Annotated in this window: 392 protein-coding genes, 8 tRNA genes and 67 pseudogenes (2 of these 467 running past the window's edge); 195 read left to right on the top strand and 272 right to left on the bottom strand. The window is 68.8% G+C overall.

All coding sequences use genetic code 11. The features are described 5' to 3' along the window. The 16 genes and pseudogenes from acpS to lipA form a co-directional block, all read left to right on the top strand. Positions 1–213: the 3' portion of a holo-ACP synthase gene (gene acpS, locus K6K41_RS28190; protein ID WP_261403269.1), read on the top strand. 195 nt of this gene lie to the left of the window's left edge; only the last 213 of its 408 coding nucleotides appear in the window; its start codon lies beyond the left edge, outside the window; the stop codon is at positions 211–213. 96 nt (positions 214–309) lie between these two features. Beyond that, entirely contained in the window at positions 310–1074 is a 765-nt protein-coding gene (gene lepB / locus K6K41_RS28185; RefSeq protein WP_261403268.1) for a signal peptidase I, read from the top strand. Next, positions 1071–1774 (top strand): annotated as a pseudogene (rnc, locus tag K6K41_RS28180) (ribonuclease III). Before lepB ends, rnc begins: the two are co-directional and overlap by 4 nt. Beyond that, positions 1767–2692, top strand: a pseudogene (gene era / locus K6K41_RS28175) (GTPase Era). Before rnc ends, era begins: the two co-directional pseudogenes overlap by 8 nt. A 367-nt stretch (positions 2693–3059) precedes the next feature. After that, positions 3060–4886, top strand: a complete 1827-nt coding sequence (locus K6K41_RS28170) for a potassium/proton antiporter (RefSeq protein ID WP_261403267.1) — start codon at positions 3060–3062, stop codon at positions 4884–4886. 48 nt (positions 4887–4934) lie between these two features. Then, positions 4935–5246, top strand: coding sequence for an FtsB family cell division protein (locus K6K41_RS28165; RefSeq protein WP_261403266.1), 312 nt, complete (start codon positions 4935–4937; stop codon positions 5244–5246). A 182-nt stretch (positions 5247–5428) separates the two neighbouring features. Then, positions 5429–6529: a pyruvate dehydrogenase (acetyl-transferring) E1 component subunit alpha gene (gene pdhA, locus K6K41_RS28160; protein ID WP_378148373.1), complete on the top strand. Its 1101-nt coding sequence runs from the start codon at positions 5429–5431 to the stop codon at positions 6527–6529. Between the two features lie 89 nt (positions 6530–6618). Continuing rightward, entirely contained in the window at positions 6619–8040 is a 1422-nt protein-coding gene (locus K6K41_RS28155) for a pyruvate dehydrogenase complex E1 component subunit beta (RefSeq protein WP_261403265.1), read from the top strand. Then, a complete protein-coding gene (locus K6K41_RS28150; protein ID WP_261403264.1) occupies positions 8040–8339 on the top strand; it encodes a DUF5076 domain-containing protein in 300 nt (99 codons plus the stop codon). Before K6K41_RS28155 ends, K6K41_RS28150 begins: the two co-directional genes overlap by 1 nt. Positions 8340–8352: 13 nt before the next feature. After that, a complete protein-coding gene (locus K6K41_RS28145; RefSeq protein ID WP_261403263.1) occupies positions 8353–8520 on the top strand; it encodes a hypothetical protein in 168 nt (55 codons plus the stop codon). A gap of 56 nt (positions 8521–8576) precedes the next feature. Beyond that, complete coding sequence (locus K6K41_RS28140; protein WP_261403262.1) at positions 8577–9956, top strand: pyruvate dehydrogenase complex dihydrolipoamide acetyltransferase; 1380 nt, start codon at positions 8577–8579, stop codon at positions 9954–9956. Between the two features lie 176 nt (positions 9957–10132). Further along, a complete protein-coding gene (locus tag K6K41_RS28135; RefSeq protein WP_261403261.1) occupies positions 10133–10510 on the top strand; it encodes a tautomerase family protein in 378 nt (125 codons plus the stop codon). Between the two features lie 15 nt (positions 10511–10525). After that, positions 10526–11146, top strand: a complete 621-nt coding sequence (locus K6K41_RS28130; RefSeq protein ID WP_261403260.1) for a nucleoside 2-deoxyribosyltransferase — start codon at positions 10526–10528, stop codon at positions 11144–11146. After that, positions 11139–12578 carry a dihydrolipoyl dehydrogenase gene (gene lpdA, locus K6K41_RS28125; RefSeq protein WP_261403259.1) on the top strand — a complete coding sequence of 480 codons (1440 nt, stop codon included), beginning with the start codon at positions 11139–11141 and terminating at the stop codon, positions 12576–12578. The genes K6K41_RS28130 and lpdA overlap by 8 nt, the downstream gene beginning before the upstream one ends. A gap of 257 nt (positions 12579–12835) precedes the next feature. Then, positions 12836–13096, top strand: a complete 261-nt coding sequence (locus K6K41_RS28120; RefSeq protein WP_261403258.1) for a GlsB/YeaQ/YmgE family stress response membrane protein — start codon at positions 12836–12838, stop codon at positions 13094–13096. A 177-nt stretch (positions 13097–13273) separates the two neighbouring features. Next, complete coding sequence (gene lipA, locus K6K41_RS28115) at positions 13274–14248, top strand: lipoyl synthase (protein ID WP_261403257.1); 975 nt, start codon at positions 13274–13276, stop codon at positions 14246–14248. Positions 14249–14269: 21 nt separating this feature from the next. On the opposite strand, the gene K6K41_RS28110 is transcribed toward lipA, so the two are convergent. After that, on the bottom strand, positions 14270–15049 hold the full coding sequence (locus K6K41_RS28110) for a hypothetical protein (protein ID WP_261403256.1): 780 nt from the start codon (positions 15047–15049) through the stop codon (positions 14270–14272). A gap of 155 nt (positions 15050–15204) precedes the next feature. On the opposite strand from K6K41_RS28110, the gene K6K41_RS28105 reads away from it, so the two are divergent. The 3 genes from K6K41_RS28105 to K6K41_RS28095 all read left to right on the top strand — a co-directional run bounded on the left by K6K41_RS28105 (position 15205) and on the right by K6K41_RS28095 (position 18025). Continuing rightward, entirely contained in the window at positions 15205–16155 is a 951-nt protein-coding gene (locus K6K41_RS28105) for an NAD(P)H-dependent flavin oxidoreductase (protein ID WP_261403255.1), read from the top strand. Positions 16156–16387: 232 nt separating this feature from the next. Then, positions 16388–16618, top strand: coding sequence for a hypothetical protein (locus K6K41_RS28100; RefSeq protein WP_261403254.1), 231 nt, complete (start codon positions 16388–16390; stop codon positions 16616–16618). A 456-nt stretch (positions 16619–17074) separates the two neighbouring features. Beyond that, positions 17075–18025 (top strand): phytanoyl-CoA dioxygenase family protein, encoded by a 951-nt coding sequence (locus K6K41_RS28095; RefSeq protein WP_261403253.1) that lies wholly within the window; start codon positions 17075–17077, stop codon positions 18023–18025. Positions 18026–18052: 27 nt separating this feature from the next. Here K6K41_RS28095 and K6K41_RS28090 read toward each other — a convergent pair. Next, positions 18053–18142: transfer RNA gene (locus K6K41_RS28090), tRNA-Ser, on the bottom strand. 335 nt (positions 18143–18477) lie between these two features. On the opposite strand from K6K41_RS28090, the gene K6K41_RS29905 reads away from it, so the two are divergent. The 11 genes and pseudogenes from K6K41_RS29905 (at position 18478) to mazG (ending at position 28572) form a co-directional block, all read left to right on the top strand. After that, positions 18478–19758, top strand: a complete 1281-nt coding sequence (locus K6K41_RS29905) for a septal ring lytic transglycosylase RlpA family protein (protein ID WP_315855108.1) — start codon at positions 18478–18480, stop codon at positions 19756–19758. Positions 19759–19866: 108 nt separating this feature from the next. Then, positions 19867–21066, top strand: coding sequence for a D-alanyl-D-alanine carboxypeptidase family protein (locus tag K6K41_RS28080; protein WP_261403252.1), 1200 nt, complete (start codon positions 19867–19869; stop codon positions 21064–21066). After that, positions 21066–21734 (top strand): dTMP kinase, encoded by a 669-nt coding sequence (gene tmk, locus K6K41_RS28075; RefSeq protein WP_261403251.1) that lies wholly within the window; start codon positions 21066–21068, stop codon positions 21732–21734. Before K6K41_RS28080 ends, tmk begins: the two co-directional genes overlap by 1 nt. Further along, positions 21731–22792 carry a DNA polymerase III subunit delta' gene (locus K6K41_RS28070; RefSeq protein ID WP_261403250.1) on the top strand — a complete coding sequence of 354 codons (1062 nt, stop codon included), beginning with the start codon at positions 21731–21733 and terminating at the stop codon, positions 22790–22792. Before tmk ends, K6K41_RS28070 begins: the two co-directional genes overlap by 4 nt. 28 nt (positions 22793–22820) lie before the next feature. After that, positions 22821–24384, top strand: a pseudogene (gene metG / locus K6K41_RS28065) (methionine--tRNA ligase). Positions 24385–24442: 58 nt separating this feature from the next. After that, a complete protein-coding gene (locus K6K41_RS28060; RefSeq protein WP_261403249.1) occupies positions 24443–25255 on the top strand; it encodes a TatD family hydrolase in 813 nt (270 codons plus the stop codon). Beyond that, positions 25252–26052 carry an MBL fold metallo-hydrolase gene (locus tag K6K41_RS28055; protein ID WP_261403248.1) on the top strand — a complete coding sequence of 267 codons (801 nt, stop codon included), beginning with the start codon at positions 25252–25254 and terminating at the stop codon, positions 26050–26052. Before K6K41_RS28060 ends, K6K41_RS28055 begins: the two co-directional genes overlap by 4 nt. A 153-nt stretch (positions 26053–26205) precedes the next feature. Next, complete coding sequence (locus K6K41_RS28050) at positions 26206–26655, top strand: saccharopine dehydrogenase NADP-binding domain-containing protein (RefSeq protein ID WP_261403247.1); 450 nt, start codon at positions 26206–26208, stop codon at positions 26653–26655. 109 nt (positions 26656–26764) lie between these two features. Then, the gene (locus K6K41_RS28045) at positions 26765–27265 is read left to right on the top strand and encodes a saccharopine dehydrogenase family protein (RefSeq protein ID WP_261403246.1); all 501 of its coding nucleotides are present in this window, start codon (positions 26765–26767) and stop codon (positions 27263–27265) included. A gap of 128 nt (positions 27266–27393) precedes the next feature. After that, positions 27394–27723 (top strand): low molecular weight protein tyrosine phosphatase family protein, encoded by a 330-nt coding sequence (locus K6K41_RS28040; protein WP_261403245.1) that lies wholly within the window; start codon positions 27394–27396, stop codon positions 27721–27723. 15 nt (positions 27724–27738) lie between these two features. After that, a complete protein-coding gene (gene mazG / locus K6K41_RS28035) occupies positions 27739–28572 on the top strand; it encodes a nucleoside triphosphate pyrophosphohydrolase (protein WP_261403244.1) in 834 nt (277 codons plus the stop codon). Between the two features lie 31 nt (positions 28573–28603). Here mazG and K6K41_RS28030 read toward each other — a convergent pair whose 3' ends face one another. Both K6K41_RS28030 and K6K41_RS28025 read right to left on the bottom strand, forming a co-directional pair. Continuing rightward, positions 28604–28912, bottom strand: a complete 309-nt coding sequence (locus K6K41_RS28030) for a hypothetical protein (RefSeq protein WP_261403243.1) — start codon at positions 28910–28912, stop codon at positions 28604–28606. Positions 28913–29090: 178 nt separating this feature from the next. Continuing rightward, positions 29091–29773 (bottom strand): annotated as a pseudogene (locus tag K6K41_RS28025) (alpha/beta hydrolase). A 371-nt stretch (positions 29774–30144) separates the two neighbouring features. Here K6K41_RS28025 and parE point away from each other — a divergent pair. From parE to K6K41_RS28005, 4 genes are all read left to right on the top strand, one after another. After that, positions 30145–32184, top strand: a complete 2040-nt coding sequence (parE, locus tag K6K41_RS28020; protein ID WP_261403242.1) for a DNA topoisomerase IV subunit B — start codon at positions 30145–30147, stop codon at positions 32182–32184. An 81-nt stretch (positions 32185–32265) separates the two neighbouring features. Then, the gene (locus K6K41_RS28015) at positions 32266–32790 is read left to right on the top strand and encodes a hypothetical protein (RefSeq protein ID WP_261403241.1); all 525 of its coding nucleotides are present in this window, start codon (positions 32266–32268) and stop codon (positions 32788–32790) included. Between the two features lie 276 nt (positions 32791–33066). Continuing rightward, complete coding sequence (locus K6K41_RS28010; protein ID WP_261403240.1) at positions 33067–34521, top strand: DEAD/DEAH box helicase; 1455 nt, start codon at positions 33067–33069, stop codon at positions 34519–34521. 93 nt (positions 34522–34614) lie between these two features. Next, positions 34615–35679 carry a GGDEF domain-containing protein gene (locus K6K41_RS28005; protein ID WP_261403239.1) on the top strand — a complete coding sequence of 355 codons (1065 nt, stop codon included), beginning with the start codon at positions 34615–34617 and terminating at the stop codon, positions 35677–35679. 29 nt (positions 35680–35708) lie between these two features. Here K6K41_RS28005 and K6K41_RS28000 read toward each other — a convergent pair whose 3' ends face one another. The 11 genes from K6K41_RS28000 to K6K41_RS27950 all read right to left on the bottom strand — a co-directional run bounded on the left by K6K41_RS28000 (position 35709) and on the right by K6K41_RS27950 (position 45728). Beyond that, positions 35709–36815: an alkene reductase gene (locus K6K41_RS28000; protein WP_261403238.1), complete on the bottom strand. Its 1107-nt coding sequence runs from the start codon at positions 36813–36815 to the stop codon at positions 35709–35711. A 14-nt stretch (positions 36816–36829) separates the two neighbouring features. After that, a complete protein-coding gene (locus K6K41_RS27995; protein WP_261403237.1) occupies positions 36830–37552 on the bottom strand; it encodes a hypothetical protein in 723 nt (240 codons plus the stop codon). Then, entirely contained in the window at positions 37549–37914 is a 366-nt protein-coding gene (locus K6K41_RS27990; protein WP_261403236.1) for a TfoX/Sxy family protein, read from the bottom strand. The genes K6K41_RS27995 and K6K41_RS27990 overlap by 4 nt, the downstream gene beginning before the upstream one ends. 4 nt (positions 37915–37918) lie before the next feature. Further along, the gene (locus K6K41_RS27985) at positions 37919–38299 is read right to left on the bottom strand and encodes a HesB/IscA family protein (protein ID WP_261403235.1); all 381 of its coding nucleotides are present in this window, start codon (positions 38297–38299) and stop codon (positions 37919–37921) included. Positions 38300–38417: 118 nt separating this feature from the next. Next, a complete protein-coding gene (locus tag K6K41_RS27980; protein WP_261403234.1) occupies positions 38418–38792 on the bottom strand; it encodes an SUF system Fe-S cluster assembly protein in 375 nt (124 codons plus the stop codon). 14 nt (positions 38793–38806) lie between these two features. Beyond that, complete coding sequence (locus tag K6K41_RS27975; protein WP_261403233.1) at positions 38807–40057, bottom strand: cysteine desulfurase; 1251 nt, start codon at positions 40055–40057, stop codon at positions 38807–38809. 20 nt (positions 40058–40077) lie between these two features. Continuing rightward, on the bottom strand, positions 40078–40767 hold the full coding sequence (locus K6K41_RS27970) for a hypothetical protein (RefSeq protein ID WP_261403232.1): 690 nt from the start codon (positions 40765–40767) through the stop codon (positions 40078–40080). A gap of 3 nt (positions 40768–40770) precedes the next feature. Beyond that, on the bottom strand, positions 40771–42090 hold the full coding sequence (gene sufD / locus K6K41_RS27965) for a Fe-S cluster assembly protein SufD (protein WP_261403231.1): 1320 nt from the start codon (positions 42088–42090) through the stop codon (positions 40771–40773). A 14-nt stretch (positions 42091–42104) separates the two neighbouring features. Further along, complete coding sequence (sufC, locus tag K6K41_RS27960; RefSeq protein WP_261405852.1) at positions 42105–42854, bottom strand: Fe-S cluster assembly ATPase SufC; 750 nt, start codon at positions 42852–42854, stop codon at positions 42105–42107. Positions 42855–42988: 134 nt separating this feature from the next. Continuing rightward, positions 42989–44461: a Fe-S cluster assembly protein SufB gene (gene sufB / locus K6K41_RS27955; protein ID WP_261403230.1), complete on the bottom strand. Its 1473-nt coding sequence runs from the start codon at positions 44459–44461 to the stop codon at positions 42989–42991. Positions 44462–44549: 88 nt separating this feature from the next. After that, positions 44550–45728 (bottom strand): cysteine desulfurase family protein, encoded by a 1179-nt coding sequence (locus K6K41_RS27950; RefSeq protein WP_261403229.1) that lies wholly within the window; start codon positions 45726–45728, stop codon positions 44550–44552. 149 nt (positions 45729–45877) lie between these two features. On the opposite strand from K6K41_RS27950, the gene K6K41_RS27945 reads away from it, so the two are divergent. The 3 genes from K6K41_RS27945 to K6K41_RS27935 all read left to right on the top strand — a co-directional run bounded on the left by K6K41_RS27945 (position 45878) and on the right by K6K41_RS27935 (position 47810). Then, a complete protein-coding gene (locus K6K41_RS27945) occupies positions 45878–46558 on the top strand; it encodes an alpha/beta hydrolase (RefSeq protein ID WP_261403228.1) in 681 nt (226 codons plus the stop codon). Positions 46559–46725: 167 nt separating this feature from the next. Beyond that, positions 46726–46971 carry a hypothetical protein gene (locus K6K41_RS27940; protein ID WP_261403227.1) on the top strand — a complete coding sequence of 82 codons (246 nt, stop codon included), beginning with the start codon at positions 46726–46728 and terminating at the stop codon, positions 46969–46971. A 2-nt stretch (positions 46972–46973) separates the two neighbouring features. Beyond that, the gene (locus tag K6K41_RS27935; protein WP_261403226.1) at positions 46974–47810 is read left to right on the top strand and encodes a hypothetical protein; all 837 of its coding nucleotides are present in this window, start codon (positions 46974–46976) and stop codon (positions 47808–47810) included. Positions 47811–47828: 18 nt separating this feature from the next. On the opposite strand, the pseudogene K6K41_RS27930 reads toward K6K41_RS27935, so the two are convergent. From K6K41_RS27930 to K6K41_RS27920, 3 genes and pseudogenes are all read right to left on the bottom strand, one after another. Continuing rightward, positions 47829–48924 (bottom strand): annotated as a pseudogene (locus K6K41_RS27930) (anhydro-N-acetylmuramic acid kinase). A 122-nt stretch (positions 48925–49046) separates the two neighbouring features. Next, positions 49047–50102 (bottom strand): NAD(P)-dependent alcohol dehydrogenase, encoded by a 1056-nt coding sequence (locus K6K41_RS27925; protein WP_261403225.1) that lies wholly within the window; start codon positions 50100–50102, stop codon positions 49047–49049. Between the two features lie 150 nt (positions 50103–50252). Next, the gene (locus tag K6K41_RS27920; protein ID WP_261403224.1) at positions 50253–51467 is read right to left on the bottom strand and encodes a DUF2778 domain-containing protein; all 1215 of its coding nucleotides are present in this window, start codon (positions 51465–51467) and stop codon (positions 50253–50255) included. Between the two features lie 226 nt (positions 51468–51693). Here K6K41_RS27920 and tyrS point away from each other — a divergent pair, with 226 nt between their 5' ends. Beyond that, positions 51694–52950, top strand: a complete 1257-nt coding sequence (gene tyrS, locus K6K41_RS27915; RefSeq protein ID WP_261403223.1) for a tyrosine--tRNA ligase — start codon at positions 51694–51696, stop codon at positions 52948–52950. 55 nt (positions 52951–53005) lie between these two features. Here tyrS and K6K41_RS27910 read toward each other — a convergent pair whose 3' ends face one another. Further along, positions 53006–55090: a DUF3971 domain-containing protein gene (locus tag K6K41_RS27910; protein WP_261403222.1), complete on the bottom strand. Its 2085-nt coding sequence runs from the start codon at positions 55088–55090 to the stop codon at positions 53006–53008. After that, positions 55087–56466, bottom strand: coding sequence for a DUF748 domain-containing protein (locus K6K41_RS27905; RefSeq protein WP_261403221.1), 1380 nt, complete (start codon positions 56464–56466; stop codon positions 55087–55089). The genes K6K41_RS27910 and K6K41_RS27905 overlap by 4 nt, the downstream gene beginning before the upstream one ends. 256 nt (positions 56467–56722) lie before the next feature. Here K6K41_RS27905 and K6K41_RS27900 point away from each other — a divergent pair, with 256 nt between their 5' ends. The 3 genes from K6K41_RS27900 (at position 56723) to K6K41_RS27890 (ending at position 58464) form a co-directional block, all read left to right on the top strand. Then, positions 56723–57193 (top strand): peroxiredoxin, encoded by a 471-nt coding sequence (locus K6K41_RS27900; RefSeq protein WP_261403220.1) that lies wholly within the window; start codon positions 56723–56725, stop codon positions 57191–57193. A gap of 87 nt (positions 57194–57280) precedes the next feature. Further along, positions 57281–58207 (top strand): hypothetical protein, encoded by a 927-nt coding sequence (locus K6K41_RS27895; RefSeq protein WP_261403219.1) that lies wholly within the window; start codon positions 57281–57283, stop codon positions 58205–58207. After that, the gene (locus K6K41_RS27890) at positions 58150–58464 is read left to right on the top strand and encodes a M23 family metallopeptidase (RefSeq protein WP_315855107.1); all 315 of its coding nucleotides are present in this window, start codon (positions 58150–58152) and stop codon (positions 58462–58464) included. The genes K6K41_RS27895 and K6K41_RS27890 overlap by 58 nt, the downstream gene beginning before the upstream one ends. 130 nt (positions 58465–58594) lie before the next feature. Here the strand turns inward: K6K41_RS27890 and prfB are convergent. Then, positions 58595–59727, bottom strand: a pseudogene (gene prfB, locus K6K41_RS27885) (peptide chain release factor 2). A 156-nt stretch (positions 59728–59883) separates the two neighbouring features. Here prfB and K6K41_RS27880 point away from each other — a divergent pair. Then, a complete protein-coding gene (locus K6K41_RS27880) occupies positions 59884–60192 on the top strand; it encodes an EthD family reductase (protein WP_261403218.1) in 309 nt (102 codons plus the stop codon). 213 nt (positions 60193–60405) lie between these two features. Here K6K41_RS27880 and K6K41_RS27875 read toward each other — a convergent pair whose 3' ends face one another. Further along, the gene (locus K6K41_RS27875) at positions 60406–62850 is read right to left on the bottom strand and encodes a penicillin-binding protein 1A (RefSeq protein WP_261403217.1); all 2445 of its coding nucleotides are present in this window, start codon (positions 62848–62850) and stop codon (positions 60406–60408) included. 155 nt (positions 62851–63005) lie between these two features. Next, the gene (locus K6K41_RS27870; RefSeq protein ID WP_261403216.1) at positions 63006–64217 is read right to left on the bottom strand and encodes an N-acetylmuramoyl-L-alanine amidase; all 1212 of its coding nucleotides are present in this window, start codon (positions 64215–64217) and stop codon (positions 63006–63008) included. A gap of 743 nt (positions 64218–64960) precedes the next feature. Here K6K41_RS27870 and K6K41_RS27865 point away from each other — a divergent pair. Further along, on the top strand, positions 64961–67138 hold the full coding sequence (locus K6K41_RS27865; RefSeq protein WP_315855106.1) for an Rne/Rng family ribonuclease: 2178 nt from the start codon (positions 64961–64963) through the stop codon (positions 67136–67138). A gap of 433 nt (positions 67139–67571) precedes the next feature. Here the strand turns inward: K6K41_RS27865 and secG are convergent, their stop codons facing one another. Both secG and tpiA read right to left on the bottom strand, forming a co-directional pair. Then, a complete protein-coding gene (gene secG, locus K6K41_RS27860; RefSeq protein WP_261405851.1) occupies positions 67572–68792 on the bottom strand; it encodes a preprotein translocase subunit SecG in 1221 nt (406 codons plus the stop codon). 151 nt (positions 68793–68943) lie between these two features. Continuing rightward, positions 68944–69701: pseudogene (gene tpiA / locus K6K41_RS27855) on the bottom strand (triose-phosphate isomerase). Between the two features lie 376 nt (positions 69702–70077). Between tpiA and K6K41_RS27850 the strand changes: the two are divergent. Further along, on the top strand, positions 70078–71835 hold the full coding sequence (locus tag K6K41_RS27850; RefSeq protein WP_261403215.1) for a peptidyl-prolyl cis-trans isomerase: 1758 nt from the start codon (positions 70078–70080) through the stop codon (positions 71833–71835). A 146-nt stretch (positions 71836–71981) separates the two neighbouring features. Continuing rightward, positions 71982–73488: pseudogene (gene trpE / locus K6K41_RS27845) on the top strand (anthranilate synthase component I). An 87-nt stretch (positions 73489–73575) separates the two neighbouring features. Here trpE and K6K41_RS27840 read toward each other — a convergent pair. The 5 genes and pseudogenes from K6K41_RS27840 to K6K41_RS31060 all read right to left on the bottom strand — a co-directional run bounded on the left by K6K41_RS27840 (position 73576) and on the right by K6K41_RS31060 (position 80102). Continuing rightward, positions 73576–73851 (bottom strand): YMGG-like glycine zipper-containing protein, encoded by a 276-nt coding sequence (locus K6K41_RS27840; RefSeq protein WP_261403214.1) that lies wholly within the window; start codon positions 73849–73851, stop codon positions 73576–73578. A 104-nt stretch (positions 73852–73955) separates the two neighbouring features. After that, positions 73956–74639 carry a ceramidase gene (locus K6K41_RS27835; RefSeq protein WP_261403213.1) on the bottom strand — a complete coding sequence of 228 codons (684 nt, stop codon included), beginning with the start codon at positions 74637–74639 and terminating at the stop codon, positions 73956–73958. Between the two features lie 20 nt (positions 74640–74659). Next, positions 74660–75937 (bottom strand): EAL domain-containing protein, encoded by a 1278-nt coding sequence (locus K6K41_RS27830; RefSeq protein WP_261403212.1) that lies wholly within the window; start codon positions 75935–75937, stop codon positions 74660–74662. Positions 75938–76397: 460 nt separating this feature from the next. After that, positions 76398–78709: pseudogene (locus tag K6K41_RS27825) on the bottom strand (NADP-dependent malic enzyme). Positions 78710–79823: 1114 nt separating this feature from the next. Continuing rightward, positions 79824–80102, bottom strand: a complete 279-nt coding sequence (locus tag K6K41_RS31060; RefSeq protein WP_487308359.1) for a hypothetical protein — start codon at positions 80100–80102, stop codon at positions 79824–79826. Between the two features lie 217 nt (positions 80103–80319). Here K6K41_RS31060 and K6K41_RS31055 point away from each other — a divergent pair, with 217 nt between their 5' ends. Beyond that, entirely contained in the window at positions 80320–80922 is a 603-nt protein-coding gene (locus tag K6K41_RS31055) for a hypothetical protein (RefSeq protein ID WP_487308358.1), read from the top strand. A 201-nt stretch (positions 80923–81123) separates the two neighbouring features. On the opposite strand, the gene aspS is transcribed toward K6K41_RS31055, so the two are convergent. Continuing rightward, a complete protein-coding gene (aspS, locus tag K6K41_RS27815; protein WP_261403210.1) occupies positions 81124–82905 on the bottom strand; it encodes an aspartate--tRNA ligase in 1782 nt (593 codons plus the stop codon). Positions 82906–83197: 292 nt separating this feature from the next. Here aspS and rnd point away from each other — a divergent pair, with 292 nt between their 5' ends. Further along, positions 83198–84448 (top strand): ribonuclease D, encoded by a 1251-nt coding sequence (rnd, locus tag K6K41_RS27810; protein WP_378148820.1) that lies wholly within the window; start codon positions 83198–83200, stop codon positions 84446–84448. Positions 84449–84633: 185 nt separating this feature from the next. On the opposite strand, the pseudogene ppx reads toward rnd, so the two are convergent. From ppx to K6K41_RS27790, 4 genes and pseudogenes are all read right to left on the bottom strand, one after another. Next, positions 84634–86129 (bottom strand): annotated as a pseudogene (gene ppx, locus K6K41_RS27805) (exopolyphosphatase). Between the two features lie 55 nt (positions 86130–86184). Beyond that, on the bottom strand, positions 86185–88383 hold the full coding sequence (locus tag K6K41_RS27800) for an RNA degradosome polyphosphate kinase (protein WP_261405850.1): 2199 nt from the start codon (positions 88381–88383) through the stop codon (positions 86185–86187). 96 nt (positions 88384–88479) lie between these two features. Further along, the gene (locus tag K6K41_RS27795; RefSeq protein WP_261403208.1) at positions 88480–89166 is read right to left on the bottom strand and encodes a P-loop NTPase family protein; all 687 of its coding nucleotides are present in this window, start codon (positions 89164–89166) and stop codon (positions 88480–88482) included. Between the two features lie 3 nt (positions 89167–89169). Continuing rightward, positions 89170–90335, bottom strand: a pseudogene (locus K6K41_RS27790) (AI-2E family transporter). A 266-nt stretch (positions 90336–90601) separates the two neighbouring features. Between K6K41_RS27790 and purM the strand changes: the two are divergent. The 3 genes and pseudogenes from purM (at position 90602) to K6K41_RS27775 (ending at position 92834) form a co-directional block, all read left to right on the top strand. Further along, complete coding sequence (gene purM, locus K6K41_RS27785; RefSeq protein WP_261403207.1) at positions 90602–91681, top strand: phosphoribosylformylglycinamidine cyclo-ligase; 1080 nt, start codon at positions 90602–90604, stop codon at positions 91679–91681. Positions 91682–91683: 2 nt separating this feature from the next. Further along, the gene (purN, locus tag K6K41_RS27780) at positions 91684–92307 is read left to right on the top strand and encodes a phosphoribosylglycinamide formyltransferase (RefSeq protein WP_261403206.1); all 624 of its coding nucleotides are present in this window, start codon (positions 91684–91686) and stop codon (positions 92305–92307) included. A gap of 73 nt (positions 92308–92380) precedes the next feature. After that, a pseudogene (locus K6K41_RS27775) lies at positions 92381–92834 on the top strand (cupin domain-containing protein). Positions 92835–92958: 124 nt separating this feature from the next. Here the strand turns inward: K6K41_RS27775 and K6K41_RS27770 are convergent. The 4 genes from K6K41_RS27770 to K6K41_RS27755 all read right to left on the bottom strand — a co-directional run bounded on the left by K6K41_RS27770 (position 92959) and on the right by K6K41_RS27755 (position 95584). Continuing rightward, positions 92959–93726, bottom strand: coding sequence for a TerC family protein (locus K6K41_RS27770; RefSeq protein ID WP_261403205.1), 768 nt, complete (start codon positions 93724–93726; stop codon positions 92959–92961). Between the two features lie 48 nt (positions 93727–93774). Further along, complete coding sequence (locus tag K6K41_RS27765; RefSeq protein WP_428978555.1) at positions 93775–94431, bottom strand: TerC family protein; 657 nt, start codon at positions 94429–94431, stop codon at positions 93775–93777. Positions 94432–94654: 223 nt separating this feature from the next. Beyond that, a complete protein-coding gene (ndk, locus tag K6K41_RS27760) occupies positions 94655–95077 on the bottom strand; it encodes a nucleoside-diphosphate kinase (protein WP_261403203.1) in 423 nt (140 codons plus the stop codon). A gap of 114 nt (positions 95078–95191) precedes the next feature. After that, a complete protein-coding gene (locus K6K41_RS27755) occupies positions 95192–95584 on the bottom strand; it encodes a winged helix-turn-helix transcriptional regulator (RefSeq protein ID WP_261403202.1) in 393 nt (130 codons plus the stop codon). A 107-nt stretch (positions 95585–95691) separates the two neighbouring features. On the opposite strand from K6K41_RS27755, the gene K6K41_RS27750 reads away from it, so the two are divergent. Next, the gene (locus K6K41_RS27750) at positions 95692–96696 is read left to right on the top strand and encodes a zinc-dependent alcohol dehydrogenase family protein (RefSeq protein ID WP_261403201.1); all 1005 of its coding nucleotides are present in this window, start codon (positions 95692–95694) and stop codon (positions 96694–96696) included. A 76-nt stretch (positions 96697–96772) separates the two neighbouring features. On the opposite strand, the pseudogene K6K41_RS27740 reads toward K6K41_RS27750, so the two are convergent. Beyond that, positions 96773–97452 (bottom strand): annotated as a pseudogene (locus K6K41_RS27740) (glutathione S-transferase N-terminal domain-containing protein). Positions 97453–97740: 288 nt separating this feature from the next. Then, positions 97741–98139, bottom strand: a complete 399-nt coding sequence (locus K6K41_RS27735; RefSeq protein WP_261403198.1) for a hypothetical protein — start codon at positions 98137–98139, stop codon at positions 97741–97743. Between K6K41_RS27735 and K6K41_RS29900 the strand changes: the two genes are divergently transcribed. Both K6K41_RS29900 and K6K41_RS27725 read left to right on the top strand, forming a co-directional pair. Then, positions 98131–98778, top strand: coding sequence for an RDD family protein (locus K6K41_RS29900; RefSeq protein WP_315855250.1), 648 nt, complete (start codon positions 98131–98133; stop codon positions 98776–98778). The genes K6K41_RS27735 and K6K41_RS29900 overlap by 9 nt on opposite strands. An 86-nt stretch (positions 98779–98864) precedes the next feature. Next, on the top strand, positions 98865–99617 hold the full coding sequence (locus tag K6K41_RS27725) for an arginyltransferase (RefSeq protein WP_261403197.1): 753 nt from the start codon (positions 98865–98867) through the stop codon (positions 99615–99617). 19 nt (positions 99618–99636) lie between these two features. Here the strand turns inward: K6K41_RS27725 and K6K41_RS27720 are convergent, their stop codons facing one another. The 3 genes and pseudogenes from K6K41_RS27720 to K6K41_RS27710 all read right to left on the bottom strand — a co-directional run bounded on the left by K6K41_RS27720 (position 99637) and on the right by K6K41_RS27710 (position 103078). Beyond that, positions 99637–100410, bottom strand: a complete 774-nt coding sequence (locus tag K6K41_RS27720) for a choice-of-anchor tandem repeat GloVer-containing protein (protein WP_261403196.1) — start codon at positions 100408–100410, stop codon at positions 99637–99639. A 52-nt stretch (positions 100411–100462) separates the two neighbouring features. Beyond that, positions 100463–102705 (bottom strand): annotated as a pseudogene (gene parC, locus K6K41_RS27715) (DNA topoisomerase IV subunit A). A gap of 103 nt (positions 102706–102808) precedes the next feature. Next, entirely contained in the window at positions 102809–103078 is a 270-nt protein-coding gene (locus tag K6K41_RS27710; protein ID WP_261403195.1) for a hypothetical protein, read from the bottom strand. Between the two features lie 193 nt (positions 103079–103271). On the opposite strand from K6K41_RS27710, the pseudogene K6K41_RS27705 reads away from it, so the two are divergent. Next, positions 103272–104287: pseudogene (locus tag K6K41_RS27705) on the top strand (LLM class flavin-dependent oxidoreductase). Positions 104288–104295: 8 nt separating this feature from the next. On the opposite strand, the gene recO reads toward K6K41_RS27705, so the two are convergent. Then, complete coding sequence (gene recO, locus K6K41_RS27700; protein WP_261403194.1) at positions 104296–105027, bottom strand: DNA repair protein RecO; 732 nt, start codon at positions 105025–105027, stop codon at positions 104296–104298. A 320-nt stretch (positions 105028–105347) separates the two neighbouring features. Here recO and K6K41_RS27695 point away from each other — a divergent pair, with 320 nt between their 5' ends. Continuing rightward, positions 105348–105971: an outer membrane protein gene (locus K6K41_RS27695; protein WP_261403193.1), complete on the top strand. Its 624-nt coding sequence runs from the start codon at positions 105348–105350 to the stop codon at positions 105969–105971. Between the two features lie 91 nt (positions 105972–106062). Here K6K41_RS27695 and eno read toward each other — a convergent pair. Then, positions 106063–107342, bottom strand: a pseudogene (eno, locus tag K6K41_RS27690) (phosphopyruvate hydratase). Between the two features lie 122 nt (positions 107343–107464). Here eno and queF point away from each other — a divergent pair. Further along, the gene (queF, locus tag K6K41_RS27685) at positions 107465–107911 is read left to right on the top strand and encodes a preQ(1) synthase (protein WP_261403192.1); all 447 of its coding nucleotides are present in this window, start codon (positions 107465–107467) and stop codon (positions 107909–107911) included. A gap of 102 nt (positions 107912–108013) precedes the next feature. Here queF and K6K41_RS27680 read toward each other — a convergent pair whose 3' ends face one another. Continuing rightward, the gene (locus tag K6K41_RS27680) at positions 108014–108928 is read right to left on the bottom strand and encodes a hypothetical protein (RefSeq protein ID WP_261403191.1); all 915 of its coding nucleotides are present in this window, start codon (positions 108926–108928) and stop codon (positions 108014–108016) included. Between the two features lie 79 nt (positions 108929–109007). Here K6K41_RS27680 and K6K41_RS27675 point away from each other — a divergent pair, with 79 nt between their 5' ends. Further along, positions 109008–109136: a hypothetical protein gene (locus tag K6K41_RS27675; protein ID WP_261403190.1), complete on the top strand. Its 129-nt coding sequence runs from the start codon at positions 109008–109010 to the stop codon at positions 109134–109136. A 5-nt stretch (positions 109137–109141) separates the two neighbouring features. Here the strand turns inward: K6K41_RS27675 and K6K41_RS27670 are convergent, their stop codons facing one another. The 5 genes and pseudogenes from K6K41_RS27670 to pyrG all read right to left on the bottom strand — a co-directional run bounded on the left by K6K41_RS27670 (position 109142) and on the right by pyrG (position 113765). Next, on the bottom strand, positions 109142–109699 hold the full coding sequence (locus K6K41_RS27670; protein ID WP_261403189.1) for a tellurite resistance TerB family protein: 558 nt from the start codon (positions 109697–109699) through the stop codon (positions 109142–109144). 110 nt (positions 109700–109809) lie between these two features. Next, positions 109810–110670: a 3-deoxy-8-phosphooctulonate synthase gene (gene kdsA, locus K6K41_RS27665; RefSeq protein WP_261403188.1), complete on the bottom strand. Its 861-nt coding sequence runs from the start codon at positions 110668–110670 to the stop codon at positions 109810–109812. Between the two features lie 36 nt (positions 110671–110706). Beyond that, positions 110707–111522: a VOC family protein gene (locus K6K41_RS27660; RefSeq protein WP_261403187.1), complete on the bottom strand. Its 816-nt coding sequence runs from the start codon at positions 111520–111522 to the stop codon at positions 110707–110709. Beyond that, a complete protein-coding gene (locus K6K41_RS27655) occupies positions 111519–112043 on the bottom strand; it encodes a hypothetical protein (protein ID WP_261403186.1) in 525 nt (174 codons plus the stop codon). Before K6K41_RS27655 ends, K6K41_RS27660 begins: the two co-directional genes overlap by 4 nt. 95 nt (positions 112044–112138) lie before the next feature. Beyond that, positions 112139–113765: pseudogene (gene pyrG, locus K6K41_RS27650) on the bottom strand (CTP synthase). A 320-nt stretch (positions 113766–114085) separates the two neighbouring features. Between pyrG and K6K41_RS27645 the strand changes: the two are divergent. The 9 genes and pseudogenes from K6K41_RS27645 to K6K41_RS29895 all read left to right on the top strand — a co-directional run bounded on the left by K6K41_RS27645 (position 114086) and on the right by K6K41_RS29895 (position 123068). Beyond that, positions 114086–115493, top strand: a pseudogene (locus K6K41_RS27645) (M48 family metalloprotease). 332 nt (positions 115494–115825) lie between these two features. Then, a pseudogene (locus K6K41_RS30895) lies at positions 115826–116134 on the top strand (thioredoxin domain-containing protein); the annotation flags it as partial. A gap of 52 nt (positions 116135–116186) precedes the next feature. Then, a complete protein-coding gene (locus K6K41_RS27635; protein ID WP_261405848.1) occupies positions 116187–116459 on the top strand; it encodes a DsbA family protein in 273 nt (90 codons plus the stop codon). A 183-nt stretch (positions 116460–116642) separates the two neighbouring features. Continuing rightward, positions 116643–117140: a type II 3-dehydroquinate dehydratase gene (gene aroQ / locus K6K41_RS27630; RefSeq protein ID WP_315855249.1), complete on the top strand. Its 498-nt coding sequence runs from the start codon at positions 116643–116645 to the stop codon at positions 117138–117140. A 13-nt stretch (positions 117141–117153) separates the two neighbouring features. After that, the gene (accB, locus tag K6K41_RS27625; protein WP_261403184.1) at positions 117154–117612 is read left to right on the top strand and encodes an acetyl-CoA carboxylase biotin carboxyl carrier protein; all 459 of its coding nucleotides are present in this window, start codon (positions 117154–117156) and stop codon (positions 117610–117612) included. 4 nt (positions 117613–117616) lie between these two features. Beyond that, positions 117617–118972, top strand: a pseudogene (gene accC, locus K6K41_RS27620) (acetyl-CoA carboxylase biotin carboxylase subunit). A gap of 177 nt (positions 118973–119149) precedes the next feature. Beyond that, positions 119150–119839: a leucyl/phenylalanyl-tRNA--protein transferase gene (gene aat / locus K6K41_RS27615; protein WP_261403183.1), complete on the top strand. Its 690-nt coding sequence runs from the start codon at positions 119150–119152 to the stop codon at positions 119837–119839. Positions 119840–119885: 46 nt separating this feature from the next. Further along, positions 119886–120839: a hypothetical protein gene (locus K6K41_RS27610; protein WP_261403182.1), complete on the top strand. Its 954-nt coding sequence runs from the start codon at positions 119886–119888 to the stop codon at positions 120837–120839. A gap of 60 nt (positions 120840–120899) precedes the next feature. Then, positions 120900–123068: a glycosyltransferase 87 family protein gene (locus tag K6K41_RS29895; RefSeq protein WP_315855105.1), complete on the top strand. Its 2169-nt coding sequence runs from the start codon at positions 120900–120902 to the stop codon at positions 123066–123068. A gap of 11 nt (positions 123069–123079) precedes the next feature. Here the strand turns inward: K6K41_RS29895 and K6K41_RS27595 are convergent, their stop codons facing one another. Beyond that, positions 123080–123694 (bottom strand): FMN-dependent NADH-azoreductase, encoded by a 615-nt coding sequence (locus K6K41_RS27595; RefSeq protein ID WP_261403181.1) that lies wholly within the window; start codon positions 123692–123694, stop codon positions 123080–123082. A gap of 75 nt (positions 123695–123769) precedes the next feature. Between K6K41_RS27595 and K6K41_RS27590 the strand changes: the two genes are divergently transcribed. The 8 genes and pseudogenes from K6K41_RS27590 (at position 123770) to K6K41_RS27560 (ending at position 130459) form a co-directional block, all read left to right on the top strand. Continuing rightward, positions 123770–124174 (top strand): winged helix-turn-helix transcriptional regulator, encoded by a 405-nt coding sequence (locus K6K41_RS27590; protein WP_261403180.1) that lies wholly within the window; start codon positions 123770–123772, stop codon positions 124172–124174. A gap of 226 nt (positions 124175–124400) precedes the next feature. Beyond that, positions 124401–125228, top strand: a complete 828-nt coding sequence (map, locus tag K6K41_RS27585) for a type I methionyl aminopeptidase (protein WP_261403179.1) — start codon at positions 124401–124403, stop codon at positions 125226–125228. A 176-nt stretch (positions 125229–125404) separates the two neighbouring features. Continuing rightward, entirely contained in the window at positions 125405–126160 is a 756-nt protein-coding gene (gene radC / locus K6K41_RS27580) for a RadC family protein (protein ID WP_261403178.1), read from the top strand. A gap of 131 nt (positions 126161–126291) precedes the next feature. Beyond that, positions 126292–127688, top strand: a pseudogene (locus K6K41_RS27575) (circularly permuted type 2 ATP-grasp protein). 1 nt (position 127689) lies between these two features. Beyond that, on the top strand, positions 127690–128631 hold the full coding sequence (locus tag K6K41_RS27570; protein WP_261403177.1) for an alpha-E domain-containing protein: 942 nt from the start codon (positions 127690–127692) through the stop codon (positions 128629–128631). Between the two features lie 28 nt (positions 128632–128659). Next, positions 128660–128842 (top strand): annotated as a pseudogene (locus K6K41_RS29890) (transglutaminase N-terminal domain-containing protein); the annotation flags it as partial. A 241-nt stretch (positions 128843–129083) separates the two neighbouring features. Further along, on the top strand, positions 129084–129581 hold the full coding sequence (locus tag K6K41_RS29885) for a transglutaminase-like domain-containing protein (RefSeq protein ID WP_315855104.1): 498 nt from the start codon (positions 129084–129086) through the stop codon (positions 129579–129581). A 119-nt stretch (positions 129582–129700) separates the two neighbouring features. After that, entirely contained in the window at positions 129701–130459 is a 759-nt protein-coding gene (locus K6K41_RS27560) for a proteasome-type protease (protein ID WP_261403176.1), read from the top strand. Between the two features lie 113 nt (positions 130460–130572). On the opposite strand, the gene K6K41_RS27550 is transcribed toward K6K41_RS27560, so the two are convergent. Together K6K41_RS27550 and K6K41_RS27545 are read right to left on the bottom strand one after the other, a co-directional pair. Beyond that, the gene (locus K6K41_RS27550; protein ID WP_261403175.1) at positions 130573–130932 is read right to left on the bottom strand and encodes a DUF2155 domain-containing protein; all 360 of its coding nucleotides are present in this window, start codon (positions 130930–130932) and stop codon (positions 130573–130575) included. A gap of 212 nt (positions 130933–131144) precedes the next feature. Next, a complete protein-coding gene (locus K6K41_RS27545) occupies positions 131145–131561 on the bottom strand; it encodes an NADH:ubiquinone oxidoreductase subunit NDUFA12 (protein WP_261405846.1) in 417 nt (138 codons plus the stop codon). A 602-nt stretch (positions 131562–132163) separates the two neighbouring features. On the opposite strand from K6K41_RS27545, the gene K6K41_RS27540 reads away from it, so the two are divergent. Continuing rightward, entirely contained in the window at positions 132164–135874 is a 3711-nt protein-coding gene (locus tag K6K41_RS27540; protein WP_261403174.1) for a vitamin B12-dependent ribonucleotide reductase, read from the top strand. Between the two features lie 362 nt (positions 135875–136236). On the opposite strand, the gene K6K41_RS27535 is transcribed toward K6K41_RS27540, so the two are convergent. The 5 genes from K6K41_RS27535 to K6K41_RS27515 form a co-directional block, all read right to left on the bottom strand. Then, positions 136237–136476, bottom strand: a complete 240-nt coding sequence (locus tag K6K41_RS27535) for a hypothetical protein (protein WP_261403173.1) — start codon at positions 136474–136476, stop codon at positions 136237–136239. 159 nt (positions 136477–136635) lie between these two features. After that, positions 136636–137334: a site-2 protease family protein gene (locus K6K41_RS27530; RefSeq protein ID WP_261403172.1), complete on the bottom strand. Its 699-nt coding sequence runs from the start codon at positions 137332–137334 to the stop codon at positions 136636–136638. Between the two features lie 138 nt (positions 137335–137472). Next, positions 137473–138774 (bottom strand): hypothetical protein, encoded by a 1302-nt coding sequence (locus tag K6K41_RS27525; protein ID WP_261403171.1) that lies wholly within the window; start codon positions 138772–138774, stop codon positions 137473–137475. Positions 138775–138998: 224 nt separating this feature from the next. Further along, positions 138999–140303, bottom strand: a complete 1305-nt coding sequence (locus tag K6K41_RS27520) for an aspartate aminotransferase family protein (RefSeq protein ID WP_261403170.1) — start codon at positions 140301–140303, stop codon at positions 138999–139001. 58 nt (positions 140304–140361) lie between these two features. Then, positions 140362–140964: an NAD(P)H-dependent oxidoreductase gene (locus K6K41_RS27515; protein WP_261403169.1), complete on the bottom strand. Its 603-nt coding sequence runs from the start codon at positions 140962–140964 to the stop codon at positions 140362–140364. A 77-nt stretch (positions 140965–141041) separates the two neighbouring features. On the opposite strand from K6K41_RS27515, the gene K6K41_RS27510 reads away from it, so the two are divergent. Further along, positions 141042–141662: a TetR/AcrR family transcriptional regulator gene (locus K6K41_RS27510; protein ID WP_378148240.1), complete on the top strand. Its 621-nt coding sequence runs from the start codon at positions 141042–141044 to the stop codon at positions 141660–141662. A 13-nt stretch (positions 141663–141675) separates the two neighbouring features. On the opposite strand, the gene K6K41_RS27505 is transcribed toward K6K41_RS27510, so the two are convergent. Continuing rightward, a complete protein-coding gene (locus K6K41_RS27505; RefSeq protein WP_261403167.1) occupies positions 141676–141873 on the bottom strand; it encodes a hypothetical protein in 198 nt (65 codons plus the stop codon). A gap of 214 nt (positions 141874–142087) precedes the next feature. On the opposite strand from K6K41_RS27505, the gene solA reads away from it, so the two are divergent. Further along, positions 142088–143260: an N-methyl-L-tryptophan oxidase gene (gene solA, locus K6K41_RS27500; RefSeq protein WP_261403166.1), complete on the top strand. Its 1173-nt coding sequence runs from the start codon at positions 142088–142090 to the stop codon at positions 143258–143260. A 10-nt stretch (positions 143261–143270) separates the two neighbouring features. On the opposite strand, the gene K6K41_RS27495 is transcribed toward solA, so the two are convergent. Further along, complete coding sequence (locus K6K41_RS27495; protein ID WP_261403165.1) at positions 143271–144173, bottom strand: SDR family oxidoreductase; 903 nt, start codon at positions 144171–144173, stop codon at positions 143271–143273. A gap of 99 nt (positions 144174–144272) precedes the next feature. Between K6K41_RS27495 and K6K41_RS27490 the strand changes: the two genes are divergently transcribed. After that, positions 144273–145118, top strand: a complete 846-nt coding sequence (locus tag K6K41_RS27490) for a helix-turn-helix transcriptional regulator (protein WP_261403164.1) — start codon at positions 144273–144275, stop codon at positions 145116–145118. Positions 145119–145131: 13 nt separating this feature from the next. Here the strand turns inward: K6K41_RS27490 and K6K41_RS27485 are convergent, their stop codons facing one another. Continuing rightward, entirely contained in the window at positions 145132–145773 is a 642-nt protein-coding gene (locus K6K41_RS27485) for a thiopurine S-methyltransferase (RefSeq protein WP_261403163.1), read from the bottom strand. Between the two features lie 80 nt (positions 145774–145853). On the opposite strand from K6K41_RS27485, the gene K6K41_RS27480 reads away from it, so the two are divergent. After that, positions 145854–146171, top strand: coding sequence for a polyhydroxyalkanoic acid system family protein (locus K6K41_RS27480; RefSeq protein ID WP_261403162.1), 318 nt, complete (start codon positions 145854–145856; stop codon positions 146169–146171). Positions 146172–146186: 15 nt separating this feature from the next. Here K6K41_RS27480 and K6K41_RS27475 read toward each other — a convergent pair whose 3' ends face one another. The 5 genes and pseudogenes from K6K41_RS27475 to glmU all read right to left on the bottom strand — a co-directional run bounded on the left by K6K41_RS27475 (position 146187) and on the right by glmU (position 150955). Continuing rightward, on the bottom strand, positions 146187–146762 hold the full coding sequence (locus tag K6K41_RS27475; protein WP_261403161.1) for a cytochrome b: 576 nt from the start codon (positions 146760–146762) through the stop codon (positions 146187–146189). Then, the gene (locus tag K6K41_RS27470) at positions 146752–147318 is read right to left on the bottom strand and encodes a manganese efflux pump MntP (RefSeq protein WP_261403160.1); all 567 of its coding nucleotides are present in this window, start codon (positions 147316–147318) and stop codon (positions 146752–146754) included. The genes K6K41_RS27475 and K6K41_RS27470 overlap by 11 nt, the downstream gene beginning before the upstream one ends. Positions 147319–147409: 91 nt before the next feature. Continuing rightward, on the bottom strand, positions 147410–147658 hold the full coding sequence (locus tag K6K41_RS27465; protein ID WP_261403159.1) for a cupin domain-containing protein: 249 nt from the start codon (positions 147656–147658) through the stop codon (positions 147410–147412). 85 nt (positions 147659–147743) lie between these two features. Then, positions 147744–149567 carry a glutamine--fructose-6-phosphate transaminase (isomerizing) gene (glmS, locus tag K6K41_RS27460; RefSeq protein ID WP_261403158.1) on the bottom strand — a complete coding sequence of 608 codons (1824 nt, stop codon included), beginning with the start codon at positions 149565–149567 and terminating at the stop codon, positions 147744–147746. Positions 149568–149660: 93 nt separating this feature from the next. Beyond that, positions 149661–150955 (bottom strand): annotated as a pseudogene (glmU, locus tag K6K41_RS27455) (bifunctional UDP-N-acetylglucosamine diphosphorylase/glucosamine-1-phosphate N-acetyltransferase GlmU). Between the two features lie 252 nt (positions 150956–151207). On the opposite strand from glmU, the gene K6K41_RS27450 reads away from it, so the two are divergent. The 3 genes from K6K41_RS27450 to mdoH all read left to right on the top strand — a co-directional run bounded on the left by K6K41_RS27450 (position 151208) and on the right by mdoH (position 155675). Beyond that, positions 151208–151861, top strand: coding sequence for an SPOR domain-containing protein (locus tag K6K41_RS27450; RefSeq protein ID WP_261403157.1), 654 nt, complete (start codon positions 151208–151210; stop codon positions 151859–151861). Positions 151862–151986: 125 nt separating this feature from the next. Next, on the top strand, positions 151987–153543 hold the full coding sequence (locus K6K41_RS27445) for an OpgD/OpgG family glucan biosynthesis protein (protein WP_261403156.1): 1557 nt from the start codon (positions 151987–151989) through the stop codon (positions 153541–153543). A 32-nt stretch (positions 153544–153575) separates the two neighbouring features. Next, positions 153576–155675 carry a glucans biosynthesis glucosyltransferase MdoH gene (gene mdoH / locus K6K41_RS27440; protein WP_261405845.1) on the top strand — a complete coding sequence of 700 codons (2100 nt, stop codon included), beginning with the start codon at positions 153576–153578 and terminating at the stop codon, positions 155673–155675. Positions 155676–155727: 52 nt separating this feature from the next. Here mdoH and K6K41_RS27435 read toward each other — a convergent pair whose 3' ends face one another. The 12 genes and pseudogenes from K6K41_RS27435 to fdnG all read right to left on the bottom strand — a co-directional run bounded on the left by K6K41_RS27435 (position 155728) and on the right by fdnG (position 168774). Further along, a complete protein-coding gene (locus tag K6K41_RS27435) occupies positions 155728–155850 on the bottom strand; it encodes a hypothetical protein (protein ID WP_261403155.1) in 123 nt (40 codons plus the stop codon). A gap of 20 nt (positions 155851–155870) precedes the next feature. Next, the gene (locus tag K6K41_RS27430) at positions 155871–156350 is read right to left on the bottom strand and encodes a hypothetical protein (protein WP_261403154.1); all 480 of its coding nucleotides are present in this window, start codon (positions 156348–156350) and stop codon (positions 155871–155873) included. 107 nt (positions 156351–156457) lie between these two features. Continuing rightward, a complete protein-coding gene (locus K6K41_RS27425; protein ID WP_261403153.1) occupies positions 156458–157732 on the bottom strand; it encodes a molybdopterin molybdotransferase MoeA in 1275 nt (424 codons plus the stop codon). Then, the gene (locus K6K41_RS27420) at positions 157729–158145 is read right to left on the bottom strand and encodes a hypothetical protein (RefSeq protein ID WP_261403152.1); all 417 of its coding nucleotides are present in this window, start codon (positions 158143–158145) and stop codon (positions 157729–157731) included. The genes K6K41_RS27425 and K6K41_RS27420 overlap by 4 nt, the downstream gene beginning before the upstream one ends. Next, complete coding sequence (locus K6K41_RS27415) at positions 158132–158608, bottom strand: hypothetical protein (protein WP_261403151.1); 477 nt, start codon at positions 158606–158608, stop codon at positions 158132–158134. Before K6K41_RS27415 ends, K6K41_RS27420 begins: the two co-directional genes overlap by 14 nt. Further along, a pseudogene (gene selB / locus K6K41_RS30890) lies at positions 158605–160552 on the bottom strand (selenocysteine-specific translation elongation factor). The gene K6K41_RS27415 and the pseudogene selB overlap by 4 nt, the downstream one beginning before the upstream one ends. Then, positions 160549–161288, bottom strand: a pseudogene (locus K6K41_RS27405) (tetratricopeptide repeat protein). Before K6K41_RS27405 ends, selB begins: the two co-directional pseudogenes overlap by 4 nt. Positions 161289–161383: 95 nt before the next feature. Beyond that, the gene (gene selA / locus K6K41_RS27400; protein ID WP_261403149.1) at positions 161384–162820 is read right to left on the bottom strand and encodes an L-seryl-tRNA(Sec) selenium transferase; all 1437 of its coding nucleotides are present in this window, start codon (positions 162818–162820) and stop codon (positions 161384–161386) included. A 58-nt stretch (positions 162821–162878) separates the two neighbouring features. Further along, positions 162879–163784 (bottom strand): formate dehydrogenase accessory protein FdhE, encoded by a 906-nt coding sequence (gene fdhE, locus K6K41_RS27395; protein ID WP_261403148.1) that lies wholly within the window; start codon positions 163782–163784, stop codon positions 162879–162881. 273 nt (positions 163785–164057) lie between these two features. After that, complete coding sequence (locus K6K41_RS27390; RefSeq protein WP_261403147.1) at positions 164058–164732, bottom strand: formate dehydrogenase subunit gamma; 675 nt, start codon at positions 164730–164732, stop codon at positions 164058–164060. Continuing rightward, on the bottom strand, positions 164732–165673 hold the full coding sequence (gene fdxH, locus K6K41_RS27385; protein ID WP_261403146.1) for a formate dehydrogenase subunit beta: 942 nt from the start codon (positions 165671–165673) through the stop codon (positions 164732–164734). Before fdxH ends, K6K41_RS27390 begins: the two co-directional genes overlap by 1 nt. A 15-nt stretch (positions 165674–165688) precedes the next feature. After that, a pseudogene (gene fdnG, locus K6K41_RS27380) lies at positions 165689–168774 on the bottom strand (formate dehydrogenase-N subunit alpha). A 198-nt stretch (positions 168775–168972) separates the two neighbouring features. Between fdnG and K6K41_RS27375 the strand changes: the two are divergent. The 4 genes from K6K41_RS27375 to K6K41_RS27360 all read left to right on the top strand — a co-directional run bounded on the left by K6K41_RS27375 (position 168973) and on the right by K6K41_RS27360 (position 170642). Next, positions 168973–169236 carry a sulfurtransferase TusA family protein gene (locus K6K41_RS27375; protein WP_261405844.1) on the top strand — a complete coding sequence of 88 codons (264 nt, stop codon included), beginning with the start codon at positions 168973–168975 and terminating at the stop codon, positions 169234–169236. Between the two features lie 135 nt (positions 169237–169371). Beyond that, a complete protein-coding gene (locus tag K6K41_RS27370; protein WP_261403145.1) occupies positions 169372–169626 on the top strand; it encodes a hypothetical protein in 255 nt (84 codons plus the stop codon). A 21-nt stretch (positions 169627–169647) separates the two neighbouring features. Further along, complete coding sequence (locus K6K41_RS27365; protein WP_261403144.1) at positions 169648–170052, top strand: collagen-like protein; 405 nt, start codon at positions 169648–169650, stop codon at positions 170050–170052. Positions 170053–170565: 513 nt separating this feature from the next. Further along, a tRNA-Lys gene (locus K6K41_RS27360) sits at positions 170566–170642 on the top strand. A 61-nt stretch (positions 170643–170703) separates the two neighbouring features. On the opposite strand, the gene K6K41_RS27355 is transcribed toward K6K41_RS27360, so the two are convergent. The 10 genes and pseudogenes from K6K41_RS27355 to coaD form a co-directional block, all read right to left on the bottom strand. Continuing rightward, complete coding sequence (locus K6K41_RS27355) at positions 170704–170910, bottom strand: hypothetical protein (protein ID WP_261403143.1); 207 nt, start codon at positions 170908–170910, stop codon at positions 170704–170706. Further along, positions 170907–172841, bottom strand: a complete 1935-nt coding sequence (locus K6K41_RS27350) for an HlyD family type I secretion periplasmic adaptor subunit (protein WP_261403142.1) — start codon at positions 172839–172841, stop codon at positions 170907–170909. Before K6K41_RS27350 ends, K6K41_RS27355 begins: the two co-directional genes overlap by 4 nt. After that, positions 172838–174142: a type I secretion system permease/ATPase gene (locus K6K41_RS27345; RefSeq protein WP_261403141.1), complete on the bottom strand. Its 1305-nt coding sequence runs from the start codon at positions 174140–174142 to the stop codon at positions 172838–172840. The genes K6K41_RS27350 and K6K41_RS27345 overlap by 4 nt, the downstream gene beginning before the upstream one ends. After that, positions 174058–174579 carry a type I secretion system permease/ATPase gene (locus K6K41_RS27340; RefSeq protein ID WP_261403140.1) on the bottom strand — a complete coding sequence of 174 codons (522 nt, stop codon included), beginning with the start codon at positions 174577–174579 and terminating at the stop codon, positions 174058–174060. The genes K6K41_RS27345 and K6K41_RS27340 overlap by 85 nt, the downstream gene beginning before the upstream one ends. Before the next feature lie 189 nt (positions 174580–174768). Beyond that, positions 174769–175886 (bottom strand): annotated as a pseudogene (tgt, locus tag K6K41_RS27335) (tRNA guanosine(34) transglycosylase Tgt). Positions 175887–176031: 145 nt separating this feature from the next. Beyond that, positions 176032–177118, bottom strand: a pseudogene (queA, locus tag K6K41_RS27330) (tRNA preQ1(34) S-adenosylmethionine ribosyltransferase-isomerase QueA). Between the two features lie 49 nt (positions 177119–177167). Next, entirely contained in the window at positions 177168–177617 is a 450-nt protein-coding gene (locus K6K41_RS27325) for a DMT family transporter (RefSeq protein WP_261403139.1), read from the bottom strand. 19 nt (positions 177618–177636) lie between these two features. Further along, the gene (locus K6K41_RS27320) at positions 177637–178101 is read right to left on the bottom strand and encodes a peptidylprolyl isomerase (protein ID WP_261403138.1); all 465 of its coding nucleotides are present in this window, start codon (positions 178099–178101) and stop codon (positions 177637–177639) included. A 20-nt stretch (positions 178102–178121) separates the two neighbouring features. Further along, entirely contained in the window at positions 178122–178658 is a 537-nt protein-coding gene (locus tag K6K41_RS27315; protein ID WP_261403137.1) for a peptidylprolyl isomerase, read from the bottom strand. A 29-nt stretch (positions 178659–178687) separates the two neighbouring features. Beyond that, complete coding sequence (gene coaD / locus K6K41_RS27310) at positions 178688–179185, bottom strand: pantetheine-phosphate adenylyltransferase (protein ID WP_261405843.1); 498 nt, start codon at positions 179183–179185, stop codon at positions 178688–178690. A gap of 224 nt (positions 179186–179409) precedes the next feature. Between coaD and K6K41_RS27305 the strand changes: the two genes are divergently transcribed. After that, complete coding sequence (locus K6K41_RS27305; RefSeq protein ID WP_261403136.1) at positions 179410–179586, top strand: hypothetical protein; 177 nt, start codon at positions 179410–179412, stop codon at positions 179584–179586. Positions 179587–179777: 191 nt separating this feature from the next. Here the strand turns inward: K6K41_RS27305 and K6K41_RS27300 are convergent. The 5 genes from K6K41_RS27300 to cobG all read right to left on the bottom strand — a co-directional run bounded on the left by K6K41_RS27300 (position 179778) and on the right by cobG (position 184402). Continuing rightward, positions 179778–179852: transfer RNA gene (locus K6K41_RS27300), tRNA-Ser, on the bottom strand. Between the two features lie 100 nt (positions 179853–179952). Further along, a complete protein-coding gene (gene cobJ / locus K6K41_RS27295; RefSeq protein ID WP_261403135.1) occupies positions 179953–181623 on the bottom strand; it encodes a precorrin-3B C(17)-methyltransferase in 1671 nt (556 codons plus the stop codon). Further along, positions 181620–182345, bottom strand: a complete 726-nt coding sequence (locus tag K6K41_RS27290; protein ID WP_261403134.1) for a precorrin-2 C(20)-methyltransferase — start codon at positions 182343–182345, stop codon at positions 181620–181622. Before K6K41_RS27290 ends, cobJ begins: the two co-directional genes overlap by 4 nt. Beyond that, positions 182342–182965 carry a precorrin-8X methylmutase gene (locus K6K41_RS27285; RefSeq protein ID WP_261403133.1) on the bottom strand — a complete coding sequence of 208 codons (624 nt, stop codon included), beginning with the start codon at positions 182963–182965 and terminating at the stop codon, positions 182342–182344. The genes K6K41_RS27290 and K6K41_RS27285 overlap by 4 nt, the downstream gene beginning before the upstream one ends. Positions 182966–183061: 96 nt before the next feature. Further along, complete coding sequence (gene cobG, locus K6K41_RS27280) at positions 183062–184402, bottom strand: precorrin-3B synthase (protein ID WP_261403132.1); 1341 nt, start codon at positions 184400–184402, stop codon at positions 183062–183064. Positions 184403–184586: 184 nt separating this feature from the next. On the opposite strand from cobG, the gene K6K41_RS27275 reads away from it, so the two are divergent. Beyond that, complete coding sequence (locus K6K41_RS27275; protein WP_261403131.1) at positions 184587–184970, top strand: hypothetical protein; 384 nt, start codon at positions 184587–184589, stop codon at positions 184968–184970. Positions 184971–185663: 693 nt separating this feature from the next. On the opposite strand, the pseudogene K6K41_RS27270 reads toward K6K41_RS27275, so the two are convergent. Together K6K41_RS27270 and K6K41_RS27265 are read right to left on the bottom strand one after the other, a co-directional pair. After that, positions 185664–186646, bottom strand: a pseudogene (locus K6K41_RS27270) (Bug family tripartite tricarboxylate transporter substrate binding protein). Positions 186647–186798: 152 nt separating this feature from the next. Further along, entirely contained in the window at positions 186799–188055 is a 1257-nt protein-coding gene (locus K6K41_RS27265) for a lytic murein transglycosylase (RefSeq protein ID WP_378148195.1), read from the bottom strand. A 166-nt stretch (positions 188056–188221) separates the two neighbouring features. Here K6K41_RS27265 and K6K41_RS27260 point away from each other — a divergent pair, with 166 nt between their 5' ends. Further along, positions 188222–188434: a transferase gene (locus K6K41_RS27260; RefSeq protein WP_261403129.1), complete on the top strand. Its 213-nt coding sequence runs from the start codon at positions 188222–188224 to the stop codon at positions 188432–188434. Positions 188435–188443: 9 nt separating this feature from the next. On the opposite strand, the gene K6K41_RS27255 is transcribed toward K6K41_RS27260, so the two are convergent. Next, a complete protein-coding gene (locus K6K41_RS27255) occupies positions 188444–189280 on the bottom strand; it encodes a CDP-alcohol phosphatidyltransferase family protein (protein WP_261403128.1) in 837 nt (278 codons plus the stop codon). A gap of 7 nt (positions 189281–189287) precedes the next feature. Then, positions 189288–189997, bottom strand: a pseudogene (locus K6K41_RS27250) (phosphatidylserine decarboxylase). Positions 189998–190185: 188 nt separating this feature from the next. Here K6K41_RS27250 and K6K41_RS27245 point away from each other — a divergent pair. Next, the gene (locus tag K6K41_RS27245) at positions 190186–190470 is read left to right on the top strand and encodes a GIY-YIG nuclease family protein (protein ID WP_261403127.1); all 285 of its coding nucleotides are present in this window, start codon (positions 190186–190188) and stop codon (positions 190468–190470) included. A 335-nt stretch (positions 190471–190805) separates the two neighbouring features. On the opposite strand, the pseudogene K6K41_RS27240 reads toward K6K41_RS27245, so the two are convergent. The 3 genes and pseudogenes from K6K41_RS27240 to K6K41_RS30885 form a co-directional block, all read right to left on the bottom strand. Beyond that, a pseudogene (locus K6K41_RS27240) lies at positions 190806–192688 on the bottom strand (ABCB family ABC transporter ATP-binding protein/permease). Between the two features lie 176 nt (positions 192689–192864). Then, the gene (locus K6K41_RS27235) at positions 192865–193413 is read right to left on the bottom strand and encodes a LysM peptidoglycan-binding domain-containing protein (RefSeq protein WP_261403126.1); all 549 of its coding nucleotides are present in this window, start codon (positions 193411–193413) and stop codon (positions 192865–192867) included. Positions 193414–193455: 42 nt separating this feature from the next. Continuing rightward, positions 193456–193545, bottom strand: a pseudogene (locus tag K6K41_RS30885) (hypothetical protein); the annotation flags it as partial. 356 nt (positions 193546–193901) lie between these two features. On the opposite strand from K6K41_RS30885, the gene K6K41_RS27230 reads away from it, so the two are divergent. Together K6K41_RS27230 and K6K41_RS27225 are read left to right on the top strand one after the other, a co-directional pair. Then, entirely contained in the window at positions 193902–194474 is a 573-nt protein-coding gene (locus tag K6K41_RS27230; protein WP_261403125.1) for a hypothetical protein, read from the top strand. Between the two features lie 175 nt (positions 194475–194649). Then, a pseudogene (locus tag K6K41_RS27225) lies at positions 194650–195259 on the top strand (LOG family protein). 4 nt (positions 195260–195263) lie between these two features. Here the strand turns inward: K6K41_RS27225 and K6K41_RS27220 are convergent. The 5 genes and pseudogenes from K6K41_RS27220 to yajC form a co-directional block, all read right to left on the bottom strand. Further along, positions 195264–196115, bottom strand: coding sequence for a phytoene/squalene synthase family protein (locus K6K41_RS27220; protein ID WP_261403124.1), 852 nt, complete (start codon positions 196113–196115; stop codon positions 195264–195266). After that, the gene (locus K6K41_RS27215) at positions 196112–196372 is read right to left on the bottom strand and encodes an Mth938-like domain-containing protein (protein WP_315855102.1); all 261 of its coding nucleotides are present in this window, start codon (positions 196370–196372) and stop codon (positions 196112–196114) included. The genes K6K41_RS27220 and K6K41_RS27215 overlap by 4 nt, the downstream gene beginning before the upstream one ends. 343 nt (positions 196373–196715) lie before the next feature. Next, positions 196716–197608: pseudogene (secF, locus tag K6K41_RS27210) on the bottom strand (protein translocase subunit SecF); the annotation flags it as partial. Between the two features lie 13 nt (positions 197609–197621). Beyond that, on the bottom strand, positions 197622–199232 hold the full coding sequence (gene secD, locus K6K41_RS27205; RefSeq protein ID WP_261403123.1) for a protein translocase subunit SecD: 1611 nt from the start codon (positions 199230–199232) through the stop codon (positions 197622–197624). A 58-nt stretch (positions 199233–199290) separates the two neighbouring features. Then, the gene (gene yajC, locus K6K41_RS27200; RefSeq protein ID WP_261403122.1) at positions 199291–199632 is read right to left on the bottom strand and encodes a preprotein translocase subunit YajC; all 342 of its coding nucleotides are present in this window, start codon (positions 199630–199632) and stop codon (positions 199291–199293) included. A 317-nt stretch (positions 199633–199949) separates the two neighbouring features. On the opposite strand from yajC, the gene K6K41_RS27195 reads away from it, so the two are divergent. Beyond that, on the top strand, positions 199950–200813 hold the full coding sequence (locus tag K6K41_RS27195) for an ATP-binding protein (protein ID WP_378148816.1): 864 nt from the start codon (positions 199950–199952) through the stop codon (positions 200811–200813). A 288-nt stretch (positions 200814–201101) separates the two neighbouring features. Here the strand turns inward: K6K41_RS27195 and K6K41_RS27190 are convergent, their stop codons facing one another. The 13 genes and pseudogenes from K6K41_RS27190 to K6K41_RS27130 all read right to left on the bottom strand — a co-directional run bounded on the left by K6K41_RS27190 (position 201102) and on the right by K6K41_RS27130 (position 215011). Further along, the gene (locus tag K6K41_RS27190) at positions 201102–202445 is read right to left on the bottom strand and encodes a LysM peptidoglycan-binding domain-containing M23 family metallopeptidase (protein WP_261403121.1); all 1344 of its coding nucleotides are present in this window, start codon (positions 202443–202445) and stop codon (positions 201102–201104) included. A gap of 256 nt (positions 202446–202701) precedes the next feature. Further along, entirely contained in the window at positions 202702–203364 is a 663-nt protein-coding gene (locus tag K6K41_RS27185; protein ID WP_261403120.1) for a protein-L-isoaspartate(D-aspartate) O-methyltransferase, read from the bottom strand. A gap of 8 nt (positions 203365–203372) precedes the next feature. Further along, positions 203373–204143, bottom strand: coding sequence for a 5'/3'-nucleotidase SurE (surE, locus tag K6K41_RS27180; protein ID WP_261403119.1), 771 nt, complete (start codon positions 204141–204143; stop codon positions 203373–203375). 143 nt (positions 204144–204286) lie between these two features. Next, on the bottom strand, positions 204287–205744 hold the full coding sequence (gene serS / locus K6K41_RS27175) for a serine--tRNA ligase (protein ID WP_261403118.1): 1458 nt from the start codon (positions 205742–205744) through the stop codon (positions 204287–204289). Positions 205745–205932: 188 nt separating this feature from the next. Continuing rightward, entirely contained in the window at positions 205933–206733 is an 801-nt protein-coding gene (gene tatC / locus K6K41_RS27170; protein WP_261403117.1) for a twin-arginine translocase subunit TatC, read from the bottom strand. Further along, the gene (gene tatB, locus K6K41_RS27165) at positions 206730–207533 is read right to left on the bottom strand and encodes a Sec-independent protein translocase protein TatB (protein ID WP_261403116.1); all 804 of its coding nucleotides are present in this window, start codon (positions 207531–207533) and stop codon (positions 206730–206732) included. Before tatB ends, tatC begins: the two co-directional genes overlap by 4 nt. A gap of 72 nt (positions 207534–207605) precedes the next feature. After that, complete coding sequence (locus tag K6K41_RS27160; protein WP_261403115.1) at positions 207606–207851, bottom strand: twin-arginine translocase TatA/TatE family subunit; 246 nt, start codon at positions 207849–207851, stop codon at positions 207606–207608. Positions 207852–208006: 155 nt separating this feature from the next. After that, positions 208007–208726 carry an SMC-Scp complex subunit ScpB gene (gene scpB / locus K6K41_RS27155; protein ID WP_261403114.1) on the bottom strand — a complete coding sequence of 240 codons (720 nt, stop codon included), beginning with the start codon at positions 208724–208726 and terminating at the stop codon, positions 208007–208009. Continuing rightward, complete coding sequence (locus K6K41_RS27150) at positions 208723–209547, bottom strand: segregation and condensation protein A (RefSeq protein WP_261403113.1); 825 nt, start codon at positions 209545–209547, stop codon at positions 208723–208725. The genes scpB and K6K41_RS27150 overlap by 4 nt, the downstream gene beginning before the upstream one ends. Positions 209548–209566: 19 nt before the next feature. Next, positions 209567–210586 (bottom strand): beta-N-acetylhexosaminidase, encoded by a 1020-nt coding sequence (gene nagZ, locus K6K41_RS27145; RefSeq protein WP_261403112.1) that lies wholly within the window; start codon positions 210584–210586, stop codon positions 209567–209569. 76 nt (positions 210587–210662) lie between these two features. Further along, a complete protein-coding gene (locus tag K6K41_RS27140; RefSeq protein WP_261403111.1) occupies positions 210663–211967 on the bottom strand; it encodes an SPOR domain-containing protein in 1305 nt (434 codons plus the stop codon). Positions 211968–212039: 72 nt separating this feature from the next. Then, positions 212040–213794: an arginine--tRNA ligase gene (argS, locus tag K6K41_RS27135; protein ID WP_261403110.1), complete on the bottom strand. Its 1755-nt coding sequence runs from the start codon at positions 213792–213794 to the stop codon at positions 212040–212042. Between the two features lie 30 nt (positions 213795–213824). Next, positions 213825–215011, bottom strand: a pseudogene (locus K6K41_RS27130) (deoxyguanosinetriphosphate triphosphohydrolase). Positions 215012–215138: 127 nt separating this feature from the next. Between K6K41_RS27130 and erpA the strand changes: the two are divergent. From erpA to K6K41_RS27110, 4 genes are all read left to right on the top strand, one after another. After that, a complete protein-coding gene (gene erpA, locus K6K41_RS27125) occupies positions 215139–215474 on the top strand; it encodes an iron-sulfur cluster insertion protein ErpA (RefSeq protein ID WP_261403109.1) in 336 nt (111 codons plus the stop codon). A gap of 92 nt (positions 215475–215566) precedes the next feature. Further along, positions 215567–216010 carry a hypothetical protein gene (locus K6K41_RS27120; protein ID WP_261403108.1) on the top strand — a complete coding sequence of 148 codons (444 nt, stop codon included), beginning with the start codon at positions 215567–215569 and terminating at the stop codon, positions 216008–216010. Between the two features lie 308 nt (positions 216011–216318). Beyond that, a complete protein-coding gene (xth, locus tag K6K41_RS27115) occupies positions 216319–217101 on the top strand; it encodes an exodeoxyribonuclease III (protein ID WP_261403107.1) in 783 nt (260 codons plus the stop codon). A 467-nt stretch (positions 217102–217568) separates the two neighbouring features. Continuing rightward, positions 217569–218411, top strand: coding sequence for a hypothetical protein (locus K6K41_RS27110; RefSeq protein WP_261403106.1), 843 nt, complete (start codon positions 217569–217571; stop codon positions 218409–218411). 36 nt (positions 218412–218447) lie between these two features. Here K6K41_RS27110 and K6K41_RS27105 read toward each other — a convergent pair whose 3' ends face one another. From K6K41_RS27105 to K6K41_RS27060, 10 genes and pseudogenes are all read right to left on the bottom strand, one after another. Beyond that, positions 218448–219248: a tetratricopeptide repeat protein gene (locus K6K41_RS27105; RefSeq protein WP_261403105.1), complete on the bottom strand. Its 801-nt coding sequence runs from the start codon at positions 219246–219248 to the stop codon at positions 218448–218450. Continuing rightward, the gene (gene ilvD / locus K6K41_RS27100; RefSeq protein ID WP_261403104.1) at positions 219235–220959 is read right to left on the bottom strand and encodes a dihydroxy-acid dehydratase; all 1725 of its coding nucleotides are present in this window, start codon (positions 220957–220959) and stop codon (positions 219235–219237) included. The genes K6K41_RS27105 and ilvD overlap by 14 nt, the downstream gene beginning before the upstream one ends. A gap of 301 nt (positions 220960–221260) precedes the next feature. After that, positions 221261–222499, bottom strand: a complete 1239-nt coding sequence (locus tag K6K41_RS27095) for a glycosyltransferase (RefSeq protein WP_261403103.1) — start codon at positions 222497–222499, stop codon at positions 221261–221263. Positions 222500–222628: 129 nt separating this feature from the next. Continuing rightward, positions 222629–224169: pseudogene (locus K6K41_RS27090) on the bottom strand (OpgD/OpgG family glucan biosynthesis protein). A gap of 175 nt (positions 224170–224344) precedes the next feature. Beyond that, positions 224345–227049: pseudogene (locus K6K41_RS27085) on the bottom strand (valine--tRNA ligase). Positions 227050–227162: 113 nt separating this feature from the next. After that, positions 227163–227321, bottom strand: a complete 159-nt coding sequence (locus K6K41_RS27080; RefSeq protein ID WP_261403102.1) for a hypothetical protein — start codon at positions 227319–227321, stop codon at positions 227163–227165. 116 nt (positions 227322–227437) lie between these two features. Next, complete coding sequence (locus K6K41_RS27075) at positions 227438–227695, bottom strand: PopZ family protein (protein ID WP_261405841.1); 258 nt, start codon at positions 227693–227695, stop codon at positions 227438–227440. A gap of 88 nt (positions 227696–227783) precedes the next feature. After that, positions 227784–228077: a hypothetical protein gene (locus tag K6K41_RS29870; protein ID WP_315855100.1), complete on the bottom strand. Its 294-nt coding sequence runs from the start codon at positions 228075–228077 to the stop codon at positions 227784–227786. Between the two features lie 178 nt (positions 228078–228255). Then, positions 228256–229740, bottom strand: a complete 1485-nt coding sequence (locus K6K41_RS27065; protein WP_261403101.1) for a TolC family outer membrane protein — start codon at positions 229738–229740, stop codon at positions 228256–228258. Between the two features lie 168 nt (positions 229741–229908). Next, positions 229909–230550, bottom strand: coding sequence for a protein-L-isoaspartate O-methyltransferase family protein (locus K6K41_RS27060; RefSeq protein WP_261403100.1), 642 nt, complete (start codon positions 230548–230550; stop codon positions 229909–229911). Between the two features lie 215 nt (positions 230551–230765). On the opposite strand from K6K41_RS27060, the gene K6K41_RS27055 reads away from it, so the two are divergent. The 8 genes and pseudogenes from K6K41_RS27055 to K6K41_RS30880 all read left to right on the top strand — a co-directional run. Next, positions 230766–230839, top strand: a tRNA-Cys gene (locus K6K41_RS27055). Positions 230840–231093: 254 nt separating this feature from the next. Continuing rightward, positions 231094–231168 (top strand) — tRNA-Asn (locus K6K41_RS27050). Between the two features lie 177 nt (positions 231169–231345). Then, positions 231346–232827: a cryptochrome/photolyase family protein gene (locus tag K6K41_RS27045; protein ID WP_261403099.1), complete on the top strand. Its 1482-nt coding sequence runs from the start codon at positions 231346–231348 to the stop codon at positions 232825–232827. After that, positions 232827–234139: pseudogene (locus K6K41_RS27040) on the top strand (NAD(P)/FAD-dependent oxidoreductase). Before K6K41_RS27045 ends, K6K41_RS27040 begins: the two are co-directional and overlap by 1 nt. A gap of 59 nt (positions 234140–234198) precedes the next feature. Beyond that, complete coding sequence (locus K6K41_RS27035; protein ID WP_261403098.1) at positions 234199–234984, top strand: DUF1365 domain-containing protein; 786 nt, start codon at positions 234199–234201, stop codon at positions 234982–234984. Next, positions 234981–236224 (top strand): annotated as a pseudogene (locus tag K6K41_RS27030) (class I SAM-dependent methyltransferase). The gene K6K41_RS27035 and the pseudogene K6K41_RS27030 overlap by 4 nt, the downstream one beginning before the upstream one ends. A 145-nt stretch (positions 236225–236369) precedes the next feature. Then, positions 236370–237356, top strand: a pseudogene (locus K6K41_RS27025) (MFS transporter); the annotation flags it as partial. A gap of 125 nt (positions 237357–237481) precedes the next feature. Then, positions 237482–237592, top strand: a pseudogene (locus K6K41_RS30880) (hypothetical protein); the annotation flags it as partial. 115 nt (positions 237593–237707) lie between these two features. Here K6K41_RS30880 and K6K41_RS27020 read toward each other — a convergent pair. After that, positions 237708–238496, bottom strand: coding sequence for an SDR family NAD(P)-dependent oxidoreductase (locus K6K41_RS27020; protein WP_261403097.1), 789 nt, complete (start codon positions 238494–238496; stop codon positions 237708–237710). Positions 238497–238557: 61 nt separating this feature from the next. Beyond that, positions 238558–239163 carry a cupin domain-containing protein gene (locus tag K6K41_RS27015; protein ID WP_261403096.1) on the bottom strand — a complete coding sequence of 202 codons (606 nt, stop codon included), beginning with the start codon at positions 239161–239163 and terminating at the stop codon, positions 238558–238560. 203 nt (positions 239164–239366) lie between these two features. Here K6K41_RS27015 and K6K41_RS27010 point away from each other — a divergent pair. The 3 genes and pseudogenes from K6K41_RS27010 to K6K41_RS27000 all read left to right on the top strand — a co-directional run bounded on the left by K6K41_RS27010 (position 239367) and on the right by K6K41_RS27000 (position 242155). After that, positions 239367–240402, top strand: a pseudogene (locus K6K41_RS27010) (cysteine synthase A). Continuing rightward, positions 240399–241241 carry a 3-mercaptopyruvate sulfurtransferase gene (sseA, locus tag K6K41_RS27005; protein WP_261403095.1) on the top strand — a complete coding sequence of 281 codons (843 nt, stop codon included), beginning with the start codon at positions 240399–240401 and terminating at the stop codon, positions 241239–241241. Before K6K41_RS27010 ends, sseA begins: the two are co-directional and overlap by 4 nt. A gap of 149 nt (positions 241242–241390) precedes the next feature. Continuing rightward, on the top strand, positions 241391–242155 hold the full coding sequence (locus K6K41_RS27000; RefSeq protein ID WP_261403094.1) for an aspartyl/asparaginyl beta-hydroxylase domain-containing protein: 765 nt from the start codon (positions 241391–241393) through the stop codon (positions 242153–242155). A 656-nt stretch (positions 242156–242811) separates the two neighbouring features. On the opposite strand, the gene K6K41_RS26995 is transcribed toward K6K41_RS27000, so the two are convergent. The 7 genes from K6K41_RS26995 to K6K41_RS26965 all read right to left on the bottom strand — a co-directional run bounded on the left by K6K41_RS26995 (position 242812) and on the right by K6K41_RS26965 (position 248140). After that, positions 242812–243189 carry an MgtC/SapB family protein gene (locus tag K6K41_RS26995; protein WP_315855099.1) on the bottom strand — a complete coding sequence of 126 codons (378 nt, stop codon included), beginning with the start codon at positions 243187–243189 and terminating at the stop codon, positions 242812–242814. Between the two features lie 25 nt (positions 243190–243214). Continuing rightward, entirely contained in the window at positions 243215–244693 is a 1479-nt protein-coding gene (gatB, locus tag K6K41_RS26990; protein ID WP_261403093.1) for an Asp-tRNA(Asn)/Glu-tRNA(Gln) amidotransferase subunit GatB, read from the bottom strand. Between the two features lie 71 nt (positions 244694–244764). Continuing rightward, positions 244765–244917 (bottom strand): chorismate mutase, encoded by a 153-nt coding sequence (locus K6K41_RS26985; protein ID WP_261403092.1) that lies wholly within the window; start codon positions 244915–244917, stop codon positions 244765–244767. A 141-nt stretch (positions 244918–245058) separates the two neighbouring features. Next, positions 245059–246534 carry an Asp-tRNA(Asn)/Glu-tRNA(Gln) amidotransferase subunit GatA gene (gene gatA, locus K6K41_RS26980; protein WP_261403091.1) on the bottom strand — a complete coding sequence of 492 codons (1476 nt, stop codon included), beginning with the start codon at positions 246532–246534 and terminating at the stop codon, positions 245059–245061. Positions 246535–246589: 55 nt separating this feature from the next. After that, positions 246590–246877: an Asp-tRNA(Asn)/Glu-tRNA(Gln) amidotransferase subunit GatC gene (gene gatC / locus K6K41_RS26975; protein WP_261403090.1), complete on the bottom strand. Its 288-nt coding sequence runs from the start codon at positions 246875–246877 to the stop codon at positions 246590–246592. A gap of 256 nt (positions 246878–247133) precedes the next feature. Continuing rightward, on the bottom strand, positions 247134–247430 hold the full coding sequence (locus tag K6K41_RS26970; protein ID WP_261403089.1) for a hypothetical protein: 297 nt from the start codon (positions 247428–247430) through the stop codon (positions 247134–247136). Then, positions 247427–248140, bottom strand: coding sequence for a metal-dependent hydrolase (locus K6K41_RS26965; RefSeq protein WP_261403088.1), 714 nt, complete (start codon positions 248138–248140; stop codon positions 247427–247429). The genes K6K41_RS26970 and K6K41_RS26965 overlap by 4 nt, the downstream gene beginning before the upstream one ends. A 132-nt stretch (positions 248141–248272) precedes the next feature. On the opposite strand from K6K41_RS26965, the pseudogene ruvX reads away from it, so the two are divergent. From ruvX to dprA, 7 genes and pseudogenes are all read left to right on the top strand, one after another. Continuing rightward, a pseudogene (gene ruvX / locus K6K41_RS26960) lies at positions 248273–248762 on the top strand (Holliday junction resolvase RuvX). After that, positions 248759–249274 (top strand): AEC family transporter, encoded by a 516-nt coding sequence (locus K6K41_RS26955; RefSeq protein ID WP_261403087.1) that lies wholly within the window; start codon positions 248759–248761, stop codon positions 249272–249274. Before ruvX ends, K6K41_RS26955 begins: the two are co-directional and overlap by 4 nt. 127 nt (positions 249275–249401) lie before the next feature. After that, a complete protein-coding gene (locus K6K41_RS26950) occupies positions 249402–249701 on the top strand; it encodes an AEC family transporter (RefSeq protein ID WP_261403086.1) in 300 nt (99 codons plus the stop codon). A 788-nt stretch (positions 249702–250489) separates the two neighbouring features. Beyond that, entirely contained in the window at positions 250490–251443 is a 954-nt protein-coding gene (locus tag K6K41_RS26945; RefSeq protein ID WP_261403085.1) for an aspartate carbamoyltransferase catalytic subunit, read from the top strand. Continuing rightward, a pseudogene (locus K6K41_RS26940) lies at positions 251436–252739 on the top strand (dihydroorotase). Before K6K41_RS26945 ends, K6K41_RS26940 begins: the two are co-directional and overlap by 8 nt. 171 nt (positions 252740–252910) lie before the next feature. Then, positions 252911–253519 carry a glycerol-3-phosphate 1-O-acyltransferase PlsY gene (gene plsY, locus K6K41_RS26935; protein WP_261403084.1) on the top strand — a complete coding sequence of 203 codons (609 nt, stop codon included), beginning with the start codon at positions 252911–252913 and terminating at the stop codon, positions 253517–253519. Between the two features lie 10 nt (positions 253520–253529). After that, positions 253530–254654 carry a DNA-processing protein DprA gene (gene dprA / locus K6K41_RS26930; protein ID WP_261403083.1) on the top strand — a complete coding sequence of 375 codons (1125 nt, stop codon included), beginning with the start codon at positions 253530–253532 and terminating at the stop codon, positions 254652–254654. Here the strand turns inward: dprA and K6K41_RS26925 are convergent. Continuing rightward, the gene (locus K6K41_RS26925) at positions 254628–254852 is read right to left on the bottom strand and encodes a hypothetical protein (protein WP_261403082.1); all 225 of its coding nucleotides are present in this window, start codon (positions 254850–254852) and stop codon (positions 254628–254630) included. The genes dprA and K6K41_RS26925 overlap by 27 nt on opposite strands. Positions 254853–255103: 251 nt before the next feature. Here K6K41_RS26925 and K6K41_RS30875 point away from each other — a divergent pair. From K6K41_RS30875 to rpmG, 8 genes and pseudogenes are all read left to right on the top strand, one after another. Further along, positions 255104–257023, top strand: a pseudogene (locus K6K41_RS30875) (DNA topoisomerase); the annotation flags it as partial. 38 nt (positions 257024–257061) lie between these two features. After that, positions 257062–257772: a topoisomerase C-terminal repeat-containing protein gene (locus K6K41_RS30870; protein ID WP_428978617.1), complete on the top strand. Its 711-nt coding sequence runs from the start codon at positions 257062–257064 to the stop codon at positions 257770–257772. A gap of 20 nt (positions 257773–257792) precedes the next feature. Further along, the gene (locus K6K41_RS26910; protein ID WP_261403080.1) at positions 257793–258164 is read left to right on the top strand and encodes a hypothetical protein; all 372 of its coding nucleotides are present in this window, start codon (positions 257793–257795) and stop codon (positions 258162–258164) included. Positions 258165–258398: 234 nt separating this feature from the next. Further along, entirely contained in the window at positions 258399–260705 is a 2307-nt protein-coding gene (gene rnr, locus K6K41_RS26905; RefSeq protein WP_261405840.1) for a ribonuclease R, read from the top strand. Then, positions 260702–261157, top strand: coding sequence for a DUF983 domain-containing protein (locus tag K6K41_RS26900; protein ID WP_261403079.1), 456 nt, complete (start codon positions 260702–260704; stop codon positions 261155–261157). The genes rnr and K6K41_RS26900 overlap by 4 nt, the downstream gene beginning before the upstream one ends. Continuing rightward, a complete protein-coding gene (locus K6K41_RS26895; protein ID WP_261403078.1) occupies positions 261154–261852 on the top strand; it encodes an NUDIX hydrolase in 699 nt (232 codons plus the stop codon). Before K6K41_RS26900 ends, K6K41_RS26895 begins: the two co-directional genes overlap by 4 nt. Positions 261853–262109: 257 nt before the next feature. Then, positions 262110–263206 (top strand): annotated as a pseudogene (locus K6K41_RS30865) (MFS transporter). Positions 263207–263372: 166 nt separating this feature from the next. Then, positions 263373–263540: a 50S ribosomal protein L33 gene (gene rpmG, locus K6K41_RS26885; protein ID WP_261403077.1), complete on the top strand. Its 168-nt coding sequence runs from the start codon at positions 263373–263375 to the stop codon at positions 263538–263540. A gap of 56 nt (positions 263541–263596) precedes the next feature. Here the strand turns inward: rpmG and K6K41_RS26880 are convergent, their stop codons facing one another. The 3 genes from K6K41_RS26880 to K6K41_RS26870 are packed head-to-tail and all read right to left on the bottom strand — an operon-like array spanning position 263597 to position 264718. Then, on the bottom strand, positions 263597–263851 hold the full coding sequence (locus tag K6K41_RS26880; protein WP_315855247.1) for a PQQ-dependent sugar dehydrogenase: 255 nt from the start codon (positions 263849–263851) through the stop codon (positions 263597–263599). Between the two features lie 28 nt (positions 263852–263879). Then, positions 263880–264551, bottom strand: a complete 672-nt coding sequence (locus K6K41_RS26875; RefSeq protein WP_315855096.1) for a PQQ-dependent sugar dehydrogenase — start codon at positions 264549–264551, stop codon at positions 263880–263882. Continuing rightward, on the bottom strand, positions 264548–264718 hold the full coding sequence (locus K6K41_RS26870) for a hypothetical protein (protein WP_261403076.1): 171 nt from the start codon (positions 264716–264718) through the stop codon (positions 264548–264550). The genes K6K41_RS26875 and K6K41_RS26870 overlap by 4 nt, the downstream gene beginning before the upstream one ends. Before the next feature lie 281 nt (positions 264719–264999). On the opposite strand from K6K41_RS26870, the gene K6K41_RS26865 reads away from it, so the two are divergent. Next, entirely contained in the window at positions 265000–265452 is a 453-nt protein-coding gene (locus tag K6K41_RS26865; protein WP_261403075.1) for a hypothetical protein, read from the top strand. Here the strand turns inward: K6K41_RS26865 and K6K41_RS26860 are convergent. From K6K41_RS26860 to K6K41_RS26840, 5 genes are read right to left on the bottom strand one after another with little or no spacing between them, the layout of a single operon-like run. Further along, positions 265442–266227 (bottom strand): formylmethanofuran dehydrogenase subunit C, encoded by a 786-nt coding sequence (locus K6K41_RS26860; RefSeq protein WP_261403074.1) that lies wholly within the window; start codon positions 266225–266227, stop codon positions 265442–265444. The genes K6K41_RS26865 and K6K41_RS26860 overlap by 11 nt on opposite strands. Then, positions 266224–267120 (bottom strand): formylmethanofuran--tetrahydromethanopterin N-formyltransferase, encoded by an 897-nt coding sequence (fhcD, locus tag K6K41_RS26855; protein WP_261403073.1) that lies wholly within the window; start codon positions 267118–267120, stop codon positions 266224–266226. The genes K6K41_RS26860 and fhcD overlap by 4 nt, the downstream gene beginning before the upstream one ends. Next, a complete protein-coding gene (locus tag K6K41_RS26850) occupies positions 267117–268775 on the bottom strand; it encodes a formylmethanofuran dehydrogenase subunit A (protein WP_261403072.1) in 1659 nt (552 codons plus the stop codon). The genes fhcD and K6K41_RS26850 overlap by 4 nt, the downstream gene beginning before the upstream one ends. Then, complete coding sequence (locus K6K41_RS26845) at positions 268772–270016, bottom strand: hypothetical protein (protein WP_261403071.1); 1245 nt, start codon at positions 270014–270016, stop codon at positions 268772–268774. The genes K6K41_RS26850 and K6K41_RS26845 overlap by 4 nt, the downstream gene beginning before the upstream one ends. Further along, complete coding sequence (locus K6K41_RS26840) at positions 270009–270389, bottom strand: 4a-hydroxytetrahydrobiopterin dehydratase (RefSeq protein ID WP_261403070.1); 381 nt, start codon at positions 270387–270389, stop codon at positions 270009–270011. Before K6K41_RS26840 ends, K6K41_RS26845 begins: the two co-directional genes overlap by 8 nt. A gap of 144 nt (positions 270390–270533) precedes the next feature. Between K6K41_RS26840 and K6K41_RS26835 the strand changes: the two genes are divergently transcribed. The 6 genes from K6K41_RS26835 (at position 270534) to K6K41_RS26805 (ending at position 276595) form a co-directional block, all read left to right on the top strand. Then, positions 270534–271592, top strand: coding sequence for a beta-ribofuranosylaminobenzene 5'-phosphate synthase family protein (locus K6K41_RS26835; protein ID WP_261403069.1), 1059 nt, complete (start codon positions 270534–270536; stop codon positions 271590–271592). Beyond that, positions 271593–273644 (top strand): methylene-tetrahydromethanopterin dehydrogenase N-terminal domain-containing protein, encoded by a 2052-nt coding sequence (locus K6K41_RS29850; protein ID WP_315855095.1) that lies wholly within the window; start codon positions 271593–271595, stop codon positions 273642–273644. Continuing rightward, positions 273641–274609, top strand: coding sequence for a methenyltetrahydromethanopterin cyclohydrolase (gene mch / locus K6K41_RS26820; RefSeq protein ID WP_261405838.1), 969 nt, complete (start codon positions 273641–273643; stop codon positions 274607–274609). The genes K6K41_RS29850 and mch overlap by 4 nt, the downstream gene beginning before the upstream one ends. Positions 274610–274945: 336 nt before the next feature. Next, on the top strand, positions 274946–275479 hold the full coding sequence (locus tag K6K41_RS26815) for an ATP-grasp domain-containing protein (RefSeq protein ID WP_261403068.1): 534 nt from the start codon (positions 274946–274948) through the stop codon (positions 275477–275479). After that, a complete protein-coding gene (locus tag K6K41_RS26810) occupies positions 275476–275763 on the top strand; it encodes an ATP-grasp domain-containing protein (protein ID WP_261403067.1) in 288 nt (95 codons plus the stop codon). Before K6K41_RS26815 ends, K6K41_RS26810 begins: the two co-directional genes overlap by 4 nt. Then, on the top strand, positions 275753–276595 hold the full coding sequence (locus K6K41_RS26805; RefSeq protein WP_261403066.1) for a triphosphoribosyl-dephospho-CoA synthase: 843 nt from the start codon (positions 275753–275755) through the stop codon (positions 276593–276595). Before K6K41_RS26810 ends, K6K41_RS26805 begins: the two co-directional genes overlap by 11 nt. Here K6K41_RS26805 and K6K41_RS26800 read toward each other — a convergent pair. Both K6K41_RS26800 and K6K41_RS26795 read right to left on the bottom strand, forming a co-directional pair. Continuing rightward, positions 276552–276866: a HisA/HisF-related TIM barrel protein gene (locus K6K41_RS26800; RefSeq protein ID WP_261403065.1), complete on the bottom strand. Its 315-nt coding sequence runs from the start codon at positions 276864–276866 to the stop codon at positions 276552–276554. The two genes, K6K41_RS26805 and K6K41_RS26800, sit on opposite strands and share 44 nt — an antisense overlap. Next, positions 276847–277245, bottom strand: coding sequence for a HisA/HisF-related TIM barrel protein (locus tag K6K41_RS26795; protein WP_261403064.1), 399 nt, complete (start codon positions 277243–277245; stop codon positions 276847–276849). The genes K6K41_RS26800 and K6K41_RS26795 overlap by 20 nt, the downstream gene beginning before the upstream one ends. Before the next feature lie 225 nt (positions 277246–277470). Here K6K41_RS26795 and K6K41_RS26790 point away from each other — a divergent pair, with 225 nt between their 5' ends. The 4 genes from K6K41_RS26790 to folK are packed head-to-tail and all read left to right on the top strand — an operon-like array spanning position 277471 to position 280382. After that, complete coding sequence (locus tag K6K41_RS26790; protein WP_261403063.1) at positions 277471–278418, top strand: ATP-grasp domain-containing protein; 948 nt, start codon at positions 277471–277473, stop codon at positions 278416–278418. Continuing rightward, positions 278415–279455: a hydantoinase/oxoprolinase family protein gene (locus K6K41_RS26785; protein ID WP_261403062.1), complete on the top strand. Its 1041-nt coding sequence runs from the start codon at positions 278415–278417 to the stop codon at positions 279453–279455. The genes K6K41_RS26790 and K6K41_RS26785 overlap by 4 nt, the downstream gene beginning before the upstream one ends. A gap of 46 nt (positions 279456–279501) precedes the next feature. Then, on the top strand, positions 279502–279873 hold the full coding sequence (folB, locus tag K6K41_RS26780; protein ID WP_261403061.1) for a dihydroneopterin aldolase: 372 nt from the start codon (positions 279502–279504) through the stop codon (positions 279871–279873). Between the two features lie 5 nt (positions 279874–279878). Beyond that, positions 279879–280382: a 2-amino-4-hydroxy-6-hydroxymethyldihydropteridine diphosphokinase gene (folK, locus tag K6K41_RS26775; RefSeq protein ID WP_261403060.1), complete on the top strand. Its 504-nt coding sequence runs from the start codon at positions 279879–279881 to the stop codon at positions 280380–280382. Positions 280383–280385: 3 nt separating this feature from the next. Here folK and K6K41_RS26770 read toward each other — a convergent pair whose 3' ends face one another. Continuing rightward, positions 280386–280742, bottom strand: coding sequence for a response regulator (locus K6K41_RS26770; protein WP_261403059.1), 357 nt, complete (start codon positions 280740–280742; stop codon positions 280386–280388). An 80-nt stretch (positions 280743–280822) separates the two neighbouring features. Then, positions 280823–281764 (bottom strand): LysR family transcriptional regulator, encoded by a 942-nt coding sequence (locus K6K41_RS26765; RefSeq protein WP_261403058.1) that lies wholly within the window; start codon positions 281762–281764, stop codon positions 280823–280825. Positions 281765–282012: 248 nt separating this feature from the next. Here K6K41_RS26765 and K6K41_RS26760 point away from each other — a divergent pair, with 248 nt between their 5' ends. The 9 genes and pseudogenes from K6K41_RS26760 (at position 282013) to K6K41_RS26720 (ending at position 294833) form a co-directional block, all read left to right on the top strand. Next, on the top strand, positions 282013–283029 hold the full coding sequence (locus K6K41_RS26760) for a class 1 fructose-bisphosphatase (protein ID WP_378148815.1): 1017 nt from the start codon (positions 282013–282015) through the stop codon (positions 283027–283029). 17 nt (positions 283030–283046) lie between these two features. Beyond that, a pseudogene (locus K6K41_RS26755) lies at positions 283047–283927 on the top strand (phosphoribulokinase). 80 nt (positions 283928–284007) lie between these two features. Further along, positions 284008–284691: a ribulose-phosphate 3-epimerase gene (gene rpe, locus K6K41_RS26750; protein WP_261403056.1), complete on the top strand. Its 684-nt coding sequence runs from the start codon at positions 284008–284010 to the stop codon at positions 284689–284691. Next, positions 284691–285437 (top strand): HAD-IA family hydrolase, encoded by a 747-nt coding sequence (locus K6K41_RS26745; protein ID WP_261403055.1) that lies wholly within the window; start codon positions 284691–284693, stop codon positions 285435–285437. Before rpe ends, K6K41_RS26745 begins: the two co-directional genes overlap by 1 nt. Before the next feature lie 153 nt (positions 285438–285590). Continuing rightward, entirely contained in the window at positions 285591–286541 is a 951-nt protein-coding gene (locus K6K41_RS26740; protein ID WP_261403054.1) for a TolC family protein, read from the top strand. Further along, positions 286424–287056, top strand: coding sequence for a TolC family protein (locus K6K41_RS26735; RefSeq protein ID WP_261403053.1), 633 nt, complete (start codon positions 286424–286426; stop codon positions 287054–287056). The genes K6K41_RS26740 and K6K41_RS26735 overlap by 118 nt, the downstream gene beginning before the upstream one ends. Continuing rightward, positions 287056–288264, top strand: coding sequence for an efflux RND transporter periplasmic adaptor subunit (locus K6K41_RS26730; protein ID WP_261403052.1), 1209 nt, complete (start codon positions 287056–287058; stop codon positions 288262–288264). The genes K6K41_RS26735 and K6K41_RS26730 overlap by 1 nt, the downstream gene beginning before the upstream one ends. Before the next feature lie 200 nt (positions 288265–288464). After that, positions 288465–291614 (top strand): efflux RND transporter permease subunit, encoded by a 3150-nt coding sequence (locus K6K41_RS26725; protein ID WP_261403051.1) that lies wholly within the window; start codon positions 288465–288467, stop codon positions 291612–291614. 151 nt (positions 291615–291765) lie between these two features. Continuing rightward, a pseudogene (locus tag K6K41_RS26720) lies at positions 291766–294833 on the top strand (efflux RND transporter permease subunit). Positions 294834–295145: 312 nt separating this feature from the next. Here K6K41_RS26720 and gnd read toward each other — a convergent pair. Beyond that, the gene (gene gnd, locus K6K41_RS26715; RefSeq protein ID WP_261403050.1) at positions 295146–296147 is read right to left on the bottom strand and encodes a phosphogluconate dehydrogenase (NAD(+)-dependent, decarboxylating); all 1002 of its coding nucleotides are present in this window, start codon (positions 296145–296147) and stop codon (positions 295146–295148) included. A gap of 297 nt (positions 296148–296444) precedes the next feature. Here gnd and K6K41_RS26710 point away from each other — a divergent pair, with 297 nt between their 5' ends. Genes K6K41_RS26710 through K6K41_RS26680 form a run of 7 tightly spaced genes read left to right on the top strand, consistent with a single transcriptional unit; the run spans position 296445 to position 302835 of the window. Beyond that, positions 296445–297437 carry an AAA family ATPase gene (locus K6K41_RS26710; protein WP_261403049.1) on the top strand — a complete coding sequence of 331 codons (993 nt, stop codon included), beginning with the start codon at positions 296445–296447 and terminating at the stop codon, positions 297435–297437. Positions 297438–297474: 37 nt separating this feature from the next. Beyond that, entirely contained in the window at positions 297475–298377 is a 903-nt protein-coding gene (locus K6K41_RS26705; protein WP_261403048.1) for a DUF58 domain-containing protein, read from the top strand. Next, positions 298364–298825 (top strand): DUF4381 domain-containing protein, encoded by a 462-nt coding sequence (locus K6K41_RS26700; protein ID WP_261403047.1) that lies wholly within the window; start codon positions 298364–298366, stop codon positions 298823–298825. The genes K6K41_RS26705 and K6K41_RS26700 overlap by 14 nt, the downstream gene beginning before the upstream one ends. Positions 298826–298830: 5 nt before the next feature. Further along, positions 298831–299802: a VWA domain-containing protein gene (locus K6K41_RS26695; RefSeq protein WP_261403046.1), complete on the top strand. Its 972-nt coding sequence runs from the start codon at positions 298831–298833 to the stop codon at positions 299800–299802. After that, positions 299799–300734: a vWA domain-containing protein gene (locus K6K41_RS26690; protein WP_261403045.1), complete on the top strand. Its 936-nt coding sequence runs from the start codon at positions 299799–299801 to the stop codon at positions 300732–300734. The genes K6K41_RS26695 and K6K41_RS26690 overlap by 4 nt, the downstream gene beginning before the upstream one ends. A 2-nt stretch (positions 300735–300736) precedes the next feature. Beyond that, positions 300737–301567: a tetratricopeptide repeat protein gene (locus K6K41_RS26685; RefSeq protein ID WP_261403044.1), complete on the top strand. Its 831-nt coding sequence runs from the start codon at positions 300737–300739 to the stop codon at positions 301565–301567. Continuing rightward, positions 301561–302835, top strand: a complete 1275-nt coding sequence (locus tag K6K41_RS26680; protein ID WP_261403043.1) for a hypothetical protein — start codon at positions 301561–301563, stop codon at positions 302833–302835. The genes K6K41_RS26685 and K6K41_RS26680 overlap by 7 nt, the downstream gene beginning before the upstream one ends. A gap of 7 nt (positions 302836–302842) precedes the next feature. Here the strand turns inward: K6K41_RS26680 and K6K41_RS26675 are convergent, their stop codons facing one another. The 9 genes and pseudogenes from K6K41_RS26675 to K6K41_RS26635 form a co-directional block, all read right to left on the bottom strand. Further along, positions 302843–303238: a DoxX family protein gene (locus tag K6K41_RS26675; RefSeq protein ID WP_261403042.1), complete on the bottom strand. Its 396-nt coding sequence runs from the start codon at positions 303236–303238 to the stop codon at positions 302843–302845. Between the two features lie 146 nt (positions 303239–303384). Beyond that, a complete protein-coding gene (locus tag K6K41_RS26670; RefSeq protein ID WP_261403041.1) occupies positions 303385–304401 on the bottom strand; it encodes a 2-dehydropantoate 2-reductase in 1017 nt (338 codons plus the stop codon). Between the two features lie 78 nt (positions 304402–304479). Beyond that, positions 304480–305361 carry a succinate--CoA ligase subunit alpha gene (gene sucD / locus K6K41_RS26665; RefSeq protein WP_261403040.1) on the bottom strand — a complete coding sequence of 294 codons (882 nt, stop codon included), beginning with the start codon at positions 305359–305361 and terminating at the stop codon, positions 304480–304482. After that, a complete protein-coding gene (locus tag K6K41_RS26660) occupies positions 305361–306533 on the bottom strand; it encodes a succinate--CoA ligase subunit beta (protein WP_261403039.1) in 1173 nt (390 codons plus the stop codon). The genes sucD and K6K41_RS26660 overlap by 1 nt, the downstream gene beginning before the upstream one ends. Positions 306534–306665: 132 nt before the next feature. Beyond that, positions 306666–307379, bottom strand: a complete 714-nt coding sequence (locus tag K6K41_RS26655; RefSeq protein ID WP_261403038.1) for a GntR family transcriptional regulator — start codon at positions 307377–307379, stop codon at positions 306666–306668. A 404-nt stretch (positions 307380–307783) separates the two neighbouring features. Then, on the bottom strand, positions 307784–309559 hold the full coding sequence (locus K6K41_RS26650; RefSeq protein ID WP_261403037.1) for an acetate--CoA ligase family protein: 1776 nt from the start codon (positions 309557–309559) through the stop codon (positions 307784–307786). A gap of 357 nt (positions 309560–309916) precedes the next feature. Further along, a complete protein-coding gene (locus K6K41_RS26645) occupies positions 309917–310441 on the bottom strand; it encodes a tripartite tricarboxylate transporter TctB family protein (protein ID WP_261403036.1) in 525 nt (174 codons plus the stop codon). A 59-nt stretch (positions 310442–310500) separates the two neighbouring features. Further along, positions 310501–311520, bottom strand: a complete 1020-nt coding sequence (locus K6K41_RS26640) for a tripartite tricarboxylate transporter substrate binding protein (protein WP_261403035.1) — start codon at positions 311518–311520, stop codon at positions 310501–310503. Positions 311521–311615: 95 nt separating this feature from the next. Beyond that, positions 311616–313128 (bottom strand): annotated as a pseudogene (locus tag K6K41_RS26635) (tripartite tricarboxylate transporter permease). 244 nt (positions 313129–313372) lie between these two features. Here K6K41_RS26635 and K6K41_RS29845 point away from each other — a divergent pair. The 6 genes and pseudogenes from K6K41_RS29845 (at position 313373) to K6K41_RS26610 (ending at position 318453) form a co-directional block, all read left to right on the top strand. Beyond that, positions 313373–313651 (top strand): GntR family transcriptional regulator, encoded by a 279-nt coding sequence (locus tag K6K41_RS29845; protein ID WP_315855094.1) that lies wholly within the window; start codon positions 313373–313375, stop codon positions 313649–313651. Next, positions 313639–314058 (top strand): GntR family transcriptional regulator, encoded by a 420-nt coding sequence (locus K6K41_RS29840; protein WP_315855093.1) that lies wholly within the window; start codon positions 313639–313641, stop codon positions 314056–314058. Before K6K41_RS29845 ends, K6K41_RS29840 begins: the two co-directional genes overlap by 13 nt. A gap of 42 nt (positions 314059–314100) precedes the next feature. Next, positions 314101–315843 carry an oxalyl-CoA decarboxylase gene (gene oxc / locus K6K41_RS26625; protein ID WP_261403034.1) on the top strand — a complete coding sequence of 581 codons (1743 nt, stop codon included), beginning with the start codon at positions 314101–314103 and terminating at the stop codon, positions 315841–315843. Positions 315844–316014: 171 nt separating this feature from the next. Then, positions 316015–317291 (top strand): annotated as a pseudogene (gene frc, locus K6K41_RS26620) (formyl-CoA transferase). Between the two features lie 233 nt (positions 317292–317524). Then, positions 317525–318061, top strand: coding sequence for a methionyl-tRNA formyltransferase (locus K6K41_RS26615; protein ID WP_261403033.1), 537 nt, complete (start codon positions 317525–317527; stop codon positions 318059–318061). After that, the gene (locus tag K6K41_RS26610) at positions 318022–318453 is read left to right on the top strand and encodes a methionyl-tRNA formyltransferase (RefSeq protein WP_261403032.1); all 432 of its coding nucleotides are present in this window, start codon (positions 318022–318024) and stop codon (positions 318451–318453) included. Before K6K41_RS26615 ends, K6K41_RS26610 begins: the two co-directional genes overlap by 40 nt. Before the next feature lie 164 nt (positions 318454–318617). Here K6K41_RS26610 and K6K41_RS26605 read toward each other — a convergent pair. The 6 genes and pseudogenes from K6K41_RS26605 to K6K41_RS26580 form a co-directional block, all read right to left on the bottom strand. After that, positions 318618–318886 (bottom strand): annotated as a pseudogene (locus K6K41_RS26605) (hypothetical protein). Next, a complete protein-coding gene (locus tag K6K41_RS26600; RefSeq protein ID WP_261403031.1) occupies positions 318867–319115 on the bottom strand; it encodes a hypothetical protein in 249 nt (82 codons plus the stop codon). The pseudogene K6K41_RS26605 and the gene K6K41_RS26600 overlap by 20 nt, the downstream one beginning before the upstream one ends. 438 nt (positions 319116–319553) lie before the next feature. Next, positions 319554–320838: pseudogene (locus K6K41_RS26595) on the bottom strand (APC family permease). Between the two features lie 140 nt (positions 320839–320978). Next, positions 320979–321149: a hypothetical protein gene (locus K6K41_RS26590; RefSeq protein WP_261403030.1), complete on the bottom strand. Its 171-nt coding sequence runs from the start codon at positions 321147–321149 to the stop codon at positions 320979–320981. A gap of 20 nt (positions 321150–321169) precedes the next feature. Next, on the bottom strand, positions 321170–321595 hold the full coding sequence (locus tag K6K41_RS26585) for a hypothetical protein (protein ID WP_261403029.1): 426 nt from the start codon (positions 321593–321595) through the stop codon (positions 321170–321172). Continuing rightward, entirely contained in the window at positions 321592–321888 is a 297-nt protein-coding gene (locus K6K41_RS26580; RefSeq protein WP_261403028.1) for a hypothetical protein, read from the bottom strand. Before K6K41_RS26580 ends, K6K41_RS26585 begins: the two co-directional genes overlap by 4 nt. A gap of 392 nt (positions 321889–322280) precedes the next feature. Here K6K41_RS26580 and K6K41_RS26575 point away from each other — a divergent pair, with 392 nt between their 5' ends. Both K6K41_RS26575 and K6K41_RS26570 read left to right on the top strand, forming a co-directional pair. After that, complete coding sequence (locus K6K41_RS26575; protein ID WP_261403027.1) at positions 322281–323216, top strand: DUF1236 domain-containing protein; 936 nt, start codon at positions 322281–322283, stop codon at positions 323214–323216. A gap of 119 nt (positions 323217–323335) precedes the next feature. After that, complete coding sequence (locus K6K41_RS26570; RefSeq protein WP_261403026.1) at positions 323336–323752, top strand: DoxX family protein; 417 nt, start codon at positions 323336–323338, stop codon at positions 323750–323752. A gap of 10 nt (positions 323753–323762) precedes the next feature. Here K6K41_RS26570 and K6K41_RS26565 read toward each other — a convergent pair whose 3' ends face one another. Further along, positions 323763–324530, bottom strand: a complete 768-nt coding sequence (locus tag K6K41_RS26565) for a hypothetical protein (RefSeq protein WP_261403025.1) — start codon at positions 324528–324530, stop codon at positions 323763–323765. Between the two features lie 58 nt (positions 324531–324588). Continuing rightward, positions 324589–325680, bottom strand: coding sequence for a GSCFA domain-containing protein (locus K6K41_RS26560; protein WP_261403024.1), 1092 nt, complete (start codon positions 325678–325680; stop codon positions 324589–324591). Between the two features lie 209 nt (positions 325681–325889). On the opposite strand from K6K41_RS26560, the gene K6K41_RS26555 reads away from it, so the two are divergent. Further along, positions 325890–326390, top strand: coding sequence for an invasion associated locus B family protein (locus K6K41_RS26555; protein WP_261403023.1), 501 nt, complete (start codon positions 325890–325892; stop codon positions 326388–326390). A 113-nt stretch (positions 326391–326503) separates the two neighbouring features. Here K6K41_RS26555 and oxlT read toward each other — a convergent pair whose 3' ends face one another. The 13 genes and pseudogenes from oxlT to K6K41_RS26490 form a co-directional block, all read right to left on the bottom strand. After that, positions 326504–327820: an oxalate/formate MFS antiporter gene (gene oxlT, locus K6K41_RS26550; RefSeq protein WP_261403022.1), complete on the bottom strand. Its 1317-nt coding sequence runs from the start codon at positions 327818–327820 to the stop codon at positions 326504–326506. Between the two features lie 322 nt (positions 327821–328142). Further along, positions 328143–328820: an alpha/beta hydrolase gene (locus K6K41_RS26545; RefSeq protein WP_261403021.1), complete on the bottom strand. Its 678-nt coding sequence runs from the start codon at positions 328818–328820 to the stop codon at positions 328143–328145. Beyond that, positions 328817–329977, bottom strand: coding sequence for an HPP family protein (locus K6K41_RS26540; protein WP_261405837.1), 1161 nt, complete (start codon positions 329975–329977; stop codon positions 328817–328819). Before K6K41_RS26540 ends, K6K41_RS26545 begins: the two co-directional genes overlap by 4 nt. A gap of 118 nt (positions 329978–330095) precedes the next feature. Next, complete coding sequence (gene frc, locus K6K41_RS26535) at positions 330096–331346, bottom strand: formyl-CoA transferase (RefSeq protein ID WP_261403020.1); 1251 nt, start codon at positions 331344–331346, stop codon at positions 330096–330098. 85 nt (positions 331347–331431) lie between these two features. Further along, entirely contained in the window at positions 331432–331893 is a 462-nt protein-coding gene (locus K6K41_RS26530; protein ID WP_261403019.1) for a PAS domain-containing protein, read from the bottom strand. A gap of 318 nt (positions 331894–332211) precedes the next feature. Then, on the bottom strand, positions 332212–332481 hold the full coding sequence (locus K6K41_RS26525; RefSeq protein WP_261403018.1) for a hypothetical protein: 270 nt from the start codon (positions 332479–332481) through the stop codon (positions 332212–332214). Positions 332482–332607: 126 nt separating this feature from the next. Then, positions 332608–332682 (bottom strand) — tRNA-Glu (locus K6K41_RS26520). 13 nt (positions 332683–332695) lie between these two features. Then, positions 332696–332887 (bottom strand): hypothetical protein, encoded by a 192-nt coding sequence (locus K6K41_RS26515; protein ID WP_261403017.1) that lies wholly within the window; start codon positions 332885–332887, stop codon positions 332696–332698. Beyond that, positions 332884–333411, bottom strand: a pseudogene (locus K6K41_RS30030) (exopolysaccharide biosynthesis protein). Before K6K41_RS30030 ends, K6K41_RS26515 begins: the two are co-directional and overlap by 4 nt. A gap of 299 nt (positions 333412–333710) precedes the next feature. After that, a pseudogene (recJ, locus tag K6K41_RS26505) lies at positions 333711–335495 on the bottom strand (single-stranded-DNA-specific exonuclease RecJ); the annotation flags it as partial. A gap of 198 nt (positions 335496–335693) precedes the next feature. Beyond that, positions 335694–336698 carry a class II fructose-bisphosphatase gene (gene glpX, locus K6K41_RS26500; protein WP_261405836.1) on the bottom strand — a complete coding sequence of 335 codons (1005 nt, stop codon included), beginning with the start codon at positions 336696–336698 and terminating at the stop codon, positions 335694–335696. A gap of 110 nt (positions 336699–336808) precedes the next feature. Continuing rightward, positions 336809–338119, bottom strand: a pseudogene (locus K6K41_RS26495) (homoserine dehydrogenase). An 88-nt stretch (positions 338120–338207) separates the two neighbouring features. Continuing rightward, the gene (locus tag K6K41_RS26490) at positions 338208–339425 is read right to left on the bottom strand and encodes an LL-diaminopimelate aminotransferase (RefSeq protein ID WP_261403016.1); all 1218 of its coding nucleotides are present in this window, start codon (positions 339423–339425) and stop codon (positions 338208–338210) included. Between the two features lie 256 nt (positions 339426–339681). On the opposite strand from K6K41_RS26490, the gene K6K41_RS26485 reads away from it, so the two are divergent. Then, positions 339682–340902 carry a calcium-binding protein gene (locus K6K41_RS26485; protein ID WP_261403015.1) on the top strand — a complete coding sequence of 407 codons (1221 nt, stop codon included), beginning with the start codon at positions 339682–339684 and terminating at the stop codon, positions 340900–340902. 18 nt (positions 340903–340920) lie between these two features. Here the strand turns inward: K6K41_RS26485 and K6K41_RS26480 are convergent, their stop codons facing one another. Then, entirely contained in the window at positions 340921–341157 is a 237-nt protein-coding gene (locus tag K6K41_RS26480; protein WP_261403014.1) for a hypothetical protein, read from the bottom strand. A 716-nt stretch (positions 341158–341873) separates the two neighbouring features. Between K6K41_RS26480 and phaC the strand changes: the two are divergent. Then, positions 341874–343612: pseudogene (gene phaC / locus K6K41_RS30860) on the top strand (class I poly(R)-hydroxyalkanoic acid synthase). 22 nt (positions 343613–343634) lie between these two features. Here the strand turns inward: phaC and K6K41_RS26470 are convergent. The 6 genes from K6K41_RS26470 to K6K41_RS26445 form a co-directional block, all read right to left on the bottom strand. Further along, positions 343635–344060: a type II toxin-antitoxin system HicB family antitoxin gene (locus K6K41_RS26470; RefSeq protein WP_261403013.1), complete on the bottom strand. Its 426-nt coding sequence runs from the start codon at positions 344058–344060 to the stop codon at positions 343635–343637. A gap of 16 nt (positions 344061–344076) precedes the next feature. Beyond that, the gene (locus K6K41_RS26465) at positions 344077–344268 is read right to left on the bottom strand and encodes a type II toxin-antitoxin system HicA family toxin (protein ID WP_261403012.1); all 192 of its coding nucleotides are present in this window, start codon (positions 344266–344268) and stop codon (positions 344077–344079) included. 61 nt (positions 344269–344329) lie between these two features. Continuing rightward, the gene (gene argC, locus K6K41_RS26460) at positions 344330–345382 is read right to left on the bottom strand and encodes an N-acetyl-gamma-glutamyl-phosphate reductase (protein WP_261403011.1); all 1053 of its coding nucleotides are present in this window, start codon (positions 345380–345382) and stop codon (positions 344330–344332) included. Positions 345383–345526: 144 nt separating this feature from the next. Continuing rightward, positions 345527–346510 (bottom strand): acrylyl-CoA reductase (NADPH), encoded by a 984-nt coding sequence (acuI, locus tag K6K41_RS26455; RefSeq protein ID WP_261403010.1) that lies wholly within the window; start codon positions 346508–346510, stop codon positions 345527–345529. A gap of 235 nt (positions 346511–346745) precedes the next feature. Next, positions 346746–347972, bottom strand: a complete 1227-nt coding sequence (locus tag K6K41_RS26450; RefSeq protein WP_261403009.1) for an MFS transporter — start codon at positions 347970–347972, stop codon at positions 346746–346748. Positions 347973–348118: 146 nt separating this feature from the next. Next, the gene (locus tag K6K41_RS26445) at positions 348119–348625 is read right to left on the bottom strand and encodes a hypothetical protein (RefSeq protein WP_261403008.1); all 507 of its coding nucleotides are present in this window, start codon (positions 348623–348625) and stop codon (positions 348119–348121) included. A gap of 255 nt (positions 348626–348880) precedes the next feature. Here K6K41_RS26445 and nadA point away from each other — a divergent pair, with 255 nt between their 5' ends. From nadA to nadC, 3 genes and pseudogenes are all read left to right on the top strand, one after another. Further along, complete coding sequence (gene nadA, locus K6K41_RS26440) at positions 348881–349957, top strand: quinolinate synthase NadA (protein WP_261403007.1); 1077 nt, start codon at positions 348881–348883, stop codon at positions 349955–349957. Positions 349958–350158: 201 nt separating this feature from the next. After that, positions 350159–351776: pseudogene (locus tag K6K41_RS26435) on the top strand (L-aspartate oxidase). Continuing rightward, complete coding sequence (gene nadC / locus K6K41_RS26430) at positions 351773–352630, top strand: carboxylating nicotinate-nucleotide diphosphorylase (RefSeq protein WP_261403006.1); 858 nt, start codon at positions 351773–351775, stop codon at positions 352628–352630. Before K6K41_RS26435 ends, nadC begins: the two are co-directional and overlap by 4 nt. Here the strand turns inward: nadC and K6K41_RS26425 are convergent. The 6 genes from K6K41_RS26425 to K6K41_RS26400 form a co-directional block, all read right to left on the bottom strand. Next, entirely contained in the window at positions 352610–352915 is a 306-nt protein-coding gene (locus K6K41_RS26425; protein ID WP_261403005.1) for a hypothetical protein, read from the bottom strand. The two genes, nadC and K6K41_RS26425, sit on opposite strands and share 21 nt — an antisense overlap. 195 nt (positions 352916–353110) lie before the next feature. Next, entirely contained in the window at positions 353111–353530 is a 420-nt protein-coding gene (locus tag K6K41_RS26420) for a hypothetical protein (RefSeq protein ID WP_261403004.1), read from the bottom strand. Next, complete coding sequence (gene speB, locus K6K41_RS26415; RefSeq protein ID WP_261403003.1) at positions 353527–354519, bottom strand: agmatinase; 993 nt, start codon at positions 354517–354519, stop codon at positions 353527–353529. The genes K6K41_RS26420 and speB overlap by 4 nt, the downstream gene beginning before the upstream one ends. 517 nt (positions 354520–355036) lie before the next feature. Further along, complete coding sequence (gene rpsI, locus K6K41_RS26410) at positions 355037–355513, bottom strand: 30S ribosomal protein S9 (protein ID WP_261403002.1); 477 nt, start codon at positions 355511–355513, stop codon at positions 355037–355039. 2 nt (positions 355514–355515) lie between these two features. After that, a complete protein-coding gene (rplM, locus tag K6K41_RS26405) occupies positions 355516–355995 on the bottom strand; it encodes a 50S ribosomal protein L13 (RefSeq protein WP_261403001.1) in 480 nt (159 codons plus the stop codon). A gap of 237 nt (positions 355996–356232) precedes the next feature. After that, a complete protein-coding gene (locus K6K41_RS26400) occupies positions 356233–356691 on the bottom strand; it encodes a PaaI family thioesterase (RefSeq protein WP_261403000.1) in 459 nt (152 codons plus the stop codon). A 138-nt stretch (positions 356692–356829) separates the two neighbouring features. Here K6K41_RS26400 and K6K41_RS26395 point away from each other — a divergent pair, with 138 nt between their 5' ends. Together K6K41_RS26395 and K6K41_RS26390 are read left to right on the top strand one after the other, a co-directional pair. Then, entirely contained in the window at positions 356830–357534 is a 705-nt protein-coding gene (locus K6K41_RS26395; RefSeq protein ID WP_261402999.1) for a hypothetical protein, read from the top strand. A 10-nt stretch (positions 357535–357544) separates the two neighbouring features. Further along, positions 357545–357961: a CoA-binding protein gene (locus K6K41_RS26390; RefSeq protein WP_261402998.1), complete on the top strand. Its 417-nt coding sequence runs from the start codon at positions 357545–357547 to the stop codon at positions 357959–357961. Positions 357962–358020: 59 nt separating this feature from the next. Here the strand turns inward: K6K41_RS26390 and K6K41_RS26385 are convergent, their stop codons facing one another. Both K6K41_RS26385 and K6K41_RS26380 read right to left on the bottom strand, forming a co-directional pair. Beyond that, complete coding sequence (locus tag K6K41_RS26385) at positions 358021–358323, bottom strand: hypothetical protein (protein ID WP_261402997.1); 303 nt, start codon at positions 358321–358323, stop codon at positions 358021–358023. Between the two features lie 146 nt (positions 358324–358469). Further along, complete coding sequence (locus tag K6K41_RS26380) at positions 358470–359576, bottom strand: COX15/CtaA family protein (protein ID WP_261402996.1); 1107 nt, start codon at positions 359574–359576, stop codon at positions 358470–358472. Between the two features lie 107 nt (positions 359577–359683). Between K6K41_RS26380 and K6K41_RS26375 the strand changes: the two genes are divergently transcribed. Further along, the gene (locus tag K6K41_RS26375; RefSeq protein WP_261402995.1) at positions 359684–359896 is read left to right on the top strand and encodes a DUF2842 domain-containing protein; all 213 of its coding nucleotides are present in this window, start codon (positions 359684–359686) and stop codon (positions 359894–359896) included. A 4-nt stretch (positions 359897–359900) separates the two neighbouring features. Here K6K41_RS26375 and K6K41_RS26370 read toward each other — a convergent pair whose 3' ends face one another. Next, complete coding sequence (locus K6K41_RS26370) at positions 359901–360956, bottom strand: polysaccharide deacetylase family protein (RefSeq protein ID WP_261402994.1); 1056 nt, start codon at positions 360954–360956, stop codon at positions 359901–359903. Positions 360957–361161: 205 nt separating this feature from the next. Here K6K41_RS26370 and K6K41_RS26365 point away from each other — a divergent pair, with 205 nt between their 5' ends. Genes K6K41_RS26365 through K6K41_RS26350 form a run of 4 tightly spaced genes read left to right on the top strand, consistent with a single transcriptional unit; the run spans position 361162 to position 365094 of the window. Then, positions 361162–361734 carry a TadE/TadG family type IV pilus assembly protein gene (locus K6K41_RS26365; protein ID WP_261402993.1) on the top strand — a complete coding sequence of 191 codons (573 nt, stop codon included), beginning with the start codon at positions 361162–361164 and terminating at the stop codon, positions 361732–361734. After that, positions 361734–362303 carry a TadE/TadG family type IV pilus assembly protein gene (locus tag K6K41_RS26360; RefSeq protein ID WP_261402992.1) on the top strand — a complete coding sequence of 190 codons (570 nt, stop codon included), beginning with the start codon at positions 361734–361736 and terminating at the stop codon, positions 362301–362303. The genes K6K41_RS26365 and K6K41_RS26360 overlap by 1 nt, the downstream gene beginning before the upstream one ends. Continuing rightward, positions 362297–363778 (top strand): pilus assembly protein, encoded by a 1482-nt coding sequence (locus K6K41_RS26355; RefSeq protein ID WP_261402991.1) that lies wholly within the window; start codon positions 362297–362299, stop codon positions 363776–363778. Before K6K41_RS26360 ends, K6K41_RS26355 begins: the two co-directional genes overlap by 7 nt. Continuing rightward, positions 363775–365094, top strand: coding sequence for a GNAT family N-acetyltransferase (locus tag K6K41_RS26350; protein WP_261402990.1), 1320 nt, complete (start codon positions 363775–363777; stop codon positions 365092–365094). The genes K6K41_RS26355 and K6K41_RS26350 overlap by 4 nt, the downstream gene beginning before the upstream one ends. A 33-nt stretch (positions 365095–365127) precedes the next feature. On the opposite strand, the gene K6K41_RS26345 is transcribed toward K6K41_RS26350, so the two are convergent. Next, the gene (locus K6K41_RS26345; protein WP_261402989.1) at positions 365128–367530 is read right to left on the bottom strand and encodes an exopolysaccharide transport family protein; all 2403 of its coding nucleotides are present in this window, start codon (positions 367528–367530) and stop codon (positions 365128–365130) included. Positions 367531–367653: 123 nt separating this feature from the next. Here K6K41_RS26345 and K6K41_RS26340 point away from each other — a divergent pair, with 123 nt between their 5' ends. From K6K41_RS26340 to K6K41_RS26330, 3 genes are all read left to right on the top strand, one after another. Continuing rightward, positions 367654–368214 (top strand): polysaccharide biosynthesis/export family protein, encoded by a 561-nt coding sequence (locus K6K41_RS26340; protein ID WP_261402988.1) that lies wholly within the window; start codon positions 367654–367656, stop codon positions 368212–368214. A 150-nt stretch (positions 368215–368364) separates the two neighbouring features. Next, positions 368365–369540 carry a glycosyltransferase family 4 protein gene (locus K6K41_RS26335; RefSeq protein WP_261402987.1) on the top strand — a complete coding sequence of 392 codons (1176 nt, stop codon included), beginning with the start codon at positions 368365–368367 and terminating at the stop codon, positions 369538–369540. 202 nt (positions 369541–369742) lie between these two features. After that, positions 369743–371131, top strand: a complete 1389-nt coding sequence (locus tag K6K41_RS26330) for an undecaprenyl-phosphate glucose phosphotransferase (RefSeq protein WP_261402986.1) — start codon at positions 369743–369745, stop codon at positions 371129–371131. Between the two features lie 259 nt (positions 371132–371390). On the opposite strand, the gene K6K41_RS26325 is transcribed toward K6K41_RS26330, so the two are convergent. After that, complete coding sequence (locus K6K41_RS26325; protein ID WP_261402985.1) at positions 371391–371555, bottom strand: hypothetical protein; 165 nt, start codon at positions 371553–371555, stop codon at positions 371391–371393. A gap of 179 nt (positions 371556–371734) precedes the next feature. Here K6K41_RS26325 and K6K41_RS26320 point away from each other — a divergent pair, with 179 nt between their 5' ends. Both K6K41_RS26320 and K6K41_RS26315 read left to right on the top strand, forming a co-directional pair. After that, positions 371735–372376, top strand: coding sequence for an O-antigen ligase family protein (locus K6K41_RS26320; RefSeq protein WP_261402984.1), 642 nt, complete (start codon positions 371735–371737; stop codon positions 372374–372376). Between the two features lie 149 nt (positions 372377–372525). Then, positions 372526–373581, top strand: a complete 1056-nt coding sequence (locus K6K41_RS26315) for a PLL family lectin (RefSeq protein ID WP_261402983.1) — start codon at positions 372526–372528, stop codon at positions 373579–373581. Positions 373582–373608: 27 nt separating this feature from the next. On the opposite strand, the gene murJ is transcribed toward K6K41_RS26315, so the two are convergent. The 8 genes and pseudogenes from murJ to K6K41_RS26275 all read right to left on the bottom strand — a co-directional run bounded on the left by murJ (position 373609) and on the right by K6K41_RS26275 (position 381858). Then, the gene (gene murJ / locus K6K41_RS26310; protein WP_261402982.1) at positions 373609–375141 is read right to left on the bottom strand and encodes a murein biosynthesis integral membrane protein MurJ; all 1533 of its coding nucleotides are present in this window, start codon (positions 375139–375141) and stop codon (positions 373609–373611) included. A 102-nt stretch (positions 375142–375243) separates the two neighbouring features. Continuing rightward, entirely contained in the window at positions 375244–376176 is a 933-nt protein-coding gene (locus K6K41_RS26305) for a diacylglycerol kinase catalytic domain-containing protein (RefSeq protein WP_261402981.1), read from the bottom strand. After that, entirely contained in the window at positions 376173–377153 is a 981-nt protein-coding gene (locus K6K41_RS26300; RefSeq protein ID WP_261402980.1) for an SPFH domain-containing protein, read from the bottom strand. The genes K6K41_RS26305 and K6K41_RS26300 overlap by 4 nt, the downstream gene beginning before the upstream one ends. Before the next feature lie 119 nt (positions 377154–377272). Continuing rightward, positions 377273–378355, bottom strand: a complete 1083-nt coding sequence (locus K6K41_RS26295) for a sulfate/molybdate ABC transporter ATP-binding protein (RefSeq protein ID WP_261402979.1) — start codon at positions 378353–378355, stop codon at positions 377273–377275. 15 nt (positions 378356–378370) lie between these two features. Continuing rightward, complete coding sequence (gene cysW / locus K6K41_RS26290) at positions 378371–379270, bottom strand: sulfate ABC transporter permease subunit CysW (RefSeq protein WP_261402978.1); 900 nt, start codon at positions 379268–379270, stop codon at positions 378371–378373. Continuing rightward, positions 379260–380120 (bottom strand): sulfate ABC transporter permease subunit CysT, encoded by an 861-nt coding sequence (gene cysT / locus K6K41_RS26285; RefSeq protein WP_261402977.1) that lies wholly within the window; start codon positions 380118–380120, stop codon positions 379260–379262. Before cysT ends, cysW begins: the two co-directional genes overlap by 11 nt. A gap of 161 nt (positions 380121–380281) precedes the next feature. Next, positions 380282–381301, bottom strand: a complete 1020-nt coding sequence (locus K6K41_RS26280; RefSeq protein ID WP_261402976.1) for a sulfate ABC transporter substrate-binding protein — start codon at positions 381299–381301, stop codon at positions 380282–380284. A gap of 100 nt (positions 381302–381401) precedes the next feature. Further along, a pseudogene (locus K6K41_RS26275) lies at positions 381402–381858 on the bottom strand (RrF2 family transcriptional regulator). 169 nt (positions 381859–382027) lie between these two features. Between K6K41_RS26275 and K6K41_RS26270 the strand changes: the two are divergent. The 7 genes and pseudogenes from K6K41_RS26270 to K6K41_RS26245 all read left to right on the top strand — a co-directional run bounded on the left by K6K41_RS26270 (position 382028) and on the right by K6K41_RS26245 (position 384204). Continuing rightward, positions 382028–382183 (top strand): DUF5993 family protein, encoded by a 156-nt coding sequence (locus K6K41_RS26270; protein ID WP_261402975.1) that lies wholly within the window; start codon positions 382028–382030, stop codon positions 382181–382183. 12 nt (positions 382184–382195) lie between these two features. Beyond that, positions 382196–382288: pseudogene (locus tag K6K41_RS29825) on the top strand (disulfide bond formation protein B); the annotation flags it as partial. A gap of 46 nt (positions 382289–382334) precedes the next feature. Next, entirely contained in the window at positions 382335–382739 is a 405-nt protein-coding gene (locus K6K41_RS26265; protein WP_315855267.1) for a disulfide bond formation protein B, read from the top strand. 307 nt (positions 382740–383046) lie between these two features. Continuing rightward, positions 383047–383124, top strand: a tRNA-Pro gene (locus tag K6K41_RS26260). A gap of 59 nt (positions 383125–383183) precedes the next feature. Next, on the top strand, positions 383184–383363 hold the full coding sequence (locus tag K6K41_RS26255) for a hypothetical protein (RefSeq protein WP_261402974.1): 180 nt from the start codon (positions 383184–383186) through the stop codon (positions 383361–383363). A 122-nt stretch (positions 383364–383485) separates the two neighbouring features. After that, positions 383486–383749 carry a hypothetical protein gene (locus K6K41_RS26250; protein WP_261402973.1) on the top strand — a complete coding sequence of 88 codons (264 nt, stop codon included), beginning with the start codon at positions 383486–383488 and terminating at the stop codon, positions 383747–383749. Positions 383750–383838: 89 nt separating this feature from the next. After that, complete coding sequence (locus K6K41_RS26245; RefSeq protein WP_261402972.1) at positions 383839–384204, top strand: response regulator; 366 nt, start codon at positions 383839–383841, stop codon at positions 384202–384204. Between the two features lie 19 nt (positions 384205–384223). Here the strand turns inward: K6K41_RS26245 and K6K41_RS26240 are convergent, their stop codons facing one another. After that, positions 384224–385162, bottom strand: a complete 939-nt coding sequence (locus tag K6K41_RS26240; RefSeq protein WP_261402971.1) for a beta-propeller fold lactonase family protein — start codon at positions 385160–385162, stop codon at positions 384224–384226. An 11-nt stretch (positions 385163–385173) separates the two neighbouring features. Further along, positions 385174–385702, bottom strand: a pseudogene (locus K6K41_RS26235) (SRPBCC family protein). 263 nt (positions 385703–385965) lie between these two features. On the opposite strand from K6K41_RS26235, the pseudogene K6K41_RS26230 reads away from it, so the two are divergent. Beyond that, positions 385966–387092, top strand: a pseudogene (locus K6K41_RS26230) (GNAT family N-acetyltransferase). Positions 387093–387189: 97 nt separating this feature from the next. Next, a pseudogene (locus K6K41_RS26225) lies at positions 387190–387608 on the top strand (HIT family protein). 208 nt (positions 387609–387816) lie between these two features. Here K6K41_RS26225 and fabZ read toward each other — a convergent pair. After that, on the bottom strand, positions 387817–388173 hold the full coding sequence (gene fabZ / locus K6K41_RS26220) for a 3-hydroxyacyl-ACP dehydratase FabZ (protein WP_315855091.1): 357 nt from the start codon (positions 388171–388173) through the stop codon (positions 387817–387819). Here fabZ and K6K41_RS29820 point away from each other — a divergent pair. After that, positions 388105–388491, top strand: a complete 387-nt coding sequence (locus K6K41_RS29820) for a hypothetical protein (RefSeq protein ID WP_315855090.1) — start codon at positions 388105–388107, stop codon at positions 388489–388491. The genes fabZ and K6K41_RS29820 overlap by 69 nt on opposite strands. Here K6K41_RS29820 and K6K41_RS26215 read toward each other — a convergent pair. From K6K41_RS26215 to mce, 19 genes and pseudogenes are all read right to left on the bottom strand, one after another. Continuing rightward, entirely contained in the window at positions 388486–389181 is a 696-nt protein-coding gene (locus K6K41_RS26215) for an LpxD N-terminal domain-containing protein (protein WP_261402970.1), read from the bottom strand. The genes K6K41_RS29820 and K6K41_RS26215 overlap by 6 nt on opposite strands. Before the next feature lie 113 nt (positions 389182–389294). Next, positions 389295–391721, bottom strand: coding sequence for an outer membrane protein assembly factor BamA (gene bamA / locus K6K41_RS26210; protein ID WP_261405835.1), 2427 nt, complete (start codon positions 391719–391721; stop codon positions 389295–389297). Between the two features lie 184 nt (positions 391722–391905). Next, positions 391906–393054, bottom strand: a complete 1149-nt coding sequence (rseP, locus tag K6K41_RS26205; RefSeq protein WP_261402969.1) for an RIP metalloprotease RseP — start codon at positions 393052–393054, stop codon at positions 391906–391908. A gap of 70 nt (positions 393055–393124) precedes the next feature. After that, positions 393125–394324, bottom strand: a complete 1200-nt coding sequence (dxr, locus tag K6K41_RS26200; protein ID WP_261402968.1) for a 1-deoxy-D-xylulose-5-phosphate reductoisomerase — start codon at positions 394322–394324, stop codon at positions 393125–393127. Continuing rightward, positions 394318–395172, bottom strand: a complete 855-nt coding sequence (locus K6K41_RS26195) for a phosphatidate cytidylyltransferase (protein ID WP_261402967.1) — start codon at positions 395170–395172, stop codon at positions 394318–394320. Before K6K41_RS26195 ends, dxr begins: the two co-directional genes overlap by 7 nt. After that, a complete protein-coding gene (locus K6K41_RS26190; protein ID WP_261402966.1) occupies positions 395169–395942 on the bottom strand; it encodes an isoprenyl transferase in 774 nt (257 codons plus the stop codon). The genes K6K41_RS26195 and K6K41_RS26190 overlap by 4 nt, the downstream gene beginning before the upstream one ends. An 89-nt stretch (positions 395943–396031) precedes the next feature. Further along, on the bottom strand, positions 396032–396595 hold the full coding sequence (gene frr / locus K6K41_RS26185) for a ribosome recycling factor (protein WP_261402965.1): 564 nt from the start codon (positions 396593–396595) through the stop codon (positions 396032–396034). Between the two features lie 49 nt (positions 396596–396644). Then, the gene (gene pyrH, locus K6K41_RS26180; protein WP_261402964.1) at positions 396645–397364 is read right to left on the bottom strand and encodes a UMP kinase; all 720 of its coding nucleotides are present in this window, start codon (positions 397362–397364) and stop codon (positions 396645–396647) included. Positions 397365–397384: 20 nt separating this feature from the next. Beyond that, positions 397385–398317 (bottom strand): annotated as a pseudogene (gene tsf, locus K6K41_RS26175) (translation elongation factor Ts). 102 nt (positions 398318–398419) lie between these two features. Continuing rightward, positions 398420–399467 (bottom strand): annotated as a pseudogene (locus tag K6K41_RS26170) (30S ribosomal protein S2). 276 nt (positions 399468–399743) lie between these two features. Beyond that, the gene (dnaE, locus tag K6K41_RS26165) at positions 399744–403172 is read right to left on the bottom strand and encodes a DNA polymerase III subunit alpha (protein WP_261402963.1); all 3429 of its coding nucleotides are present in this window, start codon (positions 403170–403172) and stop codon (positions 399744–399746) included. 351 nt (positions 403173–403523) lie between these two features. Then, a pseudogene (locus K6K41_RS26160) lies at positions 403524–404236 on the bottom strand (ABC transporter ATP-binding protein). Further along, complete coding sequence (locus K6K41_RS26155) at positions 404233–404598, bottom strand: FtsX-like permease family protein (RefSeq protein WP_261402962.1); 366 nt, start codon at positions 404596–404598, stop codon at positions 404233–404235. Before K6K41_RS26155 ends, K6K41_RS26160 begins: the two are co-directional and overlap by 4 nt. After that, entirely contained in the window at positions 404589–405518 is a 930-nt protein-coding gene (locus tag K6K41_RS26150; protein ID WP_261402961.1) for an ABC transporter permease, read from the bottom strand. The genes K6K41_RS26155 and K6K41_RS26150 overlap by 10 nt, the downstream gene beginning before the upstream one ends. A 178-nt stretch (positions 405519–405696) precedes the next feature. Beyond that, entirely contained in the window at positions 405697–406848 is a 1152-nt protein-coding gene (locus tag K6K41_RS26145; RefSeq protein ID WP_261402960.1) for a YeeE/YedE family protein, read from the bottom strand. Between the two features lie 284 nt (positions 406849–407132). Continuing rightward, positions 407133–408056 (bottom strand): sulfurtransferase, encoded by a 924-nt coding sequence (locus tag K6K41_RS26140; RefSeq protein WP_261402959.1) that lies wholly within the window; start codon positions 408054–408056, stop codon positions 407133–407135. A gap of 221 nt (positions 408057–408277) precedes the next feature. Beyond that, positions 408278–409598, bottom strand: a pseudogene (proS, locus tag K6K41_RS26135) (proline--tRNA ligase). A 588-nt stretch (positions 409599–410186) separates the two neighbouring features. Further along, positions 410187–410468 (bottom strand): DUF1467 family protein, encoded by a 282-nt coding sequence (locus tag K6K41_RS26130; RefSeq protein WP_261402958.1) that lies wholly within the window; start codon positions 410466–410468, stop codon positions 410187–410189. Further along, on the bottom strand, positions 410465–410869 hold the full coding sequence (gene mce, locus K6K41_RS26125; protein ID WP_261402957.1) for a methylmalonyl-CoA epimerase: 405 nt from the start codon (positions 410867–410869) through the stop codon (positions 410465–410467). The genes K6K41_RS26130 and mce overlap by 4 nt, the downstream gene beginning before the upstream one ends. Before the next feature lie 345 nt (positions 410870–411214). Here mce and K6K41_RS26120 point away from each other — a divergent pair, with 345 nt between their 5' ends. The 3 genes from K6K41_RS26120 to K6K41_RS26110 all read left to right on the top strand — a co-directional run bounded on the left by K6K41_RS26120 (position 411215) and on the right by K6K41_RS26110 (position 412592). Further along, entirely contained in the window at positions 411215–411475 is a 261-nt protein-coding gene (locus K6K41_RS26120) for a hypothetical protein (protein ID WP_261402956.1), read from the top strand. Positions 411476–411588: 113 nt separating this feature from the next. After that, positions 411589–412491 carry a hypothetical protein gene (locus K6K41_RS26115; protein WP_261402955.1) on the top strand — a complete coding sequence of 301 codons (903 nt, stop codon included), beginning with the start codon at positions 411589–411591 and terminating at the stop codon, positions 412489–412491. Positions 412492–412516: 25 nt separating this feature from the next. After that, positions 412517–412592 (top strand) — tRNA-Gln (locus K6K41_RS26110). Positions 412593–412794: 202 nt separating this feature from the next. On the opposite strand, the gene K6K41_RS26105 is transcribed toward K6K41_RS26110, so the two are convergent. From K6K41_RS26105 to K6K41_RS26005, 21 genes and pseudogenes are all read right to left on the bottom strand, one after another. Further along, positions 412795–414465, bottom strand: a complete 1671-nt coding sequence (locus tag K6K41_RS26105) for a ribonuclease J (protein ID WP_261402954.1) — start codon at positions 414463–414465, stop codon at positions 412795–412797. Next, positions 414462–415259 carry a biotin--[acetyl-CoA-carboxylase] ligase gene (locus K6K41_RS26100; protein WP_261402953.1) on the bottom strand — a complete coding sequence of 266 codons (798 nt, stop codon included), beginning with the start codon at positions 415257–415259 and terminating at the stop codon, positions 414462–414464. Before K6K41_RS26100 ends, K6K41_RS26105 begins: the two co-directional genes overlap by 4 nt. A 56-nt stretch (positions 415260–415315) precedes the next feature. Further along, positions 415316–416752, bottom strand: coding sequence for an NADH-quinone oxidoreductase subunit NuoN (gene nuoN, locus K6K41_RS26095; RefSeq protein ID WP_261402952.1), 1437 nt, complete (start codon positions 416750–416752; stop codon positions 415316–415318). After that, a pseudogene (locus K6K41_RS26090) lies at positions 416749–418262 on the bottom strand (NADH-quinone oxidoreductase subunit M). Before K6K41_RS26090 ends, nuoN begins: the two are co-directional and overlap by 4 nt. A 3-nt stretch (positions 418263–418265) precedes the next feature. After that, positions 418266–420377, bottom strand: coding sequence for an NADH-quinone oxidoreductase subunit L (gene nuoL / locus K6K41_RS26085; RefSeq protein ID WP_261402951.1), 2112 nt, complete (start codon positions 420375–420377; stop codon positions 418266–418268). 209 nt (positions 420378–420586) lie between these two features. Next, on the bottom strand, positions 420587–420895 hold the full coding sequence (nuoK, locus tag K6K41_RS26080; protein WP_261402950.1) for an NADH-quinone oxidoreductase subunit NuoK: 309 nt from the start codon (positions 420893–420895) through the stop codon (positions 420587–420589). Then, a complete protein-coding gene (locus K6K41_RS26075) occupies positions 420895–421527 on the bottom strand; it encodes an NADH-quinone oxidoreductase subunit J (RefSeq protein ID WP_261402949.1) in 633 nt (210 codons plus the stop codon). The genes nuoK and K6K41_RS26075 overlap by 1 nt, the downstream gene beginning before the upstream one ends. Before the next feature lie 82 nt (positions 421528–421609). Further along, positions 421610–422098: an NADH-quinone oxidoreductase subunit NuoI gene (gene nuoI / locus K6K41_RS26070; RefSeq protein WP_261402948.1), complete on the bottom strand. Its 489-nt coding sequence runs from the start codon at positions 422096–422098 to the stop codon at positions 421610–421612. Positions 422099–422149: 51 nt separating this feature from the next. After that, positions 422150–422383, bottom strand: a complete 234-nt coding sequence (locus K6K41_RS26065) for a hypothetical protein (RefSeq protein WP_261402947.1) — start codon at positions 422381–422383, stop codon at positions 422150–422152. Next, positions 422380–423399: an NADH-quinone oxidoreductase subunit NuoH gene (gene nuoH, locus K6K41_RS26060; protein WP_261402946.1), complete on the bottom strand. Its 1020-nt coding sequence runs from the start codon at positions 423397–423399 to the stop codon at positions 422380–422382. The genes K6K41_RS26065 and nuoH overlap by 4 nt, the downstream gene beginning before the upstream one ends. A 6-nt stretch (positions 423400–423405) precedes the next feature. Next, positions 423406–425487: an NADH-quinone oxidoreductase subunit NuoG gene (gene nuoG, locus K6K41_RS26055; protein WP_261402945.1), complete on the bottom strand. Its 2082-nt coding sequence runs from the start codon at positions 425485–425487 to the stop codon at positions 423406–423408. A gap of 12 nt (positions 425488–425499) precedes the next feature. Next, positions 425500–425709 (bottom strand): hypothetical protein, encoded by a 210-nt coding sequence (locus tag K6K41_RS26050; RefSeq protein WP_261402944.1) that lies wholly within the window; start codon positions 425707–425709, stop codon positions 425500–425502. A gap of 5 nt (positions 425710–425714) precedes the next feature. Then, entirely contained in the window at positions 425715–427016 is a 1302-nt protein-coding gene (gene nuoF, locus K6K41_RS26045; RefSeq protein WP_261402943.1) for an NADH-quinone oxidoreductase subunit NuoF, read from the bottom strand. Beyond that, a complete protein-coding gene (gene nuoE / locus K6K41_RS26040; RefSeq protein WP_261402942.1) occupies positions 427016–428227 on the bottom strand; it encodes an NADH-quinone oxidoreductase subunit NuoE in 1212 nt (403 codons plus the stop codon). Before nuoE ends, nuoF begins: the two co-directional genes overlap by 1 nt. Beyond that, on the bottom strand, positions 428227–429198 hold the full coding sequence (locus K6K41_RS26035) for an FkbM family methyltransferase (protein ID WP_261402941.1): 972 nt from the start codon (positions 429196–429198) through the stop codon (positions 428227–428229). Before K6K41_RS26035 ends, nuoE begins: the two co-directional genes overlap by 1 nt. Continuing rightward, entirely contained in the window at positions 429195–430379 is a 1185-nt protein-coding gene (locus K6K41_RS26030) for an NADH-quinone oxidoreductase subunit D (RefSeq protein WP_261402940.1), read from the bottom strand. The genes K6K41_RS26035 and K6K41_RS26030 overlap by 4 nt, the downstream gene beginning before the upstream one ends. Further along, positions 430372–430806: a GFA family protein gene (locus K6K41_RS26025; RefSeq protein ID WP_261402939.1), complete on the bottom strand. Its 435-nt coding sequence runs from the start codon at positions 430804–430806 to the stop codon at positions 430372–430374. The genes K6K41_RS26030 and K6K41_RS26025 overlap by 8 nt, the downstream gene beginning before the upstream one ends. A gap of 36 nt (positions 430807–430842) precedes the next feature. Next, positions 430843–431229, bottom strand: a complete 387-nt coding sequence (locus tag K6K41_RS26020) for a GFA family protein (RefSeq protein ID WP_261402938.1) — start codon at positions 431227–431229, stop codon at positions 430843–430845. Positions 431230–431234: 5 nt separating this feature from the next. Then, positions 431235–431855 (bottom strand): NADH-quinone oxidoreductase subunit C, encoded by a 621-nt coding sequence (locus K6K41_RS26015; RefSeq protein ID WP_261402937.1) that lies wholly within the window; start codon positions 431853–431855, stop codon positions 431235–431237. Positions 431856–431865: 10 nt separating this feature from the next. Beyond that, entirely contained in the window at positions 431866–432444 is a 579-nt protein-coding gene (locus K6K41_RS26010) for a NuoB/complex I 20 kDa subunit family protein (protein WP_261402936.1), read from the bottom strand. Further along, the gene (locus tag K6K41_RS26005; protein ID WP_261402935.1) at positions 432435–432800 is read right to left on the bottom strand and encodes an NADH-quinone oxidoreductase subunit A; all 366 of its coding nucleotides are present in this window, start codon (positions 432798–432800) and stop codon (positions 432435–432437) included. The genes K6K41_RS26010 and K6K41_RS26005 overlap by 10 nt, the downstream gene beginning before the upstream one ends. Positions 432801–433202: 402 nt before the next feature. On the opposite strand from K6K41_RS26005, the gene K6K41_RS26000 reads away from it, so the two are divergent. Next, positions 433203–434534 (top strand): DUF1800 domain-containing protein, encoded by a 1332-nt coding sequence (locus tag K6K41_RS26000; RefSeq protein ID WP_261402934.1) that lies wholly within the window; start codon positions 433203–433205, stop codon positions 434532–434534. Between the two features lie 8 nt (positions 434535–434542). Then, positions 434543–435796, top strand: a complete 1254-nt coding sequence (locus K6K41_RS25995) for a DUF1501 domain-containing protein (protein ID WP_261402933.1) — start codon at positions 434543–434545, stop codon at positions 435794–435796. A 25-nt stretch (positions 435797–435821) separates the two neighbouring features. On the opposite strand, the gene K6K41_RS25990 is transcribed toward K6K41_RS25995, so the two are convergent. The 3 genes from K6K41_RS25990 to K6K41_RS25980 all read right to left on the bottom strand — a co-directional run bounded on the left by K6K41_RS25990 (position 435822) and on the right by K6K41_RS25980 (position 437495). Beyond that, complete coding sequence (locus K6K41_RS25990) at positions 435822–436715, bottom strand: lipid kinase (RefSeq protein WP_261402932.1); 894 nt, start codon at positions 436713–436715, stop codon at positions 435822–435824. A gap of 210 nt (positions 436716–436925) precedes the next feature. After that, the gene (locus tag K6K41_RS25985; RefSeq protein WP_261402931.1) at positions 436926–437273 is read right to left on the bottom strand and encodes a hypothetical protein; all 348 of its coding nucleotides are present in this window, start codon (positions 437271–437273) and stop codon (positions 436926–436928) included. A 6-nt stretch (positions 437274–437279) separates the two neighbouring features. Next, complete coding sequence (locus K6K41_RS25980; protein ID WP_261402930.1) at positions 437280–437495, bottom strand: hypothetical protein; 216 nt, start codon at positions 437493–437495, stop codon at positions 437280–437282. Positions 437496–437509: 14 nt separating this feature from the next. On the opposite strand from K6K41_RS25980, the gene K6K41_RS25975 reads away from it, so the two are divergent. Continuing rightward, positions 437510–437695 carry a hypothetical protein gene (locus tag K6K41_RS25975; RefSeq protein WP_261402929.1) on the top strand — a complete coding sequence of 62 codons (186 nt, stop codon included), beginning with the start codon at positions 437510–437512 and terminating at the stop codon, positions 437693–437695. 23 nt (positions 437696–437718) lie between these two features. Continuing rightward, positions 437719–438438, top strand: a complete 720-nt coding sequence (locus tag K6K41_RS25970) for a hypothetical protein (protein ID WP_261402928.1) — start codon at positions 437719–437721, stop codon at positions 438436–438438. Positions 438439–438502: 64 nt separating this feature from the next. On the opposite strand, the gene K6K41_RS25965 is transcribed toward K6K41_RS25970, so the two are convergent. Both K6K41_RS25965 and K6K41_RS25960 read right to left on the bottom strand, forming a co-directional pair. Next, positions 438503–439150, bottom strand: a complete 648-nt coding sequence (locus K6K41_RS25965) for a hypothetical protein (RefSeq protein ID WP_261402927.1) — start codon at positions 439148–439150, stop codon at positions 438503–438505. Positions 439151–439201: 51 nt separating this feature from the next. Further along, positions 439202–439603, bottom strand: a complete 402-nt coding sequence (locus K6K41_RS25960; RefSeq protein WP_261402926.1) for a hypothetical protein — start codon at positions 439601–439603, stop codon at positions 439202–439204. Between K6K41_RS25960 and K6K41_RS25955 the strand changes: the two genes are divergently transcribed. Further along, entirely contained in the window at positions 439587–439982 is a 396-nt protein-coding gene (locus K6K41_RS25955; RefSeq protein WP_261402925.1) for a hypothetical protein, read from the top strand. The two genes, K6K41_RS25960 and K6K41_RS25955, sit on opposite strands and share 17 nt — an antisense overlap. A 151-nt stretch (positions 439983–440133) precedes the next feature. Here K6K41_RS25955 and K6K41_RS25950 read toward each other — a convergent pair whose 3' ends face one another. The 13 genes from K6K41_RS25950 to K6K41_RS25890 all read right to left on the bottom strand — a co-directional run bounded on the left by K6K41_RS25950 (position 440134) and on the right by K6K41_RS25890 (position 453340). Continuing rightward, on the bottom strand, positions 440134–440811 hold the full coding sequence (locus tag K6K41_RS25950; RefSeq protein ID WP_261402924.1) for an N-acetylmuramoyl-L-alanine amidase: 678 nt from the start codon (positions 440809–440811) through the stop codon (positions 440134–440136). A 39-nt stretch (positions 440812–440850) separates the two neighbouring features. Continuing rightward, positions 440851–441807, bottom strand: a complete 957-nt coding sequence (locus K6K41_RS25945; protein WP_261402923.1) for a glycine-rich domain-containing protein — start codon at positions 441805–441807, stop codon at positions 440851–440853. Then, positions 441807–442223 carry a hypothetical protein gene (locus K6K41_RS25940; protein ID WP_261402922.1) on the bottom strand — a complete coding sequence of 139 codons (417 nt, stop codon included), beginning with the start codon at positions 442221–442223 and terminating at the stop codon, positions 441807–441809. Before K6K41_RS25940 ends, K6K41_RS25945 begins: the two co-directional genes overlap by 1 nt. Positions 442224–442295: 72 nt before the next feature. Beyond that, a complete protein-coding gene (locus K6K41_RS25935) occupies positions 442296–443045 on the bottom strand; it encodes a hypothetical protein (protein ID WP_261402921.1) in 750 nt (249 codons plus the stop codon). Between the two features lie 38 nt (positions 443046–443083). Beyond that, positions 443084–445348, bottom strand: a complete 2265-nt coding sequence (locus tag K6K41_RS25930; RefSeq protein ID WP_261402920.1) for a sialate O-acetylesterase — start codon at positions 445346–445348, stop codon at positions 443084–443086. Positions 445349–445359: 11 nt separating this feature from the next. Continuing rightward, on the bottom strand, positions 445360–445503 hold the full coding sequence (locus K6K41_RS25925) for a hypothetical protein (protein ID WP_261402919.1): 144 nt from the start codon (positions 445501–445503) through the stop codon (positions 445360–445362). Between the two features lie 66 nt (positions 445504–445569). Then, complete coding sequence (locus tag K6K41_RS25920; protein ID WP_261402918.1) at positions 445570–445755, bottom strand: hypothetical protein; 186 nt, start codon at positions 445753–445755, stop codon at positions 445570–445572. A gap of 5 nt (positions 445756–445760) precedes the next feature. Then, a complete protein-coding gene (locus K6K41_RS25915; RefSeq protein ID WP_261402917.1) occupies positions 445761–447371 on the bottom strand; it encodes a sulfatase-like hydrolase/transferase in 1611 nt (536 codons plus the stop codon). A gap of 14 nt (positions 447372–447385) precedes the next feature. Continuing rightward, positions 447386–447553 carry a hypothetical protein gene (locus tag K6K41_RS25910; protein ID WP_261402916.1) on the bottom strand — a complete coding sequence of 56 codons (168 nt, stop codon included), beginning with the start codon at positions 447551–447553 and terminating at the stop codon, positions 447386–447388. After that, the gene (locus K6K41_RS25905; RefSeq protein WP_261402915.1) at positions 447484–448743 is read right to left on the bottom strand and encodes a hypothetical protein; all 1260 of its coding nucleotides are present in this window, start codon (positions 448741–448743) and stop codon (positions 447484–447486) included. The genes K6K41_RS25910 and K6K41_RS25905 overlap by 70 nt, the downstream gene beginning before the upstream one ends. A 63-nt stretch (positions 448744–448806) precedes the next feature. Continuing rightward, a complete protein-coding gene (locus K6K41_RS25900; protein ID WP_261402914.1) occupies positions 448807–449514 on the bottom strand; it encodes a hypothetical protein in 708 nt (235 codons plus the stop codon). Then, positions 449511–452918 carry a phage tail protein gene (locus K6K41_RS25895; RefSeq protein WP_261402913.1) on the bottom strand — a complete coding sequence of 1136 codons (3408 nt, stop codon included), beginning with the start codon at positions 452916–452918 and terminating at the stop codon, positions 449511–449513. The genes K6K41_RS25900 and K6K41_RS25895 overlap by 4 nt, the downstream gene beginning before the upstream one ends. Then, the gene (locus tag K6K41_RS25890) at positions 452915–453340 is read right to left on the bottom strand and encodes an NlpC/P60 family protein (protein WP_261402912.1); all 426 of its coding nucleotides are present in this window, start codon (positions 453338–453340) and stop codon (positions 452915–452917) included. Before K6K41_RS25890 ends, K6K41_RS25895 begins: the two co-directional genes overlap by 4 nt. A 191-nt stretch (positions 453341–453531) precedes the next feature. Between K6K41_RS25890 and K6K41_RS25885 the strand changes: the two genes are divergently transcribed. After that, entirely contained in the window at positions 453532–453666 is a 135-nt protein-coding gene (locus K6K41_RS25885) for a hypothetical protein (protein ID WP_261402911.1), read from the top strand. 232 nt (positions 453667–453898) lie between these two features. Here K6K41_RS25885 and K6K41_RS25880 read toward each other — a convergent pair whose 3' ends face one another. After that, positions 453899–454294 carry a hypothetical protein gene (locus K6K41_RS25880; RefSeq protein WP_261402910.1) on the bottom strand — a complete coding sequence of 132 codons (396 nt, stop codon included), beginning with the start codon at positions 454292–454294 and terminating at the stop codon, positions 453899–453901. Further along, positions 454294–456580, bottom strand: partial view of a phage tail tip lysozyme gene (locus K6K41_RS25875; RefSeq protein ID WP_261402909.1) — the 3' portion only. 812 nt of this gene lie beyond the right edge of the window; only the last 2287 of its 3099 coding nucleotides appear in the window; its start codon lies beyond the right edge, outside the window — the gene reads right to left on this strand; the stop codon is at positions 454294–454296. The genes K6K41_RS25880 and K6K41_RS25875 overlap by 1 nt, the downstream gene beginning before the upstream one ends.

The following is a 456580-nucleotide window of genomic DNA, read 5'->3' as shown; positions in this document are numbered from 1 at the left end:
GGTTTTCGCGCCGGCACCTTCTGGCGCGACATGGGCGTGACGAACCTGCCCTCTGGACGCCCGACCCTGACGCTGACGGGCGGCGCCAAGGAGCATCTCGACCGGATGACGCCGGAGGGATACGAAGCCCGGATCGACCTCACTTTGACGGACGAGCCGCCGCTCGCCTCCGCCGTGGTCATCATCAGCGCGGTTCCCAAGGCGAGCGCGTGACGTGAGGCGGACGGGCGCCGTTTGCCAGCGGCCGCGCCCGGGGCTATCACGCGCCTGCCGCTCCTCTCGCCGCGGCGTCTTTCGGACAGGACTGGAATGAGCGCGACCACCGACAAGAAGGGCCAGTCCGAAGGCGGCTTCGCCGAGATCGTGAAGATCTGCGCGCAGGCGCTGATCATCGCGGTGGTGATCCGGACGCTGATCTTCCAGCCGTTCAACATCCCGTCCGGCTCGATGGAGGACACCCTCCTCGTCGGCGACTACCTGTTCGTGAACAAGTTCTCCTACGGCTACAGCCACCATTCGCTGCCGTTCAGCCCGAAGATCTTTTCGGGCCGCGTCATGGGCGCGGTTCCCGAGCGCGGCGACATCGCGGTGTTCAAGGTCTGGGTGCCGGGCGACGGCTGGACCGACTACATCAAGCGCGTGATCGGCCTGCCCGGCGATCGCATCCAGATGGTCGACGGCCAGCTGATCATCAACGAGAAGCCGGTTCCCAAGGTCCGGCTGCCGCAGGACTACATCGAGGGCACCGGGGGCGCGGCGCGCCACATTCCGCGCTTCGAGGAGACGCTCGACAACGGGCGGAAATACGAAGTCCTCGACATGGACAAGAACGGCTTCCTCGACAACACGCCGGTCTATGAGGTGCCGCCCGGCCATCTCTTCATGATGGGCGACAACCGCGACAACTCCACCGACAGCCGCGTGCAGTCGGCGGTGGGCTTCGTGCCGATGGAGAACCTCGTCGGCCGCGCCGAGATGCTGTTCTTCTCGGTCGAGCGCGGCGAGGCCGCCTGGGCGTTCTGGAAGTGGCCGTGGTCGGTCCGCTGGTCGAGGATCGGGACCTTGCTCGAATGAAGCGCCGTCCGGTCACGGACGGCCTCCTCGAAAACCGGCTTGGCCACGACTTTGCCGACAAGTCCCTGCTCGACCGCGCTTTGACGCATATTTCGGGCGCGACCTCGAAGGAAGGGCGGCTCGGCAGCTATCAGCGGCTCGAATTCCTCGGCGACCGCGTTCTGGGCCTTGCGATCGCTTCGCTGCTGATGGAGACCTATCCGACCGCCGACGAGGGCGAGATGTCCCGGCGCCTCGCCGAGCTCGTGCGCGCCGAGACATGCGCCGAGGTGGCGCAGGCGATGGATCTCGGCCCCTACATCCGGCTCGGCGCGGGCGAGGCGAGTTCTGGCGGGCGCCGCAAGGCGGCGATCCTCTCCGACGTCTGCGAGTCGGTCATCGGCGCGGTCTATCTCGACGCAGGGTTTCCCGCCGCCGCGGACCTCGTGGACGGTTCTGGCGCGAACGTCTGCTGGCGCCGCGTCGTCCGCTGCGCGACGCCAAGACCGAGCTTCAGGAATGGGCCCAGGGGCGCGGTCTGCCGCCGCCCGTCTATCGCGAGGTCGCGCGCTCGGGGCCCGACCACAATCCGCAGTTTCGCGTCGTCGTCCTGGTCGACGGCGCCGAAGAGGTCGAAGGTTCGGGCCGTTCGAAACGCGCGGCCGAGCAAGCGGCCGCCGAAGCTCTCCTCCAGCGCGAAGGCGTCGCGAACCATGACTGAAACCGAGACGCCCGACACGCCTGAGGCGACGACCCGCTGCGGCTACGTCGCCCTCGTGGGCGCGCCGAACGCGGGCAAGTCGACGCTGGTCAACCGGCTCGTCGGCGTGAAGGTCTCGATCGTCAGCCACAAGGTGCAGACGACTCGGGCGCTGATCCGCGGCCTCGTGATCGAGAAGGACGCGCAGATCGTCTTCGTCGACACCCCCGGCATCTTCGCGCCCAAGCGCCGGCTCGACCGCGCCATGGTCTCGACCGCCTGGGGCGGAGCGACCGACGCCGACGTGATCGCGTTGCTGATCGACGTGCGGAAGGGCCTCGACGACGACAACCTCGCGATCCTCGACAAGCTCGCGGGCGCCCCCAGCGCAAGATCCTGATCCTCAAGATCGACATGATCGACCGCGAGAAGCTGCTGGCGATCGCGCAGGAGGCGGCGGCGCGCGTCTCGTTCGACCGGGTGTTCATGATCTCGGCCAAGACCGGGTCCGGCGTCTCGGACCTGCCCGCCTATCTCGCCGACGAGATGCCGGCCGGGCCCTGGCTCTATCCGGCCGACGACGTCTCGGACCTGCCGCTGCGCGCGCTCGCGGCCGAAATCACCCGCGAGAAGCTGTTCGCGCGGCTCCATGACGAACTTCCCTACGCCTCCACGGTCGAGACGGAGAAGTGGGAGGTCCGCGCCGACGGCTCGGCGCGCGTCGAGCAGACCATCTATGTCGAACGCGAGAGCCAGAAGCGCATCGTGATCGGGAAGGGCGGCCAGACCGTGAAGCAGATCTCCATGGAGGCCCGCAAGGAGATCTCGGAGATCGCGGAGACGGACGTCCATCTCTTCCTGTTCGTGAAGGTGCGCGAGAACTGGGCCGACGACCCGGAGCGCTATCGCGAGATGGGGCTGGAGTTTCCCAAGGGCTGAGGCCAAAGGGCGTGGGCACGCCGACCTCCAGCTCGGGCTTGATCCGGAATCCAGGAAATCGACGATCGCGAACGAAGCCGCGCCGCCAGCGCGTCTGGAGTCCGTCTCTGCGGCCGGAATGACGGCCGCGCGGTCCGCCGGGTCGTTCCGAACGCGACCAATTCTCGCTTCGATGGGCCGGATGGACGCCTCTTGGGCGTCCTGCATCGGCCAAAGTAGCGCTCACGCGCGGCTCACGCCGCCTTGATATCGCGCCAATCGTCCACGAAATTCGATCGATCTCTCTGAGGCTTCGGCGCTCGGACGACGACCGCGAGGGGAACCGCGGGCGCTCTCCTGTCGTCGCCTCGTCTCCAATCGGGCGGGCATGGAAAACATCGCGGTCGTCAACGCCATCCTGCTGTTCGGCGCGGCGCTGATGCTCGTGGGAATCCTGTCGTCGCTCGTGGCGTCGCGGTTCGGCGCGCCTCTGCTGCTCGTCTTCCTGCTGATCGGCATGCTGTCTGGCGAAGACGGCCCCGGCGGCATCGCGTTCGACAACTACCGTGTGACCTACCTGATCGGGTCGATCGCGCTCGCCATTATCCTGTTCGACGGCGGGCTCAGGACGCGGATATCGCATCTGGCAGGAGCGCTCTGGCCGGCGGTGAGCCTTGCGACCGTCGGCGTGCTCATCACCGCAGGACTGATCGGCGCCTTCGCCGCCTGGGCGTTGGGCTTGCGCTGGATCGAGGGACTGCTGATCGGCGCGACCATCGCCTCCACCGACGCGGCCGCGGTGTTCTTCCTCATCCGGGCGAGCGGCCTGCAGCTTCAGCGCCGCGTCGGGGCGACCCTCGAAATTGAATCGAGCACCAACGATCCGGTCGCGGTGTTCCTCACCGTGCTGCTCGTCGGGCTCGTGACGTCGGCCGCAGGCCATACGACCGGGGCGATCGTCGGCCACTTCCTCCAAGAGGCGCTGATCGGCGGCCTCGCGGGCGTCGCGGGGGGATTCGCGCTCGCCTTCATGCTGAATCGCGTCGACCTGCCGTCGGGCCTCCACCCGCTGTTCGTCGTGGCGTTCGTGGTGGCGCTGTTCTCGCTCACCGCGGTCCTGCACGGCTCGGGTTTCCTCGCCGTCTATCTGGCGGGCATCATCGTCGGCAACCGGCCGGTGCGCGCTCTGCCGTCGATCATCGCGTTCCACGACACGGTGACGTGGCTCTGCCAGATCGTGATGTTCATGGTGCTGGGGCTGCTGGTGACGCCCTCCACCATGATCTCCTCCATCCTGCCGGCGCTGGCGATCTCGGTCGTGCTGATCTTCGTCGCGCGTCCGGTCGCCGTCGCGCTCTGCCTGCTGCCGTTCGGTTTTTCGCGGAAGGAGATCGCGTTCGTCGGCTGGGTCGGCCTGCGCGGCGCCGTTTCGATCTTTCTCGCGGCGATCCCGACGCTCGCCAAGGTCCCGAACGCCGAGATCTATTTCAACGTCGCCTTCGTGGTGGTGATCGTCTCGCTGATCGTCCAGGGCTGGACCATCACGCCGCTGGCGAAGCGCCTCCATCTCGCCGTGCGCCAGATGACGCGAAGCGTCCACCGCGTCGAGATCGATCTGCCGGGCCAGCTGTCGCAGGAGATGGTCGGCTACGTGGTCACGCCGCACTGCCCGATCCTCAACCGCGATTCGGTGCCGAAATGGGCGAAGCCGGTCTTCGTGGTGCGCGACGACCGGATTCTCGATCCGCTCCAGGCCGGCGCGCTGAAGCCCGGGGATTACGGCTACTTTCTCACCGAGCCCGAACGCGTCTCCGAACTCGACGGACTGTTCGCGTCGACCGAAGCGGGCAGGGCGCGTCCGTCGCTCGGCGAGTTCCCGATGCGCGGCGAAACCCCGCTCGCGACGCTGGTCGAGCTCTACGGCCTCGGCGTCGACGCGGAGGAGGCCGGACTGACGGTCGCCGAAGTGTTCTCCGCGCGGTTCGAGAACGAGCCGGCGGTCGGCGACCTGCTCGAGCTCGGACCGGCGACGCTCATCGTGCGGGCGGTCGACGAAGGCCGCGTGACCCGCGCGGGCCTGCGCATCGAGGACGAGGGGCCGGACCAGCCGATGACCTCGCTCGCGCCCGCCGCCGAGACGCCCGCCAAGGCCGGGCCGGCGGCCACGATCCAGCGCCTCGCCGAGAAAGTGAAGGCGCAGATCGGGGCTGGCTGACGGCGCCTCTAAACGGTTTGGAAACCATGTCGGACGCATGCTCGTCCCATGATCGTCCGGACCAAATGGCGCATGGTCGCCGCCCAGCTCGCGCTCTGGATCGTCGCCGCGGGAGCGGTGACGTATTTCGGGCAGCAGGCCTATGTGGGCGCTCACGGCCTCGTCGCCAGCAAGGCGATGCAGGAGGAGATCGCCAAGCTCGAGACCCGTCTCGCAGAAGTGAAGGCGGAGCGCTCCTCCGTCGAACACCGCATCGACCTGATGACGTCCGAGCGTCTCGACCCCGATCTTCTTGACGAACAGGCCCGTTCCGACCTTGGCTGGCTAAGCCCCGCCGACCGCGTCCTTCAGAACGACTGACCCCTCGTCTTTCGCAGGCGGCGCGGGACAGCCATGCGGAAACGTGTGGCGGGGCGGGCTTGCGACTTTGGTCTAGCTTCTGTCAGGTTTCCAACCAACGCTCAGGCAGGGGTCGGCTCGCTTTCGCGTGGCCGGCGCCTTAGCTTGGTTAAAAAGACAAAAGAAACGACCAAGGGGACGTCATGGTAGCCACAGCCGCTAAGGCCGCGCCGAAACGCGCCGCGAAATCCTCCGCCGGCGCTTCGCGAGCGGCCGCGGACAAATCCCCCGCGGCCAAGTCGGCCCCCGCGAAATCCGCTTCGACCAAATCCTCCGGCGCTCTGTCCTTCGACAAGGACCAGGAACTCCACGCCCATCGGGAAATGCTGCTGATCCGCCGCTTCGAGGAGAAGGCCGGACAGCTCTACGGCATGGGCCTCATCGGCGGCTTCTGCCACCTCTATATCGGCCAGGAAGCCGTTGTGGTCGGCATGCAGATGGCGCTCAAGCAGGGCGACCAGGTCATCACCGGCTACCGCGACCACGGCCATATGCTCGCCTGCGAGATGGACCCGAAGGGCGTGATGGCCGAGCTCACGGGGCGCCGCGGCGGCTACTCCAAGGGCAAGGGCGGCTCGATGCACATGTTCAGCGTCGAGAAGCAGTTTTACGGCGGCCATGGCATCGTCGGCGCTCAGGTCTCGCTCGGCACCGGGCTCGCCTTCGCCAACAAGTACCGCAAGAACGACAGCGTGACGCTCGCCTACTTCGGCGACGGCGCCTCCAACCAGGGGCAGGTCTACGAGAGCTTCAACATGGCGAAGCTCTGGAGCCTGCCGGTCGTCTACGTCATCGAGAACAACAAGTACGGCATGGGCACCTCGGTCGAGCGCGCCTCGTCGAACACCAATCTCAGCCAGCGCGGCGCGAGCTTCGAAATCCCGGGCGAGCAGGTCGACGGCATGGACGTGCGCGCCGTGAAGGCCGCGGGCGACCGCGCCGTGAAGCACGCCCGGTCCGGCAAGGGCCCCTATATTCTCGAGATGGTCACTTACCGCTATCGCGGCCACTCCATGTCGGACCCGGCGAAGTACCGGTCCAAGGAGGAGGTCCAGAAGATGCGCGAGACCCATGACCCGATCGAGATGGTGCGCAAGCGCCTGATCGAGGCCGGTTTCGCAAGCGAGGACGACCTGAAGGCGGTCGACAAGGAGGTCCGCGAGATCGTCAACGCGGCCGCCGAATTCGCGACCAACGATCCTGAGCCCGATCCGTCCGAGCTCTGGACCGACATTCTGCGCTGATCGCGGTCCCTGAGACGGTCGACCGAACAAGCCCCTGCGAAGACGGGGGCGCTCAAGACAATAAGCCCTCTGGGCGAAAGGGACGTCCCATGCCGATCGAAGTCCTCATGCCGGCGCTGTCGCCGACCATGGAGGCGGGCAAGCTCGCCAAGTGGCTGAAGAAGGAAGGCGACAGCGTCACCTCCGGCGACGTGATCGCGGAGATCGAGACCGACAAGGCCACGATGGAGGTCGAGGCGGTCGACGAGGGCAAGATCGGCAAGCTGCTGATCGAGGAGGGGACCGACGACGTCAAGGTCAACACCCCGATCGCGCTCATTCTCGGCGACGGCGAGGACGAAAGCGCGCTGAAGAATGGCGCCGCCGCTCCCGCCAAGGCCAAGGAAGCCGAGGCCGAGGAGCCGACCAAGGCCGAAGAAGAGGCCAAGGCCGAGCCGAAGAAGGACGCGTCCGCCAAGGTCGAATCCGCCGCCGCCAACCCTCCCCAGCCGAAGACGCAGCCCGAACCCGACGTCCCCGAGGGGACCGAGATGGTCACAATGACGGTGCGCGAGGCGCTCCGCGACGCGATGGCCGAGGAGATGCGCAAGGACGACCGCGTCTTCGTGATGGGCGAGGAGGTCGCCGAGTATCAGGGCGCCTACAAGATCACGCAGGGCATGCTGACCGAGTTCGGCCCCGACCGCGTCATCGACACGCCGATCACCGAGCACGGTTTCGCAGGCGTCGGCGTCGGCGCGGCGCTTGCGGGCCTCAAGCCCGTGGTCGAGTTCATGACCTTCAACTTCGCCATGCAGGCGATCGACCAGATCATCAACTCGGCCGCCAAGACGCTCTACATGTCCGGCGGACAGATGGGCTGCTCGATCGTGTTCCGCGGCCCGAACGGCGCCGCGGCTCGCGTCGCGGCCCAGCACAGCCAGGACTACACCGCCTGGTACTCGAACGTGCCGGGTCTCACCGTCATCGCCCCCTACACCGCCGCCGACGCCAAGGGCCTGCTGAAGGCCGCGATCCGCGACGAGAACACGGTGATCTTCCTCGAGAACGAAATCCTCTACGGCCAGTCGTTCCCCGTGCCGAAGCTCGACGACTACATCGTGCCGATCGGCAAGGCCAAGATCGCCCGGCCGGGCAAGGACGTGACGATCGTCTCCTGGTCGATCGGCATGACCTATGCGCTCAAAGCCGCCGAAAAGCTCGCCGAGGAGGGGATCGAGGCCGAGGTCATCGATCTGCGCACCATCCGCCCGATGGACACCGATACGATCGTGGAGTCGGTCAAGAAGACCGGCCGCATCGTGACGGTGGAGGAGGGCTGGGCGCAGTCCGGCGTCGGCGCCGAGATCGCCGCGCGGATGATGGAACACGCCTTCGACTGGCTCGACGCTCCGGTCGTGCGCGTCACCGGCAAGGACGTGCCGATGCCCTACGCGGCGAATCTCGAGAAGCTCGCGCTGCCGAGCGTCGATGAAGTGGTCCAGGCGGCGAAATCCGTCTGTTACCGCTGATGGCGGCCCCCGGCGCGCCCAGGGAGCTCGCCGTGCCCTTCGCGGCCCACGAGGCCAAGGAGGCCTCGGAAGTGCTGCGCGCCTGGATCGTCGACAGCGGGCTTCATGTCTCTTTGCAACGGGGCTTCGAGGACCCGGCGGTCTGGGGCGTGCTGCTCTCCGACGTCGCCCGGCACGTCGCCAAGATCTTCGAGACCGAGAACGTCTGCTCGCAGGACGAGGCGCTCGAGGCCATCAAGGCGACGCTCGATGCCGAATGGGACGCGCCGCGCGACTCCACCACGCAGGCGATCCAGTGAGGGGTATCGATAGATGATCGGCCGCCTCATCAAGATCGCCGCGAACGAATTTCTGCGCCGCCGCCACGCGCAGACCGGAACCGGACCCCGCCGGCTCCCGCCGACTTCGATCGGCGAGGCCCAGAGCCGCGCGGCGCATACGCTGATCCGCATGGTCCTCGACCGGTTCATGAAGCGCTGAGACCGATCGAAACGCCCGATACGCCCCAGAAGCCTTCCGAAGAGGCCTGAAGACCGATGCCGACCAACATTCTGATGCCCGCGCTCTCGCCCACGATGGAAAAGGGCAATCTCGCCAAATGGCTCGTGAAGGAGGGCGACGAGGTCAAGTCCGGCGACGTCATCGCCGAGATCGAGACCGACAAGGCGACGATGGAGGTGGAGGCCGTCGACGAGGGCAAGATCGCCAAGATCCTTGTCGCCGAAGGCACCGCGGACGTCGCCGTGAACGAGCTGATCGCGATCCTGCTGGGCGACGGCGAGGACGAGAGCGCGCTGAAGGACGCCGGCGACGCGAAGGCGGCGCCCGAACCCGCGAAGGCTGAAGCGCCCAAACCCGAAGCCTCAAAGCCTGAGGCCTCCAAGGCCGAGGCTCCGAAGTCGGAAGAGGCGCCGAAGCCGGAGCCCAAGGCCGAAGCCAAGCCGGCCTCGAACGGCCACGACAAGGGCGCGCGCGTCTTCGCCTCGCCGCTCGCCCGCCGTCTCGCCAAGGAGGCCGGGATCGACCTCTCGGCGGTCTCCGGCTCGGGCCCGCATGGCCGCGTGGTGAAGGCGGACGTCGAAGGCGCGAAGGCGTCCGGCGGCGCCAAGCAAGCGGCCGCGCCTGCCGCGACGTCCGCCGACGCGCCGGCTCCCGCAGCCAAGGCTTCGGCGCCTGCGTCTGACGAGGCCATCAAGAAGCTCTTCCCCGAAGGATCCTTCGAGGAAATTCCGCACGACGGGATGCGCAAGACCATCGCGCGCCGCATGACCGAGGCGCGCCAGACGGTGCCGACCTTCTACGTGACAGTGGATTGCGAGATCGACGCGCTGCTGAAGCTGCGCGAGCAGATCAACGCTTCCGCGCCCCAGAAGGACGGCAAGCCGGATTGGAAGGTCTCGGTCAACGACATGGTGATCAAGGCGCTCGGCGTCGCGCTCGCGCAGGTGCCGGACGCCAACGTCTCCTGGACCGAAGGCGCGATGCTGAAACACAAGCACGCCGACGTCGGCGTCGCGGTGGCGCTTCCGGGCAACGGCCTGATCACGCCGATCATCCGCGCGGTCGAGACCAAGACGCTCTCGACGATCGCCAAGGAAATGAAGGACTTTTCGGCCCGCGCCAAGGAGCGCAAGCTGAAGCCCGAGGAGTACCAGGGCGGCACCACGGCGGTCTCGAACCTCGGCATGTTCGGCGTCAAGGACTTCACCGCGGTGATCAACCCGCCGCATTCGACCATCCTGGCGGTCGGCGGCGGCGAGAAGCGCGCGGTGGTGAAGGGCGACCAGATCGTCGCCGCGACCGTGATGAGCCTGACGCTCTCCTGCGACCATCGCTCGGTCGACGGTGCGCTCGGGGCGACGCTGATCTCGGCGATCAAGCGCCTGATCGAGAACCCGATGGGCATGCTGGTCTAGAAGGCGAGCCTCCGTGGTTCTGCGTGCTTCGAGACGCCGTCCCTTCCGGGCCGGCTCCTCAGCATGTGGGCTGTGGAGAAATGGCGAACCTCAGCCGTCCCTCATGCTGAGGAGCTTCGCGCCAGCGAAGCGTCTCGAAGCACGCAGTTCGTTTCCCCAAATGAGAGCCTGACCCCATGCCCCTCGTCCGCATCTCGCTCCTGAAGGGCCACAATGAGGCCGTCAAGCACGCCATGTGCGAGGGCGTCTATGACGCCATGCGCGAGGTCTTCAACGTGCCGGAAGACGACAAGTTCGTGGTCATGCACGAGCACGGCAAGGCGGAGTTCTCCTACGCCAAGTCCTATCTCGGCGTGGCGCATGACGACGGCCTGGTGATCGTCCAGATCACCTGCAACGAGGGCCGCAGCCTCGAGATGAAGAAGGCGCTCTACGCCTCGATCGCCGACAAGTTCGAGGCCGCGGGCGTCGCCAGGAACAACGTCTTCATCAGCCTCGTCGAGGTGAAGAAGGAGAACTGGTCGTTCGGCGACGGGATCGCGCAATATGCCTGAGGCGGGCGCCGCGCGATGAAAGCCTATCTCGCCGGCCCGGACGTCTTCCGCGCCGACGCGGCGGAGATCGCCGCCCGGCGCAAGGAGCTCTGCGCGACCTATGGCGTCGAGGCGCTGCATCCGTTCGACCAGGCGCTCGACGGGCTCGCCGCCCATGACCTCGCCGGCGCGATCTTCCGGGCCAACATCGCGATGATGCGCGAAGCCGACGTCGTGATCGCGGAGCTGTCGCCGTTCCGATCGCCAAGCGCCGATCCCGGCACCGCCTTCGAACTCGGTTTCGCCTTCGCGGCCGGGACGCCGGTCTACGGGTTTTCGGCCGCGGCTGAACCGCTGTTCGAGCGCACGGTCGGCGGGGTATCCCGCGACAATCTCGAAGTTCTGCCCGACGGCCGCCTGCTGCACGCGGACGGTCTCGTGGTCGAGGATTTCGGGCTCGCCGACAATCTGATGCTCATCGAGGCCATCACGGCCTCGGGCGGGCGCTTCTTCACCTCCGCGGGCGGCCCCTGGGCCGCGCCGGGCGGCCTTGATCCGTTCGAGGCCTGCCTCGCGGCGGCTTCAAAGCGCCTCGCTTTCGCTGCGGCCGCAGAGCCGCCGACACACAAGAAAACCGCAGGGACCACCCATGGCTGACGCATACGACGTGCTCATCATCGGCGGCGGGCCGGGCGGCTACGTCACGGCCATCCGCTCGGCGCAGCTCGGCTTCAAGACCGCCGTGGTGGAGCGCGAACATCTGGGCGGCATTTGCCTCAACTGGGGCTGCATCCCCACCAAGGCGCTGCTCCGTTCGGCCGAGGTCTACCACTACATGCAGCACCCCGACGCCTACGGCCTGAAAGCCGAGAAGGTCGGCTTCGACATCGCCGCGGTGGTGAAGCGATCGCGCGGGGTGTCGTCGCAGCTCAATGGCGGCGTCGGGTTCCTGATGAAGAAGAACAAGGTCGACGTCATCTGGGGCGAGGCGACCATCACGAAACCCGGAGAGGTGAAGGTCGTAGGCCCCAAGAAGTCCGTGCAGGGCCCTCCCGTCCCTGCGCCCAAGGGCGCGCTCGGGGAGGGGACCTATTCGGCCAAGCACGTCATCGTCGCGACCGGCGCGCGGCCCCGCTCGCTGCCGGGCCTCGAGGGCGACAAGAAGCTCGTCTGGACCTATTTCGACGCCATGGTCCCGACCGAGATGCCGAAGTCGCTGCTGGTGATCGGCTCGGGCGCGATCGGCATCGAATTCGCAAGCTTCTATCGATACATGGGCGCCGAAGTCACGGTCGTCGAAGTGCTGCCGCAGATCCTGCCCGTCGAGGACGAGGAGATCGCGGCGCACGCCCGAAAGCGCTTCGAGAAGCAGGGGATGAAGATCCTCTCCGGCGCGAAGGTCACGAAGCTCGACAAGGGCTCGAACGACGTCACCGCGACGATCGAGCTGTCCGACGGCAAGACCGAGAAGCTCAAAGTGGACCGCGTCATCTCGGCGGTCGGGGTCGTCGGCAACATCGAGAACCTCGGCCTCGAGGCGCTCGGCGTGAAGACTGAAAAGGGCTGCGTGGTCACCGACGGGCTGGGCCGCACCAATGTGAAGGGCGTCTACGCCATCGGCGACGTCGCCGGTCCGCCGATGCTCGCCCACAAGGCCGAGCACGAGGGCGTGATCTGCGTCGAGGGCATCAAGGGTCTCGACGTCCATCCGATGGACAAGGCCAAGATCCCGGGCTGCACCTATTGCCAGCCGCAGATCGCCTCGGTCGGGCTGACGGAAAAGAAGGCCAATGAGCAGGGCCGCAAGGTCAAGGTCGGCCGCTTCCCGTTCAACGGCAACGGCAAGGCGATCGCGCTCGGCGAGCCCGATGGGCTGGTGAAGACCATCTTCGACGCCGAGACCGGCGAGCTTCTGGGAGCCCATATGGTCGGCGCGGAAGTCACCGAGCTCATCCAGGGCTTCGTCATCGCCATGAACCTCGAGACCACCGAGGAAGAGCTGATGCATGCGGTGTTCCCGCACCCGACGCTCTCCGAAATGATGCACGAGAGCGTGCTCGACGCTTACGGGCGGGTGATCCACACCTGAGGCGTATCCATTCGGGCGGACGCGCCTCGACCGTCATGCCCGGCGAAGCCGGATATCCACGACTTCGTCGTCGCGTTTCACGATCTCAGAAAGTCGTGGGCGCCTGTGTCGCCGCGCGGGCATGAGGGCGGAGTGGGCGCGCGGCGGACATATCACACGCCCGCTATCAGTAATTTATTCCTGCCCTACTGGAACTTGGTCGGCGCCGCCCGAGTTCTTTACGCGACGGGACAACGCTTCGCGGGAGTTATGCAGGAATGACAGGCGTCGGCTGGTTAATGGCGATCATCCTCGGCGGCATCGCCGGATGGATCGCCGAGCAGATCATGAAGTCCGACATGGGACTGATCATGAACATCATCCTCGGGATCGTCGGGGCGCTGGTGATGAACGCGATCCTCGGCGCGATCGGCGTCGTGCCGCCCGGCGGCTGGATCTGGCAGTGCATCGTGGCGATCGCTGGCGCGTGCCTGCTGATCTTCGTCTGGCGGGCGATCCGCGGGCGGCGCGCGGCCTGACGCGCATCGACCTGAGCCCTGCATTCGCGCCGCGTCCGCTCTGCGGGCGCGGAGCAGCGGATGACGCGGGCTCCGGCCTCGGTTAAATTCACAAGGAGAGCAGGCGAAACGCCCGCTCTCCTTTTTCATTCGCGGCGGCCCGTTGCGTATCCTCCGCCGCGTCACGATCTGGGCGCCATGGTCACGGTTCTCGACCGAACGAATGGACTTCCCCGCGCGCGTCATCCTGAAAAGGCGCGCCGCGAAGACACGCTCAAGCTCGCCAAGCCGGACTGGATCCGCGTCAAGGCGCCGGGCTCGCCGGTCTGGCGCGAGACCAACGAGATCGTTCGCGCCAACAAGCTTGTGACGGTGTGCGAGGAGGCCGGCTGCCCGAACATCGGGGAGTGCTGGTCGAAGAAGCACGCGACCTTCATGATCCTCGGCGACACCTGCACCCGCGCCTGCGCGTTCTGCAACGTGCGCACCGGCATGCCCGAGGCTGTCGACGCCGGCGAGCCGGAACGGGTCGCGGACGCCGTCGCCAAGCTCGGCCTCCACCACGTCGTCATCACCTCGGTCGACCGCGACGACCTCGCCGACGGCGGAGCGAAGCACTTCGCCGACGTCATCGGCGCGATCCGGCGCGCGAGCCCGCAGACCACGATCGAGATCCTGACGCCCGACTTCCTGCGAAAGGACGGCGCGCTCGAGACAGTGGTCGCGGCGAAGCCCGACGTCTTCAACCACAATCTCGAATGCGTGCCGTCGCTCTACCTCACGGTCCGCCCCGGCGCTCGCTACTTTCATTCCCTGCGTCTGTTGCAGCGCGTGAAGGAGCTCGATCCGGAGATCTTCACCAAGTCCGGCATCATGGTGGGTCTCGGCGAGGAGCGGAACGAGGTCCTCCAGCTGATGGACGACCTGCGCTCCGCCGACGTCGATTTCCTGACCATCGGCCAGTACCTGCAGCCGACCAAGAAACACCACGCGGTCATGCGGTTCGTGACGCCGGACGAGTTCCGGTCCTACGAGACGATGGCCTACGCCAAGAGCTTCCTGATGGTGTCGGCGAGCCCGCTCACCCGCTCGTCCCACCATGCGGGCGAAGACTTCGCTCGGCTCAAGGCCGCCCGCGCGGCCAGGCGGCCGGCGGCTGTCGCGGCAGAGTAGGTCTCGTCCGCTAAAGCCCCGTCAGAAGTGGTCGTAGGAGATCGAGGGATCGTCCTTCCATTTTGAAGGGGGCGCCGGCCGTGGCGTCGACGGGGCCGGAGGAGAGGGCGGCGTTTCCGACCGTGGCGGCTCGGGCCGGACGTCGGCGGCGGTCGCAGGCGCCGGCGGAGGGGGCTCCGGAAGTCGCTCGGGAGCTGCGATCGGGCCTGGTCGAACGGTAGGCGCCGCCACGCGATCTTCGACCGGCTGCCTGACGCGCGAGGGAAGCGCATCCTGATCCGGCTCGCGAACGCGGCGGCGCGTCTCCGAACGCTCCGACAGGCGCTCGGCGCGGGGCGGTCGCTCGGATGCTTGCGGGCTCCGGCGGCGGGGCGCGACGTCCGGTTCGAAATCCTGCGGCGAGCCCGCGAGCACCGGCGTCCGCTCGACCGTTCGCGCCCGGTCCGGCAGGGCGGCCCTCTCCACAGCGGGCGTTCTGATTGGCGGCGCGCGCCGGGCTTCGGTCGGCGCCGTCCCGCAAATCACGTCGACCACGGTCGTCTGCCTGACGATCTCTTCCCCCGGCGGTCGCCGCTTCGCCGAAACGACGCCCGTGCGGCACGCCTGGGCTGCGATCTCGGCGTCGCTCGGCGCCAGGCCGAACGGCGCGATGATCCAGTTGGTGAAGCCCGGCGCGACGATCGAGCATTGCAGAAGCGTCGGCGCGGCGCAGGCGACTTTTCGCGACGAGCCGATCTCGGAGAAGGCGGGAGCGGGCGCCGCGACGACGGCGAGCGAGGCGACGAGCAGTCCGGCGCGCATCTCGATCCTCCGAGGCGCGAGCCGGGCGGCGCGCGTCGCTGCGAGCTTACGTGGGGCGACCGGCGACACAAGACCCGCGCCGATCACGAGGCGGATGACGAAGCGCGGCGCCTCGGCTATTGCTCCTGCACACCTTCAAGAGGATCAAGCCGCTCATGCCGCTTCCCAAGCTTCTCGAAGGTCGGCTGTCGATCCCCGTGATCGGCGCGCCGATGTTCATCGTCTCGGGCCCCGAGCTCGTCGTGGCCCAGTGCAAGGCGGGCGTGGTCGGTTCTTTCCCGGCGCTGAACGCGCGGCCCGCCGATCAGCTCGACGTCTGGCTCGGCCGGATCGAGGACGAGCTTACAGCCTTCGCCGACGCCAATCCCGGCGCGCCGGTCGCGCCTTACGCCGTGAACCAGATCGTCCATTCCTCGAATGCGCGCCTCGGCGAGGACATGACCGTCTGCGCCCGCCGTCGCGTCCCGATCGTCATCACCTCGCTGCGCTCGCCGAACGAAGTGGTCAAAGCGGCGCATGACTGGGGCGGCGTCGTGCTGCACGACGTGATCTCGGTCCGCCACGCCGAAAAGGCGCTCGAGGCGGGCGTCGACGGGCTGATCCTCGTCTGCGCGGGCGCAGGAGGCCATGCCGGCATGCTCAGCCCGTTCGCGCTGACCCAGGAGGTGAGGGCGATCTTCGACGGTCCGATCGTGCTGTCGGGCGCCATCGCGACGGAAGGGCGGTGCTCGCCGCGCAGGCGGCGGGCGCGGACCTCGCTTATGTCGGCACGCGCTTCATCGACGAAGGAGGCCAACGCCGACCCGCGCTACAAGGAGATGCTGGTGGCGGGCGCCGCGAGCGACATCGTCTATTCGTCGCTCTTCACGGGCGTGCACGGCAACTATCTGAAGCCGTCGATCGCGGCCTCCGGGCTCGATCCCGAGGCGCTGCCCGACGCCGACAAGTCGAAGATGGATTTCGGATCCGCCGCAAAGGCCTGGCGGGACATCTGGGGCGCAGGACAAGGCCTCGGCGCGATCTCGGACGCGCCGAGCGCTGGCGAAACCATCGCCCGGATGGTCGCGGAATACGGCGCCGCCAAAGCCGACCTCGCAGCCGCGTAACGGGCGCGGCGGCGGCCATCCTTGAGCGAGCGCCCTTCGGCCAAGACAAAAGTCGGGCGACCGAGGGCCGCATGACGGCGGAAGTCCCTCTACGTCCTCGCCGCGTAGAATGGCGCAACCGCCTCCGATCCCTCCAAACCCGGAGACGGCCAGAGGCGCCGACCTTTGCGGCCGGCGTCTCGCCCTAACCGGATGAAGGACAGCGCCAGTGAACGTCGAGGATGCGGAGGGCGTGGATGGCTGGCTTATCGCCTTCGAAACCGGGCCGACCGGCAATCCGCTGTTCTGGGCCGTCAACGTGGCCGAAGAATCCCTGGCTCTGACCGTCGCGGCCGCGGCCGCGGACGTCTCGGTCGACGCTCCGGTCGTGTCGGGCCCCAATCCCACCCGTTCGATCGAAACCTTCGGACCTCTGCGAGGCGAGGCGGCCTTCGTCGGAGACATCGGAGCTCCAAGGCCCTGACCCACGCTCTAGCGGATCCGTCGTGAAAGCAGGCGAACCCGCCGGGATAAAACCCGCATAGGTGGCGATGCGGAGACGGCGCGGGATTCGCCAAAACGCCTGACTGGCTCGCGCTTGACGCCGCCCAGTCGCCGGTGGGACGATCCTGGATGCAACCGGGGCGGGGGCTCGCGATGCTGTCTGACGACCAGTTCGAGCGGTTCGCCCGAGACGGCTATCTGCAGGTGCCGGGCGCCGTCGCCAAGTCGACCTGCGACCACCTGCGCCGAATGGCGTGGCGCCGGCTTCCAGAACATTGGGTGAGGCGAGCCCGAGACATGGACGGGGCTCGTCACCGACTCCTGCCATACCGAAAGCCTGGGCTTTCGCCGCGGGCTTCTCAAATTCCAGAAGGGCGAGCTCCCGACAGACGACCTCGCCAACGCCACGTTCGGCCGAAAGTCGCCGTTCGAGAAGATGATCGCCTCGCTGATCGGCCGGCCGACGCGTCCGCGCTACCGGGGCCTTTACCTGATCGTGCCGTTTCAAGGGTCCGAAGACGCCGCGCGCTACGCCCTCCCGCATGTCGAGGCTCACCCGGTCCAGATCATCGCGACCACCTACCTGCAGGACGTCCGGCCGGGCGGCGGCGGGCTTCTGGTGTGGCCCGGCAGCCATCGCGACCTTTATCCCGCGTTCGAGTCGAAGGTCGATTTCATCGCTCGGGATTCCTACCGGGAAATCATGAAGCGTTATCGCCGCCTCGAGCCGGTGGAGCTTTCCGGGGCGGCCGGCGACGCGATTCTGATCCACCACCGCCTGCTTCACGCCCCGAGCCTCAACAGGCGCCGGCGCATCCGCTACGCGCTCCTCTGCGACTACTTCCTGCCGAATGTCGGCGAGCTTGCGCGCGAGACGCCGGGCGACGATCCGTTCGAGGATTTTTCCCCTCGCTTCGAGGCGTACCGAGGTCGGGAGACAGAGCATGACTATCGCACTGTCGATCCCGCCGACCTGAAGGGGCGGGCGATCGAAGGCGGTCATTACACCGCCATCAACAAGCGCGACGCGTCCCGGCTGATCCGCACGCTGAAGGACGGCGACATCTGGATCACGCTCGCGGACAACGACTCGCTTTCGGGCACGAACAAGGTGCAGCCCTGCGGGATGTCGCTCGCGGAGCAGGGGCTCCGCGTGTTCTCGGACGGCGTCGAACTCGTCTCGGCCTGCCGCAACGATTTCATCGCGAAGGCGCCCGCTGGGGATTTGCGGGCCCTCAAGATCGTCGGAGCGCGCCAGCCCCTGTGGCTGCGCGTCATCCGGGTCTCGCTGCCGGTTCGCAGCAGCGCGGTGATCCTCGACCAGCCGATCGAGCCCGAGGACGAACGCGAGTTCAGCGTGGGCGCGATCGGCTCAGGCCCGACTTAGTCGGCGGCCTGCGGCGGACCGGCAAAGTGGCGGAAGGGGTGGGATTCGAACCCACGGTGGAGTCGCCCCCACGGCGGTTTTCAAGACCGCTGCCTTAAACCACTCGGCCACCCTTCCGGCGCGCCATTCTTTGGGCCAAGCCGAGGCGCGCCGCAACCACATCGTCGCGCCTCGCGTCGCGATAACGGGTTTGGCGTTCGCAACCTTGGGTCGGCGCTGGCGCGCATGTGACCGTCAAAACGCCCTGACGTGGTGTCCGATCCGTTAATTCCGGCTTGTTTTGCCGCATTCACGCCATATTCTGGCGGCCACGTGGACGTGGAAACATGGCGATCCGGTGACGGTCGCCTTGTCTCGAGAAGGCGGCGGACGTCGATTGACGTCGGCGGCGCAGGGCAGGGCCGACGAGGTCCACGCCTGCGGTCTCTCGGGGGAATACGGGGACGGAATTGATGATCGACGCCGGCGCTCGCCGAAAGGCTCTGCAGCTTGCCGGCTCCGTCGTCGACGATCCTCGCGTCTCCATCATCAGCGAACTTTCGGGGGGCGCCGCCCGCGTCGCGGCGGCTGCGCTTTTGTGCGGCGGCCTCGCGGCGTGTTCGGCGCATGAGCGGGGCGTCGCGTCTTCGCAGACGCCGGCGACGGCCGAGCAGGCGGGCGTCTCGGTCGGCGCGTCGGCGAGCGCCGATGTCGTGGCGGCCGCTCCCGGGCAGGCGCAGACGGTGCAGACCGCCGCCGCGGCTCCGGCCGCCGCAGGTCCGGCGGGAGCCTCCCAGCCTGTCGTGGCGGCCGCGCCGGCGCCTGTCCCCGCGCCAGCCGCCGTAAGGACGGCCTCGACGGCGAAGATCGGGCGGTCGGGCGGCGGGCTCGCCTCCTGGTACGGCTCGCGCTTCCATGGCCGGCCGACCGCGAATGGCGAACGCTTCGACATGGGCGGGTTCACCGCCGCCCACCGCAAGTTTCCGCTGCCGTCCTATGTGCGCGTCACCAACGTCTCGAACGGCCGCTCGATCGTCGTGCGCGTCAACGACCGCGGCCCGTTCCACGGAAACCGCGTGATCGACGTTTCGCGGCGCACCGCCGACGTTCTCGGCTTCCGGCACGGCGGCGTCGGCAACGTGAAGCTCGATCTCATCGGCCCGGCGCCGGAGTCCGGCAGCGACGACCGCAGGCTGCTCGCGTCCTACCAGGAGTTCGGTCATCCGACCGCCGCGCCCGGACAGCAGCTCGCCATGGCGCCGGTGTCGGACCAGGATCTCGCCAACGAATCGCTCGGCTATGGCGGCCGCGCCTATGCGGTGGCGAGCGCCGCGGTGACGAAGTCCGCCGCCTTCGTGACGACGTCGGCGTCCGCGGTGGTGGCGAAGGCGTCCGACGCGGCCTCGAGCGCGACGGCGGCTGTCGGCAAGGCGCTGCCGACCTTCTCGCAAGCGAAGAAGACCCAGACGCCGACTCAGGTCGCGGCGGCCGCGCCGCAGCCCGCGGGCGCTCCCGCGGCCTACGCTGCGCCCAACCCTGCTCTCGCCTCGATGCCGGCGGCGATCACCGGCGCGCCCGCGCAGAAGCCGCGCGTGGTGGCGCCCGCCGAGCCGGTGCTCGCGAGCGCGGCTCCGGTTTCGGTCGCCCCGGCTCCCGTCCAGACGGCGTCGGTCGACGTCACGTCGCGCATCGCGGCCGGTTTCGACAGCTTCGACGCCTTCGCGCCGCGCCTGCGCTCCGGCGCCGACCGATAACCCTGTCTCCTGGAAAGCGAGCCGCGTCGCGCCGCGCCGATTGTGCGGGGGACGATCGCGCCGTATCTTCTGGCCAGTGAGCGTAAGGGTTTTGGCGCGATGGTCGTGATGACGTTCCGAACCGGTCGCTTCGCCAGGGCCGCGGCCGCAGCGCTTGTCAGCGCGCTCGTCGCCGTCCAGGCCGTCGCCAAAGAGCCGGCCAAGCCCGCGTCGCCCACCGACGCTCCGATCGCCTTCCTCTACGACGAGACCGCGGGCTCGGTGCTCTTCGCCAAACAGGCGGACCTGCCGTCGCCGCCTGCGAGCGTCGCGACGCTCATGACGCTCGAGCTCGTCTTCAAGGCGCTCGCCGAGGGCCGGTTGAAGCGCGAACAGACGTTCCGCATCACCGAGGACGCCTGGCGGCGCGGGGGCGCGCCTTCGCGTTCCTCGACGATGTTCGCCAAGCTCAATTCCGAGGTCTCGGTCGCCGATCTGCTGCGCGGCGTCATCGTCCAGTCCGGCAACGACGCGGCGATCACGCTTGCGGTCGGCCTGTCGGGGTCCGAGCAGGCCTTCGCCGACGAGATGAACCGCCGGGCGAAGGAGCTCGGTCTGTCGCGCTCGACTTTCCGGAACGCGACCGGCCAGCCGGACCCGGACCAGAAGATGACCGCGCGCGACTCCGCGCGGCTCGCCGCGCATCTCATCGAAGCCTATCCGGAGCAATACAGGATCTTCGCCGAGCCGGAGTTCACCTGGAGCAAGATCACCCAGCGCAACCGCAATCCGCTGCTCGCCGATTACCAGGGCGCCGACGGGCTCAAGACCGGCTACACCGAGGATTCCGGTTATGGCCTCGTGGGGTCCGCGGTGCGCGACGGACGTCGTTTGATCATCGTTCTGAACGGCCTCGAAACCGCCAAGGACCGGGCTGAACAGGCCCGCAAGCTGCTCGATTGGGGCTTTTCTGCCTTCGAACAGCGACGCCTGTTCGAGCAGAACGCGCCGGTCGCCGAGGCCCGCGTCTTCGGAGGCTCCTCGCTCTATGTGCCGCTGGTCTCAGAGCGCGCCATCGACCTGCTGACGCCGAAGGGCGACGACGCCCGCGTGGCGGCCCGGGTCGACTACGCCGGGCCGGTGACGGCGCCGATCGCGAAGGGAACGCGCATCGGCGTGCTGAAGGTCTGGCGCGGAGAGACGCTGATTGTCGAGACCCCGCTGACGGCGGGCGCGGACGTGCCGCATGGCGATCTTCCCCGGCGCGCCTTCGACGGCGCGATGGAGCTTGTCGGCGGCTGGGTCGGCCAGCTCGCCGACAGGATGTGATGCCCGGTCGTTTCGTCACCTTCGAAGGCGGGGAGGGGGTCGGCAAGTCGACCCAGATCCGTCTGCTCGCCGCACGGCTTCGTGCGCTTGGCCGCGAGGTGGTGGTGACGCGCGAGCCCGGCGGCTCGCCGCGCGCCGAGGCGCTGCGCGAGACGCTGCTCGGAGGCGGGGCGAAGCGGTTCGGACCGCTCGCCGAAACGATCCTGGTCGCTTCCGCCCGCGCCGACCATGTCGACCGGGTGATCCGGCCGGCGATCGCACGCGGCGACGACGTGCTGTGCGACCGCTTCATCGACTCCACCGCCGCCTACCAGGGCGCGCTCGGGGGAGTTCCGCCCGAGACCATTCGCGCGCTCGCTGACGTCGCCGCCCATGGCTGCCGGCCGGACATCACCCTCGTGCTCGACGCCTCGCCCGCGAGCGGCCTCGCCCGGGCGCGCAAGCGAGCCGGGGAGGGCGCGACGGCGGATCGCTTCGAAGCCGAGAACCTCACATTCCACGAGCGGCTGCGCGACGCCTTCCGCGCGATCGCGAAGTCCGAGCCGGAGCGCTGCGCGTTGATCGACGCGGAGGGGTCCGAGGACCAGGTCGCGGAGCGGGTCTGGGAGGCAGTCTCGCGCCGGCTGGGTCTCGCCGTCGCCATGCCGGCCGCAGGAGCGGCCGAATGATCGAGCCCGACGGACCGCCCGAAGCCGACCGCCGCGACGGTTGCCCGCATCCGCGCGAGACCGAGCGGCTCGTTGGGCACGCGGCGGCCGAGCGTGAACTCGTCTCCGCCTTCACGTCCGGCCGGATGCATCACGCCTGGCTGCTCACCGGACCCGAGGGCGTCGGCAAGGCGACGCTTGCCTACCGCATGGCGCGCTTCGCCCTGTCGCATCCCGACGCCTCGACCGAAGTCGCCGCCGCCCGAGATCTTTCCGTCCCGTTCGACGCTCCCGCGGCGCGGCGGATCGCGCGGCTGTCGCATCCGGACCTGCTGTTGTTGCGCCGCGGTTGGAACGCCGATCGCAAGACCCATTACGGCGAAATCCGCGTCGACGACGTGCGGCGGGCGACCGGCTTTTTCGGCTCGACCGCCGGGGAGGGGGGCTGGCGCGTCGCGATCGTGGACGCCGCCGACGACCTCAACGGCGCGGCCGCAAACGCCCTGCTCAAGGTGCTGGAGGAGCCGCCGCCGCGCGCGATCTTCCTGCTGGTCTCCGCGACCCCTCGCCTGCTGCCGGCGCCGGTGCGCTCGCGCTGCCGGACGCTCGCGCTGCGGCCGCTCGGCGTCGCCGAGGTCGCCGAAATCCTACGAGGCTTGCCCGAAATCGCCGAGGAGCACGAGGAGGAGGCCTTGGTGTCAGCGGCGGAGCTGTCCGAGGGCAGCGTCGCCCGGGCGCTGTCTTTGCTCGCGAGCGACGGCGCTTCGCTTCGGCGCACGGTTTCGGGTCTGCTCGACCGGCTGCCCTCGATCGACGTCAAGGCCACTCACGCGCTCGCCGAGGACCTCGCCAAGCGCGGCGCGGAGGAGCGGTTCGCGCTCTTCGTCGGCCTCGTCCAGGATTGGCTGCACGATCGCGCCCGCGCAGGCGCCGCAGTGCGGGAGCCGCGCCTTGCGCGCTTTGCGGAGGTATGGGAAAAGACGGCCCGCGCCGCCCGCGAGGTCGAGATCTTCAACCTCGACCGTCGGCCCTTCGTCCTCGAGACGCTGACCGAGCTCTCCGGCCTCGTGCGCCGCTGACGCGGGCCCCTGAGCTCTGGGACCAGCGATGCCGGACGCCAAGACGCCTTTCTACGTCACCACCGCGATCTCCTATCCGAACGGCGCGCCGCATATCGGCCACGCCTACGAGGCGATCGCGACCGACGCGATCGCGCGCTTTCACAAGCTCGACGGCCGCGACGTCCGTTTGCTCACCGGCACCGACGAGCATGGGCTGAAGATGTCCCAGACGGCCGCGCGCGAGGGCGTGACGCCGTTCGACTGGGCGACCAAGAACGCCGCGCGCTTCAAGGCGATGGACGAGCTCTACGGAATCTCGTTCGACCGCTTCATCCGCACCACCGACAAGGACCACTACTCCGCGAGCCAGGAGCTGTGGAGGCGGATGGCCGCCAGCGGCGACGTCTACCTCGGCAAATACGAAGGTTGGTACTCGGTCCGCGACGAGGCCTATTTCGACGAGAGCGAGACGACGCTCGCCGAGGACGGAACCCGCAGGGCGCCGACCGGCGCGCCGGTCGAGTGGGTGAAGGAGGAGAGCTACTTCTTCCGCCTCTCCGCCTATCAGGACCGGCTGCTGAAACTCTACGAGGACCAGCCGAACTTCATCGGCCCGGACGCGCGCCGCAACGAGGTGACGGCCTTCGTGAAGCGCGGCCTCACCGATCTTTCGATCAGCCGCACGACGTTCGACTGGGGCGTGCCGGTGCCGGACGACCCGAAGCACGTCATGTATGTCTGGGTCGACGCGCTCACCAACTATATCACCGGCGCGGGCTTCCCTGACGAGGCCTCGGACCTCTGGCGCTACTGGCCCGCTGACCTGCACGTCATCGGCAAGGACATCATCCGCCTTTCACACGGTGTTCTGGCCGGCCTTCCTGATGTCTGCCGGCCATTCCGCTGCCCAAGCGCGTCTTCGCCCACGGATTTCTGAATGTCCGCGGAGAGAAGATGTCGAAGTCGGTCGGCAACGTCGTCGATCCGTTCGCGATCGCAGAAGGCTATGGCGTCGACGCCGTGCGGTATTTTCTGCTGCGCGAGGCGCCGTTCGGGCAGGACGGCTCCTACAGCCACGAGGCGATCATCGGGCGCATCAACGCCGACCTCGCCAACGATCTCGGCAACCTCGCGCAGCGCTCGCTGTCGATGATCGCGAAGAACTGCGAGGGCAGGGCGCCGACGCCCGGCGCGTTCACGCAGGCCGACCAGGCAATGCTCGACGCCGCCGACGCGCTTTTGGCGAAGACACGCAAGGCCTTCGACGACCTCGCGCTGCATTCGGCGCTGGCGGGCATCTGGGCGGTGGTGGCGGAAGCCAACCGCTACTTCGCCAACGAGCAGCCGTGGTCACTGAAGAAGACCGACCCGGAGCGGATGGCGACGGTGCTCTACGTCACCGCCGAGACGGTGCGGATCGTCGCGTTGCTGGCGCAGCCCTTCGTGCCGACGGCGGCCGGAAAGTTGCTCGACCTTCTGGCGGCGGCGGAAAGCGATCGGAATTTCAACGCGCTGGAGGCTGGCAGGCGGCTCGCGCCCGGCGCCGAGCTTCCCACGCCGCAGCCTGTGTTCCGCGCTACGTCGAGCCGACGCCCGAGGCCGCGCAATGAGCGGCGGCGTTTCCTTTTCCTCCCCTGCGTTGGCGGGTGAGGATCAAGGAGCGGCGGCATGACCATCGTCGACAGCCATTGCCACCTGGACTTCCCGGACTTCGCCCCCGAGGTCGATCAGGTCGTGGCGCGGGCCCATGCGGCCGGAGTCGGCCTCATGGTGACGATCTCCACCCGCGTGCGACGGTTCGAGCAGATCCTCGCGCTCGTCGAGGCGCATGACAGCGTCTGGGGCACGGTCGGCACCCATCCGCACAACGCGCATGAGGAGCTCGACGTCACGCTCGAAGAGCTCGTGCGGCTGTCCGGCCACCCGAAGATCGCGGGCATCGGCGAGGCGGGCCTCGACTACCATTACGAGGGCGACTACGCGGCACAGGAGGCGAGCTTACGCACGCACATCGCCGCCGCGCGGGAGACGAAGCTGCCGCTCGTCATCCACGCTCGCGCCGCAGACGAGCGCATGATCGAGGTGCTCGAGGAGGAGACGGGGAAAGGGGCTTTCCCGGCCGTCCTGCACTGCTTCTCGTCCGGCGCCGAGCTCGCCCGGCGGGGCGTGGCTCTCGGGCTCTACGTCTCGTTCTCCGGCATCCTGACGTTCAAGCGCTCCGAGGAGCTGCGCGCCATCGCGGCCGAAGTGCCGGCCGACCGGCTGCTGGTCGAGACCGACGCGCCCTACCTCGCGCCTGAACCCTTCCGCGGCAAGCGCAACGAACCGGCGCACACGGTCCGCACCGCGGCGACGCTCGCCAAGGTGCGGGGCTGGAGCGAGGCCGAGGCCGCGCGCATCACGACGGACAATTTCTTTCGTTTGTTCAACAAGGTGAAGCGACACTCTCTAGTGACGCCGAAGGGCGCCGACGCGGCATGAGCTTGCGGGTCACGATCCTCGGTTGCGGGTCGTCCGGCGGCGTGCCGCGCGTCGCGGTCGGCTGGGGCGCGTGCGACCCGGCCGAGCCCAGGAACCGTCGCCGCCGCTGCGCGCTGCTGGTCGAGCGGACGTCGCCCGAAGGCGTGACCTCGGTTCTCGTCGACGTCGGCCCCGACCTTCGCGACCAGCTGATCGGCGCCGACGTCCGCCATCTCGACGGCGTCCTCGTCACCCACGACCACGCCGACCACACGCACGGCGTCGACGACCTGAGGCCGCTCGTCCTCAAGATGCGCCGCCGGATGGACGTCTGGTCGGACGCGCGCACCTTTGAGGTGCTGAAGACGCGCTTCGGCTACGCCTATGAGTGCCCGCCGGGCAGCGACTATCCGCCGATCCTGACCGACCGGAGGATCGAGCACGGCCGCGCCGTTTCGATCGACGGGGAGGGCGGCGCGATCGAGGCGCTGCCGATCGACCTCATGCACGGCCGCGCCTATCGCGCGCTCGGCTTTCGCTTCGGCGCCCTCGCCTACACGCCGGACGTCAACGGAATCCCGCCGGAGTCCGAAGAGGCTCTGTCGGGTCTTGATCTCTGGATCATCGACGCTCTGCGCGAGACGCCGCATCCGAGCCATTTCTCGCTGTCGGACGCGCTCGCCGCGATCGAACGGTTCCGTCCGCGCCGGGCGATCCTCACCAACCTCCACACCGATCTCGACTACCGGACGCTGAAGGACAGGCTGCCGCCCGGGATCGATGTGGCGTTCGACGGGATGGTCATTGAGACTGGCTGAGCGGGAACTGCGTGCTTCGAGACGCCGGCCCGATGGCCGGCTCCTCAGCATGAGGGGCGTTGAATCAATGCACGCGCAAACTTCCCTCATGCTGAGGAGCCGCCTGCAAGGCGGCGTCTCGAAGCACGCCGTCCCGCCGACCGTGGACCGCCGATGACCGACATCCTGTTCTATGGCGCGACCGGCTATACGGGCGAACTCTGCGCCGAGCACGCGGCCGGCCGGGGCCTCAGCCCGATCCTCGCCGGCAGGAACGCCGATCGCGTCGATCGGCTCGCGCTGAGGCTCGGCCTCGAAGCGCGCAGTTTTGCGCTCGGCGACCGGGCGGCGATCGCAGCGGGCCTGACGGGCGTCTCTACCGTCCTCAATTGCGCCGGCCCGTTCTCCGCCACGGCGCGGCCGATGGTCGAGGCGTGCCTTGCGGCGGGCGTCCATTACGTCGACGTCACCGGCGAGATCGACGTGTTCGAAGCGCTGTCGGCGCGCGACTCCGAGGCGAGGGGCAGGGGAGTCGCCCTGCTCCCGGCGCCGGCTTTGACGTCGCTCCGAGCGACTGTCTCGCGGCCCACGTCGTCGGCCGCCTGCCCGGCGCGACACGGCTGAAGCTGTCGATCGGCGGTTTCGGCGGGCTCGGTTCGGCGAGCCGAGGGACGGCCAAAACCATGCTGGAGGCGATCGGCGACGGCTGCGCGCGCGCCGCGGCGGACGGATCGTGACGCTCGACGCCGCGCCGCCCGGCGTCGCCGATTTCGGCGACGGTCCGCGTCCCACGGTCGGCGTCGGCTGGGGCGACGTCTCGACCGCCTATCGCTCGACCGGCGTCCCGGACATCGACGTCGCCTTCGAGGCGACGCCGCCCATGCGCCGCGCCGCCGCCATGCCGGGCTTCGCGCGGCGGCTCGTCGGCACGGCGCTCGTGCGCGGCGCGCTGAACCGCCTGATCGAGCGCGCCATGCCGCCCGGCCCATCCGAAGACGAGCGGCTGGCAGGCCAAAGCCTCATCGTGGCCGAGGCCTGGGACGCCGCCGGAGGCCATGCGGTGAGCCGTCTGATCGCGCCGGAAGCCTATCGGCTGACCGCCTGGACCGCCGTCGAGATCGCGCGCCGCGTCGCGGCTGGAGAATGCCCGACCGGCTACCAGACGCCGGCCACGGCGTTCGGCGCAAACTTCATATTGTCGTTCGATGATGTTGAGCGGATTGACGTTTCCTGACGTCATGGCGGACCGTTGCAGGATCGCTTCCGCGAGGCCATCCTGACGCCTCGCCATCAACTTCACCCATCGGAATGTTCCATAATATATCTTATGCGACTCATGGGTCCGGCTCTGGAGGTGGATTGATGGCGGTCCGGCGCGTCCTCTTTCTCTGCAGCCGCAATCGTCTCCGCAGCCCGACCGCCGAGAGCGTGTTTGGGACCAGGACCGATCTCGAAGTCGCCTCCGCGGGTCTGGCGCCAGACGCGGAAGAGCCGGTGACGCCGGAACTGTTGGACTGGGCCGAAATCATTTTCGTCATGGAGAAGCGGCATCGGGCGGCGCTGTCTCGCCGGTTCCGCCGGCATGTGGGACATGCGCGGATCCTGTGCCTCGACATTCCGGACGACTTCGACTTCATGGACCCTCGCCTCGTGGCTTTGCTGAACGCGCGTGCGGGGCCGCATCTTCGCTGAATCCCGGAGCCCGTCATGCAGTCCTCCCGAGACGTCGCGCGCCTGATCGAGATCATGGCGGCGCTCCGTACGCCGGCGACCGGCTGCCCGTGGGACCTGGCGCAGGACTTTTCGACGATCGCCCCCTACACGATCGAGGAGGCCTACGAGGTGGCGGACGCCATCGCGCGCGCCGACATGCTCGACCTTCGCGACGAGCTCGGGGACCTGCTGCTCCAGGTCGCCTACCACGCAAGACTCGCCGAGGAGACCGGCGCCTTCGCGTTCGGCGACGTGGTGGAGGCGATCACCGCCAAGATGATCCGACGGCACCCGCATGTGTTCGGCGACAAGGGCGGCATGGCGACGCCGGCCGTCGAGGCGCAGTGGGAGCAGATCAAGGCGCAAGAGAAGGCGACGCGGGCGGCCGAGCGCGGCGAGGAACCGGCGAGGGCCGCGGGCCTGCTCGACGGAATCCCGGCCGCCCTCCCCGGCCTCACCCGTGCGATCAAGCTCCAGCAGAAGGCCGCGACCGTCGGCTTCGACTGGGACGACGTGTCTCTGGTGGTCGGCAAGGTCGAGGAAGAAGGCCGCGAGGTGGCCGAGGCGGTGGCGTCCGGCGACAGGGACGCGATCGAGGACGAGATCGGCGACCTGCTTTGCGCCGTGGCGAACCTTGCGCGCCACACCGGCGTGGACCCGGAGGCTGCGATCCGGCGGTCCAACGCCAAGTTCGAGCGCCGTTTTCGCGCGATCGAGGCCGCGCTCGCCGCCCAAGGGCGGACCCCCGCCGACAGCGACCTTTGGGAGATGGACGGGCTCTGGAACGAAGCCAAGGCTCGGGAGAAGGCGGCCAAGGCCGCGGAGTAGGGCGCGCAGCCCCTTGCCCCTTTGAGCCCGATCAGGACGCCAGCCGAAGCTCCTCGCTGCGGCGGCGAAGCTGTTCGGCGAGCAATTCGCCCGAGGTCGCGGCGATGTCTCCGAACGCCGCCCGCTGCGCGTCCGTGAGGTCGACGTCGCGATCCTCGATGATCTCGGAATAGCCGAGGATCGTATTCATCAGTGTCCGGACCTCACGCACGAAGGCGAGGTTGTCGGAGCATTCGACGCCGTCGGGCTCATCGGAGCGCGCAAGCAGCGTCGGCGTTTCGAGGGACGACGAATCCTTGACGGGCGCGGCAGTCGCGCCCGCTATAAGTAATTGAGACATAAGGATAATCCCCCGGAACAGGGAGAGTTTCTCACGCCTCGTTCGGGGCCGTCAAACCACGTTTTAACGCAACCTTATGGTTCTACGGCTGGCCGCCGGGCGGACGTCGTTGAGATGACTCAGTTTCGCCCCGGAAGGGCCGCGCATGAGTCAGAACGCCGCAGCCCCGGAGAGCGCCTTAGGCCGCAACGTCCGCGGGTATCGGCTCTTTTCCGATCTGGTCGCGTAGAAATGCCGTGATGTGGTCGATCGCCTCGCGACCCTCCGGCAGGAAGCGAGCGAAGGCCTGCCAGACATGCGGCATGCGCGGCCAGACCTCCAGTTTCGACGCGACGCCTGCGGCCAGCAGGGCGGCGTGCATCCGCGTCGCGTCGTCGAGCAGGATCTCGTCGCCGCCGCATTGGATGAAGCTCGGCGGCAGGCCTTGGAGGTCGCCGAACAGCGGCGACAGGAGCGGATCGAGCGGATCGAGGCCCGGGGCGTAAGCGCCGACCACGTCCGGAAGCCGAACCACGTCCAGAAACGGATCGAGCGTGGCGTTGGCGGTCATGCTGGCGCCGCTGCCCGTCATGTCGACGAAGGGAGAGAGGCCGACGACGGCGGCGGGGAGACAGACCCCCTCGCCTTTCAGTTTCAGCATCAGCGCGAAAGCGAGATTGCCGCCCGCGCTGTCGCCGACAACCGCCATCCGGGACGGATCGATCCCGTGGCCAACAGAGCGCGATACGCGGTCGCGGCGTCTTCGAGAGCGCACGGATAGGGATGCTCGGGCGCGAGCCGGTAGTCGATCGTGTAGACCGCGGCCCCGACGCCCCGCGCGAGGCGTCCGGAAATGCCGCGATGCGTGCGAGAGGAGCCCATCACGAAGCCGCCGCCGTGAAGGTAGAGCACGACGCCCCTGCCCGCTCCGCCGCGCGGTTCGTGCCTGTCGCAGGCGAGCCCGCCGAGACGCGCGCGCCGTCGGGTGACGCCGCGAGGCGCGTCGGGCGCGAACACCGCGACGGCGTCGCCGTTTTTCCGCAGACGGAGCAGATCCTGCTCGCCATTGATATGATGCTTCACCACATGGCGCAGGAACGCGCGCAGCATGCGGGCCTGCGGGCTGACTTGTCTCGTCGGATCCTTACGCATTCCCCTGCGATCCTTGCAGTCCGTCACGCGCGACGGGCCGAGCCATGCCATTCTTGCGCGCGAGCCCACGCAGGCGAATCGGCGAACGTCACAGGACCGATATGGTGAAATCCAATGACCTTTTTGCGGGGCCGACCGCTGAGGAGCCGCGGCGCGGCGCCGCACGCGAGGCCAAGTCCGCCGCCACGCCGTTCGTTCCTGTGGGCGAAGCCGGCTACACCGCCGCCAGCATCGAAGTGCTCGAGGGCCTCGAGCCGGTGCGCCGCCGGCCGGGCATGTATATCGGCGGCACGGACGAGAAGGCGCTGCATCACCTCTTCGCCGAGGTGATCGACAACGCCATGGACGAGGCGGTGGCGGGCCACGCCACCTTCATCGCGGTCGAGGCGCTGTCCGACGGCTCGGTGGCGGTGACCGACAACGGGCGCGGCATCCCGATCGATCCCCACCCGAAGTTTCCGGGCAAGTCGGCGCTCGAAGTCATCATGACCACCCTGCACTCGGGCGGAAAGTTCGACGGCAAGGTCTACGAGACCTCCGGCGGCCTGCACGGCGTCGGCGTCTCGGTGGTGAACGCGTTGTCCGAAAGCGTCGAGATCGAGGTGGCGCGAAACCAGCGGCTCTACCGCCAGGTCTTTTCGCGCGGCGTGCCGCTCGGGCCTCTGGTCGAGGTTGGCGCGATCCAGAACCGGCGCGGCACGAAGGTCCGTTTCCGGCCCGACCCTCAGATCTTCGGCGAGGGCGCGCGCCTTCTGCCGGGGCGGCTCTACCGCATGGCGCGCTCCAAGGCTTACCTGTTCTCCGGCGTCGAGATCCGCTGGACCTGCGCGCCCGAGCTCCTGGGCGACGCCGACGCGGCGCCGGAGCGCGCCACTCTGCACTTTCCCGGCGGCCTGAAGGAGTTTCTCGGCGTCAGTCTCAATGAGCGCAGCCTTGCGGCCGAGATCTTCGCAGGCTCCCACAACCGCGCCGGCGGCCATGGCGGCGTCGAATGGGCCGTCGCCTGGACCGACGACGGCGACGACGGGTTCTCGCGCTCCTACTGCAACACGATCCCGACGCCGGACGGCGGCACCCACGAGCTTGGCCTGCGCACCGCGCTGCTGCGCGGCCTCAAGGCCTACGCCGAGCTCACCAACGTCAAGCGCGCCTCGATCCTGACCGCCGAGGACGTGATGGCGGGCGCGGGCGCCATGCTCTCCGTGTTCGTGCGCGAACCCGAGTTCCAGGGCCAGACAAAGGAGCGGCTTGCGACGCCCGAAGCCGCCCGCATCGTCGAGACGGCGGTCAAGGACGCCTTCGACCACTGGCTTGCGGCCTCCCCGCAGGCCGCGACCCGTCTGCTCGAGGCCGTCATCCTGCGGGGCGAGGACCGCATGCGGCGCCGCCAGGAGCGCGACGTCGCCCGCAAGTCCGCCACCAAGAAGCTGCGCCTGCCCGGCAAGCTCGCCGACTGCAGTCAAGCGGGCTCGAAGGGCTCGGAGCTCTTCATCGTCGAGGGCGACTCGGCCGGCGGCTCCGCCAAGCAGGCGCGCGACCGCGCCACCCAGGCGGTGCTGCCATTGCGCGGAAAGATCCTCAACGTCGCAAGCGCCGGCGCGGACAAGCTCGCCCAGAACCAACAGCTCGCCGACCTGATGCTCGCGCTTGGTTGCGGGACGCGCAGCCGTTATCTCGACGCCGATCTGCGCTACGACCGCGTCGTGGTGATGACCGACGCAGACGTCGACGGCGCGCACATCGCCTCGCTCCTGATGACGTTTTTCTATCGCGAGCTGCCGGAGCTGATCCGCCACGGCCATCTCTTCCTCGCCGTCCCTCCGCTCTACCGGCTCACCGTCGGCAGCGAGACGGTCTATGCCCGCGACGACGCCCACAAGGACGAGCTTCTGGCCAAGAAGTTCAAGGGCAAGAAGGTGGATATCGGCCGCTTCAAGGGTCTGGGCGAGATGATGCCGGCGCAGCTTCGCGACACCACCATGGCGCCGGCCAAGCGCACCCTGCTGCGTGTCGCCATCGACGAGGAGGACGGCGAGGGCACCCGCGACGCTGTCGACCGGCTGATGGGGACCAAGCCCGAAGCGAGGTTCCGCTTCATCCAGGAGCGCGCGGCCTTCGCGGGCGACCTCATCGACATTTGACCGGTCGTGCGCCCGCAGGGCGCGCCTCTGGCGAACGTGAACCGCTATAGGGGCCTGACGCCAACCCTTAGGAGGCGCCCGATGCGACCTGCGACCATCCTGTTCATCGCCGCCCTGGCCTGCGCCGCCGCGGCCGGGCCGTCGCTCGCGCAGGCCCCCTCGCCTGCCGCGCCGTCGCAGACGACGCCGCCCGACAAGATCGATCCGGTCCCGGTGACGCCTGAGGCCGGGGCGTCCGAGGCCCCCGCAGCCGGCGGCGACCGCATCGGCGTGCCCGCCAGGGTCTGGGCGATGCGGATCGCGGGAGGCTGGGAGGCGAACGGCCAGAAGGGCTTTTCGCGGGTGATCGGCACCTTCGAGGGCGACCGCCAGAAGCTCACGGTCCAATGGCTCGCCGAACCTGACGGACGCGTGGTGAACGCGGTGGAGCTGAACGACGAGGAGGCCGCCAAGCTCACCTTCGGCGACATGCGGGCCGAGCCGGAGGACCGCGGCGGCGTCACAATGTTCATCGACACGCTGCGGGACGCCGACGGCCTGAGCGACACCTGGGTGCTGGTGATCGGCGAGCCGGGAGACGCGCGCTTCGGCCCCGCCACGAACTGATCCGGATGGGGCTCCCCCTGCCCCTATAGCCACAGTCGGACCATCGTTCCACGCGCCGGATCGACCGAAAACTTCGGCTGCGCGACGTCGCCTTTACGTGCGCGGGCGCGCTCAGCGCGGCGAAACCGCCCGCTAAACTGCGTCCCGCATTGACAAACGGGGCCAAAACCCTCATTTCCCAACGCGATCGTGGAGCTTACCGCCGCTCGGCGCGACAGTCCCAAGGCGACCCGCCCATGGCGCCGCCGTCCTCGATCGCAATGCCTTAAGGACCCAATGAGCTTTTCCGAACTCGGCCTCAGCCCGAAGGTGCTCGCCGCCGTCGAAGCCTCCGGCTACACGGCGCCTACGCCCATCCAGGCGGCCGCCATTCCCCACGTGCTCGCCCGCCGCGACGTTCTGGGCATCGCCCAGACCGGCACGGGCAAGACGGCCTCTTTCACGCTGCCGATGCTCACCCGGCTCGAAAGCGGCCGCGCCCGCGCGCGCATGCCCCGCACGCTGATCCTCGAGCCGACGCGCGAACTCGCGGCGCAGGTCGAGGAGAACTTCACCCGCTACGGCCAGAACCACAAACTGAACATGGCGCTGCTGATCGGCGGCGTGTCGTTCGGCGACCAGGACGCCAAGCTGACGCGCGGCGTCGATGTTCTGATCGCGACGCCCGGCCGCCTGCTCGACCATTTTGAGCGCGGTCGTCTGCTGCTGACCGGCATCGAGATCCTCGTGATCGACGAGGCCGACCGCATGCTCGACATGGGCTTCATCCCGGACATCGAGCGCATCTGCAAGCTCATCCCGCCGGCGCGCCAGACGCTGTTCTTCTCCGCCACCATGCCGCCGGAGATCCAGCGCCTCACCGAGCAGTTCCTGCGCGATCCCGAGCGCATTGAGGTCGCCCGGCCCAATACGTCTTCGGCCAACATCACCCAGCTGCTGGTGCGCGCGAGCGACGACGCCTCCGAGAAGCGCGACGCGCTCCGCCGCGCGCTCCGGAGCCAGGAAAACTTCAAGAACGCGATCGTGTTCTGCAACCGCAAGCGCGACATCGGCGTGGTTCACAAGTCGCTCGAGAAGCACGGCTTCAACGTCGCCGCGCTTCATGGCGACATGGATCAGCGGGCCCGCATGGCCGCGCTCGACCGGTTCAAGACCGGCGACGTCGAGTTGCTGGTCGCAAGCGACGTCGCGGCGCGCGGCCTCGACATTCCGGACGTCAGCCACGTCGTGAACTACGACGTGCCGATTCACGCCGAGGACTACGTCCACCGCATCGGGCGCACCGGCCGCGCCGGCAAGAACGGCGTCTCACTGACGCTGGTCGCGCCGTCGGACGGCAAGAACCTCGGCGCGATCGAGCAGCTCACCGGCTCCAAGATCGCCTGGCAGGGCGACGCGCTTGAAGAGGACGAGATGGCCGCGGCGGGCGGACGGCGAGGCCGCGCCCGGTCTGGCCGCCGGTCCGAGCAGCCCGCCAAGGCCGAGAGACCCGCCAAGGCCGCCAAGCCTGCCGTCCGCGAGGAAAAGCCAAGCGAGGCGCGTCCGAAATCGCGTCGCCCCGACAAGGTCGCCGAGCAGGCCGCGCCGAAATCCCGCGACACGGCGCCTGCTGCGCCCTATGCGCGAAACGGCGAGCCGGCGCCTCGCGAGGCCAACGAAGGCCGTGTCGTCGGCCTCGGCGACCACGTCCCCGCGTTCCTTCTAAAGCCGGTGCGTCTCAAGCGCGCGTAAGCTTTGACGCTTTTGTGAAGTTTAAGAGAAGATTCACTGTGGGCGCCGAAGATGCCCTCGTGGGCGGATACGCCTGCAGGGGGAACTGCAACCATGGCGCGTGTGAATGATTTCGACCGCACGATCGCATTCAGCGACGCGGCGATTCAGCGCCTGCGCGCGCACAGGCATCCGGCTTACCCTCGCAACTACGAGCTCTGGTACACCTACGCCACGGGCTACAACTCGGCGCTGAACCGCGCGATCAACGAGGCGCTTGAGCGGGCCCCTCTCCTGTCCGAGCAGGATCTTGATCTTCTCTACGAGACCTATCTTTCGCCGCTGCGCCTTTCCGAGCGCGTCGACAACATCGGCACGCGGATCCTCAGCGAAATCTCGGAAGTCACGGACGTCCTGAAGAACGCCCGAGAGGCGAACGGCGGCTATTCCGACACGCTGGAGCGTCTCGCCGGCGAAGCCGAAGGCCTCGGCGACACCGGCAAGGTTCTGGGCGGTTTGGCGCGCGCGATGGTCTCGGCCACAAACGCGATGGTCGCGCGCACGCGCGAGTTCGAGTCGCTGCTCGCCAATTCCCAGGACGAGATGCAGGAGCTCCACAACACGCTGGAGGTCATCCGCGCCGAGTCCCTCACCGATCCGCTGACGGGCCTCGCCAACCGGAAATTCCTGCAGGGCACGCTCGACTCCTCGATCGCCGACGCGGCCAAGGGCCAGAGGTTCTCGGTGCTCGTGATCGACATCGATCACTTCAAGGCGTTCAACGACAATTACGGCCACCTCACCGGCGACCAGGTGCTCCGCCTCGTCGCTCAGGCGCTGAAGCAGAACGTCAAGGGCCAGGACCTCGCCGCGCGCTTCGGCGGCGAGGAGTTCGCCATCGTCTTGATCGACACCCCGCTCGCCGGCGCGGTCGCCGTCGCCGAGCGCATCCGCCGCGCGGTCATGACGAAGGATCTGGTGAAGCGCTCGACCGGCGAGCATCTCGGCCGCATCACGGTTTCGATCGGCGCGGCCACCTGGCGTCGCGGCGACAGCGGCCAGACGATCATCGATCGCGCCGACCGCTGCATGTATCTCGCCAAGCGCGGCGGTCGGAACCTCGTGGTCTCCGAAGACGATCCGCGCGTCACCGCCGACATGGCCGGTCAGGTCGCCTGACGTCGGCGACCTGCCGAGACCAAGTCAGGTTACGCCGCGCTGAGCGTCGCGCCCTCGAGCGTCGGGTAGTCGACATAGCCCTTCTCTCCGCCGCCATAGAGCGTCGCCTTGTCGAGGGCGGCGAGCGGAGCGCCTTCGCGGATGCGCTCCACGAGATCGGGGTTCGAGATGAAGGGCCGCCCGAAGGCGACGAGGTCCACGGCGCCGCTTGAGACCCGCTCGGCCGCGAGCGCCGCGTCGTAGTTGTTGTTGCCGATGTAGACGCCCTTGAAGGCGTTCCGCAGCTTGGCGAGGTCGAAACCGCCCTCTGGCGTGCGATTTCCCTGGGTCTCGCCCTCGATGACGTGGAGATAGGCGATGCCGAGCGCCGACAGCCGCTCCACCGCATGAACGAACAGCGGCTCCGGGTTCGAGTCCGAGATATCGTTGAAGGGGCTGAGCGGAGACAGGCGCACGCCGACGCGATCCGCGCCGATCGCGTTTGCGGCCGCCTCGACCGCCTCGATCAGGAAGCGGGAGCGGTTCTCGATCGACCCGCCATAGGCGTCGGTTCGATAATTGGTCCCGTCGCGCAAGAACTGGTCCAGCAGATAGCCGTTCGCGCCATGGACCTCGACGCCGTCGAACCCGGCGGCGCGGGCGTTTTCGGCCGCCTTGCCGTACTGGGCGACGATGCCCGGGATTTCATCGAGCTCGAGCGCGCGCGGCTCCACCATCGGCTTGAAGCCGTCCGTAGTGAAAGCCTGGCCCTCCGGCTTGATGGCGGAGGGCGCGACGGGCAGCTTGCCGTCCGGCTGGATATCGGGATGCGAGATGCGGCCGACATGCCAGAGCTGGAGCACGATGCGCCCGCCCTTGGCGTGGACCGCGTCGGTGACGAGCTTCCAGCCCGCGATCTGCTCGTCGGAATAGATGCCGGGCGTCCAGGCGTAGCCCTGCCCCTCGGGCATGATCTGCGTGGCCTCGGCGATGATGAGGCCCGCCGAGGCGCGCTGCGCATAGTAGTCGGCGTTCATCTGGCGCGGAGCCAGCGTCTTGGCGTCGGCGCGCGAACGCGTCAACGGCGCCATGACGATGCGGTTCGGAAGGTCGAGAGGGCCGAGCTTCAGCGGCTCGAACAAGGCGTCGACGGACATGGATGATCTCCAAATCACAGTTCAGGCGTGGCCATCAGCGGTCCGCCGGTTTCGGAAGTGGAGATAGGGGCCATGGTGCGCCGCGGCAAAGGGCGGTGCGGCGATCTGCGGCGCAAATCCGCGCTTGCACCGCCGCGGGGCCTTGTGGCTTGAGACCCGGAATGATTGCTCGCGGCCCGATCCATTCCGAGACATCCGGTTCGACGTCGGGCCTCCTTCAGGCCTTCGCCTCGCTTCCGCCCTTGACGTAGCGGCCCCGGCCGCTCTCGAGCTGACGTTTCCTGATTTTCTCGTAATAGCTGCGCTTGGTCAGCGCGATATTGGACTCGCTCCGGAAATTCCTGGCGAAGGTCATCGACAGGCCGATATCGAGGAACTGATAGCCCTCGAAATCCTCGAACACGATGGCGGCGCTCCATGAGGGCGTCGATCGCTTCCTGCCGCGTGAGCTTGAAGAGATACAGGTCGTCGAGACGAAGGGATTTCGTCTGCTTCACGAAATCGATCATCACGAGCGTGTCGGACTCGAACAGCAGGACCGGCAGCTTGCGCGGAATCACCTCGCGAAACTCCAGGAACCCTTTGGCTCTCGGAACGCGCTTTACGGGCTCGCCGAGGATCGCCGCGCATTCCTCGGTCGACATTCCCAGGCGCAGGGGGCCTACGCCGACCAACGGCGTGACCGCCCAGTCGATTTTCGACGGCGGCGCAGCCTTCTTGGCCTCGCCCGCGCTCATTCGGCTGCGTTCTTTCGCGGACGTTTTTCTGAGCGAGGTTTCGGCGTTTTGCCGGCCTTGGCCGCCGCGAGCGAGCGTCGCGCCCAAGCGGCCATCTCGTCCGGATCGTCAAGCGCTCGCTCGGGCGCGCGCCGATACGACGTCATGACGTGGCGGCCGGTCTTCGTGTCGTAGGCGAACGGGCCGAGGCCCTCGGCGTCGAAGTCCGGCGCGTTCGAGGGGCCCGCTTTCAGAAAAATCTCGTCGTCCGCCACGAGGCCGAACATCACGCCGTCGGCGTAGAGGCCGTGGCCGCCGAACATGCGCTTGACGCGGACCGGACCGAAGGCTGCGAAGAGTTCGTCGGCCTGGTCCTGATCCATGTCGTCAAGCGACCGGCTGATAGCTTTCGGGCAGCGCCGGCGTGATGGAGACCGACTCGCCGCAGCCGCAGGCCGAGACCTGGTTCGGATTGTTGAACACGAAGCGCTGCGTCATCTTCTCGGTCACGAAGTCCATCTCGGTGCCGAGCAGATAGAGGATCGCCTTCGGATCGATCAGCACCGTGACGCCCTTGTCCTCGACGACCTCGTCGGCAGGCCCGGCTTGCGCGGCGTAGTCGAGCACGTACTCCATCCCTGCGCAGCCGCCGGTTTTGACGCCGATGCGCAAGCCTGCGACGGGCGTCTCGGAGCGCGCGATGATCGCGCGCACGCGATCGGCGGCGCGGTCGGTCAGCGTCAGAACTTTTGGGCGCGGGCGAGCCATTTGCGGAACTCCTCGAGGACGCGTCCGCGCGCCCTCCATGTCGTTCGAAGATAAGCGCGACCCGCGGGTTTTGCGAGGCTGGGAAGCCTGCCGGCGAGCGTCGGCGACCGCTTGCGGCTCACCACATGTCGAGCGCGACGCGGGCCTCGTCGGACATGCGCGACTGATCCCACGGCGGGTCGAACGTCATCTTGACCTTGACCGCGCCCACGCCCGGAACCGCGCCGACGGCGTTCTCCACCCAGCCCGGCATTTCGCCGGCGACCGGACAGCCCGGGGCGGTTAGCGTCATGTCGATCGCGATGTCGCGGTTGTCCGCCACGTCGATGCGGTAGACGAGGCCGAGCTCATAGATGTCGACCGGGATTTCCGGATCGTAGACCGTCTTCAAGGCCGCGATGATGTCGTCGGTCAGCCGGTCAAGCTCCTCCGGCGGAATCGCGGAGACTTGCGCGTCGGTCTGGGGCTTCTCGGCCGTTGCGGCGTCGCTCATGGCTTAAGCCTTTCTCACGCAAACAGATCGCGCGCCTTGACGAGCGCGTCGGCGAGACGATCGACCTCATCGGTCGTGTTGTAAAGCGCGAAGGACGCCCGGCACGTGGAGGTGACCCCGAGACGCTTCAGCAGAGGCTGCGCGCAATGGGTGCCGGCCCGCACCGCGACGCCGGAGCGGTCGAGCACGGTCGCGACGTCATGGGCGTGGGCGCCTTCGACGTTGAAGGCGACGATCGCGCCCTTGTCCCGCGCGTGGCCGAAAATCTTCACCGCGTTGATGCGCGAAAGCCGCTCCATCGCATAGGCGCCGAGCTTGGCCTCATGGGCGGCGATCGCCTCGAGCCCGACGCCGCGCATGTAGTCGAGCGCGGCCCCAAGGCCGATCGCCTGAACGATCGGCGGCGTGCCGGCCTCGAAGCGATGCGGAGGGTCGCCGTAAGTGACGTTGTCTTCGGTCACGTCGCGGATCATCTCGCCGCCGCCGTTGAAGGGCGGCAGGGCGTTGAGCGCCGCGGTCTTGCCGTAGAGCACGCCGATGCCGGTCGGGCCGTACACCTTGTGGCCGGTCAGGACGTAATAGTCGCAGTCGATCTCGCGGACGTCCGGCGCGAGATGGACCGCGCCCTGGCTGCCGTCGACGAGCACCGGCACGCCGCGCTCATGGGCAAGGCGGCAGACCTCCTTCACGGGCACCACGGTGCCGAGCACGTTCGACATGTGGGTGACGGCGACGAACTTCGTGCGGGGGCTCAGAGCCGCCTCGAAGGCCTCGATGTCGAAGGAGCCGTCCTCGCGCACCTGCACCCACTTCAGCACCGCGCCGCGACGCTCGCGCAGAAAGTGCCAGGGCACCACGTTGGAGTGATGCTCCATGATGGGGAGGACGATCTCGTCGCCCTCCCCGATCCCGGACAGGCCGACGCCGTTCGCCACGAGATTGATCGACTCGGTGGCCGAACGCGTGAAGATGATCTCGTCGATGGTCGCCGCATTGAGAAAGGCCCGGACGCTTTCGCGAGCGTTCTCAAAACCTTCCGTGGCGGCGTTCGCAAGGTAGTGCAGCCCGCGATGGACGTTGGAGTACTCGGACTCGTAGGCCCTGCGCATCCGGTCCAGCACCTGGACCGGCTTCTGCGCCGATGCGCCGTTGTCGAGATAGACGAGCGGTTTGCCGTGAACCGTCAGCGACAGAGCCGGAAAGTCGGCGCGTAGGCGCTCGACGTCATAGGCCGCGGCGGGCGCGATGGTTTCGGCGAGTGACATGCGCCTGACTTAAACGCTTTTCAGCCGAGAACAAGCTGAACGAGCCAGTTGAGCGACTGGTCGAAGGCGAGCCCGCCGACCGAGATCACGCCGAACAGCAAGGCCGCCCCGCCGACCGCGCCGATGACCTGGATCGCGAAGGCCTGCCCGAGCGAAAACCCGGTCGCGGCCGCATAGCCGACGAGGCCGTAGCCGAACAGCGGCAGGATGAGCACGTAGTCGAGGATGTTGAGAGCGGCGACGCCCTGCTCCGCGCCGAGCAGGAACCGGAACGCGAAAGCGCTCGCGATCACGGCCGCGCTGCACGCGACCTGGGGAAGCGCGCCCGCCGCGACGCCGATCGCGCTCGTCCTGAGCGTCACTTTCGCGCCGAACAGGCGCGCCGCGCACCACCAGACGAGCGTCAGAAAAACGGCGATGACGACGAACAGGCAGAACGTCCCGACGCCGAGAATCGCGAAATCGCTCGCTTCGGCGCTCAGATGCGGATCGGTCGGCGGCGCGGCGTGTTCGCGCATGGCGGTCTCGACGCCGATCGCCACGGCGCTCGCGCCGGTCATCGCCGCGAACGCGCCCCACCCTGCTCCCGCCTCGAACGCTTCGCGCACGACGAGCCGCATGCGGGTGAGGCACAGTGTGAGATGCCGGGCGAGCAGAGCGGCCGAATAGCCGCTCCCAACCTCAGGAGACGGCTCGCCCGCCGGGCTCACCGGTCAAACGCGCTCGGAGAGCCAGCGCTCTGCGCGGGCCGACAGGGCGTCGCGCAGCGCGTCGTCGTCGACGCTTTCGAGCGCCTCTCCCACGAAGGCCTGGACGAGCAGCCCCTCGGCTTCGGCTTTCGGGATTCCGCGGGCCATCAGGTAGAACAACAGCTCGTCGTCGATCGCGCCGACCGTCGCTCCGTGGCCGCAGACCACGTCGTCGGCGAAGATCTCGAGCTCGGGCTTGGCGTCGGCTTCCGCGGTCTCCGACAGAAGCAGCGCGTTCGCCATCATCTTGCCGTCGGTCTTCTGGGCGCCCGGGCGAACCGTGATGCGGCCCTGGAACACCGAGCGGGCCTCGCCGTCGAGCGCGGTCTTGAACAGCTCGCGGCTTGAGCAGCCGAGCGTGCGGTGGTCGATCACGAGCGTGGTGTCGAGATGCCGCTTGCCGCCGGCGGCGAGACCCGCGCCGAACACTTCGGCCTTGGCCTTGTCGCCGGCGAAATCGAGGTAGATCTGCTGACGCGCGGCCGACGAACCGGTCGCAAGCGAGACGCTCTCGAAAAACGCCTTCGCGCCGAGGCGGGCGGCGAGCGTTGCGAGATGCAGCGTGCCGAGCCCTTCGTCCTGGAGCTTCAAGACCTTGGCCGAGGCGCCGTCGGCGATGTCGAGGCCGATGAGCGTGTTGGTCTGATGCGCCCCGCTGTCGCCCACATGACTTTCGATCAGCGTGATCGAGCCGCCCTTGCCGACCGACACCAGCACGCGGCCGTACGATGCGTGCGCCGCGCCGGTCTGGATGTTGGCGACATGGATCGGGCGATCGATCTTCGCGCCGTCCGACACGGCGATCACCAGCCCGTCGGCCGCAAAGGCCGTGTTCAGCGCCACGACAGCGTTGTCATTCGGAACGCCCTTCAGAGCCAGCGCCGAAACCGCGTCGCCCGCGAGCGCGACGGCGAGCGGCGCGATCGAGAGCCCCTCCTCCAGCGTGTCCATGTCGGAGAGATCGGGCGAGAGCCGGCCGTTGACGAACACGACGCGCCGCGCCGCCACCTCGCCGAACGGCAGCAGCGCGCGCGCGGCCTCCACCTCGTCGGCGCCCGGCGTGTCGGCGAGCGGACGCGCTTCGCGCATGAGGGCGCGGAGGTCGGTGTACTTCCAGTCCTCGACGCGCCGGTTGGGCAAACCTTTGCGGCCGACGACCGCGAAAGCCTCGTCGCGGACCCTCAGCGCCGCTTCGCCGCCAGGCAGCTCTTCGCGCGCGGCGGCGAAGATGTCGCCGAGCGAGCTCTCGGCGGCCGTGCGGATGGGGCGGATGTCAGCGTTCATGCCGTCGTCCGTCCTCACGCCGCATCGGCCGCATAAGCGGCGTAGCCCTGGGCCTCGAGCTCATGGGCGAGCTCCGGCCCTCCGGTGCGCACGATCCGCCCCTTGGCCATCACATGGACGATGTCCGGGCGGATGTGGTCGAGCAGGCGCTGGTAATGGGTGATGACCACGAAGCCGCGGTTCTTCGCGCGAAGCGCGTTGACGCCTTCGGAGACGATCTTCAGAGCGTCGATGTCGAGGCCGGAGTCCGTTTCGTCGAGCACGCAGAGCTTGGGCTCGAGCAAGGCCATCTGCAGGACTTCGTTGCGCTTCTTCTCGCCGCCCGAAAATCCGACGTTGAGACCGCGCTTCAACATGTCGGTAGAAATACCGAGACCGTCTGCCTTTTCGCGCACCAGCTTCATGAAGGCCGGCGTCGGCAGCTCGTCCTCGCCGCGCGCGCGGCGCTGCGCGTTGAGGGCGGTCTTGAGGAACGTCATCGTGGCGACGCCCGGGATCTCCAGCGGATACTGGAACGCGAGGAACAGCCCGCGAATGGCCCGCTCGTCCGCTTCAAGCGCAAGCAGGTCCTCGCCCTCGAGCGTCGCCGAACCGTCGGTGACCTCGTAGTCGGGCTTGCCGGCCAGGACATAGGACAGCGTCGACTTGCCGGAGCCGTTCGGGCCCATGATGGCGTGGACCTCGCCCGCTTTCACCTCGAGGTCGAGCCCGCGCAGAATCGGCTTGTCCTCGATAGAGGCGTGGAGGTTCTTGATCGAGAGCATTTCCTGTCCGTTTCCCAACTCGTCCTCCCGGCGGCCGCGTCTTCGCCCGACCGGGATCGCCCTTCAAGAAGGGCGTCATATCCTGCGAACGATCCCGGATCGACCTTCGGTCGCCAGGGATGACGCGATCGTCGTTAACCCACGCTGCCTTCGAGCGAGATCGAGATCAGCTTCTGGGCCTCGACCGCGAACTCCATCGGCAGTTGCTGCAGCACGTCCTTGACGAAGCCGTTGACGATGAGCGCCACCGCCTCCTCCTCCGACAGCCCGCGCTGCTGGCAGTAGAACATCTGGTCCTCGGAGATCTTCGAGGTGGTGGCCTCGTGCTCGAACACTGCGGTGGAGGTCTTGGCCTCCAGATAGGGCACGGTGTGCGCTCCGCAGTCGTGCCCGATCAAGAGGCTGTCGCAATTGGTGAAATTGCGCGCGTTCGTCGCCTTGCGATGCGCCGAGACGAGGCCGCGATAGGTGTTCTGCGACTTACCCGCCGAGATGCCCTTCGAGATGATCTTGGACGTGGTGTTCTTGCCCAGATGGATCATCTTGGTGCCGCTGTCGACCTGCTGGCGGCCGTTCGAGATCGCGATCGAGTAGAACTCGCCGCGCGAACCGTCGCCGCGCAGCACGCAGCTCGGATACTTCCAGGTGATGGCCGAACCGGTCTCGACCTGCGTCCAAGAGATCTTGGAGTTTTTGCCGCGGCAGTCGCCGCGCTTGGTCACGAAATTGTAGATGCCGCCTTTGCCTTCGGCGTCGCCCGGGTACCAGTTCTGGACGGTCGAGTATTTGATCTCGGCGTCGTCCAGCGCGACGAGCTCGACGACGGCCGCGTGCAACTGGTTCTCGTCGCGCATCGGGGCGGTGCAGCCCTCGAGATAGCTGACGTAGGCGCCCTCATCCGCAATGATCAGCGTGCGCTCGAACTGGCCGGTGTTCTTCTCGTTGATGCGAAAATACGTCGAGAGCTCCATCGGGCAGCGCACGCCCTTGGGCACATAGACGAAGGAGCCGTCCGAGAAGACTGCGGAATTGAGCGTCGCGAAAAAGTTGTCGGAGGTCGGAACGACCGAGCCGAGATATTTCTTCACCAGCTCGGGATGCTCGCGGATGGCCTCGGAGATCGGGCAGAAGATGACGCCGGCCTTCGACAGCTCTTCCTTGAACGTGGTCGCCACCGAGACGCTGTCGAACACGGCGTCGACCGCGACGCGGCGCTGCTCGACGCCGGCGAGGATTTCCTGCTCCACGAGCGGGATGCCGAGCTTTTCATACGTGCGCAGCAGCTCCGGATCGACGTCGGCCAGCGTCTGCGGACCCGACTTCGTGCCCTTCGGCGCGGCGTAATAATAGAGGTCTTCGTAGTCGATCGGCGGATAGTCGACGCGCGCCCAGTTCGGCTCGGTCATCGTGCGCCAGCGCCGATAGGCTTCCAGACGCCATTCGAGCATCCACTCCGGCTCGCACTTCTTCATCGAGATGAAGCGGACCGTGTCCTCCGACAGGCCTTTTTCGGCCAGATCGGACTCGATGTCGGTGACGAAGCCGTACTTGTACTGGTCGACGTCGATCGCGCGGACGCGGGCGACTGTCTCCTGAACTGCCGGCATTTTCCTCAACTCCCTCGTCGCGGACGGGGCCGCGGCGTCAATCTGGAACGTCTCTAGCAGGGCTTTGCCGTAGGCGGAACGCCCTACGTCACGCGGCGGTCATAACCGCGCCCGGTTTTCGCCGCGCGACGATCGGCGTCCAGGCTTTCAGAAAGGCCTCGCCGTCTTGGGCGCCCGACGACCAGCCGAAGCTCACACGCAGCATTCCGGTGGAGAGATCGTGATCGATCCCCATCGCGTCAAGCACCGGCGACGCCTTGGTTTTCCCGGAAGAACAGGCCGAGCCTGCCGAAACCGCGATCCCTGCGAGATCGAGCGCGATCATGGCGTTCGCGGACGACAGGCCGCGAACCGCAAAGCAGCTGGTGTTCGGCAGACGCGACACGCCCTCCCCGAACACAGTGAGATCGCCCAGAGCGCGCAGCCCCGCCTCCAACGCATCCCTGACCTGCGCAAGGTCCGCAAAGGCTTCAAGCCCCGCCGCCTCCTCCGCCGCCACGCCCATCCCGACGAAGCCAGCGACGTTTTCGGTGCCGCCGCGCCAGCCCTTTTCCTGGCCTCCGCCGCGGACGAGCGGCTCGTCGACCGAAAGTCCTTCATGCGCTCGCGCCAGCGCGCCGACGCCCGCCGGCCCGCCGAACTTGTGGGCCGCGATCGCCAGGAAGTCGCAGCCGAGTTCGCCGATGTCGACCGGGATCTTGCCCGCCGCCTGCACGGCGTCGACGTGGACGAGGCCGCCGTGGCGCTTGGCGATCGCGGCGGCCTCCGCCACCGGCTGGATGACGCCGGTCTCGTTGTTGGCCGCCATCAGCGCGAGGATCATGCGCTCATCGGGATGGACCGAGGCGTGGCGGGCGAACGCCGCCTCCACCGCCTGGAGGTCCACGACGCCGCGACCGTCGACCGGGATGGTTTCGACCGCGGCGGACGGAAACCGCGCGCCGGCGGCGACGGCCGGATGCTCGACGGCGGAGACCGCAAGCCGGGTCACGCGCCGCAGATCGCGCGAGTCGCGGATCGTCGGGGTCAAAGCAAGGTTCGAGGCTTCGGTGCCGCCGCTCGTGAAGGTGACGCAGGCCGCGTCCGCGCCGACGAGCGCGGCGACCTTCCGGCGCGCCTCTTCGACGAGCGCGCGCTTGGCGCGGCCTTCCGCATGGACCGAGGAGGGATTGCCGGTCGCTGCGAGCACGTCGGCCATCGCGGCTGCGACGGAGGGGCGCGTCGCAGTCGTGGCGTTGTGATCGAGATAGACGCGGGCGACGGTCATGCTGGCTCTTCGCTCGAGCCGCCGCGCGGACGCCGGCGAACGTCACGCGATCCTTGCAAGGCGACCGACCATCCGTGCTAGAGACGACCGTCCCGCCGCGCAAGACGGCATATCTCAACAGCCGCGCGCGACAGCATTAAGGATTCGTCATGCCCGAGGTGATTTTCAACGGCCCCGCCGGCCGGCTCGAGGGCCGCTACCACCCCGCCAAGCGCCGCCGCGCACCGATCGCGCTCATCCTGCACCCTCACCCGCAGTTCGGGGGCACGATGAACAACCAGATCGTCTACAATCTCTATTACGCGTTTCTGAACCGCGGTTTTTCGGTCCTGCGTTTCAACTTCCGCGGCGTCGGCCGCAGCCAGGGGGCGTTCGACCATGGCTCGGGCGAGCTGTCGGACTCGGCCTCGGCGCTCGACTGGGCGCAGGCTCTCAATCCCGACGCGCGCGCCTGCTGGATCGCGGGCGTGTCCTTCGGCGCCTGGATCGGCATGCAGCTGCTGATGCGCCGTCCCGAGGTCGAGGGCTTCATCTCGGTCGCCCCGCCCGCCAACCGCTTCGACTTCTCGTTCCTGGCCCCCTGCCCGTCGTCCGGCCTGTTCGTCCATGGCGACCAGGACCGCGTCGCTCCGATGAAGGACGTCCAGACGCTGATCGAGAAGCTCAAGACGCAAAAGGGCATCGTGATCGACCAGTCGATCATCCCGGGCGCCAACCACTTCTTCGAGAACCGCGTCGACGAGCTGCTCGTCGAGGTGAACTCCTATCTCGACAAGCGCCTTGGCCCGACCGGCGATCCGATCGTCGAGGGCGGCGAGAGCGCGGCGTAAGCGCTGGCTTGGAACCAACGATGATGCGGCGACGAGAGATTGTTCTGGCGGCCGGCGGAGCGCTGGCTGCGTCGTTGTTCCACCAAGCGCACGGACGCGAGGTCGGCGGCCGCACGGCGACAGTAACAGCGTCATCTCTCGGTCTCACCGCAGACGGGCGGACCGACATGCGGGCGGCGCTCTCAAAAGCGCTGAACTCCGGCACCGTGGTCGATGGCCAAGGCGGCGCCTTCGCGGTTCGCGGAAATCTTGAGGGGGCTGAGAATTTCAAGGGGCTGGTCAACGCCCGGCTCATTCAGCTTGAGCCAGACGGACCCAACCGCCGCACGCTGGCGATCTCGAATGCTCTGATTTTGTGCTTGAGAACGTCACGGTGCGCCGCGGCGGCACCGGTCGAGAGCATCCCGAGCTAAAGATGGTGAATGACAACGGCGGGATTTTCATTAGCAAATGCACTAACTTCTCTGTTAGGGGCCTCGCCGTCGGCGGCGGCGGCATCGGGTCGGGAATTGCGTTTCTCTACTGCGATAACTTCACGGCCGATGACGTTTCGGCCTCGGACATGCGCTATCGCCTCGATGAACATCCGAAGGACGACGCGATCCAAGGCATTTGGATGGCGCGTTGCTCGAAGTTTAAGCTACGGCACGCGAAAGCGTCGGACATTGGCGGCACAGACAAACGCTGGGCCGTGTTCGACAATAATCGTGGGCTTGCAGTTGCGGGCTGCAACGACTTTTCGGTTGAAGATCTAGACGTTCGACGAGTCGGTCAGGCGGTCGACTTCAGCGGCAGCGGAGCGAACGAACGTTTTCGCGTAATCCGCGGCGTGGCGGAGGACTGTTACAGCTGGGGATTCAAGTTTGCGAATAGCTCGATCACCGGGGAAGTCGTAGACGCCGTTTCACGCCGTTGCGGCATTGGTGGTTTCGTTATTACGGGACCAGGCGACGCATCGAACCCCCTGACAGGAGACGTCCGGTTTCTCCGCTGCCTGGCCGAGGATGTGGTGGGATCACACCCCAATCCGTCGGCGAGCTACGGCTTCGCTACCGACGCCCGCCAGATCGCGCGAAGCTATCCGAGAGGCGTGATTTTTGAGGAATGCGTCGCACGAGCTGGAGACCTGCACTGTTGCATGAGGGTCGGCTTCCGCAACGACGTTCCAGTGGAAATGGCTGAGGACCGGCCGAACCGGGCGATCCGTTGCCGCGTCGAAGGACCAATTGAAATTCCATACATGGGCTTCTGAGGACCCGCGGGGTCTGCGTCAGGGCCGCGCCAGCACTCCGCCGGTCATCGGACGCGGCGCCCCTGTCGTTCCCGGATAGGTCAAAGGCAGGCCCCTGAGGCTTTCTGACCGCCAGCACCGCAAAGGCCTGCGCTTCGATGGCGTCGGCCGCCAGACCGATCTCGTCGGCGGTCTTCACCTTGGCGCCGAGACGCTCCCGCAGCATCGTGAGGAGCGTCGGGTTTCTCGCCCCTCCCCCTGCGACGATCCAGAGAGCGGGCTTGGCCGGCAGATGCGCGGCGGCCGCTGCGACCGACGCCGCCGTGAAGGCAGCGAGCGTCGCCAGCGCGTCGGCGAGCGGAAGCGCGTCCGTGACGGTCGCGTCGAACGCATTGCGGTCGAGCGACTTCGGCGGCCGCCTCGAAAAATAGGGATGCGCCATCAGCGCGCCGAGCGCGGCGTCGTCCGGGCGTCCCGTTGCCGCGATCCGGCCGTCCTCGTCGAAGGCCTGGCCCGTTTCGCGCGAAAGCCGGTCGTCCATGAGGGCGTTCGCGGGGCCGGTGTCGAAGGCGATCAGTTCGCCGTCCTCGCCGATGAAGGTGACGTTGCCGACGCCGCCAAGGTTCAGAACGGCGAGCGGCCGCGGCAGGCCGAGCCCGCCGACGAGCACCGGGTGGATGGTCGGCGCCAACGGCGCGCCCTGCCCGCCCGCGGCGACGTCCGCGGCGCGAAAATCATAGACCACGGGCCGTCCGAGCGTCCGCGCCAAGGCGGCGCCATCGCCGATCTGGACGGTCAGGCGATCCTCCGGCCGGTGCAGCACCGTCTGCCCGTGAAAGCCGACCACGTCGACGCCCGCGAGATCGATGGCGTTGTCGGCCGCGAAGGCGTTGACCGCAGCGGCGTGCGCGCCGGTGACGATCTCCTCGGCCTCGGCGACGGCGCCGGGCCGGGCGTCACGGTCGGTCATTCCGACCGCCTCCCCCAAAGCCCGCGCGAGCACCGCGCGTTCGGCGGCATGATAGGGTCGATAGCCGGTCGGCCCGAACGACGTGATGCGCTCGCCGTCGGTCTCGACGAGCGCGACGTCGACCCCGTCGAAAGAGGTCCCGCTCATCAGCCCGATCGCGCGCATGCGCCGCCCTCCAGCACGCGCCGAAGGGCGCGGCGACTTAGCGCTCCCATGCTCGTCGCAGAGAACGCGGCGTCAAGACTGCTGGGCGGGAGCCGCAGTCGCGGCCCCCGCCCCGGCCGTGGTCAGGCGGCCTGCTTCAGCGACGCCATGTCGACGACGAAGCGATACTTCACGTCGCTCTTCAGCATCCGGCCATAGGCCTTCTCGATGTCCTGGATGTTGATGAGCTCGATGTCCGAGGTGATGCCGTGCTTGCCGCAGAAATCGAGCATCTCCTGCGTCTCCGCGATGCCGCCGATGAGCGAACCGGCGAAGTTGCGGCGGGAGAAGATCAGGCTGAACACGGCGACGGCGAGCGGATCTTCCGGCGCGCCGACCTGGCACAGCGTCGCGTCGCGCTTCAGCAGCCAGATGTATTCGTTGATGTCGTGGTTGGCCGCGACGCAATCGAGGATGAAGTCGAAGCTCGAAGCGTGGGCCTGCATCTGCTCCTTGTCCTTCGAGATCACGACCTCGTCGGCGCCGAGCTTCTTGGCGTCCTCGACCTTGTTCGGAGAGGTGGTGAACAGCACCACATGGGCCCCCATGGCGTGGGCGAGCTTCACGCCCATATGCCCCAGGCCGCCGAGGCCCACGATGCCGACCTTCTGGCCGGGCCCGACCTTCCAGCGCTTGAGCGGCGAATACGTGGTGATGCCGGCGCAGAGCAGCGGCGCCGCGGCCGCGAGATCGAGATTGTCCGGAAGGTGGAGGACGAAGCTCTCGTCGCAGACGATCTGGTCGGAATAGCCGCCGTAGGTGTTCTCGCCGGTCTGCTTGTCGGCGCCGTTATAGGTGCCGACGAAACCGTTCTCGCAATATTGCTCGAGCCCTTCCTTGCAGCTCGCGCAGCTGCGGCAACTGTCGACCAGGCAGCCGATCGCGGCGTTCTGGCCGACCTTGAACTTGGTCACCTGCGGGCCGACCTCGACAACCTTGCCGACGATCTCGTGGCCCGGGAGACAGGGATAGACGGTGTTCTTCCACTCGTTGCGGGCCTGGTGCAGGTCGGAATGGCAGACGCCGCAATAGGCGATCTCGATGCGCACGTCGCTCGGGCGCAGGGCGCGACGCTCAAAGCTGAACGGAGCGAGCGGCTTGTCGGCGGCTTCGGCGGCATATCCGGTGCATGAAAACATGGAATGATCCTTTGGATTTCGCCGCGGCCGCAGTCTCGCGGCGACTGGCGACGCGCGCGACTTAGGGCGCGCTTATCCGAAGTCCCGTTGCGTATGGGCACATACAACGCAGCGGACAGGCAAGAACGCTTCTTTTGCGCGCCCGGACGCTCAGAGACCCGCCATGTAGGTGGGCAGCGCCGCCATGTTCGGCACCACGACGAGCTTGGCGATCTCGCCGGCTTTGAAGGCTCTCAGGAAGCGGCCGTAATCCTTGAAGACGACGCAACCGTTCGACTGCGAGCGGGGGCCGCCGCCAGCGTACATGTAGGAATGAGCCAGCAGGCCGTCGCGATTGAAGACTTTCTTCTGATCGCGCGGCAGCAGCCGAATGGCTTCAGTGCCGTGGAACAGGGCCTCGCGCATTCTCATGTCGTAGACGTTGGGCGGCGTCGGGCCGCGGTTTTTTTCGCGCACATAGGCTGCGTTGTCCTGCCTGTGCGCGAGGCCCGAATGCGCCTCGAGTCGCTCGCCGTTCGGCAGGCGCACGGTCGCGGAGGCGATGTCGTAGATCGCAATCCCCCGCCGGCCGGAAAGCAGACGCGAAGCGTCGTCGCGGCCGAGCAGGCTGCTGAAGAAGCCGCCGGGGGTGTCGGTCTTCGTTTCGGTCTCGGGAGCCGCATAGGCGAGCGCAGTGGGCCGAGGAGACGGAGCCCCGGGCGCCTTGGTCTCCGGCCGAACGACCGTGGCCTCGGCGCGCAAGGGCGCGACCGGTTGCGACAGGCGGGCGAACTCGACTGGACGCGGCCTCGGGACAGGCACGACGACCGGCTCCGCGACCAGGGGCCGTTCGACCGCCATCGGCTCGACAATCGCCGGAGCCGGCGCAGGCTGCTCCAGCGCGGCGAGCCGGACGACAGGCGTCGGCGGGACCACGGACGCTTCGACGGGCGGCGCCGGCGCGATCACGCGAGGAGCTGGCACCGGCTCGATCGCCCGGGCCGGCGCCGGTCCGAGCGAGGCGATCCTGACGGCCGACGGCCTCTGATCCTGTGCGACGCGAGCCTCGCTCATCTCGGCGCCGAGCGTCGCCAGTTTCTCGCCGAGAGCCTTGGAGCCCCCACGCCCGAACTCGGCGTCATGTTCGGCGAACAGCGCGGACCATTTTCCCGCTGAAGTCCCCGCCCCCGAAGCGACCTGAGGCTGGCGCCAATCCGCGAGCGCTCCCGGGCGATGCGAGGCCGCGGCGACGAGGTTTGCGGTCGCCATCGACGTCACGGCAAGCAATGCCGCGATCGCGCCGCCGCTCGCCAGGAACAGCCCCGCCCCGACACAGATCAGCCGGCCCCTGCGGCCCGAACCCGCTACGCGAACGCTTGCACTCATCGACCGGCATCCCCCGACGCCAACGGCGCGGTCGGTTACTCCCAAGACTTTCGCCGCGGCCCGACACGATCGGCGTCGTGAGGCTTCAGCTTAGTCCTCCAGATGGTGGCGCAAAAACGTTAACCATCTTTGCGTGCGCGATCGAACAGGCGTTCGGCGTGGATTTGGTCCGCGAACCTGCTACACACCGCGCTCTTCTTTCCGCCTCGCCGACCGAGCTTTTCTGATGACCGCCTACGCCTCCGACCTTCTGCGCCTGCTCGACGAGCGCGGGCAGATCCATCAGGTCTCCGAGCCGCACGAACTCGACAAGCTGGCGTCGGAGGGCCGGGTCACGGCCTATATCGGCTACGATCTGACCGCGGCCTCGCTCCATGTCGGCCATATGGCCAACATCATGATGCTGCGCCGGCTCCAGCAGGCCGGCCACAAGCCGATCGTGCTGATGGGCGGCGGCACCACCAAGATCGGCGATCCCTCGTTCCGCGACACCCAGCGTCCGCTTCTCGACGACGCCGCGATCGCGGCCAACAAGGCGACGATCAGAGGCGTCTTCACCCAGTTCATGAGCTTCGGCGAGGGCGCGGGCGACGCCGTCATGGTCGACAACGCCGAGTGGCTCGACCAGCTGGAATATGTGCCGTTCCTGCGAGAAATCGGCCGCCACTTCTCGGTCAACCGCATGCTGTCGTTCGACAGCGTGAAGAGCCGCCTCGAGCAGGAGCAGCCGTTCTCCTTCCTCGAGTTCAACTACATGATCCTGCAGGCCTACGACTTCCTGGAGCTGAACCGCCGCTACGGCTGCCGGCTGCAGATGGGCGGCTCGGACCAGTGGGGCAACATCGTCAACGGCATCGAGCTCGGCCGCCGGGTCGACCAGGCGCAGCTTTTCGCGCTCACCTGCCCGCTGATCACCACCGCGTCCGGCGCCAAGATGGGCAAGACCGCGGGCGGCGCGGTGTGGCTCAACGCCGACATGACCGGTCCCTTCGCCTTCTGGCAGTACTGGCGCAACGTCGACGACGCCGACGTCGAGCGGTTCCTGAAGCTCTTCACCGACCTGCCGCTCGACGAGATCGCGCGGCTCGGCGCGCTCCAGGGCAACGAGATCAACGAGGCCAAGAAGGTGTTGGCCACCGAAGCCACCGCGATCGTCCATGGCCGCGCGGCGGCCGAGGCCGCGCTCGAGACCGCCCGCAAGACCTTCGAGGAAGGCGCGCTTGCCCAATCGCTGCCGACCGTCGAGGTCGACGCCGCGGCGCTTTCGGCGGGCGTCGGCGTGCTGACGGCGTTCGCCGAACTCGCCGGGCTCGTCGCGTCGAACGGGGAGGCGCGCCGTCAGGTGAAGGGCGGCGGCCTGCGGGTGAATGACGCGCCGGTCACCGACGAGCGCGCGACGCTGACCTCGGCGGATCTCGTCGACGGCGTGATCAAGCTTTCGCTCGGCCGCAAGAAGCACGTGCTGCTGCGGCCAGCCGGCTGACGCGCTCGGGCTGAACTGCGCGCGTCTCGAAGCGCGCGGTCGGCTTCAGCCGCCGCTACTGCGCGGTCGCCCCATCGGCGGCGTTGCCGCCGCTCGTGCTTCCTGTCGCGGCGTCCCCGCTCGGCGCGCTCTGGCGGAACTCGAACAGCTTCCGGAAAAATCCCGGCGCGACCGCCGACATTGGATTGATCACGACCGCCGGCTGGTTGGTCGCGCCTCGCACCTGGAACGTCACGCCCACGAGGCCGCCGTTCTTGCCGCCGCCGAGCAGCGCTCCGATGATCGGCACCCGGCTGACGAGATTGTTGAGAGCGTAGATCGGCACGAAGGTGCCGACGAGATCGACCTTGTCGGCGGCGTAGTTCACCGTGCCCGACATGGTCGCGCCGATCGTGGGCCCGTAGACCACGGCCTCGTCCACCTTGATCATTCCGGTCGACTGGACGAACTGCACCTGCAGGCGGTCGAAGCGCGTCGCGCCGCGCGAGGCCGCGGCCGCGGCCGCGCCCTGATCGGCGTTGGTGGTTCGCCGCACCCGCTCCAGCGCGGTCTCGTTGCGGACCGAGAAATTCCGGATGCGCAGAACGCCTGGGCCGCCGGCGAGCGAGGCGTTGAGGTCGAACGCGCCGCCGTCGATGCGGCCGTAGAGGTCGGCGAAACGGAAGAAGGAACCGGCGTCGCCGCCCTTCACGGCAAGCCGCCCGTCCTCGCCGGTGGCGAAGGAGATCGGGGCGGATCCGACGCGCCCCGATCCCTCCGCCTCGCGCACCTTGCCGTCGCGCACCGCGAGCTTCACGTCGAGCCCCGCTACGGCCTCGTCGCCGTAGCCGAGCCCGGTGCCGAGCTTGGCGGTGACGTCGAGGTTCTTCGGGGCCGAGCTGCTGTCGGATTTCGCCGCGCCGCCGCCAGGGCCGGGCTTCCCGCGAACCTTGTCGAGGATCGGCTTGAGGTCGAGCGCCGCGCCCTGAACCGCAATCGCCGTGACGCCGCCCTTGGCCTTGTCGATCTCCACCTTCGCGTCGTCGCCGGGACCCGGCCGGTAGATCGGCAGGTTCGCCGAGAGAAGATCGCCCTTCGGGCCGAATTCGATCGTGCCGCGAACGCTCCTGTCGCCGCTTTCCAGCACGAAGTCTTTGAGCGTGGTCTTGTCTGACCCCTTCTCGACCACGAAGCCGAGGCGGCCTGCGCGCCCTGCGGGCTTCCTGAAGCCCGGCACCACGCCGTCGATGCCGACCGCGGCGAGGTCGGCCTTCACCACCATGGGCGCGCTCTGGTCGTCGAGCATGATGTCGGCCGACAGCGGGATCGATCCCGTCAGCGCGCCCGGTATATCGAGACCGAGCTTCTGGAGGTCGGTCGCGTCGGCGGTCAGCGTCACGGCAAGCTTGCGGCGCGGCGGAGCGCCGTCCGAGCCCGGCGTCTCGGTGATCTGCACGACGGCGGGCGCGCCGCCCACCTGTCCCTTTCCGCTGAGCGTCGTCGGCTGGTCGCCTGCCTTCAGCGAGAGCGTCCCCCGCTCGAAGTTGCGGCCCGCGAACACGCCCGCGATCCTGACGTCGCGCGCCTCCGCCGTGACCTTGACGACAGGCGGCGGCGACTGGCCCGGCGGATGGCTGAGCTCGACGTCGATCGCGACGTCGGAGGTCACCTTGCCCGAGACCTTGCTGACGTCGAGCTGCTGCGGAATGGGGTTTTGGCCGAGTTGGCCCGAGCCGACGAGGGTGAGCGCGCGACGCAGCGACCCGTCGACGGTCAGGGTCACCCGCGCCTTCGGATAGCGCGGCGCGAGATCGTCGACGCGAAACAGCACGTTCTGCACCGCAAGCGGACCGTCGGCCTCCGAGCTTGGGATCTCGGCGCGCTCGATCGTCACGTCGACCTTGCGCGAGGTGGCGAGCACCCGGCCCTTCGCCTTCTCGATCCAGGGCAAGCTGGCGGAGCCCCGCAGCGTGCCTTCGGTGAAGGGAATGTCGAGCGACATCGAACCGGGAGGCAGCGGATCGTGCGGCCCCATGGCGGCGAAAGCTCCGGAGGGCACGTCGAGGGTCAGCGAGAGACCATCGACCGTGCCTGCGCCGACATTCTCCACCACCCACTCGCGGATCGAAGTCCCGAGGAAGAACGGCCAGAGCCGCTTCACTGCAGGAGGCCGGCATGGAGGTCGACACCAGACCGAGGCGAACCGCGGGACTGGCGCCCTCGAAGCGGACGAGCCCCGTCAGCGCGGCGTGAGCGGTCGGGCCCTGAAGCTGGCCGCGCACGATTTCGAGCACGCCGGCGGTCGGATCGAAGGTCGCGGACAGGTCGATGCGGTCGAGCCTCAAGGGGGGATCGGCCTGGGTGTCGCCGGAAAGCAGGACGTCCCCGCCCGAGACCTCGGCCGCCCACGGCTTTCCGGGCCCGGACGGCGCCGTCAGTAGGCCGGAAAACGCCAACTGACCGCCGGGCCCGCGGATCTGCGACGGTTCGATCACGAGCGCCCGTCGAACCGGATCCCAGCGGGTCGCAAGTTGAAGGCGGTCCACCGAGATGGCGGACCGCCGTCCGTTCTCCTTCGGCGCGGGCAGGTCCTGGCAAGGCGAACTGAAGGCCGCGGGCCTCGAGCCGGCCTTCGGCGGCCAGCAGCGTCGCCTCTCGTCCGATCCGGGCGCTGAAATGACCGGACAGGCGTCCCTTGGCGGGCGACGCGCCGGCCTTTTCGGCGAACGGCGCGGAATAGGGCGCGAGATCGACGTTCTCGAGCCCGAGGTCGAGCGAACGCGATTGGTCCGGCGCCGACGCCGAGACCGTCACCGCCGTGGTCCAGCGGTCTTCCGCCCGCGCCGAGGAAGCGGTGAGCGCAAGCGCCCCCCCTGCCCCGCGCGACAGTCTGAGGTCGACGCCGTCAAGCGACAGCGGCGCGCGGGCGCGCGGCGCGATCAGGACGGTCGCTCCCGTGACCTCCACCTCCTCGAGCGCGCCCGCGGCCCCGTCCGCGCCGAGCAGACGGTCGAGGTCTCCGATGGCGGCGAGGATGCGGTCAGGCAAGTCGGAGTTCTTCGACGCCGCGTCCACCGCCATGTCGAAGCGCATGTCGAGCCGGGGATCGGTCACATGGACGGTGCGGATCTTCACGTCGCCTGCAAGCAGGCTCATCCCGTCGAGACGAAGCTCCGCCCTCGGAACGCTCGCCACCACAGGGCCGCCTCCGGCTTCCGTGATGGTGAGGTCCACGAGCCGCAGCTCGACGCCGTCCGGTCCGCGCTGGAGCTCGGCGTCGTCGATCTTGACCGCATAACTTGCGCCGAGCCGCTCCTGCAGCGCCGCCTGCACGCGAGGCGCGACCTGAGAGGCGGGAATCGGCAGATAGAGGATGGCGAGCCAGACCGCCGCCGCGACTGCGACGAGCGCCGCGACGCCGCTGAGCGCAAGGCTGAGGATCCGCCGCGCCGTCGGCTTCGGCGAGGCGGGAAGCCCGTCGGCCCGAACCCGCCGGCGTGGAAACGCGAACGCCGCAAGCCGCTTGCGCCGGCTCACAGACGGTTGCGCGGCCGCGGACGAGTCCGTCCGTCCGCCATCGATCACCGGCTTTTCGATCCCTGACGCGTCCGGCATTCCGAGATACGGGTCTCCTCCGGGCAGGCGCCCCGTCGGACGCGCGTGTGACGGCGGGACTCAACCGTCTCGCCGAAGCGGCTGGACCCGGCCGCGGGACCGTGTTTCATCCTGACGTCCGCCGCAAGCTATTCCACGCCCTAAGCGGCGTTTTCATGAAGCCTCTGGAGGACGTCCAATGCCACATGCGCTTACCGTCGGATCGCCCGCGCCCGATTTCGAGCTTCCGGCGTCCGGAGGCGGATCGATCAGCCTCGCGTCTCTCAAGGGTAAGGCGGTGGCGCTTTATTTCTATCCGAAGGACGACACCAGCGGCTGCACCAAGGAGGCGATCGACTTCAATCGCCTGAAGGGCGACTTCGAAGCCGCCGGGGCGGTGGTGGTCGGCGTTTCGCCCGACAGCGTCGCGAGCCACGACAAGTTCAGGGCCAAGCACGGTCTCGGCTTCGATCTTGCGGCCGACGAGGAGAAGTCGATGCTCGAAGCCTATGGCGTCTGGCGGGAAAAGAGCATGTACGGCAAGAATTTCATGGGCGTCGCCCGCACCACGGTGCTGATCGACCGCGACGGAAACATCGCAAAAGTGTGGGAGAAGGTGAAGGTCGACGGCCACGCCGACGCCGTGCTCGCCGCGGTCAGGGCGCTCTAGGCGAACCTGCCGCCCAAGACCCCGGCGTTATCTGCTGATTAACCCTAACCGCCCACGATCCCTCAGTGTTTCCGCTGGAGGGATTCGATGCCGGTCGCAGGGGCCAAGGGGTATGGCGCAAGCCAGGGCGAGCGGATCGTCATCGAGCGCGGCGGACGGCGCATGGCGGTGCGGCTGCCGCGCTACGGCGTTTTCGCCGTCGTGGCCTCCCTGCTGGCGATCGTCGTCTGGTCGCTGTCGTCAGCGGCCTACATGATCTTCCACGACACCGTCGTGGCCGAGCTCAGGGCCGGCGCCAACGCCTCCGCGAACGTCTATGAGGCGCATCTCGCCACGCTGCGCGACGAGCTGGAGCGCGCCCGCACCCGCAGTCTCGTGGCGGCTTCGGGAATGGACGATCGCTTCGCCGAACTCGCGGCGCGCCAGGCCGCGATCGAAAAACGTCAGAGCCGTCTCGACGAGCTCGCCGATCTCGGGGCGGGCCTTTCCGCCCGCGCCGAGCGCCCGTCTCCGGCGGCGGCGGCGAAGCCACAGCCGCTCGACGTCGAAAGCCACGGCGCTCCCGAACTGCGTTCGTCGTCCGGCGACGCCGCCGATCGCATGTCGGCCTCGCTCGACGCGATCGAAGTCGATCAGGCCCGCGCGCTCGAAGGGCTGGCGATCCGCACCTCCGAGCGCCGCAAGACGCTGGAGCAGGTCTATGACGCGGCGCGCATCCGTCGCCCCGCCGTCGGCGACGGCCGGGCGCGCGGCGGGCCGTTCGAGCCCCTCCCCGCGGGCGCCCTCACTTTCGAAAGTCGGGCGCTCGAGGTCGAGGCCGACCGCGTCGCCGTCACGGCGTTCGAGCGCGGGCTCGCCGGGCGCCCATCCGCCTGCCCGTCCCCGCCGCGACGATCTCGAGCGGTTTCGGCGCGCGGCCCGATCCGTTCCTCGGCCGCGTCGCCTTCCACGCCGGCGTGGACTTTGAACGGGAACAGGGCGAGCCGGCCCGCGCCACCGCGGCCGGGCGCGTGACCAACGCCGAGTGGAGCGGGGGTTACGGCCTGATGGTCGAGATCGACCATGGCGGAGGTCTCGTGACCCGCTACGGACACCTGTCGTCGATCCTCGTGAAGGACGGAGACCAGGTCGAGATCGGCTCGGTGGTCGGCCGCGTCGGCTCCACCGGCCGCTCCACCGGCCCGCATCTCCACTACGAGACCCGCGTCAACGGCGAGGCGGTGGATCCGATGCGGTTCCTGAACGCCGGACGGTTGCTGGCGTCGCGGTGAGTTTCTTGTCCCGGACGTAATCCGGGAAAACCGAAGCGCCTTCAGAACAAGGCGTGGTTTGTCGAGCCAAACTCGAAAAGCGTCGCGGCTCTGGGTCCTGGCTCAAGGCCAGAACCCAGCTGGTGTTTCTTCAGTCCACGTCGTCGACGTCGCCGGCGGTCGTGCCATAGGCCCGCTGGGCGAGCGTCGCTTTCATGAAGTCGTCGAGTTCGCCGTCGAGCACGTCCTGCGGCGACGTGGAGGTGTGGCCGGTGCGGAGATCCTTCACGAGCTGATAGGGCTGCAGCACGTAGGAGCGGATCTGGTGGCCCCAGCCGATGTCGGTCTTGGCGGCCTGGTCGGCGGCGGCTTCCGCCTCGCGCTTCTTGAGCTCGGCCTCGTAGAGCTTGGCGCGCAGCATGTCCCAGGCGGTAGCCCGGTTCTTGTGCTGCGAGCGGTCGCCCTGCGAGACGACCATGATGCCGGTCGGATTGTGCACGAGGCGCACCGCCGACTCGGTCTTGTTGACGTGCTGGCCGCCGGCGCCGCCCGAGCGCATCGTATCGACGCGCACGTCGCTCTCATTGATCTCGATTTTGATCGTGTCGTCGATGACCGGATAGACGTCGATCGAAGCGAAGCTCGTCTGCCGGCGCGCGTTCGAATCGAACGGCGAGATGCGCACGAGACGGTGCACGCCGGCCTCGGTCTTCAGCCAGCCATAGGCCTTGTCGCCCTTGATCTGCAGCGTGGCCGCCTTGATGCCGGCCTGCTCGCCGTCCTGATGCTCGATCACGTCGATCTTGAAGCCGCGCCGCTCCGCCCAGCGGGGTGTACATGCGCAGCAGCATCTCGGCCCAGTCCTGGGACTCGGTGCCGCCGGCGCCGGGATGGATCTCGAGGAAGGTGTCGAACTGGTCGGCCTCGCCGGACAGCATCGCCGCGAGCTGCAGGCGTCCGCATTCGTCCTTGAGCGAACGAAGCGCGCCCTCGGCTTCGGTGACGACGCTCTCGTCGTCCTCCATCTCGCCGAGCTCGATCAGTTCGAGATTGTCCTTGAGGTCCTTCTCGATCCGGACCACGCCCGACATCTGGTCGTCGAGCGAGGTGCGCTCCTGCATGATCTTCTGCGCGCGCTGGGGATCGTCCCAGAGCGTGGGATCTTCGGCGATGTGGTTCAGTTCGTCGAGGCGGGCTTGTGCGACATCCCAGTCAAAGATGCCTCCTCAGCAGCCCGACTGACTGCTCGATGTCCTGAACGAGTGTTTCGATCTCGGCGCGCATGGGCCTTGGGCTGAATCCGGCTGGGGCTGCGGGGCCGCGACTGTTAGCCCGAGCCCCCGCCGCATGTAAACCGCGCGACTTCCGCGCAGCCTCGCCCTATGTGGGCCACGCGGCCGTTCGAGCCGCCGACGAAACGATGATCGGAAGGACTTTTCCATGAGCGTGAAGCTCGTCGTCATGTATCCGAAGCCTGCGGACCCGGCCAAGTTCGACAGCTATTTCCGCAGCACCCACATGCCGCTCGTGGAGAAGATGCCGGGCCTGAAGTCCTTCAGCTTCGGCCCCTCGACCGGCCCGGACGGCGGCGAAGGCGCTTATTTCTGGATCTTCGTCGGGACCTTCGACAGCAAGGAGGCGCTCGGCGCGGCTCTGTCCTCCCCGGCCGGCCAGGACGCCGTCGCCGACATCCCGAACTACTCGCCGGACGCCCCCACGATCGCGGTCATCGACGCGACCGACGGCTGAGCTTTCACAGAGTTCAATCGCAACGGCCCGAGTTCAGCTCGGGCCGTTTTTGTTTCTGACTGCGGAGTTGAACTGCGTGCTTCGAGACGCCCGGCCATGCCGGGCTCCTCAGCATGAGGGACCTTGGCGTAGACTGAACCCATCCCCGTGCCGAGGAGCCGCTCGGAGAGCGGCGTCTCGAAGCGCGCAGTCGGGTTCAGCCGGTCGAAGTCTTCAGTAGAGCCCGCCCGTCCCCGAGCGGACCGCGCGATCCTGGTCCGGCGTCACGCTTTCAGGCTGCGAGCTCGCCTGGCCGATGATCGAGTAACTGTCGGGCGGCGCAGTGCCGGGCTTGAACGCCTCGAGGATCGTCTTGCCGCCCGACGCGCGCATGCCGTTCGACGGGTTGATGCGGATCAGCTTGATGCCCGGCGGCACGCGGAACGGCGTCGCGGGCTTATCTGAAAGCGCCGCCTTCATGAACTCGCCGAACACCGGAGCGGCCACCGAACCGCCGGTCTCGCCCTCGCCCATCGAACGAGGCTTGTCGTAGCCGAGATAGACGCCGACCACGAGGTCGGGCGAGAAGCCCACGAACCAGGCGTCCTTGTAGTCGTTGGTGGTGCCGGTCTTGCCTGCGATCGGCTTGCCGATCGACTTAAGGCTGGTGGCCGTGCCGCGCAGCACCACGCCCTCCATCATGGACGTGATCTGGTACGCGGTCATCGGGTCGAGCACCTGCTCGCGGGCGTCGATCAGCTTCGGCTCGTCCTGGCGAGCCCAGGCGGTCGAGGTGCAGCCGACGCACTGCCGGTCGTCATGCCGATAGATGGTCTTGCCGGTGCGGTCCTGCACGCGGTCGATCACCGTCGGCGTCACCCGCTTCCCGCCGTTGGCGAACATCGAATAGGCGGCGGTCATCTTCAGGACGGTGGTCTCGCCGGCGCCGAGCGACATCGAGAGCATCCGCGGCAGATCCTCCATGACGCCGAAGCGCTTGGCGTATTCGGAGATGAGCGGCATGCCCATGTCCTGCGCGAGACGCACGGTCATCACGTTGCGCGACTTCTCGATTCCGAAGCGCAGCGTCTGCGGCCCATAGAACTTCTTGGCGTAGTTCTCCGGCCGCCAGATGCCGATGCCCGGGCCCTGGTCGATCTCGATCGGCGCGTCGAGCACGACGGAGGACGGCGTGTAGCCGTTGTCGAGCGCGGCCGCGTAGATGAACGGCTTGAACGAGGAGCCCGGCTGGCGCAGCGCCTGCGTCGCGCGGTTGAACTGGCTCGCCTCGTAGGAGAAGCCGCCGGCGAGCGCCAGCACGCGGCCGGTGAACGGATCCATGGCCACGAGGCCGCCGGAAATCTCCGGCGCCTGGCGGAGCCTGTAGTCGCCGGAGCCCTGCTTGGACTCCTCGACATAGACCACGTCGCCCGGCCTCAGCACCTGAGCGGCGGTCTTGACCGGGCGGCCGCGGAGATCGCCCTTCGCCCATTTGGCCCAGCGCAGCCCCTCGAGCGGGATCCTGCCGGTCACGCGGTTGCGACTTACCTGGCCGGACCGCTCGCGCTCGGGCTGCAGGCCGATCGTGGCTTCGCTCTGTCCGCTGTCGAGCACCACCGCGAGCTTCCAGGGCACGTCGCCATAGGCCGGCACGTCGGCGAGCGCCACGCCCCAGTCGCCCTTCGGATCGATCTCGCGCTCGGGCCCGCGCCAACCGCGCGCCTCGTCGAAGCCGATCAGGCCGTCGGTGAGCGACTTTCGCGCCAGCGCCTGCATCTTCGGGTCGAGCGTCGTGCGGACCGAAAGGCCGCCTTCATAGAGGCCCTTCTCGCCGTAGCGCTCGTAGAGGACGCGACGGACCTCCTCGTTGAAATATTCGCTCGAGGCGAGCTGGAAGCCGGTCGGACGCGGCTTGACGTCGAGCGGCTCGCGCTTGGCGGCCTCGCCCTCCTCCTTGGTCGCGTAGCCGTTCTCGACCACGCGGTCGATCACCCAGTTGCGGCGCTCGATGGCGCGCTCGGGATAGCGGAACGGATGGTAGTTGTTGGGCGCCTTCGGCAGCGCCGCGAGATAGGCGGCTTCCGCAAGGTCGAGCTCGCCGACCGACTTGTCGAAATAGACGAGCGAGGCCGCGCCGACGCCATAGGCGCCGAGGCCGAAATAGATCTCGTTGAGATAGAGCTCGAGAATCCGGTCCTTCGAATAGGTCTGCTCGATCTTCAGCGAGAGCAGCGCTTCCTTGATCTTGCGCTCGTAGTTCTGCTGGTTGGTCAGGAGGAAGTTCTTGGCGACCTGCTGGGTGATGGTCGAGGCGCCCTGCGGCCGACGGCCGGCGTTCTGGAAGTTCGAGAGCGCGGCGCGCGCGATGCCGAAGAAGTCCAGGCCGCCATGCTCGTAGAAGCTCTTGTCCTCCGCCGAGATGAACGCGGTGGTGAGCCGCTTCGGCACGGACTGGATCGGCAGGAACAGGCGCCGCTCCTTGGCGTATTCGGCGATCAGCCGGCCGTCATTGGCGTGCAGCCGCGTCATGATCGGCGGCTCGTAGTTGGCCAACTGCTCGTAGTCCGGCAGCTCGCGCGAGTATTTCAGCGCGAAATAGCCCACGACCGCCGCGCCGATGAGCCCGAGCAGCGCGCCGGTCGCGAACAGGAAGCCGATGGCTCGAACGAGTAGCCGCAAACCCCGATCCTTTACGAGACCCCGCGACGCGTGACCGCCGCCCCCAATCGCCGACCGGCCCCGCCTTTCAGGCGGGATGGGCCGATGTCATCCGACGGCACCGGAATCGTGGCGCTTTGTGGAGAATGTACGGCGCCGCGGCCGCCTCCGACAAATCAGCGCCCGGCCGCGCCCTGGGCGACACGGGTTTCGAAATAGCGGTCGATCGCCTGCGCCACCGCGCCGGTCGCCTTTTCCCGCCACGCCTCCGACATCATCAGCTTGGCGTCCTCCTTGCTGGAGAGGTAGCCGAGCTCGAGCAGGACCGAGGGCACGTCGGGCGCCTTGAGAACGCGGAAGCCCGCCGAACGCAACGGGTTCTTGTTCATCTGCGCGGTCTTCTTCAACTCCCGGACGAGGCCCTTGGCGAACTGGCTGGTGAAGGACGCCGTCTCGCGCCGCGTCAGCTCGAACAGGATGCCGGCGACTTCGGCAGGCTCGTCGGAGAGATCGAGACCGGCGATCAGGTCCGCGCGGTTTTCTTTTTCGGCGAGGCGCTCGGCCTCGCGGTCGGAGGCCTTCTCCGAAAGGGTGTAGATCGTGGCGCCGCGCACTCCGAACGGATCGGACAGCGTGTCGGCGTGGATCGAGATCATGAGCGCCGCGCCGGCCTTCTGCGCGATCTCCACGCGGCCCGGGAGCGAAACGAACGTGTCGTCGTCGCGGGTGAGGACCGCCCGGCGTTTCCCGCTCGCGTCGATCCGCTCCTTCAGCCGCTTGGCGAAGGCGAGCACGATCTCCTTCTCGCTCGCCCCGTCGGGGCCCGCCGCGCCGGGATCGACGCCGCCATGTCCGGGGTCGATCACCACGAGAGGGAGCTCGCCGGCGTCGGCGGCCTTCGACGAGATGGCGCCGGTCTTGTCGCTCGGGTCCGGTTCGGCGGCGGAGATGGATTGCAGGAACTTCTTGCGGTCGCTCGGCGTAAGATCGATGACGAGGCGCGCCGGCTGCCCCTCGACGGGCTCAAGCACGAACGCCTTGTCGATCGCGACCGGTTTCTTGACGTCGACCACGATGCGTGAGCGGCCGGGCGCGAGCACGCCGAAGCGATAGGCCGAGATCAGCCCCCTGCCCTCGCGGCCCGCGCTTTCCGGCAACCGGAACGCCACTTCCGGCAAGTCGATGACGACGCGATAGGGGTCGGCGAGCGTGAAGGCGCGGATCGTGGCCGAGGCGGACAAATCCATCACGAGGCGCGTGCGCTGATCGTCGCCCGCGAGCCGCGCGTCGGTCGCGACCACGGCGGGCTCGGCGCGTTGCGCGCGCGCTTCGGCCCCCAGAACCAGCGGAAAGGCGAAAACGATCAGGGCGAAAAGCCTGAGAATCATCGCTTTCGGATCGCTCCCCGGAAAGGCGTTGGCTTCGAACCGCCAAAGGCTTACTCGTTGTTAAGCCTGCACGGTTAACGGTTGTTAAACCCTCATGGTCCGCGACAGGACACCTGTGGCGCCTGGCCCACAAATAAAGCCGCCTCGTCTTGGACTTTGGGGCGAGCCAAAGCTTCGCGCGCTTGTCAAACTTGCCTCTTCTCGGCTAGAGAACGAAAGCTCACGTCGAGGCGAAGCGAGTCTCCCCCATCGAGATTCGCCCCGCGCTCGTGGTCTTGGACGCGACGTCTGAGGCGCTTTTGCCCGCAACTCTTGCGGGCGTTCCGCGCATCAGACTCATCGGCGGCGCGACGGACCGATCCCGCAGCCGCGACCCGCGGCGCGGATCGACCCAAGCGTCACACCCGCCCTCGACCCGACGGATCGACGTCGAGCCGCCGACGGCGCCGTCGTCGGCCGTTTTTGACGTTCCGCCAGGACGCGTTCGGACCAAACCCGGCCGTCCTGCCAGATAGCGAGGCCTCACCGGGAATGCGCACGGCGCTCATCGCCGATTTCGCTTCGTCCGGGACCTCGATCCGCCGGCGCCGCCGGCGTTCGCCTTCGGAACGCGCCGCCTTCGCCGCGCGCTTCCCATGCCCCCTTTCAACCACAGTCGGGCGCCGTTCGCGCGAGATTTGCGCGCCGCCCTCGCCGTCCAAGACGGCGGGCGGGCCGCCCGGCCGCACAGCCGAGTCAGTCACATGGCCAACAAAATGCTCATCGACGCCACGCACGCGGAAGAGACCCGCGTCGTGGTGGTGCGAGGCTCCAAGGTCGAGGAATTCGATTTTGAGAGCGCCAACCGTCGCCAGCTTCGCGGGAACATCTATCTCGCCAAGGTGATGCGGGTGGAGCCGTCGCTTCAGGCGGCTTTCGTGGAATATGGCGGCAACCGCCACGGCTTCCTCGCCTTCAGCGAGATCCATCCGGACTACTACCAGATCCCGGTCGCCGACCGGCAGGCGCTTCTCGCCGAAGAAGAGACCGAAGCCGCCGAGGACCATGACGAGGAGCCGGCGGAAAAGCCCGCGAGCGGCCGCCGTCGCCGCGGACGCGCGCGGCCGAAGGCGTCGCCGTCCGGCGACTCCACCAGCGAAGCCGCCCCTGACGAGGACGGCGTTCCCGAACTCGAGCCGGCCGAGGCCGCCGAGGCGGACGCAGCCGTCGCCGAGCATGTCGAGGAACAGGCCGCCAAGGTCGAGGCGAAGGACGTCTCCGACGACGAGGACGGCCATGACGACGAGCACCACGAGGAGCATCCGGTCGAGTCGATCGGCGCCGGCGACGCGCTGGAGGAAGTCCCCGAGCGTCGTCCCCGCCGCCTGCGCTCCTACAAGATCCAGGAAGTCATCAAGCGCCGGCAGATCCTGCTGGTGCAGGTCGTCAAGGAAGAGCGCGGCACCAAGGGCGCGGCGCTGACGACCTATCTGTCGCTCGCCGGCCGCTACTCCGTGCTGATGCCCAACACCGCGCGCGGCGGCGGCATCTCGCGCAAGATCACGAGCGCGCAGGACCGCAAGCGCCTGAAGGAGGTCGCGAGCGACCTCGACGTGCCGGACGGGATGGGCGTCATCCTCCGCACCGCGGGCGCGACGCGCACCAAGCCGGAGATCAAGCGCGACTTCGAATATCTGATGCGCCTCTGGGAGACGGTGCGCGACCTCACGCTGAAGTCCAGCGCGCCCTCGCTCGTCTATGAGGAAGGCTCGCTGATCAAGCGCTCGATCCGCGACCTCTACAATAAGGACATCGACGAGGTTCTGGTCTCCGGCGACAACGGCTATCGCGAGGCCAAGGACTTCATGCGGATGCTCATGCCGAGCAACGCCAAGATCGTCCAGCCCTACCGCGACAGCCATCCGCTCTATTCGAAGATGGGCGTCGAGACCCAGCTCGACGCGATGTTCTCGAACGTCGTGACGATGAAGTCCGGCGGCTACATCGTCATCAACCAGACCGAGGCGCTCGTCGCGATCGACGTGAACTCGGGCCGTTCGACGCGCGAGCACAACATCGAGGACACCGCGCTCCGCACGAACATGGAGGCGGCCGAGGAGGTCGCGCGCCAGCTTCGCCTGCGCGACCTCGCTGGCCTCATCGTCATCGACTTCATCGACATGGAAGAGTCGCGCAACAACCGCGCGGTCGAGAAGAAGCTCAAGGACTGCCTCAAGAACGACCGCGCCCGCATCCAGCTCGGCCGGATCTCGCATTTCGGCCTGATGGAGATGTCGCGCCAGCGCATCCGCACCGGCGTGCTGGAGAGCTCGAGCGAAGTCTGCCCGCATTGCAACGGCGTCGGCTCGGTGCGCGCTGTGCCTTCCGTGGCGCTTCACGTGCTGCGCATGGTCGAGGACACGTTGCGCAAGGACGCCTCGCGCAACCTGTTCGTGAAGACCCGCGCCGAGGTCGCGCTCTATCTCCTCAACCAGAAGCGCGCGCACATCCGCGAGATCGAGGGCCGCTTCGGCGTGTCGATCTCGTTCGGCGCCGAAGGTCATCTTCCGGCCGGTCAGCATCTCGTCATCGAGCGCACCGATCCGGCGACCGGCGAGGTCCGCGCGCCCGTCACCCAGGTTCGCATCGACTCGATCGAGCCGGACGAGGTCGTGGAGGAGGTCGAGGTCGAGGCCTCCGAGGAGGTTGAAGCCGAGGCCGAGAAGCCGTCCGGCGAAGATCGCGGCGACGGCTCCGGGTCTTCCGGCCGTCGACGCCGCAGGCGTCGGCGCCGCGGCGGTCGCGGCGGCAATGGCGGAGAGAACGGCCAGGCCTCGTCCGACGCCGACGAAGACGGCTCGGACGACGAGGACGAAACGTCGGCCGAGCAGGCTGAGGGCGAGACGGTCGTAAGCGACGTCGCGGGCGAGCGATGTGGCTGACGGCGAGCCTGCTCCGGTCGAGGCGGCCGCTCCCGAAGGCGACGGCGCGCCGGCTGAAGCCGAAGCGGCGGCCGAAGACGACGACGCGACTTCGAAGCCCCGCCGCCGGGGCCGTCGCGGCGGCCGCAGGAGCCGTGGCGCGGCCGCGGCCGAGGCCGGCGAGGAGGACGCGACTGTCGTCGAGACCGCCGCTCCGGTCGAGACCGTGACCGAGGACTCGCCGGCTATCGCGGAAGCGGCGGCGGCGCCGAGCGAGGATCCCGCGCCCGAAGACGCGACGCCGCCGGCCGCCGAGCCCGTCGCGGAGGCTCAGGAGCCGGAGCCGGAAGCGCCTGCCGCGCGCGTTCGACGCCGCCTCAGCCCGAGGCCGAGATCGATCCGAGCCGTCCCCGCCGCACCGGCTGGTGGAGCAAGCGCGCCGGCTGACGGACGCTCAGGACGAAGCTCTCAAAGCGGCGGGACCAAAAGTCCCGCCGCTTTTTCTGTTCGAAAGCTTCAGTCCTTCGCGGGACCGAGCCGAGATCCGCCACAGCACTCGGCCCGCAAACAGCGGTCGAGCGGGGCGCGTCTCCCCTCGCGCGGCCGTCAGGCCCGCTCGAAGCGCGAGCATCCGCGACTGCAACGTTCCGCGCCCGCTTTGAACGACGGCCGCCATGGCCCGGCTCCACCGGGACCATCCGCGCTTCGTGGCCAGCTCGACGCCAAGCGAGAAGTCCTGAAGTCTGGCAGGAAGACAGCGGAGAAGGGCGCCCTCCCCCGGCTTGCGCTGTTCAGAACCTTCCACCGCCGAGATGGCGTCGGCGACCGGCGAGAACCGCAGAACGAGGACGATCATGGCGTAAGGCCGCGACGGCGCCTGGAGCGGGACCATCGGACAGCCATCGCCCCGCGCAAAAAGAAAAGGCCCGGATCGCTCCGGGCCTTTTCCGTTGAACTGCGGCTTTCGCTTACTGGGCGCCGGAGGGCGCGGCCGGAGCGGCGTTGGGCGCGGCGCCGGGCGTCTGGCCGGCGTCCGGCGAGGTCGGCTGGGCGGGGGCCTGCTTGACCTCCTCCTGGGCCTTGGCGCGTTCGGATCGGAGACCTGCGGCGCGACCGGGGTCGCGTCCTGGGGCATCGGAGCCGTCTGCGCGCCGCCGGGGACCTGCCGGTCGCCATCGGTCGGCGGGCTGTTCACGTCGCCGCCCGGGACGGGAGCGGCGGGCGCGGCCGGCGCGGGAGCCGACGGGGCCGCGGCGCCGCCCATCGGGGGCGTCGGCTCGCCGGAGGACGGCGGTGCGAATTCGGGCTGCGGGGGCGAGCCCGCGCCGCCGGCCGGCTTGAGGGCCGGCAGGATGCCGCCCTGGCCCGTTCCGAGCGGCGCCTGCGGGCCGCTTGGCGCGGTGGCGGGCCGCGGCTGAGCGGCGCTCGGCTGGAGGCGGTCGAAGGCCGACCCGCCGCCATAGCCGGCGATGATGGTCAGCGCGATACTGGTCGCGAAGAAGCCGGCGGCCAGATAGGCGGTGAGCCGCGACAGCGGATTGGAGGCGCTGCGGCCGGCCATGAAGCCGCCGCCGCCGCCGATGCCGAGCGCGCCGCCTTCCGACTTCTGGAGAAGCACCACCACCACGAGCGCGAGCACGATCATGAGGTGGATGACGATGAGAACGGTCTGCATGTCGCGTTGCGCTTTACTGCCGGCTTCGACGGAGCGGCGCCTCGCGGCGACGCATCGACCCAGGATATGGGGCTAAGCGGGCCCTCTTACACGCCCGCGCGCCTCGCCGCTACCTTTGGCGTGCGGTCATTTCGGGGCGCCCGCAGGAGGATCAGGCGAGCGCGGCCTTGGCGATGGCGAGGAAATCGTCGGCCTTGAGGCTCGCTCCGCCGACAAGCGCGCCGTCGACGTCGGCGGCCGCCAGAAGCTCGGCCGCATTGCCGGGCTTCACCGAGCCGCCATAGAGCACGCGGATCGCGCCGCCCTTCTCGCCGAAACGTCCGACCAGCGCCGAGCGGATGAAGCCGTGCATCTCGGCGACCTCGGCCGTGGTCGGCGTGAGGCCCGTGCCGATCGCCCAGACGGGCTCGTAGGCCACGACCGTGTCGGCCGCGCTCGCGTCGTCGGGAATCGAGCCGGCGAGCTGCCGGCCGACGACGGCGTTCGCCTCGCCCGACTCGCGCTCGGCCCGGGTCTCGCCGACGCAGATCACGGCCGTGAGCTTGGCGCGCCGCGCGGCCTCCGCCTTGGCGCGGACGGCCGCGTCGGTCTCGCCGTAATCCTGGCGACGCTCGGAATGACCGACAATCACCGCGCCGCCGCCGGCGTCCGCGATCATCTCGGCCGAGACGTCGCCGGTATGCGCGCCCGACGCATTGGCGTGGCAATCCTGCGCGCCGACCGTGACGCCGGCGCCCCGGCTCGCGCTGGCGAAGCTCGTCAGCAGGGTGAAGGGCGGAAACACCATCAGGTCGACGCTGTTTTTCATGGCGCCTGATAGGCGCCCACGACGCGCACGAATTCGGGCGCCGAGGCCGCGAGCCCGTTCATTTTCCAATTGCCCGCGATCAGCTTCTTGCGCGCCGCCATCCGGTTCTCCCGTCGAGACCGCCCGGTCTTCGCGCCGGGCCGGCCGCGACGTAGCAGACCCGCGGCCTTGCGCACAACAGAGCCGGGCTCCGCGGACGCCGCCGGCGCCGAACGCTTGCAAATTCCTCCCGCTCTTGCGATTTGCCCGCGTCAGGCGAGCCCGTCTAAGGTCCCGCTCTTCAAATCGCTTCCGCGTCCTTATGGATCAGGAGGCCTCGAACGCGAATATGTGACCCGCAGATGCTCCAGACTCTCCGCAGCGGCGCCGCCGGATGGGTGGCCAAGATCTTCCTCCTGCTGCTCGTGCTGAGCTTCGCGGTGTGGGGGATCGAGGGACATTTTCCGCATCGGCGGGTCATCGAAGAACGCCGCCACGGTGGGCGACCGGACGATCTCGATCGAGGACTATCGGCAGGCCTACATGAACGAGCTGCGCCGCATCAGCCAGCAGGCGCGGCGAGAGATCACGCCCGAGCAGGCGCGGATGGCGGGGATCGGCGAGAAGGTGCTGGGCGATCTCGTCAACGAGGCGGCGATCGACGAGAAGCTGAAGGCCCTCAAGCTCTCGGTCTCCGACGATCAGGTCGTGCGCGAGATCCAGCAGGACGACATGTTCCAGGGGCCGACGGGCTCCTTCGATCGCTCGACGTTCCAGGCGATTCTCAGCCAGAACAACCTGACCGAGAACCGCTATCTCGAGCTGCAGCGCCAATACACCGTGCGCCGCCAGATGACGGACGCGCTGATGTCCAACGTCGAGGCCCCCGAGGTCTTCCGGCGCGCGATCCACGCCTACAACACCGACAGCCGCTCCATCAGCTTCGTATCGCTCAAGCCCGAGGCCGCCTCCGCGGTGCCCGCGCCGACCGCCGACCAGCTCAAGGCGTTCTACGACGAGCGCAAGGCGAGCTTCGCGGCTCCGGAGTTCCGCAAGGTCGCGGTTCTGGCGCTCGACCCGAAGGCCATCGGCGAGACGCTGCAGATCCCGGAGGCGGAGCTCAAGGCCTATTTCGACGGCAACCAGCCGCGTTACGCCGACATGGAGAAGCGCTCGATCGAACAGATCACCTTCCCCACCATGGACGCCGCAAAGAAGGCGTCCGACGAGATCAAGGGCGGCAAGCTGTTCGAGCAGATCATGGCCGAGCAGAACCTGAAGCCGCAGGACATCTTTCTCGGCGACATGACCAAGGCGCAGATGTTCGACCAGAAGATCGCCGACGTCGCTTTCTCTCTTCCTCAGGGGCAGGTGAGCGAGCCGGTCCAGGGGTCCTACGCCAACGTTCTGCTCAGGATCACCGGGATCCAGCAGCAGCAGCTGAAGCGCTTCGAGGACGTTCGCGAGGACATCCGCCGCGTCATGGCGGAGGAGCGCGCCAAGCGCGACGTGCTCGCCCAGCACGACAAGATCGACGAGGCGCGGCTTGGCGGCGCGACGCTCGAGGAGGCGGCGAAGACCGGCGGCCTGACGGTGCGCGAGCTTGCGGCGGTCGACAGCGAAGGCAACGGCCCCGACGGCAAGCCGCTCGCCCAGATTCCGCTTCAGCGTCAGGTCCTCGAGACCGCTTTCCGCACCGACCAGGGCGACGTCGCCGGCACCATCCAGGACGGCGACGCCTATGCCTGGATCGACGTGCGCGGCGTGACGCCGCCGCGCGAGCGCCCCTTCGACGAGGTGAAGACGCTCGTCGAAAGCCGCTGGCGCCAGGAAGAGGCCGAGAAGCGGCTCGACGCCCGCGCCAAGGGCGCGCTCGAGGAGCTGAAGAAGGGCAAGGCGCTCGATCAGGTCGCGTCCGGCCTGAAAACCAGCGTCGAGCAGGCGGAGACGACCCGCCTCGGCGGCGCGCCCTCGATCACGGCGGCCCAGGCGAAGGCGATCTTCCAGACGCCGGTCGAGCAGTTCGGCCAGACGCCGAGCGACGAACAGGGCGGCAGGCTCGTCTACAAGGTCACCGCCGACAACGATCGGCCGTTCGACCCCGGCCAGCCCGACGATTCGGGCCAGATCGAGAAGATCTCGCAAAGCATCGGCAGCGACGTGGTCACCTCGCTCGTCCGCCAGCTGCGCGACCAGCTCGGCGCCAGGCTCGATCCGGCGGCCATCGCCCAGGTGACCGGCCGTCAGGCAGGCTGACGCCGCGGCCGTTTTGCCGTAAGCAACGCGGCGGCCGCGACCTCGGCGGCCGCGGTCTCCCTCGGCGAGGGACGCCCATCGCGCCTCGCAATCTTGCCCTCATGGGCGAGACGGCGGCGAGCCTCCACGCGAACCGAACGACTCCCATGCTGATCTCGCCCGCGCTCGAAGACTTCGCGCCGACTTACGCCTCGGGCCGACCGCAGCTCGTCTCGACGACGCTCGTCAGCGATCTTGAAACGCCCGTGGCGGCCTATCTGAAGCTTGCGGAGGGGCGCTCGGAGGCGTTCCTGTTCGAGTCGGTCGAGGGCGGGGCCACGCGCGGCCGCTATTCGATCATCGGGCTGAAGCCGGACCTGCTCTGGCGCTCCCAGGGCGGCCGCGCCGAGATCAACCGCCGCGCCGCGCAGGACCGCGAGGCGTTCGAACCCTGCGCTGGACGTCCGCTCGACGAACTGCGGCTTCTGCTCGCCGAATCGCGCATCGAGACGCCGGAGGGCCTGCCCCCGATGGCCGCCGGCGTTTTCGGCTATCTCGGCTACGACATGGTGCGCGAGATGGAGGAGCTCCCCTCCCCCAATCCGGACGCCCTCGCGGACCGGACGCGATCCTGATCGGCCGACGGTCATCGTCGTCTTCGACGCGGTGAAGGACGAGATCACGCTCGTGACCCCGGCCCGGCCCGAGGCCGGCGTTTCGGCCGAGATCGCGCATGCGCGCGCGGTCGACAGGCTCGACCGAGATCGTCGACGGGCTCGACCGCAGCGTGCGAGCCGGCCTCGCCTCGCGGACTCGACGGACATGGTCTCGAACACGCCGGCGGGCGATTACGAGGAGGCGATGGTGATGCGCGCCAAGGAATACATCGCCGCCGGCGACATCTTCCAGGTGGTGCTGTCGCAGCGCTTCGAGGCGCCGTTCGACCTGCCGGCCTTCGCGCTCTATCGCGCGCTTCGCCGCACCAATCCGGCGCCGTTTCTCATCCATCTCGACTTCGGCGGCTTCCAGATCGTCGGCTCGAGCCCCGAGATTCTCGTCCGCCCCCGAGACGGCAAGGTCACGATCCGGCCGATCGCCGGCACGCGGCCGCGCGGCGCGACGCCCGCGGAGGATCGCGCGCTCGGCCAGGAGCTGCTTTCGGACCCCAAGGAGCGCGCAGAGCACCTGATGCTGCTCGACCTCGGGCGCAACGACGTCGGCCGGGTCTCGGAGATCGGGTCGGTGACGGTCACCGACCAATTCTTCCTCGAGCGCTACAGCCACGTGATGCACATCGTGTCGAACGTGGAAGGCAGGCTCTCGGCCGAGCATGATTCGCTCGCAGCCCTCGTCGCGGGCTTTCCGGCCGGCACCGTGTCGGGCGCGCCGAAGGTCCGCGCGATGGAGATCATCGACGAGCTCGAGCGCGACAAGCGAGGCGTCTACGCCGGCTGCGTCGGCTATTTCGGTTCGAACGGCGAGATGGACACCTGCATCGTGCTCCGCACCGCGGTGGTGAAGGACGGCCGAATCTTCGTGCAGGCGGGCGCCGGCATCGTGGCGGACTCCAACCCGGCCTCCGAGCAGCAGGAATGCGTCAACAAGGCCAAGGCCCTGTTCCGCGCCGCCGAAGAGGCGCGCCGCTTCGCAAGCGCCGGACGGCGCGGCCAGTAGCCGGCGTCTTTCGAGTTAACCCCGAAAACGAAACGGGCGCTCCGAAGAGCGCCCGTCGAGGCAATCACGCCCGGTTCCGCGACGAGATCAGTCGCAGGGGACGCGGTAACGCTCGCCGTAGCGGTTGCGGGCGTAGCAGCGCGGACCGCGGGTCTGCGAACCGATGATCGCGCCGGTGCCTGCGCCGAGCGCGCCGCCCACAAGGGCGCCGCCGGCCTTGCCGGTGACAGCGCCGCCGATGGCGGCGCCGGCCGCGGTGCCGATAAGGGCGCCGCTGAGAGTGCGTTCGTTGCGGGTCTCGCCGCAGGCCGCAAGGCCAAGCGCGAGCGCCGAGACCGCGATGAGTGAGCCGACTTTCTTCATGGGCGTGAAGCTCCGTTCTACTGACGAGCCGAATTTAGGCGGGTCGACCCGAACGGCCACCCTGTCCAAACAAACTCGTGACCCCCGATGCGACCAAGCGCTCCCTATTGCAGCGGCGGATTTGGCCGGATTCGCGGCGGACGGCGCCCCAGGATCGCCATCAGCGTAAACAGCACCGCCGCGTTGAGGATGTGCCAGAGCGGATGCGCGCCCGTCGGCGCAGCCTCGCAGACGACGCCGTCGAGGGTGCGAAACGTCAGCGACATGGCGAAAAGCGCCGCCACCGCCATCAGCGCGCGGCCGTCGGAGGGCCCTGGAGCGGGTCTGGCGAGGAGCGCCGCGCCAACCCCGAGGAGGCCGAGCAGCCCGCCCACATAGCCTCCAAGGCCGCGCCAGAGCCCATCGCGGGGCAGAAGGCTGGGCGCGGTCGCCGCCGCCGCCATGAACAGGCCCGTGGCGCAGATCGCCGCCAGCGGTCCGAGCCCGAAGAACCGCCGCATGGCGAAGAAGAAATAGAGCGCGATGAACGCCTGGATGGGGATCACGTCCGCGAGCAGCGCCCAGCGCGTCGCGAAAGTGTGAAACAGGAAGCTTCCGACGCCGATCGCGAGCGTCGTCGCGGCGAGCAGCTCCACCGCCCGGTCGCCGCGCCAGCGCACGAGCGCGACGGCGCCGGCCATGATGAAGGCGGCGTTGGTGACGGCGTTGACGGGCTCGGCCCAGAACGTCGGATCGAAGCCGCGCTCGCAATAGACGCCCAGAACCTTGGCGCCTGCGCCGTCGCTCATCGTGACCCCTTCCGAAGCGTTCAGGCCCCAGCGGCGCGGATCGCCCCGACATAGCGGCCGGCCGGAGCCCGCTTCGCCCGGCGCTCGATCGGCGCCATGGCCTCGACGAGCAGCTTGAAGGAAGAAGCCGGCAGCGGCGGCGCGAACACGTAGCCCTGGGCCATCCGCACGCCCTTGCCCCTCAGATACTCGACCTGCTCGATCGTCTCGACGCCCTCGGCGATAAGGTCGAGGTTCATGTCCTCGGCGAGCTTCACCATGCTGTCGACGATCGCGACCGAGTAGCGGTCGGTGCCGATCGCGTCGACGAACATCTTGTCCATCTTCATCACGTCGACGCCTAGCTTGAGCAGATAGGACAGACCGCCATGGCCTGTCCCGACGTCGTCGAGCGCGACGCGCGCGCCGAGCGCCTGCAGCTTCGCGATCACGAGGCGGGCGCGCGGAATGTCCTGCAGCGGCTGGCGCTCGGTCACCTCGAACATCAGCTGCGTCATGCGGATCTGCGAGCCCTCGAAGATGCGCTCGACGTCGTCCACGATGGCGACGTCGTCGAAGTGGCCGGCGAACAGGTTGAAGCCGAGCTTGAGCTGGCTGCGCTCGCCGTAGAGTTCGCCGAGGTCGTCGCGCGCGGCCTCCATGAGGGCCAGCGTCATCGGGAAGATCTCGCCGCTCGCCTCGGCGAGCGAAATGAACCGCCCCGGCGGCACAAGCTTGCCGTCCGGCTTGATCCAGCGCACCAGCACCTCGCATCCCGCAAGCCGCCCGGACACGATGTCGATCACCGGCTGGTAATAGGGCACGAACTCCCGGTTCCGGATCGCGTCGTGCATCTCGCGGACCGGTCCGCCGGAACGGCGGCCCACGATAAGGGCGATGGCCGCCGCCACCAGCGCCAGCACGAAGCCGCCGATGTTGGCGTAGAGGAACAAGGCGCCGTGGGCCTCCACAAGCGCGCGGCCCGGGGTCGCGACGTTGATGCGCATCGGATAGCGCTGCGACGCCGCCGTCGCCTTCACCGCGGGTAGGCGCGACCCGTCGGGCTTGGTGAGGCTCGGATCCGTGAGCTTGCGCGCGATCACCGCGCCGTCGACCATCACGGCCTCGGCCAGGAAGGCGGGCGTGAACTCGCTCTTGAGGAAGTAGGGAAAGACGTCTTCGCTCGGGATCAGGATCCGGAAGCCGTAGCCGTCGTCGCCCCGCCATTGCAGGCGGATCATCTGCTGCGAGGACGCGGCGCCGATCGAGACGACCGACAAGGCCACGTCCGCGTCGAGCGCGCCGTGCTCCGGCGACACCTGGGTGACGACGCGCGGCTCTCCCTGAGCGGCGCAGATGGCCGCTCGGTCGGGTCGACGACCGCGACTTCAGACCCCGCCCCCACCCTCGCGGACGCCGCCGAAAGCGCCGCCCGGCTCGCGGGACTGCAATCGTGGGCGTTCTCCATGCCGAGGCCGATGAGGGCGGTCGCGGCGTCGTCGAGGCGGGAGGTGGTGATCCTCAGCACCTCGTTCGCGACGCCGTCGATCTCTCGTTGCGCGGTCGTGCCCAGGTTGAACGCGAGCAGAGCGTTCAACGCGATGACCGGGCGCGACGACGATCGGCGCGGCCGTCAACAACGTCCGCTTGAGGGAATATCCGCCGTCCTGCGCCAAGGCCGCACCGAATCCTGGAGGGCTCCCGGCAGCCCTCCGTCGTCGGCATGGTGGGACGACAGGCTTAATGTCGCCCTAAGGCCGGCCCTGCGAACGCGGCGGGTCAGCCCTGCGCGGCGGCGCTTTGCTGGGCCGCGTCGACCACGGCGACGGCCGTCATGTTCACGACGCCGCGCGCGGTGACCGACGGCGTCAGAATGTGCGCAGGCTTCGCCGGGCCGACGATGATCGGCCCGACCGGCAGCGCGTCCGCGAGCGTCTTGATCAGCTGCGTCGCGATGTTGGCGGCGTCGAGGTTCGGGAAGACGAGCAGATTGGCCTCGCCCGTCAGGCTCGACGTCGGAAGCAGCCTCTCCCGCAGGGCCGGCGTCAGGGCGACGTCGCCCATCATTTCGCCGTCGACCTCGAGCGACGGCGCCGTCTGCCGGAGGATCGCCAGCGCTTCGCGCATCTTCACCGCGGACGGGGTGTCGTCGGAGCCGAAGTTCGAGTGCGAGAGCAGCGCGACCTTGGGCGTCAGCCCGAAGCGTTCGACGCTTCGCGCGCCGAGGATCGCGCATTCGGCGATGCTCTGCGCGTCCGGATCGGGCGTGACGTAGGTGTCGGTCAGGAAGTAGGCGCCGCGGCCGCTGATGAGCAGCGACAGCGTCGAGTAGTCGGGCGCGTCGGAAGCCAGGCCGATGACCTGGTCGATGTAGCGCAGGTTGTTGTGGAACCGGCCCTCCAGCCCGCAGATCATCGCGTCGGCGTCGCCGCGCTGGACGGCGAGCGCGGCGATCACGGTGGTGTTGGTGCGCACCACCGTGCGGGCGCGGTCCGGCGTCACGCCCTTGCGGCCGGCGCGCTCGAGATAGAGCGCGACGTAGTCGCGATAGCGCTTGTCGTCTTCCGGATTGACGATCTCGACGTCCGTTCCGGGCTTGAAGGTGAGGCCGTAGCGGCGGGCGCGCACGTCGATGACGTGCGGGCGGCCGATGAGCACCGGAACGGCGATGCCCTCCTCGAGCGCGACCTGCGCGGCGCGGAGAGCCCGCTCGTCCTCGCCGTCGGCGTAGATGACGCGCTTGGGAGTGGCGCGGGCCGCGGTGAACACCGGCTTCATCACGAAGCCGGAGCGGAACACGAAGCGGTTGAGCTGCTCCTCATAGGCGCGGAGATCCGCGATCGGGCGCTTGGCGACGCCGCTCTCCATCGCGGCGCGCGCCACCGCCGGCGCGATGCGCAGGATGAGGCGGGGATCGAACGGGCTCGGGATCAGCGAGTCGGGTCCGAAGAGGCGCGTCTCGCCGCCATAGGCCTTCGAGACGACGTCGGACGAGGCCTCGCGGCGAGCGCCGCGATGGCGCGCACCGCGGCGGCCTTCATCTGCTCGTTGATCTCGCTCGCGGAAACGTCGAGCGCGCCGCGGAAGATGTACGGGAAGCAGAGCACGTTGTTGACCTGGTTCGGGAAATCCGAACGGCCCGTGCAGATCATCGCGCCCGGCTTCGCCTTGCGCGCCTCGTCCGGCATGATCTCGGGCGTCGGATTGGCGAGCGCGAGGATCATCGGCTTGTCGGCCATCGACGCGACCATTTCGGGCTTCAGCACGCCGCCGGCCGACAGGCCGAGGAACACGTCCGCGCCGCCCGATCACCTCGCCGAGCGTGCGCGCGTCGGTCTTCTGGGCGTAGATGCTTTTCCAGCGGTCCATCAGGGACTCGCGGCCCTCGTAGACGACGCCCTCGATGTCCGTGACCCAGATGTTCTCGCGCTTGGCGCCGAGCGTCACGAGGAGGTTGAGGCAGGCGAGCGCCGCGGCGCCCGCGCCCGAGGTCACGATCTTGACCGACGAGAGCGGCTTGCCGGCGAGCTCGAGGCCGTTGGTGATCGCGGCCGCGACGATGATCGCGGTGCCGTGCTGGTCGTCGTGGAAGACGGGAATGCCCATCCGCGCCTTGCAGGCTTCCTCGACCTCGAAGCACTCCGGCGCCTTGATGTCCTCGAGGTTGATGCCGCCGAAGGTCGGCTCGAGCGCGCACACGACCTCGATGAGCCGTTGGGCGTCGGTCTCGGCGACCTCGATGTCGAAGACGTCGATGCCGGCGAATTTCTTGAAGAGCACCGCCTTGCCCTCCATCACCGGCTTGCCCGCTAGCGCGCCGATGTTGCCGAGGCCGAGAACGGCGGTGCCGTTGGTCAGGACCGCGACGAGGTTCTGGCGGATGGTGAGTTCGGCGGCCTGTTCGGGATCCTCGGCGATGGCGTCGCAGGCGGCCGCGACGCCGGGCGAATAGGCGACGCGAGATCGCGCTGGTTGCCGAGCGGCTTGGTGGCGGCGATCTCGATCTTGCCGGGCCGGGCGCCGGTGGCCGCGTTGCCGCGGTGATAGACGAGCGCTCCGGTGCGAAGGTCGTCCGACATCTTGCTGCCCATGCCGCCATCTCCCTATAAGCCCGGCCTTGTCGACGGAGGTCTCCGCCGCGTTTCTTCGCCTTCCTTTCGGAATGGCGCGAGGGCGGCGCGAGCGTCAAGCGCGAAGCGCCGCCCCAGCCCCGCGCAGGGCGCGACCCGGCCAAGCGTGGCAGAGACGGTCGCCGCGGGCGCCGGACCGCCTATTTCGGCGCGGACGCGGACAGGACAAGGGGGAAACGGGCCGAACATGAAGCGTGCGCTTGCGACCGCCGCCATCGTCATCGCCGTCGTCTGCGGCGCCGGCGCGCTGTTCGGCCCGATGCTCGCGCAGCGCTACGCCGAGGCGCAGGTGGACAAGGCGCTCAGCCGCATCCGTGTCCAGACGACCTCCGTCGCGGGACGCGGGGACGTGAGCCTCGACCTCGCCTCGCAAACGGTCGCGGTGCGGGATCTCTACGTCGAGAGCGCCAGGCGCGAGCAGCGCATCCAGATCAAGTCGCTCAAGATCGTCGGCGCCCAAGCGTCCGAAGGGCTTCTGACGGCCGATCGGGTCGTGTTCGACGACGTGACGATCCGGTCGGCCGGCGAGACGATCACGATCCCGCGGATCGACATCGAAAACTACTCCGGACCCGAACGCGGCCTGACCGCGACCCCCGGGATCGGCCGCAACGCCCGCACTCAGGCCGACCTCATCGCGATGGTGTCGCTCGAGCGCGCGACGGCGCCGCTCGTGACCTTCTCCGGCGACAGAAGCGAGATTCGCCGGACGCTTCGCAATCTCTCGGTCAATCGGGTCGTAAAGGGAGCGGTCGAGAGCGCGACCGTCGACGGCGTTTCGCTCGACATCCCCTACCTCGCGCCGGACAGCTCGCCCCAAACCTCGTCGCTTTCGGCGTCGGCCGGGCCCTTGGTCTATGAGGGCGTGAACCTGCCGACGCTCTGGCGCTTCTACGCCGGCGACGGGGCCGGCGACCGCCAGCCCTTCCTGAAATCCGGCGTGATCGTCAATGTCTCGGCGGTCGCGACGCTGCGGCCAGGCGGCGAGATCCGGGCGTCGTGGCGGCGCCTCAAGGTCGAAAACGTCGAGGTCCGCCCCCTCGCCTTCCCGGTGACGGCGATCGACGTCGTGATCTCAAAGCTGCGCGAGGGCGTCCCCACGACGCCGGCCGAGATCCGCGAGCAGCTGCTTTACGGGGCCGACGGGTTGAGGGCCGTGTCCTTCGACCGCGTTCGGATCGACGGCGCCAAGGTCGAAATCGCTCGAGACGGCGAGCTCCGCCGCGCGCTCGACGTCGGGGCCGCCGAGATCGGCCCCTATGCGGACGGACGGCTCGACATGGTCAAGCTCGAGGCGGCGCGGTTTGATCGGGAGGACGGCGTGCGTTTCGCCGTCGAGAAGGCCGAGGCGCATGGCTTCGAGGCCTCCGGAGTGCTCGACTACGCCGACAAGGTGGGCCGCGACGAGGTGCTGATGACGACGGCTCCGACCGCAGCGGAGCTCGTCCGGCACGCGCCGAGGCTCACAAGCGCCGAAGCCTCGGGGGTCGACGCCGCGGGGCCTGACGGCGAGGTGACGGCGCGCTCCGTACGCGTCGAGTTCAACGCGCCGCTGAACGTCGTGCCGCAGCATGTCGCCTTCGACCTCGACGACCTCGACGCCCGCCCGGCCGCGGGCTCGCGCGGCGCGGCCGCTCTGGAAAACGATGCGGCTCGAAAGCCTGCGCGGCGGGCTGAGCTTTGCGCTGACGCTGGATCCCGGCGCCGAGACCCTCGCGCTCGACGCCTTCGACTACCGCTTCGCCGACCTCGGCGTCGTGAAAGCGAAGGGCGAGCTCGCCGCCTTCGACCCGATGCTGGCGGTCGCGAGCGGAACGGCCTTCGTCGACAAGTTTTCGGCGATCGAGGTCGGGACCTTCAGGATCAAGATCACCGACGGCGGCGCGGTCGAGACACTGATCCGCCGCGCCGCCGAGCAGGCCCATATGCCGGCCGAACTCTATCGCGAGCAGATCGCCCGCGACGCGCAGGAGACGATGATGCGGGTGTTCGGCCCGCCGGCCGAGAACTCCGCAGAGTCGGCCGCGCGCTTCATCCGCGACCCGCGCACGCTCGAGGTCACCGTCACGCCGCGCGCGAGCGTCGCGCACCTGCTCGAGCTGATCCGCGCCTTTGATCTTGGGCCCGCCGGAATCGCACAGGTGATCGACGTCGCCGCGCTCTACAAGCGCTGAGCGAGCGAACTCGTCGGCCAAGGCCGGGACGCATGGAGATGCGTGCTTCGAGACGCCCGCCGAAGGGCAGGCTCCTCAGCATGAGGCGCCTTTGCGCATGCCAGAACACAGACGTCCCTCATGCTGAGGAGCCGTCCGAAGGACGGCGTCTCGAAGCACGCAGTTGGCTTGTGCAAGTCAGAACAAGCCCGCCAGCCCCGCTCATCCCTGCTTGGCCGGCGGCAGCGCCGCGCGGATGTGGAGCTCCTTGAGCTGCTGCGGCGTCGCCTCGGAGGGCGAGCCCATCAGCAGGTCCTCGGCGCGCTGGTTCATCGGGAAGATCGAGATCTCGCGCAGGTTGGTCGCGCCCGTGAGCAGCATCACGATGCGGTCGACGCCGGCCGCCATGCCGCCATGGGGCGGCGCCCCATACTGGAACGCGCGATACATGCCGCCGAAGCGGTCGATCACGGTCTGCTCGTCATAGCCCGCGATCTCGAACGCCTTCACCATCGCCTCGGGGCGATGGTTGCGGATGCCGCCCGAGGCGATCTCGAAGCCGTTGCAGGCGATGTCGTACTGGAACGCCTTGATGGTCAGCGGGTCCTGACCGTTCAGCGCCTCGAGCCCGCCCTGCGGCATGGAGAAGGGGTTGTGGGAGAAGTCGACGCGCTTCTCCTCCTCGCTCCATTCGTAGAACGGGAAGTCGATGATCCAGGCGAGCTCGAAGCGGTCATGGTCGACGAGCTTCAGCTCTTCGCCGACCCGGGTGCGCGCCAGACCCGAAAACTTCCAGAACTTCTGCGGGTCGCCCGCCACGAAGAAGGCGGCGTCGCCGTCCTTCAGGCCGAGCTGCTCGCGGATCGCGGCCGTGCGCTCCGGCCCGATGTTGTTCGCGATCGGGCCGGCGCCCTCGCCGCCTTCCCGCCACATGACGTAGCCGAGGCCGGGCTGGCCTTCCGACTGCGCCCAGGAGTTCATGCGGTCGCAGAACGCGCGGCTGCCGCCGGTCGGCCCGGGGATCGCCCAGACCTGGTTGCCTTCGGTCTCCAGCATCCGCGCGAAGACCTTGAAGCCGCTGCCGCGGAAATGCTCCGAGACGTCCTGCATGATGAGCGGGTTGCGCAGGTCCGGCTTGTCGGTGCCGTACTTCGTGATCGCCTCGGCGTAGGGGATTCGCGGCCAGTTCTTGGTGACGGGCTTGCCGTTCGCGAAGTCCTCGAACACGCCGGTGATCACCGGCTCGACGGAAGCGAACACGTCCTCCTGTTCGACGAAGCTCATCTCGAGGTCGAGCTGGTAGAACTCGCCCGGCAGACGGTCGGCGCGCGGGTCCTCGTCGCGGAAGCAGGGCGCGATCTGAAAATAGCGGTCGAAGCCGCTCATCATGATCAGCTGCTTGTACTGCTGCGGAGCCTGCGGCAGCGCATAGAACTTGCCCGGATGGATGCGGCTCGGCACCAGGAAGTCGCGCGCGCCTTCAGGCGAGGAGGCGGTGAGGATCGGGGTCTGGAACTCGAAGAAGCCCTGGTCCTTCATCTTCGCCCGCATGGCGTCGACGATTTTTCCGCGGGTCATGATGTTGCGGTGAAGCTTCTCGCGGCGCAGGTCGAGGAAGCGGTATTTGAGACGCGTCTCTTCCGGGTACTCCTGGTCGCCGAACACCGGCAGCGGCAGGTCGGCGGCCGGGCCCAGAACCTCGATGTCGCGGGCGTAGACCTCGACCTGACCGGTCGGGAGCTCCGCGTTCTCCGTGCCTGCAGGGCGGGTGCGGACGTTGCCGTCGATCCGGATCACCCATTCCGATCGCACCGTCTCGACCGTCTTGAAGGCCGGCGAATCCGGGTCGGCGACCACCTGCGTCACGCCGTAATGGTCGCGCAGGTCGACGAACAGGACGCCGCCATGGTCGCGCACGCGGTGCACCCAGCCCGAGAGCCGGACGGTCTGGTCGACATGCTCCGAACGGAGCGCGCCGCAGGTGTGGGAGCGGTAGCGATGCATCGTGGTCGGTCCTTCGTTCGGGCCGCGAGAAGGCGCGGGCCCGACAAGCGCGCGGAAATCCGCATGGGGGCGCCTCGATTGTCAAGGCGAACGGGTCGGACACGGACTGCGTGCTTCGAGACGCCGTCTTGCCGGACGGCTCCTCAGCATGAGGATCGTTGAGCATCCCAGACGCTCCTCATGCTGAGGAGCCCGCGTGAGCGGGCGTCTCGAAGCACGCAGTCCAGATCGACTTGGGCGTGTAAGCTCGACCTTCTCCCAAGACACTGCGGGCCGAACCCGCTATAGCGACCTGACGATGATCACCGATACGAACGCCCTCAAGACCGTCTGCGCGCGCTTGGCGAAAGCGCCCTACATCACGGTCGACACCGAGTTCCTGCGCGAGACCACATTCTGGCCAAAGCTCTGCGTCGTGCAGCTCGCCGACGCCGAGGGGCCCGAAGTCGTCGACGCGCTCGCGCCGGGCATCGACCTTACGCCTTTGTTCGAGCTCATGGACGACAGAAACGTCCTGAAGGTCTTCCACTCCGGCCGGCAGGACATCGAGATCTTCCATCACCTGTCGGGCAAGGTGCCGCACCCCGTGTTCGACACGCAGGTCGCCGCCATGGTTCTCGGCTTCGGCGACTCGATCTCCTACGACCAGCTGGTCGCGCGCACGACCGGCGGCGTGATCGACAAGTCCTCGCGCTTCACAGACTGGAGCCGCCGCCCGCTCTCCGACGAGCAGGTGACCTACGCGATCGCCGACGTCACGCATCTGCGCGACGTCTACGAGAAGCTCGCGGCCGACCTCGACAAGCGGGGCCGCGCCGATTGGGTGAGCGAGGAGATGGAGGTGCTGACCTCGCCCGCGACCTATGAGGCCCATCCCGACGACGCCTGGCGGCGCTTCGCCTCGCGGCTGCGCAAGCCGCGCGACCTCGCCGTGATGATCGAGGTGGCGGCCTGGCGCGAGCGCGAGGCGCAGGGGCGCGACGTGCCGCGTTCTCGCGTGCTGAAGGACGACGCCATCGTCGAGGTCGCGACGCGCGCGCCGCGCGACGTGGCGGCGCTCGGATCCCTGCGCGCCTTCCCTCGCGGCTACGAACGGTCCAAGGCCGGGCAGGAGATTCTCGAAGCCGTCGAGCGCGGCCTCAAGCGCGATCCCGCCGACCTCCCCGCGCTCGAGGCCCAGCGCGGCAATGGCGGCAATCCGGCGACTGTCGAGCTCCTCAAGGTGCTTCTGCGCATGATCGCCGAGAAGCATGCGGTCGCCGCCAAGGTGCTCGCCAACACCGAAGACCTCGAACGCATCTCGGCCGACGACGACGCCGACGTTCCTGCGCTTTCGGGCTGGCGGCGCGAGTTGTTCGGCGAGCAGGCGCTGAAGCTCAAGGCCGGAACGCTGGCGCTCGGGATCGAACGAGGCCGGGTCGTGGCGCTCGAGCGCGAGCCCGGCGAGGACGGCCCCCTGCCCGCGCCGAAGCCGAGGCGGAGCCGCGGCCGTCGTGGCGGCGGCGGCGGCAACGGCGGAGAGCAGGCGACGCAGGAGATCTGAAAAGCGTCTGCAGCAAAGCCCGGCGGGCCTTGCTGATTTGACGAGAGACTTGCGTAGGCGTCATGCCCGGCGGAGCCGGGTACCTGCGACTTGGTCGAAGGACCCGGCGCTGTTCCAAGTCTCAGATGCCCGAGCGAAGGCTCGGGCATGACGAGGCGGTTCGCGCGCCTCGTTCGGCAAGCGCTTCAGATCGCCTCGATGGCGGTCTGCTTTCCCAGCAGCTTGCCGAGCTTGTTCAGCCGGTTCCTGAGCTTGTCGCTGGCGAGGTCGCCGAGCTCGGACGGCAGTTTCAGCGTCAGCACGTCGCGCTTCATGACGAGCGGCGCGCGCGGCAGCATGCCGGGGACTGCGGCCGAAACGAGGAACGCGACCCGCATCGCCCCGCCGAGCGTGCGCGCCCGGTCGAGGATGCGCGTCGATGCGATCTCGCGGATCCGGGGCGAGGCCTCGTCGTCCAGAAGCCCCATGTGCCGGTAGAAGATCGCAAGCGACATGAAGGCGCGGCCCGGATGATCGACGCCGGTGAACGCCGCGTGGGCGATGACGTCGAGCGCCTGCTCGCCGCGATAGTCAGGATGGGCGCGCCAGGCGAGGTCGGAGAGGTGGCAGGCGGCGTGGCGCCAGCGGCGCTCCTCCGCGGTCTCGTCGAGATCGACGGAGCGGAACAGCCGGTCGGTCCACTCCAGGAGGTCGTCGCCGTGGCGCGGCGCGCGCGAGCGCAGCCAGCCGAGGTCTCGCGCGGAGCTGATCAGCCCGTCCTCGCGGCGGCCCTCGTCGTCGAGGAGTTCGTAAAGCAGCCCCTCGCGCACGCCGAGGCCGGACATCACGACCTCCGTCGGCTTGCCGATCCGGATGATGTGCTCGAGCACCAGCGCGCCGTATGCGAGCAGCGGGCGACGGTCCGAGGAGACGACGCCGATCGCCGGAAGCGTGTCCGGGTCGACGCGGCGGACCAGCCGGCAGAACTCGAGGGCCTCCTTGGCCGGGATCGTGTAGCCGTGGAGCACGTGCAGCGCGTAGTGCTTCTGCACCATGTGGAGATGGGCGAGCGCCCGCCACGTGCCGCCGACGGCGTAGAAGGTGCGCCCCTTCAGCCTTTCGAGCGGCGCGGAGTTCTCGAGTTCGTCGCGGACGACCCGGCCTTCTTGATCGAGCGGTCCGAGACGTCCTGCAGGCGGATGCCGCCGAGCGGATAGGTGACGCCGGCCGCGATGCGCTTCTTTGCGACGTCGACGAGCTCGAGGCTGCCGCCGCCGAGATCGCCCGTCACGCCGTCCGGACGGAAGAACCCCGAGACGACGCCCATCGCCGAGAGATGCGCCTCGCGCTTGCCTGAAAGCAGCTCGACCGGCGCTCCGCAGATGCGCTCGGCCTCCTGCAGGAAAGCCGGGCCGTTCTCGGCGTCGCGGGCCGCGGCGGTCGCGAGCACGTAGACCTTTCCGACTTTCATGCCGTCGGCGAGCGTGCGGAAGCGCTTCAGCGCCGAGATCGCCTTGGCGACCGACTCGTCGGCGAGCTTGCCCGTGACGGCGACCGAACGGCCGAGCGCGCAGAGCTCCTTCTCGTTGAAGAGCGCTGTGGGCGAACGTGAAATGCCCTCGTAGACCACGAGGCGCACCGAGTTCGAGCCGATGTCCACGATCGCGACGGGCGGGCCGCAAGGAAGCCGGCCTGGCGGCAGAAGCGGTCGGTCGGCGCGGCCGAGGGCCGCGCCGGGTTCTGCTTTCTGGCCGGACTTAGCCACGTTTGGCCAGGCGACGCGGCGAGCTGGTCTTCACCGACTTTCCACGTCCGGAGAGGCTGGGATTGGTCATGAAATACTGATGCGCGTTGAACGGCTCCTCGCCTTCGGCCGGCGCGATGCGCCGCGAGGTTCCGTCGGGGAGGATGGTCCAGCTTTGCTGGTTGTCCTTGAGGTTCGCCACCATGATCTGGTCAAGAACCTGTTCGTGGACGGTCGGGTTGGTGATCGGCAGCATCGCTTCGACTCGCCGGTCGAGGTTCCGCTGCATCAGGTCGGCCGAGGCGATATAGACGTGCGCCTGCGGCGAGGGAAGCCCATGGCCGTTGCCGAAGGCGTAGATCCGGCTGTGCTCCAGGAAGCGGCCGACGATCGACTTCACCCGGATGTTCTCCGAAAGGCCCGGCACGCCCGGACGCAGCGAGCACATGCCGCGGACCACGAAATCGACCTGCACGCCGGCCTGGCTCGCCTCGTAGAGCGCGTCGATCGTCTCCGGGTCCACCAGGCTGTTGCACTTGCCCCAGATGGCGGCCGGCCGGCCTGCCTTGGCGTGCTCGATCTCCTCGCGCACATGCTGGATGAAGCGCTTGCGCAGCGTGTGGGGCGAAGCGGCCATCAACTCGAGCTCGTCGGGCTCGGCGTAGCCGGTGATGAAGTTGAACAGCCGCCCGACGTCGCGGCCGATGACGGGATCGTCCGTGAACACCGAGAGGTCGGTGTAGATCTTGGCCGTGATCGGGTGGTAGTTGCCGGTGCCGACATGGCAGTAGGCCCGCAGCCCGCTGGCCTCGCGGCGCACGACGAGCGAGAGCTTGGAGTGCGTCTTCAGCTCGATGAAGCCGAACACGACCTGCACGCCGGCGCGCTCGAGGTCGCGCGACCAGCGGATGTTCGCCTCCTCGTCGAAGCGCGCCTTGAGCTCGAGCGCGGTGACCGACTTGCCGGCTTCGGCCGCCTCGGCGAGCGCCTTGACGATCGGGCTGTCGGACGAGGTGCGGTAGAGCGTCTGCTTGATCGCGACGACGTTCGGGTCGCGCGCCGCCTGGAACAGGAACTGGACGACGGCGTCGAACGACTCGTACGGGTGGTGGACGATGAAGTCCTTTTCGCGGATCGCCGCGAAGACGTCGCCGGCCTGTTCGCGGATCCGCTCCGGGAAACGCGGATTGTAGGGCTTGAACTTGAGGTCCGGCCGGTCGACGCCGACGATCTGGCTGAGGTCTCCGAGCGCCAGAACGCCGTCGACCACGAACACCTCGTCATCGGCCACCGCGAGCGCCGCGATCACGAAGGCGCGCAGCTCCGGCGGCATCGTGTTCTCGATCTCAAGCCGGATGACGGAACCGCGGCGACGGCGCTTGAGGGCGCTCTCGAAGGTGCGGACGAGATCCTCGGCCTCTTCCTCGACCTCGAGATCGCTGTCGCGGATGATGCGGAACGCCGCCTGGGCGGACACCGTGTAGCCGGGAAACAGTCTGCCGATGTGCAGGCCGATCACCTGCTCGAGGCTGATGAACCGCGTCCCTTCGTTTCCGCCGTCCGGCAGCTTGATGAAGCGCTCGAAGCGCGCCGGCATGCGGATGAGCGCGTTGAGCGGGCGCCCGTCCGACTGGCGCGCGAGCTGCAGCGCGATCGTGAAACCGAGATTGGGGATGAAGGGGAAAGGATGCGCCGGATCGACCGCGAGCGGCGTCAGCACCGGGAAGACGTAGTTGAGGAAATGATCCTCGAGCCAGACCTTCTCGGCCTTCGTCAGCTGCGGGCCTTCGACCAGAAAGATCTTGGTGTCGGCGAGCTGGGAGCGCAGCTCAAGCCAACGCACCTGCTGGTCGCGGGCGAGCGAGGAGACGAGTTCGGCGATCCGCACCATCTGCTCGGCGGGCGAGAGGCCATCGGGGCTCACCGTGGTGAGGCCGGTGCGCGACTGTGCGCGCAGGCCCGCGACGCGAACCATGAAGAACTCGTCGAGATTGTTGGCCGAGATCGACAGGAAGCGGAGCTGCTCGAGCAGCGGATGATTGGCGTTGGAGGCCTCTTCGAGAACCCGGCGATTGAAGCCGATCCAGGACGCCTCACGGTTGACGAAACGGGACGGATCGCCCGGCGCGACTTCGGGCTTCTCAGCCTCGGGAGCCTTCAGCTCGACCTCGGCGATGGCGGCGCGCGGCGGAACGCGGACGTTCTCGTTCATCTCTTCGGCTCCTTCCCCATTCGGCTCCGCGGGGGCGGGCTTGCGGCGGGGAGCGCGCTCTATACGACGGCCGTGTGACGGCTTCGCAACGTCCATTTAGTCGGTTTCCTCCTGCATGCGGGCGATGACGTCCGCCGCCAATCCACGACCCACCGCGCGACCGCGCGCGAGCGACTCGCGGTCGAGAGCTTCGACGAGCGCACGGACGGCGCCAATCGAACGATCGGCCCGCAGCGCCAGAAATTCCACCACGTCGGCCTCGACGCGCAACTGTCTGTCGTCGATGAGCTTGACGAGCACCGCCGCCACCATCTGGTCGTCGGCGGGTTCGAGCCGCGCGACCGGGACAGCGCGAAGCCGCGAGGCGAGATCGGCGAGGCGCGGCCACGTCGGGGTCGGCGTGCTCCGCGCGGTGAGAAGCAGCTCGCCCCTCGCCTCCCGTACGGCGTTGAGCAGGTGAAACAGCGCAGTCTCGTCCGCGCCCGGCGCGTCGCAGTCGTCGAGCAGGATCGGGCGCTCCGGCATGGCTCTCAGGGCGTCGAGCGCGTCCGCGGCGCTCGAAGCAGCCGCGGCTTCCGCCGTCGCCGCCCAGATCGAGGCGAGATGGCTCTTGCCTGCCCCTTCGGGCCCCGCCAGCAGCAGGATCCGGTCGGGCCATCGCGGCCAGGAGGTCACCAGCGCATGCGCGGCGTGGTTCGGGCCGGCGACGAAATAGTCCTCCGCCCCGAACCTGTGCTCGACCGGCAGCGCGAGCGGATATTGCCGGGGAGCCTCGCGCGGCATGGGTTACGCGCCGGCCTGCGGCGCGCCCGCGTTCTGGCTGGGCGGCAGCGTCGGCGGCGCGCCGCGGCCGGGCAGCGGCCGGGCCGCAAGCCCCATCGGCAATTCGTTCGGCGTGTCGCCGGTGTAGAATTCGCTCTGGAGATAGCGGTCGACAGCAAACCGCGCGAGCACGCCGACGGCGGCCGCGAGCGGCACCGCGACCAGCAGGCCGACGAAGCCCATCAGGTAGCCGAAGGCGACGAGGGCGAACATCAGCCACACCGGATGGAGCCCGACCGACCGGCCGACGAGGCGCGCTGGAGGATGTTGCCTTCGACAAACTGACCGAACACGAAGATGCCGAGCACGACCATCACCATCGTCCAGTCCGGCCAGAACTGCACGATCGCGACGCCGACCGAAACCAGCAGGCCCGTGATCGAGCCGACATAGGGAATGAAGCCGATGAAGCCGGCCCCGAGGCCGATGACGAGGCCGAAGTTGAGCCCGACCAGCGTCAGCGCGATGCCGTAGAACGTGCCGAGGATGAGGCACACCAGCGCCTGCCCGCGCACGAAGCCCGAAATCCCCTCGTCCATCTCGCGGGCGAGCCGGCGGATCGTGTCCTTGTGGCGGACGGGCGCGTAGTCGTCGAGCGTACCGAGCATCCGGTCCCAGTCGATCAGCATGTAGAAGGCGACGACGGGGGTGACGACGAGGAGGCTGAGCAGCGAGATCATCGCCTGCCCGCCGCTCCACAGCGAGACGAGGAACGACGTCAGCCAGTCCACGCCCTGGCTCACGACCGTGCCGATCGAGGACTTGAGCTGCCCGACGCCCTGCCCGACCATTCGGCCGAGCCATTGCTCGTTCTGCGCGGCGATCAGCTCCTGCAGCCGCTGCACCGTCGAGGGCAGGCGCTCGACGAACCCGGAAATCTGGGATCCGAGCACCGGCACGATCAGCATGACCGCCAGGACCAGCACGAGCACGAAGGCGATCAGGATGACGACCGTCGCCCAGACGCGCGGCAGGCCGACGCGCTCCAACCGATCAGCGAGCGGATCGAGCAGATAAGCGAGCGCGAGCCCAGCCACGAAGGGCAGCAGGATGCTCGAGAACAGATAGAGGAACAGCATGAGCCCTGCGAAGGCGCAGAGCCAGAACAGCGCCTGGCGTTGCAGCGTCATGGCCCTGCTCCCGTTGCGGTTTGCCGGCGCGGGCGGCCAGGGCCCGGGGGCCATCGGCCGAAACGCCTGACGATGCCTGGAGATAGGCGCCCGCCGAGGCGAGCGTCAAGGCGGGCTTGCCGGAGAACGGGCCGGACGAGGACGTCCGAGGCGTCGAGCGGATGGGCGGCTGCGCCGTGGATGACTGGGGCCCGCGCCGCCGGCGTCGGTTGCGTCGAGACGCCCCGGCGGTCTAAGGGTCGCGCACGTTTTCGAATGGAGCCGAAATGGCCGGACAGGACAAAGACGCGGCCGGCCTCACCTATGCGGACGCCGGCGTCGACATCGATGCGGGCAACGCGCTGGTCGAACGGCTGAAGGGGCTCGTTCGGGCCACCCGTCGCCCCGGCGCGGACGCCGAGATCGGCGGCTTCGGCGGATTGTTCGACCTCAAGGGCGCAGGCTTCGCCGACCCCGTGCTGGTGGCCGCCAATGACGGCGTCGGCACCAAGCTCAAGCTCGCCTTCGACACCGGCGTCCATGACACGGTCGGCGTCGACCTCGTCGCGATGTCGGTCAACGACGTCGTGGTGCAGGGCGCCGAACCCCTCTTCTTCCTTGACTATTTCGCCTGCGGAAAGCTCTCGGGCGACACCGCCTATGAGGTCGTCAAGGGCATCGCCACAGGATGCATGGAGGCCGGCTGCGCCCTGATCGGCGGCGAGACGGCCGAGATGCCGGGCATGTATCCGGACGGCGAGTACGACCTTGCAGGCTTTGCGGTCGGCGCGGCCGAACGGGGCAAGCTGCTGCCGCGCCGCGACGTGAAGGACGGCGACGTGCTGCTCGGCCTCGCATCGTCGGGCGTTCATTCGAACGGCTTTTCGCTCGTCCGCCGGATCGTCGCGCGCTCGGGACTGTCGCTTGAGGACGCCGCGCCCTTCGCGCCGGCCGAGAGCCTCGGGCGCGCGCTGCTGAAGGCTACCAAGATCTATGTCCGCCCGCTGCTCGCCGCGTTGAAGGCCGGGTTCGAGATCAAGGCGCTCGCCCATATCACCGGCGGCGGCCTGCCCGACAATCTTCCGCGCGTGCTGCCCGACGGCCTCGGGGCCGCGATCGACCTGTCCGCGATCAAGGCTCCGCCGGTGTTCGGATGGCTGTCGCAGGCGGGCGGGGTCGCCGAGCACGAGATGCTGCGCACCTTCAACTGCGGCGTCGGAATGGTGGTGGTGGCTTCGGCCGACCAGGCCGAGGCGATCGTGGCGAAGCTCGCCGACGAGGGCGAGACGGTCGCGCGCATCGGCGAGATCGTGGCGATCTCGGCCGCAGACGAGCCCGTCACGTTCTCGGGCTCGCTCGGGTTCTGACGATGCGCGTCGCGATCCTCGTTTCGGGCCGCGGCTCCAACATGGCGGCGCTCATCGACGCCGCGAAGGAGCCGGGCTTTCCGGCCGAGATCGTCGCCGTGATCTCGAACCGCCCGACCGCAGGCGCGCTCGACATCGCGGCGGGCGCCGGCATCGCGACCGCGGTCGTCGACCACAAGAAGTTTCCGTCCCGCGAGGCCTTCGACGAGGCGCTCGACGCGGAGCTTCGCGGCCACCGCCCCGACATCATCTGCATGGCGGGTTTCATGCGGCTGCTGACGCCCGGCTTCATCTCGAAGTGGGAGGGGCGGATGCTCAACATCCACCCTGCCCTGCTGCCGAGCTTCAAGGGATTGGACACCCACGCCCGGGCGCTCGAGGCGGGGGTCCGGCTCCACGGCTGCACGGTGCATCTCGTCACCGCAGAAATGGACGCCGGCCCGATCGTGGCGCAGGCGGCGGCGCCGGTGCTCGACGGCGACGACGAGGCGGCGCTCGCGGCCCGTGTGCTGAAGGCCGAGCACAAGCTCTACGTCCATGCGCTCAAAGCCTGGGCGGACGCCGCGCCCGGCTCGCGGGAGACCGCGTGGTCTGGGACCGGGCGGTCGAAGCTCCCGAGGCGCTGATCTGGCCCTAAGGGCCACGCGAGCCCTTCGCGCTATCTTCGCCTGCCGACCACGGTCGGCTCGGAGACGCGCCATGCCCAAGATCGACCTCGCCGACGCCCCGGAGCAAAAAGGCTCCGGCTATCCTGAGGAGTTCGCCGCGCCTTGCGCGTCGCGGATCCGCCGCCGGCTCGGCGACGCCGGCGGACTGACGGATTTCGGCGTCAATCTCATGCGCCTTCCTCCCGGCGGCCGGTCGAGCCAGCGGCACTGGCACAGCCGCGAGGATGAGTTCGTCCATGTGCTCAAAGGCGAGCTGACGCTGGTCGAGGACGGCGGCGAAACCCTGCTTCGGGCCGGCGACAGCGTCGCCTTTCCGAAGGGGACCGGAGACGGCCACCACATGATCAACCGCGGACCGAACCGCGGTCTATCTCGAGGTCGGTTCGCGGAACCCGGACGACGTCATCACCTGTTCGGACGTCGACATGATGAGCGCCAACGCCGACGGGCTGTTCCGCCGCAAGGACGGAACGCCTTACGCCTAAGGCGCGTCGATCTCCGCGATCTTCCTGCGGTTCGCTTTTCGAAGCGCCCGGTTCGCTTGCCCCGCCCCAAAAGAAAAAGGGCGCGGATCGCTCCGCGCCCTTTCCTGTTTTTGTCAGTCCGCGATCACGACGCGTCGCGGATCGTGCCTTCGGCGGTCGCGTGCTTCTTGCGCTTCACGAAGTAGGCGAGCGCGATGACGATCGCGGCGCCGGCCGCGGCCGCGGCGTAGTGCAGCCACTTCACGGCGGTGAACTGCCCTTGCGTCTCCGGATCCGGAACCACGAGCGCCGGGTCGAAGCCCTGCAGCCAGCCGACCACCAGCACGTCGCCAAGGATCATCTCGCCCGCGATCCAGCCGAGCAGCGCCGCGCCGAGCCAGACCAGGAACGGGTACTTCTGGAGGATCGTGGAGAGCAGCGTCGAGCCCATGATGATCAGCGGGATCGTCAGCAGCAGGCCGAAGATGAAGAGCTCGGGATGACCCTTCGCGGCGGCGGCGATCGCCACCACGTTGTCGAGGCTCATCACGGCGTCGGCGATCGCGATGGTGCGGACCGCGCCCCAGAGGTTCGAGGAGGCCTCGACGTCGGCGTGCTCCTCATGCTCGTCGGTCGCGAGCTTGATGGCGATCCAGAACAGAAGGACGCCGCCGGCGATCTTCAGGAAGGGCACGCCGAGCAGGAAGGTGATGAAGAAGGCGAAGATGATTCGCAGGCCGACGGCCGCGCCCGCGCCGAGCAGAATGCCCATCTTGCGCTGATCGGCCGGCAGCTTGCGGCAGGCGAGCGCGATGACCACGGCGTTGTCGCCCGACAGCAGCAGGTCGATCCAGATGATCTGCATCAACGAGATCCAGAACGCCGGCTGATCGAACGCGAAATTGAATTCCATGAGGTCCCTCCCGAAGGCGGGACGCCTCCGAGAGAGGGGGGCCCGCCGTTACACTTTGGTAGCAGGCCCCGGATCCGATATCGAGACCGTGATCATCCCGCGTGTTCTTCGACGCGGCTTCTGACCTTCATCCGACGCACCAGCCAGCCGACCAGCAGAACCACGACCGCGAGCGTGAGCGCCGCCGTCGTCTCCCAACTGTGAAACGTATTCGCCGCCGAAGTGATCCTCCAAGGCCTTGTCGGACACGAGCATTTCGCCTGCGACATAGCCCAGCAGCGCCGCGCCCGCCCACACGATGAGCGGGAACTTATCCATTATGGCCAAAATGACGGCGCTGCCCGCGACGATCATCGGAACCGAGATCACGAGTCCGAGAACAAGCAGACCGAAGTGGTCTCCGGCGACGCCCGCGATGGCGATGACGTTGTCGAGGCTCATGACCACGTCGGCGATCGCGATGGTGGCGATCGCCCGCCAGAGGCTTTCGTGGCTCTTCACGCCCTGCTCGTCCTCGGCGCCCTGCGGGCCTACGAGATCGACGGCGATGTAGAGCAGCGCGAGCGCGCCGAGGATCTTGAGATAAGGCACGCCCAGAAGGCGCACGATGATGAGCGTGAACAGCACGCGCAGCGCGATGGCGACGCCAGCGCCCGCCACCATGCCCATTTTTCGCTGCCTGGCCGGCAACGACCGGCACGCCATCGCGATGACGACGGCGTTGTCGCCAGACAGAAGCGCGTTGATCCAGATGATCCGCCAAGCGCGAGCCACTCAGCGGAGCCGAAACCCATGGCCCCCTCCCCCGTTGTTGGGCGCCGTCGGACGCGGCGCTTGAGACCGGGAGGCGTTCACGAAAGCGTGCGCCGGCCGGCGCACGCTTGGTATCATGCATGCCGCAGATCGGGGAAGCGGCGTCTTCTATCGTTCAGCCGACGATCTCTTCCGGCTTGAAGAAGTAGGCGATCTCTTCCTTGGCGGTCTCGGGCGCGTCCGAACCGTGCACCGAGTTCGCCTCGATCGACTCGGCGAAGTCCTTGCGGATCGTGCCGGCGTCGGCGTTGGCGGGGTTGGTCGCGCCCATGATCTCGCGGTTCTTGAGCACGGCGTTTTCGCCTTCGAGCACCTGGACCACGACCGGGCCGGAGATCATGAAGGAGACGAGGTCGTTGAAGAACGGGCGCTCCTTGTGGACCGCGTAGAAGCCCTCGGCCTGCTCCTTGGTCATGTGGATGCGCTTCTGGGCGACGACGCGCAGGCCGCCGGCCTCGAGATAGGACAGCACCTTGCCCGTGATGTTGCGGCGGGTCGCGTCGGGCTTGATGATGGAGAAGGTGCGCTCGATGGCCATTTTGGACGCCTTGTCTTGTGCGGCGCGGGCGGCGTCGGCATGACGCGCGCTCTTCACGCTTCGAAGGGTTGAAAGCGCGCGGCTTATAGCGCGCGCTTACCCGGGGCGAAAGTCTCAGACGCCGCGCGGAACCGGCGCTGGCTCCGAGGCCGCGGTCTGGGACTGCTGGAACAGGTCCATATTGGCTTCTCCCCAATCTGAGAGAGCCAAAAGGATCGGCACGAATGTCCGGCCCCGATCAGACAGGCTGTATTCGACCTTGGGCGGCACCTGAGCGTAGACGACGCGATTGATCAGTCCGTCGGCTTCCAGCTCGCGCAACTGATTGGTCAGCGTCCTCTGCGTGACCCCGGACATCAGGCGCATCAATTCATTGAAGCGAACCGCGCCTCTCTCCTGAAGATACCAAAGCGCGACGCACTTCCATTTTCCGTCGATCAAGCTGATCGCCGCCTCCACAGCGCAACCAGGATTGTCGTCGAAACTGGAGTGGCGCCGTTTGGCCATGACGGTATCCTTTCGTGCTTAGAGCAGAATTTGTACGTATTACGGAGATCGCGCGTACCCGCTAGGTGAGCTCTTATCCTCCATTTGGCTACTGAAAGGGTAAGAGCATGAGCGACACCATGAAGGCGATCGTCCTGAGTAAGTTCGGCGGTTTCGACGCTTTCGAGATGCGCGATGTGGCCGTGCCGCCAGTCGGACCTCGACAGGTCCGGGTGCGGGTTCACGCCACCGCCCTCAACCCGCTGGATTATCAGATCCGACGCGGCGACTACGCCGACTATGTGCCGCTCCCCGCCATCATCGGTCACGACGTTTCCGGCGTCGTGGAAGAGACGGGGACGTCGGTCAGCGAGTTCGAGATAGGCGACGAGGTCTACTACACGCCCAAGATCTTCGGCGGCCCCGGCTCCTATGCGGAGCAGCACGTCGCCGATGTCGATCTGGTCGCCCGCAAGCCGCGCAACATCACCCATCTGGAGGCCGCCAGCCTGACGCTGGTCGGAGGCACGGTCTGGGAAGCCTTGGTGACCCGCGCCCAGCTCGCCGTCCATGAGACCATTCTGATCCACGGCGGAGCTGGCGGCGTCGGCACGATCGCGATCCAGGTCGCCAAAGCGATGGGCGCGCGGGTCATCACCACGGCGCGCCGCAGCAACCATGAGTTCGTGCGTTCGCTTGGAGCCGACGAGGCGATCGACCACACGTCCGACGACTACGTCTCGGCCGTGGCGGAACTGACCAACGGGCATGGCGTGAACGTCGTGTTCGACACGATTGGCGGCGACGCCCTGACGAGAAGCGCGCTCGTCCTCGCGGACGCCGGACGGGTCGTCAGCATCGTCGATATCGCACAGCCGCAGAACCTGATCGAGGCGTGGGGCAAGAACGCCGCCTACCATTTCGTCTTCACCCGGCAGAACCGGGGCAAACTCGACGCGCTGACGAACCTGGTCGAACGCGGCCTGATCCGACCTGTCGTCGGCGCCGTGCTGCCTCTGGCTCGGATCGGCGAAGCGCACGACGTGCTCGAAAGCGGAGGCGCCCGCGGGCTTCGAGGCAAGCTGGCGATCGATGTCGTGGGAGAGACCGTCAGGCTTCCACAGCCGCGATAGATGGAGCGATGGGACGGCGGGCTCTTCCCGGAACGCCGCCGTCTTCAGGAGGGCCGATCAGGCGGATCGCCTGACCTTACCCCCGGGTTTTCGCCAGCGTCTCGCCGTAGCGATCCTCCAGCCGGGAGAACCAGGCGGCGAGCTTGTCCTCGCCGTCGAGATAATCGACCGCGCCCACGACCCGCGCCCACTGGAAGAGGCCCGCGATCAGCATGTCGGCGAACAGCGGTTCGTCGCCGCCGAGGAACGGCTGCTGCCGCAGCAGGATCTTGATCGGCGTCATGGCCTCGCGGGCGGACGCGATCGAATGTTCCGGTTCGCCGCCACCTCCTCGAGCGGTCGCCGGAACATCTTTTCGCGCGAGGTCCGGAAGTAGGCCTGCGTCTCGGCGTCGAGACCGTCATGGATCGCCAGCACCATGGCGCGCGACATCTTGCCGAGTAGGTATGCGGCGTGCGCGCCGACGAAACGGCTGAGCGCCACGCCGCCATCGCCGGCGAACAGCGTCAGCCGGTCCGGGAAATCGCGCTCCAGCTTCAGCGCGAGTTCGAAGGAGTCGCCCACCACCTCGTCGCCGAGCTCCACCACCGGCACGGTCTTGAAGCCGCCGCCGCGAATGTTCGGAATGTCGACGAAGCGCGCCGCGGTCGTCTCGAACGCCACGCCCTTGTGCGCGAGCGCAAGCTTGGCGGCCCAGCAATAGGGGCTCAGGCGACGGCCGTCCGCGAGCGTCAGGTCGTAGACATGGGCGTTCATCAGCGTCCTCCGGATCGTTTTTGCTCAATCTTCTTGGCGCGCACTCTGGCATGCCAGACGAGCCGAAGGCGAGGCCGAAGTTTCTCGCTCCGTCACGTCACGCCGGATCCCGCCGCCTCGTCATGTCCTCGTCAGTCATCTCGAACGAGGATTTCTCCCATGACCGCGCGTCTCGACCCCTTCGAAGCCGAGGACGAGCGCGTCGTCGCGATCTACGTGACGCGCAACCCCGAGAAACTGATACGCGTCGAGGCGTAGCGCTGAACCCTCCTCCTCGCGCGCCTCGCGTCAGCGCCGAAGGACCGACCATCGATAGTCCGACGGTTCGAGCGGGCCGGCGGCGGCGCGCACCTGCGGAGCAGGCGGCGCGAACGCATCGTTCCCAGAGGGTGCGGGCATGCGGATCGTGATCTCGATCCAGGGCGAAAGCGCGCCGCCGGCCCAGGCCGCCGAAATTCCGTCGGCGGTCCTACGGACGCGGACCGCATCGCCCGCGACGCGCATCGCGGTGGCGGCGGAGGGAAGCGGAATGTCGGCGCCCGCCCCGCCAAGCGTCATCGGCGGCTCGAGGCGCAGCACGAGCTCGATCTCTCGCGGACCGATCGCCGCGGCGCGCACGGCCGGCGCGAGCGAGGCGCCGAGCGCCAACGCCGCCCCGCCTGTCAGCGCCGCCCTTCGATCCAGCATCGCGGCCTCCCTCGTCGCGCGACGATCAATCCGGCGCGGCTCCCCGTCAATTGCGCGCCTTGCGCGAAGGCTCGAGCCGCACCAGATTTTCTGACGCGCGACGCCTCGCGCGACCGACTGGAGCCGAAGCCGAAACATGACGACCTCTGCCCCGCTCTATCCCGCAGCCCAGCCGCCCCGCGAGGTCTTCGACCCGCTGGTGGAGCCGCGGCTCTACGAGGGCGTGCTCAGCCGGCGCATCCTCGCCTTCTGCGTGGACTTCGTGATGGTCTGCCTGCTGACCTTCGTGGCGAGCGGCGTCATCCTGATGCTGGGCTTTCTGACGTTCGGCCTGCGTGGCTTCTGTTCGGCGGCGTCTTCCCGGCGGTCGCGATTCTCTATTCGGGCGCGACGCTCGGCGGCGACAGAGCCGCGACCTGGGGCATGCGGCTCACTGGCCTCACCTGCCGTCTGTGGCACGGCGCGAAGCCCGGCTTCGTCATCGCCGCCGCCCATGTCGTGTTCCTCTACGTCTCGATCACCTTCCTGACGCCGCTCATCCTTGCGGTCGGACTGTTCACGCGTCGCAAGCAGTTGCTGCACGACCTCGTGCTCGGCACGCTGTTCGTGGATCGCGGAACGCTCGAAGGGCGGCGCTGACGCGCCGCTTGCCGGGCGGCGAAGCGCTGATATCCTGATCGACGCTGCGTCGCGGGCGGGACCGCGGCGCTCGGCTGGACGACGCCTTGACCGCTCATTCGCGCGACACGCCGCAGTTCTATCTGACCGCGCCCTCGCCCTGTCCCTACCTCAAGGGCCAGTTCGAGAGAAAGGTGTTCACGCACCTTGTCGGCGAAGAGGCCGCGACCCTCAACGATCTGCTGACGCATGGCGGGTTCCGCCGCAGCCAGACGATCGCCTATCGGCCGGCTTGCGAAAGCTGCCGGGCCTGCGTGTCGGTCCGGGTGCGGGTGGCCGAGTTCGCGCCCACCAAGGCGTTCCGGCGGAACCGCGCGGTCAACCGCGACCTCGTGCGCGCCGAGATCGGCGCGACGCCGACGTCGGAGCAGTATTCGCTGTTCCGCGCCTATCTCGACAGCCGCCATTCCGACGGCGGCATGGCCGACATGACGGTGCTCGACTACGCCACCATGGTGGAGGACAGCCATGTGCGCACCGGCCTCGTCGAGTATCGCCGCCGCGGCCCCGACACAGCGATCAACGGCCGGGGCGCAGGTCCGCTTCTCGCGGTCGCGCTCGTCGACCGGCTCTCGGATGGGCTGTCGCTGGTCTATTCCTTCTACGATCCCGCCCAGCGCGAGCGCGGCCTCGGCACGCATGTGATCCTCGACCACATCGAGCGCGCGAGGGCGCTCGGACTGCCCTACCTCTATCTTGGCTACTGGGTCGATGGCTCGCCGAAGATGGACTACAAGCGCCGCTTCCGCCCGCAAGAATATCTCGGACCGACCGGCTGGACGCTGCGCGAGGGCGAGTAGGCTGTCGGATCTGCGCCGCTTACGGCGCCGGCGAGGAGCGCCAGATCGCGATCGCGTCCGTCGTGGAGCCGTAGACCTCTCCATCCGGCCCCCAGACGGGCGACCCTTGCGGATAGTTGTAGCTCGGCCCGAAGCTCTCCCGCAGCCGAAGACGATAGTCCGCAGGCCCTGAGGCGCGCGGCGTGAGTTCAAGCAGAGCGCCGACGTTGAACACGCCGCCCTGATACGTCGTCACGGCGAGCGCCCCGCTCCCCGCATCGCGCGCCACGCCGAGCGGAAAGCATCCCTCCCCGCCGCCGGCGAGCTTACGAACCTTCTGGAACTTCCATTTCTTTCCGCTCCCCGACGGAGGCGCCAGGCGATAAACGCCGCCGCAACCGTCCGCGCCGCCGTTGCGCGCCGCGCCGATCACGGCTCCAACCCCATCGAGCGCGATGTCGCCGATGGGCGACCCGACCTGGTTCGGGTCGCTGAAGGACTTCAGCGTCTTGAGCTTGTATGAGCCGCCGGACGTCGGCCTGAGCATATAGGCCGCCCCGAGATTGGCGGCCCCGCCCGTGAAAAGCGCGCCGTAGAGATTTCCAGCGTCGTCGCGCGTAAGCGCGGACCGCGGCGTGCAGCCGACTTCGGAGGCGAAGGTCGCGAGCGTCTTGAACTTCCAGGGCAGCGCGCCGCTCTTCTGAGGCTTCAGCTGAAACACGAGGCCGCAGTTCGACGGGCCGCCCCCTTCCGTCGTCCCGAACAGCGATCCGTCGGGCGCGAGCAGAAGGTTCGTCGAGGGCGACCCGCACAACGTCGGGCGAGAAGATTGTCCGCCGACGACTTCTTAGCCGAAATTGAACCCGTCAGCCGGTGAACCGGTTCGACTTCGGGAACCCGTGGGGAGGGAGCCTGCCCGCCTCGGCGCGGTTGCCGAGCCAGTCGCGCAGCTCCTCGCCCTTCACGAGCCGCGCGACGCCGCCATTCGTGGTGAAGCTCAGTCCTTCGGCGAGCGCGAAGACCTTGGCGTCGGAGACGCCGCCATCCTTGTAGCGCTGGAGGCGAACGCCCGAACCGCGCGCCATCTCGGCCACCTGGCCGATCGGGAACAGCAGAAGCTTCCTGTTCTCGCCCACGATCGCGACCGTGTCGCCTGACGCCTCCGCGAACTTCAGCACGGTGGCGCCGGTCTCGAGGTTCGCCACCTGCCTGCCCTTGCGGGTGGAGGACAGGAGCTGGTCCTCGCCCACCAAGAAGCCGCGCGCGCCGGTCGTCACCACGAGGCGCTTTCTTGCGGCCTTGTGCGCGAAGACGTCCACCACCTCGGCGCCGTCGTCGATGTCCGCCATCAAGCGGATCGGCTCGCCGTTGCCTCGTCCGCCGGGGAGCTTCGAGGCGTCGAGCGTGTAGACCTTGCCGTTCGACGTGACGACGAGGAGCTTCGCCGTGGTCTCGGTCGGAAACGAGAGCTTGAGCTTGTCGTCGGCCTTGAACGACAGGTTCGAGACGTCGGCCACATGGCCCTTGAGCGCGCGGATCCAGCCTTTTTCAGACACCACCACGGTGATCGGCTCGCGCTCGACGAAGGCGTCTGCGACGTCGGCGGCCGTCGCCGAGGGCGGCGCCTCGAAGGTCGTCCTGCGCTTGCCCAGCGGCGTGGCGTGTCAGGTCCGAAGGACTTGGCGAGCGCGTCGAGCTCCTTGCCGACGCGGTTCCACTGCTTCCGCTCGGAGCCGAGCAGCGCGCAAGTCCTCGCCCTCCTTGGTGAGCTTCTCGTGCTCGCGCCTGATCTCGATCTCTTCGAGCTTGGCGAGCGACCGCAGGCGCATGTTGAGGATCGAGTCGGCCTGAAGCTCGGTCAGGTCGAAGGCCGCGATGAGGTCCGCCTTGGGGTCGTCGGCCTGGCGGACGATCCGGATCACCTCGTCGATGTTGAGGAAGGCGATCAGCAGGCCGTCGAGAATTTCGAGCCTGCGCACGATGGCGTCGAGCCGGTGCTGGGCGCGGCGCTGGATGACCTCGCGGCGATGGTCGAGCCAGTGACGGAGCGCGTCCTTGAGACCGAGCACAACAGGCGTCGTGCCGCGCACCAGCACGTTCATGTTGATCGGGATGCGGGTCTCGAGCTCCGTGAGCTTGAACACGCTCTCCATCATCACGACCGGATCGACCTGGCGCGCCCGCTCGATCACCAGGCGGATGTCCTCGGTCGACTCGTCGCGCACGTCGACCACGAGCGGAAGCTTGCGGTCGTTGATGAGCTCGGCGATGCGCTCGACGAGCCGGCTCTTCGGCACGAGCCACGGGATCTCGGTGACGACCGCCACCCATGTGCCGCGGCCAAGGTCCTCGACCGACCAGCGCGCTCGGGTGCGGAACGAGCCGCGGCCGGTGCGGTAGCTTTCGGCGATGACCGACGCGCTGTCGACGATCACGCCGCCGGTCGGGAAGTCCGGGCCCTTCACGTGGCCGAGCAACGCTTCGGTCTCGGCGCTCGGATCGGCGAGGAGAACCCGGGCGGCCTCGACCAGCTCGAACACGTTGTGGGGCGGCACGGCGGTCGCCATGCCGACCGCGATGCCCTGGGAGCCGTTCGCGAGCAGGTTCGGGAAGGCGCCGGGCAGGACGATCGGCTCTTCTTCCGAGCCGTCATAGGTTGGGCGGAAATCGACCGCGTTCTCGTCGAGCCCGTCGAGCAGCAGGCGCGCGACCTCGGTGAGGCGCGCCTCGGTGTAGCGCATGGCCGCGGCGTTATCGCCGTCGACGTTGCCGAAGTTGCCCTGCCCCTCCACCAGCGGCCAGCGCTGCGCGAAGTCCTGCGCAAGGCGCACCATCGCGTCATAGACCGACTGGTCGCCGTGCGGATGGTACTTGCCGATGACGTCGCCGACGACGCGCGCGCATTTCTTGAAGGCCGAGCCGGGTCGAGCTTCAGCTCCCGCATCGCCCAGAGAACCCGGCGATGCACCGGCTTCAGCCCGTCGCGGACGTCCGGCAGGGCGCGCTGCGTGATGGTGGAGAGCGCGTAAGCGAGATAGCGCTCCTCCAGCGCCGACCGGAGGTCGACCGGCAAGACGCCGTCTTCGGGCGGAGGCGCGAGTTCGCTCATCGCATCTCGTTAGGCCGGGATCCGATTCGCTTCAAGAAAAGCCGGGCGTTCCGCCTGTGGGGAACGCCCGGCTCATTGACGGTTTGGGCTTTCTGAGATCGGCTCAGCGGCCGGCGCCCTCGGCGTCGACCGAACCGCCCTGGCGGATCACGGTCGTTTCGCCCGGGACATGCTCCACCGTGGTCTTCTTGTGAACTTCGCGCATGGTGGTGTCGGGCGCCGGATGGTCGCGCGCCTGCGGGGTCGCGCCGGCGACCGGCGCGGAATAGACGCCGCTCGTGGTCGACCTGGTCACGATCTCGTCGGCCTGCGCCGCGCTCGCGAGCGCCAGCGCGGCGATGGTCGCGCAAAGGGTCAGGATCGAGGTCTTCATCGGGCTCTCCCTGTTCGGGTCGTCCGACGGCCGAAGCCGTCTCGTTCGCCTCTCGCGGTCTCAATGGCCAGAACTGGGATATCGTTCCGATGCGGCCCCTCGCGCAAAGGAGCTTTGCGCCCGAGGCCCTTGCGCGGGCGGCTTTGCGCGCCGACCTCCCGTGACGCCAGACCGACAGGAGGCGAGAAGCCCCATGCCCGTTCTTTCCGTCCTCGACCTCGCCTTCATTCCCGAGGGCGGCGACGCCGCCGTCGCGCTCCACCGGTCGCGAGATCTCGCACAGCGCGCAGAGGCGCTCGGCTACAGGCGGTTCTGGCTCGCCGAACACCACAACATGGTGGGCATCGCGAGCGCCGCGACTGCGGTCGCCATCGCGCATGTGGCGGCGGGCACGACCTCGATCCGGGTCGGCGCCGGCGGCGTGATGCTGCCCAACCACTCGCCGCTCGTGATCGCCGAGCAGTTCGGCACGCTCGAGACCCTGTTTCCGGGCCGCATCGACCTCGGCCTCGGCCGAGCGCCGGGCACCGACCAGATGACGCTGCGCGCGCTGAGGCGCGATCCGAACGCCGCCGACACGTTTCCGCAGGACGTTCTGGAGCTTCAGGCGCTGCTCGCCCCGGCGGGCGAAACCCAGAAGGTGCAGGCCGTGCCGGGCTCCGGGACGGAGGTGCCGCTCTGGATCCTTGGCTCCAGCCTCTTCGGCGCGCAGCTCGCCGCGGCGCTTGGCCTGCCTTACGCCTTCGCCTCGCATTTCGCGCCGGACGCCCTCGATCCCGCGCTCGAGATCTATCGCGCGCGGTTCCAGCCTTCACAGCAGCTCGGCGCGTCCTACGCCGCCGTCGGCGTCAACGTGATCGCGCGGCAGAGACCGATGAGGAGGCGCGGCGGCTGTTCACTTCGGCGCAGCAGAGCTTCACCCGCATGTTCCGGGGGACCCGCGGCAAGCTTCCGCCGCCGATCGACGACATCGACGCCTTCTGGAGCCCGCGCGAGAAGATGCAGGCCTCCTCCATGCTCGCCTGCTCGGTGGTCGGATCTCCGGAGACCGTCCGACGCGGGCTCGAAGAGCTCGCCGAGCGCACGGGCGCGGACGAGTTCATCGTCGCGGCCGCGATCTGGGACCACGAGGCGCGCAAGCGCTCCTACGAGATCGTCGCGGAGGTCTCGGGCATGAGAACCGCGCCGAAGCTTGCGGCCTGCGGCTGAGTCTGGCCTCAGACCGCCCGCTTGGCGAAGCTTGCGAGCAGCGCCGCGCGCGCGTCCGGCGGTTTCATGCCGCGCGGCTCCCAGACATGGGCGTTGAGAAAAAAGCCGGTGAGCGCGAAACCCGCCGCGACGTCATCGGGCGTCGGCGAGGCGTTGGGTCCGCGCGCGAGCAGAAAAGGCGGCAGCGCGAACAGGCGTTGCGCGTAAGGCGCGCCGGCTTCCCGGCCGACCGCTCGGCCGGATTTCGGCGAAACATAGGCGAGGTCGTCGGTTTCGCCAGTCGCCGCGCAAGCCGTGAGATCAAGTCCGAAGCCGAGTTCCTCCAGCACGGCGAGCTCGAGGCGCACCAGCAACGCAGGCGCCGCTTCCGGATCGTCGAGATGGTCGGCGACGATCTCGGCGGTCTCGTAAAGCGCTGCGTGAGGATCGCGCTCGGCGAGCAGCCGCAGCAGGCCGGCGAGATGGCCGACGCCGTGCAGCGCCTCGGCGCGCTCCATCAGCCGCCCGGCCCGCGAGGCGAGCGGCTCGACCACGAAGGCGCCAAGATGGTCGTCGAGCCGCGCGCGCCATGTCGCCCGCACCGTGTTGCCGGGCTGAAGCGTCGGCCGCAGTCTTTTCGAACGCCCGCCCCGAACGAGGCCGAGATGGCGACCATGCTCGCGCGTGAACAGCTCGAGCGTCACGGAGGTTTCCCCGTGGCGCCGCACCCCGAGGATCAGTCCGTCATCGGTCCATTGCATGAGCAGAAGATGGCGCCGCGCGGGCGCGACGTCACGCGGAGAGCGCGCAGAGCCCCTGCCCCTCATTCCGGCTCTTCGCTGCGCTTCGGCCGGAACGACGGTGAGGCCATCCCGACCGAACAGCTCGGTCAGGCCTGACGCATCCGTAAGTCTGGTGGTGAACGAAGACTTATGCTCGTCATTCGACCAACAATTCTCTCTTAAGCACAGCAAAAACAACGGGGTGGCGATTTAGGGACATTTAACCCGGCCGGGGTCATTCACGCCCTCGAACGACCCGCCGGCGCAAGGACCGCGGGTTTCTTGTCGGGGAAATTTCGATGGTTCGCTCTCTCGCTCTCGGCGCGGCTCTCTCCGCCGCCCTTCTCTCCACCTCGGCCTTCGCCGCCGACCTTCCGATGGAAGCCGCGCCGGCCGTCATCGCCGTGCCGTCCTTCAGCTGGACCGGCGCCTATCTCGGCGTCCAGGCCGGCTACGGCAAGGATCGTCTGGGCGGCGGCGCGTTCCGGCCGAAGGGCGCGCTGATCGGCGGCTACGCCGGCTATAACTATCAGTTCGACGCTTCCCCGCTCGTTGTCGGCGTCGAGACCGACTTCAACTGGTCGGACCAGGACGACAAGGTCAGCTTCGCTCCGTTCGGCAGCGTGAAGGCTGACGTGAAGTGGGCCGGCGCCACCCGCGGCCGCGTCGGCGTCGCGTTCGATCGCGTCATGGTCTACGGCGCGGCGGGCGTCGCCTATGCGCGCGTCAAGGGCACCGGCACGGGCGGCGCGGCGACCCAGTCCCGCAGCTTCACCGGCTGGACGGCCGGCGGCGGCGCCGAATACGCCTTCACCGACAACGTCGTGGGCCGCGCCGAGTACCGCTACGCGGATTACGGCCGCCGCAGCGGCGTGAAGCTCACCGAGAACCGGGTCATGGGCGGCCTCGCCTACAAGTTCTGATCCGCACGATCGGACCAAAGAAAAACCCCGCGGTTTCGGCCGCGGGGCTTTTTGTTGGCTCACGGGCCGCCCAAGGCGACGCTCGGAGAGATCAGTCGAGCGCCTTGAGCGCCGCCCTGCCGGCGTAGATCGCCTGGGCGCCGAGCTCCTGCTCGATGCGCAGCAGCTGATTGTACTTCGCGATCCGGTCCGAACGGGCGAGCGAGCCGGTCTTGATCTGCCCGCAATTGGTCGCGACCGCGAGGTCCGCGATGGTCGCGTCCTCGGTCTCGCCGGAGCGGTGGCTCATCACGGCCGTGTAGCCGGCGCGCTGGGCCATGTCGACGGCGGCGAGCGTCTCGGTCAGCGAACCGATCTGGTTGACCTTGACCAGGATCGAGTTGGCGACGCCCTTCTTGATGCCCTTCGACAGACGCTCGACATTCGTGACGAACAGGTCGTCGCCGACCAGCTGGCACTTGTCGCCGACGAGCTCGGTGACGGCCTTCCAACCCTCCCAGTCGTCCTCGGCCATGCCGTCTTCGATCGAGACGATCGGGTAGTTCTTCACGAGCTTGGCGAGGTACTTGGCCTGCTTCTCGGGGTCGCGGGTCTCGCCCTCGCCCTCGTAGACATACTTGCCGTCCTTGAAGAACTCGGTCGCGGCGCAATCGAGCGCGATGTAGACGTCCTTGCCCGGCTTGAAGCCGGCCTTCTCGACCGACTTCATGACGAAGTCGAGCGCGACCTCGGCCGAGGAAAGGTTCGGAGCGAAGCCGCCCTCGTCGCCGATTGGTGTTGTGGCCGGCGTCCTTCAGCTGCTTCTTCAGCGTGTGGAAGATCTCCGCGCCGGTGCGCAGCGCCTCCGAGAAGCTCTCGGCGCCCACCGGCATGATCATGAATTCCTGGAAGTCGATCGGGTTGTCGGCGTGCGCGCCGCCGTTGACGATGTTCATCATCGGCACCGGAAGGACGCGGGCCGAGACGCCGCCGACATAGCGATAGAGCGGCGTCATGGAGCTCGCCGCCGCGGCCTTGGCGGTCGCGAGCGAGACGCCTAGGATCGCGTTCGCGCCGAGCCGCGCCTTGTTGGGCGTGCCGTCGAGCGCGATCAGGGTCTCGTCGATCTTCACCTGCTCCTCGGCGTCGAAGCCGCCGATCGCGTCGAAGATCTCGCCGTTGACGGCGTCGACCGCCTTGGTGACGCCCTTGCCCAGATAACGCTTCTTGTCGCCGTCGCGGAGCTCGACCGCCTCATGCGCCGGTCGAGGCGCCGGAGGGCACCGCGGCGCGACCCTGGCTGCCGTCCTCGAGCGTGACGTCCACCTCGACGGTCGGATTGCCGCGGCTGTCCAGGATCTCGCGGGCGACGATGTCGACGATTGCGGTCATGTGGCGGGCTCCGAAGGCTGAGATGGAGGAGGTCGGCGCACCTCTAGCGGATGGCGCGCCACCGCGAAAGATCGCGCTTGGCCCAGGCTGCGCTAAATCCGCCCGAGATTTCAGGAGATCCCATGAGCGACCTTCAGCTCGGCCGGCAGACGCCGCTTCCCGCATCCCCCGAAGAGGCGGAGCTCGACCGCGTTCCCAATCCCCATACGGACGTCGACTACGTCGTCCGCTTCGCCGCGCCGGAGTTCACCTCGCTCTGCCCCGTGACCGGCCAGCCGGATTTCGCCCATCTCGTCATCGACTACGCGCCGGGCGCGTGGCTGGTGGAGTCCAAATCGCTGAAGCTCTATCTCGGCTCGTTCCGCAACCACGGCGCCTTCCACGAGGACTGCACGGTCGCGATCGGCAAGCGGCTCGTCGCGGCGCTCGCCCCGAAGTGGCTGAGGATTGGCGGCTACTGGTATCCGCGCGGCGGCATTCCGATCGACGTATTCTTCGAGACCGGCGAACGCCCCGCAAGCCTCTGGGCGCCGGACCAGGGCGTGCCGCCGTATCGCGGACGGGGGTGACCGCATGTGTCGCGCCAGAAACGGAATGGGCGCAAATACGGCGGCGCGCCGTCGCCGAACCGTCACGCTGGCCGTGCCGGCGGACTCCCGCGCCGAGAGCCGCTAGGACGCGGTCTCGTGAGACGCCGCCGCCGCGAATACGCCCCAAGCGCCCCCCACCTTCCATGCCGTGAACGACGCATGCGAAGTTGGAAGGCGCTGATGATCCCCGATACGAATTCCGAGCGGCGCCCCGACGACGTGCTGGTCATCACGAACGGCGACGCGGCAGTCGCCCGGCTGGAGGCAGCCGGCGTCGCCGGCCGGATCCTCGCCTGGCGCGACGTCCTGCATGACGGCCCGGTGCCGGCGATGAGCGGCCTCGAACGTCTGTCGGCGATCCGCGCGACTTTCATTTCCTCCGACCTCGGGCTCGGAGCCGAGGAGGTCGCGACCGAATTCCGGTCGCGCGACGCCGCCATTCGCCGGCATTCGGGCTTCCAAAGAGTCGAGATCTGGCTCGAGCACGACCTCTACGACCAGTTGCAACTGCTGCAGATCCTCGACTTCTTCCGCGGTGAAGATCGTCTCGAGGGGCTCCATCTCGTCCAGGCCGACGACTATCTCGGCCATCAGGGACCGGACTCGATGCGGCGCCTCGCCGAGGCGGCCGCGCCGGTGACGCACGAGCAACAGAGCCTCGCGAGCGAGGCTTGGGAGGCGTTCACTGCGCCGACCCCCCATCGGCTCGCCGATCTCGCCCAGTCCGATACCAGCGCCCTGCCCTATCTTGGCCGCGCGCTGAACCGCCTGCTGGCGGAGCTGCCCGACCCGCTGATGGGGCTCACCCTCACCGAGGAGCGGGCGTTGTCGCATCTTGCGCGCGAGGAGACGACCACCGGCGAACTCTTCCGCCGCGTGAGCGAAGAGGACGACGCGCAGTTTCTGGGCGACGCCAGCTTCTTTCGCCGGCTCGACGGGCTGGCGTTCGGCGACAGGCCGCTGATCGAAGGGCTGCCCGGGCCCTCGCAGGACCATTGCGGCTCAAGGCCCACGCCGACCGGGGCTACGCGAGTTCGCCCGGGCGCGCCTGCGGCTCACCCGCACGGGGCGCGCGGTGCTGTCGGGGCGGCTCGACCACCGGGTCGTCAACGGCGCCGACCACTGGGTCGGCGGCACGCATGTGTCGGCCGCAGCCTATATCCGCTACGACCGCGCCAACGCGCAGCTCGTGGCGCAGACTTAGGCCTTTCAGGCGCGGGCGCGTGTCCAGCCGAAGCCCTGGCCGGTCGCCTCCGCAGGTTCGAGCGCCTTCCGCAGAGCCGCCAGCGAGGCCGCCTGCTCATCGCTCGGCGGACCGTCGACGTTGGCGATGCGGTCCACCATGGCGAAGAGATCGTCGCGCTCCTCCGGCGTCAGCCGGTCGCTCGGCAAGGGCGCGACGTCCTGGATCGCGGCGGTGACGCTCGGCGTCTTGGTGCAGGCGAAGCGCGCATAGGACTGGCGCTCGGCGAGGTCGCCCTCAAGCGACAGCACGCCGCGCATCTCGGCCCCGATGGCGGAGAGCTGGGCCGCTGAATAATCGCCCTTCTGGCGCGCGACGAGGTACATCAGGACGGTCGCGGCGTCGCGCGGATCAGCGATCAACGTGATCGGCGCGCGAGCCTCGGCGTCGAGGGCCGCCGCCCGTCGCTTGGCGTTGCGCCGCCCGGTGAGCATGCCGCCGACGGCCTTGTGGCCGTCCATGAAGATGAACCAGTAGACTCCCCAGAAGAAGAGCCCGCTGAGGATCGTCGCGATGATCGGCATGCCGTCTTCCCCCGTCGAAGCCGGAACGGTCTTGCCGCCGCGGCTTCGATCAGTATCGGGGCGGACTGTCGCAATCAATCAATTGATCAACAGGACGAACCTGAGGCGGATCAGGCCGCTTTGGCGATCTTGTCGAACGCCATCAGGCGCTCGAGCAGCGCCGGCATGTCCTTGAGCGCGACCATGTTCGGACCGTCCGAGGGGGCGTGGTCGGGATCCGGGTGGCTCTCGATGAAGAGCCCCGCCACGCCGACCGCCACCGCGGCGCGCGCGAGAACGGCGACGTATTCGCGCTGGCCGCCCGAAGACGTGCCCTGCCCGCCCGGCTGCTGCACCGAATGGGTGGCGTCGAAGATCACCGGCGCGCCGGTCTTGGCCATCTCGGGCAGCGCGCGCATGTCGGAGACGAGCGTGTTGTAGCCGAACGAGGCCCCGCGCTCGGTGAGCAGCACCTTCGGGTTCCCGGCGCCGGTGAGCTTGGCCACCACGTTCTTCATGTCCCAGGGCGCGAGAAACTGACCCTTCTTGACGTTGACGACGCGGCCCGTCGCGGCGGCGGCGAGCAACAGGTCGGTCTGGCGGCAGAGGAACGCCGGGATCTGCAGCACGTCGACGGCCTCGGCCACGGCTGCGCACTGATGGGCGTCGTGGACGTCGGTCAGCGTCGGCAGGCCGAGGCTCTCGCGGATCTCGGCGAAGACCGGCAGCGCCGCCTCGAGCCCCATGCCGCGCTGCGCGTTCGCGCTGGTGCGGTTGGCCTTGTCGAACGAGGTCTTGAACACCAGCCCGATCCCGAGCTTGCCCGCGATCTCCTTGAGCGCGGAGGCGACCTCGAGCGCGTGCTCGCGGCTTTCCATCTGGCAGGGGCCTGCGATGAGCGCGACCGGAAGGTCGTTGCCGAAGCGGACCTTGCCGGCGCCTTCGCCGATTTCGACGACGCCCTGCGGGCGGTTCTGGACAGGTGCGTTCATCGGGCGGTGCTCCGGTTCGTTCGGCCGTGCGACCTATCAGGCCGCGCGCGCCTCTTCCAGCACAAGCGTGAGGCCGAAATGATCCGTCCCCGGCGCAATCTGCGCGCGAGGCGCGGCGATGCGGATGGCGGCGAGCCGCATTCCGTCCCCCTGCGGAGCCTCGACGCCGGTGAGTTGGCGGAACGCGAACGGGGTGAGCACGTCGAGCGTCCCGCGCGGCGTCGCGATCGACAGCCCGAGCGAGGTGGCGCGAAAATCGTGGACGCCTGTGAACGCCTTGAGGAAGACGTGGTGATCCGAGGGATTTTCGGCCGTCAGGATCGCCCCGAGGATTGTGGTCGCGCCGTTTGGATGGCGCTGCGCCTCTTCGCTCCAGAAGTCCGGGAATTTGTGATCGCAAGCGAAGAAGAGCGCGTCCGGCGAGGCGGCGTCCTGCGCGAAAGCGAGCTCGAACGCGACATGGACGTCTGAGCCCTCGGCGCGCGTCCCGCGCCGCTCGAAAAAGAACGGCTGGAAGTCTCCGATCCCAAAGCGCGCGAATGCTGCGGCGTCGCCGCGCGCATCGGGGCATTCGAGCGCGATGCCGGAGCCGCCCTCGCCTGCCCGCGCAAGCAGGTCGCGATGGAAGGCGGCGAAGGACGGCTGGCCCGGCGCGGCGTCCGGAACCGGCGCGTGGTCGCCTATGGCCAGGATCTCGATGAACGCGCCGGGGAACTGGACGATGCGGTTCTTGGTGCCGAACGGATGGCGGTTCTCGGACGAGACCCTGAAGCCGAGCCGCTCATAAGCCGCAGCCGCAGCGTCGAGGTCGCGCACGAGGTGGATGAGGTGATCAAGGCCGCGCGCCGTCATCGCCTGACGGGCCTCAGGCGCGCGCTCAGCCGGTCGAATTCGTCGCGGGCTTCGTCGAGGCCCAGCGCGCCTTCCGGCCAGGGCGCGCTTGGAGCCAGCAGCGTCTTCTCGACGACGCCCACATAAGCCTCGACGTCGAACTCTCCTAGGAGGCCGTCGAGCACGATGTAGGTCACCTGACTGAAACTCGCGTCGTCGAGCCGGCCGTCGGTCTTCAGGTAGAACGCCATGTCCACATTGTCCGCCGCCGCCGCAGGCTTCAGCCTCATGTCGGCGGGCGGATAGTCGACGCCGAACATCTTGAGCATGTAGTCGACCGGCATGCGCTGCCGGAAGGGGACCACTTTCCAGCCGGGGATCTCGGGCGCGCCCTCCACATAATCGATGACCGCCCCGAACCGCTCCCTCTGGCCGTCGGCCGAGATGACGAACTGCGCCGAACCGTCCTTGAAGCCGACTTCGCAGATGACGTTTTCGAACGCGGCGTCGAACTGCTCGTTCAGCTCCGCGTAGAGCTTCATCCGCTCGTCCTCCGAGGCTTCCGGCTCCACGATTCGCGCGAGACGACCCGCGTTCACGGAAAACCACGCCCAGAACTTTGCGGGCGTGGACCGCATCACACCAGCCGGCTCTGCGTCAGCGCCGCGCCGACGAAGCTCGCGAACAGCGGATGCGGCTCGAACGGCCGCGACTTGAGCTCGGGGTGGAACTGGACGCCGACGAACCAGGGATGGTCGACATGCTCGACGATCTCCGGCAGCAGCCCGTCGGGCGACATGCCAGAGAGAAGATCAGGCCGCGCTGCTCCAGCCGGTCGCGATACGCGGTGTTGACCTCATAGCGGTGGCGGTGGCGCTCGGAGATGTCGGTCGCGCCGTAGATCTCGGCCGCCTTCGAGCCGAGCTTCAGCGTCGCGTCGTAGGCGCCCAGACGCATGGTGCCGCCGAGATCGCCGGCCGCGAAACGCTTCTCGAGTTCGTTGCCCTTCACCCATTCGGTCATCAGGCCGACGATCGGCTCGGGCGTCGGGCCGAACTCGGTGGAGTTGGCCTCGGTCACGCCGGCGAGATTCCGCGCCGCCTCGATCACCGCCATCTGCATGCCGAAGCAGATGCCGAAATACGGACCTTGCGCTCGCGCGCGAAGGTCGGCCTTGATCTTTCCTTCAGCGCCGCGCTGGCCGAAGCCGCCCGGAACCAGAATGCCGTGGACGTGCTCGAGGAACGGCGTCGGATCTTCGCGCTCGAAGATCTCGCTCTCGATCCAGTCGACGTTGACCTTCACGGTGTTGGCGACGCCGCCGTGCACGAGCGCCTCGTAGAGCGACTTGTAGGCGTCCTTCAGACCGTGTACTTGCCCACGATCGCGATCGTGACCTCGCCCTCCGGGTTCTTGATCCGGTGGGTGATGTTGCGCCAGCCGGACAGATCCGGCGGCGAGCCCGGCTCGATCCCGAAGGCGCGCAGCACTTCGACGTCGAGGCCCTCGCGGTGGTAGGCCTCTGGCACCTCGTAGATGGTGCCGACGTCGCGGGCCTCGATCACGGCCGTCTCGCGGACGTTGCAGAACAGGCCGAGCTTGCGGCGCTCTTCGGGCGGAATCGGCCTGTCGCAGCGGCACAGCAGGATATCGGGCTGGATGCCGATCGAGCGCAGCTCCTTGACGGAGTGCTGGGTCGGCTTGGTCTTCAGCTCTCCGGCGCTCGGGATGTAGGGCAGCAGCGTCAGGTGGATGTAGATGCAGTCTCCGCGCGGCAGGTCGTTGCCGAGCTGGCGGATCGCCTCGAAGAACGGCAGGCCCTCGATGTCGCCGACCGTGCCGCCGATCTCGACCAGCACGAAGTCGAAGTCGTCGTTGCCCTCGCGGACGAAGGCCTTGATGGCGTCGGTGACGTGCGGGATCACCTGCACGGTGCCGCCGAGATAATCCCCGCGGCGCTCCTTGGCGATGATGTCGCGATAGATGCGGCCTGTCGTGATGTTGTCGCGGATCGAGGCCGGCTGGCCGGTGAAGCGCTCGTAATGGCCGAGGTCGAGGTCGGTCTCGGCGCCGTCGTCGGTGACGAACACCTCGCCGTGCTGGGTCGGGCTCATCGTGCCCGGATCGACATTGAGATAGGGATCGAGCTTGCGCAGCCGCACCGAATAGCCGCGCGCCTGAAGCAGGGCTCCGAGCGCCGCGGAGGCGAGGCCCTTGCCAAGCGAGGACACCACTCCGCCGGTGATGAAGACGTAGCGCGCCATTCCGTCTCTCAGGTTGATCGGCCGACGCCGCGGCGAACCACGACTCGTCAGCCTTAGACGCAGCCGTCCCGATTCGGGGAGCCGGCGCCGTCCCTTGTCCACATCGCAGACCCCAAAACGCACGCGCGCCCGCCGTCCGTGACGAAGCCGGGAGGCGGGATCGCGAGAACGTGCGTTCGGGCCGTCGCCCCTAATAGACCGAAGGGCTCCCCTCGCGCAAAGGGCGCCGGCGAAAGGCGGCCGCGCGCGCCTGCGCGTTGCCCGCGTCCTTCCGCGCGGATAGCATCCGAGCGCTCGCACGATCCCCGACGCGAGGAGCGATGATCCCGACTTTGCGTACGCAGACCTTCCTGGGTCGCCAGCTCCGGCGGGCGACAGCGCTCGTCGCGGCCGCGGCGACGGCGCTCGTCGGCGTGACCGCCCCGGCCTCCGCCCAGACGCCGCGCGGCATGCCCGTCATCCGCGACGCCGAGATCGAGGGGCTGCTGCGCGACTACATGGCGCCGATCTTCAAGGCGGCGGGCATCAACGAGGGCGTGGTCGAGATCACGATCATCAACTCGAAGGAGTTCAACGCCTTCGTGGCCGACGGCCGGCGCATCTTCGTCAACATCGGCACGCTGATGGAAGCCAAGACCCGAACGAGGTCATCGGCGTGCTCGCGCACGAGACCGGCCACATCGTCGGCGGCCATCTGGCCAGACTCCGCCAGCGGCTCGACCAGGCCCAGACGATGTCGATCGTCGCGATGCTGCTCGGCATCGGAGCCGCGGCCGGAGCGGTGGCGACCAGTCGCCCGGGCGACAACGCCGGCGGCGCGGTCGCAGGCGCGGTGATGGCGCCGCAGGAGGCGATCCGCCGCTCGCTGCTCTCCTACCAGCGCGGCGAGGAGCAGGCGGCCGACCGATCGGCGATCAGCTACCTGAACAAGTCCGGCCAGTCGGCCAAGGGCATGCTGACGACGTTCCAGCGTTTCGAGAGCCAGATCGCGTTCTCCAAGCGCTTCATCGACCCCTACGCGCAGAGCCATCCGATGCCGGCCGACCGCATCGCGAACCTTCAGGATCTCGCGAAGAAGAGCCCCTATTACGACAAGCTCGACCCGCCGGCGCTTCAGGCGCGCCACGACATGATGCGCGCCAAGCTCTACGGCTTCACGGACACGCCGCAGGGCGTCGGCCGGCGCTACCCGCCGAGCGACATGAGCCTGCCGGCCCGCTACGCGAGGGCGATCGCCTCCTACCGGTCGTCGCCGATCGACAGCGCGGCCGCGCAGATCGACGACCTCATCCGCGCCCAGCCCAACAATCCCTGGTTCCACGAGCTCAAGGGGCAGGCCTATCTCGAGAACGGGCGCCCGGCGCAGGCCGTGCCCGAGCTTCGCAAGGGCTGTCGCTCGCCCCGGGCGCGACGCCGATCCGCACCATGCTCGGACAGGCGATGAACGCCGGCGGCGGCAAGGGCGGCGACGCGGTGGCCGAACTCACCCGCGCCACTGCGCGCGATCCGAAGAACGCCGAGGGTTTTCGGCAGCTCGCCATCGCGCTCGCCAAGAAGAACAAGATTCCCGAGGCCGACCTCGCCTCGGCGCAGGCGGCCTTCGCCGAGGGCGACTACGGCACCGCGCGCCAGATCGCGAACCGCGCCAAGGCCGGCTTCAAGACGGGCACGCCGAACTGGCTGAAGGCCGACGACATCGCGACCTACACGCCGCAGAAGATGAACTGAGGCGAACTGCGTGCTTCGAGACGCTCGTCGGAGACGAGCTCCTCAGCATGAGAAGCGTCGGTGACGTCTCGGCGGGAGATTTGGCGCGCACGACATCGAATAGCCAAACTCCGCCACATTCCTCATGCTGAGGAGCCGGCCAAAGCCGGCGTCTCGAAGCACGCAGCACGTTCTGTCGTCCGCACCGCTCCGATCTGACACGGAAACCACCACCATGCCCCTCTTCCCCCGCCTCGCCCTCGCCGGCGCTGATCGCCGCGGCCGCAGGTCCGGCGTTCGCCTTCGACGCCAAGGAGAAGGAGGAGATCGGCAAGATCGTCCGCGAATATCTCGTGACCAATCCAGAGGTGCTCTACGAGGCGCAGCAAGAGTGGAACCGGCGCCAGCAGGCCAAGCTCGCCGAGCAGCGCGCCGACGTGCTGAAGACCTATGTGTCGAAGATCGACGAGAAGAAGCTGCACGCCGTCCTCGGCAATCCGAAGGGCGACGTCACGCTGGTCGAGTTCTTCGACTACAATTGCGGCTTCTGCCGCCGCGCCATCAAGGACATCGACGCGCTCGTCGACAACGACCCGAACCTGCGCGTCGTGGTGATGGAGCTTCCGGTCATCCGCGAAGAGTCGGTCGGGGCCGCGCAGGTCTCGATCGCCCTGAACCGCATCGCCGGACAAGTTCCGCGCCTTCCACGACAAGCTGCTCGGCGGCCAGTCGCTCGCGACCCGCGACAAAGCGCTCGCGGTCGCGACCGAGGTCGGCGTCGACCGCAAGAAGCTCGAGGCCGCGATGGGCGCGCCGGAGGTCGAGGCGACCCTGCTCGAATCGAAACAGCTCGCCGACGATCTCGGCGTCGAGGCGACGCCGACCTACGTGATCGGCGAGGCCGTGGTGCCGAACACGCGCGGGATCGTCGACGACCTCAAGGGCCGGGTCGCGGCGCTTCGGAAGTGCGGCAAGGCCATGTGCTGAGCCGATCGCCGGCGGTCCGGCGCGCCCGACCGCCGGCGGTTCCGCGCAGCCTTCGAACCCTCCTGTTCCGGAATCGCTTGGGTTCGGGCCGCGTCTTTCCTATAAGGCGGCGTTCTGCGGCTTCCGGCCGCGCCCGTCCCGGCGGCCAGCCGGGCCGCCTCAGCGAAGCGTCCCTTGAACCCAGTGGTCTTCATCCTCAATGGACCGAACCTCAATCTGCTCGGGCTGCGCGAGCCGGCGGTCTATGGCTCGGCGACGCTCGGCGACGTCGAGGCTCGTTCGCGCGACGTCGCCGACGGACTCGGCCTGTCGGTCGTGTTCCGCCAGTCCAATCATGAGGGCGAGCTGATCGACTGGATCCAGGAGGCGAGGCAGGCGGCGGACGGCGTCGTGATCAACGCCGCCGGGCTGACCCACACCTCGGTCGCCCTGCAGGACGCGCTGCGCGCGGTGGAAAAACCGATCGTCGAGGTCCACATCTCGAACATTCACGCCCGCGAAAGCTATCGCCACCATTCCTACATTTCCGCCGTCGCCGACGGCGTCATCGTCGGCTCGGGATCGACGGATACGAATTCGCCCTTCACGCGCTCGCGCGTCGCATCCGCCGGGACGGCGGCCCCGCGACGATCGCGGTCTGACCGCGGAAAGCGGCCCCGGAGACGGAGCATACCCACATGAAGACTTGCCGCCGATGAGCAAAGCACCCGTCCGCCACAACGACGACCAGGCCTTCGTCCGAGAGCTCGCCGAGCTGCTCGAGGAGAAAGGCCTGAGCGAGATCGAGATCGAGCGCGGCGACTTCCGCGTCCGCGTCGCGCGCCAGCTCACCGCCGGCCCGGCCGTCGCGCCGGTCTACGCCGCTCCCGCGGCGGCATCCGCCGCGCCGGCCGCCGCCGCCGACGATCCGGCCAAGCATCCGGGCGTCGTGACGTCGCCGATGGTGGGGACCGCCTATCTGGCGCCCGAGCCCGGCGCGAAGGCCTTCGTCGAGGTCGGCGCCAGCGTCCGGCAGGGCCAGACGCTGCTGATCGTCGAGGCCATGAAGACCATGAACGCGATTCCCGCGCCGCGCGCCGGCACGGTTCGCGAAATCCTCGTCGCCGACGGCCAGCCGGTCGAATTCGGCGAACCGCTCATCATCGTCGACTGACCCGATGGCCGGCATCGACAAGGTCCTGATCGCCAACCGCGGCGAGATCGCGCTGCGCATCCTGCGCGCCTGCAAGGAGCTCGGCATCGCGACGGTGGCGGTCCATTCGACCGCCGACGCCGACGCCATGCATGTGCGCCTCGCCGACGAGAGCGTCTGCATCGGCCCGCCGGCCGCGCGCGACAGCTACCTCAACATCCCGGCGCTGCTGGCCGCCTGCGAGATCACCGGGGCGGACGCGGTGCATCCCGGCTACGGGCTTTCTCTCGGAGAACGCGCGCTTCGCCGAGATCCTCGAGGAGCAACCTCACCTTCATCGGCCCCAAGCCGGGGCACATCCGGATCATGGGCGACAAGATCGAGGCGAAGCAGACGGCCAAGCGCCTCGGCATTCCGGTCGTGCCGGGCTCGAACGGCGGCGTCACCGACGAGGTCGAGGCGATGCGCGTCGCCAAAGAGATCGGCTTCCCGGTGCTCGTGAAGGCGGCGGCGGGCGGCGGCGGGCGCGGCATGAAGGTCGCCAAGACCGAGGACGATCTCGTCGAGGCGCTGCAGACCGCGCGTTCGGAGGCCAAGGCCGCCTTCGGGACGACGCTGTCTATCTTGAAAAATATCTCGGCCAGCCGCGCCACATCGAGATCCAGGTGCTCGGCGACGGCGAAGGCGCGGCGATCCATCTCGGCGAGCGCGACTGCTCGCTGCAGCGCCGTCACCAGAAGGTCTGGGAAGAGGCCCCCTCGCCTGCGCTCAACGCGGCCGAGCGCGAGCAGATCGGCGAGACAGTCGCGGCCCGATGCGCGAACTGAAGTACCGCGGCGTCGGCACGATCGAGTTTCTTTACGAAAACGGCCGCTTCTACTTCATCGAGATGAACACCCGCATCCAGGTCGAGCATCCGGTGACCGAGATGGTCACAGGGATCGATCTGATCAACGAGCAGATCCGGATCGCGGGCGGCGCGCGTCTCGGCATCGCCCAGGAAGACGTGATCTTCCGCGGCCACGCCATCGAGTGCCGGGTGAACGCCGAGCATCCCGAGACCTTCCGGCCCTCGCCCGGCCGCATCGCCTACTACCACGTGCCCGGCGGCCTCGGCGTGCGCGTCGACAGCGCGGCCTATCAGGGCTACGCGATCCCGCCGAACTACGACTCGATGATCGGCAAGCTGATCGTCCACGGCCGCAACCGCACCGAATGCCTGATGCGGCTGCGGCGCGCGCTCGACGAGTTCGTGGTCGACGGCGTCGACACCACCCTTCCGCTGTTCCGCCGGCTGGTGCGCAACGCCTCGATCCAGGACGGCGAGTACGACATCCACTGGCTCGAGAAGATGCTGGCGGAGTCGCAGGGCGGGGAGTGAAACGCGCGGACGCCGACTGCGTGCTTCGAGACGCGCCTTCGGCGCTCCTCAGCATGAGGAAGGTGGAGGCCCGAACGTTTCGGTATATTTTCGCTCCACGGTCCTCATGCTGAGGAGCCTTCCGCAGGAAGGCGTCTCGAAGCACGCAGTTCGCGCCCGCAGCCGAGTCGCTCCCGTATGACCCGCATCAACGACGTCCTCGTCGAGATCACGCCGGAGGTCCTGCTCAAGGCCTACGCCTGCGGGATCTTTCCGATGGCGGAGAGCGCGAACGACCCCGGCCTGTTCTGGATCGAACCGGAGCAGCGCGGCGTTCTCCCGCTCGACGATTTCCGCGTTTCCGATCGTCTCGCGCGCACCGTGCGGGGCGACCGCTTCGAAATCCGGATCGACTCTGCGTTCGACGCCGTAATGGAGGGCTGCGCCGCGCCGGCCCCCGGGCGGCAGAAGACCTGGATCAACGAACGCATCCGGAAGCTTTACGGCGACCTCCACGCGATCGGGCGCTGCCACAGCGTCGAGGCCTGGGCGGACGGCCGTCTCGTCGGCGGGCTCTACGGCGTGCGGCTCGGCGCCGCCTTCTTCGGCGAGAGCATGTTCCATGTCGAGCGCGACGCCTCGAAGGTCGCGCTGGTCCACCTCGTCGCCAGGCTGAAGGTCGGCGGCTTCCATCTGCTCGACACCCAGTTCGTGACGGACCACCTTCGTCGATTCGGCGCAGTCGAGACGCCGCGGCGCGACTATCATCGTCTGCTCGAGGCCGCGCTTGCGCATGAGGGCGATTTCTTCGTCTGGCCCCGCGAAAAAATCATGAGCGGCGCCGAAGCCTTGGGCGCGATTGGAGTCGCTCCGGTAACGCTTCGGTAACGACATTCGAACGTTACTCGTCGGATGTCGCCCGAGGGTTACACCGATGACCGCCGCTCTCCCCAAGCCTGACCAATCCTTCAGCCGCGCCATCGCGGACTGGAAAGGCGAACCCGCCGAGGACGCCGCCTTCTCGTCCGGCGATCCGCTCGAGCCCCCTTACGAGCGCGATCGTGCGCGCTGGTCCTTCGCCCCTTACGCGCTCGCGGCGGCGCTCGCGATCGGCGCGGGGGCGGCCGCCGCCTCCTTCGCGACGGCGCCGGCGCTGACCGATTCGCTTGACACCGTCGCGGCGCTCGACGCCCGCGCGGTCGGGCTCGACTCGAACATCGATCCGAGCGGCCAGCAGAAGAAGGCCGCGGCCCTCAACAAGGACATGACCGCGCTCCGCAACGAGGTCTCGCGCCTCCAGCGCGCGCTCGACCAGTCGAAGCAGAGCCAGTCGCAGCTGTCGAAGTCGGCCGCCAACGCCGCCGCCAACAGCCAGGACGAGGTCCGCGCCCTCAAGTCCGAGCTCGCCGGCCTCCAGAAGACGCTCGACGCGACCCGTGACCAATCGAGCTCCAAGATCGAGACGCTCTCGGCCAAGCTCGACCAGTCGAAGGGCGACGCCCAGCGCGTGGCCGAGATGCAGGAGCGTCTCGACCGCATGGAGAAGCAGGCGACCGAGGTTCGTCAGGCCGCGGAAGCCAGGCAGAACGAACAGCAGCGTCTTGCGCGCGCCGACGATCAGATCGCGACCGGCAGCGTCTCCCGCGACGCTCGCGCCGCCACCGCAGCCGAAGAAAAGCCCCGCGACAACGCCAAGATCGTCCGCAACTGGACGGTGCGCGAGGTCACCCGCGGCGTCGCCCTGCTCGAAGGCCGCTACGGCATGATCGAAGTGGTGCGCGGCGCCCGCGCCCCGGGCATCGGCCGCGTCCGCTCGATCGAGCGCCGCGACGGCCAGTGGGTCGTGGTCACCGACCGCGGCCTCGTGATCGAACGCGCCGAGCTTTAAACGCGGATTTAAGTCCCGCTGGGCCAGGCTCTTCCGAAGACCTCCGGGAGAGCCCACGGCGTGACCGCGCCCGACCCCACCGCCCTCGCCATCCGCGCCCGCATCGTCCCCGTGACTCTCGCGCTTATCGGGGCCTATGCGGTGGCGCTCGGCGCCATGTGGGCGACGTCGTCGGGCGGCCTCGACGCCGCGGGCCGCCCGCTCGGAACCGACTTCTCCAATGTCTGGGCGGCCGGCCGCCTCACGCTCGAAGGCGCTCCGCAGGCGTCTTACGACCTCGCGCGTCACTACGCCGAGCAGGTGAGGGAGTTCGGTCCGGGCGTGCCGTTCTTCGGCTGGCACTACCCCCCGATGTTCCTCGCGCTCGCGGCGGCGCTCGGCGCCCTGCCCTATCTCGGAGCGCTCCTCGTCTGGCAGGCCGCGACGCTTCCGATCTATCTCTATGGCCTCGTGAAGATCTTCGGCGAGAGCCGCCGCGAGCTGCTGTTCGCCGGCCTCGCCTTCCCGGCCGTGTTCGTGAACCTCACCCACGGCCACAACGGGTTCTTGACCGCGGGCCTGTTCGGCCTCGGCCTTGCGCTGCTGCGCAGCCGGCCGATCCTCGCCGGCGTTCTGCTCGGCCTCCTCGCCTACAAGCCCCAGTTCGGCGTGCTGCTGCCCTTCGCGCTCGCGGCCGGCGGCTATTGGCGGACCGCGTTCGCCGCCGCCGCCACCGTCATGGCGACCTGCGCGCTGTCTCTTGCGCTTTTCGGCGTCGAGACCTGGCAGGCGTTCGCCGCGAGCGCCGCCTTCACCCGCACGGTGGTGCTCGAGGCCGGCGACACGGGCTGGCACAAGATCATGAGCGTCTTCGCGGCGGCGCGCGCGCTCGGCGGCGGGTTGCCTACCGCCTATGCGGCGCAAGGGATCGTGGCGGCCGCGACGCTCGCGGTCGTGATCCGGCTCTGGCGGAACGACGCGCCCTTCGGCGCCAAGGCCGCGGCCTTGCTCGCCGGCTCCGTTCTCGTGACGCCTTACGCGCTCGACTACGACCTGATGATCCTCGCGCCCGCCCTCGCCTTCATGGTGCGCGACGCGCTCCAGCTCGGCTTCCGCCGCTTCGAGGCGGCCGCGCTCGCCTTCGTCTGGGCCGCGCCGCTCGTCGCGCGCACGCTCGCCGAACTCACGCTGATCCCGGTCGGCTTCCTCGCCACGTTGACGCTGTTCGCGCTCGCCGCGAGCCGCGACCCCCCCTCTTCGCCCTCTCACGGACGCACGCCCATGCCGCAGGTCGTTGAACGCCTCTACGAGCTCGCGAACCTCAAGCCGCAGGCTGCGCCGCTGAAGGTCGCGGTGCTGCTGCCCTGCTACAACGAGGAGGCCGCGATCGGCGACGTCGTGCGCGGCTTCCGGGCCGTGCTGCCGGGCGCCGATATCTACGTCTACGACAACAATTCGAAGGACCGCACGATCGAAAAGGCCGAAGAGGCCGGCGCGATCGTCCGCCGCGAGCGGCGGCAGGGGAAGGGCAACGTCGTGCGCCGCATGCTCGCCGACGTCGAGGCCGACGTCTACCTCATGGCCGACGGCGACCTGACCTACGATCCGCTGGCCGCCCCGCTTCTCATCGAACGGCTCGTCTCCGAGCAGCTCGACATGGTGGTGGCGACGCGCGAGGGCGAAGGCATGCTGGCCCGCAAGGGCCACGCCGCCGGCAACGCGATGTTCAACCGCATGATCACGCGCCTGTTCGGGACCGGCTTCACCGACATCCTGTCTGGCTACCGAGTGTGCTCGCGACGCTTCGCCAAGTCGTTCCCGACCGCCTCGAACGGCTTCGAGATCGAGACCGAGCTCTCGATTCATGCGCTCGACCTGCGCCTTGCGGTCGACGAGATCCCTGTCCGCTACGGCAAGCGTCCGGAGAACTCGACCTCCAAGCTCTCCACGTTCCGCGACGGCTTCCGGATCCTCTGGACCATCGCGATGATGTACCGCGCGGTGAAGCCGTTCCGGTTCTTCGGCGCGATCGCGCTCGCGCTCGCAGGCGCAGGCGCGGTCCTCGGCGCGCCGGTGGTGGTGGAGTTCCTGGAGACGGGACTCGTGCCCCGCCTGCCGACCGCCGTGCTCGCCGCGAGCGTGATGCAGCTTTCGGTGCTCAGCCTGGTCTGCGGCATCGTCGTCGAGGCCATCGCCGAGGCGAGGCGCGAAGCCAAACGGCTCCGCTACCTCGAACTGAAGGGCGCGTGAAAGCCGGCCCGTCAGGCCGCCTTCAGCCTGACGGTCGCTCCGACCGCGCTTTCGATCGCCTTTTCGCGCAGGCTGGGCCCAGCCATCACGCCTTCGGCGACCAGAAACTCGACGTCCGTGACGCCGATGAAGGCGAAAACCGCCTTCAAGTAGCTCTGGACATGCTCGAAGGCCGCCATCGGCGTGTCCGCGCCGTAGAAGCCCCCGCGGGAGATGGCGACGACGACGCGCTTGCCGCCCGCAAGACCGACCGGCCTGCCGTCCTCGCCGTAGCGGAACGTCTTGCCCGCCACGAGCACGCGATCGACCCAGGCCTTGAGTTGGCTGGGCACGCCGAAATTGTACATCGGCGCGCCGATCACCACCACGTCGGCGTCGAGAAACTCCTGCAGCGCGCGGGCGCCCTCCTCGTTCTCGGCTCGGACGCCCGCGGGCGCGTCCGAACCGAGAGCGAGGGCCGCCAGATGGGCTCCCGAAAGGTGCGCGATCGGCGCGCCTGCGAGGTCGCGGCGGACGATTTCAAGCTCCGGAGCTTCGTTCTTGAACCGCGCGACGGCCGCGGCCGAGACCGTGCGGCTGACCGAATTGTCGCCAAGGATGCTGGCGTCGACATGAAGCAGTTTCATCTTGATCCTCGGTATAGGTTTGTGACCGAGGCTCCATAAGTTACCTTCGAGCGCGCCGCGCAAGGAGGCACAGATTTGACACGCAGCCACACCGATGTGCCCGCCCACGGCTACACCGGCGCCGAGAACCACGACTGCCGCATGGTCAATTCGGTGCTGGCGCGGGTCGGCGACAAGTGGAGCGTGCTCGTCGTCACGATCCTTGCGGACGGACCGAGGCGGTTCAACGAACTGAAGCGCCAGATCGGCGGGGTGTCGCAGCGGATGCTGACGCTGACGCTGCGCGGGCTCGAACGCGACGGGCTGGTGACGCGCACCGTGACGCCCTCGATCCCGCCGCGGGTCGACTACGAGCTCACCGACCTCGGGCGCTCCCTGCAGCGGCATGCGATCGCCCTCGCGGGCTGGGCGATCGAGAACCAGAGCGTGATCGAAGGCGCGCGCAAGGCGTTCGACGAGCGGCACGCGGCGTCCAGCTGAGACGCCCGCAAGGTCTGGCGCGGGATTTCCCAGGGTACGGCTCGCCGCCGGGCCCCGGACAGGCTCCACGCAGCTCGTACGCCGTCCGTCCCAGCCCCTGGCAAGCGCGTGATCGGCGGGCAGACCGCCAGCCGCTGACCGCGCTCCCGCGGCCGGATCGCTTGCGCCGGCCGCGCATGCGCTTATGTTTGCGGGGCGTTCCCAAGCCCCGCAACTTCGGCCCCAAATGACCTTCGTCGACGCTGACACCTCGCCCCTTCGCAAGACTGGAGCCATCAAGCTTCATGGTCCGGAAGCGTTCGAGGGCATGCGCAAGGCCGGCCGCCTCGTCGCCGAGGGGCTCGACATGCTGGGCGAACGCGTGAAACCCGGCGTGACGACCGAAGAGCTCGACCGGCTGGCGCTCGAGTTCGGCATGGACAACGGCGCGCTGCCGGCCTGCCTCTACTACCGCGGCTACACCCACACGATCTGCACCTCGATCAACCACGTGGTCTGCCACGGCATCCCGAACGACAAGCCGCTGCGCGAAGGCGACATCGTCAATGTCGACGTCACCTACATCGTCGACGGCTGGCACGGCGATTCGAGCCGGATGTATGCCGTCGGCGCGATCCCGCGCCGCGCCGAACGGCTGATCGAGATCACCTACGAGTCGCTGATGCGCGGCGTCGCGGCGGTGAAGCCCGGCGCCACCACCGGCGACATCGGCGCGGCGATCCAGGACTACGCCGAGGGCGAGCGCTGCTCCGTGGTGCGCGACTTCTGCGGCCACGGCATCGGCCGCCTGTTCCACGACGAGCCCAACATTCTGCATTACGGCCGCCGCGGCGAGGGCCCGGAGCTCAAGCCCGGAATGCTCTTCACCATCGAGCCCATGATCAATCTCGGCCGCCCGCACGTAAAAGTGCTCGGCGACGGCTGGACGGCGGTGACCCGCGACCGCTCGCTCTCGGCGCAGTACGAGCACATGATCGGCGTGACCGAGACCGGCTACGAGATCTTCACGGAGTCGCCCCGTGGCCTGATGGCTCCGAGCTTCGCGAGCGCCTGAACGAAGCCGACTGCGCGCTTCGAGACGCCGCTCGCATGAGGATCGTGGAGAAGCGAAAACCATCCTGAGGCTGAGGCGCCGGCCGTCGGCAGGCGTCCGGAATCACGCAGTTCCTTGCCGATCGTCGCGGCTGGGGCCACGATGGGGTCACGCCCCGTTCGCGAGCCAGAGCCCGCATGTCCACAGACGCCGAAAGCGCCCTGCCCGGCTTCGACGACGCGCTGCCCGCGCGCAAGACGGCGTCGCCCGCCGGCGACGCCGAGCCCCACTATCTCGGCCACCGCGCCCGGCTGAAGGCGCGCTTCCTCGACAGCGGGCCCGAATCTCTCCCCGACTACGAACTGCTCGAGCTCGTGCTCTTCCGCACGCTTCCCCGCGGAGACGTGAAGCCGCTCGCCAAGCAGCTGATCGCCGCCTTCGGCTCCTTCGCGGACGTGCTGGCGGCGCCCTATGAACGGCTCGTCGAGATCAAGGGCGTCAAGGACGCGACCGCGACCGACTTCAAGGTGATCGAAGCCGCAGCACGAAGATTCGCCAAGGGCGCGATCGGCAAGAAGACCGTGCTGTCGTCTTGGTCGGCGCTGATCGACTACTGCCGCACCGCCATGGCGTTCGACGACCGCGAGCGTTTCCGCATCCTGTTCCTCGACAAGAAGAACGGCCTGATCGCCGACGAGGTGCAGCAGTCCGGCACGATCGACCACACGCCCGTCTATCCGCGCGAGGTGGTCCGTCGCGCTCTTGAGCTTCGCGCCTCCGCGCTCATCCTCGTCCACAATCATCCGTCCGGCGACCCGACGCCGAGCCGCGCCGACATCGAGATGACTCGCACGATCGTCCAGATCGCCAAACCGCTCGGGATCGAGATCCACGACCATGTGATTGTAGGTCGCGAGGGTCACGCCTCGTTTCGCGCGCTAAAGTTGTTCTGACGGGTCGGGAGGCGCCGCGGCGCCTGAAAAAGGGGCGCCGCCCCCCTTTCCACGAGCCGCTCGTGGATTAGCATCTCTCCAGACGCGTTCTATTGGAGTCCGTTCGCTTGCCAGCCCTCGCCTTTGACGAAATGACGCTGTCCGACGGCTCAATCCGCGAGGCCTATGGCAAGCTTTCCGAATGGCTCAGCGCGGCGCCCCCCGATCTCCTGGAATATCGGGTGAAGGAAGCCGAGCTGCTGTTTCGGCGCATCGGCATCACCTTCGCGGTCTATGGCGACCAGCAGGCGCAGGAGCGCCTGATCCCGTTCGACATCATCCCGCGCATCATCACGAACCCTGAGTGGAACGCGCTCAAGGTCGGCCTCGAGCAGCGCGTTCGGGCGCTCAACATGTACATCGCCGACGTCTACGGACGGCGCGAGATCCTGAAGGCCGGGATCATCCCCGACGACCTCGTGTTCCAGAACGAGGCGTTCCGGCCCGAGATGGCGGGCAAGCGACCGCCTCACGACCTCTGGGTCCACATCGCCGGCATCGACATCGTCCGCGTCGACGCCGACACTTTCTACGTTCTCGAGGACAACGCCCGCACGCCGTCGGGCGTCTCCTACATGCTCGAGAACCGCGAGGTGATGATCCGCCTCTTCCCCGAGCTGTTCTCGCGCCACCGCGTCGCGCCGGTCGAGAAATACTCCGACGAGCTTCTGGCCACGCTGCGCTCGATCGCGCCGCGGTCGGCCTCGGCCGACCCCACCGTCGTGCTGATGACGCCGGGCGTCTACAACTCGGCCTATTACGAGCACTCGTTCCTGGCCGACAAGCTCGGCGTCGAGCTGGTCGAGGGCCGCGACCTCTTCGTGCGCGACGACGTCGTCTACATGCGCACGACCGAGGGCCCCAAGCGCGTCGACGTGATCTACCGCCGCATCGACGACGAGTGGATCGACCCGATGGTGTTCAAGCCCGAGAGTTCGCTCGGCGTTCCGGGGCTGATCAGCGCCTACCACGCCGGCAACATCACGCTGACCAACGCGGTCGGCACCGGCGTCGCCGACGACAAGGCCGTCTACAGCTACATGCCCGAGATCATTAAGTTCTATCTCGGCGCAGAGCCCATCTTGAAGAACGTCCCGACCTATCGCTGCCGCGAGCCCGAAGCGCTCAAATACGTGCTCGACCATCTGCCCGAGCTCGTGGTGAAGGAGGTCCACGGCTCCGGCGGCTACGGCATGCTGGTCGGCCCGCACGCCACCAAGGAGCAGATCGAGCTCTTCCGCGCCAAGCTGAAGCCTCGCCGGCGGGCTTCATCGCCCAGCCGACGCTCGCGCTCTCCACCTGCCCCACTTACGTCAATTCCGGCGTCGCGCCGCGGCATGTCGATCTGCGGCCCTTCGTGCTGACCGGCACGGACGCCGTGCGCATCGTGCCCGGCGGGCTGACGCGCGTCGCGATGAAGGAGGGATCGCTGGTCGTGAATTCGAGCCAGGGCGGCGGGACCAAGGACACCTGGGTGCTGGACGACTGACATGCTGAGCCGCACCGCCGACAACCTGTTCTGGCTCTCGCGCTACATCGAGCGCGCCGACTCGCTCGCGCGCATCCTCGACGCGACCCAGCGCCTCGCCTCGCTTCCCGTCGCCTATGGCGGCAAGACCAACGAGTGGGAAAGCGCGCTGCAGACCGCGGGCGTGGCCACCGCCTTCTTCGCGAAGTACGAGGAAGCCAACCACGAGAACGTGGTGAGCTATCTCGCTTTCGACCGCGACAACCCCTCGTCGATCCTGAGCTGCTTCGAGACCGCCCGGCACAACGCCCGCTCGGTCCGAACCGCGCTCACCATGGAGATGTGGGACGCCATCAACGGCGCGTGGATCGAGCTGCGCCGGACCTCCGACCGCAAGCTCGCAGGCGAGGAGCTAACCCGCTTCCTCACCTGGGTGAAGGAGATCTCGCTGCGGTTCGACGGTTCGGCCGCGCGGACGATGCTGCGGAACGACATCTACGACTTTTCGCAGCTCGGGATGCTGCTCGAGCGCGCCGACAACACCGCGCGCATCCTCGACGTGAAGTACCACCTGCTGCTGCCCGACAAGGACGAGGTCGGCGGCGGCCTCGACTATTACCAGTGGTCCGCGATCCTGCGCGCCGTGTCGGCCGTGAACAGCTACCACTGGGTCTATCGCGAGAGCCTGAAGCCCTGGCTGGTGGCCGATCTCCTGATCCTCAACGACCAGATGCCGCGCTCGCTCGCCTCCTGCTATGGCGAGCTCGTGCGCCATCTCGACGACCTCGCGCGCGCCTATGGCCGCCAGGGCCAGGCGCAGCGGCTCGCGCGGGCGAGCAGGGTGAGGCTCGACAACGCCGACATCAAGGAGGTGTTCCAGGGCGGGCTGCACGAGTTCATCACCGGCTTCATCAGCGACAACAACCGGCTCGGCTCGGCGATCCACGAGCAGTATCTCGCATGACGACGCCTGGCATGACGGTGGCTGCGACATGCGCCTGAAGATCCGTCACGAGACGGTCTACAATTTCGAGACGGCGCCGGCCTCTGTGATCCAGACGCTGCGCCTCACCCCGCGCAGCTTCGAGGGGCTGCACGTGGTGCGCTGGCGGCTCGACATCGACCGCAATTGCCGCCTCCACGCCTCGGAGGACGCGTTCGGCAACCAGACCCACGTCTTCGCGGTCGACGGGCCGGTCGAAAGCCTGAGCGTCCTCGTCGAGGGCGAGGTTGACACCCATGACGTCAGCGGCGTGGTGCGGGGCGCGGTGGAGCGGTTCCCGGCGCCGCTTTATCTGCGCGAGACCGACCTCTCGACGCCTGACCTCGACATCCGCGCCTTCGCCGCCGACGCGGCGGCCGGCGCCAAGGATCCGCTCGACGCGCTCCACCGCCTGCTCGCCCGTCCACGAGACGGTGGCCCTCGATCCGGAGGCGAAGGATCCCGCCGGCAGCGCGGCGGAGGCCTTCGGCGTGAAGCGCGGCACGCCGCAGGATCTCGCCCATGTCTTCCTCGCCGCCGCGCGCAGCCTGGGGTCGCCCGGGCGATACGTCACCGGCTATCTGCACCTGAAGGACGGCGGGCAGTCGGCCACCGCCTCGCTCAGCCAGAGCCAGGACGGGCAGACGCAAAGCATGGGCGCGGCCGAGGCGGAGGACGAGGACGACGGGCCTCGCCCGCAGAACGCCGCGCATTGCTGGGCCGAGGCCTATGCGCCGGGTCTCGGCTGGGTCGGCTTCGATCCGTCGCTCGGCCTCAGCACCACCGAATCGCACGTCCGCGTCGCCATCGGCCTCGATCATCTGGGCGCGGCGCCCACCCGCGGCTCGCGATATGGCGGGATCGGCGAGACGTTTTCGGTGGACGTGTCGGTCGAAGCTTCGGGCGGTCCGCGCGCTTTCCGCCGCGCCTGACGCCGCAGCTTTCGAACTTCGGCGCCCAGCTTTCGGCGGCGCCGGAGACTCGCGCATTGTGCCGCGGCCTTCTCCCCTGCTAGCCTCCCGCGCGCGGGAGCTCGGGATCGTATTTCTCCATGACGTATTGCGTCGGCATACTGGTCCGCGACGGGCTCGTGATGATCGCTGACACGCGGACCAACGCGGGCATCGACAACATCGCGACCTTTCGCAAGCTAAAGATCGTCTCGGAGAAGGGACGGCGCACGCTCGCCATCGCGACGTCCGGGAACCTGTCGGTCAGCCAGTCGGTGCTGTCGCTGCTGTCGGAGGGCGTCGAGAATCCCGAAACGGGCGAGCTCGAGACGCTCGACCAGCAGCCCACCATGTTCAAGGCGGCGCAGCTCGTCGGCCGGGCGGTGCGCGAGGTCTGGCGCGTCGACGGCGCGAGCCTCGAACAAATGACGGCGCGCTTCGACGTCCAGATGCTCTTCGCCGGTCAGGTGGCGGGCGGACGCCTGCGTCTCTTCATGATCTACGCCGCCGGCAACTTCATCGAGGTGACGCCCGACACCCCCTATTTCCAGATCGGCGAGCACAAATACGGCAAGCCGATTCTCGACCGGGCGGTCACCTACGACACCGACCTCTACGACGCGCTGAAGATCGGCCTGATCTCGATGGACTCGACCATGCGCTCCAATCTCGGCGTCGGCCCGCCCATCGACGTCCTCGTGCTGCGGAAGGACGCGCTCGAACCCGAGCTCGATTTCCGGATCGAGCCGAACGACCAGTATTTTCTCGATCTTCGGGAGCGCTGGTCGCAGGCGCTGCGCGACGCCCACATGCAGATTCCCCGGCCGCCTTACGGCGCGAACGTGCCGGGCGACATCTAAGCCGAGCGCGCGCCGTCGTGCGGCGTCATTCCGGGTCGATGTCGAAGTGCGTCACGTCCTCGCGGCGGCCGAGCTTGGCGTAGAGCGACCGCAGGCTCGTCGCCGTATGAAGCTCACTCGCCGAGCGTCGGCCCCTGCGGGGCCTCGGGGCGCGCGCCGCCTTTGCAGTCGATCAGCCACACGTCGTAGATCGGATGCTCGACGCCCGTGAGGCCGGGACTCGAGGCGAACATCCAGCCCGAATAGATCTTACGCTGCTCGTTGGTGAGCGTGATCTCCTCGACGTCGACATACGAGGTCGTGTTCGGGGCCTCGGTCGGCGGGCGCGTGTAGCAGACATGCGGCGTCACCTTCAGCGCGCCGAAAGTCGCGACCTTGTCGATCGGCGCGTCGAATTCGGTGATGCGGCCGGTGATCTTGTCGAGCCCGTTGAACACCGCGACCGGGTTCGAAATCCGCGGCGTCGGCTGCACGACCTCGGGCCGCGCGGCGCGCGGCTGGCGCTCGAGCGTGGAGGTGCCGGGTTCTGGGCGAGCGCGGCCGCCGGAACGAGAGCCGCGGCGGCGATCAGCAGACAGCGAAGGGACGACAAAACGGCTTTCAAGCCTCGGACAGGAGACGCGACGATTTTCGACGCCGTGAGCAAGCCCGGAAATTCAGGCGCGGACGAGGCGAAAACGGAGCCTCAGTCGCCGGGCGACCAGGCCTGATAGTCGCCGGTCGCGGCCGGACGCTTGCCCGTCGAGAGCGCCGAGCCCTTCGGGCGATAGGCGTCGGCCGAACCAGTGCGATTCGGAAGATGCGGCTTCTGCCATTCGCGCGCGACGTAGTTCTCGTTCGCAGGCGGCGTGTTGACCGTGTGGTGCATCCAGCCGTGCCAGCCGGCGGGAATCGCCGAGGCCTCGGCGTAGCCCGAATAGATCACCCAGCGCCGCTCGGTCCCGAAGGCGGCGTTCTTCGCGGGGTCGTTCGGCAGGCGATAATACTTGTTGCCGAACTCGTCCTCGCCCACGAGTTCGCCCTTGGCCCGAGAAATGGCCACGCGCGTTCCGATGGTGGAGCCGTTCCACCAGGTGAAGACGCTCGTGAGGATGCTCATCAGGGACATGGGTCGCCGCCCGCCGAGAAAGGTCCGATGGGTATCGGCCCGCAGGCTGCGTTTGTCCAGTCCGCACAGCCGTTCGGAGGCCGCTTTCGCGGGGCCGTGAACGTTGTCGCCCGCCGCTTATCCCCGGTGTTCGACGACCCTCCGGTTTTCCGCTTGACGGCGGCCGCGGCCACAATCGTCCCCGCAGTTTTCCACAGCGCGCCGGATCGGGCCGGGCCGTTAACGAGCGCTGAAAAACGACGGTTTGAGACAGCGCCGTGAACAGGTCGTCAACCTTTGATTCAGGAGTCGGGCGACACTATATCTAGTCTCGAACGGACCACATGGCCCCACAGATTGGGATACGTACGGGAAAAAGAGACTCGACTGAGACACGATTCTCGACCAGCTTCGGACCCGTCGCAGCCGACCTGATCGTCGGCGCCAGACAGCGACGGAACAATCGAACGCATCGCCCGCGCAAGGCCTCCCGGCCTTCCGGCCAAACTTGCGCACGCCCTGCGCGAGAGCGGCTTCTTGCGCTCCGGCGACTGCATCTGGAACGCTGACGCGTCTCGGGGGCGCGGCCGGCCTGACTTTTGGAGCTTTGGACGACCATGCGCATCGACCGTCGCTACACCAAGGCCGGCCAGTCGCGTTACGCGGAGATCGCGTTCCGCAAGGCGACGAGCGAGATCCGCAATCCGGACGGCTCTGTGGTCTTCCGCGCGGCCGACATCGACGTTCCGGAGGCCTGGAGCCAGGTCGCGGTCGACATTCTGGCGCAGAAGTATTTCCGCAAGGCCGGCGTCCCCGCGCGCCTGAAGCCAGTCGAGGAGAACACGGTTCCCTCCTGGCTCTGGCGCTCGGTCGCCGACGAGGCGGCGCTTCAGTCCCTGCCCGAGGCCGAGCGCTTCAGCGGCGAGCGCGACGCCCGTCAGGTCTTTGATCGTCTGGCCGGCACCTGGACGTATTGGGGCTGGGGCCAGGGCTATTTCGACACCGAGGAGGACGCGCAGGCGTTCTTCGACGAGCTCGCCTATATGCTCGCGACCCAGAAGGCCGCGCCGAACTCGCCGCAGTGGTTCAACACCGGCCTGCACTGGGCCTACGGCATCGACGGCCCCTCGCAGGGCCATTTCTACGCCGACCACAAGACCGGCGAAGTGCGCGCCTCCGAGAGCTCCTACGAGCGCCCGCAGCCGCACGCCTGCTTCATCCAGGGCGTCTCCGACGACCTCGTGAACGACGGCGGCATCATGGACCTGTGGGTCCGCGAGGCGCGCCTCTTCAAGTACGGCTCGGGCACCGGCTCGAACTTCTCCCAGCTCCGCGGCGAAGGCGAGCGACTGTCGGGCGGCGGGCGCTCGTCGGGCCTCATGTCCTTCCTCAAGATCGGCGACCGCGCCGCCGGCGCCATCAAGTCGGGCGGCACGACGCGCCGCGCGGCCAAGATGGTCGTGGTCGACGCCGACCACCCCGACATCGAGACCTACGTCTCGTGGAAGGTGAAGGAGGAGCAGAAGGTCGCGGCGCTTGTCACCGGCTCAAAGGTCGTCAAGAAGCATCTCAAGGCAATCCTGAAGGCCTGCGTGAACTGCGACGGTCCCGGCCATGACTGCTGCGACCCGGAGAAGAACCCGGCGCTCAAGCGTGAGGTGAAGCTCGCCCGCAAGGCGCAGGTCTCGGATTCGCTGATCAAGCGCGTGTTGCAGCAGGCGGCCCAGGGCAAGACCGACATCGATCTCGACACCTACACGACCGACTGGGACGGCGAGGCCTACCTCACGGTCGCGGGCCAGAACTCCAACAACTCGGTGCGCGTCACGGACGACTTCCTCCGCGCGGTCGAGCAGGACGGCGACTGGAACCTCATCGGCCGCACCACCGGCAAGGTCACCAAGACGCTGAAAGCTCGCGGGCTGTGGGACCAGATCTCCTACGCGGCCTGGGCCTGCGCCGATCCCGGCATCCAGTACCACACCACCGTCAACGACTGGCACACCTGCCCGGCTTCAGGCCCGATCCGCGCCTCGAATCCGTGCTCGGAGTACATGTTCCTCGACGACACGGCCTGCAATCTCGCCTCGCTCAACCTGCTGCAGTTCCGCCGCGCGGATAAGAGCTTCGACGTCGAGGCCTATTCCCACGCCTGCCGGCTGTGGACGATCGTGCTCGAGATCTCGGTGCTGATGGCGCAGTTCCCCTCGCGCCAGATCGCGGCCCTGTCGTGGAAGTTCCGCACGCTCGGCATCGGCTACGCCAACATCGGCGGCCTGCTGATGTCCTCGGGCGTCGCCTATGACTCGGCCGAAGCCCGCGCGCTCTGCGGCGCGCTCTCGGCGCTGATGACCGGCGTCTCCTACGCGACGTCCGCCGAGATGGCGGCCGAACTCGGGGCCTTCGACGGCTTCCCCGAGAACCGCGACCACATGCTGCGCGTCATCCGCAACCACGCCCGAGCCGCCCGCGGCGAGGCCGGCGGCTACGAGGCGCTCTCGACGCTCCCCGTGCCGCTCGACGTGGCTTCCGTGAAGCAGCGCGAGATCGCGACCGCGGCGCAGGACGTCTGGGCGAAGGCCCTCTCGCTCGGCGAGCAGCACGGCTTCCGCAACGCGCAGGTCTCGGTGGTGGCCCCGACCGGCACGATCGGCCTCGTGATGGACTGCGACACCACCGGCATCGAGCCCGACTTCGCGCTGGTGAAGTTCAAGAAGCTCGCGGGCGGCGGCTACTTCAAGATCATCAACCGCGCGGTGCCGGAGGCGCTCCGGGCGCTCGGCTACGCCGAGCACCAGATCGCCGAGATCGAGGCTTACGCCGTCGGCCACGGCTCGATGCGCCAGGCGCCGGGCGTCAACCCCTCGACGCTCCGCACCAAGGGTTTTTCGGACGAGGCCATCGAGACCCTGGAAGGCGCCTGCAAGTCGGCCTTCGACATCAAGTTCATCTTCAACAAGTGGGACGCTGGGCGAAGCCTTCCTGCGCGACCAGCTGAAGGTGCCGGCCGAGAAGCTCGAGGATCCGTCCTTCGACCTGCTTGTCCATCTCGGCTTCACCAAGGCCGAGGTCGAGGCCGCCAACACCCATGTCTGCGGCGCGATGACGTTGAGGGCGCGCCCTTCCTCAAGGCCGAGCACTATCCGGTGTTCGACTGCGCCAACCCTTGCGGGCGCACCGGCAAGCGCTTCCTCTCGGTCGAGAGCCACATCCGTATGATGGCGGCCGCCCAGCCCTTTATCTCGGGCGCGATTTCCAAGACCATCAACATGCCGAACGACGCGACCGTCGAGGATTGCGCCGCGGCCTACGACCTCTCCTGGAAGCTCGCGCTGAAGGCCAACGCCCTCTATCGCGACGGTTCGAAGCTCAGCCAGCCTCTTTCCGCGCAGCTGATCTCCGACGAGGAGGACGAGGACGACGCGATCGAGGCTCTCGTGGCCGCGCCGCAAGCGGCGCGGACGGCCCAGGTCATCGAGAAGATCGTCGAGCGCGTGCAGCTCACCCGCGAGCGCGAGAAGCTTCCGTCCCGCCGCAAGGGCTACACCCAGAAGGCGATCGTGGGCGGCCACAAGGTCTATCTGCGCACCGGCGAATATGACGACGGCCGCATCGGCGAGATCTTCATCGACATGCACAAGGAAGGCGCGGCCTTCCGCTCGGTGATGAACAACTTTGCCATCGCCGTCTCGCTCGGCCTGCAATACGGCGTGCCGCTCGAAGAATATGTGGAGGCCTTCACCTTCACCCGCTTCGAGCCGGCCGGCTTCGTGCAGGGCAACGACACGATCAAGAACGCGACGTCGATCCTTGACTACGTGTTCCGCGAACTCGCGATCTCGTATCTGTCGCGCTACGACCTCGCCCATGTCGACCCGTCGAGCATCACGCCCGACGCGATCGGCGAGGGCGTGAGCGAGGACCGCGCCCCCTCCCCGGTCCCGGTCTCCAAGGGTCTTGTGCGCGGCCGGCAGCTCTCCGCGGTGCCCTCCTCCACGACCAACGGCGAGCCTCGCGGCGCGGCCAGCGCCTCAAACGTGACCGCGATCGGCGGCCGCCCGGCGGTGACGGCTCTCTCGTCCGGCGGCGCCGCAACCGCGCTGAAGCGCGAGCCCGCGCGGGAAGAGACGCCTGCGCTCGGCCATCTCGCCTGGGAGGCCCCGAAGGAGCCCGCCCCTGCCGCCAAGACCGCCGAGGCCCGCCGAGCCGAAGCGCGCGTGAAGGGCTATGAGGGCGACAACTGCTCGGAGTGCGGCAACTACACGATGGTGCGCAACGGGACGTGCCTGAAGTGCGACACGTGTGGTTCGACGAGCGGGTGCAGCTGAGCGAACGGCTCATCGATGAGAGATTGAGCCGAGCGCCTTCAATCAAGAAACGGCCCGGACGAACCCGGGCCGTTTTCTTTTAGAGGCCCATACCGCCTCACCTCTTCAGCGTGCACGCCCCTCTCGAACTCCCGCGCCTCCGCCTTCTGGCCGCGCAGCGTCCGGAACGCCTTCGCTGCGTTCGCGGGGCCTTCCGCCGGCATGACGAACCCTGCGACGGTCGCCGTCGCGACATGGACGCCCCTCTGGTGGTAGGGTTCAGAAGCGCCCCGCACGAACGCGGACGCCCGCCACGCCGCTGCTGCGACAGGAAGTCCGGGCGCGGCTGCTGCGCATCGTCGCCGTCATCGCGCCGCGGCCCCTCAGGCTCCCTCCTCCGCCATCTCCTCCTCCATCGCGGCGATGACCGGCAGCGTCAGGCGTATGCCCATCTCCGCCCAGCGCCCCTTGGATCTTTCGATCTCCTCCCTCGCCGCCCCCACGTTCCCCTCGTTCAGCAGCGCGCGGGCCAGGAAAGCGTGCCGGAGCGAGCAGGCGAAGGGCGTCGCCTCGGGGCCGAACTCCATCTCCAGATGTCGTCTCGCCTCGGGACGGCCGAGCATCGCCAGAACCGCCCCGCGGGCTGGCGTTGGCGTTGGGATTTTCAGGCAGCAGCGCGACGAGCTCGGCGGACCACTGGTCGAGATTGGCGAGGTCGCCGGAGCCGACGAGAAGATCCCCGGTGACGAGCGAGTCCAGCAGCGTCGCGCGTTCGGCCGGCGTCAGCGCCCTTCGCCGCAGCAATGCGGCGTGCAGGCCCGGGAAAGATACCGGTCGCCGGGCTCCTGCGGCTCAGTCGCGTCCGGGTCGCGGTCGGGGCCGCCGACATGGACCGCGTGCAGCGCGACGGCCGACAGCCTCGTGGCGCGCTCGGGCCCCGCGCCGCGATAGCCGCGGCGGATTCCGGCGAAATAGTCCCTGATCAACGCCCGATCCCAGCCCGGGCGCGCGCGGAACGCAGCCAGAAGCGCACCGCCGTCGGGGGTCAGGCCCGTCAGCCGCGAGGGGCGGACGGACAGGAGTTCGAACAGTCCGAGAAACTGCCCGACGACGAAGAACAGCAGATAGCCCCGCACCTGCTCGGACGCGCCGTCCATCGCGACGAACAGGCCGACGATCGCGAGGACGTTGGCGGCACAGCCGCCGATCAAGAAGGCGATGCGCGCTCGCCGCCTTAGTAGGAACGGTCGATACAGGAACGTCGCCCCGCGGCCCGGAAGCAGACGCCAGCGGATCAGCGTGAGGCCCACGACGGCCTGGAACAGCACGTAGCCGCTTCCGACCTCGACCAGCCGCACCGGATAGCCCGTCAGCCAGGCGGCCGCCGCATGGCCGGCCTCGTGCGCTGCGAGCATGGCGTGGAGCGACGCCCAGACCAGAAGCGCAACCCGCAGGCGAGCAGGCCGGCGGTCGCGAGCCATTGCAGCGCGGCGAAAATGGCGTCCATCGTCGTCTCGCCGATCGGCCGGGCATGGCCGGCGGAAACTTCTGATCAGACGATAACCGGGCGGCGGCGAGACCGGAAGCAGACCCCTCTTGTCCCGGACTTGATCCGGGACCTAGAACCGATGCGGCTTCAGAGACAGAGAGAGATCGGCCTCTCGGAATTTCCATCGGAAACGGTTTCGGCTCTGAGTCCCTGACTCGATCCGGGACGAGGGTGCGGTCACCCCTCGTCGATCAGCTTGCAGGTGATCACGATCGGCTGCGTCTGCGCCCGCTTGATCGAGTCCTGGAAGATGCCGCAGTTCAGCAGGTTGTCCTGGTGGGCGAGGCGGGCCGAGAAAAACCAGCTCCTTCACCCAGCCGATCTTCTTTGCGGGCATCTCGCCCTTCATCCGCGCGGCTCCGCCTTCCGGAGGCAGCACGACCTCCTCGTCGCCGAGCGAAATCTCGCCGACCTCGTTGGCGAGCTTGCGCTTCGAAGGGACGGGCTCGCCGGAGTAATAAGCCGCGACCTTCACCTTCTCGCCGATCTTCTTCAGCCGCGCCTGCGCCTTGGCCGACATGAAGATCTGCGCCTCGAACGAATGCGCGACTGCGCCCTTGGCGGCGATTTCCGGCCCGACGCTCGCGCCGGACGCCTGCGTCGGCGAGGCGACCGGAGCGCCGCCTTTGCGCGCGACGCATTCCTCGACCTTGAGGAGCGCGGCCGCCGCGCCGTCGAGCGCGAACTCGAAACCGGCCGCGCCGGCGTTCAGCCTCGCCGCCTTGCCCTGCCGCAGGGCCTCGACGTCGCTCATCGACAGCCAGGCGATCGTCCAGCCGTCGCGCGCCGCGCCGCCGACGCTCTCGCCGCCGCCATGGCCCGAGCCTCGGCCGTCGATCTCGAGCGCGCCCCGCCAGTCGGGCTTCGACGCCACCGGAACAGCAAGCCGCCACTGCCCGGACGCGCCCGGTTCGACGAGGTCGCGACCCAGCCGCACGTCGCCGCGGCCGACATCCTTGGTCGCGGCGCAATACATGAAGGTCCGGCCGCTGAAGGCCGACGTCACCTGCCAGCCGCGCGCCTCTCCATAGCTGCGCTCGAACGCCTCATTCCCGGCGATGTCGTAGCCGCCATAGTCGGTCGGCCGCGCGAGCCGGCCTTTGACGCACTGGCTGGCGAGCCGGCGGATATAGGTCGCGGCGCCCTCCACCTCGCTCTGCGCGGTCCGCATGCACCAGTCGCGGTGCATCTTCTCGATCCCGTGGACGCCCTTGCTGAAGTCCTGGCAGGCGCCGTCGATGCGGATCGCGTCCTCCGCGACGACCGCGGTGGTCGCGGCGTAGGACCGGCAGAACGCCGCGTCGCCCGACTGCGCGGCGGCGGCGCCGGCGGAGCACAACAGCATCGTCACGGCGAGGCGCAGGCGCGTCATGGTTCTTTGAACTCCCCCGAGTTCGTCAGGCGGGCCGCCGGATGATCGGGCGGCGCGGCGCCTGCGCCGCAGGGCTTAAGTCACGGAACATGTCGCGGCAAGTCGACGTCTCCGCTCGTCTCTCGACGACCTCGCGATACGCCGTGTAGAAGCCGGCTTCCTGACGCCTGTTCGATCGATTACTATCAAGCGAACAGATTTCGTCATCTCCGCCCGTCGAGCCCTTAGCCGACAGCCGCCGCGATCGCGTCCGACAGGATTTCCAGCCCCAGATCGATCTCACCGTCCGAAACCGTCAGCGGCGGCGCGAGGCGGAACACGCCGCCCATGCCGGGCAGCTTCACGATGTTCATGCTCAAGCCGCGCCGCATCGCCTCCTCCGAGATCTTCGCGCCGAGCTCGTAGCCGGCCGTCTTCGCGCCGCGATCGAGCACGATCTCGAGGCCGAGCAGCAGGCCCCTGCCCCGCACGTCGCCGACGCAGTCGAAGCGCTGCTTCAGCGCGTCGAGGCCGCCTTGCAGCCGCTCGCCCCTCATGCGGGCCTGACCCACGAGCCCGTCGCGCGCCACCACGTCGAGCACCGTGACGCCGACGGCCGCCGGCAGCGGGTCGGAGACGTGCGTCGTGTAGAACAGGAAGCCGCGCTCGAAGGCCTTTTGCTCGATCGCCTGCGTGGTCATCACCGCGGCGAGCGGCAGGCCGGCGCCGAGCGTCTTCGACAGCGTCAGGATGTCGGGCGTCACGCCGTCGCGCTGGAAGGCGTACATGTGGCCGGTGCGCCCGACCCCGGTCTGCGCCTCGTCGAGGATCAGCAGCATGCCGCGCTCGTCGCATTTCTGTTTCAGCGCAGCGAGATAGCCCTCGGGAAGCTCCAGGATGCCGCCGCTCGAGAGGATCGGCTCGGCGATGAACGCCGCGAGCGCGCCGGTGGACTGCCTGTCGACCAGGTCGAAGCCGTCGTCGAGTTCGGACCGCCAGTCGTTGGAGCCATCCGGGTTCCTGAAGCGCGGACGATAGGCGTTCGGCGCGGGGATCACGAAGGAGCCGGGGGTCGCCGGCCCATAGCCCCTGCGGCCGGCGCTGTAGGTGGCGGAGGCCGCCGCCCCCGTCATGCCGTGCCAGCTCTGGGCGAAGGCGACGATCTCGTGCCCGCCGGTGACGAGCTTGGCCATGCGGATCGCCGCTTCGTTGGACTCCGCGCCTGTGGTGAGAAGCTGCACCCGATCGAGGCCGGGCGCGGTCTCGGCGAGACGCCGCGCAAGCTCCACCACGGGGCGCGACAGCATTCCGCTGAAGAGATGAGCGACCGCGCGCGTCTGCCGTTCGACGGTCGCGACGACGTCCGGATGGGTGTGGCCGAGCACGGCGCTCATCTGGCCGGAAGTGAAGTCGAGAATCGCGCGGCCGTCGGCGTCGTGGACGAAGCTGCCCTCGGCGCGCTCGACGATGATCTCCTCGAAGCTGCCGCCGTAGCGCGTCAGGTGTTTTCGGGCGGCGGCCCAGAAGGCGGGATCGGCGTTGAGCGACATGAGAGTCCCGGAAGGCGACGCGGCGGGGTCCGTGTTGTCGCGCCCGCCTTAGGCGAGTTCAAGCCGCGACGGCCGCGCCCGCGATCGTCTTGCCGATCTTATCGGCTCGCTCGAGCGCGGAAGCCGGGAACGCGTCATCGCCAGGCACAAGCCGGCTCGAGCTCAGCACCGGCGCGCCGCAATAATCGAACATGCCGTGGTCGATCTGGGCGCGCATCGCCTCGGCGTAGCCGTGGCGTTGGTAGACGCCCTCGTCCGCGCCGCCGATCGCGACGAGATGGATCTTCAACCGCCCCAGAAGCTTCGCGACCGACCCGTCGGGACGCTCGTCATACGCCCAGCCATTGTTGAAAACGCGGTCGATCCACCCCTTCAACAGTCCCGGCATCGACCACCAGTAGACCGGATAGACCAGCACCAGCGCGTCGACTTCGTCGAGACGCGCCTGCTCGGCCGCCACGTCGTCGGGCGCGGGCGCCTGCTTGCGATAGGCCGCGATGTCGGCCTCGCTCCAGCGTGGGTCGAAGCCCTCGGCCGCAAGGTCCGCGACCTCGACCTCGGGGGCCGGATCTTGCGAGCGGACTGCTTCCGCGATCCGGCGCGCGACCGCGTGGGTGAGCGAGGTCTTGTCGGGATGAGACAGCACGATCAGCGTGCGCATGGCCGAACTCCAGCGAAGGCTTGGCGTCAGGGATCGATCGTTATATACTTTTCGTAAGTTACTTTTGGTATATAGCGATGTCAACAGCCGACGCCGTCGATCGCAAGGCCCCTCGTCGCCGCCTCACGCGGGACGATCGGAGACGGCAGCTCATCGAGGTTTCGTGGAGAATCGCGCAGGCGGAAGGCGCCGACGCGCTGACGCTTGGCCGCCTCGCCGAGCAGGCCGAGGTCGCCAAGCCTGTCGTCTACGACCATTTCGGCACGCGCAACGGCCTGCTGGCGGAGCTTTATCGCGACTATGACGAGCGCGTGGGCGCGGCCATGGCGGCGGCGCTGTCAGCCAGTCCCGACACGCTCGAGGACAAGGCGCGCGTGATCGCCGACGCCTATGTGGACTGCGTGCTGAAGCAGGGCCGCGAGCTGTTCGGCGTCGCGGCCGCGCTCGAGGGATCGGCTGAACTCGGCGCGGTGAGGCGCCAGTGCGACGCCGCGTTCCTCGATCAGTGCGAAGCGGCGCTCGCGCCGTTCGTGGAAGCCGGGATCTCGCGCATCGCTCTCATCGGCGCGCTCGGCGCAGCCGACGCGCTCTCGCACGCCGCCGCCGCCGGCGACGCGGACGCGGAGGATGCGCGGGAGGAACTGTCCCGCGTCATCCTCGCGGCGGCGCGCAGGACAGAAACCGGCGGTCGAGGCTGACAGCGGACGCGGGTCAGCGCCCGATCGTGCGCCCGCGGGCGTAGCCCGTCGACACGCGCGATGAGAGCCGCGTGACCTGCGCCTCGAGTTCGGCGTTGGCGGCCAGCAGCGCCGTGACGGCGGCTCGCACGTCGCCGTCGAAGGCGGCGATCGCCTCGTCGGTGGCGGCTTCCAGTTCGTCGGCGTGAATGTTCAGTGCAGCTTCCGCCATGGCGACGCTCCCTTACTCTGGACGACGCGATGCTGCCCGAGTCGCATGACAAGCCGCTAGGGCGGTCTGCCCGGCGTTCACAGATTCTGTCCGCGGTCCCGCCAGCGGCGACGCAGCGCCGCTTGAGAATAACTTTCTTTTATAGATACCGCCGATTTTGCGGATCGTATGCGTAACGCATATTCCAGAGCGCTCCAGAAAGGGCAGAGCCGTCATGACCCGGGATGCGGACGTCGTCGTCGTCGGATTGGGCGCCATGGGCGCGGCCTGCGCCTATCAGCTCGCCAAACGCGGCCTGAAAGTGCTGGGGCTCGATCGCTTCGCGCCGCCTCACGCCGTCGGCTCCAGTCACGGCGAAACCCGCATCACCCGTCAGGCTGTCGGCGAAGGCGCGGCCTATGTGCCGCTCGTCACCGCCTCGCATCGGATCTGGCGCGAGCTCGAGGCCGAGACAGGCCAGAAACTGTTCGAGGCCTGCGGCGCGATCGTCATCGCGCCGGGCTCGGGCGAAAGCTCGCACCACGGCAAGCCCGATTTCGTGGCGCGTTCGAGCGAGGTCGCGGTCGACTACGCCATCCCGCACGAGATCATGACCGGAGCGGAGGCCGCCCGGCGGTTTCCGCAGTTCGCCAATCTGGCGGGCGACGAGAAGGTCTATTACGAGCCCGGCGGCGGCTATGTGTTTCCCGAGCGGTGCATCGAGGCGCAGCTGTCGCGCGCCGCGGAGCTGGGCGCCGAAATCCGGACCGGCGTCGAGGTTCTCTCGATCGCGCAGGACGGCGATCAGGTCGTCGTCGAGACCGCCGGCGGACGGATCGTCGCCGGCCAGGCGATCGTCTCCGCCGGCGGATGGGCGAGCGAACTTCTCGGCGCGCCGTTCGACCGTCTCCTGACGGTCAACCGCCACCGCCAGGTGCTGCACTGGTTCGAGCTTGACGACATGGCGCCCTACGGCCCGGACGCGCCGGTCTTCATCTGGATGCACGGCCCGACCGACGTCGACTATCTCTACGGTTTCCCTCCCCTGCCCGGCGATCCGCGGATCAAGGTCGCGACCGAGCAATACGCCGCCGCCACCACGCCCGACGCGATGTCGCGCGACGTCTCGGCCGAAGAATCCGCCTGGATGCATCGAACGCATGTCGACGGGCGCCTCGCCGCGGCCTCGGCGCGCGTCGCCAAGGCCGCGGCCTGCCTCTACACGGTGACGCCCGACAACGGCTTCATCATCGACCGCCACCCGCGCATGGACCGAGTGGTCGCCATCTCCGCCTGCTCGGGCCACGGCTTCAAGCACTCCGCCGGCATCGGGGAGGCCGTCGCCACGGCGGTCGCGGGCGGAGACTGGAAGCCGCTCGGCCCGTTCTCGGTCTCCCGGTTCGACTGAACCCGGGAGCTCACGCGGCGAGCGGGCGCGAATAATCCATCCTCCGGAGGTCCGAGATCAGGCCGGGGCCCGTCGGGCTCCAGCCGAGCCTTGCGCGCGTGATCGCGCTTGTGGCGCTCATGTCGAGGCCGGCGAAAATCGAGAGCCAGCCGAAATGCGCCCCGGCGTCTTCCGCCGACAGCGAGATCGCGGGAACGCCGAGCCCTTCGGCCACGACTTCGGCGATGTCGCGCATCGGCACGCCCTCCTCGTCGACGGCGTTGTGGCGGACGCCCGGCCCCGCGCGCTCGACCGCGAGCACATAAAGGCGGGCGACGTCGTCGACATGGGCGGCCGACCAGCGATTGCCGCCCTCGCCCACATAGGCGGTTAGGCCCTTGTCGCGCGACAGCTCCACATAAGGCGTGATCAGTCCCTGCCTGCGCGTGTCGTGGACCTGAGGGAGCCGCACGACGGAAACGTTCGCGCCCGCCTGAAGCGCGGCCTCGCACGCCCGTTCGCTGGCCGCCCGGGGATGCGGATTGGCGGCGTCGAACACGTCCTCGGTCGCCGGCCGCCCCGAGCCGTCAGAACCCATGCCCACTCCCGAGGTCACGACGAGAGGCCGGTCCGACCCCTTGAGCCCCGACGACAGCGCGCCGACGGCGCGGGCGTCCTTCTCGCAGTTGGCCGCGAAGTTCGAGAAATCATGGTCGAAGGCGAGGTGGATGACGGCGTCGGCTGCGGCCGCGCCGCGGGTCAGGCCGTCGAGATCGGTCAGTTCTCCGCGATGGACGCTTGCGCCGGCGGCTTCGAGCGTTCTCGCCCCAGCGTCCGACCGGGTGAGCCCCAGAACCTCGTGGCCGGCCTTCAGGAGTTCGCTTGTGACGCGCGACCCGATGAAGCCGGTCGCGCCGGTGAGAAAGATGCGCATGGACATGTCTCCGTGGTTGCCCGCGGCGAGACATCGGCCCAAACTCCATCCTGTAAAAGTAGTGATCTTATCCTGGTATAATCACTGACAGGATCGCCTATGCCGCTCGAAGGCTCCGGCGCGCTCGGCGCGTTCCTCCGCGACCGCCGCGCGAAGCTCGATCCCGCGGCCTTCGGCTTTCCGGCCGGCCGCCGCCGCACGCCGGGGCTGCGTCGCGAGGAGATCGCCCAGAGGGCGAACATCAGCCCGACCTGGTACACGTGGCTCGAGCAGGGCCGCGGCGGCGCGCCGTCGGCCGACGTCCTCGACCGTCTCGCCGCCGGCATGATGCTGACGGAGCCGGAGCGCGAGCATCTCTTCATGCTCGGCCTCGGGCACCTGCCCGAGCCGCGGTTCCGGAAGGTCGAGGGCGTGACGCCGCGGCTGCAGCGGCTGCTCGAGGCGATGCCCTACAGCCCCGCGATCGTGAAGACCGCGACCTGGGACGTCGTGGCGTGGAACAGGGCCGCGGCCGCGATCCTCACCGATTACGCCGAACTGCCGCGCAGGGAGCGCAACATCCTGCGGCTGGTCTTCCGGGATTCTCGCGTCAAGGCGGCGCAGGAGGATTGGCGGAGCGTCGCGCGCTTCGTCGTGGGATCGTTTCGCGCCGACGCCGCGCGCGCAGGGGTTGGAGGCGAGATCGCGGATCTCGTCGAGGAACTCACGAACAGCAGCCCCGAATTCGCAGCGCTCTGGCGCGACAACGCGATCGTGGCCCAGGGCGAGGGCACGAAGCGGCTGCGCCATCCGGAGCTCGGCCTGCTCGAGCTCGATTTCTCGTCCTTCGCGGTCGAGGGACGCAGCGACCTCGGAATGATCGTCTACGCCGCCGCGACCGAAGACACGGCCGAGCGGATCAAACGGCTCGTCGACGCCAGGAACGCGGCGCGCGCAGACGCCTGAAACGACGGTTCGATCACGCAGCAGGCGTCAGCCGCCACGCCTGCTCGAGCGCCGGACAAAAGCCCTTCAGGCCGCCATCGACGGCGACGCTCTCAAGCGGCGTGACGGCGTAAACGCCGCCGTAAAGCGCCCGCACCTCCCGTTCCGGCACGGCGAAGGGCGGGCCCGCCATCGCGCTCTGCTCGTAGTCGAAAGTGATGGCGAGCTGCGGCGCGCAAGCCGTGATCGCGACGAGATGAGCGGCGTAGGCGCGGCGCGTCTCAGGCGGCAGCGCGACGAGCGCGGCGCGGTCGTAGACAGCCTCGACCGGCCCGAGCGTCCCTGCGTCGAGATCGAAGAGATCGCCGACGAAAACCTCAAGTCCTTCGCCGGCAAATTTTCTGAGAGAGCCGATGTCGGACAGCTCGGGCGCGACGCCCGCAGAGGCGAACAGGCGCTCGACCGCGGAAGCCACCAGTTCGACGCCGACGACTCGATGACCTCTCGAAAGCAGCCAGCCGACGTCGACGCTGTCGCCGCAGAGCGGGACGAGGATCCGCGCGCCCTTTGCGAGATCCAGGGCGTCCAGGTTGCGGACGAGCAGCGGATTGGGCGCCGCCTGCCGCCATCCCTGCCGCTCCTCCCGCCATTTCTCGCGCCAGAACTCCGCGTCCATTCACGCCTCCGAACCTCGTCGCCGCCAGCGCGGCGTCGTGTTATGTGTCGCTACACAGTTGGCCCAGGGAGCCCACGCCCATGCAGTTCGAAGTTCCTCACAGCCTCGGCAAGTCGGAGGCGCGGCGCCGCATCGAAAACGGCCTCCCCGCGCTCGAGAAGCATATACCGGGCGGAGGAACTGTCGCCTCGACATGGACGGCGGAAGATCGCCTGTCGCTTACGATCTCGGCCATGGGCCAGTCGATCGACGTGGCGATCGAGGTGGAGGACGCGGTCGTGCGCGGAGACATCGACGTGCCGATGATGCTCTCGATGATGTCGGGCGCGATCCGCGACTTCGTCGAGAAGAGCTCCCGGATCATGCTGGAGAAGGGCGGAGAGCCGGCGAAGGCCTGACGCACCCCTCTCCTTTCAGCGCCCGCTCGCGGCGGGCGTTCCGAACATGCGGCCCGCAAGGTCGTCGCGCCACACGAGGGAATGCGCCAGCGCCGCAGCGGCGTGGCCGCCGACGATCGCGAGCAAGACCCACGACAACGGTCCGTGGAGCGCGTCGGCGAGCGCGACCACGAACGGGACCGTCGTTCCGGTCACGGCGAAGATCTCGACGCCGCCGATGGTCCAGCCCTCGCCCTTCGCCCAGACCCGCGCGACCGCGAGCGTCGGAACGATCAGCATCAGCGCGTACATCGTCTTGTGCGCCGCGCCCGCAAGCGCGCCGGCGACGCCGGGCCGAAGGGCCGGCCGACGCCCGGCGTTGCCGAGCGCCCAAAGGATGCGCGCAAGCGCGAAGGCCGGAATGACGAGGCCGACATAGCCGTGCGGCCCGAAGCTCGCGACCGCGTTGAGCCCGGGAGATTCGCCGAAGATCTTGTAGAGCGCCACGATCGAGAACTGCCACAGCACCAGCGCGGCTGTGACCGCATGAAGAGCGCGCGTCGCCCGGCCATAGGCCGCCGGCGTGTCGCGGAACGTCCGTTCAGGCCGCATTGAGGTGCTCGAACAGAATCGAGGCCCCCAGTCCCACCAGCATCAGGCCGCCGGCCAATTCGGCGTAGCGCCCGAAGCGCGCGCCGATGAGACGCCCGGCCAGCATGCCGCCGGTCGACATCAGCGCGGTGGCGAGGCCGATCGAAAGCGCGATCACCACGATGTTGGCCTGCAGGAACGCGAGCGAGACGCCCACCGCCATGGCGTCGAGGCTCGTCCCGACCGCCGTCGCGAGCAGGACGCCGAAGGACTGCGACGGCGCCGAGGGCGCGGCGTCCCCGCTCCGCTTCAACGCGTGGAAGAACATGCGGCCGCCCACCGCGCCCAACAGGGCGAACGCGACCCAATGGTCGACCGCCTGGACATATTGGCTCGCGACGACGCCCGCGCCCCAGCCGATGAGCGGCGTGAGCGCCTCGACCACGCCGAACACCACGCCGGTGCGCGCAGCCTCCGCGAAGCTCGGCCGCCCCATCGCCGCGCCCCGACTGACGGATGCGATCAACGCGTCGACAGACATGCCCACGGCGAGCAGGGCGATCGCGAAAGGCGACATGGGCGCGGCCTCGAAACAGAGTCGGGGAGCGGCCCGCGCCATGGCCCGTCCGCCCGCGGCAAGTATCTCCCGGCGGCCGCCATGTCAAATACTAAGTATTTGTAATAATTATGCAATTCATTCGCAACTGATCGCCCCGGATGCAGTTGCGAATGAGATGCGAAAGCTGCATTGACTGGCCGCTCGGGTCGCCATTCGGGTTGACGTATTTGGGCATGAACGGACCCGCGCCGTTCACCGGCAGCACGGTGATCTCGTCGCCGTTCCAGAGCGAATGAGGCATGTCGGGCAGATAGACGAAGTCGCCAGTCTTCACCCCGGCGCCGCGCGTCTTGTCCATGGTCTCGCCCCTGAAGGCGGAGCTCTTGGAGGGGCGCGGCCTTTGGAGGAGGCGTCCTGTCAGGAGGCTTCGGCGGACGTTCCCGTCACTCCACCGTGACCGATTTCGCGAGGTTGCGCGGCTGGTCGACGTCCGTGCCCATGAACACCGCCGTGTGATAGGCGAGGAGCTGGATCGGAACGGCGTAGAGCAGCGGGCTCACGAAGGCGAAGGCCTTGGGCAGGACGATGGTGGCGAGCGTTTCGCCGGCGTGCGCCGCGCCCTCCTCGTCCGTCAGCAGCACGATCTTGCCGCCGCGCGCGGCGACCTCCTGCATGTTGGAGGCGGTCTTCTCGAACAGCGGATCGAACGGCGCGAGCACGACGACGGGCACGTTCTCGTCGACGAGCGCGATCGGCCCGTGCTTGAGCTCGCCCGCGGCGTAGCCCTCGGCGTGGATGTAGGAGATTTCCTTCAGCTTCAGCGCGCCCTCGAGCGCGATCGGGAAGCTGGTGCCGCGGCCGAGATAAAGCACGTCGTCGGCCTTTGCGAAGACCGGCGCGAGCCGCTCGATCTCGCTTTCGAGGTGGAGCGCCTCGACCATCAGCCGCGGCAGTTCGATCAGCGACGAGACGAGCTTGGCCTCGTCGGTCTCCGACAGCACCTTACGGTCGCGGCCGGCCTTGATGGCGAGGGCCGCGAGCGTCGCGAGCTGGCAGGTGAAGGCCTTGGTGGAGGCCACGCCCACCTCGACGCCCGCGACCGTCGGGAACACGACGTCGGCCTCGCGCGCGATCGTCGAGGTCGGCACGTTGACCACGGCGCCGATCTTCATGCCCTGCGCCTTGCAGTGGCGCAACGTCGCGAGCGTGTCGGCGGTCTCGCCCGACTGCGAAATCAGGATCGCGAGCGAGCCGGGGACGAGCGGCGGCTCGCGGTAGCGGAACTCCGACGCGATATCGATGTCGACCGGCAGGCGCGCGAACTTCTCGAACCAGTAGCGCGCGACGAGGCCGGCGTAATAGGCGGTGCCGCAGGCCGAGATCGCGAGACGGTCGAGCTTCGAGAAGTCGAAGTCCGACCCATGCGGCAGGCGGATGCGCCCGGCCGCCATGTCGATATAGCGGGCGAGCGTATGGCCCACGACCTCCGGCTGCTCGGCGATTTCTTTCGCCATGAAGTGCCGGTAGGAGCCCTTGTCGACGATGACGGAAGCGACCGAGGCGCGCACCGTCTCGCGCTCGGCCTTATCTCCCGCCTCGTCCAGGATCTCGATCGAGGAGCGAGTCAGAACCGCCCAGTCGCCGTCCTCGAGATAGGTCACGGCGTCGGTGAAAGGGGCGAGCGCCACGGCGTCGGAGCCGAGGAAGACCTCGCCCTCGCCATGGCCGATCGCGAGCGGCGAGCCGCGGCGCGCGCCGATGAGGAGGTTCTCCTCGCCCTCGAACAGGAAGGCGAGCGCGAAGGCGCCGCGTAGGCGCTTCAGCGTCGCGGCGACCGCCTCGCGCGGGCTCGCGCCGCCCTTGAGCGCATGGGCTGCGAGATGCGCCACGACCTCGGTGTCGGTCTGGCTTTCGAAAACGGCGCCTTCGGCCTCGAGCTCGGCTCGCAGTTCGCGAAAGTTCTCGATGATACCGTTGTGCACGACCGCGACCGGGCCGGAGGCGTGCGGGTGCGCGTTGGCCTCGGTCGGCGCGCCGTGCGTGGCCCAGCGGGTGTGGCCGATGCCGGCGTGGCCGGCAAGGGGCTCGCCCTTCAGCCGCGCCTCGAGATTGCGGAGCTTGCCCTCGGCGCGGCGGCGCACGATGCGCCCGCCTTCGAGCGTCGCGACGCCGGCGGAGTCATAGCCGCGATATTCGAGCCGCTTCAGCCCGTCGACGAGCTGCGGCGCGGCCGCGTCCTTGGCCAGGATGCCGACAATTCCGCACATGCGTTGGCGCTCTCCGGTTGGTCCCGCTGGAGGCTCATAGCACGGGAAGGCTTAGCGGGAGTTGAAAGGAAAGCTCGACTTCGAGCGCCCCTCTCACCCGCCCTTCTCGGCTTTCAGCCGCGCCTTGAGCTCCGCGCCGCGACCCTCTTTCGTCACCTGCCGCGCGCGGGCGATGGCGAGCGCGCCGTCGGGCACGCTCTCGATGATGACCGAGCCCGTGCCGACATAGGCGCCCTCGCCCACGCTCACCGGCGCGACGAGCGCCGAATGGACGCCCACGAACGCGTCCGCTCCGATCGTGGTCCGGTGCTTGAGAACGCCGTCGTAATTGCAGGTGACGGTGCCGGCCCCGAGATTGGCGCGCGGGCCGACGGTGGCGTCGCCCACATAAGTGAGATGGTTGAGCTTGGCCCCCTCGCCGATCTCGGCGTTCTTGGCCTCGCAGAAATTGCCGATCTTGGAGCCCGCCGCCATCCGCGTGCCCGGCCGCAGCCGCGCGAAGGGGCCGACTGAGACGCCCTCGCCGACATGAGCGCCTTCAAGGTGGCTGAAGGCGTGGATCACCGCGCCGTCCGCCACGCTCACGCCCTCGCCGAAGAAGACGTTCGGCTCGATCAGGACGTCGCGTCCGATCTTGGTGTCATGGCTGAAGAACACGGTCTCTGGCGCGATCAGCGTCGCGCCGTTCTCCATCGCGGCGGCGCGCAGCCGGCGCTGGAACTCGGCCTCGACCACCGAAAGCTGGGCGCGGGTGTTCACCCCCTGCACCTCGGCCTCCGCCGCCTGCTCGATCGCGACCGCGAGCCCGCTCATGACCGCGACCTCCACGACGTCGGTCAGATAGAACTCGCCCTTGGCGTTGCGGTTGCCGATCTTCTCGAGCAGCCCGACCGCGTGGCGGCCGGCGACCGCCATCAGCCCGCCGTTCGAGAGGCGGATGGCGCGTTCTTCCTCGCTGGCGTCCTTCTCCTCGCGAATCGCCACGAGGCTTTCGCCTTCGGAAATCAGCCGGCCGTAGCCGGTCGGATCCTGCGCCTCGAAGCCGAGCACCGCCACCGAGGCGCCGTGCGCGAGCGGCGCGCGCAGACGCTTCAGCGTCTCGGGCCGCACCAGCGGCGTGTCGCCGTAGACGATCAGCACGTCGTCGTAGTCCGATCCGATCGCCTCGCGGCCGCGAGCACGGCGTGCGCGGTCCCAAGCCGCTCGGCCTGCACGAACACCGGCGCGCCGGGCGCGAGCCGCTCTGCCTCCGCCGCGACATCCTCGCGGTTGGGCCCGACGACCACGGCGAGCGAACAGGAGCCGGCCTCGCGCGCGGCGGCCAGGACATGGCCGAGCAGCGTACGGCCCGCCGCGCGGTGCAACACCTTCGGCAGGGCCGAGCGCATGCGCGTGCCCTCGCCCGCGGCGAGCACGACGGTGAGGCAACTGCGGGACGCGGCGGGATCGGACATCGCAGGGGCTCGAACGAGGCGGCGCGGGAAGCCGCGGGGACAGGACAGGGCCGACGAGGCGGCGCGACAGTGGCGCGTCGCGCCTCCGGCCGCAACCGCCATCCGGCTCGACGAAGGAGGGACGGCCGCGCGCGGCCGCCGCGACTCAGCTATCGTCCTCGCAATAGAGGGTTTTTGGAGAGCCGCGTGAACCGCAGTCCTTATGACGAGGAGGTCGAGACCTACAATCTCCAGCCTGCGGCGCCCGCGATCGTCTGGGGCGCGCTGATGGCGGTCGCGCTCGTCGGCGCCGCGGCGACCGTGATGCGTTCCTCCGGACAGGACCGTCAGGAGCGCCTCGTCGCCTCCGACGACCGTTCGTTGCAGAGCGAGGTCGCCAAGCTCTCGACCGAACGCGACGAGCTCGCCGGCCGCCTCGCATCGCTCGAGCGCAGCTTCGGCCAATTCCGGCTCGCCTCGCGCGCGGCCGGCGCGCCGGAGACCACGGGCTCCATCGCCCGGCCGCAGCAGTCCGCGGCGGCGACCACGCCCGGCACCGTTCCTTATGTGGTGGTCGATCCCGCCGACGCCGGCGGTCCGATCGGCGTCCTGATCGGCCACGACGGCACGACCGACGAGATCCGCCGCCGATGGTCGTCGCTTGCTTCGCGCTATCCCCAGCAGCTCGGCAAACTGTCGCCGCGGATCCAGCGCACGGGCGGCGGCACCGGGCTCGTCAGCCTCGTGGCCGGGCCCTTCGCGAGCCGCGCAGACGCCGACCGGGCCTGCACGACCCTTGCGGACGCCGGCCTCGCCTGCGATACCACGGGATATGCGGGCGACCCGATCGGACGGCCCTGACAGGCCTTGCGTCGCACGCCCTCCGTTCGCTGCTCCGGACCTATGATTTTGCCGCATTCGCCGCGACATCGTCCCTGCGCCCTCCTCCGGGACCACGCCGGTTTCGTCCGGCGGCCGCAGGGCTCATGAACCGCAGAGAGTTCGTCTCCGGCGCCGTCGCGGCGACCGCGCTCGCGAGCGGGACGGCGCGCGCCCAGGCGCCGCAGCCTCAGGCTCAGACCCCGCCGCCCCCGCCGCCCGACATCCACGCCGACGGAACGCCGTTCTCGACCGACGCGCTGCTCGAGACCGCGCGCTCGCTCGCCGGCCGCGGCTACGAAGCGCCGAAGGGTTTTCTGCCGAACGGCTTCGCGGAGCTGCCGCAGGACGTCTTCCGCTCGATCCGCATGAAGCCCGAGCGCGCCGTCTGGAACGGCGAGAACCGCGGCTTCGCGCTCGACGTGCTTCCGGGCGGCTTCATCTACCGCTCGCCGGTGCGGATCGCGCAGGTCGAGGACGGCCGCGTGAAGATGCTTCCGGAGTCCCAGGACTGGTTCGACTTCGGCCGCGCGCCCAAGCCTCCGGCCGACCGTCCGTTCCCGCTGTCGGGCTTCACCGGCCGCACGGCGCTCGACCGGCCCGACGAGCTCCGTGACTTCCTGACCTTCCAGGGCGCGACGATCTTCCGCGCCATCGCCCGCGGCCAGATCTTCGGCGCCTCGGCGCGCGGCCTCGCGCTCGACGTCGGCGAAGCGAACGGCGAAGAGTTTCCGCTGTTCCGCACGTTCTGGATCGAGCGCCCGAACGCCGGCGCCAACGCGATCGTCGTCCATGCGTTGCTCGACAGCCGACGCGTCGCCGGCGCCTACCGCTTCACCGTCCGCCCGGGCGAGATCACGGTGGTGGACGTCGAGCTGACGCTGTTCGCCCGCGAACCGCTGAGGCATGTCGGCGTCGGACCCATGACGTCGATGTTCCTGTTCGGCCCGAACGACCGCGTGGGGGTCGACGACGTCCGCGGGCAGGTGCACCGGGCCGACGGCCTGCAGATGTGGACCGGCAACGACGAATGGGTGTGGCGGCCGCTGTCGAACCCGAGCGATCTCCAGATCAGCGTGTTCGGGGACGTCAATCCGAAGGGGTTCGGGCTGCTGCAGCGCCAGCGCGGCTTCCAGCCCTACAACGATCTCGGCCGCCGCTACGATCGCATGCCGAGCGTCTGGATCCAGCCGATCGGCGACTGGGGCGAGGGCCAGTTCCAGTTGCTCGAGATTCCGACCGACACCGACATCAACGAGAACGTGGTGGCCTATTGGCGCCCCAAGCGCGCGATCGAGCCGGGCCAGCCGTTCTCGATGGCCTATCGGATGCACTGGTGCTGGTCGCCGCCAGACCGGGCCGGCGGCGCTTCGGTGGTGAGCACCTCGTCCGGTTCGGCCGGAGACCGCCGTCGTCGCTTCGTGGTCGACTTCGCCGGGGACGCGGTCGCCGACCCGGCCCGCGCGGCGTCGATCCGTCCCAACGTCTCGACCTCGGCCGGCGGGATCCGGGACGTGGTCGGCCTCGCGAATCCGGAGCTCAAGGGCTACCGCGTCGCCTTCACGCTCGATCCGGCCAACGAGGATCTTTGCGAGCTCCGCCTCGTTCTTGAAAGCGACGCCGGCCGCATCGGCGAGACCTGGCTCTACCGGTGGACCGAGTGACCGATCCGACGCCTGTGAACGAGCGCCCCGCAATGCCGCCGGAGACGCCGCTCGCCATGCCGGCGCAGCCGCTGTCGCGCTGGTCGAAGAAGCACGTGCGCCCGCTCGAGGCGCCGAAGCTCTGGAAGACCCCCTGGCTCAGCCGGATCTTCGTGTTTTCCGGGCTCGCCGTCGCGATCGCGCTCGGCGGGCGCGAGATGTACGGCGTCGTCGAGGTCGGCGGCGTCACGGTGCTGGAATGGGCGCTGCTCGGCCTGTTCCTGATCAACTTCTCCTGGATCGCGCTCGCCTTCGCGAGCTCGATCGTGGGCTTCTTCGCGCTTCTCGGCCGCCCCGCGATCGAGACGCCGGCCCCGCCCGAGAGGCTCTCGTCGCGCAACGCGCTCGTGATGCCGATCTACAACGAGCAGCCGAGCCGCGTGTTCGGCGGCATCCAGGCGATCTATGACGAGATCCAGGCGCTCGGCTTCGGCGAGCACTTCGACTGTTTCCTCGTCTCCGACACCACCGATCCGGACGTCTGGATCGCCGAGGAGCGCGCCTTCGTGGCGCTGCGCGAGGCGCTCGGGCCCGACGCGCGGGTCTATTACCGCCACCGCGCCAAAAACCACCGCCGCAAGGCCGGCAACATCGAGGATTTCGTCACCCGCTGGGGCGGCGCCTACGACCACATGGTCATCTTCGACGCCGACAGCCTGATGACCGGCCACGCCGTCGTGGCGCTCGCCGCCGCGATGGAGGCCGACCCGGACGCCGGCATCATCCAGACGCTGCCGCTGATCATCAACCGCAACACGCTGTTCGCCCGCGTGCAGCAGTTCGCGAGCCGCGTCTACGGCCCCGTCATCGCAGCCGGCATCGCGGTCTGGTACGGGCGCGACGGCAACTATTGGGGCCACAACGCCATCATCCGCATGCAGGCCTTCGCGGAAGGCGCGGGCCTGCCGGACCTCAAGGGCCGCCCGCCCTTCGGCGGCCTCATCATGTCCCACGACTTCGTCGAGGCCGCGCTCGTGCGCCGCAAGGGCTGGGCGGTCTACATGCTGCCGCGGATCGAGGGCTCCTACGAAGAAAGCCCCCCGTCGCTGATCGACCTCAGCCAGCGCGACCGCCGCTGGTGCCAGGGCAACCTGCAGCACACGGCGCTGCTTGGAACCAAGGGGCTCTATCCGCTGAGCCGCCAGCATTTCCTCAATGGCATCTTCTCCTATCTCGCCTCGCCGCTGTGGATGTTCATGCTGCTCTGCGGCATCGCGCTCGCGCTGCAGGCCCGCTTCATCCGGCCGGAATATTTCACCGACGAGTTCTCGCTCTTCCCGGCCTGGCCGCGCTTCGACGCCGAACGCGCGCTCGCGCTGTTCGGGATCACCATGGCGATCCTCATCGCGCCGAAGATCTTCGGACTGATCGTCCACATCCTGAACGGCCGCTCGCGGCGCGGCAGCGGGGGCGCGTTCCGGATCCTCGTCTCGGCCTTCCTCGAAATCATCCTGTCGTCGCTGTTCGCGCCGATCATGATGCTGGTGCAGTCCGGCTCGGTGTTCCAGATCCTCGCGGGCAAGGCCACCGGCTGGAACCCGCAGCGGCGCGACGACGGCTCGATCCCGTTCAGCGACATCCGCCGCCGCCACCAGTGGCACACCGCGCTCGGAGCGGTGACGCTCGTCTCGGCGCTCATGATCGCGCCCTCGCTCGCCGGCTGGATGTCGCCGACGATCGCCGGACTCCTGCTCGCGATCCCGCTCTCCTGGCTCTCGGGCCACCTCGCCTCCGGCCTTTTCCTGAAGCGCCTCGGCCTCATGATGATCCCGGAAGAGACCGAACCACCCGCGATCGCGGTCTCGGCGCGCGAGAACGGGCGGCGGCTCGCCGCGCTCGGCGTCGACGAGGGCGACGGCCTGGAGGCGATCGCGCGCGACCCCGACCTCTACCGCGCCCACGAGAAGATGCTGCCGGCCGCCCCGCCTCGTCCGCGCGGCCAGATCGAGCCCGACCGCGTGATGGCCGCGGCCAAGCTCAGCGAGGCCGAGACGCTCGGCGAGGCGATCGGCTGGCTGAGCGCGAAGGAAAAGACCGTCGTGTTCCAGGACCGCGCGCTGCTCGCCATGGCGGTGAAGCTCGGCAAGGCCTGAGCGCGCTCCGACCTCGCGAAGGCTTGCCTGTCGACGCCGATCCCCCGGCCGTTCAGTCGCTGAAGCTCACCCGGCTGAAGTCCGCCACCTTCGGGTCGTCGACGGTCGGCGTCGTCGTCGTCATGAGCCCGGCGTCGCCGCTCGTGTAGGTGCTGTCCTCAGTCGAACACACCATCTTGCCGTCGTAATACAGCTTCAGCGACTTCTTCTCGGCGACGAACTCGATCGTCCTGGCCTTGTCGCCGTGAAATACGCAAAACAGAGGTTCGTCAGTCTCCCGCCGATCGTATCGAGCGAGTATCTGTCGTATCGATTGATGTAGACGGAAAAGATGCCGTTGTTTCCGAGCACCAGGCCGCCATAGCCGGAAATCGCGTCTCCTGAACGTTTCACGCGCAGGATCGGACCGCCTTCATAGTGGTACGGATCCGACACGATCATGGTCGCGACCGACACGTTGGAAAACTTCTTGTTTCTCAACAGCGTCGCCGAATATCCCGTCGGGCTCGACAACGGCCTGTAGGCCCGAGCCCGGACCACCCACTTGGTCCGGATCGTCTTGAAATCTTTCGCTTTGCTGCTTTTGGTGAAGACGTACTTGTACGTATCGGCGACGGCGACGTCGGCCGCGCACGTCACGAAGCAAAGCGCAAGCGCACCCGCCAAAATCTTCATGTCCGCCCCCCGGCTTATTTAGCCGAGAGTGCTCGCGCGGGCGAACCGCGTCAATCTCCGCGTGCGCGAGAGCTCAACCGCAGGGCGTCCGCGCACGGAGCGGCGGACTAAAGCTCCGCCGCGGCCTCGAACGGCAGGAAACCGACCGGATCTCCCTCCCGAACCTCGTCGACGCCTGCGGCGATCACCGCGAGCCCATCGGCGGCGATCAGCGGCGCAAGGCGGGCGGAGCCGCCGCGCCCGAGCTTCTCGACCACCGGCAGGCCGTTCTCGGCCGTTCCCATGAGCTTGGCCGGCGCGAACTCAGTGCGGCCGCCCGGCCCCTTCTGCGAGAAGCCTGCGACCGCCGCAAGCGGCGTGAGCGGACGCGGCGGAAGGCCCGCCAGCCGCTCGAGCGCGACGCGCCCGACCAGGAGCCATGCGACCAGCGCCGCGAAGGGGTTGCCGGGCAGCCCGATCAGCGTCGCGCCTCCGAGACGGCCCGCCACCACGGGTTTTCCCGGCTTGATGGCGACGCTTGCGAGCCGCAGCCGCCCGCCCGCGGCCGTCACGGCGGCGGCCAGATGATCCTCCTCGCCGACCGAGGTCGCGCCGCTCGTCACCAGCGCGTCGCAGCGGCGCGCGGCGTCGGCGACGAGGCGGGCGAGTTCCTCGCGATCGTCGGGCGCGACGCCGAGATCGACGATCTCGAGCGCGGGCTGGGCGCCGAGCAGCGCCGCCAGCATCGGGCGGTTGGCGTCGTGGATCATGCCGGGCGCGAGCGGCCGGCCGGGGCGCACCAGCTCGTCGCCCGTCGACATCAGCCCCACGACGACGCGCCGCCGCACAGCGATTTCGGAGACGCCCGCGGCGGCGAGAATCGCGACATGGCGGGCGTCGAGCCGCACCCCCGCCGGCACGATCACGTCGCCGACGCCGACGTCCTCGCCGCGGCGGCGGATGTTGGCGCCGGCCTCCAGCGGCCCGCGAAGCGCGATGCGGTCGCCGGACGCCTCGACCCGCTCCTGCATCGCGACAGCGACCGCGCCGGGCGGCATCGGCGCGCCGGTCATGATCCGCGCGGCCTCCCCGGGCGCGAGCGGTTCGCGCGCGCCGCGCGAGCCCGCGGCGAAGCGGCCCCTCACCACATGGTCGGGTCCAAGCGAGGCGAGCGCGTAGCCGTCCATCGCCGAATGATCGAAGGGCGGCAGCGGGGTCGGGCTCGTCACGGGCTCGGCCGACACCCGGCCCGCGATCCGGGCGATCGGGAGCGTCTCGACGCCCACCGGTCCGTCCGCAAGACCCGCCGCGAGCCCCTGCGCCTGCTCGACCGTCAGCAGCCCGCGGCCCTTTCGGGGGGCGTCGCAGGGGTCGGCCGCAAGCGCCGGGGGCGCGGCGCTCATGCGGCGGCCTCGTCCTCGTCGATGCGCATCCGCCGTCCCTTGCGGTCGAAAAACGCGCCGTCGTTGATGCGCAACCGGTCGTCGCCGATCTCGGCCTCAACGCGGCGCAATTCGACCCGCGCGAGCGGCTCCTCGATCGGCCCGCCGTCGCGCGAGGTCGCGGTGAAGAACACCGCGCCGTCCCAGCCGCCGGGCGCGGAGGCGAACATCTTCCGCACGTCCTTCCACGTCGCCTCGTCGCCGATCACGTGGAAGAACGTCGAGGCGACCGGCTTGGCGTCGGTCTCGGTGATCTCGACCAGCACGACGAGCGCCGTGAAGCCTTCCGTCTCGGCGAAGGCGGCCTTCAGCCAGTCGTCGAAGTCCAGCATCGGCGGGTTGGCGTCCGCAACGTCCTGATCAGAAATCGACAAGCGGCGTCTCCGGCATGTAGCGGTCGAACGCCACCACGAAGGACTGGCCGCGGGCGGTCTCGAAACGGGCCTCGAAGTCCGCGAGCGCCATCAGGAGCGCGGCGGCGCGGTCGTGGCCCTCCGCGGCGTCCTCGGTCTCCTCGAGCAGACGCTCGTCATGGACGGCGTCGGAGAGCGGCTCCAGCTCGTCGAGAGCTGCGGCGCGGGGTTGGTCGAGCTCCTCCCAGTCGAACTCCGCAGCGGCGGCGCGGCGCTGCGCGCCCCGCGACTCCTCGCGGCTCGAGGACCGGGCGTCCGCCGCCACCAGGGCCGCCAGAAAATTCATGCGCCGATAGGCGCGTCGGCGCTCGGTCTCGAGGCGCAGGATCTCGCGCGCGAACTCCTCGCGGAACCGCGTTTCGGCGGCGCCGGCCTCGCGCGCCGTCATCTCTAGCACGTCGAGCGCTGCAGGACGAAACGTCATGGTTCGGCTCCTTCGCCGCCTGTCACGTCGCGGCGACGGAACAGGTCGATGCGGTGGCGGTTCATCCGCCGGTCGTCGCCGCGGCGGATCGTGACGCCGTGGCGGTCGAGAAATTCGAGGATCTGGATCGCGACCTTCCGCCCGTTTTCGAGCCTGTCGCGAAACCGCGCCGCCGTCACCACCTCGTCCTCGCGCGCGACGTCTGCGGCGATGTCGACGAGTTCGGCGATGGTCTCGCGCAGGAAGAAGTGGTCGTGCGCGACCTCGTCGACCTGGCCGAGCCGACCGACGAGCTTGAGCGTGCGCCGCACCTCCGCCTCCTCGGCGCCGATCTCGCCGGCGATGTCGCGGACCCGCGGCGGCCGGAACCGCGCCTCGCCGCCAAGCAGCGGCGCAGCCTCCTCCCAGAGCGCCTCGTCGGCGGGGGCGAGGCGCACGGCATGGCCGGGGAGGCGGATCCACGCCCCCTCCGCCGCCACCGCGCCCTGACGCTGAAGCGTCGCGACGGCGGCGAGGAAAGACGGGGCCGGCAGCCTCGGCTCGACCGACAGTCGCAGCCGCTCAGCGCCGACGCCCTGAAGGTCCGGGTGCTCGGCGTGATAGCGGGCGAGCGCCTCGTCGACGCTCGCCGAAAAGGCCGCGAAATCGCGGGCTGAGAGCGCCACGCCCTTCGATCCGAGACGCACAAGGCCTGCGTCTCTTATAATCTTTTCAGATTGTTGCGGGCCGATGTTGCGGTCCCGCATGAAGCCGTCGACGTCGACCGCGTGAGGCGGCGCGGCGAGCAGAGCGCCGAGCGCCTCGGCGTGATCTTCATGCGAGAGCGCGGCGAGCTGGGCGCGGCGCTCGGGCGAGCGTCGCCGGCGCTCGGGCGCGCGCAGGTCGAGGATCCGCCCGCCCGCCACGGTGCGCGCGCCGCTGGTGTCGCGGGCGACGAACCGGTCGAGCGCCACCGCGGCGATCGGATGGTCGAGCACGAGCTGGACCCGCGCGGTCTCGCCGGGCCGGATCGCCTCGCCCTCGAGCGGCACGAGCCGGGCCGCGACGTCGGCCGCGCCATGGTGCAGGCGCAGCGGCGTCCACGGACCGAACGGCTTCGGCTCGCCCGCCAGCACCGTCATCTCGACGTCGATGCGCGCCGTCGGCCGGTGCAGCTCCGGCGCGCCCACCACGTCGCCGCGGCGGATCGCCTCCTTGGAGACGCGGGGCCCGACGAGATTGAGGGCGCAGCGCTCGCCGGGGCGCCCCTCCTCGGCAGGCCGGTTCTGGGCGTGGATGGCGCGCACCCGCGCCTCGACGCCGGTCGAGAGAGACGATGACAGGATCGCCGACCCTGACGACGCCGTCGCGCACCGAGCCGGTCACCACCGTGCCGGCGCCCGACAGCGTGAAGCAGCGATCGACCGACAGCCGAAACCGCCCGTCGGCGGCCGGTCGCGCGACTTCCGAGGCGAGACCGTCGAGCCGCGCCTGCAGCGCCTCGAGCCCCTCCCCGGTCACCACCGAAACCGGCACGACCTCGACCCCCTCGAAGGAGGAGCCGTCGAGCAGCGCCTCGATTTCGGCCACCGCCTCGCCGCGGCGCCCCTCGTCGGCGAGATCGCATTTGGTGAGCGCCACGAGCCCCCGCCGCACGCCGAGCAGGTCGACGATCGCGAGATGTTCGCGCGTCTGCGGCATCGGCCCGTCGTCGGCCGCGATCACGATCAAGGCGAGATCGATCCCGCTCGCGCCCGCCAGCATGTTGCGGACGAACTTCTCATGGCCCGGCACGTCCACGAAGCCGAGCACCGAGCCGTCGTCCCGCGGCAGATAGGCGAAACCGAGGTCGATCGAGACGCCCCTCGCCTTCTCCTCCTTCAGCCGGTCGGGATCCACGCCGGTCAACGCGCGCACGAGCGCGGACTTGCCGTGGTCGACATGTCCCGCCGTGCCGATGATCACGCCGCGCCCTCCTGGATCGGCGGCTGGGCCGCCACGGCTTCGGCGGCCGAGATGTCCTCGGGCCCAAGCGCGGCGCGGACGGCGGCGACGAAGGACGCGGCGAGCGGACTGCCGCCCTGTCCTGCGCGGATGAGCCAGATCAGCGCCGCGCGGTCGTCCTTCTCGACGCCCGAACCAAGATGGAGCGAGGCGCCGAGCATCGCCTGTCCGTCGGCGTCGCCGCGGCGGGCGGCCTCGTACCACCACCGCGCCGCTTCTTCCGGATCGCGCTCCATGCCGAGCGCATTGTGGGCGATGAGCCCGAGCCGGGTCATCGAGGAGGCCACTCCCTGCTCGGCGGCCGCCAACGCCCAGCGCCGCGCGCCCTGCGGGTCGGGCTCGTCGCCCTGCCCTTCGAGCAGCATCCAGCTCAGCATGTCCTGCGCGGCGGCGTCGCCTTGTTCGGCGGCCGCCTCGAACAGTTCGAGCGCGGCGGCGTCGTCCTGCTCGACGCCGCCCTCGCCCTTGAAATGCAGCGTCGCGAGATTGCGCTGCGCGACCGAGTCGCCGGCCTCCGCGCCGCGCGCGAACAGCTTCGCGGCCTTGGCGAGATCCCGGCTGACGCCGAGCCCCTCGACGTAGCAGGCGCCGAGATTGCTGAGCGCGCGGGCGGCCATCCCTGGGCCGCGAGCGGGCCCCAGACGCCGACGGCGATGTCGTAGTCGCCGCGCTCGGCGGCCTCGTAGGCCATCTCCATCAGCGCCGCGACGTCCTGCTCCTCCTCGGTCCGCCGCTCCGCCTCGCGGTCGCGCGGAACGAGCAGGCTTGAGCCGAGCAGCTTCTGGAACCAGGTCATGGCCGTCCCTCCGCGCCCGCGGCGAGTCCGAGCTCGAACAGGCTGCGGCCGAATTCGGCCTCGTCGTCGAGCCCGCGCAGGTCCAGCAGCAGCCTGTCGTCGGCGATGCGGCCGATGATGGGGGTCGCAAGCGCGCGCATGGCGGCCGAGAGACGCGTCAGCGCTCCCCCGCCGCCGGAGAGCGCCTCGATCGCAAGGCCCGCGCTTGGAATGGAGGCGAGCGGCAGCGCGCCGGAGCCGATCTGGCTTTCGAGATCGACGGTCGCGACAGAGAACTGCGATCCGATCGCGCCCTCGAGGCTCGGCCGGAAGCGCTCGGCGAGCCGCTTCAGCTTCTCGGCCGGACGGGTGAGCAACGCGAGCGTCGGCAGCCGCTCGGCGAGGCGGTCCGGATCGCGATAGAGCCGCAGCGTCGCTTCGAGGCCGGCGAGCCGAAGCTTGTCGAGCCTCAGGGCCCGCTTCAGGTGGTTCTTGGCGAGCCGCCGCACGAGATCGCGGCGTCCCACCACGACGCCGGCCTGCGGGCCGCCCAGCAGCTTGTCGCCCGAGAAGGTGACGAGGTCGGCCCCGTCCGCGACCGCTTCCTGCACCGTGCGCTCGCGCTGGAGGCCCCATGTCGTCAGGTCGACCAGCACGCCCGAGCCGAGATCGTCCACCAGCGGAACGCCGCGCTCGCGGGCGACGGGGGCGAGCTCGCGGGCCGTCACCTCCTTGGTGAAGCCCTCGATCCGGTAGTTCGACGGATGCACCTTCATCAGAAGCGCGGTCGCGGGCCCGATGGCGTCGGCGTAATCGGCGAGATGGGTGCGGTTGGTGGTGCCGACCTCGACGAGCCGCGCGCCGGCGCGGCTCATGATCGAGGGCATGCGGAACGCGCCGCCGATCTCGATCAGCTCGCCGCGCGACACGATGGTCTCGCGCCCGTCCGACAGCGAATTGAGCGTCAGCAGCACGGCCGCCGCGTTGTTGTTGACCGCGACCGCGTCCTCCGCGCCGGTGAGCTCGCGCAGGAGGCCGCGGACATGATCGTCGCGCTCGCCGCGGGCGCCGCCCGAGAGGTTGAACTCGAGCGCGGTCGGGCTGCGCATGGCCGCCACCACGGCCGCGATCGCCTCCTCGGCGAGGAGCGCGCGGCCGAGATTGGTGTGCAGCACAGTGCCGGTGAGGTTCAGCACCCGGCGCTGGCTCGGCCGCTCGTCGGCCTCGAGCCGAAGCGAGGCGGCGGCGGCGATCCGCTCGGGCGAGACGTCGAGCTCGACGCCGGAGAGCCAGGCGGGCCTCAGCTCCGACAGCGCCGCGCGGACGGCCGCGACGGTCGCGGTCCGGCCATGGCGTTCGGAGGCGATCTGCGCCGCCTCCGCGGCCAGAACGCGGTCGACGGAGGGCAGCGGCGCACGGGCGTTGGCCGGAGCGAGGCTCGACTGGTCACTCATCTCGGCTTGCGGTCGCTCGTCGGGACGTTGAGGGCGGGCCGAACCGCCCGCCCGCTCATCAATAGCCCAGAAGATAGGGATTGAAAGCCGCGCGCGCCCAGCCCTCCTCGCGCAGCTTCAGGTCGAGCCCGAGGGTGGCGACGTCGTCGGCGACCGGATCGACGTCCGGCACGACATGCTGGTGCATGATCTTCACGTAGGTCTTGCAGCTGTCGCAGGTCTCGGCGCGCACGGGCGCGCGGGCCTCGGCCTGCTCCTTGGCGCGAAGGCCGCGCGTGGCCTTGGGCTCGGCCCCATCCTCCTCGGGCGCGAGCTCGCGATAGGCGATGCCCGCGGTCGAGTCGCAGGCGACGCACTTGACCCGGACATGGTTCCACAACGTCGCGCAGAGCGCGCAGGAGACGAAGCGCGCGCCGTGGGCGGCGGTCCAGCCGACCACGAGGCTCGCGACCGGCGGCCCGCCGCAGGCCGGACACGCGCCCGTGCCGACCGGCGACAGCCTCTCGGCGTCGAGACCGGCGGCGACGCGGGCGAAATGCACCTGAAGCGCCGCCGCGGCGAAGACGTGGGAGGCGAGCGTCTCGACGCCCGGCGCGCCTTCGAGCGCCTGGACGAGCGCCGTGCGGCGGGCCTCGGCATCGTTTGCGAGCTTGGCGCGCGCGGCCGCCGCGGGCTCCGGCATGTTCACCGCCACCGCCTTGTCGAGCAGCCGCTCAAGCGTCGTGAGCGCCGCCCCGTCGGGTTCGAAACGGGCGCGGTCGAGCGGCGGCATGGAGAAATCGAGCGCGCGCTCCATCGCCTCGGTCGAGGGCGGGCGCGGCGCGGGCAGGCTCGGCTGGATGTCGTGCTGGATCTGGCTGAGCTCGGCGAGGAACGTCAGGTAGTCGGCGAGCGGATGATCTTCGGCGAGGTCGCGAAACCGCGCGGCGCGGGCCGCGAACATGGTCTCGGGCGCCGGAAGCACCGCGAAGGGCGGCTTCGGGTGACGCCGATGACGTTGGGGGACGGCTCGAGGACGCTCGGTCCGGCCATGCTTACGCTCCGTTCGGAAATAACCGGCGCCGCCCTTGTCCCGGACTTGATCCGGGACCCAGAAACGTCGTCCGTTCCGGACGACGCGGGTCGGCCGGCGACTTCTTGAACTATGTCGTGGATACGGGTCCCGGCTCAAGGCCGGGACAAGAGGTCGGCGGCGGGATCCGACCGTGAGGCCCGATCCCGCCGCAGCCCGATCAGCTCACTCGCCGGCTTCCTTGCCGCCGCGGGCTTCGCGGCGCAGCCATTTGCGGTGATGCCGCCAGGCCCAGCCGCCGGTGACCCGGCCCTGCGTCATGCTCGACACCGTGCCGCGCACCCAGATGCCGGCATAGACGTGCACGACGATCAGCAGGATGGCGAAGAACGCCATCACCGCATGGACGAGCGCCGCCAGCCGGTTGGTGTCGATCGACACGTACCCGCCGAAATACTGGTCCCAGATGATGAGCCCCGAGCAGAACAGCACGAGGATCATCAGCGACTGGCCCCAGAACACGCCCTTCTGGCCGGCGTTGTATTTCTCGAGCTCGGGCAGCTTCTCCTCGTCGCCCTTCACCACGTCGCCGATCTTGGAGATCCACTTCGTGTCGTCCTGGTTCCAGAGGTTGGCCCTCCAGAACTGCAGGAACATGCCGAAGAACGAAATGACGAGCAGCACGCCGAGCCAGGGGTGGATGACGCGCGTGAGCGCGCCTCCGCCGAAGAGCCCGGTGAGGAAGAACAGGCTCGGATGGAACAGCGCGAGACCGCTCAGGGCGAGCGCCACGAAGGTGAGCGCCGTGATCCAGTGGTTGACCCGCGCGAAGGCCGAGTAGCGGTGGACGTAGGTCCGCTCCCGGGCCGCCGGAGCGCGGTGTTCGATGTCGATCGCCATCAGACCCGCGCCTCCGGACCGTCTCCGCCAGAGGTCTTCGCCCTGGTCGCCTCGATCAGCTCGGCCGCGTTCTCCTCGTCATGCTCGGAGACGCGGTTCGCCCCGACCACCGTGTGGTGGACGAAGGCGCCGATCGCCGCGAAGGCGAGAGCGCCGAGCGCCAGCACCTTGCCCGTGCCCTTCCACGCCGCGACCAGCGGGCTGATCTTCGGCTCATGCGGCAGGCCGGCGTAGATCTCCGGCTTGTCGTTGTGGTGGAGCACGTACATCACGTGAGTGCCGCCCACGCCCGCCGGATCGTAGAGGCCGGCGTTGGCGTAGCCGCGCGACTTCAGGTCCACGATGCGCTTCTCGGCCTGGGCCTTCATCGCGTCCTTGGTCCCGAACATGATCGCGGTGGTGGGACACGCCTTGGCGCATGCCGGCCCCTGGCCGACCGCGACGCGGTCGGAGCAGAGCGAGCACTTGTAGGCCTTGTGGTCCACCTTCGAGATGCGGGGAATGTTGAAGGGGCAGCCCTTCAGACAGTAGCCGCAGCCGATGCAGTTCTCGTGGATGAAGTCCACGATGCCGTTGGTGTACTGCACGATCGCGCCCGGGGCCGGACACGCCTTGAGGCAGCCCGGGTCGGAACAGTGCATGCAGCCGTCCTTGCGGATCAGCCACTCCATGTTCCCCGTGTCCGGGTTGTCCCATTCGGCGAAGCGCATCAGCGTCCACGAATGGGGGGTGAGGTCATGCGGGTTGTCGTAGACGCCCGTATTGACCCCGACCTCCTCGCGGAGGTCGTTCCATTCGAGGCACGCCGCCTGGCAGGCCTTGCAGCCGATGCACTTCGAGACGTCGATGAGCTTCGCCACCTCGATCTGGGCCCCGCCGGCGACGGCGGGGACGTCGGTCGAGGCCGAGCGGCGCAGCAGGTTGAGGGATTGGTTCGCCATATCTCTCGCCCTCCCTTACGCGATCGGACCCGAGGCCACGGCCTCGATGTTGACCAGGAACGCCTTGTATTCCGGCGTCTCGATGTTCGCGTCGCCCACGAAGGGGGTCAGCGAGTTCGGGTTGTGGCCCTTCTTCGCCGCGCCCATGAAGCCCCAATGCTGCGGGATGCCGACGATGTGCGTCGGCTTGCCGTCGACCATCATGGGCTTGATGCGCTTGGTGACCACGGCCTTGGCCTTGATCGAACCGCGGTTCGACCAGACCCGGACCCAGCCGCCCTTCGTGATGCCCTTCTCCTTCGCGAGCTCTTCGGAGATCTCGACGAAGAATTCAGGCTGCAGCGCCGCGTTGACCCGATTGTGCTTCGTCCACTGGTGGAAGTGCTCGGTCAGGCGGTAGCTGGTGGCCACGTAGGGGTACTTGTCCGACGAGCCGAGCGCCGCGAAGTCCGCCTTGAAGATGCGCGCGGCGGGATTGCCGCGGATCTTCGGGGCGACGGCGTTCGCGACCGGCGACTCGAAGGGCTCGTAGTGGGCCGGGAACGGTCCGTCCCGCATCATCTTGCGGGAGAAGAACCGCGCCACCCCTTCCGGGTTCATGATGAAGGGGCCGACGTTCTGCTCCGGCTTGAAGGCCGCGCCGTAGTCCGGCACGTCGATCCCGCCCCACTTCTCGCCCGTCCAGTAGACGAGCTTTCTCGTGTCGTCCCACGGCTTGCCCGCAGGGTCGGCCGAGGCGCGGTTGTAGAGGATGCGCCGGTTGGCCGGCCACGCCCAGGCCCATTTGGGCGCAAGTCCTGCGTCCTCCGGGTCGGTGTTGTCGCGACGGGCCATGTTGTTGCCGGACTCCGTCCAGCAGCCGGCGTAGATCCAGCAGAAGGACGTGGTGGAGCCGTCGTCGCGAAGCTGCGCGAAGCCGTCGAGCTGCTTGCCCTTCGCCACGATGACCTTGGTCGCGTCCTTGGGATCGAACACGTCGCCGAGCGCCGACCCGTTCATCTCCTTGGCGAGCTCCATGGGAGACGGCTCGCCGGGATCCGCGTAGGGCCAGTTCAGCTTGGTGATCGGATCGGGGAACGCGCCCCCTTCCGCCTCGTAGAGCTTCTTCAGGCGCAGATGGATCTGCGCCATGATCCACGTGTCGTGCTTGGACTCGTAGATCGGCTCCTGGCCCGGATAGTGCCACTGCAGCCAGCGGCCCGAGTTCACGAGCGAGCCCTCGTCCTCGGCGAAACAGCTCGTGGGGAGCTGGAACACCTCGGTCTTGATGTCGGCGCTCTTCACGTCGTTGTACTCGCCGTGATTCTCCCAGAAGCGGGAGGTCTCGGTCTCGAGCGGATCCATCGTGACGAGGAACTTGAGGTTCGACAGGCCCTTGGTGAGCTTGCCCCGGTCGGGGAAGGTCATCAGCGGGTTGAACCCCTGGCAGAAGTAGCCGGTCATCTTGCCCTGCGCCATCAGGTCGAAGGCGCGCAGGACGTCGTAGGTGACGTCGAGCTTGGGCAGGTAGTCATAGGCCCAGTTGTTCTCGGCCGTCGCGCTCGCGCCCCACATGGACTTGGCGAACGACACGTAGAAACTTCTTGTAGTTCTGCCAGAAGCTCATCTGGCCCGGCTGCAACGGCTTGAAGCCGCGCGTCGACATGTAGGCGTTGAAGTCCGGCTCCTTCTCCGTCGGCATCGTGAGATAGCCGGGGATCAGGTTGGACATCAGGCCGAGGTCGGTCAGGCCCTGGATGTTCGAGTGGCCGCGGAGCGCATTCATGCCGCCGCCGCGCACGCCGATGTTGCCCAGCAGCAGCTGAATCATCGCCATGCAGCGGATGTTCTGCGAGCCCTTCGAATGCTGGGTCCAGCCGAGCGCGTACATCGACGTCATGGTCTTGGTCGGCGTCGAGCACGTTGCGATCATCTCGGCGACCTTCAGGAACTTGTCCTTGGGCGAGCCGCAGATCTTCTCGACCAGCTCCGGCGTGTAGATCGCGAAGTGCTTCTTCATCAGCTGGAAGACGCAGTTCGGATCCTGCAGCGTCGGATCAGTCTTGGCGAAGCCGTCCTCGCCCATCTGGTAGTCCCAGGTGGAGGTGTCGTAGCCGCGCTTGGCCTCGTCGTAGCCGGTGAACAAGCCGTCGGCGTAGCCGAAGCCCGGATTCACCAGATAGGCGACGTTGGTGTAGTTCTTGACGTACTCATGCTGGATTTTATCGTTTTCCAGCAAGTACTTGATGACGCCGCCGAGGAACGCGATGTCGGTTCCGGGACGGATCGGGCAATAGTAGTCGGCGACCGAGGCCGTGCGCGTGTAGCGCGGATCGACCACGATGAGCTTCGCGCCGCGGTTCTCCTTGGCCTTGACGACCCATTTGAACCCGCAAGGGTGAGCTTCAGCAGCGTTGCCACCCATGACGACGACGAGATCCGTCGAGGCGATGTCGCCCCAGGAGTTCGTCATGGCGCCGCGACCGAATGTTGGGGCGAGACTCGCCACCGTCGGTCCGTGTCAGACGCGCGCCTGGTTGTCGAACACCACCATGCCGGCCGAACGCACGACCTTGTAGGTCAGCACGGCCGTCTCGTTGGTCGTCGCGGACGCGGCGAGGAAGCCCGTGGTCGCCCAGCGGTTGACCGTCACGCCGTCCTTGGACTTCGCCACGAAGTTCGCGTCGCGGTCGTCCTTCATCAGGCGCGCGATGCGGTCGAGCGCCACGTCCCAGGAGACCCGCTCGAACTTGTCCGAGCCCGGCTTGCGGTGCATCGGGTACTTCAGGCGAGTGTCGGACCGCACGAAGTCGAGCAGGGCCGCGCCCTTGGGGCAGAGCGTCCCGCGCGTTCACCGGATGGTCCGGATCGCCCTCGATGTGCATGACGGTCTTGGGCAGGTTCGCCGAACCGTCGCCCGTGGAATACATCAGGACGCCACAGGCCACCGAGCAGTACGGGCAGGTGTTCCGGGTCTCCGTCGTCTTCGCGAGCTTGAACGGCCGCACAGTCTGGGCGAGAGCCTGTTCTGCGCCGCCGAAGCCCATCGCTCCGAGCGTCGTCCCGGCGACGCCCGCGCCCGCAGCCCGAAGGAACTGCCGCCGCGAAAGTTCGCCGATCATAGGGGAAGCATCCTCCCTCTCTAAAGCCGCCGTCCCCCATCGGAAACGGCCGATCCCTCGCCGGCCCTCGGCCGACGTATCGCTTCCGATTTAGAGTTCGAACCGTTCGAATGTCAAACGCCTCTAATCTGTTTTGCGACGCAAAAACCGTGATTTGAGAGTGATTTAAGGAGTTCTCTATTGGTTGATCGCAAAACTGTGGTTACGGCTGAAGCCCTTGGTGGCGCCGTCGCGCGCGCGCTCGACCTCCGGGGGCTCCATTGCCCCCTGCCCGTCCTCAAGATTCGCAAGGCGTTGGCGGGACTTGGTCCAGGCTTGGAACTGGTCGCCGTGACCGACGATCCGCTCGCCGCCGTCGACGTTCCAAACTTCGTGCGCGAGAGCGGCGACGCGCTTGTCGACGTCCGGCGCGAAGGCGCGGCGCGTGTGTTTCGCATCCGCAAGCGCGAATCGAGCGCGTGACGCCGCAGTGCGGCGCGCCTTAGCCTTGAGCGCACGCGGTGGCGTCATCGGGGGAACAAGACGTGGCCGACGCCGCGCCGGGTCTGCGCGCCTACGTAGAATTCCCTATTGCCGCGCAGCGTCGCGACGTCGACCATGGCTTACCTCCCGCTCGTCGAGACCCCCGCCATGCGCCGCGCTTTGTCACGCTCCTCGTGGGTCGCCGGCTCGGCCGCGGCCCTTCTTTTGGCTCCCGCCGTCCAGGCGGAGATTTCGGACCAGCCGCTCTTCGCCTGCTACGCGCCGACGGGGCCGCAGTCCGGGCGGGTGCGGCTCGTGCCCGCGGACGGCGTGTCGGGGTGCGGCCCCGAGGAGACCCGCGCGGAGCTCGCGGCGGGGGGACTGACCTGACGCGGCGACTGGACGGCGGGCGTGTCCTATGGGGCGAACGACGCCGTCGCTTACAAGGGCTCGAGCTACATCGCGCTGAAGAAGACCAAGGCGAAGCCGACCGACCAGACGGCCTGGGGCCGGCTTGCGGCGAAGGGCGGCGACGGCAAGGACGGCAAGAAGGGCCCGGCGGGCGAGGCGGGACCGCAGGGCGAAACCGGCCCCGCGGGCCCGGCCGGCCCGCAAGGAGCCGCAGGCCCCCAGGAGCCGCAGGCCCCCAGGGCGAGACCGGCGCAGCCGGGCCTCAAGGGCCCGCGGGCCCTCAGGGGAACGCCGGACCGGCCGGGCCAGCCGGACCCGCGGGTCCGCAAGGGCCGGTGGGCCCGACCGGCCCGCGCAGCGCCGGCGCATTCGTCTCGCAGAGCTCGACCGCGCTGTCTGCCCTGAACCTTGGATCCACGTTCACCGCGCCGCGGACCGCCCAATGCCTCCGTCAATCTCAGGCTGGAGATCGACGCCTACGACCTGCCGAGCAGCCCGCGCTCCGGCCGCTCGCTCACCACCTATTATTTGACGATGACCCGCAACGGCGTGTGGGAGACGGACGCCTACGCCACGTCGTTTTCCGACCTACATCTATGGCGACGCGACGCTTCCTCCCTCGACCGCGCCGTTCACCTGGCCGCAGCCGGCCTCGAACCGGAGCGCCACGTTCAGCGTGAACGCCGGCGACCAAGTCCTGCTCGGCGTCGCGTTCAACGAATCGAGATTGTGGACGAACGCGAAGCACTACGTCTCTTACAGCTACGACTGCTTCTGAGCGCGCGGGCGCGTCGAGCGCCGAAGCGGGCGACCGCGATATGCGGTCAACCGCGTTGCGACGGATCGCCCGATCTTCGCCAAGAAGGCTCGCGCGAAGCCGCGCGCGATGCTACAGGAGCCGCGCCCGCCGCTGCGGGAGGGCGCGTAGCTCAGCTGGTTAGAGCAACTGACTTTTAATCAGTAGGTCCTGGGTTCGAGTCCCAGCGCGCTCACCACCGCCTGTCTTTGTCGGCAGGCGGCGCAGTCTTCGTCCGGCATCCTCGAAGCAGATCAGGCTCACCGCTGCGGCGGGTCGATCACCGGCTGTTCCGGCGGGACCGGCTCATCGATCGACGGATCGACGCCGGGGTCGGGATTCGGCACGACATCGGGATCCTGCACCGGAACGCCGTCCGGCCCGGGCGGGGGCATGCCCGGCCCTCCAGGCGGCGGGATGTCGGGCCCGGGACCGGACGGGTTCGGGACGTTGGGGCCCCCGGTCACCTGCGGCCACCCATCGCCACCTTGCGGTTCTCGCCGAGATCGGGGCGCTCCTCCGACAAGCGCGCCTTCGCGATCTCGAACGCCACCGCCACGGGATTGCTCTTGCCGTCCCAGAACTCCCCGGCATGCGGATCGACGACCAGCAGGCGCACGTTCGCGTCCTCCGGGCCGCCGGGAAACCAGACCTTGGCCATCTCGTTGAAGCGGGCCTTGATGGCGGCGCGGTCGTTCGAGACGCGCGCCCTCCCCGAGATCGAGACGTAGTCCTGGCCCTTCGGGCTCGCGAAGGCGAGGCACACCTCCGGATCGGCCGCGATCTCCTCGTCCTTGTGGTGGCGGACGTCGGTGAGGAACGAGATCTCGCCCGTCGCCCGGTCAAGTTTGGCGTGCATCGGGCGCGCCCGCAGGCTTGCGCCGGATTTCGACGTCAGCATGCAGACGGCGATTTCCTCGACGAGGTCGTGCAGGCGGTCGATGTCGGACGTGCTGGACATGGAAGGTCTCCCAAAGAGGCTTTGGAAGACCAACAAAGCGCGGCGGCGGAGGTTCCCGCCGCCCTCGCTCACTGCTCCCGGAAGCTGCGCCGGAACGAGTGGATGACAGGCTCGAGGAAATACTCCATCGCGACCCGCTTCCTCGCCTCGACATAGGCCTCGACCGGCGAGCCGGGCTTCATGTCCTCGACCTTGGCGTAGGCCGCGAACGCCGATCGGTCGACCGCGACCTTGGCGAGATAGTAGGTCTCGTGGGTCTGCTCGTCCTTCAGCGCGTCGGCCGCGACGTGGGATGACGCGGCCCGGGATCATCGGCATGTCGCGCATCGGGAAGGTGGTGAAGGACACCCGCGCCATCTGTCCGGTTTCGATGTTGCGGATGTCCTGCGGCGAAACCCGCCCCTCGATGATGAGGTCGCCCTCGGTCGGCACGATCTGCATCAGGTCAGTGCCGGGCCGCACGACGCCGCCGACCGTCTTGGCCTGGCTGTTGATGACGTAGCCGGTCGCAGGCGCGATCACCTGCGTGCGCGTAAGGATGTCGGCGCTCGCGGAGAGCTTGGCGGCCATGCCGGCGATCTCAGAACGGGCCTTGGCGAGCTCGGTCGAGGCGTCGTTGAGGAAGGTGGTCTCGGCGTTTTCGAGGCTGATGCGCTTCTCGACCTTCTCGATCTCCGCGGTGCGGATCTGGGCGTTGAGCGACGCGATCTCGGTGTCGAGCTCGGAGCGACGGCGCTGCAGCTCCAGCATCTGGGGCTTTCGCGCCAGCCCCTTCTCCATGAGGCTGTTGATGTCCTCGAGCTGGATGTCGATCAGGCGCTTCTGGTCGGACGAGCCGGCGATCTTGCCCTTCGAGCCCTCGATCTGCGCGGTGAGCTTGTCGATCTGGGCGCGCAGCAGATCCTGCTTCTCCTTCAGCCCCCGCACGCTTGAGACGAACAGCGCCTGCTGGCCCTTCACGAAATCCGGGAACGTCGGGTCGCCCTCGGCGTCGGTGATCGACTGCGCGAAATCGACCTCCTTGGCGTTCGTGATCTGGGCGAAGAGACGCGCGGCCTCTGCCTCGCGGCGCGACATGGTGTTGCGCACCTGCCCGACCGCGGCGAGCGCCTGCGCGCGCTCGAGCGTGATCAGCGGCTGGCCCTTCTGAACGAGGTCGCCGTCGCGGGCGAGGATTTCGCTCACGATGCCGCCCTCGAGATGCTGGACCGACTTGCGGCTCGCCTCGGGGCCGACCGCGCCCTTGACCACCGCGCCGGCCGAGAGAGGAGCGGTCGAGGCCCAGACCGCAAAGCCCCCCATGAAGCCGAAGATCACCACGCCGCCCGCGAGCGCGACCCCGCGCAGGCGCGTGGCGAGCCGCGCGGGCCGCGGACGCATGTCCGGCAGCGCCTCGAAATCGGTTCCGTCGTCAGGGCCTGAGAGCCGTCCGGTCATCGCGAGCCTCCCGGGATGGAGCGGACGTTTTCGGACGGCGCCGGCGCCACGAGCTCGCGCAGCACCTCGGTCGCGGGCCCGAGCTTCTTGAGCTGGCCGTTCTGCATCACCGCCACCTTCGAGGCGAGATGGGCGAGCGCTGGCTTGTGCGTCACCATGATCACCGTCACGCCGCGCTCCTTCAGCGTCGAGATGCAGTTGACGAGCGCCCGCTCGCCCTCGCCGTCGAGGCTGGCGTTGGGCTCGTCCAGCACCACGAGGCGGGTCTCGCCGTAGACGGCGCGCGCAAGCGCGATGCGCTGGCGCTGGCCGCCGGAGAGCATCCCGCCGCCATTGGCGAGCAGCGTGTCGTAGCCCTGCGGCAGGCCGAGGATCAGCTCGTGGCAGCCCGCGAGCTTGGCGGCCTCGACCACGGCCTCGTCGTCAGGCTCGTCGAAGCGGGCGATGACGTCGCGCACGCGCCCGGTGAACAGCTCTGTGCCCTGCGCGAGATAGCCGACATATTTGCGCCGCTGGTCGTCGCGCCACAGCATGACGTCGCCGCCGTCGAGCCTGACCTTGCCGCGATGGGGCGCGCGCGATCCCACGATCGCGCGGCAGAGCGTCGACTTGCCCGAGCCCGACGGGCCGATGAAGGCCACGCTGTCGCCCGGCGCGATCTGCATCGAGACGTTGTTGATGATCGCCTTGTCGCCGCCCGGCGCGACCACCGTGACGTTCTCGATGGTGAGGCGCCCCTCGGGCTTCGGCAGCGCGATCGGATCCTCGACGCTCGCTCCGGCGGCGTTGAGCAGCGCCTCGATGCGCTTCCAGGCGAGGCGGCACTGCTGGAAGCCGCGCCAGGCCGCGATCGACTGGTCGAGCGGCGCGAGCGCGCGCGACAGCAGGATGGACGACGCGATCATGCCGCCCGGCGTGATGTGGCCGCCGAGCGAAAGCCAGGCGCCGAGCGCGAGCGTCATGATCTGCGCGACGACGCGCAGGAACTTGCCGGAGCCGATCGTGGCCGAGCTGCGGTTGGTGGCCTCGGCGAGCAGCGCCATCGAAAGCGCGTTGGCGCGACCCGCCTTTTCGGCGAGCGGCTTGGCCAGACCCATGGCCGCCACGGTGTCGACGTTGCGCGCGGCTTCCGCCAGAACGCGCTGCGCCTCCTGATGGCCCTGCTGGACCTTCTCGGCCGCGGGCTTGGTCAGGCGGTCGTTGACGAGCGCCAGGATCACGATGAGGAGCGCGAAGACCGCGCCCAGCAGACCGAGATAGGGTGGATCAGCGTGCAGCCGAGCAGGAACACCGGCATCCACGGCACGTCGCAGAGCGAGGGCAGCGTGGAGCCCGAAAGGAAGGTGCGCACGAGCCGCAGATCCTGGAACGGCGCGCCTTCCTGCGCGCCGAACTTCACCATGCCGCGCTCGGCTCCCATGGCGGCGGCGAACACCGGCTCGAACAGCGTGTCCTCGATCCACTCGCCGACGCGGGCGAGCGCGCGCAGGCGCAGCGACTCCAGCAGCGCGTAGACCGCGATCGCGCCGGCGGCGATCAGCGTGACGTAGATCAGCGTCTCGACCACGCCGCTGCGCAGCACGCGGTCATAGATCTGCATCATGTAGATGGAGGGCACGAGGAGCAGCAGGTTGATCGCGACCGAGAACACCGCCAGCAGCCCGATGGCGGCGCGCATCTCGACCCGCACCGACTTCAGGATCTTGGCGCCTGCGCCTTCGTTCTCGGCCTTCGCCATCGATGTCTCAACCCGTCCTGCGGCCACGCGTCTCGCGCCGACGCTCGCGCGAGCTATCTAGCACGTCCCGTCGCCGGAGCCTCTTATGTTCCTGCAACACGGCTGCTGCGCGGCAGGATGCGCGACGGATCACAACCATTCGTGAAGCGACAACCGAAATTTGCAAGCGCCCCGTCGAGCGCAACCGTTTTACGCGTCGCCGCGCGCCCATCCTGCGGTCGTTTCGGCGGCGTAGTCGGCGAACGCGCCCGAGGCGATCGCGGACCGGGCGCCGGCCGTGAGCGCCTGGTAATAGGCGATGTTGGCCCAGCTCAGCAGCATCATGCCGAGGATCTCGCCCGACTTCACGAGATGATGGAGGTAAGCGCGCGAATAGTCTCGCGCAGCAGGACAATCGCTCGTCTCGTCGAGCGGCCTCTTGTCCTCGGCGAAGCGCGCGTTCTTCAGGTTCATCTTGCCGAAGCGGGTGAAGGCCTGGCCGTGGCGGCCCGCGCGGGTCGGCATCACGCAGTCGAACATGTCGACCCCGCGCGCGATCGACTTCAGGATGTCGTCGGGCGTTCCGACGCCCATGAGATAGCGCGGCCGGTCCGAGGGAAGCTCCGGGACCGTCTCTCCGAGCATCGCCAGCATGACGTCCTGCGGCTCGCCGACAGCAAGCCCGCCGACCGCGTAGCCGTCGAAGCCGACGGCGACGAGCTCGCGCGCCGAGACCTTGCGCAGGTCCGCCTGGTCGCCGCCCTGCACGATGCCGAACAGCGCCCGCCCCTGCGGGCTGCCGAACGCCGCCTTTGAGCGCTCCGCCCAGGCGAGCGAGAGCCGCATGGCGCGCTCGACGTCGTCGCGCGGGGCCGGCAGCCGAACGCATTCGTCGAACTGCATGGTGACGTCGGCGCCGAGCAGCCGCTGGATCTCGACGGAACGCTCGGGCGTCAGCCGGTGGGTCGAGCCGTCGATGTGCGACTGGAACGTCACCCCGTCCTTGTCGAGCTTCCTCAGCGCGGCGAGCGACATCACCTGGAAGCCGCCGGAATCGGTGAGGATCGGCTTGTCCCAGCGCATGAACTCGTGGAGCCCGCCGAACGCCGCGACGCGTTCGGCGCCCGGCCGCAGCATCAGGTGATAAGTGTTGCCGAGCACGACGTCGGCCCCGGTCGCGGCCACCTGGTCGGCGTAGAGCGCCTTCACGGTCGCGGCCGTCCCCACCGGCATGAAGGCGGGGTGCGGATGCTTCCGCGCGGAAACACGAGTTCGCCTGTGCGCGCCGCGCCGTCGGTCGCGTGGACGTTGAAGGGGATACGGCTCATCGGGCGCCTGCGGAAATGAACTGCGTGCTTCGAGACGGCCCTGCGGGCCTCCTCAGCATGAGGACGGTTGAAGGTTCCGAGGAGCCGCGACGGTCCTCATGCTGAGGAGCCCGCCCGGGCAGGCGTCTCGAAGCACGCAGTTCCGTCACCGCTTCGCCTCCGGCAGGAACAGGCACGCGTCGCCATAGGAGTAGAACCGGTAGCGCTCGGCGACCGCATGGGCGTAGACGCGCTTCACCACGTCGAGGCCGGCGAAGGCCGAGATCAGCATCATCAGCGTCGAGCGCGGCAGGTGGAAGTTGGTGAGCAGCGCGTCGACCGCGCGGAAGCGGTAGCCCGGCGTGATGAAGATGTCGGTCTCGCCCGAAAACTCACCGATCAGTCCGTCCGGCGTCGCGGCGCTTTCGAGCAGCCGCGCCGACGTGGGTGCCGATCGCCAGAACCCGCCCGCCCTGCTCGCGAACCGCGTTGAGCCCCGCGGCGGTCCCGGCGTCGAGGTGGCCGGTCTCCGAATGCATGCGGTGGTCGTCGGTGTTCTCCGCCTTCACCGGCAGGAAGGTGCCGGCGCCGACATGGAGCACCGTCTCGTGGCGCGCGACGCCCCGCTCCCGCAGCCGCTCCATCAGCTCCGGCGTGAAGTGCAGTCCGGCGGTCGGGGCCGCGACCGCGCCCGGCTCGCGCGCGAACAGGGTCTGGTAGTCGTCGGCGTCGCGCGCGTCGGTCGCGCGCTTGCCCGCGATGTAGGGCGGCAGCGGCAGCTCTCCGGCCGCCGCGATCGCGGCGTCGAGGGCGGGCCCCGAGAGATCGAAGCGGAGCGTGACCTCGCCCTCGTCGCCCCTCGCCTCAACGGTCGCGTCGAGCCGGCCGAGAAGGCAGGCCTCGCCGCCCTCCCCAATCTCGATCCGGTCGCCGGAGCCAAGTTTCTTGGCGGGCCGCGCGAACGCCTTCCAGCGCGCGCCGTCGAGGCGCTGGTGCAGCATGATCTCGACCTTGGCCGAGGTCTCTCCGCGCAACCGCCGCCCATGGAGCCGCGCCGGGATGACGCGCGTGGCGTTCACCACCATGGCGTCGCGCTCGGTGAACAGGCGCGGGAGGTCTCGAACGGATAGGTCCTCGAGTTCGCGCTCGGCTCCCGGCCGCACCACGAGCAGCCGCGCGCTGTCGCGCGGGCTCGCCGGGCGGAGCGCGATCAGCTCCTCGGGGAGCTCGAAATCGAACAGCGAGACGTCCAAAGGGGCTCCGGAAGCCTTGGCTCCGGAGGCCGGAGCGTCACGAGAAGTCTCAGAAGAAGCGCACCAGCAGCGCGCCGCCGATCAGCATGCCGATCCCGGCCGCCCGAACGTAGTTGAACGGATGCACCGGCGTGCCGAGCGCGCCGAAATGATCGAGCGCGGAGGCCGCGATCAGCTGGCCGGCGATCGCGAACGCCATCGTGGCCGCGATCCCGACCCGCGGGGCCGCGAAGGTCACGGCCGTGACGAAGGCGGCGCCGAGCAGCCCGCCTCCGATCCACCATCCGGGCCCGAGAGCCTTCGCCGAGGCGAAGGCCTGGCCGACGCCGCCCGAAGCGAGCGCCAGCATGGTGAGGACGAACCCGCCGACCCAGAACGACACCGTCGCCGCGAGCACCGCGGAGCCGAGGCCCCGTGCGAGGCCCCCGTTCACGATGCCCTGCAGCGACAGGCCCATCCCGGCCGCGAAGACCGGGATGACGTAGAGCAGCTTGTCCATCCCCCGGGGAGCCTTTGGCTCAGCCAGCGTCGGCCGCGACCTTGATCGACAGGATCTTGTCGGGATCGCGCACGGGCTCGCCGCGCTTGATGTTGTCGACGTTGTCCATGCCTTCGGTCACCTTGCCCCAGACCGAATACTGGCCGTCGAGCCAGGGCGCGTCCTCGAAGCAGATGAAGAACTGGCTGTCGGCCGAGTTCGGGTCCATGGCGCGCGCCGCCGAAACGGTGCCGCGCACATGCTTCTCCTTGGAGAACTCGGCCTTCAGCTTCTTGCCGGAGCCGCCGGTGCCGGTGCCGTGCGGGCAGCCGGTCTGGGCCATGAAGCCGTCGATGACGCGGTGGAACGCGACGCCGTCGTAGAAGCCCTCGCGGACCAGCTCCTTGACGCGCGCCACGTGGCCGGGCGCGAGGTCGGGCCGCATCTCGACCTTGATCGGGCCCTTTGTGGTCTCGATCAGAAGCGTGTTTTCGGGATCGCTCATTGTCTCTGGTCTCCTGAGGGTCAGCCGCCGAGACGGGCGGTCTTGACGATGTCCGGGCCGCTGACGGAGCCGCTCTGGCCCTGGCCCTTCTTGAGCTGGTCGACGACGTCCATGCCGCTCACGACGTCGCCCACGATCGTGTACTGGCCGTCGAGCCAGGGAGCCGCCGCGAAGCAGATGAAGAACTGGCTGTTGGCGCTGTTGGGATCGCCCGCGCGCGCCATGCCGACGGTGCCGCGCTTGAAGCTCTCGCGCGAGAACTCGGCGTCGACGTCGGGATATTTGGAGCCGCCCGTGCCGGTGCCGGTCGGGTCGCCCGTCTGGGCCATGAACCCTGAGATCACGCGGTGGAACGGCACGCCGTCGTAGAACTTCTCCTTCACCAGCGTCGTGATGCGCTCGACGTGCTTGGGCGCGAGATCCGGGCGCAGGCGGATGGTGACCGCGCCCTTGGAGGTGTCGAGCACGACGGTCGGCCCTGCGGGCGGCTTCGACTGCGCGAGCGCCGGCGCGGTCATCAGCGCAAGGGCCGTGAGGAGGGAAAGCCAGAGCTTCATCGGCGGAACCTCTCGGGAGAAGGCGGCGGTCAGGTGGCGGCGCGCGCGGCGAGGCGCGCGGCGACGGAAGGCGGCACGAAGGCGGAGGCGTCGCCGCCCATCGCGGCGATCTGGCGGACGAAGGTGGAGTTCACCGCGCGGACGGCGGCGCCTGCCGGCAGCAGCACGGTCTGGATGGCGGGCGCCATCGCCGCGTTCATGCCGGCCATCTGCATCTCGTAGTCGAAATCGGCCCCGTCCCGGACGCCGCGGATCAGCATCGAGGCGCCGGCGGCGGCGGCGGCTTCGACGACGAGCCCGCCGAAGGTCGCCACCTCGAAGGCGCAGCCGGCCTCGCGCGCGATCGGACCACAAGTCTCCTCGAGCATCGCCCGGCGCTCCTCGACGGAGAACAGCGGCGTCTTGCCGTGATGGGTTCCGATCGCGACCACGAGCCTGTCGGCGAGCCGGCAGGCGCGCGCGGCGAGGTCGAGATGTCCGTTCGTCACGGGATCGAAGGACCCGGGATAGAAGGCGACGCGCGGCATAAGATCCGGAAGCTTCGAGGGCGAGGCGCTGTGGTCCCGGCCGCGCGCCAAGGCGTTCTTGGCGCTCGGCCCTTTGCGGGGCCGGCCGTCCCTTACCCCGGCGCGCACGGGCTCCGCAACCCTCGCGGCCCGATCTCCGCCAGTGAACGATCGATGAACAGGGGCGCCAGAGTGCGTTCAGTCGCGGTCGATATGGTGTCCCACGAACATCAAGGGAGCACGCGATGACGGGAACGGAGACGCGCACGGGGCATCTGAAGACGGCGATCGCCGCCTTCGCGATCCTCTATGCGGTCGCCGCTCTCGCTGCGCTTGCGACGGCGACGACGGGCGGGGGACGTTCGGCGTTGGAGCGACTGGGCGCGGCGGGCTTCCTCGAACAGAGCCCCCTCGGGCGTTGACCCCCGCCTTGACAGGCGTCGGTGACGGATTCCCGCCCCTCTCCGCACCGGAAGCGCACGAGGACGCCCGGCCGTCTGGGGAACGGCCGGGCGACCAGTCTTAAGGTTTCGACTGGCGACCCCAGGCTTCGGCTGGCGAAGCCCCAAATGCGAAACGGCGTCCCGCGCAAGCTGGACGCCGTTTCGTCATCTGGAGGCCCGACCTGGAGTTGAACCAGGATGCGAGGACGTTCCCGCCCCCTGGGTAGCCATTCCCCCACCGGGCCGCGACGGGAATTTCCCATGGGCGGCCGCCGCGGAGCAAGGGCGCAAAGGCGGCTTGCACGTTTACCCGTCGGTATCCTTAACGAAACCGCCGCCAGCCGGTCACATCTCGTCCGGATCGCCAAAACCGCTCTCGTAGACCCGCGGCGTGTACATCCAGAGCCGCCCGTCGGCCCGCGCGAACACGCGCGTCTTGGACGAGCCGACGACGAGCAGCGTGCGCATGTCCACGACTGCCGGGTCGAGGTCTCCGAGCGTCGTCAGCGTCATGCCTTCGGCCGGGCGGCCGATGTCGCGGGCGAGCGCGACCGGCGTCTCGCGCGTGCGATAGCGGCGGACGATCTCGAGCGCGTCGTCGAGCTGTTTGCGGCGACGAAGCGAGGCGGGATTGTACAGCGCGAGCGCGAAGTCCGCGCTCGCCGCGGCGTCGAGCCGGGCCGCGATCGTCTCCCAGGGCTTCAGCTGGTCGGAAAGCGAGATCACCGCGAAGTCGTGGCCGAGCGGCGCGCCGAGGCGCGAGGCCGCCGCCTGCATGGCCGAGATCCCGGGCGCGACCTCAATCGCGACGCCCGGCCAGCGCGCGGGCTCGGCGGCGGCGGCCTCCATCACGGCGGCCGCCATGCCGAACACCCCGCTGTCGCCGGACGACACCACCGCGACCTCCCTCCCCTGCGCCGCGAGCGTCATCGCGGCCTGGGCGCGCTCGAGCTCGACGCGGTTGTCGGAGCCGTGGCGGCGCTGGCCGGCGCGCTCCGGCACCATCGCGAGATAGCCCTCATAGCCGACGAGATCCTGCGCGCGGTCGAGCGCGGCGGCGGCTTCGGGCGCGAGCCAGCCCTTCCAGCCCGGCCCGAGCCCCACCACGGTGACGCGGCCGGAGGCGCGGCCGCTCGCATGCGGCGGCTGCGGCTCGGCGAAGCGATGAAGCCTGAAGCCCGGCTCGCCATGGACGATCTCGCCGCCCTCGATGCGCTGTTCGATCAGCCTCAGCGGAACGCCGCGGGCGTCGAGCCGCTCGACGAACACGTGGTGGATCGGCGCGCCTTCGGGCGCGGTCGCGAAGGAAAGCGCGGCGGGCGCGAGGCCGAGGCTGGCGATCGCCGTGTCGAGCCGGTCGAGCGTCTCGGCGTCGGGCCGGTCGAACTCGGCGACCAGCACCTTGGGATGGAACAGCAGTCCGCCTTCCGGCGGCGCGCCGACCTCGGGCGAGAATCGCAGCACGATGTCGCCGTCGCCGGAGACGGGCAGGTTCGAATTCTCGATCCAGGGCGCCGAGCCCTCGATCCGGGCCTCCTTGCCGCCGAGCAGCGTCGAGGTCACGGCCTTGGCGTCGTCGGGATTGGCGAGCGCGTAGCCGGGCGGCGGCGCCTCGAAGATCACGCCGAAGCGCCGCGCGCCGGCGCCGGTGAGGGCCGCCGCCCCGCCGAGCGCGGCCGCAAGCTTGCGGGCGAGCGGATCGGCGCCCGTCAGCCCGCCGAGCAGCGGCACCACGGTCTCGCCGTCGTCGCTCACCGCGAGCACCGGCGGCTCGGAGCGCTTGTCCTTCAGCAGCGGCGCGAGCAGGCGGATCAGGATGCCGGAGGCGCAGACGCCGATGATCGGACGCCCGGCGCGAAACAGTTCGCGGACCTGCGCCTCGGCGTCCTCGAAGGAGCCGTCGAGCCCCTCGACGCGGCTCGCAAGCCCGAGCGCGTCGCCCCCGACCGCGTCGGCGGCGCGTCGGGCGATCGCGGCGCCGGCCATGTTGAAAGCGAGGACCGCCGGACGGTTCACGGAACTTCCCTCCCCGGCACCACGATGATCGAAAAATACGGCGCGGAGGCCGGGTCGACCTCGGCGGCCGGCATCACGCGCTCGGCCTGCTGGCTCGCGCGCTCGACATAGAAGGCGCGGTCGAGCGCGTCCGCCTCGACGAGCGCGGCCCGCACCTTGGCGAAGGTGCGCCCGAGCTTCATCACGACGGCGGCGTCCGCGGCCTTGAGGCGGCGCACGAGCTCGCCCTCCGGCAGCGTGCCGGGAATGACCGTCACCGTGTCCTTGCGCAACACGAGCGGCCGGCCGAGCGCGGCCGGTCCCGCCATCACCGAGGAGACGCCCGGCGCCACCGTGGTGTCGTAGCGGTCCTTCAAGCGCGCATGCCAGTAGATGAAGGAGCCGTAGAAGAACGGGTCGCCCTCGCAGAGCACGCAGACGTTGCGGCCCCGGTCGAGATGCCCGGCGATCTCCTCGGCGGTGCGGTCGTAGAAGTCGCGCATCACCTGCGGATAGGTCGGGAGGTCGGCCTCCGGGCTCGCGGTGATCGGATAGACGAGCGGCAGCAGCTCCTGGTCGTCGCGGATGTGCGGGCGCGCGGCGGAGAGCGCGACGCCCCTTCCCGCCTTCGCGGCCGGATAGGCGACGACCTGCGCCTCGCCGATGAGCCGCACGGCCTTGAGCGTCAGGAGCTCCGGATCGCCCGGGCCGACGCCGACGCCTGAGAACTTGCCGGGCGTCATTCGGACGGGTCCGCCAGCGCGTTGAGGGCCGCGACCGCCATGGCGCTGCCGCCGCGGCGACCGAGCAAGGTGAGATACGGCACACCGCGGGAATCGCGGACGAGCTCGTCCTTCGATTCCGCCGCGCCGATGAAGCCGACCGGCAGGCCGACGATCGCGGCCGGCTTCGGCCAGCCGGCGTCGAGCTTCTCGAACAGGTGGAACAGCGTGGTGGGCGCGTTGCCGACCGCCACCACCGCGCCCTCGATCCGCTCGCGCCAGAGCTCCACCGCAGCCGCCGAGCGCGTGGTGCCGAGCGCCTTGGCGAGGCCGGGCGTCTCCGGCGCGTCGAGCATGCAGAGCACGTCGTTGTTCGCGGACAGGCGGGCGCGGGTGACGCCGGACGCCACCATCTTGGCGTCGCAGAGGATCGGCGCCCCGGCCTTGATGGCCGAACGCGCGGCCGTCACCACGTCGGCCGAGAACCGCACATCCTTGGGAAGATCGGTCATGCCGCAGGCGTGGATCATGCGCACGACCACGCGGGCGACGTCGTCGGGCAGACCCGAGAGGTCCGCCTCCGCGCGGATCGTCGCGAATGAGCGACGGTAGATTTCCGCGCCGTCCCTGACGTAGTCCATGCCGGTCTTCGCGTCCCCGTGATCCGCGACAGCCTTGTGACGACCAAGCGTCCGGGACGCAAGGCGTTCTTTCCGGCGAGACGGCCGGATCGCGCGTCAATCGTCGGCGGCGAGGCGGGCGAGAAGATCTGCGGGCTTGGCGTCGAAGTCCCGTTCGAGCGCAGGGCCCGGCCGGCGGGGCGCGGCGTCGCGGTGAAGGGTCCAGCCCTCGCGCTCGCTCGCGCCGAGCAGCAGAAGATCGGCGGGCGCAGACCCGGCGCACCCCTTCGCGCAGGCCGAGAGATGAAGGGTCCGGGGCCTCTTCGGCAGGCGTTCGGGTTCTGCGGAGGCGAGCGCGAGCGCCGCGGCGCCGAGCGCCTTCGCGGGCTCTGTCGCGCGCTCGCAAGCCGGCGCGCCGGCGCAGGCGACGACGCGAAGCCGCCTGGCCACCTCCGGCGGGACGAAGCCGACCGAGGTCGCGGCCTCGATCAGCGCCCCCGCCCGATCCGCCGCGACGCCGCCGAGCACGACGCCCGACCATGGCGCGAGGCGGACGACGCCGTCGCCCTCTCGCTCCGCAGCGTCGGCGAGGACGCGCAGCATGTTCGGGTCGAGCCGCCCGACGGGCGCCGCGAGGCTGACAGCGACGCGGGCCGGGTCAGCGCTCAGAACCGTTCCGAAGCGCGGAGACAGTTCGTCCACCCTCCCCTTTGCGGGGAGTGGTCGGGGGTGGGCCAGAATCGGGCGCCGAGGCTGACGCTGCTCTACGCCGACCCGCGCCGCTCCGACCGTCACCCTCTCCGCAAGGGAAAGGGAGGCGGAGAGGCCGCGTTCCACGGCCTCCGGCGACCCATCGCCCCAGAGATCTTTGCCCCGCATGTCCGCGCCGGCCCGCGCGGCCGTCTCGGCCAGACCGATCATCGCATCGACGGCCGACGCCTCTTCCTCGAACGACGCCGCCCGTCGGCCGCCGACCAGAATCTCGATCCCCTCTTCGCAGGCGATCGCCGTCACGTCCGACGTTATCGCCGAGACGTTCGAGACCCCGCCGCCATCCAGCGCGAAAGAGAACTTCGGCGACAGGGCGGCGATCCAGGGCGCGGCGACGAGCGCGCGGTCGAGCGCGTCGGAGAGCGGGCGCATGTCGCGGCGCTCCGCGGGGTCGAGGCCGGAAAACGGATCGATCAGGATGTTGCGCCGCCGGTCGGCTTCGCCGTGGAAGCGGAACCCTGCGACCTCGAGCATGGCCGCGAGCGCCCGACCGCCGTCCGGGGCCAAGCCGCGGATCTGCAGGTTGGCGCGGTTCGTCAGGTCGACGACGCCCGATCCCAGTCGTTCGGCGGCGTCCGCAACGGCGCCAAGCTCGCCGGCCGTCAGCAAACCGCCGGGCGCGCGCAGCCGCGCGAGGCCGCCGTCGGCCATCAGCGCCAGATGAACGATGCCGGGACAGTCCGCCATAAATCCGTCGTCGCGCCTTGGCGATCCAAACGCAAGCGGCAGGCGGCGTCTGGCGCGACCTTCCGCCGCGCGTGAGTCCGGGAACGCTCGCGGCGCTCGCAGGAACCCGGCGCGGGAGGAGACGTTATACGCTGCGACGGCGGCATTTTTTCCGCCTCCCATCGAAGACGTGAGGGATTCCATCATGGCGGACAGAAAAGCGAGCTCGCTCGCCAACGACGCCGGCGCCCAGCTGGCCGAGCTCAAGGACACCATCGCCGATCTCGGCGAGCGCGTGGCGGAGATCGCCGCCGCGCGAGGCCGCGATGCGCGCCGCAGCGCCCGCAGCGCCGCGAAGTCGGCCCGCGCGACGAGCGCCAGCCTGTATGACGACGGCGCCGAGGCGCTCGGCCATGCGAGCGACGCCGCGCTCTATTACGGCCGCCGCGCCGGCACGGTGGTGAAGAACAATCCCGGCCTCTCCCTCCTCGGCGTCGCGGTCGGCATCGGCGTGATCGCCGCGATCGTCTACGCCTCGCAGGAAGACGAGCGCCGCTGGTACGAGCGCCCGCGCGGCGGTTGGCTCTGATCCTCGACAGAGGCTGAAACGACAAAAGGGCGGAGCCGCCGGCTCCGCCCTTTTTCGTGTTCCCTGGATCAGCGTCACAGCCGGCCGCAGCCTCGAGCGCCGCCCTCTCCCGCGTCATCCCGGGCCTGACCCGGGATCCAGACGCGCTGCCGGCGCCGAAATCACTCGGCGTCCGTGGTTCTGGATCCCGGCTCTCCGGCCGGGATGACCGGCGACGGTTCCACAGCAGTCCCGGTCGGCCGCAGCCTCGAGCGCCGCAACCTCGCCCGTCATCCTGGGCCTGACCCGGGATCCAGACGAGCTGGCGGCGCCAAAATCACGCCGCGCCCGAGGTTCTGGATCCCGGCTCTCCGGCCGGGATGACCGGCGACGGTTCCGCAGCATTTCCGGTCGACCGCTGCGTCAAGCGCCCAACCTCATCCGTCATCCCGGGCCTGACCCGGGATCCAGACGCGCTGCCGGCGCCGAAGTCACGCCGCGTCCGCGGTTCTGGATCCCGGCTCTCCGGCCGGGATGACCGGCGACGGTTCCACAGCATTCTCGGTCGGCCGCCGCTTCGAGCGCCGCAACCTCCCCGTCATCCCGGGCCTGACCCGGGATCCAGACACGCTGCCGGCGCCGAAATCACGCCGCGTCCGTGGTTCTGGATCCCGGCCCCATGGCCGGGATGACCGGATGCGGCTCCTCGCGCCTTCAGTCGATCGTCGCGCCGGACTCCTTCACGATCGGCGTCCACTTCGCGAGCTCCTTCTTGACGTGCTCGCCGAGCTCTTCCGGGGTCGAGCCGACGATCACGGCGGTCGCGTCGGTCAGCTTCTGCTTCACGACCGGATCCTTCAGCGCCTCGACGCCGGCCTCGTTCAGCTCTTGACGATCTCGGGCGACATGCCCTTCGGGCCGAACAGCGCGTTCCACGAATAGGTCTCGTAGCCCGGCAGCGCCTCGCCGATCGCCGGCACGTCGGGAAGGTTCGGCACGCGCTGCGCGGTGGTGACGCCGAGCGCGCGCAGGCGCCCCGCCTTGATGTGCTCGATCGAGGACGGAAGGTTGTCGAACTGGATCGGCACCTGGCCGGCGATCACGTCGACGAGCGCGGGGCCAGAGCCCTTGTAGGGAATGTGGGTGAGCTCGACGCCCGCGAGCTTGTTGAACAGCACGCCCGACAGATGCAGCGGCGAGCCGTTGCCCGACGAGGCGTAGGCGTATTTGCCCGGGTCCTTCTTGGCCATGTCGATCAGCTCCTTGACCGACTTCGCCTCGAACTTCGGGTTCACCGTCAGGACGTTGGGCACGTTCACCAGGAGGGTGATCGGCGTGAAGTCGGTCTCGGCGTTGTAGGTGATCTTCTTGTAGAGCGCGGGGTTGAGCGCATGGGTCGCGACCGTCGCCATCAGGATCGTGTAGCCGTCCGGTTCGGCCTTGGCCACGACGCCCGCGCCGAGGCTGCCGCCGGCGCCGCCGCGGTTGTCGACCACCACCTGCTGCTTGAGGATCTCCGACATCTTCTGCGCGACGATGCGGGCCACGAGATCGGTCGAGCCGCCGGGCGCGAACGGCACCACCAGCGTGATCGGGCGCGTCGGATAATCGGCGGCGGAAGCCGGCGCGCCGAAGGCCGCAAGCGCGATCGCCGCCGCGCCCGCAAGGCGCGCCGCAAGTGACAGGGATTTCCGCATGTTCAGCTCCTAGACGGCTCCGGGCGCCGCCCTTCCGTCGGGCGGTCGTGTTCCCGGCCGAGCGGCCGGGCTAGGCGCGACTGTGGCATGCCGCCGCGCCGCCGTCGACCGCCCCAAGCCCTTGTTTCCAAAAGCGCTTAATCGCGAAATCGTCAGCGGCCGACGTCGCGCACGTCGCCGGCGTCCGGGAAGCAGGTGGGCGCGCGGCCCTTGCTCTCCTCCCACCGTCCGACCGCGACGCGGGTGCGGAAGCCCACGAGCCCGTCGGCCGAGCCGACGTCGTGGCCCTGCTTCTCGAGTCGCTCCTGCATCGCCGCCACTTCGGCCCGGGTCATGCCCTTGGGCGTCGACCATTTGCCGAGGATCGGCCCGCCGCCCCTCATCCGGTCGGCCAGATGCCCGACGAACAGCGCGTAGAGGTCGGACTCGTTGTATTCCTTGATGACGTAGAAGTTCTTCGAGACGAGGAACTGGGGGCCCGTGCGGCCGGCCGGCGCCATGAGATTGTAGTCGCCGGCCTTCGGCAGCGCCGCTCCGCCCTTGGCCATCGCGCCGAGCTTCGGCCACTCGGCCGCGGCCTTGGCCTGGTCCGGCCCCTCGACGGTGCAGGACACCGAGGCCGGAAGGTCGATCTCCACCCCCCACGGCCGCCCCGACACCCAGCCGTGCCGCTTCATGTAGTTGGCGATGGAGCCGAGCACGTCGGGAACAGAGTTCCAGATGTCCCGCTTGCCGTCGCCGTCCATGTCGACGGCGTTCTCGAGATATTTGGACGGCAGGAACTGCGGCTGCCCCATCGCGCCGGCCCAGGAGCTCTTCATGTCGCCGAGCGCGACGTGGTCGCCGTCCAGAACCTTCAGGGCCGCGACGAGCTCGCCGAAGAAGCGCTCCTTGCGCGCGCCGATGAAGGCCTCGGTGGCGAGCGCCCGCACGGCCACATAGGGGATCTTGGCCCGACCGAAGCGCGACTCGCGGCCCCAGATCGCCGCCACGATCTCGCGCGGCACGCCGAAGCGCTTCTCCACCGCGTCGAAGGTGGCCCTGTGCTTCTTCAGCTCCGCCTGCCCTTCGGCCGTCAGCGCGGCGAAATTCGGCTCGGCCACGTACTTGGCCGGATCGCTGAACTCGGCCTGCCGCTGCGGCCCCTCGAGCTTCGGCGCGCCGGGCGGCGCGAGATCGGGAAGCGTCCAGTCGAGCGTCACGCCCGACATCGCGGCCTCGAAGGTCGCGGCCGACACGCCGGCCTTGGCGGCCGCGGGCTTCAGCTGCCGCTCGACCCAGACGCGAAAATCCGCCTCGACGCGGGGCCGATCCACGGCCGCGGACGCCGGAAGCGCCGACCCCGCCACGACCAGCGCGAGTGCGACGGCGGCCGTCACATTGGAGACGTCGATTCGGGATATCCGCATGTGTCGCCTGTGACGCAGTGAAAAAAACATCTGAAGCTCGTGGAACCTTTGCCTGTGGCCGACGCTTTCTCGTCGCTCGCTCATGAGCGGCGAGGCGCGTTAACCATTCTTAAAGTGGTTTGGGTCACGCTTTCTTAAGGGTTCGATCGGGTTGGAAACTCCGCTGATGCAAACCGCTTCCGTCTTCGCTTCTCAGTCCCTCGCGCCGAAAGCCGGGCCGCTCGCCTCGGCCCAGCAGCGCGCGCTCGGCGACATGCGCGCCTTCCTCGCCCGCGCGCGGCCGCAGAGCCCGTCGGAGGCGCTGAGGCTGCTCCGCAACGCCTACCCCGAGTCGCCGCTCAGCCTTCGGGTCGCGGCCTGCGGTCTCGCCGAGGCCTGATCCTCGGCTCTAAGCTTCAGGCGCCGCGGCCGCAGCAGCCGCCGCCTTGTCGCGCGCCTTGAGGCGCGCGTGGTGCATGTAGGCGAACGGCATGGTGGCGAGATAGGCCAGCACGACCAGCGCCAGCACCGCCCACGGATAGCTCACCAGCAACGCGACGAAGAACGCCGCCCCGATCAGCGCGGGCGCCACCCAGGCGCGGCTGATGCGGGCGCCGAGCTGCTTGCCCGACCATGTCGGCAGCGGGCTCACCATGAAGAACGCGACCAGCACCACATAGGCGACGATCAGCGGCGCGCCGATCGGCGCGCGCGGAAAGCCGAGGAAATCGAGATAGATCGGCAGCATCGCGCCGATCGCGCCGGCGGGCGCGGGAACGCCGGTGAAGAACGCCCCGGCCCAGGCGGGCTTGTTCGGATCGTCGAGCGCCACGTTGAAGCGCGCGAGCCGCAGCGCGCAGGCGATCGCGAGCACGAGGCCGCCGATCCATCCCACATGGCCGAGGCCGTTCAGCCCCCACATGTAGAGGATGAGCGCCGGCGCGACGCCGAAGTTCACGAAGTCGGTCAGGCTGTCGAGCTCGGCGCCGAAACGCGAGGTGCCCTTCACGAGCCGCGCCAAACGCCCGTCGACGCCGTCGAGGACGGCCGCCAGCACCACGAGATAGACGGCCATCTCCATCCGCCCCTCGATCGCCATGCGCACGCCGGTGAGGCCTGTGCAGAGCGCGAGCAACGTGACGAAGTTTGGCAGCAGCACGCGGAACGGCACGCGGCGGATGCGGCTGCGCTTCTGCAGCGTGGCTTCGCCGTCGGTGGTCGGAGGCTCCATCAGCGGATCGCTCATCTCGCCCTCACCCGGCCCGGAACGCGCGGAGGTCGTCGGTCCGCGTCAGGTCGCAGATCACCGTCTCGCCCGCGACCGTCCGCTGTCCGACGCCGACGAGCGGCACGGCGCCGGCCGGCAGATAGTGGTCGACCCGGCTGCCGAAGCGGATCAGCCCGAAGCGCTCGCCCGGGGCCAACTGCTCCTGCTCGCGCGTGAAACACACGATGCGGCGGGCCACGAGCCCGGCGATCTGGATCACGCCGAACCTTCCGTAGGCGTTTCGATGACAAGCGCGTTGCGCTCGTTGTCCTCGCTCGCCTTGTCGAGGTCGGCGTTGAGGAACTTGCCGGGCGTATAGACGATCTTCGCCACCCGCCCGCCGATGGGGGCGCGGTTCACATGGACGTCGAACACGTTCATGAACACCGCGACGCGCGGCAGCGGCGCGGTCCCGAGGCCGAGCTCCGGCGGCGGCACGGCGGCCTTCACGTCGCACACCACCCCGTCCGCGCCGCTCATCACGAGGCCGTCGCGCATCGGGGTGACGCGGTCCGGATTGCGGAAGAACAGCGCGCACCAGATCGTCAGACCCGCGCCGAGCCACCCCAGCGGCTGCCAGATCAGGAACAGGATAAAGGCCACGATCGCGAATGCGGCGATGAAGATCCGCCCTTCGGGGTGGATCGGCACCATCACCTTGCGGATGGAGGCTTTGACGTCGTCGAGCGCTGACATGGGCGGCTGTTTACGCGATCGAGGGCGGCGAAACCAAGAGAGCCAAGAGGTGAAGCACAACCTTGTCCCGGCCCTGACTCCGGGATCCAGAATTGGGACCGTCCGGAGGCAAGGGCGAGACGGCGAGCGCTCAGGTTTGAAACGCCGTCGGTTCTGGGTCCCGGATCAAGTCCGGGACAAGGGGAGTCTTGGCCGCCTATGTCTACATTCTGGCGAGCGGCCAGCACGGGACGCTCTATGTCGGCGTCACGACGGATCTCTCACGCCGGATCGAACAGCATCGGTCGGGCGCAGTCCCGGGGTTCACGAAGGCCTACGGCGTCACCCGGCTCGTCTACTACGAGGCCTTCGACAGCATCCTGGAGGCGCGGGCGAGGGAACGAACGCTCAAAGGCTGGCGGCGGGACTGGAAGACGACGCTGATCGAAAGCGTCAATCCGGACTGGTCGGATCTCTCCGCGACGCTGGCCTGAGCCCCCGCCCTTGTCCCGGACTTGATCCGGGACCCAGAACCGACGGGGCTTCCGAATGATGCGGCCACCGTCGCGATCATCGAAGAAGCCGGTTCGGTTCTGGGTCCCGGATCAAGTCCGGGACAAGGCGTAGTGATCGTCGCCGGAGGGTCTGGGCATAACTCGTCATGCCTGTTCGGACGTGAGGCGTCCGCGCCCCAGTCTCCCTTTCTTATTCCGGACTTGATCCGGGACCCAGAGCCGAGACCGTTCGAGGACAAGGGCGAGACGGCGAGTTCAGGTTTGAAACGCCGTCGGTTCTGGGTCCCGGATCAAGTCCGGGACAAGAGCCCGACCTACTGCGCGGCGTCCCTCGGCTCCTCGTCGTCCTCGGGGCGGCCTTCGTCGGGCAGTTCGTCCTCTCCGATGCGCGCCAGCGTCTCGCGGGCCTCGTCGGCCTCGCGCTGGCGGTTCCAGAGGCCGGCGTAGAGCCCGCCTTGCGCCAGCAGCTCGGCGTGCGTCCCACGCTCGGCGATGCGGCCGGCCTCCAGCACGATGATCTCGTCGGCGGCCACGATCGTCGACAGGCGATGCGCGATCACGAGCGTCGTGCGCCCGCGCGCGACGCCGTCGAGGGAGTCCTGGATGTCCTTCTCGGTCGCCGAATCGAGCGCCGAGGTGGCCTCGTCGAGAATGAGCAGCGGCGGGCCTTTCAGAATCGTCCGCGCGATCGCGACCCGCTGCTTCTCGCCGCCCGAAAGCTTCAGGCCGCGCTCGCCCACTTCGGTGTCGTAGCCAAGCGGCAGCAGGCGGATGAAGCCGTCGATCTGGGCGAGCCTCGCGGCCTCCTCGACGTCGGCGTCGGAAGCGTCCCAGCGGCCGTAGCGGATGTTGTAGCGGACGGTGTCGTTGAACAGCACCGTGTCCTGCGGGACCATGCCGATGGCCTCCCGCAGGCTCGCCTGGCTGACGTCGCGCAGGTCCTGCCCGTCGATCGTGATGCGGCCGCCGCTCACGTCGTAGAACCGATAGAGAAGCCGCGCGATCGTGGACTTGCCCGCGCCCGACGGGCCAACGATCGCGATGGTCTGGCCGGCCTTCGCCTCGAAGCTGACGTTCTTCAGGATCGGCCGCTCGGGGTCGTAGGAGAACGAGACGTCCTCGAAGCGGATGACGCCCGCGCCGATCTCGAGCGGCTTCGCGCCCTCGCGGTCCTCGATCTCCGGATCCTGCTCGAGCAGGCGGAACATCGCCTCGAGATCGGCGACCGCCAGCTTGATCTCGCGGTAGACGAACCCCATGAATTGAGCGGCACGTAGAGCTGGATCATCATGGCGTTGATCAGCACGAAGTCGCCGACCGTATTGTTTCCGGCGCGCACGTCCGCCGCCACCATGGCCATGCAGGCGGTGAGGCCCGCGGTGAAGATCGCCGCCTGCCCGAAGTTGAGCCAGGCGAGCGAGGTGTAGGTGCGCACCGCCGCTTTTTCATAGCCGGCCATCGACCGGTCGTAGCGATCGGCCTCGCGGCCCTCGTTGCCGAAGTACTTGACCGTCTCGTAATTGAGCAGGCTGTCGATCGCCTTGGAGCTCGCCTCGGTGTCGTTCTCGTTCAAAGCCCGGCGATGCGCGATGCGCCGCTCGGTCGCGAGATAGGTGAAGGCGAGATAGACCACGACCATGCCGGCCACGACCGCCGAATAGCGCCAGCCGAACTGCCAGGCCAGAACGCCGAGCACCAGCGCGAACTCCAGGATCGTGGGCACGACGGTGAGGAGCGCGGTGCGCGTCAGCGTCTCGATCGCGAGCCGCCCGCGGTCGACGATCCGGCTCACCGCGCCGGTGCGCCGTCCCAGATGAAATCGCAGGCTGAGGCGATGCATGTGGCGGAAGACGATGAGCGAGAGCCGCCGCACCGCATGCATCACGACCGGGGCCGTGACGCCGTCGCGCGCCTGCGCGAACGCCACCATGGCGATGCGGCCGAAACCGTAGGCCAACACCATCACGGCCGGCGCGCCGAGCGCCAGCACGCGCCAGTCGTCGAGCCAACCGCCGGCGGAGGCGTCCGGCGCCCTGCCCTGCTGGATCAACGTCAGCGCGTCGGTCGCCCATTTGAAGCCGTAAGGCACCAGCACGGTGACGAGCTTGGTCGCCACCAGCAACACGATCGCGATCGCGATGCGCCGCTTCAGGTCCGGCCGTTCGCCCGGCCACATATAGGGCTGGAGCCGGCGCATCGTCTGGAAGAACGCGAAGCCGCCGGCCGAAACCTCGCTCTGGGGACCGCCGTCGCCGCGGCGGCGCCTCACCATGCGAGGTCGCCGCGACGGCTGCGCTGGCGGCCGTCGCCGAAAGGAGCGGTTTGAAGGATCATCCGCCGCAGGTAGGCCTCACGGGCCTGCGGCGCAAGACGTCAGCGCTTCTCGGCCGCAGCGGCTTCCGCGCCCTGGTTCGGCACCACCAGCACCTGGCCGGGATAGATCAGGTCCGGATCGCGGATCTGCTTGTCGTTGGCGCTGAAGATGATGGTGTAGCGCCGCCCCTGGCCATAGGCCGTGCGCGAGATGCGCCACAGGCTGTCGCCGCGCTTGACGGTGGCGGTGTCGATCGAGGCGACGACCGGGTTCGCGGGATCGGCGACAGGCGGCGCGCCCGCTCCGCCCGGCCCCTCGGCCGGCGATCCGGCTGCGGCGGCGTCCGCGGAGTTTGCGGCCGGCGCAGCCGCCTCGCCGCTCGCGCCTTCGCCTTCGCCGGGAGCTCCGCGATCGCGGCGCGCCAGTCCGTCGCCGCCCGCGGACGATTGTTCCACCGCCGCCTGCGGGCCGGCCGCGCCGCTCGTCCCGGACGGCGCCGACGTCGGCGATCCGGCCGCCTGCCGGCCCGACGTCTTGTCCTGCGATCCCGGGGCCGCGGCCGCGACCTCGCCTTCGTAGTCGAAGCCGGTCTCGGCGCGCTTGACCACCTTGCCGGCCGCGTCGACGTGATCGACGCGCGCGGTGTATTTGCCCTCGGTCAGCCCCCGCTCGACGCGCAGCGACCAGCGGCCGTCGGCGCCGGCGGTCGCCTCGGAAACGAGCGAATTGTTGAGATAGATCCGAAGCTTCGACCCGGCCGGCGCCGTGCCCTGAAGGAAGAACCGGCCCTGGTCGGCGTCGATCGCGCCGAGCGAGAGCGCCGTCGCCGCCCCGGGCGGGCGCCGCGCCGTCGGGCCGCGCGGCGACGCGGTCGCCGGCCGCGGGCTTCGGCGCTTCGGCGGCCGCAGGCTCCTGGCCCGGCCGCTGCAGGATCTGGGACGGCGCGTCGGGCGCGTTCAGCACCACGACCACCTCCTTCGACGGCGCCTTCGGCACCGACACCGTGACGCTCTGCTCGGAGGTCTCCTGCTTGCCGTCAGGCGTCGTCAGCTTGAGGCGCAGCTGGTGATCCCCGGGCGGCAGCGCCGGCGGCGTCATGGCGAAGGAGCCCCCGGAGTCAGCTTTCGCGGTGTCGATCGTGCGGCCGTTCGCGGTGAGCTCGGCCGTGCAGCCGGCGGCGCAGCGGCCAGCCACCACCGCGTCGCCCGAGGGCTCGACGCGGACGACGTCGAACGCGCCCTTGGCGGCGTCGGGCTTGGCGGCGTCGGGCTTGGCGCCCTTGGCCTCGCCGGCCCGGCCGGCGGCCGCGGCCGCGCCGCTTCCCGGCGTCGATCCGGCGTCGGCGGCGTTGGGCGGCCGCGTGGAGGAGGGCGGCGACATGTTGGGCGGGGTGACGGAGGGCGGCGTGGCGCCCGGCGTCGGCGTCGCCGAAGGCGGGGTCGCGGGCGTCGTCGGCGCGACGGACGGCGCCGCGGCGCCGCCCGCTGGCCGTTCGGGCGCGGCGCCGGGACGGCTAGGCTCGCCGTCAGGCTGCGGCGTGAAAGATCTGGAGGGCGGCGTCTGCGTGTCCGCGCGCTTCTCCTCGGCCGGCCGCCAGTATCCCTCGCGCCACGCCCACGCGCCGCCGAAATCGCGGCGAGCGCGAAGCCGATCGCAAAGCCGATCCTGACCGAAGCCGACATTCTCATTCCGCCCCTCGGCGAGGCCCGCGGGCCGCCGTCGCAGTTCCATCAATCTCCATGACTTACAAGGAGATGGGGCGACATGCATCACCTTCGATGGAATCGGTTCACGGCTTGCGTTCGCCGCTTGACCCCGGGACCGGCCAAAGGCTCACTCGACACATGACAAAACTCCGCACCGTCTGCGTTTTTCTGCGGCTCGAGCCCCGGCGCGATGCCCGAACACATCGCCGACGCCGAGAAACTCGGCCGTCTTCTCGCCGAAGCCGGGGTCGGCCTCGTCTATGGCGGCGGCAACATCGGCCTGATGGGCGCGGTCGCGCGCGCGACGCTCGCGGCCGGCGGGCACGTGACCGGCGTCATCCCGAAGTTCCTCGTCGAGCGCGAGGTGATGCTGGCCGACGTTCAGGAGCTCGTCGTCACTGAGGACATGCACGAGCGGAAGCGCCTGATGTTCGAGCGCTCCGACGCCTTCGTGGCGCTGCCGGGCGGCATCGGCACGCTCGAGGAGCTCGTCGAGCAGATGACCTGGGCGCAGCTCGGCCGCCACGCCAAGCCAATCCTCATCGCCGATCTCCATGGCTTCTGGTCGCCGCTGACGGCGCTGCTCGACCACATGTCGGCCGAAGGCTTCCTGCGGCCGGGCCTCGAGGCGCCCTACATCGTCGCCACCGCGGTGGAGGAGATCCTGCCGGCGCTCGAAGGCGCGCTGCTGATCGTCGCCGACATCGCCGACGACGCCGAGCCCGTGGCCTCGATCCACCAGCTCTGATTCGTCAAAACGGCGGGTCGCGCCGGCTGAACCGCCAGAGGCGGATGAGCTCGCGCCACCGCGCCGGGTCGCGTGGGGCCCCGAACGGGTCCGGCCGTCGTTCGATCCGCGCAAGCGCTGCCGCCGCGAGCGCGACGGGCAGAAGCGCCGGATGGGCGCCGCGGTCCATCTCGGCCATGGCGGCGCGCGCCTCGCCGAGGCGGCTGACGCCGTGGCCCGCCAGCCGCTCGACCGCCAGCCGAAGCTGCGGGGTCGCGCGGCCCGAGAGCAGATCGTCGCGCTGCGCGCCGGTCTGCGCCATCAGGTAGGCGGGGATCAACGCCTGGCCGCGCGCCGCGAGCTTCGGCAGGCCGCCCAGAACGCTCGCGATTCCCTGCGCGACGCCCGCGAGGCCGCAGGCCGCCGCGCCTCCGGGATCGCGCCCTTCGGCGACGATGAGGCTCGCAAGCCGCAGCACCGCGCCGTGGGTCGTCCCGAGCCGCCCCTCGAGCTCGTCGAGGCTCGCCACCGGATCGTCGTAGAGATCGTCCCCGCGCGCGTCGACGATCGCAAGAAGCGCCTCGGTGGGCAGGCGCCCGAAAACGATCGCCGCGTGGAGCGCGCGCGCGATCGGGTGCGACAGCACGTCGGCGCGCTCGGGGTTCTCGAGCGCGTCCCGCCACCATTGCAGACGGAGTTCCCCAGGCATCGGCTCGCGCACGAGATCGCGCACGCGCGAAATCTCGATGTCGAAGGCGTAGAGCGCGAAAAGGTGCGAGCGGACCGGCGCCGGCGCGAACAGCGTCGCGGCGTAGCGGCCGAAATCGACCTCGCGGACGAGGCTCGCGACCGGATCGGAGAGCGCGTCGTCGCTCATGGAACCGCGAGCAGCGCCGCCGCCACCCGCCTCCTTTCGCCCACGAGAATATTCCAGGTGCGCGCCGCGGCTCCCGTCGCCATCGGCTCCGCCACGATGCCGGCCGCCCGGAACGCCTCGCGCAGCGCCGGTTTCAGCCCCGCGATGTCGGCCCCCATGCCGATGAGCAGCGTGTCGATCTCGTCGGCCTCGGCGAAGACGCGCGCGAAGGCCGCCTCGTCGAGCTCGGCGGGTCTGGCGTAGGGCCAGGCCCACATGCCCGACGGCAGGCCGAGCAGCGATCCGCGATGGCCGAGGTCGGCGAGCCGAAACCCGCTGAGCCGTAGGCGTCGATGAGGTGGCGGCCCGGCAGGTGGCGGTCGTCGGTCATGAAAACTCGCGGCGGGACCGGACTGCGTGCTTCGAGACGCCGCCTTGCAGGCGGCTCCTCAGCATGAGGACCGTTTGAGCCTCCTCAACGGTTCTCATGCTGAGGAGCCCGCGCCCGCGGGCGTCTCGAAGCACGCAGTCCGGCCCCGTCGTCTCAGCTTGTCGCCGGCTTGCGGCGGGCGCCGGCTTCGCGGAGCGCGCCTCGGCCTTGTCGTCCGCCACCGCCCGGGCCGACGTCTTTACGCCGAGATAGATCAACATCGGCGACGACACGAAGATCGCCGAATAGGTGCAGATCACCACGCCGAACAGCATCACGTTGGCGAAGCCCTGGATCGCCTGGCCGCCGAACAGCACAAGCGCGAGCAGCGACAGCGCCGTGGTGGTGGCGGTCATCACCGTGCGCGACATGGTGTGGTTGATCGAGAGGTCGAGCAGCTCGTCGGTCGGGATGTTCTTGTATTTGCGAAGCAGCTCGCGCGTTCGGTCGAACACCACGACGGTCTCGTTGAGCGAATAGCCGACGATGGTCAGGATCGCGGCGATCGAGGTCATATTGAACTCTTCCCGCGTGATCAGGAAGAAGCCGACGGTCAGCACGATGTCGTGGAGCGTGCCGATCACCGCGCCGATCGCAAGGTTCAGCTCGAAGCGGAACCAGAGATAGACCAGCACCGAGACGATCGAGAGCACGACGCCGAGCGTGCCGGCCTGGACGAGCTCGCCCGAGACGCGCGGACCGACCGTCTCGACGCGGCGGATCTCGTAGTCGCTCTCATAGGCTTTGCGGGCGTCCGCCACGAGCTTCGATTGCGCCGACTCGCCGCCCGGCTGGATGCGGAAACGGATCGAGACCTGGCCGCCCTGGCCGAACTCCTGCACCTCGACCTCGCCCACTTCGAACGAGTGGCGGTCTCGCGCACCTTGGCGAGGTCGGCCTGGCCGGACTTCGCCTGCATCTCCATCAGCGTGCCGCCGGTGAAGTCGATGCCGTAGTTGAGGCCGACGGTCAGGAACAGGATCAGCGTCGCGACCGAGATGAAGGCCGAGAACGGAAAGCTCAGCACGCGCCAGCGCACGAAGCGGAAGTTCGAGTCGTCCGGGAAGAGACGGAGAAGCTTCATTGGATCCGCCTCCTCAGAACGGCAGCGTCTGCGGACGCGAGCGGCGGTACCAGAGCGCGATCATCATGCGCGTCATGGTCACGGCCGTGATCACGGTCGTCAGAATGCCGAGGATGAACACCACCGCGAAGCCCCGCACCGGGCCCGAGCCCAGCAGGAACAGGATCACGGCCGCGATGCCCATGGTGGAGTTCGAGTCGATGATGACTGCGAAAGCGTGCCGGAAACCGGCGTCGATCGCCGACACCATGCTTCGTCCCGCCCTGAACTCTTCGCGTATGCGCTCGTAGATCAGAACGTTGGAGTCGACCGCGGTGCCGATGGTCAGCACCACGCCGGCGATGCCCGGAAGCGTGAGCGTCGCGCCCAGCACCGACATCAGCGCGAAGATGAACACGACGTGGACCAGCAGCGCGATGTTGGCGATGAAGCCGAACACGCCGTAGGTCGCGAACATGAAGACCACGACGAAGGCGGCCGCGTACCAGGTGGCGCGGGTGCCGGCCTCGATCGAGTCCTGTCCGAGGCCTGGGCCGACGGTGCGCTCCTCGATGACGGTGAGCGGCGCCGGCAGCGCGCCCGCGCGCAGCAACACCGCGAGGTCGTTGGCGCTCTCGACCGTGAAGTTGCCGGAGATCTGGCCCGAGCCGCCGGTGATCGGTTCGTTGATGCGCGGCGCCGAGATCACCTCGTTGTCGAGGATGATGGCGAAGGGATTGCCGACATTGGCCTGCGTCACCGCGCCGAACTGGCGGGCGCCGCGATTGTTGAAGCGGAACTGGACGATCGGCTCGCGCGTGCGCTGGTCGAAGCCCGGCTGAGCGTCGACGAGGTCTTCGCCCGACACCATCACGCGCTTCTCGACGAGCACGGGCACGCGCTGTCCGGCTTGCGTCTCGAACAGGACTTCCGAGCCTTCCGGCGGACGGCCGGCGGCGGCCTGCTCGGGCGGCACGGAGCGGTCGACGAGGCGGAAGGAGAGCGCCGCGGTCTTGCCGAGGATGTCCTTCAGGCGCTGCGGATCCTGGAGGCCCGGCACCTGCACGAGGATGCGGTCGGCGCCCTGGCGCTGGATCGAGGGCTCGACCGTGCCGAGCTCGTCGACGCGGCGACGCACGATCTCGATCGACTGGTCGACCGCGGAGCGGATGCGCGCCTGGAGGCCGGCTTCCGTCGCGGTGGCGGTGACGATGTTGTCGCCCTGCTGGCCGACCTCGACTTCGTTCGGGCCCGTGCCGCCGAACACGCCCGAGGAGGCCGGGACCGCGAGCGTCCGGAGCTTTTCGAGCGCGAGGCTCATCTGGCTCGGATCGCGCAGCGTGGCGCGCACCGTCTGGCCGTCGAGCGCGATCGCGGTGGTGCCGATGCGCGCCTCGCGCAGCACCCGGCGGACGTCGTCCTGGGTGGCGGCGATGCGGGTGCGGCGGAGCGCCGGGCCGTCGACCTCGAGCAGCAGCTGCGAGCCGCCCTGGAGATCGAGCCCGAGCACGACCGTGCGCGCCGGGAACCAGCTCGGATAGGCGTCGCGGGCCTGCTGCGACAGGAAATTGGGGATCAGCAGCAGAACGCCGAGCGCGCAGAGCGCGAGGACGCCGGCGATCTTCCAGGGCGAGAAATGAAGCATTATCGGCGGCTTTCAACAGGCGGCGGCGCGGGGAACCGCGCCGCGGCCGCGACGGGCGTCAGGCGCCTTCGGTCTTGACCGGCTCGCCCTTGGCGCGAACCTCGGAGATCATGCTGCGGGCGAGACGGACGCGGACGTTGTCGGCGATCTCGACCTGGACCTCGGCGTCGTCCACGACCTTCACCACCTTGGCGATGATGCCGCCGCCGGTGACGATCGTGTCGCCGCGGCGCACGTTCTTGATCATCTCGCGATGCTCCTTCACGCGCTTCTGCTGCGGACGGAGGATCAGGAAGTACATGATCACGAAGATCAGGATCAGCGGGAAGAAGCTGATCAGGGTCTGATCGAGCCCTCCCGCGGGAGCGGCGCCCTGGGCGAAGGCGGGCGTAACGAACATCTGCGGAAGCTCCGGCGTGGGATTCGCGCCACGTCGTTGAGCCCGAGGCGGCAGAACCTTTGAAAATGACGGCCGGGCGTCGTGCCCCCGGCGAGGCGGCGCGGACTATAGCCACGGCCCCCGCGAAATCAAATCACGCGCCCGATGGGACCTTCGACGGCTCGTCGCGACGCCCTGCGGCCCCGTCCCGGCTTGACCGCACCACCCATGACGGGCGTAGAGCTTCGCGCGAACGCGGATCGTCCGGGCCGGGTCCGGACGCCGCGCGCCGTTTTCCGCCGTCGAGGGCTTTCGCCGTGTCCGATCCGTTCTACTCCATGCCCGCGACCGACACGCGCGACGAGCTTCTCGCGCGCATCGCCGAGGCGCTCGAGCGCATGGCCCCTCCCCGCGTCCAGGCGCCGGACTTTGAGGTCGCCGACGCCTTCGTGTGGTCGGCGGTCGAAAAGCGGCTGATCCCGGTCGCGAAGGTCAGCCGCGTGGACATGCGGCTGCTGAAGGGCGTCGACCGCGCCCGCGACACCCTCCTCGACAACACGCTGCGATTCGCCCGCGGCAAGCCCGCCAACAACGCCCTGCTCTGGGGCGCGCGGGGCATGGGCAAGAGCTCGCTGGTGAAGGCTTCTCACGCGACGGTCGTCGAGACGATGGAGCGCGAAGGCCGGCCGAGGCTGAAGCTCGTCGAGATCCATCGCGAGGACATCGAGACGCTCCCGACGCTGATGTCGCTGCTGCGGGCCGCGCCCTTCCCGTTCCTGCTGTTCTGCGACGACCTGTCGTTCGATCTCGCCGACGCCTCCTACAAGTCGCTGAAGGCGGTTCTGGAGGGCGGCATCGAGGGACGGCCCGAAAACGTGCTGTTCTACGCCACCTCGAACCGCCGGCATCTGCTCGCCCGCGAGATGATCGAGAACGAGCGCTCGACCGCGATCCACGCCGGCGAGGCGGTCGAGGAGAAGGTCTCGCTGTCGGACCGCTTCGGCCTCTGGCTCGGCTTCCATCGCTGCTCCCAGGAGGAGTTTCTGGCGATGGTCACGGGCTACGCCGAGCATCTTGGGCTCAAAGCCGACCCCGAGACGCTGCGCCGCGAGGCGCTCGAATGGGCGACGACGCGCGGCTCGCGCTCAGGCCGCGTGGCGTGGCAGTTCATCCAGGATCTGGCGGGCCGCGACGAGGGCTGAAGAGCCCCAAGACGTCATCCCGGACGGCCGAAGGCCGATCCGGGACCGTCTTCCGAAAAGCGCGCCTGACCCTCAATCGTCATCCCCCGGCTCGTCCGGGGGATCCACGTGCGGGCCAATGCCCCGCGCATCGGAACAGTGGATGCCCCGGACGAGCCGGGGCATGACGAGCCCATTTCCGATCACGATCCCGGCTCGCGCTTCGCGCGTCCGAGATGACGGTCGGCCGCAAACGAAAAGGCCCGGCGGATCGCTCCGCCGGGCCCTCGCTGACTACCGGACAGATACTCACACGTCCGGCAGATGCTTCATCGGGTCGACCGTCGAGGCGCCCTTGCGCACTTCGAAGTGCAGCTGCGGCGAGGAGACGGAGCCGGTCGAGCCGGACTTGGCGATGATCTGGCCACGGCGCACCGTGTCGCCGCGCTTCACGTTGAGCGCGCTGTTGTGCGCGTAGGCCGTGACCCAGCCGTTCGAGTGGCGGATCAGCACGAGGTTGCCAAAGCCCTTGAGCTCGCTGCCCGAGTAAGCGACGACGCCGTCGTCCGAGGCCTTGACCTCGGTGCCTTCCGGCACCGCGATGTTGACGCCGTCGTTCGATGCGCCGCTGGTCTTCGAGCCGTAGCCCGAGATCACGCGGCCGCGGACCGGCCAGCGGAACGAGGGGCCGCTGTCGGCGACCGAGGGAGCCGCCGGAGCCGGATCGGCCTTGAGCGCCGCGGTCTTGACGTTGTCGGACTCGCTCGGCTGCGGAGCCGCCGAGGGCTTGACCGGCTGGGCCGCGAAGGCCTGCTCGCGCGGGGCCTCGACGCTCGGCTTCAGGGCGGGCTTGGCCGGGGCCTGGGCCGCGACCTGGACAGGCTTGGCCGGAACCGGCGCGGGCTTGGCTTCGGCGACCTTCGGCTGCGCGCCCTGGATGAACTGCATCTTGGGAGCGGAGGCGGTGGCCGGCGCCGCGGCGACCGGCTGCGGGCGCATCGGCGCCGGGCGCGTCGTCGCGACCGGCGAAGAGACCGGCGCGGCGGGGCGCAGCGGCGCGGCGGCCATGCGCGAGGAGCCGCCCGAATAGCTCGGGATCACGAGGCGGCTGCCTTCGCCGATCCCGTTCGCGTTCTGGAGGCCGTTGGCCTGCAGGATCGCGCTCGCCGGCACGCCGTAGCGGTTGGCCGCGGTGGTGACCGTCTCGCCTCGGCCGAGCGTGATCGTGGTGCCGCTGTCGGCCGACCAGCCGGTGGAGCGGCCCGACACGGAGCCGGTCGAGACGGGCTCGGAGCGCTGCTGGACCGGCGGAAGGCTCGAGGCGCGGTAGGAGCCGCCCGAGGACGACGACGAGGAGGAGGCGCCGTTTCCGTAGCCGTACATCGGGCGCTGCTGGACCGCGTTCGGCGCGCCGAGCGGGGCGCGCTGGATGCGCGTCGTCGGAGCGGCCTGGACGGAGCCGGTCGCGTAGGTGTCGGACGAGCGCTGCTGGCGCGGCGCGTCGTTCGAGGCCGAGGAGAACGGATTGGAGAAGGGGCTTTCGGAGAAGCGGCTCGAGTCCGAGCTGCAAGCTGCGACCGAACCCGACACGAGGGCGATCGCGGCGACGCGGACCATGAGGCGGGTCCGCAGAGACGGGACGAAGTTACGCATGGTGGGCACTCGCGACCAACTCGACCAACATGAGTTCAGTTAAAACCCATTGAGGTAAACAGCCGGTTAGCTGAACGCGGCATTCGCCTAAAAGTCGCCGCAAAGCTTGGCGCGCGGGGTTGAGCGGCGCAGTCCCAAGAAACGCGCCGCTTGCAGGCGATCGGGGGCTGTGGACGGGCGCTGGTTTCGGACCGTGGAGCCGCCTCTCCGTCATGCCCGGCGGCGGCTTCGCCGTTATCCGAAAAAACGCCTTCGTTCAGAGCGCCGCCGCGACCCCGGGGACGGCCGGCGGCAGGCGCGCCGCGCCGAGCGTGAACTCCTCGAGCGAGCCGTCGCGCGCCTTGGTGATCCGCGTGAGCCGCTGGCCGGCGACCGGGCCGACCGCCAGCACCATGACGCCGCCGGGCTTCAGCTGGTTGAGCAGCGCCGACGGCGGCGCCTCGACCGCGGCCGACACGAAGATGCGCTCGAACGGCCCCTGATCGGGCAGGCCGAGCAACCCGTCGGCGACCGAGAACACGACATGGTCGGCGTTGCCGAGCGCCCTCACCCGCCGCTCGGCGTTGTCGGCGAGCGTGCGCCAGCGTTCGACGGTGAAGAGGCGTCGTGAGATCTGGGCGAAGATCGCGGTGGCGTAGCCCGAGCCCGAGCCGATCTCGAGCACCGTGTCGAGCTCGCCCACGCCGAGCGCGTCGATCGCCTTGGCGATCTCCGAGGGGCGCTCCATCGTCTGCCCGCAGGCGATCGGCAGCGCGCGGTCGGAATAGGCGTGTTCGGCGAGCCGCGACGGGGCGAAGGCCGAGCGCGGAATGGTCTCGATCGCCGCGAGCGTGCGCAGATGCCGGATCCCGCGGCTCCGCAGCGACAGCACGAGCTCGGCGCGGCGCGTGCGCTCGATCTCGTCGCCGGACTCGGACATTTTTGGACTCAGCTCTCTGCGAAGGCTTTCCGCAGTCGGTCGAACGAGGCGTCGTCGGTCAAGTCGATTTTGAGCGGGGTCACGGAAATCCGCTTCTGGCGGATGGCCTCGAGGTCGGTGCCCTCGCCCGGATCAAACTCGGCGCGACCGAACATCAGCCAGAAATACGGGTTGCCGCGCCCGTCCGCGCGCTGCTCGACCGTCAGAAGCTCCTGGTTCCGCTGGCCCTGGCGCGCGACGGAGACGCCACGCACCTCCTCCGGCAGGCATCCCGGAAAATTGACGTTCACCAGCCGGTCGCGCTCGAAGCCGGCCTCGATGATGGTCCTCACCACCTCGGGACCGCGCGCGCGGGCGACGGCGAACATGTCCTCGACGTCCTCGCGCTTGCGATCAAAATTCTGGCTGAGCGCGATCGAGCGGACGCCGAGCAGCGTGCCCTCGATCGCGCCGGCGATGGTGCCCGAATAGGTGACGTCCTCGGCGACGTTCTGGCCGCGGTTGACACCTGAGAGGATGAGGTCGGGCCGGTTGTCCTTCAGCACGTGGCGCACGCCCATGATGACGCAGTCGCTCGGCGTGCCGCGCACCGCGAAGCGCTTCTCGCCGATCTGCCGCAGGCGCAGCGGGTCCGAGAGCGAGATCGAGTGCGAGGCGCCCGACTGGTCGGCCTCCGGCGCCACGACCCAGACGTCGTCGGAAATGGCCGCGGCGATCTCCTCGAGGGCCTCGAGGCCCGGGGCGTTCACGCCGTCGTCGTTGGTGAGGAGAATTCTCATCGATCAAACGCTTTCATAAGGCGAACTGCGTGCTTCGAGACGGCCGCTTGCGCGGCCTCCTCAGCATGAGGACCGTCTTGCTTGCTCGAACGCGCCTCATGCTGAGGAGCGCCGTAGGCGCGTCTCGAAGCACGCAATGGATCTCAGCCGGCGCGCTCGATGCGCTCCAGCCCGCCCATATAGCGCTGCAGCGCCGACGGGACTGCGACGGAACCGTCGCTCTGCTGGTAGTTCTCCAGCACCGCGACCAGCGCGCGGCCGACCGCGACCCCTGAGCCGTTGAGCGTGTGGACGAAGCGCGGGCCCTTGCCCTCGGCCGGGCGGTAGCGCGCGTTCATGCGCCGGGCCTGGAACTCGCCGCAGACCGAGCAGGACGAGATCTCGCGATAGGTCTTCTGCGCCGGCAGCCAGACCTCGATGTCGTAGGTCTTCTGCGAGGCGAACCCCATGTCGCCCGTGCAGAGCGTGACGGTGCGGAACGGCAGCTCCAGCCGCTTCAGAACCTCTTCGGCGCAACCGAGCATGCGCTCGTGCTCCTCAAGGCTCTTCTCGGGCGCGGTGATCGAGACCAGCTCGACCTTGGTGAACTGGTGCTGGCGGATCAGCCCGCGCGTGTCGCGCCCGGCGGCGCCGGCTTCCGCGCGGAAACAAGGGGTGCCGGCGGTGAAGCGGAGGGGGAGCTCCTCCTCGGAGAGGATCTGTTCGCGGACGAGATTGGTGAGAGAGACTTCGGCGGTGGGGATGAGCCAAGTCCGATTTGAGACGCTAATCGTCGGTTTCTTTCCGAAGCTTATGCCTATTCGCCCAGAGTGTTTTAGCTTCTCAAACGCCCGCCGTTCGTCGGCATCCGTAATCTCGAACATCAGAGATGGGTCGAAAGAGTCGTACGATCCCGGACCTCGCGGCTTTATATTTTTCGAACGAAAAGAATAGATTGTTGATTGAAACTGATCGTCTTTAAATTTCGGCAATTGCGCCGTGCCAAACATCGCTTCATCGCGCACCAACAGTGGCGGGGCGACCTCCGTGTAGCCGTGCTCCCCCGTATGCAGGTCGAGCATGAAGCTCTGGAGCGCGCGTTCGAGCCGCGCGACGCCGCCCTTCAGCACGGCGAAGCGCGCGCCGGACATGCGGCTCGCGGCCTCGAAGTCGATCAGGCCAAGCGCCTCGCCGAGGTCGTAGTGCGCCTTGGCGTCGTGGATCTCGCGCGGCTCGCCGACGCGGTGAAGCTCGACGTTTCCGCTCTCGTCGGGCCCGTCCGGTACCTCGAGCAGCGGGATGTTGGGGATCTCGGCGAGCGAGGTCTGCAGCTCCTGCTCGATCGCGGCCTGCTCGGCCTCGGCCGCGGGCACGTCCTGCTTGAGCCGCCCCACCTCCTCGATCAGCGCCGCGGCGCGGGCCTCGTCCTTCTGCGCCTTGGCCTGGCCGACCTCCTTGGAGGCCGCGTTGCGGCGCTCCTGGAGCGCCTGCAGGCGGCCGATGACCTCGCGGCGCTTTTCGTCGATCGCGATCAGCTTTCCCGACAGCGGCGCCAGACCCCGGCGGGCGAGGCCGCGGTCGAAATCGTCCGGATTGTCGCGGATCAGGCGGATGTCGTGCATCGGAGAATCGCTTCCGTCATTGCGGACAGTTCTGGCGGCGTCGGACTGCGTGCTTCGAGACGCCCGCTTACGCGGGCTCCTCAGCATGAGGAGCGAAGAGGATCAAGTGCCGGGCGCAAACCCGCCTCATGCTGATGGCCGCCTGAGGCGCGTCTCGAAGCATGCAGTTCGGCCTGGAGACGAACGGCTTACGCCTCGTCGTCCTCGTCCGGCTCTTTCGTCTCTTCCGCCGCGCGCTTCTTCTCGGTCATCCTGACGACCCAGATCGAAATCTCGTAGAGCAGCAAAGTCGGCACCGCGAGCGCGATCTGACTGATGACGTCGGGCGGGGTCAGCACCGCGGCGACCGCGAACACCACCACGATGGCGTAGCGGCGCTTGGCCACGAGCCAGGCGGCGTCGATGAAGCCCGCGCGGGCCAGGAGCGTGAGAATCACCGGCGTCTGGAAGCAGATGCCGAAGGCGAAGATCAGCGTCATGATCAGCGAGAGGTATTCGCTCGTCCGCGCGATCAGCTCGATGGACGGCCGCCCCTCCGCGCCCACCTGCTGCATCGACAGGAAGAACTTCATCGCGAGCGGCATCGCGGCGAAATAGACGAAGGCCGCGCCGAGGAAGAACAGGATCGGGGTCGCGATCAGGTACGGGTAGAAGGCGTCGCGCTCGTTCTTGTAGAGGCCCGGCGCGACGAACTTGTAGATCTGGTTCGCCACGATCGGGAACGAGATGAAGCCCGCGCCGAACATCGCGAGCTTGATCTGCGTGATGAAATATTCCTGCGGCGCGGTGTATTGCAGCCGGATCGCGGCGGAAGAGCCGGCCGCGAGCTCGTAGGGAACGAGCAGGATGTTGAAGATGTGCCCGGCCACCGCGAAGCAGAGCGCGAACGAGATCGCAAAGGCGATGATGGATCGGATCAGTCGTGCGCGGAGCTCGATCAGATGCTCGATGAGCGGCGCCTTGGTGGCGTCGATGTCAGCCTGACTCACGCAGCGGCTCCGGGCGGGGTCGGCTCGCTCTTGTCCTCGGCGGCCGCCGACGCTCCGGCGGACTTGCCGGCCGATTTGGCGGGCTTCGTCTCCGTCACGGCCTTGGCGGGCGCCTTGGTCGTCGACTTGGTGGTCGTCTTGGACGCAGCCTTAACGCCGGGCTTGGCCGCAGGCTTCTTTTCAGGCGTCGCCGGTTCGGCGGCGGGCTTCGCGGCCTTGGCGGCCTTCTTGACCGCTGCTTTGGGCGCGGGCGCGGTTCCGTCGGTTGCGGCGGCGGTCCTGGCGGCTTTCGCAGCCTGATCGGAGGACGTCGACGTCGCCTCGGCCGGCCGCATCGCAGGCGCGGCCGTCGGCCGGAACTCGGCCTCGGTCGGCGCAGGCGGCTCGGGCGTCGGGTCGATGGTCGGGGCCGGCGGAGCAAGCGCGGACGGGACGTCCGAGGCGACAGACGGCTTGGCGGCGTCTTCGGATCCGCCGGCGAGCGCCGAGGGCGCGTCCTTGGACTTCTGGTCGCTGCCGTTCAGCGCGTTCTTGATCTCGTCGCGGGCGATCTGGAACGGGCTCGCGCCGACCATGCGCGACGCCTTGTCCTTGAGGCCCGTCACCTCGTCCTTGAGGCCGTCGAGCTCGGCCTCGCGCATGGCTTCGTTGAACTGGCCCTGGAACTCGCCGGCCATGCGGCGAAGACTCGCGACCGTCTTGCCGACGGTGCGCAGCAGAGCAGGCAAATCCTTGGGGCCCACCACGACGAGCGCGACGACCGCGACGACGAGGAACTCGGACCAGGCGATGTCGAACATGGGCGTGGTCCAGCGCCGGAACGGGCGCTTGCGCGGCCGCCGCTAGAGGGCGGCCGCCTCCCGCTTAAACGATCAGGACGACTTCCGGCCGTCGACGCTGCCGACGGTCGGACGGACCTGCTGATCGGCGCGATGCTCGATGGTCTGCGCCGGACGGTTCTGCTGCGACATGCCGTCGGCGACCTCGTCCTCTTCGGCAAGACCCTTCTTGAAGCTCTTGATGCCCTTAGCCATGTCGCCCATGAGCTCGGAAATCTTGCCGCGGCCGAACAGCAGCAGCACGAGCACCGCGACGACCAACCAATGCGTGAGGCTCATGACATTCCCTTTCGAACCGCCGACGATTGACGCACGCGGTCATCTCTCCGCGCAATGGCTCCCCGGCGAGATCGGAACCTAAGAGCGGCGGACGACAAACACAAGAAGTTAGACGTCCGTAGGGGTCACTCGCGCGTCAACGAGACGCGGAGTGGTTACCGCTCCTCCTCGCCGCCCGACGGGAGCTCGCCCGAGAACGGATCGCCGTCGCCGAGCGGCTCCTCGTCGTCGCGCAGCGACTCGTCGTCGACCGGCGGCGGCATTTCGAGCCCGGGCGGCAGGCGGGCGTCGAGCAGGCCCGCGGCCTTCATTTCGGAAAGGCCGGGCAGATCGGAGACTTTCTCGAGCCCGAAATGATCGAGGAAGCCCGCCGTGGTGCCGAACGTCACCGGGCGGCCCGGCGCCCTGCGGCGCCCCCGGAACCGCACGAAGCCGGCCTCCAGAAGCGTTTCGAGCGTGCCCCGCGAGGTCGCGACGCCGCGAATCTCCTCGATCTCCGCGCGGGTCGCGGGCTGGTGATAGGCGATGATCGCGAGCGTCTCGATCGCCGCGCGCGACAGCTTCCTGGGCTCCCTCGCCTCCCCCGACAGCGCCGCGGCGACGTCGGGCGCGGTGCGGAACGCCCAGGCGTCGCCCACCCGGCGCAGGTTCACGCCGCGCGCGGCGTAGTCCTCGACCAGAACCCGCATCAGCAGGCGCAGGTCGGCGTCGACCGGCAGCCGGGCCGCGAGCGCCCGCTCCTCCACCGGCGCCTGCGAGGCGAACAGAACGGCCTCGACGAGCCGCAGATGATCGAGAGGCGCGCGGGCGCGGTCCTCCGGCGTCAGACGGCCGTCGAAGCCGGGGCCCGGAAATGTGGGCTCCTCCTCGCTCACCGCTTGTCTCCGGACGGCGACACGAGCGCGAGCGGAGCGCCGGAGCGCACGAACAGCGGCCCGAAGGCGCGCTCCTGCCGGATCTCCATCCGCCCTTCCCGCGCGAGCTCGAGCGACGCGCCGAGCCCGGAGGCGAGCACCGAGGCGCGCATCTGCGGCGTCATGAAGCGCAGCAGCAGCCCGTCGAGACGCGCCCAGTCGGCCGAGCGCCCGACGAGCCGCTCAAGCGCCGAGCGCGCCTCGGCGAGCGTCCAGTGCGGCCGGCGCTGCACGGTGACCTGCGTGTGCAGCGTCTTGACCCTCTGGCGGGCATAGGCGGTCAAGAGATCGTAGAGCGTCGCGGTCCAGAGCGTCGGCGCCTCGGCGCCTTGGGCCGGGGCCTCGCCGCGCGGCAGCGCGTCGCGGCCGAGCAGCGGGCGATCGAGCAGCGCGGCCCCGGCCCGCCGCATGGCTTCGAGCCGCCGCAGCCGAAAGGCGAGCGCCGCGGCCGCGATCTCGGGCGGGATCTCGTCGTCCTCGGAGGGCGCGTCCGGCACGAGAAGGCGGGACTTCAGATAAGCGAGCCAGGCCGCCATCACGAGATAGTCGGCCGCGAGCTCCAGCTGGTCGGCGCGCGCGGCCTCGACGAAGGCGAGATACTGCTCGGCGAGTTCGAGAATCGAGATCTTCGCCAGATCGACCTTCTGGCGACGGGCGAGGTCGAGCAGCAGGTCGAGCGGGCCTTCGAAACCGTCGAGATCGAGCAGCAGGGCCGGCGACTCGGGGCTCGGCCGCTGGTCGGCCTCGAACTCGTCCGCGTCCGGCGTCTGCGTTCCGGTCAAGCGCCGCTCCCCGGCGGCGTCAGGCGACCGCTTCCGCGAGCAGTCGGTCGCGCGTCGCGGCGAGCGCCGCCATGTCGACCTCCCGCGGCCCGACGAGCAGCGCGAGCGCCCGCGCGGCCCTCTCGGCCGAGCGACCTTCAAGCCGCGGCGCCGCCGCCGCGACCTCGATCATTTCGCCCATGTCGCCGCTGCAATGCAAGGCGATGTCGCAGCCCGCCGCGATCGCGCCCGCGGCCGAGGCGCCGACCGGACCTTTGAGCGCCTTCATCGAGAGGTCGTCGGTCATCAGCAGCCCGTCGAAGCCGATATGGCGGCGGATGATCTCCTGGATCACGATCGGAGACAGGGTCGCCGGGCGGTCCGGGTCGATGGCTTCGAAGACGACATGGGCGCTCATGCCGAGCGGGGCGTCGGCGACGTGGCGGAAGGCGGCGAAATCCGCCGCCTCGAGCGCCGCGCGATCCGCCGCCACCTTCGGCAGCTCGTAATGGCTGTCGACGGTGGCCCGGCCGTGCCCCGGCATGTGCTTGATGACCGGCAGAACCCCTTGTGCGAGGCACCCGTCGATCACCGCCTTCCCAAGAGCCGCAACGGCTTCGGCGGTGCGCCCATAGACGCGGTCGCCGATCGCGTCGGTGAGGCCTGCGGCCGGCACGTCGATCACCGGCAGGCAGTCGACGGTGACGCCCACCGCCGCGAGCTCCGCCGCCATAAGCTCCGCGCCGGCGCGGGCCGCCGCGAGCGCCGCCGCCGGGTCGGTTTCATAGAGCGCGCCATAGCGGGCGGCCGGCGGATGCGGGAAACTGAGCGGCGGACGGATGCGCTGGACCCGGCCGCCCTCCTGGTCGATCAGCACCGGCGCGTCGTCCCGGCCGACGCAGTCGCGAAAGTCAGCGGTCAGCCGCGCGATCTGCTCCAGCGAGACGACGTTGCGGCCGAAAAGGATGAGGCCCCAAGGGTTTGCGTCGCGCAGATAGGCGCGCTCACCGGGGGTGAGGGTCGGGCCGCTGCAGCCCACGGTGAACGCGCCGGCGGTCATCTGCGCCCCTTGAGAATCGAGACGCCCGCAGCTGGCCTTCCGGCCGGCCGCGGGCGAAATTCAGTTTCAAACCGCGTCAGTTGCGGGCGACCACGCAGTCGCCGCCGGCCGCGCGGAGATTGTTGCACACCGTCGAAGCGTCAGAGCTCGACCCGAACGGCCCGACCCGGACGCGGTAGTAAACGCCGCGGTCGCCGACCGTCGCGGTCTGGATCGAGGGCTGATAGGGCCCGAGCACCGAGGGATAGCGCTTCTGCAGGTTGGCGTAGGCGGTGCGAGCGTCGGTTTCCGATCGCTGCGACGTCACCTGGACCACGAAGCCGCCGGCGGACGGCCGCGGCTGCGCGGCGGCGCCCGCCGGAGCCGCGGCGCGCGGCGCCACCGCCGCGACCTGCTGAGGATCAGCGCGCTGAGGAGCGGGAGCCGGAGCCGGAGCCGCCGTCGAGCGGCTGACCGGAGCCGGCTGCTGCTGGGGTGGCGTCGCCGGCCGGGCCGCCGGGGTCGGCTGCGGCGCGGGACGGCTCGGGGCGGCGGCGAGACGCGGCGAGTCGCCGTCGGCGATGATGCCGTTGTCGAACTCGCTGCCGCGTGGAGCCTCACCGGTGCGGGCCGTCTCGGCGATCGGATCGCGCGAGGCGAGCTGCTGCGGCGCCGGGATCTGCGGGGTGGCGGGCTGGGGAGCGGCCACCGGCTGGTCGGGACGGATCGCGACCGTCTTCACGCGGCGCGGCTCGGATCCGTTGGTCGAGGGCGCGGTGGTCTCCGTCGAAGCGGTTCCGCCCGGCAGGATGATGCGGGAGCCGTCAGGACGCGGCTCGCTTGCGGGAGCGCGCGGCAGGTCCACCGGCTCCTCCTCGCGCGACACGACCTTGGACTTCGCCGGAGCGCCGCCCTCGACCCGGTCGTAGATCGCCTTGTTCTGCTGCTGCGACTCGGCGGACTTATCCGGCACGCTCTTGACCGGCTCGGTGTCGGCCTTGATCAGCGGCGGCTCGCCGCCGAACCCGCTCGAACCCATCATCTTGTAGCCGACCGCGCCGGCGCCGCCGACGATGGCGACCGCGAGCACCGCGCCGACCATCAACATGCCGCTGCGGCCGCCGCTTTTCAGGCTGCGGGGCTCCGGCTGATAGTAAAGCGGCTGGCCGGAATCGTCGAAGCCGTAGGGCTCTTCGGGGTTCGGCGCATAGGCGCGCGGATCGTAATCAGGCTCGGGCTCGCCCTGGGCGTGGCCGTAGCGCTGGCGATCGTAGTCGTCGCCATAGTGGTGGCCGGGACGCAGCTCGTAGCCGTCCTCCGCCCACTGGCCCTGCTGATCGTCGTAGCGTTGATCGTTCCGGCCGCCGGCCATCTCGCCGCGCCTCACCGCTTGGTTACGCATCCCGCAGGCCTCCCGCGGGCCCGTCCGACGGCCGGCGGAACGCCGGACGCCGTTGAGACAGAACCCGTAAACTCATCGCATCTCGTCAGGGGCCGAGACCCCCAGAATAGCAAGACCTGCCGCGAGCACCAGAGCGACGGCGTCCACCAAGCGAAGTCGAGCCTGAGACAACAATTCATTATTTTCCATAATGAAGCGTAAATCCGGCGAATCCTTGCCGCGGTTCCAGTGCGAATGCAGGTCGCTCGCGAGATCGTGCAGGAAGAACGCGATCCTGTGAGGCTGACGGGCGGCGGCCGCCTGCTCGACGGCGCGCGGCCAGGCCGCGATCCGCCGGATGAGGTCGAGCTCGCCCGGGTCCTGAAGCAACGAGAGATCCGGCTCGGACTTCGGGCTCCCGTGCATTTCGAGCCCGTTGCGAAGAATCGACTGGCAGCGCGCATGCGCATACTGGACGTAAAACACCGGATTGTCGCGGGACTGCTCGGCGACCTTGACGAAGTCGAAGTCGAGCACGGCGTCGTTCGAGCGGAACAGCATCATGAAGCGCACCGCGTCGCGGCCGACCTCGTCGACGACGTCGCGCAGCGTGACGAAGTCGCCCGCCCGCTTCGACATGCGCACCGGCTCGCCGCCGCGGAACAGGCGCACGAGCTGGCAAAGCTCGACGGTGACCTTGGCGGAGCCGCCGGACAGCGCCCGCCCGACGGCCTCCAGGCGCTTCACGTAGCCGCCGTGGTCGGCGCCGAGAACGAACACCATCTCCTTGAAGCCACGCTCATATTTGGAGCGGAAGTAGGCGACGTCAGCCGCGAAGTAGGTGTAGGAGCCGTCCGACTTCATGAGCGGCCGGTCGACGTCGTCGCCGAAGGCGGTGGCGCGGAACAGGGTCTGCTCGCGGTCCTCCCAATCTTCCGGAAGCTGGCCCTTGGGCGGGGACAGCCTGCCCTCGTAAATCAGAGCCTGACTCTTCAACGCCTCGACGGCCTCGACGATCGGGCCGCCGGGACCATGGAGGGTCGACTCAGAGAAAAAGACGTCATGGCGCACGCCGAGGCTCGCGAGGTCCTGGCGGATCATCTCCATCATGGCGGCGATGGTGGCGGCCTTGACGACCGGCAGCCACTGCGCCTCCGGCTTGTCCCGAAGTTCGGCGCCGTGCAGCGCGGCGAGCGCCTGCCCGACCGGCTTCAGATAGTCGCCAGGATAGAGGCCGTCGGGAATGGCGCCGATGTCCTCGCCCAGCGCCTCGCGGTAGCGCAGATGCGCCGAGCGGGCGAGCACGTCGACCTGGGCGCCGGCGTCGTTGATGTAATATTCGCGCGTGACGTCCTCGCCCGCGAAGACGAGGAGGTTGGCGAGCGCGTCGCCGAACACGGCGCCGCGGCAATGGCCGACATGCATCGGGCCGGTGGGGTTGGCGGAGACATATTCGACGTTTATCGGAGTCCGCTCGGCGGCGACCGGCTTGCCGAAGTCCTTTCCAGCCGCGAGAGCGGCGGCGAGCGCGCCGCGCCAATAGTCGCCCGAGAGCCGCATGTTGACGAAGCCCGGCCCGGCCACGGAAGCCGCCTCGACGTCCGGGTCGGCCTCGAGCTTCTTCGCGATCGCCTCGGCGAGGTCGCGCGGCCTCAGGCCGAGCTCCTTGGCCAGCACCATGGCGGCGTTGGTCGCAAGATCGCCGTGGCTGGCGTCGCGGGGAGGCTCCACCACCACGCGCGCGAGATCCGGCAGGCGGGCGATCGCGCCCTCCGCGCTGAGGCTGACGAGGATCGCGCGCAGCCGCGCGGCGAAGTCGGCGAAAACGTTTGAGACGTTCGAGTTCATGATTTTTCCGGGCGGGGGAACGTCCGGCGGCTAAAGCAAATCAGGGGTGAGGTCAAACAGCCGGCGGTGCTCGTCGATCGCGTAGCGGTCGGTCATGCCGGCGATGAAATCGGCGACGGCGCGGGCGTGGCTGGTCTCTCCGCCCATGCCCGCCTCACGCGCCCAGTCGGCCGGCAGCGCCGACGGATCGGCGAAATAGCGCCCGAACAGATCCGACACGATGCCCGCCGCGTCCTTCATCACCCGGTCGACGCGCGGATGACGGTACATCCGGGCGCGCAAGAAGCGCTTCACCTCGCGCTCTTGCTCCGCCATCGGCTTGGAGAAAGCGATCACGGGTTCGGCGGAGGCGCGGACGTCTTCGAGCGAGGCCGGCGCGAGCGCGCGTCGATCCGGCGCGCGCCTTCCGCGATCGCGTCCTCGACCAGCCGGGTGATGACGCGGCGCACGACCTCGTGGCCGGCCCGATGGTCGTCGAGGGCCGGATAGCGTCCGCGCACCTCGGAGAGGATGTCGCCGAGCAGCGGCGCGTCGGCGACATCGTCGAGAACGAACAGGCGCGCGCGCAGGCCGTCGTCGACGTCATGGGCGTCGTAGGCGATGTCGTCGGCGATGGCGGCGGCCTGCGCTTCGCCGCTCGCATGGCCGGCGAACGGCGCGCCAAGCCGCTCGGCGGCGTCCGCGATCGCGGCCTTCGGCGCGCCGAAGGCGTCGAGCGGGCCATTGTGCTTCAGCACGCCTTCTAGCGACTCGAAGGTGAGGTTCAGCCCGTCGAATTCGGCGTAGCGCCGCTCGAGCCGCATCAGCACGCGCAGCGTCTGGGCGTTGTGGTCGAAGCCGCCATAGGGCTCCATCAGGCCGTCGAGGGCGCGCTCGCCCGCGTGGCCGAAGGGCGGATGCCCGATGTCGTGGGCGAGCGCGATCGTCTCCGCCAGATCCTCGTCGAGGCCGAGCGCGCGGGCGATCGAGCGCGCGATCTGCGCGACTTCGAGCGTATGGGTGAGGCGCGTCCGGTAGTGGTCGCCCTCGTGATAGACGAAGACCTGCGTCTTGTGCTTCAGGCGCCGGAACGCGGTGGAGTGCAGCACGCGGTCCCGGTCGCGCTGGAAGTCGGTGCGCGTGGGGCTTGCGGATTCGGCCACGAGGCGTCCGCGGCTTTTCTTCGGATCGGCGGCGTAAGGGGCTCGCCGTCGTTCGATCCAGGCGGCGACGTCCACGGGGATGCGCTCCGGCAAGACGCCGTTTCGTTGACCGGCGCCGCGAGCGTGCTTACCTCTTCAACAAGACGAAAGGCAACGGCCGCAAACGACAGGCCGCGCCCGACATCATCTGGACAGGTTCGACATGACCACCGAAATTCCCGTCGTCGTCACCGACCGCGCCGTGGCCCGCATTCGCGAGATCCTCGCGACGGAGACGCCCGAGACCAAACTGCGCGTCAGCGTGCTCGGCGGCGGCTGCTCGGGCTTCCAATACGACTTCGGCTTCGACACCAGCGCCCAGCCCGACGATCTCGTCATCGCCAACGACGGCGCCACGGTGCTGATCGATCCCGTGTCCCTGCCCTTCCTCGCCGGCTCCCAGATCGACTTCGTCGACGAATTGATCGGCGCATCGTTCAAGATCACCAATCCGAACGCCACGGCGTCGTGCGGCTGCGGGACGAGCTTCTCGGTCTGATCGCGCTCTCGAAAGCGTGACAGCCGCCGGCGGCGGATTGTCCGCGGCCGACGCGAAATCGCGTCTGGCGGCCTCAAGTCATTACGACGCCCGTGATCGACGGGAACATCCTGATGGAGCGCCGCATGACCCGGAAGCCGTTGGCCCTCGCCTTGCTCGTCGCTCTGGCTGCGACCGAGGCGATGGCTCAGACCCCCTCCCCTTACGCGTCACGGCGCGTCGGGCCGGCCGCCGAACTCAAAGAGGGCGAGATCCTCGTCCAGGCCCGGCGCAGCGTCACGCTTCCCGTCGAACGCCTGGAGGACGCCGGAACGCGCCAGGACGATGCGGTGCGGATGATCTACCGGATGATCGATCGCGATTGCGGCCTCCTGCTCGAGACCATCGCTGAAACGTGCGAGCTCGCGAGCCTCAGCGTCACGTCCAGCTACGCCGACCGGACGACGATGCGGATCGGAGCGCAGCCGACGACCGGAGCCAGCGCCAACTTCGCGATGAAAGTCCGGCTGAAAGCCGCGACGGGCTCCGCGCGCTAAAGTCCCGCCGGGCGGTCTGACAGATCTATCATATGCAAGCCCCCCTTAAGTCCGTGGGCCCCGCGACACAGAGTCCCTGAAAGCGCGCGCATGGCGGTCATGCGTATTCGGCGCCTAGGAAAGTCCGCATTTTTAGACCAAGTGTTTCCTCGTGACGGCGCGCCCTTGGCCGCCGTTGCTGCCCTCTCGGGCGTTTCCTCCCTAGACTTGGGCCGCTCGATTTTCGGGCGGCCCTTTTTTCTTGCCCGGCTTTCCTCGCAAAGTCCGCGGGCCTAGGGTCGCGCGTCCATCGCCCGGAGCGCCCGCCTGTGCTGATCGCCACCTGGAACGTCAACTCGATCAAGTCGCGCATCGACCTGGCGGTCCGATGGCTCGAGGAGGCGCGCCCCGACGTCGTCTGCCTCCAGGAACTCAAATGCGTCGACGAGGCCTTTCCGCGCGAGGCGATCGAGGCGCTCGGCTACAACGTCGCGGTTCACGGACAGAAGACCTACAACGGCGTCGCGATCCTCTCGCGCTTTCCGATCGAGGACGTGACGGTCGGACTGCCCGGCGACGACGCCGACGAGCAGGCGAGATTCGTCGAGGCGGTCGTGTCGACCGGAGAAGGCGCGGTGCGGGTCGGCGGGCTTTACCTGCCGAACGGCAATCCCGCGCCCGGACCGAAATACGACTACAAGCTCGCCTGGATGGAGCGGCTGATCGCGCACGCCCGCGGCCGGCTCGCGCTGGAGGAGCCTTTCGTGCTCGCCGGCGACTACAACGTCATCCCGGCCAAGCAGGACGCCAAGCGTCCGGAGGTCTGGGTCAAGGACGCGCTGTTCCTGCCCCAGACCCGCGCGGCGTGGCGGCGGCTGCTGGCGCTCGGCTTCACCGAAGCGCTGCGCGCGACCGACGAGGCCGACGGCGTCTACACCTTCTGGGACTATCAGGCCGGCGCCTGGCAGAAGAACGACGGCATCCGGATCGACCACCTGCTGCTTTCGCCGCAGGCCGCCGACCGGCTGCTCGCAGTCCGGGTCGACAGACATGTGCGGAGCTGGGAGCGCCCCTCGGACCACGTGCCGGTGGTGATCGAACTCGCGGCCTGATCCGGCGTTGTCGCCGACCGTCTGCCGGACGGTCGAAAACGCGATCGTGACAAGCCCCCATGAAGATGATCGACCGCTCCGGAGGCCGACGCCCCTACCATCTTAGGGTTGCGTCGAGCCGGAGGGACGGACGTGCGGAAAATGATTGTGACGGCGTGCTACGCGCTGATGATCGGCGCGGGGCCCGCCTCCGCCGTCGAGCTGAAGGCGCTGACCGCCCAGGTCAATCCGAAGGCTGATGAGGACTACACGGTCTCGCAGCCAACCCTCACTGCGGATGGGTCGGGCGGCTTCGCCGTGGTCTGGCGCAAAGTCTCAAGCCCGGCTCCGGCAAGCGAGGTCTACGCTCGCTTCTATTCGTCGAAGGCGAAGCCCGTTGGCGGCCCGATCCGCGCCGACGGCCGCGTCGGCGACAGGACGCCCTCTTCCGCCAGCCTGCTCAGCGCCGCAGCGATCGGCGGAGCAGAATGTTGGCGACGTGGTCGGCCTCGGGGTTTCCCGACGGTTCTCCGTCCGAAGGCGTCGGCCGGTTCTTCGAGGGCGGCGAGCCCGCGGCGAAGATCACGCGGCTCGAAAATGAGGCGCAGGTGTCATTCGCCCGAACGACCGAAATCGCCGGCGGGCGGGCGATCGTCGGCTGGTCGCGGTCGACCGCCCCGACGTCCCTGATCGGACGCTTCGTCGAGCCGAACGGAACGCTCGGGAAGCCCAAGCTCGCCTTCGACGTCGCCGGAGCGAGCTCACGGCCGATTCTCTATCCGTTCGAAGACGGCGTGATCGCGGTCGCCTTCCGCACGGTCTTCGGTTCTCAGGTCGAGGTCGTGGGTCAGATCTACGACGGCGACGGGAAAACGCGAGGCGGCGTCATCGTGTTGATGGAGGCGTCGGCGACCCCGTCCTACAACACGCTGCCCATCGACCTTTCAAACGGCGAATTCGCCTTGCTGAACTGCTTCCCGCCGACGGGCCTGTCCGTCTGCGACGTCACCGCGCAGCGGTTCAACGAAAAGGGCAAGAAGGTCGGCAAGCCGAAGGTTTTGGCGCGCGGCGCCGAAAACCAATCGCTTATGGCGGTCGCCCTTGACGGAGCGGGCTTCCTGCTCGCGCTCGAAGAATACGACGCCGACCGCGTCAGCCGGATCGTCTATCGCCGTTTCAACAGCAAGTTCAAAGCGGCTGGCGCGTCGGCCCAGACAAAGTGGATCTCGGGCCAGCGGCGCGGACCGATGAAGCGGCTGGCCAACGGCGACGTGGCTGCGCTCGTCTCGGTGAACGACGGCGACCTGTTCGTCCAGACGCTCAAGCCGTAACCGGCGCGGCGTCTGGCGAAGAGGTCGCCGCGCAAGTCAGTCCCTGTCCTTGCTCCAGGCCTCGACATAGTCGGCGGCCTTGGTCTGCTCTTCGGGCGTCGCGGCCGCCGCGGCTTCGGCGTAGAGGTCGCGGATCCACTTGTCGCCCGAACCCGCGGCGGAATTGGCGAGCGTCAGCCACATCAGCCCGCGGGCCGACTGCTTCGGGATGTCGATCCCGTTGAACAGCATGTGGCCGAGCACGGCCTGCGCCTCGCGCTGGCCCTTGTTGGCCGCAAGGCCGAGCCACCGCGCGCCCTGACGGGCGTCCTTGGGCCCGCCGCCGTCGAGATACATCCGGGCGAGATTGTACTGCGCGTCCGGATCGCCGAAGTACGACGCGGCGTAGGAGAACATCTCCTTGGCGCGCGCCTGGTCTGCGCGGATCGGGCTGCCGGGAACGCCCTCGAGATAATAGTTCCCGAGAGCCACGAAGGCGTTGGCGACGAAGCGGGCCTGCACCGTGTCCGGCGCGTCGTCGGCGTGGGCGTTGGCGATCTGGCTGAAATAGTCGAACGCCTTGACGTCGTCCTTCTCGACGCCGTCGCCCTCGGCGTACATCCGGCCGAGCTTCCACTGGGCCATGGCGTGCCCGCGCTTGGCGGCGTCGAGCAGCGAATTGACCGCGCTCGCCTTGTCGCCCGCGATGTAGGCGCGGGCGCCGGCCCGGAACGCCTGATAGGGCGACTCCTGGTCCTTCTTCGAGGTCGTGCCCTCGAAGGCGAAGGCGACGCTGGCGAGGGTGAGCCCCGCCAGCGTGACCACCGCGAAGGCTCCGAGACGATCAGACGTCCGCATAGGTGCGCTGCTCGCCCTTGCCGCCGGGATGGGTGACGGCGCCGTAGCGGGCCGGACCGACCCCTTGCGCGAATTTCCAGATGGCGCCCGAGCCGAAGCCGTGGTCGCGCGGCGTCCAGTCCTTTGCGCGGGCGGCGAACTCCTCCTCGCTCACCGCGGCCTCGATCACGCCTTCGACGGCGTCGATCGTGATCATGTCGCCGTCCTTCAGGAGGGCGATCGGGCCGCCGACCGCCGCCTCCGGCCCGACATGGCCGATGCAGAAGCCGCGCGTCGCGCCCGAGAAGCGCCCGTCGGTGATGAGCGCGACCTTGTCGCCCGCGCCCTGCCCGTAGAGCGCGGCGGTGGTCGCGAGCATCTCGCGCATGCCGGGTCCGCCGCGCGGGCCCTCGTAGCGGATGACCAGGACTTCGCCGTCCTTGTAGTCGCGCTTCTGGACCGCCGCGAAGCACTCCTCCTCATTGTCGAAGCAGCGCGCCGGACCGGTGAACTTCAGGTTCTTGAGCCCCGCGACCTTCACGATCGCGCCGTCCGGGGCGAGGTTGCCCTTGAGACCGACGACGCCGCCGGTCCGGGTGATGGGCTTGTCGGCCGGATAGACGACGTCCTGATCCGGGTTCCAGCGCACCTTCTCGAGGTTCTCGGCGATGGTGCGGCCGGTGACGGTCAGGCAGTCGCCGTGCAGGAAGCCGTGGTCGAGCAGCGTCTTCATCAGCAGCGGGATGCCGCCGACCTCGAACATGTCCTTGGCGACGTATTTTCCGCCCGGCTTCAGGTCGGCGATGTAGGGCGTGCGCTTGAAGATCTCGGCGACGTCGAACAGGTCGAACTCGATGCCGCACTCATGGGCGATGGCCGGCAGGTGCAGCGCGGCGTTGGTCGAGCCGCCGGAAGCGGCGACGACCGTCGCGGCGTTTTCGAGCGCCTTGCGGGTGACGATGTCGCGCGGGCGGATGTTGCGGGCGATCAGCTCCATGATCTGCTCGCCGGCGGCGGCGCAGAACTTGTCGCGGAGCTCGTAAGGCGCGGGCGCGCCGGCCGAGTAGGGCAGCGCGAGGCCGATCGCCTCGGAGACGGTCGCCATGGTGTTGGCGGTGAACTGCGCGCCGCAGGCGCCGGCCGAGGGGCACGCGACCTGCTCGATCTCGTCGAGGTCCTCGTCGGACATCTCGCCGACCGAGTGCTTGCCGACCGCCTCGAACATGTCCTGCACGGTGACCTGCTGGCCGCGGAAGGTGCCGGGCAGGATCGAGCCGCCATAGATGAAGATCGACGGCACGTTGAGGCGCACCATCGCCATCATCATGCCGGGCAGCGACTTGTCGCAGCCGGCGAGGCCGACCAGCGCGTCGTAGCAGTGGCCGCGCATGGTGAGCTCGACAGAGTCGGCGATGACCTCGCGCGAGGCCAGCGAGGACTTCATGCCCTCGTGGCCCATGGCGATGCCGTCGGTGACCGTGATGGTGCAAAATTCACGGGGCGTGCCGTTGGCGGAGGCGACGCCCTTCTTCACCGCCTGCGCCTGGCGCATCAGCGAGATGTTGCAGGGCGCGGCCTCGTTCCAGCACGAGGCGACGCCGACCAGCGGCTGGTGGATCTGGGACTTGGTCAGCCCCATGGCGTAGAGATACGAGCGGTGCGGCGCGCGCGCCGGCCCTTCCGTCACATGACGGCTCGGAAGTTTCGTCTTGTCGAAGACCTTGGCGTCCATCCGCTTACGCACCCCTCGGAGGCGAACCGCCTCCATGACGGACGTTCCGGCGGACGCTTGGGCGAGCCGCCTCCGACCCCCCGGTCGACAGACGCCCAGACACGTTCGCAACCCGCTGACTTCGGAACGTCCCCGGCCCCCCGGCCGGCGTTAACCAAACTCGCGTTTTCTTTCAGCGGGTTACAGACGTTCTAGCCTCTCCTTTGTGGCGTAATGGCGGCGATTTGGTCGCAGTCTGAGGCGGAACGCGCTCCATTCCGAGGCTGTTGCGTTTGCGCCACTGGCCTTTCGGGGCGGGAAGTCAACCGGCCGCGGCGCCGCTCACGAGCTGGTCGAACAGCGACATCTGCTTTGGAAGACAAACGCTTGCAAGGTCGTAGCGCGAGACCGCGAAGTCGCGCGCAGCGCGGCGCATGGGCCCGAGCGTTTCGCGGTCCTGCAATGTCCGGCAAACGGCCTCGGCCAGCCCCGCGACGTCGAAGAAATCGAACAGGCGCCCGGTCACGCCGTCCTCCACCGCCTCGCGAACGGGCGCGGTGCCCGAGGCCACGATCGGCGCGCCGGCCGCCATCGCCTCGAGCAGCGACCACGACAGGACGAAGGGATAGGTCAGATAGACATGGGCGGTCGACACCTGGAGCATGGCGAGGAAATCGGGCTTCGGGATCTGGCCGAGGAAATGGACGCGGCTCATGTCGAGCCGGTCGCGCACCTCGTCGAGGAAGATGTCCTTCCAGCTCTTACCGTCCGGCGCCTTGCGCCCGTAGGAGACGCCGTCGCCGCCCACGATTAGGGCCTGGGCCTCCGGCCGCCGCCTGAGAATCTCCGGCAAAGCGCGCATGAAGACGTGATAGCCGCGATAGGGCTCGAGCTGGCGGTTGACGAAGGTGATCACCTCGTCGCGCGGACGCAGCTCCCGGCCGTCGGGAAGGCGGAAGCGGGCGTTCGCCTTCGGGGCGGCGGCGCGGGTGTCGATCCCGTCATGGGCGACCGCGATGCGGTCCCACAGGAAGCGGGGGTGCTGGCTCTTCTGCCATTCGGTCGGCGACAGGCCGAGATCGGCGGCCGCAAGCGCCGTCAGCATTCCGGCGTTCTTTGCCCGGATGCGCAGCGCCGTGCGCAGCCCCTGCTCCGGAAACTCGGGGTCGAAACCGACGTCGGCGCCCGACGCGTTGTAGAAAAACTCGCAGAAGGCGACGTGCCTTGCGTTCGGGAAGAGGTCGCGGGCGAACAGGGTCTCGCCCCAGCCCGTATGGCCGACGACGAGCGCGGGATCGCAGCCCATCTCCTTCTTCAGCCTCTGCATGGCGCCGGCGGCGAGCTCGCCGCGGATGACGTCTGAATTGAAGCGCTCGCCGAGCGGATGCCCGCCGCTCGGCGGCTTCTCGGGGATGCGGTAGGCGGCGAGCCCGACATGGGGCCGCGGCCGCGCGGTCGGACCGCCGACGCCGAACACCCTCACCCCCGGACGCCGCGCGAAGGCCTGCGCGGCGTGCACGAACTGGCCGGGGAAGTTGTTGTGAACGAACAGGACGTCCAAACGGCCCCTCCCCGCATCGCCCGCAGTCCGCAAGGACTCGCTACGCGCTCCGCGCGACCGGTATCCCGCCTTCGCCGTCCGGCCGCCATCGGACTTCGGTAGCGTGCCGCGCAGCTTGGACCGCCAACCTCAGCCCTCGCGCTTCCACGGAAACACCCAGGTTTCGGTGAGCGCCTTGTCTCCGACCTTCAGCACCGCGCGCAGCTGCGCCTCCTGGCCGGGCTGCTCGATGCGATGGTCGAGGAACAGGCGGAAGCCGCCGATCTCGCGGTTCGGGACCACATAGGCGGCCTCGATCTTGCCGAGGCTCGCGCCGGTGTCAGTGACGACGCGCTTCGGCTCGTCGAGCCAGTAGTCGAGCTCGCCGCCCTCGAAGTCCACGATGAAGCGGCGGACGTCCTGCGGGCCGGCGTTGGGATCGCCGGATGCGCGCGCTTCAGTGACGAAGGTGTGGATCGCCCTCGCCTTCGGCGTGAGTCGCTCGGCGAGCTTCAGCGAGCGGATCTTGTAGGAATAGCGCAGCGTCTCGCCGGCCTTCGGCGCAGCGTCCGGCGTCCAGTAGGCGACGACGTTGTCGAAGGTCTCGTTGTCGGTCGGCAGCTCCAGGAGCCTGACGCTCCCGGCGCCCCAGTCGCCCTCGCGCTCGATCCAGTAGCTCGGGCGCAGGTCGTAGCGGACCTCGAGATCCTGATAGTGTTCGAACAGCCGGTCGCGCTGCAGCAGGCCGAAGGCCTGGACGGCGGGCTCGGGATAGACCGAATTCTGCAGCGCCTTCGGGTTCGTCAGCGGCCGCCAGGTCCACTCGCCGACGCTGGTCCGGATGAGCAGGCCGTCGGAGTCATGCACCTCGGGGCGGAAGCCGCGATAATGCTCGCGGTCGTTCTCGCCATAGAAGAACATCGAGGTCAGCGGCGCGACGCCGAGCTTCGGCAAGTCGACGCGCGGGAACAGCGTGGAGCCCACCGCGACCGTGCTCTCCTCGCCCGGCCGGATCACCATGCGATAGGCGCCGGTGAGCGAGTGCCCGTCGAGCAGGGCGTGCACCACGATCTCGCTCGCGCCCGCCTGCGGCTCCTCCACCCAGAGCTCGCGGAAATCCGGAAACTCCTCCGGGGTCTGCTCGCCGGTGTTGACGCCGATTCCCCGCGCCGAGATGCCGTAATGCTGGCCTGCCCCGAGGAAGCGGAAATAGCTCGCGCCGAGGAAGACGGCAAGTTCGTCCATCACGCTTGGCTTGTTGAGCGGGAACAGGATGCGGATCCCGGCGAAGCCGAAGTCGATCGGCATGCGGCCGGGGATCTTGGTCGGCCCGAAATCGAAGAACGACGGATCGTAGGGGATCGGGGCCGGATTGCCCTCGCGCACGAGGTTCACGGTCACCGGGTTCTTGTAGAGGAAGCCGCGATGGAACAGCTCCATGCGGAACCCGCTTTCGAACCGCCGAAATGCGCTCGGTCGCGCTTGAAGCGAACCGCGCGGAAGTCGTCGAAGGACAGCTTGTCGAGCGCCTCGGGGAGCTTCGCGTCAGGGGCCGCATAGGGCTGGAGCGAGAGCTGCCGCGCCTTCTCGATGACGACGCCGTGGTCGAACACTTTGCGCCCTCCCGCCGCCGCCTGCTCCTGCGCATGGGCGTTGATCGGCGCGAGCGCCCCCGCGCCGATCAACGCCATCGTGTCCCGCCGGGTGAGCATGTTTCTGAACTCCGCTACGCCCTCAATACGCGGAGATAGCGCGCGGGGCCGGGATGTTGATGCGGCGGGTTCGCGCAATCGGGGCGCAGGTGCGCGCTTCGAGACGCGGCCTCACGGCCGTCTCGAAGCACGCAGTTCGGCTTAGCTCGGCCGGTCAGTCGCCGAGCTGCTTCAGCGCCGCCTCGATCTTGGCGAGGCGCTCCTGATAGCCGGCGCGTTTCTCGCGCTCGCCCTCGACGACCTCCTCGGGCGCGCGGGCGACGAAGCTCTCGTTGGAGAGCTTGCCGTCGATGCGCCGGATCTCGCCGATCGCCTTGTCGCGCTCCTTCGAGAGCCGGTCCTTTTCGGCCGCGATGTCGACGACGCCTTCCAGCGGAACCGCCACCACCTCGCCGCGGATGATGAGCTGAATCGCGCCCTTGGGCGCGGCGTCCGCGAAGGAGACGCCCGAAACGCGCGCGATGCGGGCGAGCGTCGGCGCGGAGCGCTCGGCCCTGCCCTTCGTCGTCGCGTCGCCGCCCACGACCACGAGCGGCAGCGTCGCGCCGGCCGGCACGCCCATCTCGGCGCGGGCCGAGCGCAGCTCGGTCACGAGCTCGACCAGCCAGCCGATCTCGGCTTCGGCCTCGGCGTCGCCGAGCCCCTCAAGCGCCGGCCAGCCGGACAGCATCAGCAGACCGTCGCGGCCGGCGTCCGCCGCGCGCGCGGCCCAGAGCTCCTCGGTCACGAACGGCATGAAGGGGTGCAGCAGCTTCAACGACTGGTCGAGCACGAAGGCGAGCGTCGCGCGGGTCTCCACCGCCTCGCCGGTCTCGACCTCGGTCTGCAGCACGGGCTTGGCGAGCTCGACATACCAGTCGCAGACCACGTTCCACACGAAGCGATAGACCGAAGCCGCGGCCTCGTTGAAGCGATAGGCCTCCAGCGCCGCCGTCGTCTCGGCGGTCGCCTTCGCCGCCTCGCCGAGGATCCAGCGGTTGAGCGTCGCCTTGACGGTCTTGGCGTCGAAATCCGAGACCGGCGCCGAGCCGTTCATTTCGGCGAAGCGCGAGGCGTTCCAGAGCTTGGTCGCGAAGTTGCGGTAGCCCTCGACACGGCTCGTCGCGAGCTTGATGTCGCGCCCCTGCGCGGCCATCGCGGCCAGAGTGAAGCGCAGCGCGTCGGCGCCGTAAGCGTCGACGAGGTCGATCGGGTCAATGACGTTGCCCTTCGACTTCGACATCTTCGCGCCCTTCTCGTCGCGGACGAGGGCGTGGATGTAGACGTCGGCGAAGGGCGCGGTCCCGGTCACGTAGAGCCCCATCATCATCATCCGAGCGACCCAGAAGAAGATGATGTCGAAGCCGGTGACCAGCACCGAGGTCGGGTAATACTTTGCGAGCTCCGGCGTCTCGTCCGGCCAGCCCATGGTCGAGAACGGCCAGAGCGCCGACGAGAACCACGTGTCGAGCACGTCCTCATCGCGGGTCAACGCGGTTCTCGAGCCGTAATGCTTCTCGGCGGCGGCCAACGCCGCCTCCTCGGTCTCCTCGACGAAGATCGCGCCGTCCGGCCCGAACCAGGCCGGGATCTGGTGGCCCCACCACAGCTGGCGCGACACGCACCAGGGCTGGATGTTCTCCATCCACTCGAAATAGGTCTTGGACCAGTTCTCGGGGGTGAACTTGGTGCGTCCGTCGCGCACCGCCGCCATCGCCTCGACGGCGAGCGTCTTGGCGTCGACGTACCACTGATCGGTGAGGAACGGCTCGATCACGACGCCCGAGCGGTCGCCATGCGGCACCTGATGGACATGCGGCTCGGCCTCGAGCATCAGCTCGCGCTCTTCGAGCAGCGCCAGCACTTGCTTGCGGGCCTCGGCGCGGTCGATCCCCTGCATGGCCAGAACGAGATCGAGATCCGCAGACGCCGCGACGCCCGCGAGGAACGCCTCGTTGCCCGCGACCGCGAGCCGCCCTTCTGCGTCGAGGATGTTGATGAGCGGAAGGCCGTGGCGCTTGCCGACTTCGAAATCGTTGAAGTCATGGCCGGGGTGATCTTGACCGCGCCGGTGCCTTTCTCCGGATCGGAGTACTCGTCGGCGACGATCGGAATGAGGCGGCCGACGAGCGGCAGCACGACGTTCTTGCCGACGAGATGCCTGTAGCGCTCGTCTTCGGGATGCACCGCGACGGCGGCGTCGCCGAGCATCGTCTCGGGCCGCGTGGTGGCGACCGTGATCGACTCGTCCGTGCCCTCGATCGGATATTTCAGGTGCCAGAGATGCCCCTTGGTCTCGATCGACTGGACCTCGATGTCCGAGATCGCGGTCTGGAGCTTGGGGTCCCAGTTCACCAGGCGCTTGTCGCGATAGATCAGCCCGTCGCGGTGCAGCCGCACGAACAGCTTGACGACCGCGCGGGACAGGCCCTCGTCCATGGTGAAGCGCTCGCGCGACCAGTCGGCCGAGGCGCCGAGCCGCTTCAGCTGGCTGAAGATCCGCCCGCCCGATTCCGCCTTCCACTCCCAGACGCGCTCGACGAACTTGTCGCGGCCCATGTCGCGGCGACCGGGCTCCTGACGCTCCATCAGCTGGCGCTCGACGACCATCTGCGTCGCGATGCCGGCATGGTCCATGCCCGGCTGCCACAGCACGTCGCGCCCGCGCATCCGCTCGAAGCGCGCCAGCACGTCCTGCAGCGTGTTGTTGAGCGCATGCCCCATGTGGAGCGAGCCGGTGACGTTCGGCGGCGGAATGACGATCGAATAGGGCGCGGCGCCGGGCTTTGAGCCCGCCCCGGCCTTGAAGGCCCCGGCCTCGTCCCAGCGGGAAGCGATCCGGGCCTCGATGTCGGCCGGCGAGTAGGTTTTTTCGAGCATCGTCTTCGCGATTACCGCCGCGCCCGAGGGTCGCGGCTCAAGGTTCCGATCGGGGAGCCGTTGAAGCGAAGCGCGCTCCGGGCGTCAAGGCCGCGACGCGTTGACCAGGCGTCTCACTGCTTGCGCTTGGCCGAACGCCGCTTGAGCGCGGCCTTCGCGCCCTTGGCGGCGGCGTCGAGCTGGCGGCGCAACTCCTCCACCGCGCGGTCGACCTCGGCCTCGCTCCGAAGGTCGAAGCTGATGAGGCGGTCGAGCTCGCCGCCGATCCGCACGCAGCGGTCGAGGCAGAGATAAACGACGTCGTTGCCGGGGATCGACCTTGTGGCCGAAATAAAGGGCTTCGTCCTTCATGACCCGCAGCTCCTCATGCGCACCGCCGGGAAAGGCGCTATCGCCCGCCCCTCGCCACCCGTTCGATCTCCTGACGGACGAGCCGCTCCACGAGCGGGGGCAGGTTGTCGTCGAGCCAGGCCTTCAGCATCGGGCGCAGCATCTCGCGCACGATGTCGTCGAGCGTGCGCGCGGAGCCCGCGAGCACCGTGTTGGCGAGGCTGCCGAAGGCGGCCTGCACCGACTCGTCCGTCCGGGGAGAAAGCAGCCGGTCGGTCTCGGCCGCGATCCGTTCGCGCAGCGCCGGAGCGGACATGGGCGCGGGAGCAGGCTCCGGTCGGGGCGGCGGCGGCGGCGCGACGGGCTCCTCCACCAGGTCTTCGGTGAGCTCGAGCACCTCGAGATCATCCTCGAGGTCGATCGGCGGCGGGCGGCGCGGGCGGCGCCTTCGCTTCCGTCGGCGCGGCGTCCATCGCGGCGAACATCGCGTCGATGTCGTCCTGCCCGAGATCGGCGGCGGCCGGCTCGGGATCGGCGGCGGGCGCCGGCTTCGGAGCTTCCATGGGCTTCACGGCTTCGGCCTCGACGGGCTTCGACGACGGACGCGCGGCGCCGGGCTCGTCGTCGGAGATGATCCGGCGAATCGACGCCAGGATCTCCTCCATCGTGGGCTCGTGAGCCTTCGCCGGGCTGCTCATACGCTCTCCGCTCGGTTCATGGAGCCGCCCGAAGCGCCGCCGGCCACAAGCCTCCGGCGGAGCTCACGAATCGCTTCGGGACGCCGACCCCACATCCGCGTCGAGTATTGCATCGGAGCGCGTCAGAACAAGCGCCCGGACCCCGTCGCCCACAGCTGAGGCGAGCGGTTGGGCCGCCTTAGCGGCCGTCCGGCGTCCGCAGGCCGATCCACTTGTCGCGGACCTGCTCGTAATGGACGTTCGGGTCGTACTTGGCCACCGCCAGACCGAGCTTGGCGGCGGTGAGCCAGCCGACCGACGACATCAACGCATAGGAGGCGACGACCCGATCGTGCTGCGCCTGGATCAGGGTCACGCGCGAGTCGAGCACGAGCTGCTGAGCGTTGAGCACGTCGAGCGTGGTGCGCTGGCCGACCTTGGCCTCCTCGCGCACGCCGTTCAGCGCCACCTGGTTGGCCTCGATCTGGGCCTGGGCGGAGGAGATCTGCGCGGTCGTCGATTCGACGTTGCCCCAGGCCGAAACCACGGCCTGCCGCACTTGGTCGCGCGAGATGTCGGCCTCGAGGCGACGCTGCCCGGCCGTCTCCTTGGCCTGGCGGACGGACGAATATTCCGAGCCGCCCTGATAGATCGGGATGGTGAGTCGGCCGACGAGCGACCCGACGGTCGTGCGGCCGGGCTGCTGCAGGCTGTCGTCCCAGCGGCGGGAGAAGGCCGCCTCGACGCCGAGCTGCGGCAGCAGCGCGCCCTCGAGCACGCGGATCTGGAGCGTGGCGGCGTCGACGCCGTGGAAGGCGGCGAGAATCGCCGGATGCTGGGCCTGGCTCAGATTGATGGCGGAGCCGAGCGACTTCGGCAGCAGCTTGTCGATCGACTTCGCAGCGCGGGGGCGACCGATGTCCTCGCCGACGATCTGGCGATAGGTCGCGCGGCTGGTGTTGAGATTGGCCTCGGCCTGGCTGACCGCGGTGCGCGCGCCTTCCACGGCCGCTTCGGCCTGCGCGGTGTCGGTGCGCGTCACTTCGCCGACGTTGAAGCGCTCGCGCGCGGCGCGGAGCTCTTCCTGCAGCACGTCGACGTTGTTCTTGCGGACGTCGAGGATCGCGTAGTCGCGCAGCACGTCCATATAGGCCTGGGCGGCGTCGAACAGCACGTTCTGCTCGGAGTTCCGGAGCTGCTCACGGGCGCCGAGAATGTTCGATTCGGCGGTGCGGACCCGGTTGTAGGTCTGCTGGCCGTCGTAGATCGTCTGCTGGCCTTGAATGCCGACGCCGCGAGGGTAGGCGGTGCCCTTGGTCGGCGAGGAGCCTAGTTCCGAGAGCAACCCGCCGATCTGCGCGCGCTGGCGGCGGTTGAAAGCGCTGAGGTCCGGGATTGCGCCGCTGCCGCTGTCGTCGAGCTTGGTGCTGCTGCGTTGAACCCCGACGTCGCCGGTGGCGTTGATGATCGGCCGGTAGCCGGACAGCGCCTGCGGAACCTGCTCGTCGGTCGCGCGCACCGAAGCGCGCTGCGAGTTCAGCGTGGGATTCGCCAGATAGGCGCGCGACAGCGCCTGTTCGAGCGTCTGCGCCTGCGCGCTCGTATTCGCCAGCAGGCATGCGAACCCGAACGCGGCGGCGGCATAGAAATCCCCGCGGCGACGGACCTTAACGCTCGTCGACATTCAACTCACCGGATTGCGACCTCTCCCCGCCGGATTTTTCCGTGCGGTTCAGGTCCATGACGCGTCCCGGGGAGCAGCCTATCGTTCCGCGTCAGCGGGCGAAACGGCCGCTTTCGCATTGGCAAAAAGTAGCGGCCGGGTGGCGCAAAGCAGCCACACTGGCATGTCTCAAAACGCGAAGGCCTCGACCGGGCCAAAGCCCGGCAGCGTCGCGCCGGCAGCGTCGAAAAACGTCGCCGCCGCCAGGCCTTGGTCGGAACGCCGGAACACCGTGGCCCGCGTGGTGCGGCCCTGGCCGGCCGGCGCCACGAGCCGTCCACGGGGGGTAAGCTGCGCGCCCAGGCGATCCGCGCCGGTCACGATCGCGCCATCGCAGAAGATCAGGTCGTAGGGCCCGGCCTGCGGCGCGCCGTCGGCCAGCCGCCCCTCCACCACGTCGACCCCGACAAGGCGTTCGCGGGCGCCGCGCGCAAGGTCGGCCTCTTCTTCGAGCGCGACCACGTCGAGGCCGAGCGCCGCGAGCACTGCGGCGGTGTAGCCGAGCCCGCAGCCGACGACGAGCGCCCGCTCCCCCTCGACCGGAGCGGCGAGCTGAACCAATCGCGCGAGAATCATCGGTTCGAGCATGGCGCGCCCCGTCGGCCCGAGCGGGACGCGCGCGTCGAGATAGGCGAGGCCCTTGCGGGCTTCAGGCACGAAGGATTCGCGCGGCACGGACAGGAAGGCGCCGATCACGCGGTGGTCAGTGACGTCGGCGGTGCGGATCTGCCCGTCCACCATGCCGAGCCGCAGGCGCTCGAAATCCGTCATCGTCATCGTCCCTTCGGCCGCAGGACCCGCGGCGAGGACCGCAGGCGCTCGTTCGATCTTTTGCGGCAGCGCGCCGGCGCTTTCAAGCGGGCGCGACGCGCGCGCGCAAGCCTTGCGCTGCGTGTTGCGGGCGGGCGGCCCCTCCGCTATGGAGAGCGTCCCTTCCGCGAACGCCGATTTCTGAAGGTCGTATGACCTTCGAGACCAGCACACGGGGCCACGTGGCGGAATGGTTACGCAGAGGACTGCAAATCCTTGTATCCCGGTTCGATTCCGGGCGTGGCCTCCACCTCTTCTCCTATCAGCCGTCGAGATCGATCCGCCGGACAGACTGGCAGGCCGTCAGCGACTCGTGCGCGGCGGGCGCCCGCCGCGCGTCAAAACGCCATCCCTTGGAAACTCACCGAGAAGCGCGGGGAACTGTCGCCTCTGCGTTCCCCAAAGTTTCACCATGGCACCGCAAAGCGGCGAAACGGGCTGGCGCCGTCCGATTCCGTCTGCTATAGCGCCGCCCCTCGGGATGTGACGACGACGTCCGCCCGTTCCTCGGTAGCTCAGCGGTAGAGCCCTCGACTGTTAATCGAGTTGTCGCAGGTTCGAATCCTGCCCGAGGAGCCAGTTTCAAAAAGGGGTCGGCGCGCCGCGTCGGCCCCTTTTTCGTTGGCGACGTCACCTCCGATTCCCCGGACGCCGGCCAAGCGTGTCGATCACAGCGCGCCTGCTCATGATCCGGACCCCGACCTCCGTCGTAATGCCAACCGCGCGGCGGTCCGGAACGTCCGCGAGCGGAGCCCCATGGCCGATCGAACATCGTCGAGGAAAGACCAGCCGTCGGGCGCGCTCGTCTGGCTGCGCGAAGACCTGAGACTTGCGGACAATCCCGCTCTCGCGGCCGCGATCAAGGCCGGCGGTCCGGTCACCGCGCTCTACGTCCACGACGAGGAGACGGCGGCGATGCGTCCGCTCGGCGGCGCCTCGCGCTGGTGGCTCGCAAGATCGCTGAAGAGCCTCGCCAAGGACTGCGAGGCGATCGGCCTCCCCTTCGCGGTGCGCTGCGGCAAGACCGAGGAGGTGATCCGCGAGGCGGTCGACGAGGCCGGGGTCGGTTCGGCGTTCTGGAACCGGCGCTATTTCGAGGCCGGCGTGAAGATCGACGAGCGCCTGAAGTCGGCGCTGCGCGACGACGGGTTCGAGGCCGAAAGCTTCAACGGCCGCCTGCTCAACGAGCCTTGGGAGGTGAAGTCCAAGGCGGGAGAGCCGCTCAAGGTCTACACGCCCTACTGGCGCGCGGCCCAGGCGCGCGGGGGGCCGCGCCCGCCGCTGCCGAAGCCCACGAAAGCCAAGATCGAGGCCGGCAAGGCGCTCAAGGGCGTCAAGATCGACGACCTCGGCCTAGAACCCTCGAAACCCGACTGGGCCGGCGGACTGCGCGGGTCATGGACGCCCGGCGAGGCCGGAGCGCGCAAGGAGCTCCAGCGGTTTCTCGACGACAGCCTCAAGGGCTATGCGAGCGATCGGGACCGCCCCGACCGCGTCGGCACGTCTCGGCTCTCGCCGCATCTGTGTTTTGGCGAGGTCAGCCCCTTCCAGCTCTGGCACTCGGTCGAGCAGGCGCGCAGCGAAGGTCCGGCGAGCCCGAAGGACGTCGACACGTTTCGCGCCGAGCTCGGCTGGCGCGAGTTCAACCACCACATCCTGTTCTACAATCCGAAGCTTGCGACCGAGAATTTCCAGAAGCGCTACGACGAGTTCCCCTGGGGCGAACCGGACGCCGCGCATCGCAAGGCCTGGACGAAGGGCCTGACCGGCTACCCGATCGTCGACGCCGGCATGCGCCAGCTCTGGACCACCGGCTGGATGCACAACCGGGTGCGAATGATCACGGCCTCGTTCCTGATCAAGCATCTGATGATCCATTGGCGCGACGGCGAGGAATGGTTCTGGGACACGCTGGTCGACGCCGACCACGCCAACAATCCCGCCAACTGGCAGTGGGTCGCGGGCTCCGGCGCCGACGCCGCGCCCTATTTCCGCGTGTTCAATCCGACGACCCAGGGCGAGAAGTTCGATCCGAAGGGCGACTACGTCCGCGCCTTCGTGCCGGAGCTCTCGGAGATGCCCGCAAAGTGGATCCACACGCCGTGGGAAGCCCCCGACGACGTGCTCGCCAAAGCGGGCGTCACGCTGGGCCAGACCTATCCGAAGCCGATCGTCGACCACGCGAAGGCGCGCGGCCGCGCCCTCGCGGCGTTCGACAAGCTGAAGTCGAGGAGTTGATGAGCGTGGACATCGCCGAGGGACGCCGTCGGGTCGCGATCGTGGGAGCCGGCGTCGCCGGCAACGCCGCGGCATGGGCGCTCGACGGACTCCACGACGTCGTCCTCTATGAGAAGGAGCCGCGGCTCGGCGGACATTCGCACACGGTCGACATCGACTATGACGGCCGCGCGATCGCGGTCGACACCGGATTCATCGTCTACAACGAACTCAATTATCCGAACCTGACCTCGCTCTTCGCCGAGCTCGGCGTCGCGACCAAGGCGAGCGAGATGAGCTTCGGCCTGTCGCTCGACGCGGGGCGTTCGAGTGGTCCGGCAAGACGCTCGGCACCCTGTTCGCGCAGCGCCGCAACATGGTCGCGTTGTCCTACCTGTGGATGCTGCGCGAGGTCCTGCGCTTCAACAAGCTGTGCCGCGCCGACCGCGCAGCCGGCCTGCTCTCCGGCCTCAGCCTCGGGGCCTGGCTCGACCGCCACGGTCTCTCCCGGCGGTTTCGCGACGACTACCTGATCCCGATGGCGGCCGCGATCTGGTCGACGCCTGCGATCCACGTGCTCGACTTTCCGGCCGAGAGCTTCATCGCCTTCTTCGACAACCACAAGCTCATCGACATGAACCGGCCGATCTGGCGAACCGTGGAGGGCGGCAGCAGATCTTACGTCGAGGCCATCTCCCGACACGGCGGCGAGATCCGCCGCGCGACGCCGGTGGTCTCGATCGAGCGCGACAGGAGCGGCGTCACGATCGTCGACGCGGCTGGCGGGCAGGACCGATTCGACGCCGTGATCGTCGCGGCCCACACCGACGAGGCGCTCGAGATCCTCGCCCAGCCGACGCCCGCCGAACGCGCGACGCTCGGCGCCATCACCTACCGCCCGAACGACGTGGTGCTGCATCGCGACGAGCGGCTGATGCCGAAGCGCAAGGCGGTCTGGTCCGCCTGGAACTATCTCGGCTCCCGCCGCGACCCGGAGGCGGCCGGCCGGGACGTCGCGGTGACCTATTGGATGAACGCGCTCCAGGGCCTTGACCCCGACCGCCCGCTGTTCATCACCCTGAACCCGCCTTTCGAGCCGGATCCCGCGAAGGTGTTCCGGCGGTTCAGCTACGCTCATCCGCAATACGACAAGAGCGCGCTCGCCGCGCAGCGGAGCCTCCCGGCCATACAGGGGCTGAACCGCACCTGGTTCTGCGGGGCCTGGGCCGGCAACGGGTTCCACGAGGACGGGCTCGTTTCGGGGCTGACGGTCGCCGAGAGCTTAGGGGCCTTCGCCCCGTGGCGGCGCCCTGACGCGCAGGCGGCCGAGTGAGCGGCCAGGCGTCCTTTCCACCGCCCGCCGCCGCGGCCTCGCTATATGTCGGCCCGGTGATGCACGCCCGGCTGAAGCCGAAGCCGCATCGTTTCGTCTATGACGTCTTCTCGCTGCTGATCGATCTCGACCGGCTGGAGCAGGCCGGCCGCGCCTCGCGGCTGTTCTCGGTCGGACGCCGCAATCTCCTCAGCTTCCATGAGGGCGACCACGGCGTCGGAAAGGGGCCGCTCAGCGACCAGATCCGCGCGGTCCTCGCCCGCGCCGGGGTCGAGATTGACGGCGGCCGCGTGCTTCTGCTCTGCTACCCGCGCATTCTCGGCTACGTCTTCAATCCGCTCGCGACCTACTGGTGTTACGGCGCGGACGGGGCGCTGAAGGCCGTCGTCTACGAGGTCACCAACACGTTCCATGAGCGCCACGCCTATGTGGCGCCCGTCCGCCCGGGCGAGCTGACGCCCGCGGGGCTGCGCCAGACGCGGGACAAGCTGATGTATGTCTCGCCCTTTCTCGACATGGGCATGAGCTATGCGTTCCGCTTGCGCCCGCCGGGCGAAAACGTGCGGCTGCGCATTCTTGAAAGCGACGCCGAAGGGCCGATTCTCTCAGCGACTTTCGCAGGCGAACGACGCGATCTGACGAGCCGCTCGCTCGCCGGCCTGCTCGTGAGGACGCCGCTGATGACCCTCAAGGTGACGGCCGCCATCCATTTCGAGGCGCTGCGGCTCTGGCTGAAGGGGATCGCCCTCGCCGACCATCCGAAGGCGCCGGCCGAGAAAACGAGCCTCGACGCGCCGGGACCAATCCGCCGCGCGCATGGACGCCTTCCGGAGGCAGCCGAATGACGGCGATCGACCTGCCCTCCCCGTCCCTGCGCGTGACCACCGAGTCCGTCGCCGCCGCTACGAAGGGGCTGCCGCTCGAGGTGAAGCTCGCGCTTCAGGTGGCGGCCCGGCTGAAGATCGGCGCGCTGACGGTCGTGTTGCCCGACGGGCGCAGTCTGGAGTTTCGCGGCGACGCTCCCGGCCCAGAGGCGACGCTGATCGTCAACCACCACCGCTTCGCCCGGCGCATCCTCCGGGACGGCGACATCGGCGTCGCGGACGGGTTTCTCACCGGCGACTGGACAAGCCCGGACCTCGCCAAGTTCCTCGAGCTGTTCTGCGTCAACGCCGACCACGTCAACGCCTATCTGCAGGCCAAGCCGCTCTACGGCCTGCTCCAGAACATCGGGCGCTGGATGAAGCGGAACACGAAGAAGGGCTCCAGGCGCAACATCGAGGCGCATTACGACCTCGGCAACGCCTTCTACGAGCAGTGGCTCGACCCCTCGATGACCTACTCCTCGGCGTTGTTCGAGGGCGAGGAGCGAGACCTCGGGAGAGGCCAGCGCCGCAAATACGCCGCGCTCGCCGAAGCCGCCGGCATGCGGACCGGCGACCACGTCTTGGAGATCGGCTGCGGCTGGGGGGGCTTCGCGGAGTTCGCGGCCAAGGAGGTCGGCGCGAAGGTGACAGGCCTCACCATCAGCCCGCGCAGCTCGAATTCGCCCGCAGGCGCGTGTTCGAGGCCGGGCTCGCCGAACGCGTGACGTTCAAACTTCAGGACTATCGCGACGAGCGCGGATCCTACGACCGCATCGCCTCGATCGAGATGTTCGAGGCGGTGGGCGAACAGTGGTGGCCGGCGTTCTTCGGCCAGATCCGCGACCGGCTGAAGCCCGGGGGCGCAGCGGGCGTCCAGGTCATCACCATCCAGGACCGCTTCTTCGAGTCTTACCGGCGCGAGACCGACTTCATCCAGCGCTACGTCTTTCCGGGGGGCATGCTGCCCTCGCCGTCCGCGCTCCGGAAAGCTGCGGCCGGCGCGGGACTGGGCATCGCCGGCGAGCGCGTCTTCGGCCTCGACTACGCGGAGACTCTCGGCCTCTGGCGCGAGAGGTTCCGGGCGGCCTGGCCGACCATCCAGCCGCTCGGCTTCGACGAACGCTTCCGGCGTCTCTGGGAGTACTACCTCGCCTACTGCGAAGGCGGATTTCGCTCCGGCAACATCGACGTCCGGCAGGTCGTGTTCGCGCGAGCGTGAGCGGACGAGATCGAACAGCCGCCGCCCTCGTGTCCCGGCCGCAGAGCCGAGATCCAGATGCGCTACGGGCTGTGCGTAGAGCGCAAGCGGGAAGCGTCGTGCGTTTGAATTCCGGCTTAGCGCCTGGACGAGAAGTGGTGCGCCCGTGACGGGCCGCCGCGACCTCTCCTTGCTTGCGCTGGCGGCCTATGCGCTCCCGGCGATCCCGTTCGCGGTGCTGACGCTGCCGCTCTACATCGTGGTCCCGGCCTATTACGCCGAAGATCTCGGCCTGCCGCTCGCCGTCGTCGGACAGGCGCTGCTCGCGGTGCGCGTCGTCGACGCCCTCGCCGATCCGGCGGTCGGGCTGCTGGCCGACCGCTGGCGGCCGGCCTTCGGGCGACGGCGCCTGTGGTTCGCCGGCGCGGCTGTCCCCACCGCGATCGCCGCCTGGATGATCTTCTCGCCGCCCGACGGCGCCGGCGCCCTGCATCTCCTGTTCTGGGGCTCGGCGCTTTCGATCGCCTGGACCGCAGCGCTGGTCCCCTACTCGGCCTGGGGCGCGGAGCTCTCCACGACCTACGCCGGCCGCAGCCGCATCGCCGCCTGGCGCGAGACCGCCGCTCTCGTCGGCACGCTCGTCGCGCTGTCCCTGCAGGCGATCGCGCCGGCGGTCGCAGGCGGCGGCCAGAGCGCGGTGCTCGGTTCCTACGCCATCCTCGTCGGGATCGGCCTGCCGATCCTCACCCTCGTCGCCGTCGCCCTGACGCCAGAGCCTGAGGACCGCAGCCGAGCCCGCCTGAACATCGGCGAAGGCCTCAGGGCGATGCGCGCCAACGCCGCGTTCCTGCGGCTGCTCGCCGCCTTCTTCGTCAACGGCCTCGCCAACGGCCTGCCCGCGACCCTCTTCCTGTTCTTCGTCGCCGAGCGGCTCGGCGCCAAGGATCTCGCGGGACCATTCCTCGTCGCCTACTTCGCCGCTGGAATCGCGGGCGTGCCCTTGTGGCTCGCGCTTGCGCGGCGAACGTCGAAGCATCGAGCCTGGTGCTGGGCCATGCTGCTCGCCTGCGCCGTGTTCCTGTTCGCGCCGTTTCTCGGCCCCGGCGACGTGGCGGCGTTCGGCGCGATCTGCGTGCTGTCGGGTCTCGGGGTCGGGGCCGACCTCGTGTTGCCGCCGGCGATCCAGGCTGACGCGATCGACGTGGACACGGCGACCTCGGAGACCAGCGCTCCGGTCTTTACCTCGCCGCCTGGGGCCTCGCCACCAAGCTCGCGCTCGCCGCCGCCGTCGGGATCGCGTTTCCCGTCCTGGCGCTCGCCGGCTTCGACCCGGCGGCGGGCGAGAGGTCGCCGGCCGGCCTCGAAACGCTCGCCTGGCTCTATGGCGGCCTGCCCGTGGCGCTGAAGCTCCTCGCCGTCGCGCTGATGTGGCGCTTTCCGCTCGACGAGGCCTCCCAGAACGAGCTCGCGCGAAAGATCGCCGCCGCGCGCTGAAGCCGGACCGTCAGCGTCGCTTGTCCCAGCCGGTCGCCTTCGCGACGAGCCGGAAATACAGCGGATAGGGCAGCAATCTCAGCGCCTTCAGCACATAGGTGAAGCGCTTGGGGAAGGTGATCTCGAACCCCTCCCCCAACCCGCGCACGATGCGCCTCGCCGCCTCGTCGACCTGCATGAGCGCCGGCATCGCGAACGCGTTCTTTTTCGTCGCCGGCGTGTCGACGAAGCCGGGATTGGCCACCTGGATGCCGACCCCGAGCTTGTCGAGATCGAACTTCAGCCCCTCCGCGAGGTTGATCAGCGCCGCCTTCGTCGCGCCGTAGGCCGCCGAGCTCGGCAGCCCGCCATAGCCCGTGACCGAAGCGACGATCACCACGTTTCCGGACCGCCGCGCCGTCATTCCCGGCAGAGCCGCCGCGAGGCACCCGACCGTTCCGCCGAGATTGACGTCGAAGGTTTTCCGGAACGCGCCGAGGTCGAAAGGTTCGGCCTTCACCGGGATGAACAGCCCGGCGTTGAGCACAGCGAGGTCGATCGCGCCGAGGCTCGCTTCGATCTCGGCCACGATCGACGCCATCGCCTCGGCGTCCGTCACGTCGCCGGGAAAGGCCGCCACGACGCCGCCGCGGCCGAGCGCCTCGGCCGCGAGCTCGGCGAGCGCGTCGGAGCGGCGCGCGGTCGCCGCCACCTTGACGCCCGAGGCCGCAAGTTCGAGCGCGACGGCGCGGCCGATTCCGGAGCTCGCGCCCGTCACCCAGGCGACGCGCACGCCCTTGACGACGATCTCGCCGCTCATCGGCCGAACATCTTCTGCAGGAGCCGACCGACCGGTCCCGTGAGGCGCAACGGTCCCTCGGTCACCGCGAAGCAGACGCAGGGCTCGTCGCGATCGGCCACCGGCCGGTGATCGATGGAGCCGTCGGCGACCGCGATGTCGCCGCGCGTGAAATGTCCGATCTCGTCGGTGAACGCGCCCTTGAGACCAACGTCGCCTCCATGGCCGAATGGGTGTGCCTGGGCGCCCCCCGTCCGGGCGCGATCTTCAGCAGCGAGGCTTTCGTCGTCCCGTCGGCGAACACGACATGCTCCAGAACGCCTGCCGCCGCGAACCGCCAGGGCGCCTGCGCGAGACTCATCCCGATCAGCCGGTCGAGCGGCTCGGGAACGTCCGGATCGAATTTTTCGGGCTTCGGCCGGCCGTACCAGCCGCCCGCATAGATCGCTCCCAACACGGCGTCGCGCGCGGCCGGCTCATAGGGGCGGTGCTCGATCTGCTCGATCTCCTCGCCGATCTGCGCCTCCATGGCGCGGACGACGTCCCGGTGCTCGCCCGACAGGATGAGATGCGACTCCACCAACGCGTGGAGGTGAGGCCCCAGCGCGCCGGCCACATAGCCGGCGAGCAGGGCGTCGACCGGCCGTGGCGTCTCGGACGGCGTCAGGCCTGTGGGCGGTTCGAGCACGAGCAGTCCTTAAGGCGAGGCCCCGGCCTCGAGCCGGATGCGGTCGCCACATGCGCCGTCCCCCGGACACGACTTACGCCACGCCTGCAACCTCGGATCAATACGCCCTCGCATGCGCGTCGCGCTTCCCAAGGCGCGCGCCGGCGCCTAGATTGCGCGGCTCCAAAACCCGTCCCGATCCCTCTTCTTCCGGATAATCGCCCATGCAGATCCGCAGCGGTCTTGTCGACGCCATCGGCCGGACGCCGCTCATCCGGCTCGCGCGCGCCTCGGAGGCCACCGGCTGCGAAATCCTCGGCAAGGCGGAGTTCATGAATCCGGGCCAGTCGGTGAAGGATCGCGCCGCGCTCTGGATCATCGAGGACGCGGTGAAGCGGGGCGAGCTGAAGCCCGGCGGCGTCATCGTCGAGGGCACGGCTGGCAACACGGGCATCGGCCTTGCGCTGGTGGCCAACGCGCTCGGCTATCGCACCGTCATCGTCATTCCCGAGACCCAGTCGGAGGAGAAGAAGGCGATGCTGCGCCTCGCCGGCGCCGAGCTCGTCGAGGTTCCGGCCGTCCCCTACAAGGATCCGAACAACTACGTGAAACTGTCGGGCCGCCTCGCCGAGGAGCTCGCGAAAACCGAGCCCGCAGGCGCGATCTGGGCCAACCAGTTCGACAATGTCGCGAACCGGCAGGCGCACATCGATTCGACCGGCCCGGAGATCTGGGACGATCTCGAAGGCAAGGTCGACGGCTTCGTCTGCGCGGTCGGCACGGGCGGCACGCTTGCGGGCTGCGCCATGGCGCTCAAGGAACGCAATCCGGCGATCAAGGTCGCGATCGCCGATCCGCCCGGCGCCGCGCTCTACAGCTACTACACGAGCGGCGAACTGAAGGCGGAAGGCTCGTCCATCACAAGGCATCGGGCAAGGGCGCATCACCGCGAACCTCGAGGGCCTTACGGTCGACCACGCCTACCAGATTCCCGATTCCGAATCGGTCCAGGTGGTCTTCGACCTGCTCGAACATGAAGGGCTTTGCCTCGGCGGTTCGTCGGGCGTCAACGTGGCCGGCGCGATCCGGCTGGCGAAGGATCTCGGGCCCGGCCACACCATCGTGACCATCCTCTGCGACTACGGCACGCGCTATCAGTCGAAGCTGTTCGACCCGGCGTTCCTGCGCTCGAAGGAGCTGCCCGTTCCGGGCTGGCTGGAGCGCGCCCCCAAGGTCGATCTCGCCAAGGTGACGCAGTGAGCAATCCCTATCTCGTCTCGACGGACTGGCTCGCCGACCGACTCGGCGACCCGACCCTGATCCCGGTCGACGGCTCCTGGCACCTGCCGGACGCCAAGCGCGACGGACGGGCAGAGTTTCTCGAGCGACACATCCCGGGCGCGGCGTTCTTCGACGTCGACGCGATTTCTGATCCGAGTTCGGGCCTGCCGCACATGCTGCCCTCCCCGCAGGCCTTCGCGGACGCGGTGGGCGGCCTCGGCGTCGGCGGCGGCGCGACCATCGTGGTCTACGACGCGAGCGGCCTGTTCTCCGCGCCTCGGGTCTGGTGGTCGTTCAGGACGATGGGCGTCGAGACCGTCTACGTGCTCGACGGCGGTCTCCCGAAGTGGCTCGCCGAGGGCCGCCCGACCGAGACCGGCCCCTCGGCCCGCAAGCCCGAGACGTTCAAGGCGCGTTTCGACGCCTCCGCGGTGAAATCGGCCGACGAGGTCGCGGCCGCGCTCGATGCTTGTTCGGGCCAGGTGGTCGATGCCCGATCGGGTCCACGCTTCCGCGGCGAGGCCGCCGAACCGCGGCCGGGCCTCGCATCCGGCCACATGCCGGGGGCCCTGAACCTGCCGTTCTCCGAGCTCGTCGCAAACGGCCGGCTCAAGGACGACGAGGAACTGCGCGCCGCCTTCGAGGCGGCCGGCGTCGACGTCGCGCAGCCGATCGTCACGACCTGCGGCTCGGGCGTGACGGCGGCCGTGCTGGCCTTCGCGCTCGAAGGCCTCGGCAAGTCCGCCGACGGCCTCTACGACGGCTCCTGGGCGGAATGGGGCGCGGGCGGACGACCCGTGGCGACGGGCCGCGCATAGCGTCTGAAAGCGTTCAAAACTGCGTTCTTTGCAACGCGATGTTGCATCGCCGATACTGTCATGACTTGGTCATCTGCGGTACCTTTTGACAGGTAACCGACAGCCTCCGTTCGACCCGCGGACGGCGGCCTTGATCCAAGAGCATGACGATGGTCGACCTCGCACAGCCTTTGAAGGCGAAAAAGCCGAAGCGCAGCTTCATCTATCGGACGGGCAAGAAGCTTCGGCCGTGGTTCGACGACATCCTCGCGAAGTCCTCAGCGGTGGGAAATCCTCCGGTCTTCGATCCCGCGACCTTTCCCTGGACGGCCGAGCTCGAGGCGAACTGGGACAAGATTCGGGTCGAAGCGCTGAAGGTGCTCGAGTTCGAGGACATTCCCGTCCTGCCCGACATTTCCCCCGACCACGGACGGCTGGGCGCGGACCGGAAGTGGAAATCGTTCTTCCTCTTTGGCTACGGCTATCGGGTCGACGACAATTGCGCGAAGGCCCCGGTGACGGCGGAGATCGCGAGCCGCGTGCCCGGGCTCAACAGCGCCTTCTTTTCGATTCTCGCGCCCGGCGCCCGAATCCCGCGTCACCGCGGCGTCACCAAAGGCCTCATCACCTGCCATCTCGGCGTGGTGGTGCCGAAGGACTGGAGGTCCGTCCGCATGGCGGTGCACGACCAGATGGTGCACTGGCATGAGGGCAAGTGCCTCGTGTTCGACGACACCTATCACCACGAGGTCTGGAACGAGACCGACGAGACCCGCGTGGTGCTGCTCGTCCAGTTCGAGCGCCCGATGCGCCAGCCCGGCCGAGCCATCGGCCGCGCCTTCATGGGCGCGGTGCGTCGCAGCCCGTTCGTGCAGGAAGCCCGAAAGAACTTCCTCGCTTGGCAGGGCGCTCAGAACAAGATCGACGGGCACTGAGCGAGTTGTCGTCCACGCCTTGGACGGCTTACAGGGCGAGAGTTTCTCGCCCTGAGAGTTCGCTGCGTGGGGTTCCATCACTCTCTGTCATCCAGCGGTCAAACTCATTTGAGGTTGCGCGCGGTTTAATTTCGCATGCCGCACCCCAGTTCATCTCCCAAGAGGCGGACGACTTTTGTCCGCCATGACGACAGGAGATTTATATGAGGACCTTGATCGCAGCCGCTGGCGTGTTGGCGCTCTCCACGGGCGCGGCCTTCGCACAGTCCGCCGTCATTCAGGAGCAAGGCCCTACGGCTATGCGCCCGACGGCGAGACCGTCGCCTCGTATGATGAGGTCTACAGCCCGAGCCAGGGCACGAATTACGAGTTCCACGATGACGGCTACGTCACGCCGGCGCCCGGCTTCTCGGCCAGAACACGTCTGAGGCGCTCGACAGCACGCCGAACATGGGCGCGGGCACCAGCCGAAGCTCGAACGCCAACAGCGGCTGACGCCCGGCGGCCCCAGAACCACGACAGAAGGCCGGAGGCTTCGCGCCTCCGGCCTTTCTTGCATGGTCAGTCATCATCGTCGGCGAAGTCGTGTCCCATCGACTTCGCGATCCGGCGCGGCAGTACGAGCACGAGCAATGTGAGCGCCGCCGCGAACCCGATCAGCGGCCAGCTGGCGAGCGCGCAGCGACTCCGAGAGCGGCGGTCGCCCAGACCGCGGCGGCCGTGGTCAGCCCGCGGACGCGGCTGTCGCCCGGGAGCTTCAGGATCACGCCGGCGCCGATGAAGCCCACGCCGGTCATGACCCCCTGAAGAACGCCCTGCACGACGCGGCTCATCGCGTCGGGCTCGGAGCGAAGCGCTTCGTGCTGAAGCCCGACCAATGCGACGAGGCACGCGCCGAGCGCCACGAGGCCGAGCGTGCGCATGCCGGTGGGCTTGTGCTTCAGGTCACGGTTGAAACCGACCGCGAGGCCGCAGGCGGCCGCGGCAAGGAGCCTCAGGGCGGCGTCGATCTCGAACGGCGTCAGACCCCACATCGGGGCGCTCCGGAAAGACCGCGCGTCAGATCCCGAGCTTGCGCTTCAGGATGTCGTTGACGGCCTGCGGATTGGCCTTGCCGCCGGAGGCCTTCATCACCTGCCCCACGAACCAGCCGGCGAGCGTCGGCTTGGCCTTGGCCTGCTCGACCTTGTCGGGATTGGCGGCGATGACCTCGTCCACCACCTTCTCGATCGCGCCGGTGTCGGTGACCTGTTTCAGGCCGCGGCTCTCGACCAATTCGCGCGGGTCGCCGCCCTCGGTCCAGAGGATCTCGAACAGGTCCTTGGCGATCTTGCCCGAGATCGTGCCGTCGGCCACGAGCTTCACCAGCCCGCCGAGCTGGGCGGCCGAAACCGGGCTCTCGGTGATCGGCGTCCCGTCCTTGTTGAGGCGGCCGAACAGCTCGTTGATGACCCAGTTGGCGGCCGTCTTCGGGTCGCCGCGCTTGGCCACCTGCTCGAAGAAGTCCGCCGACTCGCGCTCGAGCGTCAGCACCATGGCGTCATAGGGCGTGACGCCGTAGTCGCGGATGAAGCGCGCCTTCTTGTCGTCCGGAAGCTCCGGAAGGCCCGCCGCGAGTTCGTCGACCTCCGACTGCTCGACCACGAGCGGCAGCAGATCGGGATCGGGGAAATAGCGGTAGTCGTGCGCCTCTTCCTTGGAGCGCATCGCCCGCGTCTCGCCCTTCACCGGGTCGAACAGCCGCGTCTCCTGGTCGATCGCGCCGCCGTCCTCGAGAATCTCGATCTGGCGGCGCGCCTCGGTCTCGATCGCCTGGCCGATGAAGCGGATCGAGTTGACGTTCTTGATCTCGCAGCGCGTGCCGAACGGCGCGCCGGGCTTTCGCACGGAGACATTCACGTCCGCGCGGAGGTTGCCCTTGTCCATGTCGCCGTCGCAGGAGCCGATGTAGCGCAGGATCGTGCGGAGCTTGGTGACGTAGGCCTTGGCCTCGTCCGAGGAGCGCATGTCGGGCTTCGACACGATCTCCATCAGCGCGACGCCGGAGCGGTTGAGATCCACGAAGGACAAGCGCGGATCCTGGTCATGGATCGACTTGCCCGCGTCCTGCTCGAGATGGATGCGCTCGATGCCGACGGAGATCTGCTCGCCCTCGCCCATGTCGACGATGACGACGCCCTCGCCCACGATCGGGCTCTTGTACTGCGAGATCTGGTAGCCCTGCGGCAGGTCCGGATAGAAGTAGTTCTTCCGGTCGAAGGTCGAGGTCAGATTGATCTGCGCCTTGACTCCGAGCCCGGTGCGGATCGCCTGCCGGACGCATTCGTGGTTCAGCACCGGCAGCATGCCGGGCATGGCGGCGTCCACGAGGCTGACATGGGAGTTCGGGCTCGCGCCGAAGCCGGTCGAGGAGCCTGAGAACAGCTTCGCCTCGGAGGTCACCTGCGCGTGGATCTCGAGCCCGATCACGATCTCCCAGTCGCCGGTGGCGCCGGCGATGAGCTTGGACGAGGCGGGGATCTTGGAGGGGGCGTTCATGGGGCTCGCACCTTCGGGCGGCGAAGTCTTGGACGTTTTTACCGCGCCGCCTTTTGACGACGCAACGACGCTCAGTCTTGCGCCGCTTCCATCAGCTTGCGCTCATGAGCGATGAACTCGCCCATCATCGCGCGCCAGAGCGCTTCGGCGAGGTCCGGGTCGATGTCATGGCCTGACGCGAGCTCCCGGGCATGCGCCGCGACCTGCTCGACGCGCCAAGGCACCAGCGCGATCTCGGGATCGCCCTTGATGCGCGCCGCCGGCGATGCAGTGCGCGCGGGCCGCCATCAACGGCATCAGTTCGGCGTCGAGGGCGTCGATCGCGGCCCTCACCTCGCTCATGTCGCGATAGGTCGGACGAGCGCTCACCACCAGCGGTCCGCCGTGAAGCGGCCGTTGGCGTCCTCGATGACGGCGGCGGTCGCGAACAGCGTCTCCTCGTCGAACGGCCGGCCGATCAGCTGCAGCGCGAGCGGCAGGCCCTCGGCCGAGAGCCCCGCAGGCACCGAGACGCCCGGCAGTCCCGCCATGTTCACGGTCACCGTGAAGACGTCGTTGAGATACATCTCGACGGGCGAGGCGTTCGCCATCTCGCCGACGCCGAAGGCGGCCGAGGGGGTCGCGGGCGTGAGGATCGCGTCGACGCCGGCGGCGAAAACCGTCTCGAAATCCTGCTTGATCAGCGTCCGCACCTTCTGGGCGCGGACGTAATAGGCGTCGTAATAGCCCGCCGAGAGCACATAGGCGCCGATCATGATGCGGCGGCGCACCTCGCTGCCGAAGCCCGCCGCGCGGGTGTTCTCGTACATCTCGGTGATGTCGCGGCCGGCGACGCGCGCGCCGTAGCGCACGCCGTCATAGCGGGCGAGGTTCGACGAGGCCTCGGCCGGGGCCACGATGTAATAGGCCGGCAGCGCATACTTCGTGTGCGGCAGCGAGACCTCGACGATCTCGGCGCCGGCCGCTTTCAGCTGCTCGGCGCCCTGGCTCCACAGCTTCTCGATCTCGGCCGGCATGCCATCGACGCGGTATTCCTTCGGCACGCCGATCCGCAGCCCCTTCACGGAGCGGCCGACCGCGGCCTCGTAGTCCGGCACGGGGGTGTCGACCGAGGTCGAGTCGCGCTTGTCGTAGCCGGCCATCGATCCCATCAGGATCGCGGCGTCTCGCACGTCGCGGGCGATCGGTCCCGCCTGGTCGAGCGAGGACGCGAAGGCGACGATCCCCCAGCGCGAGCAGCGGCCGTAAGTCGGCTTCACGCCGACCGTGCCGGTGAAGGCCGCCGGCTGGCGGATCGAACCGCCGGTGTCGGTCGCGGTCGCGCCGAGGCAGATGCGCGCGGCGACCGCCGCGGAGGAGCCGCCCGACGAACCGCCCGCCACGAGCTTGGCGTCAGAGCCCTTGCGGCGCCAGGGATTGACCGGCGTGCCGAACGCCGAGGTCTCGTTCGACGAGCCCATGGCGAACTCGTCATTGTTGAGCTTGCCGAGCATCACCGCGCCGGCGGAGCGCATCAGCGAGGTGACATGGCTCTCGTAGGGCGGCGTGAAGTCGCCGAGGATCTTCGAGCAGGCGGTCGTGCGCACGCCTTCGGTGCAGTAGAGGTCCTTCACGCCGAGCGGCAGGCCCTCGAGCGCCCCGGCCTCGCCGCGGGCGATGCGGGCGTCGGACTCCGCGGCGCGCTCCAGCGCGATTTCGGGGGTCTCGAGCACATAGGCGTTGAGGCCGCGCGCAGCCTCCATGGCCTCGAGATAAGCCTTGTTCAGCTCGACGGCCGAAAACTCCTTGGCGGCGAGCGCCTTGCGGGCTTCGGCGAAAGTGAGATCGCAGAGTTCGGTCATCGGATCGGACGGCTCGGTTCGGAGTGCGGACGGCTGCGGCGAAGCAGAGCCGCGGTCATTCGACGACCTTCGGGACGACGTAGAAATCAGCCTCGCGCGCCGGCGCGTTCATGAGCACCTTTTCGGCGTCCTCGCCATCGTTGACGACGTCGTCGCGCAGGCGCGCCGTGGCCGGGATCACGCTCGTCATCGGCGGGACGCCCTCGACGTCGAGCTCCGACAGCTCCTCCACGAAAGCCAGGATCGCGTCGAGCTCGCCCTTGAGCTTGGACACTTCGTCGTCCGCGACCGCGATGCGGGCGAGCCGCGCGACGCGGCGGACGGTGTTTTCATCGACGGACATTCGGGCCCTTCGGCAATTTTCGGGCCTGCGAATTCAAGGCCCGGCGACGAAGGGCGGCTTAGCACAGCGCTCTTCGCGCCCGCAACGCACTGCTTGCTTCGAGACGCGGCCTTAGTGCGCGCTTCGAGACGGCCCTTCGGGCCTCATCGAGCCATGAGGACGGTTTGTGTAGCCCAAACGATCCTCATGCTGAGGAGCCGTCCGAAGGACGGCGTCTCGAAGCGCGCAGTTGACTGCGCCAGCCTGCGGCGGCGGTTCACCAGCCCGCGTCCGGCGGGACGGGCGACACCGTCGCCTTCCGGGTCTTCTTGACGAACAGGCACAGCATCGTCTCGCGCGTTCCCTTCATCCGGCCGCTGGCGATCTGCCCCGCGACCCGCGTCACCGAGTGCAGTTCGAAGTCGACGGACTTGAGGGTCCTGGCCTTGGCGAGGCCCGAGGCCTTCGCGCAGGTCTTCGCCACCTCCGCCTCATGAGCGGCCCAGGCGTCCGGCGAAGCGGCCACGGCCGGAAACGCCGCGAGACAGAAGGCGGCGGCGAGGAGAGCCCTCACCCCTCGGCCTCGAACTCCACCCCGACCTCGGGAACCTTCACGGTCGTTCCGCGCACGCTGTCCATGAGGGCGGTGAACTTCTCCGCGCTCGGATCGATGATCGGGAAAGTGCCGTAGTGGCAGGGCACGACGAGGTCGAAGTCGAAGAAGTGCCGGCAGGCGTAGGCCGCGGTCTTGGCGCCCATGGTGAAGCGGTCGCCGATCGGCACGAAGCCGACGTTCGGGGCGTAGAGCTCGTTGATGAGCTTCATGTCGCCGAAAATGCCGGTGTCGCCCATGGCGTAGACCACCGGCTCGTCCTCGCCCTCCGGGGCGATGATCAATCCGTGCGGGTCGCCGAGATAGATCGAGACGCCGTTGTCCAGCAGCTTGCCGGACGAGTGGAACGCCTGGGTCATGGTGACCTTGAAGCCCGGCAGCATGACCGAGCCGCCGGTGTTCATCGGCTCCAACTTCTCGACGCCCTGGGAGACGAGCCACTGGCCGAGGTCGAAGTCGGCGACCAGCGTCGCGCCGGTTCGCTTGGCGATCTCGACCGTCTGGCCGACATGGTCGAAATGGCCGTGGGTCAAGAGAATGTGGGTCGTCCCGGCGGTCGCTGCTGCGATGTCGCCCTTGAACACCCCGTTGTCCAAGAAGGGATCGACCAGCACCACCGAGGAGCCGAAGGCGAGCTTGAAGGCCGAGTGACCATACCAGGTGATCCGCATTGTGGCTTCGCGACCTCCGTCGTCCGGGCGAGCATCGAGCTTGGCGCGACACATAAGCGCCGGGCCGCCCCCGGCAAGCGGACGAAACGTCATGGATGGCGCGGCCCTTCATCGCCGTGCTAGCCAAGCGGCATGCCAGCCGCCGTGTTCCAGTCCTTCGAGGAGTTCGCCCGAACGCTGCCCCCCATGGGCGCGCTGGCGGGGCTCGACCTCGGGACCAAGACCATCGGCGTCGCGGTGTCGGATCCCGCGCGGCGCGTCGCCTCGCCGCTCGAAACGGTCATGCAAGAAATTCACGCCGGACGTGACGCGCATGCTGGAGATCGCGGCCAGCCGGAAGGTCGCGGGGCTCGTGCTGGGCCTTCCCGTCAACATGGACGGCACCGAGGGCCCTCGCGCTCAGGCGACCCGCGCCTTCGCCCGCAACCTCGCGCCGCTGACCGAGCTTCCGATCGCCTTCTGGGACGAGCGCATGTCGACGGCGGCGGTCGAGCGCATGCTAATCTCGTTCGACACCAGCCGGAAGCGTCGCGACGAGGTCGTGGACAAGCTCGCGGCGGCCTACATCCTGCAGGGCGCTCTCGACCGGATGTCGTATCTCGCCCGCAACGACGCGCCGTGATCGTCGCGATCGAAAGCCTTCTGCCCTCGCTTCTCCTGATCGGACTCGGCTCCGGCCTCGTCAGGACCGCGATCATGTCGCGCGAAGGCTGGGAGGGCGTCGAGCGGCTGAACTACTACCTGCTCTATCCGGTGCTGTTGTTCGTGAGCGTGGTGCGGGCCGACCTCAGATCTGCGCCCGTCTTCTCCGCGGGAGCCGCGATGGCGCTCGGAGTCGCGACCGTCGCGGCGCTCATGATCGTGTCGCGACGCCTCTGGCCGCGTCTGGGAGCTGCGGACGGCCCGGCCTTCACCAGCCATCTGCAGGGCGCGATCCGCTACAACACGGCGGTGGCGCTCGCGGTCTCCGGCGCGCTGTTCGGCGCCGAAGGGCTTGCGCTCGCGGCGCTCGGCGCGGTCGCGCGATCGTGCCGCTCATCAACGTCCTGTGCGTCAGCGCGCTCGCGACATGGGCCTCCGCCACGCCGCCGCGGGCCGCGGGTCTGGCGAAGGAGATCGCGCTCAATCCGCTGATCATCGGCACGGTCGCGGGCGCGCTGGTCAACGCGTCGGGCCTTGCGCTCTACAAGCCGCTCGTCGAGACCTTCGATCTCGTCGGCCGGGGCGCGCTCGGCTAGCGCTGCTCCTTGTCGGGGCGGGCTTGCGCCTGCAGGCGCTTGCGCCGCGCGTCGACGTCGCGGCCTCGACGGCGCTGAAGCTCGTGCTAATGCCGGTCGCGATGACGTCCTACGCGATCGCCCTCGGCGTCGAAGGCGCGGCGCTCGCGGTCGTGGCGATCACCGGCGCGACGCCGACGGCGAGCAGCGCCTACGTCCTCGCGCGACGAATGGGCGGCGACGCGGAGCTCATGGCCACCCTCATCACCACCCAGACGATCCTGGCGTTTGCGACCTTGCCGGTCGCCGTCTGGCTCGCCGGCGGGGCCGGCGCCCCGCCGTGAGCGGGGCCGCAGCTCCGCCGTGAGCGCGTCGTCGGCTCGCCTCAGCAGGGCCGGTAGCGGATGACCCTTGACCGGCCGGCCGCTGGCGTCGCGGCGCTTGCTGATCACCTGGCACTCCGCGCCCGAATAGACGCGGCGCGGGCGTAGTCGTAGCCGCCGTCGTCGTAATAGTCGTCGTAGTAGTACGGGCTCGCGAGAGCCGCGCCGGCCGCAAGGCCCACCACGCCGGCCGCGTAGTAGCCGCCGCGCCGCCAGCCGTAGCGCCCCGCCGCGATAATAGCCGCCGCGCCAGCCGCGGTAGCCGCCGCGATAGGCGTAGCGTCCGCCGCCGCGCCAGCTGCGGCCGCCCCAGCTGCGGCCGCCGAACGATCGACCGCCGCCGAACGACCTGCCGCCGCCGAAGCTGCGCCCGCCGCCGCCCCAGCCGCCGCCGCCGCGGCGGCCGACTGGCTGGATGTCCTTCATGGCGTAGCCGCCGACGGTCGCGCCGGACGCAGCGTTCTTCGAAGCGGCGTTGGCCGGCGAAGCCAGCGCCGCGACGCCGAGCGCGCAGGCGCCGGCGATAACGACATTCTGAAGCGGATTCATGTGACTCGAAGCCTCCTGGCGAGCGTCTCGCCTTCTTGATGGAAGGTTAAACGCCGCGAACTGGCCGGCCTTGCGGCTACACGCCACAAAAAATGGCCGGCGCGCCCTCATGCCGGACGAGATGGCGCGTCTCAAACGGTGGGCAAGGGCGCCGCGGGCCTTGCGAAAGAGGTCTCCGGAGCCTTAAGAGACCGGCCTTGATGAGCCCAGAACCGAACCCGCCGTTCGCGTTCCCGCACCGACATCTGCTCGGGATCGCGGGTCTGTCGCCAAGCGACATCGAGGGCCTTCTGGCCTCGGCCGAGGAGGCGGTATCTCTGTCCCGCCAGGTCGAGAAGAAAAAATCGACTTTGCGCGGACGCACGCAGGTCAACCTGTTCTTCGAGGCCTCGACCCGAACGCAGTCGTCGTTCGAGATCGCGGGCAAGCGGCTGGGCGCCGACGTCATGAACATGTCGGTGGCCTCCTCCTCGCTGAAAAAGGGCGAGACCGTTCTGGACACCGCCCTGACGCTGAACGCGATGCGGCCGGACATCATCGTGGTCCGCCATCACGCGGCGGGCGCGGTGGCGCTGCTCGCCCAGAAGGTCGACTGCTCGGTGGTGAACGCCGGCGACGGCGCGCATGAGCACCCCACCCAGGCTCTGCTCGACGCCCTCACGATCAAGCGCGCCAAGGGGCGGATCGAGGGCCTCAAGGTCGCGATCTGCGGCGACGTCCTGCATTCGCGCGTGGCGCGCTCGAACATCATCCTGTTGAACGCGCTCGGCGCGGAGGTTCGCGTGGTGGCCCCTTCCACGCTGCTGCCCGCAGGCGTCGAGCGCATGGGAGTGACGCCCTTCCGCACCATGCGCGAGGGCCTTGAGGGCGTCGACGTCGTGATGATGCTGCGCCTGCAGCTCGAGCGCATGAACGGCTCCTACGTGCCGTCCGTGAAGGAATACTTCGCGCGCTTCGGCCTCGACGCCCAGAAGCTCGCCTACGCGGCGCCCGACGCGGTCGTCATGCATCCCGGTCCGATGAACCGCGGCGTCGAAATCGCCTCGGAGGTCGCCGACGGCCCGCAGTCGCTGATCCGCGAGCAGGTCGAGATGGGCGTCGCGGTCCGCATGGCGGTGCTCGAAGCGCTCGCGAGGCATCTTCCCAATGCGTGAGCACCAGCCCTCCGAGGCCCGCCCCACCCTGTTCGTCAACGCCCGGCTCGTCTGCCCGGCGACCGGGCGCGACGAGACCGGCTCGCTGCTGGTCGACGGCGGCCAGATCGTCGAGCTCGGGCCCAAGGTGCCGCCCGCCTCGCGCGCCGAAACGGTCGACTGTCGGGGCGCGGTTCTGGCCCCCGGCCTCGTGGATCTCGGCGCCTTCATGGGCGAGCCCGGAGCCGAGCATCGCGAGTCCATCGAAACCGCGAGCCTCGCGGCGGCGGCCGGCGGCGTCACCACGATCGTGGCCCGCCCCGACACCACGCCCCCGTCGATTCGCCCGAGATCGTCGACCACCTGAAACGCCGCGCCCGCGACACGGCGAGCGTCCATGTCCATCCGATGGCCGCGCTCACCAAGGGGCTCGAGGGCCGCGAGATGACGGAAGTCGGGCTGCTGCTCGACGCCGGCGCGGTCGCCTTCACCGACGGGCCGCGCTCGGTCGCGAACGCCCGCGTTCTCCGCCGCGCCATGACTTACGCGCGCGATTCCGGCGCGCTGATCTGCTGCCATGTCGAGGACCCGGACCTCGCGTCCGGCGGCGCCATGAACGAGGGCGAATACGCCTCGCGCCTCGGCCTGCCGGGGCGTCCCTCGACGGCGGAGACGCTGATGCTGGAGCGGGACGTGCGCCTCGCCCGGCTCACCGGCGCGCGCTACCACGCCAACGTCGTCACCTGCTCGGAGAGCCTGGAGGTTCTGGCCCGCGCCAAGAAGGGCGCGCCGAACATCACCTGCGGGACCTCGATCGCGCATCTGACGCTCAATGAAAACGACGTCGGCGAGTACCGCACCTTCTTCAAGCTCGCGCCGCCTCTGCGCCATGAGGACGACCGCATCGCGCTCGTCCAGGCGCTCGCCGACGGGCTGATCGACGTCGTCTGCTCCGCCCATGACCCGCAGGACGTCGAGACCAAGCGCCGGCCCTTCGCCGAGGCCGAGGACGGCGCGATCGGGCTTGAGACGATGCTCGCCGCGGGCCTCCGGCTCGTCCATTCCGGCGACGTGCCGCTGCATCGCCTGCTCGCCGCCATGTCGACGAAACCCGCGGAGCTTCTGGGCCTTCCCGGCGGCGCGCTCAAGGTCGGCGCCCCCGCCGACCTCATCGTCTTCGACCCCGACGCCCCCTGGGTGCTGGACGCCACGAAGCTGCGCTCGAAGTCCAAGAACACGCCCTTCGACCAGGCCCGCTTCCAGGGCCGCGTGCTGCGCACGGTCGTTGCCGGGCGGACGGTCTACGCGTACGGTTGAGGCGCACGGGATCCTTGGACGAGCCAGGTGCGTGCTTCGAGACGCCCGCTCTCGCGGGCTCCTCAGCATGAGGGCGTTGAGAATGCCACGCGAAGGATATCTCATGCTGAAGAGCGGCCCGCAGGGGCGCGTCTCGAAGCACGCAGTTTCTTTCGTGCAGAGCGATAAAGCGTGACCGACCTCCTTCTCTCCGCCCTCATCGGATACCTGCTCGGTTCGATCCCCTTCGGCGTGATCGTGACGCGCCTCGGCGGAGCGGGCGACCTCCGCAAGATCGGCTCCGGCAACATCGGCACCACCAACGTGCTGCGCACCGGCCGCAAGGAGCTCGCGGCCGCCACCCTCCTCGGCGACATGTTAAAGGCGACCGTCGCGGTGCTCGTCGCGCGCCATTTCTGGGGCGAGACCGCGGGCCTCGTCGGCGGAGCCGCGGCCTTCCTCGGCCACGTCTTCCCCGTCTGGCTCAAATTCAAGGGCGGCAAGGGCGTCGCCACCTATCTCGGCGCCCTGATCGGCGTGTTCTGGCCAGTCGCGCTCGCTTTCGCAGGCGTATGGATCGCGGTGGCCAAGATCACGAAATACTCCTCGGCCTCCGCGCTCGCCGCGAGCCTCTGCGCGCCGCTTCTCCTCGCGATCTTCGTCGACTCGATCACAGCGATCGTTTTCGCCGGGCTTTCGATCGCGCTGTGGCAGCTTCACCACGAGAACATCGGCCGCCTGATGGCGGGCGAGGAAAGCCGGATCGGCGAGAAGTCGGCCGCGCCGGATCCCCAAAGCTAGGACGTTGAAGATGCCCGGGCTCAGCGACGCGCAGCGCATAGCCTGGCTCCGGCTCATCCGATCCGAGAACGTCGGCCCCCGCACCTTCCGCAACCTCGTCAACCACTTCGGCGGCGCGGCCGCGGCGCTAGAGGCCCTGCCCGACCTTGCGCGCCGCGGCGGGCGGACCATCCATGTCTGCTCGACCGCGGAGGCCGAGGACGAACTCGCCGAATGCGCCCGCCGCGGCGTCCGGATGATCGCGCTCGGGGAGCCCGACTATCCTGCGATCCTGGCCTCGACCGAGGGCGCGCCGCCCTTGCTCGCGGTCGCCGGCGCCGCCGGCTGCTTCAAACGGCCGATGGTGTCGATCGTCGGCGCGCGCAACGCCTCTTCGGCCGGTCGGAGCTTCGCGCAGCGGCTGGCCCACGAACTCGGCGGCGCGGGCTGGGTCGTTGTTTCCGGCCTCGCCCGCGGGATCGACGCCGCCGCGCACGCCGCCTCGGTCGAGACCGGGACGGTCGCGGTGTTCGCGGGCGGGCTCGATTGCCTCTATCCGCCCGAGCACGCGGATCTCGCCAGCCGCATCGTCGAGGACGGCGCGCTCGTCTCCGAGATGCCGATGGGCTGGCAGCCGCGCGGACGGGATTTTCCGCGGCGCAACCGCATCATCGCGGCGATGAGCCTCGGCGTGGTGGTGGTGGAGGCGGCGATGCGCTCCGGCTCGCTCATCACCGCCCGGCTCGCGACCGAGATCGGCCGCGAGGTCATGGCGGCGCCGGGCTCCCCGCTCGATCCGCGCTGCGAGGGCTCGAACGCGCTGCTGCGAGAGGGCGCCACCCTCATCACGCGCTCCGAACATGTGATCGAAGCGCTCGGCCCCCTGATCGACCGCGGGCCGCCTCCCCCGCCGCCGATCTCGCTCGCGCAGGCCGGCGCCGCCGGGTTCGAGACGCCGGCCGCGGCGGACGACGACCGGACGAAGGTCTTGGAACTGCTGGGTCCTTCGCCTGCGACGATCGACGATCTCGTACGGCAGTCGGGCGCGCAGCCGAGGATCGTGCAGGTGGTCTTGCTGGAACTCGAGCTCGCCGGCCGGCTCGACCGCCGAGAGGACGGCCGGGTCGCGCTAAGAAGCGTCGACGCCTTCGTCTGACGGAGCCCGGCGCGTGTCGTCCTGGTCGCCTTCGCGCGCGATGGTCTCGGCTTCAAGTCCCGCCATCTCGAGAAGATAGGCGAGCGTCGTCAGCCTGTTGCGTCTCGCGAGCGCGCTGAGGTCCCGGCTCATTCCGGCGATGTAATCCGCGACATGCTCGCCGCCCTTCGGGATCGTATCGCCGTTCTGATCTCGCACGTCGGGCCCCGGCTCAATTGGTTGTGTCGCTAATTTTCATAAACCATTGATTGCGTCGCCGCCACAACCTGGCGTGCGAGACGGGAGGCGACCGAAACCCGCCCGGCCGATCTCTCCAAAAAGCAGGCGACGACGCTCGGAAGCCTCTGTTCCGAGCCCGACCATCGCCTCGCCATTTGACACGCCCCTGCCGCTCTCCCATTTTCCGCCCGCCGCCGAAGGCAGCACGGCCGGCGAAAGGCTCTTTCCTCATGCACAGTCTCGTCATCGTCGAGTCGCCCGCAAAGGCGAAGACGATCAACAAGTATCTCGGCTCGAACTACGAGGTCCTCGCGTCCTACGGGCACGTGCGCGACCTGCCGGCGAAAGACGGCTCGGTCGATCCGGACGACGACTTCCGCATGATCTGGGAGGTCGACGGCAAGGCCTCGCAGCGCCTGAACGAGATCGCGCGGGCGGTGAAGAACGCCGACAAGCTGATCCTCGCCACCGACCCGGATCGCGAGGGCGAGGCGATCTCGTGGCATGTGCTGGAAGTGCTGCGGCAGAAGAAGGCGTTGAAGGACCAGCCGGTCGAGCGCGTCGTCTTCAACGCCATCACCAAGCAGGCGATTCTCGACGCGATGAAGAAGCCGCGCGAGATCGACGTCGCGCTGGTGGACGCCTATCTCGCCCGCCGGGCGCTGGATTATCTCGTCGGTTTCACGCTCTCGCCCGTGCTGTGGCGCAAGCTGCCGGGCGCGCGCTCGGCCGGGGTGCAGTCGGTCGCGCTCCGCCTCGTGTGCCAGCGCGAGATGGAGATCGAGCGCTTCGTTCCGCGCGAATACTGGTCGCTGATCGCAAAGCTCGCGACGCCGAAGGGCGACGTGTTCGAGGCGCGCATCTCGGCCGCGGACGGCAAGAAGATCGGCCGCCTCGACATCGGCGACGAAAAGACCGCGACCGCGCTCAAGCAAGCGATCGAGGCCTCGAACCTCGTGGTGCGCGAGGTGGAGGCCAAGCCCGGCCGACGCAACCCCGCCGCGCCCTTCACCACCTCGACGCTTCAGCAGGAGGCGAGCCGCAAGCTCGGCTTCGCGCCGAACCGCACATGCAGCTCGCCCAGCGGCTCTATGAAGGCGTCGACATCGGCGGCGAGACCACCGGCCTCATCACCTATATGCGGACCGACGGCGTCGACATGGACCCGAGCGCGGTCGCGGCCGTCCGCTCGCTCATCGGCGGCGACTACGGCCCGCTACCTGCCCGACAGCCCTCGCAAATACACCGTGAAGGCCAAGAACGCGCAGGAAGCCACGAGGCGATCCGCCCGACCGATCCCACGCGCCTGCCCAAGGAGATGGCCCGCCGCCTCGACGAGGATCAGGCCAAGCTCTACGACCTCATCTGGAAGCGCACCGTCGCGAGCCAGATGGAGGCGGCGGAGGTCGAGCGCACCACGGTCGACATCGCGGCGAACGGCTCAGGCCGCGACGTCGAGCTGCGCGCCACCGGCACGGTCGTGACCTTCGACGGCTTCCTGAAGCTCTATCAGGAAGGCCGCGACGACGAGGGCGACGAGGACGGCGCCCGTCTGCCGCAGATGGCTTCGGGCGACCCGCTGAAGCGCGTCGCGCCGATCGAGTCCTCGCAGCACTTCACAGAGCCGCCGGCGCGCTATTCGGAGGCCTCGCTCATCAAGCGCATGGAGGAGCTCGGCATCGGGCGCCCCTCCACCTACGCCGCGACCCTCGCGGTGCTGCGCGACCGCGAATACGTCAAGCTCGACAAGAAGCGCCTCATGCCGGACGACAAGGGCCGGCTGGTGACCGCCTTTCTCGAGAGCTTCTTCGAGCGCTACGTGGAGTACGACTTCACGGCGAGCCTCGAGGAGGATCTCGACAAGATCTCCAACAACGAGCTCGACTGGAAAGAGGTGCTGCGGCGCTTCTGGAAGGATTTCACGGGCGCGGTCGACGCCACCAAGGAGCTGCGCGTCGCGCAGGTTCTCGACGCGCTCAACGAGATTCTGGGCCCGTATGTCTTCCCCGCGAAGGCCGACGGCTCCGACCCGCGCGTGTGCCCCACCTGCGGCGCCGGCCAGCTCTCGCTGAAGCTCGGCAAATACGGCTCCTTCATCGGCTGCTCGAACTATCCCGAATGCCGCTACACCCGTCCGCTCGGCGGCGAGATGAACGGCGAGGAGGGATCGGCCGCCGGCCCAGACGGCGTGAAGGTGCTGGGGACCGATCCCGAGACCGGCCTTGAGGTCAGCCTTCGCGACGGGCGCTTCGGCGCCTATGTGCAGCTCGGCGAGCCGGTCGAGAAGGAAAAACCCAAACGCTCCAGCCTGCCGAAGGGCTGGTCGGCGGCCGAACTGACGCTGGAAGACGCGCTGAAGCTTCTGGCGCTGCCGCGGCTCGTCGGCGCGCATCCGGAGACCGGCAAGCCCATCGAGGCGAATATCGGCCGCTACGGCCCCTACGTCGCCCATGACGGCGTCTACGCCAACCTCGAGACGGCCGAGGAGGTCTTCACCGTCGGCCTCAACCGCGCGGTCGCGGTCATCGCCGACAAGCTGGCCAAGCGCGGCGGCGGACGCGGCGCGGCGGCGGCTGGCCGCACGCTCGGCGACCATCCGGACGGCGGGCCGGTGACGGTCCATGCCGGACGCTACGGCCCCTACGTCAAGCACGGCAAGGTCAATGCGACGTTGCCCAAGGGCGTCGACGCCGAGTCGGTGACGCTGGAAGAGGCGATCAAGATCGTGGACGCCAAGGCGGCGCAGGGCGGAGGCGGAAAGAAGCCCGCCCGCAAGACCGCGGCGAAAACGGACAAGAAACCCGCGGCCAAGAAAGCCGCGGCCAAAAAGCCCGCCTCAAAGGCGGCTTCGGGGAAGGCCACAGCCAAGAAGGCCCCGGCGAAGAACGCCGCGGAATAGCCGCCTCGGGAGGGCGAGCAATGAGGCCGTTGAAACTTTTTGCGCTGGGCGCCGCGACGGCGCTCGGCCTGAGCGCCGGCGCGAACGCCAAGAACTACGTGGTGTGGGGCGTTGGCGCCAAGACCTGCGGGGCCTGGACCGAAGCCAGGCTCACCAACAAGGAACGGGCCGAGACCTTCCAGTCCTGGGTCCACGCCTTCATGACGGGCGCGGCCTACGGGCGCGAGGGGCTCGACATCCGGCGCGACGTGAAGTTCGAGGCCGAGGCGCTGACCGCCTGGGTCGACAAGTACTGCGAGGTTAATCCGCTGATGACGGTGGAACGTGCGGCGGTGGCCTTGCTCGATCACATCGCCGGGGAGCCGGAGGCTGCGAAGGCGGCGCCGAATTAGGCGCGCCGCTCATCGCCCCATCCTGAGGCCTACCCTCCCCTGTCCCAGGGGAGGGAGAGCCCCTTCGTCCGCAATCTCGTCGGAAAGCTCGCGGTTAAGGCGGATACGTCGTAGAGGTCGACCTTACTCCTTTCACAGGACAGGTCCGCCAACGCGATGGCGTCGAAGCCCTCACCTTTCAAGCCGAAATCCCGCAAGCCGGCCGGCGATCGCCTGCCGAAGGCGGTCGCCGCCATGCCGAAGCCCGGGCTGCCGTCGCGCGACGAACTCGTAGCCTTCATCACGCAGTCAGGCGGCAAGACCGACAAGCGCGAGATCGCGCGCGCCTTCCATGTGAAGGGCGACGAGCGCGTCGAGCTGAAGCGCATGCTGCACGAGCTCGAGGACGACGGCGTCGTGAACCGCCGCGGAAAGACGCTCGGCCGCGCCGGATACCTGCCGAACGTCACCCTCGCCGACGTCACCGGCCGCGACGGCCATGGAGAACTGATCGCCGAGCCCGCCGACTGGGACGAAGACGACTTGGGCAAGGCGCCCAAGATCCTTGTCCTGACGTCGTCGAGCGGGCGCAGGCCCGGCGTCGCGCCGGGAGTGGGCGACCGCGTGCTGATCCGCGTGACGCCGGTCGAGGACGCCGAGCCCGGCGAGCCGACGCACGAAGGACGGGTGATCAAGATCCTGTCGAAGCAGTCGGCCCGGGTGCTCGGCGTGTTCCGGGCGCTGCCGGACGGCTCGGGCCGCCTCCAGCCGGTCGACAAGCGCAACGCCGGCCGCGAATTGCAGATCGCCGCCGAGGACGCCGACGGCGCGAAGGACGGCGACCTCGTGGCCGCCGACCTGCTGAAGTCCCGCAAGCACTATGGCCTGCCCGCCGCCCGCGTTCGCGAAAAGCTCGGTTCGCTGTCCAACGAGAAGGCGGTCAGCCTCATCGCGATCCACGCGCACAACATCCCGCACGTGTTTTCGCGCGAGACGCTCGCCGAGGCCGAAGACGCCAAGCCCGCGACGCTGAAAGGCCGCGAGGACTGGAGGAAAATTCCGCTCGTCACCATCGATCCGGTCGACGCCAAGGACCATGACGACGCCGTCCATGCCGAGCCGGACGTGAGCCCGGACAATCCCGGCGGCCATATGGTCATCGTCGCGATCGCCGACGTCGCGTCCTATGTGCGGCCGAACTCCGCGCTCGACCGCGAGGCGCTCGACCGCGGCAACTCGGTCTATTTTCCGGACCGCGTCGTTCCGATGCTGCCCGAGCGCATCTCGAACGACCTCTGCTCGCTGCGCGAGGCCGAGAACCGCCCGGCGCTGGCTGTCCGGATGATCTTCGACAAGGACGGCCGAAAACTCCGTCACACCTTCCACCGCGTGATGATGCGATCGGCCGCGAAGCTCTCCTATCAGGCCGCGCAGTCGGCGATCGACGGGACGCCGGACGACAAGACCGGGCCGCTGCTCGAGCCGGTGCTGAAGCCGCTCTGGGCCGCCTATGACGCCCTGAAGCGCGCCCGCGACGCCCGTGGCCCACTCGACCTCGACCTGCCGGAGCGCAAGCTCGTGCTGACGCCGGACGGCGCGGTCGACCGAGTCGTCGTCCCGCCCCGCCTCGACGCCCATCGGCTGATCGAGGAGTTCATGATCCAGGCGAATGTCGCCGCGGCCGAGACGCTGGAAGCCAAGCGCACGCCGCTGGTCTACCGCGTCCACGATGCGCCCTCGCTCGAAAAGCTCGAGGCGCTGCGCGAGCTCCTGAAGACGCTCGACATCGAGCTGCCGAAATCCGGGAACCTGCGCCCGGCGCACTTTAACGGCATCCTGACCCGCGTCGCGGGTGAGGAGTCCTCCAGTCTCGTCAACGAGGTGGTGCTGCGCACGCAGGCGCAGGCCGAATACGCCGCCGAAAACTACGGCCATTTCGGCCTGAATCTCCGCCGCTACGCCCACTTCACCTCGCCGATTCGCCGCTACGCCGACCTCATCGTCCACCGGGCGCTGGTGCGGGCGCTCGACCTCGGGAGCGACGGCCTGCCGGACGCGGTCTCGGTCGAGGAGCTGAACGAGATCGGCACGCGCATCTCGGCCTCGGAGCGCCGCGCCATGGCGGCCGAGCGCGAGACCATCGACCGGCTGATCGCCCATTTCCTGTTCGACCGCGTGGGCGCGACCTTCACCGGCCGCATCGCTGGCGTCACGCGCTCAGGCCTCTTCGTAAAACTCGACGAGACCGGCGCGGACGGCTTCGTGCCGGTCGGCACGCTCGGGCTCGACTATTTCGTGCATGACGAAGCCGCCCGCGCGCTCGTCGGCTCGGCGACCGGCGAAAGCTACCGGCTCGGCGACCATGTCGAGGTGAAGCTCGTCGAGGCCGCGCCGGTCGCGGGGGCTCTCCGCTTCGAGATGCTGTCGGAAGGGCGCCAGGGAAAGCCAGTCGGCCGCGGCAAGCGGGGCATGCGGCGCGCCGGCGCTCAGTCCTTCGGCGCATCGAAAACGCGGTCGGGACCCGCTAAGTCGAAGCCGAAGGGCAAAAAAGGAAAGCGATGAGCGTCGACTACGCGCACGGGAGCGAAGCGGAAGCCGATCCGCCCGCGCGCCCCATCTGGCGCTCGATGCGGCGCGGCGCGGTCCTGCGTTGCCCCGCCTGCGGCGAAGGCCGCATGTTCTCCGCCTACCTCAAGGTCACGCCGGCCTGCGCATCCTGCGGCGAAGAGCTTCACCACCAGCGCGCCGACGACGCGCCGACCTACATCGTCATCACGATCGTAGCCCATGTGGTGGTGGGGGCCCTCCTGTGGGTCGAGGTCGCCTACCAGCCGCCTGTGTGGCTGCACATGGCGATGTGGCTGCCGCTCACCGTCATTCTGTCGCTCGCGCTGCTGCCGCCCGTGAAGGGCGCGCTGGTCGGCCTGCAATGGGCGCTCAGGATGCATGGTTTCGGCGGCGAAGACGACGACATGCCCCCCGACGGCGGCCTCAAGCCCGAGCAGACACAGTGACCGAGACAGCAAAGCCAAAGCCCCAGCCGATCCGCGACGCCGGCACGCTGATCCTGATCGACCGATCGGAGACCGAACCCAAGGTGCTGATGGGCAAGCGCCATTCGGCCTCGCCCTTCATGCCCGGAAAGTTCGTGTTCCCGGGCGGGCGCGTGGAAGCCGCCGACGGCAAGGTCAACGTCGCGGGCGTCTATGCGCCCCATGTCGAGCGCCGCTTGCAGGAACGCGTGCAGCGCCCCTCGATCAGTCGCGCCCGCGCCTATGGCCTCGCGGCGATCCGGGAGCTTGCGGAAGAGACCGGCATCCTGGTGGGCGACCGCGAATCGGGCCCCTTTGCCTCGCCTGGCTCGACCTGGGATTCCTTCGCCGAAGCGGAAGTGTTTCCGTCTCTCGAAAGCCTCACGCTGATCGCCCGCGCCATCACCCCCACGGGCCGCCCTCGCCGCTTCGACGCGCGCTTCTTCGCCGCCGACGCGAGCGCGATCGGGGCGCGGAAGGAGGGCGTGGTGACGCCGGACGCAGAGCTCGTCGAGCTCGTCTGGGTGACGCTCGCCGAAGCCCGGACACTCGACCTGCCGAACATCACCGCGACGGTGCTGGGAGATCTCGCCGAGCGCATAGAGGAAGGCCTCGAGCGGGATCTCGCCGTGCCGTTCTATCCGAAGGGCTCTTCGGGCGTGCGGGAGCTGCTGTGACTTCGTGAGGCGCGGGTCTCTCCCCTCCCCCTTGCGGGGAGGGGTCGGGGGTGGGGGTGGCTCCGAAAGAGGCTCAGACGGTCACGCCGTTCTACGCCGGCGCAGAACGCTCGATCCTGAACCACCCCCACCCTTACCCTCCCCGCAAGGGGGGGAGCGGTTGGCGTGGCGTGCGCCGTCTCCACAGCAGCGGCATTTTTCCCATTGCGCCCGAGACACTGGCGTTCCGCCCCGCGCCGTGCTCCAGACAGCGCGCCATGACCGCCCGCACGAGCTTCAAAAGCCTCCTCACTCCCCCGATCATCGCCGCGATCGCCTGCATCACCACTGCGGGCGTGAGCCTTGCACTGTCGGTGCCACTGCTCGCCTTCGCCATGGAGGCGCGCGGGGCCTCGGGAACCTTCATCGGCGCCAACACCGCCATGGGCGGAGTCGCGGTGCTGGCGGCGACGCCCCTCATCCCCCGCGCGGCCGCGATACTCGGCGTGCGCCCTCTCCTGTTCCTCGCGCTCGCGCTCGGGGCGGCGACCATGCTCGGCTTCGCGGCCCCCTGGCCGCTCTGGACCTGGTTTCCGCTGCGCTTCGCGCTTGGGGTCAGCCTCGGCGCGATGTTCGTGCTGTCGGAGTTCTGGATCACCTCGCTCGCCCCGCCCCAGCAGCGCGGCGTGGTGATGGGGCCTACGTCACCGCACTGTCTCTCGGCTTCGCCGCGGGGCCAGCGATTCTCGTGATGACCGGGACCGCGAGCCTCCTGCCCTATCTCGTCGGCGCGGCGCTGTTCGTCGTCGCCATGGTCCCGATTCTCCTGTTCGGGGCCGGCGCGCCGACGATCGAGAAGCCCGAGCCCGGCCGCGGCGTGCTGTTCTTCATCCGCCTCGCGCCAGCCGCAACGCTTGCGGGCTTCACCTTCGGAGCGATCGAGACCGGAGCCTTCACCTTCCTGCCGCTCTACGGGGTGCGCACCGGGCTTGACGCCGACGCCGCCGCGCTCATCGGCTCGGCGGTCGCGCTCGGCAACGTCGTGTCGCAGATCCCCATGGGCCTGCTGTCGGACCGGATGGACCGGCGCAAGCTTCTGATCCTCATCGGCGCGGGCTGCGCGGTGGGCGCGGCGGCGATCCCGCTGACGCAAGGCTCGATCATCGCCTATTTCGCGCTGGCCACCGTCTGGGGCAGCGTCATCACGGGCCTCTACACCGTTGGTCTTGCGATGCTGGGCGAGCGATTCTCAGGGGTCGACCTCGCCACCGCCAACGCCGCCTTCGTGATGATGTACCCTTCGGCATGCTGGTCGGCCCGCCGGTGCTTGGCGTCGGCATGGACGTCTGGAATCCGCACGGCGCCCCGGCCCTGATCGCGCTGATGCTGGCGGCTTACGCGGCCGTCGCCGCCTTCGGCGCCAAAGCCGCCCGGGCGCCTTGACTTCCGGCGTTCCTGAGTAGCTTGCGCGCTCCAATCCAGACCGTCTGGACGTCAGACTTTTCGCGGGCGCGACGTCCGCCCGTTCGAGGACTTCTCACATGGCGAAGGCCGCCAACATCAAGATCAAACTGCTGAGCACCGCCGACACCGGCACCTTCTACGTGACCAGCAAGAACTCGCGCACCAAGACCGAAAAGATGGTCATGAAGAAGTATGACCCGGTCGTGCGCAAGCACGTCGACTTCAAGGAAACCAAGATCAAGTGATCCTGGGTTCTCTGGACTGAACGCCAAAAGGCGCTCTTCGGAGCGCCTTTTTCGTTTCAGCGCGCCCGCGTCAGCCGCAGCAGGCGCGCCTTGGGCCCGTCGGTCAGCACGAGGATCGAGCCGTCGGGCGCGACCTTCACGTCGCGGATCCGCTCGCCACGTTCGGCCAGAAGCAGGTCCTGCCCCACGATGCGGCCGCCCTCGCGCCTCACGCGCCGCACCGCCTTCTCCTTCAGCGCCGGCACCAGTAGGTCGCCGCGCCAGCCCGGGAACAGGTCGCCATCGTAGATCGCGAGGCCCGCAGGCGCGATTGAGGGCGTCCATTCGAGGAGCGGCGGCTCATAGCCGGCAAGTCCCGAAACGGCGAGACGCGCGCGAAGGTGTAGTCGAGTCCGCCGGTGACGATCGGCCAGCCGTAGTTCTTGCCCGGCGACACGCGGTTTGATCTCGTCGCCCCCCGCGCGGCCCGTGCTCGGAGATCAGGATCGAGCCGTCCGCGGGATCGACCACCACGCCCTGCACGTTGCGGTGCCCGAGGCTGAACACCTCCGGCGCGGCGCCCGCGCGCGCGACGAACGGGTTGTCGGCCGGGGCCCTGCCCTCGCGATCGAGGCGCACGAGCTTGCCGAGATGGTTCGACAGGTCCTGAGCGTCCTCGCGCCGGTCGAAACCGTCGCCGAGCGTCAGGAGCAGCGTCCCGTCCGGCAGGAAGGCGATGCGGCCGCCGTAATGCGAATTCCCCGCCTTGGGCGTCGCGCTGAACAGCACGCGCATGTCACGGAGCGCGTCGCCGTCGAGCCGCGCGCGGACGAGCCGGGTGTTGTTGGCCTCGCGGCGTCCATAGGCGAACGTCAGGTAGATCAGGCCGTTGGAGGAAAACTCAGGATCGGCCGCGACGTCCATGAGGCCGGTCTTCTTCGTGAAATAGACGTCCGGAAGAGATCCGATCCGGATCGCGGTTCTGGACCCGTCCGTCTCGAGCGCCATGAGGCGCCCGCCGAGTTCCGTCACGAGGCGGCGGCCATTGGGAGAACCGTGACCGACCACGGCATGAGGAACCCGTAAACGACCGTCTCGACGCGGTAGGTGGAGGGATCGACGCGCGGGATGGGCTCGGCCCGCGCCGGCGGGAACGCCGCTGCGGCCATGATTGAGACGGCGAGAAGGATCAGTCGCAAGGGATGCTCCGCGCCGCGAACGCCGGAGCGGCTCGCGGCGGATATGGCGAGCAGGACGTGAAAGCCCAATCAAGTCCCGGAGAGGCGGGCTTTCGGCTGGAGGAGATCACGCTAGAACGGCGTGTCGATCGACTCGTGAACCTCCCGTCATGCCCGCGTCTTCCCGCGGGTATCCACGACTTTGCAAGCGCTGCGTTCGACGACCAAGTCGTGGATGCCCGGCTCCACCGGGCATGACCGCAGTGGGCGATGAACGTTCGCCACATGTTAGAAAGCCGCCTTTGACCCTCGCCCGCCTTGCCCGAGTCGCCATCGCCTTCCTCGCGGCCGTCGCGGCGACGGCGGTTTTGGGGAGCGTCCTGCAGACCCAGATCAACATCGCGGCGATCGAGTCGATCGGGCCGGCCGTGCCGCTCGGCCTTCGCGCCGCCACCACCGCAGAGGACATGCTGGGCTTCGGGCCCGTGATGGCCGCGATCGCCGGCGCCGCCATGGCTCCGGCGTTTCTCGTCGCGGGCGTTTTCGTGTGGCTCGCCGACAGAAGCCCGACGATCCTGTTTTCGCTCGCCGGCGTGCTGGGATTGTTCGCCGCCTTCGGGCTGATGGGGCACTTCACCCCGATGCCGACGCTCGTCGGTGCCGTGCGAGGCCCGTTCGGCCTCGCGGCGATGTGCGCGACGGGCCTGGTCGGCGGCCTCGTATTCTCCCGGCTCGCGACGAAGCCTAGCGGCTGACGATCAGCGCCTCGCCCTTGCCGGCGATGTTGAGGTCGCCGGCGTAGCGGCGCGCCTTGGTCACGTCCTTGCCGAGGAACGCCGCAAGCTCCGGCGAACGGCGGACCAGCACGCGCAGCATGACGAGGTCATGGTCGCCGGCGTCATGGAACCCCGACGCGAGGCCATCGGCGGAACGCAGGAAGAGCGTCCCGCGCTTCATGCCGCGGCCGGCGTTCGCGCCCAACTTGCCCGCGACCGCGAGCGACCCCGCTATGAGGTCGGTCGCGGCTTCTTCCGCGACGTCGCCGCCCACCACCACCACGCCGCCGCGCAGGCGCTCGCAGGCGCGGCGGCCGGCCGAGCCCGCCACCACCACCACGCCGCCGCTCATGCCGCGCCGGGAGCCGTCACCCGCCGCGCCGAGATGCGCGCCGACTGAGCCCGCCACCGCGACCTTTCCGCCGGAAATCTCCGCCGCAGTGAAATCACCTGCGGAGCCGTCGACCACGATCGCCCCGCCGGTCATGCGCGAGCCCAGCGAATGCCCGACATCGCCCTTCACGACGATTTCGCCTTCAACCAGCCGCGCGCCGACGCGGTCGAGCCGCCCGCCGCCTTCGATCGTCAGACGGCCATTGGCTGAGCCCGACACGTCGAACAATTCGCCAAGCTCCACCGTCGATCCGCCATAGCCGATCTTGTGCTTGGCCAGATCCGCCATGCCCGGCAGCATGCCGCCGAGATCGACGCGCGCCTCGAACTCTTCGCGCGGGGTGAGGACGAGCCCGGTCACTTCATGATCTCCCGGAGCTTGAAGTGGAACGGCCCGAGATTGCCGCCGTAATTGCCGGCGTCGATCGCCACCACGCCCTTGGCGCGGCCGAGCGCGACGACCGCCTCGATGCCCGCCCGCGTGCAGTCCGACACCGCCTTCTCCGAGACGCCGTCGATGACGATCTCCATCACCGAGGCGACCTCGGGCGGCAGCGCGGTCTGACCCTGAGCGCGCAGCGTCGGGCAGTAGGCGTTGTTGGTCGAGGCGAACATGCCGGCGTATTTCGAGCCGACCTTCGAGCCCGAGCGCACTATCCCGCCGGGGAACGGCAGGATGTTGCCCGGCACCTTGCTCATCGCTTCCGCAGCGGCTTCCGCCGCCTGCAGCGCCTCGCCGCGCGAGGTCGCGAGGATCAGGATGTTGCCGCCCCCGACGCCCGAGACCGAGCCGGTCTCATGGTCGCAGACGAACTCGCCTTCCATGACGGGGATACGCCAGATGCGCTTGCCGTTGACGTTCTTGGCGATCTGCCAGCCGTCGCCGAAATATTTGAGCGCCTTGCCGATCGAGATCGAGTCGCCGCCCTCGACGCCTGCGTAGCAGGCCGAGGTCGGCGAGGTCAGCACGCACTGGCCGATGCGGTTCGGCACGATCGACTTCAGGCCCTTGATGTCCATCGCGAAGATGAGCACCGCAACGCCTGGGCGACCGTCCGGCGTCTCTTCAGCCGGCACCTCGCGCTCGACGCCGGCCTCGCAGCCGCAGCCGATCACGGAAGTGGCGAAGCCCGTCATGGTCTTGGCCGCGATCATGGCCCATTTGGCCGTGTCGGCGGTGATGATCAGCCGCGTGCCGACCATCGGGAAGGCTTCCGCGAAACTGTCGCGGATCTCGACGCCGTTCAGGATCATGACGCCCTCACGGTCTGGTGGCGCACGGTCCCTCGCCCGCCGCGGATCTCGTCGTCGGAGAGCCTGAAGGTCTTCGCCTTGTAGCCCATCGCCTCGTCGAACCAGCGGTCCATCTTGGAGTCCATCGACTTGTCGTAGTCCGGCGCGACCTGATGCGTGCGGCCATAGACGAGATCGACGATCTCTCCGTCCTTCACGATGACGCGGCCGTCCTTCAGCACGTAGTCAGCCTTCTGGAACATGGCCTCGCGGTCCTTGTCCTCGCGGTAGACCACTACGTCGCCGACCGCGCCCGCGCCGAGGTGGCCGCGGTCGGTGAGGCCGAGGATCTTCGCCGGCGCCGCGCGGGTGACGATCGCGATCTCTTCGAGCGTGTATTCGCGCTTGATCTCGAGCAGGTTCGAGGCCTTGCGCGCCGCCTTGTTGAGCCGCGCGAACTGCTCCTCGCGAAAACTGCGGTCCATCAGCAGCTTGATGAGGTGCGGATAGGTGGTGAACGGGCCGCCGTTCGGATGGTCGGTCGTCAGGAACACGCGCCAAGGGTCTTCGATGAGCAGGAACAGCTCCAGCCCGATCGCCCATTGCAGCGCGTTGACGAAGTTCTTGTCTTTGTATTCGAAAGGCACGATCCCGCAGGCCGCGTCCATCTCCATGTCCATGCCGAGCCAGCGCTTCGGCGTGGCGATGCCGCGGTTGCGGTACTGGGACATAAGGTCGGCCGAGGCGGTCACCGTCTGGCCGAACATCACCTGCCCGACATCAACTGTGATGTTGGGGTTCTTGTTGACCGCTTCCGCGATCTTGGCCGCGCCGGAGGAGAACTTGCGGTCGCCCTCGGTCCCGTAGCTGTGGAACTGCACATGCGTCAGGTGCAGCGGCAGGCCCTCGGCGGCCGCGATCGTGTCGAGCGTCGTCTGCTCGTTGCCGGGAACGCCGAGATTGCAGCCGTGGAGGTGGATCGGATGGGCGAGCCCCAGCTCCTTCACCGCCTTCACCAGCGTCTGCAGAACCTTGCGGGGCGTGACGCCGTAGCGCTCGTTCTGCTCGTCGAGATCAAGCTTTCGCTGGTTGAACTTGAACGCGTTGATGCCGCCCGGATTGACGATCTTGATCGCCATGGTCTTGGTCGCGGCCAGCATCCAGGCCACGTAGTCGTTGACCTCCTGCTGGCTCGCGCCGGTGGCGATGAAGTCCAGCAGCTTGTCGTCGTTGCCGAGCACCAGATAGCCGCCGGTGTCGAGGAACGGGATGTCGGCCATCTCGGCGTGCATGTGGCGCGCGTTGGACGCGACCATCGCGGGCTCGAACACCGCCGTATAGCCCATCTCGGCGTAGCGGCAGCCGGTGGCGTGGGCGGTCATGGTCGAGAGCCCGCCGCCGCAGCCGCAGAACTCGCCCTTGGGTTCGCGGATCGCCCGCTGCTCCTCGGACATCAGCAGACGCGAGATGTTCGACTTGCCGCCGGCGATGTGGCTGTGGATGTCGATGGCGCCCGCCATGACGATCCCGCCCTTGGCGTCGATGGTCTCGGCGTTCGCGGGCGCGGCGTCGGCGGCGGCCACGCGGCCGTCCACCACGACGACGTCGCGCAGCGTCGCGGCCTCGCCGTTCGCCGGGTCCAGAACCTTGCCGTTGGTGATGCGCACCGCGCTCATGGCTGGGCCTCCGCGATGCCGGTCACGACCTCGGCGACGCTCTTCAGCCCCGCGTCGCGATACTTTTTGAGCGGCAGACCCACGACCGAATCCGCACGAAACACGAGGCCCGCATGGTCGAGGCCGGGCTGACCGACGGGAATGAAGACGTCCGGCTCGCGCTCGAACTCGGTTCCTGGATGCGCGATCGCGATGATCTGCGCGTCGGACGACGGCGGCTTTTCGGGGCGGAACGCAGACGTCCAGACAAGGATGTCGGCATCCTCGAGCGCGGCCTCAGTCGAATAGGCCGACTGGTCGTGCTCGGAAACGCCGTCGCGGAAGCCGAGGCGGAGCGGAAAGCCCGTCGTCCAGAGCGAGACGTGATAGGCGCCAGTGAGATTGTCCTTGCCCGACAGCGGCAGGCAGGCGGCGCGGGTCGAGACGTTGAGCGCGTCGACGACCGACACCGCGCGCTCGACCACGAGGTCGCCGTCGTCCCCGAGCGACGAGGCGCTCCAGGCGAGCACGGCGTACTTGGCCGACTTGAGCGCCTCCGCGAGCGGCGCGAGGTCCGGCGCGCCGGCGACCGGCGCCTGTCCGGCGACCAGCGCCTGCAGGCGCGACATGGCGTCGACGAGGCCGCTGTCGGGTACAGGGATCGTCTCGACTGTCGAACCGTCGAGCTGGGCCTTGGCCTCCGCAGTCGGCTCGCCGCCGACAAACACCACCTTGCGCGGCCCGGTGAGGAACCGACCGGTCTTCGGCGTCACGCGCGAATAGAGCTGGTGGAACGCCTTGGACGGGTCCGGCCCGACCACCACGAACAGGTCGCAGCGGTTGCGGACCTCCGCGAAGGTCGTGGCGATCCAGCCCTTGCGCTGCGAGGAGGCGAGATTTTTGTAGAGCCCCGGCGAGGCGTAATGATCGACGCTGCCGCCGGTCTTGGCCGCAAGCTTCAGGATCGCGCGCACGCCGTCGACATCCGCGCCAAGGCCTGCATAGGCCGGCGACCGCGCGCCGGCCAGCAGCTCGGCCGCGGCCGACACGGCGACGTCGAGCGGCACGTCGCGGCCGTTCACCCGCGCTGAGGGCGCTGGCTCCGGTCCGCGGCGGAACAGCGCCGCGGCGCGTCCGCACACGCCCTCGCCCGCCTCCACGGCCTCGCCCGAGACCTTCAACGTCGCGTCGTCGCAGCCGAGGCCGCAGAACGGGCAGACGACGTCCTCATGCGTCACGCCGCCGCTCGCCTGGTCAGTCATATTTCACGTAGGCGAAGCGCTGGTCGCCCTGCGGCGTGCCCTCGAGGCCCTGCCCTTCCGAGCCCGGCTGCCACTGCACCACATCCTCGATTTTCTTCGCGAGCGAGAAGTCCCGGTCCGTGATCCCCTTGGCGTCGTGGCTCATCAGGCGAACCTCGACCCAGGCGTAGGACGCGGTGATGTCGGGATGGTGCCAGGCGGCCTCGGCGAGGTGGCCGACGGTGTTGATCACCATCAGCGTGCCCTTCCAGCTGTTGGTCTTGTAGGTGCGGCGAATCCAGCCGTCCTCGAGCTTCCACTTGGGCAGCTCGCTCGCGAGGCGCTTTTCGACCTCATCGGCCGGAATGACCGTCGTGGCCTTGGCTTCAGCCATATCGGCGTCCCCCTTTTGGTGAATTGCGGCGAGGCTTACACAGGCGCCCGCGGCCGTGCAACGCGGCCCCGGTTAAGGACTTAGGCTTATAGGCGCGGTTGGCGTCACACCCCCTCCACGCCTAATGTGCGATCGAAGAAACCCATGAACAGCCAAGCCGAACACGAGCGGGGAAGCCGCCAGTCGCGCAGCCCCCGGGCGCTCAGCGTCACCGCGCCCGGACGGCTGCACATTGGCTTTCTCGACCTGAACGGCAGCCTCGGCCGCCGTTTCGGCAGCATCGGCGTGGCGGTGGAGCGGCCGGTGACGCGGCTCAGGATAGAGACCGCGGACGCGCTTTCGGCCGAGGGACCGGACGCCGCCCGCGTCGTTGCGACGATCGAAACGCTCGCCCGCGCCGTCCCGGAATTCGATCCGCGGCTGAAAGTCACGGTGGAGGAGGCGCTGCCCGCCCATGCCGGCCTCGGATCCGGCACGCAGCTCGCGCTGGCGGTCGGCGTCGGGGCGAGTCGCGTCGGCGGCGCGCCCATGACGCCCCACGAGGTCTCCCGCGCCATCGGCCGCGGCATGCGCTCGGCGATCGGGCTCGGGGCGTTCGAAGGCGGCGGCGTGCTGCTCGACGGCGGACAGCCGGTCGCGCCCGAGCCTGGCGACCACCGCCCGCCGCCGCTCATCTCGCGCGTCGCCGTCCCGGAAAACTGGCGCTTCATCCTGATCTTCGACGAAGGGATGAGCGGGCTCTCGGGCGGCGAGGAGACCCGCGCGATGGGTCGTTTGCCGGTGTTCCCGGAGGCGCTCGCAGATCGGCTCTGTCGCCTGACTCTCATGACGTTGATGCCCGCCGTCTCGCTCGGCGACGCGGTCGCCTTTGGACGCGCCGCGAGCGAGATTCAGCGCCGCCTCGGCGACCATTTTTCGCAGTTTCAGGGCGGACGTTTCACGTCTCCTGACGTCTCAGACGCGCTAAGCGTAAGCGAAGCTGAAGGGGCGACCGGCGTCGGACAGAGCTCGTGGGGGCCGACCGGCTTCGCCATCTTCGGCGATCCGGCGTCGGCCGAGGCCGCCGTCGCCCGCCTTCGCGCGCGTTTCGCCGACCGGACGAACCTCCGGTTCGACGTGGTGCGCGGCAACAATCACGGCGCCGTCCTGACCGAGCTTTCCGACGCGGAGGCCGGACAGGGCCGCAGCCTGCAGGAGACGTAAATGTCCGACGCCGTCCCGATCCACATGATCACGCCGCTCCGGAACACGAGCCCGTTCGACGTGAACATGGCCGTCGACGCAGGCTTCTCCTCGATCGTCACCTATTCCGAGGTCGCGCTCGGCGACGTCGCTGGGCTGACGCAGGACGCGATGTTCTCGCGCTCGCCGGACGCCGCCAAGCGCACCGTGATGTTCATCGGCGGCAAGGACGCGAGCCTCGCGCTCGATCAGATGGCGGCGGCCGCCAAGGCGCTGTTTCCGCCCTTCGAGATCTCGCTCTTCGCCGACCCCTCCGGCGCCTTCACCACAGCGGCCGCCATGATCGCGCTCGTCGAGAAAAACCTCCGCGGCAAGCGCGAGGGCGGCCTGACGGGCGCCAAGGTGCAGGTCTACGGCGCGACCGGGATCATCGGCGGCATCGCGGCGGTGATCGCGGCGCAGGCCGGCGCCGACGTCACCATCGTGAGCCATCTCGTGATCGAGGACGTCGAGGCCAAGGCTGTCGACTTCAAGAAGCGCTTCGGCGTGAAGCTCAACTGCGCGGTCGCTAAGACCGACGAGGACAAAAAGGCGTTTGGTCGCCGACACCGAGGTGATCCTCACCTGCGCTTCGGCCGGCATCGAGGTGATCTCGACGCCCGTTCTGGAGGCGGCCAAGAAGCTGATCGTCGCCGCCGACATCAACGCTGTGCCGCCGAACGGGATTTCCGGCGTCGGCTCGAACGAAGACGGGGTGAAGCTCGCAAACGGCGTCGGGATCGGCGCGCTCGTCATCGGGCAGGTGAAGTACCAGGTGCAGCACCAGATTCTGAAGCGCATCCGCGAGTCGGATGTGGCGTTGCAGGTGAGCTTCCCGGAGGCCTTCCAGCTCGCCCGCGAGCTTTCAGCCTGACGACGCCTACGTTGACCGACCAGCCGCCCTTCGACCTTGCGGTCATCGCGCTCTCGGCCCGGGCGCTCGCGCGCTCGGCCAGGCGCGCGGGCCTCAACGTGCTGGCGCTCGACCTGTTCGCCGACGACGACACGCGCGAGCACGCGGCGGAAGCGGTCCGCGTACCTATGCGCCGGAGCGTGGTGGCTTTTGATCGGCGGGCGTTGCTCGACGCGCTGGCGAGCCACGCTCCCGAAGGGTTGCCGGTCGTATTCGGCGCCGGCTTCGAGCACGCTCCGAACTTGATGCGGGCGATCGCGCGGCGAAATCCGGTGCTGGGCGCCTCGTCCGAGACGGTCGCGCTGCTCAAAAATCCGGAAGCTTTTGCGGGTCTGCTCGACGATCTCGGCGTCCGCCGCCCCGCCATGGCGCCCCATGGCGCCGCCGACCTGGATGCGGCCCGTTGGCTCTCGAAGCGCGCCGGAGCCTCGGGCGGATCGCATATCCGCACCGGAACCGCGGTCAGAGCCCGACGATACCTGCAGGAGCGCGTCGAGGGCCGCGCGGTCTCGGCGCTGTTTCTCGCCGACGGCGCGAAAGCGCATGTGCTCGGCTTCTCGGAACAATGGCCAGATCCCGCGCCCGCCGCGCCCTTCCGCTATGGCGGAGCGGTCGGGCCGGTCACCATCTCCGACGGGGTCGCCGCCAGCATCGACGCCGCGCTCGACCGCCTCGTCTCCGCGACGCGCCTCAAAGGCCTTGCCAGCGCCGACATGATCCTGCCGGACGACCAAAGCTTCGTCCTGCTCGAGATCAATCCCCGCCCCGGCGCGACGCTCGACGTGTTCGACCGCGGCGACATGCCGGCGCTCATAAACCTCCACATCGAGGCCTGCGCGGGCCGCCTGCCCGGCCCCCTGCCCCGGCTTGAGACCGCATTCGCCGCCGCCGTCGTCCACGCCCCAGCGACAACCCGCGCGGGCGCTGTCGCGCGTCCGCACTGGACGGCCGATTGGCCTTCATGCGACGAGACCGTCCCCGCAGGCGCGCCGTTCTGCACGGTGTTCGCCGCCGGCCAGGACCCTCTGGCCGCCCGCCGACTTCTCGAGGAGCGACGCGACGCGCTTCTCGCCCGCCTTCCATCCGCGCGTGTCCCCGCGCCCACGAACCAAAAATGGTGACGCACATGACAAAAAGACCAAGCGTGGGAACGCTCTCGGCCCCGCTCGTCGAGGCGCTCGTGCGCGACGCCGAGAGCCTTCGCCTCGGGATCGAGAAGACCTCGACCGGCGCGACGATCGTCGACGGCGGCATTTCGGTGCGGGGCGGCCTCGAGGCCGGCCGCCGCATCACCGAGATCTGCCTCGGCGGCCTCGGCCAGGCGAAGTTCGTCGCCGACAGCCGGTTCCCCGGCTGGACCACCGCGATCCAGATCACGACGCTCGACCCCGTCACCGCCTGCCTCGGCAGCCAGTACGCCGGCTGGAGCCTCTCGGAGGGCGACTTCTTCGCGCTCGGTTCCGGCCCCGCCCGCGCTCTCTGGGCCAAGGAAGAGCTTTTTGGCGAGCTCTGCTACAAGGACGAGGCGGCGACCGCCGCGCTCGTGCTCGAGACCGACAAGCGCCCGCCGGACTCGCTGATCTCCTTCATCGCCAAGGAGTGCGGCGTGTCCGAGGAGAAGCTGACGCTCATCCTCACGCCCACCACCAGCCTTGCGGGCTCGGTGCAGGTCGTCGGCCGCGTGCTCGAGGTCGCGCTGCACAAGGCGCACGCCATCCACTTCCCGCTCGAGCGCATCGTCGACGGCACGGGCGTCGCCCCGGTGCCCCCGCCGGCCGCCGATTTCCTCGGCGGCATGGGCCGCACCAACGACGCGGTGCTCTACGGCGGCGAGATCGCGCTCTATGTCGAGGGTCCCGAGGACGAGGCCGAGCAGCTCGCCAATGGCCTGCCCTCCTCCACCTCGAAGGACCACGGCCGCCCCTTCGGCGAGATCTTCGCGGGCTACAATTTCGACTTCTACGCCTGCGACGCCGGCCTGTTCTCGCCTGCGGTCGTGACGGTGACCGCGCTTTCGACCGGTAAGAGCTTCTCCGCCGGCGCGTTCGAGCCGGCGCTGGTCGAGAAGTCGTTTCGCGGCGCGTAAAGCCAGTAAGGGCGTCATCCCGGACGGCCCTCCCGGCCGATCCGGGATCGTCTTCCCACGAAGCCTCAAGAACCGCAGCGTAATCCCCCGGTTTATCCGGGGGATCCACGCCAGATCACAAAGCGCCGCGTATCGGAACAGTGGATGCCCCGGATGAACCGGGGCATGACGAGCGCTGTGGCTTCGAGCCTTTCCTGATTCCGCCTCTCCTCTTCGCTCCGGCCGGGATGACGTGCGACAAGACCCCATGATCCTCCCCGACACGGTCGTCATCTTCACCGAAAAGGCCGACTGGCACTCGAACGGTCTCGCCAAAGCCTGCGCGAACGCAGGCCTTTGCCCGATCATCCTCTCGATCGCCGACTGCGGCTTCGACGTCGCATCCGGGCGTCCGGCCTCGTGCTGCCGGGCCTCGACGGCCGCCTGCCCGGGGCGATCTTCGTGCGGCTCGTGCCGGCCGGCACCACCGAGCAGATCACCGCGCGACTCGGCCTGCTGCACGCCGCGCGATCGGCGGGCGTGCGCGTGGTCAATGACGCCCGCGCCATCGAGGCCTGCGTCGACAAGTCGATGACCACATTCCTGCTCGCGCAGGCCGGCCTGCCGACGCCCAGAACCATCGTGACCGAGAAGCCGGAAGCCGCCGAAGCGGCGCGTAAAACGCTCGGCGGCGACGTCGTGCTGAAGCCGCTGTTCGGCGCGCAGGGCAAAGGGCTGGTCCGCCTTCGCGACGGCGACCCGCTGCCCCCGTCGGAAGACGTCGGCGGCCTCTATTACCTGCAGGAATTCGTCGCGAGCCGCGGCTCGCGCGCGGCGGCGCCCATGACTGGCGGGTGTTCGTGCTCGGCGGGAAACCGCTCGCGGCCATGATCCGGCGCTCGGACGGCTGGGTCACCAACATCTTTCAGGGCGCTGACGGCGAACCTGCAGATCCCACCGGCGCGCCCGCCGACTATGCGGTGCGGGCGGCGGCGGCGGTCGGCGCGGATTACGCCGGCGTCGACCTGATCGAAGACGAGGACGGTCGCTTCCTGGTGCTGGAAGTCAACTCCATGCCGGCCTGGAAGGGCCTTCAGACCGCGACCGGCGTCGACGTCGCGGCGGCGCTCGCCGGCGACCTCGCCCAGAAACTCGCTCGCCCCGATGCCGCCTAAGACCTTCGACCTTTCGGGCGTCGCCGAGGCGTTCGTGGCCGCGTGCCGGGCGGAGCTTTCAGCGCTCAAGCCCGGCAACGTCCACAAGTTTCGCGACGGACACGGCATGACGGTCGCGACCTTCGAACGCGCCGCGGAAGTCGCCGCCGTGCGGCTCGTGGCGGGGACCACGGTCGGCGAGCGCATCGAGGGCGCGACCCGCGCATCGCTTGGCGCTGTCGGCCTCAACGCCAATCTCGGCATCGTGCTCCTCTGCGCGCCGCTCGCCCATGCGGCGCTCAACGCCCACGGACGACCGCTCAAGTCCTCGCTCGACCATGTTCTGAAGCGCCTCACCGTCGAGGACGCCGAGGCCGCCTACCGGGCGATCGCGGCGGCCAATCCCGGCGGGCTCGGGCGCACGGACGAGCACGACGTCGCCGAGCCGCCAAGAATCACGCTGCTTGAGGCGATGGCGGCGGCGGCCGGCCGCGACCGGATCGCGCAGCAATATGTCTCCGGCTTCGAGGACGTCTTCGCGGCCGCGCGCGCCTATCGCGCGAAGGCGCCCGGCCGCGAGGCGGTGGAGGACCTTTATCTCGGCCTGCTGGCGCTGTTCCCGGACAGCCACGTGGCCCGGAAGTTCGGGGCCGAGACGGCCGAAGCGCTGCGGCGCGAGGCGGCGGCGTTCTCGGAGGGGCTGGACTTTCGCGCGGACCGCGAGCGCGCGCTCGACGCCTTCGACCTGCACCTGAAGGCGCGCGGCCTCAATCCGGGAACGACCGCCGACCTCACGGTCGCGGCGCTCTTCACCGCGGCGCTGCTTGAAGGGCCGAAAGCTCACGACCGCTGAGCCGTCCGTCATGCAGCGCGCTCGCCACCAGCGCGCCCGCGACGCCGATCCCTTGCAGCGCCCTCAGATCCTCGATCCCGCGCACCCCGCCCGCCGCATAGACGGCGCGGCCGTCAGCGCGCGACACGACGCTTTGCAGCCGCTCGAAGTCCGGCCCTGAATCGACCCGGCCGAGCGTCATGACGATGATTTTTTCCGGCCACAGGGACGGATCGTCATGGACGGCCGCCGGGCCGATCGGTCCCGAGGCGTCATGGTCGAGCGACAGCACGCCCTGTGAGGCCTTCAGCGCGTGGCCGAGCGTGCGGGCGTCCTCGAAGCTTTCGGACCCGATCACGGCCACGCCTTCCAGGCCCCCGCCTTGCTTCCTCGACGTCGGCTGCGCCGCGATCGATCCAGAGTTCGAGGTCGGGATACGCCGCGGCGAGCGCCGCCACCGCGTGATCATGCCCCCGCCCGCCGCGGATGGCGTCGATGTCGGCGACGTAAAGCCGGCGGAACGGCGCGAGCTTCATCAGCGCGCCGGCGATCGCAAGCGGTCCCGAGCCATCGACAAGCCCTGAGCGGATCGGCTGATACGAGCCGCGCTCGCCGCGGCGGGCGTGCACGACCTCGCCGCCCATCAGGTCGATCACGGGAATGACGTCCATGGCGGCCTCCAGAAGCAGGCGAGCGCTTTAGCCTGAACTCCCGCTTGCGCGAAACCGCCGGGAGACGCAGGAAACGGATTGCGTGCTTCGAGACGCCCGCCAAGGCGGGCTCCTCAGCATGAGGAATGTTTGTGGCTTGCAGCGCTCAAACGATCCTCATGCTGAGGAGCCGTCCGGAGGACGGCGTCTCGAAGCACGCAGTTCATTTCGGCAGGGACCTTCCGTTTGCGCGTTCTCGTCTGCGAATTCGTCACCGGCGGCGGCATGCGGAGCGAGCATCTGCCGCCCTCGCTCGCCCGCGAGGGCGCGATGATGCGCGACGCGCTGCTGCGGGACCTGTCCGAGCTTGCCGGCGTCGAAGCCGTCGCCACCTCCGACGACCGGCTGGCGCCGCCGCCCTGCGGCGAGATCCACGACGTGCGCGAGCGCGACGACGTCTGGAAGGCCTGGGCTTCGCTCGCGCGCGGCTGCGACGTCGCCTGGCCGATCGCGCCGGAGACCGGCGGCGTGCTGTCCCGTCTCGCGAGACTGCTCGGCGAAACGGGCGTGGACGTCATCGGGCCGAGCGAAGAGGCGATCGCGATCGCGTCCTCGAAATTCCTGACCGCCCAGCGCCTTCGCGAACGCGGCGTCCCGACGCCGCCGGTCTGGCGCGTGAGCGCGGCGCCTGATCACACTAGCCCCGTGGTGGTGAAGCCCGACGACGGCGCAGGCTGCGACGCCACCCTGTTCCTCGAAGAACCGCCCGCGAGCATCCCCGCCGGCTCTATCGTACAGCCCTTCGTCGCCGGCGAGGCCGCGAGCCTCACCGTGCTGCGCGCCCATGGCGCGACGCGGCTGCTCTCGGCGAACCGGCAGCATGTGGCGATCGAGGACGGCGCCTTCCGGTTCCAGGGCCTCACCGTCGGCGCGATCGAAGATGCGGACGGCAGGCTCGCCGCGCTCGCGAGAGCCGTCGGCGACGCCCTCCCGGGCCTCGACGGGATTTTCGGAATCGACCTCGTGCTCGGCGCTGACGGACCGGTGGTGATCGAGATCAATCCGCGCCTCACCACCGCGTATTGCGGCCTGCGCGAGTCGCTTGGCCTGAACCCGGTTTCGCTGGTTCCGCCGTTCGACGTCGCGCCACTCGCGGCGTGGGCAGGCGCGCGTCCCGTCGAGGTGAGGCTGTGAGCGGCGAGGTCCTCGGCTGGGACGTCGGCGGCGCGCATCTGAAGCTGGCGCGCCTCGGCGGCGACGGCGCGCTTGAGGCGGTGCGCATCGTTCCCTGCCCCCTCTGGAAGGGCCTCGACGAGCTCGACCGCGCGCTGGACGCGCTCGGGGCCGACGCCCCGGCGGACGCTGTTTCGGCCGTGACCATGACGGGCGAGCTGGTCGATCTCTGGCCGGATCGCGCGACAGGGGTCGCGGCGCTTTCCGATCGGCTCTCTCAGCGACTGGGCCCGCAAACCCGCTTTTACGGCGGAGCGGACGGTTTCCTGACCGCCGGGGAAGCCGCCAAACGCTGGGCCTGCGTCGCTTCAGCCAATTGGCGCGCGACCGCCGAGGCGCTCGCGCTCGGAGGCGGCGACGGGCTGCTCATCGACATCGGCTCGACGACCGCGGACCTCATCCTGTTCAGCGGCGGCGACGTCACTGCGCTGGGCTCGACCGACGCCTCGCGGATGGCCGCTGAGGAGCTGGTCTATCTCGGCGTCGCCCGCACGCCCGTGATGGCCGTCGCGCCCCGTCTGCCCTTCGGCGGCGCCTGGATCACGCCGATGGCCGAGCACTTCGCCACCACCGCCGACGTCTTCCGCCTCACCGGCGACCTTCCCGACGACGCCGACCTCCATCCGGCGGCCGATGGCGGCGAGAAAACCCGCGAGGCCAGCGCCCGCCGTCTGCTGCGGATGGTCGGCGCGGACCTCGACGCCGAGACAGGCAGGCTGGTCGAGCCGCTGGCCCGCTGGATCGCCGAGGCCGTGCTGCGGCGGCTCTGCGACGCTGCGTCCTGCGTCCAGTCGCGGCGGGGAAGCCCTGTAACGCCGACGATCTACGGCGCGGGCGTCGGACAGTTTCTCACCGCGAGGCTGGCGCGACGGCTTGGGCTCCTGTATCGCGACGTCGGCGAACTGTGGACGGACGACGCGCGCCTCGCCGGAGCCGCCGCCGACTGCGCGCCGGCCGTCGCCGTCGCCCGCCTCTACGCCGCCGCCCTCAGCGCCTGACAGCGCGGCGGACACGCCCTCAAACGCCTGTCGAGACTTGGCTTAAATGAGCGACCGGATCTTCATACGCGGCATTCAGGTCCACGCGTATCATGGCGTTTTCGAAGAAGAACATCGGCTTGGCCAAAAGTTCTTTTTCGACGTCGACTACTGGGTGCAGGCGCAGCCTTACGCGCAGGCCGACGACTTCTCGGGCGCGGTCTCCTACACCGACGTTCATGACGCGGTGGTCGAGATCGCCAAGGGTCCGCGCATCAATCTGATCGAGGCGTTGGCCGAACAGATCGCCCAAAAGCTGCTGTCGTCCTTCCCGACGATCGAGCAGGTGCGCGTCGAGGTCCACAAGCCCGGCGCGCCGATCGCCGGCGTGTTTTCCGACGTCGGCGTCGAGATCCTCCGACGACGCGCCGGGACCTGAGCGAAATGACCGAGATCGGGCTCGGCCTCGGCAGCAATGTCGGGGACAAGATCGAGAACGTCCGGCGCGCGCTCGAACGTCTGTTCGCCGGGCCGGAATTTTCGTTCGTGGCCGCGTCCTCGATCTGGCGCACCGCCCCGTGGGGCTATCTTGACCAGGACTGGTTCGCCAACGCCTGCGCGGTCGGCCGCACGGAGCTTTCGGCCGACGAAGCGCTCGCCTTCACCCAGAGCGTCGAGGCGGAGCTCGGGCGCGAGACCACGTTCCGCTGGGGTCCGCGGCTGATCGACATCGACATCCTCTATCTCGGCGAGACGCAGGTGCGCTCCGAGCGGCTGATCATCCCCCACAAGGAAATGTTCAACCGCGCCTTCGTGCTGACGCCGCTGGCCGAGGTCCGGCCCGACCTCATCCTCGACGGCCGATCGATCCGCGACGCGGCGGCGGTCGGCGGCGACCAGGGGTTCTCGCGGCTCGCGCAGCCCTGGCGGCCGGACGGGACGGGCTGAGGCTCAGCTCTCGTCCTTGCGCGCCAGCGCGTCGAGCTCGCGGGCGATCGATTCCGGCCTGAACGGTTTTGGGACCCTGCGCTCGAGTTTGAGCTCGTCAGGGGCTTCGCCGCGGTCGGCCCCGGAGACGAACACGAACGGCACATGCTTGAGCCTGAGCTCGAGCGCGAGCGAATAGGTCTTCCCGTCCGTCACGTCGATGTCGAGAAATGCGAGGTCGAGAGGCGCGCCGTCTACGATCTTCAGCGCATCGCGGACGGAACAGGCGACCACGGTCTCGACGCTCGGCAGTCGGTCGAGCACGATCGCCTCGATTTCGAGGGCGATGACCGGCTCGTCCTCGACGATCAGGACGCGCATGCGCGGAGAACTCCACCCACAGTCGCGACGCCAGGACCGGCCGATCGCAAGACTGTCTGTCAAAGACGCGCGCGGGGCTTCTAAGGTTCCGCTTCGACGCGGACGATGCTGGGGAGAAACTCGGCGCCGCGCTCGGAAAGGAACGCGCTCATGGCGGCCGCCGGCGGAGTGAGGCGCTTGCCGGCGCGGCGCACCACATGCCATTGGCGCATGATCGGCAGGCCCTCGACGTCGAGCTGGGCGAGGCGCCCGTCGGCGATTTCGGCCGCGACGGTGTGCGCCGAAATGAAGGCGAGGCCGAGCCCCGCGATCACCGCCTGCTTGATCGTCTCGTTGGAGCCGATCTCCATGCCGCTCTTGGCCTCGACCTTGCGCTCGGCGAACAGCCGCTCCATCAGCGCGCGGGTGCCGGAGCCAGCCTCGCGCATCAGGAACACCTGGCCGGTGAGCTCATGCGGCTGCACCCGGCGACCGACCAGCGGATGGTCGATGGGCGCGACGACGATGTGCGGATGGTCGCCGATGACGGTGCGAATGGTCTCCATGTCCTCCGGCGGCCGCCCCATGATCGCGACGTCGACCTTGTCGCCGCGCAGCAGGTTCAGCACGTCGGCGCGGTTGCCGACCGCAAGGCTCAGCTCGACCTTCGGATGAGCGCGCGCGAAGGCGCCGAGCGCCATGGGCGCGAAATACTTCGCGGTCGAGACGATCGCGACCGAGACCCGGCCGCCCTCGAGACCCTTCATCGCCTCGAGCGCCGCGACGCAGTCGCGGATCGCGGACTCGATCCGGCCGACCGCCTCGACGACCTCGCGGCCGGCGTCCGTCGGGCGGAACTTGTCGCCGGAACGGTCGAGCAGCGGCAGCTCGGTCGCAGCCTCCAGTAGCTGGACCTGCATGGTCACGGCCGGCGGCGTGACGCCCAGTCGGCGCGCGGCCGCGCTCACCGCGCCCGTCTCCGCCACGGCGGCGAGCGCGCGTAGTTGTTTCACTGTCAGCGAGCGGATCAGGTCTTCAGACATACTGAAACAGCGCTTTAGGGGATTTGGCTTAGCTGAGCAATCCGTATATGAGGCTTGCAGGGCGCGGGGCGGCTTTTCGCATGCCCGTCCCTGAACCTTTATCGTGATCGACGCTTTTTCAGGCTCGCCTCCAAGGCCTTTACGACAAACTGCTGCGTTGTCGCGCAGCGGATCCGCAGGGCTAGGTGGCGCCGAGACTGGAAGGGTGCGGCGCAGGCGCGCTCAGGAGACCTTACGTGGCTGACACCATGACGCTTGAGGCCTATCTCGCCGGCTGGGCGGGCGACGACGCGGGACGCGGCGACGTCGCAAAGACGGTGCTCGCGATGTGCGAGGCCGGCCGCAGGATCGCTCTGGTCGTCGGCCGCGGCGCGCTCGAGGGCGACATGGCCGCGGCGATCGGCGGCAACGCCGGCGGCGACACCCAGAAGGCGCTCGACGTCCGAACCCACGAGATGACCCTCGAAGTCCTCAAGGACACGCCCGTCGCGCGCGTCGGCTCCGAGGAGGCCGAAGACGTCGTCGTGTTCGACGAGGGCCGCCCGCTCGCCGTCGCCATGGACCCGCTCGACGGCTCCTCCAACATCGAGACCAACGTGTCGATCGGCACCCTGTTCGGCGTGCTGCCGAACATCGGCGAGGACACCTTCCTCCAGCCGGGCTCGCGCCAGCTCGCCGCAGGCTTCATCGTCTACGGGCCCGCGACCGCGCTGGTGCTGACCGTGGGGGCCGGCACGCAGGTCTTCATGCTGGACCATGGCTCGAACGCGTTCCTGCAGACCCACAAGGACGTGAAGATCCCCGAGAAGACCAAGGAGTTCGCGATCAACGCCTCGAACCAGCGCCACTGGAACGAGCCGATGTCGGCCTATATCGCCGACTGCCTCGCCGGCGACACGGGCCCGCGCGAGAAGAACTTCAACATGCGCTGGGTCGGCTCGCTGGTCGCCGACGTCTTCCGCATCCTGGTGCGCGGCGGCGTCTATCTCTATCCGGGCGACGCGCGCGAGGGCTACGGCCAGGGCCGCCTGCGCCTCGTCTACGAGTGCAACCCGATCGCCTTCGTGTGCGAGCAGGCCGGGGGCGCGGCCACCGACGGGACGACGCGCGTTCTCGACCTCATCCCCGAGAAGCTGCACCAGCGCGCCGCGCTGATCGCGGGCTCGGCCGAGGAGGTCGAGCGGATCGCCCGTTATTACGAGCAGCCCGCGCGCTCCTCGTCGTCGTCGCCGCTCTTCGCCAAGCGCGGCCTCTTCCTGGCCTGACGGCCGGCGTCGCGCTCATGTCGGTCCGTTTTCCGATCATCTCCGTCACCGGCTCGTCGGGCTCCGGCACGACCTCGGTGCGGCAGACCTTCGAGCAGATCTTCCGGCGCGAGCACATCGCGGCGGCGTTCGTCGAGGGCGACGCCTTCCATCGCTACGACCGCGAGAGCATGCGCCGGCACGCGCTGGAGCAGGAGGCGGCGGGCAACCACCACTTCTCGCATTTCGGCCACGAGGCCAACCTGATGGCCGAGCTCGAGGAGCTGTTCCGCAGCTATTCCGAGACCGGGACAGGCCGCTCGCGCCATTATGTCCACGACCTAATCGCGGCCCAGCAGTTCGGCCAGCCGATGGGAACCTTCACCGACTGGACCGACCTGCCCGCGCCCACGGACGTGATGTTCTACGAGGGGCTCCACGGCGCGGCGATGGGCGACGGCATCGACATCGCGCAATACGCCGACCTCAAGGTCGGCGTCGTGCCGGTCATCAATCTCGAGTGGATCCAGAAGATCCACCGCGACAAGAACGACCGCGGCTACAGCGCCGAGGACGTGACCCACACGATTCTCAGGCGCATGCCCGACTACGTGAACTTCATCTGCCCGCAGTTCACCGCCACCGACGTCAACTTCCAGCGCATTCCGACCGTCGATACGTCGAACCCGTTCATCTCCCGCACGATCCCTTCAGCGGAAGAATCGATGGTGGTGATCCGCTTCCGCGATCCGCACGGCATCGATTTTCCGTATCTGCTCTCGATGATCTCCTGGAGCTTCATGTCCCGGGCGAATTCGATCGTGATCCCGGGCGGAAGCTCGACCTCGCGATGCAGCTGATCCTGACGCCGATGATCCTGAACCTCGTCGAGAAGAAGCGGCGGGCGGAGATCGGCTGAGCGGGACTGCGCGCTTCACCTCGGCCGTCATTCGGTCTAACAGCATGTTGCGCCGCAATAGCCTGACCTGAGCGACCCGAATGTCCGATATCGTCATCGCCCCCTCGATCCTCTCGGCCGATTTCTCGAAGCTCGGCGAGGAGACCGCCGCCGTGGTCGCCGCCGGCGCCGACTGGGTGCATCTCGACGTGATGGACGGGCATTTCGTGCCGAACATCACCTTCGGGCCGGAGGTCGTGAAGAAGCTGCGCCGCTGGACCGACGCCTTCTTCGACTGCCATCTGATGATCTCGCCCGCCGACCCCTATCTCGAGGCCTTCGCCAAGGCCGGCTGCGACCAGATCACGGTCCACGCCGAGGCCGGCCCCCATCTCGATCGGTCCCTCCAGTTCATCCGCTCGCTCGGCAAGAAGGCAGGCGTCGCCATCAACCCCTCGACGCCCGAGAGCGCGATCGAATATGTGCTCGACAGGATCGACATGGTCATCGTCATGACGGTCAATCCGGGCTTCGGCGGGCAGGCGTTCATCCCCGCGATGCTGCCCAAGATCGCGAGCATCCGAGAGATGATCGGCGACCGCCCGATCCGCGTCCAGGTGGACGGCGGCGTCAGCCCTGAAACCGCGCCGCTCTGCGCGGCGGCCGGCGCCGACACCTTCGTGGCCGGCAACGCCGTGTTCAAGGACGGGCCGGATCACTACGCCCGCCACATCGCCGCGATCAGGGCGGCGGCGGACGCGGCCTCCGAGACGCAAGCCGCCTGATGGCCCTCGAGGCGCTGATCTTCGACGTCGACGGCACGCTGGCCGAGACCGAGGAGACGCACCGCCGGGCGCTCAACGACACCTTCGCGTCCTTCGGCCTGCCCTGGGACTGGGACCGCGCGACCTATCGCCGGCTGCTCCGCATCATGGGCGGCAAGGAGCGGCTGCTGCACTTCATCGAGTTCGACGGCCCCGAGGGCGCCGACCGCGCCTTCGACCGCCTCGACGAGATCCACGCGGCGAAGAACGTCCGCTACGCCGAACTGGTGCGCGACGGCGCGGTGACGCTGCGCCCGGGCGTCGAGCGGCTGTTGCGGGAGGCGCGCGGCGAGGCTCTCAGGATCGGGATCGCCACCACCACCAGCCGCCGCAACGTCGAGGCGCTGCTTACCGCGACCATCGGCGACGACTGGCGAGACCTCTTCGACGCGATCGCGGCGGGCGACGAGGCTCCGGCCAAGAAGCCGGCGCCCGACGTCTATCTGCTTGCGCTCGAGCGCCTGCGCGTCCCGCCGTCCGCCGCCATCGCGTTCGAGGACACGAGCCACGGCCTGCGCTCGGCGCGCGCCGCCGGCGTTCGCTGTCTCGTCACGCCGAGCGAGTACAGCGACGACCAGAATTTCGCCGGCGCCGCCGCGGTGTTCGACCAGCTTGGCGAGCCGACCGCTCCCGCCCGCCACCTCGCGGGCGCAGGCGCCGGAAAGGCCATGGTCACGGTCCCGCTCCTGCGCGGTCTCGCGGATTGATGGCTCACGATCGGGAGAGCGGTCGCAGGACTGGTTCAAAACCCGCGTGACAGTCGGACATTCAGGAAACCTTCGGCCACGTTCCGCCTCGCCTGTGTCGCCTTCGCGCCATGGCGGCGCCGTCCGGGTCGTGCGATGAAACGCGCAGCGTGCATGCGTAACTGCGAGGCGACCAGTTTGCTGGGATTGAGGGGGCTCAGGCTCGCGACAGCCATCGCCGGCGCGCTCGGGCTCGCCGGCTGCGCCGATCAATGGAACCGACCGCCGCTCGGCGTCGACGCGCCGACCGGGTGGAAGGACGTGCGCGACCCCAAACCCGTCTGGCCGGCGGCCGCATGGTGGCGGGGCTTCGGATCGGCGGAGCTGACGAGCCTCGTCGAGGAGGCCGAGCGCTCCAACCAGGACATCGGCGCGGCGAAGGGTCGGATCGAGCAGGCCGACGCGCAGGTGCGCATTAACGGAGCGAGCCTCATTCCGCTCGTGAGCGGTTCGGGACAGGCCAGCATGCAGCCGGCCGCGACCGGCAACCGCGTCGTCCGCCAGTATCAGCTCGGCCTCGACGCCAGCTACGAACTCGATTTCTGGGGCCGGAACCGCGCGAGCGTACGGTCCGCGCAGGCGACCGCCGTCGCGGCGCGCTTCGACGCCGAGGTGGTGGCGCTCGGCGTCACGACGAGCGTCGCCAACACCTATTTCGCGCTGATGTCCGCGCAGGAGCGGCTCGCGATCGCGCGCGGCAACGTGAAATCCGCCCAGACCGTGCTCGACGCGATCCAGGGACGGCTCGACGTCGGAACGGCGACCGCGCTCGACCGCGCGCAGCAGCGCGCCATTCTCGACCAGCAGCGCGCCACCATCCCGCCGATCGAGGAGGAGGTGCGCACCAACGAGACCGCGATCGCGCTGCTGCTCGGCCGGCCTCCGGTGCGGGTCTCGATCAAGGGCGGCAGGCTCGCGGGACTGAAGGCGCCGCGGTGCGGCCCGGCATGCCGTCCGACCTTCTCCTCCGCCGCCCGGACGTCCGCCAGGCCGAGGCGACGCTCGCGGCGAGCGACGCCGACATCACCGCCGCGCGCGCCGCCTTTCTGCCGTCGTTCACCCTGACGGGCCAGGGCGGGTTCGAAAGCACGGCGCTAAAGACGCTGATCTCGGGCTCCAACGTCGCCTACCAGCTCGCCGCCGGCGTGACCCAGCCGATCCTCGACCAGACGCTGCCCGGCAATCTTGATCTCGCCAAGGGCCAGTTCCGCGAGAACCTCTTCGCCTATCGCAAGGCGACGACGCAGTCGCTGGTCGACGTCGAGAACGCGCTGATCGCGGTGCGCAAGAGCGCCGAGCAGGTGCGACTGCAGGAGGCGGCGGTCAAAAGCGCGCGCGAAGCCTACGACATCGCTTCCGCGCAGTTGAAGGAAGGAGCCGTCGACATCGTGACGGTCGTGAACACCCAGCAGACGCTGTTCGACGCGCAGGACAATCTCGTCACCGCGCGGCTCGCCCGCTACCAGGCGCTCGTGTCGATGTTCGAGGCGCTCGGCGGCGGCTGGGCGGGCTCGGGTCAGCCCGCCGGCTCCGTCGGCGGTCCGCTGCCGGCCTTCACGGTCTCGGCGGTGTCACGCTGATGCGGAAGCTCGTCGTCCTCCTGTTGATCGTCGCGGCCGGCGTGGCGGCGTGGAAGCTCCTGCCGGAAAAATACTGGCCGACGGCGCTTCTCGCCTCGCGGGACAGCGGCGCGGGCGCCGAGCAGCCGCGCCGCGGCGGACGGCGCGGCGGGCTTGGCGACGAACCGACGCCGGTGATCGCGACGAAGGCCGCGCGTCGGGACGTGCCGGTCTTCCTCGAAGGCGTCGGCTCGTTCCAGGCGCCCAACACGGCGACTGTCCGAGCGCAGGTCGAGGGCGTGCTGGTCGAGGTCGCGTTTCGCGAGGGACAGGACGTGAAGGCCGGCGACGTGCTGGCCCGCATCGATCCGGCGACCTATCAGGCGTACGACCAGGCGGTCGCCCAAAAGGCGCAATACGAGGCGCAGCTCGAAAACGCCCGGCGCGACTTCGAGCGTTATTCGCGGCTCGCCAAGAACGACTACGGCACCCAGCAGCAGGCCGACACGGCGAAATCCACCATCGCCCAGCTCGAGGCGCAGGTCCGCTACTACGGCGCCCTGATCGACCAGGCCAAGACGACGCTCGACCGCACGCAAGTCCGCGCGCCGATTTCCGGCCGCACCGGCGTGCGCGGCGTCGACCAGGGCAACTACGTCACGGCCGGCGACGCCACCGGCATCGTCACCATCACGCAGGTGCAGCCGATCGCGGCGCTGTTCACCCTGCCGCAGCAGAACATTCCGGCGATCACCCGTGCGCTGGCGCGCGGAAGCGTCGCGGTCGAGGCGCTGACCGGCGACGGACGCACGACGCTCGACCGCGGCCGGCTCGAGGTGATCGACAACCAGGTGGACCAGACCACCGGCACGGTGCGGCTGAAGGCGATCTTCGACAACAAGGAGCTCGCGCTCTGGCCCGGCCAGTTCACCACCATCCGGACCGCGGTCGACGTGCTGAAGGACGTCGTCACGACGCCCGGCCAGGCGGTGCAGCAGGGGCCGGACGGACCGTTCGTCTTCGTGGTGAAGCCCGACCAGACGGTCGAGCAGCGGCCCGTCGAGATCACGCGGCAGGACGCCGAGCTCGCGGTGATCGCCAAGGGGCTGGAGGCCGGCGAGACGATCGTCACCACCGGCTTCGCGCGGCTCAGGACCGGCGCGAAGGTCGCGGTCGGCGCCCCGGGCGACGCAGGAGCCGGAGACGGATGCGCCCGGAGCTTCGGGTAGCGCGCCGTCGAGCGAGAGCCCGCAGCGCCGCGCGGAAGGCGCCGGGCGGTGAGGCTGAGAAGCGCCGCACTTCTTGTCCCGGACTTGATCCGGGACCTAGAACCGATGCCGCCCGAGGAAAAGGCGGGCCAGTCCAGGCGTCGATTTGAACCGCTGTCGGTTCTGGGTCCCGAATCAAGTCCGGGACAAGGGCGCTGTCCATGAGCGTCTCCTCGCCCTTCATCGCACGCCCCGTCGCCACCACGCTGCTTGCGATCGCGGTGCTGCTGGTCGGCGTGCTCGGCTATCTGAAGCTGCCCGTCTCCTCGCTTCCGCAGGTCGACTTCCCGACCATCCAGGTGACGACGCGCCTGCCCGGCGCGAACCCCCAGACGATGGCCAAGCTCGTCACCGCGCCGCTCGAACGTCAGCTCGGCCAGATCCCCTCGCTCGCCACAATGACCTCGGCGAGCTCCTTCGGGTTCAGCCGCATCACGCTGCGCTTCGATCTCGACCGCGACATCGACGGCGCGGCGCAAGACGTGCAGGCGGCGATCAACGCCGCGAACTCCACGCTGCCGAGCGACCTGCCCTACCCGCCCGTCTTCGCCAAGGTGAACCCGGCCAACACCCCGGTGCTGACCGTCGCGCTCACCTCCGACACGATGCCGATCCGGGACGTCTCCGACCTCGCCGACACGCTGGTGGCGCAGCGGCTGGCGGAGGTCGTGGGCGTCGGCCGGGTTTCGGTCGGCGGCGGCGTGAAACCGGCCGTGCGCGTTCAGGCGGACGTGCGGCGGCTCGCGGCCTACGGGCTGACGCTCTCGCAGCTCCGCACTGCGGTCGCGGGCGCGAGCGTCGCGGGGCCGAAGGGTTCGATCGACGGCGACCGGCAGTCCTTCACCATTTCGGCCAACGACCAGATCGAGACCGCGAAGGCTTATCGCGAAGTCATCGTCACGACCAACAACGGCGTGCCGGTGCGCCTGCGCGACGTCGCCGACGTGATCGACGGCGTCGAGGACGAGAACGTCGCGGCGACCCATCAGGGCAAGCCCGCCATCGTCATCGACGTCCAGCGCCAGCCCGGCGCCAACACGGTCGAGACCGTGGAGACGCTGCGAAAGGCGCTGCCCGAGATCCAGCGCGCCATGCCGGCGGGCGTGAAGGTCGACGTGGTCGACGACCGCACCGACACGATCAAGGCCTCGATCCACGAGGTCGAGATCACGCTCGCGCTCTCGGTCGGCCTCGTGATCCTCGTGGTGCTGGTCTTCCTGAGGACGTTGCGCGCGACGCTCATCGCCGGCGTCGCGTTGCCGCTGTCGCTGATCGCGACCTTCGCGGTGATGTGGGGGTTCGGCTACAGCCTCGACAACCTGTCTCTGATGGCGCTCGTGGTCGGCGCGGGCTTCGTGGTCGACGACGCCATCGTCATGATCGAGAACATCCAGCGCCATATCGAGGACGGCGAGCATCCTCTCAAGGCGGCCTATGAGGGCGCGCGCGAGATCGGCTTCACGATCGTCTCGCTCACCGCGTCGCTCGTCGCGGTTTTCATCCCGCTGCTGTTCATGAGCGGGCTGATCGGCCGCGTGTTCCGGGAGTTCGCGGCGACGCTGACGATCGCCGTCGTGGTCTCGATGGTGATCTCGCTCACTCTCACGCCGATGATGTGCTCGCGACTCCTGAAGGCGCCGAAGCACGGCGAGACCTCGCGCCTCGGGAAGGCGGCGGAGGCCGCCACCACGCGATTCATCGAGCGCTACCGCCGGTCGCTGCTGATGGTGCTGCGCCATCAGGGACTCACCCTGCTGGTGACGCTCGCGACGCTTCTCGCGACCGGCTGGCTCTACGTCGTAGCCCCCAAGGGCTTTCTCCCCGCGCAGGATTCAGGGCTGATCTCGGCGACGCTGGAGGCGAGCCAGGACGTCTCCTTCTCGGAACTCAAGACCCGCTCGACGACGGCGGTCGCGGAGATCCGCGAGGACCCGGCGGTGCGCAGCGTCGTCTCGGTGCTTGGCGTCGGCGAGCAGACGCCGACCTCGAACGCCGGCCGCCTGACCATCGTCCTAAAGCCCCACGCCGAGCGCGACGCGAGCGCCGAAGAGGTCATCGCGCGGCTGAGCCGCAGGCTCTCCGCCTTGCCCGATCTCTCCATCGTGTTCCAGGCGACGCAGGACCTTCAGATCTCGACCCGCGTCAGCCGCGCCCGCTACCAGTACACGCTGACCGACAGCGATCCGCGCGAACTCGCCGAGAACGCCAACAAGCTGGTGGAGCGCCTGCGCGCCTCGCCGGCGCTGCGCAACGTCGGGTCGGACGCGCGCGCGGGCGGCCTTCAGGCCAAGGTCACGGTCGACCGGATCGCGGCGGGCCGTCTCGGCGTCACCGTGCAGTCGATCGCCGACGCGCTCTACGACGCCTTCGGCCAGCGGCAGATCTCGACCATCTACGGCCAGGCCAACCAGTACCGGGTGGTGCTGGAGGCCTCGAAGGACGACGCCCGCGACGTCTCGGCGATCGGTCGGCTCTACGTCACCCCGACGGCCGCGACCTCCGAGACGACGACCTCCGCCGCGACCTCGACCAACGACACGATCCGCGCGCCCGTGCCGCTCTCGGCGGTGGCGCGGGTCGATCTGGAGCCCGCCGACCTCGTCGTGACCAACGAGGAGCAGTTCCCGGCCAACACCATCTCGTTCGACCTCGCCGAGAACGCCTCGCTCTCCGACGCCGTGGCGGCGATCGAGGAGGCCGAGGCCGAAATCGACCTGCCCTCGACCGTGGTCGGACGCTTCGCGGGCGACGCGGCGGAGTTCGCCGAGTCGCTCGCCGGCCAGCCCGCGCTCGTGCTCGCCGCCGTCATCGCGATCTACATCGTGCTGGGGGTGCTCTACGAGAGCTTCATCCACCCGTTCACGATCCTCTCCACCCTGCCCTCCGCGGGGCTCGGGGCGCTGATCGCGCTCGAGCTCTTCGGGCTCGACCTCTCGATCATCGCGCTCATCGGCATCATCCTGCTGATGGGCATCGTGAAGAAGAACGCGATCATGATGATCGACTTCGCGCTCGACGCCGAACGCGAACGCGGGATGGCGCCGCAGGACTCGATCGTCGAAGCCGCTGTGCTGCGCTTCCGCCCGATCATGATGACGACGCTCGCGGCGCTGCTCGGCGCGCTGCCCTCGCGGATCGCCACCGGCCCCGGCGCGGAGCTGCGCGTGCCGCTCGGCGTCACGATCATCGGCGGGCTGCTGCTCAGCCAGTTGCTGACGCTCTACACGACCCCGGTGGTCTATCTCGCGATGGAGCGGCTGCGCGAACGTTGGTTCGGCGGCGCGAAGCCGGTCGCGGAGCCGGCGGAGTGAGGGGCGGCGGACAAGCGCGTCATCCCGGACGGCCGCAGGCCGATCCGGGATCGTCATCCGGAAAGGGCTCCCGTCGCGCGCCTCACACGGATGACGATCCGGGCTCTCCGCTGCGCTTCGGCCGGGATGACGTCCGGGGGGGCCTCGCCTGATGTCGCTCTCCTCGCCCTTCATCAACCGGCCGATCGGCACCACGCTGCTGGCGATCGCGCTCGTGCTGGTGGGGCTCACCGCCTATATGCGCCTGCCCGTCGCCTCGATGCCGAACGTCGAGTTCCCTGCGATCTTCGTGCAGGCGAGCCGCCCCGGCGCCTCGCCCGAGATCATGGCCTCGACGGTGGCGGCGCCGCTCGAGCGCGCGCTCGGGCGATCTCGGGCGTCACCGAAATGAGCTCGGCCTCCTCGCTCGGCTCGACCCGGATCGCGATCCAGTTCGACCTTGGCCGCAACATCGACGACGCAGCCCGCGACGTGCAGGCGGCGCTCAACCAGGCGCAGGTGAACCTGCCCTCCGACATTCCCAACCTGCCGACCTTCCGCAAGATCAACCCGGCCGCGATCCCGGTGCTGACGCTCGCGCTCACCTCCGACACCACGCCGAAGACCGAGATCTACGACGCCGCCGACAGCATTCTGGTGCAGCGCCTCAGCCAGGTGGCGGGCGTCGGCGAGGTGCGGGTGCAGGGCGCCGAACAGCCCGCGGTGCGCGTCAATCTCGACGCCGACAAGATCGCCGCCATGGGGCTCGGCCTCGACGAGGTGCGCTTGGCGATCTCGACCGCCAACGTGCTCGCCCCCGTCGGCGCGATCGAGACCGACAACGCGCAGCTTACGATCGCGCTCGACGGCGAACTCGGCTCGCGGCCTGAAAAGTACAGGGACGTCGTCGTGCGCGTGGCGAGCGGCGCGACGGTGCGGCTCGGCGACGTCGCGGAGATTTCCGCAGGCGCCCGCGACACGCGCAACGCCGGCTGGTTCAACGGCAAGCCCGCGGTGCTGCTGTCGGTGACCAAGCAGCCAGCCGCCAATGTGCTCGAGACGGTCGACGGCGTGAAGGCGCTGCTGCCGGAGATCTCCCGCTGGATTCCCGCAGGCATCGACGTCACCGTGCTCGCGGACCGCACAACGACGATCCGCGCCAGCGTCCACGACATGCAGCTGACGCTCGGCGTCTCGATCGCGCTGGTGATGCTGGTGGTGTTCGCCTTCCTGCGCCGTCTCGCGCCGACCTTCGCGGCGGGCGTCACGGTGCCGCTCGCGCTCGCCGGCTCGTTCGCGGGCATGTGGGTCGCGGGCTTCTCGGTCAACAACCTCTCGCTGATGGCGCTCGCGATCGCGGTCGGCTTCGTGGTCGACGACGCGATCGTCATGATCGAGAAACGCCTACCGCAATCTCGAGAAGGGCATGGAGCCGAAGGAAGCGGCGCTGAAGGGCGCGGAGGAGATCGCCTTCACGGTGGTGGCGATCTCGCTGTCTCTGGTCGCGGCCTTCATCCCGCTGCTCTTTTTGGGGGGGCTGGCCGGCCGCCTGTTCTTCGAGTTCTCGATGACGCTGGTGTTCGCGATCGCGGTGTCGACGATCGTCTCTTTGACAGTCACGCCAATGATCTGCGGCCAACTTCTCAAACGGGAGACGAGGGAAGAACGCGCCGGCGTCATGGCGCGGATTTCCGACGCCTACGCCCGATCGCTCGAAGTCGCGATGCGCGCCCCATGGCTGATGGCGGGGCTGATGGTCGCCGCCGCCGTCTGGGCCGTGCAGCTCTACATCGCGACGCCCAAGGGCTTCTTTCCGAGCGACGACGTCGGCCTCGTCAACGCCTTCGTCGAGGCGTCGCCGGACGTCTCCTTCGACGAGATCTCAGGGCTGGTGTCGCGCGCCGCCGACATCATCGCCGCCGATCCCGCGATCGCGTCGGTCGCGCCGGCGCTCGGGGGCGGACGCAACACCTCGAACGAGGGCCGCATCCAGATGACGCTGAAGCCGCTCGGAGAGCGGCCGCCCATCCGGCAGGTGATCGAACGGCTGAGAAAGCCGTTGTCCGAGATCCCCGGGCTCAGAGTGTTCATGTCGGCCCAGCAGGAGATCCGCGCCGGCGCCCGCGAGGGGCGCTCGCAATATCAGTTCACGCTCTGGTCGCGCGATCTGAAACCCTTGCAGGAGGCGGCGCCGCGCGTCGTCGAGCGGCTGCGCAAGATAGAGGGCGTGCGCGACGTCTCGACCGACCGCGAGGCCAACGGCATCGAGCTCGCGATCGACATCGACCGCGAGACCGCCTCACGACTCGGCGTCGAGATCGAGGCGATCGACGCAGCCCTCAACACGGCTTTCGCGCAGCGCCAGATCTCGGTGATCTACGGTCGGCGCAACCAGTACCGCGTGGTGATCGAGGTCGTGCCTGAAAGGGCGCGCGACTCGGCCGACGTGCTGAACGTCTACGTGCCGACCTCGAACGGCGGGCAGGCGCCTCTCTCGGCGGTGGCGACAATGACGCGCACCGTCGCGCCGCTGGTGGTGAACCATCAGGGCCAGTACCCGTCGATCACCATCACCTATGACGCCGCGCCCGGCGCCGCTCCGGGCGCGATCCAAGAGCAGATCACCCGCGCCGTCGCCGAACTGCGGCTCCCGGACGGGATCAACGCCGAATTCGCGGGAGACGCCGCCGAGCTAGCGCGGGCGGCCGGCAGCCAGTCGATGACCATCCTGGCCGCGCTTCTGGTGATCTATCTGGTGCTCGGCGTGCTCTACGAGAGCTACTTCACCCGCTCACGATTCTCTCGACGCTGCCGCCCGCGGGGCTTGGCGCGCTGCTGGCGCTGAACGCCGTCGGCGACGACCTGACGGTCATCGCGCTCATCGGCATCATCCTGCTGATCGGGCTCGTGAAAAAGAACGGCATCATTCTGGTCGACTTCGCGCTCGAGGCCGAGCGGAGTCGCGGCCTCTCCCCGCGCGAGGCGATCGTGGAGGCCGCGCGGGTGCGCTTCCGCCCGATCATGATGACGACATTCGCGGCGCTGCTCGGCGCGGTCCCGCTCGCCTTCGGCGAGGGTCCGGGCTCGGAGCTGAGGCGTCCGCTCGGCATCACGATCGTGGGCGGGCTCATCGTAAGCCAGGCTCTGACGCTCTACACGACCCCCGCGATCTACCTGCTGCTCGACCGGCTGCGGCGCAGACGGCGGACGGACGAGGAAGCGCTGCAACCGGCCGAGTGAAGCGCTCCCTTGTCCCGGACGTGATCCGGGACCCAGAACCGATTGCGCTGTCCGAATATCACTCTGACCGAGCCGTTTCTTCTGGCGACGACGTCGGTTCTGGGTCCCGGATCAAGTCCGGGACAAGGGACGCGCCGGAACCACCATCGTCATCCCCGGGCTCGTCCGGGGGATCCACGTCTCTGCGCGCCGCGGCCTATGACGATCGGTGGATGCCCCGGATTAATCGGGGCAAGACGACTGAGGTTCCGAGCGCCGTCTTCTTAAAGCGGTCCTGGCACGCCGCTCGTGCTCCGGCCAGGATGACGCCCCTTACGTCTTCACCTTCTGCTTCTCGCCGCCGGGCGCCTCGGCGTGGCCGCCGAACTGGAAGCGCATCGCCGACAGCAGCCGGTCCGCGAAGGTGTGGTCCTGCCGCGAGCGGAAGCGGGCGAACAGCGCGGTGGCGAGCACGTCGACCGGCACCGCCTCCTCGATCGCCGCCTCGATGGTCCAGCGGCCCTCGCCCGAATCGGCGACCCGGCCCTCGAACTCCGACAGCTCCTCGTCGCCGGCGAGCGCGGACGCCGTCAGGTCGAGCAGCCACGACGACACGACGCTTCCCCGCCGCCAGACTTCCGCGATGTCGGCCACGTCGAGATCGAAGCGCCGGTCCTCGGGCAGATTCGGCGACGCCTTAGTCTTCAGCACGTCGAAGCCTTCGGCGTAGGCCTGCATCAGCCCGTATTCGATGCCGTTGTGCACCATCTTCACGAAGTGCCCCGAGCCCGTCGGCCCGCAATGCATGTAGCCCTCGAGCACGCGCGGATCGCGGCTCTCGCGGTTCTTCGTCAGCGGGATGTCGCCGCGTCCCGGGGCCAGCGTCTTGAAAACGGGATCGAGCCGGTCGACCGCGTCCTTGTCGCCGCCGATCATCAGGCAATAGCCGCGCTCGCGGCCCCAGACGCCGCCGGACGTGCCGACGTCGACATAGTGGATCCCCTTCTCCTTCAGCGCCGCGCCGCGCGAAATGTCGTCTTTGTAGAAGGAGTTGCCGCCGTCGATGATGACGTCGTCGGCCGACATCGCCGCGCCCAGCGCCTCGACGGCGTCGGCGGTGATCTTGCCCTCGGGCAGCATCACCCAGACGGCGCGCGGGGCGGCGAGCCCCTCCACCATCTCCTCGATCGAGCCGGCCGGCGTCGCGCCTTCGCCCGCGAGCGTCGCCACCGCTTTCTCGCTGACGTCGTAGACGGTGCACTGATGGCCGTTGTCCATCAGGCGGCGAACGATGTTGCCGCCCATGCGGCCAAGTCCGATGACGCCGATATGCATGATCCCGTCCCGTGTTCGGGCGATGCCCGCCCTGTTCCGCTCGGCAGGGGGACATATGCCGCGCGATCGCCACGTCGACCCATGGCCGAGCCGGGCAGACCCGCGTCAATGCGCCGACGGCTTCGCCCCTGCGCAACGTGTTTCGGGATTGACGCGGGCGGCCATAAGGGTCTGATCTCCTCAAAAGGCCCTTAAAGAGGCCTCGGCTAAGAAACCCGGAGGAGACATGGCGTTCATCGCCGCCGCATCGGCCAGTCGCGCCGAGACCCGTGTTCCGGTCCGAGCGGCCGCCTCCCGATGAACGTCCAGGAGAGATCCGTGGCGGCCTCGAGCGAGGGGCTGCGCAAGAAGTTCGGCGCGTTGCGCGAAGGGTTGGAGGCCGGCCTCATCGGCGCCTCCGGGCTCGTCGAGCGGCTGCTGATCGGCCTGCTCACGGGCGGCCATGTGCTGGTCGAAGGCGCGCCCGGCCTCGCCAAGACGCGCGCGGTGAAGCGCCTGTCGGCTGGCCTCGACGCCTCCTTCGCGCGCATCCAGTGCACGCCGGACCTCATGCCCGCCGACCTCACCGGCACCACCGTGTGGCGACCCGACCAGGGACGGTTCGAGTTCCTGTCGGGCCCGATCTTCCACTCGCTGGTGCTGGTGGACGAGATCAACCGCGCGCCCCCGAAGGTGCAGTCGGCGCTGCTCGAAGCCATGGCCGAGCGGCAGGTGACGGCCGGCTCCAACACCTATCCGTTGCCCGACCCGTTCATGGTGGTGGCCACCCAGAACCCGATCGAGCACGAGGGCACGTTCCCGCTGCCCGAGGCGCAGCTCGACCGCTTCCTGCTGCATGTCGTGGTGGGGCTGCCGGACATGGAGTCCGAGCGCAAGATCCTCGACCTCGTCGAGCGCGAGACGTCGGGCGACAGCGAGGCGATGCCGCTTCGGCTCTCCGGAGAAGAAGTGCGGGCCGCGCGGCGCGAGGTCGCCGGCGTCCATCTCGCGCCGGCGCTCAAGGACTACATCGTGCGCATCGTCGCCGCGACGCGGGACGCCAACACGGTTCCGGACGTCAGGCGCGCGATCGAGTATCCGGTGAGCCCCCGCGGAACGCTCTCGCTCGCCGCCGCAGCCAAGGCGCGCGCCTATCTCCACGGCCGCGACCACGCCATCCCGGACGACGTCGCCGATCTCGCCGCCGACACGCTGGCCCATCGCCTCGTGCTCACCTGGCGCGCCGCAGCGGACGGCCGCACCGCGCGCGACCTCGTCGGCCCGCTGCTCGACGCGGTTCGGCCGGTGTGAGAGCGGGCGCGATGGCCGTGCAAAGCGTCGGCGTCTGATGGAGGCGGTCGCCGTTCCCGGCGTCGATCTCGACGCGCAGGCCCTGATCGGGCTGCGGCGCCTTACGGGCCGCGCGCCGAACCTCGCCACGCGCAAGCTCGCCGCGCGGCCGGGCGGCGTGGTCACGCGCCGCCGCGGACGCGGCAGCGAGACCGACGACGTCCGGCTCTGGATCGACGGCGACGACATCCGCCACATCGACAAGAACACGACCGCGCGCACCGGCGAGCTCCATGTCCGCACCTTTCGCGACGAGCGCGAACGCGCGGTGCTGCTCGTCGCCGACTTCCGGCCCGCGATGCTGTTCGGCACCCGCCGCGCCTTCCGCTCGGTCGCGGGCGCCGAGGCGCTCGCGATGGTCGGCTGGCGCGCGGCGGCCGAGGGCGGGCGCATCGGCCTGCTCGCGATCGGCGCCGGCGACCAGCCCGCCTTCCAGCGCCCCAAGGGCGGCGAGCGCGCGATGAGCGCGGTGATCGGCGTCATGGCCCGGGCGCATGCGGACGCGCTCGCCGACGTCGACCGCCCCGACCCGCCGCTCGACGCCGCGCTCGAGACCGCGGCCGGCGCTCTGCCGCGCGGCGGCCACCTGATCCTCGCCACCGGCCTCGACGAGCCCGGGGACCGCTTCGACGACGTGCTGAGGGCGGCCCGCTCGCGCATCTCCATCACGGTCCTGCTCGTGGCCGACGCCTTCGAGCGCGAGGCGCCGCGCGGCGCCTATGCGTTCGAGACCCGCGGCGGCCGCAGCGGCTGGTTGTCGGGCCGACGGCGCCCGAGCGACGGCGAAGATCCCCGGCGCGCGCGGCTCGTCGGCCTTGGCGTGCCGGCGATCACGATCGAGGCCTCGGCCGGCCCGGAACGCGTGGCGCCGTTGCTGGAGCGTCTCGATGGCCTCCGTTGATCCGCTGGACGGCCTGCGCGCCCTGCATCTGCCGGCAGAGACCACTTCGTGGCAGGCGGACCTCGGCTTCGCGGTCGCGGCGGGCCTCGCGCTCGCCCTCGTCGTTTCGCTCGCGCTGCGCCTGCTGGTTCGCCCGCGACGATCGCTGCGCGCCTCCGCCATGGAGGAGTTCGCCGCCGCCGAAGCCCTTCCGGGGCCGGACCGCCGCGCGGCGCAGGCCGCCGTGCTGAGGCGCGTCGTCCGCACGATCGAGGGCGACGAAGCCGCGCGAGCGACGGGACCGGCATGGGGCGAGACGCTCGACCGCGTGTTTCGCACGGAGCTGTTCGGCAAGGGCGCGGGCCGCGTCTTCGTCGACGGGCTCTACGCACGGCCCCCGGCCGCCAATGACGACGACCGAGCGCTCGACCGCGAGCTCGGCGCGCTGATCGCGACGCTGAGGCGCTAGCGGCGATGTGGCAGCTCTCCGCCTGGCAGCTTGCGGCGCCTTTCGTCCTGCTGCTGCTTCCCCTGCCCTTCCTCGCGGCGCGGCTGCTGCCGGCCGACGGGCGCGTCGGCGGCGCGCTGCGCGTGCCGGGCGCCATCGCAGCGAGCCACGGCGCGTCCGACGCCTCCTCGGTCGCGACCGGCGGCCGGCGCGTGGCCGCCTGGATCGCCTGGATCGCGCTGGTGATCGCGCTCGCCGGCCCCCGCGTCGTGCTCCCGGCGCAGGCGCTTCCGACCACCGGACGCGACCTGATGGTCACGCTCGACCTTTCGGGCTCGATGGAACGGACCGACTTCTTCCTCAATGGGGAGACCGCGCGCCGTCTCGACGCGATGAAGTCCGTCGCCGCCACCTTCATCCGCGCGCGCGCCGGCGACCGCGTCGGCCTCATCGCCTACGCCGACCAGACCTATGTGGTCTCGCCCCCGAGCTACGACGTCGAAGCCGTCGCCAAGGCGCTCGACGGCTTCGCGGTCGGCCTCGTCGGACGCTCGACCGCGATCGGCGACGGACTCGGCCTCGCGCTCCGCAGGCTCTCGGCCACCGACGCCAAGTCCCGCGTCGTCCTGCTGCTGTCCGACGGCGTCAACAACGCCGGCGTCTCGGCGCCGAAGGACGTGGCGAACCTCGCCAAAGAGATGGGGGTGCGCGTTCACACCATCGCGATGGGACCGCGCGACATTCCCGAGGGCGACGGCAATCCCGACGTCGTCGACGTCAAGACGCTGAGAGAGATGGCCGAGATCACCGGCGGCCAGACCTACCGGGTGAAGACCACGGAGGATCTTCAGGCGGCGATGGCGGCCGTGAACCAGATCGAGCCGACGCGAAGCCTCGCGCCGCCCGCGCCGATCTGGCGGGAGCTGTGGCCATGGCCCGCCGCGCTCGCCTTCTTCGCCGCCGCGGCGACCGCGCTCGTGAGGACGCGAGGCGGATGATCGACATCTTCGGCCTCGCGCTTCTGCGGCCATGGTGGCTGCTCGGCCTCGCGGTCGCGGCGCTCGTAGTGACGGCGGCGGTCCGGCGCTCGGGCGGCGTCGGCGACTGGCGGCTCGCGGTCGATCCGCATCTGCTCGACGCCATCGCCCGGCGCGGCGGCGTGGTGGCGGGCAAGGGGCGCGGCGCGCTCGCCGCCGCCGCGACCGTCGCGCTGATCGCGATCGCCCTTGTCGGGCCGGCGGCCGAGCGCGGAGACGCCGCGACCTTCCGCAATCTCGACACGGTCATCGTCGTCCTGGACCTGTCGCGTTCGGTCGCCGAGAGCCCCCAGTTCCGCGACGCCAAGGTGGCGGCGCTCGCGGCGGCGGAGGCGGCGGGCGCGCGCCAGGTCGCGGTGATCGCCTTTGCGGGCGACGCCTATCTGGTCGCGCCGCCGACCACCGACCGAAAGGGGCTCGAGACCACCCTGTTCGCGCTCGACGGCCAGACGGTGCCGGACTTCGGCAGCGCCCCGGCGCGCGCGCTCGGCCTTGCGCGGCGCACGCTGAAGGACGCCGGCGCGGTCGGCGGCGACGTGGTGCTGATCACCGACGGCGGCGGAATCGACGACGGCGCGCGCGGCGAGGCGCGGGGGCTGGCGGCCGACGGCAACGCGCTCCACACGCTGTTCGTCGAGCCGAAGACCGCGACCGACGGGCCGCCCGGCCCGAAGGCGACCGGGCGTCCGGAACTCGAGTCCCTGGCGAGTCTCGGCGGCGGCGCGTCCGGGACGGTCGAGGACCACCTGCCTGTCGACGAGAAACTCGCGAGCCGCCCCGCCGACCGGCTCGGCGCGGGCGCTTACGCCTCTCTCGTCTGGTACGACTACGGCCGCTGGCTGCTCGCGCTCGCGGCGGTTCCGGCGCTCCTGCTGTTCCGGCGGGGCGGCTGAGAATGGTCCGCGGCGCCCTGGTCCTTGGCCTCGCGGCGGCGTCGGTCGCGGCGGCGGCGCCGGCCGATCAGGTCGGGCGCGCGCTTTATCATTCGGGGGCGCCGTGGCTCGCGAGCCTGCTGCTCGACGGTCCTGCCTGGCAAGGCGCGACGCTTTATGCGCGCGGCCGGTTCGCCGAGGCGGCCGAGGCATTCGCGACGGCGCCCGCCGCCGACTACGACCGCGGCACCGCGCTTGCCAAAGCCGGAAGGCTGCGCGAGGCCGTCTTCGCGCTCGAAGCCGCGCTTGAGCAAGACCCCAACGACGAGGACGCCCGATACAATCTCGCGCTCGTCGAAGCCTTGCGGGCGAAGACCGAGCGCGCCGCCCCGGACGCCGCCGGCGCCGCCAACGCCAACGCCGCGCGCCAGAAGCGCGGCGGCGAAGCTCCGACCGACGCGGAGAACGACGTGAACTCGACCGGCGAAGGCGCGGCCGGCGACCGCGACTCCGGACGCGAGGCGCAAAGCCCCGGCCGCGCCCAGGTGTCCCGCGTCGGCGCCGCCCGGCAGACCCGCATCGACGAACGCGGCGGCGAGGCGCGCGGCTCGATCAGCGCGTCAGAAGGCGGCGGGCGCACGGGCGGCGAAGGCGCGAAGGTGGCCAAACCGTTCGAGGAGTTACAGAAACTGCCGAAGCTGAGCATGAGCCAGCAGGTCGTCCAGCCTTCGCCGCAATGGCTGGAGACGATCGCCGACGATCCGGGCCGCTTCATCAGCCTCAAGCTCGCGGCGGAGCGCGCCGGACGCGCGGAGCGGGGCCTGGCGGCGCCCGCGGAGACAGACCCATGGTGAGGACGACGGCTCGCCTTCTCCTGGTTTGCGCGACGGTCCTGCCCCTCGGGGCCGCGGCGCAGGAGCGCTCGATTTTCGACGACGTGAGGATCGAGGTGACGCCCGAGAGCCACGGCGTCGACCCCTATCCGAACGAGCTCGTCATGCTGCGGATCCGCGGCACGTATCGGCCGCTGATCAACATCGCGCACATGATCCAGCCGCCGCTCACCAATTTCGGCTGGACCAACCTGACGCGCGACGTCGCCTATGACGCCGAGTTCGATGGCTTTCCGGCCAAGACGTTCGAACGCGTCATCGCGATCTTCCCGGAAAAATCCGGCGAGCTCGAAATCGGCAGCTTCACCCACAAGCTCAGCGTCGTGGACGGGGCTGGCCAACGGACGCTCGAGGTGAAATCGGCGCCCATCAAACTGAAAGTCGCGGAATGGACGGGCCCCGGCGGCCCCCGCGACCCGAAACAGTGGTGGCTGCCCTCCGCCGGGGTGCGCGTCACCGACCAATGGTCGGGCGATCCCAACCGCGTTCCGCGCGGCGAGACGCTTCGGCGCACCGTCACCATCGAGGCAGACGGCGTCATGGCCGAGCAGCTCCCGCCCTCGCCCGTCATGCGCTCGCCCGGCGTCATCTCGTTCCGCGGCCCGATCGACCGCGAGACGCGCGTCACCGAGAACGGACCGGTGGCGCGCGCGGTCTATCGCTGGGACATGCGGCCGACCACCGCCTATCCGGCGATCGTGGAGCCGATCGACATCCCGTGGTTCGACACGCGATCGCGGACGATGCGCAAGGCCGTCATCCCGGCTCAGCGGATGGCGTGGGCGGTCTCGGGAGCGCCAGCTGACGCAAGCGCAGCGCCGGCCGAGGCCGCCCCGGGGCCATGGGCGACGGCGGGCGCCGGCGCGCTCGCCTTTCTTACAGGGCTTGCGCTCCTGACGATCGGCAGGCGCGGAGCCGGCGCGCCCCGGCTTCCGCCGCGCGCGCTCTACGCCATGCGGATCGCCGCATGGCGACGCGACCCGGTCGCCTTCCGGGCGGCGGTCACGCGGCTGGCGCGCGCCGAGCCGGAAGCGTCGCGCCTCTGGGCGCGAGATCCGGAGGCCCGCGCAGGCCTCGCAGAACTCGACCGGCACCTGTTCGACGCCGCGGCCGCGCCGCCGCCCGCGCTCGGGCGCCTGGGCCGCCGGATCGCGAGCGCCCGCGCGGCCGCCGTCGCGGCTGGCCGCACGGCGCGCTCAGGCCTTAAGCCGCTCGACGGTCCGGCGTGACGCCGCTTCAGACGCGCGACTTCGCCCGCATGGCGTCGACGCTCCAGGGGCCGGGGCCTGCGAAGAACAGGTAGAGGAACGTGAAGCTGTAGAGCGCCGCGAGCTCGCCCTTGTTGACGATGGGGAAGAAGCCGTTGTGCGCGTGGCCGACGAAATAGGCGGCGGCCGCCATTCCCGACAGCAGGAAAGCGGTCCAGCGGCTGAACAGCCCGATGGCGAGCACGGCGCTGCCGAACAGCTCGATGATCCCCGCGACGAGAATGAGGGGCGGCAGCGGGTCCGGTCCCGGGATCGGGAAGTCCAGGAGCTTCTGCGTGCCGTGCTGCATGAACAGCAGCGCCGCCATGATGCGCAGGATGCTCAACACGCGGGGCGTCCAGGCGGAAAGCGCAGCGTCATTCATGGGGAAGGCCTCTCGGAATCGATACGCGTCTTCCGAGAGGTTCTAGCGACCTGCGCGGCGGAAGCGAGCGCGGATCGCCGAAACGTGTGATGAGTAGCGCCGTTCGAAAATGCGCGAGCGCAAGCAGACGGCGCTGACAGCGTCGCCTATTCCGCCGCCACCGCCTGAGGCGCCGCTTCGGGAAACGTCGGATAGACGTCGAACGACCGGCCCATCTGCTTGGCGAGCGCGAGAACGGCGTCGATATAGGGGGTCGGCCGCCCGATCAGCCGGCCCATCTCCTGCACGGCCGAAAGAAGGGCGTCGAGCTCGAGCGGCTTGCCGGCCTCGAGATCCTGCAGCATCGAGGTCCGGTGCGCGCCGACCTTGGCAGCGCCGTCGATGCGCCGCTCGACATTCACCCTGAACCGGGCGCCGAGCGCCTCGCCGATCCCTTGCGCCTCCAGCATCATGTTCTTGGCGAGCGCCCGCGTGCCGGGATCAGTGGCGACGACGTCGAGCGTGGCGCGCGTCAGCGCCGAGATCGGGTTGAAGCAGAGGTTGCCCCAGAGCTTCAGCCAGATGTCGTCGCGAATGTCGTCGTAGTAGCGCGCCTTGAGGCCGCTCGCGTCGAGCGCGTCGCCGAAGGCCTTGAGGCGGTCGGACTTGGTGCGGTCGGGCTCGCCGAGGCCGAAGGCGTCGCCGTAGATGTGCTTGACGACGCCCGGCTCGACGATCTCGGTCGCCGGGTAGACGGTCGCGCCGATGACACGCTGCGGTCCGATCGCGTTCCACTGGCGATCGCCTGGGTCCACGCTCGACAGGCGAAGATCTTTGTAGGGACCCTCGAGCCCGTAGAAGTACCACCACGGAACGCCGTTCTGCGCAGTGACGACCGCGGTCTCGTCATGGAACAGCGGGGCCATGTCCTCGGCGGATTCCCAGGCCTGATGGGACTTCAGCCCGACGATCACGAAATCCTGCGGCCCGAGCTCCGCCGCAACTTTCGTCGCCGGCATCTTGGCCACCCTCTCCTCGCCGTCGATGAGGAGCTTCAGCCCGTTCTCGCGGATCGCCGCGAGATGGGGGCCACGCGCGACGAGCGAGACGTCGATCCCGGCGCGCTTCATCTGGACGGCCATGTAGCCGCCGATCGCGCCGGCGCCGTAGATGCAGATCTTCATCGCAAGCGTCCCCGTTGGCGCCCGGACCCGGTCCGCCGGCGCGTGAAGAAGGTGATGAATGCTGAAGGCGGTGCGGCGTTATCGAGCCTGGGCGAGCGCCTCGGCGATCGTGCGGCCGACGAGATGCGCGCTCGGCGCCACCCTGACCCCGGCGCGCTCGAGCGCCTTGATCTTGGCGGTGGCGTCGTCCTGCGCCCCGAAGGCGAGCGCGCCGGCGTGCCCCATGCGGCGCTCGCGCGGGGCGTGGGAACCGACCACGAGCGCGACGACCGGCTTGTTGGGCTTCACCTCGGTCAGGTAGTCGGCGACCTCCTGCTCCTCGTGGCCGCCGATCTCGCCGATGAGCACGAGCCCGTCGGTGTCGGGGTCGGCAAGGAACAGCTCGACGCAGTCGCGCATCGACATGCCATGGACCGCGTCGCCGCCGACGCCGACCGTCGTGGACTGGCCGAGCCCCGCGGCGGTGACCTGCGCCACCACCTCGCTCGTGAGCGAGGCCGAACGCGACACGACGCCGACGCCGCCCGGCCGCTCGGACCCCGTCGCCATGACGCCGAGCTTGCAGACGCCGGGCGCGAGCACGCCCTGGCTGTTGGCGCCGACGAGGCGGGTGCGCGAGCCCTTCAGCGCGTCCTTCACCCGGATCATGTCGAGCACGGGCACGCGTTCGGTGACGGCCACGACCAGCGGCGTCTCGGCCTCGATGGCCTCGATCATCGCAGCCGCCGCGGTCGCGGGCGGCACGAACACGATCGAGGCGTTGGCCTTGGTGGCCTCGCGCGCCTGAGCGACCGTGTCGAAGATCGGCAAGTTGAGGTGGGAGCGCCCGCCCTTGCCCGGCCGCACGCCGCCGACGACCCGCGAGCCGTACTCCATCATCGACGCGACGTGATGGGTGCCGGCCCAGCCGGTCACGCCCTGCGCCACGATCGTGGTGTCCTTGTCGAGCAGGATCGCCATCAAGCCCTCCCAGCCGCGACCGCGACCGCCCGGGTCGCAGCCTCGCCCATGTCGTTCGCCTCGATCACCGCGCAGCCGAAATTCGCGAGCCGCGAGCGCGCGAACTCCGCGTTCTGGCCCGCGAGCCGGATCACGATCGGAAGCTTCCGGCCCGAGCGGCGGAGCGCCACCCCGAGGCCTTCGGCGATCGTGTCGCAGGACTGCATGCCGCCGCCATGAACGTTGATCAGCAGCGTGCGGATCTTCGGATTGTCGAGCAGCAGCGCGAAGCCGTGAGCGATGTCGAGGCTGCGCGCGGTGGTGCGCACGTCCATGAAGTTGGCGGGCTTGCCGCCCGCCGCCATCACCATGTCGAGGGTGGCGAGGCCAAGCCCCGCGCCGTTCGACACGAGGCCGATGTCGCCTTCGAGCTGGACGAAGTTCAGCTGGTCGCGATGCGCCGACAGCTTGGTGCGCGCCGCCTCGTCGTCGTCCCGCAGGGAGGCGAGGTCGGGATGACGGAACAGCGCGTTGTCGTCGAGCGTCATCTTGACGTCGAGCGCCTTGAGCTCTCCCGCGGAGGTGACCGCGAGCGGGTTGATCTCGATGAGCGCGGCGTCGAGCTCCACGAAGGCGCGGCGCAGTCCCTCGACGAGGTCGCAGCCGGGTTCGATCTCGGCGCCCTTGAGGCCGATCCTGCCGAGGAAAGCCCCGACCGCCTCGCGATCGATCCCGCCCGTCAGCGGCAGCGCGACGCTTTCCTGCTTGAGCACGCCGCGGCGCGCGCGTTCCTCGACGCCCTCGCCGCCGTCCTCCGCGCCGATCGCCACAAGGCCGCCGACCGAAGGATCGACGAGCAGCGCCAGATGAATGGCGCGGTCGCTCGTCACCGCCTCCTCGACATAGACGCGGCGCACGGTCTCGCCGCCTTCATCGGTCTGGGCCGTGACGAGGCGCTGGCCGATCATGTCGGCGGCCGCCTTGCCCGCCATCGCGGGGCCGTGGACGATCTTGACGCCGCCGGCCGCAAGCCGCTCGCCGGCGCGGATCTGCGCCTTGACCGCGATCTTGGCCGCGCCGAGGTCGCGCGCGACGGCCTCCGCCTCGTCGGGCGTCAGCGCCACGAAGCCGCGCGGCGCCGGCAGGCCGTAGTCGGCCAGCAGGCGCTTGGCCTGAAACTCATGAAGCCGCATCGTACGCGCCTCCTTCCCTTGGACGGACGCGCTGACCGCGCCTCGTTGTCTGGCATATTAAATACCAGTTCGCGTTCAGCGCAACTGAACCGAAAGTCGCGGGGACGCGATTTTGACTGACGTTACCGCCATTCAGTCGAAGATGTCGCCGTGCTCCTCGACATAGGCGGCCAGGCCGAGCGTGTGCTCGCGCGACAGCCGCTCCGCCGCGTCGACGTCGCGGCGCTCCAGCGCCTCGATGATGGCGAGGTGGTCGGACATCGACTTGGTGGCGCGGTCGTCGCGGCCGATGGTGATCTGCCGGATGCCGCGGACATGCATGAAGATGTTCGAGGTGATGTCGATCAGCGCCGACGAGCCCGACAGCTGCACCAGCGTCTGGTGAAACTCGATGTTGGCCGCCGAATACTCGTTCAGGTAGTCGGCCGGCTTGTGGCCCTCGTCGAAGCTCTCGAACAGGCGACGGAGCTTGGCGATGCCGGCGTCGCTGGCGTTGGCGACGGCGAGCCGCGCCGCCATGCTCTCGAGCGCCGCCCAGGCCTGGACCATCTCGATGACTTCGACGCGGGTCTTCCGCAGCACCATGATGCCGCGGCGGGGCACCGACTTCACGAAGCCCTCTTGTTCGAGCATCGCCACCGCCTCGCGCACCGGCGTGCGGCTCACGCCGAGCTTCTCCGACAGCTGCCGCTCGTCGAGCCAGGTGGCTTCCGACGAGGAGTAGATGTCCATGTTGACGATGGCCTGCTTCAGCGCGGCGTAGACCTTGGTCTTGTAGGTCTGTTCGGGCGCGAACTTCTCGAGGACGAAGGCCCCGCTCGTGTCTTCGGCCATCGGCGTCGTCATCGTCGATCTCACGGAACACGCGCTCCCAAAGTCTCAGCGTCGGCCGCCCGCTCGGCTTGACGCATCGGGACCGCGCGCGACGGGCCCGACCACAAGTCTAAGTGGCGAATCTTGCGCTTCGCCATAGCAAAAAGGGCGACCCTTGGAGCCGCCCTTTTCAGGTTTTATGAGTTATATGACGGGCGCTCTTCAGGTGTCCATTGCCAGAAGGACGCGCCCCCGCCCCGCCCGAACAGCTCGGCGGAGCAAAACAAAAAGCCCTCATCCGCGCGACGGAGCCGCTTTGGGCTCGCCGCCGGCCGTCCAGGGAGATGGAACGGCCGCCTGTGAGGCGTCCGTCCGCGCCCCATGCGCGCGGACGGACCAGGACGGATGAGGGAAGTCCGCCGACGACGCGGAAAGGCTCAGGCCATGACGAGACCCGCTCCCCGCGCCCACTGATACTTCGCGCCCAGCACCTCGACCGGGGTCTCGGCCGTGCAGGGGCGGGCCACGACGCCGTGGCCGTAGAGTTTCTCGCAGGCCGCCTCGACCTCCGCCTCGCCCGCCAGCCAGGCGACGATCGGCTTGTCGACGCCCTTCGCCCGCATTCCGGCGACGAGCTCGATCAACTGGTCGGCGAAGGCGAGCGGCGACGCCGCCGTCTGACCCCAGCCAAGGACCAGCGCATGCACGGCCTCGTCCGCGAGCGCGGACTGGACGGCCTCGCGATAGCTCTCCGACGGCGAGGGTTCCGCGACCTCGACCGGGCTCTCTCCGGCGTCTTCCCGCAAAGCCAGGCCTTCGAGCTCCGCGCCGAGACCTTTGGGCGCCTCCATCAACGTCAGCCCGCTGTCGAGGCAGGCGTCCGACAGCAGCGCTCCCAGGCCGCTTGATGCGCTGATGACGAGAACGTTCTCGCCCTTCGGCGTCGGCAGAGCCGGCAGGCCGCGCGCGCAGTCGAGCATCGAGCGGAGCGAGCGAGAGCGGATGACGCCCGCCGCTCTCAAGAGGTCGTCGTAGATCTTGTCCCGCGCGTCGGTTTCGGCCCGGTCCGCGACAGCGTCCGAGGCCCTGCGTCCCGCCTTCAACACGAGAACGGGCTTTGTCTTGGAGACCCGGCTCGCGACCTCGACGAAAGCCCTTCCGTTCAAGAGCTCCTCGCACTGGATCGCGATGACCGAGGCGGCCGGCTCTTGTCCAAAGAAAGCGAGGAGATCGGCCTCGTCGATCTCGGACGCATCGTCCAGACCGACGACCGCCGAGACGGCCATGCCGGTCGAGCGGGCGAAGCCGATGATCGACGTCGCCACAGCGCCGGACCGGGAGGAGAACGCCGCTCCGCGTCCGCCGGAAGCGCCCGCCGGGAGCTTCGCCGCGCCGGCGCTGACGCGCAGATCGACGGAAGAGTTCGTCGCTGCGACGTCGCGCCGGCCCCGCTCCCCGCGAGGCCGGAAATCGCAGACGATGCGCGCGTCGACCGCGGTCGCGAAATGCTCGGCTGCGAACACCGGGTCGAGATCGATCCTCAGGATGTCCGGACAGTCGCCGATGAGGGCCGACACGTTGACGAGCAGGTCGGCGAGTTCCTCCCGGTTCACGGGCGGAGAGCCGCGGAGGCCGTCGAGCAGCTCCTGCGCCCGGATCGACGAGACCATGCCGAGCGCCTGCTCGTGGCTCACCGGCGCAAGGTGAAAGGTCCGGTCGCCCAGAACGTCGCCCAACGCGCCGCCGAGACCGAAGGCGACCAGCTTGCCGAAAGACGGGTCGGACTCAGCGCTGATCCGCGCGTCGACCGCGCCCGAGGGCAGCATCTGCTGGATCTGGACGCCGGCTATGATCGCCTCGCCGGCATGGCGATAAGCGTTGCCGACGATCCGCTCGAAAGCCGCGCGCGCCTCGCTGTCCGACTTCACGCCCAGGACCACGCAGCCCGCATCCGACTTGCGCAGGATTTCGGCCGAGACGATCTTCATCGCGACCGGATAGCCGATCGAGTTGGCGAGCCGCGCGGCCTGGTCGGCCGACGTCGCAAGCCCCTCCTTCGGCAAGGGGATGCCGTAGGCGTCGCAGAGAACCTTGGCTTCCGGCGCCGTCAGAGCCGTGCGGCCCGCGGCGCGCACGCCGTCGAGAACCGCGCGCACGCTTTCGGCGACGTCCAGTGAGGCGGCCCGGGCGCTTTTCGATGCGATCGGCGTCACGGCGTCCCCGGGTCTCCTGAAAAGGCCTCGATCGGACCGTTGTGCCGGCTGCTGCGGCCAGATCCTCAGGCCGCATGAACGGCGGCTGACGACTGGCATTTGGCATGCCAGACCCTCGCCTTGTCAAGCGCCGCCGTGACGAAACGGTTCGAAAACTTTCGATCAACTCTCGGTTACGCCGCAACGCAGCAAAACGCTGGCGCGTGATCGAGCGCCGCCATGCCGTCTACTTGGGGAGATCTTCGAGCAAGGCGCGATCGTTCCACGGGGCGCTCGCGTCGACGCGCCTCCAGGCGGCGTCAGACAAGAAAACAGCGCCTCGCCAACCCTGGCGAAGCGCTGCTTTTAAGCGCAGGCTCAGAAGCCGAAGGCGGCCTCGATCGGGCCCTTGGGCAGCGGCACGAGGAACCAGATCTCGAACATCACGAAGCTGACGCCCGAAATTCCGAGCGCGACCGCAAGCGACTTCCAAATCGGGAACTTGCCGAAGAAGTACATGAAGGCGGCGATATAGATGGCCGAGGCCACATAGATGCCGATGTAGCTCGTGGCGAAGACGTAGATCAGCGCCGGCACAAAGATCGCCGACATGCGCAGCACGCCGGTCTTCGTGGTGAGCGTCTCGTCGGCTTCAGCCTTCGAGATGACGGCCCGGGCGAGGTTGATGGCGCTCGAGATCGCCATCACGACGGCGATGTAGAACGGGAAGTAGCCAGGGGCCGGCCCCTCGTTCGGCCGCCAACTGAAGCCGAGCCGGGTCGCGTCCTTGATGACGATGGCGGAGGCGACAAGGAACAGGCAGGCGACGACGATGTCGGCCGTCCTGTGACTGACGAGAGCAGGCTCGTCGTCGTCCTTGCGGGGTTCGGTGATGTCGCTCATCGGTGAAACCTCGTCGCCTCCGGTCGTTCTTCGTCAGGCCTCTGCGGGCCCGTTGCTGGTTACTGCGAGGCCGCGAGGAAACCCGCGCCCTGCATCAGTTCCTTGTGCTTGGCCTCGGTCGCGGCGAGCCACTTGTCGAACTCGGGCCCGGTCATGAAGGTCTGGTTGAACGCGCCCTTCTTCATGAACTCCTTCCAGTCCTCGGTCGCCATGACCTTCTTGAAGAGATCCACGTAGAAGGCGACCTGCTCGTCGGTCGCGCCGGAGGTGGTGAAGATGCCGCGCAGCATCTGGTACTCGACGTCGAGACCAGCCTCGTGGCAGGTCGGGATGTCGCTCCAGGCCATGTCGTCCGTCACCTTGTCGGTGTAGGTCGAGCGCTTGGCGTCGAAGATGCAGAGCGGCTTCAGCTGCTTGCCGCGCCACTGGGCCACCGCCTCGATCGGGTTGTTGACCGAGCTGTCCACATGGCCGCCGACGAGCTGCACCGCGACTTTGCCGCCGCCGTCGAAGGGCAGATAGGTGAAGTGCTTGTCGCCGAGCTGCTTCTCGATCGCCGCGGTGATGATCTGGTCTTCCTGCTTGGATCCGGTGCCGCCCATCTTGAACTGGCGGTCGGGCGCGGCCTTCACCGCGTCGATGTAGGCCTTGGCGTCGGCGTAGTTCTTCTCGACGTTGGTCCACAGGATGAACTGGTCGAGCGCGAGCATCGCGACCGGCCTCATGTCCTTGTAGGAGAACGGCGTGCCGGTCCCGAGCGGGGTCGTGAACAGGTTCGACAGCGTGATGATGATCTTGTGCGGATCGCGCGCCGAGGACTTCATTTCCAGGAAGCCTTCGGCCCCCGCGCCGCCGCCTTTGTTGAGCACGACGACGGGCTTCTCCATCAGATTGTTCTTCTGGATCACGCCCTGGATGAAGCGGGCCATCTGGTCCGCGCCGCCGCCCGTGCCGGCCGGGATGATGAAGGTGACGGGCTTCGTCGGTTCCCACGCGGCCATGGCGGCGACCGGCGCGGCGAGGACCGCGACGCCGGCCGCAAGCGCGAGCGCGGTCTTCTTGAGTGTGTTGGTGAGCATGCGCAGTCCTCCCAGGTCGCCGCTTGTTTCGCGGCTTTCGCCTTTGAACTCGTGTCTCGGGGGTTTGGCGCGCCAAATCCCAAGGTCATGCATCCTCACGCGGCGGCGCGCGCCGCGTCATCACCTTTCTTGTTGAACAGCATTGATACCAATGGCCAAAGCGCGAGGATCACGCCGAGCGTCATGATCGAGCCGCTCAGCCAGTTGTGCCAGAAGATGGTGACGTCGCCCTGGCTCGACAGCATGGCCTGGCGGAACGAACTCTCGGCCTGGTCGCCGAGCACGAGCGCAAGGACCAGCGGCGGCAGCGGGTAGCCGAGCTTGGTGAAGAAGTAGCCCATGACGCCGAAGACCAGCATCATCCACACGTCGAACATGGAGTTGTTCACCGTGTAGGCGCCGATGGCGCAGACCACCACGATGGCGGGCGCCACGATCGAGAACGGCACCCGCAGGATCGCGGCGAAGAGCGGCACGCAGGTCAGCACGATCACGAGGCCGACGAGGTTGCCCATATACATCGAGGCGATGAGGCCCCAGACGAACTCCTTCTGCTCGACGAAGAGCAGCGGGCCGGGCTGAAGGCCCCAGATCAGCAGGCCGCCGAGCAGCACGGCCGCGGTCGGCGAACCGGGGATGCCCAGCGTCAACATCGGCAGCATCGCGGCCGTGCCGGCGGCGTGGGCCGCGGTCTCAGGCGCCACGACGCCCTCGAGCTCGCCCTTGCCGAAGTTGCGGCCGTTCTTGGAGAAACGCTTGGCGAGGCCGTAGCCCATGAAGGAGGCGGGCGTCGCGCCGCCGGGCGTGATGCCCATCCAGGCGCCGACGATGCAGCTGCGCAGGAAGGTGAACCCCATCTTGGGCAGCTGGCGCCAGGTGCGGATGACCGCGTCCATCTTCAGCTTGGCGGCGGCGCCGCGGAAGCTCAGGCCCTCCTCCATCGACGACAGGATCTCGCCGATGCCGAAGAGACCGATGACCGCGACCAGGAACTTGAAGCCGTTCAGCAGCTCGTCATAGCCGAAGGTGAGGCGCAGCGTGCCCGTCACCCCGTCGAGGCCGACGGAGGCGAGCGCGAAGCCGAGGCACATCGAGGCGAGCGTCTTGAACGCGGAGCCGCGGCCCATGCCGAGGAAGCTCGCGAAGGTCAGGAACTGGACCGCGAAGAACTCAGCCGGGCCGAAGCGCAGCGCGAACTTGGCGATGACAGGCGCGAGGAAAGTGATGAGGATGACGGCGAAGATCGCGCCGACGAAGGACGAGGTGAAGGCCCCCACCAGCGCCTCGTCGGCCTTGCCCCTCTGGGCCATCGGATGGCCGTCGAAGGTGGTGGCGACCGACCATGGCTCGCCTGGAATGTTGAAGAGGATCGAGGTGATCGCCCCGCCGAACAACGCCCCCCAGTAGATGGAGGTGAGCATGATGATGGCCGAGGTCGGATCCATCGAGAAGGTGAGCGGAAGAAGAATGGCGACGCCGTTGGCTCCCCCGAGCCCCGGCAGCACCCCGATCACCACGCCCAGAACGATGCCGAGCACCATGAGCATGATGTTTGTAAGGCGAAATCGCGACCGCGAATCCGCCCAGCAGGGAGCCAAGCTCCTCCATGCGCGTTCCTCCACCCCGATGGCCGTCTTTACTGGCCGGGCGTTTCTCGCCCGATCCCGACGTGCTCTGACAAAGACGCTATCTGTGGCTGAACTGGTATGCAATATGCCTTTTTACGTTGCATTGCAGCAGCCGAGCCACGTGTAAAACGATAGTTGCAAGCCGAAATCGGCTCGGTATATGGTATGCCAAGAACCACGGGCCCGCAGAGACCGGCCCGACGCGGGACGAGGCGCCTCTTTCCATGGCCAACGCCGACCTGGACATCCAGCCGATCGACGATTCGCCGAGCCTCAAGTGGCGCGCCTACGACGCCTTAAAGAGCGCGATCGCGGGGATGGATATCTATCAAGAAGACGCACAGCTGCGGCTCGACGAGCGTGCTCTGTCGCTCCGCTTCGGCGTGAGCCGCACGCCGCTCCGAGAAGCTCTTGCGCAGCTTGAGCTGGAGGGCCTCGTGCGCATCGTCCTCGCCGCGGGATCTACATCGCGCGCAAGACCAAAGTTGAAATGCTCGAGATGATCACGGTCTGGGCCGCGCTCGAGAGCATGGCGGCGCGACTGGCCGCCGAAGTCGCGACCGACGAGGAGATCGTGAGCCTCCATGCGCTGGTCGACGGCTTCAACGGCGCGGACGTCGGCAGCCACATGTTCGAGTATTCGGACGTCAACATCCGGTTCCATCAGGCCATCATTTCGCTATCGCGCTGCAAGATGATCGAGGAGATGGCCAACGGCCTCTTCGTGCACGTTCGCGCGATCAGGCGCCGGACGATCTACGAGCGCGACCGGGCCAAGCGGTCCGTCGTCGACCACAAGGACATCGTCGAGGCGATCGAGGCGAGAAACGGCGAACGCGCCGAACGTCTCGTTCGCGAGCACACGCTCAAGCTTCGCGAGCATGTCGACCGTTTCGTGACGCTGGACTGAACCGCGCGCGAACAAAGAAACGAAGGGCTGGAGGAAACACCAATGAGCAGCGTGGCCGTACTGAAGACCGTTGAAGAGCCGCAGACCGAGCAGGAGCTCACCGACGGCTTCCATCTCGTCATCGACGCCCTGAAGCTGAACGGCATCGAGACGATCTATGGCGTCCCGGGCATTCCGATCACCGACCTCGGCCGCATGTGCCAGGAAGAGGGCCTGCGCGTCATCTCGTTCCGCCACGAGCAGAACGCCGGCAACGCCGCCGCGATCGCGGGCTTCCTCACCAAGAAGCCGGGCATCTGCCTCACGGTTTCGGCCCCGGGCTTCCTGAACGGCCTGACCGCCCTCGCCAACGCCACCACCAACTGCTTTCCCATGATCCTGATCTCGGGCTCCTCGGAGCGCGAGATCGTCGACCTCCAGCAGGGCGACTACGAGGAGATGGACCAGCTCGCGATCGCCAAGCCGCTCTGCAAGGCGGCGTTCCGCGTGCTCCACGCCGAGGACATCGGGATCGCCGTCGCGCGCGCCATCCGCGCCGCGGTCTCGGGCCGTCCGGGCGGCGTCTATCTCGACCTGCCCGCCAAGCTCTTCGGTCAGGTGGTCGACGCCGCGAAGGGCGAGGCCTCGCTCGTCAAGGTGATCGACGCCGCGCCCGAGCAGATCCCGGCCCCTCACGCGGTCAAGCGCGCGCTCGACCTGCTGAAGGGCGCCAAGAAGCCGCTGATCATCCTCGGCAAGGGCGCGGCCTACGCGCAGGCCGACGACGAGATCCGCGAGCTCGTCGAGAAGTCCGGCATCCCCTACATCCCGATGAGCATGGCCAAGGGCCTGCTGCCCGACAACCATGAGCTTTCGGCCGGCGCCGCGCGCTCGACCGTGCTGAAGGACAGCGACGTCGTGCTGCTCGTCGGCGCGCGCCTCAACTGGCTGCTCAGCCACGGCAAGGGCAAGCAGTGGGGCGAGCCGGGCTCGAAGAAGTTCATCCAGGTCGACATCGAGCCGCGCGAGATGGATTCGAACGTCGAGATCGCGGCTCCGCTCGTCGGCGACATCGGCTCGGTGGTGAAGGCGCTGCTGGCCGGCATCGACAAGAGCTGGCCGGGCGTGCCGTCCGAGTGGACCTCGACGATCAACGCCAAGAAGGAAGCCAACATCTCCAAGATGGCGGCCAAGCTCGGCAAGAACGCCGCCCCGATGGACTTCCACGGCGCGCTCGGCGCGCTGAAGCAGGTCATCAAGGAGCGTCCGGACGCGATCCTCGTGAATGAGGGCGCCAACACGCTCGACCTCGCCCGCGGCGTGATCGACATGTACAAGCCGCGCAAGCGCCTCGACGTCGGCACCTGGGGCATGGGCATCGGCATGGGCTTCGCGGTCGCGGCCGCGATCGAAACCGGCAAGCCGGTGCTCGCGGTCGAGGGCGACTCGGCCTTCGGCTTCTCCGGCATGGAGGTCGAGACGATCTGCCGGTACAATCTCCCGGTCTGCATCGTCATCTTCAACAACAACGGCATCTATCGCGGCACCGACACGGACCCGACGGGCCGTGACCCGGGCACCACCGTGTTCGTGCCGGGCGCGCGCTACGACAAGATGATGGAGGCTTTCGGCGGCGTGGGCGTCAACGTCACGACCCCGGACGAGCTGAAGCGCGCGGTCGACGCCGCGATGGACAGCGGCAAGCCGACGCTCATCAACGCCGAGATCGATCCGGCGGCGGGCAGCGAGAGCGGCAACATCGGCAGCCTCAACCCGCAGAGCGTCGTCAAGAAGAAGAAAGCCTGACCTCTAGCTTATCCTAAAGTCTGCACTGCGGCCGCCGGCGCAAAACGCCGGCGGCCGTAAGATCAGGTATAGGGTATGCCAGAGACGAATTGACGGCGCGCGTTCCGCGCGGTCATCTAAGCGTCAAGGCGCGCCGGCGGACGACGCGCGACGCATTACAGGGAACACATCATGGAAAAGGCTCTCCAGGGCGTCCGCATTCTGGACTTCACGCATGTCCAGTCGGGCCCGACCTGCACGCAGCTCCTCGCCTGGTTCGGCGCCGACGTCATCAAGGTCGAGCGCCCCGGAGCCGGCGACGCGACGCGCCAGCAGCTTCAGGACATTCCTGACGTGGACAGCCTCTATTCACGATGCTGAACCACAACAAGCGCTCGATCACGATCGACACCAAGAATCCCAAGGGCAAGGAAGTGCTCTGGCGGCTGGTGAAGGAGTGCGACGTGCTCGTCGAGAATTTCGCGCCCGGCGCGCTCGACCGCATGGGCTTCTCCTGGGAGAAGCTGCAGGAAGCCAACCCCAAGCTCATCGTCGCGTCCGTGAAGGGCTTCGGCCCCGGCCGCTACCAGGACTGCAAGGTCTATGAGAACGTCGCGCAGTGCGCCGGCGGCTCGGCCTCGACCACCGGCTTCCGCGACGACATCCCGATGGTGACCGGCGCCCAGATCGGCGACTCGGGCACGGGCCTCCATCTCGCGCTCGGCATCGTCACGGCGCTCTACCACCGCACCCATTCGGGCAAGGGCCAGCGCGTCGACTGCGCCATGCAGGACGCCGTGCTCAACCTCTGCCGCGTCAAGCTGCGCGACCAGCAGCGTCTCGAGCATGGCCCGCTCAAGGAATACAGCCAGTTCGGCGAAGGCGTGGAGTTCGGCGAGGCGACCCCGCGCGCCGGCAACGACTCGGGCGGCGGCCAGCCGGGCCGGATCCTCAAGTGCAAGGGCTGGGAGCACGATCCCAACGCCTACATCTACTTCATCACCCAGGCCGCGGTGTGGGATCCGATCTGCGACATCATCGGCGAGCCGGGCTGGAAGACCGATCCGGGCTACGCCACCCCGAAGGCGCGCCTGCCGCACCTCAACGAGATCTTCACGCGCATCGAGGCGTGGACCATGAAGCACGACAAGTTCGAGGCCATGGACATCCTCAACGAGTACGACATCCCGTGCGGTCCGATCCTGTCCATGAAGGAGATCGCCGAGGACGAGGCCCTGCGCGCGACCGGAACCGTGGTCGAGGTCGATCATCCGACCCGCGGCAAGTATCTGTCGGTCGGCAGCCCCATCAAGCTGTCGGGCAGCCCTGTCGAGGTCACGCGTTCGCCGCTGCTCGGCGAGCACACCGGCGAGATCCTGAAGGACGTTCTGCGCTACAACGACAACGAGATCGCCGAGATCGAGAACTCCGGCGCGGTCGGCCAGGTGGCCAAGCTCGCGGCCGAATAGGTTCAGCCTGATCCCTGCTTTTTAAGCCCGTCGCGCCTCGGCGCGGCGGGCTTTTGCGTTAAAACGCGTGCGGAAGCGAACTGCGTGCTTCGAGACGCGCCTTTGGCGCTCCTCTGCATGAGGTCGGTTTGGAGATTTTCAAACGGTCCTCATGCTGAGGAGCCGGCCCGCGAGGGTCGGCGTCTCGAAGCACGCAATCCGCGTCGATCGAGAAAAGACAGGGATCAGCCACCATGCGCATCGTCGTCCACGGACAGCAGGCTTTCGGCAAGGCCGTGCTCGAGGCGCTGCTTGCGCGCGGAGACGAGGTCGTGGCGGTCTATGTGGCGCCTGAAAAGGAAGGCCAGAAGGCCGACCCGCTGAAGGAGGCCGCCCTCGCCGCCGGCCTCGAGGTGCGCCAGCCCTCGTCCTACAAGGACGAGCAGGTGGCGGAAGAGTTTCGGGCGCTGAAGCCGGACCTGCAGGTGATGGCCTTCGTGACCCTGTTCGTGCCGTCGGGGTTCCTCAACATCCCGACCCACGGCTCGATCCAGTATCATCCGTCCCTGCTGCCGGCCTATCGCGGCGCCTCGGCGATCAACTGGCCGATCATCAAGGGCGAGACGCAGACGGGCCTTTCGATCTTCTGGCCCGACGACGGCCTCGACACCGGCGACGTGCTTCTCCAGAAAACCACGCCGATCGGCCCCAAGGACACGCTCGGCTCGGTCTATTTCGACCGCCTGTTTCCATGGGCGTCGAGGCGATGCTCGAGGCGGTCGATCTCGTGAAGGCCGGCAAGGCGCCCAAGATCAAACAGGACGAGGCGCTCGCGACCTATGAGGGCCTCTGCCGCGCGGCGAACGCCAAGATCGACTGGGGCAAGCCTTGGGAGCAGATCGACCGTCTGATCCGCGGCAATCCGGCGCCCGGCGCCTGGACGACGCTCAACGGCAAGACGGTCAAGATCCTCGACGCGACGCCGATGCCCGCCAAGACCCCGAAGGAGATCGGCGGCAAGCTCGGCGAGATCGTCGCCGTGGAGGAAGACGGGTTTCAGGTCGTCTGCGCCGACGGCCGCATGAAGGTCACGCGCGTTCAGCCCGAGGGCGAGGCCAAGGCGCCGGCGGGCGACTTCGCCAAGGCCGAGGGGATGACGCCGAAAAGCGCGCGGTTCGAGTGAGGCTCAGTTAGCGCTGGAAACGCCGCGTTCTTGTCCCGGACGTGATCCGGGACCCAGAACCGTCGAGCCACCCGGAAAGATCAGCGACCTCGCCGCGTCTGTCTGCATCCGGTTCGGTTCTGGGTCCCGGATCAAGTCCGGGACAAGGGCAGCGGCTCCCTCGCCTATCGACCAACGCGGGCGCGCTCAAAATCCATACGGGCGGCGCGATAGGCGTCGGGGATCGACAGGGCCCAGACGAAGAAGCCCGCCGCGTGTCGCCCGACGAAGGAGACGTCGGGCGCTGCGAACTTCGCCGTCAGCCAAACCCGATCACGGTGAAGAACGCGAAGCCGAGCCCGCGCATCGCCCGGCCGATGACGACATGGCCCATCCCCGGAAAAACCGCGGCGAGGACGAGCACGAGGCGAGGATCAGGCGGCGTCGCGGACATCGATCTCGTCTCCCGACAGCAGCCGCGCGATGGCGGCCGCGAGCGACAGCGCCGCGAGCGCCTGTTCGCGCGGAACTCCGCCGCGCGGAAACTTCGCGTCGCGGAACAAAAGATAGGCCCCGCGCTCGCCCTGCGCCGCCTGCCGGACGACGCGCACGCCGCGCGGCGTAACTGCGACGACTTTTACGCGCGGATCGGCCAGCGGAACGGCGAGCGCGGCTTCGCACATGCGCAAAAGCGCCCGCCCCGCCTCGTCGCACCGGACGCTCGTGTCCTGCGGCCAGAGCCGGGGCGGCGCGGCTGAGGCGGGAAGGCCCGCGCCGCCGGCGAAGAACTCCGCCCCCGTGGGGCGGCGGGATGATCTCGAACGCCCCTGCCCCGCCGTCCCGCTTCATCGCGGCCGAGATCCAGAGCTGCGGCAGGCGTCGGAACGCCAAAGCCTCGGCGATCGGCGTCAGCGCCGCCGGATAGCCGGCGAAATGTCCGCGCAGCGTTCCATAGCCGGCGGGCGTCAGCGCGGCCACGGAGCCTGAGAGGAGGCCGCCGCAGTCGGCGAGGACGCTGGCCCTCGCCGCTCGTTCGCGCCGGCCCGCGCGCATGACGGCCACAGCCGCCGCGGTGAAAACCGCGACGGCCGCAACGAGGAGCAGGGCTCCGGCCATCGGCCTCAGTACCCCTTGGGCTTGGGCCAGGGCATCGTGAACTGGTCGCCGCGCCGCACATATTTGTAGCGGTGGAGGACGAACCAGAGCGAGGCGCCGATGTAGAACACCATCATGGCGAGGAGCTGCGTGCCGTAGCCGAGGAACACCGCCACATAGGTGATGCCGCACAGGCCCAGCAGCAGGATCGCGGGCAGCGGGTGCAGCGGGTGCACATAGCCGCGGGTGATCGAGCCGAGCGGCCACTTCTTGCGGAACATCATCACGCCGATGGCCATGATGGTGTAGCCGAGCAGGCCCGACAGGATCGACAGCGTGATGGTCTGGTCGAGCGGGGTCGAGATCGCGAACAGGATCGCGATCGGCACGAAGAACACCACAGAGCGGTAGGGCGTGTGGTACTTCGGGTGCACCGCGCCGAACCAGACCGGCATGTAGCGGTCGCGGCCCATGGCGAACCAGGCCCGCGAGGCGTCGTTGATGCAGCCGTTCGCCGAAGCCAAAGTCGCGAACAGCGTGCCGACGAAGAGGAAGATCTCGAGCGGCAGCGAGCCGGTGAGGCGCGCGGCGTCATAGAGCGGGGTCACCGCCTGGCCGAGATATTCCCAGGGCATCAGGCCGGAGCCGATGTACCAGGTGAGCGTCGCGGCGATCAGCAGCGTCATGATGCCGGTGAGCGTGCCGAGCGGAAGCGAGCGCGCCGGCGAGCGCACCTCTTCGGCCGCCTGCGTGGTGCCCTCGATGCCGAGATAGAACCACAGGCCGAAATGCATCGCGGCGAGAATGCCGAGCCCGCCATAGGGCAGCCCCGTCAGCAGCTGGTCGTGCATCACCACCGTGCCGGGGGGTGAGCGGGTTCACGGCGACGAACAGCGTCAGGATCGCCGCGAAGGCGATGGCGGTGATGATGTAGTTGATGGTGAGCGTCGCGAGCACGCCGCGATAGTTCAGCCAGGCGAGGAACACGATGACGAGCACCATGAAGGCGCGTTTGTCGACCTCGCCCGCAAGACCCATGTTGGCCGCGAAGGCCTGGATGAGGTCGCCGGTGACGATCGCGTTTGAGACCTCGAGCATGGTGTAGGCCATGACGAGGTAGAGCCCGACATTGAACGCCGCGAGCGGCCCGATGATGTGCTTGGCCTGCGCATATTGCCCGCCCGCGGCCGCGACCGTCGAGGTCACCTCCGAGTCGATCATCGCGACACAGGTGTAGAGGATGCCCGCGAGCCAGCAGGCGGTGAGCGCCGCGAGCGCCCCGCCCTTCCCCACCGCGAAGTTCCAGCCCATGAACTCGCCGACGAGCACGATGCCGACGCCCAATCCCCAGACATGCGCGGGGCCGAGCACGCGCTTCAGGGCGACGCGCTTGGGCGTCGCGGCGGCGGTCGTTCCGGCGATCGCGCCGGGCGTGTTGGAGATGTCGACCATCAGCGCCTCGCCGCCGTCTCGCCGATCTCGGCGTCGATGATTTCGCCCTCGGCCGAGGAGGTGAGGTAGGCTTCGCTGTAGCTGCGGTTGGTGGACAGCATGTCCCAGAGCATCCAGAGCGCGAGGCAGGCGGAGATCGCCCAGGCCCCGTAGTTGAGCACCATGATCATGGCTTCGGGTCCTTGTGGGGTCAGTCGTTCGGCACTTGGCGGCGGATGGGCTCCGCGGGCCCGTCGCCGTCGGCGAAGCGCTCGGCGATGACGTCGCGGTATTCCTTGTCGGACCAGCGCAGCATGAAGGCGAAGTAGCCGACGATGACCACGATGGTGGCGATCAGCGCGCCCCAGGAGAACGCGTAGTCGAAGCGCTTGCCGATGATCTCGGCGGCCTTGGCCGGATCGAAGCCGAGCTTGGTCCATTGCTCGGCCATCGCGGCGTTCTGGCCGAGCGCCTCCCAGGTCGGCGCGTCGAAGGTCTTCACGTCGACGCCGCCGCCAGCGAGGCCAAGCAGCAGCGGCAGATAGAGCGTGACCAGCACCAGCGCGAGCACCAGAAAGGCGTCGACCACCTGGCCGAAGACCGATTGGGCGGGCGGCTCGTAGGGAGGCTTGCTCATCGCGCAGCCCTCTTCTCGGCGGCGATACGGTCCAGATAGTAGATGTCGGTGCCGTAGATCGCGGCCTTGTCCTCGCGGTAGTGGCGGATGAGCGCCATGACCGCGGCGGTGTTGAGCAGCAGCACCATCGCGCCGAGCCCAAGCATCAGCCAGGTGAGGCCGCTGGCGGCGATGTGGTCCGCCATCCTCCAGAATACGAAAAGATAGACCGCCCAAACGGTTATGACGGAAATATAGGCCGCGAGCTTGTCGCGGCCGTACATCGCGTCGACGCGCGACTCGTGGTTCGACATAGGCGTTCGTCCCCTTCCTCACATTTCTTGCGAGGATATTTTTGATCTTATTGGGAAACCCTATCGCCTAATTTTGATGCGTCAAGCGCACAATTATTATGCAGTGCAGCATGGCGATCGAGCTTCGGGCCGTCGCAAGCGCGCGGTCCGAGAGGCGGGCGTCATCAGCCGCGCGAACGGCGATGGTTTCGGTCCGAACGGACTTCCAGGGCCATAACAAGACATCACGCTGGCGGAGAATAGATCCGAACGACGCTCGAAGCGCCGCACGCGCGACCAGACTTGCGCCCTTACGCGACGATCACGCTGTCGGGAACCATCGACAGACATCGACGTTCTCAGCCCGAGGGCGCGCCACTGACCGTATCGCACGGTCTGAGAGGGCCAATTCCATGAGACATCTTCTTATGACGACCGCCGCCGCGGTCGCGTTGCTTGTCGCGCCGGCGACCGCTTTCGCTCAGGATCAGGATCGCGGCGATCGCGAGATGTCGGGCGGAAGCGCCTCCCGGAACGCGAACGCGCAGCTCGATCAGGCGTCGAAGTCGGGCGACCGCGACCCGTCTCAGTCCGCCGACAGGCAGGACGCCAGAACGTCGGAGCCTACCTCCGATACCGCTGCTGCAGCGCAAGATGTCCGTGGGGCGCGCGGCGCGGAGGAGGACGATCGTCGCGCCGATCGCGACGAGCGGGCGGCGATGGACGTTCGCGGGGACCGGGACGGAAAGGACCGGCGCGACGACGGCGAAAAGTCCCGCGTCTCCGCTGAGCGCGGCGGCAAGGATCGCGACGGCCGCAAGGATCGCGCGGACCGCGACGACGCCTCGGTTTCGGCCAAGGTGAAGATCTCGGACAGGGACGGCAAGGATCGCCGCGACAGCGACCGAGACGGCAAGCGCGCCGACCGTGAGCGCGACAGCCTCGACGTCAAGGTGAAGGTCGGCGATCGCGACCGCCGCGGCTATGACGAAGACAATGGCCGCTCGCGGACCAGGACGACTGTGTCCTCGCGCGACGACGTCGACGTGGCGCGGCGCAGCGCGCGGCGGGCCTCGTCGGACGTGGACGTCGAGCAGCGTCGCTCGATCCGTCAGCGATTTGCGAGCGACGACGGCGGCGGCCGCCGCGTATCGCGCTCCACCTTCGAAGGCTCGGACGTTTCGGTCGGAACGGCCGTGCCGCGCACCATCGCTGTCCGGCGCGTGCCCGCGACCGTGGTCGAGACGGAGCCGACCTACACGACCTACAGCTATTTCGAGACCGACGACGAACGCATCTTCATCGTCGATCCCGGCAGCCATCGGGTGGTCCGCGTCATCGAAGACTGAGCCGCGACGCCTTTGCGGCGCGCCCGCCCCGCGAGGAGGCGGGCGCTCGCACGTCAGGACCGGAATCGCGCTAGCGTGCGACTTCGTGCTCGCGCCTTCCGGCCCAGAGGATCCGACCCATGACCGCCTCGCCTCCTCCGCCCGCAGGTCGAAGCTCGCGCGAGGCCTGGGCCGGGCGGGCGCTCAGCGGGCTCGCGATCCTGTTCCTGCTCGCCGACGGAGCGATGAAGCTCGTTCCGCTGCAGCCCGTCACCGACACGATGCAGGCCCTCGGCTGGCCGACGGACCCCGCATTGCTGCGCACGCTCGGCGTCATCCAGATCGCCGCCACGCTGCTCTACGCCTATCCGCCCTCCTCCGTGTTCGGCGCGGTTCTGCTGACGGGCTATCTCGGCGGGGCGATCGCGACCCATGTGCGCGTCGGAAGCCCGCTGTTCACGCATGTGCTGTTCGGCGTTTATGTGGGCGCGGTGATGTGGGGCGGCCTCTGGATCCGCAGCCCGGCCCTGCGCGACGTGCTCTACGGAAAGCGCTGACGCCCGGCCGTCACTTCGAAGCGCTCAATCCGGCGAGCGCGAGGAAGGCCCGCATCATGAGCTCGCCGTACTCGTCGTTCTTGTGCACGAAGTCGTCGTCGCGGGCGTCGAGATCCATGTCCATCATGCGCCGCATGCTCACCGGCGCGAGCGCGTATTTCGACGCGGTGAAGATGTGGTCCTCCCGCGTCTCCCGGGGCTGCGCGACGAAGCCGCCGAAGCGCGAGAACGTCCGTTCGCAGGCCGCGTCGAACGCCGCCGCCGCCTGCTCGCCGATCCCCAGCTCGTGGATCTGCTTCATGAAGGGCTTGTGGGTGGCCTTCATGACGTCCTTGTCGAAGAACGGTTCGGGCAGGACATAGATGGGCGCGTCGGTGACGCTCGAGATCATGACGGAGAGATCCCAGGCCGCCAACGCCTCGACCCGGCGACGGAACGCTTCGGTGAGCGCGGGTTGCGACACCAGGCGACGGCCGGGCGTCGCGTCGGGGTAAAGCGTCGCGTTGCGCAGCATCCTGCCGAGCGCCTTGAAATGCACCCCGCCCCCGACGAGCACGAACATGTCGTAGCGGCGCAGATCGATCTCCGGCGCGCCGCCGGTGCGCAGGAGGCTGCGCTGGATCTGCTCGTCATCGGACTTGAGGACGCCGTCCTCGACGAAGGTCCGCTGCAGCGACTGCGATTTGCTGCCGAAGAACTCCAGCGCCACAGGACGCGACGCTTCGTCGATCCGGTCCCACCCGGACTTGATCGCCCCGATGTGGGAGTTGCCGATCACGCATGCTGTCTTCATCGATACGCCACGCCGACTTTCAAACGCCTTGCGGTCGCCGCCTCTAGCGAGCGAACGCCTCGAGAAGGATCTCCTCGCAGACGAGGTCGTCCTTTTTCTTCTTGCCGCCGCCCCGCTTGGCCTTTCGCGGAGCGTCGTCCTTTTCAGGCGCCGGCCGCTCCTTGGGCGCGGCCTCGGCAGGCTTGTCGCCGGCATGCTGCGACAGCAGGGTCTTCATCACCGTCTCGACCCCGATCTCGGTCACGGAGCGCAGGTTCGGCTCGTAGAACATTCCCCGCGACGACGGCGAGGTGATGATCTCGTAGGACGGGAAGTAATCGATGTTGTCGCAGCGGTTCCGCAGCGACCCCGCGACGGCCCGCAACGTCGATTTGGAGAACGTCGTGGCGGCGAGCACATGGTCGCCGGACGCGGTCGCGGTGAGCGGGACCGGCGAGACCGTCACCATCATCCGGAAGTTCCCGTTGCGCGCCTTCAGGATCTCGTTGACCTCGAGCATGTCGGCGAGGATCTCGTCGAACTCGAAGTTCTTGAAGGCGTGCTCGGCCGGGTCATACGCGCCGGCGATCACGCCGGGACAGATCGGATAGACCGCGCCGCTCGCGCGGTGAACCCAGGCCTCGGTGAGGCCCAGCGTGAAGATCAGCACGTCGACATTGGAGAACAGCTCGTCGACGAAGCCGAGATGCTCGCGCCGATGCGCCATCACCTCTTCCGGCGAGGCGAGGCCATCGGGTTCGACCGACGGGCGCAGCCCGTCGTAGAAACGGCCGTTCTTCTCCCAGACGTCTTCCGGCCGGACCGTCCCCGACGCCGCGTCCTTCAGCAGCTGAAGCAGTTGGCGTGCGGTGTAGAGGTTGCCATAGCGGCCGGAATAGATGCGGTAGCCGAAGCGGCGCGCGACCTCGTCCGGCAGATCGAGGGGCGACGTCTCGGCGTCGAGCACATTGAAGTCGTGCTTCGTCAAGTGGCGGGCGACATGCTGCGCGAAACAGCTTCCGGCGGTCGCGATCCTGTCTTTTCGAGCGATGTCGAACTTTTTTTGGTAGAGGCCGGAAAGTCCCGTCGCATGGACGTCCGCGACGCCGGAGCGCCAATACCGCTCCGGGGGCAGGTCGGCGTATGGCGTCGTCATTGGCGAACGGCTTTCATCGACTCGAGACCCGGCGCCTGACGACGTCGCTCTGATTGTCTGTCTCGCACCCTACTACCCCATAGCGCTCGTCGAAAGTCGGCGCCCGCACAGATGTGATCGCGCGTTTAACGACTCTGCGAAATCTGGGCGGCAGCATTGCGGCGCGCCCTTCCCCCAGGCGCATCGTTCGTAGCGTAAAGGCGTTGAAAATGAAGCGCACCGGCCTGTCAGCCGCAGTCCTCATCCTTATGCTCGGCTCCGCAGCCGAGGCCGCGACGCAGAAGAACCTCGGCAGGTTCGAGAGCTGGAGCGTCTGGACCTATGACGACGGCGAGCGGAAGGGCTGCTTCATCTACGCCAACCCCTCGGCGGCGTTCCCCCGCGCGGCCGACCACGGGCTGGTGTCCTTCTTCGTGCGCAGCACGACCCGGGAGGACGTCCGGTCGGAGGCGAGCCTTCAGTTCGGCTACGACCAGTCGGCGAAAGCGGAAGGGCGCGCCGTGATCGGCGGCGAAAATTTCCAGCTGCTGACCGAGGGAAAGGCCGCCTGGCTGTCCCGCCCTCGCGAGGACGAGCTTCTGGCCGCGATGAGGTCGGGCGCCAAGATGACGGTCTCGACGGTGTCGAAGCGTGGCTCGCAGACGCGCTACGAGTTCTCGCTTAAGGGCGTCAGCGACGCGATGCGCGTGCTGCGCAGGCATTGCCCCTGAACAGAAAACGATTTCAGGCGGATCTCAAAAAGAACGCCCGACGCGTCGCGTCGGGCGTTCTTCGTTCGAGGCGTGCGCGCGAGACCCTGGAGATCCCGCGCGCCCGGAAGGCGTCACTCCGCCGGGACGGCGTGCGCGCCGGACACCTCGCGCTCGGCGCGGGCGACGACGCTCCGCCGCCACGGCTTGAGCACCGTGATGGCGAGCAACGAGGCGAGGATGTTGGCGCCCGCCGCGATCAGAAACACCGAGTCCCAGCTGCCGGTCGCGGTCTGCAGGGTGCTGGCGAACGGCACCAGCAGCGCGGCCGTGCCCTTCGCGGTGTAGAGCAGGCCGGCGTTGGTGGCGGCGAACTTCGACCCGAAGGTGTCGGTGCAGGTCGAGGGGAACAGCGAGTAGATCTCGCCCCAGGCGAAGAACACGAGGCCGGTCAGGATCACGAACAGCACCGGGTCGTGGCCGTAAAGGTAAAGCAGATAGATGCCGACGCCTTCAAAGCCGAAGGCGATGAACATCGTCGGCTCGCGGCCGATCTTGTCGGAAACCCAGCCGAAGAACGGACGGGTCAGGCCGTTGAGGATGCGGTCGATGGTGGCGGCGAACGTCACCGTCGTCATGGTGAGGCCGGCGAGCGTCACCGGGATCTTGTCGATGTGGAAGTCGGCCGCGATGGGCTTCAGGTTGGCGGTGATCATCAGGCCGCCGGCCCCGACGATCACGAACATGAAGTACATCAGCCAGAAGATCGGATGCCTCAGCACCTCGCGCGGCCGGTAGTCGCGGCGGGTCTGCACGAGGTTGGCCTTGACCACCGGGGCCGGGACCTGGCCGGCCTTCGGCGCGAGCAGGAAGACCGACATTGCGACGATGACGACGGCCTGACCGATGCCGAACCAGATGAACGCGGCCTGATAGCCGGAGTTCGCGATCATCGACTGGATCGGGGCGACGGTGAGCGCCGCGCCCGCGCCGAAGCCCGCCGCGGTGATGCCGGCCGCAAGGCCGCGCTTGTCCGGGAACCACTTCAGCGCGTTGCCGACGCAGGTGCCATAGACGGCGCCGGCGCCGATGCCGGCGATGATCTGCCCGAGATAGAGCATCGGCAGCGAATCCGCGAAGCCGTTGATCACCCAGCCGACGCCGCACATCACGCCGCCGAAGACCACGACGATGCGCGGACCGAACTGGTCGACGAACCAGCCCTCGACCGGCACCAGCCAGGTCTCGAACAGCACGAACAGCGTGAAGGCCCACTGGATCGACGCGCGATCCCAGCCGAACTGCTTTTCGATGTCGGTGACGAAGAACGTCCAGCCGTACTGGAGGTTCGCGATCATCACCATGCAGATCACGCCGACCGCCAATTGCAGCCAACGATAGCCGTCGCTCACCCGTTCGGCGGGCGCTCCGGCTCGGAGCTCAGTGCTCATAAGCCACCCTCTAAATTGCGTTTCCAAACTGCCGACGCGTATCGCGTTCTTTTGGCATGCCAGAATGCTGGTACCTGCCATGCCAAAAGGCAAGAACAATCTTCACCGGCGCGTGATCTGTTCGTGATCGTTTCGTGAGCGCGAAAATGGCGCCGACGATCTGCTTGTTCCAGCTAGTCTTTCGGCGATCGAGCGCCTGAATTGCGGGCGCAGCGCGGCGGCCGCGCGGCGGCGGAATGACCGCCGCGCCCCCTAGAGGTCCGAGGATTCGTCAAAAAAGATGGCGGATCGAGGCCGGGATCGTCAGACGATCCGGCAAGCGTCATCCCAGGAAAAAGTCGACCGATCGCTGCGCGATCTCCGGCCGCCAGGCGTGCGGCCCGTCATATTCGACATAGGTGACGTCGTAGCCGGCCTCGCTGAGCTTGGCGGAATGCACCCGCCCGCTCCGCTCGATCGGGATCTGCTCGTCCTTGGTCCCGTGCGAGATGAAGACCTTCGGCGCGCCTGTCTGGAGGAACACGGACATGAACCCCGCCGACGACACGATCATGTGGGTGACCAGATGCCCGTTGGTCGGCCCGAGCGACAGGGTGTAGCTGCCGCCGTCGGAGTGGCCGGCGAAGGCGAAGCGCCGCGGATCGACGAAGAAGCGCGACGAGACTTCCGCGAGCGCCCTGTCGAGCCGCTCGCGGTCGGGTCCGTTGCCGCCGATGACGAGATCCCAGGTCGGGAACAGCGACTGGGGAACGAGCAGGAGGAAGCCGCGCGACTGCGCGTGATCGCGCATCATCGGCAGGATCTTTTGGGCCGACCCGCCGCCGCCATGGAACAGCGTCATGAGCGGGGCCGGCCTGCGGGGATCGACGCTCTCCGGCACGAGGAGAACGGCGTCGCGCTCGTCGAACAGGCCGAGCTCGTGCAGGCCCGGCCCGAGCGCCTCCCTGCTTGGCGGCCGATGCACGAAGTCGAGCCGTCCTGCGAGGTGCGGATCGATCACGCGGCGATCTCCGAGGCCTTGGCGCCGTCGGCGAGCAGCGCGGAGACGATGTCGGTTTGCGAGACGACGCCGAGCAGTTTTCCGTCGCCGTCGACGACCGGCAGGTGATGCAGCCCCGAGCGCGCCATCGCCGCCACGACGTCCGAGACCGGCGTCTCGGGCGTCGCGGTGATGGCCGGCGCGGTCATGATGTCCTCCACCGCGCCGTGCGGCGCGCGCACGCGGGTCAGCGCCAGCCGCACCCGCCGCCGGAAGCCGAGGCGCGGGCCGGCGGCGCTCCATTCGGACTTGTCGAGCAGGTCGGTCTGGGTGACGACGCCCAGAACCCTGCCGCCCTCGTCGGTGACGGGCAGCGCCTTGACGCGGTGGCGGCGGAGAAGCTCCAGCGCCTCCTTCAGCGGCGCGTGCGGTCCGACCGCGACCACGCCGCGCGTCATGATCTCGCCGCAGGTGGTGAGCCCGGAGCGGCGGGCGTAGGCGCGCAGCTGCGCGTCGCGCAGGATCGCCTCGAGGTCGCTGCGCTCGACGTCGATCAGCTGGCCGAAATTCTCGAGCGCGGCGTCGATGTCGGCGCTGGCGAGCGCCTCCTGCGCCGAGCGCGCCGGCTCGACCGGCCGCGGCGACGTCCCTTGCGCGCGCGGATGCGGATAGGGACGGCCGGCGAGATTGTTGAAGGCGAGCGCGGACGCCAGCAGCAGCGCGGAATTGGCGAGCACCGGCCAGACCACGAAGCCGTAGCCGAGCGTGGTGACGGCGGGACCGCCCAGCACCGCGGTCAGCGCCACCGCGCCGCTCGGCGGGTGCAGGCATTTGAGCGCCGTCATGATCGCGATCGCGACGCCGATCGCGAGCGCGCAGGCGAGATAAGGATCGGGCACCAGCTTCGTCGCCGTGACGCCGACGAGCGCGGCGACGAGATTGCCGCCGAGGATCGACCATGGCTGCGCGAGCGGGCTCGCGGGCGCGGCGAACAGCAGCACGGCGGACGCGCCCATCGGCGCGATCATGATCGGCAGCGCGCTCCCGTCCCCGAGAGCGGCGTGGCTCAGGAGGCCGGTGACGAGGATGCCGAACAGCGCCCCGAACGCCCCGCGGATGCGCTCGCGCGGGCCGATCGGCGGGAGATCGGGAACGAAGCGGCGGAAAAATGCGTGCATCATCGGCTTTCGCCTTACGGCGCCGGCGCGGCCGACGCCATCGAACGAAAGAGGCGGCGGCGCGCGAGGGATGCGCGCCGCCGCAAGGACGGAACCTTAGCGGGTCGGATCCGGCGGATCAGACCGCGCGGTTCTGGTGCAGCATCTCGATCTGCTGGTCGGTGTAGCCGAGGCCCTTGAGAACCTCGTCGGTGTGCTCGCCGAGCAGCGGCGAAGCCTTCACCTCGACCTTCATGTTCGAGAACTTGATCGGGCTGCCGACCGTCAGATACTTGCCGAGCTTCGGATGGTCGACCTCGACGACGGTGCCGCTCTCACGCAGCGACTTGTCCTCGGCGATCTCCTTCATCGACAGCACCGGCGAGCACGGGATGTCGAACTTGCGCAGGATGTCGACCGCCTCGAACTTGGTCTTGTCCTTCAGCCACTCCTCGATCGTGGCGAAGATGTCCATGATCTTGTCCTGGCGGGCGCGGGCGGTGTTGTAAGCCGGATCGTCGATCCACTCCTCGCGGCCGAGCGCCTTGCAGATCGGGGCCCAGGCGTGGCCCTGAATGGTGAAGTAGATGTAGGCGTTGGGATCGGTCTCCCAGCCCTTGCACTTCAGAACCCAGCCCGGCTGACCGCCGCCGCCGGCGTTGCCGCCGCGCGGAACCACGTCCGTGAACTCGCCGTGCGGATACTGCGGGTATTCCTCGAGATAGCCGAGCGCGTCGAGGCGCTGCTGGTCGCGCAGCTTCACGCGGCAGAGGTTGAGCACCGAATCCTGCATCGACACGGCGACCTTCTGGCCCTGGCCGGTCTTGTTCTTGTGATGCAGCGCCGTGAGGATGCCGATCGCGAGATGCATGCCGGTGTTCGAGTCGCCGAGAGCGGCCGCCGACACGGTGGGGGGCCCGTCCCAGAAGCCGGTGGTGGAGGCTGCGCCGCCGGCGCACTGCGCGACGTTCTCGTAGACCTTCAGGTCTTCGTAGTGATGGCCGTCCGAGAAGCCCTTCACCGAGGCGAGGATCATGCCCGGGTTGAGCTCCTGGATGTGCTTCCAGGAAAAGCCCATGCGGTCGAGCGCGCCGGGGCCGAAGTTCTCGACCATGACGTCGCTCTCCTTGATGAGCTTCGTCAGGACTTCCTTGCCCTCGGGAGTCTTGGTGTCGAGGGTGAGCGAGCGCTTGTTGGAGTTCAGCATCGTGAAGTAGAGCGCGTCGGCGTCCTCGACGTGACGCAGCTGGGTGCGGGTGACGTCGCCGGCGCCAGGGCGCTCGACCTTGATGACGTCGGCGCCGAACCAGGCGAGGAGCTGCGTGCAAGCGGGTCCCGCCTGAACGTGCGTGAAATCGATGATCTTGATGCCTTCAAGCGGCTGGCTCATTGGGTCCTCTCCATTGCCCGCGATCGTTTCGTCGGCGGGTCTCGTCTTCGTTGCGTATCGAGCGCCCTTTCGGACGCTTTCAGGTTCAGGCTCCGGTCTGAACCGGCCCCTGGAGGTCTGTGACGCGGGCCTCGAGCTCCGAGATCCGCTTGCGCATGTCTGTTTCCTTGGCCCACCGGTCGGTCTCGTCCCGAACGATCGCGGCGACCCCTGAAGGCTTTCCGTCGGACCCGAACAGCATTCCGACGGTAAATGCGATCGACAGCTTGCGGCCGTCCTTGTGCAGCGCCGGCACCTTCAGCAATTCGCCGTCGCCATACCGGGTCTCCCCGGTCTCCATCGACTTCGCGTAACCGTCCCAATGGCGTTTGCGGTGACGCTCGGGCGTGATGATGTCGAGCGTCTCGCCCATCGCCTCGTCGGCGCTGAAACCGAAGACGCGGCTCGCCGCGTCGTTCCAGACGACGATGACGCCGTCGGCGTCCGACACGATCACCGCGTCGCCGGCGTTCGCCACAAGGTCGTCAATGCTTATCGCTTCCGACATCGGACACCGATCCGCTGACCCGAGGACGCTTCGCGAAGGGCGGCGCGCCGCTGATCTCGACCACCGTCCCTAGAACGGCGCTAAGATTGGTATTTGGTATGCCACCGACCGAGGCACTGTCAAGCGCGGCGCAGCCCAAGGCTGCGATGGGGAGTCGCGATGTGAACAGGCCTAAGATCGACCCGAACGCCGGTCGATCAAGCGCCGGACGGTCATGATCCGCAGCCGCCTTGCTCATCTGACGACGCTTCCGGCGAGCTTATGACGGGCAGGCCTGCCCGCATTCGTCTACGGCCGGGCGAACGTCGCTCGGGCGAGTCAAAGCCCAAGCGGCGCGCACTTCACGCGGACGACGTGTTCGTCATCTTCGCGCTCTTGCTTCGCGCCATCGTCCTCCGCCTTGAGACGGCTGAGGCGATCACGCGCGAGCCGGCAGATCTCGGCGTTCTGGGCGCGCTGCTCGGCGCGTTCGGCTTCGGCGGCCTGCTCGAGCGTCGGACCCGACGGCTTGATGTCGAGGATCCCGAACGCCAGCAAGGCGCCGAAGGCGCAGGCGATGCCGATCGCGATCTGGGCCGATGTCTTCATGCGGCGCGGTCCGGCGTCGGCCGGTCGAGAACCGGCAGCTCGACACCCTCAACTACGCCTGCGCGCGCAGCCGTCAATCATGGGCCGCGCACGACGGTTAAGACAAAACGGGAGGCTGAAGGCCGGTGGCGCGCTCTACGGGAGTCGAACCCGTCTTTTCAGCGTGAAAGGCTGACGTCCTAACCGATAGACGAAGAGCGCGTGCGCCCGCGCTTCATACGGAGGTTCGGCGGGGGCCGCAAGCCGCGAGGCGAGGCCTGTGGATCAGAAGCCGAAAAGACAGCAGCGGTCCGCCGAAATACTGCAATCCCGCGGTGACCACGCCTGCGAACAGGCCGAGGATCACAAAACTTCCGATCGTGGCCGCCCAGCCGACGCCGATCGCGGCTCCGTCGCTTTCGATCATGCCGAGCGCGAAGCCGTGATCGCGACCGCGGGCGGCATGTTGCCGAGGGGAATCGGCAGCGTGAGGATGATGGACAGGATGAAGCAGGCCGCCCCCGTCAGCCGGTCGGCGAACGGCGTGGTGAGCAAGCGGGACGCGCGGCTTGAGCAGGCGCTCGCACTTCTTCACCCACGGATCGATCTTGGCCGCGAGCGTCCGGAAGTCCTCGCGCTTCAGGGACCGTCGGTGATGAGCTTCGGCAGCCAGAGCACCGGGCGGCCGCTCATCAGCTGGAACGCGATGAAGAGCAGCGGGCTGCCGAGAATCGCGGAGGTTCCGGGCGGCATCGGCAGGGCGTTGGGCAGCGCGAAGACGAGGAGAAGCGCCGAAGGCCCGATCGCCGAAGGCGTGGAGGATCTGGCCGACGCTGACGCGCGGGCTGTCGCCGGCGGCGAGATCGGCGAGCACCGCGGAAAATCCGCGCCTGTGCGGCGGACCGGGCTGCGCCTGCGGGTCGTGCGGGTCGCCGTCGTACGGGTCGCCATGCGTCGGCCGGTCGGGCTCGCCCTGGCTCGAGAGGGTCGGCCCGCCTTCCGGCGAGGAGGTCGGCTCGTCTGTCGCGGCGTGGGGGCGGCTGGCGAGATCGGTCAAGGCGGTCCTGAGGCTCCGGGGTCTGAGGCCCGATCACGGCCTCGGCGGGCCGCCTTCGAACAACACCAAAATCATGAACAACGCATGGCGCTGCAAGACCACGTGGCGCATCGCGGGCGTCAGACAAGCGCGGCGGGGCGGCGCGACGCGCCTCAGGCTTCGGCGGACGCGGCGTCGATGAGGCGCAGCGAGGCTTTTCGGAGCCGCCCCAACGGTCGATCGTGAGCGCGCCGGCCGCATGCACGAGGGCGCCGCGGCGGGCGAGCAGCGCGCGTCCGAGATCGGTCTCGGCCGCCCGGAACGCGATTCGCCCGACTGCGGAGCCGTCGCCGCTTCGAAGCCGCAGCCGGACATGCCCCTGCCCCACGACGTCGGCCGACGCGACGGTGTGGGCCGCAAGCGCCAGCACGGGCTCGGGCGCCCCCCGCCGAAGGGCCCCGCCCGGTCGAGTTCGCGGACAAGTGCGGGCGTCGCGGCCGCGGCGGTCAGCGCCGCGTCGATCTTGAGAGAACGGTCGCCGCGCGACGCCGACACGGCGGTCGCGAGCCTCCCTCGAGGAACGCCCGGAAGGCTCCGAGCCGGTCGGCGCGGATGGTGACGCCCGCCGCCATCGCATGGCCGCCGCCCTTGACGAGCAGGCCCTCCTCCACCGCCGCGCGCACCGCCGCGCCGAGATCGACGCCCGGCACGGAACGCCCCGAGCCGTGCCCACGCCGTCGGGTCCCACCGCCACCGCGAAGGCCGGGCGCCGGAACTTCTCCTTCAGCCGCGCCGCCACGAGGCCGACGACGCCCGGATGCCAGCCCTGCCCCGAAAACGACCGCGACCGAGGCCCCCTCGCCGTCGAGGCCGAGCGCCGCGTTGGCCTCGGCCTCGGCCTCGGCCAGCGTCTCGCGCTCGATCGCCTGCCGCTCGCCGTTGAGGCGATCGAGCTCGGCCGCCACGCGCCGCGCCTCCTCGTCGTCCGTGCAGAGCAGCAGTCGAGCCCCGAGCCCGGCGTCGCCGACCCGGCCGCCGGCGTTGATCCGCGGCCCGATGAGATAGCCGAGATGGTAGGGGCTCGGCGGCCCGTCGAGGCGGCTCGCGTCCATCAGCGCCGCAAGCCCGAGGCGGGCGCGCGCGCGCATCGCGATCAGGCCCTTGGCCACGAAGGCGCGGTTCAGCCCCGTGAGCGGCACGACGTCGGCCACGGTGCCGAGCGCCACGAGGTCGAGGCTCGCGAGCAGGTCCGGCTCGCCTCCGCGTTAGACCAGAAGCCGCGGCGGCGAAGCTCGCGGGCGGTCGCGACGATGGTCATGAAGACCACCCCGCAGGCCGCGAGATGGCCGAGGCCCGAGAGATCGTCCTGCCGGTTCGGATTGACGAGGGCGACGGCCGGCGGCGCCTCCGCGCCCATCTGGTGATGGTCGAGCACGACGACGTCGAGCCCGCGGGCGCGGGCGTGGCCGAGCGCCTCGTGGCTCGTCGAGCCGCAGTCGACGGTGACGAGCAGGCTCGCGCCGTTCTCGGCCAGCCGGTCGATCGCGGCGGCGTTCGGCCCGTAGCCTTCGAAGATCCGGTCGGGGATATAGATCTCGACGGCGAGCCCCGCCTGCCCGAGGAAGCCGGCGATGAGCGCCGAGGACGTCGCCCCGTCGACGTCGTAGTCCCCGAACACCGCGACGCGCTCGCCGCGCTCGGCGGCGTCGGCGAGCCGCGCGGCCGCCGCGCCCATGTCGGTCAGCTTATCGGGGTCAGGCATGAGGTCACGGATCGCCGGAGCGAGGTAGGCCTCGGTTCCCGCGCTCGAGACGCCCCGTCCGGCAAGCACGCGGGCGAGCAGATCCGACAGGCCGTGGTCCCGAGTGATCTCGGCGGCCGAGGCGCGTCCGCGCGCGTCGAGCCGGTCGCGCCAGATCCGGTCGCCGAAGGATCGCTCGACGCCGAGAAAAGCGTCGCTGCGCGGAGCCTGCGACAGCAGCACGGCGGCCGCGGTCATGGCCGCGAGGCCCCGGACCGGCAGTGGCACGCGCGAGTCTTCATGACGCGAATCATAGCTGCGCATCGGCGCGAAGAGAATCGAGGAGCCGAGGGAAGCTGTGGATGTAGACGGCCGGTTTCGCAGAAGCGGCTCTCAGAAAGCGCTGGCTACGCCCCGGACAAGCCGGGTGGATGGCGGCGGCGGTTCTGGCGCGGCTCAGCCGAGATGGAATTTGTCGGTCGAGCGATGCTCGCCCTGGATCCGACGGATCGTTCCCGAGGACGAGCGCGTCACGATCGTGTCGGTGAAGATCGCGCCCGCGCCGAAGCGCACGCCCGCGAGCAAGCCGCCGTCGGTGACGCCGGTCGCGGCGAAGAAGACGTCGCCGCGGGCCATGTCGTCGACGCCGTAAAGACGGTCGAAGTCTTTGATCCCGAGGTCCTGCGCGCGGCGGCGCGCGTCCGGCTGGTCGAGGATGAGCCGGCCCTGCATGAAGCCGCCGATGCACTTCAGCGCGGCCGCCGCGAGCACGCCCTCGGGGGCGCCGCCGGAGCCGAGATAGATGTCGACGCCGGTCTCGTCGGGGCGCGCGACGTCGATGACGCCGGAGATGTCGCCGTCGCTGATGAGGCGGATCGCGCAGCCGGTCTCCCGCACCGCCTCGATCAGCCGCGCGTGGCGCGGGCGGTCGAGGATGCAGGCGGTGATCTCGGAGACCGAGACGCCCTTGGCCTTGGCGAGGCGACGCAGATTGAGCGCGGGTTCGGCGTCGAGATGGACCGTGTCGGGCGCATAGCCCGGCCCGATCGCGATCTTGCTCATGTAGACGTCGGGCGCCTTGAGCAGCGTGCCGGGCTCGGCGATCGCGACGACCGCGATGGCGTTCGACTGGTTCTTGGCGCAGAGCGTCACGCCCTCGAGGGGATCGAGCGCGATGTCGACGCGCGGCCCGGTGAGGTCGCCGAGCTCCTCGCCGACGAACAGCATCGGCGCATGATCGCGCTCGCCCTCGCCGACCACGACCTCGCCGTGGATGGCGAGCCGGTTGAGTTCGCGCCGCATGGCGTCGACGGCGGCCTGGTCGGCGGCCCGCTCGTCGCCCCGCCCGCGGAACCGGGCGGCGGCTACAGCGGCGCGCTCCGTCACCCGCACGATCTCGATCGCGAGCGACCTGTCGACGATCTCGCCCGTCGACACGGAGGGGGGTTCGGCGCCCTTCATCGGGGCAGCCGGGCGCTTGACCGAAGCGTTCTTGGCCATCGGCCCGTTCCTCCCGCGCGGTTTTTTATCCGCGCATGACGCCTCCGCTCTGTCGGCGAGGCCCGCGCCCCTCAGCGCTTCTCGATTCTTATCACCTGAGGGACACCATCGATATGACCGTCCGCCTCGATGGCGTCCAGCGCCCGGCGCAGCGCGGCCTCGTTGGTGGCGTAAGTAATTAGGACGACGGCGACGGGATCGGCGCTCGGCCGATCAAAGTCCGGCTCGCGGCCGCGCTGGACGATGGAGCGCAGCGAGATGCCCTGCTCGGCCATCCGGGTCGCGATCGCGGCCGCGGCGCCGGGACGGTCCAGAACCGACAGGCGGATGTAGTAGCCGCCCTCATGCGTGCCCATCGGCGCGCGGGTCGGGCTCGTGAGTTGGACGGCCGGAATTCCGAAGACCGGCGTGCGGATCCCGCGGGCGATGTCGACGATGTCGGCGATGATCGCCGAGGCGGTCGCGTCGCCGCCGGCGCCGGGGCCCGCAAGCACCAGCGCGCCGACCGCGTCGCCGTCAATCTCGACCGCGTTGGTCACGCCGTCGACGCGCGCGATCGCGCTGTCGCGCGGAAGCATCGAGGGGTGGACGCGCTGCTCGACGCCCTCCGGCCCCCGGGTCGCGATGCCGAGCAGCTTGACGCGATAGCCGAGCTCCTCGGCCATTTCGAGATCGAGCGGCGTGATCGAGGTGATGCCCTCGACATAGACCCCGTCTGCGTCGGTCTCCACTCCGAAGGCGAGCGAGGACAGGATCGCGAGCTTGTGCGCGGCGTCGTGGCCGCCGACGTCGAAGGTCGGGTCCGCCTCGGCGTAGCCGAGCCGCTGGGCCTCGGCGAGGCACTCGGCGAAGCTCAGGCGGTCCTTCTCCATCCGGGTCAGGATGTAGTTGCACGTCCCGTTGAGGATGCCGAAGACGCGACTGACGCCGTTGGCCGAGAGGCCTTCGCGCAAAAACCTTGACCACCGGCACGCCGCCGGCGACCGCCGCCTCGAAGCCGATGGCGACGCCCGCCTCCTCGGCCGCGCGGGCGAGCTCGACGCCATGCTTGGCGAGCAGCGCCTTGTTGGCGGTCACCACCGGGCGGCCGGCCTCGATCGCGTCTCGACGCAGGACTTGGCCGCCCCGTTCGCGCCGCCGATCACCTCGACGACGAGATCGACGTCGCGAGAACGCGCGAGCTGGCTCGGATCCATGTGCCAGGCGACGCCGTCGAGCTTGAGCCCACGGTCGCGGCCCTTGTCGCGCGCCGAAACGGCGGTCACGACGACGGGCCGCCCGGCGCGGGCGGCGATCAGCTCCGCCTTCTCGTTCAGAATGCGGACCACCGACGATCCGACCGTGCCGAGACCGGCCACGCCGACCTTGAGGGGTTCGGTCATCAGCTTATTCCGTCCAAAGCGAGAAAAGCCTCGCCCGGCACGGCGTCGCGTCCGGGAGAGGTCGAAACCGCCCCCGGAAAGCTTGGGATTACCGGGCGGCGGCGAGCGGGACGACGTTGTGCAACGTCTCGTCCGCGGTTTCAAGGAAGCGCCGGATCGAACGGGCGGCCTGCCTGATGCGGTGTTCGTTCTCGACCAGAGCGATGCGCACATATTCGTCGCCGTGCTCGCCGAAACCGATGCCGGGGGCGACCGCGACCGAGGCCTTCTCGACGAGGAGCTTCGAGAATTCGAGGCTCCCGAGCGGGCGGAACTTCTCCGGGATCGGGGCCCAGGCGAACATCGAGGCCCTGGGGCTCGGCACCGGGAATCCCGCGCGGCCGAACGAATCGACCATCACGTCGCGCCGCTTCTTGTAGATGTCGCGCATCTCCGCGATGCAGTCGTCCGGCCCGTTGAGCGCGGCGGACGCCGCAACCTGGATCGGGGTGTAGGCGCCGTAGTCGAGATAGGACTTCACCCGCGCGAGCGCCGCGATGAGCCTCTCGTTGCCGACCGCGAAGCCCACGCGCCAGCCCGGCATCGAATAGGTCTTCGAGAGCGAGGTGAACTCCACCGCGACGTCGATCGCGCCCGGCACCTGCAGGATCGAGGGCGGCGGCACGTCGTCGAAATAGATCTCGGAATAGGCGAGATCCGACAGCACGAAGAGATCGTGCTGCTTCGCGAAGCGGATGACGTCCTTGTAGAAGTCGAGGTCGGCGACCTCGGCCGTCGGGTTCGACGGATAGCAGGTGATGATCGCGATCGGCTTCGGGATCGAGTGGATCACCGCGCGCTCGAGCGCATAGAAGTATTCCGGCCCCGGCGTCGCCGGCACGTTCCGGATGACGCCGCCCGCCATCAGGAAGCCGAAGGCGTGGATCGGGTAGCTCGGGTTCGGCGCGAGCACGACGTCGCCCGGCGCCGTGATGGCCTGCGCCATATTGGCGAAGCCTTCCTTCGAGCCGAGCGTCGCGACCACCTGCGTGTCCGGATTGAGCTTCACGCCGAAGCGGCGCTCGTAATAGGCGGCCTGCGCGCGGCGAAGGCCCGGAATGCCCTTGGAGGCCGAATAGCGGTTCGTGCGCGGCTTGGTCACCGCCTCGACCAGCTTGGCGTTGATGTGGTCCGGGGTCGGAAGGTCCGGATTGCCCATGCCGAGATCGATGATGTCGGCGCCGGCCTTGCGGGCGGCGGCCTTCACGCGGTTGACCTGCTCGAAGACGTAAGGCGGAAGCCGGCGGACTGAGTGAAATTCGGTCATGGCGCTGTTCGATGGTTCAAGGCGGCGGCTCTCGGGGAGAACGGCCGCGCCCGAATCTTGAGGGCTTTAGCTTACCGCGAAGTTGCGGGCAAACATGAGGCGGACGGCGAAACGCGTCGCCGATCGCCATAGCGAAGCGTTTACGCTGATGCCAAAAAAACAACGCCAAGCTTTGCAGCCGTTCGTCAAATCGAAAGGGCTGAAAATTAGACGAAGAGATGACGCGTCAGAACCGTAGAAACGGAAGGATCCCGTGATGGCCCATGTCGTTCTGAAGGGTGGCTTCAGCGCTTATCTCGATTTTGGCGCGCCGAAGGGCTCCGTTTCGGAAACCGGCAAGGGACTGTCGTGGAAAGCCGCCTACGGCGACGAGGCGATCAAGATCAAGACGGTAGGCGGCGAAATCGACCCGAAGACGGGCGAGGTCTCCGGTTCGATCAGCGCCTACACGATCTATGACGCCGACGGGAAGGCGCTCTTCACGATCAAGGGCCTCGACGTTCCCGCCGCGCTTCTCCTGAAGGGCGGAACGGAGGCCTTCTACGACCTGATCTCGGCCGGCGACGACCTCTTCGAGGGCGGCAAGGGCGACGACGACCTGCGCACCGGCGCGGGCGACGACACGCTGCGCGGCGGCGCCGGCGACGACACGCTCTTCGGCGGCGCGGGCTCCGACCTTATCGACGGCGGCGAAGGCCGCGACCTTGCGAACTTCTCGGACCAGACCCAGGGCGGCGACGTCAACCTCTCGACCGGACTGGCCACCTTCGGCGAAGACGTCGACACGCTGGTCTCGATCGAGGACGTGGTCGGCTCCTCGTTCAGCGACCTCATCGTCGGCAGCACCGGCGACAACATGCTTTCGGGCGGGGCCGGCGACGACTCGCTCTTTGGCGGCGGCGGCCGCGACGAGCTGTTCGGCGGGTCGGGCGACGACGTGATGTTCGGCGGCAAGCACGCCGATCTCGTCAGCGGCGGCGAAGGCGACGACTATCTCGCGGGCGAAAGCGGGAACGACGTGCTCCTCGGCGGGACCGGCTCGGACACGCTCGACGGCGGCTCCGGGAACGACGCGCTCAAGGGCGGCAAGGGCGACGACGTCCTGATCGGCGGCAAGGGGAACGACACGCTCGAAGGCGGTTCCGGCCAGAACGGACTCGACGGCGGCGCCGGAAACGACGTCTTCATCTTCACGAACGGCCGCGACTACGTCACGACCGGCTCGGGGTCCGACGTCCTCCTCGTGTCGCGCGGCGGCGCGCAGGTTCAGGTGTCGGATTTCGAGCTCGGCGTCGACCACGTCGCGATCGACGTGAAGAACCCTGGCGCGACCTCGATCGACGCCGTGATCGCGTCCGGCGACCTCAAGATCTCGGGCGAAGACGGTTTCACCGTCATCACCTTCGGCAAGACCGAGATCGTGCTGAACGGCGTCGACGTCGACGATTTCTCCAAGGACGACCTCTCGCTCGTCTGAGCGAGGCCGCCCGCGAAATCAGCGCCGCTGGGCCTTGCGCGCCTCGAGCTCGGCCCGCAGCCGCCGCTGCTCCTCGGGCGACTTCAGCGTCCGCCCGCCGTCGCCCGGCGTGCTGTTGAGATCTGGATAGGCGACATGCTCGGGCGGCGGCGGCAGGCCGCGGTCGCCCTTCGGTCCGTAAGCGCTGCAGGCGCCGAGCGACGCTGCGGCGGCGAGGACCGCCGCGGCGAGGACGGCTTTCCGGAACTCGATCATCGGGCGCTCTCGGCAGGGCGGACGGGCGGGACGTTCTTTTTGCCGAGACGGACGAACCGCCTCGACCGTGGCGCGACGCGCCGCTTGCGCCTATTGTCACGGAGCGACGTCACGAAGCAACCCGCGGACCGGCCGATCACGATCTCCGTCTGTCGCAACCGCGGGATTCCTGTTGGGGAGGACCGCGTCCTATGGGCCGAAGCGCGCTGAAACGGCGCCCGGAACCTGTCGAAGGCGAAGCGCCGAAGCCGGAGACGGCCAAGCCTTCGACCAAGACGCGCGCCCGCGCCGCCGCCAAGCCGGCTCCCGCCGCGCCGGACAAGCCGGCCGCCCGCAAGCGCTCCGCAAAGCCCAAAGCGGCGGCGACGAAGCCCGAGCCCCAGGCGGCCAAGCCCAAGGCTTCCGCCTCCGAGCCCAAGACCGCAGCGGCTGCGAAGCCTGCAGCTCCCGCCAAGACCCGTTCCGCCGCGCCGAAGGCGAAGCCGGCCGCCAAGGCCGAAAAGCCCTCCGGGGCGGCCAAGCCCTCGCCGAAGCGTGGCGCCGGCAAACCTGCGGAAGCGAAAGCCGAATCGACGCGCCCCGCGCCGGCCGCCGCCCCGCAGCCGGAAAAACCTTCGGCCGCGTCCGCGCGCCCTTCTGGCGCGGGCCAGGACGCCGGCGACGGCGCGCCCGCAAACCCCTTCCTCACGCCCGAGGTCGAGGCCTTTGCGGCCAACATGGCGCGGCTCTGGGAGGAAGGCGGCAAGGCGATGTCCGCCTATATGCGCCCGCGCGAAAGCGGGCGACGTCCCCCGACGCCGAACAACGCCGAGGTCGTCGACATCGCCCGCACGCTCGGACAGGTGGTCGAGCGGTGGATGAAGGATCCGACCCGCGTCGCCGAAGCGCAGCGGGCGTTCACGAGCGGCTTCATGGAGCTGTGGGCGGGAACGCTCAAGCGTCTTTCGGGCGAGGAGGCCGAGCCGGTCGTCCGGCCCGATCCCAAGGACAACCGCTTCAAGGACCCGCAGTGGAGCGAGCATCCGGTCTTCGACTTCCTGAAGCAGGCCTATCTGCACGCCTCGAACTGGGCCGACCGCATGGTCGAGGAAGCCGACGACCTCGACCCAATCACGCGCCACAAGGCGACGTTCTACGTGAAGCTGCTCTCGGGCGCGGCTTCGCCGTCGAACTTCCTGCCCACCAATCCGGAGCTCATCCGCGAGACCATCACATCGAAGGGCGAGAATCTCGTGCGCGGCATGCGGATGCTCGCCGAGGACATCGACGCCGGCGCGGGCGACCTTCGAATCCGCCAGACCGACCCCTCCAACTTCGAAGTCGGCCGCAACCTCGCGGTGACGCCCGGCAAGGTCGTGTTCCGCAACCACCTGTTCGAGCTGATCCAATACGCCCCGACCACCGATGGCCCGCACGCGCCCGCTCGTGATCGTGCCGCCCTGGATCAACAAGTTCTATGTGCTCGATCTGACCCCCGAGAAGAGCATGATCGCCTGGGCGGTGTCGCAAGGCCTCACGGTGTTTCTGCATCTCGTGGGTCAATCCCGACTCTAGCCACGCAAGGCTCGGCTTCGACGACTACATGCGCGACGGCGTCATGACCGCGGTCGACGTCGCGCGCGAGATCTGCGGAACCGAACAGGCCGACACCATCGGCTATTGCGTCGGCGGCACGCTCCTTTCGGTGACGCTCGCCTATATGGCGGCGGCCGGGGACGACCGCATCGCGTCGGCCACGCTCATGACCACGCAGGTCGACTTCACCCATGCGGGCGACCTGAAGGTGTTCGTCGATGAGGACCAGATCTCGGCCGTCGAGGCCAAGATGGCCGAGTCAGGCTATCTCGAAGGCTCGAGCATGGCCAACGCCTTCAACATGATCCGCTCGAACGACATGGTCTGGCCCTATGTCGTGAACAACTACCTGCGCGGGCGCGCGCCGTTCCCGTTCGACCTGCTCTACTGGAACTCGGACGCGACCCGGATGCCGGCCGCCAACCACTCGTTCTACCTGCGCGGCTGCTACCTCAACAACGATCTCGCCCATCGCCGCATGAAGGTCGGCGGCGAGCTGCTCGATCTCAGCAAGGTCAAGATCCCGGTCTATCACCTCGCGACGCGCGAGGATCACATCGCGCCGGCGAAGTCGGTGTTTTTGGGCGCGCAGCTGTTCGGCGGGCCGACCCGCTTCGTGCTCGCGGGCTCGGGCCACATCGCGGGCGTGGTCAATCCGCCGGCCAAGATGAAGTACCAGCACTGGGTCGGCGGCGACGTGAAGGGCGAGCTGTCGCACTGGCTCGACGGCGCCGAGGAGCGGCCGGGCTCGTGGTGGCCCGACTGGCGCGCCTGGCTCGCCGCGATGGACGCGACGATGGTTCCCGCGCGCACGCCGGGCGACGGCCCCTACCCCGCGCTGGAAGACGCGCCGGGGAGCTATGTGAAGGTGAAGAGCTGACCGGCGGCGTGTCCGTCCGCCGTCAGACCACGCCCGCCAGGATCTTGTCGCGGGCGGCCTGCGCCAGAAATGCGGAGCGCGTGAGGCCGCGCGCCTCGGCCGCGGCGTCGATCTGCTCGACAAGGTCACGTTCGATCGAGACGTTCACCCGCACCGTCCGGCCCCCATCGGCGAGAAGCGGCACGACGATCGCCGCGGCTCCGGCCGCGATCGCGGCTCGCACGTCCGCCGAGTTGATCACCTCGTCATAGGCGCGCGGTTCCGGCGTCGGCATCCCGGCCGTCTGAAGCGCCTCGACGTGATGGCGAAGCGCCCGTCCGGCCGCGCTGATGACGTCCTCGAACTCGTCGGCCGCCCCATAGGCTCCGGGCGCGTCCGGGAACCACACCCCAAAGGCGCTGTCCTCGTCCTTCTCGATGACGCCGACGAAGTATCGCTTAGCGTTCATGCATCCTCCGCGGCGCTCATGTCCGCCATCCGGCGTCCCGATAGATCCGGCGGACGAGGCCGACGGGCAGGTCCTTGCGCGGATGCGGCACCGTGATCAGCAGCGGGTTGGACGTATGCTTGAACGTCTGATGGCTGCCGTCCTGCGAAACAGGCGTCCAGCCGTCCGCTTTCAGCAGCGCAATGAGCTTTCGACTGTTTCGCTCCACATCGCCGCCCGATCATTCGTGTGTAACAATATACACACTCAGAACCGCGACGCCAAGCGGCTCACGGGAAGATCGCGAGCTGCCCGAGGCCTTCGGTCGCCTCGAACCCCGCCACGAGGTTCATGTTCTGAACCGCCTGACCCGACGCGCCCTTGACGAGGTTGTCGAGCGTCGAGACCACGATGGCGCGGTCCGGGCCGCGATCCGCCACCACGCCGAGCTGGACGTTGTTCGACCCGCGCACATGCCGCGACTGCGGCGCCTTGCCGAAGGGCAGCACCTTCACGAACGGCTCGCCGTAATAGGCGGCCTCGAGCGCCGCATGCAGCGCTTCCGCCGTCGCGCCGGCCGCGAGCGTCGCGGTGATGGTGGCGTAGATGCCGCGGTTCATCGGGATCAGCAGCGGCGTGAAGGTCGCGCGCGCGGTGCGGCCCGCGGCCTTGTCGAATTCCTGGTCGAGCTCGGCGGTGTGCCGGTGCTTGCCGACGCCATAGGCGTGCACGCCCTCGGAGACTTCCGAGAACAGCATCTCCTCCTTGGCCGCCCTGCCCGCCCCCGACATGCCCGTCGCCGAGACGATCGAAATCAGGTCCGGCTCGATCAGCCGCTCGCGCAGCAGCGGGACCAGCGGCAGGATCGAGGTCGTGGAGTGGCAGCCGGGATTGGCCACCAGCTTCGCGCCCTTGATCTGGTCGCGATAGAGCTCGCTGACGCCGAACACCGCGTCTTTCTGGAGCTCCAGCGCCTGATGCGGGTGGCCGTACCAGGTCGCGTAGGCCTCAGGATCGGCGAGGCGGAAATCGGCCGAAAGGTCCACCACCTTGATCGAGGGCTTCTTGGCGAAGAGATCCGCGATCACCTGTTGGGTGGTGCCGTGCGGCAGCGCGCAGAAGACGAGATCGATCGCTGCGAGATCGACCTCGGCGATGGTTGTGAGCCGCGGCAGATCGAGCGCGGCGAATTGCGGGAAGACGTCCGCCATCGCCTGGCCGGCCTTGCGGTCGGCGGTGAGCGCCTTGAGCGCGACCTTCGGATGGCGCGCGAGCAGACGCACGAGCTCCGAGCCGGTGTAGCCCGAGGCGCCGAGGATCGCGACGTTCAGAAGGTCGGTCATGATCGTTCCTGCTTCGCCGTCATCCCGGCCGCTGCGAAGCGGAGAGCCGGGATCGTTCTCAATGGTGGGCGCATCTCATAGACGCGCTTCATCCGGATGACGATCCCGGATCGGCCTGCCGGCCGTCCGGGCTGACGCTTCGGATCAGATCTCCACGACCACGCGGCCCCGGACCTTGCCGTCGATGATGGCGTTGGCGGTCGGCACGATCTCGTCGAACGAGATCGTCTTGGTGATCGAGGCGAGCTTCTCGCGATCAAGATCCCTGGCGAGCCGTCCCCAGGCCTCGATGCGGATGGGTTTGGGCACCGTCACGCTGTTGACGCCGAGCAGCGAGACGCCGCGCAGGATAAAGGGCGCGACCGAGGTCGGCAGGTCCATGCCGGCCGCAAGCCCGCAGGCCGCGACCGCGCCGCCGGACTTGGTCTGCGCGATGGCGTTGGCGAGCGGCACGGAGCCCACCGAATCCACCACGCCGGCGTACTTCTCCTTCTGCAGCGGCTTTCCAGGCGCTGCGAGTTCGTCGCGATGGATGATCTCGCTCGCGCCGAGCGCCTTCAGCCAGTCGCCCTCTTCCGGTCGGCCCGTCGAGGCGACGGTGTGGTAGCCGAGCTTGGCGAGCAGCGCGATCGCCACCGACCCGACGCCGCCGGCCGCGCCCGTCACGAGCACCGGCCCGCGCTCGGGCGTCACGCCGTGGCGCTCAAGCGCCATCACGCAGAGCATCGAGGTGTAGCCGGCGGTTCCCACCGCCATGGCGTCGGCGGCCGACAGCCCGTCGACGAGCGGCACCAGCCAGTCGCCCTTCACCCGCGCGCATTCGGCGTAGCCGCCGAGATGGGTCTCGCCGACGCCCCAGCCGTTCAGCACCACCTCGTCGCCGGCCTTGTACTCGGGGCTTTCGGAGGCCGTCACCACGCCCGCGAAGTCGATGCCCGGGATCATGGGGAAGCGGCGCACCACCGGCGACTTTCCGGTGATGGCGAGGCCGTCCTTGTAGTTCACCGTCGAGTGAGTGACGCGCACCACGACGTCGCCTTCCATCAGTTCGCTTTCGGGGAAGTCGACGACGGACACGGTCTGGCCGTCGTCGGTCTTGTCGATGCGAAGCGCGCGGAAGGCGGACATTTGGGCTCCGGAGGAAAGGTTTCGGATGGGCCGCTAGATAGGCGCCGCGGCGGGAAATTCAGCCCGCGGCCAGTGAATGGCCGTCATCCCGGCCGAGCGGAGCGAAAGCCGGGATCGTTTTCCGGAGAATAGCCCGAACCTCAGTCGTCATCCTCCGGCGAGCCGCCATCGGGACGCGATCCCGGCTTGGGCTTCGGGCCGTCCGGGATGACGCCCCAGCGCCCCCTCCCCGCCTTCACGCCGTCGCCGGGCGCTCCACTGCGCGCTCGCGGATCGGCAGGTTGACCAGCGCCGACATGATCGAGAGCGCGATCGCGATCTTCCAGATCAGGTCGTAGTTCCCATAGGCCTCGTAGAGCTCGCCGCCGAGCCAGACGCCCATGAACGAGCCGATCTGGTGGCTGAGGAACACCACGCCGTAGAGCATCGTCATGTAGCGCGTGCCGAACATCGTCGCGACGAGGCCCGAGGTCGGCGGGATGGTGGAGAGCCAGAGCAGGCCGATGCCGGCGCCGAAGATGAGCGCCGTCGTGGGCGTCACCGGCAGGGCGATGAAGCCCGCGATCAGGATCGCGCGGGCGAAATAGATCGCCGCCAGGATGTGGCGCTTCGGCATGCGGCCGGAGAGAACGCCGGACGACAGCGAACCCGCGATGTTGAACAGCCCTATCAGCGCCAGCGCCCAACCGCCGACCTGGGGGCTGATGCCCTGGTCGATCAGGAACGGCGGCAGATGCGCGGTGATGAAGGCGAGATGGAAGCCGCAGGTGAAGAAGCCGATCACCAGGAGCCAGTAGCTCGGCGTCGCGAAGGCCTCGCGCAGCGCCTCGCCGATCGTCTGGTCGCGGACCGTCACAGACGCGTCCGCCACCGGCCGGGTCGCAAGCGGGATCGAGAGCGGCAGGACGAGCAGCATCAGGCCGGCGAAGATCAGCACCGTGGTCTGCCAGCCATAGGCGCCGACGAGCGTCGAGGCGAGCGGCGTGAACAGGAACTGGCCGAAGGAGCCGGCCGCCGTCCCGAAGCCGAAGCCGAGCGTGCGCCATTCGGCCGGCAGCAGCTTCCCGAAGGCCCCGATGACGATCGAGAACGAAGCGCCGGAGAGCGCGAAGCCGATCAGGACGCCGGCCGACAGATGCATCGCGCCCGGCGCGCTCGACAGCGGCATGAGCGCGAGGCCCGCGGCGTAGAGCAGCCCGCCGACGATCAGCACGGGCCGCGCGCCGTAACGGTCGGCGAAGCCGCCGGCGAAGGGCTGGCCCACGCCCCAGAGCAGGTTCTGGATCGCGAAGGAGAGCGCGAAGACGTCGCGGCCCCAGCCGTTGGTCTCCGAGATCGGCGTCAGCAGCAGGCCCGCGGTCGCGCGCGGGCCGAAGGTCAGGCACGCGATGGCGCAGCCGCAGAAAATGATCAGCGGCAGGCTCGTGGCGGCTGCGGGCCGCGCGGCGGGCGTCTGGGACATGGGGCCTCCCGAAAATCGGAAGGCAATCTAGCGGCCGCCGCGCGCTTTCGCCCATGAAAAGGCGTCATGCGTCGGATCGCTGCGGCGAATGCCGGCGCGAGCGAGATCGAAGGCGTCGGACCCCGGAGGGCGCCGGTCCGCCTCGATCAGTTCTCCAGCTCTTCGCCCGACACGCTGCAGCTCGCGGCGACCGGCGGCGCGTTGAGCCGCGAGATCTGGATCGCGGGGCGCCAGTTGTTCGGGATGACCCAGAGCGTGTCGACCAGGAAGTTGAGGACGATCTGGCCGGGGCCGGCGAATTCGGACTGCATCGGGGCGAGGTACTGGCCGGCGATGAAGTTCTTCTGGTTGTCCGACAGCCGGCCGAGCACCGCGCCGGTGACCTCCTTCGAGGGCGAGCCGCCTTCCGAGGTCAGGATCGTGCAGGAGGCCTTCATCACTTTCAGCGGCCCGCGCGTCATCGTGCTGAAGGCGACCGTGCAGGGCGTCGAGTCGGAGGTGTCGCAGCTGTTGGTCGCGAACTGCTGATAATGCGAGCCGAAGCGTTGCGGCTGGCCGATCGTCTGGGCGTCCGCCCGCCCGCCGAACGCTCCGAAAGCCGCGACGGCGGCGGCCGCCAAGGCGAGCGCCGAAACCTGTCGATTTTCTGTCATGACGCCGGCTTCCTCATGAGCTTCCACGACGACGTCGGAGCTCTTGAGGCCGATACTCTCCGGAATTCTTAGTCCGGCGTATCCGCATGACTACGTAGGCCGTTGGTCGTCGCGCCGGGCGGACGGTCGTGGCCGCGTCACGATTTCGACCTCATGACATTTCTTTGTCGTCCGCCCTTCAAATCCGCTTCGATCCCAACTATCATAGTTATGCTCAGAACGAGCATATGGTTCGGTTGATCATTGGAGGACGCCATGTCCCCGCTCGCCGCCTCTCAGCTTTCCGCCCTCTCGCCGGCCGCGCCAGCGCCGCGAAGGTTTCAGCCTGTGGCGATGCCGTCGCTTGAATGGACGCCGGAGGTGGAGGCCGCCACCGCGCATCTCTACGAGCGCGTCAAAACCGTCGTGCCGCCCGTCGAGTGGCCGTTCTTCGCCCCGTACGTGAAGGCGATCAACGAGCTGAAGAAGGTCCGCAACGCCGTCATTCTGGCCCACAACTACCAGACGCCGGAAATCTACAACTGCGTCGCGGACGTGGTCGGCGACAGTTTCGCGCTCGCCCGCGAGGCGACCAAGACCGACGCCGACGTGATCGTGCAGTGCGGCGTGCACTTCATGGCCGAGACGTCGAAGATCCTGAACCCGAACAAGACGGTTCTCATCCCCGACAGCCGCGCCGGCTGCTCGCTCGCGACCTCGATCACCGCCGAGGACGTCCGCGAACTGCGTCGCCGCCACCCCGGCGTTCCGGTCGCCGTGTATGTCAACACCACGGCGGAAGTGAAGGCCGAGGCCGACATCTGCCTCACCTCCGGCAACGCCGTTGAGGTGGTGGAGTCGCTTGGGAGCCCCGAGGTGATGGTGCTTCCGGATCAGTATCTCGCGATGTGGATCGCCACCCAGACCAAGGTGAAGATCATCACCTGGCACGGCGCCTGCGAGGTGCACGAGCGCTTTACCGGCGCGGAGCTGCGCTCCTATCGCGAGGCCGATCCGGACGTCACGATCCTGGCCCATCCGGAATGCCCGCCGGACGTGATCGCCGAGGCCGACTTCACCGGCTCGACCGCCAAGCTCGCCGACTTCGTGAAGCTTCAGAAGCCGAAGAAGGTCGTGCTCGTGACCGAGTGCTCGATGGCCGACAACATCATGTCGGAATCGCCCGAGACCGAGTTCGTGAAGCCCTGCAACCTCTGCCCGCACATGAAACGGATCACGTTGCCAAAGATCCTCGAGTCTCTCGTGCATATGCGCGAAGAGATCATCGTCGATCCCGCGGTCGCCGACCGCGCCCGGCTCAGCGTCGAGCGGATGGTCAATCTGAAGATCTGAGGCGGGAGGCGTTTCGGAGCAGCGAACCGCCTGCTTCGAGACGCCTGCTCCGCAGGCTCCCCGGCTTGAGGAGCGATCGGCGCTCCATGACCGGCCCGCGATTCGAAGCCTCAGCGACCCCCATGCTCAGGAGCCGGCCGCAAGGCCGCCGTCTCGAAGCACGCAGTTCGCTCCCGCAGCTTGAAGCGGAGTAGGACACCAATGACCGACGCCCCTTCCCTCGTCTCTCCCGACGACTTCGCGCCCCAGTCCTGGGCGGGCGCGGACGACGTCGTCATCATCGGCGGCGGGCTCGCGGGCCTGTTCTGCGCGCTGAAGCTCGCCCCCCGTCCCGTCACCATCCTGACCGCCGCTCGGCTCGGCGACGGCGCCTCGTCCGCCTGGGCGCAAGGCGGGATCGCGGCCGCCGTCGGCCTCGGCGACAGCGCCGAAGCGCACGCCGCCGACACGATCGCGGCCGGCGCCGGCATCGTCGACGAGGCGATCGCCCGGCTCATGACCTCCGAGGCGCCTGCGCGGATCGCGGACCTGCTCTCCTACGGCGTCCCCTTCGACCGCGACCTCGAGGGCAAGCTGCTGCTCTCCCGCGAGGCCGCCCATTCCGAGCGCCGGATCGTGCGCGTCAACGGCGACCTCGCGGGCCGCGCCATCATGGCGGCGCTCGTCGCAGCGGTGCGCCGCACGCCGTCGATCCGCGTGCTCGAAGGCCTTGCGGCCGAGGAGCTTCTGGCGGAAGGCCGCTTCGTCACCGGCGTCGTCGCGCGGCCGGTCGGCCAGCCGCTCGCCAAGCCCGTGGCGGTCGCGGGCCGGTCCGTCGTGCTCGCCTCGGGCGGCGTCGGCCATCTCTACGCGGTCACCACCAACCCGCCGGAAGCGCGCGGCGCGGGTCTCGCCATGGCGGCGCGCGCGGGCGCGGCGCTCGCCGACCTCGAATTCGTGCAGTTTCACCCGACCGCGATCGCGATCGGGCGCGACCCTGCGCCGCTCGCGACCGAAGCGCTGCGCGGCGAAGGCGCGATCCTCGTCGACCCGGACGGGCGGCGCATCATGGACGGGTTGCACCCCGATCTCGACCTCGGCCCCCGCGACGTGGTGGCCCGCGGCGTCTACCAGGCCGCGCGCAACGGCGGCGCCTTCCTCGACGCCCGAGCGGCCGTCGGCGAACGCTTCGCGACGCGGTTCCCGACGGTCTACGCCGCCTGCATGTCGGCCGGCGTCGACCCGGCGCGCGAGCCGATCCCGGTCGCGCCCGCAGCGCACTACCACATGGGCGGGCGTGTTGACCGACGCGAACGGCCGCACCTCGCTCGACGGGCTGTGGGCCTGCGGCGAGACCGCCTCGACCGGCGCGCATGGCGCGAACCGCCTCGCCTCCAATTCGCTGCTCGAGGCCGTGGTGTTCGGCGCGCGCATCGCGGAGGACATTTCGGGCATCGCGCCGCTCGCCCCGGCGCCGGCACGCGTGACGGGCGAGCGCGCGACGCTCGCCTCCGCCCCGGCCGACGACGGAGCCGCGGCGACGCTGCGCCGGACGATGACCGAGAATGTCGGCGTGGTGCGCGACGGCCCCCGGCTCGCCCGGGCGATCGAGACGATCGATCGCCTGCGCCGCGGAGCGCGCTCGGCCGACCTCGCCAACATGGCGACCGCCGCCCTGTTGATCGCGATCTCGGCGGAGCGGCGGCATGAGAGCCGCGGCGCGCATATGCGCTCGGACTTCGACGTTCCGCGCGAGGAGTGGCGGCGCCGCTCCACCATCACGCTCGGCGAGGCGCTCGACGCCCTCGGCGCGCCGGCCGCGGAGCTCGCCGCCTCGTGACCCGCCCCGCCCCGCTCGACCGGCTGTCGGTCGCCCGCGCGGTCGAAGCCGCGCTCGCCGAGGACCTCGGCCGCGCCGGCGACGTCACCAGCGCCGCCACCATTCCGGCCGACGCGCAGGCGCGCGTCGCGATCGTCGCGCGCACGCCTGGGCGGCTCGCCGGGCTGCAGCTCGCCGAAGCCGCCTTCGCATCTATCGAGCCGGCTATTCGCTTCGTCGCCGAGCGCTCTGACGGCGACCGCCTCGAGCCGGGTTCGGTCGTCGCGCGCATCGAGGGACCGGCCCGCGCGGTGCTGACCGGCGAGCGGACGGCGCTGAACTTCCTCGGACATCTGTCGGGCGTCGCGACCCTCACGGCCGTCTTCGCCGACAAGATCGCGCATACGGGCGCGAAGATCTGCGACACGCGCAAGACGACGCCCGGGCTCAGGGTGTTCGAGAAATACGCGGTGCGCTGCGGCGGCGGCCAGAACCACCGCTTCGGCCTCGACGACGCGATCCTCATCAAGGACAACCACATCGCGGTCGCGGGCGGCGTCGAGGCGGCGCTTCGGGCCGCCAAGGCCCAGATCGGGCACCTCGTGAAAATCGAGATCGAGGTCGACACGCTCGATCAGCTCGACCGCGTGATCTCGGAGGGCGCGGACGCCGTGCTGCTCGACAACATGGATCCCGCGACGCTGCGCGAGGCCGTCCGTCGGGTCGCCGGCCGCATGACGACGGAAGCGTCCGGCACCGTCTCGCTCGAGACCGTGGCGGCCATCGCTGAAGCCGGCGTCGACCTGATCTCGGTCGGGCGCATCACCCATTCGGCCCCGACCCTCGACCTCGGGCTAGACGTCGCGCTCGTCTGAGAGTTCGTCGATGTGCTCGTCCACGGCCGCGATGGCGCAGTCGAGGCGGCTGATCCCGAGATCGTCGGCGAGTTCGTCACGCGCGTAACGCATCATCGACCGGCAGAGCTTCAACCCGCGCAGGCGCGAACCGCGCCAGGGCGTCGCCGCAAACGCGCCATCCGGATCGAGAATGTCCGCGACGTCGGGCGCGACCGTCCGCGCCACGCCGACGATCTGCGAGACGAAGGCGTAAAACTGCTCGCTGGGCGCCGCGCGGCCCGCGCGCGTCCGTCCTCCCGACATGACATTTCCCTGCACCGCATTCGCAACCGGAGATAATCGTCATGGTCGCGACGGATGCAATCTGGAATCGGAGGAAATCCACCAGAGGCGACCTCTGGCCGCGCATCGCCGCATCCCTCGAGATTTGCGGTCGAGCCGTCGGTCACATGGGCTTTCCCGCATTCGGCGTCGCCACTCTTCAGCCGCGCAACCGCGTCATAGCGCGGGCGCCGGACCGTTCGGGCGCGGCAAGGGCGCGGGGTGGACGATGGGGGCGGCGGCGCGAGGGGGCGCGGCGGCGAAGCCGCGCTTGGTCAGCAGCTCGCGCCAGTAGTCCTCCTTGGCCGCGCCGCCGAGCGACTTCAGCTTCGTGGCCTCCTCCGCCTCGAGCGGCACCAGCTTGTAGCCGCGCGCGCGCAGGCAGGCGTAACGCTGGCTGAAGCGGTCCATCGGCGGAGAGGCCTCGCCGCCGATGCTGACCGATACGCCGCTGCGCTCGGCCTCCTCGGCGCAGGACATCTCGTCGATCTCGGCGTCGCTCGGGCCGGCGCCCGACCGCATCCAGACTTTTTCGCCGGCGCAGGCGGAGAGCGCCAGCGCAGCCGCCGCGACAGCCGCGATCCGACGCGCCCTCACGGCGCGATCCTCTTCCCTGCCCGCTTCCGCTCGGCGAGCAGGCCGAGATAGAGCTGCCCGAGATGGGCGGCGGCGAGCGAGGTCACGCCCGCATGGTCGTAGGGCGGCGACACCTCGACGACGTCGAAGCCCTTGAGGTCGAGCGCGCCGAGCCGCCTCAGGCACTGCAGCGCGAAGGCCGACGACACCCCGCCCGAGACCGGCGTGCCGGTGCCCGGCGCATAGGCCGGATCGAGGCAGTCGATGTCGAAGCTCACATAGACGGGCTGGTCCTCGACATGTCCCAGGATGCGGCTCGCGGTCGCCATCGGCCCGAGCTCGTCGGCGAGAAAGCCGTCGACGATCGAGATCCCGCAATCGGTCGGCGCATGGGTGCGGATGCCGATCTGGATCGAGCGCTCGGGGATGATCAGCCCGTCGCGCACCGCGCGGGTGATCATGGTGCCGTGGTCGATGCGGCTGCCGTCGTCGTCCCAGGTGTCCTGATGGGCGTCGAACTGGACGAGCGCGACCGGCCGGCCGAGCTTTTTCACCAGCGCCTTCAGCACAGGGTAGGTGAGGAAGTGGTCGCCGCCGAGCGTGACGAGATGGGCGCCGGCCGCATAGCGCTCGGCCGCCTGCGCCTCGATCGCGGCCGGCATCTGCTCGATGCGGCCGTAGTCGAGCGAGCAGTCGCCGGTGTCGACCACCGCGAGATCGCCAAAAATGTCGAAGCCGAACGGATAGGCCGGATCGCCGCACATGATGGTCGAGGCGTCGCGGATCGCGCGCGGTCCAAAACGCGTGCCCGGCCGGTTCGACACCGAAGTGTCGAGCGGCACGCCCCAGACCGCGACTTCGGCCCCCTCGGCGGACAGGGCGTAGGGGCGGCGCAGGAACGAAACGGCGCCGGCGTAGTTCGCCTCGCTCGACTCGCCGAAGCGGCGCTTGGGGTCCAGGGCGTCGTCGATCGGGCGGGGATGAAGCGGATCGGCGTTGAGGGCGGCCATCGAGGTCTCCGTCATCCCGGCCGAAGCGCAAGCGGAGAGCCGGGATCGTTCTGAAGGACGGGGCTCTGATAGCAGCGCCGCCGCCCCTTGTCCCGACCTCGAGCCGGGACAGTGAACCGAGACGGATCAAGGTCGGAACGCGAAGCGATCGAGCTCTCGCTTTCGGCCGCGTCGGTTCTGGGTTCCGGCTCAAGGCCGGAACAAGGATCTCGCGCCCCGTCCGGAAGAGGATCCGAGAACCGCGCCGCCGTCGTCCCGGCCTTGAGCCGGGACCCAGAACCGAGACGGATCAAGATCAGAACGGGGAACGATCGATCTCTCGCTTTCGGCCGCGTCGGTTCTGGGTTCCGGCTCAAGGCCGGAACAAGGATCGCGCGCCCGTCCGGAAGAGGATCCGAGAACCGCGCCGCCATCGGCAGGCACGACGCGTCCGGCCGTCCCCGGAAACGCAAAAGGCGGGCCCCTTGGGGGCCCGCCTCTCCGGCACGCAAAACCTGATCCGGCGTTTGCGTGAGTTTTAGCGCTTCGAGAACTGGAAGCTGCGGCGAGCCTTGGCGCGGCCGTACTTCTTGCGCTCGACGACGCGGCTGTCGCGGGTGAGGAACCCGCCCTTCTTGAGGACGCCGCGCAGTTCCGGCTCGAAATAGGTCAGGGCCTTCGACAGGCCGTGGCGCACCGCGCCCGCCTGACCCGAGAGGCCGCCGCCCGCGACGGTGACGATGATGTCGTACTGGCCCGCGCGGTTGGCGACGCCGAGCGGCTGCTCGAGGATCATGCGCAGCACGGGCCGCGCGAAGTAGACCTCGAGGTCACGCTTGTTGATCGTGACCTTGCCCGAACCCGGACGGATCCAGACGCGCGCGACGGCGTTCTTGCGCTTGCCGGTCGCGTAGGCGCGGCCCTGGGCGTCGACCTTCTTGACGTGTTTCGGGGCTTCCTGGGTGGTCCCGAGGGCGCCGCCGAGCTCGCCGAGCGAGGAGATGTTCTCGGCCATGTTCAGGCGCTCCGCTTGTTCTTGCGGTTGAGGGCGCCGACGTCGAGAGAGGTCGGCTGCTGGGCCTCGTGCGGATGGCTCTCGCCCGCATAGACCTTGAGGTTTCCGAGCTGCTTGCGGCCAAGGGGCCCGCGCGGGAGCATGCGCTCCACGGCCTTCTCGATCACGCGCTCCGGGAAACGGCCGTCGAGGATCTGGTGCGCCTTGCGCTCCTTGATGCCGCCCGGATAGCCGGTGTGCCAGAAGTAGGACTTGTTATCGCGCTTGCGGCCCGTGAAGTGGACCTTGGACGCGTTGACCACGATCACGTTGTCGCCGTCGTCGACATGGGGCGTGAAGGAGGCGAGATGCTTGCCGCGAAGCCGCATGGCGATGAGCGAGGCGAGACGGCCGACCACGAGGCCCGACGCGTCGATCACGACCCACTTCTTCTCCACGTCGGCGGGCTTGGTCACGAAGGACCGGGCCGGCTCAGGTCGCATAGGAGGAACCCTTGGGATGAGACAAAAGAAATGCGCGGGAACCAGTCCCGCGCGACGGAGCGGTTGATACGCCAAGCCATTTGAATTGGCAAGGCACGCCGATCGCCAATTTCACAACGAAAACAATGGCTTATAATTTTGGTATTTTATTACCCCTCTCTAGGGGCCTGAAAAGCATGCGCGACGCCGGCCGTTTCACGCCCCCGCCTGCGAGAGACGGGTCCCACATGTCGCGCCCTACCCCTTGGGCGGAATCGAATAGGTGGCGGTCACATGCGCGATGACGTCGTCGCTTCCCGCCGACGTCAGCTCCGCCTCCCCCACGGCAAGCGTCCGGCCGATCTTGAGGTAGCGGCACTCCGCGACGACATCGGCGAGCGCCGGGCGGCGCAGGAAATTGATGTTGAGGCTGGTGGTGACGGCGAGCTTCACCGGGCCGATCGCGCCGAGCAGCGCGACGTAGAGCGCGACGTCGGCGAGCGCCATCATGGCCGGGCCAGAGACCGTGCCGCCCGGCCTCAGGTGCCGCTCGCTCACCAGCAGCCGCATGCGCGCCTCGCCATAGCCGATCGTCTCGATCTCGTAGGTCGGCCCGCCCTCCTGCATCTGGGGGAATTCGCGCGCGAGAAAGGCGTTGACCTCATCGAGGGAAAGGCGCGGCGCGCGATCCTCGGCAAGGCGTGGCTTTTGCGTCATGGTCGCGTCCATATTCCCCCGTCATAGTCCCGATTCGAGAATGCCCCGTCCGGGGCGCTACAATGTCCAAGCGGCCGATGAAGCCGCATCGAGGCTTGCGCGCAACCCCGCGCGGGAATCGCCCTTCCGGAGGTCTTCATGCTCATCGCCGCGGGCCGCACGTCGCGCGTCATGCTTCTAGCAGCCTTCGCCGCAAGCGCGGCGATCTGGGCTCCCCCGGCGTTCGCCCAGCAATCCGGCGCGCCCTCCCAGACCGAGTCCTCGGCGGGCGATCTCGAACCCAAGCAGGTGCCGCTCCAGGGCAAGCAGGTCGAGGCCTTCATCGCGGCCTGGCCGGAGTTCGAGGCGCTGCGCGAGAAGCTCGCGGCGGCCAACCCGCAGGCCAAGGAGCAGGACAAGAACCCGCAGAACCAGCCCGAGAGCGACGAGGCCGAGGTCGGCGAGGCCGAGGATCCGATCGGCGCGCTCGCGGCCTATCTCGACGACGCCAAGGCCAAGCCCCAGATCGAGGAGATCCTCAAGAAGCACGGCTTCGCGACCTATTCCGACTGGGCCGACGTCGCGCAGTCCGTTCTGCTCGCCTTCGGCGCGAGCGACCCGGACGGCGGCGGCGCCGACCTCGCGGCCGAGAAGAAGAAGGTGCAGGACGAGATCAATGGCGACGCCGCGCTCTCGGAGGACGAGAAGAAGTCGGCGCTCAAGGATCTCGACGAGCAGTTCGCGGCACTCGAGAGCTTCCAGCCGCTTCCGGGCAACGTCGACGCCGTGAAGCCCTATCTCGACAAGATCAAGGATCTGTTCGGCGACGACGAGACCGACCCCGGCAGCGGCCAGAAGCCGTAAGGCGGCCGACATGCCGGTCGCCGACGCCGACATCCGCGATCTCCTCGAAGGCGTCCGCACCATCGCGGTCGTCGGGGCGAGTCCCAAGGCCGATCGCCCGAGCTACGACGTCGCGCAGTTCCTCGCGCGGAGCGGCTATCACGTGTTCCCGGTCAATCCGGCGCATGGCGGCGGCGAGATCGCGGGCCTGCCCGCTTATGCGAGCCTCGCGGACATTCCGGAGCCGATCGACATGGTGGACGTGTTCCGCGCGTCCGAACATGTCGCCGCCGTGCTCGACGAGGCGCTCGCTCTGCCGACGCCGCCAAAGGTGTTCTGGACGCAGCTCGGCGTCGTCGACGCCGAGGCGGCTGTCCGCGCCGAGGCTGCGGGGCTCGCGGTCGTCATGGACCGCTGCCCGAAGATCGAGCTCCTCGGCGACCACTGACACAAAAAACGCCGCGCCCCCAAGGGAGCGCGGCGCCGCAGGCGTCCGGCCGAAGCCGATCACCTCATTTCCGAGGCCTTCTCGGCGCGCTCGGCCATCGCCATGTCGGTTTTGGTCGTGGCGCGGTTGGCGTAGCCGGACGTCATCGCGGCCTGGGTCGACTGCGGGCTCGTGTCGGCGGGCGCCGGACGCCCCTCCTCCTCGGCCTTGGCGGCGTCGATGTCCTTCTGGGTCGTGGCGGCGTTCGAATAGCCCGCCGGACAGGGCGTGCCCGGCTTGACTGTCATGTCTTCGGCGAGCGCCGGCGAAGCGACGGCGGCGGCGAGCGCAGCCGCGGCGAGCAAGGGCGTCTTGCGAACCATGGTGGGATCCTTCCGCATGAGGTGAGCGAGAGGCCGTTGCGCCTCCCGTCTGCCCGACCAATGTAGATCGCCGGCGATCGTTCCGCGCCTATCGCCTAAATTGCAGACATGCTCACAATACATGCATTCGCCTAAATCGCCGTCGCTCATTCGGCCGGCTGAGGGGCGCCGAGCGGCGCATGGACACGGTCGCGGCGGGCGGATTGGCTCAGAAGCGCGACGTTCGCGACCGCCACCGCCAGAACCACCACCGCGCCGAACTGGTGCGCAAGGCCGAGCGACACCGGCACCACCGCCACCAGCGTCGCGATTCCGAGCGCCGCCTGGGCGACGATTAGCCCCGCGAGCCAGACGGCGCGCGTCCGCGCGCGCCCGTCGATGTCGGGCCGCATGGCCGAGATCGCATAGGCGAGCGCCGCGGCGAGGAGGAGATAGGCGCCCAGCCGGTGGTTGAGCTGCACCAGCGCGACGTTGTCGACGAAGTTCTCCCACCACGGCGTCACGGCGAAGAGCGCCTCGCGCGAGGGCGCGAGGCCGCCGTCCATCAGCGGCCAGGTGTTGAAGCTGAAGCCCGCCTTCGAACCCGCCACGAGGCCGCCGAGCAGGATCTGGCCGAACGACAGGGCGAGCACGCCCCAGGCGCCGGCGCGAAGGCCCGGACCCGCGGCCGAGGCGTCGCGGCCGAGCCGCCCGAGATAGGCGAGGAACAGCACGAGCGTCGAGAAGAACAGCAGCGCGAAGCCGAGATGCAGCGTCAGCTTCACCGGCGCGACAGCGGTCATGCCGGGCTGGAGGCCCGACGCCACCATGATCCAGCCGATCGCGCCCTGCGTGCCGAGCAGCAGCCCCATGGCGAAGAGCACGAGACCCTCCTTCAGGCTGACGCGCCGGGTGACTGCGGCGAAGAACAGGCCGAAGGCGAACACGAAGCCGATCGCGCGGCCGAGCTGCCGGTGGCCCCACTCCCACCAGTAGATGAACTGGAACTCCCCAAGCGACATGCCGGCGTTGAGCAGCCGGTACTGCGGGCTCTCGCGATACTTGGCGAATTCCTCCGCCCAGGCCGCCTCGCCGAGCGGCGGGATCGCGCCCGTGATCGGCTTCCATTCGGTGATCGAGAGACCGGAGCCGGTCAGGCGGGTCGCGCCGCCGATCACGACCATCAGCGCGACGAGCGCGAGGGTCAGGAAGAGCCAGGCGGCCACGAAACGGCGCGGACTCTCTGTACGCTGTGCCAAAGGGCGCTCCTTCAAGCGGCGAAGGGTCGGGGCCTGCGCCTTGCAGGCGCGCCGCCGGCTGCTTTAAGTCGCTGTGTTGGCGCGCACAAGGCGGCGTCTCGACACGATGCCCGGAGCCGGCGATGCCCCCGCGTGCGAAGAAGTTGATCGGCGGGGTCGTCCTGGTGGTCGGCGTTTCGGTCTATGCGCTCATCGTCATGATGATCGGGCAGATCAAGCTCGCGCAGTCGGGCGCGGGCGCGCAGCTCGCCTTCTTCGCCTTTTTCGGCCTGATCTGGATCGTGCCCGCCGCGTTTTTGATCCGCTGGATGGAGCGGGTCGACCCGAAACGATGACGGGCTAGCGGCCCAGAACGCGCTTGGCCGCCGCCATCAGCGCGAAGGGCGCGCCCGACAGATAGGCGTCGACCGCGGCGCGGGTCTGGAAATGGCCGTTGAGCGAGACGCGCGGCAGCGCCGTCGGCGTCTGCGCATGCGCTTGCGTCAGGTGGCCCGGCCGCGTCGTGACGGCGCTGGCGAAGCCGAGCTCGGCCGCGAGCGCATATTCACGGTCGCCGGCGGCCGCGAGGTCTCCGACCGGATAGGCGAAATGCGCCGGCGCGGCGCCGAGCCGCTCGGCGATCGCCTGCCAGCTTCCCGCCATCTCGGCGCGGGCGGTCTCGGGCGGATGCGTCGCGAGCATCGGGTGCGAGACCGTGTGCGCGCCGATCTCGACGAGCGGGTCGGCGCCGACCTCGGCGAGCTCGTCCCAGCGCATGCAGAGATCGCGCGCGAAAGCCGAGGCGTCGACGCCCCCGGCCTCGGCGATCTTGAGCGTCTCGGCCCGCAGCCGCTCCTCCGGCCCCTGCCGAAGCGCTCGCAGGATGGTCTTGAACGCGTTCGCCTTTTCATCGACGGTCCGGCACGACACAGATTTCCGCCCGTCCCCGAGGTCGACCTCGACGCGATCGGCCCGCGCGAGGCCCGCCTCGAGCTCGAGCCACCACAGCCGCGCGTGGCCGTCGGCGAAGTCCGAGGCGATGTAGAGCGTGGCCGGCGCGCCGTGCCGGCGCAGGATCGGCAAGGCGTGATCCCGAACGTCCCGATAGCCGTCGTCGAAGGTCAGATGCAGGAAGGGGCGCGGCGAGACGCCCGCCCTCACCCGGCTCAGCGCCTCGTCGAGGGTCACGAAGTCGAAGCCTGCGTTTCGGGCGCGGGTCAGCGCCAGGTCGAGAAACGTCGGCTCGATCTCGAGATGTCGGTTGGGCGCGAAGGCCCCGCCCGAGAACGGGCGCACATGGTGCAGCGTCAGGATCACGCCCAGCCCACGGGCATGCTTGGCGAGCGCTTTGTTCGCGCCGAAGTGATCGAGCGCAGAAAACGCGATCCGGAACAAACTCGTGCGCGCGTCTGGCATTACCTCAGCACCTCGGCAGGCGTCTTCGCACGAGAACTTCGCTCGACAAGGTAAACGAAACTTCTCCAAACCGGCCTGAAACTGACGGTTGTCGTCGCTTCATTAAAACTTTGCTCGACTTTTACTCGTATGGCTTCATCGATTGTAGAACTTTGAGGGCTAAGACCGTCGTTCGAGACAACTGCCTCGAGCGCGAAAGCCACAGATGACGCCCGCCCGCTTCGGCAAGATCGCACGCTTCAACCGCGACGCCCGCGGCGTCACGATGGTGGAGTTCGGGCTGATCGCGCCGGTGCTCACCCTGATGATCATGGGCATCGTCGAGCTCGGGCTGATGATGGCGGGCCAGGCGGTGCTCGACAACGCCACGTTCGTCGCCTCGCGCATCGGCAAGACCGGCTACGAGACCAAGGACAAGAAGCAGGACAAGCAGATCGCCGAGGCGATCCAGAAGGCTGCGTCCTCCTACCTCGATCCCAACAAGATCATCGTCACGAGCACGGCCTATTCGGACTACGACTCGATGAAGCCCGAGCCGTTCACCGACACCAACAAGAACGGCGTCCGCGACGCCGGCGAGCCGTTCGTCGACGTCAACGGCAACGGCTCCTACGACACCAATGTCGGCTCGAGCGGCTACGGCGCCTCGGGCCAGGTCGTCCTCTACACCGCGACCTACAACTGGACGCTCTTCACCCCGATGATCGGTCGGCTGATCGGCAAGAACAACGTGGTGCCGCTTCAGGCCCGCGTCGTCGTCAAGAACGAGCCCTTCTGATGGCGCCCCTCGCCCTCCTCCGCGCCAAGCTCGCGCGTTTCCGCCGGTCCGAGACGGGCCTCGCCGCGCTCGAGACGGCGCTGTTCGCGCCCGTGCTCGGCCTGCTCCTGCTCGGCGGCTACGACGTCGCCCGCTTCGTGAGCATCCGCTCGAACGTCGACAAGGTCGGCTTTTCGGTCGCGGACGTGACCTCCCAGTATCGCGAGCTCACCAGCGCCGCCATGCGGCAGGTCTTCATGGTCACCGGCTCGAGCATGCCGAACTACACCTCCGGCACGAACGGCGTCACGATCCTCACCTCGGTCTATCTCGACAACAAGACGCCCAAGGTGAAGTGGCAGTGCTACTCGACCACCGGCACCGCCTGGACCAGCAAGATCGGCGTCGAGGGCAACACCGCCGCCGTGAACACGGCGCTGCTCGCCGACGCCAACGACAACCTGATGGTGTCGGAAGTCTACTACCGCTTCACGCCGGTTCTTTCGACGTTCTTCAAGAACGGCTTCATGATCTACACCTCTTCGATCTATCGCCCGCGTCTGGGCACGTTGACGACGAAGCCATGCTGACGATCACGCGCACCATCAGGCGGATCGTCCGCCTCGCTCGCCCGGCCGCCCGTTCCGAAGAGGGCGCGGTCGCCCCGCTCATGGGCCTCATGCTTCTCATGCTGATCGGATGCACCGGCATCGCGATCGACACCGGCCGCTCCATGGTGGTGAAAGCCCGCCTCGTCAGCGCGCTCGACGCCGCAGGGCTTGCGGTCGGCGCGCGCACGACGACGGTCGACTACACCGCCGACGCGCGGAAGTTCGTCGACGCGAACTTCAAGGCCAACTACGCGGCCGCGACCGTCAACACCGTGACCGCGACTCTAAGCGCTGACAAGTCGACGATCACGCTCGCAGCCAGCGCGACAATGCCGACGATCTTCATGAAGCTTTTCGGTTCCAACGAAGTGACCGTGAAAGCTTCAACCGAGATCACCCGCGCCTCGACAGGCCTCGAACTCGTGCTGGTGCTCGACAACACCGGCTCGATGGGCCAGAGCGGCAGCATGCCGTCGCTGAAGTCCGGCGCGAGTTCGCTGGTCGAGGGCCTGTTCACCAACAGCCCGACCGACGTCTTCATCGGCCTCGTGCCGTTCTCCCAGGCGGTCAGCATCGGGCCGAGCCTGACGACGGGCGCGGCCCTCAGCCTCCCGGCGACCTACGTCCAGGCCACCTCGCTCGTGAAGACGGGCTACACGACCTATTACACCGGCTGCCTCGAGGAGCGCACCGGCGGCCTCGACGTCACCGATGATCCGCCTGTGCTCCTTAACGCCAACAGCCTGTTCAAGGCCTATTACAGCCCGGACACCGCGACCAAGAAGGAAGTGAAGGCGAAGGATTCCGAGGCCCAGGTCAACGACTGGATCACGCCCACCTGGCTCGGCAACAACTACAACGTCTTCTACACGGGCTACGGCGTCGACGAGCAGCAGGGCCCGGCGGCCTACTGCCCGCAGGCGATGACGCCGATGACGAACAACAAGACCAAGCTTCTCACCGCCATCAACGCCATGACGGCCCAGGGCTCGACCTTCATCAACATCGGCGCGGTGTGGGGCTGGCGCATGCTGTCGCCGAACTGGCGCGGCTTCTGGGGCGGCGACATGCTGGCCAACAAGCAGCCGCTCGCCTACGGCACGAAGAACATGAGCAAGGTCGCGGTCATCATGACCGACGGCGAGAACAGCTTCACGCCGAAATACTACAGCGCCTACGGTTATCTGAGCGAGGGAAGGCTGGGCGAAACCAAGCGCTCGTTGGCCGAGAGCGAGCTCGACGACCGGCTCAAGAAGGTCTGCAACAGCATGAAGGCGAACGACATCACCGTGATGACCATCGCCTACGACAATCCGGACGCCTCGACCAAGTCGATGCTGCAGGCCTGCGCGACCAACACCAGCTACTATTTCGACGCCGGCAGCTCGAGCGAGCTGATCAAGTCCTTCGACCTGATCCGCGGCGCGCTGTCGAAGCTCCGGGTCAGCAAATGACGGGCGCGATGCTGTCGCAGGCGCAGGACCGCTCGATGCGGACGGCGACGTCCGCATCCGCGGCGCGCCAGAGCCTCGGCGGCGCTCAGCGAACCGAAGCTCCGGCCGGCAAAGCCGCCTCGGCGTCGGTCGCGACCGGCGGCGACGGCGCGCGCGCTTTCACCAGCGTCGAGATCCACCGCGACGTCGCCTCGGCTGCGGCCGACTGGTCGCGCCTGCTCGGGGACGCCCTCGCGGGACCCTATCAGAACCCGGACTTCATGGCCGCCTGGGCGCGCCACGCCGGCGCGGCGGAAGGCGCCTCGCCCCTGATCGCGATCGCCCGCGACGAGCGCGGCGAGCCCGTCGCTTTGCTGCCGCTGTGCGTCCGGCGCCGTTTCGGCGTGGCCACCGCGCGCTTCATCGGCGGCAGCCACGTCAACTACAATCTGGCGGTGATCCGCCGCGACCGGCTCGACGCCTTCGCGGGCGGCGAGGCCGAGCGGCTGCTCGTCGAGACGGCGCGCGAGGCCGGCGTCGACGCCTATCACCTCGTCAACCAGCCGCGGCTGTGGATGGGAACCCCCAATCCGCTCGCCTCGCTGCCGAGCCAGCCCTCCGCTGACGACGCCTATTGCGGGCCGCTGGCGCCCAGCCTCGAGGAGCATCTGCGCCTCTATGTTTCGGCGAAGTCCCGCTCCAACCAGCGCCGCAAGATGCGCCGGTTCGAAGAGCGCGGAGCGCCGAAGCTCTACCGCGCCGAGACCCCTGAGCAGCGCCGTCGCCTGCTCGACGCCTATTTCCGGCAGAAGGCGGAGCAGTTCGCCGCGCGCGGCGTCGACAACGTGTTCGAGCGCCCCGGCGTCTACGAGTTCCTGGCGCAGGCCGCCGGTCTCACGGGCGAAGCGGCGACCATCGACCTCTACGGCTTCGACATGGACGACGAGGTCGTGGCCGTGCATGGCGGCGTCGCCGACGGCTCGCGCTATTGCGGCATGTTCATCTCGATCACCAGCAGCGAGCACGCCAAATACAGCCCCGGCGAGATGCTGATGAACTTCGTCGTCGAGGAGCAGATCCGCCGCGGCCTGTCGAGCTTCGACCTCGGCGTCGGGGCCGCGACCTACAAGAAGATGTACTGCCCCGATCCGGAGCCGCTGTTCGATTCGATCTTCGGCGTGACCGCTAAGGGCCGGGCGGTCGCAGGCGCCGCCGCAGCCGCCGCGGCGCTCAAAGCCAGGATCAAGGCGACGCCCTGGGCTTACGGCCTCATCGGCAAGCTCCGAAAGGCCCGCGCGGGCCACAGGCCCGAAGTCGCCGGCCCGGCAGCCGACTAAGGATCCGTCTTACGACCGGTTTTCCAAGACCGGTCAGGCCGCGAGCCAGCGGCCCCGCGGGCGGTCGTCGTCGTTGGGCACCAGAAGCACCACGACGTCGTCGATGCCCGTCCGCTTGAGGCGCTCATGCGCCTCGACGGTCGTGGCGTCCGCCGCGCTCTTGTCCGACAGCAGCACGGCGGCGCCGCAGAACGGCGCGAAGGCGTCCGCGCCGCCGAGACCGCCGGGCGCCGCCACCATGACGAAGTCGTAGGTGAGGGCGAGCGCGTCGAGCACGATGTTGAGCCGCGCGGTCGCGTGGGCGTCGAGGCGCGTGAAGGCGTCCGAGCCCTGCGGCACGAGATGGACGCGCGATCCGTCGGTGCGGTGGATCGCCTGCGCGAAGGTCGCGTCGCCGAGCAGCAGGTCGGACAATCCCGGCGAACCGTCGGACTCCGAACCGCCCGAGGCGTCGATCAGCACCACGCGCCTGCCCTGCTCCGACACGGTCGAGGCGATCCGCGAGGCGACGCCGAAGACGTCGAGGCCCGGCCGCGCGCCTGCCGAAAGGATTCTGAGCGCGCCGTTGTCGGCAGGCGCCGAGGCGAGCTGGCGCGCAAGCGCCGCGACGAGGCTGGCGTCCGCGACCTCGATCGCCGCGGCCTCCGCCATCGCCGGCTGCGGCGCGACGGGCTGGGGCTTCGAAGGCTGAGATTTGACGGGCTGGGGCTTGACCGGCTGCGGTCTGGCGGCCTGGGGCTTCGCGGTCTCGGAGACGACAGGCGCGGGTTCGGCGGCAGGCGTCTGCGCGACCGCGGGCGATTCGTGCGCCGGCTCCCTTGCGGGGCGCGGCGCCGACATCGCGGTCAGGTCGGGCTGTCGCGCCGTGGTCGGCGCGGGCTTGGCCGCGGGCTTTTCGGCGGCGGGCTTGGAGATCGGCCCGCGCAACCGCCCGAACGCCGTCGTCGTCTCGCCGACGGCCGGCGGCGGCGTGGCGTCGCCGCTTTCGGGACGGCGAACCGGCGTCGAGAACAGCTCGGCGGCGGCGGCCGCGAACAGCGCCAGCACGAAGGCGCCGATCGTCGCGAGAAGGACGGTCGGGCCCTTCTTCGGGAAATAGGGCTCGGCCGCCGCAGCGCCGCGCGAGATCACGCGGGCGTCGGCGAGGAGGCCTTCGGGGTTCTCGCGCGCGCTCGTTTCGCGATAGCGGTTCAGCATCTGCTCGAGCAGCTCGCGCTGCGAGCGGGCGTCGCGCTCCATCGCGCGCAGCTGGACGTCCTGATTGTTGGCGCTCGCGGCGTCGCCCTTCATGCTTTCGAGCTGCTTCGTCAGCGCCGCGACCCGCGCGCCGGCGGTCTTGGCGTCGTTCTCGAAGGCGCGGGCGAGCTTCTCGGCTTCGGAACGGATCTGGCCGTCGAGGCCGTTCAGCTGCGCCGACAGCTCGCGCATGCGCGGATGCTGCGGCAGCAGCGTGCGGCCCTCGCTCGCGATCTGGGCGGCGAGTCGCGAGCGTTCCTGCGCAAGCGAGCGGATGAGCTCGGAATTGGCGATGTCGAGCGCCTCGGCCGGGCGGCCCTGCCGAAGCGTCGCGCGGATGTTGTCGGCCTTGGCCTGCGCGTCGTTCTGCTGGGAGCGGCTCGCCGAAAGCTGAACGGTCGTGTCGCCGAGCTGCTGAGCCGCGACGGTGGTGTTGTTGGTGCCGACCAGGAGGCCCGCCTTGGCGCGGAACTGCTCGACGCGCTCCTCGGCCTCGCCGACCTTGGCGCGCAGCGTCTCGATCTCGTCGGCGAGATACTGGCTCGTCTGCCGGTTCGTGGCGCGCTTGGCGTCGCGCTGGATGTCGAGATAGGCGTCCGCGAAACCGTTGACGACCCGCGCCGCGACGTCCGGGTTCTTGGCGGTGAACTCGACCCCGACCACGCGCGAGCCCGTGACCGGGTAGACGGTGAGATCCTGGACGACGTTGTCCACGACCTTCTCGTTGAAGGGCTGCGCGCTTTCGGCGCCGCCGAGGCCGAGCGCGCGCATCAGCCCGCCCACAAGGCCCGGACGGTCGGCGGCGAATTCGGGATTGGCCGCGAGGTCGAGCGACTTGACCACCTGGCGCGCGAGGTCGCGCGACTGCATCAGCTGGACCTGGCTCGCCACCGCCTGTTCGTCGGGAAGCGACTCGCGGTCGGTCGCCGAGCGCGGCGCGGCGATTTCGCGGTTCTCGATGAGAATCAGCGCGTTCGAACGGTAGTAGGGCGAGGAGAGCTGGACGAACGCCACCGCAGCGGCCGCGGCGAGCAGCGTCGGGAGGATGATCGCCATCCGCCGCCGCCAGATGCCGCGCCCAAGCGCGCGCAGGTCGACCTCGCCCCCGTCGGAGCGTTCGCCAATCCTGCCTTCAACGCTTGTTTCGGCCATGCCGAGCACCTCGAAGTCCGCGCGCTCGCGGGTTTCGTCAACGCTCACTTCACCATGTCATGGTTGCCGCACGGTTAATCGTCTTGAGGCTCGAAGTCGGCGCGGCAACCGATCGTTAACCCTGTTGGCGTAACGAACAATAAACCTTGTCGCCATTCGGGGGTCATCTTCATGCGGCCGCGCAGCGTCACCATCGGGCTGATCCTCGCCGCCGGTCTGGGCGGCTGCGCCGCGCCGAAGGCCGTGCCCCCGCCGCTCGCGGCGGAGTTCAACGAGCCCTACATGCTCGCCTCCGGCGATCGCCTGCGGGTCAACGTCTTCGGCCAGCAGAACCTCTCGAACACCTATGCGATCGAACCGGACGGCGCGATCGCGATGCCGCTGGTCGGGCGCATGAAGGTCGACGGCAAGACCTCCGACCAGGTCCGCGCAGGCATCGAGGCCAAGCTCAAGGCCGGCTTCCTGCGCGACCCCAACGTCTCGGTCGAGATCGAGTCCTACCGGCCGTTTTTCATTCTCGGCGAGGTCACGCAGGCCGGGCAGTATCCGTATGTCGCCGGCATGACCGCCCAGAGCGCCGTCGCGATCGCCAACGGCTTCAGCCCGCGCGCCGAGAAGGACCGGGTCGAGCTGACCCGCCGCAACGGCGACCGCGTGTTCAAGGCCGAGGTGCCCCTCACCTACCCGATCCGGCCGGGCGACACGATCACGGTTCAGGAGCGCTGGTTCTGAGCAGCGTCTCTTCCTGACACGGAAAACGTGTCGCATCCCGCCGACCGCCGCCTTTGAAGACGTGGGCTTAAGGCTTTGAGCGCTACCCTGAGGGCAGAACCTCGCTGGCCGCAGCCCTCAGGCATGCGTCCGGCCGCGCGCGAAGCCGACATGTCCCACCCGACCGCGACAGAGCAGACCAGCCCGACCGACGACGCCCTGCGTATCGTCCATGTCGTGCGGTCGCCCGTCGGCGGCATCTTCCGGCACATCGCCGACCTCGCCACCGCGCAGGCGGCCGCCGGCCACAGCGTCGGCCTCGTCTGCGACAGCCTGACGGGCGGAGCCTTCGAAGACGAACGCATCGCGCGGCTCGGCGCGTCACTCGCGCTCGGCGTCGTGCGGCTCCCGATCGCGCGCGACGTCGCGCCGTCGGATCTCGCCGCTCGCCAAGGTCCGCCGGGCGCTCGGGCCGCTCGGGCCCATGTCGTCCACGCCCATGGCGCGAAGGGCGGCGTGTTCGGCCGCGTCGTCGGCGCCTGGCTCGGGCGCAGCCAGCCCTTGGCGCGCTTTTACGCCCCCCATGGCGGCAGCCTCCATTACGACCGCAAGTCGCGCGAGGGGCGGCTCTACTTCACCGTCGAGCGGGCGCTCGAACGGGTCACCGATTCGCTTATCCATGTGAGCGGCTACGAGGCGCGGGTCTACGAAGAGAAGGTCGGACGCCCCGCCTGCGGCGCGGTGGTGGTGCGCAACGGGCTGACCGCGGAAGAGTTCGAGCCGGTCCAGCCCCGCCCCGACGCCGCCGATTTTCTCTATCTCGGGATGCTGCGCGACCTCAAAGGCGTCGACGTCTTCCTCGAAGCCATGAAGCGGCTCCATGACGGCGGGACGCCGGCCACCGCGGTCGTCGTCGGCGACGGGCCGGACGAGGCGCGCTACCGCGCTTTCGCGGCCGAGGCGGAGATCGCCGATCACGTCCGCTTCGTGCCGCCGACGCCGGCCCGCGACGCCTTTCCGCTTGGCCGGGCCATCGTCGTGCCGTCGCGCGCGGAATCGATGCCCTACGTCGTTCTCGAGGCCGTCGCGGCGGGCGTCCCGATGGTCGCGACCAATGTCGGCGGCATCCCGGAGATCTTCGGACCCCATTCCGACGAGCTCGTTCCGGCCGCCGACCCTGCGGCGCTTGCGGCCGCAATGGCGCGGCTGCGCGCCGATCCGGACGCCGCCCGCAACGCCGCCGAGGCCCGCCGCGCCCATGTCGGCGGCGAGTTTTCGCTCGATGAGATGTCGTCGCGGATCGAGACTGTTTACCGCGGCATCGAAAACCGACGCAAGGCGTTCTGAGTCCCGCTCGTAAGCATATTTTCGGCTTTCCGGCGCATGCTTTCCCGATCGTACGGGGAAAGCCCGGAGACGCGACCGACATGAGCATGGCCCAGTTCGACATGAGGAACCTCCGGCGGAAGCCGCGACGCCCCGTCAGGCGAGCCTCAACGCCCAGGCCCGCGAGATCGCGGAGCAGTTCAGCGCGGCGTCGATCTCGCAGGTGCTGCTGGTCGGAGGCGTGCGCCTGCTCGACGCCGCGATCGTGATCGGCGCCGGCCTCGGCGCGCACGAATACGCCTTCCCCGGCTCGCCCGCGATCGCCTGGCCCTATCTCGCCGCGATGACGGCGAGCGTCGTGCTCCTCGCGATCTTCGCGCAGGCCGCCGACGCCTATCACGTCGTCGCCTTCCGCTCGCTCGGCGGCCAGGTCGGGCGTCTGCTCGGCGCCTGGACGCTGGTGTTCGCCGGTTTTGCGGTGATCGGCGCGTTCTTCGACTTCGGCGGCATGGTGGCGCGGAACTGGCTCGGCTTCTGGTTCGTGTTCGGCGCCGGCGGCTTCATCTTCTCGCGCGCCTGCCTCGTCGTGATGGTGCAGCGCTGGGCCCGCGACGGCAGGCTCGGCCGAAAGGCGGTCATCGTGGGCGGCGGCGAGCCGGCCGCCGACCTCATCCGCGCGCTCGAATCGACGCCCGGCAACGACGTCAACATCTGCGGCGTGTTCGACGACCGCTCCAACGACCGCTCGCCCGCGATCGTCGCCGGCTATCCGAAGCTCGGCAACATCGCCGAGCTCGTGGAGTTCGGGCGCCTGGCCAAGATCGACCTGCTGATCGTCACGATCCCCGTCTCGGCCAAGGGCCGCGTCGCCGAGATCCTGAAGACGCTCTGGGTGCTGCCGGTCGACATTCGCCTGTCCGCCCACACCGACAAGCTGCGCTTCCGTCCCCGCGCCTATTCCTATCTCGGCGCGATCCCGATGGTGGAGCTCGCCGAAAAGCCGATCCAGAACTGGGACTTCGTGGCCAAACGCGCGTTCGACCTGATCGTCGGGACGCTCGCGCTGATCTTCCTCGCGCCGCTGATGATCGGCGCCGCGATCGCGATCAAGCTCGACACCAAGGGCCCGGTTCTTCCGCCAAAGCGCTACGGCTTCAACAACGAGGTCATCTCGATCTTCAAGTTCCGCTCGATGAAGCACGAGATGGCCGACCCCGACGCCAAGGTCGTGGTCACCAAGGGCGACCCGCGCGTGACCCGCGTCGGCCGCTTCATCCGCAAGACCTCGATCGACGAGCTGCCGCAGCTGTTCAACGTGCTGAAGGGCGAGCTGTCTCTGGTCGGCCCGCGTCCGCACGCGGTCAACGCCCACACCTCGCAGCGGCTCTGGAACGACGTCGTCGACGGCTATTTCGCCCGCCACAAGGTCAAGCCCGGCGTCACCGGCTGGGCGCAGATCAACGGCTGGCGCGGCGAGATCGACGACAACGAGAAGCTCAGGAAGCGCGTCGACCACGACCTCTACTACATCGAGAACTGGTCGATCCTGTTCGACGCGGTCATCCTCGCCAAGACGCCCTTCGCGCTGACGAAGAGCGAGAACGCCTACTGAGATGAGCGTCGTCGGGACCTACGAGCGGGGCGCGCCTCGCCCGCTGACGGTCTCGCGCGAGGCGCTCCGCGAGGGCGTCGTCTGGATCGCCGTCGTCTCGAGCTTCTTCGTGATGTTCGAGCCGGCGGCCTACGATCTCCTGATCGTCGGCGCGCCTGCTGTTCGCCTTCACGGGCCTTCGGCTGCCGCGCGTCCTGCTGCCCTTCCTGCTGCTCGTGATCCTCTACCAGCTCGGCGCCGTGGTCGCGCTGACCAAGATCTACGACCAGCCGAAGACCATCATGTGGACGATCGTCGGCGTGTTTCTCGCCGCGACCGGCGTGTTCTTCGCGCTGTTCGTCGTCGACCGCACCGAGGAACGCGCCAGGCTCATCTCCAACGCCTGGGTGGTCGCCGCCTCGATCAGCGGCGCGCTCGCCATCATCGGCTACTTCCGCCTCGCGCCGTTCTCCGAGAGCCTGCTGCTCTACGGCCGAGCCAAGGGCGCGTTCAAGGACCCGAACGTCTACGCGCCGCACCTCATCTTCCGCGCTGATCCTGATCCAACGCCTCTATTTCGCCGATCTGAAGCGCTCGCTCCTGACGCTTGTTCCCCTTGGCCTCGTGGTCGCGGGCGTGCTGCTGTCGTTCTCGCGCGGCTCCTGGGGCCATCTCGTCGCCTCGACCGCCATAATGACGGCGCTGACGCTGCTCGCCGCCCCCTCGCCCGGCCGGCGCGCGCGCATCCTCGTCACCTGCGTCGTCGCGGTCGCGGCGGCCGCGCTTTTCATCGTCGCGCTGCTACAGATCCCGTCGGTCGAGCAGCTGTTCCTCGAGCGCGCCGTGCTCGAGAAGAGCTACGACACCGGCTATGGCGGCCGCTTCACCAACCACACCATCGGCTGGCGCGTGGTGCTGGATCAGCCCTTCGGCATCGGCATCTTCCAGTTCTCGAAGCTCGTCGGCATCGACGTCCACAACACCTATCTGAACGGCTTCCTGTCCTATGGCTGGCTCGGCGGCGTCTCGTTGCTCGCCTTGACGGGCCTCACCGCCTTCTTCGGACTGCGCTACGTGCTGACGCCGACGCCGTGGCGGTCGGTCTTCATCTGCGCGTTTTCAACCTGGGCGGTACTGATGATGGAGGCCGCGGTCATCGACGTCGACCACTGGCGCCACCAGTGGGCCCTGCTCGGCATGACATGGGGCTTCGTCGCGGCCAACCTCGCCTGGGAACGCCGGCAAAGCATTCAGAGAAATCACTAAAGGTAACTAGAAACCATTATTTGATCGGAAGATCACAATCACAAGAACTCGCGTCGTCGAAACTTCGTTTGACCTTACGCCATACGAGAGTACGCTCCCGACCGTCTTAGATCGTCCGGCGGGACGCTGGGCGCACGGTGGGGGTGAGCATGGCTTTGCATCATCGGTTGGCGTGCGTCGCGGCGGCTGTCGTCGCGGCGCTTTCGGTCTCCGCGCCGCAGGCGCGCGCGGCGTTCAGCGAATTCTCAAGTCTCGGCAAGGACAAGGTGCTGAGCGACGTAGCCTGCATCGCGGCGCCCAAGGGCGCGGTCTGCACGGCGCAGAGCATCGACTCCAAGCTCGCGGTCAACAAGTACAACGGCTCGAAATGGAGCGGCTGGGATCTCATCGGCGCGGGCGTCGTCTCCAAGCCCAGCTGCGCCCAGGCGACGAGCAAGCTCGTGGTGTGCGCGGCGCGCCATGAAAGCGGCGGCGTGATGGTCGTCACGTACAACGGCAAGTGGAGCAAGCCCGAGATCGTGAAGGGCGACACGAGCTCGGCCCCGAGCTGCGCCGGCGTCGGCGAGGACAGCGCGGTCTGCGTCACGCGCGGCGTCGACGGCTCCCTCTACTGGCTGAAGTCCGACGGCGACAAGACCAGCGGCCTCACCAAGCTCAACGGCGCCACCACGGTCCCGCCGCGCTGCTCGCCCGACAATCGCTTCACCGCGACCCGCATGGCGATCTGCATGTACGGCAACACCGACGGGCACATCTACGCCCGCCGCTTCGACGGCAAGGGGGCGACCGGCGCGCTCGACCTCGCAGGCCTCACCTACACCGAGGTCAACTGCACCGAGCTCGGCAAGGGCACCGGCGGCCGCGTGACCTGCGTCACCAAGAACCAGTTCTCGAACCTCTACCTGACCTCGTTCGCGGGCGGCCCCTTCCAGACCACCGGCTGGTCGGCCTACGCCTATATCGGCGGCTCGGTGGCGGGAGCCTCGAGCTGCGGCGCGATCGCGTTCAACCAGATCGGCTGCGCGCTCGTCGGCACGGACTCGCAGCTGTTCGTCTACCAGGTCGTGAACGGCACCTTCTCGGGCTTCACGGCGATGGGCGGGACGTTCGTCGGCACGCCGAGCTGCTTCGCGCTGGAGATCGGCAAGGTGATGTGCGCGGCGGTCGGCACCGACGGCGTCGCGCGCAGCACCGTCGGTCCGTAATCCGACCAGGCTCCGGGCGGGCGGCTCTCAGCGGGCCGTCCGCCCGGCCGCCCTGCGCGCGAGCAGAAGGCTCGGCAGCGCGACCGCGCCATAGGCCCCGAGGCCGACGACGCCGATGAGCGCCGCAGGGGCGATGTCCGGAAACGCCGGGATCAGTCCCTTCAGCTCCGCGGCCGGCGCGAGCGACCAGCGGATCGCCGCGATCGAGGCGACGGTCGCAAGGCCATAGCCGAGAAGATTGATCACGAAGCGCCGGTCCGGCTCGAACCCGCCGCGCCCGCGCAGCAGCCAGCTCAGCAGCGCGACGTTCACGCAGGCGCCGATCGCGGTCGCGAAGGCGAGGCCGGCGCTGGCGTAGGTTCCGACGAGCGCGAGCTTCAGCGCGATGTTGACGAGCGTCGCGAGCGCCAGCGCCTTGACGGGGGTCGCCGTATCGCCGGCGGCGTAGAAGGCCGGCGTCACGCATCTCAGCGCCACGATCGCCGGAAGTCCCACCGCATAGGCCTGGAGCGCCGCGGCCGAGCCCGCGACCGCCGCCGCGTCAAAGGCGCCGCGCCCGAAGAGCGCCGCCACGATCGGCTCCGGGGCCGCGGCGAACAGCGCGACGAAGGGCAGCGTCATCAGCATCGCGCCCTCGAGCGCGCGATTGAGCCGGTCGCGGGCACCGGCCTTGTCGTCGGCCGCGAGCCGCCGCGACAGCTCCGGCAGCAGCACTGTGCCGACCGCGATGCCGACGACCGCAAGCGGCAGCTGGTAGAGCCGGTCGGCGTAATAGAGGTAGGAGACCGAGCCCGTCGGCAGCAGCGAGGCCAGGATCGTGTCGGCGAACATCGCGATCTGGACGCCGGCCGACCCCAGAACCGCAGGCCCGAACCCCTTGAGGAAACTGCGGACATTGGCGGTGATGCGGGGAAGTTTCAGGCTCAGGCGCTTGCCCGCTTTGAGCAGGTCGCTCCAGACGAGCGCGAGCTGGGCGAAGCCCGAGACCAGAACGCCCCAGGCGAGCGCATGCGCGACGGTCGGGAACCAGGAGGCGCAGAGCAGCGCGCCGATCATGCAGACGTTGAGCAGGATCGAGGCCGAGGCGGCGGCGGCGAAGCGGTCATGCGCGTTGAGCACGCCCGCCACCAGCGTCATGGCCGAGATCAGCAGCAGGTAGGGGAAGGTGATGCGGGTCAGCGTCGCGGTGAGAGAGAGCTGCGCCGGATCGTCCGAGAAGCCGGGCGCGAGCGCCGAGACCACGTAAGGCGTGAACGCCATCGCGAGGATGAGCAGCACGAACTGCGCGGTGAGCGTGATGGCGAGCACGTCCTCGGCGAACTCTTTCGCGGCCGCCTCGCCTTCCTTGGTCAGCGCGCGGGCGTAGCCCGGCACGAAGGCGGCGTTGAACGCGCCTTCGGCGAAGATCGCCCGGAAATGGTTCGGCAGGCGGAACGCCACCATGAAGGCGTCGGCGAGCGGCCCTGCGCCGAGCAGCGCCGCCATCATGACGTCGCGCACGAAGCCGAAGGCGCGGCTGACGAGCGTCAGTCCGCCGACCGAAGCCGCCTTACGCCACATGAGCGAAGGCCGTGAGACGTGAACCGGTTCGCATCGCGCCGCCCGTGAGGCGAATCCGTCGGATCCGCGCGGGCCGGAGCTTATCCGCGCGGGCGGCGGGGCTCAAAGCACCAGCGTCCCGGATCGGTCGGCGACGCCGATCACCGCCTCCATGCCGGAATTGAACTTCAGGAAATCGGCCTCGACGCCGTCGCTGAAGATCACGCCGTAGTCCGGCATCTGCGACACGATCTTCAGCGGCGCGCCGCGCTCGACGCGGCCGAACACGATCGAGGCCTCGCTGGCGCGGCTCGGGAACGGCTCGCGCACCGTGAAATAGAGGTGGTCGGCGTCCCACGGAAAGCCGTTCTCGCGCAGCGCCCCGACCGCCTTCTTGCGCCCGCCCGCGATTCCCGTCGCGCCGGCGATCAGGCTGCGGAACCAGCCGGTGGAGCCCAGGCCGGTCGAGACGATGACGCCGCTCGACGACTGGTTCTCGCTCTCCTCGCCGACCTCGATCCGGTAGCGCGCCGAGACGTGGCTCGCCGGGCCGATGAAGAGGTCGTTGACGGCGTGCAGCTCCTGCCCGTCGGTCAGCCGCGCGCGCGCCATGGTGACGGTGCGGAACGGCCGCCGATCGGCGAGCGCCTCGGCCGTTATGGCGTCGAGGTCCTCCGGGCCGAATGGCAGCAGCACGCCTTCCCAGCGGCCGGGATCGGGATTGACCCCGACGAGCGGCTGGCGGTCGAGATATTTGAGCGTGTTGGCCACCAGCCCGTCCTGTCCGAGCGCCACCACCAGCGCGTCCGGCGGAAACAGGAAATTGGGCAGGAACTCGCGGTCGATGCGCTGCACGCGGCCGAAGCGCGCAAGCGACTGCTCGGCGATCGTCACGGCTTCGCGATAGCGGTCGTGCTCGGCGAGATAGTCGGAGAAGTCGGCGCCGAGATGCTCGACGTAGAATTTGGCCTGCTCGACCGTGTTAAAGCGCGCGACGAGATCGTCGAGCCGCGTCGCGCGGGTGACGAGGACGATGCGCTCGCGCGCGCCGCTCATCGCGTCGGCTTCGCCTTCTCGGGCGTGCGCCGCGCCAGCTCCTGCAGGAGGTCGGGCGAGATGTTGAGCTCGCCGATCCGCTCGGCGTTCTCGGCGAGCCCTTGGAAGGCGGCGGCGATCAGCGCGTTCGGGTCGGCCTGGCCGACGGTCAGCGCCTGAAGCACGCGCGGGTCGACGCCCGCGACCGACTTCATCAGCTCCGCCATCGCGAAGGCCTTGGCCTGCGCTTCGGTGCGGGCGTTCTCGGCGCGCAGCGACGTCAGCGCCTTGTTTCGCTCTTCGAGCGCGATGCTGCCGCCCATCGCCTGGTCGTCGATCTGCTGGCGCTTTTCGAGCACCACGCGCTCGGTCGCGAGCTCGTTCTCGCGGACCGCCCGCTCCTGCTCGATCGCGGAGTTGCGGCGGGCGTAGGTGGCGTCGTCGGCCTCCTTCAGGAGCTCCTCGCGCACCTGCGCCTCGAGCGCGCGCGCGGTCTCGGGGTTGGGCTTGATGGCCAGGACCGCGAGACTGACGAGGTCGAGCCCGAGGCTCGGCAGCGCGTCCGGCTCGCGCAAGGCGGCGGCGACCCGCTCCACCACCACGTCGGAGCTGCGCAGAAGCTCGCGCAGCGTCATGGTCTGGAGCACGGCGCGCAGCCGAACCTGCACGGCGTTGACGACGCGCTGCGGCAGCTTGAACGGCGCGTCGGAGGCGTAGCGGCCCTTAGCGTCGAGCGCGAAGTTCATCAGGCTCGCGAGCTGCTTGGGATCGACGACCCGGACCGTCGCCTGGCCCTGGACCGTCACCTCCTGAAAATCCTTGCTCACCTCGGCGAACATGAAGGGCGCGTCGACGCTGTCGAGCGGCACCGCGACGATCGATGTCCAGGCGGTGGCGTAGAAGAACGAGAGGCCCGCGCCTTCTTTCGCGACCCGGCCGTTCTTGTAGGCGAGCACGTGGGTGTTGGGCGCCGCCTTGAAATACTTGATCCCGAACATCGCTCCCCGCCCTCATGAACGCGCGACCACCGGGAGGGTCATCCCCCGGCGCTCGCGCGCAAGTCAAGCATGGGAAGCCCAGAGCGGCTTCGGACGGCGGCCTTGTCGGGCCGCCGCCGTCAGGCCGCTTGCTTCTCGCGCGCGAGGCCGAGTTTCGGCGGCTCGCGGTCGTCGGCGAAGGCGGCGTAGCGCTTGAAGGCGAGGCCGAACTGGTCGCCGATCGAGACATCGAGCTCCGGCGGCAGCAAGGCTTCGATGCGATGGGCGTGCTGGCCGACCGCGATGTCGGCGCGCCTGTAGGGGCCGGAGCGCCGCAGGCCGATGATGCGTCCGTCGACCACGCCCTGCCCGGCCGCGACCAGCGTGACGTCCTGGGGGCGGATGTGGATGCGGCCGGGCCCGTCCGGCGGATCGACGCGGCCGACGGAGAGCGGCGCGCCCTCGAAGGTCGCCGCCCCGTTGGTGATCGTGACCGGCAGCGAGGTCGAGTCGCCGATGAAGGCGTAGACGAAGGGGGTCGCGGGCGAATCGTAGATCTCGTCCGGCGTGCCGACCTGCTGGAGGTCGCCCTTGTGCAGCACCGCGACGCGGTCGGAGAGCTCCATCGCCTCCTCCTGGTCGTGGGTCACGAACACGGTGGTGTGGCCGGTCTCTTCGTGGATCTGCCGCAGCCAGCGGCGAAGGCCCTTGCGCACCTGCGCGTCGAGCGCTCCGAAGGGCTCGTCGAGCAGCAGCACCTTGGGTTCGATGGCGAGCGCGCGGGCGAGCGCGACGCGCTGGCGTTGGCCGCCCGAGAGCTGCGCCGGATAGCGGCCCTCGAGCCCGTTGAGCTGAACGAGGTCGAGCAGCTCCAGCACCCTCTTGCGGATCACGGCCTCGCTCTGCTTCGGCCCCTGCCCGTGCCGCATGCCGAAGGCGATGTTGTCCAGCACCTTCATGTGGCGGAACAGCGCGTAGTGCTGGAACACGAAGCCGACGTGCCGGTGCTGCACGCTCTGCCGCGAGGCGTCGTTGTCGCCGAAGAAGATCTGGCCGCCGTCGGGCGACTCCAGCCCCGCGATGGCGCGCAGCAGCGTCGTCTTGCCGGAGCCCGAGGGCCCCAGCAGCGCGATGAGTTCGCCCGAGCGGATGTCGAGATTGACCCCGTTCAGCGCCGGGAAGTTCCCGTAGTCCTTGCGGAGATTCCTGATCTTCAGTTCCATCGGAGGTCTCCGTAGTCAGTGACGATGCGCGGAGGAGATCTGGTCGCCGTAGCGCCACTCCAGCCCCGACTTGATGGCGAGCGTGACGAGGCCGAGCCCCGCCAGAACGGAGGCGACCGCGAAGGCCGCGACGAAATTGTAGTCGTTGTAGAGGATCTCGACCTGCAGCGGGATGGTGTTGGTGAGGCCGCGCAGATGCCCCGAGACCACCGAAACCGCGCCGAATTCGCCCATCGCGCGGGCGTTGCAGAGCAGCACGCCGTAGAGCAGCGCCCAGCGCACGTTCGGCAGCGTCACCGACCAGAAGGTGCGGAACCCGCCGGCGCCGAGGGAGAGCGCCGCCTCCTCCTCGCTCGTCCCCTGCTCCTGCATCAGCGGAATGAGCTCGCGCGCGACGAAGGGGAAGGTGACGAAGATGGTGGCGAGCACCAGGCCCGGCAGCGCGAAGATGATCTGCAGGTCGTGCTTGGCGAGCCACGGGCCGAACACGCCCTGCGCGCCGAACAGCAGCACGTAGCACATGCCCGAAACGACCGGAGACACGGAGAACGGCAGGTCGATCAGCGAGAGCAGGAAGCTCTTGCCCTTGAACTCGAACTTGGCGATCGCCCAGGAGGCCGCGAGGCCGAACACGACGTTGAGCGGCACGGCGATGGCCGCGACCACCACCGTCAGCCAGATGGCCGAGAGCGTGTCGGGATCGTCGAAGCTCTCGAAATAGGCCTCGACGCCCTTGCGGAACGCCTCGACGAACACCGCGACCAGCGGAAGCAGCAGGAAGAAGCCCAGGAACGCGACGGCGAGCGCGATCAGCGCGATCCGCGCGCCGCGGCTCTCGGCGATCGGGCTCGGCAACTGGATGGGGGCCGAGGTTCCGAGGCTAGGCGCAGCGGCGAGCGTGGCGTCAGCGGGCATGGCCGAGCCTCTTCCTGGACCAGGCTTCGGTGACGTTCACCAGAAGCAGGATGGCGAAGGACAGCGCGAGCATCGCGGTGGCGATCGCGGTCGCGCCCGCATAATCGAACTGCTCGAGCCGCGTGATGATCAGCAGCGGCGCGATCTCCGACACGCCCGGGATGTTGCCGGCGATGAAGATCACCGAGCCGTACTCGCCGACGGCGCGGGCGAAAGCGAGCGCGAAGCCGGTCAGGAGCGCCGGAAACAGCGTGGGGAACACCACCCGGAACAGCGTCGTCGGCCGGCGCGCGCCAAGCGTGGCGGAGGCTTCCTCGAGCTCCTTGTCGAGATCGATCAGCACCGGCTGCAGCGTGCGCACCACGAAGGGCAACCCGATGAACACCAGCGCCACGAAGATGCCGAGCGGAGTGTAGGCGATCTTCAGCGGTCCGAAGACCGAGGCCCAGAGACTGCCCGGCGCGAACAGCGAGCCGATCCAGCCGTTCGGGGCGTAGATCGCGGTGAGCGCGATGCCCGCGACCGCGGTCGGCAGCGCGAAGGGAAGGTCGACCGAAGCGTCCAGCAGCCTCTTTCCCGGGAAGGAGTAGCGCGTCAGGACCCAGGCGACGATCAGGCCGAAGACGGCGTTGACCGCGGCGGCGAGCAGCGACAGCGAGAACGACAGCCTGAGCGCCGCGAAGGTGTCGGAGCGGGTCAGGATCGCGTAGAGGCGCTCCGGCCCGAGCGAGGAGGCCCAGAGCACGACCGCGCCGAGCGGGATGAGGATGATGATCGAGAGATAGAGCCAGACGAAGCCGTAGGTGAGCCCGAAACCGGGGATTGCGCTCGGCGTCCGGAACTGGGGCATCAACGATCTCCGTCGCGCTCGCCGGGCGCCTGGAGAACTCGCCGCCTCGCCGTCGGCGAGCGTCGTAACATGGGCCAAGAGATGTTTCCCGCTCAAAAGACCAAAATGAAGCCGCGGCCGGAAGGACCGGCCGCGGCGGCGCTAGCGCACGTGATGCGGGATCACTGCGGCTTGTAGATCTGGTCGAACGTTCCGCCGTCGCCGAAGTGCTCGCCCTGGGCCTTGGCCCAGCCGCCGAAGTCCTTGTCGATGGTGACGAGCTTCAGGTCCTTGAAGCGCTTGACGTCTTCGGCGTTGGCGAGCTCGGGCTTGATCGGGCGATAGAAGTTCTTGGCCGCGAGCGTCTGGCCTTCCTTGTCGTAGAGCAGGTTGAGATAGGCCTCGGCCGCCTTGCGGGTGCCGTTCTTGTCGACGTTCTGGTCGATGATCGCGACCGGGGGCTCGGCCAGGATCGAGATCGAAGGATAGACGATCTCGAACTTGTCCTCGCCGAACTCCTTGAACGACAGGAACGCCTCGTTCTCCCAGGCGAGCAGCACGTCGCCGAGCTCGCGCTGCGCGAAGGTGGTGGTCGATCCGCGGGCGCCGGAGTCCAGCACCGGCACGTTCTTGAACAGCTTGCCGACGAACTCCTTGGCCTTGGCGTCGTCGCCGCCGTTCTTCTCGCGGGCGTAGGCCCAGGCCGCGAGATAGTTCCAGCGTGCGCCGCCGGAGGTCTTCGGGTTCGGCGTGATGACCTGGACGCCGTCCTTCACGAGGTCGTCCCAGTCCTTGACGCCCTTCGGGTTGCCCTTGCGGACGAGGAACACGATCGTCGAGGTGTAGGGCGAGGAGTTGTGCGGCAGGCGCTTCTGCCAGTCGGCGGGGAGCTTTCCGGCCTTGGCGATGGCGTCGATGTCGGCGGCGAGCGCCAGCGTCACGACGTCGGCGTTGAGGCCGTCGATCACCGACCGGGCCTGCTTGCCCGAGCCGCCATGGCTGACCTGCACCTTGATGGTCTCGCCCGTCTCGGCCTTCCAGTTCTTCTCGAAGGCGGCGTTGAACTCCTTATAGAGCTCGCGCGTCGGGTCGTAGGAGACGTTGGTGATTTTGCCCTGGGCGCAGGCCCCGGTCACGCCGGCGAGAAGCGGCGTGGCGAAAGCGAGCGCTGCGATGATGCGCGATGCGCGGCGGCGGTTCATGTCGGCGTCTCCGATTGTGCGACGCCGCAATACCGACATGATCAGTCGGGATTGTCAACGCAGATCGGCGAACATTCTATCGATTTTATTCCATTTCAAATTATCGAGCGATCAGTTGAACTTGGGCGGCGTTCTTCGCGTCGCTGTCATCGGAGATGGCGTCCGCGAGCGTGGTCCGGTCCATGATAGAGACCGTGGCTTCGTACATGTCCTCGAAGACGCGCCGCACCGTGCAGGTCGCCTCGTCGGCGCAATCCGGGCAGCGGCGATAGGCGGTCCGCGACAGGCAGGGCAGCGGCGCGAGCGGGCCGTCGATCAGCCTCAGCACCTGGCCGAGCCGCACCGCCGACGGGTCCGAGGCGAGCAGATAGCCGCCCTCCTTGCCGCGCCGGCTCTCGACGACGCCGGCGCGTCTGAGCTCGATCAGGATCTGCTCGAGGAAGCTCTGCGGGATGTTCTCGCGGGCGGCGAGGTCGCGGATCGACGAGGGCCGCCCCGCCGGCGCGCGCGAGCGCCACCAGGGCCTTCAGCGCGTATTTGGCCTTCTGGGTGATCATGTCGTTCCGCCAGCCTGTCCGCCGCGATCGCCGGGCCGCCCGCATCGCGTATCAGACTCGCGAAGCGGCGGAAAATCGCGCGGCCGCGATCGGTCCTGTCGTTCACCGGACAGAAGGATGGGCGGCCTAGTCTCGCCCGACCGACCTCAGTCCGATTCCGAGCGCGCCCATGATGAGCCTCCCGTTCTTCGGCTTCTTCGCCGCCTTCTGTCTGGCGTGGGCGGAGCGCCGCGGCGCAGCCCTCTCCCTCGGCCTCGTCTCGCTTGTCGTTCTGCTGCTGCTGTTCAGGCGGCATGCGACCGACAGCCTGCCGCTGTCCTTCTGAGGAGCCGCGCCGATGATCTCCGCTCCGGTCTCCCGCGCCCTGAACGGCCTCGGCCTGCTGGCCGTCTCGGCCGTGCTCGCCGCCGCCTTCTACGATCAACTCGCGCGAAACGAACTGCCCTGCCCGCTCTGCATCCTGCAACGCGCGGGCTTTGCGGGCGTGGCTCGGCCTCGCGCTCAATCTGCGCTGCGGACCGCGGCCGAGCCATTACGGGCTGGCGATTCTGTCCGCGCTCGTCGGCGGCGCGATTTCGACCCGGCAGGTTCTGCTGCACATCATGCCGGGCGACGCCGGCCGCCGGACCGTGCTCGGCCTCCATCTCTATACCTGGGCGCTGATCCTGTTCGTCGTCATCGCGGCCGGCTGCGCGCTGCTGCTGATGTTCGAGCGCCAGTTCGAGGCCGAGCCCTCTCCCGGCGCCGGGCTGAAAGCCTTCGGCGTCGCGGCGTTCGCGATCGCGGCGCTGCTCGTGCTCGGCAACGGCGTCTCGACGGTGCTGGAATGCGGCGGGGGCCTCTGCCCGGACGATCCCACCGACTACCAGCTGCTGCGCTGATCGCCAGCCATGATCTTGGGGAGGCGGACAAGAAAAAGACCCGGCCGTTCCCTTACGACCGGGTCTAAACATTCGAGCCTTATGTCGCTGCGGAAAGGGGCGGGCTCCGCAGCCGGCGCCAGAGCTATGGCGCAGGGATCACGCTCGACTTGAAGCCTACCCTAGAGACCCTCGCCTGAACGAAAGCCGCGACCCCCGTTCATCCGGCGTTCACTTTCGCGGCGCGGGGCCCCGCAGTCTTCTTCGCAAGGCCGCTTGCGCGGCGCTCCGACTGGCGATAGAGCATGCCCACCCTTTCAAAGGGCGTCGGAGCGTGGCGCAGCCCGGTTAGCGCACTAGTCTGGGGGACTAGGGGTCGTGGGTTCGAATCCCGCCGCTCCGACCATTCTTTCCTCTGTTTGAAGCCGAAGGCCGGGTCCCCGCCGGCCCGGCCCACGGTTTTTGATGAACGAACATCTCGCCCTTCTGGAGCGGATGAAGACGGCGCAGGCCGAGCTTCTCAACGCTGCGGCCAAAGCCGGCGCCCTGCCCTCGGACAACGCGCTGCGCAAGATCGCCGATCTCGAGGTCGCCATCGGCGCGCTCGAGCACATGATCGAGCAGGACGCCCCCGAAAAGCGCTGACGCGCGGACCTCCGCGCGGCCTCGTGTAAAGAAACTGTGAATTTTGCAAGCCGGCGTGGAACTCCGCGCCGGCTTGTCGCGTTCTTCGCCCAGTTAACGGCAAGACGCTTGGCCCGACTCACATGTTTTACCTCTACGAACTTCCTCGCAAGTCCAATGATCAGCCGATCACCATCGCTGACCATGTCAATATTGATATGTATTCGTCCAACGAGACCGGAGTGAATGCGCAGGCGGTCGACGAAGACGTCGACTTTGTCGACGACACCCTCCTGAATCCTGCGCCTCACAATGCGATCGAGCACCAGCTGCTTCGCGGCGACATGGTCGGCCTTGCGCTGATGTCGAGCGCAATCCTTTGGAGCGCGATGGGCGCGTTCGGATGATTCTTTCCGAAACCGCCCGTCATCCATTGCGCCGGCACGAACGTTCCGCGATCATGAACGCCTGAGCACTTCAAGAGTCGCAGACGCTCGTGCGCGTTCTCTATGTCGACGACGAACCGGACATTCGCGAAATCGCGCGCATCGCGCTCGATCTCGATGACGGCATGGTGATCGAAACCGCAGCCTCCGGGCTCGAAGCGATCGACAAGGCCGCCGCCTGGCGCCCGGACGTCATCTTGCTCGACGTCATGATGCCCGAGATGGACGGCCCCACCACGCTCGCCGAACTGCGCGCGCGCGACGACACGCGCGCCATCCCCGTGGTGTTCATCACGGCGCGCACGCAGACGCACGAGGTCGAGCGGTTCCGCTCTCTCGGCGCCTGCGCCGTCATCGCCAAGCCGTTCGACCCGATGCTGCTCGCCGCCCAGGTGCGCGCGGTGTCGCACCGCTGAAGGGCGCTAACGCCCTTCGCTATTTCGTCCGCCGGATGAAGTTGCCGAAGGCGCGCGGCCCGTCGCCGGTGTCGAGATCGCGCAGCACCTTCAGCGTCTCGACGTCGATCTCGCTCACCGTGTTCGAGAACCAGTTCGAGACATAGACGCGCTTGCCGTCCGAAGACGCCTCGATCCCTTCCGGATAGTCTCCGACCGAGATCTCGCCGGCATGCTTGAAGGTCGTGAGATCGAACACCGAGACCTGCGCGTCGTACTGGTCGGTGACGAAGGCCTTGCCGGCCGCGAGCGCGACCGCATAGGGCCGGTCGCCGACCTTCGGCTGGGCGATCACCTTCCTCTCGGCGATGTCCACCACGGAGACGTCGTTGCTCGCGACGTTCGCGACGTAGGCGCGCTTGCCGTCCTTGTCGATCGTCACGCCGAACGGCCGCTCGCCGACCTTGAGGCCGCCGGTCCGCGTGTTGGTGGCGGTGTCGATGAACGAGATCTCGTTCGAATCCCGGTCAGCCGAGATCAGCAGGGACCCGTCGGGCGTCACCGCGAGACCGGACGGCGAGAGCCCCACCTGGATCTTGTGGACGACCGTCTTGGCGTCCGGATCGATCGCATAGACGACGTGCTGGTACCAATCGGCGACGTAGACGGGCTTGCCGGAGGGGTGCGCGGCCACGCCGAGCGGGCCGCCGCCCGTCTCGATCTTGCCCACGACCTCGCGCTTGGCGGCGTCGACGATCGAGACCGACTTTCCGTCGGGACTCGTGACATAGGCCCGCGTCCCGTCCGCCGTGACGGCGACGCCGGCGGGCTTGCCGCCGATCGGGATCCTGGCCAGCGTGTCGCCGGAGGCGAGGTCGACGACCGAAAGGTCGTCGCTCGACTGATTGGTGACGAAAGCCTCGTCGGCGCGGGAAGGACCCGCGACGACGAGGCAAAGCGCTGCGAGAAGAATGCGCATGTGCGGGGCGCTCAGCTTCCGCCTTCGACCTTCTTCTTCAGGTCCTGGAGGCCCTGGCTGTAGAGGCCGCTGACGGCCTTCAGCGCGGCCTCGTCGGAGAGCTCCGGCGGCGGATCGTTGTTCGGGAAGCCGCGATAGAACGCGCCGTCCCACGTCACCGTGGTCTTGTCGCCTTCGCCCTTGACGATGATCTTGGACGAGTAGTTGGAGACCGGCAGCACCTTCACGTCGACGTTGGTGATGCGGTACGAGTACATCATCTTGTCGGCGGCGTACTGGTTGATCTCTTCCTCGACCTTGGCCCCGCCCTTGAGCGTCAAGGTGCGCTTGGCGCCCTTGTCGTTGCCGCCCGAGCCTTCTCTTCTCGACGATCCCGAGCCAGCTCATGTCCTGGAAGTTTCCGACCACGGACCAGACCTTCTCGGCCGGCGCGTTGATCTCGACCTTCTGCTCGGTTTTCTGGCGCGTCGGGCCATGGGCCTGCGCCGCGCCGGCCACGCCGATCACGAGCGCCGCCGCGGCGGCGAAATGAAGTTTCATCCGTTCATGTCCTCCGTATCGCGCGTTCGACGTCTTCCGTCGCCGCGCGTCTTGGGCCTCGCGGCCGTGGCGGCATAGAACCAAAGCCCGCAGGCGGGATAAAGTCCCCGCATCTGGTCCCTTCGACGCACCCCGGCCCGCGGCGGCGCCGCGCAAAAGCCTGCTTTCGCTTATTTTTTTCACAAGGCCCACATCGTCCACGGGAGCCCGCCACGTCACAGGCCGCCGACAGCATCGCGTTTCGCGCCCGGGTCGTAGACCGCATCGCCGACATCGACGCGCAGGCGTGGAACGAGGCCGCGGCCGCCTGCGGCGAGCCCTACAACCCCTTCGTCGACCATCGGTTTCTTGTGGCGCTCGAGGAGTCCGGCTCGGTCGGCGCGGGCACGGGCTGGGCGCCGGCCCATATCGTTCTCGAGGACGAGGACGGCCGCCCGGCAGGATTCGCGCCCTGCTACCTCAAGTCCCACAGCCGCGGCGAATACGTGTTCGACCAGGGCTTCGCCGACGCCTATGAGCGCGCGGGCGGCAGCTACTACCCCAAGCTCCAGGTCTCCGCGCCGTTCACCCCGGCGACCGGGCCCCGCCTTTTGCCGGCGCCGGGCTTTGACCGCGACGCCGCGGAGGGCGGGCTCGTCGCGGCGCTCCGCGGCCTCATGCGGCAGACGCGGACGTCGTCGGTCCACGTGACCTTCGCGACGGATCGCCAGCGCGCGCTGCTCGTCAGCGAAGGCTTCCTGCCGCGTGACGACCAGCAGTTCCACTGGCGCAACGAGGGCTACGGCTCCTACGACGATTTTCTGGCGAGCCTCGCCTCCCGCAAGCGCAAGCAGCTGAAGCGCGAGCGGCGCGACGCGCTCGCCAACGGAATCACGATCCGCCACGCGACCGGCGCCGACCTTCGCGAAGCCGACTGGGACGCCTTCTTCGCCTTCTACATGGACACCGGCTCGCGCAAATGGGGCCGGCCCTATCTCACTCGCCGCTTCTTCAGCCTCGTCGGCGAGGCGATGCCCGAGGCCATCCTGCTCGTGATCGCCGAGCGCGACGGGCGTCCGATCGCCGGCGCGCTCAATTTCATCGGGGCGACGCGCTGTTCGGGCGCTATTGGGGCGCGGTCGAGGACCACCCGTTCCTGCATTTCGAGGTCTGCTACCACCAGGCCATCGACGCCGCGATCGCGCGGGGGCTCGCCCGCGTCGAGGCCGGGGCGCAGGGCGAGCACAAGCTCGCCCGCGGCTACCGCCCGGTCGTCACCCGCTCGGCCCATCTCTTCGCAGATCCCGGCCTCGCCCGCGCCGTCGCCGACTATCTGAAGCGCGAGCGCGCTTATGTGGCCGAAGCGCAGACCGAGCTCGAAGCCGCCACGCCCTTCAGGCGCGGCTCGTAAGTCTCAGGGCGCCGCCGACCGTCGCCCGATCGCGCATCCCGGCTTGACCCGGGCGGCCGCCTGCGATCCCTTGCGCCACCGATCCAAGGGGAAGCGAATGGCCGACTACGATCCCGACAACGTTTTCGCCAAGATCCTGCGCGGCGACCTGCCGGCCCACAAGGTCTACGAAGACGACGCCACCCTCGCCTTCATGGACGTGATGCCGCGCGGCGACGGCCATGTGCTGGTGATCCCCAAGGCCGCCTCGCGCAACATGCTCGACATCGGCGAGGACGTGCTCGGGCCGCTCTACGCGACCGTCTCCAGGATCGCCAAGGCCGTGAAGGCCGCGCTCGGCGCCGAGGGCGTCACCATCCAGCAGTTCAACGAGACGGCGGGCGGACAGGTGATCTTCCACACCCATGTCCATGTGCTGCCGCGCTGGACCGACGTGCCGCTGAAGCCGCACACCGGCAAGATGGGCAGCCCGAGGTTCTGGCCGCCCACGCCGAAAAGATCCGCGCGGCGCTCTGAAGCACGATGATCTTAAGCTGAGCCGCCGCGTCACGCCCGCGTCCTCGCAGGCGTCCGCGACTCCGGCTTAGCGCTCGACGATCCCGGAACGTCGCCGACGCCCGGATCCCCCGGGCACGACGGCGTGAGCGAACGAGGTCGCATCACGCTCTGAGGCGAGCGGCGCGGGCGGGAGCGTCGACGCCCTGCCCGCGTCCGTCGCCGGGCCTTACTCGGCGACCAGCATGGCGGACAGTTCGGCCTCCGCCACCTTCACGCCCGCGACCTTCGCTTCCGCCTTGTACCACCACATCGAACCGCGCTTCTTAATGCGCGTCATGTGGTATTCGAGGACGTCTCCCGGCACGACGGGCTTGCGGAACTTCGCCTTGTCGATCGTCATGAAATAGACGATGCGCGGCACGCCGGCGGAGGCCGAGGCGACGCACAGCGCGCCGGCGGTCTGCGCCATGCCCTCGATGATCAGCACGCCCGGCATCACCGGCTGGCCCGGGAAATGACCCTGGAACTGCGGCTCGTTGTAGGTGACGTTCTTGATGCCGATGCCGAACTCGTCGCCCCGCATCTCGACGATCTTGTCGACGAGCAGGAACGGATAGCGGTGCGGCAGCGCTTCATGATCGCCATGATGTCCACCGTCCCGAGCGAGGTCGGCGCCTCGGGCGTCGTGGTGTCTGCTGCGTCGGTCATTCAGTTTGGTCCTTGGGCGCTGCGCGCCGGTCTTGAGGCCGGATCCACGGCGAGTACGGAAAAGTCGCTGACGGTCGCGCCCGCGGGCACGCGCACGAGCGCGAAGATCGCGCAGCCGCGGCCGATCGAGGCGTCGGGGCCGAGGCAGGCGAGGTCGCCGATCAGGCTCTTCTCGCCGATGACGGTATCATGAAGGCCGCCGCGAGCGACCGAGACGTTGGCGCCGAGACGACGTCGTCCTGAACCACGACCCGGCCGAGACTCGGCGCGTCGGAGGGGCCCACGGGCGCCGCATGCCCGAGCCGCGCGCCGGGCCGACGACGACGCGGTCGCCGATCAGCGCGCAGGTCACGACCGCGCCGGAGCCGATCGCGCTTCCCCGGCCGATCCGCACCTCCGGGCCCACCACCGCGTTGGCGCCGATGAGCGCGCCGCGGCCGATCTCCGCCCGCGGACCGATCACGGCGCCGGGGTCGACCGTCACGTCCGGCTCGAGCCGCGCGTCCGGATGGATCACCGCGCCCGGCGCGACGCCGGGGCCGAACAGCGGCTCGGGGCGGACCGCGGCCGGAAAGAGCGCCCGCGCGGCGCGCGCGAAGGCTCGGGCCGGCTCGTCGCTCACGAGCGCGACGATGTGAGCGGGCACGCGGCCGGCGAGCGAGGGCGCGACCAGGCAGACGCCGGCCCGGCTGAGCGGGAGCGCGGCCGCCGCCTCCTCGTCGACCACGAGCGCGAGGTCGCAGGGCCCCGCCCAGTCGAGCGCGCCGACGCCGGTTACCGCGAGCCCCTCCCCGCCGCGGCCGTGCGCGCGCGCGCCCGTCAGAGCGGCGAGCCCTGCGAGGTCGAGCGGTCGGGGGCGGGTGTGGAAGACGGCTTCGGTCATCGGGTCGGAGGCGGGGTCCGCCAAACGAAAGCGGGCGGCGGAGAGAGATCCGCCGCCCGCTTATCCAATTTTCAACCCTGACGGAAGGCCAAACCTTCAGGACACGTCAGACGTCAGAAGCGCGTGCCGCCCGAGAAGCGGAAGAACTGCGTCTCGTCGTACTTGGACTTCGACAGCACCTTGGCGAAGTCGAAGCGGATCGGGCCGAGCGGCGAGTTCCACATCAGCGAGGCGCCGACCGAGGAGCGCAGCTTCTTGTCGTCGCCTTCGACGTTCACGAGCACCGTCTTGCCGTTCGACGTCAGGCTCTTGATGCCCTCGTAGTTGAACACGGTGCCGGCGTCGGCGAAGACCGCGCCCTTGAGGCCGATCTCCTTCGGAATGCCGAAGATCGGGAACTGCACTTCGGCCGAACCGCCGAAATAGGTCGTGCCGCCGAGCGGATCGTCGTTCGGGCTGCCGTTCCTCAGCACGCGCTGGCCGGCGGCGTTGCGCACGCCGACGTCGCGCGGGCCGAAGCCCTGAGGCTCGAAGCCGCGAACGAGGTCCGGGCCGCCCGGGAAGTGGTCGAGCACCGCGAGATCGTCGCTGCCATAGGCCTTCATGTGGCCGGCCTGCGTGCGCAGCATGCCGATGAAGTTCTCGTTGAAGATCGGGTGGTAGTACCGACCGTCGAACGTGCCGCGCAGATACTGCGCGTCGCCGCCGAGGCCGGCGACGTCGCCCTTCAGCTCCGCGTAGAAGCCCTTGGTGGGCACCTGCGGGTTGTCGAGCGTGTTGTAGATCAGCGAGAGGCCGGCGAGCGAGGTCAGCGTCTTGCCTTCCGCCTCGAGAATCGCGGCCGAGGCGCGGTCCCTGTTCAGGCGGTCGATGCCGTTCTTGTTCTCGACCGTCAGCGAGTAGCGGTCCGGAACCTTCAGATCCTGCTGGTAGATCTGGTAGCGGGCGCCGACCGTGAACTCCTCGGTCACCGGCAGGCCGAAGCGCAGGCCGCCGCCGTAGGTGTTGAGGGTGTAGGAGGTGTAGTCGGTCTCGTCGCGCTTCTTGGCGTAGAGGTCGATGCCCGCCGAGACGCGGCTGCCGAGGAAGTACGGCTCGGTGAACGAGAAGTCGAAGCCCGAGATGTTCTGGCCGAACTGGGCCGCGATGCGCGCGTACTGGCCGCGGCCGAGGAAGTTGCGCTCGCCGAGCGCCACTTCGCCGATGATGCCGTCTTGGCTCGAATAGCCGCCCGCCACCGAGAATTCGCCGGTGGCCTGATCCTCGACGTCCACGTTCACGATGACGCGGTCGGGCGAGGAGCCCGGCTCGGTGCCGATCTTCACGTTCTTGAAGAAGCCAAGCGCCTTCAGGCGCCGCTCCGCGCGGTCGATGAAGATCTGGTTGTAGGCGTCGCCCTCGCCGAGGTCGAACTCGCGGCGGATGACGTAGTCGCGCGTGCGGGTGTTGCCGCGGATGTTGATGCGCTCGATGTAGACGCGCGCGCCCTCTTCCACAACGTAGGTCACGCCGATCGAGCTGTCGGACATGTTGCGGTCGCCGCGGGGGCGGACCTGCGCGAAGGCGTAGCCGCGCGAGGCGAGGTCGAGCGACATGGCCTCGACCGACTTGTCGATGTCGTCGGCGCTGTAGGTCGAGCCCGACGAGGACTGGATCTTGCCGCGGAGCGTCGTGACGTCGACGTCCGGCACGCTCGACTCCACGTCGACGGCGCCGAACTTATATTTCTGGCCTTCCTCGACCACGATGTTCAGCGTGAAGGCGTTGGTCGCGCGGTCGAGCGAGGCGTTGGCCGACACGACGCGGAAGTCCGCGTAGCCGTGGTTCAGGTAGAACTTGCGGATCAGCTCGAGGTCGGCGTTGACGCGGTCGGGATCGTAGACGTCGGACGTCTTGATCCAGCTCAGCCAGTTCGACTCGGTGGTCGTCATCTGGTCGCGCAGGGTGCCGCCGTCGAAGGCGGTGTTGCCCTCGAAATTGATGGAGCCGATCTTGGTCTTTTCGCCTTCGTTGATCTCGAACACGAGATCGACGCGGCCGGACGGCTGGGAGATCGTCTTCGGCTCGACCGACACTTCATAGCGGCCGGAGCGGCGATAGACGTCCTGAATGCGCTGGGCGTCGGCCTGGATGATCGCGGGATTGTACGGCCCGCGCGGCTTCGACTGCACCTCGGCCGCGAGAACCGCGTCCTTGATCTTCTTGTTGCCTTCGAACGCGACGCGGTTGAGCACCTCGTTCTCGGTCACCGTCACGACGATGCCGCCGCCGGCGCGCGAGACGCGCACGTCGGAGAACAGGCCCGTGGCGTAGAGGCCGCGGATGCCTTCGTCGACGGTCGCCTGATTGAGGGCGCCGCGCCCGGTGAAGTAGGAGCGGACGGTTTCAGCGTCGACGCGCTTGTTGCCGCGGACGGTGACGCCGCCGCTCTGCGCGTAAGCCGAGGATGAAGCGCCGGGAACGCCAAATCCTGCGCCTGCCGTGATCGCGCTCACGGCGACCGACGACGCGAGCGCGAGACGCCCGAACACCCGAACCATACGCATCATAGGCAGACGGACCCCCGTGCCGTATTCCACGCCGCCGAGCCCGTCATTATCGACAGGCGTCCCCGGGGCGACACCGTCCGCTTCTATAGAACTTTGACGCACGTGCAAACTCGCTACTCAACGCAGGTCAGGCGTTTCGACCGCGGCGTTGCGGCGCGGACACGCCCCCTCGGTTTCAGCCTAGGCCGGAAAGGTGAACGATATCGTTCCAAGTGGCGAAAATCATGAGGAACAGGACGAAAGCGAGGCCGATCCTCATGCCGATGTCCTGAGCGCGCGGCCCCAGCGGACGGCCTCTCAGCGCCTCGATCGAATAGAAAAGCAGGTGCCCGCCGTCGAGCATGGGAATCGGCACCAGATTGAGCAGGCCGATCGACACCGACAGAATCGCGGCCAGCGTCATGAGCGCCGTGAAGCCCAGCGTGGCGAAGTCGCCTGACGTCTTGGCGATTCTGATCGGGCCGCCGATCTGGTCGGCCGATTCCCGGCCCACCACGAGGCGCCCGAGATAGGAGGCCGTGCGCGCGACCTGATACCAGGTCTCCTGCACGCCGGCGCCGACCGCCTCGAGCGGCCCGAAGGTCTCGATCCGCACGTTCTGGGCGTTGGTCGAGCGCTTGATGCCGAGCAGGCCGAGCCGCAGCTTGTTGCCGAATCCGTCGGTGATCTCCTTCATCCGCGGCGTCGCGGTGAGGTCGATCTGCTTGTTCGCGCGCTCCACGGTGATGCGCAGCGGACGGTCGGCGGCGGTCTCGACGATCTTCTGCATGTCGCCGAAGGTCGCGATCTTCTGGCCGTCGATCGCGACGACGAGATCGCCGGGCGCGATTCCCGCCGCTTCCGCGGCGCTTCCCGGATCCACGGAATCGACCACGGCGTCGGTCACCGGCCGCCCGGCGATGAAGAAGATCGCGGCGAAGATCACGATGGCGAGCAGGAAATTCGCGATCGGCCCGGCGGCCACGATCGCGGCGCGCGCCGGCAGCGGCGCGAAGAAGAAGCTCGAGCGCCGCTCCTGCGGGCTCATGCGCGCCAGCGCGTCCTGGTCGGGGGCGCTCGCGGCGTTCTCGTCGCCGGCGAAGCGCACATACCCGCCCAGCGGAATCGCGGCGAAGCGCCAGCGGGTTCCCTTCCTGTCGTCGAAGCCGAACAGCTCCGGCCCGAATCCGATCGAGAAGGCCAGCACCTTCACGCCGGTCCAGCGCGCGACGAGGAAATGGCCGAGCTCGTGGAAGAAGATCACGAGCGTCAGCACGAACAGGAAGGGCACGAGATAGGCGCCGGCGGACCAGGCGGCGCCGAACATGTCATTCAGAAACGTCATCGTGGCCCTCTGCCCGCCTCGCGCGGCGTCCATTGAGATCGGAGAGGCGTTGCGAAATTGCTAGTGGCTTCTACTGCGCGCGAAACTGGGCTTCGGGCAAGCGCTCGGAAGCGATGCGGCGCGACTCGCGATCGAGCTCGATCGCGTCCTCGACGGTGGCCGGAGCCGCGCAGGGGAGCCGGCCGGCGGCGAGATCGAGCGTCGCCTCGACGATCCGCGGGATGTCCATGAAGCCGATGCGGCGCGCGAGAAACAGCGCGACCGCGACCTCGTTGGCCGCGTTCAGCACGGTCGCGGCCGCGCCGCCCGCGAGCAGCGCCGATCGCGCCAGGCCAAGGCACGGGAATCGCGCGAGGTCCGGCGCCTCGAAAGTGAACTGCCCGAGCGCGACCAGATCGAGCCGGACCGCCGGCGTCGCGAGCCGCTCGGGATGGCCGAGCGTGTGGGCGATCGGCACGCGCATGTCGGGGGAGGCGAGGCCGGCGGTCACCGCGCCGTCGCGGAACGTCACCAGCCCGTGGATCGCCGACTGCGGATGCACGACCACGTCGAGCCGCTCGCCCGCGATTGCGAAGATGTGATGCGCCTCGATGAGCTCGAGGCCCTTGTTCATCAGCGTGGCGGAATCGATCGTGATCTTCGCGCCCATCGACCAGGTCGGGTGGCGCAGCGCGTCTTCCGGCCGGGCGGCCGCGATTCTGGCCGCGTCCCAGGTCCGGAACGGTCCGCCGGACGCCGTCAGGGTCATGGTCTCGACGGCGTCGATCCCCTGCCCTCCGAGCGCCTGCAGCAGCGCGTTGTGCTCGCTGTCGACCGGAAGGAGCGTCGCGCCGGCCTCTGCGACCTCGGCCATGAAGGCCGTCCCGGCGCAGACGAGGCATTCCTTGGTGGCGATCGCCACGACGCCGCCGCGCCGCACCGCCGCGACCGTCGGGGCGAGCCCCGCGGCGCCCGCGATCGCCGCCATGGTCCAGTCGACGGGAACGGCTGCCGCGTCCACGACCGCCTGCGGGCCGGCCGACGCCGCGACGCCCGATCCGTCGAGCAGGCGACGCAGCTCCTCGCCCTGCCGCTCGTCGGCGATCGCGGCGCGCCGGGCGCCGAGCCGCACCGCCACCTCGGCGAGCGCCGCGGCGTCCCGGCCGCCGACCAGCGCCTCGACCTCGAATCGATCGGAATGGCGTTCGAGCAGGTCGACCGTCGCGCCGCCGACCGACCCGGTCGCGCCGAGCACGGTGACGGAGCGTTTCGGGCCGGCTGGGCTCACCACCGCAGCAGCCCCTGCCCCGCGCCGTCGAGGCCGCCGCGCGCCACCCCGACCGCCGCCGCGATCGTCGCCGCCACGAGGAAACCGTCGAGCCGGTCCATCAGACCGCCATGGCCGGGAATGAGCTTGCTCGAATCCTTTGCGCCATAGACGCGCTTCACCCCGGACTCGAAAAGATCGCCGGCTTCGGCCGCAACCGACGCCACCAGGGCGACGATCGCGACTGGCCAGAGCGTGGTCGCGCCGGCGGCGGCCGCCACCGCCACGCCGGCCGCCACGCCGGCCGCCGCGCCGCCCACCGCGCCGGACCACGTCTTTTTCGGCGAGAGCCGCGGCGCGAGCTTCGGCCCGCCGACCGAGCGACCGACGAAAAACGCAGCGATGTCAGTGGCCCAGACCACCGCGAACAGCCAGACGGTGGCCGCGAGGCCGTCGACCGGGTCGCGGCGCAGCAGCATCGCCCCGACGAAGGCCGCGGCCCCGTAGGGCACCGCCGCCGCCGCCACCAGGACAGGGCGCGCCGCGAACGCCGCCGCGCCCGCGCCGAGCGCCAGAACCGCTGCGATCAGAAGCGGCGCGACCGCGAGATAGAGCGAGAGCCCGAGCGCCGCGCCCGCGATCGCGAGCGTCACCGCCACGATCCGGGCGGCCCGCCGCCGCGCGACGGGCTCGGCCGCCGTGAGCCAGGCCCACTCGACCCCCACCGCCACGCCGGCGAGCGTCCAGAAGGCGACGAAGGGCAGCCCGCCCGAATAGGCGGTGGCGAGCGCCGCCGCGATCATCACGACCGCCGACGCCGTGCGCAGCACGAGCTCCGAGACGCGCCCGGCGGCCGGGCGCCCGGTGGTCACGCCCCTGCCCGCGCGGTGCGTCCGCCATAGCGGCGCTGGCGCGCGCTGAAGCTCGCGAGCGCCTCCTCGAAGGCCGCCTTGTCGAAGTCGGGCCAGTGAAGAGGAAGGAACACGAACTCGGCGTAAGCGCTTTGCCAGAGAAGGAAATTCGAAATCCGGAGCTCGCCGCTCGTGCGGATCACGAGATCCGGATCCGGAATGTTGGCGGTGTCGAGATGGTCGGCCACGACGCCGACGTCGATCGCTTCCGGCGCGAGCTTGCCGTCGCGCACGGCCTCCGCGATGCGGCGGACCGCCGAGACGATCTCCTGCCGGCCGCCATAGTTGAACGCCACCACGAGCTGGAGTCCTGAATTGCCGCGCGTGCGCGCCTCGGCCTCTTCCAGCAGGCCGAGGATGTCGCTCGGCAATCCCGCGCGCTCGCCGATGACCTTCACCCTCACCTCGCCCTTGTGGAGCTCGGCGAGGTCGCGCCGCATGAAGAGGCGCAGCAGGTTCATGAGGTCGGAGACCTCCTCGACCGGCCGCGACCAGTTCTCGGCCGAGAAGGAGTAGAGCGTGAGATGCCTCACCCCGAGCTCATGGGCGGCCCGCACCGCGCGCCGCAGCGCCTCAACGCCGCGCCGGTGCCCTTCGACCCTCGGCAAGCCGCGCGCCGCGGCCCAGCGGCCGTTGCCGTCCATGATGATGGCGACGTGCCGCGGCGCGGCGCCCGCGCCGTCCGGAGCGAGGTCGCTTGCGGTCCATTTCTGGAGGTTCGTGGAGGACATCGCGCAGGCGCCTGAATGGAGAAGCGGAAGTCCTGTCCGGTCGTCGCCGGCGCGGACGCCGGCGCCCGAGTCGGTCAGCCTTCAGGCTATCACACCTGAAGAATATCCTTTTCCTTGGCCGCGACCGCCTCGTCGATCTCGGCCACGGCCGCGTCCGTCGCCTTCTGGACCTGGTCGGAGAGCTTAACGTGCTCGTCCTCGGAGACGTCGCCGTCTTTCTCGGCCTTCTTCAGTACGTCGAGGCCGTCGCGCCGCACATGGCGGACGGCGACGCGCTGGTTCTCGGCGTATTTGTGCGCGACCTTGACGAGCTCCTTGCGCCGGTCGGCGTTGAGCTCGGGCAGCGGGATGCGCAGCAACTGGCCTTCGGTGATCGGGTTGAGGCCGAGATTGGCCTCGCGGATCGCCTTCTCGACCGCGCCCGTCATCGAGCGGTCCCAGACCTGCACCGAGAGCATGCGGGCTTCCGGCACGCTGACGGTCGCGACCTGGTTGAGCGGCATTTCGGCGCCGTAGGCCTTGACCGTCACCGGATCGAGCAGGTTCGCCGAGGCGCGGCCGGTGCGCAGGCCCGCGAGGTCGGTCTTCAGCGACGAGACGGCGCCGGCCATGCGGCGCTTGATGTCTTCGATGTCGAACTTGCCGTCGGACATGGGGACTTGGGGCCTTTCTTCTTCGGCCTTGGGGCGGTGGGACCCGCCTCTAGCGGCTCGTGACGGTGGTCACGCGTCCTCCGCCGCAGACCGCCGCCAGGATCGAGCCGGGCTCGTGAATGGAGAAGACGATTACCGGAAGCGCGTTCTCGCGCGCAAGCGCGAAGGCCGCGGTGTCCATGACCTTGAGGTCCTTATGGATGACCTCGTCATGAGTGATGCGGTCGTAGCGGACCGCCGACGGATCCTTCTTCGGATCGGCCGAATAGACGCCGTCGACGTTGGTCGCCTTGAGCAGCGCCTCGCAGCCGGTCTCGATGGCGCGGAGCGCCGCGGCCGTGTCGGTGGTGAAGAACGGATTGCCCGTGCCGGCCGCGAAGATCACGATGCGGCCGCGGTCGAGATGGGCGAGCGCGCGCGGGCGCGTGTAGGTTTCGGCGACCGCCGAGATGTCGAGCGCCGAGAGCACCCGGGCCTGCGCGCCCTGCCGCATGACGGCGGCATGGAGCGCGAGCGCGTTCATCACGGTGGCGAGCATGCCCATGTAGTCGCCGGTCGCCCGGTCGACGCCCTGACCCGACACCTGCACGCCGCGGAAGATGTTGCCGCCGCCGACGACGACCGCGAGCTCGACTCCCAGCGCATGTGTCGCCGCGAGATCCGCGGCGATCTGGTCCACGGTCGGCTGATGAAGGCCGAAACCGGCGGGGCCCATGAGGGCCTCGCCGGACACCTTGACGAGGACTCTTTTGTAGAGGGGCTCAGCCATCTCTCGAGAGTCCTCCGCCGTCACCCCTTCACGCCCGACGCGGCCGCGACCTCGGCGGCGAAGTCGGTCTCTTCCTTCTCGACGCCCTCGCCGAGCGCGAGACGGACGAAGCCCGTCACCTTGATCGGCGCGCCGACCTCGGCCTCGGCCGCCTTCACCGCCTGCGCGACGGTCTTCGAGGTGTCGTGCACGAAGGGCTGCTCGAGGAGGGTGGCCTCCTTGTAGAAGCTCTTGATGCCGCTCTCCACGATCTTCGCGATCACGGCCTCGGGCTTGCCGCCCTCGCGCGCCTTGTCGGCGAGCACGGTCTTCTCGCGCTCGACCACGGCGGGATCGATCGAGCCGGCGTCAAGGCCGGCCGGGTTGGTGGCTGCGACATGCATCGCGACCTGACGGCCGAGCGCGGCCAGCGGCTCCGTCTTGCCCTCGGACTCGAGCGCGACCAGAACCGCGATCTTGCCGAGGTTCGGCGCGACCTGGCCGTGGACATAGGTGCCGATGACGCCGCTCGACACCGAAAGCGCGGCCGCGCGACGAAGCGTCATGTTCTCGCCGATCTTGCCGATCGTCGCCTGGACCTTCTCGGCGACCGTGCCGCCGCCCGGATAGGACGCGGCGAGAATCGCCTCGACGTCCTCGCCGACGCCGAGCGCGACGGTCGCGATCGAGGTGACCATCTCCTGGAACTCGGGGTTGCGGGCCACGAAATCGGTCTCGGAGTTCACCTCGACGGCGACCGCCTTGGCTCCGTCGCCGGCGAGCGCCACGAGGCCTTCGGCGGCCGTGCGGCCGGCCTTCTTGGCGGCCTTGGCCAGACCCTTCTTGCGAAGCCAGTCGACCGCGGCCTCGATGTCGCCCTCGACCGTTCAGCAGCGCGTTCTTTTGCAGTCCATCATGCCGGCGCCGGTAGCTTCGCGAAGCTCCTTCACCATGGCGGCGGTGATGTTGGCCATATCGATCCTCAGCAAACATACGTCGTCGCCCGGAACGACGTCCGGGCGACGGAAATGAACATCAAACGTCCGTCGCTAACGTGACGGACGGACGAAAAACCGTCAGGCCGCGAGGCTGGCGAGCTGCTCGCGCGCCTGGGCGACCCAGCCCTCGCTCGAAACGGCCGTTGAGCTTCATGTCGCCGTCGGCCTTGGAGACGTCGACCGGGCTCATCGCGGCGATCTGCCAGTAGTGGTAGATGCCGTACTCGTTGAGCTTCTGCTCGAGCTGCGGGCCGACGCCCGAGAGCTTCGACAGATCGTCCGGAGCGCCACGCGGAGCGGCGATGAGCTCGAAGCTCTCCTCGACGGTCTCGACCGGCGCGTCGGAGGTCGCGACCACCGCGGCCTCGGCCTCGTCGGCGAGCACGGGCTCGATCACCGGAGCCTCCTGAGCGCCGAGGTCGACGCCCGAGTCGCCCTGGCCGCGGCCGATGCCGTCAAGCGCGGCGCGGGCGATCAGGTCGCCATAGAGCGCGAGCGCGCGGCCGGCGTCGTCGTTGCCCGGGATCGGATAGGTGATGCCTTCGGGATCGGAATTGGTGTCGAGGATCGCGGCGACCGGGATCCCGAGACGGCGGGCCTCCTGGACGGCGATCTGCTCCTTGTTGGTGTCGATCACGAAGATGAGGTTCGGCAGGCCGCCCATGTCCTTGATGCCGCCGAGCGTCTTCTCGAGCTTGTCGCGCTCGCGCGACAGGGTGAGGCGCTCCTTCTTGGTGAAGCCGTGGGCTTCGCCGCCGAGCATCTCTTCGAGTTTGCGCAGGCGCTGGATCGAGCCGGAGATCGTCTTCCAGTTGGTCAGCATGCCGCCGAGCCAGCGGGAGTTCACGAAATACTGGGCCGAACGACGGGCCGAGTCGGCCACGACGTCGGCGGCCTGGCGCTTGGTGCCGACGATGAGGACGCGGCCGCCGCCGGCGACGACGTCCGACACCGCCTGCAGCGCGCGGGCGAGCAGCGGCACGGTCTGGGCGAGGTCGATGATGTGGATGTTGTTGCGGACGCCGAAGATGTACGGGCCCATCTTCGGGTTCCAGCGGTGGGCCTGATGGCCGAAGTGCACGCCGGCCTCGAGGAGCTGGCGCATCGTGAAGTCAGGGGAAGCCATTCGTCAGTTCTCCGGTTTTCGCCTCCGCGGGGGTTCGACGGAGCCCATGGGCTGGACCCCGATCCGGAACGGCTTGGTTCTCGCCGTCAATTCCCGCGTGTGGAATGGCGCGGCTTATAGGCGGAACGGAGGGAAAAAGGCAAGGGCGCGGAGCGTCGGATCCGGCCTGAAGCGGCCGCTGCGGCCGCCACGCCTGTTCACAGGCATGTCCGGCAACGGCAAGCGCCGTCTTTCGGACGCCGCCGAAGGGGCTCCCTGACCGACCGCCCTCCCCCGTCAGGCGGCCTCGACCGCCACCACGCCCGGCACCGTCTTGAGCGCGCCCGCGACCTGCGGCGAGACGCGATAGCGGCCCGGCAGCCGGATCTCGACCTCCGTGCCGGCCTCGAGCAGCATCACGAGCGAGACCTCGCCGTCGCCCTGCTCGAGCCGCTTCTGGAGCGCCTCGTAGGGCTCGGGACCGCGCAGGAACACGCGCACCGACTTCTGCTGGCGCTCGGCGGCGCGGTCGAGCGGCTCGACCCCTTCGAGACGGATGCGGACCTCGTCGCCCTCGAGCGCGGCGTTGACGGTGACGATGACGGGCGTGTTGGGCTCCAGCAGGTCGCGGTGGAGCGCGAGGCCTTCGGAGAAGATCACCGCCTCGTAGTGGCCGGTCGGGTCCGACAGGGTGACGATGCCCATGCGGTTGCCGGTCTTGGTCTTGCGCTCCTGGCGCGACAGGACGGTCGCGGCGAGGCGCCCGGCGGTCGCGCCCTGCTTCACGGCCGCGACGAATTCGGCGTAGCGCTTGACCCGCAGCCGGTCGAGCAGGCCGGCGTAGTCGTCGAGCGGGTGGCCCGAGAGAAAGAAGCCCACGGCCTCGTATTCGCGCTTCAGCCTCTCGCCCGCGGTCCAGGCCTCGTGCGGCTGCGGCCGGATCGGCTCGTCGGCCGCGCCGAAGAAATCCGACTGGCCGAGCGCCTCCCCACCCTTGGTGCGGGCCGCGGTCGCCATCACCGTCTCGACGCAAGCGAAGGCCGAGGCGCGGTCCGGCATCAGCGGATCGAGCGCGCCGGCCTGGACGAGGCTTTCGAGCCCGCGCTTGGGCAACGCCTTCACGTCGAGCCGCCGCGCGAAATCGTTGAGGTCGGAAAAGCCGCGCGCGCGCCGCTCGGCGACCAGCCCCTCGACGGCGGAGGCGCCGACGCCTTTGAGCGCCGCGAGCGCATAGAGGATCTCGCCGTTCTCGACGTCGAAGGCGACGTCGGAGCGGTTGACGTCGGGCGGGCGCACCGTGATGCCGAGGCGCACCGCCTCCTGGCGGAACTCCGCCAGCTTGTCGGTCGAGCCCATGTCGAGCGTCATGGAGGCGGCCATGAACTCGACCGGGTAGTTGGCCTTCAGATAGGCGGTCTGGTAGGCGACGAGCGCGTAGGCGGCCGCGTGGCTCTTGTTGAAGCCGTAGTCGGCGAACTTCGCCAGCAGGTCGAAGATCGTCGAGGCGTCGGCCTTGCCGATGCCGCCCGCCACGCAACCCGTGACGAAGCGCTCGCGCTGGGCGTCCATCTCGGCGCGGATCTTCTTGCCCATCGCGCGGCGCAGCATGTCGGCCTCGCCGAGCGTGTAGCCCGCGAGCGACTGCGCCGTCTGCATCACCTGTTCCTGATAGATGATGACCCCGAACGTCTCGCCGAGGATCGGCTCGAGCTTGGGGTGTGGATATTCGGGCTTCTCCTGCCCGTGCTTGCGCGCGCAATAGGTCGGGATGTTGGCCATCGGGCCCGGGCGGTAGAGCGCGACCAGCGCGATGATGTCCTCGAAGCGGTCGGGCTTCATGTCGGCGAGCGCGCGCCGCATTCCGGCGCTTTCGAGCTGGAACACGCCGACCGTCTCGCCGCGCGAGAGCATCTGGTAGGCGGCGGCGTCGTCGATCGGGATCTTGCCGAGGTCGATCTCGATCCCGCGGCGCTTCAGCAGCGCGACCGCGGTGGTGAGCGTCGTCAGCGTCTTCAGGCCGAGAAAGTCGAATTTCACCAGGCCCGCAGGCTCCACCCATTTCATGTTGAACTGGGTCACGGGCATGTCGGAGCGCGGGTCGCGGTAGAGCGGCACGAGCTCCGAAAGCGGACGGTCGCCGATCACGATGCCGGCCGCGTGGGTGGAGGCGTGTCGGTAGAGCCCCTCGAGCTTCAGCGCGATGTCGAGCATCCGCCCGACGGTCGGATCCTGTTCGCGCGCCTCGGCGAGCTTCGGCTCGTCCGTGACCGCCTGCTTCAGCGTCACGGGGTTGGCCGGGTTCTGCGGCACCAGCTTGCAGAGCTTGTCCACCTGCCCGTAGGGCATTTCGAGCACGCGACCGACGTCGCGCATCACGCCGCGCGCCTGCAGGGTGCCGAAGGTGATGATCTGCGCGACGCGGTCGTGTCCGTAGCGATCCTGCACGTAGCGGATCACCTCTTCGCGGCGGTCCTGGCAGAAGTCGATGTCGAAGTCGGGCATCGACACGCGTTCGGGATTGAGGAAGCGCTCGAACAGCAGGCCGAAACGCAACGGGTCGAGGTCGGTGATCGTGAGCGACCAGGCGACGAGCGATCCCGCGCCCGAGCCGCGGCCCGGGCCGACCGGAATGTCCTGCGCCTTCGCCCACTTGATGAAGTCCGAGACGATCAGGAAGTAGCCCGGGAACTTCATCCGCTCGATGACGCCCAGTTCGAAGTCGAGCCGCGACTCGTAGGTCTCGCGGTCGAGCCCCGGCGCGACGCCATGCGCCTCGAGCCGCGCCTTCAGACCCGCCACCGCCTGTGCGCGAAGCTCCGCCGCCTCGTCCTCGCCGGCGGTGAAGCGCGGCAGAATCGGCTTCTGCGTGCGCGGTCGATGCGCGCAGCGCCGCGCGATCTCGACCGTGTTTTCGAGCGCCTCGGGGAGGTCGGAGAACAGGGCCTTCATCTCGGCGCGCGACTTCAAAAAGTGCTCGGCCGACATCTGGCGGCGCTCGGTCTCGGCGAGCACGCGGCCCTCCGCGAGGCAGATCAGCGCGTCGTGGGATTCGTGGTCGGCTTTCTCGCCGAAGCGCGCGCCGTTGGTCGCCACGATCGGCAGGCCCGCGCCATAAGCGAGGTTGAGCAGGCCGCCCTCGACCGCCTTCTCGCCCGCCAGATCATGGCGCTGGATCTCGACATAGAGCGCGTCGCCATAGATCGCGGCGAGCCGATTGAGCCGAGCCGCCGCGACGTCGTCCGCGCCTTCGGCGAGCGCCCGGTCGATCGGCCCCTCGGGTCCGCCGGTGAGCGCGATCAGTCCCTCGCGATGGGCCTCGAGCAGGTCGACGGACACATGGGGCGCGGCGTCGCCCTCCCCGTCCAGGAAGGCGCGGCTCGAAAGCGCCATCAGGTTGCTGTAGCCGGCCGCCGAGCGCGAGAGCAGCACGATCGCGGGCGCGCGCTCCTCCTTCATCGGCCGACCGGAGCGCTGCTCGCGGTCCTTGAAATCGACGCTGAGCGTGAGGCCGACGATCGGCTGCACGCCGCCGCCGGACAGCTTCTCGGAGAATTCGAGCGCGCCGAACAGATTGTCGTCGACGAGCGCGATCGCGGGCTGGTGGTCGGCCTTGGCGAGAGCGGCGATCCGCGCGACCGTCAGCGCGCCTTCGAGCAGCGAGTAGGACGAGCGCACGTTGAGATGCACGAAGCCCGGGTCGGTCTTCAGGCCGGCGGTCGCGTCCAAATCCCGATCCTCCGTTCAGTCGGTCCCCACTCTAGCGGAGGCGCGGCCCCGAGCCGACGCTTCAGGGGCGCGCGCCCACAACAAATGGCCGCGTCAGACCGCCGCCAGCACGTCCGCCCACAGCGCGAGCGCGCCGATGAACGCCGCGACCGAGCAGAGCTCGAGGCAGCCGAACGCGAAGGACTTGACTTGATCGACGAACATCTTGATCTCCTCTTGGATCCTTTATGTTCCTTATCTGTTCCCATCTGCGGTCGCGAGTCAAGCGTCGCCGGGCCGAGCCGCGAGGTGCCGCCGGGACGACGGGAATCGCGGTTAGCGAAAGGTGAACGAAGGCCGGACGCCGGCCTCTTAGACGTCGACCACAAGCCCGTCGCGCAGCGTGATGCGGCGGTCGAGCGTGGCGGCGAGGTCGAGATTGTGGGTCGCGACGATGGCCGCGAGCCCGGACGCGCGGGCGAGCGAGGTCAGCGTCTTGAACACATAGGCCGAGGTCGTCGGGTCGAGATTGCCGGTCGGCTCGTCGGCGAGCAGCAGCCGCGGGGCGTTGGCGACCGCGCGGGCGATCGCGACGCGCTGCTGTTCGCCGCCTGAAAGCTCGGCCGGCCGATGCGTCAGCCGCGCGCCCAGGCCGAGATAGGCCAGGAGGTCGGCCGCGCGCTCGCGCCCTCCTTCTCCTTCAGGCCTCGGATGACCTGCGGCAGCGTGACGTTCTCGAGCGCGGTGAACTCGGGCAGCAGGTGATGGAACTGATAGACGAAGCCCACCTGGTTGCGCCGCATCGCGGTGCGGGCGGCGTCGTCGAGCGTGGCGGTCGGGCGGCCCTCGATATAGACCTCGCCTCCGTCGGGCTTCTCGAGCAGCCCCGCGACATGCAGCAGGGTCGATTTGCCGGTGCCCGACGGCGCGATCAGCGCCACCACCTCGCCGGCCGCGATCGAGGCCGAGGCGCCGTTCAGCACCTCGAGCGACGCCTCGCCCTGCACGTAGCGTCGCACGACGTTCTCGAGCCGCAGCACAGGCTCTTCGGCGGCCGGATCCATGGGGTGGGACGCGTCGGTCATTCGTAGCGCAGCGCCTCGACAGGATCGAGCCTGGCGGCTCGCCAGGACGGGTAGAGCGTGGCGAAGACCGAGAGGAACAGCGCCATCAGCACCACCGAGGCGGTCTCGCGGGCGTTGGGATCGGCCGGGAGCTTGGAGAGGAAGTAGACCTCGGCGAGAACAGCTCGGTGCCCGTGAGATACGCGAGGAAGGCGCGGATCGACTCGACGTTCCAGCACGATCATGCCGAGCGCGAAGCCCGCGAGCGTGCCCACGACCCCGATCGACGCGCCGGTGATCAGGAAGATGCGCATCACCGAGCCGCTCGTCGCGCCCATGGTGCGCAGGATCGCGATGTCGCGGCCCTTGTCCTTCACCAGCATGATGAGGCCCGAGATGATTTGAGCGCCGCCACCAGAACGATGAGGGTGAGGATGAGGAACATGACGTTCCGCTCGACCTCGAGCGCGGAGAAGAACGTCTTGTTCCGGTCGCGCCAGTCCAGAAGATAGATCTGGCGCCCGGCCGCGGCGTGAAGCTTGGGCTTCACCTCGTCGACGCGGTCTGGATGCTCGAGATAGATCTCGATCGAGGAGGCGTCGCCCTCGCGGTTGAAATAGGCCTGCGCCTCGGCGAAGGGCAGGAACACGAAGGCGCCGTCATATTCCGACATGCCGATCTCGAAGATCGCCTGCACCTGGTAGCCCTTGATGCGCGGGGTGACGCCCATCGGCGTCACGGCTCCGCGCGGGGAGACGAGCGAGATCGTGTCGCCGGCGCGCACGCCGAGCTGGTCGGCGAGGCGTCGGCCGATCAGCACGCCGCCGCCGTCGTCGAAGCCCTCGAGGCTGCCTTCCTTGATGGTGCGCGAGACGAGCTGAAGCTTGCCGAGATCCTGGCCGCGCAGGCCGCGCACCAGCACGCCGTTGGAGGCCGCGGGCGAGGAGGCGAGCGCCTGGCCTTCGACGAGCGGGATGGTGAACTTCACGCCCTCGACCTTGGCGAGGCGGTCGGCCACCTCTGCGTAGTCGGTCAGCGGCCCGTCGAGCGGCTGAACCACGACGTGGCCGTTCACTCCGAGAATCTTGTTGATGAGTTCGGTCCGGAACCCGTTCATCACCGCCATGACGATGATGAGGGTCGCGACGCCCAGCATGATCCCCACGAAGGAGAAGCCGGCGATGACCGAGATGAAGCCTTCCTTGCGGCGGGCGCGCAGGTAGCGGCCGGCGATCATCCACTCGAAGGCCGCGAAGGGCTTGGTGCCCTGCGGCTCGTGGTCGGTCGCGTCAGTGTTGGACATCGAACGGAAGACCGCGGGTTGGTGAAGGGGCGCTGGCCGCGCAGGCGCCCGGTGAGGCCGTGACGGCCTCTAAGCCTTGGAAATGCGACGGAACCAAGGAGGCCGCGGCCTTCGCGAATCGTCGGCGACGCCAGCCGTGCGGGAGATTGTGGACGGCGGCGGGGCGCCGCGCCAGCGCTCAGACCGCGCGCGGACGCCCGGCGGCGGCCAGAAGCGCCGTTACGCGATCGGCCGTCAGCGCGCCGGCGACGCAGGCGACGAGGAAGATCCAGCCCGACAGCGCGCCCGCATGGACGCCAGAAAGCAGCACGCCGACGGTGCAGCCGAGGCCCGTCATCGCGCCCCAGCCCATCAGCACGCCGCCGATGAGGCCGCGGGCCGCCTGGCCGGAGGTCGGCAATGCGGGCCGGAAACGCCCCGAGACGAGCGCGGCCGAGAAGCTGGCCGCCACCAGACCGACGACGAACAGTCCGTTGTCGGACAGAAGCGTCTCCTTCACCGCCGTCGCGCAGCCGCGCAGTCCGTCGAGACCGTGGAGCGTCGTCGGGAGCGCGCCGGCGGAGGCGGCGGCGGTGCGGGCGAGACTGCCGAGTTCGGCGGTGACGCCGAGCGGAGCGACGCGGAGATAGTAGAGCGTCGCGATCGCCCCCACGGCGAGGCCGGCCGGCAGAAACGGCCAGCGCTTATTGAACACCGCCGCAGCGAGCCCCTTCGCCGTCAGCGGGGTCGCGGGTTCGGACGGAATGGCGCGCCCAAGGCGGAGCGCCAGCACGGCAAGCGCAAGGAGCGCCGCGAGCGTCAGCAGCAGCGCGCCCGGATAGCCGAGGCTCGCCGGGAGCCAGACCGCCGGCGCCTCGGCGATCGCCGCGACGTAGATCGCGTTCCAGGTGGAGAAGCCGAGCGCGAAGCCGCCAAGCGCGCCGACAAGCGCGAAGGGCGAGGTCGGGGACCCCTCCCCCAGCCGGTAGAGATGGGCCGAGAGGCACGAGCCCGAGATCGCCATGCCGACGCCGAAGACGAACGCCGCGACCGCGAGCGCGGGACCCACGGGGCCAATATGGGCGGTCGGCGGCAGGCGCCCGCCAAAGGGGTTCGGCAGCCAGGCGCCGAACACCGCCGCATAGCCGATCGCGCCGAACCCAAGCGCCACGAGGATCGCGAGCGCGCCGCGCGGATCGCCCTCGCGGGTCAGGTCGCGGAGATTGCAGAGGAAGCAGAACCGGCCGCGCTGGAGCGCGATCCCGAAGGCCGCGCCCGCGAGCAGCGCAAAGGACTGGCGTCCGCCGGTCCCGGGTGCCTGGCCGAGGAGGTAGGCGGAGACGAGGATCACCAGAACGACGAACGCGGCCGAAGCGGCCGCGAGGGGTTTTGGCGATGGCAAGGGCGCTGGCGCTGTCGTCAAAGGCAGTCGGCTTTCGAAATTCCGAGGCGAAGGCGCCTCTTCCCTTCTCCCTTTGCGGGACAAGGGAAGAGGCGGCGGCCGGATGAGGGGCGCGGGCGGCGCCCTCGAAGGAGAGGTCGGAGGTTCCCCCTCGCCCTAACCCTCTCCCGCAAGGGGAGAGGGGAATGGCGACCGCGGCGGTCGCAATCAGGGAAAAGGACGGAGGCCCCGCCTCACTTGCCCTGCCATACGGTGCCGGTGAGGTTGGCGACCGGCACGCCGACCGAATTGCCGTATTCGGTCCAGGAGCCGTCGTAGTTCTTCACCTCGTAGCCCAGCACCTTGGCCAGCACGAACCAAGTGTGGCTGGAGCGCTCGCCGATGCGGCAGTAGACGATCGTGGGCTTGGATCCGTCGACGCCGGCGTCGGCATAGAGCTTCTTGAGCTCATCCTTCGACTTCAGCGTGCCGTCGGCGTTCACCGCCTTCGACCACGGCACGTTCTTGGCGCCCGGAACATGGCCGGCGCGGATCGACAGCTCCTTGGAGCCTTCCGGCGCGAAGATCTTGCCGGAGAACTCGTCGGGCGAGCGAATGTCGAGCAGCACCGAGCCCGTGTCGCCCTCGGCGACCTTGAGCACGTCGCCGAGGCGCGCGCGGACCTTTGCGTTGACCTGCGTCAGCTCGACTGAGCCCTTGGCGGCTTCGGGCGTTCCGGTGTCGAGCGGCAAGCCCTTGGCCTCCCAGACCTTGCGGCCGCCGTCGAGCAGCTTGACCCGGTCGCCGAGCCCGTAAGCCTCGAGCACCCAGGCTCCCCAGGCTGCGAACCAGTTGTTGTTGTCGCCGTAGAGAACGATCGTCGTGTCCTTGTCGACGCCGGCGCTCGACAGCAGCTTCTGCAGGTTCTCGCGGCTCGCGATGTCGCGCTTGATGGGATCGACGAGCTCGGAGTGCCAGCGGATGTTGGTCGCGCCCGGCACATGGCCGCGCTCATAGACGCCCGGGTCGACGCTGACCTCGAAGACCTTGACCTTCGGGTTCTTGAGATTGTCCGCCACCCAGTCGGCGGTGACGAGCGGCCCGGCCTGCGCGAAGGCGGTGCCCGCCGAAACGAGAAGCGCCGCGCCGGCGGCGGCGAAGGATTTGATGAAGCTCATGACCGTCTGTGGCCCCGTTCGGTTTACCGAACGAGACCGTGACAGAGTGCGGCCCAAACACAATCTATTAAATTAATGGATTTAATAACATGCGCGTGAACCGTCATGCTCGCGCCGTCGTGCGGGTCTCCAAGACGTCGTTCCAGCGCTCGACGCCTCTAGAAAGTCGCGGATGCCCGGCTGCCGACGGGCATGACGAAGGAAAAGCGGCGCCTGCCGCCTCAGCCCACGATCGCGTTCAAAGCCGCCTCGGGGCTCAGCGTCTGGGCCTCGCCCTCGCCTCGCCGCTTGAGCTCGACGACGCCGTCCTTCAGTCCCTTGGGCCCGACGACAAGACGCCACGGCAGGCCGATCAGGTCCGTGGTGGCGAATTTCGAGCCCGGGCGCTCGTCGGTGTCGTCGTAGAGCACATCGACGCCGGCGGTCTGGAGCTTGGCGTAGAGATCTTCGCAGACGGCGTCGCAGGCCGCGTCCGGGGCGCAGGTTCACGAGGCCGACGCGGAAGGGCGCGACGGCGTCCGGCCAGATGATGCCGGCCTCGTCATGGCTCGCCTCGATGATCGCCGCGGCGAGGCGAGAGGGCCCGATGCCGTAGGATCCCATATGCACCGGCGCCATGGCGCCGTCGGGGCCCGCCACCACGGCCTTCATGGGCTCGGAGTATTTCGTGCCGAAATAGAAGATGTGCCCGACCTCGATGCCGCGCGCCGAAACGCGCGCCTCTTCGGGCACGGCCGCGAAGGCGGCCTCGTCGTGCATCTCCTCGGTCGCCGCGTAGAGGCTCGTCCACTTGTCCACGATCGCCTGCAACGCCGCGGGATCCTGAAAATCGACGTCCTCGGCCGGCGTCTCGAAGTCCAGGAAATCCTTGTGGCAGAACACGGCGCTTTCGCCGGTCTTGGCCAGGATGATGAACTCGTGGGAAAGGTCGCCGCCGATCGGGCCGGTGTCGGCGCGCATCGGGATCGCCTTCATGCCGAGTCGGGCGAAGGTTCGCAGATACGCCACCACCATGCGGTTGTAGGAGACGCGCGCGCTGTCGGCGTCGAGGTCGAAACTGTAGGCGTCCTTCATCAGGAACTCGCGCGAGCGCATCACGCCGAAGCGGGGTCGCACCTCGTCCCGGAACTTCCACTGGATGTGGTAGAGGTTCTTCGGCAGATCCTTGTAGGAGCGCACGCCCGCGCGGAAGATCTCGGTGATCATCTCCTCGTTGGTCGGGCCGAACAGCATCTCGCGCTCGTGCCGGTCCTTGATGCGCAGCATCTCCTTGCCGTAGGCGTCGTAGCGGCCGCTCTCGCGCCAGAGGTCCGCAAGCTGGATCGTGGGCATCAGAAGCTCGATCGCCCCCGCCCTGTTCTGCTCCTCGCGCACCACGTCGCAGATCTTGTTGAGCACCCGCAGACCAAGCGGCAGCCAGGCGTAGATGCCGGCGGCCTCCTGCCGGATCATGCCGGCGCGCAGCATCAGCCGGTGGCTGACGATCTCGGCCTCTTTGGGCGCTTCGCGAAGAATCGGCAGGAAGAAGCGGCTGAGGCGCATTCGGGCAGGTTCCGGTGTGATCTGGGCCGCCGCGGGCCGGCGGTTGGGGCGGCGAGGCGCGCGACGAAACCCGATGCAGGTTCAAAACACAAGAGCGTGCGTGGAACGCGGCGCCTCCAAAATGAGGCGGTTTATCGGCGCCTCAATTTTTGGCGCCCATGCACAAAGTGGTGACAAGCAGAAAACTAGCCGTTAAGGTCGTCACATAACAAAGGGCCGGTCGACGACGTTGCCTCGTCGACTAAACCGCGGTCCAAGTCTTGGGAGGATGTCCATCGCGGCGCGCCGTTGGCCGTCGCCGCGCGAACCGGAGCCGAAGTCCCGCACCGCTCGCGGCCCGGATCGAAATGGACACAAGATGACCTTCAAGAAAGCAGGGCTCCGGCCTTGCTTTTTTTTGCCCCCGATTCCGATTTAGAGGGGCTTAACGCCCCACTCGACCAATCCTGAACCACCAGCGTCTTGGCCCGGCTTGACCGGATCAGCCGCCTTGCGCGTCGAGGTCTGCGACGACCACAGGTTTTCCGGTCAAGCCAAGGGCCGACGGGAAGGCCGTCGCCTTCCTGGAAAAGCGCTGACCCGAAGCGCTCAGCGAACCGGATCGAAGCGCGGCAGGAACGGGATCGAGTCCAGCGAGACGAGATGCTGCGTCAGCAGCACGAACAGGACCGCGAAGGCGGCGCTCGCGACCAGGGTCGTCAGCCCGAAGATGCGCAGCAGCCGCGGTCGAGCGGGAGCCGCGCCCTCGCTGCCGGGCGTGACCTCGCCCTCCTCGATCTGGCTGCGGACGCCGAAGGGCAGCACGGCGAACAGCGTCGTCCACCAGATGACGAAATAGACCGCGGCCCAGCTGATCGCCGAAAAGATCACGCCTGCTCGAGCTCGACCAGCGTGCCGAGCATGTCCTTGGGGTGAAGGAACAGCACGGGCTTGCCGTGCGCGCCGATCTTGGGCTCGCCGTCGCCGAGCACGCGTGCGCCTTCAGACTTTAGCTTGTCGCGCGCGACGATGATGTCGTCGACCTCGTAGCAGACGTGATGGATGCCGCCGGCCGGGGAGCGGTCGAGGAAGGCCTGGATCGGCGACTTTTCGCCGAGCGGCTCCAGCAGCTCGATCTTGGTGTTGGGCAGCTCGATGAACACGACCGTGACGCCGTGCTCGGGCTGCTCGGTCGCGGGCGTGACGGTCGCGCCGAGGGTGTCGCGGTAGACGGCGGTCGCCGCCGCGAGGTCCGGCACCGCGATCGCGACATGGTTCAGGCGGCCGATCATTCTTCACTCCCCGCGAACGTGCGGAAACAGACTGCGCGCTTCGAGACGGCCTCCTGCGGGGAAGCCCCCTCAGCATGAGGATGGTCGCCGATGGCATACACCACCTCCCTCATGCTGAGGAGCCGTCCAAAAGACGGCGTCTCGAGGCGCGCGATCGGGTGACCGAGGGCGCGATCCAAGACACGCGAGCGATAGCGATCGCGCGCTCCCCCCTCCGTCCGAAGTCGACAACCGCTCCGTGCGCCGATACCCCTTGCCGTCCTGCCGCATCGGGGAACCGCCTCGTGTCCGCGATCATCGAGAAGCTGCACGCAACCTTCGCGCGGCGCGAAACGCCGGAAAACCGTGGCGGAGCTCGTCGCGGAAGCGCTGCCGGACGCCGACCGGCGACTGCATGGCCTGCTCGACAAAGCCCGCCGCGGCTCGATCGGGCGACGGTTCGGCTGGTCGTCGATGTCGACGAATTTTGCGGCCCCGCCCGACGCGGCCAAGCAGATCGCCAAGGCGGCCGAACTGGCGGAGCTTTTCTCGGCGAAGCGCTTCCTTCCGGCGAAGCCGTCGACAGCGCCGGCGCGGCGGACGCCGCCGACGCCCTCTCCGCCCTGATCGGACGCAAGCCTGGCGCAGGATTTCGCCATGGTCGGACCGATCGGGCAGCCCGCTCCGCGGCGGGTCTTGAGCTTTCGCGGCGGCGTTACACGAAGCTCTTTCGTCTGGCGGTGCGGCTCGAGGAGAAGTCGGCGCGCCTCGCCGACGTTGAGGCGCGCGCGGGCCTCATCCTGGTCGGCAAGGCCGCGCTCGCGCCGCGCCTCGCGCTCGACGATCTCGGCGACGACGCGCCGACAGCGGGCTTCGTCGCCTATTACGCCGCGCGGATGAAGCTGCGCTCGGAGTTCACCATCTTCGGGCAGCAGAAGCCGTTCGACCAGCTGAGCGAGGCGCTGCTCGCCCTCTGCGGCCAGAGGCCAGAGGCCACGCGCTGGTTCGCGGTCGCGCATGTCTTTCCGCGCGAGGACGTGCTGGCGCGGCTGACCGATCACGAGAAGGGCCGGCTGCTCGGCCAGTGGTTCGCGATTCTCGACATGACGGCCGAGCGGCTGAAGCGCGCGAGCGAGGAGACGCGCATCGACATGCACGACATGATCGTGCGCCAAGGCAACGACTCTTCCACCTGGAACCTGCTCGCCGGCGCCTGGAACCGGGCGCGCGACCACTGGATCGCGCTGGTGACCGCGATGGGCTTTGACGAGCTGTTCGACGAGATGATGCCGGGCAAGGTCATGCGCCTCATGGCCGGGGACGTCGCGCACTGGCATCGCTCGACCGGCGGCGGCGTGCATCCGGACACCGCCGTTTGGCGCGACCTGCCAAAGCCCTGGAGCGTGCTGCGCGGCGACGCGACATGCACGCGCGCGGACATCGAGGCCGCCTGCCGTCGGCGGGGCGTCGATCCGGAAACGTCGGGCTGGTCGGCGCCGCGGCCGCGCACGGACGTCTCGAAATTCCGGCCGACGCCGGAGCTCGTCCACGGCGTCGCGGTCAACAACCCCTATCTCGCCGCCTACCTGAAAAAGGCGCGCTGGTTCAGCGGCAAGGACGTCCGCTTCGTCTGGGTGGATTGACGGGGCCGTCCGTCCGCCGCCAGATGGACGCCCCGTAGCTCAGCGGCAGAGCGGGCGGCTCTGTCCCGCCTGGACGTCGGTTCGAATCCGACCGGGATTTTCGACGCGGGGCGGCTTCCGGAAGGAGCCGCCCTCGTTCGTTTCCAGAAACTGTCATCCCGGACAAGCGGCGCAGCCGCGCCCTTCTTGTCCCGGACTTGATCCGGGACCCAGAACCGAGACCGCATGCAGGACAATGCTCGGCGCCTTTGTTGGAACCGCTGTCGGCTCTCGGTCCCGGATCACGTTCGGGACACGTGGCGCTCAGACGCTCAGCACGGAGACGTGGCAGACCGGCTTCTTGCCCCAGACGAGGTTGAGCTCGCCGCGCACCGCGCGCTCGACCGCGGTCGCGACCGCGCCTGAGTCGCGGCGCTTCGGGCGCGGCAGGCCGTCGAGGCAGTCGAGAACCGTGTCGCGCAGCACGACGGTCATCAGCTCGCCCTCGTCGTCGCGGGCGGGAAGGCCCGTGAAACGGATCTCCGGATCGGTCGCGACGTCGCCGAGTTCGTCGATCGCGATCGCGATCGAGACAACGCCTGCGAAAGCAAGCTTGCGGCGCTCGCCGATGGTCTGCTCGGTCGACTGGATCAGCACCTTGCCGTCCTTGAGCATCCGGCCGGTCGCGACCTCGTCGACGATCTCGGTCGGGCCGCCCGCCAGGCGGATCATCTGCCCGTCTCCGACGCGCGCCACGCGCTTGGCTCCGGCTTCCTTCGCAAAGGCCGCGTGCTCGTGCATGTGCAGCTCTTCGCCATGCACCGGAACGACGAGATCGGGTTTCAGCCAGCCGTAGAGCATGGCGATTTCGCCGCGACGCGGATGGCCCGAGACGTGGACGAGATGAGTGCGGTCGGTGATCACCTCGGCGCCGCCGGCGATCAAGCCGTTCATGACGCGGCCGACCGCCTTCTCGTTGCCGGGAATGGCGCGGGAGGAGAAGATCACGCGGTCGCCGCGCGCGATTGTGACTTCCGGATGGTCGCCCTGCGCGACGCGGGCGAGCGCGGCGCGCGGCTCGCCTTGGCTGCCGGTCATCATGGCCACGACCTTGTCGCGCGGCAGGTAGCCGTAGGCCGCAGGCTCCAGGAACTCCGGGATGCCCTCGAAATAGCCGAGCATGCGGCCGACGTCGGCGGCCCGTTTCATGGCGCGGCCGATCAGAACCACCTGCCGGTCGGCCGCGAGCGCGGCGTCGGCGACTGCGCGCAGACGTCCGACGTTCGAGGCGAAGGTGGTGACGGCGACGCGGCCCGTCGCGGTGCGCACCAGTTCGGCGATGGTGGCGGCGACATCCATCTCGGACGGCGAGACGCCTTCGCGAAGCGCGTTGGTCGAGTCGCCGACGACCGCCGCGACCCCCTCCTCGCCGAGCTCGCGCATGCGCTTCTCGTCGGTCGGCAGGCCGATGATCGGCGTCGGGTCGATCTTCCAGTCGCCGGTGTGCAGCACAAGGCCTGCGGGCGTGCGGATGGCGAGCGCGCTCGATTCAGGGATCGAATGCGCCACGGGCACGAACTCGACGTCGAACGGGCCGACCTTGAACGAGGATCCCTGCGCGATTTCGGTGACCGGCACCTTGGGCGCGTCGCGCTCGGAGGCGCGTTTGGCCTCGAGCATCGCGGCCGCGAAGGGGGTCGCGTAGACCGGGCACTTGAGCTCAGGCCACAGGTCGAGCACCGCGCCGTAGTGGTCCTCATGCGCGTGCGTCAGCACCAGCGCCTCGATCGCGCCGCGCAGGCCCTTGGCGAAGCGGATGTCGGGCAGGATCAGGTCGATGCCCGGCGTTATGGCCGGATCGCCGAAGATCACGCCGCAATCGACCATCAGCCAGCGACGCTTCGAGCCCCGGCCGTAGCCGTAGAGCCCGATGTTCATGCCGATTTCACCCACTCCGCCGAGGGGCACGAAGACCAGATCGTCGTTCATGCTCATCCTTCGGCGCGGATCGTGGCCGCGGGTCCAAAATAGACGTCGCCGGCGGAGATCGCGGTCGCGATTCCGGTCGGCTGGCGCAGCACCATGCGGCCGCGCTCGTCGAGAGACTCGAAGCGCCCCTTCAGGCGGCGCTGGCCGAGATCGACTTCCACCTGGCTGCCAAGGCCGGCGGCGCGCGCCATCCAGGCCTTGCGGATGGCGGCGAGCCCCTCGCCGTCCTCCCAGGTGTCGAGCCAGGTGACGAACGTATCGGAGAGCGCCTCGAACAGCTCCTCGGCGTTCGTCCGGTCTCCCCGCTCGGCGAGCGCCGTCGCAGGGAACGGCATGCCTTCCGGCGCCGAGACGATGTTGACCCCGATGCCGACCACCACTGCGAGCCGCCCGTCGGCCAGCTTGTCGGCCTCGAGCAGGATGCCCGCAAGCTTCTTGCCGTCGACGATGAGGTCGTTCGGCCATTTGAGCTCGGGCCGCGCGGTGCGGGGCGAGAGCGACTCCGCCACCTGCCGCAGCGCCTGCTCGAGCGCAAGGCCCGCCACGAAGCCGAGCGTCGCCGCGAGCGCTGCATCGACCGAGGTCGTCATCGCGAAGCTCGCCGCGAGATTGCCGCGTTCGGTCGACCACGGACGGCCGCGGCGGCCGCGGCCGTCCGTCTGGGCGCGGGCCGCGACCCACACCGGCGCCCTGCCCTCGCGGGCAAGCGCCATGCCCTCGGCGTTGGTCGAGCCGATCGTGTCGTAGGCGACGAGATCGTGGCCGGCCTCGCGTGCCGCCGGTCCGAGCGCGAAGCTCATGCCTGGCCCCGAGGGGCGGACGTGCGTCTCGCGATCGAAAGCTCCAAAACCGGTCCTCAGAACAGCGACTGCGCCGCCGTCGCCGCGGCGGCGGTGAGCGGAGCAGGATAGATGAAATAGAGCAGCGTGAAGCCGCCCGCGAGCGTCAGTACGACCTTCGCCGCCCCCGTCATAGGGGCGAACTCAACCGTTGGCTCGTCGAAATAGATTATCTTGACGATTCGCAGGTAGTAGAAAGCGCCCACCACGCTCAAAACGAAGCCGATCACGGCGAGCGGGTAGAGCCCGGCGTTCACCGCGGCGTAGAACACGTAGAACTTCGCGAAGAAGCCCGCGAGCGGCGGAATGCCCGCAAGCGAGAACAGGATCATGGCCAGCACGAACGCCATGGCGGGCTTGGTGCGCGAGAGACCCGCGAGGTCGTCGATCGACTCCACGTATTTGTCGCCGACCCGCATCGACAGGATGCAGGCGAAGGCGCCGAGCGTCATCGCGACGTAGATTGCGGAATAGACCGCGACGCCGCGCACGCCCTCGGGCGTTCCGGCCGCCAGGCCCACCAGCACGTAGCCCATATGGCCGATGGAGGAGTAGGCCATCAGGCGCTTGAGGTTGCGCTGGCCGATGGCCGCGAAGGCGCCGAGCGCCATGGAGGCGATTGCGACGAAAACGACGACCTGCCGCCATTCCTGCGTGACGGTCGGGAACGCCTCGGTCACCACGCGCACGAACATCGCGACCGCCGCAACCTTGGCCGCGGAGGCGAAGAAGGCGGTGATCGGCGTCGGCGCGCCCTCATAGACGTCGGGCGTCCACATGTGGAACGGGACCGCCGAGATCTTGAACGCGAAGCCTGCGAGCAGGAACACGATGCCGAAGACGAGGCCGAGCGAGGCGTGGCCGTCTTTCAGCGCCGCCGCGATGTCGGCGAAGCCCACCGCGCCAGTGGTGCCGTAGACCAGCGACGCGCCATAAAGCAGCATGCCGGACGACAGCGCGCCGAGCACGAAGTACTTCAGGCCCGCTTCCGTCGAGCGGATGTCGTCGCGGTGGATCGCGGCGATGACGTAGAGCGCCAGGCTCTGCAGCTCGAGGCCGAGATAGAGCGAGATGAGGTCGCTCGCGGAGATCATCAGCGACATGCCGAGCGTGGAGAGCACGACCAGCACGGCGTATTCGTAGCGCGCGAACTTCTCGCGGCGCATGTAGTCAAATGACAAGGAAAGCGCAGCGACCGCGGCCACATAGGCGAGGATCTTCATGAAGCGCGCGAAGGCGTCGGCGGTGAAGCCGCCGCCGAACGACGGGCCGTGGTCGACCGGCGCGACGGCGACGAGCACGCCAGCCAGCGCGATCAGCGCGACCGCGAGGCCGTTGATCAGCGAGGTCGCCTTGTCGCCGACGATCGCGCCGATGAGGATCAGCGTCAGCGCGCCGACCGCAAGCGCGATCTCGGGCAGCGCGAGGGCGAAATGAGGAAGGGCGTCCGTCACTTCACGGCCTCGGCGGTCTTGCCGGCCGCGTCGATTGCGGCCTGGGCGGAGGAGAGAATGCCGTCGACCGAGGCCGCGGACATGTCGAGGATCGGGGCCGGCCACACGCCGAACAGCACGGTCAGGATCACCAGCGGCGCGAGCAGCACGATCTCGCGGCGGTTCAGATCCGCGATGCCGTGAAGTTCCGGCTTGGTTATCTCGCCGAACACCACGCGGCGGTAGAGCCACAGCGCATAGGCCGCCGACAGGACGACGCCGGTGGTGGCGAAGAACGCCACCCAGGTGTTGGCCCCGAAGGCGCCCATCAGCGTCAGGAACTCGCCCACGAAGCCCGAGGTGCCCGGCAGGCCGACGTTCGCCATCGTGAACACCAGGAACGCGAAGGCGTACCAGGGCATGACGTTGACGAGCCCGCCGAAGGCCTTGATCTCGCGGGTGTGCATGCGGTCGTAGACCACGCCCACGCACAGGAACAGCGCGCCCGACACGATGCCGTGGCTGACCATCTGGAACACCGCGCCCTGCACGCCTTGCGGGTTCAGGGTGAAGATCCCCATCGTCACGAAGCCCATATGGGCGACGGACGAATAGGCGATCAGCTTCTTGATGTCCTCCTGCATCAGCGCGACCAGCGAGGTGTAGATGATCGCCACCACCGAAAGCGCGAACACCATCGGAGCGAAATATTCGCTCGCGAGCGGGAACATCGGCAGCGAGAAGCGCAGGAAGCCGTAGCCGCCCATCTTCAGCAGGATGCCGGCCAGGATCACCGAGCCCGCGGTCGGCGCCTCGACATGGGCGTCGGGCAGCCAGGTGTGGACAGGCCACATCGGCATCTTCACCGCGAAAGAGGCGAAGAAGCCGAGCCACAGCCAGGTCTGCATCTCGGCCGGGAACTTGGTCTGGGTCAGGATGTGCTGGATGTCGGTCGTGCCGGCGTAGCCGTACATCGCGAGGATGCCGACAAGCATCAGCAGCGAGCCGAGCAGCGTGTAGAGGAAGAACTTGAAGCTCGCATAGACGCGCCGCTTGCCGCCCCAGATGCCGATGATGAGGAACATCGGGATCAGGCCCGCCTCGAACAGCAGGTAGAACAGCACGAGGTCGAGCGCACAGAAGACGCCGATCATCAGCGTCTCGAGCACCAGGAACGCGATCATGTACTCCTTCACCCGGTGGGTGATGGAGCGCCACGACGCCAAGATGCAGAACGGCATCAGGAAGGCGGTCAGGATCACGAACGGGGTCGAGATGCCGTCGACGCCCATCTTGTAGGTGATCGCGCCGCCCAGCCAATCGGCCTGCTCGACGAACTGGAAGCCGGCGGCGTTGAAGTCGAACTTCGCCCACAGCACGCAGGAGACGATGAAGTTCACCACCGTCGTCCAGAGCGCGACGTGGCGATGTTGCCGAGCGAGGCGTCGTCGGTCCCGCGGATCATCAGCAGGAAGAACACGCCGACGAGCGGCAGGAAGGTCAGGAGCGAAAGGATCGGCCAGTCAGTCACGGATCAATGCCCCCCGACCATGAACCAGGTGAACATCGCGGCGACGCCGATCAGCATCGCGAAGGCGTAATGGTAGAGGTACCCGGTCTGGAGCTTCACCACCTGGTTGGTGACGTCGATCACCCGCGCCGAGATGCCGTCAGGCCCCATGCCGTCGATGACCCGACCGTCGCCCTGCTTCCACAGGAAGCGGCCGATCCACTTGGCGGGGCGCGTGAAGATCAGGTCGTAGAGCTCGTCGAAGTACCACTTGTTGAGCAGGAACTGGTAGATCAGCTGCTGCTGCTTGGCGAGCCGCACCGGCAGGTCCGGGCGCTTGACGTAGAACAGCCACGAGACCGCGAAGCCGATCACCATCATCACGAACGGCGACCACACCACCCACTTCGGCACCTCGTGCATGTGGTGGATGATCTCGTTGTGCTCGCCCCGGAAGATCGCCTCGCCCCAGAACCGCTCCTCGGAATGGCCGATGAAGGAGCCCGAGAACACGACGCCCGCGAACAGCGCCCCGACGCTCAGGATCAGCAGCGGCAGGATCATGACCTTCGGGCTCTCGTGGACGTGGCTCATGGTCTCGAGCGAAGCCCTTGGCGCTCCGTGGAACGTCATGAAGATCAGGCGCCAGGAGTAGAACGAGGTCAGCAGAGCCGCGAGCACGGTCAGTGTGAAGGCGAACATCGCCGGCCCGCTGTGGGCCGCATAGGCCGCCTCGATCACCGCGTCCTTCGAATAGTAGCCGGCGGTGAACGGGAAGCCGGTGAGCGCGAGCGTGCCGATCACCATCATCCAGTAGGTGGTCGGGATGAGGCGGCGCAGGCCGCCCATCTTCCGCATGTCCTGCTCGTGATGCATCGCGTGGATGACCGAGCCGGAGCCCAGGAACAGCAGCGCCTTGAAGAAGGCGTGCGTGAACAGGTGGAACACCGCGATCCCGTAGCCGCCGACGCCGAGCGCGACGAACATGTAGCCGAGCTGCGAACAGGTCGAATAGGCGATGACGCGCTTGATGTCGTTCTGCACGAGACCGACGGTCGCGGCGAAGATGGCGGTCAGTCCGCCGACCACCGTCACCACCGCGAGCGCGTCCGGCGCGTGTTCGAACAGCGGCGACATGCGCGCCACGAGCACGATGCCGGCCGTCACCATGGTGGCGGCGTGGATGAGCGCGGAGACCGGCGTCGGGCCCTCCATCGCGTCCGGCAGCCAGGTGTGCAGGCCGAGCTGCGCTGACTTGCCCATCGCGCCCATGAAGAGCAACAGGCAGATCACCGTCATGGCGTGCCAGTCGTGGCCGAGGAAGTTGATGGTCTTGTCGGCTGCGCCGGGGGCCGCGGCGAAAATCGTCTCGAACTCGACTGAGCCGAACACCACGAAGGTCGCGAAGATGCCGAGCGCGAAGCCGAAGTCGCCGACGCGGTTGACCACGAAGGCCTTGATGGCGGCGGCGCAGGCCGAGGGCTTCTTGTACCAGAAGCCGATCAGCAGGTAGCTCGCGAGGCCCACGCCCTCCCAGCCGAAGAACAGCTGCACGAGGTTGTCGGACGTCACCAGCATCAGCATGGCGAAGGTGAAGAGCGAGAGATAGGCGAAGAACCGCGGCCGATGCGGATCCTCGTGCATGTAGCCGGTCGAATAGAGGTGCACGAGCGCCGAGACCGAATTCACGACGACGAGCATGACGGCTGTCAGCGTGTCGATGCGGAACGCCCAGTCGAGATGGAGCGAGCCGGCCGTGACCCAGCGCATCACCTCGATATGCGCAGCGGCGCCGCCCCAGGCGACGTCGATGAACGCGACCCAGGAGAGCAGCGCCGAGATCATCAGGAAGCTGGTGGTGACGATCTCCGCAGGACGCGAGCCCCAGGCGGCGGGCTCGACCGGGCCATGGTCGTGATGGTCGTCGTGGCCGTGATCGCCATGCGCATGATCGTCGTGGCCATGCGCGTCATGAGGCGAGTGCGAGTCGTGGCCGTCATGGCCGTGGCCGTGCGCCTCGTGGAACGCGTCGACGGGACCGACCGCGCCGGGATGGCGCTTGCGCGCCCCGATCAGAGCGATCGCGCCGGCGATGAGCGCGCCGAGCAGCGGGAGAAAGACGATGAGATGATACATCAGTTCGCTCCCGCTGCGTCGCTCGGAGCCGGACGACTTGGAGCAAAGGAGCTGCGTGCTTCGAGACGGCGGCCCGGAGCCGCCTCCTCAGCATGAGGACCCTTTGAGGATGCCAGGAAACCAACGGTCCTCATGCTGAGGAGGCGGCTCCGGGCCGCCGTCTCGAAGCACGCAGTCCGCCGATGCAAAGCGGTCGCCCCGATCACGGTTCAGCCCTTCATCCGGTTGATGTCCTCGACCGCGATGGTGCCGCGGTTCCGGAAGTAGACGACGAGGATCGCAAGGCCGATCGCGGCTTCCGCCGCCGCCACCGTCAGCACGAACAGCGCGAAGACCTGGCCCTTGAGGTCGCCGATATGGGTCGAGAACGCCACGAGGTTGATGTTCACGGCGAGCAGGATGAGCTCGACCGACATCAGGATGACGATGACGTTCTTCCGGTTCAGGAAGATGCCGAAGACGCCGATCGTGAACAGGATCGCGGCGACGACGAGGTAATGTTCGAGCCCGACGATCATCAGGAGGCTCCTCGCTCGCCAAGGCCCTGTCCCGGCTTGACCTTCACGACCTCGATCGCGGTCGCGGGGCCGCGCGCCACCTGGGTCGCGATGTCCTGGCGCTTCACGCCGGCGCGGCGCTCGCGCAGCGTCAGCACGATCGCGCCGACCATCGCGGTGAGGAGCACGAGGCCGGCCGCCTGGAACAGCAGGACGTGGTCGGTGTAGAGCACGCGGCCGAGCGCTTCGGCGTTGGTGACGTCGGTCGGGATCGGGGCTTTGGCCACGGTCTTCGCCATCGAGCCGGCCGCGCCCCAGGCGCCCAGCACGAAGACGAGCTCGCAGAGCATCACCAGCCCGACCAGCACGCCCACCGGCAGATACTGCAGGAAGCCGTCGCGCAGCTCCGCGAAGTCGACGTCGAGCATCATGGTCACGAACATGAACAGCACCGCGACCGCGCCGACATAGACCACGATCAGGATCATCGCGAGGAACTCCGCGCCCATCAGCATGAAGAGGCCGGCCGCGTTCACGAAGGCGAGGATCAGGAAGAGCACCGAATGCACGGGGTTCTTCGAGGAGATGACCATCAGCGCCGAGGCGACGGTCACGCTCGCGAACAGGTAGAAGAACAGCGATGGCAGGATCATGCGGCGGTCCTCCGGCCGGGGGCGCGGGGGGTGAGTACGGCGTGGGCGGGGAGTCGTAAAGCCTTCGAGGCGCTCATCCGGCTCACCGATACGGCGCGTCGAGCGCGATGCGGCGCGCGATCTCGCGCTCCCAGCGGTCGCCGTTCGCGAGCAGGCGCTCCTTGTCGTAGTAGAGCTCCTCGCGGGTCTCGGTCGCGAACTCGAAGTTCGGTCCTTCCACAATCGCGTCGACCGGGCAGGCCTCCTGGCAGAAGCCGCAATAGATGCACTTCACCATGTCGATGTCGTAGCGCGTGGTGCGCCGCGTGCCGTCGTTGCGGCGCGGGCCCGCCTCGATGGTGATGGCCTGCGCCGGGCAGATCGCCTCGCAGAGCTTGCAGGCGATGCAGCGCTCCTCGCCGTTCGGATAGCGACGCAGCACGTGCTCGCCACGGAAACGCGGCGAGATCGCGCCCTTCTCGAACGGATAGTTGATGGTCGCCTTGGGACGGAAGAAATAGCGCATCGACAGAAAGAACGCCGATACGAACTCCTTCAGGAACAGCGACTTGGCGGCCTGGTCGAGGCGCATGCCGAAAGACCTTCGTTTTGGGGGCGTCGGCGCCCGGCGACAAGCCGGGCCCTAGCCCCAGAGAACCTCAGCGGCGACGTAGCCCACGACGGCGACCTCCACGATCGTCGTCGCGATGACGACCGGACCGGCGAGCCGGCGGATCGTCGTGAATTTCCTGGCGTCCTCTTCGGACGCCCGCGCGATCTGCCCGTCGAGCCCGGCGTTGAGCGCCTTCGCCCCGACGACCCCGATCGCCAATCCGGCGAGCGCGCCGAAAACGGCGCCCCAGACGCCGGGCGTCACCCGACGCCCTGCCCCGCCCAGCCCGTGAACTGCAGAACCGCGGCCACGACCACCACCATCACCAGCGAGATCGGCAGGAACACCTTCCAGCCGAGCCGCATGAGCTGGTCGTAGCGGTAGCGGGGCACGAAGGCCTTCACCATGGCGAACATGAAGAAGACCAGGCACATCTTGGCCACGAACCAGATCACGCCCGGGATCCAGGTGAAGGGCGCGAACGGGATCGGGGAAAGCCAGCCGCCCATGAACAGGATCGTGGTCAGCGCGCACATGGTCATGATGGCCACGTACTCGCCGAGCATGAACAGCAGGTACGGCGTCGAGGCGTATTCGGTCATGAAGCCCGCGACGAGCTCCGACTCCGCTTCCGGAAGATCGAAGGGCGGGCGGTTGGTCTCGGCGAGCGCGGAGATGAAGAACACCACGAACATCGGGAACAGCGGCAGCCAGTACCAGCCGAAGATCCCGGCGGCGGTGTCCTGCGCGCGGACGATGTCGGAGAGGTTGAGCGATCCGACGACCAGCAGCACCGTGATGATCACGAAGCCGATCGAGACTTCGTAGGAGACCATCTGGGCCGCCGAGCGCAGCGCGCCGAGGAAGGGGTACTTCGAGTTCGACGCCCAGCCGCCCATGATGACGCCGTAGACGCCGAGCGAGGAGATCGCGAACACGTAAAGGATGCCGACATTGATGTCGGCGATCGCCCAGCCGTCCGCGATCGGGATCACGGCCCAGGCCGCGAGCGCCAGGAAGCAGGTGACGAGCGGGGCGAGCAGGAACACGCCCTTGTTCGCGCTCGAGGGAACCACAGGCTCCTTCAGAACGAACTTGAGCAGGTCCGCGAAGCTCTGGAACAGGCCGAAGGGACCGACGACGTTCGGGCCGCGACGCAGCTGCACCGCCGCCCAGACCTTGCGGTCGGCGAGCAGGATGTAGGCGATGAACACCAGAAGCGCGACGAGCAGCGCGATGCTCTGGATCAGGATCAGCAGGACGTTGAGGAAGATGTCCATGCGCCCTTACTCCGCCGCCTGCGCGACCGCGCCGCGCCGCAGCGCGCTCATCTCGGCCATGACGGCCGAGGCGCGGGCGATCGGGTTGGTCAGATAGAAATCCTGGACGGCGTTCACGAAGGCCTCGCCCGAGAACGAGCCGCCGAGGCCTGCAAGCGCGTCGAGGTCGGCGGCGGAACCTGCCGCGATCTGGTCGAGCGCGGCAAGATGCGGAGCCTTGGCAAACATCGCGGCGCGAAGCTGCGGCAGCGAGTCATAAGGCAGCTTGTGTCCGAGCCGCTCGGAGAGCGCCCGCAGGATCGCCCAGTCCTCCCGCGCCTCGCCGGGCGGGAAGGCGGCGCGATTGGCCATCTGCGGGCGGCCTTCGGTGTTGACGTAGACGCCCGACTTCTCGGTGTAGGCCGCGCCCGGCAGGATGACGTCGGCGCGGTGCGCGCCGCGGTCGCCATGGCTGCCGACATAGACCGCGAAGGCGCCCGGCGCGACGTCGATCTCGTCGGCGCCCAGCAGGAACACGAGGTCGAGCGCGCCGGCGGCGGCCATCTCGGCCGCGGTCTTGCCGCCCTCGCCCGGAACGACGCCGAGGTCGAGCGCGGCGACGCGCGAGGCGGCGGAGTGGAGCACCGAGAGACCGTTCCAGCCGTCCGCGCCCTCGCCGCTCCCTTTGGCGAGCTTCGCCGCGGCGGACAGGATCGCGAGCCCGTCGGCCCGCGCAAGCGCGCCGGCGCCGACGATGACCAGCGGCCGCTTCGCCTCGGACAGGACCTTGGCGAAGGAGTGCTTGCCCTCGACGAGCTCCGTCAGGCTGTCGGTCCCGGCGCCGACGTGATCGACGCCGTAGGTGAGGTCGGCGCGCTCGCCCACGAGCGCGATCTTCACGCCGCCATGGCGCCAGCGCTTGCGGATGCGGGCGTTGAGCACCGGGGCCTCGAGGCGCGGATTGGTCCCGATCAGCAGGATCGCATCCGCCTCCTCGACGCCCGCGATGGCGGCGTTGAAGAGATAGGAGGCGCGCCCGTTCGAGGGATGCGAGACCGAGCCGTCCTGGCGCGCGTCGAGATTGGCGACGCCGAGCCGACCCATCAGATCCTTCAGCGCGAAGAGCTCTTCGGCCGTCGAAAGATCGCCCGCGATCGCGCCGACGCGCTCGGGCGAGGTCGCCTTGGCCTTGGCGGCGATCGCCTCGAAGGCCTCAGCCCAGGTCGCAGGGCGAAGGCGACCGCCCTCGCGCACGTAAGGCCGGTCGAGCCGCTGCGTCTTGAGGCCGTCCCAAATGAAGCGGGTCTTGTCGGAGATCCACTCCTCGTTCACGTCCTCGTTCATGCGCGGCAGGATGCGCATGACCTCGCGGCCGCGGGCGTCGACGCGGATCGCGGAGCCCAGCGCATCCATGACGTCGACGGACTCGGTCTTCGACAGCTCCCAGGAGCGCGCCTTGAATTCGTAGGGACGCGAGGTGAGCGCGCCGACCGGGCAGAGGTCGATGACGTTGCCCTGGAGCTCCGACGTCATCGCGTGCTCGAGATAGGTCGTGATCTCCATGTCCTCGCCGCGGCCGATCGCGCCCATCTCGGACACGCCGGCGACTTCGGCGACGAAGCGCACGCAGCGGGTGCAGTGGATGCACCGGGTCATGATCGTCTTGACCAGCGGGCCGATGTACTTGTCCTCGACCGCCCGCTTGTTCTCGGCGAAGCGCGAGCCCGAGACGCCATAGGCCATCGCCTGGTCCTGCAGGTCGCATTCGCCGCCTTGGTCGCAGATCGGGCAGTCGAGCGGGTGGTTGATGAGGAGGAACTCCATCACCCCCTCGCGCGCCTTCTTCACCATCGGCGACTTGGTGAAGACGACCGGCGGCTGGCCTTCCGGCCCCGGCCGGAGGTCGCGCACGCCCATGGCGCAGGACGCGACGGGCTTGGGCGGCCCACCCTTCACCTCGACGAGGCACATGCGGCAGTTGCCCGCGATCGACAGCCGCTCGTGGTAGCAGAAGCGCGGAATCTCGGCGCCCGCGGCCTCGCAGGCCTGCAGGATCGTGTACTCGGCCGGGACGTCGACCTCGGCGCCGTCGACGATGATCTTGGTCATGGTCGGCTCCGGTCAGTGCGTCGCATCGGAAAGCTCAAGCCGCCGCTCAACGCGGTCGACACGAGCCTCAATTCGGTCCAGCCGGCGGTTCACGCCCGCCAGCCCTTCGTCGACATTGATCATTCTCACCTTCATGTCCTTCACGTCGTCGGACAGACGGTCGATCTTCTCATCCATCTTGCGGAGCAAGATGAGAACCATGTTGTCGGGCTCGTCGGCCATCTCGATCACTCCGCCGCCACGAGGTGGTCGGCCGGCGTCGAGCGCGCCGTGTAGTCGTCGATGCGCTGCTCGATCACATGGCGGTAATGCCGGATCAGGCCCTGCACCGGCCACGCCGCGGCGTCGCCGAGCGCGCAGATCGTATGGCCTTCGACCTGGGTCGTGACCTCGAGCAGCATGTCGATCTCGCGCTTTTCCGCGCGGCCCTCCGCCATGCGGCTCACGACGCGCCACATCCAGCCCGTGCCCTCGCGGCACGGCGTGCACTGGCCGCAGCTCTCGTGCTTGTAGAAGTACGACAGGCGGGCGATCGCGCGAATGACGTCGGTCGACTTGTCCATCACGATCACGGCCGCGGTGCCGAGGCCGGACTTGAGATTCCGGAGCGTGTCGAAATCCATCGACAGGTCCTGGCACTGGTGCTCGGGCAGCAGCGGCACGGACGAGCCGCCCGGAATGACCGCCATCAGGTTGTCCCAGCCGCCGCGCACGCCGCCGCAATGCTTCTCGACGAGCTCGCGGAACGTGATCCCCATCTCCTCCTCGACGTTGCACGGCCGGTTCACGTGGCCCGAGATCGAGAACAGCTTGGTGCCGGTGTTGTTGGGCTTGCCGAGACCGGCGAACCACCCGCCGCCGCGGCGCAGGATCGTGCCCGCGACCGCGATCGACTCGACGTTGTTGACCGTCGTCGGGCAGCCGTAGAGGCCCATGTTCGCCGGGAACGGGGGCTTGAGGCGCGGCATGCCCTTCTTGCCCTCGAGGCTCTCGAGCAGCGCGGTCTCCTCACCGCAGATATACGCGCCCGCGCCGTGATGGACGTAGATGTCGAACGGATAGCCGTGGACGTTGTTCTTGCCCACGAGGTTCGCCGCATAGGCCTCGTCGACGGCGCGCTGCAGCGCCTCCTTCTCGCGGACGTATTCGCCGCGCAGATAGACGTAGCAGGCGTTGGCGTGCATCGCGAAGGACGCGATCATGCAGCCTTCGATCAGGAGATGCGGGTCGTTCCGCATGATCTCCCGGTCCTTGCAGGTGCCCGGCTCGGACTCGTCGGCGTTGACCACGAGATAGTGCGGCCGGCCCTCCTGGGGCTTGGGCATGAACGACCACTTGAGGCCCGTCGGGAAGCCCGCGCCGCCGCGGCCGCGCAAGCCCGAGGCCTTCATCTCGGTGATGATCCAGTCCTTGCCCTGTTCGAGCAGGAACTTGGTGCCGTCCCACGCGCCGCGCTTGAGCGACGACTGCAGGTCGGCGCCGTGGCGGCCGTTGAGGTTGGTGAAGATCCGGTCGCGATCGTGAAGCATCACACGGTCTCCCCGCGGTCGCGTCGGGCGGCGTCTTCGGCGTCCTGCTCGGAGCCGCCCTCGGCCAGCACCTTGCCCTGGACGATCCAGCGCTCGCGCACCGCGCGGCCCTTGAAGCTGCCGAGGTTCTGGTCGACCCAGCGAAGGTTGTCGTCGGTCCAGGCGGCGATCTGGTCGAAGTGGAACACGCCCATGGAATGGAGCATCGCCTCGAGCTTCGGCCCGACGCCCCAGATCATCTTGAGGTCGTCGCCCTTGCCCTCGCGCGGGGCGGTCAGAAGCTCGGGCTTGGCCTCGTCGGAGACGGGCTCCGGCTCGGCGACGGCGCCGGGCGCGGGCTGGCCCGCAAAACCCGCAACCTTCGGGGCGTCGTCGGACTTGCCGCTGACGGTCGGCGCGCTGAACGGCGCCTTGGGCTCGCCGGCGCCGGTGGCCGCGACGGCCTCGACCTTCGCCTTGCCGGCCTCGGCGTCGCCCTTGTCGGCCGCGGCCTTCGCCTCCGGACGGCTCTGGTCCGCGGGCTTTCCGCCAGCGTCGGCCAAAGTGGCGTCGCCGGCGGCCGCCTGCTGCTCGAACCGCTGGCGCCAGGCGCCGACCATCGAGCCGTCATAGAGCGTCTCGTCCGACAGCGAGGTGTCGCCGCCCTCGGGCGCCGAGCACGACCGGCCGGTCTGCGACCCGGTCTTCACCGGCCGCCCTGCCCGCAGATCCTCGAGCAGCGTCTCGAAGTTCTCGGGCGTCAGATCCTCGTAATAGTCGTAGTTGATCTGCACCATCGGCGCGTTGGAGCAGGCGCCCAGGCACTCGACCTCGAGCCAGGAGAGCTTGCCGTCCTCGCTGACATGCCGCTCGTCGCCGATCACCTTGCGGCAAACGTCCTTCAGCGCGTTCGCGCCGCGCAGCATGCACGGGGTGGTGCCGCAGAGCTGCACGAAGTGCTCGCCGACGGGCGAGAGGTTGAACATCGTGTAGAAGGTCGCGACCTCCATCACGCGGATCACCGGCATTCCGAGCATCTCGGCGATGCGCCGGATCGCGGGCTCGGGCAGCCAGCCGTGATGCTGCTCCTGCGCCTTCCACAGAAGCGGGATCACGGCCGAGGCCTGCCGGCCCTCCGGATATTTGGCGATCTGCTGTTCGGCCCACTGCAGGTTGTCCTGCGTGAAGGCGAAGTCGGCCGGCTGTTCGGCGGCGAGACGACGGACGGACATCAGGTGTTTCTCTTCGACAAATCGCTCGGCTTCACCGCCGCGAGCCGTTCGGCCCAGAACGCGCTCTTGGTCGCGAAGACGTTGTAGCCCCAGCGCGGATTGGTCTTGTACGCGTCGAGCTGGCGGACGAGGTCCGTCAGCTCCACGAACCGGCCGGCGTCGTGGAAGAACAGGCGGAAGCCGTCATCCGCCAGGAAGCGCGACACGGCGTGGCCCGGATCGTTGCCGTGCTCCTCGCCGATCACGACCGCGTCCTTCGACAAGAGCTTCCGGCCGCCCCGGATCGCCGCCTGCTCCATGCCCTCGACGTCGAGCTTCAGCACGATGTGGCTGGCGTTGGCGACGGTCGGGCGGTCGAGCAGGTCGTCGAGCGCGAGCGTGGTCACGGTCTCGACAACCGGCCCGTCATTTGCGCCGTCGATCGAGAAGGATTCGTGCTTGGCCCCGCGCAGCGCCACGCTCTCGCCGCCGCGCTCGCCGATCGCGGCGTGGATCACCTCAAACCGGCCGCCGTTCAGGCTGGCGTTCGCCGACAGCAGCGCGGCGTTCGTCGACGCCGCCTCGATGGCGATCGCCCGATGCGCGCCGAACGCGCGGCTCGTGACCTGGCATGACCAGTAGCCGAAGTTCGCGCCGCAATCGACGAACACGAAATCGACGTCGGCCACGGCGACCAGAAGCGCCGCCAATTCGGGCTCGTAGCGGTAGTTCTTGAGAATGAGCGGCGTCCAGTAGCCGTCCGCGAAGGGGAAGCGGAACTGGGTGTCGTCCGACAGCCGCAACGCCACGGCGCGATCCGTCGCGAAGGGGCGGATCAGCTTGCAGACATGCGAAAAGCCGATGTCCTCGAACGGCGCGAGCGCGCCCGCCGCAGCCTTCAGCGTGGCGAGCACGACCGCCTCGCGGCCGGACGCGCCCTGGACCGCGCCGGTGCGCTTGTCGATCAGGATGTCGCCCGCCGGCGCCGTCACCGATCCACCTCGCCGAACACGATGTCGAGCGAGCCGAGAATGGCCGAGACGTCCGCCAGCATGGTGCCGCGGCACAGATGGTCCATCGCCTGCAGATGCGCGAAGCCGGGCGCGCGGATCTTGCAGCGGTACGGCTTGTTGGTGCCGTCGGAGACCAGATAGACGCCGAACTCGCCCTTCGGGGCCTCGACCGCGGCGTAGACCTCGCCCTCGGGCACCCGATAGCCCTCGGTGTAGAGCTTGAAGTGGTGGATCAGCCCTTCCATCGAGCGCTTCATCTCGGCGCGCTTGGGCGGTGCGACCTTGCCGTCCAGCGTCGAGATGCGGCCCTTTTCGGTTTTGAGCCGCGCGCAGCACTGCTGCATGATGTGGGTCGCCTGGCGCATCTCCTCCATGCGGATGAGATAGCGGTCGTAGCAGTCGCCGTTCTTGCCCACCGGCACGTCGAAATCGAGGTCGGCGTAGCACTCGTAGGGCTGGCTTTTGCGCAAATCCCAGGCCGCGCCGGAGCCGCGCACCATCACGCCCGAGAAGCCCCAGGCGAAGGCCTCGTCGAGCGGCACCACGCCGATGTCGACGTTGCGCTGCTTGAAGATGCGGTTCTCGGTCAGCAGCGCGTCGATGTCGGCGAGCGCCTTGTAGAAAATCCGTGCACCAGCGGTCGATGTCTTCGACGAGCTCCGGCGGCAGATCCTGGTGCACGCCGCCCGGCCGGAAATAGGCCGCGTGCATGCGCGAGCCGAGGCGCGCTCATAGAACACCATGAGCTTCTCGCGCTCCTCGAAGCCCCAGAGCGGCGGCGTCAGCGCGCCGACGTCCATCGCCTGCGTGGTGACGTTGAGGAGGTGGGAGAGGATGCGGCCGATCTCGCTGTAGAGCACGCGGATGAGCTGCGCGCGGATCGGAATCTCGACGCCGAGCAGACGCTCGGTGGCCATGCAGAAGGCGTGCTCCTGGTTCATCGGCGCGACGTAGTCGAGCCGGTCGAAATAGGGCATCGCCTGCAGGTAGGTCTTGGTCTCGATCAGCTTCTCGGTGCCGCGATGCAGCAGCCCGATATGCGGATCGACGCGCTCCACCACCTCGCCGTCGAGCTCCAGCACGAGGCGCAGCACGCCGTGCGCCGCCGGATGCTGGGGCCCGAAGTTGATGGTGAAGTTGCGGATGTCGGCTTCAGCCACCGGCCTGCTCCTGGCCCGCCTCGACCATGGCCACGAACTCTGCGCCGGTCATGGTCCGGGTGGAGTTGGCGAAGTCGTAGAGCGAGGGCTTCTCGTCGATGAAAATCTGGTTCGCGAAGGCGAGCCCCGACATGTCGTCGAGCGCCGACACCGCGACATGGGCGCTCGAGCCGTCCTGCATGCGCCAGAACAGGCTCGACCCGCAGGTCTTGCAGAACACGCGCTCGCCGTAGTCGGACGACCGGTAGGCGCCGATCGAGCTATCGTCCTCGATCGAAACGTCCTCGGCGTGGGCCGCCATGAACACGCCGCCGCTCCAGCGCCGGCACATGCCGCAATGGCAGACGTCGACGTCCCGGCTCACCTTCGCGGCGAACCGCGCCGCGCCGCACAGGCACCGGCCGGATTTCTGGGCGAGCTCAGCCATGCGCCGCCCCCTTCGCCGCGCGCCATTCGGCGCCGGTCATCCGGCGGCCGACATGGGCGAAGGCGTAGTTCGGGGTTTCTTATCGACATAGATCTCGGTCGCGAAGTCGAACCGGCCGGGGTCCTCGACGAGCTGCGCGGAGACGTCGGCCGACGAGCCGTCGAGCGCCCGCCAGAACAGCGTCGAGCCGCAGGTGCGGCAGAAGCCGCGCTCCGCCTCGCGCGAGGACACATAGACGCCGACCGTCGCCTCGTCGTCGAAGGCGAGGCTGTCGGCGCGGACCGAGACGCTCAGGAACGGCCCGCTGGTCCAGCGGCGGCAGATCTCACAATGGCAGGCGCTCATCGTCCCGTCGGCGAGCGTCGCGCGGAACGTCGCCGTTCCGCACAAACACCTGCCGTCGATGCGCTCGCCCGCCGCCATCGCCATCAGCTTGGCTGCTTGGCCTTCTCGTCGCCGGGCAGGACGTAGTCGACGCCTTCCCACGGCGAGAGAAAATCGAAGTTGCGGAATTCCTGGTTGAGCCGGACCGGCTCGTAGACCACGCGCTTGGCCTCGTCGTCCCAGCGGACTTCGACGAAGCCCGTGGTCGGAAAATCCTTGCGCAGCGGATAGCCGTCGAAGCCGTAGTCGGTCAGCAGGCGCCGCAGGTCCGGATGGCCCGAGAACAGCACGCCGTAGAGGTCATAGGCCTCGCGCTCGAACCACAGCGCGCCGGGGAACACGCCGAACGCCGAAGGCACCGGCTCGACGTCGTCGGCCTCGAGCTTCACGCGGATCCGGACGTTCTTGTAGGGGCTGAGCAGGTGGTAGACGACGTCGAAGCGCCTTTCGCGCGCCGGCCAGTCGACGCCGCAGACGTCGATGAAATTGACGAAGCGGCAGTCCGGGTCGTCGCGCAGGAAGGTCAGCACGTCGATGACGTCGGCGGCCTCGCAGGTCAGCGTCAGCTCGCCGAACGCGATCTTGGCGGCGCCGAGCTTGTCGCCAAGGCCGCCGGCGATATGCGCCGACAGCGCCTCGAGAACGTCGTGGGGGCTTACGCTCATCGCTCTCCCCTCACCGCTCGATCGTGCCGATGCGGCGGATCTTCTTCTGGAGAAGCAGCACGCCGTAAAGCAGCGCTTCCGCCGTCGGAGGACATCCGGGCACGTAGACGTCGATCGGAACGACGCGGTCGCAGCCGCGCACCACCGCGTAGGAGTAGTGGTAGTAGCCGCCGCCGTTGGCGCAAGAGCCCATCGAGATGACGTAGCGCGGCTCCGGCATCTGGTCGTAGACCTTGCGCAGCGCCGGGGCCATCTTGTTGGTCAGCGTGCCGGCGACGATCATCACGTCGGACTGGCGCGGGCTCGCGCGCGGCGCGAAGCCGAAGCGCTCGACGTCGTAGCGCGGCATCGAGACCTGCATCATCTCGACGGCGCAGCACGCCAGACCGAACGTCATCCACATCAGCGAGCCGGTGCGGGCCCAGTTGACGAGATCCTCGGTCGAGGTGACGAGGAAGCCCTTGTCCGACAGCTCGGCGTTCATCTCGCCGAAGAAGCGGTCGTCATGACCGATAGGGCGGCCCGAGGCGTCGACGAGGCCCTTTGGAGCCGGCGCGACAAGCGTCTCGCGGGATTCGCTCAGTCCCATTCCAGAGCTCCCTTGCGCCACTCATAGACGAAGCCGATCGTCAGCACGCCAAGGAACGCCATCATCGACCAGAAGCCGTAGATCCCGACTTCCTTGAAGGCGACCGCCCAGGGGAACAGGAACGCGACCTCGAGGTCGAAGATGATGAAGAGGATGGCGACGAGGTAGAAGCGCACGTCGAACTTCATGCGCGCGTCGTCGAAGGCGTTGAAACCGCACTCATAGGCCGACAGCTTCTCGGGATCCGGATTCTGGTACGCCACGAGGAACGGCGCGGCCAGCAGCGCGACGCCGATCAGGAGCGCGACTCCGAGAAAGATCACCAGTGGAAGGTAGTCGGCGAGGAGATCGGTCATCGGCGTCCTGCCCTCGTGGAGCTGCGCCGGCGGCGGAAAAAGGACGCCGCGCGGCCGTTCCGATTGCGGTCGATCGGGGCTTGCGCGAGGCGCTTCTCCCGGTCGCGGCGAGGCTTAGACCGGTGCGACTTAAGGCGCAAGCCGCGCCGGGGTCGAAGCGTAACAATTCCAATGCGGAAATTGCGACGCCGCTTTCCGCGACGCGCCGCCGCACGCCTGCTTACGTGAACGACGCGGCGACGGATCGATTATCGGGCGCGATCGATCGGGAGTCACGTTCCATCTGGCATGCCAAATGCCAACTCAACCATTAAGACTAACGACACCGGCGTCCTGCATCCTTACGGCGTCCGGGCGTGCGCGCGCTCGGGATTCCGAAGCGGACGACCCGAAGCGACAGAAATGGCTCCCAGCAAACTTCAGGCGCAGCAGGCCACGCTTGCGTTTCAGCGCTTCGGCCTTGGCGCCCGGCGGGGCGGCCTCGCCCGCATCGCGAACGATCCCGCCGCCGCGCTGGTGGCGGAACTCGATTCGCCCGACGTCGCGCTGATCAAGGACGCCTCGCTGCCGACCTATGCGCAGGCCTGCCTCGAAGGCGCCTCGCCGACGCCGCGCCCCGAAAACGTGCGCCTGCGGGAGTACAAGGCGCGCATCGCCAAGCACCTCCAGCCCGAAATCGGCTTCGTGGAGCGGCTGACGATCTTCTGGGCGAACCATTTCGCCATGTCGTTCCGCAAGGCGCCGCTCCTGCGCGGGACCATTGGGCAGTTCGAGCGCGACGTCATCCGCCGCAACGCGCTCGGCTCGTTCCCGCAGATGCTGCACGACGCGATGCGTCACCCGGCGATGATCCGCTACCTCGACAACGACGAATCGATCGGCGAGGAGTCGACGCTCGGATTGAAGCGGCGCGTCAGCTACACCGAGAACCTCGCGCGCGAGCTCATGGAGCTCCACACCGTCGGCTCGGGCAATTTCACCGAGGACGACGTCAAGGCGCTCGCCAAGATGCTCACCGGATGGTCGATCGTGCGCGCGAGCGAGGCGACGCCCGCCAGCGCCGGCCAGTTCATGTTCCGACCCGACTGGCACCAGCCCGGCCCGCAGCGCTTCTTCGGCGAGACCATTCCCGAAGGCGGCATGGAGCAGGCTGACCGCGCCTTCGCGATTCTGGCCGCCCACCCCGCGACCGCGCGCCGCGTCGCGACGAAGCTCGCGCGTCACTTCGTGGCCGACCAGCCGACCGAGGAGATGATCGCCCCGATCGCCCAGGCCTTCATCGACAGCGGCGGCGACCTCAAGCGCACGGCCGAGGCGCTGCTCACGCTCGACGCCGCATGGTCGGTGCCGATGGCCAAGATCCGAACGCCCTACGAGATGCTCGTCGCGCAGTTCCGCGCGCTCGGCAGCGCTCTGCTCGACGAAGAATCGGGAGTGATGGACCGGATCCTGACGACGCTGAACCAGCCGACCTGGGACACGCCCTCGCCGGAAGGCTTCGCGGACGAGACGCCGAACTGGCTGTCGCCCAACGCGATGGCGTTCCGCCTCGACGCGGTCCAGCAGATCGCCAAGGTCATCGGCCGGCGCGTCTTCGTCAATCCGGCGACGCTCTCTCGCGACCTTTTCGGCGCGGCGCTCTCGACCCAAACCCGCGAGCGCGTGGCCGCAGGCGGGTCGCAGCTCGCCGGCCTCACCATCCTGTTCGCGTCGCCGGAATTCCAGCGGAGATGAGCGCCCACATGTCCGATAATCTCAGGCGCGATCTCGCCACAGGCTGCGAGGAATCCCGGCTGCTGCTCAGCCGCCGCTCGATGCTCGGCGTCACCGCCGGCCTGTTCTCCTGGGCCTGCGCGCCGAAGCTCGCCTCCGCCGCGACGCTCGACCCGCGCCTGCTCGTCGTCGTGCTGCGCGGCGGCATGGACGGGCTCGCGGCCGTCCCGCCCTATGGCGAGGGCAGCGTCTATGTGGAAGGCCGCGGCGAGCTCTACATCCGGCCCGACGCGCTGATCCGGCTCGCCGACAAGAAGCACACGAACTTCTTCGGCCTGCACCCGGCGCTGCGCAGCTTCGGGCAAATGTACGCCGCCGGCGACGCGTCGATCGTGCACGCGACCTCGACGCCGCTCTGGACGCGTTCGCATTTCGACTGCCAGGACAATCTCGAAAACGGCATGCCGCCGGCCGTCGTCGCCAATCCGACCGGCTGGCTGAACCGCCTGCTCCGGGCCCTGCCCTCCGGCGAGCCGGTGCGCCAGCGCGGCGCGATCGAGATCGGCTCCGCGCCGCTCATCCTTCGCGGCTCCGAGCCGGTGCTCGGCTGGTCGGCCAGCACGCTCGAGCACGTCGCCGACCCGACGCTCTACCTGATCCGCACGCTCTACAAGAGCCGCGACAAGGTGTTCTCCGACAATCTCGAGCGCGGCCTCGAGGCCCAGCGCTTCGCCGAAGGCCTCGGCGCGACGCCCGACGACGTCACCGACCTTCAGATGGGCTTTCTGGGCGCCGGCCGGTTGCTCGCCTCCCCGGTCGGGCCGCGGATCGCGACGCTCTCGGTCAACGGCTGGGACACCCACACCGATCAGGGCGCGGTCGACGGCGAGCTCGCCGACCGCCTCGCCGAGCTCGACGACGGCCTCTCGCTGTTCCGCACGAGCGTCGGCGACGCCTGGAGCCAGACCGTGGTGATGATCGTCACGGAATTCGGCCGCATGGTCGCCAACAACGGCAACCACGGCTCCGACCACGGCGTCGGCACCGTGGCGCTGCTCGCGGGCGGCGCGGTGAAGGGCGGGCGCATCTTCTCCAAGTGGCCCGGCCTCGCGCCGACCCAGCTGCTCGACAAGCGCGACCTGAAAGCCACCATCGATCTGCGCTCGGTGTTCAAGGGCGTGCTGCGCGAGCACCTCGACGTGCCGGACTCGATCGTCAACGCCACCGTGTTCCCCGACAGCGGGTCGGCCAAGCCCCTGAAGGGCCTGATCAAGGGCGCGTGACGCCCCCTCGCCTGCCCGTCACGGCTCAGGCCCTGTAGTCTTCGCCGCCGCGCGGCACGAAGACCTCGAGCGCCTGCGGCAGGATCGCGAACCGCGCCGGCGTCTCGGTGACGATCTCGCCGTCGGCGTTGACGGGCCGCGGGCGGCGGGTGCGGACCTCGAAGGCCGCGCCGCGCATGTTGCGGATCTCCTTCAGCGCCCGGTGCTGGCCGAACCGCATGGCCTTGAGCATCAGCACCAGCTTCCAGGCGCGGGCGAATTCGAGGCTGTAGAGGTCGAGCAGCCCGTCGTCGACGACCGCGGCCTCGTCCACCTGGTTGCCGCCGCCGTAGAACTTGCCGTTGCCGACCGCGATCTGCAGCGTGAGCGCCCTCACCTTCCTGTCGCCGGCGACGATCCGCGCGCGGAAGGGCTTGGCCTTCGAAAGCGTTTTGGCCGCAGCGATGGCGTAGCCGAGCTTGCCGAAGCGCTTCTTGAGGTCGCCCGAGAGCTCGCCCGCCAGCGCGACGCTGAGCCCGAGGCTCGCGACGTTCAGAAACGGCTGGTCGTTGACGAGGCCGACGTCGACGCGCCGGCTCGCGCCGTCGGCCACCACCGCGATCGCCTCTTCGAGGGCGACCGGCAGGCCGAGCGTGCGGGCGAAGTCGTTCGCGGTGCCGACCGGCAGCACGCCGAGAGGAAGCCCGGTCTCGAGAGCGCCGCGGAGCGTCGCATTGAGGGTTCCGTCGCCGCCCGCCGCGACGATCATGTCGGCGCCGTCGCGATTCTCGACGATCAGCCTCGACACGTCCTCGCGCGAGGACGCGTCGAGGCGCAGCGGATCGATCCCGCGGTCGCGCAGGCCCGACACGACGGTCCCCAGCGCCTCGGCGCCGCTTCGGCTGTTGCTGTTGACGATGAGGAGGGCGCGCCGGGTCATGTCGGTCTGACGGTCGCCCGGCTGGCGGCCCGTTCGAGGCTCTGTCCAGCCTGCAAACGGAAGAAGATGGCGGGAGTGACGGGACTCGAACCCGCGGCCTCCGGCGTGACAGGCCGGTAGATTCGAGTGTCACTTCAAGGTTCTTTCAAAGCATAGCCCGGGCGATAGGGCTACTAAAATGCTGAAAAGTTTGAACCCGAGAACCCCGGTTTAGCCCCTCTCGCGCCGCCTGATCTCCGCCGGCGTCGGCGTCGGGTCGTCGTCCGGCAGCCCGCCGTCGATCACCCGCAAGCCGCCCATGCCGGGCGGGAGATCGGGCGGCGTCCTTTCGCGCAGGTCCACGAAATGCGCGTGGCATGTCGGGACATACTGGCTGCGCGACCGCTCGTGCGGTTCGCGGCGATAGGGACAGCTCTTGGAGAGCTCGGCGAGCACGTCCTCGAGATCCGCGTTCGGGCCGCAGCGCACGGCGAGCCGCGCCAAGCGATAGACGCCCTCGCGGTGACAGAGATTGCAGCCCACGCGGACCACGACATACGGGAACTGGACGAGCCGCACGGCGCTCTAGCGCGCCGGCCGGGCCGGCTGCCTCCCCCGCGCGAAGCCGAGCGAGGCGCGCGATCGCGCGACCTCGAGAGCGGCCGACATCTCGCCGAGCTGCACGAGCAGCGCCCGCACCGCCTGACGCTCGCCGCCGGCGGCGCGCACCACCTCGTCGACCGCCGCTTCATCGGCCGCTATCGTCTCGTCGTCGAAGAGGGTTTCGGCCGCCTCGCCCATGTCCGTCGCTCCGGTTGAGCGACATGGATTCCATGAGAACGAAAATGGAACAAGAGCCGATAGACGAAGCCCGCGAAATCGCCGCAGCGATCCGCGAGCTACAGGCCCGCGCCAAGCGCGCAGGGCTCGCGATGACCGCCTACATGCTGGAGATGGCGGGGCTCACCGCGGAAGAAGCAGCGCGCGGCGGCGAAAAATAACCGGACATTTTGCCCGGATTTAGTTGACGCCGGACATTTTGCCCGGTATTGATGATTTCAGCAAGGGCAATAGAGCCCGGCAGGAGATCACGCAGATGGCACGTATCGCCCGCATCGAACGTCAGGAAGTCGTCACGCAAGCGGTTTCTGGTGAATACCTCGACAGCTACGACGTCATCACGACCGTCTATTTTACCGACCGTCACCTGCCAGATTTCACGGTCCTTACATCAAACCACATGGTTGTGACTTGGAAGTCGGGAGCCATTTCGGCTGCGCTTGCGACCGAGGAAGAGATCCGCGTCGCCTACGAGGAAATGACGGGAGGTGTTTATCTGGCCACCCCCGACGAAAGGGAGCAAGCCCGCCAAGCCGTGCGCGCGCTGCTGCACCCGCGGCGCGAAGATCTGATCTCGGCAGACCGTGAGCGTCGGCGCGAAGCCCACAAGACGGACCTCATGATCTTCAACGGATTGCCCGAGGCTGAAGCCGAAGCCATCAGCCGGGCGGCCTATGAGCGTCAAATCTCAGTCGCCGAAGCCGACGAGATGACGTCGTCAGAATATCGTGACACCCTCAAGCGCTTGAAGCTCTCGCACGTTCAGGCGGCAAGACTGTTCAAGGTCGACGAGCGCACCGGCCGCCGTTGGGCGACCGACAAGAGCGTCCCCGCGGCCGTCGCCAAGCTCCTGCGGCTCGTGCACGCCGGGCGGCTGACAATTGCTGAGATCCGCGCCATGTAAACGCAAAAAGAGCCCCGCCTCGGCCGAAGCCAAGGCGGGGCTCTTTGACGGATTGGGCTAAGCGTTACGACGGTGGGCGCATCATCGCGCGGTACTTCTCCTCGCGCAGATCCTCGACCTGTTTTTCGAGCCGCTGGATGACGTCGCGCACGCCATAGGTCGAGCCGGCCTGCGCCTTCACCTCGTCGATCTGACGCTGCAGGTTGGCGTCCTGCGCGTCCTGGCTACGCCAGTGCTCTTCATGCTCGCCGCGCGGGACGATCGCCTTGCCGTCTTCCCGAATGCGAGCCTCGAGCGCTCGCAGGTCCGCCGCGTTGGTCGCGATCTTGGCCTCGACCTCCTGGCGGTAGACGACGCGGTTGTTCTCGTACGTCGCCTTGAAGTCCTTGAAGCCTTCGACCGACAAGGCGTCCTTTGCGTTGGCGCGAATGTCCTCGCGGGCGTCGCGCAGGCCCGCGGTGACGGGCAGGTAGGCGAGCGTCCCGATCAGTCCCATGAAGGCGATCGTGATCGTCGCCGCGACGCTGATCGCCTGCCACTGCGGCTTCTGGTTCGATCGAAACTCGGCGCCGATGTCGGCGACCGACTTTTCGAGCTGCCGAAACCCGAGGTTCATCGACTGCTCGAGCTGGCTGATCCGCGAGCCCTGGTTCGCGACGCGCTCGTCGAGCTGCGCGTAGCGGGCCTCCGGGTCGAATGCGCCGTTCGCCATGGTGCTCATCCTGCCTGTCACCGCGATGTCCTGCTATCGAGGGCCTGCCTTTCAGCCGATTGGGCGGGTCGTGTTCACGCGGCCGCCGACCGACACGGCCGCGCCGACGACGCCCCAGACGACGCCCGTCAGCGTCACGGCGGCGTTCCACCACTTCACCTGCTCGGGCGAAGCGAGGTCGACGATGACCGGCGTCAGCGTCGGGAGGGCGGCGACGAGCGCGCCCGCGCCGGCGTTGAGCGCGCCGACGATCGCGTGCGACCGCCACCACTTCACCGGCTCCAGAGCCGGCGCGATGCGCCCATCGGTCACGACCTTGCGGGCGACATGGCGCGCCTTGTTCATCGCGTCGCCCAGCGTGATCGGATCGCCGGCGGCGGCCTGCTTGATGATGTCGGTCGCCATGTCGGCGACGACGTCCTCGAGCTTCGGCGCGGTGACGGATTTGGACATCTATCTATCCTTTTTTGATATGATAATATTGCAGTTGATCGCCATCATTCGGAATGACAAAGCCAAGGATAATCAGATGATGATTGCCTTAACCCTAGAAGACCTCGCTGCCGCCCCGGAGGACGTGAAGCAATATGTCATTCGTCGACTTCTTGGCGTTGCTTCTCTGGAAGCAGAAAGATCAGATCCCGCAATCGACAGTTCATGCCTTGTAGACCTCTCTGAAAGAGAGGCTGTCGACCTTTGCAAAGGATGCGCTTTGCGGACCAGAATTGTTCTGGAGTCGATTGTTCGGCAGGGTCCAGAATTCTCGCTTCGTGTAATCGGAATGGACATCGAAGCGCCTGCGGGTCCTTACGTGGCGCATGGTCAGGCCTGACGAAGCGCGTTCGGACCGTGACTATGAAGAAGAACGCTATCCTGATTGACTGGTATGGAGCGCCGAAGTTTTCGGATAACGGCGCGGTCCTAGATCAGGCCGGACGAGTCTCTGAAGTCACTCATGACGCCTTAGCGAAAGCATTAGGTCTCTAAGAGACCAGAGCCCCGAGCGCGTCGCGGCGCACGTTGAAGGACGGGCAGGCCTTCTGGGCGTACTCGTTGTGCCCGGACACCTTCGCGATGGTCGGGTACTTCTTGATCAGCGCCCGGCCGATCGCGAGCAGCGCGGCCTTCTGGGCCGGGGTGCGGGTGTCCTTCGCGGTCTTGCCGTCGGCCGCGAGGCCGCCGACGTAGCAGATCCCGAGCGTGCCGGCGTTGTGACCCTCGACATGGGCGCCGACCTGCGCCTCCGGCCGGCCGGCCGCGATCGTGCCGTCGAGCAAGACGACGTAGTGATAGCCGATGTCCTTCCAGCCGCGCTCGGCGTGCCAGCCGCGGATGGTTTCGACCGAGACCGACCGGCCTTCGGGCGTCGCCGCGCAGTGGTAGATGATCTCCTTGATCGACCGGCTCGTCTTCGGCTGGCGCGCGACGAGCGCCGCAGCCACGAGGTCGACGCTCGCCGCCGGGCTGTCCGGCTGCTTGACGGGCGGCGGCGAGGTCGGAGCCTTGGGCGCGGCCTTGCCGGTTTCGAGCGCGGCGAGCGCCGCGACCGCCGACAGCCGACCGAAGTCGCCGTCGACGCCGTCCTTGAGCGGGCCGCTCGCTCCGATCGTGTAGCCGAGCGCCACCAGCCGGCGCTGCACCGCAGCGACGTTGTCGTCCATGTCGTGTCTCCAGAGTTGAGAGGTTCGGCTCGCCGGCGATCAGCGCCAGGCGAACACCCACACTTCGCCGCGCGCGCCGTCGCCGCCCTTGCCGGACGCGAAGCCGTTGCGCGCCGCGCCGCCGCCGCCGCCCGAGCCGCCCGGGATCGCGCCGTTCCCCCCCGCGCCGGCCGCCATGGTGACGCCCGAGGCCCCGCCGCCGCCGCTGTCGCCGGGCGCGAAGGCTTTCAGGCTGGCGTAGCCCGAAGCCGCGACGCCGGCGGCGCCGGCCGCGCCCTCGGTCGTGCCGCGCAGGCTGCGGGCCGACGACGGATCGGCGAGGCGGGCGAAACCGCTGTTGCCGCCCGCGTTGAAGGTATTGGCCGCCGTCAGGCTGCCGCCCGCGCCCGCGCCCGAGCAGAAAAGCCCGGGCCCGTCCGAGCCGACGCCCGACGTCCCGAGCACCGGCAGACCGCCGAGCAGGCTTCCGATCAGGCCCGGACTGAAGCGCTCTCCCGGCGCGCTGGCGGCGGTCGGCGCGGAGACGCCGCCGCCGGGCCCGGCCGCCGAGGCGACGACGGAGGCGCGGCCGTAGGATCCGAACTGCGAGATCGCGCCGTTCGTGCCGGCGACGCCGTTGGCGTCAGCGCCGGCCTGCGATGCGCCGCCGACGCCCCCGGCCCCGACGATCACGGGCACCGTGTCCGGGAGATCGGCCGCCAGCATCTCGGTCGTCGACATGGTGCACGGCGCGCCGCCGCCGCCGCCATAGACCGGGACGCCGGAGCCACGCGTGCCGCCCGAGCCGCCGCCATGGCCGCCCGAGATCGCGGCGGCGACGACGCGCGTCGCCCAGGCGGGTTTGATCCAGGTCCCGTTCGCCATGAATTTCTGGACGTCGATCCGCTCGGGCGCGGTCGCGATCCCGACCTCGAGGCCGGCGGCCCGGGGTCCGGACGCGGCGAGCGTCGCGAGCGCGGCGAGCGCCGCGACGGCGATCATGCGAAGCATGGCCATCACCGCGCCCCCGTTCCCGTGAGGTCGACCACCACGGCGCCGCCGGCGATCGAGATCACCCGCACCCGCCACCAGGCGGCGCCGGGCTCGAGATAGGCCCGCACTGTCGGCGCGGCCGAAGGGTTCAGGACGACGCTGTCGCCCGCCTTCGCCCAGCGCGGCGAACCCGCCGGGTCGACCGCCGATCGCTCGACGACGAGCTCGACGGCGGTCGCGGCCCCCGAGATCGCCACCGCGAGGTGGCCGGAGAGCGGCAGACCCTCGGTCGCGTCGCCCGCAGCCGTGAGGCTGCGGGACTGCGTGTCGGCGAAGATCGGGGCGATCTTGCGGAAAGAGTCGCCCAGCGAGACGACGGCCGCGCCGGCGGGAAGCGGCGCGGCCAGAAGCGCCAGAAGCGCCAGAAGGCGTCCGGTCATGGAAGCGTCCTCGACATGAAAAAGCCGCCTCGAGGGCGGCGCGGAAGGGTCAGGTTGCTTGCGGACTTGGGATCAGGCCGCGAGGTCGATCCCGCGGATGTTCTTCCAGAACTTCTTGGACTTGGCGTACATCGCCATGACCTGTTCGGTGCTTTTGGCGACGCCGTAGATCGACGCCTCGCCGATATCGACGATGAAAGACGTCCCGGAGATCGACTTGCCGATGCGCATCAGGCCGCCGTCGTCCGCGGCGAGCGTGCGGTCTGCGATCTTGCGGCCGCCGGACGGCGTGTAGACCACCGGGGCCGCGCCCTTGTGCGGCGCGTAGAGCCGCATCTGATTATTCGCCGCGTCGATCACGACGACGATGTATCGAAAATTGGCGCGGGTCGAATAGGCCGCCGAATTCTCCGGCGTCGAGACGTTTTCCTTCACGCCGGCGTTGTCGACATAGCTCTGGCCGAGCCACTTGATGAGCGTGGTCGTGGCGTTGTCGGCGAGATAGACCGAAGAACCGCGCTGGTTTGCCGTGTCGAAGTTCGAGATCCCGAACCGGTTGCCGTTCGACGCGAAGACGTTCGGCCGCATCACGACCGCAAGCGTCATCGAGACGGTCTCCTGCACGCTCGTCTTGTAGGCCCCGTTGGAGGACGGCGAGAAATAGTGCTCGGCGTAGGCCGGCGGCGAAGCGCCCTCGAGCGTCAGCGTCGCGTCGTGACCGGACAGATCACGGGCGGATTTCTCCAGCTTCTCGCCAAAGCGCCAGGCCCCTAGCAGCCCCGCGGGATCAAAGACATGGGCGGCCGGAAGGGCCGAGTTCAAAGTATCGCCTTCTAGGCTCACAAGTCCGGTCACGGCGGTCAGGCCTCCTGATGGATTTCGAAAAGGACGGAGTAGTTGTCCATGCGGCGCACAGCCCCGTTAGACATCGTGTAGGTGATGGTCGCGCCCTGCTCGTCGCGCAGGTTTCCGCGCGGCCACGTCTCGCCGGTGCGCCCCCTCGCGTAGGCGAGGACCGCATTGATCGGGATGTCGCTGTCGGTGCGGATGCGGACGCGGTCGCGCTTCGGGCCGACGACCTGAACCGACGTGATGATGTCGATCAGGGCTCCGGTCTCTTCGTCGAAGAGGTCGAAGCCGTTGTTGGCCACGGCCGACACGACGTCGGTCGCGAACACGAGGCCGCCCACCGGCACGTGGAACCGAATGTCGATCGTGCGCAGACCCCACGCATGGCCGATCGGCTCGAGCGGGCGCCAGCGAACCTCGTCGGCGAGCGTCCGCTTGGTCGCGATCGCGGTCATCAGGCCCATCAGCCGCGAGCCGTCATTGGCGAGATGCACCCGGTCCGACTGGTAGGGGAGATGATAGGTCGGGCCCGCCATGATGAGGTCGGGGCTTTCCGCGCAGGCCGCGAGCTGCGCGAGCGCGATCGTCGGGCGGGGCCGGCCGTAAGACGAGATGTGGTCGGCCGACTGGTTAACGACGGTGATTGGCCGGAACGTCTGGCGCGTGCGCGCGACCGCGTCGTCGCCGAAGCGTTTGGCGAGGTCGATCAGCGCTGCCTTATAGCTCTCGGCCGAGGTCTCCAGCCCGTAGTCGGCCGTGCCCTGAACCCATCCCTGCCCCTGAACCGAATGCGACTTGCCGTCCTGCGCGCAGAGCGAAGCGCAGGCATCGATATGGGTGAGAAGACGGCTGTAATAGAAGCCGCCCGGCGACAGCACGCTGATCGGCTGGCTTTCGCGGCCGGGGTTCGAGCCGAACCAAACCCCGTCCTGATCGCCCCAAGCGACGCCGTCTTCGTCGATCAGCAGCTTGACGATCCCGTTCAGCGTCGCGGAGGTCGGACTTTCGTAATGGTCCTCGCCGTTGTGCTCTTCGACGAGCGGCTTCCAGGCCGAACGGTCTCCGTCGCTCTCGTTGAAGACGGCGGAGACGCCGCCAATGAACGTCTTGTTTCCATAGGGCTGCACGGTCGAAAGGATCGGGAACGCGCCTTTCCCGTGGCCCAAAGACTGGCCGTTGAAGAAAAACTGGTTCACGTCGGTGAAGACGTGGACGCTGGGCGGCGGCTTATCGACGACGGCACCGCCGCCGATCGCGGGCTGGACCATCACCCCGCTTTCATCGAAGCCCAGAAAAATACGCCCGGACTTGTCGGTCATCGCAAACAGGTAGCCCGGCAGCGACACGACTTCGAAAGTCATTCCCGGCACCTGAACGCCGCCGCTTTCCGTGAAGGCGAGCAGGATCCGCTCAGCGCGGTCGAGCCAGGCTTTGAGATATCCCGGCAGAGCGACCTCAGAGTGCAGCTCGCCCATCAGCCGAACCGCGCCATCGCGCGCGAAGGCGAGCGCTAAACGCTCGTTCATCGTGACCGCCCAGTCGTAGACCCGGCCGTCCTCACCAACGACGCGCGCCGGGCGCGGATCGAGGGCGGACTGAGCGAGCTCGGCCTGCAGGCCGAGGCCGATCAGCGTCCAGGGCGAAATGAGTTGCCAGTCGGTCGCCGGATCATTGCGGACCGTGCGGAGATAGAGGCCGACATTCGCCGCCTCCTCCACGAAGCCGACCAGCGCAGTGGCGTTCGCGTTGAGTTCGACGAGCGTGTCGACGACCAAGGCCCCAGAGCCGACCATCGCCTGCGCCTGGTCGCGAAAGTCTTTCGCGGCGGCGCTGGAGGCGGCGGCGGCCGTGGCGTTCCCTTGCGTCTGCCCGACCGCCGTGCCGGCGACGACCGCCGATCCCGCGGCCGCCTGCGCGCTTCCGGCCGCCGCTCCGGCGCTGCCGCCCGCGGCCTGCGCGTAGCCTGACGCCTCGCCGGCCTTGGTCGTCGCAGCCTCCGCGAACCCTTCGGCCGCGCCGGCGCTTCCAGCCGCTTCGCCCGCGAAACCCTCGGCCGCCGCGGCGGCCTCGGCCGCCGGCCTGAAATCGAGATAAGGATCCCAATCAACGTCCGAGCCGGGCTCGCCCGGCACAAGGCTGGTCGCACGTTTCGCGAGCCATTGCCGGCCTGCGAGCGGAACGAGGTCGCGCGCGTCGACGCTGTCGCCGGCCTCGTAGTCTGGACGCCATTTTGCGAAGGCCGGGCCCGGGGGGCCCGCCAGACGGGGAGTCGCCATCGTGTTGTCCTTCAGGAGGGAAAGTCGAAGAACCGCTCGTCGCTTTCGACGAGGGCCGTGAGCCCGCCGCGGCGGGCGAGGAGGTCGTAGCGATAGGCGCCGGGCGGCACGCGCTCGGCGAGATCGGCGGCGAGCGCGCGCACCACGATCGGCACGCCGCCGTCCGGCAGCCGGTCGCCGAAGAGAACGCCGCCCTCCTCGCTCGTCAGCTCGAGCGCCGTCTAGCCCGGCGCATAGCGACCGTTCGCGGCGTCGATCGCGCGGAGGAAGACGAGCCGCGCAGTGAAGTCGAGCCCGACGACGTCGGCCGGCGCGCCGTCCTCGTCGGGGCCGATGAGATCGGTCTCGACCCAGTCCTCGTCGAGCCGGCGGTGATGGGTCGGAGCCCCGTGGCGACGATAGGCCATCGCCGTCAGTCCTCGTCGTCCGAGCCGCCGCCGGCGCGCGGAGCCCATCGCGCCGAAGCCGGTATCCTGGCCGAGGCGCGCAGCGCCGCGAGCTCGGCGAGCGCCGCCTTGCCGCCGCGCGGCACGAGGTTGTGGAACTCGAACTCGTCGTCGTCGGGCCCGCCCTTGCGGTAGAGCGCGCTCGACCCGTCGGCGTAGTAGATCCCGCGCGCCGTGTTCGACCGCACCGAGAAGTTCAGGAAGTCGCGGCCGGTGAGCGGGCCGCCCTCGTCGAGGCCGAGGCCCCAGCAGGACCAGACCGCGTTCTGCCGCGGCGTCTCCGGACTTGCGAGCCAGTCCTTGCGGCTCACGCCGTCGAGCGCGAAGCGCCCGATCTTGGCCCGGGCCGGGACCGAGCCGGTCGCGAGATCCATCAGCGTCGGGACGAGGTCAACCACGGAGACCGGCGTCCTGCAGACGCCCGCCGTGACGCCGGGCCCCGCGATCACGAGCGGCAGGCGCGTGGCGCGCTCCCAGAGCGTGAACTTGCGCCAGGCGAGCTTCTCGCCGAGCTGCCAGCCATGGTCCGACAGCATGACGATGATGGTGTCGTCGAGCTGCCCGCTCGCCTCGAGCGCCTGACGCAGCAGGCCGATGTTGTAGTCGGCATAGGCGATCTCGGCGCAATAGTGCTGGATCGCCTCCTTCCAGGCCTTGCAGGCCGGATCGTTCATGAAGCCGGGCTTGCCCTTCGAGCCCAGGCTGTCCTTGAACTGCTGGCTCATCTTCCAGCCGGCCTTGGGCTCGTCCCGAAGGTCTTTCGAGGTCTCGTAGGTCACGCCGCAGCGCGCGTCCTCGCTCATCACGCCGAGCGGATAGACGATGTCCTCGATCGGAAACTGCGCGAGGAACTCGGCCGGCGGATACCAGTTGAGATGCGGCTTCTGGAGCCCCATGAACAGCGCCCAGGGCTTGCCGCCATGGGGCTCGTTGATGACGTTCGCGATCGCGTAATTGACGCGGATCGTGTCGGGCCGCAGCTCCTTGGCGGTCTTGGCCGGGCCGTAGCCCTCGCCGGGCCCGAACGCGCCCTCCCCCGGCTCCTTGGGCGCGACGCAGGCGCCGCGGCCGCAATTCTCGAAGAAGTCCCAGGCCCCCGGATATTGCGAGGCGGCGCGCTTGCCGTCGCCGTCGTCGTTGCGCCAGCCGGTGTGGAAGATCTTGCCGATCCCGGCCGTGTAATAGCCCGCGTCCCGCAGCAGCCAGGGCAGGCTCTTCTGGCCGCTCTGGATCTGCGAGCCCTTCGGCCAGTCCTCGCCCTTGGTGTAGACGCCGGTCGTGGTCGGATAGAGCCCGTAGAGGAACGAGGTCCGGCTCGTCGCGCAATAGGGCGTCGTGGTGTAGGCGCGGTCGAACCGGCAGCCGCGGGCGGCGAGCCAGGCGATGTTGGGCGTCCGCGCGTCGGTGACGAGCGGATAGCCGCCCCAGGGCGAGGCCCAGTCGTTCAGGTCGTCGACGACGATGAACAGGATGTTGGGCTTCGCCGGGATCTGCGCGGAGGCAAGCGACGGCATGGCGAGCGCGAGCGCCGTCGCGGCCGCTCCCGCGTTGAGCGCGCGGCGCGTCAGGTCGGTCATGTTCGGATCTCCGATCAGGCGGATTTGGTGAGGTCGATCCGCGCCACGGCGGTCTTGGGCGTCGTGCCGAAGGCTTCGACCACAAGGTCGGCGTAGAGCGCGCCGGCCGGGATCACGGTCGCGCCGCCGCCCGAGGACCAGGCGAGCGTGCGGACGAGTTCCTGCGCCTCGCCGGTCGCCATGGTCTGGTTGAAGACATTGGCGGCGCTGATGAAGACCTGCTCGTAGTCGAAGAAGCGGACCGTGACGCGCACGACGTCGCCGCCCGGGTTCTGGCCCTGGTCGATCCGGAAGAGCGTCGCGTCGAGCCGATAGGACTGGCCGCTCTTGAGCGGAAATCGGTCGGGCCGGCGGCCGACGACCGATGTCGCGGGCGAGACGATCGTCGCGCCGTCGAGCACGACCACGGCGCCGTGGTTCGGGAGCGCGTCGACCCACGCTTCCGGAACGAGCGTCGCAAGCGCCGCGCCGAAGTCGCCGGCGGTCGAGGTCGAGAGCCATCCGACCTCGCCCGGACGGTCGGGATGGAACGCGCCGTCGCGCCACGACCGCTCCGCGCATCCGCGAGGCGACGTCGGCGACGTCGGCGATCGCCGTCTCGAACTGCGAGACGACCTCGTCGAGCTTGTCCTGAGGCGAAATAGTCGGAGAGCGCGAGCACCAGCTCTTCGAGCCCGTCGACGTCGCCGACCGAGCCGGAGCCAAGCGCGCCGCCGGCCGAGATCAGGTCGTAATTGCCCGGCCGGCCGGCGAAGAGCACGGGCCCGACCGGAATGGAGTTCGGCTTCGGGTTGCGGTCGTCGGCGACGCGGATCGTCCGCGCAGGCCCGATGAGCCCCGCCGTGTTCGCCATCTGGATCCGGGGCGAGCCGGTCGGGTTCGTCGAGGGAAAGACGCCGATGTAGAAGCGGCCATATTGGTCGGGGTTTGCCGAAAGCTCATCGGACGTGAAGGTGTAGACCGTGTCGTCCTCTTCGTTCTGCGCGGCGGTCGCGGTGCGCAGATGGATGACCTTGGCCTTGGTCAGGCCGTCGAGCACGAGCTGGACGTCGATCAGGCTGTCGTAGTTCGGGAGATCGGCGATCTTGGTGTAGGAGCCTGCGCCCGGCGCGCCGTTCTTCCGGTAGATCCCCTTGGTCCCGCCATAGACCCGGACCTCGGTCCCGTTCGGAAAAGCGAGCGCCTCGGCGCTCGTCAGGTCGCTCGAATTGGCGAAGGAGTACCAGCCGCCGCCGATGCCGAGCCCGGCCAGGATCGTGACGAAGACGTCCTTCGGGATCTGGCCGAGCCTCGTCCTTCCGCCGACCGACTGATGCGCCAGCAGGTGCGAGAAGTTCGACAGCAGATCGAGGGTGTCGGACCTAACGGTCATGCGACGCTCCAGCAAAAAGCCCGCCTTTTCAGGGGCGGGCTCGGGACGACGGTTCGGGCGGGATCAGTTGGCGACGTAGCTCTCGGTCGAGACGTCGTAGGAATAGGACATGACCGCCCCGCTCAGCCCGATCGACTGCAGCAGAGAGCCGACCACGCCGTTCAGCGTCGACAGGATCTGGAGCGAGGAGCCGAGACCGAGCGTCGGCGTCTTGATCCGGTAGGAGTGCCCGGGGAAGACGCGGTCGGTCGAGAGCGTGAACCGGCGCGTGACGCCCGCGAGGATGTTGCCGGTCAGCACGATCTCCGACGGGCTTTCGAGCGCCTTGAGCGTCGTGTCGGCGGCCGCCGGCATGGTCATGCAGAGCTCCTTGCGGAGCGGTCGCCAGTAATAGGTCACGACGCCGTTGAGGTTCATGGCCTGGCAGAGCAGAAGGTCGGTCAATCCGCTCCCCGCCGCGAGCGGCCCGGAGAACAGGTCGACCACGCGGGCGTATTTCCCGACCGTCGCGGCGTTCGCGGCCGGGAGCGGCTGATAGGTTACGGCCCCGATCGTCTGGGCCGTGGGTTTCACCGTGAAGCTCGCGGGCGAGACGAGCTGCGCGACGCTCGAGGAGAGCGCGGCGTTGGCCTCCTGCAGCGCCGCGATCTGGGCCGACTGGCCCGACAGGCTCATGCCCATCTGCACATATTGCGAGGGCAGGCCCGCGAGCCCCGCGAGCTGGGCGCGGAGGCTCTGGACCTCGGCCCGGTAGTCGGCTGGCCCGCTCATGGGATCGCGACCACGAGGCTCTGCGGCGTCTCGCAAAACGCGCCCTGGCGGTTTTTCGAGGCCGCCCAGTAGCGGTAGCTCTGGCCCGACGTGCGGCCCTCGTCGACATATTCTCGGACGTCGCCGCCGAAGGCGAGCAGCGGATCGCCGAGAGGGGTCGCGGCCGCAAAGCTCTGGCCCGGCGTCCCGCGGCGGAAGACGAGCTGGTAGGTATGATCGTCGTTCGCGGCCCGCGCCGAAAACCGCACCGTCGCGCCCGTGACCGTGGCGGCGAGCTCCACGGGATGCTCGGGCAGGTCCTCGGCCGCGACGTCGAAGGTCCGGGTCGCAGGCTCTCCGACGACGTCGTCCTCGTCGGTCAGGACCACGGCGAGCAGATAGGAGCCCGGCGGCGGCGGCTCCGGAGCGTCATAGGGCGAGGAGGTGAGATAGCCGTCATGGATCGGCGACATCTCCGACAGGCTCTCGGCGTCCGCCGGTCCGACGAAGAGCTGCGCGCGGTCCGACGGCGACAGCGTCGTCCAGCGGAACCGCACGATCCCGCTGTCGAACTGCGCGACATGGAGGTCGCTCGCCACGGGCCCGACCGGATCGGCCTGGCCGACCACATGGGAGAGGCTCGCGCTCCAGGCCGGGCTCTCGACCAGCGCCTTGCTGCGCGCCCGCGCCTGGATGCGGATGTTCGCGCCTTTCGGATAGACGCCGTCGAGCCGCCCCGTCGCGCGCGTCGCCGGAAACCACGGGCCTTCGGTCCATACCGAGTCCGCAGCGAGCCGATGCCGCAAACGAAACTCCGCGGCCTTCGGGATCCCGTAGCCGTGGCCCACATAGGCGGCGACGCGGCGGGGATCGGCGACGGTCTCGTCGTCGTCATAGAGGCTCTCGCCCGAGAGCGCGCGCAGCATGCGCGGCGTCGGCGGCGGGCGATCGTCGCCCGGCAGGATGACGCCGACGCGCGACGACCAGGGCGGCACGACGAGCGCGTCGAGGATGTCGAAGATCTGCGGGGCCTGGTCGAGCAGCGTCAGTCGCCCGTCGCCGTCGTCGCCCGGCTCCATGCCCTGCACCACCAGCAGGAGATCCTCGTTCGAGGCTTCCCCAAACCAGGCGAGGTCGCCGGGCTCGGGCGCGTCGCCCGCGCCGGTGAGCACGAGCGTGCGCGTCTCGCCCGGCGCCGAGCGAACGGCCCGCACCAGCACGACCGTCATGCCCGACGTTCCGTCCTCGGCCACCACGACCTTGCGGAACTTGGCCGCATAGGCCTTGCCGGCCTCCATCACCACGGGGGCCCTCAACGTCACGACGCGGCCCTCGACGCTCTCGACATATCCGGCCTGCTGGGCGCGGTGGATCAACCGATGCGAGAGCGCGGCGAGGTCGCCGTGCTCCAGCAGGCGGCTCTGCCAGTTGAGGCTCGAATAATGCACGTCGGGCCGATGGATCGCCTCGAGCCAGAGCTTGTAGCCCCAGACATAGGCGGCCGCCGGATCGGTGACGCCGGGCGGCTCGACCTCCTCGAAATTGACCGGCTCGACGCCGGACGGGAGATCGGGCCGGACCACTTCGCGGATCGCCGACTTGAAGTCGTTCGTCCGGTCCCGAAACTTCACGCGCCAGCCGTGAAGGTCGCTCTCCTTGTAGGAGCGCTGGCCCTCATAGCCCCAGGTATTGAAGGGCGTCAGCGGAAAGGCCGTCAGCGCGTCCTTGCGGCGGTCGATCGAGATCGTGCGCTTGCCGGCAGAGAAGATCGGGGCGGCGCGGCCGACCGCACAGACGTCGCGCATGGCCGCGTCGGCCGAGACGACATAGTCGTAGATCCGCGAGAACATGAGGTCCTGGTCGACATTGTGTGCGTGCCAGTCCGCGAGATCCGCGGCGCTCAGGCGATCGACGGGTATCGCCTTGGCGTTCTGCGTCATGGTGGCGAGCCAGCGATAGATGTCGGCCGGATTTCCGGTCTCGCGGCGCGGCTGATAGGCGCCGGTCGCGGGGTCCAGAGCGTCGATCAGCGAGGCGTATTCCTCATTGAACTCGTCCAGCGTCCCGCGAAGCTGGTTCGTGGCCTTGACGCGCAGCGCCACCATGGCGAAGGGCGCGTCGTCGGGCTGGTTGATCGGGTATTCCGGCAGGATCGACTGGATCGCCACGAGCTCGGTCGCGGAGCTTGAGTCCTCGAGGTCGAAGTCGTCCGGATAGGTCCGGACGAAGCTCACCTCCCAGAGCTGTTCGCGGGCGCCGGGAACGTCGTAGGGCCCCAGTTCGACGAAGAACGGCGCGGTGCGCTCGCGCTCGTAGTACCAGTCCTCGACCAGCACCCATTCGGCGTCGTCGGTCGGCGTGATCGGGCGGATCATCACCTTGATCCCGACGTTCTGGGACGTGAGTTTATTCTTCTTGCCGCTCCGGCGGCTCAGTCCGCCCGGAAAGCTCAGGATCGTCTTGAAGCTCGTCGCGTCCGGCTCGAGCTCGAGGATCGTGGGCTCGGAGAGCGGCGCCGACCCGTCGTCGTCGCCCTCCTCCTTGAACGCCTCCTCGCGCATGGTGAGGCGGATCTGGTGGCTCTTCTGGATCACCGTCTCGCGCAGCAGCGTGAAGGGCGAGTGATCGGGCTCGGAGACCGCCACGCCCTCCGAATTCATGGCGCAGAAGCCGCGGCGCTCGATCTGGTAGAAGCGGGCGTCGAAGCGCGACAGCAGCCGGTCGCCGATCTTGGTCTCCCAGGCGGCGAGCGGCGAGTATCCGCACATGAAGGCGGCCGTCAGATAGACGTCGTCGTCCTGCACGTCGACGAAGGGCGGGACCACGTATTTCGGGGCGTAGCGGTGCCGCAATCCGACCGGAAGCGGCACCGGGCCGCCGATGTCGCTCTGGTTCTTGAAGCCTTCGAGCGAGTTGAAGACGGACGGCTTCTCGCTGTCGGTCCGGAGCGGGATCAACAGGTTCACGAGGAACTGGCCGGCGAAGGCGAGCCCCGCGCCGAGCAGTCCTACGCCGAGCTGGCCGAAGCCGAGGAAGCCGCCGAGCGGGCCCGCGATCGCGAAGGCCGCGAGCGCCACCACGATCTGCAGGACCGACCGCAGCCCGCCGCCCTGGGGCGCGTCGTCGATCACGAGGAAGGCGCCCGGCCGAAGCCGGATCTTGGCCCAGTGCTTCAGCCGCGCCGCCGGCGACAGACGCGCCCAGTCGTCGGTCTCCAGGACGTGGCTCTCGTCGGCCCCGTGCAGCACGACGCGCAGACCCGCGCGCTCGGCGTCGGTGAGGTCCGGCGAGCGCGCCGCGACCGCCTCGGCGACGCTCGCGCCGGGGCGGATCTCGACCCCTTCGGTCCGCTTCGCGCCGTCGAGCGCGCGCATCAGCACGCGGACGTCGGCGCGCTTCGCCCGGATCCCGTCGTCGAGCTTCACGGGCGCGGGTCCTCGACGTGACGGCGGAAGCCGATCAGAAGCTTGGCCCAACGGCCGCGCGAATAGTTCTCGGGCGTCACGACCCCGGCCTCGCGGCTTGCATGCAGCATCAGGCCGGGGCGGATCACGAGACCCACATGGGTCGCCGTCACCGAGCGCTCGCGCATCTCGTGAAACCAGGCGACGTCGAGCTCGCGCTCGCGCTCGACGGTGATGAAGGGGCCGCCGTCCATCTCCCCGCGAAAGAGCCGGTCTGCCGCCGCGCGTTCGAGCGCCGAGACGACGCCGCGATGCGCCTCGATCGCGATCCCGAGCAGCTCGCGATAGGCGAGCCAGACGAGGCCGCGGCAGCAGAGACCCTCGCGCGAGAACCCGTCCTCCTCGAAGGGAAGCCCGCGATAGTCCGCCACCCAGCCGGCCATCAGCCCATGTTCCTGAGACAGGGCTCACGCGGACCGTGAGGCGATGACGCACGAGCGGCGTGCTTTCGAGGGAGGGATAGCCGACCTTGATCGACAGCAGGTCCTCGTCGTCCTTCCAGACCGCGTCCACGACCTCGAGGCCCGGATAGTCGTCCACCACTTCGTTGGGCCGGGCCGCATGCACGGTCTGGATGTCGAGGCTCGCGCGCCAGATCGAGGACCGGACGGCGTCGACGGCCTCCGGCCCCTTATTGTCGATCTCGATCGCGGCCGCCGGCAGGGCCGTGCGGCTGGAGCCCGGCAGCGCGACCTTCATCGGCAGGTAGTCGTAGGTCTCGCCGCGCGAGACGAAGCCGTAGCGCAGCGGATCGTCGCTCAAGCGCACCGCGAAGCCCGTGCAGAGCAGGATCTCGTCCGAGCCGTCGACGGGCCGGATGCGCAGCAGCCCGACCTCGACCGCCGAGGAGTGCTGCTCGAGACGCTCGCGGGTCGCGGCGAGGGGAAACTTTTTCGGCATCGGGGCTCAGGGCAACAGATCGATCGAGAAGAACACGCGCATCATCGCGCCGGACGCTTGGCCGTTGCGGGGCGGCTGGCCGGCGTGAAGCGCACGAGGCGCCAGAACGAGATCGCGATCGGCTCGTCGTCCGGCGTCGTCAGGGCGCCGCCCATCGGCGCGAACAGCGGGACGCCGTCATAGAGCTGGTCGCGCATGAGGAAGGGCCGCGCGCCGTTGCCTGTCTCGACGAGGAAGAAGCGGTCGAAGCGCGCCAGCAGGCCGCGATCGCCGCGGATCATGCAGGAGATCGTCTGCTCGCCAGCGAGCGCGATCGGACGCGTGAGCGTGACGCCGGCCGCCATGCGCGATGGCTTGATGAGGTCCGGCATCACGCGCTCGAAGCCGTCCGCGCGCACCTTCGGCGGCAGGTCCGCTGGCCATTCCAGCAGCGCCATCAGCCGAGCTTCTTGATCATGGGCCGGGCGCCGTAATTCGACTGGAGCGCCTTCGAGGTGGCGCTTCCGGGCCGCGACAGCGCGTCGGCGCTGCGCTCGTCGAGGATCACGTCGAAGCTGCGGCCGCCGCGGCCGTCGCGGCGCTCCTCGACGCGGGTTCCGGGCGGCGCGCCGACGTTGACCGAGACGCTGGCCTCGCCGCCGCCCGCGGCGCGGGGCTCCTCGCCCCGGTTCATCGCCTCGAGCATCGGCCGCCAGCGCCGCGTCGCCGCCGCGTGGCTCACGAACTCCTGGCCGTGGACGACGCCCGCGATCCCCTTGCGCGAGCCAGAGCCGGTGTAGCCGCCGCTCTCGAAGCCGAAGGGGTTGAAGCCGAGCAGGCCGCTCAGCATGTTGCCGCCGCCGGTGAAGACGTTGCCGATCCCGCCCAGAAGCGACTGGAACACGCCGCCGAGGCCGCCGGCCTGCTGGGCGACGCCGCCGAGCGCGGGACCGGCCGCGGTCGCTCCTTGGGTCATCGCCGGGATCTGGGCCGCGGCGCTCTTGGTCGTGGTGGTGAGCGCGTTGAAGCTCTGCTCGAGCTGCGAGACGTCGAGCTTGGGCGCCTGAAACGCGCGATCGGCGTAACCGGCGCGCGAGCCCGCGTTGATCACGCCGGGACGCTCATATTCGCGCCGCACGATGTCGGCGGCGGCGCGCGGATCCTCGACGCCCGCGAGGCTTCCCATCACCCGGCCCTCGCCGGTGTTGCGCATCTCGTGGCGCCAGAAGCCGTAGTTGGCGTCGTAGGAGCTTGCGTCCTTGTGGCCGTTCTCGGCCATCCACTTTTCGAAGGCGACGCGGCGATCTCCGGTCCACTGCGCCCAGCCGAGACCGCCGCGGCCGCCGCGCGGGCTGATCTCCTGCGCGTAGCGAAGCCCGCCGGTCTCGGTCCCGAAATTGCCGGCGAAGCCCGCCGCCCCCGCCCGGGTGAGGCCCGGGAAGTCGCGCTGCGCGTCCGCCATGAAGCGCGAGGCGAAGCCGTCATAGTCGCCCGAACCGATCGCCGGGCCGCCGGCGACAGGCGCGAGCGGCGCGCGGACGATCCCGCCCGGGCCCCGCAGCGCCACGGCGCCGGCGGGAGCGGGCGAGGAGCCCGGCGCCGGCCCGAACAGACGGTCTCCGATCTGCGTCAGGCCGTCGGCCAGAGGCTTCGCCACGAAGCGCGCCATGATCATGCGCTTGACCATCTCCTCAATGGTCGCGCCCATGGACTTCAGCGTCGAGCCGACGCTGCCTCCGGCCTCGTCGAGCTTCATCAGGTCGTCGGTGAGGCCCTTGATCAGGTCGGTCGCGCCGTCGTCATAGATGCCGCGCAGGTCGGTCCCTTCGGCCGACAGCCGCGCGAGGCCGGAAAAGGCCGAGGACTTCGCGACCCGCGACTCGTTCGTCCGCTCGACCTGCTCGCGGTACTTCACGAGCGCCGCGGTCGCGGTCGCCTGGCTGATCGCGCCCTTCTCGACGAGCTCGTTCAGCTCCTTCTGCTTGATGGCGACGAGGCCGGAGACGTCGCCGAGATCGGCGCGGACCTGCGCGGCCTCGCGCTCGATCTGTTCGGCCTTGCGCAGCGCCGCCTCCCGGTCGCCGTCGGCGGCAGCGGCCTTCTCCTGCGCCTGCCGGTACTTGTCGAGCGCCTGCGCGGCTGCCTCGCTCGACAGCAGCCCACGTTCGACGAGCGCGTCGAGCTCGCGCTTCTTGATCTCGACCAGTCCCGAGACGTCGCCGAGCTCGGCGCGCGCCTGGGCGGCCTCGCGCCCGAGCCGCTCGGCTTCCTTCAGCCGGCGCTCGCGGGCGGCGGCGCCTCGCTGCTCTTCCGCTTCGGTCGGCGTCGGGGCCGACCGGGGGAACGGGACCTGCGAGCCCGCCTCCGCGCTCGCCGGGTCCGCGCCGCCCCGGTTCATGCCCATCGCGCGATTGCGCTCGCGCTGAGCCTCCTGCAGTCGTTCGAGTTCGGCCTGCTGATCGGCCAGAACCTTGCGCTGCGTGGCAGCGACGTCGGCGTTGCCGGCGGCTTCAGCCTCTCGAATGCGCGCGGACGTCGCCGCAACCGCTTCCGCCGCGCGAGCGACGGGGTCATCCACGCCCTTCGCCATCGCATCGGCCTGCGCGCGGACGTTCGGCGTGCCGTCGCGGATGAAGCCATAGCCCTGCGCGAGATAGCGGGCGAAGTCCGCGGCCTTTTCGGCGAGATCGGCCATCAGGGGCGCGAGATCGAGCGCGGCCTGCTTGAGCTGCGTGTCTATGATC

Source organism: Chenggangzhangella methanolivorans, from assembly GCF_019797865.1.
In the GTDB taxonomy this organism is placed as follows: domain Bacteria; phylum Pseudomonadota; class Alphaproteobacteria; order Rhizobiales; family Methylopilaceae; genus Methylopila; species Methylopila methanolivorans.
The sequence above is the reverse complement of the archived record's forward strand: the minus strand, read 5'-3'. Positions and strand labels throughout refer to the sequence as shown.

Excerpts from the sequence above, each read along its gene's own strand:
- lepB (WP_261403268.1), top strand. The coding sequence starts at position 310 with ATGAGCGCGACCACCGACAAGAAGGGCCAGTCCGAAGGCGGCTTCGCC.
- K6K41_RS28170 (WP_261403267.1), top strand. The coding sequence starts at position 3,060 with ATGGAAAACATCGCGGTCGTCAACGCCATCCTGCTGTTCGGCGCGGCG.
- K6K41_RS28165 (WP_261403266.1), top strand. The coding sequence starts at position 4,935 with ATGATCGTCCGGACCAAATGGCGCATGGTCGCCGCCCAGCTCGCGCTC.
- pdhA (WP_378148373.1), top strand. The coding sequence starts at position 5,429 with ATGGTAGCCACAGCCGCTAAGGCCGCGCCGAAACGCGCCGCGAAATCC.
- K6K41_RS28155 (WP_261403265.1), top strand. The coding sequence starts at position 6,619 with ATGCCGATCGAAGTCCTCATGCCGGCGCTGTCGCCGACCATGGAGGCG.
- K6K41_RS28150 (WP_261403264.1), top strand. The coding sequence starts at position 8,040 with ATGGCGGCCCCCGGCGCGCCCAGGGAGCTCGCCGTGCCCTTCGCGGCC.
- K6K41_RS28145 (WP_261403263.1), top strand. The coding sequence starts at position 8,353 with ATGATCGGCCGCCTCATCAAGATCGCCGCGAACGAATTTCTGCGCCGC.
- K6K41_RS28140 (WP_261403262.1), top strand. The coding sequence starts at position 8,577 with ATGCCGACCAACATTCTGATGCCCGCGCTCTCGCCCACGATGGAAAAG.
- K6K41_RS28135 (WP_261403261.1), top strand. The coding sequence starts at position 10,133 with ATGCCCCTCGTCCGCATCTCGCTCCTGAAGGGCCACAATGAGGCCGTC.
- K6K41_RS28130 (WP_261403260.1), top strand. The coding sequence starts at position 10,526 with ATGAAAGCCTATCTCGCCGGCCCGGACGTCTTCCGCGCCGACGCGGCG.
- lpdA (WP_261403259.1), top strand. The coding sequence starts at position 11,139 with ATGGCTGACGCATACGACGTGCTCATCATCGGCGGCGGGCCGGGCGGC.
- K6K41_RS28120 (WP_261403258.1), top strand. The coding sequence starts at position 12,836 with ATGACAGGCGTCGGCTGGTTAATGGCGATCATCCTCGGCGGCATCGCC.
- lipA (WP_261403257.1), top strand. The coding sequence starts at position 13,274 with ATGGTCACGGTTCTCGACCGAACGAATGGACTTCCCCGCGCGCGTCAT.
- K6K41_RS28110 (WP_261403256.1), bottom strand. The coding sequence starts at position 15,049 with ATGCGCGCCGGACTGCTCGTCGCCTCGCTCGCCGTCGTCGCGGCGCCC.
- K6K41_RS28105 (WP_261403255.1), top strand. The coding sequence starts at position 15,205 with ATGCCGCTTCCCAAGCTTCTCGAAGGTCGGCTGTCGATCCCCGTGATC.
- K6K41_RS28095 (WP_261403253.1), top strand. The coding sequence starts at position 17,075 with ATGATCGCCTCGCTGATCGGCCGGCCGACGCGTCCGCGCTACCGGGGC.
- K6K41_RS29905 (WP_315855108.1), top strand. The coding sequence starts at position 18,478 with ATGATCGACGCCGGCGCTCGCCGAAAGGCTCTGCAGCTTGCCGGCTCC.
- K6K41_RS28080 (WP_261403252.1), top strand. The coding sequence starts at position 19,867 with ATGACGTTCCGAACCGGTCGCTTCGCCAGGGCCGCGGCCGCAGCGCTT.
- tmk (WP_261403251.1), top strand. The coding sequence starts at position 21,066 with ATGCCCGGTCGTTTCGTCACCTTCGAAGGCGGGGAGGGGGTCGGCAAG.
- K6K41_RS28070 (WP_261403250.1), top strand. The coding sequence starts at position 21,731 with ATGATCGAGCCCGACGGACCGCCCGAAGCCGACCGCCGCGACGGTTGC.
- K6K41_RS28060 (WP_261403249.1), top strand. The coding sequence starts at position 24,443 with ATGACCATCGTCGACAGCCATTGCCACCTGGACTTCCCGGACTTCGCC.
- K6K41_RS28055 (WP_261403248.1), top strand. The coding sequence starts at position 25,252 with ATGAGCTTGCGGGTCACGATCCTCGGTTGCGGGTCGTCCGGCGGCGTG.
- K6K41_RS28050 (WP_261403247.1), top strand. The coding sequence starts at position 26,206 with ATGACCGACATCCTGTTCTATGGCGCGACCGGCTATACGGGCGAACTC.
- K6K41_RS28040 (WP_261403245.1), top strand. The coding sequence starts at position 27,394 with ATGGCGGTCCGGCGCGTCCTCTTTCTCTGCAGCCGCAATCGTCTCCGC.
- mazG (WP_261403244.1), top strand. The coding sequence starts at position 27,739 with ATGCAGTCCTCCCGAGACGTCGCGCGCCTGATCGAGATCATGGCGGCG.
- K6K41_RS28030 (WP_261403243.1), bottom strand. The coding sequence starts at position 28,912 with ATGTCTCAATTACTTATAGCGGGCGCGACTGCCGCGCCCGTCAAGGAT.
- parE (WP_261403242.1), top strand. The coding sequence starts at position 30,145 with ATGGTGAAATCCAATGACCTTTTTGCGGGGCCGACCGCTGAGGAGCCG.
- K6K41_RS28015 (WP_261403241.1), top strand. The coding sequence starts at position 32,266 with ATGCGACCTGCGACCATCCTGTTCATCGCCGCCCTGGCCTGCGCCGCC.
- K6K41_RS28010 (WP_261403240.1), top strand. The coding sequence starts at position 33,067 with ATGAGCTTTTCCGAACTCGGCCTCAGCCCGAAGGTGCTCGCCGCCGTC.
- K6K41_RS28005 (WP_261403239.1), top strand. The coding sequence starts at position 34,615 with ATGGCGCGTGTGAATGATTTCGACCGCACGATCGCATTCAGCGACGCG.
- K6K41_RS28000 (WP_261403238.1), bottom strand. The coding sequence starts at position 36,815 with ATGTCCGTCGACGCCTTGTTCGAGCCGCTGAAGCTCGGCCCTCTCGAC.
- K6K41_RS27995 (WP_261403237.1), bottom strand. The coding sequence starts at position 37,552 with ATGAGCGCGGGCGAGGCCAAGAAGGCTGCGCCGCCGTCGAAAATCGAC.
- K6K41_RS27990 (WP_261403236.1), bottom strand. The coding sequence starts at position 37,914 with ATGGATCAGGACCAGGCCGACGAACTCTTCGCAGCCTTCGGTCCGGTC.
- K6K41_RS27985 (WP_261403235.1), bottom strand. The coding sequence starts at position 38,299 with ATGGCTCGCCCGCGCCCAAAAGTTCTGACGCTGACCGACCGCGCCGCC.
- K6K41_RS27980 (WP_261403234.1), bottom strand. The coding sequence starts at position 38,792 with ATGAGCGACGCCGCAACGGCCGAGAAGCCCCAGACCGACGCGCAAGTC.
- K6K41_RS27975 (WP_261403233.1), bottom strand. The coding sequence starts at position 40,057 with ATGTCACTCGCCGAAACCATCGCGCCCGCCGCGGCCTATGACGTCGAG.
- sufD (WP_261403231.1), bottom strand. The coding sequence starts at position 42,090 with ATGAACGCTGACATCCGCCCCATCCGCACGGCCGCCGAGAGCTCGCTC.
- sufC (WP_261405852.1), bottom strand. The coding sequence starts at position 42,854 with ATGCTCTCGATCAAGAACCTCCACGCCTCTATCGAGGACAAGCCGATT.
- sufB (WP_261403230.1), bottom strand. The coding sequence starts at position 44,461 with ATGCCGGCAGTTCAGGAGACAGTCGCCCGCGTCCGCGCGATCGACGTC.
- K6K41_RS27950 (WP_261403229.1), bottom strand. The coding sequence starts at position 45,728 with ATGACCGTCGCCCGCGTCTATCTCGATCACAACGCCACGACTGCGACG.
- K6K41_RS27945 (WP_261403228.1), top strand. The coding sequence starts at position 45,878 with ATGCCCGAGGTGATTTTCAACGGCCCCGCCGGCCGGCTCGAGGGCCGC.
- K6K41_RS27940 (WP_261403227.1), top strand. The coding sequence starts at position 46,726 with ATGCGGGCGGCGCTCTCAAAAGCGCTGAACTCCGGCACCGTGGTCGAT.
- K6K41_RS27935 (WP_261403226.1), top strand. The coding sequence starts at position 46,974 with ATGGTGAATGACAACGGCGGGATTTTCATTAGCAAATGCACTAACTTC.
- K6K41_RS27925 (WP_261403225.1), bottom strand. The coding sequence starts at position 50,102 with ATGTTTTCATGCACCGGATATGCCGCCGAAGCCGCCGACAAGCCGCTC.
- K6K41_RS27920 (WP_261403224.1), bottom strand. The coding sequence starts at position 51,467 with ATGAGTGCAAGCGTTCGCGTAGCGGGTTCGGGCCGCAGGGGCCGGCTG.
- tyrS (WP_261403223.1), top strand. The coding sequence starts at position 51,694 with ATGACCGCCTACGCCTCCGACCTTCTGCGCCTGCTCGACGAGCGCGGG.
- K6K41_RS27900 (WP_261403220.1), top strand. The coding sequence starts at position 56,723 with ATGCCACATGCGCTTACCGTCGGATCGCCCGCGCCCGATTTCGAGCTT.
- K6K41_RS27895 (WP_261403219.1), top strand. The coding sequence starts at position 57,281 with ATGCCGGTCGCAGGGGCCAAGGGGTATGGCGCAAGCCAGGGCGAGCGG.
- K6K41_RS27880 (WP_261403218.1), top strand. The coding sequence starts at position 59,884 with ATGAGCGTGAAGCTCGTCGTCATGTATCCGAAGCCTGCGGACCCGGCC.
- K6K41_RS27870 (WP_261403216.1), bottom strand. The coding sequence starts at position 64,217 with ATGATTCTCAGGCTTTTCGCCCTGATCGTTTTCGCCTTTCCGCTGGTT.
- K6K41_RS27865 (WP_315855106.1), top strand. The coding sequence starts at position 64,961 with ATGGCCAACAAAATGCTCATCGACGCCACGCACGCGGAAGAGACCCGC.
- secG (WP_261405851.1), bottom strand. The coding sequence starts at position 68,792 with ATGCAGACCGTTCTCATCGTCATCCACCTCATGATCGTGCTCGCGCTC.
- K6K41_RS27840 (WP_261403214.1), bottom strand. The coding sequence starts at position 73,851 with ATGAAGAAAGTCGGCTCACTCATCGCGGTCTCGGCGCTCGCGCTTGGC.
- K6K41_RS27835 (WP_261403213.1), bottom strand. The coding sequence starts at position 74,639 with ATGAGCGACGGCGCAGGCGCCAAGGTTCTGGGCGTCTATTGCGAGCGC.
- K6K41_RS31060 (WP_487308359.1), bottom strand. The coding sequence starts at position 80,102 with ATGCGCCTCGGCCTTCTCGACGGCGAAACGCACGCCGTCCTCCCGATC.
- K6K41_RS31055 (WP_487308358.1), top strand. The coding sequence starts at position 80,320 with ATGTCGCCTTCGACCTCGACGACCTCGACGCCCGCCCGGCCGCGGGCT.
- aspS (WP_261403210.1), bottom strand. The coding sequence starts at position 82,905 with ATGCATCGCTACCGCTCCCACACCTGCGGCGCGCTCCGTTCGGAGCAT.
- K6K41_RS27800 (WP_261405850.1), bottom strand. The coding sequence starts at position 88,383 with ATGAACGAGAACGTCCGCGTTCCGCCGCGCGCCGCCATCGCCGAGGTC.
- K6K41_RS27795 (WP_261403208.1), bottom strand. The coding sequence starts at position 89,166 with ATGCCGCGCGAGGCTCCCCGGCAATATCCGCTCGCGCTGCCGGTCGAG.
- purM (WP_261403207.1), top strand. The coding sequence starts at position 90,602 with ATGGCCGGACAGGACAAAGACGCGGCCGGCCTCACCTATGCGGACGCC.
- purN (WP_261403206.1), top strand. The coding sequence starts at position 91,684 with ATGCGCGTCGCGATCCTCGTTTCGGGCCGCGGCTCCAACATGGCGGCG.
- K6K41_RS27770 (WP_261403205.1), bottom strand. The coding sequence starts at position 93,726 with ATGGAATTCAATTTCGCGTTCGATCAGCCGGCGTTCTGGATCTCGTTG.
- K6K41_RS27765 (WP_428978555.1), bottom strand. The coding sequence starts at position 94,431 with ATGGCGTGCCGGTCGTTGCCGGCCAGGCAGCGAAAAATGGGCATGGTG.
- ndk (WP_261403203.1), bottom strand. The coding sequence starts at position 95,077 with ATGGCCATCGAGCGCACCTTCTCCATCATCAAGCCCGACGCGACCCGC.
- K6K41_RS27755 (WP_261403202.1), bottom strand. The coding sequence starts at position 95,584 with ATGGCCAAACGGCGCCACTCCAGTTTCGACGACAATCCTGGTTGCGCT.
- K6K41_RS27750 (WP_261403201.1), top strand. The coding sequence starts at position 95,692 with ATGAGCGACACCATGAAGGCGATCGTCCTGAGTAAGTTCGGCGGTTTC.
- K6K41_RS27735 (WP_261403198.1), bottom strand. The coding sequence starts at position 98,139 with ATGCTGGATCGAAGGGCGGCGCTGACAGGCGGGGCGGCGTTGGCGCTC.
- K6K41_RS27710 (WP_261403195.1), bottom strand. The coding sequence starts at position 103,078 with ATGAAGACCTCGATCCTGACCCTTTGCGCGACCATCGCCGCGCTGGCG.
- recO (WP_261403194.1), bottom strand. The coding sequence starts at position 105,027 with ATGCAATGGACCGATGACGGACTGATCCTCGGGGTGCGGCGCCACGGG.
- K6K41_RS27695 (WP_261403193.1), top strand. The coding sequence starts at position 105,348 with ATGGTTCGCTCTCTCGCTCTCGGCGCGGCTCTCTCCGCCGCCCTTCTC.
- queF (WP_261403192.1), top strand. The coding sequence starts at position 107,465 with ATGAGCGACCTTCAGCTCGGCCGGCAGACGCCGCTTCCCGCATCCCCC.
- K6K41_RS27680 (WP_261403191.1), bottom strand. The coding sequence starts at position 108,928 with ATGGTCCTGCGAGGGCCCGGGCAGCCCTTCGATCAGCGGCCTGTCGCC.
- K6K41_RS27670 (WP_261403189.1), bottom strand. The coding sequence starts at position 109,699 with ATGCCGATCATCGCGACGATCCTCAGCGGGCTCTTCTTCTGGGGAGTC.
- kdsA (WP_261403188.1), bottom strand. The coding sequence starts at position 110,670 with ATGAACGCACCTGTCCAGAACCGCCCGCAGGGCGTCGTCGAAATCGGC.
- K6K41_RS27660 (WP_261403187.1), bottom strand. The coding sequence starts at position 111,522 with ATGACGGCGCGCGGCCTTGATCACCTCATCCACCTCGTGCGCGACCTC.
- K6K41_RS27655 (WP_261403186.1), bottom strand. The coding sequence starts at position 112,043 with ATGAAGCTCTACGCGGAGCTGAACGAGCAGTTCGACGCCGCGTTCGAA.
- accB (WP_261403184.1), top strand. The coding sequence starts at position 117,154 with ATGAGCAAAGCACCCGTCCGCCACAACGACGACCAGGCCTTCGTCCGA.
- aat (WP_261403183.1), top strand. The coding sequence starts at position 119,150 with ATGACCCGCATCAACGACGTCCTCGTCGAGATCACGCCGGAGGTCCTG.
- K6K41_RS27610 (WP_261403182.1), top strand. The coding sequence starts at position 119,886 with ATGACCGCCGCTCTCCCCAAGCCTGACCAATCCTTCAGCCGCGCCATC.
- K6K41_RS27595 (WP_261403181.1), bottom strand. The coding sequence starts at position 123,694 with ATGAAACTGCTTCATGTCGACGCCAGCATCCTTGGCGACAATTCGGTC.
- map (WP_261403179.1), top strand. The coding sequence starts at position 124,401 with ATGACCTTCGTCGACGCTGACACCTCGCCCCTTCGCAAGACTGGAGCC.
- radC (WP_261403178.1), top strand. The coding sequence starts at position 125,405 with ATGTCCACAGACGCCGAAAGCGCCCTGCCCGGCTTCGACGACGCGCTG.
- K6K41_RS27570 (WP_261403177.1), top strand. The coding sequence starts at position 127,690 with ATGCTGAGCCGCACCGCCGACAACCTGTTCTGGCTCTCGCGCTACATC.
- K6K41_RS27560 (WP_261403176.1), top strand. The coding sequence starts at position 129,701 with ATGACGTATTGCGTCGGCATACTGGTCCGCGACGGGCTCGTGATGATC.
- K6K41_RS27540 (WP_261403174.1), top strand. The coding sequence starts at position 132,164 with ATGCGCATCGACCGTCGCTACACCAAGGCCGGCCAGTCGCGTTACGCG.
- K6K41_RS27535 (WP_261403173.1), bottom strand. The coding sequence starts at position 136,476 with ATGCTCGGCCGTCCCGAGGCGAGACGACATCTGGAGATGGAGTTCGGC.
- K6K41_RS27530 (WP_261403172.1), bottom strand. The coding sequence starts at position 137,334 with ATGGCTCGCGACCGCCGGCCTGCTCGCCTGCGGGTTGCGCTTCTGGTC.
- K6K41_RS27525 (WP_261403171.1), bottom strand. The coding sequence starts at position 138,774 with ATGACGCGCCTGCGCCTCGCCGTGACGATGCTGTTGTGCTCCGCCGGC.
- K6K41_RS27520 (WP_261403170.1), bottom strand. The coding sequence starts at position 140,303 with ATGTCGCTCAACGCCGATCCCGCCTTCTGGGCCGCCGCCCGAAAACAC.
- K6K41_RS27515 (WP_261403169.1), bottom strand. The coding sequence starts at position 140,964 with ATGCGCACGCTGATCGTGCTGTCTCATCCCGACAAGACCTCGCTCACC.
- K6K41_RS27510 (WP_378148240.1), top strand. The coding sequence starts at position 141,042 with ATGTCAACAGCCGACGCCGTCGATCGCAAGGCCCCTCGTCGCCGCCTC.
- K6K41_RS27505 (WP_261403167.1), bottom strand. The coding sequence starts at position 141,873 with ATGGCGGAAGCTGCACTGAACATTCACGCCGACGAACTGGAAGCCGCC.
- solA (WP_261403166.1), top strand. The coding sequence starts at position 142,088 with ATGACCCGGGATGCGGACGTCGTCGTCGTCGGATTGGGCGCCATGGGC.
- K6K41_RS27495 (WP_261403165.1), bottom strand. The coding sequence starts at position 144,173 with ATGCGCATCTTTCTCACCGGCGCGACCGGCTTCATCGGGTCGCGCGTC.
- K6K41_RS27490 (WP_261403164.1), top strand. The coding sequence starts at position 144,273 with ATGCCGCTCGAAGGCTCCGGCGCGCTCGGCGCGTTCCTCCGCGACCGC.
- K6K41_RS27485 (WP_261403163.1), bottom strand. The coding sequence starts at position 145,773 with ATGGACGCGGAGTTCTGGCGCGAGAAATGGCGGGAGGAGCGGCAGGGA.
- K6K41_RS27480 (WP_261403162.1), top strand. The coding sequence starts at position 145,854 with ATGCAGTTCGAAGTTCCTCACAGCCTCGGCAAGTCGGAGGCGCGGCGC.
- K6K41_RS27475 (WP_261403161.1), bottom strand. The coding sequence starts at position 146,762 with ATGCGGCCTGAACGGACGTTCCGCGACACGCCGGCGGCCTATGGCCGG.
- K6K41_RS27470 (WP_261403160.1), bottom strand. The coding sequence starts at position 147,318 with ATGTCGCCTTTCGCGATCGCCCTGCTCGCCGTGGGCATGTCTGTCGAC.
- K6K41_RS27465 (WP_261403159.1), bottom strand. The coding sequence starts at position 147,658 with ATGGACAAGACGCGCGGCGCCGGGGTGAAGACTGGCGACTTCGTCTAT.
- glmS (WP_261403158.1), bottom strand. The coding sequence starts at position 149,567 with ATGTGCGGAATTGTCGGCATCCTGGCCAAGGACGCGGCCGCGCCGCAG.
- K6K41_RS27445 (WP_261403156.1), top strand. The coding sequence starts at position 151,987 with ATGAACCGCAGAGAGTTCGTCTCCGGCGCCGTCGCGGCGACCGCGCTC.
- mdoH (WP_261405845.1), top strand. The coding sequence starts at position 153,576 with ATGCCGCCGGAGACGCCGCTCGCCATGCCGGCGCAGCCGCTGTCGCGC.
- K6K41_RS27435 (WP_261403155.1), bottom strand. The coding sequence starts at position 155,850 with ATGGTGTGTTCGACTGAGGACAGCACCTACACGAGCGGCGACGCCGGG.
- K6K41_RS27430 (WP_261403154.1), bottom strand. The coding sequence starts at position 156,350 with ATGAAGATTTTGGCGGGTGCGCTTGCGCTTTGCTTCGTGACGTGCGCG.
- K6K41_RS27425 (WP_261403153.1), bottom strand. The coding sequence starts at position 157,732 with ATGAGCGCCGCGCCCCCGGCGCTTGCGGCCGACCCCTGCGACGCCCCC.
- K6K41_RS27415 (WP_261403151.1), bottom strand. The coding sequence starts at position 158,608 with ATGACGTTTCGTCCTGCAGCGCTCGACGTGCTAGAGATGACGGCGCGC.
- selA (WP_261403149.1), bottom strand. The coding sequence starts at position 162,820 with ATGAGTGACCAGTCGAGCCTCGCTCCGGCCAACGCCCGTGCGCCGCTG.
- K6K41_RS27390 (WP_261403147.1), bottom strand. The coding sequence starts at position 164,732 with ATGGCGATCGACATCGAACACCGCGCTCCGGCGGCCCGGGAGCGGACC.
- fdxH (WP_261403146.1), bottom strand. The coding sequence starts at position 165,673 with ATGGCGAACCAATCCCTCAACCTGCTGCGCCGCTCGGCCTCGACCGAC.
- K6K41_RS27370 (WP_261403145.1), top strand. The coding sequence starts at position 169,372 with ATGGCTTACCTCCCGCTCGTCGAGACCCCCGCCATGCGCCGCGCTTTG.
- K6K41_RS27350 (WP_261403142.1), bottom strand. The coding sequence starts at position 172,841 with ATGACCGGACGGCTCTCAGGCCCTGACGACGGAACCGATTTCGAGGCG.
- K6K41_RS27340 (WP_261403140.1), bottom strand. The coding sequence starts at position 174,579 with ATGGCGAAGGCCGAGAACGAAGGCGCAGGCGCCAAGATCCTGAAGTCG.
- K6K41_RS27325 (WP_261403139.1), bottom strand. The coding sequence starts at position 177,617 with ATGGACAAGCTGCTCTACGTCATCCCGGTCTTCGCGGCCGGGATGGGC.
- K6K41_RS27320 (WP_261403138.1), bottom strand. The coding sequence starts at position 178,101 with ATGAGCGATCCCGAAAACACGCTTCTGATCGAGACCACAAAGGGCCCG.
- K6K41_RS27315 (WP_261403137.1), bottom strand. The coding sequence starts at position 178,658 with ATGAAGCTCTGGCTTTCCCTCCTCACGGCCCTTGCGCTGATGACCGCG.
- coaD (WP_261405843.1), bottom strand. The coding sequence starts at position 179,185 with ATGCCGCGCGTCGCCTTCTATCCCGGGTCCTTCGATCCCGTGACGAAC.
- K6K41_RS27305 (WP_261403136.1), top strand. The coding sequence starts at position 179,410 with ATGACGGGAACGGAGACGCGCACGGGGCATCTGAAGACGGCGATCGCC.
- K6K41_RS27290 (WP_261403134.1), bottom strand. The coding sequence starts at position 182,345 with ATGACGCCCGGCAAGTTCTCAGGCGTCGGCGTCGGCCCGGGCGATCCG.
- K6K41_RS27285 (WP_261403133.1), bottom strand. The coding sequence starts at position 182,965 with ATGGACTACGTCAGGGACGGCGCGGAAATCTACCGTCGCTCATTCGCG.
- cobG (WP_261403132.1), bottom strand. The coding sequence starts at position 184,402 with ATGGCGGACTGTCCCGGCATCGTTCATCTGGCGCTGATGGCCGACGGC.
- K6K41_RS27275 (WP_261403131.1), top strand. The coding sequence starts at position 184,587 with ATGGCGGACAGAAAAGCGAGCTCGCTCGCCAACGACGCCGGCGCCCAG.
- K6K41_RS27265 (WP_378148195.1), bottom strand. The coding sequence starts at position 188,055 with ATGCGGATATCCCGAATCGACGTCTCCAATGTGACGGCCGCCGTCGCA.
- K6K41_RS27260 (WP_261403129.1), top strand. The coding sequence starts at position 188,222 with ATGCAAACCGCTTCCGTCTTCGCTTCTCAGTCCCTCGCGCCGAAAGCC.
- K6K41_RS27255 (WP_261403128.1), bottom strand. The coding sequence starts at position 189,280 with ATGAGCGATCCGCTGATGGAGCCTCCGACCACCGACGGCGAAGCCACG.
- K6K41_RS27230 (WP_261403125.1), top strand. The coding sequence starts at position 193,902 with ATGGCGAAGGAGCCCCCGGAGTCAGCTTTCGCGGTGTCGATCGTGCGG.
- K6K41_RS27220 (WP_261403124.1), bottom strand. The coding sequence starts at position 196,115 with ATGAGCGACGACGCGCTCTCCGATCCGGTCGCGAGCCTCGTCCGCGAG.
- K6K41_RS27215 (WP_315855102.1), bottom strand. The coding sequence starts at position 196,372 with ATGTGGGCCTGGCCCTACGCCAGACCCGCCGAGCTCGACGAGGCGGCC.
- secD (WP_261403123.1), bottom strand. The coding sequence starts at position 199,232 with ATGCTTCATTTCTCGCCCTGGAAGATCGCCGGCGTCCTCGCGCTCTGC.
- yajC (WP_261403122.1), bottom strand. The coding sequence starts at position 199,632 with ATGTTCGTTACGCCCGCCTTCGCCCAGGGCGCCGCTCCCGCGGGAGGG.
- K6K41_RS27195 (WP_378148816.1), top strand. The coding sequence starts at position 199,950 with ATGCCCGCGACCGACACGCGCGACGAGCTTCTCGCGCGCATCGCCGAG.
- K6K41_RS27190 (WP_261403121.1), bottom strand. The coding sequence starts at position 202,445 with ATGCGTAACTTCGTCCCGTCTCTGCGGACCCGCCTCATGGTCCGCGTC.
- K6K41_RS27185 (WP_261403120.1), bottom strand. The coding sequence starts at position 203,364 with ATGTCCGAGTCCGGCGACGAGATCGAGCGCACGCGCCGCGCCGAGCTC.
- surE (WP_261403119.1), bottom strand. The coding sequence starts at position 204,143 with ATGAGAATTCTCCTCACCAACGACGACGGCGTGAACGCCCCGGGCCTC.
- serS (WP_261403118.1), bottom strand. The coding sequence starts at position 205,744 with ATGCACGACATCCGCCTGATCCGCGACAATCCGGACGATTTCGACCGC.
- tatB (WP_261403116.1), bottom strand. The coding sequence starts at position 207,533 with ATGTTCGACATCGCCTGGTCCGAGTTCCTCGTCGTCGCGGTCGTCGCG.
- K6K41_RS27160 (WP_261403115.1), bottom strand. The coding sequence starts at position 207,851 with ATGAGCCTCACGCATTGGTTGGTCGTCGCGGTGCTCGTGCTGCTGCTG.
- nagZ (WP_261403112.1), bottom strand. The coding sequence starts at position 210,586 with ATGACCGCCGGCGCGTTCACCGTGGGCTGCAGCGGCCCGACCCTCACC.
- K6K41_RS27140 (WP_261403111.1), bottom strand. The coding sequence starts at position 211,967 with ATGCGTAACCAAGCGGTGAGGCGCGGCGAGATGGCCGGCGGCCGGAAC.
- argS (WP_261403110.1), bottom strand. The coding sequence starts at position 213,794 with ATGAACTCGAACGTCTCAAACGTTTTCGCCGACTTCGCCGCGCGGCTG.
- erpA (WP_261403109.1), top strand. The coding sequence starts at position 215,139 with ATGACCACCGAAATTCCCGTCGTCGTCACCGACCGCGCCGTGGCCCGC.
- K6K41_RS27110 (WP_261403106.1), top strand. The coding sequence starts at position 217,569 with ATGTTGGCGACGTGGTCGGCCTCGGGGTTTCCCGACGGTTCTCCGTCC.
- K6K41_RS27105 (WP_261403105.1), bottom strand. The coding sequence starts at position 219,248 with ATGCGGACGTCTGATCGTCTCGGAGCCTTCGCGGTGGTCACGCTGGCG.
- ilvD (WP_261403104.1), bottom strand. The coding sequence starts at position 220,959 with ATGGACGCCAAGGTCTTCGACAAGACGAAACTTCCGAGCCGTCATGTG.
- K6K41_RS27075 (WP_261405841.1), bottom strand. The coding sequence starts at position 227,695 with ATGTCCGCTCCGGCGCTGCGCGAACGGATCGCGGCCGAGACCGACCGG.
- K6K41_RS29870 (WP_315855100.1), bottom strand. The coding sequence starts at position 228,077 with ATGAGCAGCCCGGCGAAGGCTCACGAGCCCACGATGGAGGAGATCCTG.
- K6K41_RS27065 (WP_261403101.1), bottom strand. The coding sequence starts at position 229,740 with ATGTCGACGAGCGTTAAGGTCCGTCGCCGCGGGGATTTCTATGCCGCC.
- K6K41_RS27060 (WP_261403100.1), bottom strand. The coding sequence starts at position 230,550 with ATGACGGATTTCGAGCGCCTGCGGCTCGGCATGGTGGACGGGCAGATC.
- K6K41_RS27045 (WP_261403099.1), top strand. The coding sequence starts at position 231,346 with ATGGCCGATCGAACATCGTCGAGGAAAGACCAGCCGTCGGGCGCGCTC.
- K6K41_RS27035 (WP_261403098.1), top strand. The coding sequence starts at position 234,199 with ATGCACGCCCGGCTGAAGCCGAAGCCGCATCGTTTCGTCTATGACGTC.
- K6K41_RS27020 (WP_261403097.1), bottom strand. The coding sequence starts at position 238,496 with ATGAGCGGCGAGATCGTCGTCAAGGGCGTGCGCGTCGCCTGGGTGACG.
- K6K41_RS27000 (WP_261403094.1), top strand. The coding sequence starts at position 241,391 with ATGGTCGACCTCGCACAGCCTTTGAAGGCGAAAAAGCCGAAGCGCAGC.
- K6K41_RS26995 (WP_315855099.1), bottom strand. The coding sequence starts at position 243,189 with ATGTGGGGTCTGACGCCGTTCGAGATCGACGCCGCCCTGAGGCTCCTT.
- gatB (WP_261403093.1), bottom strand. The coding sequence starts at position 244,693 with ATGAACGCCCCCTCCAAGATCCCCGCCTCGTCCAAGCTCATCGCCGGC.
- gatA (WP_261403091.1), bottom strand. The coding sequence starts at position 246,534 with ATGACCGAACTCTGCGATCTCACTTTCGCCGAAGCCCGCAAGGCGCTC.
- gatC (WP_261403090.1), bottom strand. The coding sequence starts at position 246,877 with ATGTCCGTCGATGAAAACACCGTCCGCCGCGTCGCGCGGCTCGCCCGC.
- K6K41_RS26965 (WP_261403088.1), bottom strand. The coding sequence starts at position 248,140 with ATGCGGATCACCTGGTATGGTCACTCGGCCTTCAAGCTCGCCTTCGGC.
- K6K41_RS26945 (WP_261403085.1), top strand. The coding sequence starts at position 250,490 with ATGAGCCCAGAACCGAACCCGCCGTTCGCGTTCCCGCACCGACATCTG.
- dprA (WP_261403083.1), top strand. The coding sequence starts at position 253,530 with ATGCCCGGGCTCAGCGACGCGCAGCGCATAGCCTGGCTCCGGCTCATC.
- K6K41_RS26910 (WP_261403080.1), top strand. The coding sequence starts at position 257,793 with ATGAGGCCGTTGAAACTTTTTGCGCTGGGCGCCGCGACGGCGCTCGGC.
- rnr (WP_261405840.1), top strand. The coding sequence starts at position 258,399 with ATGCCGAAGCCCGGGCTGCCGTCGCGCGACGAACTCGTAGCCTTCATC.
- K6K41_RS26900 (WP_261403079.1), top strand. The coding sequence starts at position 260,702 with ATGAGCGTCGACTACGCGCACGGGAGCGAAGCGGAAGCCGATCCGCCC.
- rpmG (WP_261403077.1), top strand. The coding sequence starts at position 263,373 with ATGGCGAAGGCCGCCAACATCAAGATCAAACTGCTGAGCACCGCCGAC.
- fhcD (WP_261403073.1), bottom strand. The coding sequence starts at position 267,120 with ATGATCCTGAACGGCGTCGAGATCCGCGACAGTTTCGCGGAAGCCTTC.
- K6K41_RS26850 (WP_261403072.1), bottom strand. The coding sequence starts at position 268,775 with ATGAGCGCGGTGCGCATCACCAACGGCAAGGTTCTGGACCCGGCGAAC.
- K6K41_RS26845 (WP_261403071.1), bottom strand. The coding sequence starts at position 270,016 with ATGACTGACCAGGCGAGCGGCGGCGTGACGCATGAGGACGTCGTCTGC.
- K6K41_RS26840 (WP_261403070.1), bottom strand. The coding sequence starts at position 270,389 with ATGGCTGAAGCCAAGGCCACGACGGTCATTCCGGCCGATGAGGTCGAA.
- K6K41_RS26835 (WP_261403069.1), top strand. The coding sequence starts at position 270,534 with ATGAACAGCCAAGCCGAACACGAGCGGGGAAGCCGCCAGTCGCGCAGC.
- K6K41_RS29850 (WP_315855095.1), top strand. The coding sequence starts at position 271,593 with ATGTCCGACGCCGTCCCGATCCACATGATCACGCCGCTCCGGAACACG.
- K6K41_RS26810 (WP_261403067.1), top strand. The coding sequence starts at position 275,476 with ATGATCCGGCGCTCGGACGGCTGGGTCACCAACATCTTTCAGGGCGCT.
- K6K41_RS26805 (WP_261403066.1), top strand. The coding sequence starts at position 275,753 with ATGCCGCCTAAGACCTTCGACCTTTCGGGCGTCGCCGAGGCGTTCGTG.
- K6K41_RS26795 (WP_261403064.1), bottom strand. The coding sequence starts at position 277,245 with ATGGACGTCATTCCCGTGATCGACCTGATGGGCGGCGAGGTCGTGCAC.
- folB (WP_261403061.1), top strand. The coding sequence starts at position 279,502 with ATGAGCGACCGGATCTTCATACGCGGCATTCAGGTCCACGCGTATCAT.
- folK (WP_261403060.1), top strand. The coding sequence starts at position 279,879 with ATGACCGAGATCGGGCTCGGCCTCGGCAGCAATGTCGGGGACAAGATC.
- K6K41_RS26770 (WP_261403059.1), bottom strand. The coding sequence starts at position 280,742 with ATGCGCGTCCTGATCGTCGAGGACGAGCCGGTCATCGCCCTCGAAATC.
- K6K41_RS26765 (WP_261403058.1), bottom strand. The coding sequence starts at position 281,764 with ATGTCTGAAGACCTGATCCGCTCGCTGACAGTGAAACAACTACGCGCG.
- K6K41_RS26760 (WP_378148815.1), top strand. The coding sequence starts at position 282,013 with ATGACGCTTGAGGCCTATCTCGCCGGCTGGGCGGGCGACGACGCGGGA.
- rpe (WP_261403056.1), top strand. The coding sequence starts at position 284,008 with ATGTCCGATATCGTCATCGCCCCCTCGATCCTCTCGGCCGATTTCTCG.
- K6K41_RS26745 (WP_261403055.1), top strand. The coding sequence starts at position 284,691 with ATGGCCCTCGAGGCGCTGATCTTCGACGTCGACGGCACGCTGGCCGAG.
- K6K41_RS26740 (WP_261403054.1), top strand. The coding sequence starts at position 285,591 with ATGCGTAACTGCGAGGCGACCAGTTTGCTGGGATTGAGGGGGCTCAGG.
- K6K41_RS26735 (WP_261403053.1), top strand. The coding sequence starts at position 286,424 with ATGCCGTCCGACCTTCTCCTCCGCCGCCCGGACGTCCGCCAGGCCGAG.
- K6K41_RS26730 (WP_261403052.1), top strand. The coding sequence starts at position 287,056 with ATGCGGAAGCTCGTCGTCCTCCTGTTGATCGTCGCGGCCGGCGTGGCG.
- K6K41_RS26725 (WP_261403051.1), top strand. The coding sequence starts at position 288,465 with ATGAGCGTCTCCTCGCCCTTCATCGCACGCCCCGTCGCCACCACGCTG.
- gnd (WP_261403050.1), bottom strand. The coding sequence starts at position 296,147 with ATGCATATCGGCGTCATCGGACTTGGCCGCATGGGCGGCAACATCGTT.
- K6K41_RS26710 (WP_261403049.1), top strand. The coding sequence starts at position 296,445 with ATGAACGTCCAGGAGAGATCCGTGGCGGCCTCGAGCGAGGGGCTGCGC.
- K6K41_RS26705 (WP_261403048.1), top strand. The coding sequence starts at position 297,475 with ATGGAGGCGGTCGCCGTTCCCGGCGTCGATCTCGACGCGCAGGCCCTG.
- K6K41_RS26700 (WP_261403047.1), top strand. The coding sequence starts at position 298,364 with ATGGCCTCCGTTGATCCGCTGGACGGCCTGCGCGCCCTGCATCTGCCG.
- K6K41_RS26695 (WP_261403046.1), top strand. The coding sequence starts at position 298,831 with ATGTGGCAGCTCTCCGCCTGGCAGCTTGCGGCGCCTTTCGTCCTGCTG.
- K6K41_RS26690 (WP_261403045.1), top strand. The coding sequence starts at position 299,799 with ATGATCGACATCTTCGGCCTCGCGCTTCTGCGGCCATGGTGGCTGCTC.
- K6K41_RS26685 (WP_261403044.1), top strand. The coding sequence starts at position 300,737 with ATGGTCCGCGGCGCCCTGGTCCTTGGCCTCGCGGCGGCGTCGGTCGCG.
- K6K41_RS26680 (WP_261403043.1), top strand. The coding sequence starts at position 301,561 with ATGGTGAGGACGACGGCTCGCCTTCTCCTGGTTTGCGCGACGGTCCTG.
- K6K41_RS26675 (WP_261403042.1), bottom strand. The coding sequence starts at position 303,238 with ATGAATGACGCTGCGCTTTCCGCCTGGACGCCCCGCGTGTTGAGCATC.
- K6K41_RS26670 (WP_261403041.1), bottom strand. The coding sequence starts at position 304,401 with ATGAAGATCTGCATCTACGGCGCCGGCGCGATCGGCGGCTACATGGCC.
- sucD (WP_261403040.1), bottom strand. The coding sequence starts at position 305,361 with ATGGCGATCCTGCTCGACAAGGACACCACGATCGTGGCGCAGGGCGTG.
- K6K41_RS26660 (WP_261403039.1), bottom strand. The coding sequence starts at position 306,533 with ATGCGGCTTCATGAGTTTCAGGCCAAGCGCCTGCTGGCCGACTACGGC.
- K6K41_RS26655 (WP_261403038.1), bottom strand. The coding sequence starts at position 307,379 with ATGACGACGCCGATGGCCGAAGACACGAGCGGGGCCTTCGTCCTCGAG.
- K6K41_RS26645 (WP_261403036.1), bottom strand. The coding sequence starts at position 310,441 with ATGAGCGACATCACCGAACCCCGCAAGGACGACGACGAGCCTGCTCTC.
- K6K41_RS26640 (WP_261403035.1), bottom strand. The coding sequence starts at position 311,520 with ATGCTCACCAACACACTCAAGAAGACCGCGCTCGCGCTTGCGGCCGGC.
- K6K41_RS29845 (WP_315855094.1), top strand. The coding sequence starts at position 313,373 with ATGGCCAACGCCGACCTGGACATCCAGCCGATCGACGATTCGCCGAGC.
- K6K41_RS29840 (WP_315855093.1), top strand. The coding sequence starts at position 313,639 with ATGCTCGAGATGATCACGGTCTGGGCCGCGCTCGAGAGCATGGCGGCG.
- oxc (WP_261403034.1), top strand. The coding sequence starts at position 314,101 with ATGAGCAGCGTGGCCGTACTGAAGACCGTTGAAGAGCCGCAGACCGAG.
- K6K41_RS26615 (WP_261403033.1), top strand. The coding sequence starts at position 317,525 with ATGCGCATCGTCGTCCACGGACAGCAGGCTTTCGGCAAGGCCGTGCTC.
- K6K41_RS26610 (WP_261403032.1), top strand. The coding sequence starts at position 318,022 with ATGGGCGTCGAGGCGATGCTCGAGGCGGTCGATCTCGTGAAGGCCGGC.
- K6K41_RS26600 (WP_261403031.1), bottom strand. The coding sequence starts at position 319,115 with ATGTGCGAAGCCGCGCTCGCCGTTCCGCTGGCCGATCCGCGCGTAAAA.
- K6K41_RS26590 (WP_261403030.1), bottom strand. The coding sequence starts at position 321,149 with ATGATCATGGTGCTCAACTACGGGGCCTGGGCGATCTCCGCCTGCCTC.
- K6K41_RS26585 (WP_261403029.1), bottom strand. The coding sequence starts at position 321,595 with ATGAGCAAGCCTCCCTACGAGCCGCCCGCCCAATCGGTCTTCGGCCAG.
- K6K41_RS26580 (WP_261403028.1), bottom strand. The coding sequence starts at position 321,888 with ATGTCGAACCACGAGTCGCGCGTCGACGCGATGTACGGCCGCGACAAG.
- K6K41_RS26575 (WP_261403027.1), top strand. The coding sequence starts at position 322,281 with ATGAGACATCTTCTTATGACGACCGCCGCCGCGGTCGCGTTGCTTGTC.
- K6K41_RS26570 (WP_261403026.1), top strand. The coding sequence starts at position 323,336 with ATGACCGCCTCGCCTCCTCCGCCCGCAGGTCGAAGCTCGCGCGAGGCC.
- K6K41_RS26560 (WP_261403024.1), bottom strand. The coding sequence starts at position 325,680 with ATGACGACGCCATACGCCGACCTGCCCCCGGAGCGGTATTGGCGCTCC.
- K6K41_RS26555 (WP_261403023.1), top strand. The coding sequence starts at position 325,890 with ATGAAGCGCACCGGCCTGTCAGCCGCAGTCCTCATCCTTATGCTCGGC.
- oxlT (WP_261403022.1), bottom strand. The coding sequence starts at position 327,820 with ATGAGCACTGAGCTCCGAGCCGGAGCGCCCGCCGAACGGGTGAGCGAC.
- K6K41_RS26540 (WP_261405837.1), bottom strand. The coding sequence starts at position 329,977 with ATGCACGCATTTTTCCGCCGCTTCGTTCCCGATCTCCCGCCGATCGGC.
- frc (WP_261403020.1), bottom strand. The coding sequence starts at position 331,346 with ATGAGCCAGCCGCTTGAAGGCATCAAGATCATCGATTTCACGCACGTT.
- K6K41_RS26530 (WP_261403019.1), bottom strand. The coding sequence starts at position 331,893 with ATGTCGGAAGCGATAAGCATTGACGACCTTGTGGCGAACGCCGGCGAC.
- K6K41_RS26525 (WP_261403018.1), bottom strand. The coding sequence starts at position 332,481 with ATGAAGACATCGGCCCAGATCGCGATCGGCATCGCCTGCGCCTTCGGC.
- K6K41_RS26515 (WP_261403017.1), bottom strand. The coding sequence starts at position 332,887 with ATGATCGAAAGCGACGGAGCCGCGATCGGCGTCGGCTGGGCGGCCACG.
- glpX (WP_261405836.1), bottom strand. The coding sequence starts at position 336,698 with ATGAAGGGCGCCGAACCCCCCTCCGTGTCGACGGGCGAGATCGTCGAC.
- K6K41_RS26490 (WP_261403016.1), bottom strand. The coding sequence starts at position 339,425 with ATGACCGAATTTCACTCAGTCCGCCGGCTTCCGCCTTACGTCTTCGAG.
- K6K41_RS26485 (WP_261403015.1), top strand. The coding sequence starts at position 339,682 with ATGGCCCATGTCGTTCTGAAGGGTGGCTTCAGCGCTTATCTCGATTTT.
- K6K41_RS26480 (WP_261403014.1), bottom strand. The coding sequence starts at position 341,157 with ATGATCGAGTTCCGGAAAGCCGTCCTCGCCGCGGCGGTCCTCGCCGCC.
- K6K41_RS26470 (WP_261403013.1), bottom strand. The coding sequence starts at position 344,060 with ATGAACGCTAAGCGATACTTCGTCGGCGTCATCGAGAAGGACGAGGAC.
- argC (WP_261403011.1), bottom strand. The coding sequence starts at position 345,382 with ATGACCGACCTTCTGAACGTCGCGATCCTCGGCGCCTCGGGCTACACC.
- acuI (WP_261403010.1), bottom strand. The coding sequence starts at position 346,510 with ATGTCCGCCTTCCGCGCGCTTCGCATCGACAAGACCGACGACGGCCAG.
- K6K41_RS26450 (WP_261403009.1), bottom strand. The coding sequence starts at position 347,972 with ATGTCCCAGACGCCCGCCGCGCGGCCCGCAGCCGCCACGAGCCTGCCG.
- K6K41_RS26445 (WP_261403008.1), bottom strand. The coding sequence starts at position 348,625 with ATGACAGAAAATCGACAGGTTTCGGCGCTCGCCTTGGCGGCCGCCGCC.
- nadA (WP_261403007.1), top strand. The coding sequence starts at position 348,881 with ATGTCCCCGCTCGCCGCCTCTCAGCTTTCCGCCCTCTCGCCGGCCGCG.
- K6K41_RS26425 (WP_261403005.1), bottom strand. The coding sequence starts at position 352,915 with ATGTCGGGAGGACGGACGCGCGCGGGCCGCGCGGCGCCCAGCGAGCAG.
- speB (WP_261403003.1), bottom strand. The coding sequence starts at position 354,519 with ATGGCCGCCCTCAACGCCGATCCGCTTCATCCCCGCCCGATCGACGAC.
- rpsI (WP_261403002.1), bottom strand. The coding sequence starts at position 355,513 with ATGGCCGAGAACATCTCCTCGCTCGGCGAGCTCGGCGGCGCCCTCGGG.
- rplM (WP_261403001.1), bottom strand. The coding sequence starts at position 355,995 with ATGCGACCTGAGCCGGCCCGGTCCTTCGTGACCAAGCCCGCCGACGTG.
- K6K41_RS26400 (WP_261403000.1), bottom strand. The coding sequence starts at position 356,691 with ATGACGCAAAAGCCACGCCTTGCCGAGGATCGCGCGCCGCGCCTTTCC.
- K6K41_RS26395 (WP_261402999.1), top strand. The coding sequence starts at position 356,830 with ATGCTCATCGCCGCGGGCCGCACGTCGCGCGTCATGCTTCTAGCAGCC.
- K6K41_RS26390 (WP_261402998.1), top strand. The coding sequence starts at position 357,545 with ATGCCGGTCGCCGACGCCGACATCCGCGATCTCCTCGAAGGCGTCCGC.
- K6K41_RS26385 (WP_261402997.1), bottom strand. The coding sequence starts at position 358,323 with ATGGTTCGCAAGACGCCCTTGCTCGCCGCGGCTGCGCTCGCCGCCGCC.
- K6K41_RS26375 (WP_261402995.1), top strand. The coding sequence starts at position 359,684 with ATGCCCCCGCGTGCGAAGAAGTTGATCGGCGGGGTCGTCCTGGTGGTC.
- K6K41_RS26370 (WP_261402994.1), bottom strand. The coding sequence starts at position 360,956 with ATGCCAGACGCGCGCACGAGTTTGTTCCGGATCGCGTTTTCTGCGCTC.
- K6K41_RS26365 (WP_261402993.1), top strand. The coding sequence starts at position 361,162 with ATGACGCCCGCCCGCTTCGGCAAGATCGCACGCTTCAACCGCGACGCC.
- K6K41_RS26360 (WP_261402992.1), top strand. The coding sequence starts at position 361,734 with ATGGCGCCCCTCGCCCTCCTCCGCGCCAAGCTCGCGCGTTTCCGCCGG.
- K6K41_RS26355 (WP_261402991.1), top strand. The coding sequence starts at position 362,297 with ATGCTGACGATCACGCGCACCATCAGGCGGATCGTCCGCCTCGCTCGC.
- K6K41_RS26350 (WP_261402990.1), top strand. The coding sequence starts at position 363,775 with ATGACGGGCGCGATGCTGTCGCAGGCGCAGGACCGCTCGATGCGGACG.
- K6K41_RS26340 (WP_261402988.1), top strand. The coding sequence starts at position 367,654 with ATGCGGCCGCGCAGCGTCACCATCGGGCTGATCCTCGCCGCCGGTCTG.
- K6K41_RS26335 (WP_261402987.1), top strand. The coding sequence starts at position 368,365 with ATGTCCCACCCGACCGCGACAGAGCAGACCAGCCCGACCGACGACGCC.
- K6K41_RS26325 (WP_261402985.1), bottom strand. The coding sequence starts at position 371,555 with ATGATGGCGAGCGCGCCGCTGATCGAGGCGGCGACCACCCAGGCGTTG.
- K6K41_RS26315 (WP_261402983.1), top strand. The coding sequence starts at position 372,526 with ATGGCTTTGCATCATCGGTTGGCGTGCGTCGCGGCGGCTGTCGTCGCG.
- murJ (WP_261402982.1), bottom strand. The coding sequence starts at position 375,141 with ATGTGGCGTAAGGCGGCTTCGGTCGGCGGACTGACGCTCGTCAGCCGC.
- K6K41_RS26305 (WP_261402981.1), bottom strand. The coding sequence starts at position 376,176 with ATGAGCGGCGCGCGCGAGCGCATCGTCCTCGTCACCCGCGCGACGCGG.
- K6K41_RS26300 (WP_261402980.1), bottom strand. The coding sequence starts at position 377,153 with ATGTTCGGGATCAAGTATTTCAAGGCGGCGCCCAACACCCACGTGCTC.
- K6K41_RS26295 (WP_261402979.1), bottom strand. The coding sequence starts at position 378,355 with ATGGAACTGAAGATCAGGAATCTCCGCAAGGACTACGGGAACTTCCCG.
- cysW (WP_261402978.1), bottom strand. The coding sequence starts at position 379,270 with ATGCCCGCTGACGCCACGCTCGCCGCTGCGCCTAGCCTCGGAACCTCG.
- cysT (WP_261402977.1), bottom strand. The coding sequence starts at position 380,120 with ATGCCCCAGTTCCGGACGCCGAGCGCAATCCCCGGTTTCGGGCTCACC.
- K6K41_RS26280 (WP_261402976.1), bottom strand. The coding sequence starts at position 381,301 with ATGAACCGCCGCCGCGCATCGCGCATCATCGCAGCGCTCGCTTTCGCC.
- K6K41_RS26270 (WP_261402975.1), top strand. The coding sequence starts at position 382,028 with ATGATGAGCCTCCCGTTCTTCGGCTTCTTCGCCGCCTTCTGTCTGGCG.
- K6K41_RS26255 (WP_261402974.1), top strand. The coding sequence starts at position 383,184 with ATGAACGAACATCTCGCCCTTCTGGAGCGGATGAAGACGGCGCAGGCC.
- K6K41_RS26250 (WP_261402973.1), top strand. The coding sequence starts at position 383,486 with ATGTTTTACCTCTACGAACTTCCTCGCAAGTCCAATGATCAGCCGATC.
- K6K41_RS26240 (WP_261402971.1), bottom strand. The coding sequence starts at position 385,162 with ATGCGCATTCTTCTCGCAGCGCTTTGCCTCGTCGTCGCGGGTCCTTCC.
- K6K41_RS29820 (WP_315855090.1), top strand. The coding sequence starts at position 388,105 with ATGACCCTGGAACTGCGGCTCGTTGTAGGTGACGTTCTTGATGCCGAT.
- fabZ (WP_315855091.1), bottom strand. The coding sequence starts at position 388,173 with ATGCGGGGCGACGAGTTCGGCATCGGCATCAAGAACGTCACCTACAAC.
- K6K41_RS26215 (WP_261402970.1), bottom strand. The coding sequence starts at position 389,181 with ATGACCGAAGCCGTCTTCCACACCCGCCCCCGACCGCTCGACCTCGCA.
- bamA (WP_261405835.1), bottom strand. The coding sequence starts at position 391,721 with ATGGTTCGGGTGTTCGGGCGTCTCGCGCTCGCGTCGTCGGTCGCCGTG.
- rseP (WP_261402969.1), bottom strand. The coding sequence starts at position 393,054 with ATGACGTTTCTGAATGACATGTTCGGCGCCGCCTGGTCCGCCGGCGCC.
- K6K41_RS26190 (WP_261402966.1), bottom strand. The coding sequence starts at position 395,942 with ATGTCCTCCACGAACCTCCAGAAATGGACCGCAAGCGACCTCGCTCCG.
- frr (WP_261402965.1), bottom strand. The coding sequence starts at position 396,595 with ATGTCCGACGGCAAGTTCGACATCGAAGACATCAAGCGCCGCATGGCC.
- pyrH (WP_261402964.1), bottom strand. The coding sequence starts at position 397,364 with ATGGCTGAGCCCCTCTACAAAAGAGTCCTCGTCAAGGTGTCCGGCGAG.
- K6K41_RS26155 (WP_261402962.1), bottom strand. The coding sequence starts at position 404,598 with ATGCTGGTGAAGGACAAGGGCCGCGACATCGCGATCCTGCGCACCATG.
- K6K41_RS26150 (WP_261402961.1), bottom strand. The coding sequence starts at position 405,518 with ATGTCCAACACTGACGCGACCGACCACGAGCCGCAGGGCACCAAGCCC.
- K6K41_RS26140 (WP_261402959.1), bottom strand. The coding sequence starts at position 408,056 with ATGAGCTTCATCAAATCCTTCGCCGCCGCCGGCGCGGCGCTTCTCGTT.
- mce (WP_261402957.1), bottom strand. The coding sequence starts at position 410,869 with ATGATCGGCCGCCTGAACCATGTCGCGATCGCGGTGCCGGACCTCGCG.
- K6K41_RS26105 (WP_261402954.1), bottom strand. The coding sequence starts at position 414,465 with ATGAGCATGAACGACGATCTGGTCTTCGTGCCCCTCGGCGGAGTGGGT.
- K6K41_RS26100 (WP_261402953.1), bottom strand. The coding sequence starts at position 415,259 with ATGAGCTTCGCGCTCGGACCGGCGGCACGCGAGGCCGGCCACGATCTC.
- nuoL (WP_261402951.1), bottom strand. The coding sequence starts at position 420,377 with ATGTATCATCTCATCGTCTTTCTCCCGCTGCTCGGCGCGCTCATCGCC.
- nuoK (WP_261402950.1), bottom strand. The coding sequence starts at position 420,895 with ATGATCGTCGGGCTCGAACATTACCTCGTCGTCGCCGCGATCCTGTTC.
- K6K41_RS26075 (WP_261402949.1), bottom strand. The coding sequence starts at position 421,527 with ATGATCCTGCCATCGCTGTTCTTCTACCTGTTCGCGAGCGTGACCGTC.
- nuoI (WP_261402948.1), bottom strand. The coding sequence starts at position 422,098 with ATGCGCCTCGACCAGGCCGCCAAGTCGCTGTTCCTGAAGGAGTTCGTA.
- nuoH (WP_261402946.1), bottom strand. The coding sequence starts at position 423,399 with ATGGACATCTTCCTCAACGTCCTGCTGATCCTGATCCAGAGCATCGCG.
- nuoG (WP_261402945.1), bottom strand. The coding sequence starts at position 425,487 with ATGACCAAGATCATCGTCGACGGCGCCGAGGTCGACGTCCCGGCCGAG.
- K6K41_RS26050 (WP_261402944.1), bottom strand. The coding sequence starts at position 425,709 with ATGGCCGACGAGCCCGACAACATGGTTCTCATCTTGCTCCGCAAGATG.
- nuoF (WP_261402943.1), bottom strand. The coding sequence starts at position 427,016 with ATGCTTCACGATCGCGACCGGATCTTCACCAACCTCAACGGCCGCCAC.
- nuoE (WP_261402942.1), bottom strand. The coding sequence starts at position 428,227 with ATGTCCGTCCGTCGTCTCGCCGCCGAACAGCCGGCCGACTTCGCCTTC.
- K6K41_RS26025 (WP_261402939.1), bottom strand. The coding sequence starts at position 430,806 with ATGGCTGAGCTCGCCCAGAAATCCGGCCGGTGCCTGTGCGGCGCGGCG.
- K6K41_RS26020 (WP_261402938.1), bottom strand. The coding sequence starts at position 431,229 with ATGGCGGCGGGCGAGCGCATCGACGGCAGGTGTTTGTGCGGAACGGCG.
- K6K41_RS26015 (WP_261402937.1), bottom strand. The coding sequence starts at position 431,855 with ATGAGCGTAAGCCCCCACGACGTTCTCGAGGCGCTGTCGGCGCATATC.
- K6K41_RS26010 (WP_261402936.1), bottom strand. The coding sequence starts at position 432,444 with ATGGGACTGAGCGAATCCCGCGAGACGCTTGTCGCGCCGGCTCCAAAG.
- K6K41_RS26005 (WP_261402935.1), bottom strand. The coding sequence starts at position 432,800 with ATGACCGATCTCCTCGCCGACTACCTTCCACTGGTGATCTTTCTCGGA.
- K6K41_RS26000 (WP_261402934.1), top strand. The coding sequence starts at position 433,203 with ATGGCTCCCAGCAAACTTCAGGCGCAGCAGGCCACGCTTGCGTTTCAG.
- K6K41_RS25995 (WP_261402933.1), top strand. The coding sequence starts at position 434,543 with ATGTCCGATAATCTCAGGCGCGATCTCGCCACAGGCTGCGAGGAATCC.
- K6K41_RS25990 (WP_261402932.1), bottom strand. The coding sequence starts at position 436,715 with ATGACCCGGCGCGCCCTCCTCATCGTCAACAGCAACAGCCGAAGCGGC.
- K6K41_RS25980 (WP_261402930.1), bottom strand. The coding sequence starts at position 437,495 with ATGGGCGAGGCGGCCGAAACCCTCTTCGACGACGAGACGATAGCGGCC.
- K6K41_RS25965 (WP_261402927.1), bottom strand. The coding sequence starts at position 439,150 with ATGGCGAACGGCGCATTCGACCCGGAGGCCCGCTACGCGCAGCTCGAC.
- K6K41_RS25960 (WP_261402926.1), bottom strand. The coding sequence starts at position 439,603 with ATGTCCAAATCCGTCACCGCGCCGAAGCTCGAGGACGTCGTCGCCGAC.
- K6K41_RS25950 (WP_261402924.1), bottom strand. The coding sequence starts at position 440,811 with ATGGACGACAACGTCGCTGCGGTGCAGCGCCGGCTGGTGGCGCTCGGC.
- K6K41_RS25945 (WP_261402923.1), bottom strand. The coding sequence starts at position 441,807 with ATGGCCATGCTTCGCATGATCGCCGTCGCGGCGCTCGCCGCGCTCGCG.
- K6K41_RS25940 (WP_261402922.1), bottom strand. The coding sequence starts at position 442,223 with ATGACCGGACGCCTTCTGGCGCTTCTGGCGCTTCTGGCCGCGCCGCTT.
- K6K41_RS25930 (WP_261402920.1), bottom strand. The coding sequence starts at position 445,348 with ATGGCGACTCCCCGTCTGGCGGGCCCCCCGGGCCCGGCCTTCGCAAAA.
- K6K41_RS25920 (WP_261402918.1), bottom strand. The coding sequence starts at position 445,755 with ATGGCCTATCGTCGCCACGGGGCTCCGACCCATCACCGCCGGCTCGAC.
- K6K41_RS25915 (WP_261402917.1), bottom strand. The coding sequence starts at position 447,371 with ATGACCGACCTGACGCGCCGCGCGCTCAACGCGGGAGCGGCCGCGACG.
- K6K41_RS25910 (WP_261402916.1), bottom strand. The coding sequence starts at position 447,553 with ATGGCGACCGGCGAGGCGCAGGAACTCGTCCGCACGCTCGCCTGGTCC.
- K6K41_RS25905 (WP_261402915.1), bottom strand. The coding sequence starts at position 448,743 with ATGACCGTTAGGTCCGACACCCTCGATCTGCTGTCGAACTTCTCGCAC.
- K6K41_RS25900 (WP_261402914.1), bottom strand. The coding sequence starts at position 449,514 with ATGAGCGGGCCAGCCGACTACCGGGCCGAGGTCCAGAGCCTCCGCGCC.
- K6K41_RS25890 (WP_261402912.1), bottom strand. The coding sequence starts at position 453,340 with ATGGCCGGCTGGGTGGCGGACTATCGCGGGCTTCCCTTCGAGGAGGAC.
- K6K41_RS25885 (WP_261402911.1), top strand. The coding sequence starts at position 453,532 with ATGTCGAGGCTCGCGCGCCAGATCGAGGACCGGACGGCGTCGACGGCC.
- K6K41_RS25880 (WP_261402910.1), bottom strand. The coding sequence starts at position 454,294 with ATGGCGCTGCTGGAATGGCCAGCGGACCTGCCGCCGAAGGTGCGCGCG.